This window comes from Egicoccus halophilus, assembly GCF_004300825.1.
In the GTDB taxonomy this organism is placed as follows: Bacteria; Actinomycetota; Nitriliruptoria; order Nitriliruptorales; family Nitriliruptoraceae; genus Egicoccus; species Egicoccus halophilus.
In genome coordinates this window covers 1,895,330-2,345,000 of record NZ_CP036250.1, presented here as the reverse complement: position 1 = coordinate 2,345,000, position 449,671 = coordinate 1,895,330, and the positions used below count along the sequence as shown (strand labels likewise).

General features: G+C 72.7%; 405 protein-coding genes, 5 tRNA genes, 2 rRNA genes and 4 pseudogenes (2 of these 416 cut by a window edge). 167 read left to right on the top strand and 249 right to left on the bottom strand.

From position 1 onward, the window contains the following. From ELR47_RS10480 to ELR47_RS10470, 3 genes are all read left to right on the top strand, one after another. Positions 1 to 2,077: ribosomal RNA gene (locus ELR47_RS10480) — 23S ribosomal RNA — on the top strand (it extends 978 nt beyond the left edge of the window). A gap of 62 nt (positions 2,078 to 2,139) precedes the next feature. Beyond that, positions 2,140 to 2,256, top strand: a 5S ribosomal RNA gene (gene rrf / locus ELR47_RS10475). A 223-nt stretch (positions 2,257 to 2,479) separates the two neighbouring features. Next, entirely contained in the window at positions 2,480 to 3,397 is a 918-nt protein-coding gene (locus tag ELR47_RS10470) for a hypothetical protein (RefSeq protein ID WP_130649850.1), read from the top strand. Positions 3,398 to 3,413: 16 nt separating this feature from the next. Here ELR47_RS10470 and ELR47_RS10465 read toward each other — a convergent pair whose 3' ends face one another. The 4 genes from ELR47_RS10465 to ELR47_RS10450 all read right to left on the bottom strand — a co-directional run bounded on the left by ELR47_RS10465 (position 3,414) and on the right by ELR47_RS10450 (position 6,197). Beyond that, a complete protein-coding gene (locus ELR47_RS10465; RefSeq protein WP_165403999.1) occupies positions 3,414 to 4,406 on the bottom strand; it encodes a succinylglutamate desuccinylase/aspartoacylase family protein in 993 nt (330 codons plus the stop codon). Between the two features lie 23 nt (positions 4,407 to 4,429). Further along, positions 4,430 to 4,921, bottom strand: a complete 492-nt coding sequence (locus ELR47_RS10460) for an ATP-dependent zinc protease family protein (RefSeq protein ID WP_130649848.1) — start codon at positions 4,919 to 4,921, stop codon at positions 4,430 to 4,432. 77 nt (positions 4,922 to 4,998) lie between these two features. Beyond that, the gene (locus ELR47_RS10455; RefSeq protein WP_205745192.1) at positions 4,999 to 5,862 is read right to left on the bottom strand and encodes a rhomboid family intramembrane serine protease; all 864 of its coding nucleotides are present in this window, start codon (positions 5,860 to 5,862) and stop codon (positions 4,999 to 5,001) included. Beyond that, positions 5,859 to 6,197: a sterol-binding protein gene (locus tag ELR47_RS10450; protein ID WP_130649847.1), complete on the bottom strand. Its 339-nt coding sequence runs from the start codon at positions 6,195 to 6,197 to the stop codon at positions 5,859 to 5,861. Before ELR47_RS10450 ends, ELR47_RS10455 begins: the two co-directional genes overlap by 4 nt. Before the next feature lie 196 nt (positions 6,198 to 6,393). Between ELR47_RS10450 and ELR47_RS10445 the strand changes: the two genes are divergently transcribed. The 18 genes from ELR47_RS10445 to ELR47_RS10370 all read left to right on the top strand — a co-directional run bounded on the left by ELR47_RS10445 (position 6,394) and on the right by ELR47_RS10370 (position 25,094). Next, positions 6,394 to 7,209, top strand: coding sequence for a dihydrofolate reductase family protein (locus ELR47_RS10445; RefSeq protein WP_130649846.1), 816 nt, complete (start codon positions 6,394 to 6,396; stop codon positions 7,207 to 7,209). A gap of 60 nt (positions 7,210 to 7,269) precedes the next feature. After that, positions 7,270 to 8,604, top strand: coding sequence for a hypothetical protein (locus ELR47_RS10440; protein ID WP_130649845.1), 1,335 nt, complete (start codon positions 7,270 to 7,272; stop codon positions 8,602 to 8,604). 2 nt (positions 8,605 to 8,606) lie between these two features. After that, positions 8,607 to 8,759: a hypothetical protein gene (locus tag ELR47_RS18355; RefSeq protein ID WP_165403998.1), complete on the top strand. Its 153-nt coding sequence runs from the start codon at positions 8,607 to 8,609 to the stop codon at positions 8,757 to 8,759. Beyond that, a complete protein-coding gene (locus ELR47_RS10435) occupies positions 8,756 to 9,589 on the top strand; it encodes a TlyA family RNA methyltransferase (protein ID WP_130649844.1) in 834 nt (277 codons plus the stop codon). The genes ELR47_RS18355 and ELR47_RS10435 overlap by 4 nt, the downstream gene beginning before the upstream one ends. Continuing rightward, the gene (locus ELR47_RS10430; protein WP_130649843.1) at positions 9,586 to 10,458 is read left to right on the top strand and encodes an NAD(+)/NADH kinase; all 873 of its coding nucleotides are present in this window, start codon (positions 9,586 to 9,588) and stop codon (positions 10,456 to 10,458) included. Before ELR47_RS10435 ends, ELR47_RS10430 begins: the two co-directional genes overlap by 4 nt. A 106-nt stretch (positions 10,459 to 10,564) precedes the next feature. After that, entirely contained in the window at positions 10,565 to 12,247 is a 1,683-nt protein-coding gene (gene recN / locus ELR47_RS10425) for a DNA repair protein RecN (RefSeq protein ID WP_130649842.1), read from the top strand. 286 nt (positions 12,248 to 12,533) lie between these two features. After that, a complete protein-coding gene (locus tag ELR47_RS10420; protein WP_130649841.1) occupies positions 12,534 to 13,241 on the top strand; it encodes a M23 family metallopeptidase in 708 nt (235 codons plus the stop codon). A 173-nt stretch (positions 13,242 to 13,414) separates the two neighbouring features. After that, on the top strand, positions 13,415 to 15,181 hold the full coding sequence (locus ELR47_RS10415) for a CTP synthase (protein WP_130649840.1): 1,767 nt from the start codon (positions 13,415 to 13,417) through the stop codon (positions 15,179 to 15,181). Between the two features lie 30 nt (positions 15,182 to 15,211). Continuing rightward, positions 15,212 to 15,763, top strand: a complete 552-nt coding sequence (locus ELR47_RS10410; protein ID WP_130649839.1) for an NUDIX domain-containing protein — start codon at positions 15,212 to 15,214, stop codon at positions 15,761 to 15,763. 85 nt (positions 15,764 to 15,848) lie between these two features. Further along, positions 15,849 to 16,811, top strand: a complete 963-nt coding sequence (gene xerD, locus ELR47_RS10405; RefSeq protein ID WP_130649838.1) for a site-specific tyrosine recombinase XerD — start codon at positions 15,849 to 15,851, stop codon at positions 16,809 to 16,811. A gap of 168 nt (positions 16,812 to 16,979) precedes the next feature. After that, on the top strand, positions 16,980 to 17,861 hold the full coding sequence (locus tag ELR47_RS10400) for a ParA family protein (RefSeq protein WP_229730514.1): 882 nt from the start codon (positions 16,980 to 16,982) through the stop codon (positions 17,859 to 17,861). Beyond that, a complete protein-coding gene (locus tag ELR47_RS10395; protein WP_130649837.1) occupies positions 17,845 to 18,198 on the top strand; it encodes a hypothetical protein in 354 nt (117 codons plus the stop codon). Before ELR47_RS10400 ends, ELR47_RS10395 begins: the two co-directional genes overlap by 17 nt. Positions 18,199 to 18,208: 10 nt before the next feature. After that, positions 18,209 to 19,528 carry a thymidine phosphorylase gene (locus ELR47_RS10390; RefSeq protein WP_130649836.1) on the top strand — a complete coding sequence of 440 codons (1,320 nt, stop codon included), beginning with the start codon at positions 18,209 to 18,211 and terminating at the stop codon, positions 19,526 to 19,528. Between the two features lie 342 nt (positions 19,529 to 19,870). After that, positions 19,871 to 20,773, top strand: coding sequence for a hypothetical protein (locus tag ELR47_RS18350; RefSeq protein ID WP_165403997.1), 903 nt, complete (start codon positions 19,871 to 19,873; stop codon positions 20,771 to 20,773). Between the two features lie 26 nt (positions 20,774 to 20,799). Further along, a complete protein-coding gene (locus ELR47_RS10385; RefSeq protein ID WP_165403996.1) occupies positions 20,800 to 21,405 on the top strand; it encodes a DUF4129 domain-containing protein in 606 nt (201 codons plus the stop codon). After that, on the top strand, positions 21,402 to 22,634 hold the full coding sequence (locus ELR47_RS10380; RefSeq protein WP_130649834.1) for a DUF4350 domain-containing protein: 1,233 nt from the start codon (positions 21,402 to 21,404) through the stop codon (positions 22,632 to 22,634). Before ELR47_RS10385 ends, ELR47_RS10380 begins: the two co-directional genes overlap by 4 nt. Before the next feature lie 91 nt (positions 22,635 to 22,725). Then, a complete protein-coding gene (locus ELR47_RS10375) occupies positions 22,726 to 23,748 on the top strand; it encodes an AAA family ATPase (protein ID WP_130649833.1) in 1,023 nt (340 codons plus the stop codon). Positions 23,749 to 23,792: 44 nt separating this feature from the next. Then, positions 23,793 to 25,094: a DUF58 domain-containing protein gene (locus ELR47_RS10370; protein ID WP_165403995.1), complete on the top strand. Its 1,302-nt coding sequence runs from the start codon at positions 23,793 to 23,795 to the stop codon at positions 25,092 to 25,094. On the opposite strand, the gene ELR47_RS10365 is transcribed toward ELR47_RS10370, so the two are convergent. Then, a complete protein-coding gene (locus ELR47_RS10365; RefSeq protein ID WP_165403994.1) occupies positions 25,064 to 25,828 on the bottom strand; it encodes a stage II sporulation protein M in 765 nt (254 codons plus the stop codon). The genes ELR47_RS10370 and ELR47_RS10365 overlap by 31 nt on opposite strands. 336 nt (positions 25,829 to 26,164) lie before the next feature. Between ELR47_RS10365 and ELR47_RS10360 the strand changes: the two genes are divergently transcribed. The 16 genes from ELR47_RS10360 to ELR47_RS19125 all read left to right on the top strand — a co-directional run bounded on the left by ELR47_RS10360 (position 26,165) and on the right by ELR47_RS19125 (position 40,658). Further along, positions 26,165 to 27,103 (top strand): RDD family protein, encoded by a 939-nt coding sequence (locus tag ELR47_RS10360; protein ID WP_130649830.1) that lies wholly within the window; start codon positions 26,165 to 26,167, stop codon positions 27,101 to 27,103. A gap of 95 nt (positions 27,104 to 27,198) precedes the next feature. Beyond that, complete coding sequence (locus ELR47_RS10355; protein ID WP_130649829.1) at positions 27,199 to 28,032, top strand: segregation and condensation protein A; 834 nt, start codon at positions 27,199 to 27,201, stop codon at positions 28,030 to 28,032. After that, a complete protein-coding gene (gene scpB, locus ELR47_RS10350; protein WP_130649828.1) occupies positions 28,029 to 28,979 on the top strand; it encodes an SMC-Scp complex subunit ScpB in 951 nt (316 codons plus the stop codon). Before ELR47_RS10355 ends, scpB begins: the two co-directional genes overlap by 4 nt. Continuing rightward, positions 28,972 to 29,805, top strand: coding sequence for a pseudouridine synthase (locus tag ELR47_RS10345; protein WP_130649827.1), 834 nt, complete (start codon positions 28,972 to 28,974; stop codon positions 29,803 to 29,805). Before scpB ends, ELR47_RS10345 begins: the two co-directional genes overlap by 8 nt. Then, on the top strand, positions 29,802 to 30,173 hold the full coding sequence (gene aroH / locus ELR47_RS10340; protein WP_130649826.1) for a chorismate mutase: 372 nt from the start codon (positions 29,802 to 29,804) through the stop codon (positions 30,171 to 30,173). The genes ELR47_RS10345 and aroH overlap by 4 nt, the downstream gene beginning before the upstream one ends. After that, complete coding sequence (locus ELR47_RS10335; RefSeq protein WP_165403993.1) at positions 30,170 to 31,291, top strand: prephenate dehydrogenase/arogenate dehydrogenase family protein; 1,122 nt, start codon at positions 30,170 to 30,172, stop codon at positions 31,289 to 31,291. Before aroH ends, ELR47_RS10335 begins: the two co-directional genes overlap by 4 nt. Positions 31,292 to 31,349: 58 nt before the next feature. Further along, entirely contained in the window at positions 31,350 to 32,624 is a 1,275-nt protein-coding gene (aroA, locus tag ELR47_RS10330; RefSeq protein WP_205745191.1) for a 3-phosphoshikimate 1-carboxyvinyltransferase, read from the top strand. A gap of 76 nt (positions 32,625 to 32,700) precedes the next feature. After that, entirely contained in the window at positions 32,701 to 34,755 is a 2,055-nt protein-coding gene (gene der, locus ELR47_RS10325) for a ribosome biogenesis GTPase Der (RefSeq protein WP_205745190.1), read from the top strand. 168 nt (positions 34,756 to 34,923) lie between these two features. Next, positions 34,924 to 34,997 (top strand) — tRNA-Pro (locus tag ELR47_RS10320). 98 nt (positions 34,998 to 35,095) lie between these two features. Beyond that, positions 35,096 to 35,740, top strand: a complete 645-nt coding sequence (locus ELR47_RS10315; protein ID WP_165403992.1) for a CDP-alcohol phosphatidyltransferase family protein — start codon at positions 35,096 to 35,098, stop codon at positions 35,738 to 35,740. 139 nt (positions 35,741 to 35,879) lie between these two features. Next, a complete protein-coding gene (gcvH, locus tag ELR47_RS10310; RefSeq protein WP_130649823.1) occupies positions 35,880 to 36,266 on the top strand; it encodes a glycine cleavage system protein GcvH in 387 nt (128 codons plus the stop codon). Positions 36,267 to 36,436: 170 nt separating this feature from the next. Then, positions 36,437 to 36,925 carry an FHA domain-containing protein gene (locus tag ELR47_RS10305; RefSeq protein ID WP_130649822.1) on the top strand — a complete coding sequence of 163 codons (489 nt, stop codon included), beginning with the start codon at positions 36,437 to 36,439 and terminating at the stop codon, positions 36,923 to 36,925. Beyond that, entirely contained in the window at positions 36,922 to 37,650 is a 729-nt protein-coding gene (gene ftsR, locus ELR47_RS10300; RefSeq protein ID WP_130649821.1) for a transcriptional regulator FtsR, read from the top strand. The genes ELR47_RS10305 and ftsR overlap by 4 nt, the downstream gene beginning before the upstream one ends. Next, the gene (locus ELR47_RS10295) at positions 37,647 to 38,879 is read left to right on the top strand and encodes a D-alanyl-D-alanine carboxypeptidase family protein (protein ID WP_130649820.1); all 1,233 of its coding nucleotides are present in this window, start codon (positions 37,647 to 37,649) and stop codon (positions 38,877 to 38,879) included. The genes ftsR and ELR47_RS10295 overlap by 4 nt, the downstream gene beginning before the upstream one ends. A 33-nt stretch (positions 38,880 to 38,912) precedes the next feature. Further along, positions 38,913 to 39,422, top strand: coding sequence for a bifunctional nuclease family protein (locus ELR47_RS10290; RefSeq protein WP_130649819.1), 510 nt, complete (start codon positions 38,913 to 38,915; stop codon positions 39,420 to 39,422). Positions 39,423 to 40,079: 657 nt separating this feature from the next. Continuing rightward, a complete protein-coding gene (locus tag ELR47_RS19125) occupies positions 40,080 to 40,658 on the top strand; it encodes a MerR family transcriptional regulator (RefSeq protein ID WP_130649818.1) in 579 nt (192 codons plus the stop codon). Between the two features lie 33 nt (positions 40,659 to 40,691). Here ELR47_RS19125 and ELR47_RS10280 read toward each other — a convergent pair whose 3' ends face one another. Then, positions 40,692 to 41,468, bottom strand: coding sequence for a deoxyribonuclease IV (locus ELR47_RS10280; protein ID WP_130649817.1), 777 nt, complete (start codon positions 41,466 to 41,468; stop codon positions 40,692 to 40,694). A 184-nt stretch (positions 41,469 to 41,652) separates the two neighbouring features. Here ELR47_RS10280 and gcvP point away from each other — a divergent pair, with 184 nt between their 5' ends. Next, entirely contained in the window at positions 41,653 to 44,649 is a 2,997-nt protein-coding gene (gcvP, locus tag ELR47_RS10275; RefSeq protein WP_205745189.1) for an aminomethyl-transferring glycine dehydrogenase, read from the top strand. A gap of 171 nt (positions 44,650 to 44,820) precedes the next feature. Beyond that, entirely contained in the window at positions 44,821 to 45,522 is a 702-nt protein-coding gene (locus ELR47_RS10270; protein ID WP_130649816.1) for a L,D-transpeptidase family protein, read from the top strand. Positions 45,523 to 45,619: 97 nt separating this feature from the next. Here the strand turns inward: ELR47_RS10270 and ELR47_RS10265 are convergent, their stop codons facing one another. After that, on the bottom strand, positions 45,620 to 46,981 hold the full coding sequence (locus tag ELR47_RS10265) for a serine hydrolase domain-containing protein (RefSeq protein WP_130649815.1): 1,362 nt from the start codon (positions 46,979 to 46,981) through the stop codon (positions 45,620 to 45,622). Between the two features lie 113 nt (positions 46,982 to 47,094). Here ELR47_RS10265 and ELR47_RS10260 point away from each other — a divergent pair, with 113 nt between their 5' ends. Beyond that, positions 47,095 to 48,045: a sodium:calcium antiporter gene (locus tag ELR47_RS10260; RefSeq protein ID WP_130649814.1), complete on the top strand. Its 951-nt coding sequence runs from the start codon at positions 47,095 to 47,097 to the stop codon at positions 48,043 to 48,045. 21 nt (positions 48,046 to 48,066) lie between these two features. Here the strand turns inward: ELR47_RS10260 and ELR47_RS10255 are convergent, their stop codons facing one another. Further along, positions 48,067 to 49,092 carry a radical SAM protein gene (locus tag ELR47_RS10255; RefSeq protein ID WP_370469411.1) on the bottom strand — a complete coding sequence of 342 codons (1,026 nt, stop codon included), beginning with the start codon at positions 49,090 to 49,092 and terminating at the stop codon, positions 48,067 to 48,069. 180 nt (positions 49,093 to 49,272) lie between these two features. Between ELR47_RS10255 and ELR47_RS10250 the strand changes: the two genes are divergently transcribed. Together ELR47_RS10250 and ELR47_RS10245 are read left to right on the top strand one after the other, a co-directional pair. After that, positions 49,273 to 50,928 carry an FAD-binding dehydrogenase gene (locus ELR47_RS10250; protein ID WP_130649812.1) on the top strand — a complete coding sequence of 552 codons (1,656 nt, stop codon included), beginning with the start codon at positions 49,273 to 49,275 and terminating at the stop codon, positions 50,926 to 50,928. Between the two features lie 16 nt (positions 50,929 to 50,944). Next, entirely contained in the window at positions 50,945 to 52,069 is a 1,125-nt protein-coding gene (locus ELR47_RS10245) for an alpha/beta fold hydrolase (RefSeq protein WP_130649811.1), read from the top strand. Here the strand turns inward: ELR47_RS10245 and ELR47_RS10240 are convergent. The 5 genes from ELR47_RS10240 to ELR47_RS10220 form a co-directional block, all read right to left on the bottom strand. Next, positions 52,066 to 53,550, bottom strand: a complete 1,485-nt coding sequence (locus ELR47_RS10240) for a leucyl aminopeptidase (protein ID WP_130649810.1) — start codon at positions 53,548 to 53,550, stop codon at positions 52,066 to 52,068. The genes ELR47_RS10245 and ELR47_RS10240 overlap by 4 nt on opposite strands. Positions 53,551 to 53,655: 105 nt before the next feature. Continuing rightward, the gene (locus ELR47_RS10235) at positions 53,656 to 54,705 is read right to left on the bottom strand and encodes an ABC transporter substrate-binding protein (RefSeq protein ID WP_130649809.1); all 1,050 of its coding nucleotides are present in this window, start codon (positions 54,703 to 54,705) and stop codon (positions 53,656 to 53,658) included. Between the two features lie 85 nt (positions 54,706 to 54,790). Beyond that, positions 54,791 to 55,534, bottom strand: a complete 744-nt coding sequence (locus ELR47_RS10230; protein ID WP_130649808.1) for an ABC transporter permease — start codon at positions 55,532 to 55,534, stop codon at positions 54,791 to 54,793. Continuing rightward, positions 55,531 to 56,259 carry an ABC transporter permease gene (locus ELR47_RS10225; protein ID WP_205745188.1) on the bottom strand — a complete coding sequence of 243 codons (729 nt, stop codon included), beginning with the start codon at positions 56,257 to 56,259 and terminating at the stop codon, positions 55,531 to 55,533. The genes ELR47_RS10230 and ELR47_RS10225 overlap by 4 nt, the downstream gene beginning before the upstream one ends. After that, positions 56,256 to 57,404, bottom strand: coding sequence for an ABC transporter ATP-binding protein (locus tag ELR47_RS10220; protein ID WP_205745187.1), 1,149 nt, complete (start codon positions 57,402 to 57,404; stop codon positions 56,256 to 56,258). Before ELR47_RS10220 ends, ELR47_RS10225 begins: the two co-directional genes overlap by 4 nt. A 106-nt stretch (positions 57,405 to 57,510) precedes the next feature. On the opposite strand from ELR47_RS10220, the gene ELR47_RS10215 reads away from it, so the two are divergent. Beyond that, a complete protein-coding gene (locus ELR47_RS10215; protein WP_130649807.1) occupies positions 57,511 to 58,005 on the top strand; it encodes a hypothetical protein in 495 nt (164 codons plus the stop codon). A 3-nt stretch (positions 58,006 to 58,008) separates the two neighbouring features. On the opposite strand, the gene ELR47_RS10210 is transcribed toward ELR47_RS10215, so the two are convergent. Next, the gene (locus ELR47_RS10210) at positions 58,009 to 58,458 is read right to left on the bottom strand and encodes a hypothetical protein (RefSeq protein WP_130649806.1); all 450 of its coding nucleotides are present in this window, start codon (positions 58,456 to 58,458) and stop codon (positions 58,009 to 58,011) included. 139 nt (positions 58,459 to 58,597) lie between these two features. Here ELR47_RS10210 and ELR47_RS10205 point away from each other — a divergent pair, with 139 nt between their 5' ends. From ELR47_RS10205 to ELR47_RS10160, 10 genes are all read left to right on the top strand, one after another. Next, positions 58,598 to 59,275 carry a response regulator transcription factor gene (locus ELR47_RS10205; protein ID WP_165403991.1) on the top strand — a complete coding sequence of 226 codons (678 nt, stop codon included), beginning with the start codon at positions 58,598 to 58,600 and terminating at the stop codon, positions 59,273 to 59,275. A 193-nt stretch (positions 59,276 to 59,468) separates the two neighbouring features. Next, positions 59,469 to 59,666, top strand: a complete 198-nt coding sequence (locus ELR47_RS10200) for a Flp family type IVb pilin (RefSeq protein WP_205745186.1) — start codon at positions 59,469 to 59,471, stop codon at positions 59,664 to 59,666. Between the two features lie 78 nt (positions 59,667 to 59,744). Continuing rightward, positions 59,745 to 59,894, top strand: a complete 150-nt coding sequence (locus ELR47_RS10195) for a Flp family type IVb pilin (RefSeq protein ID WP_130649804.1) — start codon at positions 59,745 to 59,747, stop codon at positions 59,892 to 59,894. Between the two features lie 62 nt (positions 59,895 to 59,956). Next, positions 59,957 to 60,259 (top strand): TadE family protein, encoded by a 303-nt coding sequence (locus ELR47_RS10190; protein WP_240730392.1) that lies wholly within the window; start codon positions 59,957 to 59,959, stop codon positions 60,257 to 60,259. Continuing rightward, positions 60,247 to 61,278 carry a pilus assembly protein TadG-related protein gene (locus ELR47_RS10185; RefSeq protein WP_130649802.1) on the top strand — a complete coding sequence of 344 codons (1,032 nt, stop codon included), beginning with the start codon at positions 60,247 to 60,249 and terminating at the stop codon, positions 61,276 to 61,278. The genes ELR47_RS10190 and ELR47_RS10185 overlap by 13 nt, the downstream gene beginning before the upstream one ends. Positions 61,279 to 61,289: 11 nt before the next feature. Beyond that, on the top strand, positions 61,290 to 62,096 hold the full coding sequence (gene cpaB / locus ELR47_RS10180; protein WP_130649801.1) for a Flp pilus assembly protein CpaB: 807 nt from the start codon (positions 61,290 to 61,292) through the stop codon (positions 62,094 to 62,096). After that, complete coding sequence (locus tag ELR47_RS10175; RefSeq protein ID WP_130649800.1) at positions 62,089 to 63,288, top strand: CpaE/TadZ family protein; 1,200 nt, start codon at positions 62,089 to 62,091, stop codon at positions 63,286 to 63,288. Before cpaB ends, ELR47_RS10175 begins: the two co-directional genes overlap by 8 nt. Then, on the top strand, positions 63,285 to 64,727 hold the full coding sequence (locus ELR47_RS10170) for a TadA family conjugal transfer-associated ATPase (protein ID WP_130649799.1): 1,443 nt from the start codon (positions 63,285 to 63,287) through the stop codon (positions 64,725 to 64,727). Before ELR47_RS10175 ends, ELR47_RS10170 begins: the two co-directional genes overlap by 4 nt. After that, positions 64,724 to 66,637: a type II secretion system F family protein gene (locus ELR47_RS10165; RefSeq protein ID WP_130649798.1), complete on the top strand. Its 1,914-nt coding sequence runs from the start codon at positions 64,724 to 64,726 to the stop codon at positions 66,635 to 66,637. The genes ELR47_RS10170 and ELR47_RS10165 overlap by 4 nt, the downstream gene beginning before the upstream one ends. 34 nt (positions 66,638 to 66,671) lie before the next feature. Further along, positions 66,672 to 67,589, top strand: a complete 918-nt coding sequence (locus ELR47_RS10160; RefSeq protein WP_130649797.1) for a type II secretion system F family protein — start codon at positions 66,672 to 66,674, stop codon at positions 67,587 to 67,589. An 18-nt stretch (positions 67,590 to 67,607) separates the two neighbouring features. Here ELR47_RS10160 and ELR47_RS10155 read toward each other — a convergent pair whose 3' ends face one another. Next, the gene (locus ELR47_RS10155) at positions 67,608 to 69,251 is read right to left on the bottom strand and encodes a sensor histidine kinase (RefSeq protein ID WP_130649796.1); all 1,644 of its coding nucleotides are present in this window, start codon (positions 69,249 to 69,251) and stop codon (positions 67,608 to 67,610) included. A gap of 610 nt (positions 69,252 to 69,861) precedes the next feature. Here ELR47_RS10155 and ELR47_RS10150 point away from each other — a divergent pair. Continuing rightward, the gene (locus ELR47_RS10150) at positions 69,862 to 70,047 is read left to right on the top strand and encodes a hypothetical protein (RefSeq protein WP_130649795.1); all 186 of its coding nucleotides are present in this window, start codon (positions 69,862 to 69,864) and stop codon (positions 70,045 to 70,047) included. A 4-nt stretch (positions 70,048 to 70,051) separates the two neighbouring features. Here ELR47_RS10150 and ELR47_RS10145 read toward each other — a convergent pair whose 3' ends face one another. Further along, positions 70,052 to 71,506, bottom strand: a complete 1,455-nt coding sequence (locus ELR47_RS10145) for a sugar porter family MFS transporter (RefSeq protein ID WP_130649794.1) — start codon at positions 71,504 to 71,506, stop codon at positions 70,052 to 70,054. A 294-nt stretch (positions 71,507 to 71,800) separates the two neighbouring features. Between ELR47_RS10145 and ELR47_RS10140 the strand changes: the two genes are divergently transcribed. The 3 genes from ELR47_RS10140 (at position 71,801) to ELR47_RS10130 (ending at position 74,374) form a co-directional block, all read left to right on the top strand. After that, on the top strand, positions 71,801 to 72,601 hold the full coding sequence (locus ELR47_RS10140) for a hypothetical protein (protein WP_165403990.1): 801 nt from the start codon (positions 71,801 to 71,803) through the stop codon (positions 72,599 to 72,601). A 146-nt stretch (positions 72,602 to 72,747) separates the two neighbouring features. After that, positions 72,748 to 73,452, top strand: a complete 705-nt coding sequence (locus ELR47_RS10135; protein ID WP_130649792.1) for a VWA domain-containing protein — start codon at positions 72,748 to 72,750, stop codon at positions 73,450 to 73,452. Continuing rightward, positions 73,379 to 74,374, top strand: coding sequence for a vWA domain-containing protein (locus ELR47_RS10130; RefSeq protein ID WP_130649791.1), 996 nt, complete (start codon positions 73,379 to 73,381; stop codon positions 74,372 to 74,374). The genes ELR47_RS10135 and ELR47_RS10130 overlap by 74 nt, the downstream gene beginning before the upstream one ends. A 211-nt stretch (positions 74,375 to 74,585) precedes the next feature. On the opposite strand, the gene ELR47_RS10125 is transcribed toward ELR47_RS10130, so the two are convergent. The 14 genes from ELR47_RS10125 to ELR47_RS10065 all read right to left on the bottom strand — a co-directional run bounded on the left by ELR47_RS10125 (position 74,586) and on the right by ELR47_RS10065 (position 84,910). Next, positions 74,586 to 74,795, bottom strand: coding sequence for a helix-turn-helix transcriptional regulator (locus ELR47_RS10125; RefSeq protein ID WP_130651318.1), 210 nt, complete (start codon positions 74,793 to 74,795; stop codon positions 74,586 to 74,588). Positions 74,796 to 74,860: 65 nt separating this feature from the next. After that, positions 74,861 to 75,724 carry an ABC transporter permease gene (locus ELR47_RS10120; RefSeq protein ID WP_130649790.1) on the bottom strand — a complete coding sequence of 288 codons (864 nt, stop codon included), beginning with the start codon at positions 75,722 to 75,724 and terminating at the stop codon, positions 74,861 to 74,863. Beyond that, the gene (locus ELR47_RS10115; RefSeq protein ID WP_130649789.1) at positions 75,721 to 76,647 is read right to left on the bottom strand and encodes an ABC transporter ATP-binding protein; all 927 of its coding nucleotides are present in this window, start codon (positions 76,645 to 76,647) and stop codon (positions 75,721 to 75,723) included. The genes ELR47_RS10120 and ELR47_RS10115 overlap by 4 nt, the downstream gene beginning before the upstream one ends. A 141-nt stretch (positions 76,648 to 76,788) precedes the next feature. Next, entirely contained in the window at positions 76,789 to 77,160 is a 372-nt protein-coding gene (locus ELR47_RS10110) for an SET domain-containing protein-lysine N-methyltransferase (RefSeq protein WP_130649788.1), read from the bottom strand. Positions 77,161 to 77,276: 116 nt separating this feature from the next. After that, positions 77,277 to 78,104: a hypothetical protein gene (locus tag ELR47_RS10105; RefSeq protein ID WP_130649787.1), complete on the bottom strand. Its 828-nt coding sequence runs from the start codon at positions 78,102 to 78,104 to the stop codon at positions 77,277 to 77,279. Positions 78,105 to 78,247: 143 nt separating this feature from the next. Next, complete coding sequence (locus ELR47_RS10100) at positions 78,248 to 79,225, bottom strand: S16 family serine protease (protein ID WP_130649786.1); 978 nt, start codon at positions 79,223 to 79,225, stop codon at positions 78,248 to 78,250. A 238-nt stretch (positions 79,226 to 79,463) separates the two neighbouring features. Further along, on the bottom strand, positions 79,464 to 79,595 hold the full coding sequence (locus ELR47_RS19120) for a hypothetical protein (RefSeq protein WP_268234446.1): 132 nt from the start codon (positions 79,593 to 79,595) through the stop codon (positions 79,464 to 79,466). Positions 79,596 to 79,624: 29 nt separating this feature from the next. Further along, positions 79,625 to 79,900 carry a GlsB/YeaQ/YmgE family stress response membrane protein gene (locus ELR47_RS10095; RefSeq protein WP_205745184.1) on the bottom strand — a complete coding sequence of 92 codons (276 nt, stop codon included), beginning with the start codon at positions 79,898 to 79,900 and terminating at the stop codon, positions 79,625 to 79,627. A gap of 171 nt (positions 79,901 to 80,071) precedes the next feature. Then, entirely contained in the window at positions 80,072 to 80,884 is an 813-nt protein-coding gene (locus tag ELR47_RS10090) for an ABC transporter permease (RefSeq protein ID WP_130649785.1), read from the bottom strand. After that, the gene (locus ELR47_RS10085; protein WP_130649784.1) at positions 80,881 to 81,867 is read right to left on the bottom strand and encodes an ATP-binding cassette domain-containing protein; all 987 of its coding nucleotides are present in this window, start codon (positions 81,865 to 81,867) and stop codon (positions 80,881 to 80,883) included. Before ELR47_RS10085 ends, ELR47_RS10090 begins: the two co-directional genes overlap by 4 nt. 99 nt (positions 81,868 to 81,966) lie before the next feature. After that, positions 81,967 to 82,569: a helix-turn-helix domain-containing protein gene (locus ELR47_RS10080; protein WP_205745183.1), complete on the bottom strand. Its 603-nt coding sequence runs from the start codon at positions 82,567 to 82,569 to the stop codon at positions 81,967 to 81,969. A gap of 62 nt (positions 82,570 to 82,631) precedes the next feature. Continuing rightward, positions 82,632 to 83,306 carry a ribonuclease H family protein gene (locus ELR47_RS10075; protein ID WP_130649783.1) on the bottom strand — a complete coding sequence of 225 codons (675 nt, stop codon included), beginning with the start codon at positions 83,304 to 83,306 and terminating at the stop codon, positions 82,632 to 82,634. A gap of 37 nt (positions 83,307 to 83,343) precedes the next feature. Next, positions 83,344 to 83,607, bottom strand: coding sequence for a hypothetical protein (locus ELR47_RS10070; RefSeq protein ID WP_130649782.1), 264 nt, complete (start codon positions 83,605 to 83,607; stop codon positions 83,344 to 83,346). Between the two features lie 85 nt (positions 83,608 to 83,692). Beyond that, positions 83,693 to 84,910 carry a class I SAM-dependent methyltransferase gene (locus tag ELR47_RS10065; RefSeq protein ID WP_165403989.1) on the bottom strand — a complete coding sequence of 406 codons (1,218 nt, stop codon included), beginning with the start codon at positions 84,908 to 84,910 and terminating at the stop codon, positions 83,693 to 83,695. A 127-nt stretch (positions 84,911 to 85,037) separates the two neighbouring features. Between ELR47_RS10065 and ELR47_RS10060 the strand changes: the two genes are divergently transcribed. Then, positions 85,038 to 85,934, top strand: a complete 897-nt coding sequence (locus ELR47_RS10060; protein WP_165403988.1) for a PAC2 family protein — start codon at positions 85,038 to 85,040, stop codon at positions 85,932 to 85,934. Positions 85,935 to 86,034: 100 nt separating this feature from the next. Here ELR47_RS10060 and ELR47_RS10055 read toward each other — a convergent pair whose 3' ends face one another. Next, positions 86,035 to 87,585, bottom strand: coding sequence for an aldehyde dehydrogenase family protein (locus tag ELR47_RS10055; RefSeq protein WP_130649779.1), 1,551 nt, complete (start codon positions 87,583 to 87,585; stop codon positions 86,035 to 86,037). Between the two features lie 80 nt (positions 87,586 to 87,665). Then, positions 87,666 to 88,573: pseudogene (locus ELR47_RS18890) on the bottom strand (aminotransferase class III-fold pyridoxal phosphate-dependent enzyme). A gap of 188 nt (positions 88,574 to 88,761) precedes the next feature. Here ELR47_RS18890 and ELR47_RS10045 point away from each other — a divergent pair. Next, on the top strand, positions 88,762 to 89,304 hold the full coding sequence (locus tag ELR47_RS10045) for a TetR/AcrR family transcriptional regulator (protein WP_130649778.1): 543 nt from the start codon (positions 88,762 to 88,764) through the stop codon (positions 89,302 to 89,304). Then, complete coding sequence (locus tag ELR47_RS10040) at positions 89,301 to 89,843, top strand: small multi-drug export protein (protein ID WP_130649777.1); 543 nt, start codon at positions 89,301 to 89,303, stop codon at positions 89,841 to 89,843. The genes ELR47_RS10045 and ELR47_RS10040 overlap by 4 nt, the downstream gene beginning before the upstream one ends. Here the strand turns inward: ELR47_RS10040 and serC are convergent. Further along, a complete protein-coding gene (gene serC / locus ELR47_RS10035; RefSeq protein ID WP_130649776.1) occupies positions 89,801 to 90,913 on the bottom strand; it encodes a phosphoserine transaminase in 1,113 nt (370 codons plus the stop codon). The genes ELR47_RS10040 and serC overlap by 43 nt on opposite strands. 202 nt (positions 90,914 to 91,115) lie before the next feature. On the opposite strand from serC, the gene ELR47_RS10030 reads away from it, so the two are divergent. Beyond that, on the top strand, positions 91,116 to 92,279 hold the full coding sequence (locus ELR47_RS10030) for a pyridoxal phosphate-dependent aminotransferase (protein WP_130651315.1): 1,164 nt from the start codon (positions 91,116 to 91,118) through the stop codon (positions 92,277 to 92,279). Positions 92,280 to 92,298: 19 nt separating this feature from the next. Here ELR47_RS10030 and ELR47_RS10025 read toward each other — a convergent pair whose 3' ends face one another. The 9 genes from ELR47_RS10025 to aat all read right to left on the bottom strand — a co-directional run bounded on the left by ELR47_RS10025 (position 92,299) and on the right by aat (position 102,121). Beyond that, a complete protein-coding gene (locus ELR47_RS10025) occupies positions 92,299 to 92,589 on the bottom strand; it encodes a hypothetical protein (RefSeq protein ID WP_130649775.1) in 291 nt (96 codons plus the stop codon). After that, positions 92,586 to 93,836: an ABC transporter permease gene (locus tag ELR47_RS10020; protein ID WP_205745181.1), complete on the bottom strand. Its 1,251-nt coding sequence runs from the start codon at positions 93,834 to 93,836 to the stop codon at positions 92,586 to 92,588. The genes ELR47_RS10025 and ELR47_RS10020 overlap by 4 nt, the downstream gene beginning before the upstream one ends. Then, positions 93,833 to 95,125: an ABC transporter permease gene (locus tag ELR47_RS10015; protein ID WP_205745180.1), complete on the bottom strand. Its 1,293-nt coding sequence runs from the start codon at positions 95,123 to 95,125 to the stop codon at positions 93,833 to 93,835. Before ELR47_RS10015 ends, ELR47_RS10020 begins: the two co-directional genes overlap by 4 nt. A 1-nt stretch (position 95,126) precedes the next feature. Beyond that, positions 95,127 to 96,653, bottom strand: coding sequence for an ABC transporter ATP-binding protein (locus ELR47_RS10010; RefSeq protein ID WP_205745179.1), 1,527 nt, complete (start codon positions 96,651 to 96,653; stop codon positions 95,127 to 95,129). A 103-nt stretch (positions 96,654 to 96,756) separates the two neighbouring features. Then, a complete protein-coding gene (locus ELR47_RS10005) occupies positions 96,757 to 97,893 on the bottom strand; it encodes a BMP family lipoprotein (RefSeq protein ID WP_130649773.1) in 1,137 nt (378 codons plus the stop codon). Between the two features lie 246 nt (positions 97,894 to 98,139). After that, entirely contained in the window at positions 98,140 to 98,646 is a 507-nt protein-coding gene (locus ELR47_RS10000; protein ID WP_130649772.1) for a hypothetical protein, read from the bottom strand. A gap of 77 nt (positions 98,647 to 98,723) precedes the next feature. Next, positions 98,724 to 99,593, bottom strand: coding sequence for a hypothetical protein (locus ELR47_RS09995; protein WP_130649771.1), 870 nt, complete (start codon positions 99,591 to 99,593; stop codon positions 98,724 to 98,726). Positions 99,594 to 99,716: 123 nt separating this feature from the next. Then, positions 99,717 to 101,021 (bottom strand): adenosylhomocysteinase, encoded by a 1,305-nt coding sequence (ahcY, locus tag ELR47_RS09990; protein WP_130651312.1) that lies wholly within the window; start codon positions 101,019 to 101,021, stop codon positions 99,717 to 99,719. Between the two features lie 311 nt (positions 101,022 to 101,332). Then, complete coding sequence (gene aat, locus ELR47_RS09985) at positions 101,333 to 102,121, bottom strand: leucyl/phenylalanyl-tRNA--protein transferase (RefSeq protein WP_130649770.1); 789 nt, start codon at positions 102,119 to 102,121, stop codon at positions 101,333 to 101,335. 133 nt (positions 102,122 to 102,254) lie between these two features. On the opposite strand from aat, the gene ELR47_RS09980 reads away from it, so the two are divergent. The 3 genes from ELR47_RS09980 (at position 102,255) to ELR47_RS09970 (ending at position 105,296) form a co-directional block, all read left to right on the top strand. Then, on the top strand, positions 102,255 to 103,133 hold the full coding sequence (locus ELR47_RS09980; protein WP_130649769.1) for a 5'-3' exonuclease: 879 nt from the start codon (positions 102,255 to 102,257) through the stop codon (positions 103,131 to 103,133). After that, positions 103,130 to 104,818, top strand: coding sequence for a murein biosynthesis integral membrane protein MurJ (gene murJ / locus ELR47_RS09975; protein ID WP_165403987.1), 1,689 nt, complete (start codon positions 103,130 to 103,132; stop codon positions 104,816 to 104,818). Before ELR47_RS09980 ends, murJ begins: the two co-directional genes overlap by 4 nt. A 115-nt stretch (positions 104,819 to 104,933) precedes the next feature. Beyond that, complete coding sequence (locus tag ELR47_RS09970; RefSeq protein WP_130649767.1) at positions 104,934 to 105,296, top strand: hypothetical protein; 363 nt, start codon at positions 104,934 to 104,936, stop codon at positions 105,294 to 105,296. Positions 105,297 to 105,338: 42 nt separating this feature from the next. Here ELR47_RS09970 and ELR47_RS09965 read toward each other — a convergent pair whose 3' ends face one another. The 31 genes from ELR47_RS09965 to prcB all read right to left on the bottom strand — a co-directional run bounded on the left by ELR47_RS09965 (position 105,339) and on the right by prcB (position 131,534). Beyond that, the gene (locus tag ELR47_RS09965; RefSeq protein WP_130649766.1) at positions 105,339 to 105,860 is read right to left on the bottom strand and encodes a DUF2017 family protein; all 522 of its coding nucleotides are present in this window, start codon (positions 105,858 to 105,860) and stop codon (positions 105,339 to 105,341) included. After that, complete coding sequence (gene clpS / locus ELR47_RS09960) at positions 105,857 to 106,162, bottom strand: ATP-dependent Clp protease adapter ClpS (RefSeq protein ID WP_130649765.1); 306 nt, start codon at positions 106,160 to 106,162, stop codon at positions 105,857 to 105,859. Before clpS ends, ELR47_RS09965 begins: the two co-directional genes overlap by 4 nt. A gap of 183 nt (positions 106,163 to 106,345) precedes the next feature. Continuing rightward, positions 106,346 to 106,654: a cold-shock protein gene (locus ELR47_RS09955; protein ID WP_130649764.1), complete on the bottom strand. Its 309-nt coding sequence runs from the start codon at positions 106,652 to 106,654 to the stop codon at positions 106,346 to 106,348. 183 nt (positions 106,655 to 106,837) lie between these two features. Beyond that, positions 106,838 to 107,128: an antitoxin Xre/MbcA/ParS toxin-binding domain-containing protein gene (locus ELR47_RS09950; RefSeq protein WP_130649763.1), complete on the bottom strand. Its 291-nt coding sequence runs from the start codon at positions 107,126 to 107,128 to the stop codon at positions 106,838 to 106,840. A gap of 10 nt (positions 107,129 to 107,138) precedes the next feature. Then, on the bottom strand, positions 107,139 to 107,468 hold the full coding sequence (locus ELR47_RS09945; RefSeq protein ID WP_130649762.1) for a hypothetical protein: 330 nt from the start codon (positions 107,466 to 107,468) through the stop codon (positions 107,139 to 107,141). Position 107,469: 1 nt separating this feature from the next. Further along, the gene (locus ELR47_RS09940) at positions 107,470 to 107,904 is read right to left on the bottom strand and encodes an SRPBCC family protein (protein ID WP_130649761.1); all 435 of its coding nucleotides are present in this window, start codon (positions 107,902 to 107,904) and stop codon (positions 107,470 to 107,472) included. Positions 107,905 to 107,967: 63 nt separating this feature from the next. After that, a complete protein-coding gene (locus ELR47_RS09935; protein ID WP_130649760.1) occupies positions 107,968 to 109,008 on the bottom strand; it encodes a RecB family exonuclease in 1,041 nt (346 codons plus the stop codon). Positions 109,009 to 109,069: 61 nt separating this feature from the next. Beyond that, complete coding sequence (locus ELR47_RS09930) at positions 109,070 to 109,855, bottom strand: inositol monophosphatase family protein (RefSeq protein ID WP_130649759.1); 786 nt, start codon at positions 109,853 to 109,855, stop codon at positions 109,070 to 109,072. Then, positions 109,852 to 110,319: a hypothetical protein gene (locus ELR47_RS09925; protein ID WP_130649758.1), complete on the bottom strand. Its 468-nt coding sequence runs from the start codon at positions 110,317 to 110,319 to the stop codon at positions 109,852 to 109,854. The genes ELR47_RS09930 and ELR47_RS09925 overlap by 4 nt, the downstream gene beginning before the upstream one ends. 88 nt (positions 110,320 to 110,407) lie before the next feature. Continuing rightward, on the bottom strand, positions 110,408 to 111,589 hold the full coding sequence (locus ELR47_RS09920) for an alpha/beta hydrolase family protein (protein ID WP_130649757.1): 1,182 nt from the start codon (positions 111,587 to 111,589) through the stop codon (positions 110,408 to 110,410). 287 nt (positions 111,590 to 111,876) lie between these two features. After that, positions 111,877 to 111,949, bottom strand: a tRNA-Glu gene (locus ELR47_RS09915). A gap of 20 nt (positions 111,950 to 111,969) precedes the next feature. Next, a complete protein-coding gene (locus ELR47_RS09910) occupies positions 111,970 to 112,758 on the bottom strand; it encodes a polyprenol monophosphomannose synthase (RefSeq protein ID WP_130649756.1) in 789 nt (262 codons plus the stop codon). Next, positions 112,755 to 114,323, bottom strand: a complete 1,569-nt coding sequence (lnt, locus tag ELR47_RS09905) for an apolipoprotein N-acyltransferase (protein ID WP_130649755.1) — start codon at positions 114,321 to 114,323, stop codon at positions 112,755 to 112,757. The genes ELR47_RS09910 and lnt overlap by 4 nt, the downstream gene beginning before the upstream one ends. 26 nt (positions 114,324 to 114,349) lie before the next feature. Beyond that, positions 114,350 to 114,784 (bottom strand): hypothetical protein, encoded by a 435-nt coding sequence (locus ELR47_RS18345; protein WP_165403986.1) that lies wholly within the window; start codon positions 114,782 to 114,784, stop codon positions 114,350 to 114,352. A 447-nt stretch (positions 114,785 to 115,231) separates the two neighbouring features. Beyond that, on the bottom strand, positions 115,232 to 116,830 hold the full coding sequence (locus tag ELR47_RS09895; RefSeq protein ID WP_165403985.1) for an amidohydrolase: 1,599 nt from the start codon (positions 116,828 to 116,830) through the stop codon (positions 115,232 to 115,234). A gap of 94 nt (positions 116,831 to 116,924) precedes the next feature. Next, positions 116,925 to 117,314: a hypothetical protein gene (locus ELR47_RS09890; RefSeq protein ID WP_130649753.1), complete on the bottom strand. Its 390-nt coding sequence runs from the start codon at positions 117,312 to 117,314 to the stop codon at positions 116,925 to 116,927. 19 nt (positions 117,315 to 117,333) lie between these two features. Next, positions 117,334 to 118,479, bottom strand: coding sequence for an acyl-CoA dehydrogenase family protein (locus ELR47_RS09885; protein WP_130649752.1), 1,146 nt, complete (start codon positions 118,477 to 118,479; stop codon positions 117,334 to 117,336). After that, positions 118,476 to 118,928, bottom strand: a complete 453-nt coding sequence (locus tag ELR47_RS09880; protein ID WP_130649751.1) for a GNAT family N-acetyltransferase — start codon at positions 118,926 to 118,928, stop codon at positions 118,476 to 118,478. Before ELR47_RS09880 ends, ELR47_RS09885 begins: the two co-directional genes overlap by 4 nt. Positions 118,929 to 118,965: 37 nt before the next feature. Next, entirely contained in the window at positions 118,966 to 120,060 is a 1,095-nt protein-coding gene (locus ELR47_RS09875; protein ID WP_268234445.1) for a M24 family metallopeptidase, read from the bottom strand. A gap of 70 nt (positions 120,061 to 120,130) precedes the next feature. After that, positions 120,131 to 121,057 carry a diacylglycerol/lipid kinase family protein gene (locus ELR47_RS09870; protein WP_165403984.1) on the bottom strand — a complete coding sequence of 309 codons (927 nt, stop codon included), beginning with the start codon at positions 121,055 to 121,057 and terminating at the stop codon, positions 120,131 to 120,133. A gap of 56 nt (positions 121,058 to 121,113) precedes the next feature. Further along, complete coding sequence (locus tag ELR47_RS09865; RefSeq protein ID WP_188584372.1) at positions 121,114 to 123,867, bottom strand: DEAD/DEAH box helicase; 2,754 nt, start codon at positions 123,865 to 123,867, stop codon at positions 121,114 to 121,116. Positions 123,868 to 124,035: 168 nt separating this feature from the next. Further along, the gene (locus tag ELR47_RS09860) at positions 124,036 to 124,710 is read right to left on the bottom strand and encodes a hypothetical protein (RefSeq protein ID WP_130649748.1); all 675 of its coding nucleotides are present in this window, start codon (positions 124,708 to 124,710) and stop codon (positions 124,036 to 124,038) included. After that, a complete protein-coding gene (gene tatC, locus ELR47_RS09855; protein WP_130649747.1) occupies positions 124,707 to 125,492 on the bottom strand; it encodes a twin-arginine translocase subunit TatC in 786 nt (261 codons plus the stop codon). Before tatC ends, ELR47_RS09860 begins: the two co-directional genes overlap by 4 nt. Next, on the bottom strand, positions 125,476 to 125,679 hold the full coding sequence (locus ELR47_RS09850) for a Sec-independent protein translocase subunit TatA/TatB (RefSeq protein ID WP_130649746.1): 204 nt from the start codon (positions 125,677 to 125,679) through the stop codon (positions 125,476 to 125,478). Before ELR47_RS09850 ends, tatC begins: the two co-directional genes overlap by 17 nt. Before the next feature lie 58 nt (positions 125,680 to 125,737). Continuing rightward, on the bottom strand, positions 125,738 to 125,977 hold the full coding sequence (locus ELR47_RS09845; protein ID WP_130649745.1) for a hypothetical protein: 240 nt from the start codon (positions 125,975 to 125,977) through the stop codon (positions 125,738 to 125,740). Between the two features lie 72 nt (positions 125,978 to 126,049). Next, positions 126,050 to 126,412: a hypothetical protein gene (locus tag ELR47_RS09840; RefSeq protein ID WP_130649744.1), complete on the bottom strand. Its 363-nt coding sequence runs from the start codon at positions 126,410 to 126,412 to the stop codon at positions 126,050 to 126,052. Between the two features lie 105 nt (positions 126,413 to 126,517). After that, the gene (locus tag ELR47_RS09835) at positions 126,518 to 127,459 is read right to left on the bottom strand and encodes a helix-turn-helix transcriptional regulator (RefSeq protein ID WP_130649743.1); all 942 of its coding nucleotides are present in this window, start codon (positions 127,457 to 127,459) and stop codon (positions 126,518 to 126,520) included. A gap of 2 nt (positions 127,460 to 127,461) precedes the next feature. Beyond that, the gene (locus ELR47_RS09830; protein WP_130649742.1) at positions 127,462 to 128,394 is read right to left on the bottom strand and encodes a helix-turn-helix transcriptional regulator; all 933 of its coding nucleotides are present in this window, start codon (positions 128,392 to 128,394) and stop codon (positions 127,462 to 127,464) included. 56 nt (positions 128,395 to 128,450) lie between these two features. Next, the gene (pafA, locus tag ELR47_RS09825) at positions 128,451 to 129,809 is read right to left on the bottom strand and encodes a Pup--protein ligase (RefSeq protein WP_130649741.1); all 1,359 of its coding nucleotides are present in this window, start codon (positions 129,807 to 129,809) and stop codon (positions 128,451 to 128,453) included. A 147-nt stretch (positions 129,810 to 129,956) separates the two neighbouring features. Beyond that, on the bottom strand, positions 129,957 to 130,658 hold the full coding sequence (prcA, locus tag ELR47_RS09820; protein WP_130649740.1) for a proteasome subunit alpha: 702 nt from the start codon (positions 130,656 to 130,658) through the stop codon (positions 129,957 to 129,959). 51 nt (positions 130,659 to 130,709) lie between these two features. Beyond that, positions 130,710 to 131,534, bottom strand: a complete 825-nt coding sequence (gene prcB / locus ELR47_RS09815) for a proteasome subunit beta (RefSeq protein ID WP_205745178.1) — start codon at positions 131,532 to 131,534, stop codon at positions 130,710 to 130,712. A gap of 193 nt (positions 131,535 to 131,727) precedes the next feature. Here prcB and ELR47_RS09810 point away from each other — a divergent pair, with 193 nt between their 5' ends. Further along, a complete protein-coding gene (locus ELR47_RS09810) occupies positions 131,728 to 133,374 on the top strand; it encodes a sensor histidine kinase (protein WP_130649739.1) in 1,647 nt (548 codons plus the stop codon). A 36-nt stretch (positions 133,375 to 133,410) separates the two neighbouring features. Here ELR47_RS09810 and ELR47_RS09805 read toward each other — a convergent pair whose 3' ends face one another. Continuing rightward, positions 133,411 to 134,070: a hypothetical protein gene (locus ELR47_RS09805; RefSeq protein WP_130649738.1), complete on the bottom strand. Its 660-nt coding sequence runs from the start codon at positions 134,068 to 134,070 to the stop codon at positions 133,411 to 133,413. A gap of 316 nt (positions 134,071 to 134,386) precedes the next feature. On the opposite strand from ELR47_RS09805, the gene ELR47_RS09800 reads away from it, so the two are divergent. Next, positions 134,387 to 137,251 carry a PAS domain-containing sensor histidine kinase gene (locus ELR47_RS09800; protein ID WP_165403983.1) on the top strand — a complete coding sequence of 955 codons (2,865 nt, stop codon included), beginning with the start codon at positions 134,387 to 134,389 and terminating at the stop codon, positions 137,249 to 137,251. A 52-nt stretch (positions 137,252 to 137,303) separates the two neighbouring features. On the opposite strand, the gene ELR47_RS09795 is transcribed toward ELR47_RS09800, so the two are convergent. Next, the gene (locus ELR47_RS09795) at positions 137,304 to 137,504 is read right to left on the bottom strand and encodes a ubiquitin-like protein Pup (RefSeq protein WP_130649736.1); all 201 of its coding nucleotides are present in this window, start codon (positions 137,502 to 137,504) and stop codon (positions 137,304 to 137,306) included. 318 nt (positions 137,505 to 137,822) lie between these two features. On the opposite strand from ELR47_RS09795, the gene ELR47_RS09790 reads away from it, so the two are divergent. Beyond that, the gene (locus ELR47_RS09790; protein WP_130651309.1) at positions 137,823 to 138,938 is read left to right on the top strand and encodes a M14 family zinc carboxypeptidase; all 1,116 of its coding nucleotides are present in this window, start codon (positions 137,823 to 137,825) and stop codon (positions 138,936 to 138,938) included. An 80-nt stretch (positions 138,939 to 139,018) separates the two neighbouring features. Here the strand turns inward: ELR47_RS09790 and dop are convergent, their stop codons facing one another. The 6 genes from dop to yihA form a co-directional block, all read right to left on the bottom strand. Further along, positions 139,019 to 140,506, bottom strand: coding sequence for a depupylase/deamidase Dop (gene dop / locus ELR47_RS09785; RefSeq protein WP_130649735.1), 1,488 nt, complete (start codon positions 140,504 to 140,506; stop codon positions 139,019 to 139,021). Between the two features lie 101 nt (positions 140,507 to 140,607). Further along, a complete protein-coding gene (arc, locus tag ELR47_RS09780) occupies positions 140,608 to 142,431 on the bottom strand; it encodes a proteasome ATPase (protein WP_229730510.1) in 1,824 nt (607 codons plus the stop codon). A gap of 202 nt (positions 142,432 to 142,633) precedes the next feature. Beyond that, positions 142,634 to 143,587 carry a tRNA (adenine-N1)-methyltransferase gene (locus ELR47_RS09775; RefSeq protein ID WP_130649734.1) on the bottom strand — a complete coding sequence of 318 codons (954 nt, stop codon included), beginning with the start codon at positions 143,585 to 143,587 and terminating at the stop codon, positions 142,634 to 142,636. After that, the gene (locus ELR47_RS09770; protein WP_130649733.1) at positions 143,584 to 144,831 is read right to left on the bottom strand and encodes a PP-loop family protein; all 1,248 of its coding nucleotides are present in this window, start codon (positions 144,829 to 144,831) and stop codon (positions 143,584 to 143,586) included. The genes ELR47_RS09775 and ELR47_RS09770 overlap by 4 nt, the downstream gene beginning before the upstream one ends. 145 nt (positions 144,832 to 144,976) lie before the next feature. Next, positions 144,977 to 147,493, bottom strand: a complete 2,517-nt coding sequence (locus tag ELR47_RS09765; protein ID WP_130649732.1) for a glycoside hydrolase family 65 protein — start codon at positions 147,491 to 147,493, stop codon at positions 144,977 to 144,979. Positions 147,494 to 147,628: 135 nt separating this feature from the next. Then, complete coding sequence (gene yihA / locus ELR47_RS09760; RefSeq protein ID WP_130649731.1) at positions 147,629 to 148,213, bottom strand: ribosome biogenesis GTP-binding protein YihA/YsxC; 585 nt, start codon at positions 148,211 to 148,213, stop codon at positions 147,629 to 147,631. A gap of 291 nt (positions 148,214 to 148,504) precedes the next feature. Here yihA and ELR47_RS09755 point away from each other — a divergent pair, with 291 nt between their 5' ends. The 3 genes from ELR47_RS09755 (at position 148,505) to ELR47_RS09745 (ending at position 150,774) form a co-directional block, all read left to right on the top strand. After that, a complete protein-coding gene (locus tag ELR47_RS09755; protein WP_130649730.1) occupies positions 148,505 to 149,683 on the top strand; it encodes an S-layer homology domain-containing protein in 1,179 nt (392 codons plus the stop codon). Positions 149,684 to 149,851: 168 nt separating this feature from the next. After that, the gene (locus tag ELR47_RS09750; protein WP_130649729.1) at positions 149,852 to 150,091 is read left to right on the top strand and encodes a hypothetical protein; all 240 of its coding nucleotides are present in this window, start codon (positions 149,852 to 149,854) and stop codon (positions 150,089 to 150,091) included. Beyond that, positions 150,064 to 150,774 (top strand): DUF389 domain-containing protein, encoded by a 711-nt coding sequence (locus tag ELR47_RS09745; RefSeq protein WP_130649728.1) that lies wholly within the window; start codon positions 150,064 to 150,066, stop codon positions 150,772 to 150,774. Before ELR47_RS09750 ends, ELR47_RS09745 begins: the two co-directional genes overlap by 28 nt. Before the next feature lie 50 nt (positions 150,775 to 150,824). On the opposite strand, the gene msrA is transcribed toward ELR47_RS09745, so the two are convergent. The 4 genes from msrA to ELR47_RS09725 all read right to left on the bottom strand — a co-directional run bounded on the left by msrA (position 150,825) and on the right by ELR47_RS09725 (position 157,666). Then, entirely contained in the window at positions 150,825 to 151,466 is a 642-nt protein-coding gene (gene msrA, locus ELR47_RS09740) for a peptide-methionine (S)-S-oxide reductase MsrA (RefSeq protein WP_130649727.1), read from the bottom strand. A 123-nt stretch (positions 151,467 to 151,589) separates the two neighbouring features. Continuing rightward, a complete protein-coding gene (locus ELR47_RS09735) occupies positions 151,590 to 153,281 on the bottom strand; it encodes a DEAD/DEAH box helicase (protein ID WP_130649726.1) in 1,692 nt (563 codons plus the stop codon). Positions 153,282 to 153,383: 102 nt separating this feature from the next. Further along, entirely contained in the window at positions 153,384 to 156,194 is a 2,811-nt protein-coding gene (locus ELR47_RS09730) for an aconitate hydratase (protein WP_130649725.1), read from the bottom strand. A gap of 206 nt (positions 156,195 to 156,400) precedes the next feature. Then, entirely contained in the window at positions 156,401 to 157,666 is a 1,266-nt protein-coding gene (locus ELR47_RS09725; protein ID WP_130649724.1) for a YibE/F family protein, read from the bottom strand. A 207-nt stretch (positions 157,667 to 157,873) separates the two neighbouring features. Here ELR47_RS09725 and ELR47_RS09720 point away from each other — a divergent pair, with 207 nt between their 5' ends. From ELR47_RS09720 to ELR47_RS09705, 4 genes are all read left to right on the top strand, one after another. After that, the gene (locus ELR47_RS09720) at positions 157,874 to 158,479 is read left to right on the top strand and encodes a 2,3-bisphosphoglycerate-dependent phosphoglycerate mutase (RefSeq protein WP_130649723.1); all 606 of its coding nucleotides are present in this window, start codon (positions 157,874 to 157,876) and stop codon (positions 158,477 to 158,479) included. A 79-nt stretch (positions 158,480 to 158,558) separates the two neighbouring features. Next, positions 158,559 to 159,356: a chlorite dismutase family protein gene (locus ELR47_RS09715; protein ID WP_165403982.1), complete on the top strand. Its 798-nt coding sequence runs from the start codon at positions 158,559 to 158,561 to the stop codon at positions 159,354 to 159,356. Next, complete coding sequence (locus ELR47_RS09710; RefSeq protein WP_165403981.1) at positions 159,353 to 160,837, top strand: class I adenylate-forming enzyme family protein; 1,485 nt, start codon at positions 159,353 to 159,355, stop codon at positions 160,835 to 160,837. Before ELR47_RS09715 ends, ELR47_RS09710 begins: the two co-directional genes overlap by 4 nt. Continuing rightward, a complete protein-coding gene (locus ELR47_RS09705; protein WP_130649720.1) occupies positions 160,834 to 161,370 on the top strand; it encodes an NUDIX hydrolase in 537 nt (178 codons plus the stop codon). Before ELR47_RS09710 ends, ELR47_RS09705 begins: the two co-directional genes overlap by 4 nt. Before the next feature lie 100 nt (positions 161,371 to 161,470). Here the strand turns inward: ELR47_RS09705 and nucS are convergent, their stop codons facing one another. Further along, entirely contained in the window at positions 161,471 to 162,130 is a 660-nt protein-coding gene (gene nucS / locus ELR47_RS09700; protein ID WP_130649719.1) for an endonuclease NucS, read from the bottom strand. Between the two features lie 161 nt (positions 162,131 to 162,291). On the opposite strand from nucS, the gene ychF reads away from it, so the two are divergent. The 3 genes from ychF (at position 162,292) to ELR47_RS09685 (ending at position 165,097) form a co-directional block, all read left to right on the top strand. Continuing rightward, a complete protein-coding gene (gene ychF / locus ELR47_RS09695) occupies positions 162,292 to 163,389 on the top strand; it encodes a redox-regulated ATPase YchF (protein WP_130649718.1) in 1,098 nt (365 codons plus the stop codon). 46 nt (positions 163,390 to 163,435) lie between these two features. Further along, complete coding sequence (locus ELR47_RS09690) at positions 163,436 to 163,624, top strand: hypothetical protein (RefSeq protein ID WP_130649717.1); 189 nt, start codon at positions 163,436 to 163,438, stop codon at positions 163,622 to 163,624. Positions 163,625 to 163,687: 63 nt separating this feature from the next. After that, a complete protein-coding gene (locus ELR47_RS09685; protein WP_130649716.1) occupies positions 163,688 to 165,097 on the top strand; it encodes an ABC1 kinase family protein in 1,410 nt (469 codons plus the stop codon). A 153-nt stretch (positions 165,098 to 165,250) separates the two neighbouring features. Here the strand turns inward: ELR47_RS09685 and ELR47_RS09680 are convergent, their stop codons facing one another. After that, positions 165,251 to 167,044 carry an AMP-dependent synthetase/ligase gene (locus ELR47_RS09680; RefSeq protein WP_130649715.1) on the bottom strand — a complete coding sequence of 598 codons (1,794 nt, stop codon included), beginning with the start codon at positions 167,042 to 167,044 and terminating at the stop codon, positions 165,251 to 165,253. A 249-nt stretch (positions 167,045 to 167,293) separates the two neighbouring features. Here ELR47_RS09680 and ELR47_RS09675 point away from each other — a divergent pair, with 249 nt between their 5' ends. The 4 genes from ELR47_RS09675 (at position 167,294) to ELR47_RS09660 (ending at position 172,227) form a co-directional block, all read left to right on the top strand. Beyond that, on the top strand, positions 167,294 to 168,058 hold the full coding sequence (locus ELR47_RS09675; RefSeq protein ID WP_130649714.1) for a crotonase/enoyl-CoA hydratase family protein: 765 nt from the start codon (positions 167,294 to 167,296) through the stop codon (positions 168,056 to 168,058). Between the two features lie 133 nt (positions 168,059 to 168,191). Continuing rightward, positions 168,192 to 170,795 carry an aminopeptidase N gene (pepN, locus tag ELR47_RS09670; RefSeq protein ID WP_205745176.1) on the top strand — a complete coding sequence of 868 codons (2,604 nt, stop codon included), beginning with the start codon at positions 168,192 to 168,194 and terminating at the stop codon, positions 170,793 to 170,795. A gap of 89 nt (positions 170,796 to 170,884) precedes the next feature. Further along, on the top strand, positions 170,885 to 171,409 hold the full coding sequence (locus tag ELR47_RS09665) for a beta-class carbonic anhydrase (RefSeq protein ID WP_130649713.1): 525 nt from the start codon (positions 170,885 to 170,887) through the stop codon (positions 171,407 to 171,409). Then, positions 171,406 to 172,227 (top strand): DUF3097 family protein, encoded by an 822-nt coding sequence (locus ELR47_RS09660; RefSeq protein WP_130649712.1) that lies wholly within the window; start codon positions 171,406 to 171,408, stop codon positions 172,225 to 172,227. The genes ELR47_RS09665 and ELR47_RS09660 overlap by 4 nt, the downstream gene beginning before the upstream one ends. 24 nt (positions 172,228 to 172,251) lie before the next feature. On the opposite strand, the gene ELR47_RS09655 is transcribed toward ELR47_RS09660, so the two are convergent. From ELR47_RS09655 to ELR47_RS09600, 14 genes are all read right to left on the bottom strand, one after another. Next, a complete protein-coding gene (locus tag ELR47_RS09655) occupies positions 172,252 to 172,377 on the bottom strand; it encodes a methionine/alanine import family NSS transporter small subunit (protein WP_130649711.1) in 126 nt (41 codons plus the stop codon). After that, entirely contained in the window at positions 172,374 to 173,885 is a 1,512-nt protein-coding gene (locus ELR47_RS09650; protein WP_188584371.1) for a sodium-dependent transporter, read from the bottom strand. Before ELR47_RS09650 ends, ELR47_RS09655 begins: the two co-directional genes overlap by 4 nt. A gap of 137 nt (positions 173,886 to 174,022) precedes the next feature. After that, positions 174,023 to 174,790: a peroxide stress protein YaaA gene (yaaA, locus tag ELR47_RS18340; protein WP_165403980.1), complete on the bottom strand. Its 768-nt coding sequence runs from the start codon at positions 174,788 to 174,790 to the stop codon at positions 174,023 to 174,025. After that, positions 174,787 to 175,185, bottom strand: coding sequence for a hypothetical protein (locus ELR47_RS18335; protein WP_165403979.1), 399 nt, complete (start codon positions 175,183 to 175,185; stop codon positions 174,787 to 174,789). Before ELR47_RS18335 ends, yaaA begins: the two co-directional genes overlap by 4 nt. Further along, positions 175,182 to 175,838, bottom strand: coding sequence for a beta-phosphoglucomutase (gene pgmB, locus ELR47_RS09640; protein ID WP_130649708.1), 657 nt, complete (start codon positions 175,836 to 175,838; stop codon positions 175,182 to 175,184). The genes ELR47_RS18335 and pgmB overlap by 4 nt, the downstream gene beginning before the upstream one ends. A gap of 116 nt (positions 175,839 to 175,954) precedes the next feature. Further along, a complete protein-coding gene (locus ELR47_RS09635) occupies positions 175,955 to 176,953 on the bottom strand; it encodes an aldo/keto reductase (RefSeq protein ID WP_130649707.1) in 999 nt (332 codons plus the stop codon). 59 nt (positions 176,954 to 177,012) lie between these two features. Then, positions 177,013 to 178,815 carry a complex I subunit 5 family protein gene (locus ELR47_RS09630; RefSeq protein ID WP_130649706.1) on the bottom strand — a complete coding sequence of 601 codons (1,803 nt, stop codon included), beginning with the start codon at positions 178,813 to 178,815 and terminating at the stop codon, positions 177,013 to 177,015. Continuing rightward, positions 178,808 to 179,167 carry a sodium:proton antiporter gene (locus ELR47_RS09625; protein WP_130649705.1) on the bottom strand — a complete coding sequence of 120 codons (360 nt, stop codon included), beginning with the start codon at positions 179,165 to 179,167 and terminating at the stop codon, positions 178,808 to 178,810. Before ELR47_RS09625 ends, ELR47_RS09630 begins: the two co-directional genes overlap by 8 nt. Then, the gene (locus tag ELR47_RS09620) at positions 179,164 to 179,934 is read right to left on the bottom strand and encodes an MnhB domain-containing protein (protein WP_130649704.1); all 771 of its coding nucleotides are present in this window, start codon (positions 179,932 to 179,934) and stop codon (positions 179,164 to 179,166) included. The genes ELR47_RS09625 and ELR47_RS09620 overlap by 4 nt, the downstream gene beginning before the upstream one ends. After that, positions 179,931 to 180,170 carry a DUF4040 domain-containing protein gene (locus ELR47_RS09615; protein ID WP_130649703.1) on the bottom strand — a complete coding sequence of 80 codons (240 nt, stop codon included), beginning with the start codon at positions 180,168 to 180,170 and terminating at the stop codon, positions 179,931 to 179,933. The genes ELR47_RS09620 and ELR47_RS09615 overlap by 4 nt, the downstream gene beginning before the upstream one ends. Further along, a complete protein-coding gene (locus ELR47_RS18330) occupies positions 180,167 to 180,481 on the bottom strand; it encodes a monovalent cation/H(+) antiporter subunit G (protein ID WP_165403978.1) in 315 nt (104 codons plus the stop codon). Before ELR47_RS18330 ends, ELR47_RS09615 begins: the two co-directional genes overlap by 4 nt. Then, a complete protein-coding gene (locus tag ELR47_RS18325) occupies positions 180,478 to 180,729 on the bottom strand; it encodes a monovalent cation/H+ antiporter complex subunit F (protein ID WP_165403977.1) in 252 nt (83 codons plus the stop codon). The genes ELR47_RS18330 and ELR47_RS18325 overlap by 4 nt, the downstream gene beginning before the upstream one ends. Then, positions 180,726 to 181,307, bottom strand: coding sequence for a hypothetical protein (locus ELR47_RS09605; protein WP_130649701.1), 582 nt, complete (start codon positions 181,305 to 181,307; stop codon positions 180,726 to 180,728). Before ELR47_RS09605 ends, ELR47_RS18325 begins: the two co-directional genes overlap by 4 nt. A gap of 9 nt (positions 181,308 to 181,316) precedes the next feature. After that, a complete protein-coding gene (locus ELR47_RS09600) occupies positions 181,317 to 182,402 on the bottom strand; it encodes an NAD-dependent epimerase/dehydratase family protein (RefSeq protein WP_130649700.1) in 1,086 nt (361 codons plus the stop codon). A 281-nt stretch (positions 182,403 to 182,683) separates the two neighbouring features. On the opposite strand from ELR47_RS09600, the gene ELR47_RS09595 reads away from it, so the two are divergent. Then, on the top strand, positions 182,684 to 184,270 hold the full coding sequence (locus ELR47_RS09595) for a sodium:solute symporter family transporter (RefSeq protein WP_130649699.1): 1,587 nt from the start codon (positions 182,684 to 182,686) through the stop codon (positions 184,268 to 184,270). Positions 184,271 to 184,329: 59 nt separating this feature from the next. Continuing rightward, entirely contained in the window at positions 184,330 to 184,767 is a 438-nt protein-coding gene (locus tag ELR47_RS09590) for a universal stress protein (protein ID WP_165403976.1), read from the top strand. Between the two features lie 21 nt (positions 184,768 to 184,788). Here the strand turns inward: ELR47_RS09590 and ELR47_RS09585 are convergent, their stop codons facing one another. Further along, on the bottom strand, positions 184,789 to 185,559 hold the full coding sequence (locus tag ELR47_RS09585) for an SDR family oxidoreductase (RefSeq protein ID WP_188584376.1): 771 nt from the start codon (positions 185,557 to 185,559) through the stop codon (positions 184,789 to 184,791). 166 nt (positions 185,560 to 185,725) lie between these two features. On the opposite strand from ELR47_RS09585, the gene ELR47_RS09580 reads away from it, so the two are divergent. Next, the gene (locus tag ELR47_RS09580; RefSeq protein ID WP_205745175.1) at positions 185,726 to 187,339 is read left to right on the top strand and encodes a DUF885 family protein; all 1,614 of its coding nucleotides are present in this window, start codon (positions 185,726 to 185,728) and stop codon (positions 187,337 to 187,339) included. Positions 187,340 to 187,415: 76 nt separating this feature from the next. Here ELR47_RS09580 and ELR47_RS09575 read toward each other — a convergent pair whose 3' ends face one another. Then, entirely contained in the window at positions 187,416 to 188,600 is a 1,185-nt protein-coding gene (locus tag ELR47_RS09575) for an AI-2E family transporter (protein ID WP_130649695.1), read from the bottom strand. 306 nt (positions 188,601 to 188,906) lie between these two features. On the opposite strand from ELR47_RS09575, the gene glgP reads away from it, so the two are divergent. Beyond that, positions 188,907 to 191,021 carry an alpha-glucan family phosphorylase gene (gene glgP / locus ELR47_RS09570; protein ID WP_130649694.1) on the top strand — a complete coding sequence of 705 codons (2,115 nt, stop codon included), beginning with the start codon at positions 188,907 to 188,909 and terminating at the stop codon, positions 191,019 to 191,021. Positions 191,022 to 191,052: 31 nt separating this feature from the next. On the opposite strand, the gene ELR47_RS18680 is transcribed toward glgP, so the two are convergent. Both ELR47_RS18680 and ELR47_RS18675 read right to left on the bottom strand, forming a co-directional pair. Further along, positions 191,053 to 192,000, bottom strand: coding sequence for an L-threonylcarbamoyladenylate synthase (locus tag ELR47_RS18680; RefSeq protein WP_130649693.1), 948 nt, complete (start codon positions 191,998 to 192,000; stop codon positions 191,053 to 191,055). A 79-nt stretch (positions 192,001 to 192,079) separates the two neighbouring features. Beyond that, the gene (locus ELR47_RS18675; protein WP_130649692.1) at positions 192,080 to 192,487 is read right to left on the bottom strand and encodes a hypothetical protein; all 408 of its coding nucleotides are present in this window, start codon (positions 192,485 to 192,487) and stop codon (positions 192,080 to 192,082) included. A gap of 198 nt (positions 192,488 to 192,685) precedes the next feature. Between ELR47_RS18675 and ELR47_RS09555 the strand changes: the two genes are divergently transcribed. Next, a complete protein-coding gene (locus ELR47_RS09555) occupies positions 192,686 to 194,095 on the top strand; it encodes a dihydrolipoyl dehydrogenase family protein (RefSeq protein WP_130649691.1) in 1,410 nt (469 codons plus the stop codon). Beyond that, the gene (locus ELR47_RS09550; protein ID WP_130649690.1) at positions 194,092 to 196,434 is read left to right on the top strand and encodes a glycoside hydrolase family 3 C-terminal domain-containing protein; all 2,343 of its coding nucleotides are present in this window, start codon (positions 194,092 to 194,094) and stop codon (positions 196,432 to 196,434) included. Before ELR47_RS09555 ends, ELR47_RS09550 begins: the two co-directional genes overlap by 4 nt. A gap of 13 nt (positions 196,435 to 196,447) precedes the next feature. Here the strand turns inward: ELR47_RS09550 and ELR47_RS09545 are convergent, their stop codons facing one another. The 9 genes from ELR47_RS09545 to ELR47_RS09505 are packed head-to-tail and all read right to left on the bottom strand — an operon-like array spanning position 196,448 to position 206,676. Further along, positions 196,448 to 197,431: a glycosyltransferase family 9 protein gene (locus tag ELR47_RS09545; protein WP_205745174.1), complete on the bottom strand. Its 984-nt coding sequence runs from the start codon at positions 197,429 to 197,431 to the stop codon at positions 196,448 to 196,450. Between the two features lie 4 nt (positions 197,432 to 197,435). Continuing rightward, entirely contained in the window at positions 197,436 to 198,152 is a 717-nt protein-coding gene (locus tag ELR47_RS09540; RefSeq protein WP_130649688.1) for an SDR family oxidoreductase, read from the bottom strand. Further along, positions 198,142 to 199,518, bottom strand: a complete 1,377-nt coding sequence (gene rfaE2 / locus ELR47_RS09535; RefSeq protein ID WP_130649687.1) for a D-glycero-beta-D-manno-heptose 1-phosphate adenylyltransferase — start codon at positions 199,516 to 199,518, stop codon at positions 198,142 to 198,144. Before rfaE2 ends, ELR47_RS09540 begins: the two co-directional genes overlap by 11 nt. Beyond that, positions 199,515 to 200,216, bottom strand: a complete 702-nt coding sequence (locus ELR47_RS09530; protein ID WP_130649686.1) for a D-sedoheptulose-7-phosphate isomerase — start codon at positions 200,214 to 200,216, stop codon at positions 199,515 to 199,517. Before ELR47_RS09530 ends, rfaE2 begins: the two co-directional genes overlap by 4 nt. Beyond that, positions 200,213 to 201,445: a glycosyltransferase gene (locus tag ELR47_RS09525; RefSeq protein ID WP_130649685.1), complete on the bottom strand. Its 1,233-nt coding sequence runs from the start codon at positions 201,443 to 201,445 to the stop codon at positions 200,213 to 200,215. The genes ELR47_RS09530 and ELR47_RS09525 overlap by 4 nt, the downstream gene beginning before the upstream one ends. Continuing rightward, on the bottom strand, positions 201,442 to 202,380 hold the full coding sequence (locus ELR47_RS09520) for a glycosyltransferase (protein ID WP_130649684.1): 939 nt from the start codon (positions 202,378 to 202,380) through the stop codon (positions 201,442 to 201,444). The genes ELR47_RS09525 and ELR47_RS09520 overlap by 4 nt, the downstream gene beginning before the upstream one ends. After that, positions 202,377 to 203,423, bottom strand: coding sequence for a glycosyltransferase family 9 protein (locus ELR47_RS09515; RefSeq protein ID WP_130649683.1), 1,047 nt, complete (start codon positions 203,421 to 203,423; stop codon positions 202,377 to 202,379). Before ELR47_RS09515 ends, ELR47_RS09520 begins: the two co-directional genes overlap by 4 nt. Then, entirely contained in the window at positions 203,420 to 205,036 is a 1,617-nt protein-coding gene (locus tag ELR47_RS09510) for an HAD-IIIA family hydrolase (RefSeq protein WP_130649682.1), read from the bottom strand. Before ELR47_RS09510 ends, ELR47_RS09515 begins: the two co-directional genes overlap by 4 nt. Continuing rightward, positions 205,033 to 206,676 (bottom strand): carbamoyltransferase family protein, encoded by a 1,644-nt coding sequence (locus ELR47_RS09505; RefSeq protein WP_130651306.1) that lies wholly within the window; start codon positions 206,674 to 206,676, stop codon positions 205,033 to 205,035. The genes ELR47_RS09510 and ELR47_RS09505 overlap by 4 nt, the downstream gene beginning before the upstream one ends. Before the next feature lie 228 nt (positions 206,677 to 206,904). Here ELR47_RS09505 and ELR47_RS19115 point away from each other — a divergent pair, with 228 nt between their 5' ends. The 3 genes from ELR47_RS19115 (at position 206,905) to ELR47_RS09490 (ending at position 208,500) form a co-directional block, all read left to right on the top strand. After that, the gene (locus ELR47_RS19115) at positions 206,905 to 207,798 is read left to right on the top strand and encodes a glycosyltransferase family 2 protein (protein ID WP_205745172.1); all 894 of its coding nucleotides are present in this window, start codon (positions 206,905 to 206,907) and stop codon (positions 207,796 to 207,798) included. A 12-nt stretch (positions 207,799 to 207,810) separates the two neighbouring features. After that, positions 207,811 to 208,095 carry a hypothetical protein gene (locus tag ELR47_RS09495; protein ID WP_130649681.1) on the top strand — a complete coding sequence of 95 codons (285 nt, stop codon included), beginning with the start codon at positions 207,811 to 207,813 and terminating at the stop codon, positions 208,093 to 208,095. A 63-nt stretch (positions 208,096 to 208,158) separates the two neighbouring features. Further along, positions 208,159 to 208,500 (top strand): putative quinol monooxygenase, encoded by a 342-nt coding sequence (locus tag ELR47_RS09490; RefSeq protein ID WP_130649680.1) that lies wholly within the window; start codon positions 208,159 to 208,161, stop codon positions 208,498 to 208,500. A 65-nt stretch (positions 208,501 to 208,565) separates the two neighbouring features. Here ELR47_RS09490 and ELR47_RS09485 read toward each other — a convergent pair whose 3' ends face one another. The 5 genes from ELR47_RS09485 to ELR47_RS09465 form a co-directional block, all read right to left on the bottom strand. Beyond that, complete coding sequence (locus tag ELR47_RS09485) at positions 208,566 to 212,057, bottom strand: glycoside hydrolase family 9 protein (RefSeq protein WP_130649679.1); 3,492 nt, start codon at positions 212,055 to 212,057, stop codon at positions 208,566 to 208,568. 258 nt (positions 212,058 to 212,315) lie between these two features. Further along, positions 212,316 to 212,693, bottom strand: coding sequence for a response regulator transcription factor (locus ELR47_RS09480; RefSeq protein WP_130649678.1), 378 nt, complete (start codon positions 212,691 to 212,693; stop codon positions 212,316 to 212,318). Then, the gene (locus tag ELR47_RS09475; RefSeq protein ID WP_130649677.1) at positions 212,690 to 213,271 is read right to left on the bottom strand and encodes a chemotaxis protein CheB; all 582 of its coding nucleotides are present in this window, start codon (positions 213,269 to 213,271) and stop codon (positions 212,690 to 212,692) included. The genes ELR47_RS09480 and ELR47_RS09475 overlap by 4 nt, the downstream gene beginning before the upstream one ends. Next, positions 213,268 to 214,149, bottom strand: coding sequence for a CheR family methyltransferase (locus ELR47_RS09470; protein WP_130649676.1), 882 nt, complete (start codon positions 214,147 to 214,149; stop codon positions 213,268 to 213,270). Before ELR47_RS09470 ends, ELR47_RS09475 begins: the two co-directional genes overlap by 4 nt. Positions 214,150 to 214,162: 13 nt before the next feature. Beyond that, positions 214,163 to 219,160, bottom strand: a complete 4,998-nt coding sequence (locus ELR47_RS09465) for a HAMP domain-containing protein (RefSeq protein ID WP_205745171.1) — start codon at positions 219,158 to 219,160, stop codon at positions 214,163 to 214,165. A gap of 199 nt (positions 219,161 to 219,359) precedes the next feature. On the opposite strand from ELR47_RS09465, the gene ELR47_RS09460 reads away from it, so the two are divergent. After that, the gene (locus tag ELR47_RS09460; RefSeq protein WP_130649675.1) at positions 219,360 to 220,910 is read left to right on the top strand and encodes a BCCT family transporter; all 1,551 of its coding nucleotides are present in this window, start codon (positions 219,360 to 219,362) and stop codon (positions 220,908 to 220,910) included. A gap of 12 nt (positions 220,911 to 220,922) precedes the next feature. Here the strand turns inward: ELR47_RS09460 and ELR47_RS09455 are convergent, their stop codons facing one another. The 6 genes from ELR47_RS09455 to ELR47_RS09430 form a co-directional block, all read right to left on the bottom strand. Further along, positions 220,923 to 221,279, bottom strand: a complete 357-nt coding sequence (locus ELR47_RS09455) for a hypothetical protein (protein WP_130649674.1) — start codon at positions 221,277 to 221,279, stop codon at positions 220,923 to 220,925. 227 nt (positions 221,280 to 221,506) lie between these two features. Next, a tRNA-Leu gene (locus ELR47_RS09450) sits at positions 221,507 to 221,593 on the bottom strand. An 83-nt stretch (positions 221,594 to 221,676) separates the two neighbouring features. Continuing rightward, positions 221,677 to 223,497: a peptide ABC transporter substrate-binding protein gene (locus ELR47_RS09445; protein ID WP_165403973.1), complete on the bottom strand. Its 1,821-nt coding sequence runs from the start codon at positions 223,495 to 223,497 to the stop codon at positions 221,677 to 221,679. A gap of 35 nt (positions 223,498 to 223,532) precedes the next feature. Further along, complete coding sequence (secG, locus tag ELR47_RS09440) at positions 223,533 to 223,760, bottom strand: preprotein translocase subunit SecG (RefSeq protein WP_130649672.1); 228 nt, start codon at positions 223,758 to 223,760, stop codon at positions 223,533 to 223,535. Positions 223,761 to 223,839: 79 nt separating this feature from the next. Continuing rightward, positions 223,840 to 225,207 carry a M56 family metallopeptidase gene (locus ELR47_RS09435; RefSeq protein ID WP_130649671.1) on the bottom strand — a complete coding sequence of 456 codons (1,368 nt, stop codon included), beginning with the start codon at positions 225,205 to 225,207 and terminating at the stop codon, positions 223,840 to 223,842. A gap of 5 nt (positions 225,208 to 225,212) precedes the next feature. Next, positions 225,213 to 225,614 (bottom strand): BlaI/MecI/CopY family transcriptional regulator, encoded by a 402-nt coding sequence (locus ELR47_RS09430; protein ID WP_130649670.1) that lies wholly within the window; start codon positions 225,612 to 225,614, stop codon positions 225,213 to 225,215. Positions 225,615 to 225,874: 260 nt separating this feature from the next. On the opposite strand from ELR47_RS09430, the gene ELR47_RS09425 reads away from it, so the two are divergent. From ELR47_RS09425 to ELR47_RS09395, 7 genes are all read left to right on the top strand, one after another. After that, positions 225,875 to 227,269 carry an MFS transporter gene (locus ELR47_RS09425; RefSeq protein WP_165403972.1) on the top strand — a complete coding sequence of 465 codons (1,395 nt, stop codon included), beginning with the start codon at positions 225,875 to 225,877 and terminating at the stop codon, positions 227,267 to 227,269. 9 nt (positions 227,270 to 227,278) lie between these two features. Next, entirely contained in the window at positions 227,279 to 227,815 is a 537-nt protein-coding gene (locus tag ELR47_RS09420; RefSeq protein WP_130649668.1) for a PH domain-containing protein, read from the top strand. A 306-nt stretch (positions 227,816 to 228,121) separates the two neighbouring features. After that, positions 228,122 to 229,864: an ABC transporter family substrate-binding protein gene (locus ELR47_RS09415; RefSeq protein WP_130649667.1), complete on the top strand. Its 1,743-nt coding sequence runs from the start codon at positions 228,122 to 228,124 to the stop codon at positions 229,862 to 229,864. Between the two features lie 118 nt (positions 229,865 to 229,982). Then, positions 229,983 to 230,957, top strand: coding sequence for an ABC transporter permease (locus tag ELR47_RS09410; RefSeq protein WP_130649666.1), 975 nt, complete (start codon positions 229,983 to 229,985; stop codon positions 230,955 to 230,957). Then, complete coding sequence (locus ELR47_RS09405; protein WP_130649665.1) at positions 230,950 to 231,954, top strand: ABC transporter permease; 1,005 nt, start codon at positions 230,950 to 230,952, stop codon at positions 231,952 to 231,954. Before ELR47_RS09410 ends, ELR47_RS09405 begins: the two co-directional genes overlap by 8 nt. Continuing rightward, positions 231,954 to 233,036 (top strand): ABC transporter ATP-binding protein, encoded by a 1,083-nt coding sequence (locus ELR47_RS09400; protein ID WP_130649664.1) that lies wholly within the window; start codon positions 231,954 to 231,956, stop codon positions 233,034 to 233,036. Before ELR47_RS09405 ends, ELR47_RS09400 begins: the two co-directional genes overlap by 1 nt. Before the next feature lie 14 nt (positions 233,037 to 233,050). Next, positions 233,051 to 234,103: an ABC transporter ATP-binding protein gene (locus tag ELR47_RS09395; RefSeq protein ID WP_130651303.1), complete on the top strand. Its 1,053-nt coding sequence runs from the start codon at positions 233,051 to 233,053 to the stop codon at positions 234,101 to 234,103. A gap of 238 nt (positions 234,104 to 234,341) precedes the next feature. Here the strand turns inward: ELR47_RS09395 and tpiA are convergent, their stop codons facing one another. From tpiA to uvrC, 7 genes are all read right to left on the bottom strand, one after another. Further along, complete coding sequence (gene tpiA, locus ELR47_RS09390; RefSeq protein WP_130649663.1) at positions 234,342 to 235,115, bottom strand: triose-phosphate isomerase; 774 nt, start codon at positions 235,113 to 235,115, stop codon at positions 234,342 to 234,344. 137 nt (positions 235,116 to 235,252) lie between these two features. Then, on the bottom strand, positions 235,253 to 236,452 hold the full coding sequence (locus ELR47_RS09385) for a phosphoglycerate kinase (protein WP_229730507.1): 1,200 nt from the start codon (positions 236,450 to 236,452) through the stop codon (positions 235,253 to 235,255). An 82-nt stretch (positions 236,453 to 236,534) separates the two neighbouring features. Then, positions 236,535 to 237,539: a type I glyceraldehyde-3-phosphate dehydrogenase gene (gene gap / locus ELR47_RS09380; protein WP_130649662.1), complete on the bottom strand. Its 1,005-nt coding sequence runs from the start codon at positions 237,537 to 237,539 to the stop codon at positions 236,535 to 236,537. Positions 237,540 to 237,727: 188 nt separating this feature from the next. Further along, the gene (gene whiA / locus ELR47_RS09375; RefSeq protein WP_130649661.1) at positions 237,728 to 238,699 is read right to left on the bottom strand and encodes a DNA-binding protein WhiA; all 972 of its coding nucleotides are present in this window, start codon (positions 238,697 to 238,699) and stop codon (positions 237,728 to 237,730) included. Continuing rightward, positions 238,696 to 239,613, bottom strand: a complete 918-nt coding sequence (locus ELR47_RS09370; RefSeq protein WP_130649660.1) for a gluconeogenesis factor YvcK family protein — start codon at positions 239,611 to 239,613, stop codon at positions 238,696 to 238,698. Before ELR47_RS09370 ends, whiA begins: the two co-directional genes overlap by 4 nt. Then, positions 239,610 to 240,506 (bottom strand): RNase adapter RapZ, encoded by an 897-nt coding sequence (gene rapZ, locus ELR47_RS09365; protein WP_130651301.1) that lies wholly within the window; start codon positions 240,504 to 240,506, stop codon positions 239,610 to 239,612. The genes ELR47_RS09370 and rapZ overlap by 4 nt, the downstream gene beginning before the upstream one ends. 2 nt (positions 240,507 to 240,508) lie before the next feature. Continuing rightward, positions 240,509 to 242,443, bottom strand: coding sequence for an excinuclease ABC subunit UvrC (uvrC, locus tag ELR47_RS09360; RefSeq protein ID WP_130649659.1), 1,935 nt, complete (start codon positions 242,441 to 242,443; stop codon positions 240,509 to 240,511). Positions 242,444 to 242,590: 147 nt separating this feature from the next. Here uvrC and ELR47_RS09355 point away from each other — a divergent pair, with 147 nt between their 5' ends. After that, positions 242,591 to 243,778, top strand: coding sequence for a mechanosensitive ion channel family protein (locus ELR47_RS09355; protein ID WP_130649658.1), 1,188 nt, complete (start codon positions 242,591 to 242,593; stop codon positions 243,776 to 243,778). A gap of 29 nt (positions 243,779 to 243,807) precedes the next feature. On the opposite strand, the gene ELR47_RS09350 is transcribed toward ELR47_RS09355, so the two are convergent. From ELR47_RS09350 to uvrA, 3 genes are all read right to left on the bottom strand, one after another. Beyond that, positions 243,808 to 245,124 carry a CAP and S-layer homology domain-containing protein gene (locus ELR47_RS09350; RefSeq protein WP_130649657.1) on the bottom strand — a complete coding sequence of 439 codons (1,317 nt, stop codon included), beginning with the start codon at positions 245,122 to 245,124 and terminating at the stop codon, positions 243,808 to 243,810. 86 nt (positions 245,125 to 245,210) lie between these two features. Continuing rightward, on the bottom strand, positions 245,211 to 246,869 hold the full coding sequence (locus ELR47_RS09345) for a CPBP family glutamic-type intramembrane protease (RefSeq protein ID WP_188584370.1): 1,659 nt from the start codon (positions 246,867 to 246,869) through the stop codon (positions 245,211 to 245,213). Between the two features lie 118 nt (positions 246,870 to 246,987). Continuing rightward, positions 246,988 to 249,882 (bottom strand): excinuclease ABC subunit UvrA, encoded by a 2,895-nt coding sequence (gene uvrA, locus ELR47_RS09340; protein ID WP_229730505.1) that lies wholly within the window; start codon positions 249,880 to 249,882, stop codon positions 246,988 to 246,990. Between the two features lie 351 nt (positions 249,883 to 250,233). On the opposite strand from uvrA, the gene ELR47_RS09335 reads away from it, so the two are divergent. The 4 genes from ELR47_RS09335 to ELR47_RS09320 all read left to right on the top strand — a co-directional run bounded on the left by ELR47_RS09335 (position 250,234) and on the right by ELR47_RS09320 (position 253,293). Further along, positions 250,234 to 251,241, top strand: a complete 1,008-nt coding sequence (locus tag ELR47_RS09335) for a 2-hydroxyacid dehydrogenase (protein WP_130649654.1) — start codon at positions 250,234 to 250,236, stop codon at positions 251,239 to 251,241. A gap of 58 nt (positions 251,242 to 251,299) precedes the next feature. After that, positions 251,300 to 251,956, top strand: coding sequence for an MBL fold metallo-hydrolase (locus ELR47_RS09330; RefSeq protein WP_130649653.1), 657 nt, complete (start codon positions 251,300 to 251,302; stop codon positions 251,954 to 251,956). A 138-nt stretch (positions 251,957 to 252,094) separates the two neighbouring features. Then, the gene (locus tag ELR47_RS09325; RefSeq protein ID WP_130649652.1) at positions 252,095 to 252,493 is read left to right on the top strand and encodes a DUF983 domain-containing protein; all 399 of its coding nucleotides are present in this window, start codon (positions 252,095 to 252,097) and stop codon (positions 252,491 to 252,493) included. 68 nt (positions 252,494 to 252,561) lie between these two features. Next, the gene (locus ELR47_RS09320; protein ID WP_130649651.1) at positions 252,562 to 253,293 is read left to right on the top strand and encodes a class I SAM-dependent methyltransferase; all 732 of its coding nucleotides are present in this window, start codon (positions 252,562 to 252,564) and stop codon (positions 253,291 to 253,293) included. On the opposite strand, the gene ELR47_RS09315 is transcribed toward ELR47_RS09320, so the two are convergent. Together ELR47_RS09315 and ELR47_RS09310 are read right to left on the bottom strand one after the other, a co-directional pair. Then, positions 253,266 to 254,675 (bottom strand): MEDS domain-containing protein, encoded by a 1,410-nt coding sequence (locus ELR47_RS09315; protein ID WP_165403971.1) that lies wholly within the window; start codon positions 254,673 to 254,675, stop codon positions 253,266 to 253,268. The two genes, ELR47_RS09320 and ELR47_RS09315, sit on opposite strands and share 28 nt — an antisense overlap. 93 nt (positions 254,676 to 254,768) lie before the next feature. Continuing rightward, on the bottom strand, positions 254,769 to 255,170 hold the full coding sequence (locus tag ELR47_RS09310) for a hypothetical protein (protein ID WP_130649649.1): 402 nt from the start codon (positions 255,168 to 255,170) through the stop codon (positions 254,769 to 254,771). Here ELR47_RS09310 and ELR47_RS09305 point away from each other — a divergent pair. From ELR47_RS09305 to fni, 6 genes are read left to right on the top strand one after another with little or no spacing between them, the layout of a single operon-like run. After that, positions 255,163 to 256,398: a polyprenyl synthetase family protein gene (locus ELR47_RS09305; protein WP_130649648.1), complete on the top strand. Its 1,236-nt coding sequence runs from the start codon at positions 255,163 to 255,165 to the stop codon at positions 256,396 to 256,398. The genes ELR47_RS09310 and ELR47_RS09305 overlap by 8 nt on opposite strands. Beyond that, complete coding sequence (locus ELR47_RS09300; protein ID WP_130649647.1) at positions 256,395 to 257,306, top strand: phytoene/squalene synthase family protein; 912 nt, start codon at positions 256,395 to 256,397, stop codon at positions 257,304 to 257,306. The genes ELR47_RS09305 and ELR47_RS09300 overlap by 4 nt, the downstream gene beginning before the upstream one ends. After that, a complete protein-coding gene (locus ELR47_RS09295) occupies positions 257,303 to 258,028 on the top strand; it encodes a lycopene cyclase domain-containing protein (RefSeq protein ID WP_130649646.1) in 726 nt (241 codons plus the stop codon). The genes ELR47_RS09300 and ELR47_RS09295 overlap by 4 nt, the downstream gene beginning before the upstream one ends. After that, positions 258,016 to 260,322, top strand: coding sequence for a cytochrome P450 (locus ELR47_RS18670; protein ID WP_205745169.1), 2,307 nt, complete (start codon positions 258,016 to 258,018; stop codon positions 260,320 to 260,322). Before ELR47_RS09295 ends, ELR47_RS18670 begins: the two co-directional genes overlap by 13 nt. Continuing rightward, entirely contained in the window at positions 260,319 to 261,812 is a 1,494-nt protein-coding gene (locus ELR47_RS09280; RefSeq protein WP_130649645.1) for a phytoene desaturase family protein, read from the top strand. The genes ELR47_RS18670 and ELR47_RS09280 overlap by 4 nt, the downstream gene beginning before the upstream one ends. Then, positions 261,805 to 262,851, top strand: a complete 1,047-nt coding sequence (gene fni, locus ELR47_RS09275; RefSeq protein WP_130649644.1) for a type 2 isopentenyl-diphosphate Delta-isomerase — start codon at positions 261,805 to 261,807, stop codon at positions 262,849 to 262,851. The genes ELR47_RS09280 and fni overlap by 8 nt, the downstream gene beginning before the upstream one ends. Before the next feature lie 27 nt (positions 262,852 to 262,878). Here the strand turns inward: fni and uvrB are convergent, their stop codons facing one another. From uvrB to rpsA, 5 genes and pseudogenes are all read right to left on the bottom strand, one after another. Continuing rightward, complete coding sequence (gene uvrB, locus ELR47_RS09270; protein WP_130649643.1) at positions 262,879 to 264,963, bottom strand: excinuclease ABC subunit UvrB; 2,085 nt, start codon at positions 264,961 to 264,963, stop codon at positions 262,879 to 262,881. A gap of 42 nt (positions 264,964 to 265,005) precedes the next feature. Then, the gene (locus ELR47_RS09265; RefSeq protein ID WP_130649642.1) at positions 265,006 to 266,163 is read right to left on the bottom strand and encodes a hypothetical protein; all 1,158 of its coding nucleotides are present in this window, start codon (positions 266,161 to 266,163) and stop codon (positions 265,006 to 265,008) included. 295 nt (positions 266,164 to 266,458) lie between these two features. After that, a complete protein-coding gene (locus ELR47_RS09260; protein ID WP_165403970.1) occupies positions 266,459 to 267,178 on the bottom strand; it encodes a GAF and ANTAR domain-containing protein in 720 nt (239 codons plus the stop codon). 208 nt (positions 267,179 to 267,386) lie between these two features. After that, the gene (gene coaE, locus ELR47_RS09255) at positions 267,387 to 268,010 is read right to left on the bottom strand and encodes a dephospho-CoA kinase (RefSeq protein WP_130649640.1); all 624 of its coding nucleotides are present in this window, start codon (positions 268,008 to 268,010) and stop codon (positions 267,387 to 267,389) included. Between the two features lie 264 nt (positions 268,011 to 268,274). Then, positions 268,275 to 269,438 (bottom strand): annotated as a pseudogene (rpsA, locus tag ELR47_RS09250) (30S ribosomal protein S1); the annotation flags it as partial. A gap of 422 nt (positions 269,439 to 269,860) precedes the next feature. Between rpsA and ELR47_RS09245 the strand changes: the two are divergent. The 3 genes from ELR47_RS09245 to ELR47_RS09235 all read left to right on the top strand — a co-directional run bounded on the left by ELR47_RS09245 (position 269,861) and on the right by ELR47_RS09235 (position 271,534). Then, positions 269,861 to 270,466, top strand: a complete 606-nt coding sequence (locus tag ELR47_RS09245) for a DNA-3-methyladenine glycosylase I (RefSeq protein WP_188584373.1) — start codon at positions 269,861 to 269,863, stop codon at positions 270,464 to 270,466. Positions 270,467 to 270,524: 58 nt separating this feature from the next. After that, a complete protein-coding gene (locus ELR47_RS09240) occupies positions 270,525 to 270,992 on the top strand; it encodes a pyridoxamine 5'-phosphate oxidase family protein (RefSeq protein WP_130649639.1) in 468 nt (155 codons plus the stop codon). 125 nt (positions 270,993 to 271,117) lie between these two features. Next, positions 271,118 to 271,534 carry a hypothetical protein gene (locus ELR47_RS09235; RefSeq protein WP_130649638.1) on the top strand — a complete coding sequence of 139 codons (417 nt, stop codon included), beginning with the start codon at positions 271,118 to 271,120 and terminating at the stop codon, positions 271,532 to 271,534. 77 nt (positions 271,535 to 271,611) lie between these two features. Here the strand turns inward: ELR47_RS09235 and ELR47_RS09230 are convergent, their stop codons facing one another. Then, the gene (locus tag ELR47_RS09230) at positions 271,612 to 273,051 is read right to left on the bottom strand and encodes a lipase maturation factor family protein (RefSeq protein ID WP_205745167.1); all 1,440 of its coding nucleotides are present in this window, start codon (positions 273,049 to 273,051) and stop codon (positions 271,612 to 271,614) included. A gap of 317 nt (positions 273,052 to 273,368) precedes the next feature. Between ELR47_RS09230 and ELR47_RS18315 the strand changes: the two genes are divergently transcribed. Beyond that, positions 273,369 to 273,728 carry a PASTA domain-containing protein gene (locus ELR47_RS18315; RefSeq protein WP_165403969.1) on the top strand — a complete coding sequence of 120 codons (360 nt, stop codon included), beginning with the start codon at positions 273,369 to 273,371 and terminating at the stop codon, positions 273,726 to 273,728. A 78-nt stretch (positions 273,729 to 273,806) separates the two neighbouring features. Further along, positions 273,807 to 274,451: a hypothetical protein gene (locus tag ELR47_RS09220; protein ID WP_130649635.1), complete on the top strand. Its 645-nt coding sequence runs from the start codon at positions 273,807 to 273,809 to the stop codon at positions 274,449 to 274,451. A gap of 27 nt (positions 274,452 to 274,478) precedes the next feature. Here ELR47_RS09220 and ELR47_RS18665 read toward each other — a convergent pair whose 3' ends face one another. Together ELR47_RS18665 and ELR47_RS09210 are read right to left on the bottom strand one after the other, a co-directional pair. After that, positions 274,479 to 274,943, bottom strand: a complete 465-nt coding sequence (locus tag ELR47_RS18665) for a hypothetical protein (RefSeq protein WP_205745166.1) — start codon at positions 274,941 to 274,943, stop codon at positions 274,479 to 274,481. 41 nt (positions 274,944 to 274,984) lie between these two features. Further along, positions 274,985 to 276,688, bottom strand: a complete 1,704-nt coding sequence (locus ELR47_RS09210) for an S-layer homology domain-containing protein (protein WP_130649634.1) — start codon at positions 276,686 to 276,688, stop codon at positions 274,985 to 274,987. 412 nt (positions 276,689 to 277,100) lie between these two features. On the opposite strand from ELR47_RS09210, the gene ELR47_RS09205 reads away from it, so the two are divergent. Together ELR47_RS09205 and ELR47_RS09200 are read left to right on the top strand one after the other, a co-directional pair. Beyond that, positions 277,101 to 278,393, top strand: coding sequence for a polysaccharide deacetylase family protein (locus tag ELR47_RS09205; protein WP_130649633.1), 1,293 nt, complete (start codon positions 277,101 to 277,103; stop codon positions 278,391 to 278,393). Between the two features lie 300 nt (positions 278,394 to 278,693). After that, a complete protein-coding gene (locus tag ELR47_RS09200; RefSeq protein ID WP_130649632.1) occupies positions 278,694 to 279,830 on the top strand; it encodes a M14 family zinc carboxypeptidase in 1,137 nt (378 codons plus the stop codon). 87 nt (positions 279,831 to 279,917) lie between these two features. On the opposite strand, the gene polA is transcribed toward ELR47_RS09200, so the two are convergent. Next, on the bottom strand, positions 279,918 to 282,608 hold the full coding sequence (gene polA, locus ELR47_RS09195) for a DNA polymerase I (protein ID WP_130649631.1): 2,691 nt from the start codon (positions 282,606 to 282,608) through the stop codon (positions 279,918 to 279,920). 159 nt (positions 282,609 to 282,767) lie between these two features. Here polA and ELR47_RS09190 point away from each other — a divergent pair, with 159 nt between their 5' ends. Together ELR47_RS09190 and ELR47_RS09185 are read left to right on the top strand one after the other, a co-directional pair. Next, positions 282,768 to 283,625 (top strand): tetratricopeptide repeat protein, encoded by an 858-nt coding sequence (locus ELR47_RS09190; RefSeq protein WP_165403967.1) that lies wholly within the window; start codon positions 282,768 to 282,770, stop codon positions 283,623 to 283,625. 231 nt (positions 283,626 to 283,856) lie between these two features. Then, positions 283,857 to 284,360: an acyl-CoA thioesterase gene (locus tag ELR47_RS09185; protein ID WP_130649629.1), complete on the top strand. Its 504-nt coding sequence runs from the start codon at positions 283,857 to 283,859 to the stop codon at positions 284,358 to 284,360. 125 nt (positions 284,361 to 284,485) lie between these two features. On the opposite strand, the gene ELR47_RS09180 is transcribed toward ELR47_RS09185, so the two are convergent. The 6 genes from ELR47_RS09180 to ELR47_RS09155 form a co-directional block, all read right to left on the bottom strand. Beyond that, a complete protein-coding gene (locus tag ELR47_RS09180; RefSeq protein WP_130649628.1) occupies positions 284,486 to 285,241 on the bottom strand; it encodes an amino acid ABC transporter ATP-binding protein in 756 nt (251 codons plus the stop codon). A gap of 781 nt (positions 285,242 to 286,022) precedes the next feature. Then, complete coding sequence (locus tag ELR47_RS09175) at positions 286,023 to 286,817, bottom strand: amino acid ABC transporter permease (protein WP_130649627.1); 795 nt, start codon at positions 286,815 to 286,817, stop codon at positions 286,023 to 286,025. A 125-nt stretch (positions 286,818 to 286,942) separates the two neighbouring features. Continuing rightward, positions 286,943 to 287,845 carry a transporter substrate-binding domain-containing protein gene (locus ELR47_RS09170; RefSeq protein WP_130649626.1) on the bottom strand — a complete coding sequence of 301 codons (903 nt, stop codon included), beginning with the start codon at positions 287,843 to 287,845 and terminating at the stop codon, positions 286,943 to 286,945. A gap of 189 nt (positions 287,846 to 288,034) precedes the next feature. After that, positions 288,035 to 288,655 (bottom strand): ANTAR domain-containing response regulator, encoded by a 621-nt coding sequence (locus ELR47_RS09165; protein WP_229730500.1) that lies wholly within the window; start codon positions 288,653 to 288,655, stop codon positions 288,035 to 288,037. Continuing rightward, a complete protein-coding gene (locus ELR47_RS18310; RefSeq protein WP_165403966.1) occupies positions 288,652 to 288,954 on the bottom strand; it encodes a hypothetical protein in 303 nt (100 codons plus the stop codon). The genes ELR47_RS09165 and ELR47_RS18310 overlap by 4 nt, the downstream gene beginning before the upstream one ends. Positions 288,955 to 289,153: 199 nt before the next feature. After that, positions 289,154 to 289,229, bottom strand: a tRNA-Leu gene (locus ELR47_RS09155). Between the two features lie 384 nt (positions 289,230 to 289,613). On the opposite strand from ELR47_RS09155, the gene ELR47_RS09150 reads away from it, so the two are divergent. The 5 genes from ELR47_RS09150 to ELR47_RS09130 all read left to right on the top strand — a co-directional run bounded on the left by ELR47_RS09150 (position 289,614) and on the right by ELR47_RS09130 (position 294,916). Continuing rightward, positions 289,614 to 290,267 carry an ABC transporter permease gene (locus ELR47_RS09150; RefSeq protein ID WP_205745164.1) on the top strand — a complete coding sequence of 218 codons (654 nt, stop codon included), beginning with the start codon at positions 289,614 to 289,616 and terminating at the stop codon, positions 290,265 to 290,267. Next, on the top strand, positions 290,260 to 291,441 hold the full coding sequence (locus tag ELR47_RS09145; RefSeq protein ID WP_229730498.1) for an ABC transporter ATP-binding protein: 1,182 nt from the start codon (positions 290,260 to 290,262) through the stop codon (positions 291,439 to 291,441). The genes ELR47_RS09150 and ELR47_RS09145 overlap by 8 nt, the downstream gene beginning before the upstream one ends. Next, the gene (locus tag ELR47_RS09140; RefSeq protein WP_130649624.1) at positions 291,441 to 292,271 is read left to right on the top strand and encodes an ABC transporter permease; all 831 of its coding nucleotides are present in this window, start codon (positions 291,441 to 291,443) and stop codon (positions 292,269 to 292,271) included. The genes ELR47_RS09145 and ELR47_RS09140 overlap by 1 nt, the downstream gene beginning before the upstream one ends. A gap of 116 nt (positions 292,272 to 292,387) precedes the next feature. Further along, positions 292,388 to 293,428 (top strand): glycine betaine ABC transporter substrate-binding protein, encoded by a 1,041-nt coding sequence (locus tag ELR47_RS09135; RefSeq protein ID WP_130649623.1) that lies wholly within the window; start codon positions 292,388 to 292,390, stop codon positions 293,426 to 293,428. A 375-nt stretch (positions 293,429 to 293,803) separates the two neighbouring features. Next, positions 293,804 to 294,916, top strand: a complete 1,113-nt coding sequence (locus ELR47_RS09130; RefSeq protein WP_130649622.1) for a CapA family protein — start codon at positions 293,804 to 293,806, stop codon at positions 294,914 to 294,916. Positions 294,917 to 295,054: 138 nt separating this feature from the next. Here ELR47_RS09130 and trpA read toward each other — a convergent pair whose 3' ends face one another. From trpA to hisI, 5 genes and pseudogenes are all read right to left on the bottom strand, one after another. After that, complete coding sequence (trpA, locus tag ELR47_RS09125) at positions 295,055 to 295,873, bottom strand: tryptophan synthase subunit alpha (RefSeq protein WP_130649621.1); 819 nt, start codon at positions 295,871 to 295,873, stop codon at positions 295,055 to 295,057. Then, entirely contained in the window at positions 295,870 to 297,210 is a 1,341-nt protein-coding gene (gene trpB / locus ELR47_RS09120; protein WP_130649620.1) for a tryptophan synthase subunit beta, read from the bottom strand. Before trpB ends, trpA begins: the two co-directional genes overlap by 4 nt. After that, complete coding sequence (locus tag ELR47_RS09115) at positions 297,207 to 298,055, bottom strand: indole-3-glycerol phosphate synthase TrpC (protein WP_130649619.1); 849 nt, start codon at positions 298,053 to 298,055, stop codon at positions 297,207 to 297,209. The genes trpB and ELR47_RS09115 overlap by 4 nt, the downstream gene beginning before the upstream one ends. 1 nt (position 298,056) lies before the next feature. Next, positions 298,057 to 299,592 (bottom strand): anthranilate synthase component I, encoded by a 1,536-nt coding sequence (gene trpE, locus ELR47_RS09110; protein ID WP_130649618.1) that lies wholly within the window; start codon positions 299,590 to 299,592, stop codon positions 298,057 to 298,059. Between the two features lie 29 nt (positions 299,593 to 299,621). Next, positions 299,622 to 299,945 (bottom strand): annotated as a pseudogene (gene hisI / locus ELR47_RS09105) (phosphoribosyl-AMP cyclohydrolase); the annotation flags it as partial. A gap of 230 nt (positions 299,946 to 300,175) precedes the next feature. On the opposite strand from hisI, the gene ELR47_RS19110 reads away from it, so the two are divergent. The 7 genes from ELR47_RS19110 to ELR47_RS09070 all read left to right on the top strand — a co-directional run bounded on the left by ELR47_RS19110 (position 300,176) and on the right by ELR47_RS09070 (position 306,277). Then, positions 300,176 to 300,973: a DUF4190 domain-containing protein gene (locus ELR47_RS19110; RefSeq protein ID WP_130649616.1), complete on the top strand. Its 798-nt coding sequence runs from the start codon at positions 300,176 to 300,178 to the stop codon at positions 300,971 to 300,973. A gap of 45 nt (positions 300,974 to 301,018) precedes the next feature. After that, a complete protein-coding gene (locus tag ELR47_RS09095) occupies positions 301,019 to 301,417 on the top strand; it encodes a hypothetical protein (RefSeq protein ID WP_130649615.1) in 399 nt (132 codons plus the stop codon). 186 nt (positions 301,418 to 301,603) lie between these two features. Further along, on the top strand, positions 301,604 to 302,437 hold the full coding sequence (locus tag ELR47_RS09090; RefSeq protein WP_205745163.1) for a UbiA family prenyltransferase: 834 nt from the start codon (positions 301,604 to 301,606) through the stop codon (positions 302,435 to 302,437). After that, entirely contained in the window at positions 302,434 to 303,597 is a 1,164-nt protein-coding gene (locus ELR47_RS09085; RefSeq protein WP_130649614.1) for a geranylgeranyl reductase family protein, read from the top strand. Before ELR47_RS09090 ends, ELR47_RS09085 begins: the two co-directional genes overlap by 4 nt. Before the next feature lie 21 nt (positions 303,598 to 303,618). Next, the gene (locus ELR47_RS09080; protein ID WP_130649613.1) at positions 303,619 to 304,707 is read left to right on the top strand and encodes a type III polyketide synthase; all 1,089 of its coding nucleotides are present in this window, start codon (positions 303,619 to 303,621) and stop codon (positions 304,705 to 304,707) included. Then, positions 304,704 to 305,255: an isoprenylcysteine carboxyl methyltransferase family protein gene (locus ELR47_RS09075; protein ID WP_130649612.1), complete on the top strand. Its 552-nt coding sequence runs from the start codon at positions 304,704 to 304,706 to the stop codon at positions 305,253 to 305,255. Before ELR47_RS09080 ends, ELR47_RS09075 begins: the two co-directional genes overlap by 4 nt. Further along, entirely contained in the window at positions 305,252 to 306,277 is a 1,026-nt protein-coding gene (locus tag ELR47_RS09070) for an NAD(P)/FAD-dependent oxidoreductase (RefSeq protein ID WP_130649611.1), read from the top strand. The genes ELR47_RS09075 and ELR47_RS09070 overlap by 4 nt, the downstream gene beginning before the upstream one ends. A gap of 24 nt (positions 306,278 to 306,301) precedes the next feature. Here ELR47_RS09070 and hisF read toward each other — a convergent pair whose 3' ends face one another. The 13 genes from hisF to ELR47_RS18305 form a co-directional block, all read right to left on the bottom strand. Then, positions 306,302 to 307,114, bottom strand: a complete 813-nt coding sequence (hisF, locus tag ELR47_RS09065) for an imidazole glycerol phosphate synthase subunit HisF (RefSeq protein WP_130649610.1) — start codon at positions 307,112 to 307,114, stop codon at positions 306,302 to 306,304. After that, the gene (gene hisA, locus ELR47_RS09060; protein ID WP_130649609.1) at positions 307,111 to 307,842 is read right to left on the bottom strand and encodes a 1-(5-phosphoribosyl)-5-[(5-phosphoribosylamino)methylideneamino]imidazole-4-carboxamide isomerase; all 732 of its coding nucleotides are present in this window, start codon (positions 307,840 to 307,842) and stop codon (positions 307,111 to 307,113) included. Before hisA ends, hisF begins: the two co-directional genes overlap by 4 nt. Before the next feature lie 31 nt (positions 307,843 to 307,873). Next, a complete protein-coding gene (gene hisH / locus ELR47_RS09055; RefSeq protein WP_130649608.1) occupies positions 307,874 to 308,533 on the bottom strand; it encodes an imidazole glycerol phosphate synthase subunit HisH in 660 nt (219 codons plus the stop codon). After that, entirely contained in the window at positions 308,530 to 309,120 is a 591-nt protein-coding gene (gene hisB, locus ELR47_RS09050; protein ID WP_130649607.1) for an imidazoleglycerol-phosphate dehydratase HisB, read from the bottom strand. The genes hisH and hisB overlap by 4 nt, the downstream gene beginning before the upstream one ends. Before the next feature lie 49 nt (positions 309,121 to 309,169). Beyond that, the gene (hisC, locus tag ELR47_RS09045; protein ID WP_130649606.1) at positions 309,170 to 310,258 is read right to left on the bottom strand and encodes a histidinol-phosphate transaminase; all 1,089 of its coding nucleotides are present in this window, start codon (positions 310,256 to 310,258) and stop codon (positions 309,170 to 309,172) included. Then, positions 310,255 to 311,604, bottom strand: coding sequence for a histidinol dehydrogenase (gene hisD, locus ELR47_RS09040; RefSeq protein ID WP_130649605.1), 1,350 nt, complete (start codon positions 311,602 to 311,604; stop codon positions 310,255 to 310,257). The genes hisC and hisD overlap by 4 nt, the downstream gene beginning before the upstream one ends. 349 nt (positions 311,605 to 311,953) lie before the next feature. Next, positions 311,954 to 312,172, bottom strand: coding sequence for a hypothetical protein (locus ELR47_RS09035; RefSeq protein WP_130649604.1), 219 nt, complete (start codon positions 312,170 to 312,172; stop codon positions 311,954 to 311,956). Between the two features lie 93 nt (positions 312,173 to 312,265). Continuing rightward, on the bottom strand, positions 312,266 to 313,789 hold the full coding sequence (locus tag ELR47_RS09030; RefSeq protein WP_130649603.1) for a L,D-transpeptidase family protein: 1,524 nt from the start codon (positions 313,787 to 313,789) through the stop codon (positions 312,266 to 312,268). Between the two features lie 183 nt (positions 313,790 to 313,972). Beyond that, positions 313,973 to 317,524, bottom strand: coding sequence for a DNA polymerase III subunit alpha (gene dnaE / locus ELR47_RS09025; protein ID WP_205745162.1), 3,552 nt, complete (start codon positions 317,522 to 317,524; stop codon positions 313,973 to 313,975). Between the two features lie 291 nt (positions 317,525 to 317,815). Next, positions 317,816 to 318,583, bottom strand: coding sequence for a type I methionyl aminopeptidase (map, locus tag ELR47_RS09020; RefSeq protein ID WP_130649602.1), 768 nt, complete (start codon positions 318,581 to 318,583; stop codon positions 317,816 to 317,818). Beyond that, a complete protein-coding gene (locus ELR47_RS09015; RefSeq protein ID WP_130649601.1) occupies positions 318,580 to 319,581 on the bottom strand; it encodes an RluA family pseudouridine synthase in 1,002 nt (333 codons plus the stop codon). Before ELR47_RS09015 ends, map begins: the two co-directional genes overlap by 4 nt. Continuing rightward, positions 319,578 to 320,210, bottom strand: a complete 633-nt coding sequence (locus ELR47_RS09010; protein ID WP_165403965.1) for a signal peptidase II — start codon at positions 320,208 to 320,210, stop codon at positions 319,578 to 319,580. Before ELR47_RS09010 ends, ELR47_RS09015 begins: the two co-directional genes overlap by 4 nt. Next, complete coding sequence (locus ELR47_RS18305) at positions 320,207 to 320,584, bottom strand: TraR/DksA family transcriptional regulator (protein WP_165403964.1); 378 nt, start codon at positions 320,582 to 320,584, stop codon at positions 320,207 to 320,209. Before ELR47_RS18305 ends, ELR47_RS09010 begins: the two co-directional genes overlap by 4 nt. Before the next feature lie 394 nt (positions 320,585 to 320,978). On the opposite strand from ELR47_RS18305, the gene ileS reads away from it, so the two are divergent. Both ileS and ELR47_RS08995 read left to right on the top strand, forming a co-directional pair. Next, complete coding sequence (gene ileS / locus ELR47_RS09000) at positions 320,979 to 324,182, top strand: isoleucine--tRNA ligase (protein WP_130649599.1); 3,204 nt, start codon at positions 320,979 to 320,981, stop codon at positions 324,180 to 324,182. Next, entirely contained in the window at positions 324,179 to 324,784 is a 606-nt protein-coding gene (locus ELR47_RS08995; protein WP_130649598.1) for a hypothetical protein, read from the top strand. Before ileS ends, ELR47_RS08995 begins: the two co-directional genes overlap by 4 nt. Positions 324,785 to 324,799: 15 nt before the next feature. On the opposite strand, the gene ELR47_RS08990 is transcribed toward ELR47_RS08995, so the two are convergent. The 21 genes from ELR47_RS08990 to ELR47_RS08890 form a co-directional block, all read right to left on the bottom strand. Continuing rightward, complete coding sequence (locus tag ELR47_RS08990) at positions 324,800 to 325,012, bottom strand: hypothetical protein (protein WP_130649597.1); 213 nt, start codon at positions 325,010 to 325,012, stop codon at positions 324,800 to 324,802. A gap of 122 nt (positions 325,013 to 325,134) precedes the next feature. Then, the gene (locus ELR47_RS08985) at positions 325,135 to 325,725 is read right to left on the bottom strand and encodes a DivIVA domain-containing protein (RefSeq protein ID WP_130649596.1); all 591 of its coding nucleotides are present in this window, start codon (positions 325,723 to 325,725) and stop codon (positions 325,135 to 325,137) included. Positions 325,726 to 325,751: 26 nt separating this feature from the next. Further along, complete coding sequence (locus tag ELR47_RS08980) at positions 325,752 to 326,006, bottom strand: YggT family protein (RefSeq protein WP_205745161.1); 255 nt, start codon at positions 326,004 to 326,006, stop codon at positions 325,752 to 325,754. Between the two features lie 2 nt (positions 326,007 to 326,008). Next, entirely contained in the window at positions 326,009 to 326,593 is a 585-nt protein-coding gene (locus ELR47_RS08975) for a cell division protein SepF (protein ID WP_130649594.1), read from the bottom strand. Continuing rightward, complete coding sequence (locus ELR47_RS08970; RefSeq protein WP_130649593.1) at positions 326,590 to 327,330, bottom strand: YggS family pyridoxal phosphate-dependent enzyme; 741 nt, start codon at positions 327,328 to 327,330, stop codon at positions 326,590 to 326,592. Before ELR47_RS08970 ends, ELR47_RS08975 begins: the two co-directional genes overlap by 4 nt. After that, positions 327,327 to 328,070: a purine nucleoside phosphorylase YfiH/LACC1 family protein gene (locus tag ELR47_RS08965; RefSeq protein WP_205745160.1), complete on the bottom strand. Its 744-nt coding sequence runs from the start codon at positions 328,068 to 328,070 to the stop codon at positions 327,327 to 327,329. Before ELR47_RS08965 ends, ELR47_RS08970 begins: the two co-directional genes overlap by 4 nt. Positions 328,071 to 328,089: 19 nt before the next feature. Continuing rightward, on the bottom strand, positions 328,090 to 329,397 hold the full coding sequence (gene ftsZ, locus ELR47_RS08960) for a cell division protein FtsZ (RefSeq protein WP_130649591.1): 1,308 nt from the start codon (positions 329,395 to 329,397) through the stop codon (positions 328,090 to 328,092). Between the two features lie 349 nt (positions 329,398 to 329,746). After that, positions 329,747 to 330,496, bottom strand: coding sequence for a cell division protein FtsQ/DivIB (locus ELR47_RS08955; protein WP_130649590.1), 750 nt, complete (start codon positions 330,494 to 330,496; stop codon positions 329,747 to 329,749). Beyond that, on the bottom strand, positions 330,493 to 331,464 hold the full coding sequence (gene murB, locus ELR47_RS08950; protein WP_130649589.1) for a UDP-N-acetylmuramate dehydrogenase: 972 nt from the start codon (positions 331,462 to 331,464) through the stop codon (positions 330,493 to 330,495). The genes ELR47_RS08955 and murB overlap by 4 nt, the downstream gene beginning before the upstream one ends. Then, the gene (murC, locus tag ELR47_RS08945; RefSeq protein WP_130649588.1) at positions 331,464 to 332,828 is read right to left on the bottom strand and encodes a UDP-N-acetylmuramate--L-alanine ligase; all 1,365 of its coding nucleotides are present in this window, start codon (positions 332,826 to 332,828) and stop codon (positions 331,464 to 331,466) included. The genes murB and murC overlap by 1 nt, the downstream gene beginning before the upstream one ends. Continuing rightward, positions 332,825 to 333,985, bottom strand: a complete 1,161-nt coding sequence (gene murG / locus ELR47_RS08940; protein WP_130649587.1) for an undecaprenyldiphospho-muramoylpentapeptide beta-N-acetylglucosaminyltransferase — start codon at positions 333,983 to 333,985, stop codon at positions 332,825 to 332,827. Before murG ends, murC begins: the two co-directional genes overlap by 4 nt. Beyond that, the gene (gene ftsW / locus ELR47_RS08935; protein ID WP_130649586.1) at positions 333,982 to 335,229 is read right to left on the bottom strand and encodes a putative lipid II flippase FtsW; all 1,248 of its coding nucleotides are present in this window, start codon (positions 335,227 to 335,229) and stop codon (positions 333,982 to 333,984) included. Before ftsW ends, murG begins: the two co-directional genes overlap by 4 nt. Beyond that, positions 335,226 to 336,632, bottom strand: a complete 1,407-nt coding sequence (gene murD, locus ELR47_RS08930; RefSeq protein WP_130649585.1) for a UDP-N-acetylmuramoyl-L-alanine--D-glutamate ligase — start codon at positions 336,630 to 336,632, stop codon at positions 335,226 to 335,228. The genes ftsW and murD overlap by 4 nt, the downstream gene beginning before the upstream one ends. Next, positions 336,629 to 337,663, bottom strand: coding sequence for a phospho-N-acetylmuramoyl-pentapeptide-transferase (gene mraY / locus ELR47_RS08925; RefSeq protein ID WP_130649584.1), 1,035 nt, complete (start codon positions 337,661 to 337,663; stop codon positions 336,629 to 336,631). The genes murD and mraY overlap by 4 nt, the downstream gene beginning before the upstream one ends. After that, positions 337,660 to 339,084: a UDP-N-acetylmuramoyl-tripeptide--D-alanyl-D-alanine ligase gene (locus ELR47_RS08920; protein ID WP_130649583.1), complete on the bottom strand. Its 1,425-nt coding sequence runs from the start codon at positions 339,082 to 339,084 to the stop codon at positions 337,660 to 337,662. Before ELR47_RS08920 ends, mraY begins: the two co-directional genes overlap by 4 nt. After that, positions 339,081 to 340,553 carry a UDP-N-acetylmuramoyl-L-alanyl-D-glutamate--2,6-diaminopimelate ligase gene (locus ELR47_RS08915; RefSeq protein WP_165403963.1) on the bottom strand — a complete coding sequence of 491 codons (1,473 nt, stop codon included), beginning with the start codon at positions 340,551 to 340,553 and terminating at the stop codon, positions 339,081 to 339,083. Before ELR47_RS08915 ends, ELR47_RS08920 begins: the two co-directional genes overlap by 4 nt. 232 nt (positions 340,554 to 340,785) lie before the next feature. After that, positions 340,786 to 342,699, bottom strand: coding sequence for a peptidoglycan D,D-transpeptidase FtsI family protein (locus ELR47_RS08910; RefSeq protein WP_130649581.1), 1,914 nt, complete (start codon positions 342,697 to 342,699; stop codon positions 340,786 to 340,788). Then, entirely contained in the window at positions 342,700 to 343,134 is a 435-nt protein-coding gene (locus tag ELR47_RS08905) for a hypothetical protein (protein WP_130649580.1), read from the bottom strand. After that, entirely contained in the window at positions 343,131 to 344,120 is a 990-nt protein-coding gene (gene rsmH, locus ELR47_RS08900; protein WP_130651291.1) for a 16S rRNA (cytosine(1402)-N(4))-methyltransferase RsmH, read from the bottom strand. Before rsmH ends, ELR47_RS08905 begins: the two co-directional genes overlap by 4 nt. A gap of 13 nt (positions 344,121 to 344,133) precedes the next feature. After that, entirely contained in the window at positions 344,134 to 344,556 is a 423-nt protein-coding gene (mraZ, locus tag ELR47_RS08895) for a division/cell wall cluster transcriptional repressor MraZ (RefSeq protein ID WP_130649579.1), read from the bottom strand. Between the two features lie 310 nt (positions 344,557 to 344,866). After that, positions 344,867 to 345,481 carry a TetR/AcrR family transcriptional regulator gene (locus tag ELR47_RS08890; RefSeq protein ID WP_165403962.1) on the bottom strand — a complete coding sequence of 205 codons (615 nt, stop codon included), beginning with the start codon at positions 345,479 to 345,481 and terminating at the stop codon, positions 344,867 to 344,869. Between the two features lie 231 nt (positions 345,482 to 345,712). Between ELR47_RS08890 and ELR47_RS08885 the strand changes: the two genes are divergently transcribed. Genes ELR47_RS08885 through ELR47_RS08875 form a run of 3 tightly spaced genes read left to right on the top strand, consistent with a single transcriptional unit; the run spans position 345,713 to position 350,267 of the window. Continuing rightward, positions 345,713 to 346,669 (top strand): AAA family ATPase, encoded by a 957-nt coding sequence (locus ELR47_RS08885; RefSeq protein ID WP_130651290.1) that lies wholly within the window; start codon positions 345,713 to 345,715, stop codon positions 346,667 to 346,669. A 5-nt stretch (positions 346,670 to 346,674) separates the two neighbouring features. Next, positions 346,675 to 347,937, top strand: a complete 1,263-nt coding sequence (locus tag ELR47_RS08880) for a DUF58 domain-containing protein (protein WP_130649577.1) — start codon at positions 346,675 to 346,677, stop codon at positions 347,935 to 347,937. After that, positions 347,934 to 350,267: a transglutaminase TgpA family protein gene (locus ELR47_RS08875; RefSeq protein WP_130649576.1), complete on the top strand. Its 2,334-nt coding sequence runs from the start codon at positions 347,934 to 347,936 to the stop codon at positions 350,265 to 350,267. Before ELR47_RS08880 ends, ELR47_RS08875 begins: the two co-directional genes overlap by 4 nt. A 90-nt stretch (positions 350,268 to 350,357) precedes the next feature. Here the strand turns inward: ELR47_RS08875 and ELR47_RS18660 are convergent, their stop codons facing one another. The 4 genes and pseudogenes from ELR47_RS18660 to ELR47_RS08860 all read right to left on the bottom strand — a co-directional run bounded on the left by ELR47_RS18660 (position 350,358) and on the right by ELR47_RS08860 (position 352,954). Then, positions 350,358 to 350,510 carry a hypothetical protein gene (locus ELR47_RS18660; RefSeq protein ID WP_188584368.1) on the bottom strand — a complete coding sequence of 51 codons (153 nt, stop codon included), beginning with the start codon at positions 350,508 to 350,510 and terminating at the stop codon, positions 350,358 to 350,360. A 52-nt stretch (positions 350,511 to 350,562) separates the two neighbouring features. Beyond that, positions 350,563 to 350,667: pseudogene (locus tag ELR47_RS19340) on the bottom strand (DUF3040 domain-containing protein); the annotation flags it as partial. 168 nt (positions 350,668 to 350,835) lie between these two features. Then, the gene (locus tag ELR47_RS08865) at positions 350,836 to 351,612 is read right to left on the bottom strand and encodes an enoyl-CoA hydratase/isomerase family protein (RefSeq protein ID WP_130649575.1); all 777 of its coding nucleotides are present in this window, start codon (positions 351,610 to 351,612) and stop codon (positions 350,836 to 350,838) included. 76 nt (positions 351,613 to 351,688) lie between these two features. Then, a complete protein-coding gene (locus ELR47_RS08860) occupies positions 351,689 to 352,954 on the bottom strand; it encodes a DNA polymerase IV (RefSeq protein ID WP_205745159.1) in 1,266 nt (421 codons plus the stop codon). Between the two features lie 150 nt (positions 352,955 to 353,104). On the opposite strand from ELR47_RS08860, the gene ELR47_RS08855 reads away from it, so the two are divergent. Beyond that, positions 353,105 to 353,830, top strand: coding sequence for a VOC family protein (locus tag ELR47_RS08855; RefSeq protein ID WP_130649574.1), 726 nt, complete (start codon positions 353,105 to 353,107; stop codon positions 353,828 to 353,830). Between the two features lie 50 nt (positions 353,831 to 353,880). Here ELR47_RS08855 and ELR47_RS08850 read toward each other — a convergent pair whose 3' ends face one another. The 4 genes from ELR47_RS08850 to ELR47_RS08835 form a co-directional block, all read right to left on the bottom strand. Beyond that, entirely contained in the window at positions 353,881 to 354,546 is a 666-nt protein-coding gene (locus ELR47_RS08850; RefSeq protein WP_130649573.1) for an HAD family hydrolase, read from the bottom strand. A gap of 33 nt (positions 354,547 to 354,579) precedes the next feature. Continuing rightward, positions 354,580 to 358,470 carry a DNA polymerase III subunit alpha gene (locus ELR47_RS08845; RefSeq protein WP_130649572.1) on the bottom strand — a complete coding sequence of 1,297 codons (3,891 nt, stop codon included), beginning with the start codon at positions 358,468 to 358,470 and terminating at the stop codon, positions 354,580 to 354,582. Continuing rightward, on the bottom strand, positions 358,470 to 358,763 hold the full coding sequence (locus tag ELR47_RS08840) for a DUF6504 family protein (protein ID WP_130649571.1): 294 nt from the start codon (positions 358,761 to 358,763) through the stop codon (positions 358,470 to 358,472). Before ELR47_RS08840 ends, ELR47_RS08845 begins: the two co-directional genes overlap by 1 nt. A 235-nt stretch (positions 358,764 to 358,998) precedes the next feature. Then, positions 358,999 to 359,991, bottom strand: a complete 993-nt coding sequence (locus tag ELR47_RS08835) for a glycine betaine ABC transporter substrate-binding protein (protein WP_130649570.1) — start codon at positions 359,989 to 359,991, stop codon at positions 358,999 to 359,001. Positions 359,992 to 360,062: 71 nt separating this feature from the next. Here ELR47_RS08835 and ELR47_RS08830 point away from each other — a divergent pair, with 71 nt between their 5' ends. Further along, entirely contained in the window at positions 360,063 to 361,190 is a 1,128-nt protein-coding gene (locus ELR47_RS08830; protein ID WP_130649569.1) for a thioredoxin domain-containing protein, read from the top strand. A 112-nt stretch (positions 361,191 to 361,302) separates the two neighbouring features. Here the strand turns inward: ELR47_RS08830 and ELR47_RS08825 are convergent, their stop codons facing one another. From ELR47_RS08825 to ELR47_RS08815, 3 genes are all read right to left on the bottom strand, one after another. Continuing rightward, entirely contained in the window at positions 361,303 to 363,300 is a 1,998-nt protein-coding gene (locus ELR47_RS08825; protein ID WP_130649568.1) for an aconitate hydratase, read from the bottom strand. 137 nt (positions 363,301 to 363,437) lie between these two features. Further along, complete coding sequence (locus ELR47_RS08820; RefSeq protein WP_130649567.1) at positions 363,438 to 363,794, bottom strand: hypothetical protein; 357 nt, start codon at positions 363,792 to 363,794, stop codon at positions 363,438 to 363,440. 154 nt (positions 363,795 to 363,948) lie between these two features. Next, positions 363,949 to 364,509 carry a type 1 glutamine amidotransferase domain-containing protein gene (locus ELR47_RS08815; protein ID WP_130649566.1) on the bottom strand — a complete coding sequence of 187 codons (561 nt, stop codon included), beginning with the start codon at positions 364,507 to 364,509 and terminating at the stop codon, positions 363,949 to 363,951. Positions 364,510 to 364,750: 241 nt separating this feature from the next. On the opposite strand from ELR47_RS08815, the gene ELR47_RS08810 reads away from it, so the two are divergent. From ELR47_RS08810 to ELR47_RS08795, 4 genes are all read left to right on the top strand, one after another. Beyond that, positions 364,751 to 365,326 (top strand): IS5 family transposase, encoded by a 576-nt coding sequence (locus tag ELR47_RS08810; protein ID WP_130649565.1) that lies wholly within the window; start codon positions 364,751 to 364,753, stop codon positions 365,324 to 365,326. Then, positions 365,323 to 365,547, top strand: coding sequence for a hypothetical protein (locus tag ELR47_RS08805; protein WP_130649564.1), 225 nt, complete (start codon positions 365,323 to 365,325; stop codon positions 365,545 to 365,547). The genes ELR47_RS08810 and ELR47_RS08805 overlap by 4 nt, the downstream gene beginning before the upstream one ends. A gap of 142 nt (positions 365,548 to 365,689) precedes the next feature. Then, complete coding sequence (locus tag ELR47_RS08800; RefSeq protein ID WP_130649563.1) at positions 365,690 to 365,902, top strand: type II toxin-antitoxin system HicA family toxin; 213 nt, start codon at positions 365,690 to 365,692, stop codon at positions 365,900 to 365,902. Further along, positions 365,899 to 366,306, top strand: coding sequence for a helix-turn-helix domain-containing protein (locus ELR47_RS08795; protein ID WP_130649562.1), 408 nt, complete (start codon positions 365,899 to 365,901; stop codon positions 366,304 to 366,306). Before ELR47_RS08800 ends, ELR47_RS08795 begins: the two co-directional genes overlap by 4 nt. A 113-nt stretch (positions 366,307 to 366,419) precedes the next feature. Here ELR47_RS08795 and ELR47_RS08790 read toward each other — a convergent pair whose 3' ends face one another. Continuing rightward, complete coding sequence (locus ELR47_RS08790) at positions 366,420 to 367,136, bottom strand: hypothetical protein (protein ID WP_130649561.1); 717 nt, start codon at positions 367,134 to 367,136, stop codon at positions 366,420 to 366,422. Between the two features lie 3 nt (positions 367,137 to 367,139). Further along, positions 367,140 to 368,015 (bottom strand): hypothetical protein, encoded by an 876-nt coding sequence (locus ELR47_RS08785; RefSeq protein ID WP_130649560.1) that lies wholly within the window; start codon positions 368,013 to 368,015, stop codon positions 367,140 to 367,142. Positions 368,016 to 368,189: 174 nt separating this feature from the next. Here ELR47_RS08785 and ELR47_RS08780 point away from each other — a divergent pair, with 174 nt between their 5' ends. The 6 genes from ELR47_RS08780 to ELR47_RS08755 all read left to right on the top strand — a co-directional run bounded on the left by ELR47_RS08780 (position 368,190) and on the right by ELR47_RS08755 (position 372,638). After that, the gene (locus ELR47_RS08780; RefSeq protein WP_130649559.1) at positions 368,190 to 368,429 is read left to right on the top strand and encodes a hypothetical protein; all 240 of its coding nucleotides are present in this window, start codon (positions 368,190 to 368,192) and stop codon (positions 368,427 to 368,429) included. Then, positions 368,416 to 368,733: a type II toxin-antitoxin system PemK/MazF family toxin gene (locus ELR47_RS08775; protein WP_130649558.1), complete on the top strand. Its 318-nt coding sequence runs from the start codon at positions 368,416 to 368,418 to the stop codon at positions 368,731 to 368,733. The genes ELR47_RS08780 and ELR47_RS08775 overlap by 14 nt, the downstream gene beginning before the upstream one ends. 157 nt (positions 368,734 to 368,890) lie before the next feature. Then, positions 368,891 to 369,220, top strand: a complete 330-nt coding sequence (locus ELR47_RS08770; protein ID WP_130649557.1) for a hypothetical protein — start codon at positions 368,891 to 368,893, stop codon at positions 369,218 to 369,220. 855 nt (positions 369,221 to 370,075) lie between these two features. Further along, positions 370,076 to 370,594, top strand: coding sequence for an RNA polymerase sigma factor (locus ELR47_RS08765; protein WP_165403961.1), 519 nt, complete (start codon positions 370,076 to 370,078; stop codon positions 370,592 to 370,594). Further along, positions 370,584 to 372,347: an META domain-containing protein gene (locus ELR47_RS08760; RefSeq protein WP_130649555.1), complete on the top strand. Its 1,764-nt coding sequence runs from the start codon at positions 370,584 to 370,586 to the stop codon at positions 372,345 to 372,347. The genes ELR47_RS08765 and ELR47_RS08760 overlap by 11 nt, the downstream gene beginning before the upstream one ends. 69 nt (positions 372,348 to 372,416) lie before the next feature. Then, a complete protein-coding gene (locus tag ELR47_RS08755; protein ID WP_130649554.1) occupies positions 372,417 to 372,638 on the top strand; it encodes a zinc ribbon domain-containing protein in 222 nt (73 codons plus the stop codon). 207 nt (positions 372,639 to 372,845) lie between these two features. Here ELR47_RS08755 and ELR47_RS08750 read toward each other — a convergent pair whose 3' ends face one another. Beyond that, a complete protein-coding gene (locus tag ELR47_RS08750) occupies positions 372,846 to 373,196 on the bottom strand; it encodes a hypothetical protein (RefSeq protein WP_130649553.1) in 351 nt (116 codons plus the stop codon). Positions 373,197 to 373,264: 68 nt separating this feature from the next. On the opposite strand from ELR47_RS08750, the gene ELR47_RS18300 reads away from it, so the two are divergent. Together ELR47_RS18300 and pknB are read left to right on the top strand one after the other, a co-directional pair. Beyond that, positions 373,265 to 373,726, top strand: a complete 462-nt coding sequence (locus ELR47_RS18300) for a hypothetical protein (protein WP_165403959.1) — start codon at positions 373,265 to 373,267, stop codon at positions 373,724 to 373,726. Between the two features lie 31 nt (positions 373,727 to 373,757). Beyond that, positions 373,758 to 375,785 (top strand): Stk1 family PASTA domain-containing Ser/Thr kinase, encoded by a 2,028-nt coding sequence (gene pknB, locus ELR47_RS08745; RefSeq protein WP_338031004.1) that lies wholly within the window; start codon positions 373,758 to 373,760, stop codon positions 375,783 to 375,785. A 32-nt stretch (positions 375,786 to 375,817) separates the two neighbouring features. Here the strand turns inward: pknB and ELR47_RS08740 are convergent, their stop codons facing one another. Next, positions 375,818 to 376,975: a zinc ribbon domain-containing protein gene (locus ELR47_RS08740; RefSeq protein WP_130649551.1), complete on the bottom strand. Its 1,158-nt coding sequence runs from the start codon at positions 376,973 to 376,975 to the stop codon at positions 375,818 to 375,820. Between the two features lie 373 nt (positions 376,976 to 377,348). On the opposite strand from ELR47_RS08740, the gene aroF reads away from it, so the two are divergent. Continuing rightward, on the top strand, positions 377,349 to 378,416 hold the full coding sequence (gene aroF / locus ELR47_RS08735; RefSeq protein ID WP_130651287.1) for a 3-deoxy-7-phosphoheptulonate synthase: 1,068 nt from the start codon (positions 377,349 to 377,351) through the stop codon (positions 378,414 to 378,416). 92 nt (positions 378,417 to 378,508) lie between these two features. Further along, positions 378,509 to 380,737, top strand: coding sequence for a hypothetical protein (locus tag ELR47_RS08730; protein ID WP_130649550.1), 2,229 nt, complete (start codon positions 378,509 to 378,511; stop codon positions 380,735 to 380,737). A gap of 46 nt (positions 380,738 to 380,783) precedes the next feature. Here the strand turns inward: ELR47_RS08730 and ELR47_RS08725 are convergent, their stop codons facing one another. The 7 genes from ELR47_RS08725 to ELR47_RS08695 all read right to left on the bottom strand — a co-directional run bounded on the left by ELR47_RS08725 (position 380,784) and on the right by ELR47_RS08695 (position 390,643). Beyond that, positions 380,784 to 381,713, bottom strand: a complete 930-nt coding sequence (locus ELR47_RS08725) for an NAD(P)H-binding protein (RefSeq protein ID WP_130649549.1) — start codon at positions 381,711 to 381,713, stop codon at positions 380,784 to 380,786. Then, entirely contained in the window at positions 381,713 to 386,599 is a 4,887-nt protein-coding gene (locus ELR47_RS08720) for a cation-translocating P-type ATPase (protein WP_130649548.1), read from the bottom strand. The genes ELR47_RS08725 and ELR47_RS08720 overlap by 1 nt, the downstream gene beginning before the upstream one ends. A gap of 99 nt (positions 386,600 to 386,698) precedes the next feature. Then, entirely contained in the window at positions 386,699 to 387,724 is a 1,026-nt protein-coding gene (locus ELR47_RS08715; RefSeq protein WP_130649547.1) for a threonine aldolase family protein, read from the bottom strand. Then, positions 387,721 to 388,560 carry an inositol monophosphatase family protein gene (locus ELR47_RS08710; protein WP_130649546.1) on the bottom strand — a complete coding sequence of 280 codons (840 nt, stop codon included), beginning with the start codon at positions 388,558 to 388,560 and terminating at the stop codon, positions 387,721 to 387,723. Before ELR47_RS08710 ends, ELR47_RS08715 begins: the two co-directional genes overlap by 4 nt. Continuing rightward, a complete protein-coding gene (locus tag ELR47_RS08705) occupies positions 388,553 to 389,584 on the bottom strand; it encodes a 6-phosphofructokinase (RefSeq protein WP_130649545.1) in 1,032 nt (343 codons plus the stop codon). The genes ELR47_RS08710 and ELR47_RS08705 overlap by 8 nt, the downstream gene beginning before the upstream one ends. A 76-nt stretch (positions 389,585 to 389,660) precedes the next feature. Continuing rightward, positions 389,661 to 390,053: a hypothetical protein gene (locus ELR47_RS08700; RefSeq protein WP_130649544.1), complete on the bottom strand. Its 393-nt coding sequence runs from the start codon at positions 390,051 to 390,053 to the stop codon at positions 389,661 to 389,663. Further along, positions 390,050 to 390,643 carry an HIT family protein gene (locus tag ELR47_RS08695; RefSeq protein WP_205745527.1) on the bottom strand — a complete coding sequence of 198 codons (594 nt, stop codon included), beginning with the start codon at positions 390,641 to 390,643 and terminating at the stop codon, positions 390,050 to 390,052. The genes ELR47_RS08700 and ELR47_RS08695 overlap by 4 nt, the downstream gene beginning before the upstream one ends. 805 nt (positions 390,644 to 391,448) lie before the next feature. On the opposite strand from ELR47_RS08695, the gene ELR47_RS18295 reads away from it, so the two are divergent. After that, entirely contained in the window at positions 391,449 to 391,610 is a 162-nt protein-coding gene (locus ELR47_RS18295; RefSeq protein ID WP_165403957.1) for a hypothetical protein, read from the top strand. Between the two features lie 26 nt (positions 391,611 to 391,636). On the opposite strand, the gene pflA is transcribed toward ELR47_RS18295, so the two are convergent. The 4 genes from pflA to thrS form a co-directional block, all read right to left on the bottom strand. Continuing rightward, on the bottom strand, positions 391,637 to 392,401 hold the full coding sequence (pflA, locus tag ELR47_RS08690; RefSeq protein WP_130649543.1) for a pyruvate formate-lyase-activating protein: 765 nt from the start codon (positions 392,399 to 392,401) through the stop codon (positions 391,637 to 391,639). Beyond that, a complete protein-coding gene (gene pflB, locus ELR47_RS08685) occupies positions 392,398 to 394,644 on the bottom strand; it encodes a formate C-acetyltransferase (RefSeq protein ID WP_130649542.1) in 2,247 nt (748 codons plus the stop codon). Before pflB ends, pflA begins: the two co-directional genes overlap by 4 nt. 98 nt (positions 394,645 to 394,742) lie before the next feature. Then, positions 394,743 to 395,495 (bottom strand): class I SAM-dependent methyltransferase, encoded by a 753-nt coding sequence (locus ELR47_RS08680; protein WP_165403956.1) that lies wholly within the window; start codon positions 395,493 to 395,495, stop codon positions 394,743 to 394,745. 11 nt (positions 395,496 to 395,506) lie between these two features. Then, entirely contained in the window at positions 395,507 to 397,540 is a 2,034-nt protein-coding gene (gene thrS, locus ELR47_RS08675) for a threonine--tRNA ligase (protein ID WP_130649540.1), read from the bottom strand. A 173-nt stretch (positions 397,541 to 397,713) separates the two neighbouring features. Here thrS and ELR47_RS08670 point away from each other — a divergent pair, with 173 nt between their 5' ends. The 3 genes from ELR47_RS08670 (at position 397,714) to ELR47_RS08660 (ending at position 402,471) form a co-directional block, all read left to right on the top strand. Further along, the gene (locus tag ELR47_RS08670; protein ID WP_130649539.1) at positions 397,714 to 398,079 is read left to right on the top strand and encodes a DUF4267 domain-containing protein; all 366 of its coding nucleotides are present in this window, start codon (positions 397,714 to 397,716) and stop codon (positions 398,077 to 398,079) included. A 121-nt stretch (positions 398,080 to 398,200) separates the two neighbouring features. Next, positions 398,201 to 400,681, top strand: coding sequence for a transglycosylase domain-containing protein (locus tag ELR47_RS08665; protein ID WP_130649538.1), 2,481 nt, complete (start codon positions 398,201 to 398,203; stop codon positions 400,679 to 400,681). Positions 400,682 to 400,887: 206 nt separating this feature from the next. Next, entirely contained in the window at positions 400,888 to 402,471 is a 1,584-nt protein-coding gene (locus tag ELR47_RS08660) for a DUF3618 domain-containing protein (protein ID WP_130649537.1), read from the top strand. 114 nt (positions 402,472 to 402,585) lie between these two features. Here the strand turns inward: ELR47_RS08660 and ELR47_RS08655 are convergent. From ELR47_RS08655 to ELR47_RS08645, 3 genes are all read right to left on the bottom strand, one after another. Beyond that, a tRNA-Val gene (locus ELR47_RS08655) sits at positions 402,586 to 402,657 on the bottom strand. A 49-nt stretch (positions 402,658 to 402,706) separates the two neighbouring features. Next, complete coding sequence (locus ELR47_RS08650; RefSeq protein WP_130649536.1) at positions 402,707 to 403,957, bottom strand: HAMP domain-containing sensor histidine kinase; 1,251 nt, start codon at positions 403,955 to 403,957, stop codon at positions 402,707 to 402,709. After that, on the bottom strand, positions 403,957 to 404,631 hold the full coding sequence (locus ELR47_RS08645) for a response regulator transcription factor (protein WP_130649535.1): 675 nt from the start codon (positions 404,629 to 404,631) through the stop codon (positions 403,957 to 403,959). Before ELR47_RS08645 ends, ELR47_RS08650 begins: the two co-directional genes overlap by 1 nt. A gap of 462 nt (positions 404,632 to 405,093) precedes the next feature. Here ELR47_RS08645 and ELR47_RS08640 point away from each other — a divergent pair, with 462 nt between their 5' ends. Together ELR47_RS08640 and ELR47_RS08635 are read left to right on the top strand one after the other, a co-directional pair. Next, positions 405,094 to 406,239, top strand: coding sequence for a Na/Pi symporter (locus tag ELR47_RS08640; protein WP_205745526.1), 1,146 nt, complete (start codon positions 405,094 to 405,096; stop codon positions 406,237 to 406,239). Positions 406,240 to 406,272: 33 nt separating this feature from the next. Beyond that, positions 406,273 to 406,944 (top strand): PhoU domain-containing protein, encoded by a 672-nt coding sequence (locus ELR47_RS08635; RefSeq protein WP_130649534.1) that lies wholly within the window; start codon positions 406,273 to 406,275, stop codon positions 406,942 to 406,944. Positions 406,945 to 406,966: 22 nt separating this feature from the next. On the opposite strand, the gene ELR47_RS08630 is transcribed toward ELR47_RS08635, so the two are convergent. Both ELR47_RS08630 and ELR47_RS08625 read right to left on the bottom strand, forming a co-directional pair. Beyond that, positions 406,967 to 407,692, bottom strand: a complete 726-nt coding sequence (locus tag ELR47_RS08630) for an anti-sigma factor domain-containing protein (RefSeq protein WP_130649533.1) — start codon at positions 407,690 to 407,692, stop codon at positions 406,967 to 406,969. Positions 407,693 to 407,761: 69 nt separating this feature from the next. After that, positions 407,762 to 409,099 (bottom strand): murein hydrolase activator EnvC family protein, encoded by a 1,338-nt coding sequence (locus ELR47_RS08625; RefSeq protein WP_130649532.1) that lies wholly within the window; start codon positions 409,097 to 409,099, stop codon positions 407,762 to 407,764. A 247-nt stretch (positions 409,100 to 409,346) separates the two neighbouring features. Here ELR47_RS08625 and ELR47_RS08620 point away from each other — a divergent pair, with 247 nt between their 5' ends. Continuing rightward, the gene (locus ELR47_RS08620; protein WP_165403955.1) at positions 409,347 to 411,140 is read left to right on the top strand and encodes a VanW family protein; all 1,794 of its coding nucleotides are present in this window, start codon (positions 409,347 to 409,349) and stop codon (positions 411,138 to 411,140) included. 15 nt (positions 411,141 to 411,155) lie between these two features. On the opposite strand, the gene ELR47_RS08615 is transcribed toward ELR47_RS08620, so the two are convergent. The 4 genes from ELR47_RS08615 to ELR47_RS08600 form a co-directional block, all read right to left on the bottom strand. Then, complete coding sequence (locus ELR47_RS08615; RefSeq protein ID WP_130649530.1) at positions 411,156 to 412,745, bottom strand: asparagine synthetase B family protein; 1,590 nt, start codon at positions 412,743 to 412,745, stop codon at positions 411,156 to 411,158. 155 nt (positions 412,746 to 412,900) lie between these two features. After that, positions 412,901 to 413,395 (bottom strand): HIRAN domain-containing protein, encoded by a 495-nt coding sequence (locus tag ELR47_RS08610; RefSeq protein WP_130649529.1) that lies wholly within the window; start codon positions 413,393 to 413,395, stop codon positions 412,901 to 412,903. A gap of 2 nt (positions 413,396 to 413,397) precedes the next feature. After that, positions 413,398 to 414,387 (bottom strand): PD-(D/E)XK nuclease family protein, encoded by a 990-nt coding sequence (locus tag ELR47_RS08605; protein WP_130649528.1) that lies wholly within the window; start codon positions 414,385 to 414,387, stop codon positions 413,398 to 413,400. Positions 414,388 to 414,533: 146 nt separating this feature from the next. Continuing rightward, positions 414,534 to 415,097, bottom strand: a complete 564-nt coding sequence (locus ELR47_RS08600) for a DsbA family protein (protein WP_130649527.1) — start codon at positions 415,095 to 415,097, stop codon at positions 414,534 to 414,536. A 41-nt stretch (positions 415,098 to 415,138) separates the two neighbouring features. Between ELR47_RS08600 and ELR47_RS08595 the strand changes: the two genes are divergently transcribed. From ELR47_RS08595 to ELR47_RS08585, 3 genes are all read left to right on the top strand, one after another. After that, complete coding sequence (locus ELR47_RS08595) at positions 415,139 to 415,660, top strand: MOSC domain-containing protein (protein WP_130649526.1); 522 nt, start codon at positions 415,139 to 415,141, stop codon at positions 415,658 to 415,660. A gap of 137 nt (positions 415,661 to 415,797) precedes the next feature. Next, positions 415,798 to 418,536, top strand: a complete 2,739-nt coding sequence (ppc, locus tag ELR47_RS08590; RefSeq protein ID WP_130649525.1) for a phosphoenolpyruvate carboxylase — start codon at positions 415,798 to 415,800, stop codon at positions 418,534 to 418,536. A 178-nt stretch (positions 418,537 to 418,714) separates the two neighbouring features. Further along, positions 418,715 to 419,188 carry a hypothetical protein gene (locus ELR47_RS08585; protein ID WP_130649524.1) on the top strand — a complete coding sequence of 158 codons (474 nt, stop codon included), beginning with the start codon at positions 418,715 to 418,717 and terminating at the stop codon, positions 419,186 to 419,188. A gap of 48 nt (positions 419,189 to 419,236) precedes the next feature. Here the strand turns inward: ELR47_RS08585 and ELR47_RS08580 are convergent, their stop codons facing one another. Beyond that, entirely contained in the window at positions 419,237 to 420,829 is a 1,593-nt protein-coding gene (locus ELR47_RS08580) for a sensor histidine kinase (RefSeq protein WP_130649523.1), read from the bottom strand. A gap of 127 nt (positions 420,830 to 420,956) precedes the next feature. Here ELR47_RS08580 and ELR47_RS08575 point away from each other — a divergent pair, with 127 nt between their 5' ends. The 4 genes from ELR47_RS08575 to ELR47_RS08560 all read left to right on the top strand — a co-directional run bounded on the left by ELR47_RS08575 (position 420,957) and on the right by ELR47_RS08560 (position 424,813). After that, entirely contained in the window at positions 420,957 to 421,604 is a 648-nt protein-coding gene (locus ELR47_RS08575) for a response regulator (RefSeq protein ID WP_229730526.1), read from the top strand. A 142-nt stretch (positions 421,605 to 421,746) separates the two neighbouring features. Further along, the gene (locus tag ELR47_RS08570; protein WP_165403954.1) at positions 421,747 to 422,169 is read left to right on the top strand and encodes a pyridoxamine 5'-phosphate oxidase family protein; all 423 of its coding nucleotides are present in this window, start codon (positions 421,747 to 421,749) and stop codon (positions 422,167 to 422,169) included. A gap of 230 nt (positions 422,170 to 422,399) precedes the next feature. Beyond that, the gene (locus tag ELR47_RS08565; RefSeq protein ID WP_130649520.1) at positions 422,400 to 423,800 is read left to right on the top strand and encodes a multicopper oxidase domain-containing protein; all 1,401 of its coding nucleotides are present in this window, start codon (positions 422,400 to 422,402) and stop codon (positions 423,798 to 423,800) included. Between the two features lie 194 nt (positions 423,801 to 423,994). Then, positions 423,995 to 424,813 (top strand): alpha/beta fold hydrolase, encoded by an 819-nt coding sequence (locus ELR47_RS08560; protein WP_130649519.1) that lies wholly within the window; start codon positions 423,995 to 423,997, stop codon positions 424,811 to 424,813. A 52-nt stretch (positions 424,814 to 424,865) separates the two neighbouring features. Here ELR47_RS08560 and ELR47_RS08555 read toward each other — a convergent pair whose 3' ends face one another. The 4 genes from ELR47_RS08555 to moeB all read right to left on the bottom strand — a co-directional run bounded on the left by ELR47_RS08555 (position 424,866) and on the right by moeB (position 428,817). Next, positions 424,866 to 425,291 carry an ankyrin repeat domain-containing protein gene (locus ELR47_RS08555; RefSeq protein ID WP_130649518.1) on the bottom strand — a complete coding sequence of 142 codons (426 nt, stop codon included), beginning with the start codon at positions 425,289 to 425,291 and terminating at the stop codon, positions 424,866 to 424,868. Between the two features lie 22 nt (positions 425,292 to 425,313). Further along, on the bottom strand, positions 425,314 to 426,813 hold the full coding sequence (locus tag ELR47_RS08550) for a serine hydrolase domain-containing protein (protein WP_130649517.1): 1,500 nt from the start codon (positions 426,811 to 426,813) through the stop codon (positions 425,314 to 425,316). A gap of 86 nt (positions 426,814 to 426,899) precedes the next feature. Further along, positions 426,900 to 427,442 carry an ArsR/SmtB family transcription factor gene (locus ELR47_RS08545; RefSeq protein WP_130649516.1) on the bottom strand — a complete coding sequence of 181 codons (543 nt, stop codon included), beginning with the start codon at positions 427,440 to 427,442 and terminating at the stop codon, positions 426,900 to 426,902. Positions 427,443 to 427,644: 202 nt separating this feature from the next. Next, complete coding sequence (gene moeB / locus ELR47_RS08540) at positions 427,645 to 428,817, bottom strand: molybdopterin-synthase adenylyltransferase MoeB (RefSeq protein ID WP_130649515.1); 1,173 nt, start codon at positions 428,815 to 428,817, stop codon at positions 427,645 to 427,647. A gap of 219 nt (positions 428,818 to 429,036) precedes the next feature. Here moeB and ELR47_RS08535 point away from each other — a divergent pair, with 219 nt between their 5' ends. Further along, positions 429,037 to 429,771 (top strand): AMIN-like domain-containing (lipo)protein, encoded by a 735-nt coding sequence (locus ELR47_RS08535; RefSeq protein ID WP_130649514.1) that lies wholly within the window; start codon positions 429,037 to 429,039, stop codon positions 429,769 to 429,771. 9 nt (positions 429,772 to 429,780) lie between these two features. On the opposite strand, the gene ELR47_RS08530 is transcribed toward ELR47_RS08535, so the two are convergent. Then, positions 429,781 to 431,472, bottom strand: coding sequence for an ABC transporter ATP-binding protein (locus ELR47_RS08530; protein WP_130649513.1), 1,692 nt, complete (start codon positions 431,470 to 431,472; stop codon positions 429,781 to 429,783). Then, on the bottom strand, positions 431,469 to 433,268 hold the full coding sequence (locus tag ELR47_RS08525; protein ID WP_165403953.1) for an ABC transporter ATP-binding protein: 1,800 nt from the start codon (positions 433,266 to 433,268) through the stop codon (positions 431,469 to 431,471). Before ELR47_RS08525 ends, ELR47_RS08530 begins: the two co-directional genes overlap by 4 nt. Positions 433,269 to 433,483: 215 nt before the next feature. Here ELR47_RS08525 and ELR47_RS08520 point away from each other — a divergent pair, with 215 nt between their 5' ends. Next, on the top strand, positions 433,484 to 435,082 hold the full coding sequence (locus ELR47_RS08520; RefSeq protein ID WP_130649511.1) for a PAS domain-containing sensor histidine kinase: 1,599 nt from the start codon (positions 433,484 to 433,486) through the stop codon (positions 435,080 to 435,082). Positions 435,083 to 435,160: 78 nt separating this feature from the next. Here ELR47_RS08520 and ELR47_RS08515 read toward each other — a convergent pair whose 3' ends face one another. The 16 genes from ELR47_RS08515 to ELR47_RS08440 all read right to left on the bottom strand — a co-directional run. Beyond that, positions 435,161 to 436,180: a cobalamin B12-binding domain-containing protein gene (locus ELR47_RS08515; protein ID WP_130649510.1), complete on the bottom strand. Its 1,020-nt coding sequence runs from the start codon at positions 436,178 to 436,180 to the stop codon at positions 435,161 to 435,163. Then, positions 436,174 to 436,509, bottom strand: a complete 336-nt coding sequence (locus ELR47_RS08510) for an antibiotic biosynthesis monooxygenase family protein (protein ID WP_165403952.1) — start codon at positions 436,507 to 436,509, stop codon at positions 436,174 to 436,176. The genes ELR47_RS08515 and ELR47_RS08510 overlap by 7 nt, the downstream gene beginning before the upstream one ends. A 41-nt stretch (positions 436,510 to 436,550) precedes the next feature. Continuing rightward, the gene (locus ELR47_RS08505; RefSeq protein WP_205745525.1) at positions 436,551 to 437,015 is read right to left on the bottom strand and encodes a metal-sulfur cluster assembly factor; all 465 of its coding nucleotides are present in this window, start codon (positions 437,013 to 437,015) and stop codon (positions 436,551 to 436,553) included. An 8-nt stretch (positions 437,016 to 437,023) separates the two neighbouring features. Beyond that, positions 437,024 to 437,482: a Fe-S cluster assembly sulfur transfer protein SufU gene (gene sufU / locus ELR47_RS08500; RefSeq protein ID WP_229730537.1), complete on the bottom strand. Its 459-nt coding sequence runs from the start codon at positions 437,480 to 437,482 to the stop codon at positions 437,024 to 437,026. A 34-nt stretch (positions 437,483 to 437,516) separates the two neighbouring features. Next, positions 437,517 to 438,755: an aminotransferase class V-fold PLP-dependent enzyme gene (locus ELR47_RS08495; protein WP_130649507.1), complete on the bottom strand. Its 1,239-nt coding sequence runs from the start codon at positions 438,753 to 438,755 to the stop codon at positions 437,517 to 437,519. 106 nt (positions 438,756 to 438,861) lie between these two features. Beyond that, positions 438,862 to 439,602 carry a Fe-S cluster assembly ATPase SufC gene (gene sufC, locus ELR47_RS08490; RefSeq protein ID WP_130649506.1) on the bottom strand — a complete coding sequence of 247 codons (741 nt, stop codon included), beginning with the start codon at positions 439,600 to 439,602 and terminating at the stop codon, positions 438,862 to 438,864. Positions 439,603 to 439,686: 84 nt separating this feature from the next. Then, positions 439,687 to 440,031: a non-heme iron oxygenase ferredoxin subunit gene (locus ELR47_RS08485; RefSeq protein WP_130649505.1), complete on the bottom strand. Its 345-nt coding sequence runs from the start codon at positions 440,029 to 440,031 to the stop codon at positions 439,687 to 439,689. Next, positions 440,031 to 441,485 (bottom strand): Fe-S cluster assembly protein SufD, encoded by a 1,455-nt coding sequence (gene sufD / locus ELR47_RS08480; protein WP_130649504.1) that lies wholly within the window; start codon positions 441,483 to 441,485, stop codon positions 440,031 to 440,033. Before sufD ends, ELR47_RS08485 begins: the two co-directional genes overlap by 1 nt. Continuing rightward, entirely contained in the window at positions 441,482 to 442,864 is a 1,383-nt protein-coding gene (sufB, locus tag ELR47_RS08475) for a Fe-S cluster assembly protein SufB (RefSeq protein ID WP_229730540.1), read from the bottom strand. The genes sufD and sufB overlap by 4 nt, the downstream gene beginning before the upstream one ends. A gap of 65 nt (positions 442,865 to 442,929) precedes the next feature. Next, a complete protein-coding gene (locus ELR47_RS08470) occupies positions 442,930 to 443,718 on the bottom strand; it encodes a helix-turn-helix transcriptional regulator (protein ID WP_130649503.1) in 789 nt (262 codons plus the stop codon). Between the two features lie 406 nt (positions 443,719 to 444,124). Beyond that, the gene (locus tag ELR47_RS08465) at positions 444,125 to 444,955 is read right to left on the bottom strand and encodes a MetQ/NlpA family ABC transporter substrate-binding protein (protein WP_130649502.1); all 831 of its coding nucleotides are present in this window, start codon (positions 444,953 to 444,955) and stop codon (positions 444,125 to 444,127) included. Positions 444,956 to 445,029: 74 nt separating this feature from the next. Next, positions 445,030 to 445,680, bottom strand: a complete 651-nt coding sequence (locus tag ELR47_RS08460) for a methionine ABC transporter permease (protein ID WP_130649501.1) — start codon at positions 445,678 to 445,680, stop codon at positions 445,030 to 445,032. Continuing rightward, complete coding sequence (locus ELR47_RS08455; RefSeq protein WP_205745524.1) at positions 445,677 to 446,669, bottom strand: methionine ABC transporter ATP-binding protein; 993 nt, start codon at positions 446,667 to 446,669, stop codon at positions 445,677 to 445,679. Before ELR47_RS08455 ends, ELR47_RS08460 begins: the two co-directional genes overlap by 4 nt. 592 nt (positions 446,670 to 447,261) lie before the next feature. Continuing rightward, a complete protein-coding gene (locus ELR47_RS08450; protein WP_130649499.1) occupies positions 447,262 to 447,933 on the bottom strand; it encodes a flagellar brake protein in 672 nt (223 codons plus the stop codon). Positions 447,934 to 448,042: 109 nt separating this feature from the next. Then, the gene (locus ELR47_RS08445) at positions 448,043 to 449,008 is read right to left on the bottom strand and encodes a transglutaminase family protein (RefSeq protein ID WP_130649498.1); all 966 of its coding nucleotides are present in this window, start codon (positions 449,006 to 449,008) and stop codon (positions 448,043 to 448,045) included. A 48-nt stretch (positions 449,009 to 449,056) separates the two neighbouring features. Beyond that, positions 449,057 to 449,671, bottom strand: partial view of an alpha-E domain-containing protein gene (locus ELR47_RS08440; RefSeq protein ID WP_130649497.1) — the 3' portion only. Its footprint extends 390 nt past the window's final position; only the last 615 of its 1,005 coding nucleotides appear in the window; the start codon falls outside the window, past its right edge; its stop codon occupies positions 449,057 to 449,059.

Below are 449,671 nucleotides of genomic sequence, written 5' to 3'. Positions count from 1 at the left end.
TTACCGAACTCAGGCAAACTCCGAATACCGGCAAGTGAGAGCACGGCAGTGAGAATGCGGGGGATAAGCTCCGTATTCGAGAGGGAAACAACCCAGACCGCCAGCTAAGGTCCCGAAGTTCTGGCTAAGTGGCAAAGGATGTGAGAACGCAGAGACAACCAGGAGGTTGGCTTAGAAGCAGCCATCCTTGAAAGAGTGCGTAATAGCTCACTGGTCAAGTGTTCTTGCGCCGATAATGTAACGGGGCTAAGCCAGGCACCGAAGCTGCGGATCTCAACCATAGAAGCGAAAGCTGGTTGGGGTGGTAGGGGAGCGTCGACACGAGAGTGAAGCTGCGGGGTAACCCAGTGGTGGATTCGTGTCGAGTGAGAATGTAGGCATGAGTAGCGAAAGGGGAGGGAGGAACTCCCCCGCCGATTGACCAAGGGTTCCTGGGGAAGGTTCATCCGCCCAGGGTAAGTCGGGACCTAAGGCGAGGCCGAGAGGCGTAGCCGATGGACAACCGGTTGATATTCCGGTACCACCTTCACCGCGTCTATACCGAACGTTTCATGCTAACCGTGTCTACGGACACGGGACCCTGGGGCTAGTAGGTCACCGATGGCGTGACGGAGAAGGCTAGGTGGACCCGGGCGTTGGTAGTCCCGGGACAAGCGTGTAGGCCGTGGGCCAGGGAAATCCGGACCACATACCGGCTGAGACGTGATGTCGACACTTTGTGGAAGCCATTGATGCCATGCTCCCGAGAAAAGCGTCTAGGGAGTTGTGAGGGTGCCCGTACCCCAAACCGACACAGGTGGTCAGGTAGAGAATACCGAGGCGATCGAGTGAACTCTGGTTAAGGAACTCGGCAAATTGGCCCCGTAACTTCGGGATAAGGGGCGCCTTGGATGGTTACCTCTCTTGCAGAGGGAAGCTGTTCGAGGCCGCAGTGACCAGGCCCAAGCGACTGTTTACCAAAAACACAGGAGCGTGCGAACACGTAAGTGGATGTATACGCTCTGACGCCTGCCCGGTGCTGGAACGTTAAGCGGAGAGGTTAGACGCAAGTCGAAGCTTCGAAGCCAAGCGCCAGTAAACGGCGGCCGTAACTATAACGGTCCTAAGGTAGCGAAATTCCTTGTCGGGTAAGTTCCGACCTGCACGAATGGCGTAACGACTTGGGCACTGTCTCAACCAGAGACTCGGCGAAATTGCATTGCGAGTAAAGATGCTCGCTACGCGCAGCAGGACGGAAAGACCCCGGGACCTTTACTGTAGCTTGGTATTGGAGCTTGGTACGTCACGTGCAGGATAGGTGGGAGGCTGTGAAGCTGGCACGCTAGTGCTGGTGGAGCCAACCTTGGAATACCACCCTTGACGTGCTGAGTTCCTAACCTCGGTCCGTGATCCGGATCAGGGACAGTGCCTGGCGGGCAGTTTAACTGGGGCGGTTGCCTCCCAAAAGGTAACGGAGGCGCCCAAAGGTTCCCTCAGACCGGTCGGCAATCGGTCGTTGAGTGTAAAGGCACAAGGGAGCTTGACTGCGAGACAGACATGTCGAGCAGGGTCGAAAGACGGGCTTAGTGATCCGACGGTGGAGTGTGGAATCGCCGTCGCTCAACGGATAAAAGGTACCCCGGGGATAACAGGCTGATCCTGCCCAAGAGTCCATATCGACGGCAGGGTTTGGCACCTCGATGTCGGCTCATCGCATCCTGGGGCTGGAGCAGGTCCCAAGGGTCGGGCTGTTCGCCCGTTAAAGCGGTACGCGAGCTGGGTTCAGAACGTCGTGAGACAGTTCGGTCCCTATCCGCTGCGCGCGTTGGTGATTTGACAGGAGCTGCCCCTAGTACGAGAGGACCGGGGTGGACGCACCTCTCGTGTGCCGGTTGTTCCGCCAGGAGCATGGCCGGTTAGCGACGTGCGGTGTGGATAAGCGCTGAAGGCATCTAAGCGCGAAGCCCACCTGGAGATGAGATCACCCACCCCTTCGAGGGGGTAAGGGCCCCAGTAGACGACTGGGTCGATAGGCCGGAAGTGGAAGCCAGGCAACTGGTGCAGCTGACCGGTACTAATAGCCCGAGGACTTGCCGTACCGCTCGCGCTCGCTATCCACTTCAACCACCACAGACTTCCAGCCTTCGGGCTGGTCCAGTCTCCCGTGGCCCTAGCGGAGGGGACACACCCGGCAACATTCCGAACCCGGAAGTTAAGCCCTCCAGCGCCGATGGTACTGCCGGGGAAACCCGGTGGGAGAGTAGGTCGCCGCGGGAACCATCCAACGTCGAGGCCGCCCCAACCGGGGCGGCCTCGACGCATTCCCCCACCCACCCACCCAGACCGGCCACCCACCCACCCACCCACCCACCGGTTGGCCCGGTCGGCCCGGTCGGGTGGGGTTCTTGGGGTGTGGAGGTTCGTCTGCCCGGCCCGCACGACGGGAACTCCGCCGTTGGTCGTCTACCGTCGTCGTGTCACGAACGAGGAGCCCGCCGAGATGCCCGAACAGCAGCCGCCCGAGCGCACACCACGCGGCCGTCAGGCGCGTGGGGGCTCGCGTGGCGGACCCCGCGACGACCAGCGGGGAGACCGTCGGGGCAACCGCGGCTCGCGTGGAGGACCGGACGAGGACCGCTCGCTGGGTGCGCCGACCGGTGCCCGGGTGCCCGTCGGGCTGGACCGGGCCCGCGCGAAGGCCGGTGCGCTGCCGCGGCAGAGCCGCAGCGCCGCCGCACCGCCACGTCCGGTGCTCCCCGAGGACGAGACGCCGCAGCTGCCCAAGGCCGTGCAGCGGGAGATCGAGCGGGTCATCGGCCGCAACCGCCGGGGCGACGACATCGCGCTGGCGCTGAGTGTCGGTGCCGCAGCCATCGACGAGGAACGGCTCGACGTCGCGTTGCCGACCCTGGCGTGGGCCAAGCACGAGGCGCCGCGCATTGCGGCCGTCCGGGAGGCCTACGGCGTGGCGCTCTACCTCGACGAGCAGTACGCCCCGGCCCTGAGCGAACTGCAGGCCTACAAGCGCATCTCCGGACGGGTCGACCAGAACCACCTGATCGCGGACTGCCTACGGGCGCTCGGGCGCGAGGTCGACCGCGTGGTCGACGCCGCGGCCGAGCTCCTCGAGGACCAGCGTGCCCCGGAGGACCGTCGAGCGGAGGCCGCGATCGTGTGGGCGTCGACGCTGGCGGACGCCGGGGACGTCGGTGCCGGTCGCGCGGTACTCCGCGGCTACCTCGCCCGGGTCGGCGCCGGGCAGGCCGAGCACGTGCTGCGGGTGCGCTACGTCGCCGGGGACCTGGCCGTGCGCGACGGTGATCCCGACGCCGCCCGCGAGCAGTTCGGCCTGGTCGGCGGCGCCGACCCCGACTACCTCGACGTTGCCGAACGTCTCGAGGACCTCGCGCGCGGCTGAGGCGGCGGACGCGTCGTCAGCGGTCGTCGGTGGCGTCGGGGTCGTCGTCCTCCTCGTCGGTGGGGTCGTCCTCGGCCGGCATCCGGTCACCCGGCAAGGCCACGTGGAGCAGTGCCTGACCTGGCTGCACGAGGGGCAGCGTCGTCGCGCCGATGACGTAGCCCTCGTCGTCGGCGCTACGGGTGTTGCGCTCCTCACCCAGTGGGCTGACGGTCGACCACAGCGGCTGGTCCTCGACGACGTGGTCGCCGGGTTCGACGTGCAGCTCGAGCAGTCCGCCGCGCTCCGCACGCAGCCACCGTGACTCGTGCAGCACCATGGGGGTGGGGTCATAGGGTCCGGGCGCGTCGGGGATCATCGACAGCCGTGACAACACCCGCAGCACTCCCCGGGTCGCCACGTCGATGGCCTGCTCGTCGAAGCGCAGCGGGCCACCGCCCTCGTAGGTGAGCACCGACACCCCGCGGTCCCCGGCGACCTCGCGCAGCGAACCGGGACGGAGTCGGGCATCGAGGACGAACGGCGCGCCGAAGGTGACCGCCAGGTCCGACGCGAGCTCGTCGGAGGTGTCGACGCGCACCTGCGGCACGTTGGTGCGCTGATTGGCGGCCGTGTGCAGGTCGATGCCGACGTGGCTGCCGTCGATGACCTCCTCGACCAGCAGCCGGGCGATGCGGGCCGCCATCGACCCGTCGTGCGAACCCGGGAACGAGCGGTTGAGGTCGCGCCGGTCGGGCAGGTAGCGCGAGCCGATCTGGACCCCGAGGACGTTGACGATCGGGACCACCACGAGCACGCCGTCGAGGGTCGCCGGGTCGACCGCATCCAGCAGCGCCCGGCACACCGCGATGCCGTTGAGCTCGTCGCCGTGCACCGCCGCGGTCACGAACACCCGTGGCCCGTGGCCGGTGCCGTTGAGGACCGCCATCGGCAGCGTGGTCCGGTCACCGGTGTAGGACTCCGAGGCCGACGGGAACAGGTGACGACGCTCGCCGGGGGCGACGCTCACCCCCGCCACGCTCACCGGGCCGTTCATCCGCCACCGCCGACCGTGCGCCCCGCCGACGGGCTCGAGACCAGGTAGCCGTGGGCCGGGTCGACCAGGCAGGCGCCCTCGAGGGTTCGCCGGCCGAGCAGCATGCGGAAGATCATCCCGGTGCGATCGGTGAGCGTGATGCCGGCGACGGTGTCGAGCGGCCCACAACGGATGCGGGTGCGCACGACCGGTCGGCGTTCTGCGCGTGCCCCGGTGTCGCGGACCACCTTGTGTCCGACCACGGGTGCATCGATCTCGTGGTGCTCCGGAGCGTCGCGGCGGCCCAGCACCACGTCGAAACGCACCACCGGAAGTCGTTCGCCCGCATGCGAATGGGTGCCGATCTCCTCCAGGCGGGTGACGTGCAGGGCGCTCGAACGAGCCCCCGTGTCGAGCTTGCCGCGCAGCCGCAGGCCCCACTCCGGCAGCTCGACGTGTTCCTTCCATCCCAGGATCGGCAACGGCGCGGACGGGGGCGGGGCGGCCACGGCGGCTCCTGCTCGGGGGACGACGGCCCGTAGAGCCTAGTCGTCTGCCGGGACGGGCCCTCGTGGCCGACCGTCGGTCAACGCCCGCCGTCCGGCCGGCGACCCGGTGGCGGGGGTGGCGGCGACGGACGGTGCACGGGATGGAAGGGATCCTGCCCGCGCCGCTGCCGGCCACGGTCGAGCAGCAGCACCAGCAGCAGCCCGGCGACGAAGCCGGCCACGTGTGCCTCGTAGGCGACCGCGTCGCCGACCGGGTTGCGCACGGCCTGCCACTGCACCGCCAGCCACCCCACGAGCAGCAGCCAGGCCGGCATCGCGACGACCGCGAAGAACACCAGCCACGTGCGGATGCGCACCTTGGGCAGCAACAACGCCAACAGGTAGAGCGGGAACGGGACGACCGTGAACACCCGGGCACGCGGGAACATGATCAGGTACGCGCCCAGGATGGCCGCGATCGCGCCCGAAGCGCCGACGAGCGGTACCAGCGCGTCGGTCCCGGTGGCGTTGAAGACCACGTGTGCCGCCGTGGCCGTCAGACCTCCGGCGAGATAGAAGCCGACGAAGCGGCGGCGACCGAGCCGGTCCTCGACGTTGTTGCCGAAGATGACCAGGAACAGCAGATTGCCGAGCAGGTGTGCCAGCCCACCGTGCAGGAACATCGCCGTGACCGCCGACAGCGCGACGCTCTTGTCGGTCCCACCGGCGGCGCATGCCCCGAGGACCGCCTCCAGCTCGCCTCCCGCGAGCGGGGAGCCGGTGAGCAGCTCGCGCGGCACGGCAGCGAACCGGTGGACGAACCGGACCTGGTCGCAGCCGGTGAGCGTCGACTGGTAGACGAACACCGCGATGTTGGCGAGCACGAAGGTCCAGGTGACCACCGCGCGCCGTCGTGTGGGGTTGACGTCACCGATCGGCAGCACCGCGGTGGGGACGATCACAGCACGGCGCGCAGTCGCAGCAGGTCGGTCATGGAGGCGTCGAGGCGCACGCGATTGCTGGCGTAGGCGCGCGAGAACGCCAGTTCGCCGTTCGCGATCGCCACCAGGTCGTCGGAGACCATCGAGATCCGGATGTCGGCGCGTCGTGGGGGTGCCTCGTCGAGCACGAACAGCTCGCCCTGCCGCCACTCGGCGTGACGCACGTAGTCGAGGTCCGGGCAGCGGGCCTCGATCGTGCGGCGGCTGGGCAGCAGGGCCCGCAGGTCCTCGTCGACCTCACCGAACCGTCCGAGCAGCTGCCACAGCACCGCGTCGACCTCTTCGACGGTGGCCAACGGGCTGGCTCTCCTGGACTCGGTGACCGCAGCGACGGCGGACGGCGACGCTAGCAGTCGCCACGTTGGTCGTTCGGCCGTGGAGCGGTCCGGGCGCCCGACCCCGAGCTCCGCTCCGGTGAGGGCTGGCTGGTGACGGCTGGCTAGCGTTGGTGGGGCCGGCCGTCGTGGACCGGACGAACGGGAGTGGGTACCGATGCGACGCCTGGTGGCGACGGGGAACGACGGCTCGGGCGCCAGCCCTCGGGACGTGCGCCCCGAGGACGTGCGCCTCGAGGACGTCTACGCCGACCTCGTGCTGTGCGGGCCGGTGGAGGGTCGGGCCGCGGTCAGCCTCGGGATGGTCGCCTCCACCGACGGGGCCGCGAGCATCGACGGACGCACCGCCCGACTCGGGGGTGTGGCCGACCGGGCCGCGTTCGCCGCCCTGCGTGCCGCCGGCGATGCGGTGCTCGTAGGAGCGGGCACCGTCCGGGCCGAGGACTACCGACCGGTCACCGGCGACACCGCGCGCCGCGCACGTCGTCGGGCGAAAGGGCTCGCGCCCGTCCCTCGGCTCGTGATCGTGTCGCGCTCGCTGTCCCTGTCGCCCACCGCTCGGGTGTTCGCCGACCCGCGGCATCCGCCCCTGCTGATCACCACCCGTCGGGCGATCGAACAGACGGACGTGCCGTTGCCCGACGCCGCGGAGCTGATCGTCTGCGGTGAGGAGGAGGTCGACCTGGCGCTGGCGCTGCGCGAGCTGGCGGAGCGTGGCCTTCCCCGAGTGCTGTGCGAGGGGGGACCGCGACTCAACGACGCCCTGCTCGGCGCCGACCTCGTCGACGAGGTCTTCCTCACCCTCGCGCCGGTCCTCGTCGGCGGGAACACCGCCCGCATCGTGACCGGCCCGGCCGAGCACCCACCGGCCGAGCTGCACCTGGTCGAGTTGCGCGAGCACGAGGGCGAGCTGCTGCTGCGCTACCGCCGAAACCGCGGTCGGGAGCGAGGCGAACCGGCCGATCGACTGTAGGTAGCCCCCGGTGGGGGGATTGCTAGCCTGGGCGGTCGACCGACGTCGAGGGATCCTGTCGTGAACGACTCGTTGCAGCGCTACGCCCAGGCCGCCGCCGGACTGACCCAGGTGACGGCCCGCAAGGCCGAACGCGTGGTCAAGAGGCTGGTCGGCTCCGGTGAGGAGGAGGGTGCCCGGGCTGCCGACAGGATGGCGGAAGCGTCCGACGAGTCGGAGACCGAGGCATCCGACGCCGAGGCATCCGACGCCCCGTCGTCCCAGGCCCCGTCCGGCGACTCGTCCGACGACTCCACCGAGAGCCTGGTGGAGCGTGGCGCCCGCAACAGCGAGGCGGTCGTGGCCCTGGTCAAGTCCGAGGTGACCCGCGTGGTCCGCAACATGGGGCTGGCCACCAACAAGGAACTCGAGCGGCTGCAGAAGCAGGTCGCCGACCTCAAGCGCTCGCTGCAGCGGTCGGCCGACGACGACGAGGCGGAGGCCGGACCGGACGACGCATCCGACGAGGGCGCATCCGACGAGGGCACCTCCGACGAGGGCACCTCCGACGAGGGCGCCTCCGACGAGGGCGCCTCCGACGAGGGCGCTTCCGACGAGCGCTCCTCCAGTGGCGTCGAGGAATCGTCGACCGGTGGTTCGCAGACCTCGACGTCGCCCACGGCGCAGAAGAGGACGACGAAGAAGACCGCCGCCAAGACGTCCGCTCGGAGCACCGAGGACGCCCCCACCGCGGGGACGACCGACAAGACGTCGGGTGCGAAGACGTCGGGCGCGAAGACCAGCGGCAAGACCTCCGGCGCGAAGACGTCCGGGGCGAAGACGTCCGGGACCGCACCGAGCGGCAAGACGTCGGGCGCGAAGACGTCCGGGGCGAAGACCTCCGGGACCGCCCCGAGCGGCAAGACCTCGGGCGCGAAGACGTCGGGGGCGAAGACGTCGGGGGCGAAGACCTCCGGGACCGCCCCGAGCGGCAAGACGTCGGGTGCGACGACGTCCGGGGCGAAGACCTCCGGGACCGCCCCGAGCGGCAAGACGTCGGGTGCGACGACGTCCGGGGCGAAGACCTCCGGGGCGAAGACCTCCGGGACCGCCCCGAGCAGCAGGACCTCGGGCGCGACGACGTCGGGCGCCAAGACCTCCGGGACCGCCCCGAGCGGCAAGACCTCCGGCGCGAAGACGTCGGGCGCCAAGACCAGCGGCAAGACGTCGGGGGGCAAGGCGACCGCCAAGAAGACGGCGAAGAAGACGGCCGCCAGGACGACCGATGAGCGCGACGAGGTGATCCAGCTGGCCGCGCAGGACGTCCTGCGCGACGGGACCGACGACGCACCGCCGGAGACCTCGAACGTCCTCGCCGAGACGCTCGACCAGCTCACCGACGGCGACGACGAGTGACGGTGCCGCGTGATCTGTCCGACGACGCGACCCTCGGACCGCTCGTCGACGCCCTGGAGGGCGTCGACGAGCTTGCCGTCGCAGCGCGGGTGAGCGTCTTCGAGCAGGTCAACGACGCGGTGGCGCGGGAACTCGCCCGCCTCGACGAGGTCTGACCGTCAGCCCGGCCCGTCGGCGCCTGGACGCCGAACTGGTGCGTCGGGAGCTCGCTGCCTCCCGGACCGAGGCGCAGGAGGCGATCGCCGCCGGGCTCGTCACGGTCGACGGAGCCCCGGCCACCAAGGCCGCCACCCAGGTCCACGCCGGTCAGGCCGTGGTCGTGGCCGCTCCGCCCCGTCGCTTCGTCTCCCGCGGCGGGGAGAAGCTGGACCATGCCCTCGAGCGGTTCGCGGTCGAGGTGAGCGGACGGCGGTGCCTCGACGCCGGGGTCTCCACGGGTGGGTTCACCGACTGTCTGCTGCAGCGGGGGGCGGGCTCCGTGCTGGCCTACGACGTCGGCTACGGCCAGGTGCACGAGAAGTTGCGCCAGGACGAGCGCGTGGAGGTGCACGAGCGCACCAACGTCCGCGATCTCACCCCGGACGACCTGGCGTCGCCGCGCCCGGACCTGCTGGTCGCCGACCTGTCGTTCATCTCGCTCGCCAGCGTGCTGCCGGTGCTGCGCCCGTTGCTCCGGGCGCCGGCCGAGGGCATCGTGCTGGTCAAGCCCCAGTTCGAGGCCGAACGGGGACAGGTCGGCAAGGGCGGGGTCGTCCGGGACCCGGCGGTGTGGCGTCAGTGCCTGCGACGGGTGACCGACGCGGCCCTGGCGCTCGACTGGCGGCATCTGGACCTGACCGCGTCACCGTTGCTCGGCCCCGCTGGCAACGTCGAGTTCCTGCTGTACCTCGGGCCCGACGACGCCGGCGCCGCGGCGGTGGATGTCGAAGCGCGGGTCGAGGCAGCCGTCGCCGAAGGGGCGGCGCGGCGGGGAGCGGCCCGGTGAAGGTCGGACTGGTCGTGCACGCGGGGCGTGATGCCTCCGTCGCGGCAGCACAGCGGGCGGCGCACGTCCTGACCGGCCTCGGCGTCGACGTGGTGGTCGCGAGCGGTCAGGCGCCGGGGGAGGACGCGCCCGGCGGGCTGGACGACGTCGGCCCGCCACGACGTCCGGGGCACTTCCCCGAAGGTCTCGATCTGGCCGTGTCGTTCGGTGGTGACGGGACGTTCCTGCGTGCCGCGCACCTGTGCCGGGACGCCGACGTGCCCGTGCTCGGAGTGAACCTGGGGCGCCTCGGGTTCCTCGCCGAGGTCGAGGACGACGACCTCACTGCCGCGCTCCGCCGGGTGGTCGCCGAGGGTTTCGAGGTCGAGGCACGGGCCACCCTCGCGGTCCGGGCGTTCCGGCCCGACGGCGGGCTGCTGGCGACGGGGTGGGCCCTCAACGAGCTGGCGTTGGAGAAGACGGCCCGCCAGCGGTTGCTGCTGATGGACGTGCACCTGGGGACCTCGCTGTTCGCGAGGGTGCCGGCCGATGCCATGATCGTGGCGAGCAGCACCGGATCGACCGCCTACGCCCTGTCGGCCGGCGGACCGATCGTCTCGCCGCGGGTGCCGGCGGCCCTGGTGGTCCCGGTGGCGCCCCACACGCTGTTCGACCGGACCGTCGTCGCATCGCTCGACGAGGACATCCGGATCGAGCTGGTCGCGGAACAGCAGGCGCCGGCCGTGGTGTCGTGCGATGGACGCGAGCCGGTCGTGCTGGAGCCGGGCGGGTGGGTGAGCGTGCGCGGCGACGGTCGTCCGGTCCGCCTGGCCCGCGTGGCACCACTCGACTTCTACGCCGTGGTGCGGCGCAAGTTCGGGTTGCGGTGAGCGCGTCGGCCTACCGGCGCACGCCGACGGACGCGGAGGGAAGCTGCCGGTGCCGGCTCGCTAGCCTCGCCCCGGCACACGATGGCGGTGTCGCGAGGAGGCGGTCGTGCTCGACGAGTTGCACATCCGGGGCCTCGGCGTCATCGAAGACGCGGTCCTGCAGCTCGCACCGGGACTGACGGTCGTCACCGGTGAGACGGGCGCCGGCAAGACGATGGTCGTCACGGCACTGCAGCTGTTGCTCGGCGCCCGTGCCGACACCGCCCTGGTCCGCAGCGGCGAGCCCCTGGCGCTGGCCGAGGCGGTGGTCAGTCCGCCGCCGGCCGAGGCGGGGGAGTGGATGCACCCCGACGACGAGGTGCTGATCGTCTCGCGCGAGATCCCGGCCTCGGGACGCTCCCGGGCGCGGATCGGCGGGCGGCTCGCGCCGGTGTCCGTGCTCGCGGACGTGCTCGGCCGCCACGTGGAGGTCCATGCCCAGCACGAGCACGTACGGCTCGCCCGGCCCGAGGTGCAGCGCGCCCTGCTCGACCGGTTCGCCGGCGAGGCCCACGCGCGGACACTGCAGCACTACGCCGACGCGTACGGCCACTGGCGGGAGCTCGCCGGCCTGCGCGAGCGGCTCGAGCAGGACGCCCGGGAGCGGGCCCGAGACCTCGACCGCCTGCGCTTCGAGGTGGAGGAGATCGACGCCGCCGAACTCGACCCGACCGCCGACGCGGACCTCGACCGCCAGCTCGATCTGCTCGCCAACGCCGAGCAGGTGCAGCTCGCCGCGGCCACGGCCGCCCAGGCGCTGGGCAGCGACGGTGCCGGCGAGCCGGTCGGTGTGGCCCTCGACGCGCTGCGACGACTGGACGTGACCGCGTCGGTCCTCGACGAGTTGCGTACCCGTGCCGAAGCGGTGGCGGTCGAACTCGCCGAGCTGTCCGCGGACGTGCGCGACTTCGGCGACGGTGTCCAGGCCGACCCGCAGCGGCTGGCCGAGCTGCAGCAGCGGCGCGCGCTGCTCACCAGCCTGCAGCGCAAGTACGGCGTCGACCTCGCCGCCGTGCTGGGCTATGCCGACGAGGCGAGGGCTCGGCTGGACGCGCTCGAACGCGCGGACGCGGATGCGGACGATCTCGACGCGCGACTCGACGCGGCGACCACGGAACTGCAAAACCTGGCCGAGGACGTCCACCGTGGACGCGGCGTTGCCGCGGTGCGCTTGTCCACGGAGGTCGACCGCCACCTGGCCGACCTGGGCATGCCCCACGCCCGGTTCACGGTCGAGGTCGCCGCACAGCCCGACACCGCCCCGACCCGGCACGGCACCGACCGCATCACCTTCCTGCTGGCGGCGAACCCGGGCGAGCCGGCCCGCCCGCTGGCGCAGGCCGCATCGGGTGGTGAGCGCTCCCGGGTGTCGCTGGCCGTCGAGGTCGCCCTGGCCGACGTGGACGACGCGCGGGTGCTCGTCTTCGACGAGGTCGACGCCGGCATCGGCGGTGCCACCGCCCTGGCCGTCGGCGAGAAGCTGGCCCGGCTCGCCCACGGCCGCGCCGGTCGGGGGCGTCAGGTGCTGTGCGTGACCCACCTGGCCCAGTTGGCCGCGTTCGCCGACGTGCACCACGTGGTCGAGAAGGGTCTGGCCGCCGGCCGCACCGTGACCACCACCCGGCGCGTGGCCGACGACGACCGGGCGGGCGAGTTGGCCCGGATGCTCGGCGGGGACGCGACCGCCGAGGCCGGGCTCGATCACGCCCGGGAGCTGCTCGCCACGGCGGAGCAACGACGAGCCGGCTGATCCGGGCGTCGTGCGCACATCCGGAGGGTGCGTTGCGCGGACACCGGGCGGCGCCGGCCATGCGTCAGCGCGACACCGGCAGGTCGATACCGTCGTCGTCGCCGGCCGGGGCCGTACGAACAGGGCTCCGGCGCGGGTGTCGCGCCGCTCGGATCGCGTTCCGGCTCCGCCACTCCCGCCTCGTTCCTCCCGTTCCGTCCTCGCATCCCTGGAGTCCGGTCTGATCCTCCGTGCCCGCCGTCCTGCCCGTCTCCCCGTCCTGGCGTCCGCCCGTCGCGTCCGTCCGGTGGTCGCGTCGCTGCTGGTCGGCGTGCTCGGCGTCGGTGCGGTACCCGATCTCGGCGACGGCGCGGCGCGTCCGGGCTCCGACCGCGTGCAGGCCGCCGGCCTCGCGGCGGGTGCCGGCACGTCGACGGCCGCTGGTGAGCGGCAGGTCCGGACGCCGGTCTTCGCCCTCGTCGACGAGCTCGAACTGCACCTGCCGGCCGCGCAGGTCGAGGCGCACGGGTTCCACGAGGCGGCCGGGTCGACCCCCCTGCCGCTGACGCCGGTCGGCACGCTGGTCGACACCGGTGACCTCAACGGCTTCGACCCCGCCAGCGCCGTGGCCGACGACGCCGGGCCCGACTACCTGGTCCTGCCCACCCGAGATCGCGCACAGCACCCGGCCAGCGCCGCCGACGTGGTGGTCCGTCCGGACGAGGCGGTGCTGGCACCCGTCGACGGCGAGGTGACCGCCGTCGCCGACTACCACCTGTACGGCCAGCACACCGACACCGTGGTGTACGTGCGTCCCGACGACGCACCGCACCTCACGGTGCGGGTGCTGCACGTCGAGGACGTCGCGGTCGGCGAGGGCGACGTGGTGACCGCCGGGAGCACGGTGCTCGCCGACCGTGCCCGCCAGCTGCCGTTCGCGAGCCAGATCGACCGCCTGGTCGGCGACACGCTGCCGCACGTCCACCTCGAGGTCGTTCCCGGCGAGACCGCCTGAGGGCGTGTCCGCACCTCGTTGGCTGCCGCGGGCGCCGGCCGCTACCGTCGCCCGGGCCGCTGCGGCGCGGCCCGAGCAGCCCAGTGTCCCGTGTGCGCCTGCTGCAGGTGCGAGCCTGGTCGTGTACGCGCGGGACGCACGAGGTGCTCGTCGAGTCCTCAGGAGGCCCCGCGGTGGTCAAGTACATCTTCGTGACGGGCGGTGTGGCCTCGGCCCTGGGCAAGGGCATCACGGCGGCCTCGCTCGGACGCCTGCTCAAGAACCGCGGTCTTCGCGTGACGATGCAGAAGCTCGACCCGTACCTCAACGTCGATCCCGGGACGATGAACCCGTTCGAGCACGGCGAGGTGTTCGTCACCGACGACGGCGGGGAGACCGACCTCGACCTCGGCCACTACGAGCGCTTCATCGACGAGAGCCTGCACCGCGGCTCGTCGGTGTCCTCGGGGCAGATCTGGTCGTCGGTGATCAACAAGGAGCGCCGCGGCGACTACCTGGGCAAGACGGTGCAGGTGATCCCGCACATCACCGACGAGATCAAGGCCCGGATCCACGCCGTGGCCGGCGCCGGGGGCGACGAGGTCGACGTCGTCATCACCGAGGTCGGCGGCACCGTCGGTGACATCGAGGGGCTGCCGTTCCTCGAGGCCATCCGTCAGCTGCGCTACGACGTCGGTCGGGACAGCATCTGCTACGTCCACTGCGCGCTGGTGCCCTACATCGCGGCCTCCAACGAGCTCAAGACCAAGCCGGCACAGCACTCGGTGCGCGAGTTGCGCGCCGTGGGCATCCAACCCGACGTGCTCGTGCTGCGCAGCGACCGGGACCTCGAGGAGGGCCTGCGGCGCAAGGTGGCGCTGCAGTGCGACGTGGAGGTCGAAGCCGTCATCGCCTCGGTCGACCGCGCCTCGCTCTACGAGGTCCCGTTGGGCATGCGTGAGGAGGGCCTCGACCGGGTCGTGGCCAAGCGGCTCGGGCTCCCCGACGTCGAGCCGGACCTCACCGAGTGGGAGGCGCTCGTCGAGCGCGTGCTCGCCGCCCGCGACCAGGTCCGGATCGCCATCGTGGGCAAGTACGTCGAGCTCCCCGACGCCTACCTGTCGGTCGTGGAGAGCCTGCGTCACGGCGGTCTGGCGCACGCCGCGGACGTGGAGCTGCGCTGGATCGCCAGCGACGACCTCACGCCGGCCGACGATCCCGACGACGAACGCCGACTCGCGCGACAGCTCGCCGACGTGGACGGCATCCTCGTCCCGGGTGGCTTCGGCGTGCGCGGCGTCGAGGGCAAGATCGCGGCCATCCGCTACGCACGCGAGCACGGGGTGCCGTTCCTCGGCCTGTGCCTCGGGCTGCAGTCGGCCGTGATCGAGTTCGCCCGCAACGTCGCCGGCCTGCCCCTGGCCCACTCCTCGGAGTTCGAACCCAACGCGCCGGACCCCGTGATCGACCTGATGCCCGACCAGCGGGACGTGACGGACAAGGGTGGCACGATGCGCCTCGGTTCGTATCCCGCCAAGCTGCGGCCGGGGACCCGCACGCGCGCGGCGTACCGCGACGAGCCGGTCGTCTACGAGCGTCACCGACACCGCTTCGAGGTCAACAACCGCTACCGGCAGCGGCTCGAGGAGGCCGGGCTGGTCTTCTCCGGGCTCTCTCCCGACGACCGCCTGGTGGAGTTCGTCGAGCTCGCCGACCACCCCTGGTTCGTCGCCACCCAGGCCCATCCGGAGCTCAAGTCGCGCCCGAACCGGCCGCACCCGCTCTTCGACGGGTTCGTCGGCGCCGCACTGCAACGGCGCCGGGAGACCTCCGGCCGCCTGCCGGTCGAGCTCGAGGGACAGGACGTCCCCACGGCCGGCGAGCTCGACGAGCCCACCGCCGCGGAGCTCGCCGAGGCCGTCGAGTTCGAGGCGCTCGAGCCCTCGGCCGTGCGCGACTGACCGCCGCCCGTGTCGACGAGGAGTGCTCCCGTGACCGCCTGGTTCGAGACGACCCGACAGCGCACCGTCTACGAGGGTCGTGCCCGCGTCCGCATCGACACCGTGCGCATGCCCGAGGGCGAGGAGGTGGAGCGCGAGATCGTCGAGCAACGATCGGCGGTCGCCGTGGTCCCGGTCACGCCCGACGGTGAGGTCTTCCTGCTCAAGCAGTACCGACAGAGCGTCGGGGCCTACGTGCTCGAGATCCCGGCCGGACAGCTCGACGACGACGACCCCTCACCGGCGGACGCGGCGCGACGGGAGCTGGTCGAGGAGATCGGACACGATGCCGGCGAGCTCGAGTCGCTGACCGTGTTCCTCAACTCGGCCGGCTGGACCACGGAGCGCACCGCCGTGTTCCTGGCCCGTGACCCGCAGCCGGCACCCCGGCCCGAGGACTTCGTCGCCGAGCACGAGGAGGCGGACATGGAGGTCGTCCGCCTGCCCTTCGACGAGGCCCTCGCGTTGGTCATGGCCGGGGAGATCACCGACGCCAAGACGGTCGTCGGGCTGCTGCTCGCCGCGCGCACGCTGGGTCGCTGACGCCGGCACACACCGCCCGCGCGGGTTGCGCCGGCGCCGCACGCCGGCTCACTACCCTCGATGGACGGCGAGCGTGGAGGCGGGCATGAGCGCATCCGAGGCGGTCGACGCCCGACGCCAGGGACCCATGGCCGCACTGACCTCGAGGTACCTCGACCATCTGCGTGCGGAGCGGGGTCTGGCGGCGAACACCGTGGTGGCCTACCGACGGGACCTGGCCCGGTACGCCGAGTTCCTGGTCGAACGGGGGATCGACGATCCGCGGGCCGCGGCCGCCGAGGACCTCGAGACCTATCCGGCATGGCTGCGCCAGCGTCCGGGTGACGGCGACGGCCGGCACCGCAGCGGTGCGGGCTATGCCGAGTCGTCGATCTCGCGGATGGTGGTGGCCGTGCGCGGTTTCCACCGGTTCCTCGCCCGCGAGGGACTGGTCGGCAAGGACACGGCGGCCGACCTCGCGACCCCACGGGCAGCCCGCACCCTGCCCAAGGCCCTCTCGGTCGAGGACATCGAACGGCTGCTGGCCGCGCCGGTCGGAAGTGGACCACTGGTCCTGCGCGACCGGGCCATGCTCGAACTGCTGTACGGCGCCGGGCTGCGCATCAGCGAACTGGTCGGCCTCGACCTCGACGACGTCGATCGCGTCGAGCGGCTGGTGCGGGTGCACGGCAAGGGCGACAAGCAGCGCCTGGCTCCCTACGGCGAGCTCGCCGCGGTCGCGCTCGATGGCTGGGCGAGCGGTGGGCGACCGACGCTCGGCGCGCGGGCGCCGGCCCTGTTCCTCAACGCCCGCGGTGGCCGTCTGACGCGGCAGGGGGTCTGGAAGATCCTGCGGGCGCACGCCGAGCGGGTCGGGCTGGAGGAGCGGGTGTCGCCGCACACGCTGCGTCACTCGTTCGCGACCCACCTGCTCGACGGCGGTGCCGACGTGCGCGCGGTGCAGGAGCTGCTCGGGCACGCGAGCGTCACGACCACGCAGATCTACACGCTGGTGAGCCGCGCCGCCCTGCGCGCCGTCTACGAACGTGCGCATCCCCGCGCCAGGTGACCACGAGGACGTGCCGCGGCTCGAGCCGGTGAGCAGCGCCCCGATTGTCCGTCCTGTCGGTGGCGGCTAGGGTCCGCGAACGGCGTCCGGCGTGCCGTTCGAGCGCTCGGTCGAGGCGTCGATCTGTCGACGAAGCGCCGGCTCGAGGCGCATCCCGGAGGTGGCACCGTGCCGCGAGAGACGGTCGATCCGCAGCTGCTCGGCGCCGACGCGGCCGCCGGGCTGCTCCGCCAGCGCGACCGGTCCCGGCCCGGCGGGGGACCCGAGCAGCGGCGTCCCGCGCGGGTGCTCGCCATGGCCAACCAGAAGGGCGGCGTCGGCAAGACGACGACCGCCATCAATCTCGGCGCCGCGCTGGCCGAGGCCGGGCAGCGGGTGCTGCTGATCGACATGGACCCGCAGGGTTCGCTCGGGGTCGGCCTCGGCGTCGAGCCCCACGCCCTCGAGGCCACCGTCTACAACCTGCTCATGCAGGACGGCACCGCGCTCGACGACGCGCTGGTGCCGACCGACACCGAGAACCTCCACCTGTTGCCGGCGAACATCGACCTCGCGGCGGCGGAGTTGCTGTTGGTGCAGGAGGTCGCCCGCGAGCAGGCGCTCAGCCGCGTCGTCGAGCGGCTGCGGAGCCGTTACGACCACATCCTCATCGACTGCCCTCCGAGCCTCGGGCTGCTGACCATCAACGGGCTCACGGCCGCCGACGGGGTGATCATCCCGCTGATGTGTGAGTACTTCGCGCTGCGGGGCATGTCGTTGCTGATGCAGACCCTCGACCGGGTCCGCGAGCGTCTCAACCCCCGTCTGCGGCTCGAGGGCATCGTCGCCACCATGTTCGACGCACGCACCCTGCACACGCGGGAGGTCATGGAGCGCGTCCGTGACGCCTTCGGGGACGTGGTGTTCACGACGACGATCAACAAGACGATCCGCTTCGCCGAGGCGCCGGTCGCCGGGCAGTCGATCCTCAGCTACGCCGACGGCTCGCGCGGCGCGGACGCCTACCGGGCGCTCGCCCAGGAGGTGCTGCAGCGTGAACCGGCGAGCTAGCCTGCCGGGCGCCGACGAGCTGTTCCGTTCCACCGCGGACCCCGACGAGCGCACCGACCGCAGCGGCGCCCCGGCGCGGTCCCGACCGTCCGCCGCCCCTGCGGGTTCCGAGGCCGAGTCGCCGGAGGCCTCCGGCCGGGTCCGGCACGACCAGAAGATCACGGTCTACCTCACCGCCCAGGAGCTGGTCGACCTCGAACAGGCGCGCCTGCGGCTGCGGGCGGAGTTCGGCATCGCGGTCGACCGCGGTCGGATCGTGCGCGAGGCCGTGGCCGAGCTGCTGCAGGAGTTGCACGACCACGGACCGGACGCGGCGGTCGTCCACCGACTGAGCTGACAGGGGCACGATGGCACGCCTGGAGATCCCGGTCCTGATCGGACGCAAGCGCGACGGCGGCGAGCTGTCGCACGACGAGCTGCTCGCGTTCGTCGCCGCCTACGTCGCCGGTGAGGTCGACGACGCACAGATGGCGGCCTTCCTGATGGCCGGGGTCATCCGCGGGTTCAGCCGGCAGGAGGCGGTGGCCCTCACCGAGGCCCTGCTCGCGTCGGGGGAGCGGATCGATCTCCGCGGCCTGCGGGGGCCGACGGTCGACAAGCACTCCACGGGCGGGGTCGGGGACACCACCACGCTGGTGGTGGGACCGCTGCTCGCCGCAGCCGGCTGCCAGCTCGCCAAGCTCTCGGGCCGTGGGCTGGGGCACACGGGCGGCACGCTGGACAAGCTCGAGGCGATCCCCGGCTTCGAGGTCGACCTCGATCCACACCGGCTGCACGACCAGGTCGAGCGCATCGGCCTGGCGGTCGCGGCCGCGAGCCAGGATCTGGTACCGGCCGACAAGCGGCTGTACGCCCTGCGTGACGTGACCGGCACCGTGGCCAGCCCGGCCCTGATCGCCTCGAGCGTGATGTCCAAGAAGCTGGCCGGTGGGGCCGAGCACGTCCTGCTCGACGTCAAGGCCGGCAGCGGCGCCTTCCTGGAACAGGTGGACGCCGCACGGGGGCTCGCCGAGCTGTGCGTCGAGATCGGTCGCGCATCGGACCGTCACACGGCGGCGCTGGTGACCGACATGTCCCAGCCGTTGGGTGACGCCATCGGCAACGCCCTCGAGGTCGGCGCTGCGCTGGCGGTGCTGCGCGGGGAGTCGACCGGACGGCTGCGCGAGCTCAGCCTCGCGTTGACCGCCGCGATGCTGGAGCTGACGGGCGAGGCGCCCGCGGCCGCAGCCGATCGCGCCGCGCACCTGCTCGACTCCGGTGCCGGACTGGACGCCTTCCGGGACCTGGTGCAGGCGCAGGGCGGTGACGCGCGTGTGGCCGACGCGCCCGACGAGGTCCTGCCGGCCGCACCGGTGGTGCGCGAGTGGCGCCCCGAGGCCGGCGTGATCACGCGTTTCGACGGCCGCCGGCTCGGCGAGCTGGCCGCTTCGCTGGGCGCCGGTCGGCAACGGCAGGGCGACACCCTGGACCTGGCGGTGGGGCTCGTGGTGCACGGGCGCGTGGGGGACGAGGTCGTCGCCGACGAGCCCACCGTGCGGGTCCACGCCCGCACCGAGGCCGATGCCGAGCACGTGCTGCGGCAGCTGCCGGAGGCCATCGCCCTCGGGGAGGAGCCGGTGGCGGCGGTCCCGCTCGTGCACGCACGCGTCGGGCTCCCTGCCCGCTGACGGCACACCGCCGGTGCCGTGCGACCCGCCGGGGGGCCGTCCCTCGCGTCCGACACCCCCACGTTGACCCCCGGGGTCGGGCGCCCGATACTGCGCGGTCCACCGACGTCCCCAGGAGGCAGCGTGGCCGCCGTCGGAGCCGTTCGACGCCTTCGTGCCCAGCCCCCGCCGCCTCCGCCGTCGGGGCCGCCACCGCGCAGCTGGGAACCGCCGACGCCCTCGGGGGTCGGACCGCCGGTGCCTCCGCCCGCACCGCCCAACGCGCCGCCGCCGCGGGGGGGCGTGGCCGGGGCGGGTGCCGGGCCGGGTGGTCGGCCGGACGGCGGACCGCACGTCCGGGGGGTGGTCAGTGGCCGTCCCGGACACCTGCTGCCGCTCCACCCGCTCGGGGTGGGTGACGTCCTCGACGGCACGGTGGGGATCCTGCGTCGGGCCTTCGTCCTGCTCGCTGCGGTCGTCGTGCTGGTGCACGGCCCCTACCAGTTGCTGGTCGCCCTGGTCCTCGACCGCTACGTCCCCGAGCTGTCGGACCCGACCAGCTTCGAGCAGGTCTTCACCGGGGAGATCGCGGTCGAACTGCTGACCCGGGTGCTGCTGGTGGGTGGCGCCTCGGCGATCGTGGCCCTGCTCGTGCACGTGCTCGTCGGCGGTGCCGTGGTCGCGGTCGTCGACGAACTCGACCACGGCCGACCGGCCGCCGCCGTCGCCGCGCTGCGGCGCAGCTTCGCCGCTTCGGGCGCGACGTTGGGGGCCACGGTGCTCGTGGGCGTCGCCGGCGCCGTCGCCGGTTTCACGCTGCTCGTCGTGCTGGTCCTGATCGGGGTCGCCGTCGCCCCGTTGGCGGTACTGCTCGGCATCGCGGCCGTGCCCGTCCTCTTCGGCATCCTGCTCGCGGCGGCCTACCTCGTGCTGCCCGTCGCCCTGCGGGAGGACACCGGTCCGCTCCAGACCGTGTCGCGGACCGTGTGGGTGCTGCGTCGCCGTTTCTGGTGGACCCTCGGTGTGACCGGTCTCGTCCTGCTGCTGGTGGGGGTGGTGTCGTTCGGGGTGTCGCTGCTGCTCGGGCTGCTCGCCGCCGTGGCCGGTCCGGCGGCCTTCGTGGTGGAAGCGGTGGCCGGGACGCTGAGCGCGCTCGTGTCGGTCCCGCTGACGGTCGGTGCCGCACTGCTGATCCACCACGACGCCCGCATCCGGGCGGAGGGCTACGACCTGCGGGCGCGGGCGGGTCAGCCGCCGTGGGCGTGACGGCCGTCGCGTCGCTCGGGTCGGCCGTGTTCAGGGTGCCGCTCGGCCACGATCCCGAGACGCTGCGCCGACGCGCCCGCGACCTGCTCGCGCGACCGCCCTACACCGACAGCGACCCCGGCCCGGTGACCGACGTGCTCGACCGGCTGCGTCAGTGGCTGGCGGATGTGCTCGACGCCGTGCTGGGGGCCGTGGCCGGAAGCACCACCTTCGCCTGGTTGGTCGTGGGCCTGGCGACCGTCGCCGTCCTGGCCCTGGTCCTGCGGTTCTCGCGTGGCGTGAGCGTCGACGGTGGCGCCCCGCCGACCACGTCCGCAGCCGCACGCCGGTCGGCCACGGCCTGGCGCGAACAGGCCGTGTCGCACGCCGCGGCCGGTCGGTGGGACGCCGCGATCCGCGCGGGGTACGCGGCACTGGTCACGCAACTGGTCGAGGACGGCGTCCTCACCGACGCCGACGCGCGCACCGTGGGGGAGATCGACACGGCCGTCGACCGTGACGCGCCGGAGCGGGCGGCGGACGTCCGAGCCGCCGGTGCCGTGTTCGAGGACGTGTGGTACGGCCACCGGCAGGCCGACGAGGCCGGTTACCGGCTCGTCCTCGACGCCGCGTCGGGCAGGGTCCGGGCATGAGCACCGCGCCGGACGCCGTCCCGAGGTCGACCCGCCCCCGACGTCGACACGTCGCCTTCCTCGTCGCGGTGGTGTCCCTGGTCGCCGCGGGGCTGCTGGCCGGTCCGACGACCGAGGAGGCACCGCTGGACCCTTCCTCGAGCGCCCCCGACGGACTGCTGGGCCTGGTCGAGGTGCTGCGCGCGAGCGACGTTCCCGTCGAGGTCGGCCTCGAGCTGCCGGAGGATCCGACGACCCGGCTCTTCGTCCCCCTCGACCGCCTCAACCGCACCCGGCAGGCGGAGGTACGCGACTGGGTGGCGGCCGGCGGTCACCTGGTGGTCGCCGACCCGACCTCGCCGCTGCACGAACTGACCCCGGTCGGGGGTGGACTGGTCGACAGCATCGGCCCGACCGGACGCGCGCCGGGTTGCGACGCGCTGCCCGCGGTGAGCACCGTGACCCACGCCAGCTGGACCGCGCTCGAGGTACCGGCGGAGGCCGACGCGGTGTGCTTCGTGCTGGGGGAGGAGCTCGCCTGGCTGGTAGCGACCGGCCACGGGCAGGGCACGATCGTCGCGCTCGGGTCGCCCGATCCGTTCACCAACCGTCTCCTCGACGTCGACGACCACGCGGTCCTCGCCGCGAGCCTGCTCGCACCCACGCCCGGCGCACCGCTGCAGATCGTCCCGCTGCCGCCCGTCGGGGAGGGAGAGACCGCGATCGCCGACCTGGTTCCCGATCGGGTCTGGCAGGGGCTCGCGGTCCTGCTCGTGGCGGCCGTCGTCGCCGCCGTCGCCCGCGGGCGACGGCTCGGCCTCCCGGTCGAGGAGCGGCTGCCTCCCGTGCTGCCCGCCAGCGAGCTGGTCGGGTCGCTGGCCGGCCTGCTGCAACGCTCGGGCCGGCGCGGGAGCGCGGCCGACCTGCTGCGCCAGGACGCCCGTACGGCGGTGGCGGCGGCCACCGGTCTGTCCGCCGACGGCGACCCGCAGCAGCTCGCGTCGCTCGCCGTCGACCGCCTCGGTGTCGACGTCCGGACCGCCGACCGTGCGCTGCTCGACGCGCCCGTGGACGACGACGAGACCCTGCGGGCGTTGCAGACGGCCGTCTCGTCGGTCCGACGGCGTGCCCGCGGCGGACCGGTGAGCTCGGGCTCGTCGCGGAGCACCGACCCGGTGGAGCCGTCCTCGCCCGCGCACGGATCCTCCGTGTCGTCGCAGGCCCGGACCTCCGGCTCGCCACCGCCCTGAGCCGCCACGTGACGCCCCCGGCACCCGCACGTACCGGCTCCCGACCCATCCCCCGTCCGACCGACCGCCGTTCCCCTCCAGGAGTCCGCCCGTGTCCGAACCCCACGACGCCCCGCCCGCGGCGGCCGAACCACCTGCCGTCCCGGCCTCGAGGGACGCCTCCGAGCCGGCCCGGGCGGCACTGCTCGCCGTCCGCGAGGAGATCGCCAAGGTCGTCGTCGGCCAGGACGCGGTGGTCACGGGGCTCGTCACCGCGCTGCTGGTCCGGGGGCACGTGCTCCTCGAGGGCGTGCCCGGTGTGGCCAAGACGTTGCTCGTGCGGACGCTGGCGGCGTCGCTGGAGCTCGAGGCCTCACGGGTGCAGTTCACGCCCGACCTGATGCCGGCCGACGTGACCGGCCAGCACGTGCTGGCCGAGGACGGCCGGGACCTGCGTTTCCGCAAGGGTCCGGTGTTCACCAACCTGCTGCTGGCCGACGAGATCAACCGCACCCCGCCACGCACGCAGGCGGCCCTGCTCGAGGCCATGCAGGAACGGCAGGTCTCCACCGCCGGGCGGACCTGGGCGCTGCCCGACCCCTTCCTCGTCGTGGCGACACAGAACCCGGTCGAGTACGAGGGCACCTACCCGCTGCCCGAGGCCCAGCTCGACCGCTTCCTGTTCCTGTTGCAGGTGCCGTACCCGACCGAGGAGCAGGAGCGCGAGATCGTCGCGCGCCACGACCGGGGCGCGGACGCCGCCGCCGACCCTGGCGCGGCGGGGGTGTCCCCGGTCGCCGACGCGGGAGCACTGCTCGCCGCCCGCGAGGCCGTTCGCACGGTCCGGGTCGAGGCCGCCGTGCGCGACTACGTGGTCGCGCTGGCGCGCGCGACCCGTGACGCGCCCGCGGTGCAGCTGGGCGTGTCCCCACGCGGGACCACCATGCTGTTGCACGCCGCCAAGGCGTGGGCCTGGCTGGCGGGGCGGGCCTATCTCACCCCCGACGAGGTCAAGGCCGTCGCCAAGCCGACCCTGCGGCACCGCCTGCACCTGCGTCCCGAGGCGGAGCTGGACGGGATGAGCGCCGACACCGTCCTCGACGGGGTGCTGGCGTCGGTCCCGGTACCGCGATGAGTGTCGATCCGCCTCCGCGTCTGACGCGGCGGTGGTGGGCCGGCGTGCTCCCGGTCCCCACGCAACGGGCGGCCCTGGCGCTGGCGGCGCTGGTCCCGGTCGTGTGGCTGGTCCCGGCACCGGTGCCCTGGTGGGCGCCGGTCGCGCTGGTGGCCGTGCTGGTCGCCGTCGACGCCTACCGGGTGCCCGCACCGTGGCGGATCGGGGTCGAACGCGAGCTGCCGGGCGTCGTCGGTCTCGACGCCACCACCGAGCTGACCTGGCGCGTGCACAACCCGACCGCCCGGCCGGTCGCGGTCGCGGTGGCCGACGAGTTGGCCCCGAGCCTCGGTGCCGAGCGGCGGCGGGCGAGCCTGCAGGTCCCGGCCGGGGGACGCCGCGTCGAGCGAGTGACGTTGCGCCCGGCACGCCGCGGCACGTTCCGCCCCGAACGGCTGACCGTGCGGGTCACCGGGCCGCTCGGGCTGGGTCGTCGGCAGGCGGAGCGCTCCCTGCCCGGGCGCATCGAGGTGCATCCCGGCTTCCGCTCGCGCGCGGCGGCGGAGTTGCGGGTCCGCCGCCAGCGGATCCTCGACGAGGGCCTGCGGGCGATCCGGGCCCGCGGGGGCAGCTCCCAGTTCGAGGCCCTGCGCGAGTACGTCGAGGGCGACGACGTGCGGCGCATCGACTGGCCGGCGACCGCACGCTCCGGGCATGCCGTCGTGCGCACCTACCGGGCCGAGCGCAACCAGCAGGTGCTGGTCCTGCTCGACACCGGCCGGTTGAGCGCCGGCCTGGTCGAGGACGTCCCGCGCCTGGACCACGCGATGGACGCCGTACTGGCCCTGGCGACCATCGCGACCCGCTCCGGCGACCGCACCGCACTGCTGGCCTTCGGTGCCTCGGTGCGGGCCGTCGTGCCCTCGCGTGGCGACCAGGGACAGCTCCGGCGGTTGTCGAGCGCCATGCACGCGCTGGAACCCGAGCTCGTCGAGAGCGACTACGGCGAGGCGTTCCGCGGGGCGCTCGCGCGGTTCCCGCGGCAGTCCACCCTGGTGCTGTTCACCGAACTGGGCGCCGAGGCGGTGCAGGAACAGCTGGTGCCCGCCCTGCCGCTGCTCACGCGCGCGCACGCCGTGGTCGTGGTCGCCGTGCGCGACCCGGCCGTGGAGGCGCTGCGCGACGCCCCGGCCGAGCACGCGGGTGACGCCTACGGCGCCGCGGCGGCGGTCTCGGTCCTCGCGGCGCGCGAACGTGCCGCCGACCACCTGCGGCGACTGGGGGTCCGGGTCGTCGACGCCGTCCCGGGCGAGCTGGCGGGGCGGGTCGGCGACGCCTACCTCGAGGTCAAGGCGCGAGGCGGCTGACCTTCCACGTCCGCGGAGCCGGCGGAGGACTCGCCCAGGGCCCCCGTGCGCCCGTGTCGGGCGGCGTCGCGTCCGTAGATCCCCACGTAGGCGAGGAACGCCACCCACACCAGGGCTCCGGTGCCGACCCGTGCCCAGGTCGGCCAGGGCGCCGGTGTCACGTACCCCTCGAGCAGACCGGCCACGAGGAAGACCAGGACCAGGCCGATCACGATCACCACGCAGCGGCGCCCCTCCTCCGCCAGCGCCTGCCGCCGGAAGCGCTCACCGGGAGCGATCAGGGCCCAGCCCAGCCGCAGTCCCGCACCTCCGGCGACGAACACGGCCGTGAGCTCCAACAGCCCGTGCGGCAGGATCAGGCCCCAGAACCGGGCCGCCTCACCGGCCGCGTGGAACATCCCCGCGGCGACGCCGACGTTGAGGCCGTTGACCACCAGCACGACCAGCGTGGGCACGCCGGCCGCGATCCCGCTGGCGAAGGCGAGCGCGCCGACCCGGGCGTTGTTGGTGAACACCCGGGCGGCGAAGGTCGTCCCGGGCTCGGCGGAGTAGTAGCCCTCGAACTCCTCCTCCAGGTAGCTCTGCCGCGCCGTCTCCGGCATCGCCGCCTCGACGGCCGCGGGACTGTTGGCCAGCCACAGCGCGGGGGCCGCGAACGCCGCGACGAACACCACGGTGGCCGCGAGGACGGCGACCCGCGCGTGCCACACCGCGGCCGGGAACGACCAGCGCACCGCCTCGAGGAACGTGCGCCAGGTCCGCGGGCGGGTGCCGTGGACGACGGCCGTGGACCGCGCGACCAGGTCGCTGAGCCGGGCGGAGAGCCCCGGATCACGGTACCGGTGACGTACGGCGGCGAGCTGACTGGAGACGCGCAGGTGGAGCCGGACGAGCTCGTCGAGCTCGTCGGCCGAGACGTTGGCCGGGCCACCCGCCGCACGCCGCGTCAGCTCGTCCAGTCGGTCCCAGGTCGACTGGTTGGTCAGGATGTAGCCGTCGACGTCCGTGTCCGACCCTCCGAGTCCGGCCGCATGGCACCGCTAGCGTCCGCGTCAGTCTAGGAGGACCACGTGCAGGGACCCAGCGGCGCCGGCGGAACGGTGACACCCGAGGGTGTCGCCCTCGACCTCGAGCACGCCACGGTCGGCTCCCGCGGCATCGCCTATCTGCTCGACCTGCTGGCGATGGGCAGCCTGTTGCTGTTGTTCGGGCTCGCGGAGAGCATCTTCGGTGTGAGCGGCTTCGTGCCCGGATGGCTGGGGCTGGCCCTGCTGCTGCTGTTCGTGTTCGCGGTGCTGTTCGGCTACCCGATCGGGTTCGAGACCTTCTGGCGCGGGCGCACCCCGGGCAAGGCCGCGCTCGGACTGCGCGTGGTCACCACGGAGGGGGCGCCCGTCGGCTTCCGTCACGCGACGGTCCGTGCGGTCGTCGGCCTGGTCGAACTGCTGCCCACCATGGGCGTGCCCGCGATGGTCAGCAGCCTGCTCAACGGGCGCGGACAACGGCTGGGGGACCTCGCCGCCGGCACGGTCGTGTTGCGCGTGCGCCGCGGTTCGCGGGCCCCGGTGGCCCACGCCTTCGCGCCGCCGGCCGGGTTGGAGGACTACACCGCACGGTTGGACGTCAGCGCGCTCGGGTCTGCGGACTACGCCACGGTCCGTGAGACCCTGCTGCGGCTCGGCGACCTGGCGCCCGGTGCCCGTCGGGAGGTCACCGAGGTGGTCGCCGACGCGTTGCTGGGCCGTGTCGCCCCGCCGCCGCCGGCCGGTGTCCCGGCCGAGGTCTGGCTGGTCTGTGTGGCCGCGGCCGTGCAGCGCCGCCGGCCGGCCACCACCGCGGGCCCGGCAGCGGACCCGACGCCGCCCGCCCCGTCCGGCCGGGAGCACGGCAGGTCCGGTGCTGCGTCGGGTCCGACGGCGACCCCCGACGACTCGGCGTCGATCCCGCCTCCGGCCGCGCGCACCGGCGACGTCGAGGTGCCCGACGACGGGTTCCGCCCGCCGCAGTGACCGCGGGGGCGTCGCTGCGGCGGGCCCGGGGCGGCGCGTCGCTACGCTGGGGCGCTCGCGTCCGTTCTCCGAACCGTGCAGGAAGCCGGCTCCCGATGGCCTACCAGGTGAAGCTCGAGGTCTTCGAGGGGCCCTTCGACCTGCTGCTGCAGTTGATCTCCCGCCGCAAGCTCGACGTCACCGAGGTCGACCTCGCCGAGATCACGGCCGACTTCCTCGCCCATCTCGACCGGGGCCTCGAGGACCTCGACCTCGAGACCGCCACCCGGTTCCTGGTCGTGGCGGCCACCCTCATCGAACTCAAGGCCGCCCGCCTGCTGCCCCGTGAGGAGCGCGACGAACTCGAGGACCTGCTCGGCGACGCGAGGGACCTGCTCTACGCCCGGCTGCTCGAGTACCGGGCGTTCCGGGACGTGGCGCGCATCGTCTCGCACCGGCTGACGAGCAACGAGGCGTACCTGGCCCGGGACGTGGCGCCGGAGCCGTGGCTGCAGCGGCTCGTCCCCGAGACGCCGTTGGCGGTCGACGCCGGTGGCCTGGCCGCCATCGCCGCGTCGGTGCTGACCCCTGCGCGCGAGGCGCCGGTCGACCTCAGCCACATCCGCCGCAGCTACATCACCATCCGGGACGCGGCCGTCGACCTGCTCGCCCGGGTGCGCGCGGATGCGCCCAGTACCTTCGCGGACCTCGTGGCCGACCGGGGCCGGGGGGACCGCGTGGTGTTCTTCCTGGCCGCGCTCGAACTGTTCAAGCTCGGCCACGTCGAACTCGAGCAGCCCGACCATCGCGGCCCGCTGGCGATCCTGGCCCGCACGGGCGGCCAGGACCTCGACTCGCTCACGGAGCCCGATGAGCCCGACGAGCCCGACGAGCCCGACGACGGCCGCACCGACGCACCTGTCCCCACTGCTTCCGGAGTCACGCCGTGAACGACGAACCCGCCGACGCGCCGGTGGACGCCGCGCCGGCGCCGGTCGGTCTGCCGTCGGCAGGTCAGGCCCCGGACCGTCCCACCGACGAGCAACTGCGCCCCGGCGTCGAGGCGCTGCTGTTCCTCGCCGACGAGCCGCTCGAGGCCGCTGCCGTCGCGGAGGTGCTCGACCGCGACCCGCGCGAGGTCGAGCAGGTGATCGCCGAGGTGCAGGCCGCCTACGCCGCGGCCGACCGCGGGGTCGAGATCCGTGCGGTGGCAGGCGGGTGGCGGATGTACACCGCCCCGGCCGCACGCCCGGTGCTGCAGCGCTGGGCGCTGGCGGGTCGCACCGGGCGGCTGACACAGGCCGCGCTCGAGACCCTGGCGGTCATCGCCTACAAGCAGCCGATCAGCCGCAGCGAGGTCGGCGACATCCGCGGCGTCAGCGCCGACGGGGCCGTCCGCAGCCTGGTCGCGCGGGGCTTCGTGACCGAGGTCGGGCGTGACGAGGGCCCGGGGCAGGCGGTGCTCTACGGCACGACCAGACTGCTGCTCGAGCGACTGGGGTTGCAGTCGCTCGACGAACTGCCGCCGCTCACCGACTTCCTGCCCGAGGCGCCGGCACCCGACGAGCCGGATCTGGGCAGCGTCAAGGAGGTACGGCGGCGTCTGGCCGAGGGCGGGGAGCTGCCGGTCCGCGGCGTGCTGGCCGGCCGACGGACCAACACCGGCGGCGAGGACGGCGAGGAACCCGACGACGACGCCATGCCCGCCCCGAACGCCACGCGTGGCGCGGGACGCGGTGGTGACGACATCGACGAGTTGACCGACCGGCTGGAGCAGGCGGCGCGCAACGCCGTCGACCGGTTGCGGCAGGCCGTGGCCGCCGGCGACGGCGACCCGGCATCCGACGACGACGACCCGGCGGAGGTCTCCGCCGACCCCGGAGCACGAGATGACTGAGCAACGGGTACAGAAGGTCCTCGCGGCCGCCGGTATCGCCTCACGACGGGCCTGCGAGGAGCTGATCGCCACCGGTCGCGTGCGGGTCAACGGCGAGGTCGTCGAGCTCGGCGCCAAGTGCGACCCGACCGCCGACGTGGTCGAGGTCGACGGGGAGCGGATCAACACCGATCCCGACAAGCTCTACGTGCTGCTCAACAAGCCGCGCGGCGTGGTCACCACCGCCGACGACCCGCAGGGGCGCCCGACCGTGGTCGACCTCGTCAACCTGCCCCAGCGGCTGTATCCCGTCGGACGTCTCGACCAGGACACCGAGGGGCTGTTGCTGCTCACCAACGACGGTGAGCTCACCCACCAGTTGCTGCACCCGTCGTTCGAGGTGCCACGCACCTACGTGGCCCTGGTGCCCGGGCCGGTCCGCAAACGGGCGCTGGCGCAGTTGCGCGACGGCGTGGAGCTCGACGACGGGGTCGCTCGCGCACGGTCGGTCCGGGTGCTCGAGGAGGAGCACGGGCGGGCACTGATCGAGCTGGTGATGACCGAGGGACGCAAGCGCGAGGTCCGCCGCATGTTCGCGGCCCTGGGCCTGACGGTCGAGCGGCTGGCACGCGTCGCCTACGCCGGGGTCGAGCTCGGCGAGTTGCGCCAGGGCAAGTGGCGATTCCTCACGCAGGCCGAGGTCGGCCGGCTGCACGCGGCGGTGGCCGAGGGCTCCCGACCGGCCCCCGGGGGCCAGCGCTGGGAGACCCGCCGCACCACCCGCGGCGAACGCGATGCCCGCGCTGCCAACGCCGCCCGGGCGACGCGCCGGGGAGGATCACGATGAGCGAGGCACGGGTACGGGCGCTGCGGGGCGCGACCACGCTGGACCGCGACGACCGCGAGCACCTGATCGCGCGCACCCAGGAGCTGATGGCCGCGGTGTTCGCCCGCAACGAACTCGTCGAGGACGACCTGATCTCGATCGTGTTCACCGCCACCGACGACGTCCACGCCGCCTTCCCGGCGGTCGCGGCACGCGAGGCGGGCATCACCCACGTCCCCTTGCTGTGCGCCCGCGAACTCGAGGTCGAGGGCGGGATCCCGCGGTGCGTGCGGATCCTCGTCCACGCCTACACCCCCCGCACGGCCCGCGAGCTCCGGCACGTCTACCTGCACGACGCCCGTCAACTGCGCACCGACCTGCCGGAGTGAGCACGACGCCGCGCCTGGCCGTCCTCGGGGGTGGGCTGATCGGGGGCTCCCTCGCCGTGGCCTGCCGCCGGCTCGCGGTCGGTCACGTCACCCTGACCGACACGTCCGCGGACGTGCGTCGCGCGGCGGCCGGGCTCGGGCTCGCCGACGAGGTCGCCGAGGACGTCGCCGCGTGCGTGCGCGCGGCCGACGTCGTCGTCGCCGCGGTTCCTGCGGCGGTCGTCGGGGACGTGCTCGAACAGGCCGCCCGGTACGCACCGGCCGACGCCGTGTTCACCGACGTCGCCAGCCTCAAGGGCAGCGTCACCCTCGAGGTGACGTCGAGGTTGAGGGCTGCGGGTGTCGACCCGGCCCGATTCGTCGGCGGCCATCCCATGGCGGGATCGGAGCGCAGCGGCCCGCAGGCCGCGGACGCGACCCTGTTCCAGGCAGCGACCTGGGTGCTGACCCCCACGGCCGACACCGCCGCGGAGACCCTGCGCCGCGTCTCGGGGGTGCTCCGGCAGATCGGGGCCCGGGTGCTCGCGCTCGCTCCCGCGCGGCACGACGAACTGGTCGCCCTGGTCAGCCACCTGCCGCACCTGGCGGCCTGCACGCTCGCCGACGTCGCCGGTGAGGCCTCGGCGCGGGCGGGCGAGGTGGTGCTGGCGGTCGCCGGCGGCGGCTTCCGCGACACGACCCGGATCGCGGCGTCGGACCCGCGACTGTGGCGCGGGATCCTGGCCGGCAACCGCGACGCGGTCCTGGTCGCCCTCAACCGCTACGAGCAGCGCCTGACCGAGGTGCGCCGGCTGCTCGAACGCGGCGACGACGAGGCCCTCGAGGCCCTGCTCGGTCGTGCCGCCCGCGCCCGCGCCCAGCTGGTGCCCAAGGCGGTCGACGACGCGGTGGTCGACGTGGTCGTTGCACTCGACGACCGTCCGGGGGCACTGGCCACCATCACTACGGCGCTCGGCGAGGCCGCCATCAACGTCGAGGACCTCGCGATGCGCCACGCCGAGGGTCGGCGGGGCGCGCTGCTGGTCCGCATCGCCGCAGGGGAGTGCGAGCGGGCCCTGGAGGTCCTCACGGCCCGTGGGCTGGCCGCGCACGCCGAACCGGCCGACGCGGCGACGTGACGCACCCGGCCGACGCGGCGCCGTGACGCTTCTGGCCGACGACTCGACAGGAGGACCCGTGCAGCGCTGTTCGATGATCCCGTTCGCGCACCCGCCCGACGCCGAGGTCGTGGTCCCGGGGTCCAAGAGCATCACCAACCGTGCCCTGGTGGTGGCGGCGCTCGCCGCGGGCCGCTCCCGGCTCGACGGCGTGCTCTTCGCCGACGACACCGAGGCCATGCTGGGGGCGTTGGCCACCCTCGGGGTCCCGCTCGAGGTCGACCGGTCGGCCCGGTCGGTGACGGTCGGCGGACTGGACGGCGCGGTCCCGGCCGGCCCCCTCGAGCTCGACGTGCGGCTGTCGGGGACCACGGCCCGGTTCCTGGCGCCGCTGCTGGCCCTCGGCGAGGGGCCCTACCTGCTCGACGCCGCGCCGGCCTTCCGCCGCCGCCCGATGGCGCCGGTGTTCGATGCCCTGCGCCAGCTCGGCGTGCAGGTGCACGAGACCGGCGCCCCGGGTCACCTGCCGGCACGTCTGCGGGGACCGGGAACGGACACGGGCGCGCTCGAGGTCCCCGCCGACGTGTCCAGTCAGTTCCTCTCGGGTCTGCTGCTCAGCGCGCCGGCGCGGCCCGACGGGTTGCGGGTCCGGGTCCCCGGCGCGCTCGTCTCGCGTCCCTACGTGACGATGACCACCGCGGTGATGCGGGCGTTCGGTGCCCGGGTCGAGGCCGACGACGACGACACGTTCACCGTGGCCCCCGGCGGGTACCGGGGTACCACCTACCGGATCGAGCCCGACGCCAGCGCCGCGTCCTACGTGCTCGCGGCGGCCGCGATCACCGGCGGGCGCGTGCGCGTTCCCGGTCTCGGCCGCGGCTCGCTGCAGGGAGACGTCGGCTTCGCGCAGGTGCTCGCTCGCATGGGCGCCACGGTGGACCTCGCCGACGAGCACGTCGAGGTGCAGGGCACCGGCCGGCTCCAGGGCGTGGACGTGGACCTGTCCGACCTGTCCGACACGGCCCAGACCCTCGCGGCCGTGGCCGTGTTCGCCTCCTCGCCCACGCGGGTGCGTGGCATCGGCTTCATCCGGCACAAGGAGACCGACCGGGTGCGGGCGGTGGTCACCGAACTGCGACGCCTCGGGATCGACGCCGTCGAGGAGGACGACGGCTTCCTCGTGCGGCCCGGCACACCCCGACCCGGTGCCGTGCACACCTACGAGGACCACCGCATGGCCATGAGCTTCGCCCTGCTGGGCCTGCGGGTCCCCGGCGTCGAGATCCTCGACCCGGGTTGCGTGGCGAAGACCTTCCCGGACTACTTCACGGTGCTCGAGTCGCTGCGCCGGTGACCTCGCCGGCCCGCCTCCGGCCGCGGGTACGGTGCGCGGGTCCTGCGTCCGCGTGCTCTACCAGGAGACCTCCGCCGTGCCCGACGTGCCCGACGATGTCGTGCCTCCCACCGCGTCGACCGCCGACGCACCCGCCGTGGTGGGTGCGGTCGTGGTCGCCATCGACGGGCCGGCCGGGTCGGGCAAGTCCTCGGTCGCCCGCCGGGTCGCCGAGCGACTCGGTCTGCCGCACGTGGACACCGGGGCGCTGTACCGGGCGGCCACCCTGGCGGTGCTGCGCGCCGGGGCCGACCCGACCGACGAGGCCGACTGCGCGGCCGTGGTCGCCGACACCGTCCTCGAGCGACACGCCGGGCGCACCCTGCTCGACGGCGAGGACGTCGAGGACGAGATCCGTGGGCCGGACGTGACCGCGAGCGTCTCGGCCGTCTCGGCCCACGCGGCGGTGCGCGACGCGCTGCTCGCGGCCCAACGGGGCGCCGTCGCCGAGGAGGGCGGCGTGGTCGAGGGGCGCGACATCGGCTCGGTCGTGCTCCCCGACGCCGACGTGAAGGTCTTCCTGACCGCCAGCGTGCGCGAGCGGGCCCGGCGGCGGGCCGCCCAGCTCGGGCGCGACGACCTCGAGGACCTCGAACGGGAGATCGTCGCTCGCGACACGGCCGACGGCGGCCGCGAGGTGGCGCCGATGCAGGTCGCCGAGGACGCGTGGGTGCTCGACTCCTCCGAGCTCGACCTCGACGCGGTCGTCGCGTCCGTGGTCGAGCGGGTGGTCGAACAGGTCGCGGCGCGACCGCGTGACCCGCTGCGTGCGCGGCGGGCCCTGCCGCGCGTCGCGGTCGTCGGGCGGCCCAACGTCGGCAAGTCCACGCTGGTCAACCGCATCCTCGGCGCCCGGGTGGCCATCGTCGAGGAGAAGCCCGGGGTGACCCGCGACCGCACGGAGCACCCGGCCGAGTGGCTCGGACGGCACTTCCTGGTGGTCGACACCGGCGGCTGGGAACACCAGGCCGAGGGCATGGCCGCCCGCATCGTCGACCAGGCCGAGGCCGCGGTGGCCGCCGCCGACCTGGTCGTGTTCGTGGTGGACGCGACCGTCGGCGCGCTCGAGGACGACGAGCGGTACGCGCGGCTGCTGCGTCGCAGCCGCGTGCCGGTGCTGCTGGTCGCGAACAAGGTCGACAACGACCGCCAGGAGGCGCTGGTCCACGAGCTGTACGGCCTCGGGCTGGGCGCGGCGCACCCGGTGTCCGCGCGGCACGGACGCGGCGTGGGCGACCTGCTCGACGAGGTGCTGGCCGCGCTGCCGACGGCGGCCGACCAGGCGCCGGCCGTCTCGACGGTGCCGCGTGTGGCGATCGTCGGCAAGCCCAACGTCGGCAAGTCGTCGTTGTTCAACCGCCTGCTGGGCGAGGAGCGCTCGATCGTCGACAGCGTCGCGCACACGACCCGCGACGCGGTCGACACGATGGCCGAGATCGACGGTGAGCCGTGGGTGTTCGTGGACACCGCCGGCATGCGGCGGCGCTACCGCCACGGCGAGGAGACCGAGCTGTACTCGGTCGACCGCACGCGGGCCGCGATCGAGAGCGCCGACCTGGTGCTGTTCCTGCTCGACGCCTCCGAGCCGCTGGGGGAGCAGGACCAGCGGCTGGCGGCGCTGCTGCGCGAGGCGGGCCGGGGCGTGGTGCTGGTGTGCAACAAGTGGGACCTCGTCGACGAGGACCGCCGGCTCGACCTGGAGAAGGAACTCGACCGCCTGCTGTCGTTCGCGGCGTGGGCCCCGCGGGTCAACATCTCGGCCGCGTCCGGTCGGGGTCTGCGCCGGCTGCTGCCGCAGCTGCGCACGGTGTGGGACAACTACCGGCGCCGGGTGCCGACGCGGGAGGTCAACCGGCTGGTCGAGGAGGCCGTCGCCCGTCACCCGCTGCCGCGCCAGGGGCAGAAGAACCTCAAGATCCGCTACGCCACGCAGGCCGAGGTGGCGCCGCCACGGTTCCTGCTGTTCGCCAACGGTCGGCTGCCGGCCTCCTACCGCCGCTACCTGGAACGCGAGCTGCGTGAGCGGCACGACTTCACCGGTGTCCCGTTGACGATCGAGGACCGGCCGCCCTCCCCGCGCCAGCGTCGCTGACCGCCGGACCGCTGCTCGCGGACTGCGGACCGCGCGGGCGGCGGTGCCGGTTGGCCCCCCGGGTCGGGAGCAGGTAGCGTGCCGCCTCCGCGACCCCGGTTCGCCCGAGGTCGCACCAGGTGGACGACGTCCCCGCCGGTTCCACGGGTGGGACGCCGGATCCTCCACCGGGCTGTGGCGCAGTCAGGTAGCGCACTCGTCTGGGGGGCGAGGGGTCGCCGGTTCAAGTCCGGCCAGCCCGACGTCCGCCGCCGGGGTCCCACGCGGGCCCCGGCGGCGCGTGCGATCATGCGGACCAGCGGCTGCGGCGCAACGCGGCACTCGGCGGCAGGGGTGGGCCTTGCGGATCTACGACCTGGGTGGTGGCGGGCGACAGCGTGCCGCCTCGCGTCGGATCTGGACGATCCCCAACCTGTTGTCGTTCGCGCGGCTGGCGATCCTGCCGGTGGTCTACCTCGACCTGACCGACGGCCGGTTCCTGCGCGCCTTCGTGCTGTTGGCGGTGTTCGCCGCGACCGACTGGCTCGACGGCTACCTCGCCCGTCAGCTCGACCAGGTCACCGAGCTCGGCAAGCTCCTCGACCCGATCAGCGACCGGATCCTGTTCGTCGTGGTCGGGATCGGGTTCGTGGTCGGCGGGCTCCTGCCGTGGTGGGTCGTGGCCGTGCTGATCGCGCGGGACCTGCTCGTCGGGCTCGCCGGCCTGGCCCTGCTCGCCCGTGGGGGGCGGCCGCCGGACGTGACGCGGCTGGGCAAGACGGCGACCTTCGGGCTCATGTGGGCCCTGCCGATGCTGCTGCTGGCCGTGGTCGTCGGCGACGGGGTCGCGGCACCGCAACCGCTGCTGTACTGGCTGGCGTGGGCGCTGTTGGTGGTCAACATCGTGCTCTACTGGCTCGCCGCGTTCGACTACGCCCGCATCGTCCGCCGGCGTGCGAACGCGACCGGGGGCGAGGACCAGAACAGCGACACGCCGCTGCGATAGGGTGGCGCGATCGGCCGGATGGCCGGACCGGGACGGTGCCGTCGAACGGCCCCCCGGAACCGCCGGTAGCCGGACCAGCCGGTAGCCGAGAACAGCCGGCAGCTGACCAGGACACCGACCAGGACAGGAGTGCTCTGCCGTGGCGGAGAACACGCCGAGCGAGTTGCGCTACACCGAGCAACACGAGTGGTTGCGCGACGACGGCGAGCTGCTGACCGTCGGGATCACGCAGTTCGCCCAGGAGCAGCTCGGCGACGTCGTCTACGTCGACCTGCCGAGCCCGGGTGCGGAGGTCGAGCAGGGGCAGGTGTTCGGCGAGGTCGAGTCGACCAAGTCGGTCTCCGACCTGTACGCCCCCGTCAGTGGGGTGGTCGTCGAGCGCAACGAGGACCTCGACGAACGCCCCGAGCTGGTCAACCTCGAGCCCTACGGCCAGGGCTGGATGGTGACGATCCGTCCCGGTGACCGCGGGGAACTCGACGGACTGCTCGACGCCGAGGCCTACGGCGAGCTGGCCGAGGGCTGACCTCCACCTCGACCCGAGGTCGAGCAGGCACGGAGCTCGTGCACCGACGGGCTGCGTCGGCCGCCCGGGTGGTCTAGGCTGCCGGACTCGCCGCGGGGGCCGTCGGGTCGGGCTGGACCTTCCGCAGACCCTGACGGCGCTCCGGATCCCGTGACGTCACAGGAGGCGACGTGTTCTGCAGCCAGTGCGGCGAACAAGTGCCCGAGGACGCCAACTTCTGTCCGTCCTGCGGGGCACGGGTCGTCGTCGCCCCGGCCGGGACCGAGCACACCACGGCGTCCATCGAGGTCGGGGCCTTCGATCCCGCCCACGAACTCGACGCGCTGCCGGAGCTGGAGCCGGGAACGGGCATGCTGGTCGTGGTCCGCGGACCCAATGCCGGCGCCCGGTTCGTGCTCGACCACGACCCGGTGACCGTCGGTCGCCACCCCGACTCGGACATCTTCCTCGACGACGTGACGGTGTCGCGCCGGCACGCGCAACTGGTCCACGGCGAGCACGGCTCGGTGGTGCGCGACCTCGGGAGCCTCAACGGCTCGTACGTCAACGGTGAACGCGTCGACGAGCGGGCGCTGGCCACCGGTGACGAGGTGCAGATCGGGCGGTTCAAGCTGCTCTATGTCGGTGACGGGGCCGAGGCGGGTGGGCTGGCACCGTGAAGTCCCTCACCATCGGTGAGGTGCTCAACCGCCTGAAGGACGAGTTCAGCGACATCACGATCTCCAAGATCCGCTTCCTGGAGGCCGAGGGGCTGATCTCGCCCGACCGGACGGAATCCGGCTACCGCAAGTTCACCGGTGAGGACATCGACCGGCTGCGCTACGTGTTGCGGGCCCAGCGGGACCGGTACCTCCCACTGCGGGTCATCAAGGACGAGCTCGCGCGGCTCGACGCCGGCCTGCCCGTCGCCGGGGCGCCCGGCGAGGAGCCGGCGTCGGCGCCCTCGCCCTCGCCCGACACCGGGGAAGCGTCGCCGCCCGTCGACGCGCCGGCGTCGGTGTTCGACCTGCCCGCGGCCGAGGTGCAGCTCACCTCCGCGGAGCTCGCGGACGCGACCGGCCTCACCGGCGACGAGGTGACCCAGCTCCGCGACCACGGGCTGCTCGGGCCGGGCCCCACGCACGACGGTCACGACCTCCAGGTGGCCAAGCTCGCGGCGTCGCTGCTCGGCGGCGGGCTCGAGGTCCGCCACCTGCGCATGTACCGGCAGTTCGCCGACCGCGAGGCCGCGCTGGCCGAGCAGCTGGTGTCGCCGCTGCTGCGTCAGCGCAATCCCGACAGCCGGCGCAGTGCGGTCGAGCAGGCCGAGCGGGTCGTCGCCGCAGGCGGCGCACTGCACCAGGCACTGCTCGCACGCCAGCTGCGGGCACTGCTCGGCCCGTGACCGCCAAGATCGCCCGTCGGCGGCGTGCCACCACGGTGCTGGCCGCCCTGACGGCCAGCCTGTGCCTGGTCGGCCCGGTGCCCGCGACGGCCGAACTGACGGCACCACCGACGCCCGCGGTCGCCGGACCACCCCCGTCCGACTGGCCGGACGTGCCCGAGGACGTCACCGCCAGTGCGGTGGTCCTGGTCGAGGCCAGCAGCGGGCAACGCCTGCTCGAGCGCGGGGCCGAGCAACCGCGGCCGGTGGCCTCGACCATCAAGGTGCTCACGGCCCTGACCGCCGTCGATCGCGTCGAGCTCGACGCCGAGGTGACGGTCGGGCCCGAGGTCCTGGTGGAGGGGGCGTCGGTCGGCCTCCGACCGGGGGAGACCTGGACGGTGCGCCAGCTGCTCGAGGCGATCCTGATCCGCTCGGGCAACGACGCGGCCGAGGCGCTGGCGACCTTCGTCGGGGGCGACACCGACCGCTTCCTGCGGCTGATGGAACAGGACGCGGCCCGGCTGGGCCTCGAGCAGCGCGACTTCGGCTCCGTCACCGGGCTGGGCGATCTCCACGAGGTGTCCGCGCTCGACCTGGCGACCATCGCGCGGGCCGCGCTGGCGCACGAGCAGCTGCGCCCCCTGCTCGCTCGCCGCGAGGTCACCCTTCCCGGGCAACCGACCGAGCCGAACCGCAACCTGTTGCTGGGCAGCTATCCCGGGGCCACCGGCGTGAAGACCGGATTCACCCTCGCGGCCGGGAACAGTCTGATCGCCAGTGCGCAACGCGATGGCCGTGAACTGGTCGCCGTGGTCCTCGACGCGGGCGACGACCCGGCCCGCTTCACGCAGGCCGCGCGCCTGCTCGATGCCGGCTTCGACGCCTACGCGCTCGAGCAGCCGTCGGTGCGACTGGACCTCGCGGTCGCCGGGGGATGGCACAGCTACGCGTTGCCGCCGACCACGGTGACCACGCCGACCGACCGGCCGGCGTCGGTCTCGGTCACCGTGCCGGCCCGCCCACCCGAAGCTCAGGTGGAGGTCGAGGTGCACGCGGGTGCCGAGCCCTTGACCGAGCTGGCCGCGCGCACGCTCGCCTCGCCGTCGGCGGTGGCTGCCGAGGCCGGGGACGGGGACGCCGGATCCGGCACGCCCGACGCCGGGAGCGCCGCCCGACTGGGGGCCGCCCTGGTCGACGGTGCCTACGCGTCCCTGCGCGCGGCGTCCGGGGCGGATGCCCTCCGCTAGCCTGCAGCAGTCGACGACCCAGGAGCGACCCTCGTGATCGAGATGGAGCTCGTCGGCGTACGCGTCGAGCTGCCGGCCAACCAGCCGATCGTGTTGCTCAAGGAGCGGCACGGCACCCGCTATCTGCCGATCTGGATCGGCGCGGTCGAGGCCACGGCGATCGCGTTCGCGCTGCAGGGCGTGGAGACCCCCCGCCCACTCACGCACGACCTGTTCGTGGAGGTGCTGGGCCAACTGGGCGCCGAGCTGGCGGCGGTGCACGTCACCGCCCTGCGTGACGGCACCTTCTTCGCCGAGCTGCACCTGTCGTTGGCCGGCAACACCATGACCGTCTCGGCGCGCCCCTCCGACGCGATCGCCCTCGCGAGCCGCCTCGACGACGTGCCGATCTTCGGGGCCGAGCAGGTCCTCGACGAGGCCGGTCTGGAGATCGAACCGGGCACCGAGGAAGGCGAGGAGGGCGGCGTGGACGCCGAGGAGGCGGTCCGCCAGTTCCGGGAGTTCCTCGACGACATCTCGCCCGAGGACTTCCGCGAGCAGTGACACCGCCGGGCAGCGGCCGTCCCGCGGACGGTCGCGGGATGCTCCGGGGAACGTGCCACCTCGCGCCGACGTGAGCCGGACACACCACGCACACCGGGGACGGACCCGGCACGTGCCGGGGTCGGGGGAGTCCGGGGTGTCCGGCGGCCGGACCGCGTCGCCGTTCGCGCCCGTTGTTCGCACCGCCCGCGTGACCGGCGCGGCCCGGGGGCGTGTCGCGTACGTCCGGCCGCCGCCGCGTCACCGGATGCTGCGGTCGGTCGCCGGGCAACGCGGCTGCCGCCACGGTCCTGAGCTCCCCGCGGGACGCGGCGGTCGACCGGCTGCCCTCGGACTCACGGATTTCGTGCCCTCTCGTTGCCCGTCACCGGGCTGCCGTGGTGTGTCGATCGGCGCCGGTCCGCGCCGACTTCGGCCTTCGCAGCCGTTCCCTCTCATGGTCTTTAGGCGTGTCTCGATCCGGAAAACCTTGACAATCTGGTCGAGGTTGAGGGTCTCGGAACCCTCGACATGCCATTGACACGCCTGTAGTTCTCGTCGTAGGCTCACCGCCCGAGGCCGGGTGGAGTACGACCGGACCGTCCTCCTCCACCCGCAGCTCGGCAGCACGAGTGGAGGGACGCGGGCGCTTCGCCTCCACCCGCCGATGCCAGCACGATGCCCACCACGGCATCGCGATCCAGGAGCCCTTGCGTGAGCACCGTGCCGGACGTAGGTCAGCTCGCTCTCGACGTCGGCGATGCCGGCGTCCGGGAGGGCTACCGGGGGAGCTCGGTGACCAAGATCGTCGGCATCACCTACCGGCAGCTCGACTACTGGGCCCGTACGGCGCTGGTGGAGCCCAGCGTCCGCAAGGCGACCGGTTCGGGGACCCAGCGGCTGTACTCGTTCGACGACGTGGTGCGGCTCCGCGTCGTCAAGCGTCTGCTCGACACCGGCGTGTCGCTGCAGAAGGTGCGCCAGGCCGTCGACGAACTGCGCGCCCGCGGACGCTCACTCGCCGACGCGACCCTGGTCTCCCACGGCGACTCGGTCTACCTGCTCGAGGACGACGCCTCGCTCGTCGACCTGCTGCGGCGCGGTCAGGGCGTGTTCGCGATCGCCCTCGGCCCGGTCATCGACGAGTTGCGCGGCGAGGTCACCGCCTTCCCCACCGAACGGCTCGACGACGAGCCGGCGATCGCGTCCGAGGAGCACTCGTCCGCCGACGCCGACGCGGCCGTCGTCACCGGCTGACGTACGCAGCGCCGAGGCCGGGGTCGTACCCGGTCAGGCCGGGCCGAGCCGGTCCCGCAGCCAGGCGATGTCGGCGGCCTGACCGTCGCCGTCGCCGTCCGGGGTCTCCACGACCACGTCGGCCCCCGCGCGCCGGACCACCTCGACGAGCACGTCGGGGTCGATGCGTCCCTCGCCGAGGTTCTGGTGCCGATCGCGCCCGGACCCGAACTCGTCCTTCGAGTCGTTGAGGTGGACCAGGTCGATGCGCCCGGTGATGCCCACGATGCGTTCGACCGCGTCGTCGAGCTTCTCCCCGGCGGCATGGGTGTGGCAGGTGTCGAGGCAGAACCCGAACGGGGTCGACACGTCCTCGAGCGTCTCCCACAGCCGACCGATGCGGTCGAAGTGGCGCGCCACCGCGTTGTTGCCGCCGGCGGTGTTCTCGATCAGGATCGGCAGGTCGGTCTCCAGCCGCTCCAACGTCGAACGCCAGTTCGCGAAGCCCTCGGCGACGTCGTCCTCCTCGGGCAGGTGGCCACCGTGCACGATCACGCCGAGGGCGCCGATGTCCTCCGCGGCGCGCACGGTCTTCTCCAACAGCTGCCGTGACGGGTGGCGGACCCGGTTGTTGGTGGTCGCCACGTTGACGAGGTACGGCGCGTGGACGTAGATCGCCACGTCACCGGCCCGCAGTTCGTCGGCGTCCTCGCGCGGCTTGGGCCCCCGGAACTGTTGTGGGGCCGACAGGAACAGCTGGACCACCTCGGCGCCCCGCTCGGCGGCGGTCGCGAGGGGGTCCTTGGCGGGGACGTGGGCGCCGATGCGCATGCGGACCGACTTTCGTCGAGGGTGGACCGTGGAGCCGTTTCGAGGCTAGCGCGCGCGTTCGGCAGCCCGATGACGGTGCTGCTTCGATGGCGCCCGCACGGGGACGGCCGTCGCGCCGCGCCCGCACGGGGACGGCCGTCGCGCCGCGCCCGCTCGACGACGACCTCGCCCGTTCGGAGACCACGTGCCCGAGACGACTCCTGCCGGCAACCGGGGCCACGACCTCGCCGACCTGCGGGACGACGCTGGCTTCCACCGTCGACACCTCGGTCCCGACGCCGACGAGCAGCGGCAGATGCTGGCGGCGCTCGACGTCCCGGACCTCGCGACCCTGCTCGAGCGGGCGGTACCCGACGTCATCCGCGACGACACGCCGCTGGCGCTGCCCGAGCCGGCGTCCGAGGCGACGGTGCTCGCCCGGCTGCGCGATCTCGCGGACCGCAACGACGTGCGCAAGGCCTGCATCGGGCTCGGCTACGCCGGCACCATCACCCCGCCGGTCATCCGCCGCAACGTGCTCGAGGATCCGGGCTGGTACACCGCCTACACCCCCTACCAGCCCGAGATCTCGCAGGGGCGCCTCGAGGCGCTGCTGGTGTTCCAGACCATGGTGCGCGACCTGACGGGCCGCGAACTGGCCGGCGCGTCGCTGCTCGACGAGGCGACCGCCGCCGCCGAGGGCCTCACCCTGTGCCACCGGGTCTCGCGCAAGAAGGGTGCGGACGGCAAGGACGCCGCCACGTTGCTGCTCGACACCGGCTGTCACCCGCAGACGATCGCGGTCGTGCAGACCCGGGCCGAACCCCTCGGTCTCGAGGTCGTGGTGACCGACGTACGCGCGTCGGGTCCCGACGAGCTCGCGCTCAACGACGTCGTGGCGGTGCTGCTCCAGCAGCCGACCACCGACGGCGCCGTGATCGACGACCGCGACCTGATCGCCCGGCTGCACGACGCCGACGTGCTCGTGACCGTGGCGACCGATCTGCTCGCCTGCCTGCTGGTCACCCCGCCGGGGGAGCAGGGCGCCGACGTGGTGGTCGGGTCCAGTCAGCGCTTCGGCGTCCCGATGATGTTCGGGGGCCCGCACGCCGGCTTCCTCGCCACCCGGGACGCGTTCGCCCGCAACCTGCCCGGCCGGCTGGTCGGCGTGTCGGTGGACGCGCGCGGACGCGAGGCGTACCGGCTCGCCCTGCAGACCCGCGAGCAGCACATCCGCCGGGAGCGCGCCACCTCCAACATCTGCACCTCGCAGGTGCTGCTGGCGGTCGTCGCCGCCATGTACGCCGTGCACCACGGTCCGCAGGGACTGGCCCGCATCGCCCGACGGACCTCCGCGATGACCGGTGCGCTCCGTGACGCGCTGCTCGAGGCCGGGCTGACGACCACCGCGACCACGTGGTTCGACACCCTCACCGTGCGCGTCGACGGGCGCGCCGACGAGGTCGTGGCCGCGGCGGCCGAACGTGGCTACGAGCTGGGACGGGTGCGCACGGCCTCCGACGCGCTCGACCCCGATCTGGTGCGGGTCGCCTTCGACGAGACCACGACGCTCGACGACGTCGCGGCCGTCGCCGCCGCCTTCGTCGGTGAGCTCGACCGGCAGGCGACCGACCGCCTCGCGCAGGTCGTGGCACGTACGGCGAGCGCCGCTGACGGCATCCCGGCCGCGTTGCGGCGCACCACCGCGGTGCTGACCGACCCGCGTTTCTCGCGCTACCGCTCCGAGACCGAGCTGCTGCGGTGGCTGCGCTCGCTCAAGGCCAAGGACGTCGCCCTCGACCGGGCCATGATCCCGCTCGGTTCGTGCACCATGAAGCTCAACGCCGCGGTGGAGATGGAGGCCGTCACCTGGCCGGCCTTCGCCGAGCTGCACCCGTTCGCGCCGCTGGAGCGCTCGGCGGGCACGCGCCAGGTGATCGCCGACCTCGAACGCTGGCTGGCGGAGATCACCGGCTACGACGCCGTCAGCCTCCAGCCCAACGCCGGGTCCCAGGGCGAGCTGGCCGGTCTGCTGGCCATCCGGGGCTACCACCGGGCCAACGGTGACGACCAGCGCGACGTGTGCCTGATCCCGTCGTCCGCGCACGGCACGAACGCGGCGAGCGCGGTCATGGCCGGCATGCGGGTCAAGGTCGTGCCCTGTGACGACGACGGCAACGTCGACGTCGACGAGCTCAAGCGGCTGGTCACCGAGCACGCCGATCGACTCGCGGCGCTGATGGTGACCTACCCGTCGACCCACGGCGTGTTCGAGCGCCGGATCAGCGACATCTGTGCCCTCGTCCACGACCACGGAGGGCAGGTCTACCTCGACGGCGCCAACCTCAACGCGCTCGTCGGCGTGGCCCGACCGGGACGCTTCGGCGCGGACGTCAGCCACCTGAACCTGCACAAGACCTTCTGCATCCCGCACGGCGGCGGCGGTCCGGGCGTGGGTCCGGTCGGCTGCCGCGCACACCTCGCGCCGTACCTGCCGACGCACCCGCTGGTACCGGAGGCCGGGCACCCGTCGGCCGGCGACCTCGCGCCCGAGCGACGCACCGGACCGGTGGCCGCCGCACCCTGGGGCTCGGCCGGGATCCTGCAGATCTCGTGGGCCTACGTGGCGCTGATGGGCGCCTCGGGGCTGCGCCGGGCCACCGAGACCGCGATCCTGAACGCCAACTACGTCGCCACGCGGCTCGCCGACGGCTATCCGGTGCTCTACACCGGCGAGGGCGGGCTGGTCGCCCACGAAGCCATCGTCGACGTCCGCCACTGGCGTGAGCGTTCGGGCATCAGCAACGAGGACGTCGCCAAGCGCCTCGTCGACCACGGCTTCCACGCGCCGACGATGTCGTTCCCCGTCGCGGGCACGCTGATGATCGAACCCACCGAGTCGGAGTCGAAGGCCGAGCTCGACCGGTTCTGCGACGCGATGCTGGCCATCCGCGACGAGGAGGCGGCCGTCGCGGCGGGGGAGTGGCCAAGCGACGACAACCCCCTGGTCAACGCGCCCCACCCGGCCGAGGACCTGCTCGTCGACCACTGGGACCACCCCTATCCCCGCGAGCTGGCGGCGTACCCGGCCGGCGTCCGTCGTGACGACAAGTACTGGCCCCCGGTGGCCCGGGTCGACAACGCCCACGGTGACCGCAACCTCGTCTGCGCCTGCCCGGCCCCGGAGGCGTTCGAGGACTGATCCGGTACACGCCCGCGGAACGGCGTACCGGCCATAGGGTTGCATCGAGTTTGGATCCGTGCAGGTGCTGCGCACCGCGGACGAGGGGGCAACTCGCGGCCCGGGGTGTGCGTCGGAACGGGTGAAGCGCTGCGCAACGGTGCGCAGCCCCACCCGAATCGGCGAACCGCCATGACCTCCACTCCCACGCCCCGTTCCCTCCCCGTCCGTCGCCTCGCCCTGCCGGCGCAGCGGACGCTGTCGCTGCTGCTCGCCGTCCTGCTCACGCTCGCGCTCGTCGCGGCCGGCGGGGTCGGCGAGGCCCAGGCCGCGACCGGCAACGCCACGGTCCGTGAGGTGCAACAGCGCCTGAGCGACCTCGGCTACCCGGTCGGCACCGTCGACGGCGTCGACGGCCCGCGCACCCGCCAGGGCCTGTGCGCCTGGCGGCGCCTCAGCGGCCGCACCGCCAGCCGCAACGCGCTCGCCAAGGGCGAGCTCGACGCGATCCGCGCGACCACCGGACTGCCCAAGGCGTCCGCCGGCCGCGGCGTGACCGTCGACAAGACCTGTCAGACGATCTTCTACCGCCAGGACGGCCGCTGGCAGAAGGTGCTGATCACCTCGACCGGTACCGGTGGCCTGCCCCGCAACGGCGACTTCAAGATCCAGCGGGTCAAGAAGGGCTGGCACACCTCCAGCCTCTACCCGTCCAAGACCCCGAACATGTACAGCCCGATGTACTTCGACGGTGCCATCGCCATCCACGGCTCCAACAGCGTCCCCGCCGCGCCCGCCAGCAAGGGCTGCGCCCGCGTCACGCCCAAGGGCGCGGACTGGCTGTTCGGTCGGCTCAAGGTCGGCGACCCGGTGAAGGTCATCGGTCGCTACTGATCGCCGCTCGACACCGTGCGGGCCGTCTCCACGCGACGGCCCGCACGCGCCGCGCGGGCCAGCTCCGCCCGCGGGACGCCGACGTGCCCGGTCCGGGTCACCGCCACCCCTCGGCGGCGACGCCGCCGGGCACGTCGGCGTCGGCGTCGTAGGGCATCCGGGTGAACACGAACGACGCGAGGTCGAACCAGCGCACCGTGCCGTCGTCGGCCGTGGCGGGGCGGAGCACCTCGCCGGCGTAGTAGCCGTCGAGTCCCTCCCAGCCCCCGTCGGGCCGGCGACGGAACCGTGAGGAGCGGGCGACGCCACGCACCGCCTCGAGGCGCAGCGTGTCGTTGCCGAGCGCGGTGACCGACACGGGCGTCGGACCCCAGTACCACACGCCGGTGAGCGCCAGCGCGTCGGCGGCCACGCCGCCGGGTGTCCAGGCGGGTCGCCGGCGGGGGGCCTCCCGCGCCAGCAGGCCCAGCAGGTCCGCGGCGATCGCGCCGTCGAGCCCGGCCGTGGTGTTGGTCATCACGACCGCACCGTCACCCGAGTCCGCGTCGACCCGCAGCAGCGCCAGGAACCCCGGCATCGAACCGCCGTGTCCGAAACTGCGCCGGCCCGTGCCGTCGTCGAACACCTGCAGCGAGAGTCCGGCGGCCGACCGCCACGGCTGTCCGGGGCGGTCGTCGACCACGACGGGCCGTCGGGCGGCGTCGAGCAACGCCGGATCGAGCAGCCCCTCGCCGTCGCCGGCGAGGAACGCGGCCCACCGAGCGAGGTCCGCCAGCGGCGCCCACAGCTGCCCCGCGGGTGCCATCGCCCCGGCGTCGTGCTCGGGCTCGGGCAGGACGGTGTCGGCCCACGGATGGACCGCGAGCCCCGGCGCGAACGGTGGCCGCGGTCGGGCCGTCGTGTCGGTCAGGTCCAGCGGCCCGAGCCAGTCGCGGTGCACCACCTCGTGCCACGGACGGCCGTGCGCGCCCTCGAGCAGGCGGCCGAGAACGGCGTAGCCGACGTTGCTGTAGTGGTGGCGGTGGCCGGCCCGGTGCGGGGTCGTCGGTGCCTGGAGCTGGGCGAGCAGCACGTTCCAGTCGCCACCGGCGGTGCGCTCCCACCACGGCCCGGCGGTCTCGGCCCGCAGCCCCGACGCGTGGGCGAGCAGCTGCAGCAGCGTCGCACGACCCACGGGGGCGTCGGGGACGTGGTCGGTCACCCGGTCGTCGAGATCGACGCGGCCGGACTCGACCAGCCGGAGCACCGACAGGCCGACGAAGGTCTTGGTAATCGACCCGATGCGGTACTGCGTCCGTGGCGTCGGCGCCGCACCGTCCACCTTCCCGGCGGCGCCCGACCACGCCAGGACGCCCTCGCGCACCACCCCGGCCACCACCGAGGGCAGGCGCGAGTGACGTTGCTCGTCGGCGAGCCGGTCCTCGAGCGCCCTGACGGCACGGTCGGGAAGGGACGACACGACGACTCCTGACGGCTGCACTCGACGGGGCGACGGCCGATGGAGGCTAGCCGGCCGGGTGTCGTATCGTTCGCGGGCTGCGCACGCGGACCGCTCGGTGAGGAGGTGCTCTGGTGGACACGCTCGTACCGTTGGCACTGCTGGTCGTCGGTCTGGTCGTCCTGGTCTACGCGGCCGACCAGTTCGTCGCCGGGGCCGAGGCCGTGGCGCTGCGCCTGCGTTGGTCGGCGACCGTGATCGGTGCCGTCGTGGTCGGCTTCGGCACCTCGCTGCCGGAGCTGGTCACGTCGGTGACGGGCGCGCTGCAGGGTGACGCCGACCTCGCCATCGGCAACGCGGCTGGCTCCAACGTCGCGAACCTGCTGCTCATCCTCGGCATCGCGGCCGTGGTCAGCCCGGTCGTCGGGCGTCGCGACCAGGCGCCGGTCCGTGACGGCGTCATCGCCGGCGCCGGCTCCGTGCTGCTGCTCGGGTTGGCGATCGACGGGTCCATCGGTCTCGTCGACGGGCTCGTGCTCGTCGGGGTGTTGCTCGCCGCGGTCGTGTGGCAGGTCGTGCGTGCCGGCGGGGAGGACCCGGCCGGCGAGGTCCCGCTCCCGCCCGCGACCCGGCTGGTCGGGGTGCGGGTCGTGCTGGGGCTGCTCGGGGTGCTGGTCGGTGCACAACTGCTCGTGGCCGGGGCGATCGACCTGGCCGAGGCCGCCGGGGTACCGCAGATCCTCATCGCCTCGGTGCTGGTGGCCGTCGGAACCTCGCTGCCGGAGCTCGCGACCGCGGTCGCGTCGGCACGGCGCGGCCAGGTCGAGATCCTGCTCGGCAACCTGCTCGGCTCCAATGCCTTCAACGCCCTGTTCGTGGTCGGCACGTCCGCGCTGGTCGCGACCGCGACCGGGGACGGTCTCGCCGTCGACACGCCGGCGCTCGTGGTGGTGGTCGCCGCGGCCGCGGTGACCGGCCTCGCCGCCCTGCTGCTCGCCCGCCGCCCCCGTGTCCCTCGCCCGGTCGGTGTCCTGCTGGTGGCGTTGCACCTCGCCTCGGTGCCCGCGCTGCTCGCGATCAGCTGACGCACACGGCGCCCGCTCGGCTCAGAGCAGGGCCAACTGCTCGCCCTGCGGCGCCGGAGCGGCCGGGTCCGACGTGACGCGGTGGCCGCTGCGGCGACGGGCGTCGTCGGGCCGGACGACGCTGCCACGGCGGCGTCCGCCGTGGCGGTCCACCAGCCGGTGCACCTGGCGGCTGATCCGTTGCTGCTCGACCTTCGGCAGGTACGCCCGGGGGTAGAGGCGTCGGTAGCGCTCGACGAGGTCGGGCCGCGTCCGGGCCAGCCACGGGAGGAACACCTCGCGCACGCCCGGACGCAGGTGCAGCACGATCGGCGTGACCCGGTCGGCGCCCGCGTCCAGGGCGCCGCGGACGACCGCCTCGAGCTGCTCGGGGGCGTCGGAGATGCCCGGGATGATCGGCGCGACCATCACCCCGGTCGGGATCCCCGCCTCGCGGAGCGCCGCGACCGTCTCGAGCCGTCGCCGCGGGTTGGGCGTGCCCGGTTCGGACGCGCGCCACACGTCCTCGTCCAGGGTGGGGATCGACAGGCTGACGCCGCTGCACACGCCGCGGCTGGCGGCCTCGGCCAGCACGTCGAGGTCCCGGGTGACGAGCGTGCCCTTGGTCAGCACGGAGAACGGGTTGCCGGCCGTGGCGAGGGTCTCGATCACCCCCCGCGTGAGCCGATAGCGCCCCTCGCAGCGCTGGTAGGGATCGGTGTTGGTGCCCAGCGCCACGTGCGCGCCCTGCCACGACGGACGCCGCAGCTCCGCGCGCAGCCGCTCGACGGCGTTGACCTTGACCACGATCACCGATTCGAAGTCGCGTCCGGCGTCGAGGTCGAGCCAGGTGTGCGTCGGGCGGGCGAAGCAGTACGTGCAGGCGTGGCTGCAACCGCGGTAGGTGTTGATCGTCCACGCGAACGGCATGCCGGCCGCAGCCGGGACGTGGTTGAGCAGGCTCTTGGCCCGCACGTGCACGAACTCGATGCCGGCGAACTCCGGGTGGGTGATCCGCTCGCCGAGACCGGGCAGCGCCGCTTCCTCCTCGACCGTCGACCAGCGCAACCGCTGCGCCGCACCCGCCGCCGTGTCGCTGGACGTCATCCTCGCTCCACTCCTCGTCGCACCGGACCGAGGATATCGAACGTGCGTTCGGTCGCCTCGGAACGGGGCGATGCGGGGACCGGCGGTTCGACGCGCCCGCACGGCTACGGTGCCCGACACCGGAGAGGAGCACGCGCGCACATGGCGGACGACGCGGACGTGATCGTGGTGGGTGCCGGCCTGACCGGGCTGGTCGCCACCGCCGAGCTGGCCGACGCGGGCCGGCGCGTGCTCCTGGTCGACCAGGAACCCGAGCAGTCGCTCGGTGGGCAGGCGTTCTGGTCCTTCGGCGGGCTGTTCCTGGTCGACTCGCCCGAGCAGCGCCGCATGCGCATCGCCGACTCGCACGAGCTGGCGTGGCAGGACTGGCTCGCCACCGCCGGCTTCGACCGGGCCGAGGACCACTGGCCCCGCCGGTGGGCCGAGGCGTACGTCGACTTCGCCGCGGGGGAGAAGCGGGCCTGGCTGCACGCCCAGGGGATGCGCTTCTTCCCGGTCGTGGGTTGGGCCGAGCGCGGTGGCCACGGCGCCCTCGGTCCCGGCAACTCGGTCCCGCGCTTCCACATCACCTGGGGGACCGGCCCGGGCGTGGTCGAACCGTTCGCGCGGAGGGTCCGGGCCGCGGTCGAGGCCGGCCGGGTGCGCGTCGCCTTCCGCCACCGGGTCGACGACCTGCTCGTCGACGACGGCACGGTCACCGGCGTCCGCGGCCGGGTCCTCGCGGACGACGACGTCGAGCGCGGCCGACCGAGCTCGCGGGTCGAGGTCGCCGACTTCGCGTTGCGGGCACAGGCGGTGGTGGTCACCTCCGGCGGGATCGGCGCGAACCTCGACCTCGTGCGCCGCAACTGGCCCGAACGACTCGGACCGGCCCCGCGCCACCTGCTGCGCGGCGTGCCCGACCACGTCGACGGCCGGATGCTGGAGATCACCCGGGACGCCGGCGCGAGCGTCGTCAACCCCGACCGGATGTGGCACTACACCGAGGGCATCGCCAACCACGACCCGGTCTGGACCGACCACGGCATCCGGATCCTGCCCGGGCCCTCGTCGCTGTGGCTCGACGCGACCGGACGCCGGCTGCCCGTGCCGCTGTACCCGGGGTTCGACACGCTCGGCACGCTCGCCCACATCACCCGCACCGGGCACGAGCACACCTGGTTCGTGCTGACCGCCAGGATCGTGGAGAAGGAGTTCGCCCTGTCGGGCTCGGAGCAGAACCCCGACCTGACCGGCAAGGACCTGCGCCTGCTCTCGACCCGGGTCCGTCCCGGACCCTCGGCACCGGTGCAGGCGTTCCTCGACCGCGGCGAGGACTTCGTCGTCGCCGACAACCTCGAGGCGCTGGTGCGCGGCATGAACGAGCGCACCGACGAGCCGCTGCTCGACTTCGACCGGGTCCGCCGGGAGGTGCAGGCCCGCGACCGGGCGCTCGCCAACACCTTCACCAAGGACCTCCAGATCGCCGCGATCCGCAACGCGCGCACCTACCTCGGCGACAAGCTGATCCGCGTCGCCGAGCCGCACCGCCTGCTCGACCCGGCCGCCGGCCCACTGATCGGGGTCCGCCTGCACCTGCTGACCCGCAAGACCCTCGGCGGGCTCGAGACCGACCTCGACGGGCGGGTGCTGCGCGCCGGCGGCGCGCCGCTGCCCGGCCTGTACGCCGCCGGGGAGGTCGCCGGCTTCGGCGGCGGCGGGATGCACGGCTACCGGTCGCTCGAGGGCACGTTCCTGGGTGGCTGTCTGTTCTCCGGACGGGTGGCGGGACGGGCGGCTGCAGCCGCGCTCGCCTGACCCCACACTGGCGGCCATGTCCGTCGACGCGACCACCTCCCCGGTCCCCCACCCCGGCCGCCGACGCCGCTGGCCGCGGGTCGCGCTCGCCCTCGTCGTCGTGCTCGCCCTGCTCGCCGGGCTCGTCGCCACGGTCCCGACGTTGCGGATGCGGGCACTGGCGGCCGTGACCGCGCTGGACGCCATCGGGGTCGACGTGCCCCGGCCGATGGCGGCGCCCGCGGAGCCCGGACGACGGACGGTCGCTGGCGTGTCGGGCACCTGGCTGTCGCCCGACGACGACGCGCCGGTGGTCCTGCTCGTGCCCGGAGCAGCACCCGAGGGGCTCGACGATCCCCGCATCGTGCGCGTCGCCGAGGCGTTGGCCCGTTCGGGCCGGGCGGTGTTCCTGCCCGAGCTGCGCGTCTACGACCAGCAGCTGGTCACCGACGACGTCGAGGACCTGGTCCGCATGACCACGACGCTGGCGGACGAGCGGGGCCCGGTCGCGCTGGTCGGGGCCTCGTTCGGCGGCTCGTTGGGGCTGCTCGCCGCGGCCGACGAACGTCTGGGGGACGAGCAGCTGACGCTCGTCGCCGCGTTCGGGGCGTACGTGGACCTGCTCGGCGTGGTGCAGGCCGGCACGACCGGCACGGCGCTGGTCGGCGAGCAGGCGCTGGACTGGGAACCGCACCCGCTGGCCGACGAGGTGATTCGCGAGCAGCTGGTCGCGTTGATGCCCGACGAGTACCGCGAGGGGCTCGTGGCCGTGCTCGACGGGGAGCGCGCGCCCGAGGATCTCCCCGCCGAGGCCCGCGCCGCCTACGAGCTGGCGACCAACGACGATCCCCGGCGCACCCGCGAGCTCGCCACCCGCATCCCCGAGCGCCTGCAACGACGCCTCGCCGAGGTGTCACCGGTGACCGTGGCCGACCGGATCGACACCCCGGTGGTGGCGATGCACTCGACCGAGGACCCCACGATCCCCTACAGCGAACTGGTGCGGCTCGGCCACGCGGTGCCGCACGCCGAGCTGCTCACGCTCACCGCGTTCTCCCACGTCGACCTGAACCTCGACGGGGCGGGGGACTGGTGGGCGGCACTGGGCGACCTGCGGGTGGTGTGGCGGTTCGTCGCCGAGATCCTCGCCGCCCAGCGCTAGCGCCCGGCCTGCTCCAGCCAGCGCAACAGCGTGCGCACGGCCACGCCGGTGCCGTGACGGGGGTTGTGGTGACGGTCGGCGTCCTGCCAGAACGGTCCGGCGATGTCGAGGTGCGCCCAGGGCCGGCCGTCGACGAACTCGCGCAGGAACAGCCCGCCCATGGTGGCGCCGGCCTCGTCGCCCCGGCCGAGGTTCTCCAGGTCGGCGACGTCGGACTCGAGGTTGTCGCGCAGGTCCTCCCACAGCGGCAGGTGCCACATCGACTCGCCGGCACCCTCCGCGGCCGTCAGCAGCTGCCGCAGCAGGTCGTCGTCGTTGGCGAACACCCCGCTGGCGCGCTTGCCCAACGCCCGCGCCACCGCGCCGGTGAGCGTGGCGACGTCCACGACGGCCTCGACGTCGTCGTCCTCGACGGCGAGGCTGAGGCCGTCGGCGAGCACGAGCCGTCCCTCCGCGTCGGTGTTCATCACCTCGACGGTGGTGCCGTCACGGATGGTGATGACGTCGCTGGGACGTTGCGCGTCGCCACCGGGCATGTTCTCGGCCAGACACAGGTAGCCGACCACCTCCACCGCCACGTCGAGTTCGGCCAGCGCCGTGAACACCCCGAGCACGGCGCCCGCGCCGCCCATGTCGCCCTTCATGGACTCCATGATCGACGAGGGCCGCTTGAGCGAGAGGCCGCCGGTGTCGAAGGTGATGCCCTTGCCGACCAGTGCCACCTTGGCGACCGGGGAGGCGGGACGGTGGTGCAGACGCACCAGCCGCGACGGCCGTGCCGAACCGCGTCCGACGGCGAGCAGGCCGCCACACCGTTCGGCGACGAGCCGGTCCTCGTCCCACACCTCGACGTCGATGGCGTCGGGCACCAGTTCTCGGGCGCGGTCGGCGAACTCGACCGGGCCGAGCAGGTTCGGTGGCGTGCTGACCAGGTCGCGGGCGACGTTCTGCGCGGCCGCGTGGACCCGGGCCAGGTGCAGCTGGCGTTCGGCCTCGCCGGCCAGCGACGACGGCACCACCAGGGTCACGTCACGCAGGGCGAGCGGGTCCCGTCCGGGCCGACAGTCGTCGAAGCGGTAGGCGCCGAGCAGCGCGCCCTCGGCGACCGCCCGGACCGTCGGTACCCCCGGCTGCACCAGCACGAGAGTGGTCGCCACGGTGCGACAGCGCGGCGCGAGGGAACGCACGGCGCTGCCGGCCGCGCGCCGCAGCACCTCGGGCGACAGCTCGTCCATCCGGCCGAGCCCGACCAGGGTGACCCGTCCCCAGGGCTGACCGGGCGCGGCGAGGTCGAGCACCTCGCCGAGCCGGCCACGGAAGTTCGCGTCGCGCGGGACCTCGTCGAGGCCGATCGCCTGCAGCGCCTGCTCGGCCCCCGGCGCCTCGATCGCCCCGCGGAACACCGGGACGACGAGCGCGTCGACGTCGAGTTCGGCGACGGCGTCGGTGGTGACGTGGACGGCGGGCGATCGACGGGGCAACGACACTCCGATGCTGACGGGACGGTCCGGCTGCCGCCGCGACGGGGACGTTCCCACGGCGGCGGACGCACCGAGCCTAGACGCCTCCGCCGCCGGTGCTCCGCGTCAGCCGACCAGGCCCTGCTCGGCGAGCCAGTCCCCGGCGATCTGGTCGGGGGCGAGCCCTTCCTGTGCCCGGGTGTTGAGCTCGATCAGGACCTCGGTGGTGATCGAGCTGCTGACGTCGTCGATCAGCCCGACCAGGTCGTCGCCGTAGGCGTCGACGATCTCGGTGCGCACGACCGGGACGATGTTCTCCGGCGGCACGATCGCGTCCGGGTCGTCGAGGTGCACCAGGCTCTCGTCGGCGAGCACCGCGTCGGTGGAGAACAGCAGGATCAGGTCGACGTCACCCGCCTGGAGGGCGGCCAGCCGGGCACCGGCCTCCTGGATCGACTCGAACTGGACGTCGAGCCCGTAGCCCTCGGTGAGTCCGAGCAGGCAGGTGTCGCGCTCCTCGCACTCGGGCGGACCGGCGAAGGTGATGGTGCCGACGTCGGCGAGGTCCTCCAGGGTCGACACGCCGTGCTCGTCGGCGAAGGTGTCGGAGGTGACGAACGCGTTGGCGTTCTCGGCCGGGGCGGGCTCGAGCACGCTCACCCCGTCGGCCTCGAACGCGTCGCGCAGGGCCTCGACGCCGCGGTCGACGTCCTCGGGCGCCTCCTCGCCGAACCCGACCACCAGTGCCGAGCCGAGGTACTCGGGCAGCAGGTCGAGGTTGCCGGCCGAGAGCTCGGGGAAGATCAGCTCCCGCGCCCCGAGGTCGAGCTCGCGGCCCACCGGGTAGCCGCGGTCCTCGAGCACCTGGCCGTAGATCTCGGCCAGGATGGTGGACTCGGGGAAGTTGAACGAGGACACGACGATCTCCGGACCGTCGGGCACCTCGACCTCCTGTGGTGCGGCCGCGTCGTCGTCGGTCCCGTCCTCGGGTGCGGTGTCGCCGTCGTCGGGGGCCGGCTCCTCGGCGGGATCACCGGTCTGGGCGTCGGGTGTCTCGTCGGCGTCCTCGCCCTGACCTCCGCAGGCGGCGAGCACCAGGCCGACGGCGAGCAGCGGGGCGAGCGCCCGGGTCGCCCGTGGTCGGCGGGTCAGGGCACGGGTCGAGGCAGTGCGCATGCGGATCTCCTGGGAAGGTGGTCGAAGCCTAGGGAGCGGTCGGGGGCGGGTCGACGAGGCGGCACCACGACGGGTGGCGTTCGGATCAGCCGGCGGCGCCGGCCCGGTTGGCGACGTCGGCCAGCCCGGCGTCGTCGCGGACCCCGTCGGGGACCAGCAGCCGTTCGAGCCGGGTGAAGGCCGCGTCGGCCACCAGCGTCAGCCCGGCGAGCAGCAGCGCCCCGGCCAGCACGATCGGGCGTCCGGACACCCCGCGGGCGAAGCCGTCGACGACGTAGCGTCCGAGCCCGCCGCCGTTGGTGACGATCGCGCCGATCGCGGTGGTGGCGATCACCTGCACGAACGCGATGCGCACGCCGGCGAGGATGACCGGGCTGGCCAGCGGCAGCTCGACCTCACGCAGCACCTGCCGCTCGGTGTAGCCCATGCCGCGGGCGGCCTCGACCGTGGCCGGGTCCACGCCGCGCACGGCCGTGTAGGTGTTGGTGAACACCGGCGGCATCGCCAGCGCCGTCAGTGCCAGCACGAGCGGCCAGAACTGCGTGCCGACCCACCCGGTGCGGGTGGCCAGCAGCCAGAACAGCACGATCAGGCCGAACGAGGGGATCGCCCGACCGAGGTTGACGACCGCCGACGCGAGCGCCTCGGCCCGTCGCCGGTGGGCGAGCACCAGGGCCGGCGGGACGGCGGCGGCGACCGCGAGCACGATCGCCACCAGCGACACCCACAGGTGCTCGAGCGTGCGGTAGGGCACGCCGGCGGGATCGCCCCACTGCCAGCGGGCGGGGTCGGCCAACCACGCCAGGGTCTCGCCGAACAGCTCGGTCATGCCGGCGACTTCCGGCGCGCCCAGGGGGTCAACGCCCGCTCCGCGCCGAGCAGCAGCAGGTCGATCACGATCGCGAGCACGACCGAGAGCAGCGTGCCGACGACGATCATGGTCGGGAACGGCGGCAGGGTCCGGAACCCACGCAGGATGAACGACCCGAGCCCGCCGCGTCCGAGCAGGGCGGTCACCGTGACCAGGCCGATGACGGTGACCGACGCGATCCGCAGGCCGGCGACCAGCACCGGCAGGGCCAGTGGCAGCTCGATCTCCAGGAAGCGACGCCCGCGCCGGTAGCCCATGCCGTCGGCGGCCTCGAGCACCTCGGCCGGGACCCCGTCGATGCCGGCGACGATGTTGCGCACCAGGATCAGGATCGTGTAGGTGATCAGCGCGATGATCGCGACGCGGTCGTTGATACCGAGGAACGGCACCAGCAGGGCGAACAGCGCCAGCGACGGGATGGTGTAGAGCACCCCGCCGAAGCCGAGGATCGGTCCGAGCAGCCGACGCCAGCGCAGCGCCGCCAGCGCCAACGCCAGCGAGAGCACGAGCCCGATGCCGACCGCGACGACGGTGAAGTACAGGTGCTGCAGGGTCTGTTCCCAGATCGCCTCGCGGTTGGCGACCACCCAGTCCCACTCGAACAGCGGCCGTCCCGACTGGCCGAGCAGGCCCGACTGGCCGCGCAGTGCCGACTGGCCGCGCAGTGCCGCCGGGGGACTCACGAGGCCAGCTGTCGGACGACGTCGCGCAGGAACAGCATCCCGAGGTAGTCCTCGCCGTCGACGACGACGGCGACCTGGTTGGCGGTGGTCACGATCGCGTCGACCGCGCCGCGCAGCGAGGTGTCGCGGTCGATGACGACCCAGAACGGGTGGGTGTCGTGGTCCCCGACAACGCGGACCGGATCGAGGTCGGCGGTCCACAACCAGCCGCGCAGGCGGGACCCGTCGAGCACCCCGACCCAGTCGACCCCTTCGGCGGTGGCGACCCGGAAGGCCTGCTCGGCGCTGGCCGTCGCGTCGACGACCGGGCCGCGCTCGAGGTCGGTGTCGCCGGTGGTGAGCAACGACAGGCGCTTGAGGCCACGTTCCTCGCCGAGGAAGGAGCGCACGAAGTCGTTGGCCGGCGCGCCGAGCAGCTCGGCCGGCGTGGCGTACTGCTCGAGCACGCCGCCGACGTTGAGGATCGCGATGCGGTCCCCGAGCTTGATCGCCTCGTCGATGTCGTGGGTGACGAACACGATCGTCTTGCCGAGCTCGCGCTGCAGGGTGAGCAGCTGGTCCTGGAGTCGGCCACGCACCAGCGGGTCGACCGCGCCGTAGGGCTCGTCCATCAGCAGCACCGGCGGGTCGGCCGCGAGCGCGCGTGCGACCCCGACCCGTTGGCGCTGGCCGCCCGAGAGCGCCATGGGGTAGCGCCCGGCGAGCTCGGGGTCGAGGTCCATCAGCGACAGCAGCTCGTCGGTGCGGGCGGCGATGCGGTCCTTGTCCCAGCCGAGCAGTCGCGGGACGGTCGCGACGTTCTGCGCGATCGTCCTGTGCGGGAACAGCCCGATCTGCTGGATGACGTAGCCGATGTCGCGCCGCAGCTCGTGGGCGGGACGCTCGGTCGCGTCGGTGCCGTCGAGCACGACCCGCCCGGCGCTGGGCTCGATGATGCGGTTGATCATCTTCAGCGTGGTGGTCTTGCCGCACCCCGAGGGTCCGACGAACACCACCAGCTCGCCCCGGGGGACGGCGAGGTCGAGACCGTCGACGGCCGGGGCGGTGCTCCCGGGGAAGCGCTTGGTGAGGCCCTCGAGCGCGATCATCGCGTCCGGCGGCGTGCCGGCGGCCGGCGACGGGCGGGCCGGGACGGTGGAGGGCACGCGGTGCTCCCGTGGACTCGAGGGCGTGGACCCTAGGCGAACAGCGGGTGGTTCGAGGCTACGGTCGCCCCGGCCGGGTGTCCGCCGGGTCGAGGGAGGCGCGCACGTGTCGGTACAGGCGCTCGAGGACGCGCTCGTCGGCGCGCGGTTGTGGGGGTTGGAGCTCGACACCCGCTACCGGGTGCTGGCCGCCACGCTGGAGCTGGACGCGGACCGCTACCCGTGGGGCGAGGTGGACGACCGGCGGGTGCAGCTGCTGGTGCACCCGGTGTCGACGGTGCTGGCGTCGCTGCGCTCGACGGCCGACGACGGGCGTCGGCAGCTGCACACCTTCGACGAGGGCCAGCTGGTCGACGTGGCCGCGGCGCTGGGCGGGTTGCGGGTGGACTCGCCGCTGTTCGGTCGTCCCGAGCCCGGGCCGGGGGAGTGGGGGCCAAGGTTCAGCCTCGAGGGTCGCGCCACCACCGGCGACGGCACCCGCCACACCCTGACGATCGCGGTCCGCGGCGACGACCTCGAGCTGGACCTGTTCGCCAGCTTCGACAACCTCGAACTCAAGGCCCCCGACGGCCGTGAACTCGCGCTCCCCACGGATGCCTGAGGGTCAGGGCGTCGTGCGGTCAGCGGGCGTGAGCGGCGGTCCGTCGTCCGCGAGGACGCGTTCGACCAGCGCGAGCAGGTCCTCCAACGGCGTCGCCGCCGAGGACGCCGGCGTCCGGCCGTCGACCGACACGGGCGTGCCGGCCTCGTCGAGCACGATCGTGTGCTCGGCCGGCAGCCGCGGGACACGACCGTCCGAGACGACCGCGAGCCGGAAGGGCGTGGCCGCGCTCTCGGAACCGTCCGTCTCCGCCGGCTCGACGCTCACCGTGACGCGGAGACCGGATCCGCGCAGCACCAGGCCGAGGGTGTCGGCGAGAACCCGGGGCTCGAGCTGGACGAGCACCTCCGCCGGGGAATCGTCGTTCCGCTCCTCCTGCGGACAGCGACGGGGAGCCGGTGTCTCCGGCGCGTCGCGGTACGCGGCGTCGTCCGCGCGCGGGTCACAGGTCATGCAGGCATTCCACCACGGGCCTAGGGTGGGCGCATCCTCCATTTGGATGAAGCGCGGTCGGACCCTACCGGTGGCGGCCCGTGACCACGAGGGCGGACGCCCGCGGGACGGCGTCCGCGGTGACAGGAAGGCGTGCCGGGTGGCGGGCGCAGCAGGGGACGAGGGCAGCGGACCGGTCGTCGTGATCGTGGACGACCACGGCCTGTTGGCACAGAGCCTGGGCTACGCCCTACGCGCGGACGGACTGCGGCCGGTGATCTGCGACGAACTGCGAGAGGACGCGGTGCTGACGTGCGTCGACGAGCACCGCCCGCAAGCGGTGCTACTGGACCTCGACCTCGGTGGCGACATCGGCAGCAGCCTGCCGCTGATCGAGCCGATCCGGGCGGGCGGGGCGGCGGTCGTGATGTTGACCGGAGTGCGCGACCCGATCCGCCTCGCCGAGTGTGTCGAGGCCGGCGCCGTCGGCATCGTCGCCAAGTCCGAGCCGTTCACGAGCCTGGTCGCGGCCGTCGGCCGGGTCGTGGCCAACGGCACGCTGCTCACCTCCGACGAGCGGGTCGAGCACCTCGTGCGGTTGCGACGGGCCCGGGACGCCGACCGGGACCGCCTGTTGCCGTTCCAGGACCTGACGCCGCGGGAGCGCGAGGTACTCGCGGCGCTCATGGACGGGGTCGCCGTCGAGCAGATCGCCACCACGTCGTTCGTGTCGGTCGCCACCGTCCGCTCCCAGGTCCGCGCCGTCCTGCAGAAGCTCGGCGTCAACTCGCAGCTCGCGGCCGTGGCATTGGCCCGACGCCAGGGCTGGCGGCCCTAACGAACCCGCGTCACGGAGAACCGGCGACGGTGCCTCCTGGCAGTCCTCGACCGCTGCTGCTCGGCGAGGGCCGGAGGACTGGCGCGCTTTCATCAGATTTGGCGATGAAGGCGGATGGCCCGAACCCGCATGCTCCCTCCTGTCAGACGGCGTCCGCAAGGGGCAGACGCCACGACCGGGAACGGAGCAAGACATGTTCGACAAGCTGATGCTCACCATCCAGATCCTCCGCGGCGACTTCTCCCGCATGCTGGAGATGACCAACGACGAAGAGGGCGCGACGATGGTCGAGTACGGCCTGCTCGTCGTCGGCATCGCCGTCGTCGTCGGTGGCGCCGCCCTTGCCCTCGGTGGCCGGATTGCGACGATGTTCCAGGGCATCATCCCCTGACATCGATCTGAAGCACCGGTGGCGATGGCGCAGCCATCGCCACCGGTGTCTCGGGGTAAACGGACGAGGGGTCGCGTGATGAGGCGCATCGAGGACGAGTCGGGAGCACAGATGGCGGAGTACGGCCTGCTGCTTGCTGGGATCGCGGCCGTCGCCGCCCTGGCTGTCGGCCAGTTCGGCGGGCGGACAACGGCGCTCTACACCGTCGTCCAGGCGATGTTCCCGTGAAGGGGCGACGGTTCCGTAGCGAACGCGGTTCCTCGGCGGTCGAGTTCGCCGTCTTGCTGCCGGTGCTGATCCTGATCATCGGCGGCATCGTCGACTTCGGTTTCGCGTTCAACGCGCAGATCACCGCGACGCACGCCGCCCGTGAGGGCGTCCGGGCCGCCGCGCTCAGCAGCGGCAACCCCGTCACCGTCGCAACCACGGCCTTCAACGCGCCCGCGACGTCGGCGCCGACCTTCCCGACCGTGACGGCGTGCCCGAACGCGGCCGGTCGCGCCCGCGTGCGGCTGCAGTCCACCTACACCTTCGTGATCCTCCCGGGCTCCCGGACGGTCACCGGCGATGCGGTGATGCGATGCAACGGCTGAAGGAAGAGGACGGCGCCATCGCCGTCGTGACCGCCGTCGTCCTGGTGGTCCTCGTCGGCATGCTCGCCCTCGTGCTCGACGTGGGCAACCTGTACTGGGAGCGCCGACAACTGCAGAACGGCGCCGACGCCGCCGCGCTCGCCGCGGCCCGGGACCTCGCCAGCGGCAGCGGAGGCACCGCCTACGCGACCGCCCGCCAGTACGCCAACGACAACAACCCGCGCGGCGCCTTCGTCGGTCCGTCGGACTTCGTGACGACGTCCTCGAGCGTCCAGGTCACCGCCCGAACCGGCTCGCTGGCAGCCGCCGGTCAGCTGCCGTCGATCTTCGCCGGCGTCCTCGGTGTCAATGGGTACGCCACGTCGGCGACGGCACGCGTGACCTGGGGGAACATCGGCAGTGGGACCACGATCCCGCTCGCCATCTGCGGGCATGCCTGGAACACCATGACCAGCAACGGCACGGTGCTGCCCTCCGGCCCCCCAGACCAGATCCTGCGCATCGGTGTGCCACCGGGGCACGTCACGCCGGGTATCGACTGCAGCAACCCCGGCGCCGGTGATCCGCCGCCAGGAGGCTTCGGGTTCCTCAGTGCGGACGGCAACTGCCAGGCCACCATGGACGTTGGCAACTGGATGCCCGGCGCGAACGGCAACACGCCGGACATCGGCGGCAGCAGTCCGTGTGGCGTCAACCAGCTCTACGCGATGCTCCACAACATCGTGACGACGAACCAGACGGTGCTCGTACCCATCTTCGGCGAGTACAAGAACCAGGGCTCGACCGGCAGCTACCAGATCGTCGGTTTCGGCGCCTTCCGGCTCCTCGGCTACAGCGTCAACGGTGGTCCCTCACCGAGCAATCCCGCCCATGGACGCGTCGTCAGTTGGTCCGGGAGTTGTCCGGGATCCGCCACGTGTCTCCGCGGCTACTTCACGAACTTCGTCTCGCTCGACGGCGTCGTCGCCGGGCCGAGTGTGCCCAGCTACGGGGCCACCGTCATCTCGCTCACCAACTAGGAGAACCATCGATGTTGCGCAAGGTGTTGGGCGTGGTGGCCGCCGTCCTGCTCGCCACCATGGGGACCACGCTGCTGGTCGCCTACGTCCGGGGAGCCGAGGACCGCGCGCTGGCCGGTGAGGAACTGGTCGAGGTCCTGGTCCTGCGCGAGGACGTCGTCCAGGCGACCGCCGCCGAGGACCTCGCCGACCTCGTCGCGCTCGAGCGGGTCCCGCTGAAGGTCCGTGCGGACGGCAGCATCGACGAGCTCACCGACGTCGAGGGCCAAGTGGCGGCGGTCGACCTCGTCGCCGGCGAACAGCTGGTGCGCTCGCGCTTCCTGACGCCGACCGCCCTCGCCGAACAGAGCGAGGTCCAGGTCCCCGACGGGATGCAGCAGGTGACGATCTCCCTGGAGCCACAGCGGGCGGTCGGGGGACGACTCACACCGGGGGACACGGTCGGGCTCTTCGCCTCGTTCTCCCTCGAGGACGAGCGGAGCGACGAGCAGATCGCCTCGGAGTCGTCCGACGACCTGCGCCAGCACCTGGCCGAGACCACCAAGCTGATCCTGCACAAGCTGCTGGTGACCAACGTCCAGGTCGAGCAGCTCCCCTCCATGCCGGCCGCCGAGACCGACGAGGCAGGGACGGCGTCCAGCGGTCCGGAGCTCGCCCCGACCGGCAACCTGCTCGTGACACTCGCCGTCGCCACGCCGCAGGCAGAACGCGTCGTCTTCGCGGCCGAGCACGGAACCATCTGGCTCTCGGCCGAGTCCGAGGGCGCCTCCGAGGACGACGGCCGACTTCGCACCCCGAGGAACATCTTCGATGACTGACCTGCGGATCTTCCTTGCCACCCCCCACCCGGGCTACGAACAGCGGCTGCGGCAGGCGTTCGACGGCACGCTCAACGGTGATCTGCGCCGCTGGGACGCCGACGCGACGTCCGTCGACGGCTCGCTCCTGCACCAACTCGCCGACGACCGGCCCGACGTCGTCGCGCTCGGGCCGGGCCTGTCGGTGGACGACGCACTCGCGGCCGCCCGCCAGCTCGAGCTCGAACGACCCGAGATCAGCGTGCTCCTCGTCAGCGAGCCGAGCACCGAACTGTGGGAACAGGCGCTGCGTTCCGGCATCCGCGACGTCCTCGCGCCCGACGCACTGGACGCCGACGTGCGGGGCGCGTTCGAGCGCGCCCTAGAGGTGGCCGAACGGCGACGCCGCAACCTCGTCGGTGTCGAGGAGGAGGCCACGGGCGGGCGCATCATCACCGTCCTGTCGCCCAAGGGCGGCTCGGGCAAGACGACCGTGTCGACCAACCTCGCCCTCGGCCTCGCACTGGAGGCGCCGGACTCGACGGCCATCGTCGATCTCGACCTGCAGTTCGGTGACGTCGCCACGGCGTTGCGGCTGACGCCCCAGCACTCGCTGGTGGACGCCGCCCGGTCCCCGGTCGGCGACGACGCGCTGGCACTGAAGTCGTTCCTCACCCCGCACGTGCGCGACCTGTGGTGCCTCTGTGGCCCCGAGTCGCCTGCCGAGGGGGAAGAGGTGACCGCCGAACGGGCTCGCGCCATGGTGCAGACGCTGGCGTCCGAGTTCCCCTACGTGGTCGTCGACACGTGTGCCGGTATCACCGAGCACGCGCTGTCCGTCATCGAGATCTCCACGGACCTGGTGTTCGTGTGCGCCATGGACGTCCCGAGCGTCCGCAGCCTGCGCAAGGAGATCGACGCGCTGGAACAGCTCGGCATGACCCACCAGCGACGGCACCTGGTCATCAACCGGGCCGATGCCAAGGTCGGCCTCGACATCAAGGACGTCGAGGCCACCGTCGGTCTCCCGGTCGATGTCGCCGTGCCCTCGTCCCGCCTCGTGCCGCTGTCGGTGAACCAGGGCTCCCCGGTCGTCGAGTCCGAGCCGCGCTCGCCGGTGGCCAAGCAGTTCGGGGCTCTGGTCCACCGGTTCACCGCCGACACGGCGGTCGCCGACGCTCAGCCCAGCCGTCGACGGAGGATGTTCCGATGAAGCTCGGACAGCGACTGAAGGCACTCGACGACCACGCGTCGGCGCCCGAAACGCCGCCCACGGTCGCGGCGGTCGCGCGGCCGGCGGTGCCACCGCCGCCGGCTCTGCCCAGGACCGTCGTCACCGAGGTCGTCGACCCGCTCGCGCAGATCAAGCAGCGCGCCCAGGTGCAGCTGTTCGCCCGTCTCGGCGCCCGGCTGTACGACTCGTCGCTGAGCGAGGACGAGCTGCGGGCGTCGGTGCGCACCGAGCTCGCCGAGGTCGTCGACGGCGAGCGCATCCCGTTGACGCCCGCCGAGCGCCACCGGCTCGCGGCGGACATCAGCGACGACATCCTCGGCTACGGGCCGCTGCAGAAGTTCCTCGACGACGACGCCGTGACCGAGATCATGGTCAACGGCGACGACGCGATCTACGTCGAGCGTGGCGGCAAGCTCGAGCGCACCGCGTCCCGCTTCGTCTCCGACGAACATCTGCGCCGGGTGATCGAGCGGATCGTCTCGCAGGTCGGGCGACGCATCGACGAGTCCTCGCCGATGGTGGACGCCCGTCTGCTCGACGGCTCCCGCGTCAACGCGGTCGTGCCGCCGCTGGCGGTCGACGGACCCTCGCTGACCATCCGCAAGTTCTCGCGTGACCCGTTCGGTGTCGACGACCTCATCAGCTTCGGCACCATGACCCCGTCGGTCGCCCAACTGCTCGACGCGTGCGTCCGCGGTCGCCTCAACGTGCTGGTCTCCGGCGGCACGGGCACCGGCAAGACCACGCTGCTCAACGTGCTGTCGTCGTTCATCCCCGAGGACGAGCGCATCGTCACGATCGAGGACGCGGTCGAGTTGCAGCTGCACCAGGACCACGTGGTCCGGTTGGAGTCACGTCCGCCGAACCTCGAGGGCCGCGGTGAGATCGCCATCCGCGACCTGGTACGCAACTCGCTGCGCATGCGCCCCGATCGGATCATCGTCGGTGAAACCCGCGGCGGCGAGGCGCTGGACATGCTCCAGGCGATGAACACCGGTCACGACGGCTCGCTGTCGACCGTGCACGCCAACACCCCGCGTGATGCCATCGCCCGACTCGAGACGATGGTGCTGATGGCGGGCATGGACCTGCCGGTCCGTGCCATCCGCGAGCAGGTCGCGGCCGCGGTCGATCTCATTGTGCAGGTGACGCGCCTTCGTGACGGCAGCCGCCGCATCACGCACGTCACCGAGGTGCACGGCATGGAGGGGCAGGTCGTCACGCTGCAGGACGTGTTCACCTTCGACTATGCCGCCGGCATCGACGCCGACGGCCGCTTCCGCGGCCACCAGCGTCCGACCGGCATCCGGCCGCGCTTCACCGAGCGGCTCGAGCAGTACGGCATCGTCGTGCCGCCGTCGGTGTTCGGTGCCCCGCTCGACGCTCTGGCCGGCCAACACGCTCGGCCGTCGGCATGAGGCCCGCCCGCTGGCGGCTCGTGCCGATCGCCCTGCTCGTCGGCGTGATCGCCCTCCCGGTGACGGCGTCGGCCGCCGAGCAGGGCGAGACCGCGGGCACCGACGCCGAGCTGCGCATCGAGGCGGCGGATGTGGCCGCCCACCCGCTGGTCGAGCTCACGGTGGCCGTCCCGGCTGGCGGCGGCGAGGTGCTCACGGCGGACGCCTTCGCCGTCGCGGAGGCCGGTGAGGACCGCGAGATCATCTCGGTCGATCTGGCGGGCACCGCCGACCTGGAGGTGGTGTTGCTGCTCGACGTCACCGGCAGCATGGCGGGCGAACCGCTCACGGCCGCACAGGGCGCGGCGACGAGCTTCCTCGAGCAACTGCCCGCGGACGCCCGGGTGGCGCTGGTCACCTACGACACCCAGGCCACCGTCGTCAGCGACTTCGACGCCACGCGCGAAGCACAGCAGGTGACGATCGCGGAGCTGCAGGCCGGCGGCTCGACCGCCATGTACGACGCGGTCGCCACGGCGACGGAGCTGTTCCCCGGCGACGACCCGGACGCCGCACGGACCATCGTCCTGCTCACCGACGGCGAGGACAACGCCAGCGCCCGCACGCTCGACGCCACCCGCGACCTGCTCGTCGAGCGCGGCGTGACGCTGCACGGCGTGGCGTACCGGACCGCCTTCAGCGACCACGATGCGCTGCGCACGATGACCGACGCGACCGACGGGGCGCTGAAGGCCGCGAACGACGCGGCGGCGCTCACGGCCGTGTACGAGGAGCTCGCGAGTGAGCTCACCAGCCGCTACACGCTCGCCTACGACTCCGCCGCCCACGGCACCACCGTCGTGGCGCTGAGCGTCGCGGTCGACGGGGCCCGACTCGACACCGAGCGCAGCTTCGACCTGCCCGCCGCGCCCGAGCCCGCCGCCGCGCCGGAATCCGCCGTGTCGACCGTCGTCGTCGAAGCCGGTGTCGGACGGACGGTGCTTTACGGCGGTCTCGCCGCCTGGTTCGTCGCCCTGACGACCATCGGGGTGATCGTCGGCCTGCCGCGTCTCCGGCGATCCCAGATCGCCGGTGCGGCACATCGGGCGCGCGGTGATCACGGCGGCCTGGGCGACCTCGCCAACCGCGCCACCCTGTTCGCCGATCGGTCGCTGCAGCGGCACGACGCCGGCTCGGGTCTGAACCAGGCGCTCGAGCGGGCAGGCGTCAACCTGCGTCCCGGCGAGTTCCTCGTGCTCGCCGTTTCGCTCGGCGTCACCGGCGCGATCCTGGGCACCCTGCTGGCCAACGTCGTACTCGGGGTGCTGCTCGGCGTGCTGGTCGGGCTCGGGGCCCGCGCGGTCTTGAACGTGAAGGCGACCAAGCGGCAGGCGGCGTTCGGTGACCAGCTCGGCGACACCCTGCAGTTGCTGTCGGGCAGTCTGCGGGCCGGCTACAGCCTGATGCAGGCGGTGGACTCGGTCGCGCGGGAGGCCGAGAGCCCGGCCGCCGAGGAGTTCAACCGGCTGGTCGTCGAGACCCGGCTCGGTCGCGACATGAACGAGGCGTTGCACGCCCTCGGTGAACGCATGCAGAGCCAGGACTTCTCGTGGGTCGCCCAGGCCATCGCGATCAACCGCGAGGTGGGCGGCGACCTCGCCAACGTCCTCGACACCGTCGCGGAGACGATCCGGGAACGCAACCAGATCCGCCGCCAGGTGAAGTCGCTCAGCGCCGAGGGTCGGATGTCGACCTACGTGCTGATCGCCCTGCCGTTCGTGGTCAGCCTGCTGCTCTCGCTCGTCAACCCCGGCTACATGTCGGAACTGTACGCCGGGGGTGTCGTGGGGTGGCTGGTCATCGGCATCGCCCTGACCATGATCACCATCGGCGCCCTGTGGATGCGGGCGCTCGTCAAGTTCCGTTTCTAGGCCGTTCCCCTCACAAGCTCCGGGAGCCTGACCCATGCCTGCTCTGGTCGTCCTCGCCGCCGTCGCCGTCGTCGTGTCCCTGCCCCTGCTGTGGTGGGCGCTGAGCGGTGCGGGGGCCACTCCCACGATCGACCGTGCCGTCCTCGCCGGCGGGGCCGGTCCCGTCGACCTGCGCGCGGCGCAACTGCAGCGCTCGGCACACGACCGTGCCGTGCGACCGCTGCTCACGCGGGCGGCCGACCTCGGTCGGCGGCTGCTGCCGTACGCCTGGCTCGAGTCGCTCGAACGGCGGCTGATGTTGGCCGGTCGGCCCGAGGGCTGGCCGATCGAGCGCGTCATCGTGGCGAAGTTCGTGGGCGGTGCCGCGGGTTTCGGGCTCGGCCTGCTCTTCTTCGCCGCACGCGCGAGCCTGGTGTGGGCCCTGGCCTGGGCGGGGCTGACCGCGCTGGCCTTCTTCCTGCCGGAGTTGCTGCTGCACTCGGCGGCGGAGAAGCGCCGCGAGGAGATCGGCAACGCGCTGCCCGACACGCTCGACCAGATGACGATCGCGGTGGAGGCCGGTCTGGGCTTCGACGCCGCCATGGCGCGCGCTGCCGCGAACGGCTCGGGTCCGCTGGCGGACGAACTGGTCCGGACCCTGCAGGAGGTGCAGATGGGCGCACCGCGGTCGCGGGCCATGCGGGCGTTGGCGACCCGGGTCGAACACGAGGAACTGCGCCGGTTCGTCAACGCCGTGGTGCAGGCCGAGGGCTACGGCATCCCGGTGGCGGACGTGCTGCGGACGCAGGCTGCCGAACAGCGGACCAAGCGACGGCAACGCGCCGAGGAGCACGCGATGAAGATCCCGGTGAAGATCGTCTTCCCGATGATCGTCTTCATCCTGCCCACCCTGTTCATCGCCATCCTGGGCCCGGCGGCGTTCCGGATGGCCCGCATGTTCTCCGGGCTGTGAGGCGCTGAAGGTCGCCGATCAGCCGGTGAGGTGACCGTCGAGGTGCGGCTCGGCGGTGAGCGCGGACCGCTCCGTGTCCTCGGACGGCACGGGGACCGCAGGCGCGGCAGGGACGAGGAACATCCGCCCGGGGCCGGGCGACGGCACTGCCGCGTCGTCCCCCGCGGCGGACACGACGTCCCTCGCCTCGCGGAAGCCGGGGAAGCGCAGCCGGAAGCAGGCGCCGGAACCGGGGGGCGAGTCCTCGAGCGCGAGGGTGCCGCCCTGGGCGTGCATGAGCTGCGTCGACAGGTACAGACCCAGCCCACTGCCAGGACGACAGGCACCGCTGCGTCCCCGGCCGCCACGTTCGAACACGAGTGTCCGCTCGGCGGGGTGGATGCCCGGACCCTCGTCGCGGACCCGCAGGACGACGTGCTCGTCGTCGAGCTGCGCCGAGAGTCGGATCGGTCCGCGACCGTACCGACGGGCGTTCTGCAGCAGGTTCTGCACCACCTCCGCAGTGTCGGTCGGACTGCCGATGGCGACCAGGTCGTCGGCGACGTCGGCCTCGATCCAGGCACCCAGCGACCGCTCGCAGGTGACGACCGCCGCGATGGCCTCGGACAGGCGGAAGCGGCCGCGCGGCGCCTCGGGCGCCGACGGCGAGACCAGCTGCTGCAGGCGGGCGATCTCGGCGTTCACCGCGTCCGTGAGCTGCTCGCGGTCAACGTCGGCGAGCCGATCCGAGTAGGCCTGCAGGGCATGCGTGGCGCCCTGGATGGCGGCCAGCGCGTTGCGCGCCTCGTGGGCGCGCTCGGCCTGCCTTGCGTGGTCGACCTCGACCCGGTCCTGCGCGGCCAGGCGCTGCGCCTCGGCCTCCAGCAGTCGCCCACCCTGCGCCTGGTAGGCGTGCAGCAACGCCACCGTTGCTCCGGCGATCGCGGCGAGCACGGCCGTGAGCTGCAACAACTGCCGCCCGAGGTCCTGCCACGCCGGATTGCCCGGCGCGACACCCAGCAGGTGGGCATACCCGAGCAGCAACAGTGCGACCCCGAACCAGGCCAGCAGCGGGCGCCCCAGACCCCGTCCCCGCCGCAGATGGCCGGCGCCGATCAGCACGCTGCCGAGCGCCAAGGCACGGTCGAGGCCGCTGCCGACCGCGGGCGGAGCCAGGTCGAGGCTCCCGGCGAGCCACGCCCCCGCGAACGAGCCGGCGACGACCGCACCGACGGCCAGCCCCAGCACCCGACGCGGACGCAGACCGGCGTCGATGTCGGGGGAGCGGAGCCCGAGGACGGCCAGGACCACCGCCACGAGCAGGCCCGTCGGCCGCGCCCAGACCGCGAGCGGGTGCGGCGTCACGGCGGCTGCCGCGGTTGCCTCGGCTCCCACGGCCAGACTCCAGACCACCAGCGTGGCCGACAACCACACCGCCGCGGCGTCGCCGACCAGACGCCAGCGCAGGTGACACAGCAGCGCGCAGAGCAGGCCGAGGACCGGCGCGACGATCCGCAACTGGTGGTGCAGGGGGTCCGCGACGTGCGGCGCGGGGAGCGCGACGGAGACGCCGGCGACGAGCAGCGACGCGGCCACGAGGCTGCTGAGGACCAGTGTGGTGGTGAGCCCCTCACCAAGCGGTCCGGCGTCGAGCAACGATCGCCGGTCGGCACCCCGGTACATCGCGCTGTGCGCCCGAGCAGACGCGCTGCGTTGTCTTCGATTTCGCGCAGCCATGCTCGTCCGATCCACCCGCGAGTTGCGGAAGGCGCGCGACTGCCTCCGCCGAGGCGAAGGCTACGGTGGATCCCACGCACTTGTGTGCGGTGCGAACCATTTCACGGGTTCTTCACACGCCGCGCGCTCGGCTCTCCGAGCGGACCACGAAGGAGGGCGGGCGCCGCCGACCCCACCGACTCCGCGGGCCGTCCCGGCGATCGCTACCAGGGCAGCTTGGTGGCGAGCCACTGCGCGAACTCGAGCGTGAGCAGCGCAGCAGCAGCGAAGGTGGTGAGCACGGCGAAGAACACCAGCAGGGGCATCAGGGTGCTCACGGTTCGAACCTCCTTCGAGTTTCACACGCGACGTCGGCATTCCTAGCCCGCTCGACCGGCGCGAGTCCACGGCGAACGGGCAGGAGTTCCCGTCGGGAAGGGCGCGCAGCGGCATCGCACGCCGACGGCCGCCCGACCGCGACCGAGGTCACGACGTAGCCGCGGGGAACCCGACGTCGCCCTTGGGCGCGGACGGTGTCGGCCGACGGGACGTGCAGACCGAGCGGGAGGATTGTGCCGTGCACGAGCAGTGGTCCGTCGAGGTCCTCGCCGACCGCCTCCGGTCGGCCGACCTGCGCGGTGACACCCTCGGGCTCGCGCACGGCCTGCCTCGCCTGTATCGCGAGCTGGCCGCCGCCGTCGGTGCCGCCGAGGCCGGCCGCCGCTTCGATCGCGTCCTCGCCGTCGCGCTCGCGACCACCTGATCCCTCAGCCGCCCGGGCTCGCGGCACCTCGGCCACGGCGGGGGCGGCTCGGCACGTCCTCGGACATGTCCTCGAGCTCGATGCCCTTGGTCTCGCTGATCTTCCACCACACGAACAGGAACGACAGCGCCGCGAAGGTCGCGTACATGCCGTAGGCGAACGTCAGGCCGATCTCCTGGCTGAGCACCGGGAACGTCATCGACACCAGGAAGTTGGCGGCCCACTGCGCGGCGGCAGCCACGGCCAACGCGGCGGCACGGATGCGGTTGGGGAACATCTCGCCGAGCAGGACCCACACGACCGGGCCCCACGACGCGGCGAAGAAGATCACGAAGCCGTTGGCGGCGAACAGCGCGACCGTGCCCCACGGGTCGGGCAGGCTGACCTCGTCGCCGGTACCGACGGCCTGGCTGAACGCGAGCGCCATCGCGCCGAGGCTGACCGCCATGCCGGCCGAGCCCACCAACAGCAGCAGCTTGCGACCGACCTTGTCGACGATCGCGATCGCGACCAGGGTCGCGGCCACGTTCACGCCCGAGTTGAGTACGGACGTGAAGAACGCGTCGCCCTCCTCGTAGCCGACCGACTGCCACAACGTGGTCGAGTAGTAGAAGATGACGTTGATGCCGACCGCCTGCTGGAAGACCGACAGGGCGATGCCGACCCACACGATCGGTTTGAGCCCGAGCCGCTTGCCCTTCAGGTCGCGCATGCTCGGGCGGTCCTCGCGCTCGAGGCTGCGGCGGATGTCGGCGATCTTGCCGTCGGTGTCCTGGATCCCGATGACCTCGGTCAGCACGTCGGCGGCCTCGTCGAACCGCCGCTTGGCGACCAGGTAGCGCGGCGACTCGGGGATCCGCAGCGCCAGCAGGCCGTAGGCGAGGGCTGGCACCAGCTCGGCCATGAACATCCAGCGCCAGGCCGCGATGTCGAACCACAACGACTCCTGCGCCCCGCCGGCGGTGTCGGCGAGGAACGCGTTGACCACCAACGCCGCGAAGATGCCGAGCACGATCGCCAGCTGCTGCAGCGACCCGAGCCGCCCGCGCAGACGCGCCGGCGCGACCTCGGCGATGTAGGCCGGCGCGATCACCGACGCGGTCCCGACGCCGAACCCGCCGATCAGGCGCCACACGATCAGGTCCGCGACGCCGACGGAGAACCCGGACCCGATGGCCGAGACGGCGAAGAACGCCGCCGCGACCAGCATCACCCGCACGCGTCCGTAGCGGTCGGAGAGCGCACCGGCGAACCAGGCACCGACGGCGCAGCCGATGAGCGCCGAGGCCACGCCGAAGCCGGTGAACAGGCTGCCGAGGCCGAACTCGGACTGGATCGCGTCGACCGCGCCGTTGATCACCGAGGTGTCGTAGCCGAACAGGAAGCCACCGAGCGCGGCCACACTGGAGACCAGGATGGCGCGGGCTGGCGAGTAGCCGTCGGCGGTCGCTCGCGACACGTCCGGTCCTTGTCAGGCGGGCCTTTCGGGGCGGCAACGCTACGAGGACGCGAAGCGTGTGGTGCGCAGGGAGCGGTCCGTCCGGCCATGACACCGTTGGTTCGACCGATCCGGGGCTTGACGACAGGCGAGAATGCGCGGAGAGTCACAGCGGTGCGAGGGGGCTCGCACCGACGGGGCTCGCGACATCGGGACCGGGGGAGTGGGGACTTCCCTGCCGCCCGTGCGACCTCGACCGGGGCAATTCGACGCGCCGCACGGTCGTGCCGTGCGGCCATGCACAGGGGGCATCACATGGCAGTGCTCAAGGGTGGCGAGCGTCTCCACGCTGGCCAGGAACTGCGCTCGAACAACGGCCAGTACCGGTTGGTCATGCAGACCGACGGCAACCTCGTGCTGTACCCGACCGCTGGTGGAGCCGCGGTCTGGGCGACGCACACCTGGAACCGACCGGCGCTGGACCGGCCGGTACGGGCCGACATGCAGGCGGACGGCAACTTCGTGCTCTACGACACGCTCAACCGGCCGGTGTGGGCGACCGGGACCCATCAGCACCCTGGCTCGTACTTCGACCTGCAGGACGACCGCAACCTCGTGATCTACAACGCCGAGCGGCGTCCGGTCTGGGCGTCGGGTACCAACATCCCGGCGCCGCAGAAGCGCACCGGATCCCTCACCGCTCGGCTGTACCAGGACGTGGGCTTCCGCAAGCGGATGGAGACCAACGCGACGCTGTACCGCGACGGGCGGCTCGTCGTCGACTCGTTCACCAGGAACGACAACTGGACCGGCGCGCTCCGGGGCCGGACCCTGGCGGTGATCGTCGACGCCCAGGACCGCGCGATCATGGTCTCCAACGTCTTCGCCGATCCCACCCGCTGCTCGGTGGCGGACCTGTCGTGCGCCTCGTACGGCCGACAGATCCACCAGCAGCTGTTCCCGCTCGCCATCGGCCAGCACGCCGAACGCGTCGACCTCTACACCGGTGACAACGTCAACTTCTCCGACCTTCGCCAGCGGACGATCGACGTCATCCGGGCGTCGCGTGACATCGCCAAGGAGGTCCGCGACGCCGTCATCAGCGTGTTCGGCTGAGCACCACGCGCATCGACGGACGGCGTCCGGCCACAGGCCGGACGCCGTCCGTCGCGCCGGATCCTTTCGGGCCGCGAACGGCCACCGGCGGGAACCCCTGGGCGTCGGATGGCGTCCGACTGCGTACGCCGACAAGGACCACGAGCATGCGTTGGACGACCCGCCCGGTTCTCGCCGCCCTCGCCCTGATCGGTCTGCTGACGAGTGCCTGCGGCGGTGACGACGCCGCCGGGACCGCGACGGACACGGCCTTCCCCGCGAGCGCGGGAGCGCTCGACAGCGCCGGATCGGCGACCCTGGAGATCGAACCGGCGCCCGAGGCCGGGGCGGACACGCCGACGTCGGCGGCCGAGGACGCGGACACCGACACCGAGGGGACCGACCGTGCCGGCGGGATCGCCGGGATCGCCAGCGTGGTGTTCGACGACCACGGCGTCTCCGGTTGGCGGCCCACCGCGGAGCAGGCGGCCTCGACCTTCCGCACCGACGCGACCGTCGGCGCGTTCCGGCTCGCGCAGTCCTGGCTCGACGCCGGCGTGCTCCCGCCGGTCGAGGGCATCCGCGCCGAGGAGTGGATCAACGCGCTCGACCACGCCTATCCGGCGCCGGCGGGCGACGAGGTCTGGGCGGTGCACGCCGACGCCGGCACCCCGTGGTGGCAGACCGGGCCCGAGGCGCCGGGCGACACCCGCCTGCTGCGGATCGGACTGCGGGCGACCGACGGCGTGGGGGAGCGGCCACCGGCGTCGCTGACGTTCGATCGACGTGTCGGGCTCGATGGCGGACGACGACCGGCTGGGCACGGTCGTGCGGGTCCTCGACGAGTTCCTCGACCGCCTCGACGCCCGTGACCAGGTGGCGGTCGTGACCTTCACCGACGACGCGACGCTGGCGCTCGGGCACACCAGCGACCTCGGCCGGGTCCGCGACGTGCTGGCCGGGCTGCGTCCGCAGGGATCGACCAACACCGGCGCGGGGGTCGTCCTCGGCCACGAGACCGCCGCCGCCGGTCATCGGCCGGGCGACCACTCGTCGGTCGTGGTCCTCGCCGACGGGATGGCGAACGAGGGCGTCACCGACCCGCACCGCATCCTCGAGGAACTCGACCGCATCGACGGACCGGCCCGGGTCGTGACCCACACGGTCGGCATCGGCCGCGAGGTCTACAACGACGCGCTGCTGTCCACCCTCGCCAACGTCTCCGGTGGCACCTACGCCTACGTCGAGCGCAGCGCGCAGGCCGACCGGCTGTTCGACCGCGACCTGCCGCTGCTGTGGCCGGTCGCCCACGACGTCAAGACCCAGGTCAGCTTCGACCCGGGAGCCGTCCGGTCCTGGCGGCTGATCGGCTACGAGTCGCGCGCGCTGGCGGCCGAGGACTTCCGCGACGACGCGGTGAGCGGGGCCTACCTCGGCGCCGGCCACGCCGTGACCGCGCTGTACGAGCTCGACCTCGCCGTCGAGGGCGGCGGCGCCGACGGCGACCTCGGCACGGTCGCGCTGCGCTGGGCCGACCCGGACACCGGCGAGGTCACCGAACGCGAGGTGGCGCTGCCGGCGTCGCTGGCCACCGAGGACGCGACCTCGCCGACGTTCGACGACGCCGCGGCGATGGCGGCGCTCGTCGAGGCGTTGCGCGGCTCGCCGCACGCGCTGGTCAACCTCGAACAGGTCGCCCAGCGCACCGACGGCGGGCTCGCCGATCTCGTCGAAGCCGCCCGCAGCGCCTTTCAGGGCGCTACGCCGCAGCGCCGCGCGTACGTCGAGCCGTGATCAGGTGCTCGACCACCCGTCGGGCGAAGTCGCCGGCGCCGGCGCCGACGGCCATCCACAACGGCACCGAGACCGGGACGGAATCCGACAGCGTGGGAAACGACATCGGTGTGGCGGGGGGAAGTGGACGACGCGTACCTCTCGACGCAGGTTTACGTAATGTAGCTTATGGGGGAAAGAGAGAAAACGTGGGGAAGCGGTCGTCGCGCCGTCAGGCGACGCTGTCCTGCTCCCCGATGCGCTTGAAGGGGCGCAGCGAGAACACCACCTCCACCGGCACCTCGAAGAACTCGGCGATGCGCATCGCGAGCTCGAGCGACGGGTTGTACTCGCCGCGTTCGAGGTAGCCGACCGTCTGGTAGTGCACGCCGAGCGCGTCGGCGAGCTCGCGCCGCGAGATGCCCCGTTCGGTGCGCAACATCGCGATGCGGTTGTGGATCGTCGTCTCGGCCACGTCGCCTCCCACGGGTCCGACGGAGTCTCGTCTCAAGCGGTGCGTTGCAGTGCGGCCTGGCGCCGGGCCTCGACGCGTGAGCCGGACTCGCGGCGAGCCGTGCGGCGCAGCACCCAGGGAGCGCAGACCAGTCCGACGATCGCCCAGGCACCGAGCACCAGCAGTGCCGTCGTCGGCCGCCAGACGCCGCCGAGCTCGACCGTCCGCAGCGTGTCCGGCAGCAATGCGTGCCGCATGCCGTGCCCGAGCCAGTGGAACGGCAACACCTGGGCCACCTGCTGGACCCAGGTCGGGAAGGTCTGCAGCGGCTGGATCAGTCCCGAGAACCACGTCAGGACCCCGATCCCGACCAGCCCGAAGCTGAAGATGCCCTTGGGCGTCCGCAGCAGCGCACCGACGAGGACCCCGAGGGGCAGGATCGCGATCGATCCCAGGGCGAGCACGAGCAGGAACCGCAGCCAACCACTCACCGCCACGTCGGCGAGCCCGTCGATGAACAGCAGCGCCGGCCCGAGCACCAGCGCGAGGCCGAACAGCGTCTCGCACAGCACGGCGACGATCTTGCCGACCACGTAGCTGACCAACCCGTGCGGAACGGTGCGGGAGCGCAGCAACGTGCCGTCCTCGCGCTCGGTGGCGAGCACGTACATCGGTCCGAGCACGGAGAAGCTGATCACCATCGCATAGATGCCCGGCGCCACGAAGCGTGCCACCGGGAAGGTCTCGCTGCCGATGTCCAGCGCCTCGCCGGAGACGGAGAACCACAGCAGGAACCCGAGCGGGATCAGGCCGTAGAACACCGTGCTCGAGAGTTCGCTGCGATCGGTGAGCAGGTAGCGGAACTCCAGCAGGCCTCGACGGACGCCGCTGCGGACGGCGTGGATCACGGGGTTCATCGGCTGCCTCCTCCCAGTGGCACGACGCCGGCGGCCTCGACCGCGGCGCGCTCGGCCTGTTCGACCAGGTGCAGGTAGGCGTCCTCCAGCGACGGTCGCCGCACCTGCAGGTCCTCGAGCCGGCCGTGCTGCCGTTCCAGTTCGGCGACGAAGCGGGCCGCGTCGTCGGTGACGTGCACGTGCCGGATCCCGTCGACACACCAGCGCACCTCCGTGCTGGCGTCGATCCGGCGGGTGAGCTCGTCCGCGGAGCCCTCGGCGACCACGACCCCCCGGGCCAGGATCACGATGCGGTCGGCGATCTGTTCGGCCTCGTGCAGGTCGTGGGTCGTCAGCACGATGGTGGTGTCGTCGAGGTCGACCAGCCGGTGCAGCAGCTCGTGCAGGTCCCGCCGCGCCTGGGGGTCGAAGCCGGTGGTGGGCTCGTCGAGGAACAGCAGCTCGGGATGGCCGAGGAGTCCGATCGCGACGTCGAGTCGCCGCCGCTGGCCGCCGGACAGCTGCTTGACCCGCTGTCGGGCCTGGCCGGCGAGCCCGACGATCGCGAGCAGTTCGTCCACGTGGCGGGGGCGTCGGCGCTCGGCGGTGGCGTAGGGCGCGTAGTGGCGACCGAGGAACCGCAACAGCTCGTCGACCCGCCAGCGTCCGTGATCGCGCCAGGACTGGAACACCGTCCCCACGCGTGCCCGCCAGGCCTCGTCCGCCCGATCCGGATCGACACCGAGGACGCGCACCTGTCCCCCCGACCGGCGACGGAACCCTTCGAGCACCTCGACGGTGGTGGTCTTGCCCGCGCCGTTGGGGCCGAGCAGCACGACGACCTCGCCGCGTCCCACCGCCAGATCGACCCCGTCGAGCACGTCGCGGTCCCCGTAACGCATCCGCAGGTCCTGGACCTCGATGACCGCTCCCCCGGCCGGCATGCGTGGACCTCCCTGCGCTCGACGAATCCTTGGAATACAACAAGGTGTAGCAGACCTTATACACAACGGCAAGGATCGACGGACGCCGTCACGGCGCGACGGGCGGCGCCGACGCCGGCCCGTCCTGCGCCGTCCTCCCGGTCAGGCGTCCTCGACCACGTCGAACCAGAGGTCGCCCCCGCCCTCGGCGCGGTAGGAGACCGTGATCTCCTCGTCCGGGGCGATCGCGCGCACCGACCACAGCTCGGCCGACTCGGTGTCGGGCACCAGCCACAGGTAGGCGTTGGGGTCGCTGGCGTGGTTGCACATCGACGACACCCCGAGCACCAGCCCGGCGGAGCCGTCGTCGTCCCACTCGTAGACGTAGTCGTCGACCCGCGTCTCGCGCAGCGCGGCGCGCTGCTCCCCCGGGACGACCAGCACCGGCGCCTGCATGAGCATCGTCTCGGCCGGGATGTGTTCGGTGGCGAATAGTCCCCGCCCCGCCACGGCTGATTCGCGGACCTCGTACACGCTGTCGACCTCCGACCACCGCGACCACTGCGCCGGCCCATCGACGTCCTCGGTGGGCCGGCGCACGGTACTCGACGCGGGAGGTCGTCTCCCCTGACGCTTGCGGCGACCGGAGCTCAGCGCATCGCCTGGTAGGCCTCCAGCGTGTGCAGCACGGTCCCGGCGAACATCCGGTCCTCGCCCAGGGCGCTCTCGAGGTGTGCCACGGCCCGGTCGACCTCGGCGCGTGGGCGTCCGTGGTAGCTGATGTACGCCGGGTCCTGGGCCGTCAACTCGAGGGCGACCCACAGCCGGGTGCCGGTCGCCGCGGCGACCCGCCGCTCCTCCCCCACGAGCTGCACCTGCGCCTGCGGCGTGTCGCGGTAGGCCATGACGAGCAGGCCGTCGGCGACGGCGGCGACCTGGTCGAGCAGCGTGCCCCGTCCCGTCGAGGCGGGGATCTCGTCGAACCAGAACGGGATCGCGACCGTCAGCTGGTCGCTGCCTGCGCGCTTCTTCGCCTCCGCCAGGGTGCCGACGAACCGATCGACGAGCTTGCGCTGCGAGCTGGCGCTGCGCGACCACTCCGGCAGCAGGTAGGGCTCGATGTCGAGCACGACGTGATCGACGCCGTCAGCGGCCGCCACCTCCGACACCCACGCCAGCGCGGCGGCGCGTCCCCGGTCGGCCCAGTTCGGGTCGCCGCCCAGCGCCGCGACCCGGACTCCGGCGCGCTGGCCGGCTGCTGCGGTCGCGCGCAACCCACCCGAGCGGACCGTCCCCGGCCGCACGTGGACCCACAGCTCGTCCCGGCCGGCGGCGACCGAGGCCGTCACCAGAGCCGGATCCGGGTCGTTCCACGAGAAGCTGCCGCGGGCCGCGGTGCTCGCGGACGCACCCGTGCCCACCGAGCCCACCATGCCGATCAACAGGGTGACCACCAACAACAGACGACGACGTCCCATGTCCCGACCTCCGAGTGACGACCGTGACGTGGTCGCCCCCGGAGCTTCGGCACCGGCCGCACGGGACCGGAGCGTCGAACGCGGCGGTGGGGTCTGCCCGCGCACCGGCTCAAGCTGGCCGCGCCGGTGACCGACAAGCGCGCTCAGTTCACCGGCAGACCGGGCGTGGCGGCACCCGAGGCGTCGAGGAGCCGGATGGCGTCGTCGATCGTCTCGACCGGTAGCAGCCGCATGCGGCCCGAGGCGAAGTCGGCCAACTCGTGCGCCTGCGCCGCCGGGAACAGCAGCACGTCCGCGCCACGGTTGCGTGCCGCGGTCGCCTTGGCCTCCAGTCCGCCGATCCGGGTGACCGTCCCGTCACCACGGATACCCCCGGTGCCGGCCACGTGCCGGCCGTGCGCGAGATCGTGCCCTGAGGCGTCGGCGTAGCTCATCAGCGCGATCATCAGGCCGTGTGAGCGGCCGAGCGCGAGGTCACGGAACCACCCCACCGGCGCGAGGCTCGCGAGCTGGCCGCCGATCGCGGCGTCGAGATCGCCGGGAGCCAGGTCGACCACGTGGATCTGCTCGAACGGCAGCAACGGCCCTGGCGCGGCGTAGGTCCGTCCGTCGGCTCCGGAGAAGACCACCGGCCGCTGCGCCTTGCCCACCGCCTCCTGCCACGCCGCACGGTCGACGAGGTCGACCCCGTTCATCCGGGTGACGACGAGCTGGTCGGGCAGGTAGCCCTGCGTCGGTCCCACGGCTTCGACCAGCAGGCCGAAGGCGATGTCGCGACCGGCACGCGACAGGCCGACGGCCACCGCGGCGGGCTCGTTCACCCGTGGGCGTTGCGCGTCGGCGGCGGCGCGCATGTCGCGGGTGTGGCCGGTGTCGACGAGGCGGTCGGCCAGCACCTCGACCGCCATCGGCGGCCGCCCGACCGTCAGCCACGACCAGCGTCCGGGCGGGTCGACGAGGCGTCCCTGCACCACCAGTCGGCCGTCGAGCCGCCAGGCGTTGCCCGGAGGGCTGTCGTCGACCAGGTGGACCCACGGCACGGGCGCGAGCAGCACCGCCGCGGCCAGGATCAGCAGCTTGGTGGCGCGCATGCGCCGGCGTGGTACCCGTTCGACCCGCATGCCGTCCCGGTCCTTCCCGCCGCAGCCGACCCGCCGCCGACCGCTCGGCACGCTAGCCAGCGGCCAGTGTCCGGACGGCCGATCTCAGCGGAAGCACAGGACAGGTGTTGCGGTGTCGCGCGGGCCGCACGGGGGGAACCACCTCCTACCCCGGTCGCAGGGTCCGGACGGCGCACGTCGACCGACACCGAGGAGGACCGCCCCCCGTGGGACGGTCCTCCTCGGGAACCTCGCCGTCTCAGCGGTCGTCGTGGTCCGGTGCCGGACCACCGCTGTCCTCGCCAGGCTGGGCGGTGTAGTCGTCGGGCTGCGTTTCGGGAGCCGGCTGGCCGTCGTGCTCCTCGTCCGTCGGCTGCGGGTGCTCGGACATCGCGTCTCCTTCGACGGGGTGGATCTGACTCAGGTGCGTCGGGCGCCGGTGCTGTCTCGCGAGCCGGTGCGGTCGACGATGAACAGCACGATGAGGACGCCGATGATCGACCCCAGGATGCCCGCGGCGCCGAGCTGCAGTCCGTCCCCGGTGATCAGCGAGCCGAGCACACCACCGACGACCGATCCCACCATGCCGAGGACGGCGGTGCCGACGAAGCCCATCTTCTGCTTGCCCGGCATGATCAGCCGACCGAGGTAGCCGGCGATGATGCCGATGAGGAGAAAGGCGATGATGCCCATCATGGCGTGCGCTCCTTACGTCTGGGTTCCTCCGCGTGGCGAACAGATTCCGTCGCGATCGGGCCGGCGACCAGCGTCGTCTCCTGTCCGTTGGCCGGTCCCGGCGAACCCGAGGGCCGGACGGTCACCAGCGACGGGCGACCACCACCCCGACCGGTGGACCACCGTGGCCTCCTAGGAAATGCGTCGGTAGCGACGTACGGAGGCCGGAACGGCGATGGCGAGGATCGCCGTCGCCCATGCCAGGGTCAGCAGCACCGGCCGCAGGGTCGGACCGCCGATGGACAGTGCCCGGGCCGCGTCCGCGGTCACCGTCACCGGACTGTTGGCCGCGAACCCACGCAACCAGTCCGGCATGGTCTCGACCGGGACGAAGATCGAACTGGCGAACACCAACGGGAACACGGTGACGAAGCCCGCCGTCTGGGCGGCCTCCGCGCCGGGCACGGCCAAGGCCACGTAGGTGAAGATCCAGCTCAGGACGAAGCCGAACAGCCCGACGACGGCCAGCGCCCCGAGTGCGGCCAACAGCCCCTGCGTGAACCGGAAGCCCAGCAGGTAGCCGACCGCGGTCATCAGCAGCAGCACGGCCAGGTTGCGGGTCAGGTCCGCGAAGGTGCGCCCGGCCAGCACGGCCTGCCGGGACATCGGCATCGACCGGAACCGGTCGATGACGCCCTGCTCGAGGTCCTCGGCGAGTCCGACCGCGGTCTGGGTGGAACGGAACGCCGCCGACTGCACGAAGATGCCCGGCAGCAGGAAGTCGAGGTAGCTGACGTCCCCGGGCAGCGCATCACCGGCGACACCACCGAAGACGGCCGAGAACAGCACCACGAACATGATCGGCTGGATGGTCGAGAACACCAGCAGCCGGGGCTTGCGCTGGAAGTGCCGCAGGTTGCGCTTGGTCAGCGTCCAGGCGTCACGGGCGGCCAACAGCACGCGGTGACGCTCGACGGGGACGGCGTCGTGCTCCGCGGCGCTCATCGGGCCGGCTCCGTGTCGTCCGCGCCGACCGGAGGCCCGGTCCGGTCGGGCGGGTCGTTCCCGGTCAGCTCCAGGAAGACGTCGTCGAGCGTGGGGCGGCGCAGTCCGAGGTCGCGCACGTCGACGCCCTGTTCGCGGAGCCGGCGCGCCACCCTGGCGACCACCTCGAGCGCGTCGTCGTCGCCCACGTGCACTACCAGCCGGCGGGTCCCGGACGTCGGCTCCGCGTCGGGGAGGGCCCGCAGCGCGGCGTCGACGTGCTCCTCGCTCGCGAGCAGCACGTCGACGACCTGCCCGCCGATGCGGTCCTTGAGCTGGTCACCGGTCCCTTGCGCGATGATCCGGCCGGCGTCGATCACGGCGATGCGGTCGGCGAGCACGTCGGCCTCCTCGAGGTACTGCGTCGTCAGCAGCAGGGTGGTACCGGCCGCCACCAGTTCCCGGGTCGCGTCCCAGATGGCGTTGCGGCTGCGGGGGTCGAGGCCGGTGGTCGGCTCGTCGAGGAACAGCAGACGCGGCCGCACGAGCAGGCTGGAGGCGAGGTCGAGGCGCCGGCGCATGCCGCCGGAGTAGGTGCGGGCGGGGCGGTCGGCGGCCGCGGCGAGCTCGAAGCGGTCGAGCAGTTCGTCCGCGCGGCGACGGGCGTCCCGTGCGGACAGATGGAACAGCTCGCCGAACATGCGCAGGTTCTCGCGTCCCGTGAGCAGGCCGTCGACGGCCGCGTACTGTCCGGTGAGGCCGATGATGCGCCGCACCTGCGCCGCCTGCGTGACGACGTCGTGTCCGAACACCTCGGCGCGACCGTCGTCGGGCGGGAGCAGGGTCGCCAGGACGCGCACGAGGGTGGTCTTGCCGGCGCCGTTGGGGCCGAGCAGACCCAGCACCTCCCCCTCGGCGAGTTCGAGGTCGACGCCGGCCAGCGCGTCGTGTCCCGCGAAGCGTTTGCGCATGGCTTCGACACGCACGGCAGGTGTGGCAGGCATGTCGACTCCTGGAACCGGGGGGGCGCGTCCAGCAACGCGCCGGAAGCGGAGAATGCGGTGGTGCGGGGCGGTGGTGGTGCGCAGGCAGGTGTGGCGACCTCAGGTGTATTCGACGAGGAGCACCGCCCGGGTCCCGGCCGAACGGGCTTCGTAGCGGTGGGCGACGTCCCCGGGGAAGGTGGCCAGGTCGCCGACCTCGAGGTCGACCAGCGCGTCGACCGGGCCGACCCGTAGCCGGCCCGAGGTCACCAGGACGTGTTCCACGGTGCCGGCCGTGTGTGGATCGGCGTTGCCGTCCGGGTCGCCGGGACCGGCCGGGTCCAGCTCCAGGACCGACAACTCCACCCGCGCGAGCTGACTGGTGCTCAGCAGGACCCGTGCCTCGAGGTTGGACCGCTCGCTGCGCAGCCGGGGGGCATCGGCGGCGCGCAGCACCCGGACGGCCGGCAGCTGCGGCTCGAGCAGGGCGCCGAAGGGGACGCCCAGGGCCCGGGCGAGCGCCCACAGGGTCTCGATGCCCGGATTGGCGTCCCCGGCCTCGATGGCGTGCAGGGTCGACTTGCCGATCCCGGCCGCACCGGAGACGTCCGCGAGGCTGCGACCGGAACGGGTCCGTAGTTCGCGGACGGTGGCCGCGACGCGTGCGCGCAACTGTTCGGCGCCGTGGTCGGCGTCCGGGTCGTGTGGCCGATCCTCGTGCACGTGCGTCCTTCCGTCGGTCGGTCGGCGGACGGTGGCGGGCTGGACGTGTGCCGCTCTTCGACTCAGAGCTGCTCGCGGGCGTACGCGGTCGCGAGACTGTCGGCGTACTCGTTCCACCGGTTGCCCGCGTGCGCCTTGATCCAGCGCAGTTCGAGTTCGGGCCGGGCGCGGACCGCTTCGTACAGCGGCTGCACGAGGTCCAGGTTCTCGACCGGCCCGGTCTTGCGCCGCCAGCCACGCGCCGCCCACCCGGCGGCCCACTCGTTGACCGTGCGCACGGCGAGGTTCGAGTCCGAGTACACCACGGCCGGGGTGCCGGCCGGTACCAGCTCGACGCCGTGCAGCAGGGCCGTGAGTTCCATGCGGTTGTTGGTCGTGTGCGCCTCGGCACCACGGTCGGTCGCGATCACCTCGCCGTCGACGACGTAGACGGCGCCCCAACCACCGGGTCCGGGGTTCGGGCTGGCAGCGCCGTCGGTGAACACGCCCGTGTCCGGCCCACCGTCGTAGCGGGCCAGCACCTCGGCCAGGGTCAGCGCCTGCTCACCCGCGCGCGACGACGCCGATCCCCCACCACGGGCCGCCGGGCCACCGGCGCCCTTGCCGGTACGCCGACGCGCACCGCGGTAGCACCGCGGGCACTGACTGGGTGTCCAGCCCGGGAAGCGCTCCAGCAGGTCGGGCGACGGCGTGAAGCCTTCGCCACAGGCGGTGCAGGTCAGGGAGGAATCGGCCATGACCTGACAGCTTAGTGGCGTCCGGAACCCGGCCGGTCTACAGCCGCTGCTCCGGGACCGTGAGCCGCGAGCCGAACACGTCCTTGGTGTAACGGCTGGGAAGTCCCCGGTCGAGCAGGAACTCCGACGGCTCGGCTTCGAGGTCGAAGCCCACCGCCATCTCGCACTGTTCGCAGCGGTACTTGCCGAGGCCGGTCATGCCCCCGATCAGGTGCTGCTCACCATCGCAGCGCGTGCAGGAGCGGCGGGGCGGCACGTCCGCGAGTGCGGTGCCGCCAGCGGGAAACGTCGTCTCGTCCATGGCTCCAGCCTACCTGCCCTGCCCGGCCCTCCGACGCAGCTGGCGCGGACCAAGGACCGGGACGCCATCGGGGTCACCGGGTCCGTCAACCTACTGTCCGGGCTGCGGACCCGGCGGCAGCCCGCGTCACCAGTACGCGTCCCCCGTCGTCCGTGCGCACCAGTTCGATACGCCAGCCCGCCGGACCGCGCGGTGGCCGCCCCAGCGCGCGCCACCACGCGCCGACGTCCAGGGGCAGGCCGTGTGCGACGAGTTCGACCACGTCGGGGTCCGCCTCCCGTAGCCACCGGCGCACCACCTTGGGGCGGACAGGCAGGACGGCATGGACGGGACGGACGCGGTACCAGGGGCTGGCGGGGGGCAGCTCGTCGGAGGTCAGCAGTGCCCGCCCGTCGGCGAGCCGGTGTGCCCCGATCTCCGCACCGATCTGATCGTGCAGCCGGGCACGCACCGCGGCCGGGGCGACCTCGACGAGGAACGCGCCGGGTGGGCCGACCGGTCGCCGGCTGCGGGCTCCCCCTGTCCGCACGCGGGTGTGGCCCTCCGGCAGCAGCGTGGCCCGTGCGCGCACCCCGGGCGAGCGCAGTTCGTGGCCCCACGCCACCGCCTCGCGCAGGTCGTCGCCGACCTGCACGAACTCGAGTTCGGCCGCGGTCGGCAGGTCCGGGTCGTCGAGCGCGACCGCCGGGGACAGCACGACCGCGATCCCGCGGTCTCGCCCGTGGGCGGCCCAGACGGCGCCGACGGGTGGCAGATGCTCGGCGAGCCGACGCACCCGCCGGCCCTCGCGCCGACGCCCCGGATCGACGTGGACGAGCGCACCCGCGGGTACGTCCACGTCGAGGACGTCGGCACGCCGCAGTTCCACCTCGACCCCGGTCACCGCCGCGTTGTGGGCCAGCAGCACCAGTCGGCCGGCGTCGCGGTCGACGGCCGTGACCGCTGCACCGTGGCGGGCCGCGGCCAGCGTGTCCCCGCCGCAGCCCGCGCACAGGTCCCAGACGACGCGACCAGCCAGCCGTCGCGTCCGCCAGTCGCTGACCTGCGGGTCGCTGGCCTGCTCGAGCGCCTCGCGGGTGAACAACAACCGCTCGGCGTCGGGCCAGCGCCCACGTGCCCGCCGCCGGGCCCCGGCGGCGCCGAGCACCGCGGCGGTCCGTGCGGCGTCGAGCCCGCTGCCCCGCAGCCGCTCGAGCACGCGCAGTTCGTCCTCGCCCGCGTCGAGGGCGGCCGTGACCGCGTCGACCGCCTCCCGACCGTCGGCGACCAACCAGCGTGCGGTGGTCTCGTCGAGTTCGCTCACAGCGGTGATGTCCTTGGTCCTGCCGGCGGCGTCGGATGCCTCCCCGGCAGGGTCGCACAGCCGTGGTTGCGGCAGAGGGACGCAAGGTGACGGTCAGCCGGTGGAGGCTGCCGGCTACGGTGACGGCATGGAACTCCTACGACTCGACGCAGACGGGCTCGACCTGGGCCCGGACCCGGTCCTGGTGCTGTCCCTGGACGGCTGGACCGACGCCGGTGAGGGCGGCACCGCCGCGGCGGACGCCCTGCGGGAGGTGGCCGAACCGCAACGCATCGGCACCTTCGACAGCGATGCGTTGTACGACTACCGCGACCGCCGCCCGCAGCTGGCGATCGACCGCGGTCAACTCGCCAGCCCCGTGTGGCCGGAGTTGACCGTGGAGGCGCTGCGTCCCACCAGTGGGCCGGCCCTGCTGCTGGTGACCGGGCAGGAACCGGACCTCGGCTGGCAGCGACTCGGACGCGACCTGCTCGCGCTGGCCCGCCGCTTCGGTGCCACGCGCTACGTCGGCCTGGGCGCCGTGCCCGGACCGATCCCGCACACCCGTCCGGTGCAGCTGCTGGTGACCTCGAACGACACGGGTCTGCTCGACCGGATGGGACGTGCCCACGAGCAGCTGGTCGTGCCCGCCTCGTGCCAGTCCGCCATGGAGGCGTTGCTCGCCGATGCGGGGATCACCACGGTGGGTCTGTGGGCCCGCATCCCGCACTACATCGCCGGGGACTATCCGGAGGGGGCGCGCGCCCTGCTGGAACGGTTCACCGGCTATCTCGGCACCCCGGTGGATCTGTCCGCCTTCGACGAGGCGGCCGAGGACAACCGGGCGAAGCTGGACCTGGCGGCCGCGTCCTCGGACGAGGTCACCGAGCACGTCCGTCAGCTCGAGCGGCTCTACGACGCCGAGCTCGAGGCGGAGCGCCTCGCCGACGTCGACGCCGGCAGGCACCAGCTCGACGAGGTGCAGGTGCCCTCGGCGGACGAACTCGCGGCCGAGATCGAACGCTTCCTGCGCGGTCGCGCCTGAGTTGACCGTCCGCCCCGCGCCTGCCGGCGGGGCGGGATCGACGGTGTGGCAACGAGCGAGCGCAGCGAGCGGGACCGCGTGGCGGGCGGGCGGGACCGGATCAGAGCGTGAAGTCGAGGTCGGCCTCGATCTCGACGACGTCCATCTGGGCCTTCTGCAGCTTGCCGCTGAAGTCCCAGTTCATCGACTGCCAACGCGTGACCTGGTCGAGCATCCAGATCCCGGACTGGCGGGCGCCGTTGCCGGACTTGCCGTTGCCGCCGAAGGGCAGGTGTGCCTCGGCTCCCGAGGTCGAGTTGTTGACGCTGACCATGCCGGCCGACACCTGTTCGCGGAAGCGGAACGCCGCCGACGGGTCGGTGGTGTAGATCGCCGACGAGAGCCCGTAGCCGTGCCCGTTGGCGAGCGCGATGGCCTGGTCGAAGTCGTCGAAGGTGGCGACCGGGACGATCGGTCCGAAGGTCTCGTGCTGGTAGAGGGCGTCGTCGGCGGTCACGCCGTCGACGATCACCGGGTGTTCGAAGATGCCGCGCTCGGGGTCGCCGACGAAGCCGTCGCGGGGGTTGTCGGCGGTGATGCGCCCGAGGCCCGACGAACCGGCGGTGCGGTGGTGCGGCTGGATCTGGTCGAGCCAGCGCTCGAACCCGTCGGCGAACTTCTGCGAGATCATCGGCCCGTAGAGCACCGGCTGGAACGGGTCGCCGACCGCGACGCCCTCGACGGCGGCGGTGAACCGGCGCAGGAACTCGTCGTGGACGGAGGCGTGCACGATCGCGACGCCGAGCGAGGTGCACCGCTGCCCGGCGGTGCCGAACCCGGAGAACAGCGCCCCTTCGACGGCGAGGTCGAGGTTCGCGTCGGGCAGAACGACCAGCGGGTTCTTGCCGCCGAGCTCGAGCGTGGGGGTGACGAGGTGGCGGCCGCACATGGCGGCGATCTCGCGGCCGACCGGGGACGAGCCGGTGAAGCCGACCTTGTGCAGGTGGCCCGCCTCGAGCGCGAGCTCGAGGCCCTTGGCGGTCTGCTCGCCGTCGGCGACCACGAGCTGGACCACCCCGGCGGGGATGCCGGCCGCCTCGATGCAGCGCACGAAGGCGTCGGCGATGGCCGGGGCGTACTCGGCCGGCTTCCACACCACGGTGTTGCCGGCGAGCAGGGCGGGCACCAGGTACCAGGACGGCACCGCGATCGGGAAGTTGCCGGCCGTGATGACGGCCATCGTGCCGACCGGCTCGCGGAAGGTGAACAGCTGCTTGTCGGGCATTTCGCTCGGGACGGTCTGTCCGTACAGCCGCCGCCCTTCCGAGGCGAAGAACACGCAGGTGTCGATCACCTCCTGCACCTCGCCGAGCGCCTCGGCGTACGGCTTGCCGATCTCGCGGGTCACCAGGCGCGCGAGCGCCTCCTTGTTGTTGGCCACGATGCGGCCGAGGTCCCCGATGGCGACCCCGCGGATCGGTGCCGGCGTGGCGGCCCATCCGGTCTGGGCGGCCGCGGCCGCCTCGGCGGCACGCAGGAACGTGTCGGCGTCGGCGAGGCGCACGCGACCGACGACGTCGTCGAGGTCGGCGGGGTTGCGCAGGTCGACGGTCGCTCCGCCGTCGACGGCGCGGCCGTCGATGCGGGAGGCGAGGTCCTCGGGGGTGGCCATGTCGGGCACGTCCTTGTCTCGGCGGTGTTCGTCGGGCAGGCGTCGGGAGTCGGCGGCCGTGCTCGGGCCGTCGGCTCGGGTCAGCAGAGGCTGGTGAGCACGCGGTCGAGCGCGCCGACCGCCTGTTCGAGATCGTCCTCGGTGACGGTCAGGGTGGGGCGGAAGCGCAGCGTGCGGGAGCCGCAGCCGAGCAGGAAGACGTGCTCGTCGCGGAACAGCCGGGCGGTGACGGCGTCGCGCGTCGCGGTGTCGGGCAGGTCGAGGGCGCACATCAGGCCGCGGCCACGGACGCCGCTGACCATCGGGTGGCGCTGCTGGAGTCGGAAGAGCCGGCGAGCAGCACCTCGCCGAGCTTGGCGGCGCGCTCGATCAGTCCGTCGCGCTCGATGACGTCGAGCATGATCGTGGCACGCACGAGGTCCACCAGACCGCCACCGAACGTGGAGTTGAGACGCGACGAGGTCGCGAACACGTGGTCGGGAACCTCGTCGAGCCGGCCACCGGCCATGATCCCGCACACGTGCGTCTTCTTGCCGAACGCGACCACGTCGGGGGTCAGCCCGAGTTGCTGGTAGGCCCATGGGGTGCCGGTGAGGCCGACGCCGGTCTGGACCTCGTCGCACACGAACAGGGCGTCGTTGGCGTGGGCGAGCGCCTGCAGCTCCTGCAGGAACCGGGCGGAGAGGTGCCGGTCGCCGCCCTCGCCCTGGATCGGTTCGACCAGCACGCAGGCGATGTCGTGCGGTGCGGCGGCGAAGGCGTCGCGGGCCTGGTGCAGGGCGGCGTCCTCGGCAGCCCGGTTGGCCGCTTCGTTGACCGCGAGCGGGAACGCCAGCGCCCGGCGTGTCGATGCGGGGCCAGGAGGCGTGCCGGTGCGCGCGTCGACCAGGGTCGATCCCCGACTGGCGTCGAGGTCGAGCACGAAGTCGTAGCCGTCCACGAGCAGATGACGTCGCAGCGTGTCCTGCACCTGTGCGGGCGTGATCATGGCACGTCCTCCCGTCTCACCCGCGGGGGACGCTAGACCCGACCGCCGCGGGTGTCGGCGGGCACCGGCCCCGTCGACCGATAGGCGCACGCCCCCGGCGGTCCTGCCGGCGCCCGTGGCCATGGGGGCCGTTCCTGCACCGTCCGGTCGGTACAGTTTGCCGTTCCGTCAACGTCCAGGAGCCGTGCGTGCCCCGCCCGAGCATGCGTCCCCGTCTGTTGTCGGCCGCCGCGCGCGTCGTCCGGCGCGCCGGCGCCGGCGCGCTGACCCTCGACGCGGTGGCCGGCGAGGCTGGCTCGAGCAAGGGCGGGGTGCTCTACCACTTCCCCACCAAGGCGGCGCTGGTGACCGGCCTGGTCGACGAGGTCCTCGACGTCTTCGAGGCCGAGGTCGACCGCCGCGCCGCGCAGGACGAGGACCCCGCTGCCTGGGCACGTGCCTACGTCGACGCGACCTTCGACGTCGCGGTGTCGCAGCCGGACCTCGCCGTGGCGCTGCTGGCCGTCAGCGATCGGGACACCGACGTCATGGCCCGGTGCGCCAGGCGGATGGCCGACTGGCACGACCGTCTGCTCGCGTCGGGCCTCTCGGACTCCACGGCCGCGTTGGTCCGCTTCGCCTGCGACGGCTGGTGGACCGTGGGCGCGATCGACGGGGTCGCCCGGCAGGGCTCGGTCGACCACCTGCGCGCACGCCTGCACGCCCTCGTCGACGAGGACGCGCCGCGATGAGCACCCTGCTGGTCTACCTCGGAGTGTTCGTCGCGGCCGCGATCCCCTGGCTCGAGGTCCTGCTGGTCGTCCCGGCCGGGATCGTGGCCGGGTTGCCCACGGTGCCGGTCGTCGTGGTGGCGGCGGCCGGCAACGCCGCGACGCTGCTGCCGCTGGTGTTCGGCGGCGACCGTCTACGGGCGTGGTGGCGTGCCCGCCGCGGCCGGGACGACGCCCGTCCCACCGCTCCCGAGGACGACGGTGGCGGACGCATTGGCCGCGCCCGACAGCTGTTCGAGCGGTACGGGCTCCCGGGGCTGGCGGCGGTCGGTCCGCTGCTGACCGGAGTGCACGTCGCGGCCGTGGTGGCGCTGGCCGCCGGTGCGCGGCGGCGTCCGACCGCCGTCTGGCTCGTGGCCGGCCTGGCCGTCTGGGCCGTCCTGGCCGCCGTCGCCACCGAACTGGGACTCGAGACCCTCGTCGACCGCGAGTCGCTGCCGTCCTTGCCCGGCGTGGGTCAGGCCAACTTCTCGACGATGTGGTCGACGCAGGCCGTGTAGGCCTCGACGTCGGCGGTGTCGACGGCCGGGAACATCCCGACCCGCAGCTGGTTGCGTCCCAGCTTGCGGTAGGCGTCGGTGTCGAGCACCCCGTTGGCCCGCAGCACGGCGTTGACCTGGTCGGCACTGACCGCCTCGTCGAGATCGATCGTGGCGACCACCAGCGAGCGGGCGTCGGGATCGACGACGAACGGCGACGCCCAGTCGCGCGCCTCGGCCCACCCGTAGATGGCCTCGGCCTTGCGCCGCTGTTCGGCGACGACCCCGTCGAGCCCGCCGAAGGTGTCGTTCATCCAGTCGACCTGCTCGGCGGCGAGGAACACGGTCGACACCGACGGGGTGTTGTAGGTCTGGTGCTTGCGGCTGTTGTCCAGCGCCGTGGCGAGGTCGAGGAAGGTCGGCACGTAGCGGTCGCTCTCGGCGATGCCGGCGATGCGCTCGGCGGCGGCGGGCGAGACGATCGCCGCGACGAGGCCACCTTCGGAGGCGAAGCCCTTCTGCAGGCTGAAGTAGTAGACGTCGGTCTGTGACAGGTCGACGGGCAGCCCGCCGGCCCCCGAGGTCGCATCGACGAGCACCAGCGCGTCGTCGACCCGCTGTGGCTGCTGCATCACCCCGGTGGAGGTCTCGTTGTGGGTGAAGGCCTGGACGTCACATCCCTCGGCCGGCGAGGCCGATGGCACGGTCCCGGCATCGGCCTTGACCACGTCCGGTGTCTCGAGCCAGGGTGCCGCCGCGGTCGCCGCGGCGAACTTGCTGCTGAACTCGCCGAAGACGTAGTGGCGGGAGCGTTGCTGCACCAGCCCGAACGCGGCCGCCTCCCAGAAGGCGGTGGCGCCGCCCACGGCGAGCAGGACCTCGTAGCCGTCGGGCAGACCGAACAGACGGGCGAGCCCTTCCTGCAGTCGTCGCACCTGGTCCTTGACGCGCGGTTGGCGGTGCGAGGTGCCCAGCAGCTGGTCACCGACCTCGGCGAGCCGCGCCACGGCCTCGGGCCGCACCTTCGAGGGTCCGCAGCCGAAGCGTCCGTCGGCGGGCAACAGGTCGGCGGGCAGGACGAGATCGGTCATGCAGGGCCTCGACTCGGGAGCGACAAGCGGGAGCACGGCCGGAGCCCGGCCGCGGGGGACGACGACACGTCGCCTCGGCAGTTCGCCGGGAAGCCTATCGGGCGAGCGCCCACCGCCTGCCGGATAGGCTCCGGACGCCCGACGACCACCCCGCGTCGCTGACGAAGGACGACCCGTGTCCCTGGCCCGCCGCATCTCCGAGATGGAAGCCTCCCCGACGCTCGCCGTCGACGCCAGGGCCAAAGCCCTCAAGGCGGCCGGCGAGCCGGTCATCGGCTTCGGTGCCGGGGAACCCGACTTCCCGACGCCGGGCAACATCGTCGAGGCGGCCCAGCGCGCGGCCGCGGACCCGGCCACCCACCGCTACTCCCCCGCCGCCGGGCTCGCCGACCTGCGGCAGGCCATCGCCGAGCGCACCCGCACGGACTCGGGCGTGGAGGTCGATCCTGCCCAGGTCACGGTCACCAACGGCGGCAAGCACGCGCTCTACAACGTGTTCATGGCCCTGGTCGACCCGGGCGACGAGGTCCTGGTCCCGGCGCCCTACTGGGTGAGCTACCCCGAGCAGATCAAGCTCGCCGGCGGCACCCCCGTGGCCGTGCCGACCACGAAGGCGACCGGCTTCCGCGCGAGCGTCGAGCAGCTCGAGGAGCACCGCACCGAGCGGACCAAGGCGCTGGTGTTCGTCTCGCCGTCCAACCCGACCGGCGCGATGTACCCCGCCGACGAGGTCGAGGCCGTCGGCCGCTGGGCCGCCGAGCACGGCATCTGGGTGATCACCGACGAGATCTACCAGCACCTGGTCTACGGCGGTGCGACGTTCGCGTCGCTGCCGGGCCTGGTGCCCGAGGCGCGCGATCGCACGATCCTGGTCAACGGCGTGGCGAAGACCTACGCGATGACCGGTTGGCGTGTGGGCTGGTCGATCGCGCCCGAGGTGATCGCCAAGGGGATCAACAAGCTGCAGAGCCAGGTGACCTCCAACGTGGCCAACGTGGCCCAGCACGCGGCGATCGAGGCCCTGACCGGCCCGCAGGACGCGGTGGCCAGCATGCGCGAGGCGTTCGACCGGCGGCGCCGGCTGGCCGTCGAGCACCTGTCCGCGATCGCGGGCGTCGACGTCGTCGAGCCCGAGGGGGCGTTCTACGTCTTCCCGTCGTTCGAGGCCGTGCTCGGGCGTACGTACGCCGGCCGGCAGGTGACGACCACGTTGGAGCTCGCCGAGGTGCTGCTCGAGCAGGCCAAGGTCGCCGTCGTGCCCGGTGAGGCGTTCGGCGCGCCGGGCTACGCCCGCCTGTCGTACGCGCTCGGGGACGAGGACCTGGTCGAGGGCATCCGCCGCATCGGCGACTTCCTGGCCGGCTGACACCCACGACGACGTCCGATCACGGCGCCGACGGACCTCCGTCGGCACCGCGTTCGTCGCCGGCCACCTCGTCGCCCGCCGCCTCGTCGGTCGTCGCCCCGCCGCCCGCCGACGCTCCGTGCCCCGGCCCGGGATGCTCGTCGGCCTGGCCGACGATGCGGCGCACCAGCGGCCAGGCGAGCAGTCCCGCGAGCCACGCCGTGGCCGTCGGGGTGCCCTGCCGGCGCAGCAGCACGGCCGTGCGCGCGCCCATCCCGACGTACAGCAGCAGCATCAGGACGAGCGCGGCGACCAGCCAGTTGGTGGTCATTCCTTCTCGTAGGGCTCGCCGTCCGCGGCGGGCGCCCGCAGCCGGCCGATCAGGCCGGCGACGACGAAGATCGTGACGATGTAGGGGATCGTCAACAGCAGCGACGACGGCACGCCGGTGTCGAGCAACTGCAGTGCCGAGGCCAGCGCGGTCGCGAACCCGAACAGCAGCGCGGCACCGAACGCCCCGACCGGGCTGTAGCGGCCCACGAGCAGCGCGGCGAGCGCGATGAATCCGCGGCCGCCGGTCATCTCCCGGCTGAACGAACCGACCGAGTCGAGCGTGAACCACGCGCCGCCCATACCGGCGACCACCCCACCGAGCAGGACCGCCTTCCAGCGGGTGGCGAGCACGGGGATGCCGACGGTGTCCGCCGCCCGCGGCTTCTCCCCCACCGCGCGCAGGCGCAGGCCCCAGCGGGTGCGGAACAGCGCGTACTGGAGCCAGCCGACGGCGATGAGCATGCCGAAGGTCAGCGGGGTGGCGACGAACAGCAGCGGACCGAGCACTGGGATCTCGGACAGCACCGGCACCGCCCAGGTCCCGAACCGCGGCGGCCGGTTGAGGCCGGCCGAACCCGCCAGCACCTGGGTGGTCAGGAACGAGGTCAGTCCGGTGGCGAACACGATCAGCACCACGCCGGTGACGATCTGGTCGGCCTTGAAGGTGATCGACAGCCCGGCGAGCATCGCGGCGACCAGCACCCCGGCGGCGATGCCGCCGAGCAACCCGAACCACGAGTTGGTGGTGACACTGCCCACGACCGCGCCGGTGAACGCGGCGGCGAGGAACTGCCCCTCGATGGCGATGTTGATCACGCCGGCGCGTTCGCACAGCACGCCCGCCAGCGCCCCGAACGCGATCGGCGTGGCCGAGAACAGCGTCGAGCGCAGCAGGCCGATCATCGACAACGACTGGTCGGCCGCGGCCCAGGTGAGGAACGCGAACACGAACAGCCCCGTGGCCGCGGCGAGGCCGAGCAGCGCCCGCTCACCGAAGCCGCGGGCCAGTTGGTAGGCGGCGATTCCCAGGACGACCACGCCGAGGACGGTGACGGTCGGGAACACCGACACCAGCAGCGGCGGGACGCCGTCGCGGGTGGCGTCGACGATGAATCGTGCCGTCTGGCCGGTCGACCCGGGCGCGAACACCCCGAGCATGACGGCGGCGAGGAGGACGGAGAAGACACCGAAGCGCTGGTTCCGGCGGCGCAGGACGGCTTCGCTGCGGACGGCGACGGCGCTCACGAGCCCCACCCCTTGGCGATCTGGGTGCCGGTGTCGGCGGTGCGGATGCGGTAGATGGCCCGGACGAGGCCCGGCGCGGCGATGAACACGATGATCAGCGCCTGGATGACGACCACCAGGTCCAGGGAGGTCCCGGTGGTGGCCTGCATGGTCCGGCCTCCGGCGCGCAGCGCCCCGAACAACAGGCCGGCCGCCACCGTCCCGCCGACCCCGCCACGTCCGAGCAGCGCCACGGTGATGCCGTCGAAGCCGAGACCCGCGGAGAACCCGGGCGTGATCCGGTGGTGGATGCCCAGGATCTCGGCCGCGCCACCGGTACCGGCCAGCGCACCACCGAGCGCCATCGCGAGGATCACGACTCGCCCCGGGTTCATCCCGGCGGCGAGCGCGGCATCGGCGTTCTGCCCGACGGCATTGATCTCGAAACCGCGGGTGGAGCGCTCAAGGAACCAGAACATCGCGACCGCGACCAGCAGCGCCACGATCAGGCCGAAGTTGACGCGCTGGGAATCGATGAACGGCAGCCGCGGCAGACGCGCCGACTCCTCGACCGAGCGCGAGATCGGGTCGGTGCGGTCGGGGCGGCGGAACAGCGCGGTCGTGAGCAGGAAGTTGGTGCTCAGGATCGCGATGTTGTTGAGCATGATGGTCGTGATGACCTCGTGGGCCCCGGTGCGGGCCTTGAGGACCCCGGGCAACCATCCGTACAGGAACCCGCCCGCGAGCCCGGCCAGCACCGCCAGCGGCAGGTGCACCAGCAGCGGCAGCCCGCTGAGCGTGAACCCGACCAGCGCCGCCGTGAGGCCACCGGCGATGAGCTGGCCCTCGGCCCCGATGTTGAACAGTCCGGCCCGCAACGGGATCGCGACGGCCAGGCCGGTCAGGATCAACGGGGTGGCCGCGACCAGGGTCTCCGAGAGCTGGCCGACGCCGCCGACCGAGCCGGTGATCAGGGCGCCGTAGGCCCCTCCGACCGCATTCCAGGCAGCGGCGAAGGTGTCGCCGGGCCGGGCGGTGAAGTACCCCAGCGCCTCCCGGGTGGCCTCGTCGGAGGCGAGGATCACGAAGGCGCCGACCACCAACGCGCTGAAGATCGCCAGCAGCGTGGTGAGCACGCTCGCCCCGGTCACCGCCTTGGCGAGCCGTTGGGCGAGCGAGGCGTCGAGGGTGGCCGAGGTCGTCGCGGAGTCGCGCGCCGCGGCCGCCTCGAGCTCGGCGCGCTGATCGTCCGTCTCGGTGGTCTCTCGACTGCCGGCGGGCACGCGCGAGCGATCGTCGGAGTCGCTCACGTCAGGCTCCCTTCTGCAGGGCTTCGTCGGGAGACGCCCCCGCCATCATCAGACCGACGGCGTCCTTCGAGATCGGGGTCTCGAACGGACCGAGCAGTCGCCCCCGGAACATGATCGCGACGCGGTCGGCCAGTGCCAGCACCTCGTCGAGCTCGGAGGAGACGACCACGACCGCCGCACCCTCGTCGCGCTTGGTGACCAGCCGGGCGTGGATGTGCTCGATGGAGCCGACGTCCACCCCGCGGGTGGGCTGCGCCACGACGAGCAGGTCGATCTCGCGCTGGAACTCGCGGGCGACCACGACCTTCTGCTGGTTGCCGCCCGAGAGCGACCCGGCACTGGTGTGGATCGAGGGGGTGCGCACGTCGAAGTCCTCGACCTGCCGGCGCGCGTGCTCCTCGATGACCCCGAAGTCGAGCGCGCCCCGGCGCGCGAAGGGGGCGACGTCCCACAGGTCGAGCACGAGGTTCTCGGCGATGGAGAACCCGGCGACGAGCCCCTCGCGGTTGCGGTCCTCCGGGACGTGTCCGACCCCCGCGCGCAACACCTCCTTGCGCGTGAGCCCCGCCATCGAGCGCCCACCGAGACGGATGTCGCCCTCGAAGCCGGGCTCCAGCCCGGTGATGGCCCGCACGAGTGGGGTCTGGCCGTTGCCCTCCACGCCGGCGACGGCGAGGATCTCGCCGCGGCGGACGGTGAGACTGACGTCGTCCACGACCGGCGCGTCGAGCAGGTCGCGAACCACGAGATGCTCGACCTCCAGCACCGGCTCGCCCGGGGCGGCGGGAGCGCGTGACACGGTGAGGTCGACCGGGCGGCCGACCATCAGGTCGGCGAGCTCCTGCTCGGAGGACGTGCGCGGGTCGGCGGTGCCGACGATGCGTCCCCGGCGCAGGACACTGACCCGGTCGACCAGGGCCCGGTGCTCCCGAAGCTTGTGGGAGATGAAGATCGCCGAGCGACCGTCCGCGACGAACCGGCGCACCGCGTCGAACAGGTCGTCGGCCTCCTGCGGCGTGAGCACGGCGGTGGGCTCGTCGAGGATCAGCAGCCGAGCGTCGCGGTAGAGGGCCTTGAGGATCTCGACCCGCTGCTGGAGACCGACCGGCAGGCTGCCGACCACGGCGTCGGGATCGACCGGCAGGCCGCTGGACTCGGCGAGTTCGCGCACGGCGCGACTGGCGGCGCCGCGGTCGAGGCGCCCGAGCCCGCTGGTGCGTTCGACGCCGAGGGTGATGTTCTCGGCCACGGTGAACACCGGCACCAGCATGAAGTGCTGGTGGACCATGCCGATCCCGGCGGCGATGGCGTCGCCGGGTCCGTCGAAGCGCACGGGCTCGCCTTCGACGAGGATCTCGCCCTCGTCGGCCGAGTACAGCCCGTAGAGGATGTTCATCAAGGTGGACTTGCCGGCGCCGTTCTCACCGAGCAGTCCGTGCACTTCACCCGGCTCGACCGTCAGGTCGACCGAGTCGTTGGCCACCACGCCGGGAAACCGCTTGGTGATACCACGCAGCTCGAGACGCACGTCGCTGGTCCCCTTCCTCGGGTGGTCCACCGCCACGACTCGGGCGGCAGCGGACGGGGAGGGTGCCACATCGGCCCCTCCCCGTCCGACGGTGCTGGCGAGACTACGGGGTGGTCTCGAGCTCACCGTCGATGATCTGCTGGCGCAGCTGGTCGAGCTCGTCGTGCAGCCCGTCCGGCACCTGGTCCTCGTAGTCGTGGAACGGTGCCAGCGCGACGCCGTCGTTCTCGAGCGTGCCGACGTACTCGCCACCCTCGAACTCGTCGTTGAGCGCCGCCTCGATGGCGTCGAACACGGCCACGTCCATCTGCTTCATGACGGAGGTGAACATGATGTCGCCGAAGTCGGTCGACTCGTAGCCGTCGGTGTCGACCCAGATCAGCAGGCCCTCACCGCGGTCCTGGATGGCGGCGGCGGAACCGCCACCGACCGGGCCCGCCACCGGCATGATGATGTCGGCACCGTTGTCCATCAGCGTCTCGGTGACGCTGCGACCGAGGTCCAGCGACGTGAAGTCGTTGGTGAACTGGCCGTCGGAACCGTCCCAGCCCAGCACCTGGACGTCCTCGCCGTTCTCCTCGTTGAAGTGGTCGACACCCGCGAGGAACCCGTCCATGAAGATCGTCACGGTCGGGATGTTGAGGCCACCGTAGGTGCCGACGATGCCCGACTCGGTCTGCGCCGCGGCGGCGTAGCCGGCCAGGAACGCGGCCTCGGAGGTGTTGAAGGTCAGGCCCAGCACGTTCTCGACGCCGTCGGGGTTGCCGACGTCGACGATGGCGAACCGCTGGTCCGGGTTGCCCTCGGCCGCCTCCATCGTGACCTCCTCGAGGAGGAAGCCGACGGGGATGATGATGCTGCAGTCCTGCTGGATGAAGGCCTGCATGTTGGGCTGGAAGTCGGTCTCCGACTGCGACTCGAGGTAGTCGACCTGGACCCCGAGCTCCTCCTCGGCCCGCAGCAGACCGTTGTACGCGGTCTCGTTGAACGAACCGTCGTCGACGCCGCCCTGGTCGGTGATCATGCAGGCGCGGAAGTCGCCGGCGTCCGCCGTCTCGTCGGCGGTGTCGGTGTCGGTGTCGGTGTCCGTGTCACCGTCGGCCGCCGGCTCGTCGTCACCCTCGGTGGCGTCGGGCTGGTCGGTGGCCTCGGGGGTCTCTTCGGGGGCCTCGCCGCAGGCCGTGAGCACGAGTGCCCCGGCGACGGCAGCCGCGAGCGCGCGGCGGGTGGTCTTCCTCATGAAGCTTCTGTCCTTCCCAGCCGACGCGGGAGCGCACCGGCGTCCGGGGATGTGGCGAGCAGCGGCCTGGGGTGTCCCTGCGCGTCCCGGTGGACCGGGGCGAACGCGCACCAGCGGTCAGTGGCCGCTGGTGCAGCAGCGTACTACCCGCCTCGTAGCATTCGCGTCACCTCGGGTTCACCGGTCTCCGGTCGTGCCACCCCCGCACACGTCGGTCCGGCGTGCCGTCCCCACGTACGTCCGAACTCACACGAAGTAGCGGATCCGCCCCTCGGACGCCTCGACCACGGCCTGCGCGGCCTCGTGCAGCCGTCCGTGCAGCGCTCGGAACGCCTGGACCTCGGCGTCCTCCTCGCCGCCGTCGGCGCCGGCTCCCTCGTCCTCGCCCGCCGGTCCCCCGCTCTCGACCAGCGCCTCGAAGGCGGCGTCCCAGTCGGCCAGTCGCGCCCGCCGTTCGAGGTGCAGCGCCGGCGCGTGCAACAGGGCGCGGTCGAGGTCCTGCACGATGCTGACCACCACGTCGGTGCTGGTGCGCACACCCGGCTGCGCGAGCAGCCGCAGCGCCTGCAGCTTGCGCATCGCGAGGGCGGCCACCAGCACCGGGTCGGCGAGCTCCGCGACGGCCGAGTCGACGTCCTCCAGCGACAGGGTCACCCGCTCCGGGACGTCGAACCACACCCGCAACGTGTCGAAGAGCTCCTCGGTCACGCCGTGCAGCGCGAGCAGTGCGTCCGGCTTCGGCAGCGGCTCCATCAGCAGGTCCCTCGGCAGGCGTCGGCGGGCGGTCGCGGGCGGTCGCGGGCGGTTGCGGGCGGTTGCGGGCGCTCAGCCTAGGGAGCCGGCAGGGCCGCCGGACAGTCGACGCGCCCCTGCGCCCGTCCGGCGTCGACGGACGCCGTGGTGCCCGGGACGGTGTCGGGAGACGCCATCGCGTCGCGGTCGACGCACACGACGGTGCCGGCGCGGGCGCGCGCGTCGTTGCCCGGTGTGGTGAAGCGCTCGGTCGTCACGAGCACGGTCGCGCTGTCGGCCGAGAGCAGGCGCAGCAGGCGCGGGCGCAGGTTCCGATCGAAGGCCTCCGCGTCCGCCGCGCGAAGGTCGAGGCGGGCCTGCGCCTGCGGGTCCGCGGCACCGGCCGCCCGCAGCGCGGTGTAGCCGTCGTGGAGGCGCCGCTGACCGCGCAGCAGTTGCTCGATCCCGGTCTCGGCGAGTCCGCGCACCTCGTCGGCGCCGATGGCGACCCCGTCGGCGTCGTCGGCGTCCAGCGGCCGGGCGAGGTCGTGCTGCTCCCAGCGCACCAGCGGTGCCAGTCCCCCACGCAGGTCGAGCCAACCGCGGGCCACCTCGCCGACGGCGTCGGCGACCGGTGTCCCGCCCGCATCCGCGGCGACGAACAGCCGGCGGAGTTCCCCCTCGACGGCGTCCAGCTGTCGGGCGGTGTCGACCACCTCGCCTTCGAGCCGGCCCCAGGTCCGCTCGACGTCGAGCACGACGCCGGAGGGCGCGGAATCGGTCGGCAGCGACGCGTCGAGTGCGGCCAGGGCGGCCAGCAGCGCCGCGTCGCTCCCGGCCTCCGCCTGCACCGGGCCCTCGAACGCGGCCGGGGACGGGTCCGCAGCGGGCGACCCGTGCCCGCCCAGGACGCCGACGACCAGCAGGACCGCGAGCAGGGGACCGACGACCGCCGCGAGGACCTTCACCGACGACTCCTGACGACGAACGGCCGGACCCGCAGCGCGCGGGCCCGGCCGGTCCATCGGCAGGCGCGAGCGCTTCTTCAGCGCTCCTCGGTGCCGTCGGTGCCGTCGGGTGCCGTTGGTGCCTCAGTAGCGGTAGGTGTCGTCCTTGTAGGGCCCGGACACCTCGACCCCGAGGTACTCGGCCTGTTCGGGCGAGAGCGTCGTCAGCCGGGCACCGATCTTGTCCAGGTGCAGGCGGGCGACCTCCTCGTCGAGGTGCTTGGGAAGCACGTACACCTCGTTGGCGTAGTCGTCGTGGTGCTGCCACAGCTGGATCTGGGCCAGCACCTGGTTGGTGAACGAGGTCGACATCACGAACGAGCTGTGGCCGGTCGCGTTGCCCAGGTTCATCAGCCGGCCCTCGGAGAGCAACAGGACGCTGTTGCCGTTGGGCAGGTGCACGAGGTCGACCTGCGGCTTGATGTTGGTCCACTCGTACTCGCGCAGCGCCGCCGTCTCGATCTCGGTGTCGAAGTGGCCGATGTTGCAGACGATCGCGTGGTCCTTCATCTGCAGGACGTGGTCACGGGTGACGATCGACATGTTGCCGGTGGCGGTGACGACGAGGTCGGCCTGGCCGACGACGTCCTCCATGCGCACGACCCGGTAGCCCTCCATCGCGGCCTGCAGGGCGTTGATGGGGTCGATCTCGGTCACGAACACGGTGGCGCCGAGCGCGTCGAGGGCCTGCACGCAGCCCTTGCCGACGTCGCCGTAGCCGGCGACGACCGCGACCTTGCCGGCGATCATCACGTCGGTGCCGCGCTTGAGCCCGTCGATCAGCGACTCGCGGCACCCGTAGAGGTTGTCGAACTTCGACTTGGTGACCGAGTCGTTGACGTTGAGCGCCGGCATCTGGAGCTGGCCGAGCTTCTGCAGGCGGCGCAGCGCCTTGATGCCGGTGGTGGTCTCCTCCGAGACCCCCACGACGTCCGCGAGCAGCTCCGGCCGCTGTTCGTGGACGTAGGCGGTCAGGTCACCGCCGTCGTCGAGCAGCAGCGTCGGGCCCGAGCCGTCGGGCCACTGCAGCGACTGCTCGATGCACCACCAGTACTCCTCCTCGGTCTCGCCCTTCCAGGCGAACACCGGCGTGCCGGCCTCGGCCACGGCGGCGGCGGCCTCGTCCTGGGTGGAGAAGATGTTGCACGACGACCAGCGCACGTCGGCACCCAGGGCCTGCAGTGTCTCGATGAGGACGGCCGTCTGGACGGTCATGTGCAGGCACCCGGCGATGCGTGCACCGGCCAGCGGCTGCTCGTCGGCGTAGCGCTCGCGCAGGGCCATCAGCCCGGGCATCTCGTACTCGGCCAGGCCGATCTCCTTGCGGCCCCACTCGGCGAGCGCCAGGTCGCGGACCTCGAAGTCCCGATCGGGGTAACGACGCTCGATCTGGGTGTCGGCCGGTGCCGGCGGCGTCGGCTGTGACTCGGAACCGGGCGGGATGGTCTGCGTGTCGGACACGTTGGTACTCCTGCGGGGACGGGCAACCGGTCGGGGCGGGCCTGCGAGCCGGCGTGGTGCACGGGCCGGCCGGCGTCTCGGCGCGCTGCAGGCGGTCGCGGGAACGCGACATGGGAGGGCCGGACTCGACCGCCTCGGGGCGGCGAGTGTGCCCGACGGCCCCGGTCGCCCGCCACCGACGCCCGCAGTCGGTCAGCCGTCTGGGCACGCCCCGGCGACCACCGCCCCGAACCGAAGTGTCAGGCCCCGAGCAGACGGGACACCGGCAGCTCGCCGCAGCGCAGCCGGACGTCGCGGCGTCCGGCGCGGTCGAGTTCGGTCAGGAAGGCGTTGCGCGGTACGTCGCGGGCACCGAGGCTGGCGAGGTGGGCCGTGGTGAGCTGCACGTCGAGCAGGCTGCCGCCGGCCGTGGCCAGGCGCCGCGCCAGGTCGAGCAGGGCGACCTTGGACGCATCGGTCTCCCGGTGGAACATCGACTCACCGGTGAACACGCCCCCGACCTGCACCCCGTAGATCCCCCCGACGAGCCGCCCGTCGGACCACACCTCGAGACTGTGCGCCCAACCGAGATCGTGCAGCCGCCCGTAGGCCCGCGCCATCGTGCCGGTGATCCACGTGCCGGCCTCACCGCGGTCCTGACCGCAGGCGGCGACCACGGCACCGAACGCGGCGTCGACCGTGGTCGTCCAGCCGCAGGTACGCAGTCGCCGACGCAGGGAGCGGCTGACGTGGAACCCGTCGACGGGGAGCACGCCCCGTGGATCGGGCGAGAACCACGGCAACGGCACCCCGGGGTGCGGCCAGGGGAAGATGCCCCGCCGGTAGGCGTCGACCAGCGTGCCCGGGGCGAGGTCGGCACCGACCCCGACGACCCCGTCCTCGTCGGCCTCGTGCGGATCCGGCAGGACCCAGGACGAGGGCGGGACCGGCTGCGGGGCACGGGCCAGCCCCGGCTCCCCCGACGCGGTCGGCCGCCGACCGAGCCAGCGGCGTTCGGTCGCCCGCTCGCCGCGCTGCGCTCCTGCCATCCGCCCGCCACCCCGACGTCGTTCCCCGTGGCGACCACGCTATCAGCGGCGGGAATGGGCCGCCGTGGCCGGACGGTGCGGACGGGGCGCGGCGGCCGACTACCGTTCGGGCCTCGCGAGGAGGTCGGTCGGCGTGCGACTGCATCTGGTGGACGGCACCTACGAACTGTTCCGGGCCCACTTCTCCAAGCGTCCCGACCGTACGGACCGCGACGGCCGGGACGTCAAGGCGACGGTGGGGCTGTGCAACGCGTTGCTGCAGTTGCTCGAGGACGACGACGAACAGGTCACCTCCCTCGCGGTCGCGTTCGACAACCCGATCGAGAGCTGGCGCAACGAACGATTCCCGGCCTACAAGGATGGCACGGGGGTCGACGCGTCCCTGCTGGCACAGTTCGACGGTGCGGAGGCCGCGGTCGAGGCGCTCGGCATCACGGTGTGGTCGATGCGGGAGTACGAGGCCGACGACGCGCTGGGCACCGCGGCGTTGCGGTTCGCCGACGAGGTCGACCAGGTCCGCATCCTCACCCCGGACAAGGACCTCGGGCAGGTGGTCCGTGGCGAGCGGATCGTGCAGGTCGACCGGCTGCGCGACAAGTACTACGACGCCGACGGCGTGCGCGAACGGCTCGGTGTGGCGCCGGCGTCCGTTCCGGACCTGCTCGCGCTGGTGGGCGACACCGCCGACGGCATCCCCGGTATCCCCGGGTTCGGCAAGGTCGGTGCGGCCGCCGTGCTCGGGCGCTACGGCCATCTGGAGGACATTCCTTCCGACGGTGGGGACTGGGACGTGCCGGTGCGGGGAGCGGCCCGACTGGCCGCCACGCTCGCCGACCGTCGCGACGACGCCCTGCTCTACCGGGAACTGGCCACGCTGGTCACCGACGTGCCGCTGGACTCGTCGCTCGACGAGCTCGTCTGGCGCGGCGCGGACCGTGAGGCGTGGACCACCTGGTGCGACCGGGTCGACTCGGGGTCGCTGCGCGAGCGCCCCGACGTGTGGTCCGCGTGAGCGAGCCGTCCGGCGACGCGTCCGGCAACGACCTGCGCCGCAGTTCGGCGCTGGTCGGGGCCGGCATCCTGCTCTCCCGGGTCGCCGGCCTGGTCCGCGAGTCGGCGACGGCGGCGTTCCTGGGCACCGGCATCGGCGCCGAGGCGTTGCGCGCGGCGCTGCGGATCCCCAACCTGATGCAGAACCTGCTCGGCGAGGGCGTGCTGTCGGCCTCCTTCATCCCGGCCTATTCCAAGCTGCTGGCCGAGGGGCGCCGCGAGGACGCCGGCCGCCTCGCCGGTGCGATCGCCGGCCTGCTCCTGCTGGTCACGAGCGTGCTGGTCGTCGTCGGCGTGGTGTTCGCCGGACCGATCACCCGGGTGATCACCCCCGGCTGGCCCGAGGGCAGCGCCCGCTTCGAGCTGACCGTCACGCTGGTGCGGATCCTGACGCCCGGTGTCGGCCTGCTGGTGCTCTCCGCCTGGTGCCTGGGCGTGCTCAACTCGCACCGTCGGTTCTTCCTGTCCTACGTCGCCCCGGTGGCCTGGAACGCCGCGATCATCGTGCTGCTCGTCAGCGTGGGCCTGTCCACCTCGGAGCAGTTCACCGTGGCGCAGGCGTTCGCCTGGGGCGCCGTGCTCGGCTCGGCGCTGCAGTTCGGCGTCCAGTTGCCCGGCGTGCTGCGCCTGACCCGCGGCCTGCGGCTGTCCACCTCGCTGGCCGTTCCCGGCGTGCGGGCGGTCGTGTCCCGCTTCGGCCAGGTCGTCGCCGGCCGCGGTGGGGTGCAGTTGGCCGCCTACGTCGACGTCGTGGTGGCCTCGCTGCTCGCCGGCGGGGCGCTCGCCGCGCTGGGCTACGCGCAGGTCCTCTACCTGCTGCCGATCAGCCTGTTCGGGATGGCCATCGCCGCTGCCGAACTTCCCACGCTCTCGACGCTCGACCACGAGGACCGCCGGCGGGTGGTGGAACGCATCGACACGGGCCTGGGGCGGGTGGCGTTCTTCGTCGTGCCGAGCACGGTCGCCTTCGTGCTCGTGGGTGACCTGGTGGTCGCCACCGTCTACCAGCGCGGCAACTTCTCCGAGGACGCCTCGGTCCAGGTCGGGGCGATCCTGGCCGTGTACGGCCTGGGTCTGCTCGCCTCCACCAGTTCACGGCTGCTGCAGTCGTCGCTGTACGGCGTCGGGGACACGCGCACCCCGGCGATCTACGCCGTACTGCGGGTGGTGGTCTCCCTGCTGGTCGGCATCGCCGTGATGTTCCCGCTCGATGCCGTGCAGGCGACCAGCCAGGGCATCAGCGTGGTCGGGGACGTCGCCTGGCAGGTCGCGCCCGAAGCCCTGCGTGCCGCCGACGCCCCCAACGCGCTGCGGTTGGGCGGTGCCGGGCTGGCGTTCGGCGCCGCCGTCGGCGCCTGGTTCGAATGGCTGCTGCTGCGTACGCGCGTGCGGATCGTGTTCGGACCGACCCGTCTCGGCGGCCCGCACGCCAGGCGCATCGTCCTCGCCGCTCTCGCCGCCGCGGTCGCCGCGCTCGCCGCCCGGGCGCTGGTGGAGACCATCGACCTCCACGCGACCATCGAAGGGCTGCTGGCGCTCGGACTGGTCGGCAGCGTGTACGTCCTGGTGGCGCGCGCGGTCGGTGTTCCCGAGGCCAGGGAGCTGACCGGACGGCTCGAGCGCCTCGTCGACCGACGGGCGAAATAGCGTCGACCGACGGGCGAAATAGCGTCGACCGACGGGCGAAATGGCGTCGACCGACGGGCAAGGTGGCGTCGACCGACGGGCGCGGTAGCGTCCGGGCACCGACGAAGGACTGGCTGTGGCATCCGTGTGGGACCTGTACCTCGACGCCGACGACGCCGCGCTGCTGTTCGCGGCCATCGTCACGCTCGAGCGGCACCGCTGGGTCCGTGAGCCGCTCCCCCTCGATGATGCGGTCGCGCTCCGCGAGCGGTTCAACACCATCGCCAGGATCGCGGGTGAGGACGCGCTGTACTGGTCGCAGGAGGCCGACGACCGGCGGGAAGCGGCCGAGGTGGACGGAGGACGCTGGGGCACCGCACAGTTGGCGCAGGTGATGAGCGAGACCGCTGCCGACCTCGCGGCCGGGTCGCGCAAGGTCGAGGTCGCGGTGCAGGCGGCGGCCGAGGAACTCTCGGCCCGCATGGCCGGCCGGTACTGACCCCTCCCCCGGGCCCACGGGTCCGTGGACCGGTTCGTGCGGTCACTCCGGGGCGTCGTCGTCGTGCGACACCGACGCGGGATCCAGGATCGCGAGCAGCTGTTCCTGCAACCACGCGAGGTGGTCCATCACCGCCAGACGGTGCACCACCGGGTCGTCGGGATCCAGGCCGTCGCGGGCCAGGTCCTCGATACCGACCCGGGCGCCGATGGCGAGCCGCAGGTCGTTGAGCACGCCGAGCACCAGGGTGGCGTCCTCGAAGGTGAGGCGCACCCGGAGCCTTCCGCGCTGCTGCACGCCACCCTCGAGCAACGCGGTGAGCTCCTCGAGGCCGCGAAGACGCCCGGTGAGCAGCTCGTCGTGCAGCAGCCGGCGCAGTTCCCGGTCGGCCTCGCCGTCGCCGCTCACGGCGGTGGGGAACAGCCGTCGCACGATCGGGTCGTCGACGTCGTGGCCGACCAGGGCCTCGCGCAACCCGTCACGCAGGGAGTGCAGCAGGTCGACCTCGACCGGTTCGAGGTCCATGCGGATGGCGTCGCCCTGACGGCGGAAGGCCCGGCTCACGAGGAGCGCTGCATGGTCGCCTGCAGCCCGTAGCCGTGCAGCTGCTGGACGTAGAGTTCGGCCTGCTCGCGCGGTTCGGAGGCCACCAGGGCCTTGCCCTGTCGGTGCACCTCGAGCATCAGCTTGCGTGCGACGTCCTCCGAGAAGCCGAACACCCGGCGGAAGACGAAGACCACGTAGGACATGAGATTGACCGGATCGTCCCAGACGATGACGTCCCAGGGACGGTCGGGGTCGACGACGTCCTGGACCTCGGTGACGCGTTCCTCGACCGGAGCCGACGAAGGACCGGCGAGCCGCATCCGTACACCTCCCGGAATCGGTACGCGCTGACTGGCGCCACCCTACCCCGCACCTCGGACACCACCGGTTCCGGCTTCCGCCGGGCGGGCTACCGTCGCCGGACGCAACGACGACCGCCGTCGAAGCCGACGACCGTCGTTCGCGCAGCGCGTGCGGGTGACCAGCGCCTCCGTCAGTCCGAGTCAGCGCCTCCGGCGACGCGCCATCCGACGCTGCCGCTCGCGCTCCTCGAGCTCCTCCCACGACGGCGGCTGCGCCATCGTGCGACCCACGGGGTTGTCGGCCGGTGCCTGCTTGGTGACGGTCACGCCGGTCGCGGTGCGACGGCCGCCCTCGCCCTCGCCGACCTCGAACTCGACCTCGTCACCGGAGCGCAGCGTGGCGCCACCGTCGACCTGGTCGCCGGCGACGTAGAACTCGTCGCCGTCGCTGGTGGTGAGAAAGCCGAAGTTGCGGTCGGCGTTGAAGACCTTGACGCGTCCGGTGGGCATGGGCAGGGCTACCTCGGTGGGAGTGGCAAGTCGAGAGGGTTCGTTCGGGGATCCTCGGCCGTGTTGGCCGGATGCGGACCGCACCGTGAACCGGCGGCACGTCGACGCACCGCGAGGAAGCAAGCGTAGCGGCTCGACGGCCGCACGTGCGACTGCCGGTGTCAGGACACCGGACCGGCCGGTTCAGCCGTGGGCGGCGGCCCAGGCCCGACCGGCGTCCTCGACCTCCTCGAAGGCGCCGCCCGCCAGCGCCTGCAGCGGTGTGCGCCCCTCGAGTCGCTTCTGTGGCTGGGCGAACCAGCGCGCCGCCGCGGTCTCGTCGACCCAGCCCTGCAGCACCCGCAGCACGTCGAGCGCCACCTCCACCGGCGCGCGGTCACCGGGAGGCGCGGCGTCGTGCAGGCCGTCCACGGCCTCGTCGCCGAGCAGGGCCCGGAGCTCCAGTTCGTCGTCGAGTGGGTCGTCGCGGTACACGGCCTACCTCTCAGCGTCCCCGGCGCAGCCGCTCGTGCTGCACCTCGCAGTCGTCCACGAACGCCTCGGCGGCCTCGATGCGGTCGGGCAGCCGCGCCTGTTCGTCGCGCAGCACGGCGGCTCGGGTCCCCACGGCGTCGAGCAACGGCTGATCGGTGTGACGCAGGGCGCGTCGCAGCCGCGGGTCGACGGGATCGGCCAGTGCCTCGCCCTCACTGACGAACCGGCGCAACCGCCCGGCCTCGTCGCGCAGGTACTCCTCGTAGCGTCGCAACGCATCGAGGTCCTCGCGTGCCCGCAGCAGGGTGAAGTAGGCGGCCTCGGTCTCGTCGCGGGGCACGTCAGGCCTGCGCCTCGGCACGTGCCTTGAGCCCGCGCAGTCCCTGGTCGAGGATCTGCTTCGCCGCCCGCTTCTTGAGGAATCCCGGCAGTGGGAGGTCGACGTCCGCCTCCAGCGAGTACCGCACGGACGTGCCGCCATCGGTCTCGCTGAGGTCGTAGGCGCCGTCGAGCTGGGAGATCGTCTCACCCTCCACGAGGGTCCAGCGCACGTCGTAGTCGTCGTAGGAGTAGCGCAGGACATAGGTGACCTCGGCCACCCGGGCATCGACGCGGAACCGGGCGGTCTCCGGGTAGCCGTCGTCGTCGGTGGTCAGCAGCTCGACCTCGAGCATGCCCTCCGCCCACTCGGGATAGGCCTCGAGATCCGTGATCGTGTTCCAGACGGTGTCCATCGACGCAGCGATGGTGGTCTCGTCGCTGACGCGCTCGCCCATGATCGGTGACCCTTCCACCAGCAGACGTCCGCGCCGCGGGCCGACGCAGGAGGGCTGCCGAGCCTAGCGGTGGGCCGGCGGACGGTCGTCGGTGGCCAACTCGTCCGCGATGCGGGCCACGCCCGCCTCCAACTCACGCAGCGTACGGACCTCGCGCTCGAGCCGACGCCGCAGCCGCTGCGCCTCCTCCACGGCGGGACCGAGCAGCTCGTCGGGGGCGCCGCCCTCCCACGCCGGGCACAGCGCCCGGAAGTCACACCAGTCGCACAGCCGGTTGGGCGTGGGCTCGTAGCGTTCCTCGCGCACGGCGGCCGCGGTGGCCAGGACGACGTCCCGGGCCGCCTCGAGGTCGAGGTCCTCGAGCGGCACGGTGATCATCACGCCGGGCACCACGAAGTCGAGCGACACCGTCGCCGGCAGCACCCCGAAGAGGTGCCGGCACGCCAGCGCGTAGATGGCCAGCTGCAGTGACCCGGCGACGCGTTCGCGGTTCTTGACCTTGCGGTTGGTCTTGTAGTCGACGACGTGGAAGCGGCCGTCGTCGTCCACGTCGACGCGGTCGATCGAGCCGACCACGGTCGCCTCGAACCCGATCGGCAGCTCGAACCAGGCCTCGGTCGCCGCGGGCAACCGGTAGCTCGGCGCGACCCGCCGGTGGAAACGGCGCAGCACGTCCTGCGCGTGGCGGTAGAACGCGAGCTGCTCCTGCCGTGGGAGCGCCGCGAAGCCGCTGCTGTCCCAGCGTGCGTAGAGGAACCCGAGCAGGTCCTCCTCGCTGGGGCACGCCGGCAGTTTGCGGTCGTAGAAGTCCTCGAGCGCGGCGTGGATGGACGTGCCGAACGACAGGTGCGGCCCCGGCTTGCCGGGCAACTTGTCGACGTAGGCGTAGCGGAACCGTCGCGGACAGTTGTCGTAGGCATCCACACGACTGAACGACAGCCGTACGCGTCCCTCGCCGTCGATCAGCGGCGGCGAAGCCGGCTCGAGCTCACCGAAGGTTCCCGGCGGCGCTCCGTCCACGTCGAGCAGGCGCAACGCCCCGTCCGGCCCCTCGGCCGGTGGCGTCGCGTCCTCGATCAGCGTCGTCGTGTTCGCATCCGTCATCGTGCCCCGAGGGTAACGCCCACCCCCGACGTCCCCCGAACATTCCCCACAGGGGGCCGGGTCAACGGGCCGTGGTGCGGTGGGTGGCGACGATCGCCAGCACCTCGTCGTGCAGGTGACCGTTGCTGCTGAGGGCGTCGCCGCCAGCGGCGGTGCGTTCGCCGGCCAGCGAGGTGAAGCGTCCGCCGGCGGCCTCGACCAGCGCCTTGACCGCGACGAGGTCCCACAGGTTGACCTCGGCCTCGATCGCCACGTCGGTACTGCCCGAGGCGACCAGGCAGTGCTGCCAGAAGTCGCCGTAGCCGCGCTGTCGGGCCGTGCGCCCGGCGAGGTCGGCCACCAACTCGCCGTGACCGCGCTCGGCGAAGTACGCCAGCCCGCCGAAGGCCACCTCGGCCTCGGCCAGACGCGCGACGTCGCTGACGTGCACGGGCGTGCCGTTGTGGTCGGCGCCCTCCCCCACCACGCCGGCCCAGCGTGAGCCGAGCGCCGGAGCGCTGACGACGCCCAGGACCTCCTCCGCGTCGATCCGCAACCCGATCAGGGTGGCGAAGACCGGGTTGCCCTTGACGAAGTTGGTCGTCCCGTCGATGGGGTCGAGCACCCAGGTCGGCGCGCCCGGCGGTCCGTCCAGCCCGTCCTCCTCCCCCAGCACGGCGTGGTCGGGGAAGTGGGCGCGGATCGCCGCCCGCAGGCGGCGCTCGACGTCGAGATCGACCGCGGTGACCCAGGTGCCGTCGGCCTTCTCCTCGGCGTCCTGGCGTCCGCCGAACGCCGCCCGGGTCCGGGCATCGGCGAGGTCGGCGAGCTCGTGGGCGAAGGCGAGCTCGTCGTCCAGGCGACTCACCAGTCGAAGGACATGTCGTCGAAACGCAGGATGATGTCGTTGGGCTGCACGGTGAGGGTGACCTCCTCGCGCGGCACCCACAGTGGGATGCACGGTCCCTGGCCGGCGTGCCCCATCAGGCAGATCTGCAGCTGGCCCTCGGCATCGAGGCCGATGATCTGCCGCGCGTAGCTGAGCAGCTCGTGGAACTCGGCCCCGCCGGCACGCCGCTTCTGGAACGCCGTCGCCCAGCGCGACTCGGAGCGCCCGTAGTTGGCGATGACCTGCCCCGGGACGAGCTTGGTGATGCCGTTGAGCGAGCGCACGGTCGCCAGCGGCTTGTCCGCCTTGGGGGTCTTGCCGACACGGACGGCGGCGTCGGGCTGCGCCAGACGGCCGGGAAGGTCCTCGAGCTCGAAGTTGCCCGCCGCCTGGGCGGCCTTCTGCCGCTCGACGGGGACCTGAACCTCGATCTTGGTGGCCACCTTGCAGTTCCCTTCTCGGGGCACGGGGAGTGACGGCCCAGCGTAGCTGCCGGCGCCCCGCCGCACGGGCGACGCCGGGGACGCCGGGTCATCCGTCGGCGAGGCGGCGGTCGAGGCCGAGGATCCAGTGCAGGCCGGGGTGGTAGGTCAGGTCGTGGTCGTCGTCGTAGAGCACCAGCGTCACCGGCCCCGAGGCGCGGGAGAACCGCGGTGGCGGGTCCTGCTCGCCGAACAGGGGGTCCACCTCCAGTTCGCCGTCGAGCTCGTCGGGCAGGGTCAGCTCACGCAGCGAGGCGACGACCTCCTCCCCGAGACGGTCCTGCGGGGCGGCGAGCTGGTCGAAGGCGCGGGCACCGTGGTCGGGTGGAACGAGGTCGTCGTCGGTGCCATGGGCGAGGTAGACCGGGACGCCGGCTTCGCGGGCGGCATCGAGGTGGGCGGCCGGGCTGCGGTGGCGGCACTCGTCCGCGGCCGCCTCGTCGGTGGACGGGTCCCCACCGCACGAGGCCTCCAGCCAGTCGGCGTACGGCTCGTCGGGGAACTGCTCGGCGGTGTAGGCGTGCCAGTCGACCAGGTCGTGGTTCGGCGCCCAGCCGACGGCACCCGCGAGGCGGTCGGGATGACGACCGGCGAGCAGCAGCGCCATCATGCCTCCACCGGAGAACCCGATCGCATAGACCCGGTCCGGATCGGCTCCCCCCTCCTCGACGGCGAAGTCGACCGCGTCGACGACGTCCTGTACGGCGAGGTCCGACCCGGTCGCCTCCGGACGGTCGTTGGCTCCGCGGAAGTTCGGGTGCACCATCGCCCACCCCTGCTCCTCGGCGAAGCGGGCGTACGGGATCCCGAGGTGTTGCAGATAGGGGGTGCTCCAGGTGTGCAACCCGACCAGCAACGGGGCGTCCGGCCCGGAAGGCGGGAGCCACAGCACCGGTTGCTCGTGGCCGTCGAGCGTCGAGGTGACGGTCACGTCCTCGATCGCGGGCACCTCGTCCTGCCAGCGTTCGAGGCCCCGGTCGTCGAAGTCGGGGACGAAGTCACTGGCGTCGGTGATGCCCTGGAGACGGGGCGCGTCCTGCGCAGCCTGCGCGATGGCGTAGGCATCGACCTCGTCGCCGTCGGGCGTCGCCTCGGGGCCCTCGCCCTCGGCGGGGGGGTCGTCGGCGGCGGGATCGTCGTCCGCCGGCTCGTCCCCGTCGGTCGTCGGATCGTCCGCCGGCAACCCGTCGGCGTCGCACCCCACGAGCAGCAACGTCGCGGCGAGTCCCATGGCCACCGGCCGGCCGATGCGGTGTCGCCGTCGTCCTGGACGCTGCACGAGGTCCCCGTTCCGGTGGTCGTTCCACGGGTACGGCAGCCGGAACGACGCCGCAAGCCGGCCACCTTGGTCACTCGACCATCCGTGTCGCCGCTCGGCGGGGCACCGGCGCGGACGGGGTGCCGGCCGGGGGCAAGCCGCACCGCTACGGGGGCGTGGGCGTGCGCGTGGCACCCTCGCGCAGGACCGTCGTGGGGGCCGGTCGGTCCTGCCGGCCCCCACGTGCGGTCGTGCGCGCGTAGCCCCGACGGGATTCGAACCCGCGTCACCACCTTGAAAGGGTGGGATCCTAGGCCGCTGGACGACGGGGCCCCGGTGCGCGCGGCGGGAGGCTACCGCGTCGACGGCGCGGACGGTGACGCCGCGTCCGGGTCCTGGCGTACGACCGACGCCGGGTGCGCTCGGCGCGGCCTCGACCCGAGAGGCGCGGCCAGGCCCCAGGCCGGCACGCGCCAGGCGGCCTCGGCCACCACCCGGCGCGAGAGCTTGCTCGCGCCCTCGCGCCGCTCGACGAAGGTGATGGGCACCTCGTGCAGCACGAAGCCGGCCCGCCAGGCGCGCAGCGCGGTCTCGACCTGGAACGCGTACCCGTCGGAGGTCAGCCCGTCGATCGCGATCGTGCGGAGCACCGCCGCCCGGAACGCCCGGAATCCGCTGGTCGCGTCGCGGACCGGCAGCCGGGTCAGGGCGCGCACGTAGCGGTTGCCTGCCGTGGAGAGCGCCACCCGAGCCGCGGCCCACTGCCGCACGTCCCCACCGCTGACGTAGCGGGAACCGATCACGAGGTCGGCGCGGTCGAGCCCGGCCAGCAGCCGCGGCACGTCCGCCGGGTCGTGGGAGAGGTCGGCGTCCATCTCGACCAGGGCGACGTACCCCCGGTCGAGGCCCCAGCGCAGGCCGGCCCGGTAGGCCGGACCGAGCCCCCCCTTGGCCGGCCGGTGCAGCACCGAGACCCCGGGATCGGCGCCCGCCAGCGCATCGGCCACCTGACCGGTGCCGTCGGGACTCGCGTCGTCCACCACCAGCACGTCGGGCGGCGAGGGCAGGGCGCGCAGCGCCGTGACCAGTTCTTCGACGGTGCCGCGCTCGTCGTAGGTGGGCACGACGACCAGCGCCCTCATCCGTCGACCTCGACCGACTCACGGACGTCGGGCCGTCGGCGCAACCGCGACCACAGCGGAAACCCGAGCAGTCCGAGGACACCGACGCGCGTGATCCAGCCGACCACGTCACCGACGAGGAGGTAGGGCGTCGTGCCGGTCACGAGCGGCACCTGTCGACGGATGGTGGCCTGCGTGAACAGGTCGGTGACCTGTTCGACACCACCGTGCGGGTCGACGAACGCCGACGCGCCCGAGAGCGCGGCGTGCACGACCCACCGTCCCGTCTCGACCGCCCGCAGCCGGCTCTGGGCCAGGTGCTGGTCGGGCTGGGCACTCTCCCCGTAGGAGGCGTCGGTCGTGGCGGTCACGATCAGCTGCGCCGGCTCGTCCCCGGCGAGCACGTTGGTGCGGTTGATGTCCTGGAACAGGGTCTCGAAGCAGATCAGGACCGCGACCGGGACGTCGTCGACGGTGACGACGTGCGGCTCGGGGTGGGGCAGGATGTCGCGCGGGATCTGGCGAAGCGGCGGGAACCACTCGAGATACGTGCGCATCGGGATGTACTCGCCGAAGGGCACCACCCGACGTTTGTCGTAACGACCGACCGCCCGTGCGTCGGTGTCGACGAGCAGCTGCGTGCGCCAGAACCCGGTCCGTGGGTCCGGACCGTCGATGTTCATCCCGGCCAGCAGGTGGCGCGAGCTCGACGCGGCCTCCTCGAGCAGCGGCAGGAAGTGCGCGCCGCGGTCGCTGAACGGATCGGTGTCGATGCTCGCCTCGGGCCACACCGTCAGGTCCGGTGGCGGGCCTCCTGCGGTCGCGGCCACGGTCTGGTCACGCAACTGGCTCGTGATCCGGAACGAGGCGTCGGTGACGTCCTCCTCCCAGTGGCGGATGTCGTTGCCCTGGACGGCCAGCACGTCGAGACTCCCCGAGGAGGCGGGTGGCTCGATCGTGACCAGCACCGACAGCAACAGCGCGCCCAGCAGCACGGCCACCGGCGCACGTGCCGGGGTCACCGCGTACTCCACCGGGCCTTCCTCCCGCGCGCGCAGACCCGCGAGCGTGGTGCGTGCCACGGCGTACCCGGCGGCCCCGACGAGCACGACGAAGAAGGTGATGCCCCGGCCCCCGGTGATCCTGGCGACCGGCAGGAGCCAGGAGCCCTCGACGTGGGCATAGGCGATCGCTCCCCACTCGAAGCCGTTGAGCGGCCAGATCGCCCGCCATGCGTCGACGCCCGTCCAGGCCACGGCCACGATCAGCGGCAGCCACCGCGAGCGCAGCCACGGTCGCACGGCGAGGGCGAGCAGACCGAAGAAGCCCGCCTGGACGGCGCTCAGCAGTGCCCAGCCGACGAAGCCGGCGGGTAGCACCAGCCAGGACAGCATCGGCAGGAACGTCGCGAGGCCCATCAGCAGGCCGAGGCGGAAGGCACGGGGCCGTCGCTCGCGGTCCGCCGCGTCGGCCGCGTCGACGTCGATGGCGGCGAGCAGCAGGACGGGCGCCAGGAAGCTCGTCCACCACCACCCCAGTGGTGGATGGGCGGCCACCACGGCGAGCCCCGAGGCGGCGGCGAGCACCGGGGCGGTCGCCGCGCCCAGCGGCGTCAGGCGCAGTCGCGACAGAGCATGCGCTCCGGATCGGCGAGTTGGGTCTCGAGCTTGGCCATGTAGCACGAGCGGCAGACGAACTCTCCCTCGCGCACCCCGTCGATCTCGTCGCCCTCGTCGTCGTCGCCGGCGACGGCACTGACGATCTCGTCCTCGTCGTCGTCGAAGGCGACGGTGGCCGGCAACGACGCGGGCTCCTCCTCGTCCTCGTCGCTCTCCTCGGTGGGACCCGGAACGGTCAGGTCCTCACCGGCCGCCTCGAGCGACTCGTCGCCGAGGTCGTCGGCGTCGGTGGTGGCCTCCTCGTCGGCGTCCTCGTCGTCGAACTCGTCCGCGAGGCCGTTGCCGTCCTCGTCGTCGAACTCGTCGGCGTCGGTCCCGACCTCGTCGAGGAGGTCGTCGTCACCGGATGGGCCGTTGCGAGCTGCCACGGACGTGCTCCTGCGCGGGTCTGGCCGCCGGCAGGAGACGCCGACGGGCGCGCTTCGTACCAGAGCGCCGGAAGGGACGCAAGACGGCCTCGGGGTGGCAGGAGCGTACGCCGGGGGGTCGCTCCGGTCGTGCCGGAGGACCCCCCGGACGTGCAGGTGGCGCCGCCGTTGGGGCCGTGACGCGATCGGTACGGCTGACCGTCGCCACGTTGTCTACTGAGCAGTCGTCCACCGCGGCATGCCGCACGCCCCTCGAGGTTTCCGTGCCGACGGGCTGCGCAGTCGCCTGCGCTCCCCCACCGACCGGCCGCCCCCTCCGCAGGGAGTGCGTCACACCGCCGTGTGCCGGCAACCAACCAGCGTGTCGGGGTCGCGTCAAGCCCTCGGCGGTGCCCGCCGGAAGCGTTGCGCACGTCGCGCGACCAACGGCATCCGCGCGCACGCCCGCTACCGGTTGGGCGCGTCCGGGAGCGGTGCGTCGCCGTGCGCGACGCGCCCCTGCACCAGCGTCAGCACGCACGCGGTGTCCCGGGGGTCGTCGGCCCGGTAGGGGTCGCCGGCGAACACCGCCAGGTCGGCGCGCATGCCCGCCCGTACGACGCCGACCCAGCGCTCCTGCCGCGCGGCGAGCCGGCCGCCCAACGTCGACATGGACACGGCCTCGAGGCGGGTCACGGCGTGCTGCGGCCGGTGCCGGTGCTCGGCCGCCCGGACGGTCCCCCACGGGTCCATGGGCGTGACGTTGCTGTCCGATCCGAAGGCGAGGTCCACCCCCCGGTCGGCGAGGGCCCGGTACGGGTTCGACCAGGCGGCCCGCTCCTCGCCGAGGCGGGCGCGGTACATCCCGGCCGGGCCGCCCCAGCGCTGTTCGAACATCGGCTGCGCCGAGACGATCAACCCGAGCTCGGCCACGTCGTCGAGCAGTTCGGGAGGGATCACCTCGGCATGTTCGAGCCGGTGACGAAGACGACGGATCGCGTCCAGATCGCTCGCGTCGGTGCGCTGGGCGACCTTGCGCCAGCACCGCACGACCTGGTGCAGGGCGGCGTCCCCGATCGCGTGCACGCCGGCCTGGAGCCCGGCGCGGGTGGCCTCCTCGAAGAAGTCCGCGAGCGTGTCGTCGTCGAGCTCGAGGTGTCCGGCGGTCTCGGGACGGTCGGCGTACGGGGCGCACAGCGCGGCCGTGTGCGACCCGAGCGAGCCGTCGAGGAACAGATCACCGCCGACGTGGTGCAGTTCCCGCGACACGGACACCTCGACGTCGAGGCTGCCCCAGTAGGGCACGATCTCGATCGGCCACTCGCCGTCGACCCAGGCGTCGAAGTCGTCGAGCCCCATGATGTCGGGACCACCCATCTCGTGCACCGAGGCGATGCCCAGCGCGGCGGCGTGCCGGACGGCGGCGCTGCGGGCCGACTGGAGCTCCGGAGCCGACATCGCCCCGACGCTCCAGCGGCGCACGATGGAGTTGGCCTCGCGGCGCAGCAGCCCCGTCGGCTCGCCCGCCGCGTCCCGCTCGACCCCCTCGGCGCGGGCCAGTGGCGCCGAGGCCAGGGTGCGGCGGTCCACCAGGCAGGCATGACCGTCCACCCGGGAGAGGAACACGGCGGCGCCACCGGACACGGCGGCCAACTCGTCGGGACCGGGGAGGGCGTCGGGATAGGCGTGCGGGTCGAACCCGTGTCCCCACAGCACCCGGCCGGTGTGCTGGCTGGCGTAGCTGGCGACCGCGTGGCGCACCTCGGCGCCCGAGCGCGCGGTGGCCAGGTCGAGCCCGGTCAGTCCCATCCCGGTCGGCGTGAGATGGGCGTGCGCGTCGACGAAGGCCGGGCCGATGACGCAACCCGTGAGGTCGAGCCGGTGCTCGTGCGGAGGTGCCTGCGAGAGGTCGTCGCCCACCCACACGACCCGGCTGCCGCGTACGACCATCGCCCGCGCCTCGGAACGGGCACGTCCGAGGGTCACGATGCGGTCCGCCACCAACAGCGTCCCGCGGCGCGGCGGCACGGACGTCCGTCCCACCCCGGTGACGGTTGCGGCGTTCACGGTGCTCCTGTGACCACGGTCGACGCGACGGCGCGAGCCGCCGGGCGCCAGGGTAGGCATCCGGGACCCGGGACCGACCACGGCGAACGGCTCCTCACGACCGGGTCGCCCCCCCGACCACCAGCAGGAGCAGACCGGCCATCACGAACAGCCCGAGCGACCACGCCGGTCGGCGGAGGGACACGGGCCGGCCGCGGGCCTCGTCGACGAGACTGCACGCGGCGAGGTGCACGGCGGCGACCACGCACCCGACGACCAGCCCGAGCAACACGGCGACCAGGCCGCTCGCCCCGGGAGCACCGAGCGCGGCGAGCACGCCCGCGCCCAGTGCGCCCAGCAGCGCACCTGCGGCCACCAGACGGAGCGCGGCCCGCAGGCGCCGTCGGTCGTGCGCGCGGGCGGCGTCGGCCGCCGCCGCGTCGCCGGCAGGTCGCGACGCGGCGCGGCGACGGGCATCACCGGCACCGGGGTCGGACGTGGTCACGGCGCGGACGGGATGCTGGTCACCCGCGCGACCCGGTGAGCTGACGCCCGATGACCAGCCGCTGGATCTGGTTGGTGCCCTCGACGATCTGGAGCACCTTCGCCTCGCGCATGTAGCGCTCGACCGGGAAGTCGGTCGTGTAGCCGTAGCCGCCGAACACCTGCACCGCGTCGGTGGTGGTCTGCATCGCGGCGTCGGTGGCGAACAGCTTGCTCATCGCCGCGGTCCGGGTCACGTCGAAACCATGATCGCGGCGGTCGGCGGCCGACTGCCACAACGTCCGCGACGCCTCGGTCCGGGTCGCCATGTCGGCGAGCAGGAAACTGACCCCCTGGAACTCGGCGATCGGGCGCCCGAACTGCTCGCGCTCGCGGGCGTAGCCGAGCGCCGCGTCGAGCGCGGCCTGCGCGAGCCCGGTGGCGCACGCGGCGATCCCGAGCCGGCCACCGTCGAGCGAGGCCATGGCGATACGGAAGCCGGTCCCCTCCTCGTCCCCGATCAGGCGGTCGACGGGCACCGGGGCGTCCTCGAACACCAACTGGGCCGTGGGCGAGGCCCACATCCCCATCTTCTGTTCGGGCGCGGCGACGGTCAGCCCCGGCTGGTCGGCATCGACGACGAACGCGGAGATCCCGCGCGCACCCGCCTCACCGGTCCGCGCCATGACCAGGTAGCGGTCGGCGATCCCGCCGTGGGTGACCCACGCCTTGACGCCGTCGAGGCGATAGACCTCACCGTCGCGTCTGGCGACGGTGGTCATCGCCGCCGCGTCGGAGCCGGATCCCGGCTCGGAGAGCGAGTAGGCCCCCAGCGCGCGGCCCGCGACCAGGGCAGGAACCAGCTGCTCCCGCTGGGGCGCCGTGGCGTGAGCGTCGATGCCCCACGTCGCCAGCGTGTGCACCGACAGCCCCAGGCCCACCGCGAGGTGCCCGCGGGCGAGCTCCTCGACCACCATCAGGTAGGTCGCGAACGGGATCTGCGAGCCGCCGACGTCCTCGCCGAACGGCAGGCCGGTGAGGTCCATCGCGGCGAGCTGGTCGAAGACCGGTCGGGGGAAGGCGTGCTCGCGCTCCCAACGGTCGGCCTGGGGAGCGACCGTCTCGCGACGGAACCCCTCGACGAGTTCGAGCAGCGCCTGCTGCTCCTCGGGAAGGCGGTGGATCATGTCGGGTCCTGTGCGGGCACGGGCCGGGCACCGGCCGGGGTCAGGGACATCAGTACGCGGCGGGGGACGTAGCCGAGCGCTTCGAGGAACCGCTGCCCGGCGTCGTTGTCCGCCGCGACCGAGATCTCGACGACGGGGACCCGGGTCTGCCCCGCCCACTGCTGGATGGTCACCAGCAGCGCCTCCCCGACACCGCGGCGGCGGGCGTCGGCCCGGGCGAAGATGGGGCCGATGGTGCAGCCGGTGGGTCGCAGCGTCCCGGCCGCATAACCCAGCGGACGGTCGTCGTCGGGGTCGACGGCGAGCCAGAAGATGCCGCCCTGCGGCAGCGGGGGGTTTCCCGGCGTGCCGTACAGCGACTCCTGCTCCGCCCGGTACTCGGCCGCGAGCGGTCGGATCTCCTCGATCCGTGCGCGGCGGACCTGCACGCCCGATGGCGTCGGTGTCATCTCCCTTGCCCTCCCCTGCGACGCGTCCCGGCGGTGCTCAGCAGACCACGAACCGTCGCGGCTGGTGGTTGACCCGCTCCACGCCGTCCTCGGTCACCACCACGATGTCCTCGATGCGGGCGCCGTAGCGTCCGGGAACGTAGATGCCCGGCTCGATGGAGAAGGCCATGCCGGCCTCGATCGTCTGGTGGTTGCCGCCAACGATCCAGGGCTCCTCGTGTTCCTCCACGCCGATCCCGTGACCCGTGCGGTGGATGAAGTACTCCCCGTAGCCGGCCTCGCGGATGACCGCCCGGGCGGCCTCGTCGATGGACGCGGCCGGGACCCCGGGCCGCACGGCGCGGACGGCGGCCTCCTGGGCCTCCTCGAGCACCGCGTGCAGTTCGGCGTAGCCGTCGGGCGCCTCGCCGAGCACGTAGTCGCGGGTCACGTCGGAGCAGTAGCCGTTGCGGGTCCCGCCGATGTCGACCACCACGGCGTCGCCCGCCTGCAGGACCCTTTCACCGGTCTCGTGGTGCGGGGACGCGCCGTTGGGACCGGACGCGACGATGACGAAGTTCACCTCGTCGTGGTCGACGAGGATGCGTTCGGCGATGTCGCGTCCGACCTCGGCCTCCGTGCGGCCGGGCCGCAGCAGCGAGGGCACGGCCGCGTGGACGGTGTCGATGGCGGTCCCGACCTCGTGCAGGGCCCGGATCTCGTCGGGACTCTTGCGCAGGCGTAGCTCGCGCATCACGGTCGAACCGGCCACCCACTCGGCGCCAGGCAGTGCCGACTGCAGCTGCAGCGTGAACGAGGTCCACAGCCGGTCCTGCAACGCCAGACGGCCGTCCTGCGCACCTCGACGCCGCAACAGGTCGCGGACGAGATCGATCGGGTCGTCGGTCTCCGACCACGGGCGCAGCGGGGCCAGACGGTGCGCGCCCGACTCCTCGGCACGGGCCGCCTCGAGTTCCGGCACGACCAGCGCCGGCTCGCCCTCGGCAGGCACCACCAGCAACGTGAGCCGCTCCAGTGGCAGCGCGTGGTAGCCGACCAGGTAGCGCAGGTCCGCGCTGGGCCCGACCAGCAGCGCGTCGACTCCCGCGTCGCGCATCGCCGTTCGTGCCCGTTCCAACCGTTGCGTCGTCACCACGTCTCCTCGTCCGGCGACCGAGTCTAGGAGCCGTGGGCGGCCGCAGGCCCACCGGCGTGCGAGGACCTCACAGCTTCAGGTCGATCACCCGGTGCAGCAGGTCGAAGCTGGCCGGGGTACGCCCGAGCACCTCGCCGTCGGCCTCCACCAGCAGCGGCCGGGACGCCGCCACCTCGACGCGCGCCGACTGCCACTCCCGGACGTCGCTGCGCGACAGGTGGTCGCCCTTGCGCAGCTGCGGGGCGGCGCGCAGGACGTCGAACGGGGTGGCACCCCACGACTGCACGTTGAACCTGTCGTCGTAGGGCAGTGCCCGCGGGGCGACCTGCAGTCCGCGGCCGAAGAACTGCCCGTTGGCGACCACCACGTTGCACAGCGGCTCGGTGCGGGTGCCCTGGTCGACGGTCACCGTGGTCTCGACGTGCCGGAAACGGGCGATGGCGCCGACGATCGCGGCGCCGTAACGCGCCCGGCCGAGGCGGCGGGGCAGCCGGTTGGCCAGGGCGATGACGTCGCCGCCGTAGCCGGCCTCGGCGATGTTGGCGAACAGCACCGTGCGGGGGCGGCCGTCGAGGCCGGTCAGCCGCACGCGCCCGAGATCGATCGGCAGGGTCTGCTCACCGAGCAGATGGTCGGCGAGCACCTCCGGGGCCCGGTCCAGTCCGAAGGTGCGGGCGAAGTCACACCCGGTCCCCCCGGCGACGACGCCGAGGACGGGTCGCCGACCGCGCACCTCGCCGGTCTCCGCGTCGACGAGCCCGTTGACGACCTCCTGCACGGTGCCGTCGCCGCCCACGGCGACGACGAATCGCCGTCCGTCCTGCACCGCCTGTCGAGCGAGGCGGGTCGCGTCACCCGGACCCCCGGTGGTGACCACGTCGAAGTCGAGGCCCCGCGTCCGCAGCGCCGCGGTCAGTCGCGGCAGCACCGCGTCGCGACCGGCGCCGGCCCCCGGGTTGGCGACGAGCAGGGGCGGACCGAGAGGGGACGACACGAGGCGGCTGACTCCTGGAGCGGCGGATCCGGAGGATAATCGCTTCGTCGGCGTCCTCAGGCCTCCACGATGCCCCGTCGCAACGCGTCGACCGCCTCGGCGGCCGTCCCGGACAACGGCTGGCCGCCGACGCTGCGCAGCTGACCGACGAGGTCGGCGACCTGCTTGACGTTGCGCACGAAGTCGCCGCCGGTGAGCTGCAGCGAGCCGAGTGCCTCGTCGAGGTCGTCCCCCGACGCCCAGCGATAGGCGGCAGCGACGAACCCGGCGTCGAGGTCGCGCAGCGGCCGCACCCCGGCGTCGCGTTCGTGACGGCGCAGCTCCTCGGCCAGCTCCTGCAGTTCGTCGACCGTGTCGTACAGCGCCAACGTCGGCAGCTCGGGACGCTCCGTCGGCTCACCACCACGCGGCTCGTAGAGGAACAGCGCCGCGATGCCGGCCAGCTCCGCCGGGTCGAGCTCGTCGAGCACACCTCGCCGCACGGCCTCGGCGACGAGCAGGTCCACCTCGCTGTAGATGCCGGCCAGCCGCAGCCCTTCGTCGGTGGGTCGGATGCCCGCGTCGTCCTCGACCAGGTAGCCCAGGTGCGTCAGCACCCGCAGGATCCGGTGCAGCTGGCGGACCAACGACCCGGTGGCCCGCTCGATGGAACGGCGCAAGCCGGCGGCCTGGTCCTGCAGGTCGTCGGCGCGGTACTGCCAGCGCTCGTGCTCGGCCCGGTCGGGGCAGGCGTGGCAGGCATGGGCCCGGACCTGCGCACGCAGCTCGCGGACCTCCTCCGAGGGGCCGGCGTCGACCGCACCGCGGGTCGCCGGCGGTACGGCATCGTCCAGCGTGGGCGGTTCGAGACCACGTAGCAGCATCGCGATGTCGCGCCGGTAGTCCTTCTGTCGCGGGTTGCCCTTGCGGGGCAGGCGGATGCGCTCGACCGGGACCGGTGGCGCGTCCAACTCCCGCGGACCCACCTTGCTCAGCGCCCGGTCGTCGCTGACGACCTGGAGCAGCGGCGTCCCCTTCTTGGTGAACTGCACGCCGACGACCGCGACCAGCCCACGGCGGCCGGTCCAGGGCAGGTGCAGCACGTCGCCGGGTTGCAGCGCCGCGATGCCGGCACGGACCTGGTCCTCGGCGTCCCGCCGCCGCTCCTTCGCCTCGCGCTTCTCGAGCCGGCTGAGCGACCGGCGCAGGTGCCAGTAGTCGTCCCAGTCCCCCAGCTCGCACCGCAGGTGGCCGGCGTATCCCGCGAGCGCCTCCTCGAGCTCGGTGAGACGCTCGGCGCTGCGCAGCACGGACTCGTCCGCCTCGAACTGGGCGAACGAGGCACCGAGCAGGGCCTCGGCCTGGACCAGGTCGTGTCGGCGCAGCAGGTTCACGGCCATGTTGTACGACGGCGCGAACGAGCTGCGCAGCGGGTAGGTCCGCGTCCCCACCAGACCGGCCACGGTCGGGAAGTCCAGGTCGCGCTGGTAGAGCACGACCGCGTGGCCGACCGAGTCGATGCCGCGCCGACCGGCACGTCCGGTCAACTGCGTGTACTCGCCCGGCGTCAGCAGGACGTGCGACTCACCGTTCCACTTCTCGAGGCGCTCGATGACCACCGTGCGCGCCGGCATGTTGATGCCCAGCGCCAGGGTCTCGGTCGCGACCACGACCTTGAGCAGTCCGCGCTGGAACAGGACCTCGACCGCCTCCTTGAAGGCCGGGACCATGCCGGCGTGGTGGGCGGCGATCCCGTCGAGCAGGCCGGCACGCCAGCGGTCGAAACCCAGCACCCGCAGGTCGGCGTCGGGCAGGTCCCCGAGCATCGTGTCCACGGTCGCGGCGATCTCGTCGCGCTCGGCGCGGTCGGTGAGCCGGACGCCGGCCTGCAGCAGCTGGGCGACGGCGTCCTCACAGCCCTGTCGGGAGAACACGAACACGATCGCCGGCAGCCAGCCTCGGTGGGCGAGCTCCTCGATCACGTGGGGACGCGACGGCCAGCGCAGCTTGACGTCGGGGCCCATCCGCCGGCCCTTGTTGCTCACGCGGTTGCGGGTGCGCGCCCGGCGTTCGAGCATCACGACGTCGGGATTGGGCACCCCGGCCAGCGCCTGGGCGGCCCGCTCGCGGTGCTCGCGGCTCGCCCCGCCCTTGCGGCCGGCACGAAAGGTGTCGTAGACCTTGTCGTTGACGAAGTAGTGATGACGCAGCGGCACCGGACGGTGCTCCTCGATCACCACCTCACCGTGGTCGCGCACGCGGTCGAGCCACCGACCGAACTCCTCGGCGTTGCTGACGGTGGCGGACAGGGCCGCGAGCTGCACCGAGGCGGGCAGCTGGACGATGACCTCCTCCCACACCGCTCCGCGGGAGCGGTCGGCGAGGTAGTGGACCTCGTCGAGCACGACGTGGCGCAGTTCGCGCAGCGTCGGCGAGGCCTCGTAGATCATGTTGCGCAGGACCTCGGTGGTCATCACCACGACCGGGGCCTCGCCGTTGACCGACCGGTCGCCGGTGAGCAGTCCCACACGGTCCTCGCCGTAGCGCTCGACCAGGTCGCGGAACTTCTGGTTCGACAGCGCCTTGATCGGTGTGGTGTAGAAGCACTTGCCGCCGGCGTGCAGCGCCTCGTGACAGGCGAACTCCCCCACCACCGTCTTGCCCGCCCCGGTGGGGGCGGCGACGAGCACGCTGCGTCCGCGCAGCAGTGCGGCGATGGCACGCAGCTGGAACGCGTCCGGCGCGAACCCCAGCTCCCGGACGAAGGTGGCCACGACCGGGTCGTCGAGGACCGCCCGGTACGGCTCGTCGTGCTCGAGGGCGTCGGCCACGGCTCCCTCTCTGGTCGCGGGTCGGGTCAGGCGTCGGGTCGAGTCACGGGTCGGGTCGGACGGGTACGGGCACCGGGACGGCGGCCGGCACACCCCGCGGGCCGCGAGGCTAGGGGCTGGGCCGTCGACGGCGGCGCACCAGGCCCCCGGCACTCGACCGTGCCGCCGTCAGTCCCCGCCCTCCAGCGTCGGGAACTCCGGGAGGTCGGGAAGCGTCGTCACCTCGCCGGAGCCACCGTCGAGGTCGTGGATGCCCGCCCGCGCCGACTGCACGATCTGTTCGCCACGGACGCGCAACCGCGCGGTCTCCGTGAGCAACCCCGCCCGACGGTCGGCGTCGTCGACGTCCGCGGCGCGTGCGAGCACCACCACCGCGTCGCGCGAGAGCGTGATGCCGTTGATGAACTGCCGCTGCACCGGACGGCCCTCGGGTGGCACGTCGAGCACGGCGAGGCGATCGAGCACGTTGTCGTAGGCGGCCAGCCAGACATCGTCGGCCGCGAGGACCAGCGACGGGTCCTCGTCGCGTTGCAGGGCCACGAGCGCCTCGCTGACCGACGGCTGGGCGCCGGTGCCCGAGGTCCAGATGCCGTCCGCGTCGAACACCAGCGGCAGGACGCGCTGCTCGAGCGTCGTACGCAGCTGCGGTCCGGGTTCCGGGGCGGTCTCCCGTCCGAGCAGGAACCCCGCGATCAGCGCCAGTGTCGTCAGCACGAGTGCGCGACCCAGGCGGGCCCGACGCGCGCGGTAGAGCGCGCGTCGCAGCCGCATCAGGGTCGAGGTGTCCATCTCCCCCGTGCCCGTCACGCCCGTCGGGCGCGGACCGACGTCGTGCGGGGTCACGCGCGACTCCGGCGGCGACGTGCCCGTTCGATGAGCCGGGCGGCGACGATCGAGAACTCGTAGAACAGGATCATCGGTCCGGCCATCAACAGCAGCGTGACGGCGTCGGTCGTGGGCGTGATGAAGGCCGCGGCCACCAGGATCACCACGTAGGCGTAGGGCCGCCAGGCCCGCAGCTGCGCCGACTGGAGGATGCCGACCAGCGACAGGAACACCAGCACCAGCGGCAGTTCGAACACCAGCCCGAAGGCCACCGAGGTGGTCAGGAAGAACGACAGGTACTCGTTGGCCGACAGCATCGTCTCCACGTCGGGACCGGCGATCCCGAGCAGGATCCGCAGTCCCTGCGGGATGACGAGGTAGGCGAACCCGATGCCGAGCGCGAACATGACCTGACTCAGGATCACGAACGGCAGTGCGTAGCGGCGTTCGGTGCGCGTCAACCCGGGCGTGATGAAGCGCCACAGTTGGTAGAAGATCACCGGGCCGCCGACGAACAGGCCGATGACCACGGCGGTCTTCATCCGCACGGAGAACGGCTCCAGCGGCCGGAGCGCGATCAGGTTGCAGCTGTCCTCGGGCCGGAGGACCGCCAGCGCCTGGCAGTAGGGGTCGACCAGCCCCTGCAGCACCCACGGGAACAGGACGTAGCCGACGATGCTGCCCACGGCGAGCGCCAGCAGGGCGCGGAAGAGCCGGGTCCGCAGCTCGGCGAGGTGCTCGAACAGCGTCATCTCGCCGGGGGTGTCGCCCTCAGCGACGGCGTCAGGACTCCGGGTCACGACGCGGCGCTGGCGGCTGCTCGTCCTCGCGGGCACGCGACTCCGCGTCGGCCTCGTCGGAGGCCTTGCGGAACTCCTTGATGCTCTTGCCGACCGAACCGGCCAGGTCGGGCAGCTTCTTGGCCCCGAACAGCAACAGCACGATGAACAGGATGACGATCAGTTCCCAACCGCCGGGCATGGTCATGGGAGCGTTCCTGGCGTCGAGGCAGCCGTGCGGAGGGCGGATCCCCCGCTCGGGCAGTCTAGCTGCTCCGGTCCCGCCCGACGCGGGAGAACGCGTCACCGACCCGTTCGAGCTCGACCGAGGTCACCTCGGCGTCGCGCTGCAACTGGGCGAGTGCCGGCGCGAGCCGCCGTTCGAGTTCGCGCACGTCACCGGCCATCCGCGCCAGGCGGCGCACGAGCACCACGACGAGGACGACGAGCGCGACGAGGGTGGCGAGCAACACCCCGACGACGACGGCGACCACGGGGACGGGCATGGCGGGACCTGACGACGACGGACGCCCACGAGCGGGCGTCCGGAGTCTAGGCGGTGTCGCCGCGCCGACACCTCAGGTGGCCAGGAGCTGCTCGAACCAGTCGTCGCCCTTCAGCAGGTTCTGCATGTCCAGCAGGTCGTCGTCCGTGAAGGCCGGGGCGTCGATGGTGCCCTCGGGGTGCGGCGGCAGCAGCAGCTCGAGGAGGCGGTCGATGTCCCCGAACTCCTCGATCGGCACGCCGCCCGTGGTGAGCAGCTGCGCGATCCGCTCGTCAGCCGGCTTGGTGACCAGCTCGTCGCAGTCCGGGCACAGGAAGCGGTAGGTGCTCCCCTCCCCGACCAGCCCGTCGTCGGCGCGCACGATGCGCAGCGTTACGTCGGGCGGCCGCAGGTCGACCTCGCCACAACCGGGGCAGTTCGCGCGGATCCTCGTCATGTGCGGCCTCCTTCGTGCGCCAGTGAATCGATTCATCGGCCGCACACGGAGAAGGTTTCAGGTGTTCAACCTGCAAATGCTCCGAAGGTCACCGCCGCGTACTAGTCAGTCTGCGGGCGCGTCGGTCGCGTAGCGGTGCAGCGCACGCGTCGCGAGGTCCCGCACACGTCGTCGGAGCTCCTCGGGGGCGACGACCCGCGCGGCGCCCCCCGCGGTGAGGACCACCCGTGCCAGCCACCCCGGTGCGTCGGTGCGCAGCCGGACACGCACCGTGCCGTCGGGCTGTTCCTCGAGTTCGTCCACCGTCAACGCGTCGATCACCCATCGACCGCCCGGCGCCAGTTCGATCACCACCTCGAGGTCGTCGGGGCCCGGCGCGTAGGCGGGCGGCGGCAGCTGCTCGGGCGCCGGTTGACGACGGGGCTCGTCGGTCGGCTCGAGTTCGGCGACCCGGTCGAGCCGGAAGGTGCGGGGGGCACCGACGTCGGCGTCGTGGCCGCGCAGGTACCAGATGCCGTCGACGACCTGCAGCGCCCACGGATCCACGGTGCGCCACTGCGGGACGTCGTCGGCACGTCCCTGGTAGCGGACGCGGACCTGTCGCTCGGCGGCGATGGCACGTCGCAGCCGGGGCACGAGGGCCGAGGCGCCCGGGTCGACCACGTCGGCGACCGTCTCGGGGATGCCCAGGGCACCACGCACCTTGTCCACCGCCGTCCGCAGCGCCGGCAACTCCTCGGCCAGCGCCTCGGTGACCGCGTCCAGCGTGAGCACGAGGCGCAGTGCCTCGCGCGGCGTGGGCCGCAGCGGTCGTCGCAGCTCGTCGGCCATCTGCACGACCACGCGGTCACCGACCAGGTCCACCTCGAACAGGTCGCCTCCGCCGAGGCCGGGCAGTCCACAGAAGTCGAGATGTCCGAGGTCACGGCGGATGGTCGCCTCGCTGACCCCGAACGCCTCGGCCGTCTCGGCCACCGAGGCCCCCGGCCGCTCGAGCAGCCACGGCACCAGGGTCAGCATCCTCGCCACGTCACCGACGGCCGCCATCGTCAGGCCTCCTGTCCGGCCAGTTCACGAAGGGCCGTCATCACCGCGTCGCGCAACTCCGGGGGCGCGAGCACCTCGACGTCGTCGCCGAGGCCCAGCAGCCAGGAGCGGTCGCGGACCGGATCCAGCCCCCGGAGGCGCAGCACCGGCTGGCCGTCGCGTGTCCGACCGGTGTCCACCCCACCGTGCAACTCGACCGTCCACCTGGCCGCGGGACGCACCGCGACCTCGACGTCGACCCGTGCCACCTCCGGACCCGACACGTGCGCGGCCGGATCGAATCCGTCCGGGACGACGTAGGCCGCCGGGGGGCCGGCATCGCGCGCCCGGCCGACGAACCGGTCGAGGCGGAAGGCGCGCACCGCGTCGCGGTCGTGGTCGCGACCGACGAGGTACCAGGCACCACGGCGCTGCACGACCGCGTACGGGTCGACGGTGCGCCGCGCCGTCTCGCCGCCGGCCGTGCGGTACGGGAAGCTCAGCGGCGTACGCGAGACCACCGCGTCGGCGACGGCGTCGACCGGGTCGGGAGCGAGCGAGACCCGCGTGGTGGGCGAGGTCGCGAGTTCGGCCGGGTCGGGGGCCCGCGCGGCCAGCTTCGCGAGCGCGAGATGGGCACCCTCGGTGCCCGTCAGCTGGACCGCCAGCGACAGGGCCGCGACCTCCTCGGCGGTCAGGTCGACGTCGGCGAGTTCGTACGCGCCCCGGTCGATGACGTAACCGAGGTCGTCGCCGAAGGCGACCTCGCGGGTCTCGACCGGCACCCCCAACCGGCGCAGATCGTCCTTGTCACGCTCGAACATCCGGCGTGACGACTCCGGATCCCCCTGGGTGTAGTACCGGGTGCGGCGACGGATCTCCGCCAGGGTCATCGGCTGTCGCGCCTCGAGGAGCGCGACGGTCAGGTTCACCAGCCGTTCGACCTTCGCCGCCACCTCGACCCTCCGTCCGCCACCACCACGGCCCGGAAGGGTAGTGGCCCCGCGGACGGTCACATGGCCGCGATGAGCTTGTCCACCCGTTCGTCCTCGAACCGGAACGGGTCCTTGCACAGCACGGTGCGCTGGGCCTGGTCGTTGAGCTTGAGGTGGACCCAGTCGACGGTGTAGTCCCGTCGGTTGCGCTTGGCGGCGGTGATGAAGCGTCCACGCAGCGCCGCGCGGGTGGAGGCCGGCGGCGTGGTCGTCGCCTCGTCGATCTCGGCGTCATCGAGCAGCCGCTGCGCGCGTCCCTGCCGCTGGAGCAGGTAGTACAGGCCGCGGTCACGGACCACGTCGTGGTAGGCGAGGTCGAGCAACTGCACCCGTGCATGCGCCAGCGGCAGGTCGTGCTTGGCGCGGTAGGACTCGACGAGTCGGTACTTGGCGACCCAGTCGAGCTGACGGCCGAGCGACATCGGGTCCTCGACGAGCTGCTCGAGGACGTGGCGCCACTCGGTGACCACGCGCTTGGCCTCGTCGTCGGCGTCGTGCGAGGCCTCGACGAAGCGCTCGACCCGCTCGAGGTAGAGCTGCTGGATCTCCAGCGCGGACAGCTCGCGGCCGTTGGCGAGCCGGATGCGCCGCGTGCCGGTGACGTCGTGGCTGATCTCGCGGATGGCCCGGATCGGGTTGTCCAGGGTCAGGTCCCGGATGACCGCCTGTTCCTCGAGCATCCGGAGCACCAGGTCACAGGTGGCCACCTTCAGCCAACTGGTGTACTCGCTCATGTTCGAGTCACCCACGATGACGTGCAGCCGGCGGAACCGCTCCGCGTCGGCGTGGGGCTCGTCGCGGGTGTTGATGATCGGCCGCGAGCGCGTGGTCGCCGAGCTGACGCCCTCCCAGATGTGCTCGGCCCGCTGCGACAGGCTGAACACGGCCCCGCGCGGGGTCTGCAGGACCTTGCCCGCGCCGGCGAACACCTGGCGCGTCACCAGGAACGGGATCAGGGCCTCGGCCAGGCGCTGGAACTCGCCCACCCGCGCCACGAGGTAGTTCTCGTGACAGCCGTAGGAGTTGCCGGCCGAATCCGTGTTGTTCTTGAACAGCGAGATGGTGCCGGAGATGCCCTCCTCGTGCAGCCGCTGCTCGGCGGCGAGCACGAGGTCCTCGACGATGCGCTCGCCGGCCTTGTCGTGCACGACCGCCTGGCGCGGCGAGTCGCACTCCGGGGTGGCGTACTCCGGATGGGATCCGACGTCCAGGTACAGCCGCGCACCGTTCTCCAGGAACACGTTCGAGGAGCGGCCCCAGCTCACCACCCGTCGGAACAGGTAGCGCGCGACCTCGTCAGGACTGAGCCGGCGCTGGCCCTGGAAGGTGCAGGTGACGCCGTACTCGTTCTCGATCCCGAAGATCCGTCGACGCACTGCGGCTCCTGTCGTCCAGCAGCCGCATGGTGCCCCATCGGCGCCACGAGCGCGCGGACCTGGCTCCGGGCGCGCGTCGACGAGAGGGTCGAACGCGGCGACGGGCCCCGGACCCGACTCCGGCCCCCCGGTTCGTCGGTGCCCGGCTCAGCGTTCGACGGCCGCCCGCAGGGCCTCGTCGCGCAGGCGGAAGAACCGTCGCCGCTGGCGGGTGATGTCGAGACCGGAGACCTCGAGGTCGTCGGACTCGATCGGACGCCCGGCGGCGGCGCGCAGCGCGTCGACGCAGGTCCGGATCGCGGCGTCGCGATCCATACCGGGCGTCCACTGCTGCTGCAGCGACTGTTCGATCGGCTCGGTCTCCCCACCGATGACGACGAACCGGTGGTCGTGGGGCACGATCGAGCCGTCGTAGATGATGTGGTAGAGGTCGAGCCCGGCACCTTCACCGTCGGGCTCGTGCCCGACCTCGGCGATCAGCAGCTCGACCTCGTAGGGCTTGGCCTCGCCGCCCATGAAGATCGCGCCGAGCGCCTGCGAGTAGGCGTTGGCCAGGGCCTTGGCGGTGACGTCCTCACGCGCGTACTGGTAGCCCTTGACGTCCGCGAGTCGGATGCCGGCGACACGCATGGACTCGAACTCGTTGTAGCGCCCCACGGCCGCGAAGCCGATCCGGTCGTAGATCTCCGAGGTCTTGTGCAACGACCGTGACGGATTCTCGCTGACGAACACGACCCCGTCGCGGTACTCCGCGGCGACCAGGGCGCGTCCGCGGGCGATGCCCTTGCGGGCGTACTCGGCCCGGTCCTTCATGAACTGTTCGGGGGCGACGTAGAAGGGGGTGGCCACGGGGTGGACCTTCCTGGTGCAGGAGCGGACGCGGGCGCCCGGGGAGCGGGCTCAGCGGTTGCGGCGGCGCTCGACGGTGTCCTCGACGTGGGCGGCGACCTGCTCGTCGGTGAGCTCGCGGTAGCCCTCGGCGTCGATGGAGGCGACGATCGGGTAGATCGACCGGATCAGGTCCGGCCCGCCGGTGGCGCTGTCCTCCTCAGCAGCGTCGAACAGCGCCTCGACCGCTACCGAAGCGGCGGTCCGGAGGTCGGAACCGGCCGTGACCAGGCGCTTGAGCGTGGCGCGCGCAGCCAGGGATCCCGATCCCGTGGCCGCGTGGGAGGTGGCGCGATACCGCCCGCCGACGGGGTCGTACTCGTAGATGCGCCCTTCGCCAGTGCGGGGGTCGACGCCGGCGAACAGGGGCACGACGATCAGGCCCTGCATCGCCATGGGCAGGTGCGCCCGCACCAGCCCGGCCAGCTTGTTCGACTTGCCCTCCAGCGACAGCGGATCGCCCTCGACCTTCTCGTAGTGCTCGAGCTCGGTGGCGAAGATCCGCGCGAGCTCCATCGCCGGTCCGGCCGTCCCGCTGATCCCGACCGCCGACCAGTCGTCGGCCGGGAAGATCTTGCGCATGTCCCCGCGCGAGATCAGGTTGCCGGCGGTCGCACGGCGGTCACCGGCGATCACCACGCCGTCGGCGGCGCGCACGGCGAGCACGGTGGTCCCGTCGACGAGCCGACCGCGCAGCTCCTCGGCCATGGGCCCGCCGGCGAACACCGGCGGCACCGCGTCTGGTGCCTGTCGGCGCAACGTCTCGAAGAAGGAACTGCTGCGTGCGTCGAACGGCGAGGGCAGTCCCGCCAACAGCTCCTCGGCACGGAAGGTCAACGCGGCGCTCCTACGGACGGTTTCCGGCAGCCTAGGGCGCCACCCTCCGTCGCGCTGTTCCCCGCTCGGCGTCGGCCTGGCAGCGCAGCGGAGGCATGCGAACACGCTGAGCGACTTTTGCTCTACGCTGGTCCGGCCGACGGGGGTTCAGCACGAGCTTCCGACGTCGAGGACGCCGTGCAGCGGAGACACTGTGGCTGAACCCCCCGTGACCGCGGGTGACCAGGACGGCCTGGATCTGAGCCGCCCGCCGGAGACGCTCCGGCGGGGCATGCTGCTCGGCACCATGGCGGCCGCCGGGATCGCCTTCGTCGGGTTCCTCGCCCTCAGTCCGACCCTGCCGGTGCTCGTCGACGCGGCGCCGGCGGTCTACACGGTCGCGCTGGTGCTCGCCCTGGCGGCCGCGTGGCTGTTGCGCATGCACCGCGAGATCGACCACGACCCGGCGTTGGCCTGGATGGGCAGCGCCTACGTGCTGTCGGCGGTGGCGATGGCCACCGCCCTGCTGAGCTTCCCCGATCTGGTGCCCACGGACTTCGCACTGGGCATCGATCCCGACGAGACCGCCGCGCTGTACCTGTCCTGGCACACGGTGATCGCGGTGCTCGCACTCGTCGCGCTCAGCCCCGCCGCCGACCGCCGGTGGCTGCGTCGCAGTATCGTGGGGGTCTCGTTCGTCCTGATCGCGGCGGCCGCCACCGGCTGGCCGGAGCCGGCGGAGCTGGTCGCGGCGGACGGCACCTACACCAGCTTCTTCCGGGGGATGCTGACGGTCGTCACGGCCGTGTCCGCGACCGCGCTGTGGGCCTGGATCATCGCCTCGGGACGGGAACAGACCTGGCCGCGGGCGATGGTGACGGCCGCTCTGGGCCTGCACACCTGGGACCTGATCCTGTACGGATTCGCCGAGCGCCGCTTCTCGGTGTCGTGGTGGGCCAGCCTCGGCACGCGGCTGGCGGCCTTCGCCGTGCTCACCGCCGGGCTGTTGATCGGGGCCCGAGCCGTGTTCCGCAGCCTCGACGGCTACGCGGGTCGCCTCGCCTCCCTGGTCACCGAACGCGACCAGGCGACCCGCGAGCTGACCGCCGCCAACGAGGAACTGCAGGCGTTCGCCCACGTGGTCGCCCATGACCTGCGCTCGCCGCTGACGGGTGCGAGCGGTTTCGTCGACCTCGCCCGCGCCACCCCGACCGGACTGCCGTCCGACGTCGCCGAACTGCTCGACCGCGCCAGCACCCAGCACCGGCGCATGGAGCACCTGATCACCGATCTGCTCGACTACGCCGAGGTCACCAACGCCGATCTGCACCGGGAGTGGGTGTCGCTCGCGGAGGTCGGTCGCGAGGTCGTGCGCGACCGCGATGCCGACGGCGTCGTCACCCTCGAGGCCCTGCCGGCGGTCCTGGGCGACCGCCCGCGCCTGCGCCAACTGCTCGACAACCTCGTCGGCAACGCGCTCAAGTACGTCCCGCCCGGGGTGGAGCCGCACGTGCGGGTGTGGGCGGAACCGCACGGCGAGGACGGCGTGGCGGTCCACGTCGACGACAACGGCATCGGCATCGACCCGGAACGCGCGGAGGAGATCTTCCGTCCCTTCGTGCGCACCAGCGACGCCCGCGCCGGTTACCCCGGTACCGGCATCGGCCTGGCGATCTGCCAGCGGGTCGTGGAACAGCACGCGGGCACGATCCACGCGGCGCCGCGCGACGCCGGCGGCACCCGCTTCACGTTCACCCTGCCACGTAGCGCCGACGACGACGCCTCCGTGGCCTCGCGGGGCAGGAGCCGGTCCGGCGAAGGGTCGACACCGGTCGCCGAGCGGGGCGTACGGCGACCCTGACGAGCCCTCCGTCGTGACCCGCCACGGCGGGGCGTGTCACGCGCCGGAGCGACGTCGCACGACCTCGTCGGCGAGGTCGTCGAGCAGCACGTCGACCAGCCGGACGAGGGCGTCCTCGACGCTCACCGGGGAGCCGCCCCCGACCGTGACCGTGACGCCCGCGTGACCGACCGCCACGGCGGCGTAGGCGACCTGGCGGGCCCGCACCAGCACCCGGGAACGGGCGCCGGCGAGAGGCCCGGCGGTCGCCGCCGGCCGCGCAGGGAAGTGCCGTGGACCGGTGGCGACCCGGTGGGCGCTGACGACCCCGTCCCGACCGGTGAGGCGATCCACCGGCACCGACCCCGACGGCGGGGTGTCCCCCGCGCCGGTCAGGCCGGGTACCGCCGGCCACGCCGGCGAGGACAGGACGGTGACGCGCACGTCCCAGTACGCGGCGACGGCACGTCGCCGCCCACCGCTCCCCGACGCCCACAGCACCTGTGTCGCGCCGTGCTCCCGCATCCGTCGCGTGACGTCCTCGGCCGCCTCCGGCGGCATCCCGGCCGCGACCATCGCCTCGCGGTAGGCACGCAGGTCGAGCCGGCGGGTGGTGCCCTCGGGGTGCACGAACCACCGCGGCTGGGCGGCCGCGTCGAACGGCCCGCACGGCGCCATCTGCGACAGTCCCGGCATCGCCGGCAACGTCCGTTCCATCGCTGCGCCGCCTCGGCTCTCCCGTGCCTGCGATGGCACGGTGCCTCGTCGACATCGGCAGCCCTGGCCGGGCGCTGAACCCGCCGTGCGCGCAGTGATCGCCGCCGCTTCCGTTCGGCACGACTCGTCTCCAGACCCCGAGTGGTGTCGGGCATGCTGGCCGGCCGCGGCATGGTTGGCTGACCGGCCACTGGCCTGGCCAGATTCTTGGGCTCGGCACCTCCTGGCGATGGGTCCGGGCCGTTGTCCGGGTGTCGAACGGCGACGAGTCTTCACCGGCTGCGCTCCGCGGCGACCGTGGACCGGTCAGGAAGGGATGACGCCGTTGCAGACGGACGTGTTCGAAGGGCAGGGCGGGGACGGCTGGGCACGGCAGGCGGTCGAGGCGGTGTTCGGCGCAGCCGAGACCTGGCCGGAGCATCTGCGGACGTCACTCGACATCTGTCTCGCCTCGCGGTTTCCGATGCTGCTGTGGTGGGGTGACGACTTCGTGACGGTCTACAACGAGGCGTTCGCGCCGATCCTCGGAGACGAGCACCCGCACGCGTTCGGCGCGCCCGGACGCGACAGCTGGCCCGGGACCGAGGACGTCGTCGGTCCGATGCTCGACCAGGCGATGGGCGGCGACGCCACCTGGTCCGAGGACCTACCGCTTCTGCTCGACCGAGCGGGGTACGTCGAGGAGGCCTACTTCACCTTCTCCTTCAGCCCGATCTGCGGCCCGGACGGGGCGGTGGACGGCGTCTTCACCGCCGTCACCGAGACCACCGAGCAGGTGCTGCGCGAACGTCGGTTGCGCACGCTCGGTCGGCTCAGCGAGCGGGCGCGCGACATCACCGCGGCCGAGGGGGGTACCGCCGCCTCCATCGAGGTGCTCGCGGGCTGCCGCGAGGATGTGCCGTTCGCGGCGCTGTACCTGATCGAGGACGACCGGGCGACCCTCGATGCGGTCTCGTCGCTCGACGTCGCCGGCCTCGAGGCGGAGTTCGTCCTCGACGGGGAAGCACCGTGGTCGCTTGGCACGGCCAGACTCCGTGGCGCCGCTGTCGTTGATGTCCCCGACTGGCTGGCCGACGTCATGGACGCCGTCGACGGCACGGTGCCGCAGTACGCCTTCGTGCAGCCGTTGCGTGACCCGGGCAGCACGCTGGTGTCGAGCGTGCTCGTCACCGGTATCAACCCGCGGTTGCCGTGGGACGACGACTACCGCGACTACGTCGGCCTGGTCGCGGACCAACTCGCCCGGGCACTGGCGGACGAACGCGCCGAAGGGCGAGCCCGCGAGCGTGCGGCCGCCCTGGCCGAGCTCAACCGGGCCAAGACCGAGTTCTTCAGCAACGTCAGCCACGAGTTCCGTACGCCGCTCACCATGCTCCTGCAGCCCCTCGAGGACGTGATGTCCGATCCGGCGCTGCCCGCGATCCACCGGGACGCCCTCGAGGTCGTGCGTCGCAACGCCGACCGGCTCACCAAGTTGGTCAACACGCTGCTCGACTTCTCGCGGATCGAGGCCGGCAGGATCGGGGGCAGCTACCGGGCGACCGATCTCGCGCGGGTGACCGAGGATCTCGCGAGCGTGTTCCGTTCGGCGATCGACAGCGCCGACCTCGACTATCAGGTCGACCTCGCGGCACTGCCGTCCCCGGTCTACGTCGACCGTGACGGCTGGGAGAAGATCGTCTTCAACCTGCTCTCCAACGCGCTCAAGTACACCTTCGAGGGCGCGATCACGGTCCGGCTCCGCGACGGCGGCGACGGTGCGGTCCTCGAGGTCGCCGACACCGGCGTCGGCGTCCCAGCCGACCATCTGGGCCGGCTGTTCGAGCGTTTCCATCGCGTCCGCGGCAGCCGGGCGCGCAGTCACGAGGGCACCGGGATCGGGCTCTCGCTCGCCCGCGAGTTGGCCCGCATGCATGGCGGCGACATCGAGGTCGACAGCACCGAGGGTGTCGGCAGCACGTTCCGGGTCAGCCTGCCCTACGGCACTCAACACCTGCCGGCCGACCAGATCGACCGCAACCCACCGCTCGAGGGCACCTCGATCGATCCGTCCGCCTACCTCGACGAGGCCCTGGGCTGGACCGAGCCCGACATCACGATCGCCACCGCGGTGGAGCCACCGGGTGCCGGGGACACGGCCGGGGCGCACGTACTGGTCGTCGACGACAACGCCGACCTGCGACGTTACCTGCGCCGAATCCTGGGTCAGCACTGGCGGGTGACGACGGCCGCGGACGGCACCTCCGGGCTGCAACGCATTCGCGACGAGCGCCCGGACCTGGTGCTCGCCGACGTGATGATGCCCGGCCTCGACGGCTTCGAACTGCTCGCCGCCCTGCGCGGCGACCCGGATCTCGCGGCGACCCCCGTCGTGATCCTGTCGGCACGCGCGAGCGAGGCGTCCACGGTGATCGGCCTCGACGCCGGCGCCGACGACTACCTCGTCAAGCCCTTCACCAACCTCGAACTCGTGGCCCGGATCCGGACCAACCTCGAGATGGCGCGTCACCGCGAACACGCGGCTGCGACCCGCGTCCGGGACGAGATGATGACCGGGCTCTCGCACGACATGCAGACACCACTGGCCTCGATCCTCGGGTTCCTCGGCGTCATCGAGCAGGCGGGCATGCCCGAGTACTCCGAACTCGCCGGCCGGGTCCGGCGCCAGGGACGACGCCTGCGCGGCCTCGTCCGCCAGTTCCTCGACTTCTCACGGCTCGAGAACGATCGCCTGCCCGATGTCCGCCCGATGCCGTTCGACCCGGCCGCCGTCGTGGCCAACGTCGCCGAACTGTGCGATGCCGGCGACCGGGTCGAGTGCCGCGTCGCCCCCGGACTTCCGGGCGCGTGCGGCGACCCGGACCGCGTCGAACAGATCCTGCTCAACCTGTGTAGCAATGCCCTCAAGTTCGCAGATGGTGGACCTATCATCATCGAGGCAGCGGTCGACGGCGACCGGATGGCGTTCACGGTCACCGACGAGGGGCCGGGGGTCCCGGCCGACGAGCAGGAACAGGTGTTCGCCAAGTTCTTCCGCGGACGAGGCAGCGACGGCATCTCGGGAACCGGGCTGGGCCTGTACCTCGGCCGCAGCCTCGCCGAGACCATGGGCGGGACACTCGACGTCCACAGCGAACCCGGCGACGGCGCGACCTTCGTCCTGCGACTGCCACGCGCCTGACGGCGTCACGTCCCGAGCTCTCGATCGATTGGCGCGGAACGCAGGTGTTCCCTTACTGGCCGCCCTTCTGGACGTAGCCGCGGACGAACTCCTCCGCGTTCTCCTCGAGCACGTCGTCGATCTCGTCGAGCAACTCGTCGACGTCGTCGAGCAGGTCCTTCGCCGACTCGTCGGTCTCGGTCGTGGGCTGCTCGACCTCCTCGACCTCGTCCTGCGAGCTGCCGCCCTTGCGGACCTGGCCACCCTCGCTCATGGGTTCCTCCGACCGTGGCGTGCGGATGTGCAGCCTATCGGTCACCGGCGTCGTGGGACCGTCGTGCGCACCACGACGCCGCCGGGCCCACGGGCGATCCGCCGGGCAGGGCGACCGAGCCGCCGCCATCGCGCGCAGGGCGTGACGGTCGCGCGGTCATCCTTGACCCGGCTCGGATCGGCTAGTTCGTTTCGCGGGTCAACCATCGGATCGGCCCGGGAGCGCCGATCCCGACGAGGGAGCAACCGTGTGAGTACCACCACTCTGTCCAGGAGCGGAACCCGCTGGCGTCTGGCCAGCGGCCTCACGGCGCTGGCGATGGCCGGTGCCCTGCTGCCGTCCACGGCCGCGCCGGCCGAGGCGTTCCCCGAGCAGTCCACCTGCCACCGCAGCCTGCCGACCGCCATCTCGGGCCACATCGACCACGCGGAGCTCGGCAAGCGACTGGCGCAGCTCGAGCGGACCAGCAAGGGCATCGTCGACGTCGACGTCGCCGGCTACACCAACCACGGCCGCGAGATCTGGACCGCCCGGGTCGGCACCGGCGACGAGGTGATCCTGGTCAACAGCCAGATCCATGGCAACGAGAAGCACAACGTCCACGCGGTGCTCAACATCCTGCAGACGCTGAGCACCAACGCGAAGCAGGCGCAGGCGATCCGCGACGCGGTCACGCTCGTCTTCGTCCCGATGCTCAACGCCGACGGCGGCGAGGCCAACCAACGCCAGAACGTCATGACCTGGGACGAGGTCGTCGCCGACTTCCCGCAGCTCGCCGCGGCCCAGCGGGCCTGGAACTTCAACGTCCGCAACCAGGGCTTCGACGTCAACCGTGACTTCAACCCGAACCTCGACTACGTCCCCGACCCTGCCGACTTCCCCGGCTCGAGCGCAGGGACGGGCTGGTACATCACCCCGGAGGCCCAGACGTTGCGGGACGTCTACGCCGCCCTCGAGGACGAGTTCGGGGTCGTCGACGTCTTCGTCGACCTGCACAACCAGGGCCCCTGCTACAGCGGGGACACGCTGGACGGCTACTCGCCCATGTCGATCTCGGCCCGCTTCATCGCCGACCCGGCCGAGCACGGTGACTGGCCGCTGTTCGACTACGACGCCTCACGCCAGGCCAACCTCGCCGTCCTCGACGGGATGCAGGCGCGAGGCAACTCGCCCTACGGTGCAGTGACGCGGTACCCGCAGAACATCAACCTGCCGGGCACGGCACTGGGCTCGTTCGCGCTGCGCGGCAGCGCGACGGTGCTGTTCGAGACGAGCGGCAACTCGACCTCCACCGGCCAGAAGCGCATGGGCATGGCCATCAAGCAGATCGAGATCGGCCTGATGGGTCTGATCGACGCGGTCGCCGACGGGTCGTGGCGCACGCTCGACCCGGAGCGCTACGAGACCATCCCGAACCGCACGAGCGCCAACTGAGCGAACCGGTCGTCGGCCGGGGTGCGTGTCCGCGCCCCGGCCGACGTCGGCATCACCCCGACAGCGTCAGCCCGACTACGTCAGCCCGACAGGGCCTCGATCAGCGCGGCGGCGTCCTCGACCCGGTCGAGCAGGTCTCCCACGTGTTCGCGGGTGCCGCGTCCGGGCTCCATCATCGGCACCCGCTGCAGCGCGTCACGACCGACGTCGAAGATCAGCGAGTCCCAGCCGGCCGCGACGACCTGGTCGGGGAAGCGGCGCAGGCACTCGCCCCGGAACCACGCCCGGGTGTCGGTCGGCGGCGTCGCCATCGCGGCCTGGATCTCGGCCTCGGACACCAGCCGCTCGACCCGTCCACGGGCGGCGAGACGCTGGTACAGGCCCTTGTCCCGGCGTACGTCGTGGTACTGCAGGTCGACCATCTTGAGCCGGTCGTGGTCCCAGTCGAGCCCGTGCCGCTCGCGGTACTGCTCGAGCAACTCGAGCTTGGTGGCCCAGTCCACCCGGCCGGCGAGGCGCCGCGGATCGGCCTCGGCGGTGGTCAGCACCGCCTCCCAGCGCTCGAGGACGTCGATGGCGTGCCCGTCGGCACGACCCTGCTCCTTGACGTAGCGGACGGCGGCCTCGTAGTAGTGCCACTGCAGCTCGAGCGGGGTCACCCGGCGACCGTCCTCGGTGGACAGCGTCACCCGCGCGGTGAGGTCGTGGCTGATCGCATGGAACGCCTGCACCGGACGGTGGATCGCCGGCGGCTCGGGCAGCGCCTCGTCCTCGATCAGGTCGAGCACGAGCAACATGGTGCCGACCTTGAGGTAGGTGGCCACCTCGCACAGGTTCGCGTCGCCGTTGATCACGTGCAGCCGGCGGTAGCGCTCGGGGTCGGCATGCGGCTCGTCGCGGGTGTTCATCAGCGGCCGCTTGAGCGTGGTCTCGAGGCCGACCTCGACCTCGAAGAAGTCCGCGCGCTGCGACAGCTGGAACGGCACGTCGAGACCGGAGAACTCGGACCCGAGCCGGCCGGCACCGACGTAGAGCAGCCGACTGAGGAAGAACGGTTGCAACTGGCGGGTCAGGCGCCCGAACGGCACCTCGCGCGGCACGAGGTAGTTCTCGTGGGTGCCGTAGGCGGCCCCCTTGCCGTCGGTGTTGTTCTTGTGGACCAGCACCCGGTGGCCCGGAGGCAGGGTGGTCGCCGCCAGCCGGGCCGCGTCCTCCAGGATCCGCTCCCCCGCCTTGTCCCACACGACCAGGTCGCGGGCGTTGGCACACTCCGGGGTCGCGTACTCCGGGTGGGCGTGGTCGACGTAGAACCGGGCACCGTTGGTGAGCACCGTGTTGGCCAGGCCGAGCTCGTCGTCGGTGACCGGCTCGTGCGCGTCGGGGGTCTCGTAGCCACGAGCGTCGCGCATCGGGTGTTCGTCGGTGTGGTCCCACCGCACGTCGCGGTCCCCGGCACCGCGGTAGGCGCCGACGACCAACGACGACGCCAGCACCGGGTTGACCTCGCGCGGACCGTCGACCGCGATGCCGTACTCGGTCTCGACGCCGACGTACTTGTTGGTTGCCACCCACCGACCCCCTGGTCGTCGTGTTCGCCCGACGCGTCGCCGACCGGCCGCCGGTCCGGGCGCCGAGCGGTCGCCGACGACCGGACGTCCCGCGGCGGCCGCTACAGGTACTGCCCGGGGTTGAGGTTCTCGATCGCGCGACCCGGTCCAGCGGTCTCGCCGCTGATCAGGGTGCGCACGTAGACGATCCGCTCGCCCTTCTTGCCCGAGATCCGGGCCCAGTCGTCCGGGTTGGTCGTGTTGGGCAGGTCCTCGTTCTCGCGGAACTCGTCGCGGATCGCGCGCAACAGGTCGTCGGTGGACAGACCCTTCGGTCCGTCCTCCAGCACCCGTTTGATCGCGTACTTCTTGGCGCGCGCCACCACGTTCTCGATCATCGCCCCGGAGTTGAAGTCCTTGAAGTACAGGACCTCCTTCTCGCCGTTGGCGTAGGTGACCTCGAGGAACTCGTTGTCACCGTCGGCGGCGTACATCTTGTCCACCGTGCGGTCGATCATCGCGCTGACGGCGGGCCCGGAGCCGCCGTGGCTGGCGACCTCGTCGGGGTGCAGCGGCAGACGCTCGTGGAGGTAGATCGAGAAGATCTCCCGGGCGGCCTCGGCGTCGGGACGGTCGACCTTGATCTTCACGTCGAGCCGGCCGGGCCGCAGGATCGCCGGGTCGATCATGTCCTCGCGGTTGGAGGCGCCGATCACCACGACGTCCTTGAGGCTCTCCACGCCGTCGATCTCGGCCAGCAGCTGCGGGACGATGGTGGTCTCGACGTCGGAGGACACGCCCGAGCCGCGGGTGCGGAACAGCGACTCCATCTCGTCGAAGAACACGATGACCGGGAAGCCCTCGGCGGACTTCTCCCGGGCCCGCTGGAAGATCAGGCGGATCTGCCGCTCGGTCTCCCCGACGTACTTGTTGAGCAGCTCCGGACCCTTGACGTTGAGGAAGTAGCTGCGCACGTCCTGCCGGCCGGTCTTGTCCCGCACCCGCTGCGCCAACGAGTTCGCCACCGCCTTGGCGATCATCGTCTTGCCGCAGCCGGGCGGGCCGTACAGCAGGATGCCCTTGGGTGCCCGCAGCTCGTGCTCGACGAACAGCTCGGCGTGCAGGTAGGGCAGCTCGACCGCGTCGCGGATGGCCTCGACCTGGTCCTGGAGACCACCGATCTGCTCGTAGGAGATGTCGGGGACCTGTTCGAGCACCAGCTGCTCGACCTCGGCCTTGGGCACCCGCTCGACCGCGGTGTTCGAGCGGGGATCGACCAACAACGAGTCGCCGGCCTTCAGCGGCAGCTCGCGCAGCGGCTCCGCGAGGTGGATGACCCGCTCGTCGTCGGTGTGGCCGAGCACCACCGCACGTCCGTCACCGAGGAGTTCGGCGACGATCATCAGCTCACCACGGGTCTCGAAGTCACCGACGGCGACGACGTTCATCGACTCGTTGAGACGGACCTCCTGGCCGGCGCGCAACTCGTCGACGTCAACCTCGGGCCCCACCGCCACCTCGAGCTTGCGACCCGAGACCATCACCGTGACCGTCTCCGACGCGGCGTCGGAAGCGAGGAAGGTCGCGTAGGCCTGCGGTGGCGCGGCGAGCCGTTCGACCTCCTCGCGCATCTGCGCCAGCTGGTCGCGCGCGGCGCGGAGCGTCTCGGTCAGCTTGTCGTTCTGGGTCAGCGCCGACTGCAAGCGTCCCTTGGTCTCGAGCAGACGCTCCTCGAGGACGCGAATCCGGGTCGGTGCCGACTCCAGCCGACGCCGTAGCAGGTCGACCTCCTCGCGCAGGAACTTCAGTTCCGCGGCGAGCTCGTCCGGGTCCTGCTCGCCGGCGCGCGCGACCTGCGCGTCCGGGTCACCGCCCAGGGAGTCCGGCACCCGTCGGCCGCCGATCGGACGCGGGTCGTGCGAGGAACGGTCCGGGCGCTGGTTCACGTGGCCTCCTACCGCAGGGAGCGTTCCCGTGGACGAGGTCCCGGGATAGGAGCCGAGGCTCTGCACCCGACGGCCTCTGAGCCGGCGAGTGTAGGGCACACCACCCGGTCTCCGGCCCGAGGCGGCACCGATCAGCGTCGCCGGGTGCGCGGCGGCCGGCCGCCGCACGATTCGCCCCGGTGATCCGGTCGGACCCGTCCGGTCAGTCGACCGGGTCCCCGACCGGGTCGTCGCCCGCGTCGCCCGCGGCCGGCGCCGTGGCGTCCCCCCACACGACGCCGGGCCCGACGTCGGCCTTGCGCCGGGGCGGCGGCGGACCGCCCTCGTCGCGGGCGGGTACCCGACGGGCCGTGGTCAGAAACGCCGTGTGGGCCACCATCCGGTGCGCCGGCCGGACCGCGAGCCCGTCGACGTCCCAGGGGCGCACCAGGGTCTCGGTCGTGCGCACGTCGGTGAAGCGGCCGTCGTCCCACAGCGCCTCGGAGAACCGCATCACCTGCGGCACCGTCGGCATGTAGGCCAGCACGATCGCGCCCGCGGGCAGCGCCTGCGCGGCACCCGGCACCAGCAGCCAGGGCTCGAGCAGGTCGAGCACGAGCCGGTGCGGGCGCTCCTCCAACTGCCCGAGGCCGTCGACCAGGTCCCCGTCGACCAGCTGCCAGTTGTCCGGTTCGCCGCCCAGGAAGCGGGCGACGTTGCGCCGGGCGTGGGCGGCGTGGTCGTCGCGACGCTCGAACGAGACGACTCGACCGGTGGGTCCGACGGCGGCGAGCAGGGCCAACGTGAGGGCGCCGGAGCCGGCGCCGGCCTCGACGACCGTGCATCCGGGCCGCACGTCGGCAGCGGCGACGATCGCCGCCTGGTCCTTGGGGTAGACGACCTGCGCCCCACGCTTCATCTTGAGCACGTAGTCCTCGCGCGTCGGCCGCAGGACCACGATCTCCATGTTGCGGTTGGTCCGGACCGCCGTGCCCTCCAGGCAGCCGATCAGGGCGTCGTGCGTGAGCAGGCCGGCGTGGCTGTGCCACTCCCCGCCCTCGGTCAACTCGACCAGGTAGCGCCGGCGGCGCCGGTCGATGAGCACGACGAGCTCGCCGGCGGCGAGCGGGGCGTCGGTGCCCGGGAGCAGGGGCGCGGCGGCGGTGGGTGAACTCATCGGTGGGAGGATCCGGTCGGGAGGTCGTCACACGCAGCGTCGGCGTTGGACGAGACGGCGGAGGACGAGACGGCGGAGGACGAGACGGCGGGGGCGGTCGCGAGCACGGGCAGCGTGGACAGGATGCGCTCGCGCTGGCGGCAGAAGGCGCAGGTCTCGCCGACGGTGGGCATCCCGCACTGCCCACAGGCACCCAGGACCGGGTCGTCGCCGGTGCGTGACTCCTCGGCGAAGGCATCGGCGCGGTCGAGGAAGCCGAACAGGAACTGGGCCTTGGCGCCCGGCGCGGAGCGCTCGACGGCGTTGAGCATCTCCTTGTGCTCGTGGCCGGTGTTGCCGTCCACGAGCGGGCACTCCTCGACGACGTAGTCGATGCCCCGGATCACGCAGTAGGCCGCCATCTCGCGTTCGGAGAGCCGGTACAGCGGCTTGACCTTGCGGACCTGGTTCGCACCGGTTGCCGGCAGCACCGGACGTTGTCGGGCGAGGAAGTCGTCGTGCCACCGCAACAGATTGCCCAGCAGGGTGGCCGCCTCGTCGTCGAGGTTGTGTCCGGTCGCCACCACGTCGTAGCCGTGATCCACGGCGACCTTGTTGAACACGTAGCGCTTGGACAGCCCGCACACCCCACAGGCCGAGCGGGTGGTGGCCCTGGCGCCGGACGGCGTCGAGTAGCCGTAGGTCTCGGCGAGATCGACGACGTGCAGCCGGGCGCCACGGGCCGCGGCGAACTCCTCGCAGATCTGCTGGCTGCGGCGCGAGTAGCCGCCGATGCCCAGGCCGATGTAGAGCCCGTCGACGCGGTAGCCGAGCGTCAGCAGCACGTCCCACAGGGCCAGGGAGTCCTTGCCGCCCGAGACGGCCACCAACAGGTGGTCGTCGTAGGAGCACATCCGCTCGCGCGGGCGCCCGGCCAGCGGGTGGTCGATCGCCTTGCGGACCTGGTTGTGGACGTGGTCGACGAAGTGCGTCGGGCACCACGCCGCACGGTGGCGGGGTTCCTCGATCACGGCCGGCGCCCGACACACCACGCAGCGCGGCGCACCGGCACCGCCGGAGATGACGGGACGGATCTCCACCTCGGTGCCCTCGTCGAGTTCCGCGTCGGCGGTCACGAGTTCCCCGCCCGCGATCACCAGCACGGTCGTGGGGTTCACGTCGAGATGGTCGAGCAGCTCACCGACCGTCATGGGGCCGTCGACCTGTTCGACGCGGTCGGGATTGCGCAGACGCACGCGCACCACGGGTGGGACCTCCTGGGAGACGAGTGACGCACGGCACGCGGACCGGACGTCGGGCCGCCGGGGCTGGCGCGGCGGCCGACCAGCGTAGCGAGCGGTCGGGGCGCACCCGCCGGGGGTCGGCGACGCCGACACGCCGCCGGAGCGCTCAGCGCGACGTGTCGCCGCGTCGGGCGTCGTGGACCTCGTCGGGCAGCGGGCTGCCGCGGTGGCCGGTGACCACGTCGCTGTCACGCGCGGTCGTCACCTGGACCACCGGACCATCGGGCTCCTGACCGAGTCCGGGGGCGTTGGCGTCCTCGGCCTCGGCGTCACCCGGCGAGTCGAGGTGCAGGGGCTCGCCCGGCTGCAGCACGTACTCGACGCCGCGTACCTCGATCGGCAGTGCCTCCCCCTCGGTGACGGTGAACTGCATCGCCTCGTGGCTCAGCTCCACCTCGAGCCGTCGGTCGTGGAACCGCAGCGGGAACGACAGGCGGCTCCACGGGGCCGGCAGGCGGGGGTCGAAGCGCAGTCGTCCGTCGTGGTCACGCAGGCCACCGAAGCCGTACACCAGCGCCATCCACACCCCGCCGGTCGAGGCGATGTGCACACCGTCGACGACGTTGCCGGCCACGTCGGCCAGGTCCATCAGCAGCGCGTACTGGAAGTACTCGAGCGCCTTCTCCTCGTAGCCGATCTCGGCGGCCAGGATCGACTGCACGCAGGCGGACAGCGACGAGTCCCCCGTCGTGAGCGGGTCGTAGTAGTCGAAGTTGCGCCGCTTCTGCTCCTGCGAGAACTGGTCGGCGAGCAGGACCATCGCCAGCACCACGTCCGCCTGCTTGATCACCTGGTGGCGGTAGATCACCAGCGGGTGATAGTTGAGCAGCAGCGGATAGTGCTCGATGGGCGTGCCGGCGAAGTCCCACCGCTCCTTCTCGAGGAAGTTGGCGTCCTGCGGATGGATGCCCCGGTCCTCGTCGTAGGGGATGAACATCGTGTCGGCCGCCCGCTGCCAGGACGCCACCTCCTCGTCCCGCAGACCGGTCTCGTGGACCAGGTGGCGGTAGGCGGCGGGTTCCTCCTCCCGCATCCACGACGCCACCTCCGCGGCATAGCGCAGGTTCTGCCGCGCCATCAGGTTGGTGAAGGCGTTGTCGTTGACGACGGTGGTGTACTCGTCGGGGCCGGTCACCCCGTGCAGGTGGAAGGCGTCGTCCTCGGGACTGTAGAAGCCCAGGCCGATCCACAACCTCGCGGTCTCCACCAGGATCTCCGCGCCGACCTCGCAGAGCAGTTCCTTGTCGTCGCGGACGTCGACGTACTTCTTGATCGCGTACGCGATGTCCGCGTCGATGTGGTACTGCGCCGTGCCGGCCTGGTAGTAGGCGGAGGCCTCCTCACCGTTGATCGTCCGCCACGGGAACAACGCGCCCGGCTCGGACAGCTCGGTGGCCCGTTCGCGGGCGAGCGGCAGCATCGTGTGCCGGAACCGCAGCAGGTTGCGGGTCACACGCGGCTCGGTGTAGGTCAGAAACGGCGCGACGTAGATCTCGGTGTCCCAGAAATAGTGCCCCTCGTAGGCCTGTCCGGTGAGGCCCTTGGCGGGGATCCCGGCCGTCTCGGCCCGCGCCGAGGCCTGGGCGAGTTGGTAGATGTTCCACCGGATGGCCTGCTGCACCCGCCGCGGCCCGTCGACCTGCACGTCGGCACGGTGCCAGAGGTCGTCGAGGTAGCGCCGCTGTGAGGCCGCCAGTTCGTCGTAGCCCTCCTGCACGGCACGGTCCAACGTCCGGCGGGAGCGGTCGACGAGCTCACGCGGTGGCACCGAGCGCGAGGTGTGGTAGGTGAAGTACTTCGTGATCCGGAACGGCACACCGGCCTTGGCGTGGATGGTGAACACGACCTTGGACAGGTCTTCGGACCAGGTGGCCGCAGCGTCCCAGGAGTTGTCGGTCTCGACGACGTGGTCGACACCGACCCCGAGGGTCATGCGTGAACTACTGGTGCGGTAGCCGGTGACCAGGCGCAACTCCTCGGCGTGGTGGTCGACCGCGTTGAGCACCCGATTGCGGAACGCCTTGGCCCGGCGCGGATCGGCGCCGTTGGCGCGTGGCTCGTCGACCGCACGCGCGTCCTGGCGGTTGAGCAGTTGCGAGGACAGCACCACCGGGGCGTCGGTGTCGAGTTCCACCTCGTAGCTGATGGCACCGAGATGACGTTGGTCGAAGGACACCAGACGCGTGGAGTCGACCTTGACGTGCTTGCCCGAGGGCGTGGCCCAGCGCAGTCGCCGACGCAGCACGCCGTCGCGGAAGTCGAGCTCGCGGTGGTACTCGGGCATGCGAGCCGTGGGCAGGAACAGCGGCTCGTCGTCGACGTAGAGCTTGAGCAGGGTGGCGTCGGGTGCGTTGATGATGGTCTGTCCCGTGCGGGCGAACCCGTAGGCCTCCTCGGCGTGCTCGATACCCCAGGTCTCGTGGAACCCGTTGAGGAACGTGCCGGTCTCGATGCCCGGACGACCTTCCTCGAAGGTGCCACGCACACCGATGAAGCCGTTCGACAAGGCGAAGATCGTCTCCGCGTTGCCCATCCAACGATTCGAGAAACCGATCTCGGCAAGCCGCCACTCGTCCGCCGGGAAGAGATGCTCCGGCGGCAGGCGCAGTTCGCGGGGGATCAAGGACGCGGGCTCCGTACAGCGGGGACGACACGGGACATGGGGCGCGACGCTAGTCCCCCGGCGACACCCGTGGTGACCGCGCTCCGCGTCGGGCGGCCGCGTCCGCGCGGGACGGGCCGCTCGGCTCGCGAGCGATCAGACGCCGGCCAGGGCGTCGCGGACCAGACCGCGCAGGCGGTCGATGCCCACGCCCTTGTCCGCGCTCACCCACACGACCTCGCGTTGGTCGAGTCCGCAACCCGATGCCAGGTCGCGCTTGCGACGATCACGCCTCGAGGCCTTCACCTTGTCGTGCTTGGTGGCCACGACCTGGAACGGGACCTCCGCGTGGCGCAACCAGCCCAGCATGTCGCGATCCAGTGCGGTCGGGCCGACCTCGCCGTCGACGAGCAGCAGCGTGAGCACCAGTGGCTCGCGTTCGAGCAGGTAGTGCTCCATGCGCTGTTGCCACGCCCGCCGCTCGGTGGCGGCGACCTTGGCATAGCCGAAGCCCGGTAGGTCGACCAAGGTGCCGCCGTCGGTCTCGAACAGGTTGAGCAGGCGGGTCTTGCCCGGCTTGCCGGAGGTCTTGGCCAGATCGCGGCGTCTGGCCAACGCGTTGAGCAGCGACGACTTGCCCACGTTGGAACGCCCGATCACCGCCACCTCGGCCCGACTCGGCGGCAGCCCGGCGAGGTCGGGAGCGGACAGCACGAAACGCATCGGCAGGGGCTCACTCATGGCCGCAGTGTTGCAGTCCGGGGCCTACGCACGCGACCACCGTGCCGAACCACGCCCTCGATGGTCGCCGGTTAGCACACCCGGCAGGCACACCGGACGCAACACCCGCACACCGCTTCCTCGATGTGCGCATACCGTCCGGTACACCGAGAACCCTGAAGTTCCCGAGGGTGTCCGCCGATGACTCCCCCAGACGGGGCAGACAACCTCGTCACCGCCGCGGCCTCCCTCCCGCGCGGCGGCCGACTCTCTGCCGGCTCTCCCGCTGGTAGACCGAACGGGGGAAACCCGTTGCAGATCCACAAGACCGCACTGCGCCGTCGGGCCGCCGCCGGCTCCGTCGCCGCGGCCATGCTGTTCGCGACCGTCCCGACCGCCGCCCTGGCTGCGCCGGCCGACACCGACGCGGACTGCCCGCCTGCCGAGCAGCCCGCCGCGGACGAGACCGCCGAGGACGAGACCCCCGAGGACGAGACCCCCGAGGACGAGACCCCCGAGGACGAGACCCCCGAGGACGAGACCCCCGAGGACGACCCGAACGCCGCCGACCCGAACGCGGCCGACCCGGACGCGGGAACCGGCTCCGGCGGGGACGACTCCGGTATTCCCGGCGGCGACTCGCAGAACCCGTTCGCGGCCCTGGACCACCACATCCTCGACGACGAGGGTTCGAACCTCGAGTGCACGACGACCACCGTCGACGACGAAGAGGCTGACGGCACCCCCGAGACCGACGAGAACGAGGGCAACGACACCCCCGAGACCGACGAGAACGAGGGCAACGACACCCCCGAGACCGACGAGAACGAGGGCAACGACACCCCCGAGACCGACGAGAACGAGGGCAACGACACCCCCGAGGGTGGCAACACCGACGAGGGTGGAAACGGGACCATCGGGACCCCGAACCGGCCGGTCGCCAAGCCCGTCCCGGCGTTGACCGACGTCCCGTCGAACAACGCGCACCAGACGTCCATCGAGAAGCTGTACCGCTACGGCATCACGATCGGCACGGGTGACACCACCTACAACCCCGGCGGCGAGATGACCCGTCAGCAGATGGCCACCTTCCTGGTGCGCCTGCTGCAGCACGCCGACGCGAGCGTCCCGACCCCGGCGAACCACGCCGAGTCGATGGCGATCCTGAAGGACCGCAACATCTTCGTCGGCGACCTTCACGGCAACCTCCACGGGGCGGCCAAGCTGAACCGTGCCCAGGGTGCGGCCCTGCTCGTGCGCACCATCGAGCACGTCAACGGGACCGAACTGCCGGTCGGCGAGGCCCGCTTCACCGACGTCGGTGGCACGCACGCCGTGAACATCAACAAGCTGGCCAAGGCCGGCATCGTGTCGGGCTACGCGAACGACACCTTCCGTCCCGCCAACCCGCTGCGTCGCGACCAGATGGCGACGCTCGTCAGCAAGTCGATCGACCGTCTGATCCACGACGGCAAGATCAGCGCGCTCTGATCCACCGCGCGAACGCAGGGCCCCGGCACATGCCGGGGCCCTGCCCTCTTGCCTGCCCTTGGGTGCGGCCGCGGGCGTACCGGTCACCGACCGTGGGCCAGCACGCACCGACCACCTCCCGCGGACGGTGCAGTCGAATCCGCAGGGACGCACGCGACGGAGGCGGGTATGCGCACGGTGGAGCTGACGGTGCCACAGACACGCACCGACGACCTGTTGGACGAACTCGATGCCCTCGAGCCGGCCGGACTGCGCCTCCAGCGTGACGGCTCCCTGCTCCCGCCCGGCGACGTGGTGACCCTGCAGATCACCAACGAGCAGCTCGGTGCGGTGATGCAGATCGCCGACCGTTACGCCTGGGTGAGCAGGGTGGGCTTTCGATGGCGACCTCGGTCCCGCTCAGCGTGATCACCCCCGACTTCTCGCGCTTCACGCGCGAAGCGGGCGCCACGACCTGGGAGGAGCTCGAGCTGTCCATCGGCGAGGACAGCACCATGACCCGTGACCGCACGCTCGTGATGTTCCTGGCCGGGGTGATCGCGGCCGCCGGGATCGCGAGCGACACCCTGCACGCCGTGATCGGCGCGATGGTCATCGCCCCGGGCTTCCAACCCTTCGCCCGCACGGTGCTCGGCCTGGTGGCCCACTCGCAGGCCTGGCGTGGCGGGTTGCGCGACAGCGCCCGTGCCTACGGGGCGCTGCTGGGCGGTGCCACCGTTGCCGCGGTACTCGGCACCTGGTTGGGGGTCGACGCGCTCGACGCCGGTCACGACCGCTACCTCGCCTCGGGTGAGCTGGTGAGGTTCTGGTCGAGCTTCTCCTGGACCGGTCTGGTGACCAGCTCCGCCGCCGCACTGTGCGGCGGCGTGCTCGTCATGCTCAATCGGACCGTGTTGACCGCCGGGGTGATGGTCGCCCTGGCGCTGGTGCCGACGGCGGCCCTGGTCCCCATGGCGCTGCTCGCCGGGCAGTACGCCATGGCCGGCGGCGCCGGGCTGCGGTTCCTGGCCGAGATCGCCCTCGTGCTGGTCGGCACCGCGGTCGCGTTCGTGTTCAAGCGCGGCACCGACCGGCGACGCGAGGTGAGCTGAGCGGGGGCCGGACGGCCACGGCGGGGTCGACGGCCGTCCGGCCCACCCGGTCAGTCGGTGTAGCCGACCTGGCAGAACCCGTGGTTGCAGTAGCCGCCGGGGTTCTTCGCCAGGTACTGCTGGTGCTCCGGTTCCGCGTAGAACCACGTGCCCAGCGGCGCGATCTCCGTGGTGATCTCGCCGTAGCCGTTCTCCGCCAGCTTGGCTTGGTAGCGGACGCGGGACGCCTCGGCGACCTGCGCCTGCTCCTCGGAGGTGGTGTAGATCGCCGAGCGGTACTGCGTGCCGACGTCGTTGCCCTGGCGCATCCCCTGGGTCGGGTCGTGGTTCTCCCAGAACGGTCCGAGCAGGCCGTCGAGGTCGATCACCGCCGGGTCGAAGACGACCACCACCACCTCGGCGTGGCCGGTCCGTCCGGTGCAGACCTCGCGGTAGGTCGGGTGGGGCGTGAACCCGCCCGCGTAGGCCACCGCCGTCGTGTGGACGCCCGGGAGCGGCCAGAAGATGCGCTCCGCTCCCCAATAGCACCCCATGCCGAACACGACCACCTCGTGACCGGCCGGCCACGGTTCTGTCAGGCTCCGTCCGTGCACGTGGTGGGCGTCGGGGATGGAGAACGGGTACGCCTCGCGCCCGGGGTGAGCGTCCTCGGCACGTACCAGCTCGCTCTTGCTGCGGTCACCGAACCACATTCCACACGTCCTTCGTCGTACCGGCCTCGATCGACACGAGGGGGGACCCGCAGCAACGCCCGGGCCGCTCCGGCTCTTCCCGCCACGGCCCGGACGTAAGCTGACGTCGCTGACGCGAACTGCTCAGTTGCCGGGGTCGCGGTTGTCGCGGCGGACGGTGGCACGCCGGCCCTTGATGGTGGTCTCGCGCAGCGCGCCGATCACCTGGTCGACCTGTCCCGAGGGCACCTCGACCAGCGAGAAGTTCTGGGTGATCTGGATCGCGCCGATGTCGCGGCCGGCGACACCGGCCTCGTTGGCGATCGCCCCGACGAGGTCCTTGGGCCGGATGCCGGCGTTGCGCCCGAGTCCGATGAACACCCGACCGACGTCACCCCCACCCTTGCCGCGAGGCGGGCGCCGTCCCCCGCTGCGCCCGGCCTGCCCCTGCCGGTCGCGGCCGTCGGAGGTGAGGGCGAGCTCGGGAAGCTCCTGCTCCTCGTCGGGGTCGCCGCCGAGGGTGTCGTGGGCGAGCTTCACGGCGGCCAGCGCGATCTCGACCACGTCGAACTCGTCGGCCAGCGCGTCGACGACCGCGTGGTATCGGTCCAGCTCGTCACCGAGCAGCTCCTCGCGCAGCGCGGCGCGGGTGAGCTCCATCCGCCGGGCACGCAGGTCCGCCACCGTGGGGATCCGCGCGACGTCCATCTTCTGCCCGGTGTGACGCTCGATCGCCTTCAGCAGCCGGTGCTGACGGGGCTCGACCAGCGTGATCGCCACCCCTTCGCGGCCGGCACGGCCCACCCGTCCGATGCGGTGGGTGTAGTTCTCCGGCGCCGAGGGCACGTCGTAGTTGACCACGTGGGTCAGGTGCTCGATGTCGAGGCCTCGCGCCGCGACGTCGGTGGCCACCAGCAGGTCGGCCGTCTCGTTGCGCAGCCGGTCCATGACCCGGTCGCGCTGTTCCTGGCTCATGCCACCGTGCAGGGCCTCGGCCCGGTAGCCCCGACCGTTCATGGTCTCGGTCAGCTCATCGACCTCGTTGCGGGTACCACAGAACACGATCGTCGCCCCGGGCGCCTCGACGTCGAGGATGCGACCGAGCGCCGCCGGCTTGTTGCCACGGGAGACCACGTAGGCGGTCTGGTCGATGCGTGGCCCCTCGGCGCTGCCGGCCACCGCCTGTGCGCGCCCGATCGTGATGCGGACCGGGTCCCGCAGATGCTTGCGGGCGAGTTGGTCGATGTGCCGCGGCATGGTGGCCGAGAACAGCACCGTCTGCCGCTCGACCGGCGCCTCGTCGAGGATGGACTCGAGGTCCTCCTGGAACCCCATGTCGAGCATCTCGTCGGCCTCGTCGAGGACCACGATGCCGACGGCGTCGAGGTCGAGCGTCCCGCGGCTGAGGTGGTCCAGGGCCCGGCCCGGCGTGGCCACGACGACGTCGACGCCCCGGCCGAGCTCCTTGAGCTGACGACCGATGGGCTGTCCGCCGTAGATCGGCAGCACCCGGGCCCCCAGACCGCGCCCGTAGCGGTGCACGGCCTGGGACACCTGCATGGCCAGCTCACGCGTGGGCACCAGCACCAGCGCCGAGGGCGAGCGGCCCCGCTCCCCCGCCGGCAGCCGCTCGAGCAACGGCAGCGCGAACGCGGCCGTCTTGCCGGTCCCCGTGGCGGCCTGCCCGAGCAGGTCGGCACCCGCGACCAGGTGCGGGATCGCCTCGCTCTGGATCGGTGTCGGCTCCTCGTAACCGAGGCTGGCCAACTCCTGCAGCAACTCGGGGCGCAGGGGCAGGTCGTCGAACGTCGGCGTCACGGGCGCGTCGGCGGACATGGCGTTCGTCCTCTCGAAGGTCGTTGCGGTCGCACACCGCGGGCGCGGTGGCGAACGCCGCAGGGTCCCGGCCGCAGCCGGGACCCCGAGGATGGTGCAGGTTCAGCCGTCGCGCAGGGACCGCAGGACGTACTGGAGGATGCCGCCGTGGCGGTAGTAGGTCGCCTCGCCGGGCGTGTCGATGCGCAGGCGCGCGTCGAAGCGCACCTCCGTGCCGTCCTGGCTGCGGGCGACGACGGCGACCGTCGAGGGGATCTCGCCGTCGTTGAGCGCCGTCACCCCGGAGATGTCGAAGGTCTCCTCGCCGGTCAGGCCCAACGACTCGGCGTCCTCGCCGTCGGGGAACTGCAGCGGCAGCACCCCCATGCCGATCAGGTTCGAGCGGTGGATCCGCTCGAACGAGGTCGCGATGACGGCCTCGACGCCCAGCAGCAGCGTGCCCTTGGCCGCCCAGTCACGCGACGAGCCCGAGCCGTACTCCTTGCCGGCCAGCACCACGAGCGGCGTGCCGTGCTGCTGGTAGTGCTCGGCGGCCTCGAAGATCGAGGTCACCTCGCCGCCCTCGGTGAAGTCGCGGGTGACGCCGCCCTCGGTGCCCGGGGCGAGCTGGTTGCGCAGCCGGATGTTGCCGAACGTGCCGCGGATCATCACCTCGTGGTTGCCACGGCGCGAGCCGTAGCTGTTGAAGTCGCGCCGCTCGATGCCGTGTCCGGTCAGGTAGTGCCCGGCCGGGCTCTCGGCCTTGATCGCGCCGGCCGGCGAGATGTGGTCGGTCGTGACCGAGTCGCCGAGCTTGGCCAGCACCCGGGCACCGGCGATGTCCTCGACCGCCGCGGGCTCGGCACCCATGCCGTCGAAGAAGGTGGGCTTGCGGATGTAGGTCGACTCCGGGTCCCAGTCGAAGGTGTCACCCTCCGGGGTCGGCAGCGACTTCCACTGCTCGTCGCCCTCGAACACCGAGGCGTACTCGTCGGTGAACGTCTGCGACTGCAGTGCCCGGCCGATGGTCTCCTGGATCTCCTGCGGGGAGGGCCACAGGTCGGCGAGGTACACCGGTTCGCCGTCGGCACCGGTACCCAGCGGCTCGGTGGTGATGTCGATGTCCATCGACCCGGCCAGCGCGTAGGCGACCACCAGCGGCGGCGACGCGAGGTAGTTCATCTTGACGTCGGGGTTGATCCGCCCCTCGAAGTTGCGGTTTCCCGACAGCACCGAGACGACCGCGAGGTCGGCCTCCTGGACCGCCTGCGACACCTCCGGGATCAGCGGACCCGAGTTGCCGATGCAGGTGGTGCAGCCGTACCCGACCAGGTTGAACCCGAGCTTGTCGAGGTACGGGGTCAGGCCGGCGCGGTCGTAGTAGTCCATGACGACCTTCGAGCCCGGCGCCAGGGTCGTCTTCACCCAGGGCTTGCGCTCGAGGCCGCGGTCGACGGCGTTCTTGGCCAGCAGCGCCGCGCCGATCATCACGCTCGGGTTGGACGTGTTCGTGCACGAGGTGATCGCGGCGATGGTCACCGCGCCGTGGTCGAGCGTGAAGGACGTGCCGTCCTCGAGGGTGACCTCGACCGGATCGCTGGCCCGCTCCCCCTTGGCGCCCTCGTAGTCCTTGGGTGCCGGTGCGGGGTCACCGTTGGTGGCCGGCGCACCCGGGGTCGGGTCGGAGGCGGGGAAGGTCTCCGCGACCGCCTCGTCGTGGCCGCCGTACTCGACGTCCTCGGCGTAGTCGCGAAGCGCGACGCGGAACGAGCGCTTGGCGTCGGACAGGTCGACACGGTCCTGGGGCCGCTTCGGACCGGCCAGCGAGGGAACGACGGTCGACAGGTCGAGTTCGAGGCGCTCGGAGTAGTCGGGCTCCGCCTGCGGGTCGTGCCAGATCCCCTGTGCCTTGGCGTAGGCCTCCACGAGCGCGACCTGGTGCTCGGAGCGACCGGTGAAGCGCAGGTACTTGAGGGTCTCGTCGTCGACCGGGAAGATCGCGGCGGTGGAGCCGTACTCCGGCGACATGTTGCCGATGGTGGCCCGGTTCGCCAGCGGCACACCGGTCACGCCGGGGCCGTAGAACTCGACGAACTTGCCGACCACGCCGTGCTCGCGCAGCATCTCGGTGATGGTCAGCACGAGGTCGGTGGCGGTGGCGCCGTCGGGCAGTTCACCCGAGAGCTTGAACCCGACCACGCGCGGGATCAGCATGGAGACCGGCTGCCCCAGCATGGCGGCCTCGGCCTCGATCCCACCCACGCCCCAGCCGAGCACGCCGAGACCGTTGACCATGGTCGTGTGCGAGTCGGTGCCGACCAGCGTGTCGGGGTAGGCCTGCAGGGTGCCGTCGGGCAGCTCGTTGGGGAACACGACCCGGGCGAGGTGCTCGATGTTGACCTGGTGGACGATGCCGGTGCCGGGCGGGACGACCTTGAGCCCGTCGAAGGCCTCCTGGCCCCAGCGCAGGAACTGGTAGCGCTCGCGGTTGCGCTCGAACTCGAGGTCGATGTTGATCTGCAGCGCGTTGGCGCTGCCGAACGCGTCGGCGACCACCGAGTGGTCGATGACCAGCTCGGCCGGTACCAGCGGGTTGATCTTGGCCGGGTCGCCCCCGAGCTCGGCCATCGCCTCGCGCATGGCGGCGAGGTCGACCACGGCCGGCACCCCGGTGAAGTCCTGCAGGATCACGCGCGCCGGGGTGAACTGGATCTCGGTGCCGGGCTCCGCGTCCGCGTCCCAGCTCGCCAGCGCGCGGATGTCGTCGGCGGTGATGTTGCTGCCGTCCTCGGTGCGCAGCAGGTTCTCGAGCAGCACCTTCAGGCTGTAGGGCAACCGCTGCTGCCCCTCGACCGCCTCGAGGCGGTAGATCTCGTAGTTCTTGCCGTCGACCTCGAGGTGGCTCTTCGCGCCGAAGCTGTCGATGCTGCTCACGGGGGCTCCTCGTAGTAGCGGGGTGAGGCGCGCCGCAGACGGCGCTGCACTCGTGCGAGCGGGTGCCGTCGAACGCGCCCGCACCGACGAGATGGGGGGACGACGGGTCCGGGCGCGAACATACCCGAGCGCGCGGTGCGCCCGGTCGTCCGGACGGGAGGGTGGGCACGGCGGCGTCGGCCCCGTGCGGTCACCGCCGCGTCGGCTCAGCCCTCGTTCGGGACGTCCTCGCTCGGCGCGTCCCCGGAGGTCGTCCCCGCGTGTCCGTGACCGTGGGTGTGGACATGGCCGGACGAGGCGAGCGCGGCACGGCGCTGTTCGGGCGACATCCGCAGGGCCAGCACGCTCGCCAGCGCCGTCGTCAGCGGAACCGCGAGCACCAGACCGATCGAGCCCACGATGGTCTTGACGATCTCGGTGGCCATCGCCTCGGAGTTGAGGTGGTCACCGACGCCGAACCCACCGACCGAGAACAGCACGAACAGGGTCAGCGAGGCACCGGCGTAGGCGAGGAACAACGTGTTGACCACCGAGGCGATGTGGTCGCGCCCGACCTTCATCGCCCGGCCGAACAGCTCGCGAAGACCCAACCCGGGGTCGGTGTCCCGCAGGGCGAAGACCGTCGAGGCCTGGCTGACGGTCACGTCGTCGAGCACACCGAGGGCCGCGATGATGAGCCCGGCCAGCACCAGCCCCTGCAGATCGAGTCCCTGGACCACCAGCCTCGCCAGCATGGCGTCGTCGGAGGTGAGTCCGGTGATCCGGGAGGTCCCGATGAACACCGTGCCGAGCACGACCGTCACCACCAGCGCGGCCGTGGTGCCGATCACGGCCGAGGTGGTCATCTCGCTCACCCCGTGGGTGAGATAGAGCGTGGCCACCATGATCAACGTGGCGCCGATCAGTGCGACCGTCGGCGGGTGCGACCCCGCCAGGATCGCCGGGACGACGAACCGCACGATGACGGCGAAGGACAGCAACAGCCCCAACAGGGACCGCAGGCCGTGCCAGCGGCCGACCACCAGCACCAGGCAGACGAACAGCGCCGCCAGCGTGGCGAGACTCGAACTGCGGCGGAAGTCCGCGAGGTAGTAGCTCGGTGGACCGCCGTCGCCCTGGCGAACCGTGCCGAGCACCACCCGGTCTCCCGGGACGAACTCCGGATAGGTCGCCCGGTCGATGCGCACGACCTCGCGGGCACCGCTCAGGGCCCCCTCCTCGAGTTCGACCACGACGTCGGCGAGTCGTCCTGATCGGTCACGGTGCGGGTCGGGCCGGGTGTCGATCTCCGTCACACCCACCACGGTGCCGCGGACGGTGCCCATTCCCGGGATGGTCGGCAGTTCGTCGCTCGCCGGCCACAGCAGCACGGTGCCGACCACGGCAGCGACCACCAGCGCCGCCACCAGTTGCAGCAGTCGACGGTGCAGGCGCGTACCCGATGCCCCCGACTGCGCGCTCGCGGACTCCACCGACTGCCCTCCCAGCGAGACGATCCGGACGCGAGCGTAGACCCGGCCGTTCGGACGCGGCCGATGTGGGCGACGCAGCGCTCACCCCCCCGGGTCGCGTCACCGGTGCGCCACCCCGCCCCTCGTCGGCGGCGGGCCGGTCGCACGCCCGTGTGCCACGACTACGCTCTCGCCCCACGCCCGCACCCGATCGCACGAGGTCCGTCGATGCCCACGCTCGTCCTGGTCCGCCACGGCCAGTCCCTGTGGAACCTGGAGAACCGCTTCACCGGTTGGGTGGACGTCCCGCTCACGGAGACCGGGATCGCGGAGGCGCGCCTGGCCGGTGAGCGACTGCGTGGCCGCAGCTTCGACGTCGCCTACACCTCGCGCTTGACCCGGGCGCAGCAGACGCTGTCGCTGCTGCAGGAGACGGCCGGGCTGCAGTTGCCCGTCATCCAGGACGAGGCGCTCAACGAGCGACACTACGGTGACCTGCAGGGACTCAACAAGGCCGACACGGCCGCGCGCTACGGCGACGAGCAGGTGCACATCTGGCGGCGCTCGTTCGCGACGCCGCCACCCAACGGCGAGTCCCTCAAGGACACCGCGGCCCGCACCCTCCCCTTCTTCGAGCGTGCGATCCTCGGTGACATCCGCCAGGGCAAGGACGTGCTCGTGGTGGCCCACGGCAACTCGAACCGGGCCATCGTCATGCGCCTCGAGGACGTGCCCGAGGACGAGATCCCCGGCGTCGAGCTCGCCACGGGCGTCCCGCTGGTCTACGGCCTCGGCGAGGACGGCTCGCTGCAGGGCAAGACGATCCTCGAGTGACCCACGCGGTGCGCGGTGGGGCCCACCGAGGGATCGGTAGCCTCGTCGCGTCGTCCGCCGCCACCACAGGAGCCTGCCGGTGCTCGAGCCGATCCGTCCCGAGGAGGGGTGGGGCGTCCTCCACCTGTTCCTGCGTGTCGACCACGCCGCGGTGCCGTCGCTGGCGCCCGGCGCCGCCAAGGAGTTCGCGGACGTCCTCGAGCGCTGGTCGGAGCGCACGCAGCTGCACGTGTTCAGCGTGCTCGGCCACAAGGCCGACGTCATGCTGATGGCGATCGACGCCGACCTCAGCCTGCTGCGGGCCCTGCAGACCGAGGTCCAGGCGACCCAGGCCGCACCCGCCGTCCGGCTGACCTGGTCGTACCTGTCGCTCACCGAGGGCAGCGAGTACATGCAGACGCCCGAGGAGTACCGCGAGTACCTCGCCAGCGAGGGCGTCGAGGGCGAGGACCTCGACCGGCGCGTCGAGCAGTTCGCCGAGCGCATGACGAAGTACACCGACGACAAGCTGCACCCGCGCATGCCCGCGTGGGAGCTGGCCTGCTTCTACCCGATGTCGCACCGGCGTGAGGGTGCCGACAACTGGTACTCGCTCGACTTCCCGGAGCGTCGCCGCCTGATGCACGACCACGGGAAGTCGGGTCGCGCCTACACCGGCCGAATCCTGCAGCTGGTGTCCGGCAGCACCGGTCTCGACGAGTGGGAGTGGGGCGTGACCCTGTTCGCCCACGACCTCGCCGACGTCAAGGACATCGTCTACACGATGCGCTACGACGAGGCGTCGGCGCGCTTCGCCGAGTTCGGCGACTTCGTCATCGGACTGCGTCGCTCACCGGCGGACCTGGTGACCGAGATCGGGCTCGAGCGCGGCGCGTGACGGGCACGGCGGCGCGCGAGGACGCGGCGACGCCGGACCTGCTCGACGCCGAGCCCCTGATCGCACGAGGCACGACCTGCCTGCGCCGGCTCGGCCTGCGGGCGGAGGAGCGGGTCGCCGTCCTGCTGGACAACGACCCGACCACCTTCGGCGTGCTGGCAGCGGCCTGTCTCGAGGGGATCGTCCCCGTCCCGCTCCCCGGGGACCTCGGTGGCCCGGAGGCGGACGAGATCCTCGCGGACGCGGCGCCGGTCGCCGTCGTCGCCACACCCGAGCGGGCCCGACGCCTGGCCGCACGCCACGGTCGGCGGGGTCCACGGCGGCGGACGCCGCCCCCGAGCGCCGGACCGCTGCTCCATGCCGTGACGCCAGACGACCTGCGAGCCCTGCCCCCGACCGACCCCTCGGCGTCCTGGCCCCGCACGCGGCCGATGGCCTACACGTCGGGCACGACCGGGCGTCGCAAGGGGGTCCACGTCGGCGTGCACGACGCCGCCTGGGGCGAGGAGGTCGTCGCCGACGAGCACGCCGCCTTCGACCGCCGCCACGGCGACCGCCACCTGGTGGTGTCGCCGCTGTACCACTCGGGCCCGTTCCGCTTCGCGCTGGTGAGCGCGCTGCTCGGTGGTCGCATCGCCGTGCTGCCCCGGTTCGACGCGGCCGCGTGGTCCCAGGCACTGCGCACGCTGCGGCCCACCTCGCTGTTCTGCGTGCCGACCCAGCTGCACCGCCTGGCCGCGGGCAGCGACGACCTCACCGAGGACCTCGCCTCGCTCGACCTGCTGGCGCACGCCGGCGCGCCCTGCCCGGTCCCGCTCAAGGAGCGCGTGCTCAGGGCCGCCCCCGACGGGGCCGTGTGGGAGTTCTACGGCGCGACCGAGGGACAGTTCACGACCTGTCCTCCTGCGGACTGGACCGCTGCTCCCGGCACCGTCGGCCGGGCCCGGCCCGGTCGACGGCTCGTGGTGCGACGCGACGACGGCAGCGTGGCACCCAGCGGCGAGGTCGGCACCGTGTGGGCACACGTCCCCGACCACGCCCGGTTCTCCTACTGGCGCGACCCCGCCCGCACCACGGCGGCCTGGGACGGCGATGCCTTCACCGTCGGTGACCTCGGCCACCTCGACGACGCGGGCCGGTTGTTCCTCGCCGGCCGCCCCGGCGATCTCGTGATCACCGGCGGGGTGAACGTCTACCCGGCCGAGGTCGAGCGGTTCCTGCTCGGCGTGCCCGGCGTCGCCGAGGCCGCCGTCTTCGGCGTGCCCGACGACGACTGGGGTCAACGCCTGGTCGCTGCCGTCGTGCCCTGGCCGGGCGCCGAACTGGACGCAGCGACGGTGCGCGCGACGCTGGCACGACAGCTCGGTCGGGCGAAGGTGCCCAAGGACGTGCTGGTCGTCGCCGAGCTGCCCCGGACGCCGACGGGCAAGGTCCGCCGCGCCGGGAACGCCCTCGTCGAGCTGTGGAGGTCGGGCGCATGAGAGCGCGGTTGCTCACCGAACTGCACGACCACCTCGCCGTCCACCGTGCCCGTGACCCGCGGGAGGCCGCGTCGTTGCGACGGACGTTGGCACTGCTGGCCTGGTTGCCCGATCCGCTGTCGGAGGCGGCGGACAGCACCCACGTCACCGGGTCGGCGATCGTGCTCGACGCCGACGGGCGGGTCCTGCTGCACCGGCACAAGCGGCTCGGGGTGTGGCTGCAGCCCGGTGGGCACGTCGACCCGGGCGAGTCGGTCGCCGACGGGGCCGTGCGCGAGACCCGCGAGGAGACCGGGCTGCACGCGGTCCATCCGCCCGGCGGGCCGGTGGTCGCCCACGTCGACGTGCACGAGGGCCCCCGCGGGCACGTCCACCTCGACGTCCGCTACCTACTGCGCGCCGACGGCCGGGCCACGTTCGCACCCGACACCGGCGAGTCCCCGCACGTCGGCTGGTTCGACCTCGGCAGCGTCCGCGAGGTCGGCGACGCCTCCCTGATCAGCGCCGCCGAGGCCGCCCTCGCCCACCGCTGACCACCCCGACGCACGTGCGTCCTCATCCGCGCGAGCCGGCCTCGAGACGCACGTGCGCCGGTCTCGTGCGCCGACCCCACCGCACCGGCGACGAGCGAGGTCAGAACAGCCGGAGGGTGAGGTCGTCCTCGCCGCGCAGGCGGCCGAGGTCGACCTCGACACAGGCGATGCCGCGGGACTCGGCCAGCACGCGCGCCTGCGGCTTGATGACGGTCGCCGCGAAGACGCCCCGGACGGGAGCGAGCAGCGGATCACGCTGCATGCGCTCGAGGTAGCGGGTCAACTGCTCGACGCCGTCGATCTCGCCGATCCGCTTGATCTCGACCGCGACCGCGCCGCCGTCGACGTCCCGGCACAGCAGGTCGACCGGTCCGAGGTCGGTCCGGAACTCGCGCTGGATGCAGACCAGGTCCTGCTCGAGGTGCGAGGGATGGGCCGCGAGCAGCTCCTGGAGCTCCTTCTCGACCCCGTCGAGGGTCAGGCCACGTTCCGTGTCGAGCTCGTGGCTGACGTCCTCGAACACCTCCTCGAGCTCGATCGTCAGCTTCTCCCCCTTGGGGTTGGTGACGACCCAGCGCCGCTCCTGCTCGAGCAGGGTGTTGGGCGCGTTCATCCAGTTCAACGGCTTGTAGGCCCCCACGTCGGCGTGCAGGGCGACACAGCCGTCGGCCTTCACCATGATGAGGCGGACGGCACTGGTCAGGGTCGACGACAACCGACCCTCGTAGGTCGCGGAACACCGCGCGACGAGCAGGCGCATGGCGCGGGACCGTACCGCTGCCGCGGGGTCCGACCAACCGCGACGGGCCGAAGGGGCGGGGGGTGGTCAGCTACGCTCGGAGGCCGGGTCGACGACCGTCCGTTCGAGGCGGCGGTCGGGTGCGGCCCCGACTCGTTCCCCGTCGTTCGGAAGGTCTCGCCGTGGCGCTCCAGGTCGGTCTGGTCGGCCTGCCCAACGTCGGCAAGTCGACGCTGTTCAACGCGGTGTCGCAGGCCGGCGCGGAAGCGGCGAACTTCCCGTTCTGCACCATCGACCCCAACGTGGGTGTGGTCGCCGTCCCCGACGAGCGCCTGACGCGGCTCGCCGAGCTGGCCGCGTCGCAGAAGGTGATCCCGACCGCGATCGAGTTCGTCGACATCGCCGGGCTGGTCGCGGGCGCGTCCCAGGGCGAAGGGCTGGGCAACCAGTTCCTCGCCCACATCCGGGAGGTCGACGCGATCTGCAACGTCGTGCGCTGCTTCGAGAGCGACGACATCATCCACGTCAGCGGCTCGGTCGATCCGGCCCGCGACGTGGAGATCATCACGACCGAGCTGGTCCTGGCGGACCTGGCCACGACCGAGAAGCGGCTCGAGCGCGCGAACCGCTCGGCCCGTACCGGCGACAAGGACCTGGTTCGCGAACGTGACCAGGTCCTGGCCCTGCGCGACCACCTCGCCGAGGGCCACGTCGCCCGCACGTTCCCGGGGGAACTGGACCCGACCGTCGCCCGGGAGCTGTCGTTGTTGACCGCCAAGCCGGTGATCTACGCCGCCAACGTCGCCGAGGACGAGCTCCCGGATGCGGCCGGCAACCACCACGTCGAGGTGGTGCGCAAGCTGGCCGAGTCCGAGGGCGCCGAGGTGGTGGTCATCTCGGCCCAGGTCGAGGCCGAGCTGGCCGAGCTCGACGGGAGCGAGCGCGCGGAGTACCTCGCCGACCTCGGGCTCGAGCGCTCGGGCCTCGAGCGGTTGATCGAACGCGCCTACCGCCTGCTCGGCCTGCTGACCTACTTCACCGCGGGGCCGAAGGAGGCACGGGCCTGGACCGTCCCGGCCGGTTCCACGGCACCGCGCGCGGCGCGCGAGATCCACACCGACTTCGAGCGCGGCTTCATCAAGGCCGAGGTCATCGCCTACGAGGACTACGACCGCCTCGGGACGGAGGCGGCGGCGCGCGAGGCCGGGCGCCTGCGGATCGAGGGCAAGGACTACGTGGTGGCCGACGGTGACGTCATCCACTTCCGTTTCAACGTCTGAACCACCCACACCGCCCCGGGATCCCGGGGCCGCAGGAGGCGATCCCATGCCCCGGACAGAGCCCATCACCCGACTCGAGGTGGCCGCCTGTCCCACCCACCGTGTCGACGTCAAGCACTACGGCCCCTACGAGGTCGGCTGTGCCTGCCTCGACGACGCCCGGCGGGCGGCACTGGGCGAACGTCTCGAGCAGGCGCGCGCTGAGGGCAACCCGCTGGCCGAGATGGCCGAGTAGCCCGACCGGGCCCCGGTCCGGGCACGAACAGCGCAGCAGACGCTCTCGACGAACGGCACACCGGTGGCACGCAAGGGACTCGGCGGCCGTATCCAGCGCGGTTCCCGCCTCGCCCGCACGGGGGTGCGCGGCGCGACCGGCCTGGCCGGTGCCAAGGCACGCCAGCTGACCGGACGCCCGGACGCCGATGACGCGGCGCACCGGGAACTCGCCGAGCACCTGCGCGAGGTGCTCGGGGACATGAAGGGTGCGGCGATGAAGCTCGGCCAACTGCTGAGCTTCGTCGACCTCGACCTTCCGCCGGACGTGCAGAACGTCTACCACGAGGCACTGGCGGAGTTGCGCGATGCCGCTCCGGCCTTCGATCCCGAGGCCATCGACGAGGTGCTGCGCGAGGAGTACGGCGCCGCGCCGGAGACGGTGTTCGCCTCGTTCGACCGGCAGCCGCTCGCGGCCGCCTCGATCGGCCAGGTGCACGCCGCGACCCTCGACGACGGACGCGAGGTGGTCGTCAAGGTCCAGTACCCCGGGGTCGCCGAGGCCGTGCGCTCGGACCTGCGCAACCTCGAGACGTTCCGGCCCATCGCCCGTTTCGTGGCGCCCAACCAGGAGATCGAGCCGCTCCTCGAGGAGTTGCGCGAGCGGATCGACGACGAACTCGACTACCAGCGCGAGGCCCGCTACCAACGGGCGTTCGCCAACCGCTACGCCGGCCACCCCTTCATCCGTGTTCCCGACATCATCGGCGAACTGTGCCGCCGACGGGTCCTGGTCAGCGAGCGCGTGCGCGGCGAGAAGTTCGACACGGTCGCGCAGTCGGGCGACGAGGCACTGTGCCAGCGCGTCGGCGAGATCGTGTTCCGCTACGCGTTCGGCTCGATCGGACGCTTCCGGCTGTTCAACGGCGACCCCCATCCCGGCAACTACCTGATCGAGCCCGAGGGATCCGCCGCCGACGGCGGTGTGCGGGTCGCGTTCCTCGACTACGGCTCGGTCAAGATGTTCACCCGCGAGAACTACGACGCGATGCGCTCGGTCGAGGAGTCGGTCGCGCACGCCGACCGGCACCGGGCGATCGACGCGCTGCGCTCCGCCGGTTTCCTCCCGCCGACGGCCCGGGTGGACGAGGAACTGGTCCACGAGTGGTTCCGGCTCTACACCCGCCCGGTCGTGGCCGAGCAGCCGTTCACGTTCACGCCCGAGTACGCCGCCGAGGTCATCCGCTCCAACACCGATCCACGCAGCCCGTACGGGGACGTGCTGCGCAAACTCAACCTGCCGCCGGACTACCTGCTGCTCAACCGCATCCAGTGGGGTCTGAACTCGGTCCTCGGACGACTCGGAGCCACCAACGACTGGCGGGCGATCCGCGACGAGTACGTCGCTGCCGGCGCCGCCCCGGCGACGGATCTCGGTCGGCTCGACGCGACCTGGTGGCGAACCCGCGAACCCGAGATCGACCCACCAGCCTGACCGCGCCCCACCGGGCCGGGTCGCGCCGTCCTCGGCAGCCCTGCCCTGGCCGGCCATCGGTCACCGCACCCGTCCGGCCGGGTGCACACCGGACCGGACGACGACGTGCCCCGGACCCACCGTGCGGCCCGGGGCACGTCGACGCAACCGGTGTCAGCGCGAACCGGACGTGTAGATGTCCTCGACGACGTGGCCGTACTTCTCGGTCACGACGTGTCGCTTCACCGACATCTTCTGGCTGAGCTCGACCCCGACCTCGAAGTCCTCGGGCAGGATGCGGAAGGTGCGGATCGACTCGGCCTTCGACACGGCCTGATTGGCCTCGTCGATGGCCTTCTGCACCTCGGCACGCAGGTCCGCGTCGTCGACCAGGTCCGCGACGGACTTGCCGGACTTGCCGTTGGCCTCCGCCCAGGTCGCGAACGCCTCCGGGTCGATGGTCACCAGCGCCGCGATGAAGGGACGGCCGTCGCCGACCACCATCGACTGGCTCACCAGCGCATGGGCCCGCATGCGGTCCTCGAGGATCGCCGGCGCGACGTTCTTGCCGCCGGCGGTGACCAGGATCTCCTTCTTGCGACCCGTGATCTTGAGGTAGCCCTCGCCGTCGAGCTGCCCGAGGTCGCCGGTGCGGAACCAGCCGTCCTCGAGGACCTCGCGGGTGGCCTCGGCGTTGTTGTAGTAGCCGCGGAAGATGCAGCCGCCCTTGATCGCGATCTCGCCGTCGTCACCGATGCGGACCGAGACGCCGGGCAGGGGCTTGCCGACCGTGCCGATCTTGAAGGCGTCGGGGCGGTTCACGTTGGTGGGCGCCGTGGTCTCGGTGAGTCCGTAGCCCTCGAGGATGAGCACCCCGATGCCGTTGAAGAAGTGGCCGAGCCGCTCCCCCAGTGCTGCGCCGCCGGAGACCGCGTAGCGGATCTCGCCACCCATCGCCGCCCGCAGCTTGCCGTACACCAGCTTGTCGAACAGCGCGTGCTGGAGCTTGGTGGCGAAACCGATGTCGCCGGCCGCCTGTTCGCGCGAGTACTGCTCGGCGACGGCCGCGGCGCGGTCGAAGATCTTGCCCTTGCCGTCACCGTGGGCCTTCTGCTGGGCGCCGTTGTAGACCTTCTCGAACACCCGGGGCACGGCGAGCAGGAACGTGGGGCGGAACATGCCCAGTTCCTCGAGCAGGTTCGGGATCCCGGTCGAGAAGCCGAGCTTGGCACCCGCGCTGATCACCGCGACCTGGATGTAGCGCGCGAAGATGTGGGCCAGCGGCAGGAACAGCAGGGTGCTCTCCCCGGCGCGCAGCACGTTGGAGATCGCCGACCGGCTCTGCTCGGAATTCCACACGAAGTTGCGGTGGGTGAGCTCACAGCCCTTGGGACGCCCGGTGGTGCCGGAGGTGTAGACCAGGGTGGCGAGGTCGTCGGCGCGTACGGTCGCGGCGCGCTCCTCGACCTGCTCGTCGGTGACCTGCGTGCCGGCCGCCTTGATGGCGTCCATGCCGCCCTGCTCGATCACGAACGCGTGGGCGCAGTCGGGCAGCCGGTCGGCGACCTGGTCGTAGATCGCCCGCAGCTCCGGGGTCTCGACCACGATGGCGACCGCGCCGGAATCGGAGACGATCCATTCGACCTGCTCGGGCGAGGAGGTCTCGTAGATGGGGACGCTCACGCCACCCGCCGCCCAGATCGCGTAGTCGAGGATGGTCCACTCGAGGCGGGTCGCGGACATCAGACACACCCGCTGGCCCGGCTCGATGCCCAGACCGATCAGGCCCTTGGCGACCGCCTGGATCTCGCCGACGAACTGGCCCAGCGTCCACTCGACGAACCGGTCCCCGACGCGGTGCGCCACCGCGATCCGGTCCGGCGCCGTGCGTGCCGCGTCGAACAACGGCCCGGTCAGGTTGACGTCGTCGGCGACGGCCACCTCGCCCGGGCTGGTGTACTCCTGCATGTCCTCTCCCCTCGCCTCGTGGCGCCACCTCGGTGGCGCCGGCTGCAGCCGGACGGCAGTCCGGTTCCGGTCTGCCGTGTCCCGCGGCCCTGCCGTCGACCTCTCGTCGTGGGCAGCACGGCCGCCCGCGGACGGCCGTCTCCCTGGGTTCGAGCCTAGCAAGCGGGCACCGGGATCCCGGGCGAGCGGAGCAGCCGATGCGACTACCGTTCGCCGGCCCGTGGCTGCCGCCAGGCGAGAGGATCCGACGTGTCCGTACGCACCGAGACCCGTGGCCGCGTCCGGGTGATCACGATCGACCGCCCCGAGGTCCGCAACGCCGTCGACCGTGCCACCGCCGCCGCGCTGCTCGACGCCTGCCAGCGCGCCGACGCCGATCCGTCGGTCGCGGTCGTGGTGGTCACCGGTGCCGGCGGCACGTTCTGTGCCGGTGCCGACCTGCATGCGGTCGAGGACCCGCAGCGGCGCAACCGGCTCGAGCGCGACGTCCGCGGTCCGATGGGGCCGACCCGGCGCACCCCGACCAAGCCGGTGATCGCCGCGATCGAAGGACACGCCGTGGCGGGTGGACTCGAACTCGCCCTGTGGTGCGACCTGCGTGTCGCCGCCGACGACGCCGTCCTCGGGGTGTTCTGCCGACGGTGGGGCGTGCCGCTCATCGATGGTGGCACGGTCCGCCTGCCCCGCGTCGTCGGGCTCGGACGGGCGCTCGACCTGGTCCTCACCGGACGCCCGGTGGACGCGCAGGAGGCGCTGGCCATGGGGTTGGTCACCGCTCTGGCGCCCAGCGGTCGGGCGCTGGAGTCGGCCGTGGACCTCGGCAGCCGGTTGGCCGAACTGCCCCAGCGGACCCTGCTCGCCGATCTCGCCGCCACCCGTGCCGCCTTCGACCGACCGTTGCCCGACGCCCTGCTCGCCGAGCACGACAGCGGCATGGCGGCGATCGAGGCCGGCGGCATGGCCGACGTCGCCCGCTTCCGCGCCGGTGGTGGCCGGTCGGGCGCACCCGCCTGAGCCCGCGCCCGAGCGGTCCCCGCGGCGGGCGGCGATCGCTCGGTGGCCGGGAGGCGGCGATGCCACCACACCCGCCCCGGCGGCGCTGCCCTAGCCTGCCACGTTCCGACGCCCGTTCTGCCGCGAGGACGACTTGAGCCGCGACGACACCTCCCCCGCCGACACCGGCGCCGTGCGCGAGAACCTCACCCGCGACGAGGCCCGGCAACGCGCCGCGCGTGTCCGCGACGTGCGCACCGTCGTGCACCTCGACCTGACCACCGGGTCCGAGAGCTTCGCGGCGACCTCGCGGCTGAGCTTCCGTACCACCGAGGACGGCGGCACCTTCGTCGACTGCACGGCCACCACGGTCCACCGCGTCGAACTCGACGGCGAGGTGCTGCCCCACGAGGTGGTCGAGGCGACCAGGATCCGGCTGCCGGGTCTGCACGCCGGCGAGCACGAACTGACCGTCGTCGCGACCATGGCGTACCGGCACGAGGGCAAGGGGCTGCACCGGTTCGTCGACCCCTCGGACGACCGCGTCTACCTGCACAGCCAGTTCGAGCCGTTCGACGCCCACCTCGTCTACGCCTGCTTCGACCAGCCCGACCTCAAGACCACGTTCGCGTTGACCGTCGACGCCCCCGAGGAGTGGGTGGTGGTCTCCAACGGCCGGGCGATCGAGCGTCCGACCGAGGGCGCCGCGGGCCGGTGGGTGTTCGAGCCCACGCCGCGCATCTCGACCTACATCACGGCGGTCGTCGCCGGCTCCTACGCCCGGTTCGCCGACGAGCACCACGGTCGTGAGCTCGGGCTGTACGTGCGCCGGTCGTTGGCCGACCACCTCGACACGCCCGAGATCTTCGAGGTCACCAAGCAGGGCCTGGACTACTTCGAGGACGTGTTCGCCACGCCCTACCCCTTCGGCAAGTACGACCAGCTGTTCGTGCCGGAGTTCTCGGCCGGGGCGATGGAGAACCCGGGCGCGATCACCTTCTCGGAGGTGTACGTCTTCCGCAGCAAGGTCACCGACGCCAACCGGGAACGCCGCGCGGAGACCATCCTGCACGAGATGGCCCACATGTGGTTCGGCGACCTCGTCACCATGCGCTGGTGGGACGACCTGTGGCTCAACGAGTCGTTCGCCACCTTCATGTCCGTGCTGGCGCAGGCCGACGCGACCCGGTGGCGCAACGCCTGGGTGACCTTCCTCGACGCCGAGAAGGCGTGGGCGAAGATGCAGGACCAGCTGCCCTCCACCCACCCGGTCGCCGACGAGATGCCCGACGTGGAGTCGGTGCACCAGAACTTCGACGGCATCACCTACGCCAAGGGCGCCTCGGTGCTGCGCCAGCTGGTCGCCTGGGTCGGGCAGGACGAGTTCCTGGCCGGGGTGCGCAACTATTTCGACCGGCACGCGTGGGGGAACACCGACCTCGGCGACTTCCTCGGTGCGCTCGAGGACGCCAGTGGTCGCGACCTCGCCGCCTGGCGCGACGAGTGGTTGCTGACCACCGGCGTGAACACGTTGACGCCCGAGGTGAGGCTCGCCGACGACGGCACCTACGCCGAGGTCACGCTCGTGCAGACGGCTCCGGCGCCGACCTGGGCCGGCCTGCCCGGCGTCCCCGCCCGGGAGCCGGTCCTGCGTCGTCACCGCGTCGCCGTCGGCGTGTACCGACGCACCGAGGCGGGACTGGTGCGCGACCAGCGGGTGGAGCTCGACGTCGAGGGTGAGCGCACGCCCGTGCCGGAGCTCGTGGGCATCCCGGCCGGCGAGGTCGTGCTCGTCAACGACGACGACCTCACCTACGCCAAGGTGGAGCTCGACGCCGCCTCGACCGACGTGCTGACCCGTGAGCTGCACGCGCTGGTGGAGCCGCTGCCGCGCGCCCTGGTCTGGTCCTCGACCTGGGACATGGTCCGCGACGGCCGCCTGCCCGCCCGCAGCTACGTCGACCTCGTCGTCAGCAACGTCGCCAGCGAGACCGAGGTGGGCGTCCTCCAGCGGCTGCTGCTGCGGGCGGTCGGCGCCGCCGAGCGCTACGCCGACCCGGGGATGCGCGTCGAGCTCCTGCGGCGCCTGACCCTGCACGCCCGGGCGTGGCTGGCCGATCTCGCGCCTGGCAGCGACCACCAGCTGGCGGTCGTGCGCCACTGGGCCGCGACCGCGCGCTCGGACGCCGACCAGCTCACCGCGGTGCAGCAGCTGCTCGACGACGAGCTGACCGTCGAGGGGTTGGAGCTCGACACCGACCTGCGCTGGTTGCTCGTGACGGCACTCGCCCGCGCCGGCGTGGTCGACGAGGAGCGCATCGCGGCCGAGCTCGCCCGCGACGACACCGACCTCGGTCGCCGGCAGGCGGCCACGGCGCGAGCCATCCGTCCTGACGCCGACGCCAAGGAACACGCCTGGCAGCAGCTCCTGGAGGACTCCTCGCTGTCCCACACGGTGTCGCGACAGATCTGGGGCGGCTTCAGCCAGCTCGACCAGGGCGACGTGCTCGCGTCCTTCGTGTCGCGCTACTTCGACGCGCTGGGGCCGGTGTGGCGGGAGCGCTCGTTGGACTGGGCGCTCGAGTTCTCCGAGGGGATGTTCCCGCAGTGGGCCGCCTCCCCGGACCTGGTCGACCAGGTCGACGCCACGCTCGCCGACGACGACCTGCCCCGTCCGCTGCGTCGGGTGCTGCTCGAGCAGCGCGACACGTTGGTCCGCACCCTCGACGCGCGGGCGTGCGACGCGGCCGTCGGCTGACCGGACCCGCTCCGGACGTCGGCGTCCCGACGAGCCACCCGGCACCTCTCCCGAGCTGACCAGGACCCCACCCGAGGAGGAGCACCGCCATGGCCGAGTCGAGCGTCTTCGACGAGCTCGTCGCCGCCAACGCCCGCTACGTCGAGCAGGGCGAGCACCGGGTGCTGCCGGTCGCACCGGCACGGCAGCTGGCGATCGTGACCTGCATGGACGCGCGCATCGACGTGTTCGCCATGGCCGGCCTCGCGCTGGGCGACGCCCATGTCTTGCGCAACGCCGGCGCGCGGGTGACCGAGGACGTCCGGCGTTCGCTGGCGCTGTCGACACACCTGCTGGGGACGCGGTCGGTCGCGCTCGTCGCACACACCCGGTGCGGCGTCCACGACCCCGAGGGCACCGCCTACGAGCGCATGTCGCAGACGATGGGTCGCGCCCCGGCCGACCGGGACTGGCGGACGTTCACCGACCCCCGCCGGGCGCTGCGCGACGACGCCGACGTGCTGCTGGCCTGGCCGGACCGACCCGACGGTTTCGTCGTCGGTGCCTACCTGTTCGACGTCGACACCGGCCGGCTCGAGCAGGTCGTCGCCCCGACCGCCGCCGAGCCGGTGTGAGCCCCCGTGACCGGTACGGCGACGACGTGCTCGCCGACCCGCGGGCACACCGGCGGGTCGTGCCGAGCGTCACCGTCACCCCGGGGCTGGTCGTCGAGGCCGACGGCGGCTTCGTCGGCCGGGCGGTCGCCTGCTCCGCCCGGGAGGTGACGCTGCGCGACCGACGTGGCCGCGAGCGCCGGTTCTCGCTCGAACCGGGCCTGTTCCGGGTGGACGACCAGCCGGTCCGACTCGTGGCCCCGGCGCGGCGGCCACCCGAGCCGGCGGCCCCGAAGGTCTCCAACAGCGGATCGGTGGCCGTCCCCGACGCGCCGGCGCGGGTGGCCCGCGCCAGCCGGATCCTGGTCGAGGGTGTCCACGACGCCGAACTGCTCGAGCAGGTGTGGGGGCACGACCTGCGCGTCGAGGGTGTGGTCGTCGACGTGCTGCACGGGGCCGACGACCTCGAAGCCGTCGTGCGCGAGTTCGGTCCGGGTCCGCGGCGACGCCTGGGCATCCTGCTCGACCACCTCGTCGCCGGGTCCAAGGAGTCGCGGATCGCCGCGACGGTGCGCCACCCCCAGGTGCTGGTGACCGGGCATCCCTTCGTCGACGTCTGGCAGGCCGTGCGTCCCGAGGTCGTCGGGATCGACGCCTGGCCGCAGGTCCCCCGCGGCGAGCCGTGGAAGGAGGGCGTCGCCCGTCGGCTCGGTCACGACGACCACCGCGAGCTGTGGCGACGCATCCGCACGTCGGTGACGACCTGGCGTGACCTCGACCAGTCGCTGATCCGCGCGGTCGAGGAGCTGATCGACTTCGTCACCGTCCCGACCGACTGACGGTCGGAACCGGTCGCCGCTGGGTCAGACGGTGTCGCCGGCCGAGCGACGCTGGCGCGAGCGCACCACGGCGAAGGTGACGCTGGCGACGAGGCCGCCCCAGACCAGCAGCAGGGCGACGACCATGAGGGCGATGGCGGGAGTGGTCATGGGATCGGCTCCGGCTCGAAGTCGCGGGTGGCGTCCGCGTGCCACGGACGCGAGGTCAGCACCAGTCCGAAGACCAGGGCGAGGGCGGCGGCACCCCAGCCGACGATGACCAGGAAGTCGATCGGCAGGCCCTCGTAGGGCTCGGTCAGCTCCCGCCGCAAATTGTCGAGGGTGACCGCACCGAGGAGCACCGGGGTGACGCCGATCAACGCGACGGTCCACCAGCGGCCCAGCGGCAGGTCCGACACCCCGTCGGCGTGCCGCCGCAGCTCCCCGAGCCGTCGCAGGGCCCAGGCGACCACGATCACCTCGACGAGGCCGACCACGGCCACCCCGAAGCTGTTGACGAAGTTGTCGACCGTGTCGAGCAGCGTGACGCCGAGCCCGGTGCCGTACAGCAGCGACACCAGGGCGGTGATGCCTCCGAGGATCCCGACGGCGCGGCGGCGGGTCCAGCCGAACTTGTCCATGACGGCCGAGGCGCCGGCCTCGGTGATGGAGATCAGCGACGACAGTCCGGCCGCGACCAGGGACGCGAAGAACAGCACCCCGAACGCCCGGTTGAGCGCCGGCAGCTCCGAGACGATGGTCGGGAACACCACGAACGCCAGGCCGACGCCGCCGGCGGCGACGTCCTCCACGGCCGCCCCCTGCGACGCGGCGAGGAAGCCGAGGGCGGCGAACACGCCGATGCCGGCCAGCAGTTCGAACGACGAGTTCGCGAACCCGGCGATGAACCCGTTGGTGGTCAGGTCCGCGCCCTTGCGTGGCAGGTAGCTCGCGTAGGTGATCATGATCGCGAACCCGACCGAGAGCGAGAAGAAGATCTGCCCGTACGCGGCGACCCACACGCTGCCGTCGCTCAACGCGCTCCAGTCGGGGCTGAACAGCGCGTCGAGACCGGCGGTCGCGCCCTCGAGCGTCAGCGCCCGCACCACCAGCACGGCGAAGGTGAGCGTCAGCAGCGGGATCAGGACCCGGTTCGCGCGCTCGACACCACGTCGCACGCCGCCGAGCAGCACACCCAGCGTGACGACCCAGACGAGCACCAGCGGGATCATCACCCCCGGGCGGATCCCGCCGAGGTCCCACGGCCCGGTGGCCCCGAGGTAGTCCTCGAACAGGAACGCCTCGGGGTCGTCCCCCCACGACAGGTCGAACGAGAACCACGTGTAGGCGGCGGCCCAGGCGATGACCACGGCGTAGTAGCTGGCGATGAGGAAGCACACGCCGACCTGCCACCAGCCGAGGAACTCCGCGCGTGGGTGCAGCCGCCGGAACGTCAGCGGTGCGCTGCCACGGAAGCGGTGCCCGAGCGCGTACTCGAGCACCAGCAGCGGGATGCCGGCGGTCAGCAGCGCGACGAGGTAGGGCACCAGGAACGCGCCGCCGCCGTTGTCGTAGGCGACGTAGGGGAACCGCCAGATGTTGCCGAGACCGACCGCGGATCCGATGGCCGCCAGCAGGAAGCCGGCCCGGGTCCCCCACTGTTCACGCTCTTCGGCCATGACCGCCTCGTTCTCCGCTCCGCCAGGACCTGCGAAGGACACCGCGTCCGGGGCCTTCCGCCGGACAACTCGCCCTGGCCGAGCGGCCATGGCCGTGGCAGATCGGTGCTTGCTAGGCGCGGCGACGCGCCGGCGGGTCAGCCGGAGAACGTGGCCGTCACGCCGGTGCCGTCCGGGTCGGCGCGCAGTTGCCACCCCGGACCCGGGTCCGCCTCGCGGGCGAGCCCCGCGGCATCGAGGTCGGGGGCGCGCAGCAGCGCGGCCGTGAGCCGCCCCTTGCAGACCTTCGTCCGGGCCGCGTTGGCGGCGCGGCCGTCGGGCCGCACGAAACGGACGGTCACGACGGCGAGACGCTCCCGCACGGCGAGGTCCCACACGCGGGCGTGCTCGGCCGGCAGCAGGTCCCACACCCGCCGGCCGGCGGCGAGACGCGCGATCGGACCGGCGAGCCGGTCGCGCCACCACGGACCGATCCCGCCGAGCGACGGCAGCCGTGCGGCCACCTCGAGGCGGTAGTCGGGCACGGGGTCGGCCAGGGCGACCAGCCCCAGCAGCGCCGAAACGATGCGTACGTCGGCGCCCGCGGTGTCCGGGTCGAGCTCGGCGAGCCCCGCGTTGCCGTGCACCACCCCGGTGTAGCGGCGGTGTCCCGGTCGCGTCGGGGCGTCGGGCAGGGCTTGCAGGAGCTTGCGGGCGTCGGCGACCTTCGCCGCGCCGACGCCCGCCAGGCGGGCGAGTGCCGCGTCGTCGAGGCCGTCGAGGTCGCCGGTCACCGCGGCGAGCAGCTCGCGCCGGGCGGGACCGAGCGGTCCGGTGTCGGCCGCCACCACGGCACCGTGGGGCGGACCGTCACCGCCGGGCGCCTTGCCCTTCGAGGGCGGCAACAGCACCAGCGGTCGGCTCACGGCTGGCGTCGCAGACCGAGCAGGACCGCCAGCGCGACCGACAGCCCGAGCAGCGTGACCCCGAGCGGGACGTGCAGCGACGAGGCGACGGCGTTGCCGGTGCGGTGTCCGACGTAGCCGAGTCCGGTCTGCCCGACGAGCCCGATCACCAGCACGACGGCGAGCCCGAGCGGGAGCGCACCGGCGCGGCGGACGAGCACCAGGCCGGCCTGCACCACGGCGAGCCCGAGCACCCCGTGCCCGACGCCGCCGTGGAGGCCGAACAGGCCGCCGTCGACGAACAGGGCCTGTCCGGCCAACGCCGCCTGCAGCAGGATCCCGAGCGGCACGAGCCAGCTGGCCACCCGCAGGGCGGTGTCGAGCCCGCCGGGGGTGGACGTCGCCGTCGCGGTCATGCCGTACCGCCGGCGAGCACCACGTCGAGGTCGACGTCGGCGGGCGTGTCGAACCGGAAGGTCGCGTGCCCGACCCGGTCCTGCGGGCCGACGCCGACCGCCACCATGCCCGCGGCCAGGGCCGCGTCGACGCCCGAGGTCGCGTCCTCGACGACGACACACGCCTGCGGCGCGACGTCGAGCAGTCGGGCGGCCTCGAGGAACAGGTCGGGGGCCGGCTTGGCCCGCTCGACGCTGTTGCCGTCGGCGATCGCGTCGAACGCCTCGGTCAGCTGCAGCTTGTCGAGCACCAGCCGGGCGTTCCTGCTCGACGAGCCGATCGCCACGCGCAGGCTGCGGGCCTTGGCGTCGTCCACGAGCTCCACCGCACCCGGCAGCGCGTCGGCCGGCGACATGTCGGCCAGCGAGGCGACGTAGTAGTCGTTCTTGCGGGTCATCCACTCCTCGAGCGTGGCCTCGTCGACCTCACGGTCGCCGAGCAGAGCGAGCAGCGACTCGCGCCGCGACAGGCCCCGCAGGGACTCGTTGGCCTCGCGGTCGAACGGCAGGCCCTCCTCGTCGGCGAGGCGCTGCCAGCCGAGATAGTGCTGTTCGGCGGTGTCGGTGATCACGCCGTCGAGGTCGAAGACGACGGCGCGCAGGGGCTCGGACACGGTGGCTCCTAGCGGCGGTGCGAGCGGCGGTGGACGGCGTCGCGGCGCACGCGACGGCCGCGGCGGTCGTCGCGCACGCTACCCGGCGACACCGAGGACCACGGTCGGCGTGCCGGTCACCAGCGGTCGTGGACGTGCTCGCGCACCGAGCGGTCGTAGAGGTCGGCGATGGCGTCGGTGGTGTCCTCGTCGAGCGGGGGGAGCTCCATGACGGCCGCGTTGGCGCGGGCCTGCTCCGGGTTGCGCGCGCCGGGGATGGCGAGCGTGACCCCGTCGCGGTCCAGCAGCCACCGCAGGGCGAGCTGGGCCGGCGTGACCCCCTCGGGCGCGAGGGCGGCGAACTCGCGGGCGGCGGCGACGCCGACCTCGTAGGGCACGCCGGCGAAGGTCTCGCCGACGTCGAAGGCCTCGCCGTGGCGGTTGAAGTTGCGGTGGTCGTCCTCGGCGAACTGCGTGTCCTCGGCGTACTTGCCCGACAGCAGTCCGCTGGCGAGCGGCACGCGGGCCAGGACGCCGACGTCGTGGGCGACCGCCTGCGGGAGCACCTCCTCGACGGGCCTCTGCCTGAAGGCGTTGACGATGATCTGCAGACTGGCGATGTCCGGGTGGGCGATCGAGCGCAGCGCCTCGTCGACCGTCTCGACGCTGACGCCGTAGGCCTTGAGCGCGCCCTCGTCGCGCAGGTCGTCCAGGGTCGCGAACACGTCGTCGGCGTCGAGGACGTCCGACGGCGGGCAGTGCAGCTGCACGAGGTCGAGCGCGTCCATCTCGAGGTTGCGGCGGCAGCGCTCGACCCACCGGCGGATCGCGTCGGGCGTGTACTCCGCGGCCACGTGGGGGTCCGCGCGCCGCCCGACCTTGGTCGCGACGAACAGCTCGTCGGCGTCGGTCCCGAGGTCGCGACGGAAGCGGGCGATGAGCTGCTCGCTGCGGCCGTCGCCGTAGACGTCGGCGGTGTCGAGCAGGCGGACGCCGGACTCGACCGCGGCGTGCAGCGTGGCGAGTGCGTCCTGCTCGGTCACCTGGCCCCAGTCACCGCCCAGCTGCCAACAGCCCAGACCGATGGGCGGGACGGACCGGCCGGTGTCACCGAGCGGGCGGGGTGCGTCGGACATCAGGGCGCTCCTTCGAGCAGGTCGGGTGCGGACTCGTACCACGTCGACGTCGTCTCCGGCTACCCGCTACCGCGGCCGGTCAGCACGATCCAGCCGACGACGACGCCGACACCGGCGGTCAACCAGGCGGTGTACTCGCCCACGTGGGCGGTGTGCACCGCACGCAGCGCCCGGACCGGCGCGCCGAGACGGCCCGGCTCGCGCCGACCACGCCAGCGTGCCGCCGCGACACCCCCCAGTCCGGCCGCGACCGCGGCGAGGGCCCCGGTCGCCAGCGAGGACGCCTCCCAGAACAACAGCGGCTCGACCACCGGCCGCGGCCAGACCCCCTCGCGACCGAGCAGCACCGCCACGTGCGCCGGCTGGTCGTGGAACCACCCGGCGGCCGTCGCCAGGGCCGCGCCCGTGCCCGGGACCAGCGGCACCAGCAGTCCGGTGGCGAGCAGCACGGCGGGCACCACGACGAACGTGCGTGGCAGGTGCGCTGCCGGCTCGGGATGGTCCTCGGCGACCTTCCCCAGCGGGTCGTCCGGAACGGGCCAACCGGTGACCAGGTGCGTGACGAAGCGCAGTACCGCGGCGCCGGTCAGCACCGCGGCCAGGTAGAGCACCGGCACCAGGGCGGACGCCCCGGCATCCTCGGCGGCCTTCGACAGCGCCGCCTTGCCCGCATAGAGACCCGACGGCGGCAGGCCGGCGAGGGCGAGCCCGCCCACGGCGAGCAGCACCGTCATCACCGGCAGCTCCTGCCACCGGCCGCTGAGGTCGGCCAACTGCAGCTCCCCGTAGTGGTGCAGCGCCAGGCCGGCGACCAGCAGCAGACCCAGCTTCATCGGGGCGTGGCCGAGCACGTAGGTGGCCACGGCCGCCGTGGCCTCGGGAGCGGACAGGCCGACGCCGGCGGCGGCGATGCCGAGGTGGGACACGCTCGAGAACGCGAGCAGGCGCTTGAGCTGGTTCTGGCACAGCGACATCACCCCCGCGAGGACGGCGGTCGACGCCCCGCCGACCAGCAGCACCTGGGCGACGGGACCGTGCACGTCCCCGCCCAGCGCCAGTCGGTCGATCCGCGCGATGCCGTACAGGCCGAGCGGCAGCAGGATCGCGCCGAAGAGCCCGGCGTGCTGGACCGTGGTCGCGGTGTGCAGGTCGGCATGGGCGAAGTGGAACGGCACCAGACCGGCCTTGACCGACAACCCGGCGACCACCAGCCCGATCGCCAGCGCCGCCCCGGCGCCCCAGGCCCCGGGGGTGAGCGTCTCGGCCACCGCGCCGAGGTTCGGCGTCCCGAGCTGGCCGTGCAGCAGGCCGACCCCCGACAGCAGCAGCACGGCACCCACCGTGCTGGTCACGGCCATGTTCATCGCCGCCGGCAGGGCCGCCGGATCGTCGGTCTTGCCCGCGGTGATCGCGTAGACGGTGATGCCCATCAGCTCCAGGAACACGAACATCGTGAACAGGTCGCCGGCCAGGACGAAGCCGTTGGCGGCGGCCAGCAGCAGCGCGGTCAACACGTGCGTCAGCCCGCCGCCGCGCGCCCCGGCGACGGCGAAGTGGACGAAGGCGGCGGTGATCAGCGCACTGATCAGCGTGACGAAGCCGGCCGCGACCGGGTCGGCGACGAACGGCACGCCGACCGGTAGCCCGTCGATCGGACGCCACTCCCCCAGGTGGTGCACCAGTGGACCGTCCATGGCGTGGCGCGTGGCCAGCACCCCCACCACGGTCGTACCCGCCGCCGTGAGGATCGCGACCACGTCCGGGGCGTACCGGGTCCCATCGACCACCGGGACGCGGGTCAGCGCGGCCCCCAGCAGCGGCAGGGCGACCAGCAGCGGCAGGAGCTGGCCCGCGTCAGCCACGGAGCACGTCCAGATCCTCGGGATCCAGCGTCTGGTAACGGCGCTGCACCCGTACGACACAGGCCAGCAGCAGCGCACTGACCGCGACGCCGACCACGATGTCGGTCACCGTGAGCGCCTGCACGAGCGGGTCGGCCAGCGCCGCGGTCGCGGGGACCTCGTCGTCGACGACGGGCGCCGTGACCCCTTCGCGGTGGCCGACGCCGATCAGCAGCAGCCAGGCTCCCGAGTGGACCAGGGAGGTGCACAGGACGGTGTGCAGCAGGTTGCGGGTGGTCACGATGCCGTACAGGCCGGCGCCGACCAGCCAGGCGGCCACCACCAGCGGCAGGGTGTCGGCGACGGCGCTCATCCCGGCTCCTCGCGTTCGAGCGGTTCCTCCTGGACCTCGGCCACGATGAGCAGCACGGCCGCACCGGCCTCGATGGCCACCAGCAGACTCAGGGCGAGGATCGTCCCCGACGACACCAGCTCGCCGAGGACCCCCAACGGCAGCACGTTGGCCAGGAACGCTCCGGCGACGACCAGCCCCGCGAGGCCGACGACGACGTAGCCACCGAGGCTGACCGCTTCGAGGATGTCGAGCTGCCGGTCCGGCGCGAAGTGGCGTTGGGCCCGGTAGCGGCCCGCGAGGAAGACCAACGCGAGGGCGGTCACGGCCAGGGCACCGGCCTGGAGACCGCCGCCGAGGCCGAGATGCCCTCGGAACGTGACGTAGACGGCGAACACGGCCGTGGGCACCACCAGGGCCAACGCGGCCGCCCGTACCGCGTCGGAGGTGGGTGGGGCCTCGCGACCGGGTGCGCCCGAACGCGGTTCGGACCGACGCTGCTCACCAGGCAGCTCGCGCAGCACCAGTTGCAGGCCTGCGGACGCCGCGAACAGTGCCAACGCCTCGCCCAGCGTGTCCGTGGCGCGCAGGTCGAACAGCACCCCCGACACCGTGTTGGGCGAGCGCTGCTCGACGGCGAGCTCGACCAGGGCCGCCGCGAGGTCGCTGTCGGCCGAGGTCGCCGGCGCCAGGTCCACCAGGCCGACCACGAAGGCCAGCGCCAGCATCCCGCCACCGGCGGCGAAGACCAGCAGTCGGCGACGGCCGCGCGTCCGGCGGCTGCTCATTCGGCCCGCCCCCGCAGTTCGGCGAGCGTCACGAAGATCAGCAGCGGGACGACCAGGCCACTGACGACCACCTGTGCCAACGCGGCGTCGGGTGCCATGTAGAGCAGGAACACGAGCGCGAGCACGAGCCCGAACAGGCCGAACACCAGCGCCTGGTGCACGGTGTCCCGGGTCAGCACCACGGCGGTTCCCAGGACCCCGACGAGCAGGACGGCCAGGATGCGGGCGACGGTCATTCGACCACGTCCGGGGCGTTGTTCCGCAGACGGTGCACGTCGCCACGCGCCAGACCGGCACGGGCCGTCGCGTGCGTGGCGACCGGCGCCGCCACCTGGAGCACACCGACCACGATCGCGATCCTGGCCGTCGTCCGGTCGGCTCCGAAGGTGGCCAGGGCGGCCAGCAGCAGCGCCGCCGAGCCGACGTGGGCCACCGGACCGAGGAAGTGCAACCGGTCGAGGGCGTCGGCGCCGAGCAGCACGCCCGCCACCGCGACCACGGCCGTCGCCACGAGCACCACCAGCGCGAGCACCGTCAGCACGGTCACAACCAGCGCTCCAGGGACCGGGCGTACACCAACGAGCCCGCCAGCGAGAGCACCGCCAGTGCCAGCGCCACCTCGAGGAACAGGGTGCGTTGCGCGGCCACGGCCACGACCACGGCGGTGATCGGGGCGAGCACGCTGGCCAGCTGCAGTCCGACGACCCGCGAGAGCGTGTCCCCGCGAAGGACGGCGGCAGCCCCGACGCACAGCAGGACCACGAGCGTGACCGCGGTGACGACCCAGGGCGTCACGGCGCCGGCTCCGACAGGCGTGGGTCGATCCGGGGCCCGGGCGTGGGACGCAGCACGTGCACGATCGCCGTCTGCTCCCGCCGGTCGAAGCCCAGCAGGATCGTGTTGGGCTGCAGCGTTGTGGCGATGATCGCCACCACGTGGCGGGTGGTGTCCCGGGCCCCCGACGGCCGACGGTCCTCCTCCGCGCCGGCGCGGTCGTCGTCACCGCCCTCGTCCGCACGCCCCTGCGGCGAACTGGCCCGGAAGGGCACCTCCTCGATGCTGCCACCGACCTCGCGCCGACCGAGCAGGTCGAGCAACGAGCGCGTCACGAGCCAGCTGTCCCGCAGGACCCCGACGACGATGGACGGCAGCAGCGGGAGCCACACGGCGACCGTGGCCGGCCGGTGACCGAGGCGCCGCCGCAGAGCAGCCCCGCCCACGCTGGCTGCGATCCCCAGCGCTGCGGCGGCCAGGAGGTCGTGCCAGTGCAGGCTGCCGGCGAACAGCAGCCAGACGCCGGCCACCAACCCGCCCTCGAGCAGCAGTCGGCCGCCGGTCCCCTGGTGTCCCTGGCGGGAGACGTCGTCGTCCACGATTGGCCCTCAGCCGGTCGGCGTGTCGGTGGGCGGGTCGATCTCCCGGGCGCCCTGCGCGGTCGCCAACTCCGCCGGGCGGGCGGACCAGGTGTCGGGCTGCAGTGCCGGTGTCGCGCCACCGGTCCCCCGGCGCACACCTCCGAGGATCTCCAGCAGGGCCTCGGTCGCCGAGATCCGCGGGGCCCAGCCGAGTTCACGGCGCGCCCGACCCGCGTCCAGCAGCGGTGTCCGCAACGCCAGGTCGAACCAGCCGACGTCGACCGGGTGGAGCCGGGCCGCCCACGTGGCCCGCACCGCGGTGCGGGCCAGCCGCACCGGGACGTCGACGGTGCGCGCCCCGAGCAGGTCGGCGATCTCCTCGAGGCCGAGCACCGGGTCGGCGGCCAGGTTGAAGGCCCCGCGCACGTCGCGGACGACACCGGCGTGGAACGCGTCGGCGACGTCACCGGTGTGCAGGGCCTGGAACTGCAGCCCCGGCACGTTGGGCAGGACGGGCACCGCCCCGGGACGCGCCAGGGCGTTGGGGAACAACGAGCCGAGGAACAGTCGGCGCAACCGCGACGCCGCCTCGGCCTTGAACAGCAGCGCCGGTCGCAGGCGCACGATCCGACGGGACGGCTCCCGGGCCTCGGCCGCGTCGAGCAGTCGCTCGACGTAGGCCTTCTCACGCGAGTAGGGCGAGGTGGGGATGCCGTGGGTGGGCCAGGACTCGTCGACGGCGCGCCCGTCCGCCGGACCGGGCGAGTAGGCCCCGACCGACGAGGCGTAGACGAGCACGGGCACGTCCTCGGCCTCGACGGCGGCCAGCACGTTCGCACTGCCCTCGGCGTTCACCCGCCAGAGTCGCGACAGGTCGCGGCTGGGCTGGATCAACCACACGAGGTGCACCACCGCATCCGCCCCGCGCACCACGCGTCGCAGGCCGTCGACGTCCTCGACGTCCCCCGACTCCCAGACGAGCTTGGGGTCCATGCTCTGGCGCGGTACGTGGCGGGCCACACCGACGATCTGCGTGACGGCGTCGTCACGGGCCAGCGCACGGACCACGCTGGTCCCCACGTTGCCGGTGGCACCCAGGACGACGACGCGCATCGGCGGCACTCCCGTTCTCGCTTCGCACGTGGTCTCCCTCGTGCGCGGACCTCGTGCGGGGGGCGGTGACGCTAAGCGCGGTCGGCGTCCGACGCAGGGGACGGCCCTGCCGAACGGTCGCGGCAGGGCGCAGGACGGCGGCCGTTCGGCCACACCGTCCAGCGGGTCCGGACGAAGTCGGTGGCCGAACACCGTGCACGCGTCCACATCCGCATCCGGCTTCGACCATGATCCGCCGCACGCACAGGGAGGTGTGCGACCAACGACCGAGGGGATGGCGGATGCCTGAGTTCGACCTCGAGACGATCGACCTCGTCATCATCGGCTTCTACATCGTCGGCATCCTCGCCATCGGGTTCTGGGTCGCCCGTGGGACCGAGGACTCCGAGGGCTACTTCCTGGCCGGGCGCGGCATGGCATGGCCGCTGGTCGGCTTCTCGCTGATCGTCACCAACTTCTCCGGGACCCAGTTCCTCGGGCTGGCCGGCGCCGGCTACGACACCGGGATCGCGGTCTGGAACTTCGAGTGGATGGCGACCCTCGTCCTGCTCGTGTTCGCCGTCCTGATCCTGCCGATCTACCTGCAGTCGAAGATCCAGACCGTCCCCGAGTTCCTCGAGTTGCGCTACGACCGTCGCTCCCGGTGGGCCTTCTCCGGCTTCACGGTCGTCTCCGGCATGCTGATCGACTCCGCCGGTGCGATGTTCGCCGGCGCGCTGGTGCTGCAACTGCTGTTCCCCGAAGTCCCCCTGATGGTCCACATCGTGGGCATCGCCCTGCTCGGCGGCATCTACGTCATCCTCGGCGGCCTCAAGGCCGTCATGATCACCGACACCATCCAGGGCGTGCTGCTGTTCGTGGCCAGCGGCATCATCTTCGTGCTGGTCTTCCGCGAGTTCGACTTCGACTGGGGCGCGATCCCCGAGCTCGCCCCCGAGGGCGGGTTCACCGTCGCCCCGCCACCGGACGACGACTTCCTGCCCTGGCCCGGCATCTTCACCGGTGCCATCTGGCTCGGGTTCTACGTCTGGGTCACCAACCACGTCGTGGTGCAGCGGGTGCTGGCGGCGAAGAACCTCGACCACGGCCGCTGGGGCGCGCTGTTCGCCGGCCTGATGCAGCTGCCCCTGCTGGTGCTGTTGATCTTCCCCGGGATCCTCGCCCGTGCGGTGTTCGAGGACCTCGAGGACCCCGACCTCGCCTGGCCGGCGCTGATCTTCGAGTTCATCCCGGTCGGCCTCCGGGGCCTGATCGTCGCTGCCCTGATCGCCGCGCTGATGTCGACGCTGGACTCGGTCCTCAACGGCGCGTCGGCGCTGGTCATCAACGACTTCGTCAAGGTCCGCGACAAGGAGTACAGCGAGCAGCAGCTGCTGCGCATGGGCCGCATCCTCGTCGGTGTCTTCATGGTGATCGCCGCGGCCTGGGCCCCGGTCATCCTGCAGTTCGACACCCTGGTCGAGTACTTCCAGTCCTTCCTCGGTTACGTGACGATGCCGGTGGTGATCGTCCTGCTCAGCGGGATCTTCTGGAAGCGCGCCTCCGCGGCGGGCGCCTTCTGGACCCTCGTCGTGGTGACCCCGCTCGGTCTGGCCGGGTTCTTCTCGGGCGAGATCTTCGGGTGGCACGACATCCAGTTCCTCTACGGCACCGGCATCATGGTCGTGCTCAGCGTGGTCAGCCTGGTCGCGATCTCGCTGATGACCACCGCACCCGATCGTGAGGCCATCAAGGAAGTCGTCTTCGACCGTGGCACCTGGGCGCAGGAGTCCGAGGAGCTGCAGGGCAAGCCGGTCTACAAGAACTACCGATGGCTGTCGCTGGCACTGTTCATCCTGACCGTCGTGGTCGTCGTCCCCTTCATCTGACACGTGTCCCCCGACCGTCCCCGTCATGTCGACGGCAGGCCCGAGACAAGGAACCGGCCATGGTGATGTTCCCGACGACCGTGCTGGTCGCCACCGACGGGACGGGACTCAGCCGCCGCGCGCTGCTGACTGCCGTCGAACTGTGCCGCGCGACCTCGTCACCGCTGCACGTGGTGCACGCCAAGGTCACCTCGACGGTGCTGCGGGGGCGACCGATGACGCCCCAGCAGCGCACCGCCACCGAGGAGGAGGGCGAGCAACTGCTCGCGCGCGAGGCCGCCGCAGCCGCGGAGGCCGGCTGGGAGGTCGCCGGCACGCACCTGCGGCACGGTGAGCGCACCGACCGCGTCATCGCCAAGGTCCAGGAGGAGCTCCAGGCGGGACTGCTGGTGATCGGTGCCAGCCGCAGCGGCTCGGTCGTCGAGCGGCTGTTGACCCCGACCGGGACCGGCACCGTCCGCAAGGCGTCCGGTTCCGTCCTCGTGGTCCGGGACTGAACGCCGGACGACGAGGTCGGATCACTCGGCGAGGCGGCGGTTGGCCTCGGCGCCCATGAGCAGCAGTCCGCCGTCGACGTTGAGCGACGTGCCGGTGGTGTAGGCGGCCTGCGGCGAGGCCAGGTAGGCCACGGCGTGCGCGATCTCGAACGCGTCGCCCGGACGTCGGACCGCCAGGCCCGGGCGGGAGGTCGTCCGAGGGTCGTCGTCGTGCTGGTCGGTCATCTTCGTGGCGATCTCGCCCGGCGCGACGGCGTTCACCGTGACGCCGTGCTCCCCCAGTTCGAGCGCCATCACCTTCAGCAGCAGGCCGAGCCCGCCCTTCGCCGCGCAGTACGCCGACGAGCCCCGCAGCGGCACGTGTTCGTGCACCGAGGTCACGGCCACGATGCGCCCCCCCTCGCCGCGTCGGACCATCGAGCGCGCGGCGGTCTGCATCACCAGGAAGGCCCCCGTCAGGTCGACGTCGAGCACCTGTCGCCACTCGTCGAGTCCCTGGTCGAGGAACGGCGTCTCGGATCCTTCCCCGGCGTTGTTGACCAGCACGTCGAGGTGACCGAGCTCCTCGATCAGCTCCTCGACCACCTTCGGACTCGCCAGCGGATCGGTCAGGTCGAGGCGACGCACCACGGCGCGCTGTCCGATCGTCTCGATCTCCCCGGCGGTGCCCCGGGCTCCGTCCTCGTTGCCCGCGTAGGTGAGTCCGACGTCGTAGCCGGCGCGGGCGAGGACGACGGCGGTGGCCTTGCCGATGCCGGAGCTGGCCCCGGTGACGATCGCGGTGCGGGACACGGGCGGATCCTTCGGTCGTCGGAGCAGGTGGAGCGAGGACCACAGCCTGCGTGGCCGGGACCGCCACGGCCCCGCGGTGGCAGCACCAACGGCCGGGGACCGCGCCTGGCCGCCCGGCCGGTCGGCTGCCAGCATCGCTACGCCCGCGACCTGGAGCGAAACGTCCGTGAGCCTCTCCGACCGTCGTCCCGACCTGGACCCCGCCGTGGCGGATCGGCTCGACGCCCTGACCCCGTTGTTCCTGCCGGCGCTGCGTGACAGCGCGGGCCGCCACGACCTCGACGGGCAGGTGCCCGACCTCGGGGTCGACGCGGTCCGACGAACCCTCGACGGTCTGGGCGCTGGCGAGCTGCGCGACGGCACCGGTGCGGGCGTCGAGCAGACGCAGCGCTCGGGACCCGGTGCCCACGACGACGCACACCTGCGCGCCTTCGAGGCGCTCGCCCGGGTCGAGTACGGCGAGGCCCGGATGCACCGACGCAGCGCCCGCCCGTGGCTGCAGGCACTCGACGTGTCCGGCTACGCCCGTCCGTATGCGCCCGAGACCGAACGCGCCGCGGCGCGGCGTCGGCACCTGGCGGCCTGGCCCGCGACGATCGAGACCGCCGTCGACACCCTCGACGACGTTCCTGCCCCGTTGGCCGCTGGTCTGCTGCGGTCGGTGCACGGGGTCGCGACCGGGGTCGACCCGGACGAGGAGCACGCCACCGAGGCGATCGCGGCCCATGCCCGCCTCGTCGGGCACCTCGAGCGACTCGCGACCGACGGGGACCCCGACGCCGCCCTCGGCGGGGAGCTGTTGGCCCGCTGGCTCGGTGCCGGCGAGGCCATGGAGGTCGACCTCGGGGCACTCGAGGCGACGTCCGACCGCGAGCGCGACCGGCTGACGGAGCTGTTGACCGAGGCCTGTCGCGCGATCGATCCCGACCGCCCGACCCGTGCCGTCGTCGCCGACCTGCTCGACGACCATCCCGACGCCGCAGGGGTGCTGACGACCGCACGTGAGCTCACCGACGAGGTGCTCGCGTGGGTCGACGGAGCCGGCCTGCTGCCCGAGCTCGGTGGCACCTGCGAGGTCGCCCCGAGCCCACCGTCCCGGCGCTGGGCGACGGCCATGATGTCGTGGTCGGCCACCTACGAGCCCGATGGACCGTCGTTCTACTACATCACGCCCCCGGACCTCACCTGGGACCCGCAGCGCCAACGTTCCTGGCTGTCGGCGTTCTCGCACAGCACCCTGCCGTCGACCACGGTGCACGAGGTCGCACCCGGCCACTTCTCCCACGGCCGGGCCCTTCGCCGGCTCGACAGCGACGTGCGTCGGCACCTGCACTCGGCGTCGTTCGTCGAGGGTTGGGCCCACTACGCCGAGGAACTGCTGGTCGAGGAGGGGTACCGCGCACACGACCCACGTTTCCAGGCGGGCGTCGCGCTCAAGGCGCTGCTGCGGGTGACCCGGCTCGCCGTCGCCATCGGCCTGCACCGACGGACCATGGGCTACGACGAGGCCGTGCAGCGCTTCCGTGACGACGCCCTGCTCCGCGACGCCCCGGCCGAGGCGGAGGCCGCCCGGGGCACCTTCGACCCGACCTACGGCCGCTACACGTGGGGCAAGCTCGAGATCCTGCGGCTGCGCGACCAGGCACGCGCCCGCTGGGGTGCCGGGTTCACGGCGCGGCGATTCCACGAGGCCGTGCTGGCGCTCGGTGCGCCCCCACTCGGGCTGTTGCCGGCCGCCCTCGACGCCGCGGACGACGAGGCCTCGACCACCGGGCCGTGACGGCCCTCGCGGGGCATCGTCGTGCCCCCGACCGGGGACCGGGGGCACGACACGACGGGGCCGCCCGCGGACGGTGTCAGTCGCGCGACGACGACCCCGCGTCCGAGGGGCTGTCGGCGCCGGCGGCGCTGATCGCCGCCTCCTGCTCCGCCTGCTGCTCGGGATCGGGCGGGCTGTCCTCGGCGACGGCCTCCTCGATCTCCGGCGGCGGCGGGCCGGTGCGCACGTCGTCGACGATGCGCGCCGTGATGGCGGCCACCGGCACCGCCAGGAACGCACCGAGGATCCCCAACAGCAACGAGCCGGCCGTGATCGACAGCAGTACCACCAGCGGATGCAGGTGGATCGCCCGGCCGAGGATGATGGGCTCCAGGACGTTGCTCTCGAGCTGCTGCACCGCGAGCACCAGGCCCAGGACGATGAGCCCGGTCGTCAGTCCGCCGTCGGCGAGGGCGACCAGCACGGCCAGCGCACCGGTCGTGACCGCACCGACGATGGGGAACAGTCCACCGAAGAAGATCAGCACGGCCAACGGCAGTGCCAGTGGCACGTCCAGGATCAGCAGGCCGACGCCGATGAAGACGGCGTCGACGAACGCGACGAGCAGCTGGCCGCGGAAGTACTTGCCGAGCGTCTCCCAGGCCTGGTCGAGTGACTGACGAGCCCGCGCACGTCCACGACGAGGCATCGTGGCGACGAACCCGTCACGCAACCGCTTGCCGTCCTTGAGGTAGAAGAACAGCACGACGAACAGCAGCAGGAACCCGATCAGCGCCTCGAACGCGGCGAACGCCGCGCCGGCGGCCTGGCCGGCGTACTCGCCGAGGTCACCGAGTTGGTCCTGGGCCATCTCGACCAGGTCCGACAGCCCGCCGACCTGGAGCCCGAACGGCTCGTCGTCGAGCCACGCCTCGATCTCGTCGATGCCTTCGGTGGCGGACTCCGTGAGTTCCGGGATCTGGTTGACCACCAGGGGCACCATCGCGCCGATCACCCCGGCGATCGCACCGACGGCGATCAGGATGGCGAGCAGCGACGACAGCGCGTCGGGCACCTTGACCTTGCGCAGGGCGTTGGTGATCGGCCGCAGCAGGGTCGCCGGGAACAGCGCCAGGACGACCGGGATCACCAGCACGGTGACCATCGACATCAGATAGAGCACGACCGCGACGATCGCCAGGATGCCCAGCATCGCCCAGCTGGTGCGCCCCGTTCGCCACAGGCGTTCGGTTCCTGGAGAGGGTGACGGCGGTGCGCTCACGGGCAGGGGCTCCTGGATCGACGACCTCGACGGTAGGTGTCCGCGCAGCGGACGACAGCGGGCGGCACCGACCAACGACGGGACGACCGGCGCGCTCGCCGTGCCACCCCGCCGGCTCGCTCCGCGCGCCGGACCACGTCCGACTCGACGACACCAGGTGGTGCGCACGGCGTGCGCGACTGCGCGTGCAGCAGTCGGACGGCCCCGGGAAGCGGGCCGTCCGCCCCCTGCAGTCGCGCACCACCCGGCCGACCGGTTTCCTACCGCGCGCGCCGCCGCGCTCCGCTCCGTCTGTCAGGACCCTCGATGCTCCGCTCCCGCCTCGCGACCGACCTCGGCCGGCTCGCGCTGAACCTGCGCTTCGCCTGGTACGGCCCGACCCGCGCCGTCTTCGAGGAGCTCGACCCGGTCGCCTGGGAGCGCACCGGGCACGATCCGGTCCGCCTGCTCGAGCAGTGCGGGGACCAACTCGACGCGGCTGCCCGGCGGCCGGGCTACGCCGCCCGGGTCCAGGACGCCGCCGAGGAACTCGCCACCTACCTCGACGCCGACGACACGTGGTACGCCCGCAGTGGGGGCGACGCGAGCCGCGTGGTCGCCTACTACTCGGCGGAGTTCGCCCTCGCCGACTGCCTGCACACCTACTCGGGTGGGCTCGGCGTGCTCGCCGGTGACCACCTGCGGTCCGCGTCGGACCTCGGCATCCCGTTGGTGGGGATCGGTCTGGCCTACCGCGACGGCTACTTCCTGCAGCGGCTCGACGCGTCCGGATGGCAGCACGCCGAACCGGCACGCAACGACTTCCACCGCGCCCCGGTCAGCCCGGTCGTCGGCGCCGACGGCCAGCGGCTGACCGTCGAGGTGCCCATCGGTGACGGCCGCGTGGTCGCCCAGGCCTGGCACGTCGCCGTCGGCCGGATCTCGCTCTACCTGCTCGACACCGACGTCGAGGCCAACCTGCCGCACCACCGGGACATCACGGGGCAGCTCTACGGCGGCGACGACGACCTGCGCCTCCGCCAGGAACTCGTGCTCGGGGTCGGCGGCGCGCGCCTGCTGGAGGCGCTCGGGGTCGAGGTCGCGGTCCACCACCTCAACGAGGGCCACGCGGCCTTCGCCGGTCTCGAGCGGCTGCGTACGCACCTACGCGCCGGTGCGGACCTGCCCGCGGCCATCGAGCAGGTGCGCCGCGAGCTGGTGTTCACCACGCACACCCCGGTGCCGGCCGGCCACGACGAGTTCGGCTGGGACCTCGCCGCGTACCACCTCGGTCCGTTGGCCGGCGAGCTGCAGGTCGACTTCCCGGCGCTGTGGCAGCTGGCCACGGCACCCGGTGAGGAACGGTGGTCCCAGACGGTGCTGGCGCTCGCCCTGGCCGGCCGCGCCAACGGCGTCGCCCGCCTCCACGGTGAGGTGTCGCGCCGGATGTGGGCCCGGTTGTGGCCCGACCGCGCGGTGGACGACGTCCCGATCGGGCACGTGACCAACGGCGTGCACCCCGGACTGTGGGTCGGCCCGGAGCTGGCGGCACTCTTCGACGCCCGGCTCGGTGACGACTGGCGGGCCGGGGAGGGACCTGCCGTGTGGCAGGACGTCGCCAAGATCGAGCCGGCCATGTTGTGGGGCACCCACGTGCGTGCGCGGCGCCGCCTCGTCGGCGAGGCGCGCGACCGGCTGGCAACGCAGCGTCGTCGGCTGGGCGTCGGCACCGACGGCCGAGGGCTGGACCCCGACGCGCTGACGATCGGTTTCGCCCGCCGGTTCGCGACCTACAAGCGCGCGACCCTGCTCGCGCACGACCTCGACCGGCTCGCGGCCATCCTCGGTGACGACGAGCGTCCCGTACAGGTGCTCGTGGCCGGGAAGGCGCACCCGCGCGACGACGCCGGCAAGCACCTCATCCAGCACCTGGTCGGGTTGTCACGCGACCCGCGGCTCAAGGGCCGGCTGGTCTTCCTCGAGGGCTACGACCTCGACCTGGCCCGCTCCCTGGTCGCGGGGGTGGACGTGTGGCTCAACAACCCGCTGCGCCCACTGGAGGCGTCGGGGACCTCGGGCATGAAGGCCGCGATGAACGGGGTGCTGAACCTGTCGATCCTCGACGGCTGGTGGGACGAGGCCGTCGCCGACCTCGCCCCGCACGCCGAGGTGGGCTTCGGGTGGGCCATCGGTGACCGCGAGGAGGGGGGCGACGAGCACGCCCGTGCCGCCGCCGACGCCGACGCGCTCTACCGCCTGCTGGCCGAGCAGTTGGTCCCCACCTTCTACGACCGCGACCACGACGGCGTGCCGCACCGCTGGGTCACGATGATGCGTGACGCGATCGGGCTGCTCGCCCCGACCTTCTCGACCCACCGCATGGTCGGCGACTACGTCACCGGGGCGTACCGCCTGGTGCCTGCCCGCTCCGAGGCGGTCTGACCGACGTGCCGACCGCACGAGCGCGGACGTCTCACGCGAGGCCGGCGGCCCGGCGCAGGCGGTCCTGGACCGCCCGCCCGACGCCGGCCTCGGGGACGGTCTCGACGACCAGCACGTCGACGCCCGCGTCCTCGGCGTCCCGCAACAGGCCGTAGAGCCGGCGTGCCAGGTCAGCGGCATCCGTGAAGCGGCCGATCTCGAGGACGTCGTCGGGCGCCGGCGCGCGGGCCACCAGGCCCACCCGGGCACCACTGGCCGCCAGATGCCGGGCGGCGGCGGCGGCCCGGGCCGGAGCGGCGAGCTCGACCCGACACCGCGGGGCGTAGTGCCGGTAGCGGGTACCGGGCGAGGCCCGCCGGGCGTCGGGGGTCGCCGCCCCCAGCAGACCGAGCGACTCCCGGGTCACCGAGCCCTCACGCAGGACCACCGGACGCTCCCCGCGGGCGTCGACGACCGTGGACTCGACCCCGACCGTCGTCGGTCCGCCGTCGAGGACCACGTCGACGGCGGTTCCCAGGTCGGCGGTGACGTGGTCGGCCAGCGTCGGCGAGGGTCGGCCGGAACGGTTGGCCGACGGGGCCGCGACCGGCAGACCGCTCGCGTGCAGCAGCGCCTGCGCGACCGGGTGATCGGGAATGCGGACCGCCACGCTGGCCAGACCACCCGTCGTGACCGCCGGCACCCGCGGGTGCGCGTCGAGCACCAGGGTCAACGGCCCGGGCCAGTACTCGCGCGCCAAGCCACGTGCGAGCGGCGTCCAGACCGCCACCGTCGGCACCTGTTCGTCGTCGGCGAGGTGCACGATCAGCGGATTGTCGGCGGGCCGCCCCTTGGCCGCGAAGATCCTCCGGACGGCGGGGGCGCGCAGGGCGTCGGCGCCCAGTCCGTAGACCGTCTCGGTCGGGAAGGCCACCAGCCCGCCGGCCCGCAGGGCCGCCGCGGCGCGGGCCAGCGCCGCGGGGTCGACGGGGACCGTCACGGTCGACTCCTCCCTGCCGGGCTCGACTCGGGGTCGCTGCGAGCAGGTCAGGATAGGCCAGCCCCGCGAGGACGAGGTGTCAGCCGGTGAGCCGGGCCAGCTCCTCGAGGTCGAGGTGCAGGGTGAGCTGCAGGGGACCCCCCGGCGCGCCGTCGGTGTGCCAGGCCTCGGCGTTGCACGCCAGCACGTAGGGCGGTACCAGCGAGGCCAGCAGCTGCAGGCCGGTGTGCCACTCCTCGGCGGTCTCGACCGGCAGCTCCCCCAACTCGTGGCCGTGCGGACCGACGACCGCCACGCGACGTGCCTGGCGCAGGGAGCGCGGGAGCACCGGATGCAGCTCCACGCGGAGCTGGAACGGCTCACCGGACCCGTCCCTCGTGGCGGCGAGCTCCCACAGGTCGTGCTGGAAAACGTCCGTGCCGACCACGGCCAGGTCGTCCGCACCGTCGACGACCAGACGGCGAGCGCGGGGTCGTTCGGAGCCCATACCGCGTCCTCCCTCCGGTGGTGGACCGAGGCAGCCTGCCGCAAGGCCGGACGGTGGTTCCGCGGTGGGCCCAACGGACGGCGGTAACCGTGCCTCGACTCAGCTGGACTGGGAGGGTGGTTCACGGTACGCGACCGCGTCGGCGGCTCGCGCCCGAGGCCCCGACCCGCTAGACACGTGGCCGACAGGGAGCGGAGCATGGTCGACGAGTACGACGTCGTGGTGATCGGCGCCGGCCCCGCCGGCGAGAACGTGGCCGACCGTGCGCGCCGACACGGGTTGTCGGTGGTGGTCGTCGAACGGGAGCTCGTCGGCGGGGAGTGCAGCTACTGGGCGTGCATGCCGTCCAAGGCGCTGCTGCGTCCCGGGGAGGTGCTGGCGGCCGCGCGCGCCGTCCCGGGTGCCGCGACCGCGGTGACCGGGAGCATCGACGCCGAGGCCGCGCTCCGGGCCCGCGACCGTGCCGCGTCCGGGTTCGACGACCAGGGGCAGGTGTCGTGGCTCCGGGAGGCCGACATCACGCTGGTCCGGGGACAGGCGCGTCTGGCCGGCCCCCGGACGGTCGAGGTCACCACCGCGGACGACACGACCCGTCACCTGACCGCACGCCGGGGGGTCGTCGTCGCCGTCGGCACCCGCAGTGCCGCTCCGCCGATCGAAGGTCTCGATCGGACCCGGGTATGGGACAACCGTGCCGCCACCGAGGCGTCCGCGGTCCCCCGCCGGTTGCTGGTCCTCGGCGGTGGCGCCGTGGGGGTGGAGCTGGCACAGGCCTGGCGGCGGCTCGGGTCCGAGGAGGTCACGCTGGTCGAGCGCGGACCGCGACTGCTGTCCACCGAGGAACCGGCCGCCGGCGAACTGCTCGGTGACGCCCTGCGCGTGGACGGGATCCGCGTCGAGCTCGGCGCGGAGGCCGTCGAGGTGCAGCGCGCGAGCGACGACGCCCCGGTCGAGCTCCGACTCGCCGACGATCGCACGCTCGTCGCCGACGAACTGCTCGTCGCCGTCGGTCGTCGCGTCCCCAGTGACGACCTCGGCCTCGACACCGTCGGCGTCGAGCCGGGCCCCCGGGGCGTCGTCGCGGTCGACGACCACCTGCGCGTGCCCGGACACGCCTGGCTCTTCGTCGTCGGCGACGCCAACGGTCGGGCGCTGCTGACCCACCACGGCAAGTACCAGGCCCGCCTGGTGGGCGACGCGCTCGCCGACCTCGAGGTGGACCCGCCGTGGGCCGACCGGCGGGCGCTCACCCGGGTGGTCTTCACCGACCCGCAGGTCGCCTCCGTCGGGCTGACCTCACGGCAGGCCCGCGAGGCCGGGCTCGACGTCGTCGAACGGCAGGTCGGTCTCGACAGCGTCGCCGCCGCGTCCCTGCTCGGTCAGGGCCTGCGCGGGCTCGCCCACCTGGTGATCGACACCGGGAGGGACGTCGTGGTGGGTGCCACCTTCGTCGGCCCCGGTGCGGGCGAGTTGCTGCACGCCGCCACGGTCGCGATCGTCGGCGAGGTGCCGCTGTCGCGCCTGGAGCATGCGGTGCCGCCGTTCCCGTCCATCTCGGAGGTGTGGTTGCGCCTCCTCGAACAGCATCGAACGGAAGGCCGACGATGACCTCCCCCACGTCCGAGGACCTGGCCACGCAGGTCCGGCTCCTCTCCGGCCGCGACAACTGGAGCACCGAGGCCGTCGAGGGGCACCGACCGGTCGTGGTGGCCGACGGCCCGCACGGGGTCCGCCGGCCCGACGCCGACCAGCTCGGGATCGGTAGCGCCCTGCCGGCCACCTGCTTCCCGACCGCGTCGTCGTTGGCGGCCAGCTGGGACCTCGACCTGATCGAGCAGGTGGGCGCCGCGCTCGGTCGTGAGTCGCGCGCCCGCGACGTCGACGTGCTGCTCGGACCGGGGCTCAACCTCAAGCGGCACCCGGCCGGCGGACGCAACTTCGAGTACTTCTCGGAGGATCCGCTGCTGTCGGGCCGGATGGCGGCCGCGATGGTGCGCGGGCTGCAGTCCCAGGGGGTCGGAGGCTGTCTCAAGCACTTCGCCGTCAACAACCAGGAGGCCGGACGCATGGTCGTCGACGTGCTCGTCGACGACCGCACGCTGCGCGAGCTGTACCTGACCGGGTTCGAGATCGCCGTGCGCGAGTCGGCACCGTGGACGGTGATGTGCGCCTACAACCGGGTCGGCGGCACCTACTGCTCGGACCACCGCTGGCTGTTGACCGACGTCCTGCGCGACGAGTGGGGCTTCGACGGGGTCGTGATGAGCGACTGGGGTGCCGTCAACGACCGGGCCGCCGCGGTCGCCGCCGGGCTCGACCTCGAGATGCCCACCAGTGGCAAGGCGTTCGACCGCGAGGTGGTCGCCGCGGTCGAGCGCGGGAAGCTCGACGCCGCCGCGGTGGAGCGCAGCGTGGCACGGCTCGCGCGCTTGGCCGAGCGGGCCGAGTCGGCCGTGGCCGACGGGCTCGCGGGCGCCGACGACGCCGAGGCCCATCACGTCCTGGCCGGCCGCGCCGCCGCGGCCGGCACGGTGCTGTTGACCAACGACGGGATCCTGCCGCTGGCGTCCCCGGGCCGCCTGGCCGTGATCGGCGGCTTCGCGACGCGACCCCGCTACCAGGGGGCGGGCAGCTCCCAGGTCACGCCCACCCGGCTCGACACGGCACTCGACGCCTTCCGCGACCGACTCGGCGACGACACCCGCGTCGCGTTCGCCCCCGGCTACGCGCTGGACGGTTCGACCACCGACACGCTGGTCGAGGCCGCCGTTGCGGCCGCCCGCGACGCGGACGTGGCCGTGGTGTTCGCCGGGCTCCCCGGCGCCTACGAGTCGGAGGGCTTCGACCGCGACCACCTGCGGCTGCCCGACGGGCACACCCGTCTGGTCGAGGCCGTCGTGGCGGTCAACCCCCGGACCGTGGTCGTCCTCGCCAACGGCGCGCCGGTCGAACTGCCGTGGGCCGACCGGCCCGCAGCACTGGTGGAGGGTTACCTGGCCGGACAGGCCGGCGGCAGCGCGATCGTCGACGTGCTGCTCGGCCACGCCGAACCCGGCGGGCGACTGGCCGAGAGCTTCCCCGTGGCGGCCGAGGACCTGCCGGCCTCCGCCGCGTTCCCCGGGGAGCCGCGTCAGGTCCGCTACCTGGAGGGCCTGCACGTGGGGTACCGGTTCCACGACACGTTCGCGGTGCCGGCCCGCTTCCCCTTCGGCCACGGCGGCTCCTACACCACCTTCGCGTGGTCCGAGGTCGAGGTGAACGGCGCCGGCCAGCGCTTCACCGTGTCGGTGACCGTGACCAACACCGGCGAGCGTGCCGGCAGCGAGGCCGTGCAGGTCTACGTCGCCGACGTCGACGCGACGGTGCACCGCCCGGCCCAGGAGCTGCGCGGCTTCGCCAAGGTCCACCTGGCGCCCGGGGAGGCCGAGCGGGTGCACGTCGACCTCGGCCCGCGCGCCTTCGCGCACTGGGACGTCGAGCGCCGGGACTGGCTGGTCGCGGCCGGCACGTTCGAGGTGCGGGTCGCCGCCTCGTCGGTGGACGTGCGCGAGCGGGTGCGCATCGAGGTCGACGGCGAGTCCGAGGTGCCGGCCTCGCCACACCGGCCCGAGCCGCTCGCCGACGAGGCGACGTTCGCGGCCATGTTCGGGCGGGAGGTCCCCGATGCGGACCCGGTGCTCCCGCTGCACCGCAACTCGACGCTCGACGACCTCGCGGCGACGCCGCTCGGGCGTGCGGTGCAGCCGCTGCTGGCGCGGGCGGCGAGCCGGGCGATGCTCGGATCGCTGCACGAACCCGACGCGGCGACCCGCCGCATGTTCGCGACGATCCTGCGCGAGTCGCCGCTGCGCTCGCTGGTGCTGTTCGGGCAGGGACGCCCGTCACTGGCTGCCCTCGACCGGGTCCTGCGGGTGCTCGACCTGCAGCCTTCCCGGCGGCGACGCTGACGGTCGCCGGCCGTCAGCGGGTGCCCGCCACGGTCTCGGCGTCGAGGGCGTCGAGTTCGCGCGCCACGTCGTCGACCGACAGGGCGAGCAGCCCCGCGAAGGGCTCGTCGGCGAGCGGATCGCCACGCCGGCCCGCCCACAGCACCCGGTGACGGTCGGCGCGCTCGACGGGTGGCCCCCAGGTCGTGGGCGGGGTGGGGCCGAACAGCACCACCGACGCCGTCCCCATCGCCGTGGCGAGGTGGGCCACCCCGGTGTCGCCGCACACGACGCGTCCGGCCGCCGCGACCACCCCGGCGAGTTCTGCGAGGTCGAGTCGCCCGGCGAGCACGTCGGTCTCCGGCAGACCGGCCGCACCGGCGACCTCGAGCGCGAGCGCACGCTCCCCCGCGGAGCCGGTGACCACCACGCGCCGGCCCCGCCGACGTTCACGGGCGGCGATCGCCGCGAAGCGTCCGGCGGGCCAGCGACGGGCCCCCGACTTCGCGCCCGGGTGGACGACCGTCGCCCCCCGCGCCGCCGCGGCCACCGGTCCGGTCGGGGTGGGGGCGCGCAGGTCGAGCTCGGTGGGATCGGCGTCGGCGCCGGCAGCTTCGACGAGCCGGCACCAGCGCACGACCTCGTGCTCGTCGTCGCGCCACACCGGCCCGCCGGCAGCGTCGGGCACCTGCGGGTGCGCGAACGTGACCAGGCGACCGGGTCGTCGCGCCAGCAGCAGACGCGCGCTCTGCGGCCCGCTGCCGTGCAGGTTCACGGCCACGTCGACGCGGTCGGTCAGCGTCGCGGGCAGCGGTTCGAGCTCGCCGACCGGCAGGTGCCGGTCGACGACGTCGACGAGCCCGACGAGCGGTCCCAGCCACCGAGGGGTGGCCAGGACCAGTTCGTGCCCCACGAAGGCGCGACGCAGGCCACGCAGGGCCGGCACCGCGGTGAGCAGGTCGCCCAGTCCGAGCGCCCGCAGGACCAGCAGTACCGGCCGGGTCGGCACGTCGGTCACCGGCTCAGGGCCACGACGGCTCGACCGACGGGGTGATGAGCAGTTCGCGGACCTCGCAGCCGGCCGGCTGACGCAGGGCGAACAGCACCGCCTCGGCGACGTGGGCCGGGTCGTTGAGCAGTTGGTCGGGAGCCGGCTTGAACTGCTCGTCCCGGTCGTCGAAGAAGTGCGTGGCCATGCCGCCGGGCACCAGCATGGTCACGCCGACCTTGCCGCCGACTTCCATCGCCAGCGCCCGGGTGAAGCCGACGACGCCGTGCTTGGAGGCGGCGTAGGCGGTCGCGGCCGGCAGCGCCCGCAACCCCAGGGTGGAGGCGACCGTGACGACGGTCCCCTGTGCCTCGCTCAGCGCCGGCAGGGCCGCACGCACCACGGCGGCCGTCCCGAACAGGTTGACGGTGACGATGCGCTCCCAGGTCTCGCGGTCGGTCTCGGCGAAGTCCGCCGGGGTGTCCATGGCGGCGGCCGTGACGACCGCGTCGAGACCACCGGCACGCTCGACGATCTTGCGGACCGACTCCTCGGCGGCGCGGGTGTCGGCGAGGTCGACCGTCTCCTGCTCGAAGCCGTCCTCGCCCGGGTTGACGTCGAGGATCCACGGCGTACCACCGCCGTCGGCGACCTTGCGAGCCACGGCACGACCGAGGCCGGATGCCCCGCCGGTGACGATCACGTTGCCGAGGGTGCGCGGGGTGCCGGGGGTGGGGTTGTCAGCTGTCACGTCGGGTGACCTCCTGCAGGATGCGGGTGGTGGAACGGCCTTCGAGATAGGGCAGGGTCACGACCTGCCCACCCCACTGGGCGAGCACGTCGGCCTCGGGGATGCGGGAACCGCCGTAGTCGCCGCCCTTGGCGAACACGTCGGGTCGGAGCCGCCGCAGCGCCTCCACGGGGGTGTCCTCGTCGAACACCACCACCTCGTCCACGCAACCGAGCGCACGCAGCAGCTCGGCGCGGTCGTCCTGCGGCACGATGGGGCGGTTGGGCCCCTTGAGCCGCCGGACCGAGTCGTCGGAGTTGAGGCAGACCACCAGGCAGTCGCCCAGGGCGCGGGCCGCCTCGAGGACCTGCACGTGACCGACGTGGACGAGGTCGAAGCAGCCACCGGTGGCGACCACGGTGCCGCCGACGGCACGGACCTGCTCGACCAGTGCGCGTGCGTCCCCGTGCGGTTCGTCCGTCGGCGTGGGCGGCTCGCCGATGCGCACCGCGCCGGCGCCACCGGCGGCGACGAACCGGGAGGCGGCCGCGACGGCGGCGGCGACGGCATGGGGCGCCAGCTGACCTGCGGCCAGCTCCCCCGCCAGGCGGGACGCGAACCGGTCCCCCGCGCCGCACGGATCACCGGTGCCCACGGTGGGAGCCGGTACGACGAGCGGCATCCCGGCACCGCGCGTGAACAACGCCCCGTCGGCGCCACGGGTGACCGCCAGTCCGCCGATGCCCCAGGCGGCCAGGAGCCCCTCGGCGCGGGCGGTGACGGCGTCGAGCCGGTCCCCGGCCGGCTCGGGGACGAGCGCGCGCACCTCGGCGTCGTTGGGCGTGGCCACGGTCGTGTTCGAGGTCGGGGCGGCGCCGCGGGGATGGGGGTCCCACACCACCGGGGCGCGGACCGCCGTCAACGCCGCACGTACGCCGGGCGAGGCGCTCACCCCGCGGCCGTAGCAGGCCATCAGGACGCCGTCCGCCGTGTCGAGCGCCGCGGTCGCGGCCGACGTCCAGGCACCGACGTCGGCGGCGTCCGTGCGCCGACCCCGGTCCCAGCGGGCCAGCGAGGTACCGCCGGCGCGCAGACGGATCTTCTCGCTGGTCGGCCCGGCGAGCCCGAGGTCGACGACCTGGACGCCGGCACGCTCCAGCAGCTCGCGCAGCTCCGCCCCACCGGCGTCGTCGGCGAGCGCCGTGACGAGGGTGACCTCGTGGCCGTCGGCGGCCGCCAGCACGGCCGCCAACCCGGCGCCGCCCGGACGGGCGTGGACCTCGCGCTCGTCGAGCACGGGGGCCGGCGCGTCGGGCGTGAACCGCGACGCCTCCCCCTCGACGTCGCGGTCGAGCAGGACGTCGCCGATCACGGTCAGACGGCTCATCGGGCACCTCCCCGCGCCGTCCGCACCTTGTCACGCACGTCGATCACCACGGCGCCGTTCCCGGGCGGGTCCTCCGTCGCCGCGAGCAGGTCGGTCGGGTTGCCCTCGACGTCGTCAAGGCCGAGGACCACCCGGTCGAACGCCGCACAGACGGCGTGGACGAGCACCCCGTGCACCTCCTGGACGGTCGCGGTGGCCGGGGCATCGACGCACACCGACGCGTCGCTGCGCTCGCTCAGCGCGTTCGGTCCCGGGCCGGTCAGCGACCAGACCTCCACGCCCACCTCCCGGGCCGCCTCCGCGGCCCGCAGCACGTTCGCGCTCGTCCCCGACGTCGAGATCGCCAGCAGGACGTCGCCCGGGCGACCGTGGCCCCGGACCTGCCGCGCGAACACCTCGTCGTAGCCGTAGTCGTTGCCGATCGCGGTCAGGCTCGAGGTCTCGGAGGACAGGCAGATCGCGCTGAAGGGGGCCCGGTCGTCGCGGTAGCGGCCGACGAGCTCGGCGGTGAAGTGCTGGGCGTCGGCGGCGCTGCCACCGTTGCCGCAGGCCAGCACCCGACCACCGTCGCCGAGGACCCGGGCGAGGTGGCGCCCCCAGTGCTCCACGGTCGTCAGCTCGGGCTCGACCGCCCGGAGGGCCTCGATCAGCCGGGCCGTGTGCTCGCGTGCCGTCGGCAGTCGCGTCGCGTCATTCATGAGTTCACCAACCGGATGCCGTTGCGACGACGACCGGCCGCGCCGGTGATCGCCTGCTGATAGGCGTCGACGACGCCGTCGGTGACCCGCGCCCAGGTGTAGCGCCGACGGACGCGCCGGGCACCAGCGGCCCCGAGCCGATCGCGCAGCCCGCCGTCGTCGAGCAGGTGCCGCAGGGCCGCCGCGACCGCGTCCGGCTCCCGGGGCGGGACGTGCAGTCCGGTCACGCCGTCCACGACGGTGTCGATCATGCCGCCGACGGCCGAGGCGACGACCGGGACCCCGCACGCCATGATCTCCAGGGGCACGATCCCGAACGGCTCGTACCAGGGCACCGTGACCGCGACATCGGCGCTGCGCAGCAGCGGCGGGACCTGGTGGCGCTCGAGGGCGCCGACGAACCGGACGCGCTCGCCGACTCCGAGCTCCTCGGCGATCTGGCGCAGGCGACCCACCTCCGGGTCGGTGTCGAGGGCGGCCACCTTCGGACCGCCCGCGACCACCAGCTCGGTGTCGGGGACCTCGGCCAGGGCGCGGACCACGTCGTCGATGCCCTTGCGCGGCACCAGCCGGCTCACGCACACGATCCGGTGCGCGAACGCCGGGTCACGTGACCGCGCCGGTCCCTCGGGGCCGAAGTTGTCGAGGTTCACCCCACAGGGGACGATCGACACGCGTGACATCTGCGCCCCGAGCTGGCGCAACTCGAACGCCTCGTCGGAGCAGGTGGCCACGATCCGGTCCGCCTCGGCGACGATGCGCTGCTCGGCGGGCTCACGATCGGGCGGGGAGGTGTCGGCGGCGCCCTGGTGACGGCGCTTGACGTTGCCCAGGGCGTGGTAGGTGTGCAGCACGGGGAGCCCGAGCGGGGCCGCCGCCTCGAGCGCCGCGATGCCCGACATCCAGAAGTGGCTGTGCACCACCTCGGGCCGGTCCTGGCGCCACGCCCGTCGGAGATCGGCGGCGAACGCGTCGATGTGCGGCCAGATGTCGTCCTTCGGGATCGGCGCGTGCGGCCCCGCATCGACGTGGTCGACGACGACGTTGTCGGCGAAGCGCACCCGTCGCGGCGTGTGCTCGTCCTGCCGCCGCGTGTGGACGACCACCCGGTGGCCACGACGTCCGAGTTCCTGGGCGAGGGCGGCGACGTAGACGTTCTGTCCGCCGGCGTCCGCACCGCCGAGCAGCGCGAGCGGGCTCGCGTGCTCGGAGACGAGGGCGATCCTCATCGAACCACCTCCTGCAGCAGTTGGTCCCAGTCCGCGAGGAACCGGGCGAGACCGAAACGCTCGAGCGCGGCGGCACGGGCGGCCTTGCCCATGGCGCGGGCATGTTCCGGGTCGTTGCGCAGCTCCCGGATGCCCGCTTCGAGGACGTCGAAGCGGTTGGACACGATGCCGGCCCCCGACGGGATCGCCTCCGAGGCCTCGGTGGTGTCGAGCGTGACGACGGGCATGCCGACGTGCATCGCCTCGAGCAACGCCAGGCCGAGCGAGGTCCACCGGTACGGGTGCAGGTACAGCCGCCGGCGGCCGATCACGTCGTGCAGCTCCTCGTGGGTGAGGTTGCCGTGTCCGCCGACCTCCTCGGTGCCCAGGCCGTAGAGGTCGACGGGGACCATGGCCTCGAAGCGGGGCAACAGGTCGGTCCCGGTCACCCGGGCACGACGGCCGGGTTCGTTGGCCATGGCCGCGGCCCGGTCGAGCTCGCCGGTGTAGCGCTCCCCCGGGTCGACGATGCCGTGCTCGACGACCGTGCTGCGGGTGCGGCCGGTGTCCCACAGCAGGGCGTTGAAGTGGGTGACGTGGGCGACCACGAGGTCGTCGCGGTCGCACGCCGGGTGGCGCAGGTCGTTGATCCGTCCCTGCGGCGCGTTGTGCTCGACGTAGACGGCCGGCAGGTCACGCCCCGGGACGCGCCCACCCAGCCAGGTCTCGGCCAGGCCGGTCAGCTCCTCCGGCCGCTGCAGGACCACGAGGTCGACGTCGGCCTCGGCCGCCTCGGCCGGGCTCACCTCGACCGCGTTCGCCGGCCAGTCCCACGTCTGGGCCCGGCCGCGTCCGTAGGGCCCGCGGTCGGGCAGCACGGGGAGCAGGTACGTGTGCTCGCCCGAGACGAAGGACGTGGTCCACGAACCGTGCACGTGCCAGAGCAGGATCCTCATGCGGGTACCTCCGCGGGCGCGACCGGGTCCGCGACACCGCCGGTGAGTCGGGTGACGGCCGCCAGCACGTCGTCCGGGACGACGCGACCGATGCAGGGGTGGCCGGCGACCGGACAGACCTGCGCCCGGCAGCCGGCGCAGCCGATGTCCTGCTGGCCGAGCAGTTCGTGCGGGACCTGCCACGGCCGCCAGCGCACGGCCGGAACGGTGGGGGCGTAGAGCGAGACCACCGGCGTCCCCACCGCGGCCGCGAGATGGGCCGGACCGGTGTTGCCGACGACCACGGCGGCCGCGTCACGCAGGACGACCGTGAGTTCCTCCCAGTCGCAGCGACCGCCGAGGTCGAGCGTGGTCCGAGCTCCCGCGGCGACCGTCCGCGTCAGGTCGGTCTCGTCGGGCGCACCGGTGACCACCACGCGCCACCCGGCGGCCTCGAGGGCGCCGACCGCGGCGCGGTTGCGCTCCGGCGACCAGGCCCGGGCCGGGACCGAGGCGCCGGGGTGCACGACCACGTACGGCGCTCCCGCCGGGACCGGGTTCGGCCGCGTGGTCGGGCGCACCCGCAGGCGCCCGTCGTCCCCGTCGGGCAGTCGGTGGCCGGCGGCGGCCACGAGATCCAGCGATCGCTCGACCTCGTGCACGTCGTCGTCGATGCGGTGACGCAGGTCGAGCAGGGACCCCGGGTAGTACTCGCTGGTGGCCCCGATCCACGGCACGCCAGCCGCACGCAGGCACAGCGCGGTCGGCAGCGGCGACTGGTGGAAGGAACTGAGCACGAACGCCCGGTCGGCCCGCAGCCCGGACGCGAACGCCACCGTCTCCTCGAGCCAGTCCCCGTCGACGGCCGCCGGCGCCGGGTCGATCCACGGCAGGGTGCGCACGACGACCTCGTCGACCCCGGGCAGCGACGAGGCACCCAGCCGGCCCCGCGGCCCGACCCACAGGGTGACGTGCTCGGCGTCCGCGGCCAGCGCCCGCAGCGCCGGACCGGCGAGCAGGACGTCACCGTTGTTGTCGGGACGGACCACCAGGACCCGCGTCATGCCGCGTCCTCACCGGACGAGGACGTGGAGGAGCCCTGCAACGCCGCGTCGACGGCTGCGGCCAGGTCCGGCGCCACCTCCGCGGCCGCGGCGACCTCCTCGGCGCGGGTGATCGGGGTCGGCACGAGGATGCCGCGCGCACCGGCGGCGGCTGCGGCCTGCATGTCGGCACCGATGTCGCCGATCACGACGCAGTCCCGAGGGTCGACACCCAGTGCGGCGGCGGCCTGTTCGACGAGCCCCGGCGCCGGCTTGCGGCAGTGGCAGCCGTCGTCGGGTCCGTGCTCGCAGACCAACCAGGGCCCCAGCGGGCCCAGCAGTTCGTCGATCCGGCGGTTGACCGCGTCGACCTGCGCACGGGTGATCCGTCCCCGCGCCACGCCGGACTGGTTGCTCACCACCGCCGTCGGCACGCCCGCGGCGCGCAGCCGCTCGAGCGCCCGGCGGGCACCGTCGACGGGACGAACGGCCGCCGGGTCACCGTTGTAGGGCACGTCGTGCACCAGGGTGCCGTCGCGGTCGAACAGCACGGCGGCCGGCCGGCCGGTGCCGTCCGCCGACGACGCCGACGCCGACGCCGACGCCGACGCCGACGGTCGGGCCACCGGACCCGGGACCGGCGCGGGACGGCGCCGTCGAACGGGCAGGCCCGCCAGGCCGCGCAACCAGTACCAGGTGGCCACCGGCGGGATCGCGACACTGGTCGCAGCCATCGTGGTCACCTCCCGGGCCGAGCGCGGGCCGGGAGCGATCCGTCGCCACGCGAAGTCGGTCGTCAGCCCGATCCAGGCGACCCCCGCCCACCGCGCGAGCGGCCGGTTGCCGGCGGCCGCCGCACCCACGGCCGCGAGCAACACCCCGGTGGTCGCCAGGTGCCACGGTCGGCGGCCGGCGGGGACACCGGCCCGCTCCCGCCAGTCCGGCCCGTGCAGGGCGCGCAGGAACGGGTCCTCGGCGTTGCCGCGCTGCAGACGGACGCTCACGAACGGATCGGCCGGCCGGACCGGGTGGACCATGACGCGCGTGCCCGACACGATGCGCCACCCTGCCCCGGTCACCCGCAGCCCGAGGTCGGCGTCCTCCCGGTAGGCCCGGAGGAAGCGCTCGTCGAAGCCGCCGACGGCCGCCAGGGACACCCGGCGGTAGGCGAGGTCGGCCGTGGCCCACTGCGCCGTCTCGAGCCCGGCGACGTTGCGCTCCCAGTCGGTCGGACGGCGCTGGTCGGGCAGGGGCACCCGCAGGCGTCCCTGCGACCCGCCGACCTCGGCTGGCAGATCGACCAGGTCGGCGTGCAGGGCCGCGCGCCAGCCGACCGGTGGCAGCACGTCGTCGTCGAGGAACGCCACCCACGGCGCCGTACCCGCGCGCCAACCGACGTTGCGGGCGGCTGCCGGTCCGCGTCCCCCGGCGGTCAGCACCCGCACCCGGTCGGCGAGCGCCTCCGGCACGGCGGACGCCAGCAGGGGCGTCCTCGGCGCGCTGCGGTCGTCGACGACCAGCACCTGCTCGGGCAACGGGCCCGGGCCGGCGGCCAGCGCGTCGAGCAACGCGGCCAGCGAGGGGCGTCCGACGGTCGGGACGACCACGTCGTAGGCGAGGGGGCGACGACTCACGCGACGACCACGTCGGGGCGACGCACGACGAACGGGCCGATGGCCAGCAGGTCGATCGGCGCCGACCCGAAGCACTCGAGCACGTCCTGCGGACTGTCGACGATCGGCCGCCCGGCGGTGTTCAGGCTGGTGTTGATCACGACCGGGACGCCGGTCCGTGCCTCGAAGGCCGCCAGCATCCGCGCCACGAGCGGCTCGGTGACCGGGTCGACCGTCTGCGCGCGGGCGCTCTTGTCGACGTGGACGGCCGCCGGGATGCGCTCGGCCCAGCCGTTGTGGACCGTGTGGGTGAACAGCATGTAGGGGCTCGGCAGCGGACCGTCGGTGAAGACCTCGGCGGCGCGGTCGAGGTGGACCATCGGCGCGACCGGGCGGAACTGCTCGCGGCCCTTGACCACGTTGAGCCGCTCGGTGTTCTCCGGGTCGATCGGGCTGCACAGCAGCGAGCGGTGGCCCAGCGCACGCGGTCCGAACTCCGCGGCGCCCTGGAACCACGCCACGATGCCGTTGGCGGCCAGCGTCTCGGCGACCACCTCGGCGAGGTCGTCGGGCCGCTCGTAGGCCACGCGTGCGTGGCGCAGGGCGGCTTCGATGCTCGCGTCGTCGAAGTCGCTGCCGAGCGCGGCCGTCGTCATCGGCTGCACCCGGTCCCCGAGCTGGTGGGCGAGGTGGAGCGCGCCGCCGAGCGCCGTACCGGCGTCGCCGGCGGCGGGCTGTACCCAGATCTCCTCGAACGGGCCCTCCCGCCACAGACGCGAGTTGGCGACGCAGTTGAGGGCGATGCCGCCGGCCATCACGAGGCGCCGGTCGCCGGTGCGCTCGTGCAGCCGGTTCGCGAGGTCGAGCAGCACCTCCTCGAGGCGGGTCTGCACGGTCGCGGCGAGATCGGCGTGGGGGCGGCTGATCTCGTCACCGGGCGTCCAGCGGGGCACGAACCGGGAGAAGTCGTAGTCCTCGGGCGCCGTGAAACCGCCGTCGTCGGTGACGCGCACGTCCTCGCGCAGCTGCTCGATCCAGCGCGGCTCGCCGTACGAGGCCATCGCCATGACCTTGTACTCGTCGCTCGAGCGGAGGAAGCCGAGGTGCTCGGTGAGCGCCTCGTACAGCAGCCCGAGCGAGTGGGGCAGTTCCTGGCTCGCGAGCACCTCGAGGTCGCCGTCGCGGACCCGTCCGGCGAGGAAGGTCTGCCGTTCACCCCGCCCGTCGAGCGTCATCACGCTGCAGGTGCCGTCGTAGGGGGCGGCGAGATACGCCGAGGCGGCGTGGGCGACGTGGTGGGGGACGTGCCGCACGACGTCCGCCGACAGGCCCGGCAGGGCGGTGGTCAGGAAGCGGTCGGCGCGCTCGGCGTAGAGCGTGCGCAGCCCTTCCCAGGCGTCCCCGGTGAGGTCCCCCGTCGACGGTGGCGCGAGGGCGGGGTCGTAGGAGTAGGCGACCGCGTCGAGGTCCTCGGGACGCAACCCGGCACGCTCGAGGCAGAACCGGATCGCCCGCTCGGGCAGCTCCCACGTCGAGAAGGGCACCGCCTGCTTGCCGTGCTTGCGGCGCGAGAACCGCTCCTCCTCCGCCGCCGCGACGATGCGGCCGTCCACGACGATCGCGGCCGCCGGATCGTGGAAGACGGCGTTGATCCCCAGCACGTTCGCCAACACGGCGCCTTTCGCTTCCCGCGGGTCGGTTCGACCCGACGGGTCGATGTGCCGCACCGCACCATGCGGGGCGCACCCCGCCCGCTCGTCGCGGGTGGCCGGACGGTCACCGCTGCCGCAGTGGACTGGATCAGGACGGGGGACGGTGGACGGGGCCACTTCTCCCCCGGAGAAGCGCTCGAATCCTCAGAGTCCGACCCCCCTCCCGGAGACGTTCGCGTGCCCGACCCGGCCGACCGGCGCATCGCCGTCGTGATGACGACCTTCGACCGCTGCGCCGGGGTGCTCGCCACCCTGCCCCGCCTGCTCGCCCTGCCGGAGCGGCCCGAGGTCGTGGTGGTCGACGACGCCTCCCCCGACGCGACCGCCCAACAGGTCGCGCGCCACTTCCCGCAGGTCCGCCTCGTACGCGCTCCCCGCAACCTCGGCAGTGCCGCCCGCAACCTCGGGGTCGCGGCCGTCGACGCGCCCTACGTCGCCTTCGCGGACGACGACTCGTGGTGGGAGCCGGGTGCCCTGCGCCGGGCCGCCGACGTCCTGGACGCCCATCCGAACGTCGGTCTGCTCGCCGCCGCGATCGACGTCGGGGTCGACGGCGGACGCGAGGACCCGACCAACGCGCTGCTGGCGGCGAGCCCGCTCGTCCGCACGGACCTGCCCGGACCCGAGGTCCTCGGCTTCGTCGCCTGCGGCGCGGTCGTGCGGCGCGAGGCGTTCCTCGCCGTCGGCGGGTTCGCCGAACGGATGCACATCGGTGGCGAGGAGGAGCTGCTGGCCCTCGACCTGCGCAGCGCCGGCTGGCGAAGTGTCCACGTCGCCGGCGTACGTGCCCGCCACGCGCCCGACGCCACCGGCGAGCGGCCGGGCCGCCGCCGACGCACGACCCGCAACCGGTTGTGGACCGCCTGGCTGCGCCGTCCGGCGGGATCGGCCCTGCGTGTCACCGGCGAGACCCTGGTGCACGCGGCGCGTGACCCCGCCGCCCGCGCCGGCGTGGTGGAGGCCGTCCGGGACCTGCCACGGGTCCTGGGCGAGCGCAGCCCCGTCCTCCCGGACGTGGAAGCCGACCTCCGACGCGTGGCGCGGGCGGAACGATCCTCCTCGACGCCCTGAGGAGGCCGAGCGATGAGCGAGAGCACGACCACCACCGACCACGACGAGATCCGCTCCTGGGCCGAGGCCCGCGACGCGGTCCCGGCGACCCCGCGGGGCACCGAGGAGGCCGACGGCGGCCCGGGCGTGCTCACGCTCGACGTGCAGGGACACGGCGCCGACGAATCGGAACTCGAGCACGTCGACTGGGACGTGTGGTTCGACAAGTTCGAGGCCGAGAAGCTGGCCTTCCTCTACCAGGAGCAGAAGGCCGACGGCGAGACGAGCACGTTCTTCAAGCTGGTCTCCCGCGACTGACATCGGATCACCCGACGGACGCCGGTCGCACCCGCGGCCGGCGTCGAACTTCGAGGAGCACGCATGCCACCGCTGGCCGTCCACGCCCGCTTCACCGCCCACCCCGGGTCCGGCGACGAACTCGCGGCCGCCGTCGACGAGATGTCGGACGCGGCCGAGCAGGAGGCCGGCACGCTGGTCTACGCCGCCCACCGGGACCGCGACGAACCCGACGCGGTGGTGATGTACGAGCTGTACGCCGACGACGACGCCCTCGACGTCCACGGCGCGACCGAGGCCGCCGCCCGCTTCGGGTCCCGGCTCGACGGCCTGCTCGCCAGGGAACCCGAGGTGTGGTTCTCCCGGCCGACCCGGACCAAGGGGCTACCGGCTGCCGGGCACGACGGGCACGACGAGCTCGGCTGAGTGCACCGGCAACGGCCGCGCCCGGACCCGCGTCGGGTCCGGGCGCGGCCGCGTCGGCGCGGCGCTCAGTCCTCGTCCGACTCCGTCGCCAGGTCCAACGACCGCAGCAGCAGCGCGGCCATCTGGTCCCGGCGCAGGGAGCGACCGGGCCCGTACGAGCCGTCGCGGAAGCCCTGCACCACGCCGTGCCAGGCGAGCACCTCGATCGCGGCGCGGTGGTGGGTGGCCTCGGTCACGTCCGCGAAGGCGTGCAGGTCCTCCCCCAGCGCCAGCGAACGGTTGTGCTCGCCGTCGTCGAGCAGGTCGAGCGTGTTGACCACCATCGTGGCCGCCTGGGCGCGGGTGACCGCCGCCCGCGGCGCGTAGGTGCCGCCACGGATGCCCTGCACGATGCCCGCGGCCGCGAGCCGGTCGATCGCCCCGGCGTGCACGTTGCCGGCCGTGTCGGGGAACGCCCGCGGCGCGTCGGGCAGCGGCGCCCCGGCGTGTCGCAGCATCCGGTCGAGGAAGGTCGCCAGCTGGCCGCGCGACACCATGCCGGCCGGGCCGTACCGGCCGTCACCGACGCCCTCGGTGAGCCCGAGGTCGGCCAGGCAGGCGATCAGCTCGGCGTGGACGGACGCGCCGACGTCGGTGAACGGCAGGGTCGCCGTGCCGTCGCAGACCCGTTCGACCCCGCGTGACCACGGCTCGTACTGCTCGGCCAGCGGCGGCTCGACACCCGGCGGCAGACCCGGGTGGTCGGGACGACCGTCACCCATGTCGTCGAGCCAGGACGCGAACCACGACAGGGCGGCGTTCCAGTTGATCGTGGTCTCGTTGGTCGACCACGAGTCGACGTGATCGATGTAGCAGGCCTGCGGGGCACAACCCTGCAGGTTGGCCTGCGCCACCGGGTCCTGGATGCCACTGTTGGGACCGCCGGCGAGCTTGCCGTCGGGGAACGGCGGCAACCGGTCGGCGGACGCGTACCAGCGGCTGTGCATCCGCTGCGAGTAGTGCGAGCCGTACCCCTTGACGTAGGAGTTGTTCAGGGCGTTGCGGCCGAGCACGTAGTCCGCGGCCTCGACCGCGCCCTCGAGGTAGCGCCGCTCACCGGTGAGGTCGTAGGCGGTGGCGATGACCACCGCGTTGTTGACCACTTGGTGCGTCGAGCCCCAGTCGTAGCGCTGCGGCCCGTAGGGGTGCCCGAACGGCTCGGCACGCTGGGTGGCGAGGTAGCGGTCCGCCCCCTCGCGCACCGACGCGATCACGGCCGCCCGGTCCTCCAGGCCGTTCGGCACCGTCGCCAGGTCCAGCCGGCCGGCGGCCGCGGTCGCGCCCCAGTCGAAGCCGGTGGGCGACCACAGGTCTCCCCGCTCCCCGCCGACGTGGTAGGGCGAGCTGGTCACGGCCTGGGCGAATCCGGCCTCACCGGTCGTGAGGTACAGCTGGGCGGCCGCCCAGTAGAACTCGTCACCGAGCTCGTCGTCGTCGTACGGCCCGCCGCCCGGCGCCGGGTCGAGGTCGTTGGTGTTGGGCGCCAGGATGTCGGGATGGGCGTTGGCCGCGGCCCATGCCCGGCGGGCCGCGGCGAGCAGCTCGTCGGCGTAGGCCGGGTCGACGTCCGCCCAGACACGGGCACCGTGCGCCGCCGCGGCGGCGAGGTTGAGCGTCGCCGCCGTCGAGGGCCGGTGCACGAAGCGGGGCATCGGGTCCTCGTGCGGCAGGGTGTTCAGTCCCGTCCAGGCGATGTCGTGCAGCTTGTGGTGCACGAGGCCGCCCGCGTCGAACTCCTCGCCCTCGATCGCCATCGACGTGCCGGCCGGGACCTGCATGCGCAGCATCCAGTCGAGGTTCCAACGCACCTCGTCGAGCACGTCGGGCACCCCGTTGCCGCGCTCGGGGATGACCAGCGTCGCGTCGCCGAGTGCCCCGCGGTCGGCGACCCGCGCCAACTGGTTGCGCTCGTAGGTGGACAGCAGCTGGTAGACGGTCATGCCGGAGTTGACCACGTACTTGCCGTGGTCACCGGCGTCGTACCAGCCGCCGTGCGCGTCGACGGTGTAGCCCTGCGGGCAGTGCCAGCCCTCGCGGCCGTAGTGGTCGAAGCCGCCGTACTGGGTCCCACCCGCGGCCTGGAACCGTTCGTTGGGCAGGCACGGCAGACCGAAGTCACCCTGGTTGACGTCGTCGCCGCCGAACTCGCTCACGTGCCCGGCCGGGCGGACGTACTCGGTCTTGCGCAGCTCCCCGTCGACCTCGACGGGGACGATCTCGAAGCCGGACCGCTGGGTGTAGTAGATGCCCAGCGCGTCGCGACGCAGGTCGGCGTAGAGCTCGGCCGAGATGTCGAACGGGTAGCTCGTGTCGTCGTCGGCGACCAGGGTGAAGTCCCGGCCACTGCCGGTGAAGGCGGAGAAGTCGAGGTGGTGCACGCTCAGCCCGGCCGAGGGGTCGAACCCGCGCGGCTCGGAGCGACCGGTCGCCACCATGGTCCCGTCGGCGTCCTGCAGCTGCCAGGCCAACGGGCTGTCGGCGTCGGTCACCAGCGTGGCGCGCTTGGGCCCGTGCGGGAGGTAGCCGACCTGGTTGACCCGCACGCGCGGGCCGGTGTCCGGCTCGTACCCGGCCACGTCGCCTCCGGTCGTCAGCGAGGCCAGCGTCAGGCAGAGCTCGAACGGCTCCGGGTTGCCCCCGAGCTCGAACTGGAACTGGGTCGACGCGTCGGCCTCCGCCTCGAACGAGGCGGTGAAGGCCTGCCCGTCAGGACGCAGGGTCAGATCGGCGACGTACAACGGCGGCCAGTCCCGTCCCGGCATCGGGATCACGACCCGTGCCGTGGACTGCGGCGAGGCCGAGGCCGCGACCGAGACCGTGTAGGTGCGGCCCTCCTCGAGTTCCACCCCACCCTGACCGAGCAGCACGTCCCAGGCCTCGCCGCCGGCCGGGACGGTGCGGCACAACCGTCCGGTGCCGTCGTCGGCGAGCGCGACCCCGTCGCTGGTCCACCACGGGTCCTGCCCGTCGAAGGTGGGGTTGCTCAGCAGCTCGCTGATCGGCCGCAGTTCGACCTGAGAGAGGCACACCGTGCCCGCCGGGCCCGAGGTGTCGAAGATGACGCGGTTGCTGGCCGTACCGACGTCGCCGCTGTAGGGACCGGCCGTGAAGCGCCAGGAGAAGCGGTTCGCCTCGTCGGTCAGGGTCACGGTCTCGGAGACGTCGTGGTCCGGTGCCTGCGCCCCGTCGGGCTGCACCCGTGCGGCGAGCTCGCGGGTCTCCTCGGTCACGCGCGCCGTGAAGGCGAACTCGTAGCTCTGTCCCGGGGTGAGCTCGTTGGTCGCCCAGTTGCCGATGTCCCCGCGCGGCGCGGTGAAGCACGCCTCGCCGTCGGCGAAGGCGGCGTCGTCGAGTCCCCACCAGTTCGCCGTGCCCTCGGCGAAGTCGCCGTTGGGCACCAGGTTGGTCGGTGTCTCCTGGGCCGCGGCGTCGGGCACCGCCACCAGTGTCGTCGCCAGCAGCCCGAGCAGTGCCACCAGTGCCGCGATCGGCCCCGATCGCGTCCGTGTCCACGCCATGTGCGTCGCCCTCCCTGCCGGCCGGATCCCCGGCCGTCTCGTCCGCCTCGGCTCCCGGCCTTCGATGCGGTCGAGCACGATGCGTGGCGCATCGCGGCAAGCGACCAGATCGACCGGCGTGGGAGCGCTCCCACGCCGGAGCCTACTGAACCGATGCAGCGCCGGGCCTCGGCGTGCGCTGTCCGACCCGTCGGGCGCGCCGGTCCCCGAGAGCGCGCCACGGGCGGGGTCCGTCCCCTCGCTCGACGGGTCGCCGACTCAGGCGGAGGCGTCGGCGCAGCGGCGGATGAGTGGCTCGAGCCGGTCGGTGATGTGCCGCTTCTCGACGAAGCCGGTGGCGCCGAGCAGCATGCCCTCCGCCGCCTCCTCGGCGTCCAGCGCCGTCAGCACGATGACGGCGGTCCGCGGTTGCGCGGCCCGGATCAGCGGCAGGGCCTGGAAACCGTCCATCTCGGGCATCATCAGGTCGAGCAACACCACGTCGGGCGCGAGCGACTCGGCCTGCGCCACCCCGTCCTGTCCGTCGGAGGCCTCGCCGACGAACTCGAAGTCGTCGGCGCTGCGGAGCACCAGGCGCACCAGGTGGCGGAACTGGGGATCGTCGTCCACGATCAGGATGCGGATCTTGTCACTCACGCGGACGCTCCTGCCCGGTCGACGGCCCGGGCGATCACCGCCGGCAGGTCGCGCAGGGGCGCGACCACGTCGGCCAACCCCGCCGTGACGACCGACTGGGGCATGACCGGCTGCTCTGCCGTTCTGGGGTCCTGCACGATCACCGTCCCTCCGCGACGACGCACCGCCCTGGCACCGTCCGTCCCGTCCGTACTCGCGCCGGTGAGGATCACCGCGACGAGCCGGGGTCCGAACGCATCGGCCGCGGACTCCAGCAGCACGTCGATCGCCGGCCGGCTGTACTTCACCGGTTCCTCGGTGGACAGCGACAGCCAACCGGACTCGACGAGCAGGTGGTAGTCGGGCGGCGCGACGTAGACCCTACCCGGCGCCAGCGGCATCTTGTCCTCGGCCTCCTCGACCGGACAGCCGATCCCCCGGCCGAGGACCTCGGCCAGGGCACTGCGGATCGGCTGCCGGTGCAACACGAGTGCCGTGGCCGCGTCGGCGGGCAGCTCGAGCGCGCGCAGCACGCTCTGGCTCGCGGTGATCCCGCCCCACGAGCCGCCGACCACCAGCAGCCGCCGGACCGCGCTCACGTTCCGGACCGCCGGTAGATACGGACCTCGGCATCGACGGTCTCGTAGGTGGCCTGCAGGTGTGAGCCCACGAGGGACTCGCGCGCCCCCAGGGCGAGCAACCCCAGCGGCACCAGGCTGTCGTCGAACAGCTGGTGGACCCGCTGCTGGAGGATCCGGTCGAAGTAGATCAGCACGTTGCGACACAGGATCAGGTGGAACTCGTTGAACGTCCCGTCGGTGGCGAGGTTGTGGCGGGCGAACACCACACCGTCGCGCAGGGACGGGTCCATTCGCGCCCAGCGTCCCTCGACCTCGTAGTACCGAGACAGGCCGTCGCGTCCGCCGCCGGCGAGATAGTTGGACGAATAGGTCCGCATCTTGTCGAGCGGTACCCGGCCCGCACGGGCCCGCTCGAGGATCTCGTCGCTGACGTCGGTGGCGTAGATGCGCACCCGGTCGCCGAGGCCCTCCTCGCGCAGCAGGATCGCCAGGGAGTAGACCTCCTCCCCCGAGGCGCATCCCGCCACCCAGATGCGCACGAACGGGTAGGTCGCCAGGAGCGGCACCACCTGCTCACGCAGGGCGAGGAAGAACGGCGGGTCACGGAACATGCTGGTCACGGTCACCGAGAGGTCGACGCGCAGTCGTTCCATCGCGCCCGGGTCGTGGAGCACTTCCTCGAGCAGGCCCGACAGGCTCGAGCGGCCCTCGGCCGTCACCCGCCGCCACAACCGCCGACGCAACGAGGCGCGGGCGTAGTTGCGGAAGTCGTAGCCGTACACGCGCTGGATGGCCTCGAGCAGCACGTCGAGCTCGACGTCCTCGACGTCGGCCGTCGCCACCGGCGGCGGACCGGCGCCGTCGGCGGGATCGACGGGACCGGCGGGTCCGCTCATCGGCCATGACCGCTCATCGGTACAGCCACACGCGTAGCAGGGACAGCAGCTGGTCCATGTCCACCGGCTTGGTGATGAAGTCGGACGCGCCGGCGGCCAGGCTCTCGGCCCGGTCCTCGCGCATCGCCTTCGCCGTCAGGGTGATGATGGGAACCTCGGCATAGCGTTCGTCGGTGCGCAGTCGGCGGGTGGCCTCGTGGCCGTCCATCTCCGGCATCATGATGTCCATCAGCACCAGGTCGTAGGGGCGGGCTGCCCCGGCCGCACGTTCGAGGGCCTGTCGACCGTGCTCGGCGGCGTCGACCACCATGCCCTGACTCTCCAGGGCACGCCGGAGGGCGAACACGTTGCGCTCGTCGTCGTCGACGACCAGCACCCGCTTGTCGCGCAGCGCCTCGTCGGCCGCGTACAGGTCCTCGAGCTGCTGCTGCTGGTCGACGGGCAGTCCCGAGGGCGCCCGGTGCAGGTGCAGCAGCGTCTCGTCGAGCAGGCGGGCCGGAGAGCCCACCGTCTTCACCACGATCGTCTCCGCGAGCCGCCGCAGCTCCGACTCCTCGTCGCGGGTCAGCTCCTTGCCGGTGTGGATGACGACCGGGAGGCCCGCGAGCTCCTCGCTGCGCCGCAGCTCCTCGAGCAACGACAGACCGGTCCCCTCACCCAGTCCGAGGTCCAGCACCACCAGGTCGACGTCTCCCGCGTCCAGCGCGGTACGGGCCGAGTCCGCGTCCTCGGCCTCGACGACCTCGATCGCCTCGGCGCGTCGCAGCAGCTCGGCGACCGCGAGCCGGGCCGTCGGGTCGTCCTCGACGACCAGCACCCGGCGTGCGGCGTCCAACCCGAGCGACATCACCCGGGCCACGGCCAGTTCGAGCGTCGCGTCGTCGGGCTCGGCGCCGGTGGTGAACGCCGCCCCGGCGGCCAGCACCGGACGTTGCACCGAGGTGGCCCCGACCACGCACACCGGCACGTGGCGGGTCTCGCGCCGGCGCTTGAGGTAGGTCAGCGTGGCCAGCGACTCGCTGGCCGAACCACCGTCGAGCAGGATCCCGCTCGGCCGGAACCCCGTCGCCAGCGCGAAGCCGGCGGTGCGGTCGAGGGCGACGACCACCCGGTGCCCACCCCGGTGTGCCAGGCGCACCACGCGTTCGGCGTCGGCCTCGTCGTGCAGCATGGCGAGCAGGCACGGGTCACCGGGGCGCAGCTCGTCACGGTCGTCGATCACCGCTCCGCCCGTCGTCTTGCGCTCGGACACCGACGCACGCTCCGGCACCCGGGCGGCGACCCGCTCCGGCGGGGAGGAAGGGGCGGACGGCTGCGGATCGTCCACGGCGATCGGTGTGAGTCGCTGCGCGGACTCGCTCAGCTCGCTCGCGGGCGACTCGGTCCGCTGGGCCGGGGTGTAGGTGACCGGCACGTAGAGCGAGAACGTCGAGCCGACGCCCGGCGTGCTCTCGAGGGTGATCACCCCGCCCAGCAGCGACGCCAACTCGCGGCTGATCGACAACCCCAGTCCGGTGCCCCCGTGTCGACGGCTGCGCGAGCCGTCGCCCTGCTGGAAGGCCTCGAACACCACCAGCCGCTGCTCGTCGTCGATCCCGATCCCGGTGTCCGCGACCCGGAAGGCGACGAAGTCGCCGCCTCCGAGCCCCGCCGGCACGGGATCGTGGTCCAGCTCGCTGGTGACCTCGACCCGCACGCCACCCTCGTCGGTGAACTTGATCGCGTTCGACACCAGGTTCTTCAGGATCTGCTGCAGCCGTCGGACGTCGGTGTAGAGCTCGTCGGGCGCCGCACCGAGGTCGACCTCCAGCGTGAGGCCCTTGTCCGCCGCGACCTGGGCCATGCTCTGTTCGAGCGGACCGACGATGTCGGCGACCGGTACCCGTTCCGGATCGACGTCCATCCGCCCCGCCTCGATCTTGGACAGGTCGAGGATGTCGTTGATGAGCTCGAGCAGGTCGTTGCCCGAGCGGTGGATGGTCTCGGCGAACTCGCGCTGCTCGTCACCCACGCCCTCGCCGTCGTCGGCCAGCAGTCGCGAGAGGATCAGCATCGAGTTGAGCGGCGTGCGCAGCTCGTGCGACATGTTGGCCAGGAACTCGGACTTGTAGCGCGACGACAACGCCAACTGCTCGGCGCGACGTTCCACCTCGGTGCGGGCACGCTCGATCTCGGCGTTGGTCAGCTCGATGGCGCGCTTCTGGGTCTCGAGCAGCTCCGCCTTCTCCTCGAGCTCCTCGTTGGTCTGCTGCAGCTCCTCCTGTTGCGCCTGCAGCTCCTCGGACTGCGCCTGCAGTTCCTGGGTCAGACCCTGCGACTGCTCGAGCAGCTCCTCCGTGCGCATCGTCGCCTCGATGGTGTTGAGCACGATGCCCAACGTCTCGGCGAGCTGGTCGAGCAGCTGACGGGAACTGTCGGAGAACGGGCGCAGGGAGGCGAACTCGAGCACGCCGAGCAGCTCGTCCTCGAACAGGATCGGCAGCACGAGCACGTTGACCGGCAGGGCCTGCCCGAGCCCGGACTGCACCACGTAGTCGGCCGGCGCCTCGGTCACCAGGATCGGAATGCGCTCCAGCGCGGCCTGTCCCACCAACCCCTCACCGAGCCGGAACCGGTTCGAGACCTGCCGACGCTGGGTGTAGGCGTAGCTGGCGGTCAGACACAGCTCGACCTCCTCGGTGGGCAGGTCCTCGTCGCGCTGGGGGCAGAAGAACGCACCGCTGTGGGCGTCGATCAGGGGCGTGACGTGCGACATGACCTTGGTGGCCACCGTGCCGACGTCGCGCTGTCCCTGCAGCATGGTCGAGATCCGGGCGACGTTGGTCTTCAACCAGTCCTGGGCGTTGTTCTCCTCGGTGGTCTCGAACAGGTTGCCGATCATCTGGTTGATGGTGTCCTTGAGTTCGGCCACCTCACCGCGGGCCTCGACATCGATGCGCTGACTGAGGTCTCCGCGGGTCACGGCCGTGGACACGTCCGCGATGGCCCGCACCTGCGTCGTCAGGTTCGCCGCGAGCTGGTTGACGTTGTCGGTGAGATCCTTCCAGGTGCCCGACACGCCGGTCACGTTGGCCTGCCCACCGAGCTTGCCCTCGGTCCCCACCTCACGGGCCACCCGGGTCACCTCGTCACCGAACGCCGACAGCTGGTCCACCATCGTGTTCAACGTGGTCTTGAGCTCCAGGATCTCCCCCTGCGCATCCACCGTGATCCGCTGCGAGAGATCCCCGTGGGCGACCGCCGTCGCCACCGTCGCGATGTTGCGCACCTGATCGGTCAGGTTGCGCGCCATCCCGTTGACGTTGTCGGTCAGATCCTTCCACGTCCCCGACACGCCCTTCACCCGCGCCTGACCACCCAACTTGCCCTCGGTGCCCACCTCACCGGCCACCCGGGTCACCTCGTCCGCGAACGCCGACAGCTGGTCCACCATCGTGTTGACCGTGGTCTTGAGCTCCAGGATCTCCCCGCGCGCGTCCACCGTGATCTTGCGCGACAGGTCCCCCTGCGCCACCGCCGTGGTCACGCCGGCGATGTCACGGACCTGGTCGGTCAGGTTGCGCGCCATCGAGTTGACGCTGTCGGTCAGGTCCTCCCACGTTCCCGAGACCCCGACGACGCGGGCCTGCCCGCCGAGCTTGCCCTCGGTCCCGACCTCGCGGGCCACCCGGGTCACCTCGTCGGCGAACGCCGACAACTGGCCGACCATGCGGTTGATGGTGTCCTTGAGCTCGAGGATCTCGCCCCGGGCGTCGACCGTGATCCGCCGGGTGAGGTCCCCGTGGGCGACCGCGGTCGTGACGTCGGCGATGTTGCGCACCTGATCGGTGAGGTTGCGCGCCATGCCGTTGACGTGCGCGGTCAGGTCCTTCCAGGTGCCCGACACGCCGGTCACCCGCGCCTGCCCACCGAGCTTGCCCTCGGTCCCCACCTCCCGGGCCACCCGGGTCACCTCGTCACCGAACGCCGACAGCTGGTCCACCATCGTGTTCAACGTGGTCTTGAGCTCCAGGATCTCCCCCTGCGCATCCACCGTGATCCGCTGCGAGAGATCCCCGTGGGCGACCGCCGTCGCCACCGTCGCGATGTTGCGCACCTGATCGGTCAGGTTGCGCGCCATCCCGTTGACGTTGTCGGTCAGATCCTTCCACGTCCCCGACACGCCCTTCACCCGCGCCTGACCACCCAACTTGCCCTCGGTGCCCACCTCACCGGCCACCCGGGTCACCTCGTCCGCGAACGCCGACAGCTGGTCCACCATCGTGTTGACCGTGGTCTTGAGCTCCAGGATCTCCCCGCGCGCGTCCACCGTGATCTTGCGCGACAGGTCCCCCTGCGCCACCGCCGTGGTCACCTCGGCGATGTTGCGGACCTGGTCGGTCAGGTTGCGCGCCATCGAGTTGACGCTGTCGGTCAGGTCTGCCCAGGTTCCCGAGGCGCCCCGCACGCGGGCCTGCCCACCGAGCTTGCCCTCGGTCCCGACCTCGCGGGCCACCCGGGTCACCTCGTCGGCGAACGCCGAGAGTTGATCGACCATGGCGTTGACGTTGCGGCCGATCCGGAGGAACTCCCCCTTCAGTCGGTGATCGCCGTTCTCCAGCGACAGCCGCTGCGACAGGTCACCGTCGGCGACGGCCGACAGCACCCGCGACACCTCGGCCACCGGTGTCACGAGGTGGTCGACGAGATGGTTGAGCGCGTCGATCTGTTCGGCCCAGCCGCCCTGGACACGTCCGATCGACGCCCGCTCCTGCATGCGCCCGTCACGACCGACCCGTCGGCGGACGCGGTCGAGCTCGTCGGTCACCGCGACGTTGCGCCGCATCAGGTCGTTGAAGGCCTTGCCGAGGTCCCCCGCCAGGCCCGAGCGCCGGATCCGTAGCCGGGTGCGGAAGTCGCCGTCGAGCGCGGCCTCGAGCGCCGCCAGCAACTGTTCCTGCTCGGCGACCGTCAGCCCCGGGTCCGCCGACGGCGCCTGCCGCGCCGCCTCGGTTTCGGCTCGTTCCGCCACGCTTCGCTCCTCGACCGTTCGCGACCCGGATGCCGGTCGCACACGGGCCGAGACGTTAGCGGCGGCTCGTGGGTCGCCGGCACCCGGCGGGCGGCGGCCCGCCGGCCAAGGTGCCCACCCGGTCGAGCCGACCGCGTGTCCCTAGGGTGGTTCGAGGAGCGCGGGCCGCCGGCGCCCGCCCTGGCGAGCGGTCACACACGTGCAGCATCTCCTGCAACGGCTCGGGCTGCGGACGAACCCGGTGGTGTTCGGAGTCTCCGCCCTGCTGACACTGGTGTTCGTCGCGGTCACCATCGCCTTCACCGAGACCGTCGGCGAGACCTTCGCGACCGCCTCGGTCGCGCTGCTCGACGCCACCGGCTGGTTCTACATCCTGGGCGTCACGACCTTCCTCGTGTTCCTGTCGTGGGTGGCGTTCAGCCGCTACGGACACCTGCGCCTGGGACAGGACGACGACCGGCCCGAGTACAGCAACCCGGTCTGGTTCGGGATGCTGTTCGCCGCAGGGATCGGCACCATCCTGATGTTCTGGGGCGTCGCCGAGCCGATGTCCCACTTCGCCGAGCCACCCATGGGCGACGTCGAGCCCCGTTCGGTCGAAGCGGCGACCGAGGCCATGAGTTTCGCGCTGTACCACTTCGGCCTGCACACGTGGTCCATCTTCGGCCTGCCGGCGCTCGGGTTCGCCTTCTTCGCGCACCGTCGTGGGCTGCCCATGCGCGTCAGCAGCGTGCTGCACCCGCTGCTCGGCGACCGGATCCAGGGACCGGCCGGCTGGGCCATCGACATCCTGGCGGTGATCGGCACGCTGTTCGGGGTGGCGGTCTCGCTCGGGCTCGGGACGCTGCAGATCAACAGTGGACTGGCCTATCTCACGCCGCTCGAGGAAGCGCCGATCGTCCAGTTCGGGCTGATCGGGATCATCACCGTGATCGCGGTGATCTCGGTGGCACTCGGTCTCGACCGGGGCATCCGCCGGCTGTCGAACGTCAACATCGGCCTGGCCGTCGGGCTGCTGCTGTTCGTGATCGTGGTCGGCCCCACCCTGCTGCTGTTGCGCGGGATCGTCCAGTCGACCGGCAACTACCTGACCAGCCTGCCGTTCCTCGCCTTCTGGACCGACGCGCTCGAGGACACCGGTTGGCAGCGCAACTGGACCGTCTTCTACTGGGCCTGGACGATCACCTGGGCCCCGTTCGTGGGGATCTTCATCGCCCGGATCTCCAAGGGCCGCACGATCAAGGAGTTCGTCCTCGGCGTCCTGCTGACCCCGACGGCGTTCACGATCATCTGGTTCTCGACCTTCGGCCTGGCCGCCATCGACCTCGACCTGCAGCAGGACGGCGCGATCGCCGAGGCCGTCCTCGAAGACGTCCCCGTGTCGCTGTTCGTGTTCCTGGAGAACTTCCCCCTGGCCGGATTCGTGTCCGGACTGGCCGTGCTGATCGTGGTGATCTTCTTCACGACCTCGTCCGACTCCGCGTCGCTGGTCGTGGACATGCAGTGCTCGAGCGACGTGACCGACGACCCCCCGACCCGCCAGCGGGTGTTCTGGGCCCTCGTGGAGGGCACGATCGCCGCCACCCTGCTCGCGATCGGCGGCCTCGAGGCGTTGCAGGACGTGATCACGGTGTTGGGCTTCCCGTTCTTCGCGTTGGGGTTGGTGATCATCTGGAGCCTGCTGCGCGGCCTGCGGGAGGAGTCGCTCGAACCGGTCGGCCCCCGCCGCCGGCCACGCACCGACGCCTGACCGGATCCGGCGTCAGCGCGCGTGGCGCCGCTCGCGTACCGCCTTCGCGCGGCCACCCGCGTGCGAGGGCTTCGAGGAGCCGTCGTTCTCCCCGGCCACCTTGGCGACGCTGCGGTCCACCGTCTGCGCCCCGTGCTGCACCATGTCGGCCGCGGAACCCACGGCGTCGCGGACCGAGGTCGCCGCGCGGACGAGCGACCAGCTGACGTAGCCGGCAGTCGCCACGGACATGCCCGCGACGCCGACGCCGGCGGCACGACCCACGGCGTGGGTGCCGATCGCCCGGCCGAGGTCGAGACGCGTCCGACCCACCGGCACGCCGAGGATCGAGCGTCGGCTGGTGAGTCCCAGTGCGCTGGCCAGGTGCATCGTCGTCGCTCCTTGCGGTCGTCAGGAGCTGCGACGATGCCGCGCCGGCGAGTCTGAAGACCGGCTGTACTCCGGCCCGGTGGTGGTGACCGCGCGCGGAAGTTCTCCAGTCCCTCGTCGGTGCACCGGCGAGGTCCTGCGCACCCCACCCATGCGAGCGCCCCCGACACTGTCGGGGGCGCTGCATCGACTGCGGCTGTCGTCGGCGGTTCACCGACCGGACAGCGTGGTGCGCGAGAGAGGACTTGAACCTCCACCCCGTCTCCGGGACACGGCCCTCAACCGTGCGCGTCTGCCTATTCCGCCACTCGCGCGCGTGCGGGCCGAATCGCCCGCGGAGTCGCGAAGGGTAGCCGTTCGAGGCGACCCCCGCCAAAGCGGCACTCGCTGCCGCGCGTCAACCACTGGCCAGGCGCACCGAGGACAGGTCGATGCGTCCGAACGGCGACCAGCGCAGGCCCGACACCTCCGGGGTCACCACCCGCGACTGGCGGTACCACAGCAGCGGCAGCACCGGCTGCTCGTCGAGGATCCGGCGCTCGGCCTCGCGATAGCGGGCCCGCGCGGCGGCGGGCTCGGGCAACCGGCTGGCCTCGTCCAGCAGCGCGTCCACCTCGTCGTCGGCGAAGCCGGTCAGGTTGTCCCGGCCGAGTTCCTGCGAGGAGAACAGCGGCGCGAGGTAGGCGCCCGGATCAGGGTCGTTGGTCTCCCACCCGATCCGGAACACCGACGCCTCGTGCGAACGCACCTGCTGCACGAAGGGACCGAACTCGAGCGGTTCGAGCTCCACGTCGACACCGAGCGCCTCCTCGATGTCCCGCGCCATCCGTTCGGCGATGGCCGCGTGTGTCCGTCCCCGGGAGTGCGTCAGGGTGACGGTGGCCAGCTCCGCGGGCCACGCGGCGCGCGGCTCGGCTTCCTCGTCAGCCGTCACCGCTCCTGCCGGCGGGGTCACCGGCGGCACCAGCAGGTCCTGGACCGCGCCCGGCGTCGGGTCGGCCGCACCATCGGCGGCGTCGTCCGGCCCGGACGCTCCCTCGACGACCTCGTCGGGGCCCGGCTCCGATGCCGCTCGCTCCGCGGCGACCTCCTGCCACAGCGCCAGCGCCTCGTCGGGATCGTGGCGACAGTGGCCACACGCCCGGGCCTGCGCTCCGGGCACCGGCGGCGGGACGACCCCGTAGGCGGGAGCGCGCGAGCCGGCCAGCACCTCGGCGGCCAACCGCTCCCGGTCGATCGCCAGCGACAGGGCGCGACGCAGACGGACGTCGTCGAACGGCGGCCGGGTGGTGTCGAAGCCGTACAGGTAGACCGTCGAGGTGATGCCGTCGAGCACGCCCGGCCCGCGATACCCGTCCGGCGCGGTCCCGAACCGTTCGCGGGCCTCCTCGAGCCGGTCCACCGGGACCTCGGCGACGTGCAGTTGCCCGTCGAGCAGGTCGTGCCACTGCTGGTCCCGCGCGGTGTCGTCCGGGTACACCGACAGCACCACCTCGTCGAGCCGTGGTGGACGGTGGTGGTCCGGGTTGCGGGTCAGGCGCAGGTACTGACCGGGTTCACGGCGCTCGACCATCGTGAACGGTCCGTTGCCGACAGGCCGGGCACCGAAGTCCTCGAGGTCGTCGTCGGCGCTCGCCGGGAGCGGCACCAGCGAGGGGTCGGCCAGCGTCTGCAGGAAGCCGGGCCGCGGCTCGGCGAGCTCGATCTCCAGGGTGCGTGCGTCCGGAGCCCGCAGGCCCTCGGGCACCTCGCCGCCCGCGACCGCCTCGGCGCCCAGGACCGTCTCGAGCAGGTGGCCGAGGTAGGACGGCGGCTGCGCGCTGGCGTCGAGCAGGCGGGTGAAGCTGCGGACGAAGTCGTCGGCGGTGACCGGTGTGCCGTCGTGGAACCGCGCCTCACGCAGCCGGAAGACGAAGCGACGTCCGTCGTCCTCGACCTCCCACGACGTCGCCGCCGCCGGCCGCACTCGGAGGCCCTCGTCGAGCGCGACGAGTGGTTCGAACAGCGCCCCGACGACCAGTTCCCCCTCGTCGTCGGCGACGAAGCGCGGATCGACACTGGCCGGATCGACCGACAGTGCGATCCGCAGTGTCCCACCACCGCCGACACCGGGCGCCGTCGCACGCGTCGACGGCGCCGCAGTGGGCGCCGTGTCCGGCGATCCCGCCGGCGTCGCCCCGGGCGTGCACGCACCCACCAGCAGCGCGAGCAGCGCCAACCACACGGTCGCCGCGGCGACCGTCGGGGGGCGGCTCAGAGCAGGACGACGAGGGCGCAGTTGGTCGCACCGAACAGCAGGGCCGTGATGATCGTCAGGCGGTCGAGGTTGCGCTCGACGACGGCCGACCCCTGCAACCCGCCCCCGGCACCGCCGCCGAACATGTCGGACAGACCGCCGCCCTGACCGCGGTGCAGCAGGATGAACAGGATCAGCACGAGCGAGAGCAGCACGTGCAGGGTGACGAGGAGGCCGACGAGCACGGAGAATCCCTCGGGTGGTCAGGACGTCAAGGTGTCCGAAAGGGTAGCAGCGGTCCCGCCCGCCAGTTCGTGCCCTTGATCACTGCGCGCGCTGGAGCCAGTAGACCCCGAAGCCGTCCCCGGACTGGCCCCGCGAGACGACCGGCGTCGCCGCCTGCCACCGGCTGGTCAGGGCGTCGTCGACCCGGATGTCGGGGCGCGGTCGCAGCCCGAGCCCGACCTGCCGTTCGGCCTCCGGGCACCCCGAGCCGTCGTCCCCACAGGCGTGCAGGGTGCTGCGTCGGTTCTCGTAGCTGCGCTCGTCGAGCTGGGCGTAGGAGGTCACGCTCGGCTGACCGACGTCGAGGTTGGTGCGCCGGTAGACGTCGAACACCCGGGTCGGCGTCGACGGCAGCCCCTCCCCCGCCACGGACGGCACGCTCGCCGACCACACCACCGCCACGGCGTCACGCTGGTGTTCGTCGCCGGTGAGCGCCGTGGGCACGACCAGCGCGGCGGTCACCGCGACCACCACCGTGCCGCCGAGCGCGACGCCTTCGGTCACGCGCCGCCGGTCGGTCACCGACGGCTGGTCGTCCACCAGGACCCGGACCCGGTCGACCAGGGAGCCGCCGGGGGCCAGGGCGGAGCACGCCGACGACAGGCGCGGCCCGGCCTCGAGCACCTTCAGCAGCCCGCTGGCCAGGGCTCCTGGCCGCTCGGTGGCGGCGACGGCGACCTGGTCTGCGGCGAGCTCGCGTTCCCGGTGGAGCTGACCCACCGCCCAGCCACCACCCGGGACGAAGAAGGTGAGGTCGCGCACCACGCCGAGGACGGCCGCGACGAGGTTGTCGCGTCGTCGGACGTGCGCGATCTCGTGGGCCAGCACCCCTTCGAGCTCGGCGGCGTCGAGCCGGTCGAGCAGGTCCTGCCCCAGCAGGATGACCGGACGGCGGGTTCCGACGACCACGGCGCCGCCGGGACAGCTGGGCAGCACGCTCACGGCCGGTGCCGGCACCCGCAGCTGCGCGGCCAGGCGCTCCGCCACCGCCTGCACGGACGGCGCCGGCGCGCCCTGGCGCAACGCCAGCAGTGCGGTCCGCCGCGCGCGACGGAACCGCCGACCACGCCGCCACAACCGGACCCCGGCCACCGAGGCCCACACGCCGACCAACAGGGGCGCGGCGATGGGGGCGAAGTGCAGGTAGCCGTCACGGACCGGGATCGGCAGGGCGTCGGCCGCCTCCACCGGCAGCATCAACGAGGGCAGGTGCAGGCGCCCCCAGCTGAGCAGGACCACGGCGCCCACCGCCGCAGCGGGCGCCAGGGCGGTGGCGACCCGGACCGACGGTGCCCGAAGGCCGGTGCGCAGCAACGCGCGCACCAACAACATGCAACCGACGGTCGCCAGGACCGCGCGGACCGCCACCGACTCCAGCGGCAGCGTGAACAGGACGCCGAGGTCCATGGAGGTCAGCGTTCTGCGCCGCGTCGGCGGTGCACGGCCGCCCGCAACTCGTCGAGGGTGACCCCGTCGACGTCGTCCACCATGTCCGCGAGGTAGGCCGCCGCCGGCTCGGGATACCGCTCCAGCAGCCAGGACAGCACGTCGCCAACGGCGGACTGCGCGTAGTCCTCGCGACTGACGGCCGGCCGGTACCGGTGTGCCAGACCCGCCGTGTCACGCTCCAGCAGACCCTTGCCCGCCAGACGGGCCATGGTGGTCATCACGGTCGTGTAGGCGATGTCGCGGACGCGCGCGAGCTGGTCGTGGACGTCCCTCACGGTCGCCTCACCCAGGCGCCACGAGACGTCCATGACCTCCTGTTCCAGCGGCCCGAGCAGCGTTTCCAATGGTTCGTTGCGTCTCGTCACCCGCGCACCTCGCCGTCGGCGGGCCCCGCAGCCCGCGTTCCCACGCCGCACCCTAGCCCGCCGGGAGCCGCGCGCCCAGGGCCACGTCCACGTCCGCGCGTCCCGCCGGCTCGCTGCGCGGCACCCTCGTCGCTCGTGCGCCAAGCGAGCGGCTCGCCGCGAGCGGACTAGGCATTCCCTACCGTTCGGCGCTCGGTGTTGGCGCCGTCCGTCCGTGCGTCGAACCAGTGTGACGAGGGGGGACCCAGGACGTGTCGGACGTGGATCAACGGGGAACGTCGAGCGACCAGCGCCGGACGTCGTCGTCCGGCGCGCGCGATCGCCTGGGCGCGAACTACCGCCGGCTGTGGGTCGCGTCGACGACGTCGAACCTCGGTGACGGCATGGACTCGGCGGCGCTGCCGCTGCTCGCCGAGGCCCTGACCCGTGATCCGATGCTGTTCGCCGGGGTCGCCATCGCCGGCCGACTGCCGTGGTTGCTGTTCTCCCTGTACGCCGGCGTGATCGCCGATCGCGTCGATCGCCGGCGGCTGATGTACGGCTGCAACGCCGCCCGTTTCGCCCTCATGGCGGCCTTCGGCGCGGCGGTCGTGTTCGACGTGGCCACCATCTGGTTGCTGTACGCGGTCTCGATCGGACTGGGAACCTTCGAGGTGCTGTTCGACAACGCCGCGAGCGCGTTGATGCCGGCGGTGGTGCGCAGCGACCAGCTCGAGAAGGCCAACGGTCGCCTGTTCGCCGGCGAGATCGTCACGAACCAGTTCGTCGGTCCCGCCCTCGGCGCGTGGCTGTTCGGGATCGCCGCGGCGCTGCCGATCCTGCTCGACGCCGGCACCTTCGCCATCTCGGCGGCGTTGATCTTCGCCATGACGGGCACCTACTCGCGCGACCACCGACGCAGCAGGAAGCTGTCGGCCGCGGCCGAGGCGCTCGAACCCGACGCCGGCGACCTGGCCCCGACCGAGCCGTCGGCCGCGGTCCCGGCCGCCACACCGACCGTCCCGGGCCGTCGCGGTGCCGTGGCGGAGATCGGTGAGGGTCTGGCCTGGCTGCGCCGGCACCGCCTGCTGTGGACCTTCGCCCTGCTGACCGCCGCCATGAACGGCGCGACCATGATGGGCTACGCGATCCTCGGCCTGTTCGCGGTCGGCGAGGAATCGGTGCTCCAGCTCGGTCAGGCCTCCTTCGGACTCCTCTTCGTCGCCGGGGCCACCGGCTCGTTGCTCGGCAGCTTCGGTGCCGAACGCATCGCCGGGGTGCTGGGTCGCGGCGTGGCGCTGCGGATCTCGCTGGTCGCCATCGGGGTCGTGCCGTTGGCCATCGGCCTCACGGGTGACGTGGCCGTCTACCTGGTGGCGCAGGCGCTGTACGGCTTCGCCGCCGTGATGTGGAACGTCATCACGATCTCGCTGCGGCAGCGGCTCGTGCCCGACGAACTGCTCGGCCGCGTCAACAGCGTGTTCCGTTTCCTCGGCTGGGGGGCGATGCCCGTCGGTGCACTGGTCGGGGGCGCGACCGCCGCGGCGTTCGGGTTGCGGGCACCGTGGCTGACGGCCGCCGGGGTGATGACGGTCGCCGTCCTGCTGGCGCTGCCGGTGCTCACCCCGGCCGCGGTCGCCGCGGCCGACGACGAGGCCCGTTCCGACGAGCGGTAGCCTGACGGCGTGAGCCGTGCCGACGAACCGCTGGTCCTCTACCCCTCGCTGCGAGGGTTGTTCGCCGTCTACGGCACCCCGGTGCTCCTCATGGTCCTGGGTTCGTGGGAGCTGGGCCGCGAGAGCGGCGGCCTTGTCGCCCTGGGTTTCGTCGTCGTCGGCGCCGTGACCGCGCTGCTGGGCGCGACCACCTATCCGCGGCACGTCGTCGTCTCCCGCGACGGCCTCGAGATCGTCAGCCTGCTCCGACGGCGGCGGGTGCCCTGGGACCGGGTCCGGGGCATCGAACGCACCCGTCCGAGCACCGTGAGCATGATGCGCGGGGGCGATCGCGCGCCAGGAGGACCGCAGCGCGTCACGGGCGGCCTGCTGGTCCGCGGCGGCGGGCGCCGCACCTGGATGTTGACCGACCAGGTCGAGAGCCCGGACGAGTACGACCACCTGCGGGAGATCGTGACCCACGCACCGGGCAGTCCCCGCCTCCGCGCGGTGCGACCCCACGACGGCGCCCCGCCGACCTCGCTCTACCGCCGCCGGACCGGCTGAGCGACCCCGTCGCCGGAACCGGGAGGAGCGACGCGCTCCCACGAGGCGGACCACTCCCGACGGAGCAGACGCCTGCGCGACCCGATGGCCGGATCGGCGCAGGACAGCGTCCGAACGTCCGGCAAGCGAACACCTGCCCTGGCCCGTGGATCAGGCGGTGCTACGTTCCTACGGCCACCGTAGTAGGCCGCTGGTCGGTCTTCCGCGGCGCAGAAGGGACCGAGAGCCGGACGGGAGGGTTCTCGCGTGGGGGGAATCCGCCGCGCGCGCCCGGCACTCGCACTCCACCAACCCAAGGAGCGATACATGCGGTCACCAAGCATGCGGCGATGGCGAGGGATGGGGCTGATCATGGCCGCGGCCCTGGTTGCCACCGCCTGCGGCAACGGCGGGGACGAGCCGCCCGCCACCGAGGAGCCCGAGACGGTCGAGCCCGAGACGACCGACGAGGACACCGACGAGGACACCGGGGACACCGACGAAGAGGCCGCGGGCGACCCGGTCGAGGGCGGCACGGTGCTGTTCGGCGACGAGCAGGAGCCGACGATCCTCAACGGCACCCTGATCGACGGCAACTCGCTGGTCACCTCCAAGGTGTTCAACAACATCTTCCCCGGTGCCTACACGATCCAGCCCGACTTCTCGTACGCGCCGTGGCTGATCGACGGCGAGGCCGAGTTCACCGAGGACCCGTTCAGCGTCACCTACACCATCCGTGACGACGCGAACTGGTCCGACGGGACCCCGATCACGGCCGAGGACTTCGTCTTCACGCTCAGCGTGTACGACGAGGACGCCGCCTGGGCCGACCAGATCACCTCGCGCGCCGGCTACGAGCTGATCACCGACTCCGAGGTCGAGGACGACAAGACCGTCACCTTCGACTTCTCGGAGCCCTACGCCGCCTGGCAGCTGCTGTTCGCGAACGTCTTCCCGGCCCACGAGTTCGAGGGCGAGGACTGGGAGACCTTCATGAACGACGAGATCCCCGCGATCTCGGGTGGCCCGTACCTGTTCGACTCGTGGGACCGCGGCACCCAACTGCGCCTGGTCCGCAACGACGAGTACTGGGACGAGGACGTGATGCTCGACGAGATCATCATGCGCTACGTCCCCGACACCACCACCCTGACCCAGCAGATGGTCGGCGGTGAGCTCGACATGTACGACCCGCAGCCGCAGATCGAGCTCGTCCAGCAGCTCGACGGCGCCACGGACCGCGTCAACTACGAGGTCGGTCTCGGCCCGGTGTGGGAGCACATCGACTTCAACACGCTCGTCGACGGGCTCGACCAGGAGTACGTCCGGCAGGCCATCTCGCTCGGCATCAACCGCGAGCAGATCGTCGACACGCTGGTCCGTCCGGTGGACCCGGAGGCCGTCGTCCTGAACAACCCGTTCTGGATGGCCAACTCCGAGTTCTACGAGCCGGTATTCGAGCAGAACGACTACGACCCCGACGCCGCCCGCAGCCTGCCGGAGGACAACGGCTGCACCGAGGGTGACGACGGCATCTACGAGTGCGACGGCACGCGTCTCGAGTTCCGCATCAGCACCACCGGCGGCAACGAGCGGCGCGAGCTCACCCAGCAGCTCATCCAGGCCGACCTGCAGCAGGTCGGGATCTCGATCAACATCGAGAACGACGAGGGTGCGACGTTCTTCGAGCGCCTCAACACCCCCGAGAATTGTGGTGGCGTCTGCGATTACGACATCGGTCTGTTCGCCTGGGTCGGCTCGCCGGACCCGTCGGGCAACGCCAACATCTACGGCTGTGACGGTGACACCCTGCGTCCGCAGAACTGGACCGCTTGGTGCAACCAGGAGATCACGGACCTGATGGACGACGCGAACGCGACCGTCGAGCCCGAGGACAACGCCGCGCTGTGGAACGAGGCGGCGCAGGTGTTCGCCGACGAGGTCCCGGTGGTCCCGCTCTTCCAGCAGCCGCAGCTGCTCGCCTGGGAGAACACCATCACCGGCCCCGAGCTCAACGCCACGAACCAGACCCAGTTCTGGAACTCGGCGAGCTGGGCGCGCACCGAGTGACCCCCGCATGACGGGAATCGGGAGCCTTCGGTAGCTTCCCGGCCGGCGTCCGTTCACACGAACGGGCGCCGGCCCCGCCCGGTGACCACTCCTCCATCATCCGGGAAGGACTCGACGCGTGCTGAACTATGCGCTGCGCCGCCTGCTGATCACGGTCCCGATCCTCATCCTGTCGACCTTCCTGGTCTTCGGATTCGTGTCCTCCGCGGGTGACCCGCTCGCCGACCTGCGAGCCCAACCGAACATCACGCAGGAACAGATCGACCGCGTCCGCGAGATGCGCGGCCTCGACGACCCCTTCCCGGTGCAGTACCTGCGGTGGATCGAGCAGATCCCGCAGGGTGGCTTCGGCGAGTACCTGCTCTCGCCCCGGCCCATCTGGCCCGATCTGCAACGCGTGATCGGCAACACGCTGCAGTTGGTCGTGGCCGCCGAGGTGATCGCCTTCGTCATCGCCGTCGTGCTCGGCGCCGTCTCCGCCAAACGCCAGTACAGCGTCTTCGACTACTCGACGACGACGCTGAGCTTCATCGGCTTCTCGTTCCCCGCGTTCTGGTTCGCGCTCATCCTCCAGGTCATCGTCGTGATGATCTTCCAGGCGACCGGCGTGCGCATCTTCCCGATCGCCAACCTGTCGTCGGCCAATCCGGGCACGGGGCTGGAGTTCTGGCTCGACCGGGCCCACCACCTCGTGTTGCCGATCACCTGCCTCGCGATCTTCTCCATCGCCAGCTACAGCCGGTACATGCGGGCCTCGATGCTCGAGGTGATGTCGTCCGACTTCATCCGCACCGCGCGGGCCAAGGGCCTTCCCGAGCGCATCGTCACGCGACGGCACATGATGAGGAACGCCCTCATCCCGACGGTGACCGTCGCGGCGCTGTCGTTCGGCACCCTGATCAATGGCGCGATCGTCATCGAGACGGTGTTCGGACTCGACGGCATGGGCCGATACTTCATCAACTACCTCGGTCGACGCGACCCGTACCCGATCATGGCGTGGCTGGTCATCACCGGCACCTTCCTCATGATCGCCAACCTCGCCGCCGACCTCATCTACGGCTACCTCGACCCGCGGATCCGCTATGAGTGAATCCTCGCGCAAGCGCGCGGCAGCCCAGGACACGCCGCCCGACCAGGGTTCCGGCGGCAACGAGATCGCCACCGACGACGCGGGACTGCACCGGACCGACCACGACTTCGGCGACGACTACTCCGACGGCAGCCAGATCGTCATCCGCAGCCAGTGGCAGCTGTTCCGGCGCAAGTTCCTGTCGCACAAGCTGGCCATGAGCAGCCTGGTGTTCCTGCTCGTCGTCGTCATCGCCGCGGTCTTCGCCGAGCAGATCGCCCCGTACGCCTACGACGAGATCAACGTCATCGCGCGCTCGACCCCGCCGACGTTCGAGGGTTGGCACCTGTTCGGCACCGACCAGCTCGGACGCGACTACTTCAGCCGCGTCATCTACGGGACCCGGGTCTCGCTGCAGGTGGCCAGCATCGTCGCGATCGTCACGACGGTGCTCGGCACGGTCATCGGCTCGGTCGCGGGGTACTACCGCGGATGGGTCGACGCGATCCTGATGCGCCTGACCGACCTGATCGTGATCGTCCCGCTGCTGGCCGTCCTGCTGATCGCGGCGGCGTTCCTCGGTCAGGGCCAGCCGACCCGCATCGCGATCATCATCGCGCTGCTGGTGTGGCCGTCGCTCGCTCGCATCGTCCGCGGCGTGTTCCTCGGTCTGCGCGAGAAGGAGTACGTCCAGGCCGCCCGCGCCTGCGGCGCCGGTGACCTGCGCATCATCGCGCGGCACATGCTGCCCAACACCATCGGGCCGATCCTGGTCAACATGACCCTGACGCTGGCCTCGGCGATCCTGTTGGAGGCGACACTCGCCTTCCTCGGCTTCGGCGTGAACCCACCCACGCCCGCACTCGGCCTGCTGATCAACGAAGGCCGCAGCTCCATGCAGACGCAGTGGTGGCTCGTGGTCATGCCCGGTGTCGCCATCGTCGCCATCGCGCTCGCGATCAACTTCATCGGTGACGGCCTGCGCGACGCGCTCGACCCGACCCAGCAGGAGAAGTGATGGGATCCGAGCCCCAGTTCGTCGACGCCCCGTCCGCACGCGACGTGCAGCCGCTGCTCTCGGTCCGTGACCTGGTCACGGAGTTCAAGACCGGCGACGGCGTCGTCCATGCCGTGGACGGCGTCAGCTACGAGGTCTACCCCGGCGAGACGCTCGGCGTGGTCGGCGAGTCCGGCTCCGGCAAGTCGGTGACCGTCATGAGCATCCTCGGGCTGATCCCCCAGCCGCCCGGCCGGATCGCCAACGGCGAGATCATCCTCGACGGTCAGGACCTGCTCCAGCTGTCCTCCCGCGAGTTGCGTCAGGTCCGCGGCAAGGACGTCGCGATGATCTTCCAGGACCCGATGACCTCGCTCAACCCGGTCCTGAGCGTCGGTGACCAGTTGGCCGAGGCCATCCTCGTGCACGAGGACGTCAGCGAGGACGTCGCCCGCAAGCGGGTGGTCGAGCTGCTCGAGCTGGTCGGGGTCCCCAACGCCGACCAGCGCTTCGACCAGTACCCGCACGAGTACTCGGGCGGCATGCGGCAACGCGCCATGATCGCCATGGCGATGGCCAACCGACCCAAGCTGCTGATCGCCGACGAGCCGACCACCGCGCTCGACGTCACGATCCAGGCGCAGGTCCTCGAGGTGCTCCAGGCCGCCAAGGAGGAGACCAACGCCGGCGTGATCCTGATCACCCACGACCTGGGCGTCGTGGCCGAGATGGCGGACCGCGTGGTGGTCATGTACGGCGGTCGGGTGGTCGAGACCGGCACCGTCGACGAGATCTTCCACTCCCCCAAGCACCCCTACACGCTGGGGCTGCTCTCCAGTCTGCCTCGCCCCGACCAGGACCTCGAACGGCTCGTCCCGATCCCCGGGCAACCACCGAGCCTGATCAACCTCCCCAGCGGCTGCGCCTTCCATCCGCGCTGCCACCTCGGTCGTGGTCGTAGCCGGTGCCGCACCGAGGAGCCGGCCCTGTACGACCTCGGACCCATGCGTGGGTCGCGCTGCCACTTCCACGAGGAGATGGCCCGCGAGGTCGCCGAGGTCGAGAAGGCCACCGGCGCCCGCATCGAAGGGAGCGAGGCATGAGCACCGCGGCTTCGATGCCCTCCACGCGTCCCGAGCCGGTCCCCGAGGACCAACTGCACGAGCGGGCACAGCGCGGTGAGGAGATCCTGCGCGTCGAGGGGCTGACCAAGCACTTCCCCATCCGAGGCGGGGTCTTCAACCGCCAGTACGGCGCCGTCCAGGCCGTCGACGGGGTCAGCCTCACGATCAGGGCCGGTGAGACCGTCAGCCTCGTCGGCGAGTCCGGCTGCGGGAAGTCCACCACGGGACGCTGCATCGTCCGCCTGCTGGACCCGACGGCGGGACACGTGTACTTCAAGGGACACGACCTGGCCGAGATGTCCAAGCGACAGCTGCGCCAGATGCGCCGCGAGATCCAGATCGTCTTCCAGGATCCCTACGCCTCGCTCAACCCGCGCATCAACGTGGCCGAGATTATCGGCGAGCCGCTGCGCATCTACGGGCGGTACCGCAACGGCGGCAAGGACCGCGTGAAGGAACTGATGCGGCTGGTCGGGCTCAACCCCGAACACGGCAACCGGTTCCCGCACGAGTTCTCCGGTGGTCAGCGACAGCGCATCGGCATCGCCCGCTCGCTCGCACTGAACCCACAGCTGCTGATCCTCGACGAGCCGGTGTCCGCGCTCGACGTGTCCATCCAGGCCCAGGTCATCAACCTGCTCGAGGAGCTGCAGGACGAACTGGGGCTGGCATACCTGTTCATCGCGCACGACCTGTCGGTGATCCGTCACCTCTCCGACCGGGTCGCGGTGATGTACCTCGGGCACGTGGTCGAGTTCGGCACGAAGCAGGAGATCTTCCAGAGCCCGACCCACCCCTACACCCAGGCCCTGCTGTCGGCCGTGCCGCTGACCGACCCGCGGCTGCGGGGCAAGCGGGAGCGCATCGTGCTGGAGGGGGACGTGCCGAGCCCGTCCAACCCCCCGTCGGGCTGCCGCTTCCGGACCCGTTGCTGGAAGGCCGAGGACATCTGCGCGACCGAGGTCCCCGCGCTCGTCGACCGCTTCGGACACGGTCATCCCAGTGCGTGCCACTTCGCCGAGCCCAAGGCGACCATCCGCGGCTGAGCCCGCCGACACCACCGACCGCACGGGCCCCGCCAGCAGGCGGGGCCCGTGCCGTCTCGGCCCGTCCTCAGCGGCGGTGGCCCCCCCGATCAGCGGCGGTGGCCCCCCCGATCAGCGGCGGTGGCCCCCCCGATCAGCGGCGGTGGCCCCCCGATCAGCGGCGGTGGCCCCCCCGATCAGCGGCGGTGGCCCCCCCGATCAGCGGCGGTGGCCGACGATCAGCGGCGGTGGCCGACGATCAGCGGCGGTGGCCGACGATCAACGCGAAGTCCTCGCTGGACAGGCTCGCGCCACCCACCAGCGCGCCGTCGATGTCGGGCTGCGACATCAGCTCGCGGACGTTGCCGGGCTTGACGCTGCCGCCGTACTGGATCCGGATGCCGGCGGCCGTCTGCTCGTCGTAGAGCGACGCGAGCTCGGTCCGGATCGCCGCACACATGTCCTGCGCGTCCTGCGGCGTCGCCGTCTTCCCGGTCCCGATGGCCCACACGGGCTCGTAGGCGACCACGAGCTCCTCGGGGTCGGCGACCCGGATGCCGGCGAGGCTCCCCTGCAGCTGGGAGACCACGACGTCGACCGCCTGGCCGGCCTCCCGCTGGTCGAGCACCTCACCCACACACAGGATCGGTCGCATCTTGTGCCGCTGGACTGCCGCCACCTTGGCGTTGACGATCTCGTCGGTCTCCCCGAACAGCTCCCGCCGCTCGGAGTGGCCGACCACGACGTAGCGCACGTCCAACCGCGCCAGCATCGTCGCCGAGATCTCCCCGGTGAAGGCGCCCTCGTCCTCGCTGTGGCAGTTCTGTGCGCCGAGGTGGATCGGCAACTTGTCCGACTGCAGCAGCGTCTGGACCGACCGCAGCGCCACGAAGGGCGGGCAGACGACGACCTCCTGCCCCTCGTAGTCGTCCTCCTGCAGGTGGTAGGCGAGCTTCTGGACCAGCTGGATGGCCTCGAGGTGGTCGCGGTGCATCTTCCAGTTGCCGGCGATGACGGGAACCCGCTCGGTCACGCTTCGTTTCCTTCGTGCGTCGGAACCTGGCCCGCGACCCTAGACGCTCGACCGGCGTGCCCGGCCACCGCCGACAGTCGGCCCACCGCGACCGGGCACCGGGCGTCGGTGCCGCACGCGCTGCGCCGCAGCGCGCCCTATTCGCCGCGCCGCAGCGCGGCGACACCCGGCAGGTCCTTGCCCTCGAGCAGTTCGAGGGACGCGCCGCCGCCGGTCGAGACGTGGTCGACCTGGTCGTCGAGACCGAACTGTCGGATCGCCGCGGCCGAGTCCCCGCCGCCGACGACGGTGAAGCCCGAGGCGGTGGCGATGGCCTGGGCGACGGTCCGCGTGCCGGCGGCGAAGGCTTCCCACTCGAACACGCCCATCGGACCGTTCCAGAACACGCTGCCCGCGCGGTTGATGGCCGTCGCGTACGCGTTGGCGGTGGCGGGGCCGATGTCGAGCCCCATCTGGTCCGACGGCATGTCGTCGACGTGGACGTTGGTCGCAGCGGCGTGCTCGTCGAACCCGGCCGCGACCACCAGGTCCTGCGGCAGCAGCACGTCGACCCCGCGCTCGCGCGCGGCCCCGACCAGCTCGCGCACGACCTCGACCTGATCGGTCTCGACCCGCGAGGCCCCGACGTCGTGACCCTCGGCGACGAGGAAGGTGAACGCCATCGCACCACCGACGGCGATCGCGTCCACGCGCGTCAGCAGGTTCTCCAGGACCGTCAGCTTGTCGCTGACCTTGGCGCCGCCGAGCACGGCCACGTACGGGTGCGCCGGATCCTCGAGCAGCCCGCCGAGTACCTCGAGTTCCCGCGCGAGCAGGCCGCCGGCATAGCCCGGCAGGCGGGCGGGGATGCCGGCGATCGAGGCGTGGGCCCGGTGCGCCGCGCCGAAGGCATCGTCGACGTAGACGTCCGCGAACGAGGCCAGCGCCGCCGCGAAGTCGTCGTCGTTGGCGGTCTCGCCGGCGTCGAAGCGCAGGTTCTCGAGCAGCAGCACCTGCCCGGGCTGCAACCCGGCCGCCTTCGTCCTGGCGTCGTCGCCGACCACGTCGGTCGCCACGAACACCTCGGTCCCCAGCAGCTGCTGGAGACGGGCCCCGACGGGCGCCATCGCGTAGGCCGGGTCCGGCGCGCCCTTCGGTCGTCCCAGGTGCGAGGCCACCACGACCCGCGCGCCCTGGTCGAGCAGACGGCGGATGGTCGGCACCGACGACTGGATACGCAGGTCGTCGGTCACCTGCCCGTCACGCAGCGGGACGTTGAGGTCGGCGCGGACGAACACGCGCTGACCGGCCGCGTCGAGGTCGTCGAGTGTCGGGACACCGTTGAGCAGGGAGGTCACGCCGGAGCCTTTCTTCAGCGGGCCGGCCCGCGCCACCTCGACGGGAGCGCGGGCCGGAGATCGTGCGGAGAGGTGATGCGGCCTAGAGCTGGTCGCCGACGAACACGACGGCCTCGGCCAGACGGGTCGAGTACCCCATCTCGTTGTCGTACCAGCCCATCACCTTCACCAGCTTGCCGTTGGCCATGGTGCTCTGCGCGTCGAAGATGCACGAGTGCGGGTTGCCGACGATGTCGATCGACACCAGCGGCTCCTCGCTGTACTCGAGGATGCCCTTGAGCGGCCCGTCGGCGGCTTCCTTGACGGCCGCGTTGACCTCTTCGGCCGTGACCTCGCGCGAGACCACGAGCACCAGGTCGGTGATCGAGCCCGACGGGATCGGCACGCGCAGCGCCAGGCCGTCCAGCTTGCCCTTGAGCTGCGGCAGGGCGAGTGCCGCCGCCTTGGCCGCACCGGTCGTGGTCGGCACGATCGACAGCGCGGCCGCGCGGGCGCGCCGCGGGTCCTTGTGCGGCGCGTCGTGCAGCCGCTGGTCACCGGTGTAGGCGTGGACCGTGGTCATCAGGCCCTGCTCGATACCGAAGGCCTCGTCGATCACCTTGGCCATCGGGACCACCGAGTTCGTGGTGCACGACGCCATCGAGATGACGTCGTGGTTCTCCGGGTCGTAGATGTCCTGGTTGGCGCCGAGGACGATGGTGGCGTCCTCGTCCTTCGCGGGTGCCGAGATGATGACCTTCTTGGCCCCGGCCGTGAGGTGCTTGGCGGCGTCGTCGCGCTTGGTGAAGAAGCCGGTCGCCTCCACGACCACGTCGATCTCGAGGTCCTTCCAGGGCAGGTCGGCCGGGTCGCGCTCGGCGAGGACCTTGATCCGGTCCCCGTCGACGACCAGGTCGTCACCCTCGGTCTCGACGGTGCCGTCGTAGCGACCGTGGACGCTGTCGTACTTGAGCAGCAGGGCCAGCGTGGCGGTGTCGGTGAGGTCGTTGACCGCGACGATGTCGAGGTCGAGACCCTGCTTCTTGGCGGCTCGCAGGAAGTTGCGGCCGATACGGCCGAAGCCGTTGATGGCGACGCGCAGGGACATCGGTTCTTCGCTCCTTGAGGACGACGGGAGACGGGATCGGGCCGTCGGAGTGTGGCGGTTGGGGACGTTCACCGCCTTGGCGACCGACCCTACCACCGGCCTCTGCGGCGGGTCACCGGGGTCCGGGTCACCGATCGGCCGGGCCAACGACCCTGGACGCACGGCCGGGGGTGTGCCTTCGCGGCGCGTCAACCGACGGTCGAGGGTCCACCGGGGGCCACCTCGGCGTGCCGTGCCTCGAGTCGGCGCAGGCGCCGATGCACGACCGACTTGCCCACCGGCGGGTCGAGCAACTGTCCGAGCTCCTGCAGGCTGGCGCCCGGGTTCGCCAGCCGTGCCAGCGCCACCACCCGCAACTCGGGTTCGATCCCGTCCCAGCCGACGGCGTCGACGAGTTCCTCGACCACCCGCACCTGGGTGCCGGCCGCGTCGATCGTGCGACGCAGGTTGGCCGCGTCGGCGTTCGCCAGCCGGTTGGCGTCACCCCGCAACTGCCGGCGCAGTCGACGCTCGCCCCAGCGCAGGAAGGCGACCGTGGCCCCCACCGAGGCGAGCAGGTCCTCGATGGCGGCGCCGGACTTCATCACCATCCGGTGACGTTCGCGGTCGGCCGACGCCTCGACCGCACGTGCGCTGCCACCGGTGCAACGATCGACGAGCGCAGCCAGTGCCGTCGCGGTCGCCCCGCTGCGGGTGGCGATCTCGAGGTGCGGGTCGCGGCCCGGGTCGGAGATCGAGCCCGAGGCGAGCACGGCCCCGCGCAGATAGGCGAGCGCGGCCGCGTCGTCGAGGTCGTCGGGTACGCCGTCGCGCAGGCGTCCGCGTGCGTCGAGCAGGCCGAGGTCGCCGGCGACCTCGTCGGCCTCCGGCTCGACCCGTACGACGTAGGTCGACCGACGTCGCACGCCGCCGGGAGCGCGCACCAGCAGCTGCGCCCGCAGCCCGTAGCGGCGCTGGAGCAGGGCGAACGTGCGCCGGGCGACGGCGCCCGAACCCGTCGACACCTCCAGCCGGCGCCGCATCCCACTCTCTCCCCCGGTCACGGTGAGGCTGCCGGCGAGGCGCAGCAGCGCGGCCAGTTCCGCGCGCGTCTCCGCCGCCGATCCGAGCGGCAGTCTGGCCAGCTCCTGGCGCACGTCCTCCGTGAACGAGCCGCTCATCGTCCCGACAGCAACGCCGCGAAGACCTGTGCCAGTGCCGCCGGATCGTGCCCGTCCCGACCGTCGAGCAGGTCGGCACCGACCACCCGACCCACCGAGTCGTCCAGCCCCACGCCTCGCAGCGGTTCGCCCGAGCCCTCCGGGGCCTCCCCGTCGTGCGCCACGCAGACGTCGATGCGCAACCCGGGGACGTGGGCCGCCAGCGCGTCGAGGTGGTCCCGCAGCGACATGCCCTGGGTCTCCCCCGGCTGCTCGCGCAGGTTGGCGACCAACACCACCGGGGCGGCGGCCTCCGTCAGCGCCCGCGCGAGGCCGGGGACGAGGAGGTTGGGCAGCAGGCTCGTGTACAGCGATCCCGGCCCGAGCACGACGAGGTCGGCGGCGGCGACCGCCGACAGCACGGCGGGGGCGGGCGCCGCGTCGGCGGGTTCGAGCCACACCCGCTCCAGACCGGGCGTCGACGACACCGACGCCTGTCCACGGACCTGCGACCCGCCGGCCCGACCGTGCAGGGTCACCGGGGTGGTCGTGCACGGCAGCACCCGTCCGGGTACGTCCAGGACCCGACATAGCTCGTCGAGTGCCGCCTGCAGGTCACCACCCACCAGGTCCTGCAGGGCCACGAGCACCAGGTTCCCCAGGCTGTGCCCCCCGAGCTCACCGCGCGGGAAGCGGTACTGCAGCAACTCCGCCAACCGACGTTCCCGCGCCAGCGCGGTGACCGCCATGCGCAGGTCACCGGGCGGCAGCACACCGAGGTCACGGCGCAGGCGGCCCGAGGATCCCCCGTCGTCGGCGACCGTGACCACGGCGGTGACCCGCCCGACCACCCGTGGCAGCGCCGCCAACGTCCGTGCGAGGCCGTGGCCTCCGCCGACGGCGACGGCCGAGGAGGAGCTCGCCCCGCCGCTCACTCCTCCCCCAGGTCCCGGTGCTGGACGTTGATCGACAGCTCGGTCGTCGCCTGCAGGTGCTGGGCGACCTCCTCGCTGATGGCGACCGACCGGTGCTTGCCGCCCGTGCACCCGATCGCGATCGTCAGGTAGCGCTTGCCCTCCTGCACGTAGCCGGGCACCACCACGTCGAGCAGACGCTTGAGCGCCTCGAGGAACGGACCGCTCTCCGGCTGCCCGAACACGTAGTCGCGCACCGGCGCGTCGCGTCCGGTGAAGGGACGCAACTCCTCGACCCAGTGCGGGTTGGGCAGGAAACGCACGTCGAACAGCAGGTCGGCGTCGCGCGGCGTGCCTCGCTTGAACCCGAACGAGACCACCTCGACCCGCAGCTGCGCTCCCTCGTCGCCCTGGAGCACCGCCACCAGCCGTTCACGCAGCTCGTGGACGTTGAGGTCGCTGGTGTCGATGATCAGGTCGGCCATGCCCCGCAGCTCGCTGAGCTGGTCGCGCTCGTTGCGGATGCCCGCGAGGACGCCGGCGTCGTCGGCGGCCGGATGCCGCCGTCGGGTCTCCTCGAAGCGACGGACGAGCACGTCGTCGTCGGCGTCGAGGAACAGCACCCGCAGGTCGGCCTCGCTGGCGCGCAGCTCGTGGATGGTGTCGAGCAGGGCACTGAAGAACTCGCGCCCTCGGACGTCGACGACCAGCGCCAGCCGGCCGACCGACGATCCGGGGACGAAGGCGAGTTCGGTGACGCGGCTGATCAACGTCGGCGGCAGGTTGTCGATCACGAACCAGCCGAGGTCCTCCACGACGTTGGACGCCGTCGAGCGGCCGGCCCCGGACAGGCCGGTGATGATCATGATCTCCGGTCGCTCGACGGTGCCCTCGTCGACGCGGTCCGACAGCATGGTCACGGGGCATCCTCGACGGTGGCGTGGAGATGATCGTGCACGGCGGTCGCGATCGTACGCGAGACGCCGGGCACGGCCATGAGCTCCTCCACCGTCGCCCGCCGCATCGCCGCGACCGATCCGAAGGAACGGAACAGGGCCTTGCGGCGGGCCGGTCCCACGCCGGCCACGCCGTCGAGCGCCGAGGACGCCACCGAGGAGCTCCGCCGGCTGCGCTGGTAGGTGATCGCGAACCGGTGCGCCTCGTCGCGGACCCGCTGGACCAGGTAGAGCGCCTCGCTGCCGCGCGGCAGCACCACCGGACGGGACCGCCCGGGTACCCACAGCTCCTCGAACTTCTTGGCCAGTCCGACGAAGGCCACGTCGGCCGTGGCCAGCTCGCCGGCGCCGGCCAGCGCGGCACGGAGCTGCCCGACGCCACCGTCGATCACGACCAGGTTGGGCGGGTAGGCGAAGCGCCGCACCGCCTGCTCCGTGGCGGCCACCTCGGACGGTGCCGGGGCCTGCTGGGTCTGCGCCAGGCGGGCGAAACGACGCCGGATCACCTCCTGCATCGAGGCGAAGTCGTCGTTGCGGTCGATCGAGAGCTTGAACCGGCGGTAGTCCGACTTCCTGGGCAGACCGTCCTCGAACACGACCATCGAGCCGACGACCTCGGTGCCGCCCAGGTGGGAGATGTCGAAACACTCGATGCGCAGGGGTGCCTCGTCGAGGTCCAGGGTGTCCTGGAGTTCCTTGAGCGCCCGGCTGCGGCTCTCGAAGTCGCTGGCCCGCTTCAGTCGCGCCCGCTGGAACGCCTCGCGGGCGTTCTCCGTCACCGTCTCGAGGAAGGCGACCTTGTCCCCACGCTGGGGCACCTGGAAGCGCACCCGCTGGATCGGCCGGCCACGCGAGCCGGCACGGGTGTGCCGCCGCTGCTCGGCGAGCAGCAGGGAGAGGGCCTCGGCATCGTCGGGCTCGACGGGCACCACGACCTGCGGCGGGATGTCGTCGTCGCGGTCGGCGTACAGCTGCAGCACGAACGAGGTCAACAACTGGGACGTGGTCAGCGGCTCGACCTTGTCGACCGTCCAGCCCTTGCGCCCGACGAGGCGTCCCCGTCGCACGAAGAACGCCTGTACCGCGGCCTCGAGTTCGTCCTCGTGGATGGCGATCGCGTCGAAGTCCTCACTCTTCGCGGACACGACCTGCTGCTTCTCCAACGCCTTGCGCACCGCGGTGAGCTGGTCGCGCAGGCGGGCCGCCGCCTCGAAGTTCAGCTCCGCCGAGGCCGCCTGCATGTCGGCCTCGAGCTGCCGCAGCACCGGACCGGTCTCCCCGTCGAGGAAGTGACCGAGCCGCTCGACGAGCGTGCGGTGGTCCTCGAGGGAGATCTTGCCCACGCACGGTGCGGCGCAACGGTCGATGTGGTGCAGCAGGCACGGCTTGCCGGTACGCGCGGCCCGGTCGTAGATGCCCTGCGAGCAGGTACGGACCGGGAAGGTGCGCAGCAGCAGGTCCAACGTCTCACGGATCGCGTACGCGTGGGCGTACGGACCGAAGCGCAGGTCTCCCTTGGCGACCCGCCCGCGCTGCACCCGCGCCCGCGGTACCTCCTCCGAGGCGGTCAACACCAGGTGGGGATACGACTTGTCGTCCCGGTAGCGGACGTTGTAGCGGGGACGGTGGCGCTGGATGAGCGTGTACTCGAGGTGCAGCGCCTCCACCTCGCTGTCCACCACGATCCACTCGACCGAGCGGGCGGCCTCGAGCATGGCGCGTGTGCGGGGGGCGATGTTGTGCCAGGCCTGGAAGTAGTTCCCCAGCCGCTGCCGCAACGACTTGGCCTTGCCGACGTAGACGACGCGTCCGTGCCCGTCCTTGAACTGGTAGCAACCCGGCGCCTCGGGGATGGCGCCGGGTTCGGGACGGAAGGCGAGGGCGGGGTTGCGCACGGTCGTTGGCCAGGCGGTCGGAAGGCGGGCGCGGGCGGCGCCGACGGCGCCCCACCCTGCGGCGCCGACGAGGGTAGCCAGCCACCGCGACGCGACCTCTAGGCTGCCCCGGACGCGACGACGACGCCGGACGATCCAGGAGATCGGTTGCTGCTCGCCCAGACCACCGACTCGCTCACCGAGGTGTGCATCGTCGGCGACGACCAGGAACTGGACTTCACCTGTGAGGTCCTGTTCCGTCTGACCGGCAACGACCTGGTTGCCCGCGCCGGCGGCCTCGTCACCGCCGGCCTGCGCATCCTGCTGATCCTCACGGTGGCCTTCGTCGCGACCCGGCTGGCCCGCTCGGCGATCAGCCGCTTCGGCACCACCATGGAGCGCCGCATCCAGGCGCGCCTCGACCGGGGCGAGCAACGCGGGACGCTCGACGTGGCCCGCTACCGCATGCGGCGCTTCCAGCGTCTGCACGCCATCACCGGCGTCATGCGCGGCGTCGCCGGCGTGATCGTCTGGGTCATCGCGGTCTTCGCCGTGCTGCAGAGCCTGCAGATCAACCTCCAACCGATCCTGGCGGGTGCCGGGCTGGCCGGCATCGTCATCGGGTTCGGCGCCCAGCAGCTCGTCCGCGACGTGCTCGCCGGGATCGCGATGCTCATCGAGGACCAGTACGGCGTCGGCGACTGGATCGAGGTGGACCAGCGCATCGGGCAGGTCGAACGCGTCGGACTGCGCGCCACCTCGATCCGCGACCTCGACGGCACCGTCTGGCACACCCTCAACGGTCACGTGCAGCAGGTCGGCAACCTCTCGCAGGAGTGGAGCCGGTCGATGCTGGACATCCCGCTCGCGCTCGACAGCGACGTCCCGTCGGCGAAGGCGATCATCCACAAGGTGGCGTCCGACCTGGCCGCCGACCCGGTGTGGGGCGACGACATCATCGGTCCGCCGGAGATCTGGGGCGTGCAGGACTTCGGGCCGGGCGGTCTGTCGATCCGGCTCGTCACCCCGACCAAGCCGATGGCGAACTGGGACATCAACCGACAGCTGCGAGAACGGCTGCACCGGGCCTTCTCCCAGGCGAACATCCGCATGCAGGGGCAGCTGGTCGAGGTCGGCGGCATGGCCAGCGGCTACCCCCTGCTCACCCGCGACCACGACGACGCGGGGGTCGCGCGCCAGCATCCGCGGCGCCGCGGCTTGGTACCACCCGGCGTCGGGCCACTCGACCGCCCTCCGGAACAGGAAGCCGCCGACCTCGACGAGCCGGTCCCCGGCACCCGGGACCAGACGACCGAGCTGCGCCTCGAACGCGGCCGCGAGCCCCGGCCCGACTGACCTTCACGGGTGGATGCGCCCGGGCGTCCTCAGCGGGGCTGCAGCGGCGCCCCGGCGTCCTCGACCATGGTGGTCAACCAGCGGGTGAGGAACAGCGCCAGGTGATCGCGGCGCACCCCGCCGTCGGGGCGGAAGGTCCCGTCGCCGTAGCCCCCCGCCCAGCCGGCGTCGGCCGCCTGGTTGACCGACCGCTCGAAGCTGGTGCCCGTCACGTCGGAGAACCACCGGTAGTGCGGTTCCGGGCGCGGGCGTGCGGTGCGGTGCTCGTAGGCGCGCACGAGGGTCTGTGTCATCTGGCCGCGCGAGAGCGGCGCGCCGGGTTGGAAGGTCCCGTCCGGGCGGCCGCCGAGGATGCCGGCCTCCGCGAGCTTGTTGATCGCCGAGGCGTGGACGCTGCCGACAGGCACGTCACGGAAGTGGTGGCGGGTCGCTGCCGGCAGACGGCCACCGGAGTTCTCGATCGCCCGGGTGACGAACGATGCCATCTGGTCGCGACGCACCTCGCGTTCCGGGGAGAACGTGGTCGGCGAGGTGCCCGACGCGATCCCCCACCAGAGCAGGCAGTCGACCGCGCGGTGCACCGGTGCCCGGGTGACATCGACGAACGGCGCTGCCGGGATGCGGTCCGGGCAGGCCGGTTCCACGTCGCGCACCGGGGGGTTGAGGCCGCCGGTACCTCCAGCGGGTGGCGCGGGGGCCGGTGCGGGAGCCGGCGTAGGAACCGGAGCCGGCGACGGCGACGGCGTAGGAACCAGAGCCGGGGGCGGAGCAGGCGCCGGGGACGGATAGGACGTCGCGCCCTCCGGGGCGCTGGCGTCGGGCTGGCGGTAGACCATCGTGGCCCACAGCTTGCCGCGCGCGTCGATCGTGACCCCGATGCCGACCTGGGTCAACGTCGGGGTCAGCAGACGGGCGCGGTGCCCGGTGGAGGCCATGAGCATCTGCACGACCCGGTCCGCCGCCGCAGGAACCGTGTAGTAGGCCGGGATGCCCTCGACGAACGCCAAGTTCTCGGTGACGGCCACCTCGCAGCAGACCTGCGTGACCACGTCGGGGTTCCCGACGAAACGGTCGGTGGCGACCATGGTGTCGGACCAGGCACGCGCGACCGCGGCGAGATCCTCGGCCCACCGCAGGGGTGGTGCGGCGGGTGAGGTCGCCTGCCCGAAGGCGCCGGGATCCGCTCGTGCCACCTGGTGCCGGTCGAAGAGCCGGGACTCCGCCGCCCGCTCGTCGGCGGAGCGTTCCCGCTGCGTCTGCGCCTCGGCGGGGCTCCACAGACCCAGCAACAGGGCCGACACGACCAGCAACAACAGCGTCGGGCGGCCGACGGATGCGGTCGTCATCTCGGTCCTCGTCCTCGCGACACGGGCACGTGGGCACGGATCGGCCGGCTACGGGTCGACTCAAGCGGCCGGCGGTCCGGCACGGGTCACCGACCGCTGCCGCGCATCGAGCCCTCGAGCGGGTCGCGCTCCACCTCGTGCAGCACGCAGACCAGCTCCCGCTGGCCGGACGCGTACGCCGTGGCGTTGGGCACCAGGACCAGGTAGTCGAGCGCGCTGGTCTCCCAGTCCCGGCCGACGTAGGGCGCGAACGCGTCGTAGCAGCGGGTGTCGACCTCGTCGGGGTCGACACCGGCCGCGTCGTCCTGCGGCTCGAGCGGCTCGCGCAGATACACCTCGAGGTCGTGCGGGCGTTCGCAGTCGACCTGCTCGGCGGCGCCCCACCGCTGCGGCCAGGCCGGGTCGTCGGCCTCGTCGGGCAGCCCCGGTGCACAGTCGCCCACCGCGAGTTCGAAGGCGGTCACCGGCGCGTCCGGACCGACCTCGACGATCCAGGCCGGCCCCGGCAGGAACCCGAGCAACGTGACGGCCAGGTTCGCCACCATGTGGGCGACGACCGCGACGGTCAGGGTGCCGGTCCGGATCGTCGCGACGGCGAACAGGATTCCGGCGGCGAACGTCGACAGCAGCAGCAGGAGGGTCGGCGGCGACAGATCGGAGGGGTGGACCGCGGCGAACGCCAGTGACGACAGCAGCACCGCCCAGATCACGCCCCAGCGGCGGCGCAGGCCCCGCAGCAGCACGCCGCGGAACAACAACTCCTCGACGATGGGCCCGGTCACCACCACCGCGAGCGTGGTGACCAGCGGTGCGAACGTCATCGCGTCCTCCAGCCAGGCCTGGCTGCTGCCCAGCGTCGCCGGCCAGAGACCGCCGACGACGGTGGCCAGGGCCTGGTCGACGAACCACAGCAGCGCCCCCAGCCCGACCCCCAGGCCGACGTGCCGCCACGTGGGGCGGGCACCCCAGACGATCGCCACGGCCTCGCGCAGACGACGGTTCGTGGCCAGGCGGACCGCCCCGAGCGCGGTGGCGAGCCCGCCCAGTGCCCACCACAGGTCGCCGACGAGCTCGCCGATCCGGTAACCACCCTCGGCCAGGACCAGCTCGAGCACCAGGGCGAGCACGACGGCGACGAGCGCACGTCGGGCGCCGAACGACACCGGCGGCAGGTCCCAGGACGCCGACGACGACGCCGAGGCGGCGGGCAGGGTGGCCGCGTCGCCGGCGGCACCGGCCACCGCGCTGCGGGCACGGCGGAGGAAGTCGTCGGCGACGGCGGCGTCGGGGAAGGCGGCGCGCGGTACCGGGACGACGGCCAGCGGCCCGGTCAGGACCAGGATCGTCGCTCCGGTGTCGACGACGTCGTGCACCCCGCCCCAGGCCAGCCGGGAGCTCGCCGCGGGGGTGACGACCGCGAGCGCATCCCGCTCGAGTCGCACGACGCGTGGCCCGAGCGCGCCGGGGGTCGCACGCAGCGCCCGGCGGGTGGCCGCCTGCGCGTTCGCGATCGCCGACCACCAGCCGACGACCGCACCGACGGCCGCGAGGGCGAGACTCCACGGGCCGGGCGGTACCACGAGGTGGACGCCGAGCACGGTCAGCAGCGAGGTCAGCGCCGACACGCCGGCCAGCTGCCAGCGCGTCTCGGGCAGCCGACGCCGCACGTACGCGACGGCACGCAGACAGGTGGCCTCGTCGAGGTCGAACGCGACGTCGACGGCCAGGGGTTCGGCTGGCGGCATGAGGGACACGAACGGACCGATCGCGCACACGCGGGCGCACGCCCGTCTGCACCAGCATCGGACGCCGTCGCCCCGGCACGAGCACCGTGGGCGGCGACCGCCCACGACCCGGGATCCGTCAGGTGGGCAGCAGGTCGCGCAGGAACTTGCCGGTGTAGCTGGCCGGGGTCGCCGCGACGTCCTCGGGCGTGCCCGTGACCACGATCGAACCACCGCCCACGCCACCCTCGGGCCCGAGGTCGATCAGGTGGTCGGCGGTCTTGATCACGTCGAGGTTGTGCTCGATCACGATCACCGTGTTGCCCTTGTCGACCAGCCGGTGCAGCACGTCGAGCAGCCGTCGGATGTCCTCGAAGTGCAGGCCGGTGGTCGGCTCGTCGAGGATGTAGACGGTCTGGCCGTTGTAGCGCTTGCGCAGTTCGGTGGCGAGCTTGACCCGCTGGGCCTCACCGCCCGAGAGCGTCGTCGCGGGTTGCCCGAGACGGACGTAACCGAGCCCGACGTCGTGCAGGGTCTGCATGTACCCGGCGATCGAGGGGATGTTGGCGAAGAACTCCAACGCCTCGTCGACCGACAGCGCGAGCACCTCGGCGATGGTCTTGCCCTTGTAGTGGACCTCGAGCGTCTCGCGGTTGTAGCGCCGTCCCTTGCACACCTCGCACGGCACGTAGACGTCGGGCAGGAAGTGCATCTCGATCTTCAGCGTGCCGTCGCCGCGGCAGGCCTCGCAGCGCCCGCCCTTGACGTTGAACGAGAACCGGCCGGGCTGGTAGCCGCGGACCTTGGCCTCCTGGGTGGTGGCGAACAGTTGGCGCACCTTGTCGAACACGCCCGTGTAGGTCGCCGGGTTCGACCGCGGGGTGCGCCCGATCGGTGACTGGTCGACGACCACGGCCTTCTCGACCTGCTCGAGCCCGGTCGTGCGCACGTGCTTGCCCGGCAGGGCCCGCGAGCCGTACACGTGTCGCATCAGCACGCGGGAGAGGATCTCGTTGACCAGCGTCGACTTGCCCGAGCCCGAGACCCCGGTGACACACGTGAAGGCACCCAACGGGAAGTCGACCGTGACGTCACGCAGGTTGTGCTCGGTCGCCCCCTCGATGGTCAGCATGTGGCCGTTGCCGGAGCGACGCTCCGCGGGCACCCCGATGCGTCGCTCCCCGGACAGGTAGGCCCCCGTGAGCGACTTGCGGGTGAGCCGCTTGAGCCCCTCGACCGAGCCGGAGTGGACGATCTCGCCCCCGTGCTCGCCCGCCCCCGGACCGATGTCGACGACGTGGTCGGCGGCCTCGATCGTCGCCTCGTCGTGCTCGACCACGATCAGCGTGTTGCCGAGGTCACGCAACCGCACCAGCGTCTCGATGAGACGTTCGTTGTCGCGCTGGTGCAGCCCGATGGAGGGCTCGTCGAGCACGTAGAGCACCCCGACCAGCCCTGCACCGATCTGCGTCGCCAGGCGGATGCGCTGGGCCTCGCCCCCCGACAGCGAGCCGGCGGCCCGGTCCAGGGTGAGGTACTCGAGCCCGACGTCGAGCAGGAACTGCAGGCGGGCGCGGATCTCCTTGATGACCCGGGCGCCGATCAGCTGCTCGCGCTCGGTCAGCTCGAGGCCCGCGACGAAGGCGTCGGCCTCGGCCACGGAGGCCGCCGTCAGGCCGGCGATGGAGCGGCCGCCGACCGTGACCCCGAGCACCAGGGGCTTGAGGCGCCTGCCGTCACAGGCCGGGCACGGCACCTCGCGCATGTACTGCTCGACCTGCTGGCGCACGTGGTCCGACTCGGTCTCGGCGTGCCGCCGCAGCAGCGAGGGGATCACGCCCTCGACCTGGGCCTTGTAGGAACGTCGCCGGCCGTAGCGGTTGGTGTAGGACACCTGCACCCGACCGTCGACGCCGTGCAGCACCGCGTCGCGGACCTCGGCGGACAGGTCCTTCCACGGCGTGGCGGGCTCGCCACCGGCATGGCGGACCGTGGCGCGCAGCAACTGCTGGTAGTAGTTCCACTGCGCCCCGGTCCCCCACGGCAGCACGACGCCGTCCTCGACCGACAGCGACGGATCGCCCAGGACCAGTTCCGGGTCGACCGTGAGCTGCGTGCCCAGGCCCGAGCAGGTCTCGCAGGCACCGTAGGGCGAGTTGAACGAGAAGTTGCGAGGGGCGAGCTGCTCGAAGCTCAGACCGCAGTGCGCGCAGGCGAGGTGTTCGGAGAACACCAGCTCCTCCGCCTGCGGCTCGGGCAGGCCCTGCTCACGCGCCTCGGCCACGGCCTCGCGGGTGGGCAGCACCTCGATCATCGCGATGCCGTCGGCCAACTGCAGCGCCGTCTCGATGGAGTCGGCCAGCCGTCGGCGCATGTCCGACTTCTGCACCAGCCGGTCGACGACCACCTCGATCGAGTGCTTCTTGTTCTTCTCGAGTCGGGGCACCTCGTCGATCGGGTGCACCTCGCCGTCGACACGCACCCGGGCGTAGCCCTCGGTCGACAGCTGCTGGAACAGCGCGCCGTACTCGCCCTTGCGTCCCCGCACCACGGGTGCCAGGACCTGGAAGCGGGTGCCGGCCGGGAGCTCGTGGACCTGGTCGACGATCTGCTCGGCCGTCTGCCGCGCGATGGGCCGCCCGCAGTTGGGGCAGTGGGGCAGCCCGATGCGGGCGTAGAGCAGCCGCAGGTAGTCGTAGATCTCCGTGATGGTGCCGACCGTCGAGCGCGGGTTGCGCGAGGTCGACTTCTGGTCGATGGAGATCGCCGGGGACAGGCCCTCGATGAAGTCGACGTCGGGCTTGTCCATCTGCCCGAGGAACTGTCGCGCGTATGCCGACAGCGACTCCACGTAGCGCCGCTGTCCCTCGGCGTAGATGGTGTCGAACGCGAGGCTCGACTTGCCCGAGCCGGACAGTCCGGTGAACACCACCAGCGCGTCGCGCGGGATGTCGAGGTCGACGTCCTTGAGGTTGTGCTCGCGGGCACCGCGCACGACGATGCGGTCGTGCGCGTCACGACGACGAGTGGCCACGGGCGATCCCCCTGCGGCGAGGAGCGGGCACGGCAACGACCGGCACCGGAACGGGCGACGAGGTGGGCGACGGCGGGCGGCGCCACGGGGCCCGAACGGCGGCGGGCCGACGGCGAGGGTACTGACCCTGACCCTACCGCGAGGAGCCGCCCGAGTCGAACACCTGTTCGGCGTGGGGCGCTGCTGACGTGGGGAGGCTCGTGCCCTCGTCCTGCGACGTCGTCGCGCGTGTCGGCCGACCGGGTGCCGGCACCGCGGCGCCCGGCACCCCCCGACGACGGTCCGGGCGCCTCGCGCGTCCGTGATCCCTAGGCTGACCCGACGAACCCGCCGACCCGTCGGAGACCTTCCGTGCGCATCGCCGTCTTCAGTGCCCGGGCCTACGACCGCCGCTTCCTCGACGAGGCCAACGAGCGCCACGGCCACGAGCTGCATTACCTCGAGGCCCGCCTGGACGCGAACACCGCCGCGCTGGCCGACGGCTACGAGGGCGTGTGCGTCTTCGTCAACGACACCGTCGACGCGGCGACGATGGAGCAGCTGGCGGCCGGCGGGACCCGGCTGCTGACGCTGCGCTCGGCCGGTTACAACCACGTCGACCTGGCCGCGGCCGAGGCGCACGACATCGCGGTGGCGCGCGTGCCCGCCTACTCGCCCTACGCGGTGGCCGAGCACACCGTGGCCCTGATGCTCGCCGTGCAGCGCAAGATCCACCGGGCGCACAACCGTGTCCGGGACGGCAACTTCGCGCTGGACGGCCTGCTCGGGTTCGACCTTCGCAACAAGCGGATCGGGATCATCGGCACGGGGAAGATCGGCATGATCGTCGCCCGCATCATGCGCGGCTTCGGGTGTTCGATCCGGGCCTACGACCCCTACCCCAACGACGATGTGCGCGACTTCGGCGTGCGCTACGAGGATCTCGACACGTTGCTCGGCGAGTGCGACGTGATCACGCTGCACTGCCCGCTCACGCCCGACACGCACCACATCATCGACGAGGCCGCGCTGCGCAAGACCAAGCCGGGCGTCATGATCGTCAACACCTCCCGTGGCGCGCTGATCGACACCAAGGCGGTCATCGACGCCCTCAAGGACGGCCGCATCGGCCACCTGGCGCTGGACGTCTACGAGGAGGAGGGTGACCTGTTCTTCGAGGACCTGTCCGACACGGTGATCCGCGACGACGTGTTCAGCCGCCTGCTGACCTTCCCGAACGTGCTGATCACCGCCCACCAGGCCTTCTTCACCGAGGAGGCGCTGCGCAACATCGCCGAGTCGACGCTCGGCAACGCCAGCGCGTTCGCCGAGGGCCGTGCCAGCGGCAACGAGGTCCGCATCCAGGCCGTCCGCGGCTGACCCCGACCGACCACGTCGCAACACGCACGAGATCGCAACCCGCACGAGGAGGACGTCCGTGGAGGACTACACCGGACACGTCGAACCCGACGGCGACTGGCAGGACCGCGTCGACGGACACCTGTTCGTGCGCAAGCTCAGCGTCGAGGAGATGGACAACAACTGCTACGTGATCGCCTGCACCCGCACGCAGGAGGCCCTGCTGGTCGACGTCGCCGCGCGGCCCGAGCGGCTGCGGCAGGCGCTCGAGGGGTTCACGCCGCTCGCGGCGGTGCAGACCCACGGCCACTGGGACCACGTGCGGGCCTGGGACGGCATCCGAGACGACGCCGGCATCGAGGTGTGGGGTCACCCGGGCGACGGCGAGCTCTTCCCGCATGCGGTGGACCGGGAGCTCGCCGGCGGCGAGACGCTGACCGTCGGCGACCTCGAGGTGGAGGTCCTGCACCTGCCCGGCCACACCGAGGGCTCGCTGCTGTACCTCGTCCACGGCGAGTCGCGACCCCACCTGTTCAGTGGCGACACGTTGTTCCCCGGTGGGCCCGGCAACACGTTCGGCAACGCCGACAACCACCGGCGGATCCTGGACGGGCTGGAGGAGCTGGTGTTCGGACGCCTGCCCGACGAGACCTGGGTCTACCCGGGCCACGGCGACGACACCACGCTCGGCGCCGAGCGCCCCTCGCTGCAGGAGTGGCGCGAGCGCGGCTGGTGAGGTCCACCGGGCCCGGTGGACCCTGCGGGGCGGTGGCTCTCGGCGGGACCCGCGGGAGTCGTGCGGACGTCGCCGCTGCAGGCTGAAGACGTGTCCGTGGCGTCGTATCCTGGCGATCCGTCACCGAAGGCCGTCAGCGTGCAGCAGTCCCCACCGCGTTCGCGGATCACGCCGCTGGTGCGTGGGTTGCGGGGCCGGTGCCCCAACTGCGGCAGCCGGGGCATCTTCGCCAGTCTCAACGAGCTGCACGAGTCCTGCCCGACCTGCCGGTTCTCGTTCGTGCGCGAGGAGGGCTACTGGGTCGGCGCGATGACGGTGATCTTCGCGCTCGTGCTGATCTTCTTCGGGTTGTGGTTCATCGGTGGCATGCTGCTGACGTGGCCGGACGTGCCGTGGAACCCGCTGCTGTACGGCGGCCTGGTCCTCAACGGGATCGTCCCGTTCCTGCTCTACGGCTGGTCGAAGTCGATCTGGGTCGGGCTCGACCTGACGTTCTTCCCCGCCCGCCTCGAGGAGTTCCGTCCCGCCGAGGACTGAGCGACGTCTACGGTGTGGCCTCGTTCCGGTCCGCGAAGGCCGGAGCTCGACGCCCACGAGGCACCGTCATGTCGTTCGCAGCCACCGTCCGCGACGAGCTCCGTCGCGCCGCTGCCGCGCGGTTCCGCCGGCTCGGTCGCGACGACGACGCCGCGCGGCTGTCCGCCGAGGCCGGGACGGTCGAGGCGGACCCGGCGCGGAGCGCCGACGACGCGCGCCGGCGGTGGAACGTCCGACACGCCGCGCGCGACGCGCCGGCGGCGCCGGCCGCCTTCGTCGTCGACCGGGCCTCCCACCTCCCGACCTCCGGTCGTGCGCTCGACCTCGCGGGAGGCACGGGCCGCCACGCGGTCTGGCTGGCGCGCCGCGGCCTGGACACCATCCTGGTGGACGTCTCCGACGAGGCGTGCCGCCGGGCCAGGCACGCGGCCGCGGCCGCGGGGGTCGCCCTCGAGGTGCACCGAGCCGACCTGTCGGTGGACGGGCCGCCGGACGGACCGTGGGACGTGGTGTTGAGTTCCGACTTCCTCGACCGGGCGGTCTGGGCCGAGGCCGCGGGCCGACTCGCACCGGGCGGCGTTCTGCTCGTCTGCCAGCCGACCGTCACCAACCTCGAACGCCACGACCGGCCGTCGCGACGCTGGCTGCTGGAGGACGGCGAGCTCGGCCGGCTCGCCGCCAGCTGGCCCGACCTCGAGGTCCTCGAGATCTCCGAGGGCTGGCGCTCCCGAGGCCGGCACGAAGCCTGGCTCGTCGCCCGCCGCCACGCGTGTCAGGTGTCGGCGAGCGGCACGGTGTAGGTGAAGGTCGAGCCCTTGCCCGGCTCGCTGTCGACCCAGATGCGCCCGCCCTGCCCCTCGACCAGCGCCTTGGCGGTGTGCAGTCCCAGACCGGTGCCGCGGGCCTGGCGGTCGCGCCGGTCATGCAGGCGCGAGAACGGCAGGAACAGGGCCACCTGCTCGTTGCGGGCGATGCCGATGCCCTCGTCGCGGACGTGGACCAGCTGCCGGTCCGTCTGCTGTTCGATCGCGACGGTGACGACCGTGCCCTCGGCCGAGAACTTCACCGCGTTGGTCAGCAGGTTGGTCAGCACCTGCAGCTGCCGGTCGGCATCGGCGCACACCGGCGCGAGGTCCGACGGCGCCGACAGTTCGATGTGGCGTCCGGTCGCGTCGCGAACCCCCGTGACGGCCTGCTCGACGACGCTGCGCAGGTCCAGCGACCGCAGGACGTAGCTGAACTGACCGGAGTCGATGCGGGCCACCGTCAGGATGTCGCTGGTGAGCCGCTCCACCCGCCGGATGCTCTCCAGCGCAGTGGCCAGGTGCTCCTCGACCGCGTCGGCCGGAAGCGACGCCCAGTTGCTCCGCAGCAGCTCGAGCAGGGCCGCGACGACCGTGGCCGGGCTCTGGATGTCGTGGACGACCATCGAGACGAACTCGTTGCGCAGCCGATCCAGGTCGCGCAACCGCTCGAGTTCGGCTTCCAGCTCCCCCTGCCGCACCTGCAGCCGGTCCCGCTCGGCGCGCTCCGCGTTGGCCTGCTGTTCGAGCAGGGCGACCAGCCGCGCGGACGTGTTCGGACCGCCGTCGTCGTCCAGCGCCTCCGAGGGCAGCACGTGCGAGTGGCAGTCGACGACGGCACGAAACGCCTCGGCGGCGGCCGAGTCGTCGAAGGCGTGGATCGGGTAGGCACAGAACAGCGCGAAGGGATGCTCGTCCGCCAGTCGGTTCCAGGCGTCCTCGAGGGCGATGACGGCCGGGACGTTGCCGCGTTCCCAGAGCAGGGCGACCATCTCGCCGAACACGCGCACCGGGCGACCGCCCTGTCCGGCCCGCGCCATCACGTCGCCGACGCTGCGGCGGAACTCGTCCGGATCCGGCGTTCCGTCGCGGAGGAACGCCTCGATCAGGTCACTGGCGTCGAGCACGACCAGTCGATCGTCCGCGAGCGCGTCGTCGACGTCGACGCCCGCCCGACGCAGCGCCGTGACGAACCGCGTCCGGTGCGCGGGCGTCGCGACGATCACGCCGGCACCGCCCTGTTCCAGTCCGGGCGTCAGGAACGACACGACCGCCCGTTCCAGGTGACCCTCGTCGTCGTAGAAGCCGACGAGGTGGTCCCCCACCGCGTCACCGACCACGGAAGATGCCGGGCCACCACTGCCCGGGACCTGCTCCACGACCCGCACCTCTGTCTGACCGCTGCGACCGACCCGGCACGGTACCGCGTCGCGTGTGCCCGGAGCCTCGGTGTCCCCACCGGCCGCAGGGGGTCAGATCAGGCCGCGGACACCGACCGTGGAGGCCATGACGGCACCGAAGACGAGCACGAGCGCCACGAGCAGCCCGCGACCCGCCGCCTGATGGGCCTCGGCGGCCATCCGCTGCGCACGTCCCCGTCGCACGCCCACGTGCGCGGCGACCAACGCCAGCACGGCCAGCAGCGGGTGCACGTAGCGCAGCAGCGGCGAGGCATGGTCCCAGTAGCCACCCACGCCGTAGATCACCAGCCCGAGCGTGACCTGCACGTCGAGCAGGACGGCGGCGGCCACGTAGGGGCCGGCGGTGAACTCGCGGGCGTCGTGGGCGCGCCCGAAAGCGGCCGTCGCCGAAGCGAGCACGACGAGCGCGATCACGTAGCCCGCGAACTGGTGGATCGTGGTGAGGATGTCCACCGGTGACCTCCTGCTCGGCGCGCGAAGCCTAGCGGTGTCCGCCCCGGGCGCTCCGGGCCCGGTCGATCGGCCGTCAATCCACGGGCGGGCGGGCACCGAATGTCTGCACGATGCAACGATCGCCGTCGGGAAGAGCCGCGTGGACGCCATCGCACACATCGACGCCCCCCTGCGGCACTGGTTGACCAGCAGGCTGCAGGAGGTCGAGGACGGTCTCGCGACCGCCGTGAGCTCTCCCGTGGCCCTGGCGGACCGCACCGGTCATCACCTGCTGGCTGCGGGAGGCAAGCGGTTCCGGCCGCTGGTGACCCTGCTGGTCGGTGCGTCGGTGTCGCCGACCCCTCCGGAGCGGCTCCTCGACGCCGCCATGGCCTGTGAACTGCTGCACCTGTCCACGCTCTACCACGACGACGTGATCGATGCCGCCAGCACCCGGCGTGGCGTTCCCAGCGTGAACGCCACGTGGGGTGAGCGGCTGGCCGTCCTGGCCGGGGACCGGCTCACGGCGCTCGCGTTCGCGTCGGCCGCGGCCGCCGGCAGCGAGACCCCGGGCGTGCTCGCCGGTACCTATCGTCGCCTGGTCGAGGGCGAGCGGCACGAGACGTTGCTGTTGGGCCGTCTCGACGGCGGCGTCGCCGCCTACCTCGACGTCGTCGACGGCAAGACGGCCTCCCTGCTGGCCGCCGCGGCGCACGTCGGCGCGGCCGTCGCGGACGCCACATCCGTGCGACGACAGGCTGCCGAGGCGTGGGGCCGCACGCTCGGCGTGGCCTTCCAGCTGGCCGACGACCTGCTGGACCTGACCGCGACCGCGGACGACACGGGCAAACCCGTCGGGAACGACCTTCGCCTCGGCGTCTACACCTGGCCGGTGCTCGATGCCGTGGAAGGGCACGCCGGCCGGCACCTGCGTAGGGTGCTGGCCGCGCCACCTCCGCATCCCGCGGACGTGGTCGAGGAGGCCATCGACATCGTGCGGACGTCGGGGGCACTGGAACGTGCGGAGGCGACCGTCGACCGCCTCCTCGCGCGGGCCGACGACCATCTCGCCGTGCTACCCGACGGCGGGGCCCGACACGGGTTGCGCGAGCTGGCGCGCTCCCTCGTCCCGTCCGGCACCGCCTCGGCGGCCGTGCCGTCCGGTGCCGGCGCGTCGGACACCCGGTCGTCCGGGGTGGTCGCGTCAGGGACGGTCCCGGTCCCCGAGGCCGCGACGGTGGCCGTATGAGCCGGCCCTCGAACACGGTCTGGCCGGAGGTCACCGCCGTCATCCGGCAGCACTCGACGACCTTCTGGCTCGGCACCTGTCTGATGAGCGGTGAGCGCCGCCGCGCCACCCGGGCGGTGTACGCGGCCTGCCGTATCGGCGACGACGCGGCGGACCTCAGCGCGCGACCGCAGGAGGCCGTCGCCGCCTGGCAGACACGCGTCGAGCAGGCCTACCTCGGACGACCGGTGGCACCGTGGGAGCGGGCGCTGGCGTGGGCGGTCCGCCGCTATCCGGTGCCGCGGCCGGCCTTCCACGCGCTGGCCGACGGCTTCCGCTCGGACCTCGGTCCCGTGCGGGTTCCGACGCTCGCGGAACTCGACACCTACTGCTACCGCGTCGCCGGAGCGGTCGGGCTCATGGTCGCGCCGATCTGCGGTGCCGCCGGTCCGGAGGCCGAACACGCCGCCGACCAGCTCGGTCGGGCGATGCAGCTCACCAACTGTCTGCGCGACGTCGGCGAGGACCTCGCACGCGACCGGGTGTATCTGCCCGCCGAACTGCTCACCGCCTACGGTGTCACGCTCGACCACCTGAGGAACGACGTGCGCGACACCGGCTACCTGCGACTCATGGAGCATCTCGCTCACGAGGCCGAGCGTCGCTACGAGATCGGCCTGGCCGGTCTCGGCCACCTCACCGCCCACCGCACCGCCGTCGCGTACGCCGCCGTCCAGTACCGCGGCATCCTCGACGAGTTGCGTGCGAGCCGCTGGGACAACCTGCGCCGCCGCGCCTCGGTCCCCGGCGCCCGACGGGCCCGCCTGCTCGGCAGTGCCCGCACCCTGGCGCGTGCCGGGCGGCCCGACGCCTCCGCCACCGGTCGTTCGCCGACCCTGCTCGGGTCGCGCGCCGGAGCCGCGCGGTGACCTACCTGCAGTTCCACCTCGTCTTCCTGCTGCCCCTGCTCGTACTGCTGGCCGTGCCGGTGACCCGTGCACTGCGGCAGCGGCCCTGGCTGGGCGCCGGCCTCGCCACGCTCGTCGTCATCGCCTACGTGTGGACCACTCCCTGGGACAACTACCTCGTCGCCAGCGAGGTGTGGGGGTACGGCGACGGTCGCGTGCTCGGCACCATCTGGTACGTCCCCGTCGAGGAGTACCTGTTCTTCGGGCTGCAGACGCTGTTGACCGGCGGCTGGACGATCCTGCTGATGCAGCGTGCCGAACTGCTGGCGCCGCCCCCGCCGACCGAGCGCGCGAGCCGCGTGACGGTGCTCGCCTGGGGCGTCGGGATCCTGGCCTCGGCAGCACTCGTCGTTCCCGAGCCGACCCGGTACCTCGGGCTCATCCTGGCCTGGATCGGGCCGCCACTGGCCCTGCAGTGGTGGTTCGGCGGCCGCTGGCTCGCCGACCGTCTCCGGCAGCTGTGGCCGGCCTGGGTCGTCCCGACGGTGTACCTGTGGTTCGCCGACGGCTTCGCGATCGCGAACGGCATCTGGTCGATCAGCGAGCGCTTCACCACCGGCATCGCACTCGGGCCCCTGCCACTCGAGGAGGCGCTCTTCTTCCTCGTCACGAACCTGGTGGTCGTGCAGGGGATGCTCCTGTTCGCCTCCGTGCGCACGAAGGTGCTCGAATGGGTGCGATGAACGGGCTGCGGCACGCCGTCACCGGCTTCCTGGCGGTGCGCGTGGCCGTCAACGTCGTCAACTGGCGCACCTTCCCCCGGTTGCGACCGAGCGAGCGGGCGGACCTCTCCCGGGTGTCGGTGCTCGTGCCGGCCCGCGACGAGGCCGCGACCCTGCCGCACACGCTCCCGTTGCTGGCCGCGCAGGGTGCCGGCGAGGTGCTCGTCCTCGACGACGGCTCCGAGGACGGCACGGCCGAGGTCGCCGCCGCCGTCGCCGGGGTGCAGGTGCTGGCCGGGCGCGAGCTGCCTCCGGGTTGGCTCGGCAAGGCGTGGGCGCTGCACCAGCTCGCCGAGGCCGCCAGCGGTGAGTGGCTGGTGTTCACCGACGCGGACGTGCACTGGGAGCCGGGAGCGCTGGCCGGCTTCCTCGACGAGCTCGAGGCACAGGAGTCCCGGGTCGGCTCGATCTTCCCCTCCCAGGACACCCGGACCTGGGGTGAGCGGTTGACGGTGCCCGTGATCGACGAAGTGCTGCTGTCCGGACTGCCCTATCCGCTGCTGCACGCGCAGGTGTCGCCGCTGGCGGTCGCCGCGAACGGCCAGGCCATCGCGATCCATCGCGAGATCTACGACGCCATCGGCGGTTGGGAATCGGTGCGCGGGCGCATCGTCGAGGACGTCGCCTTCGGCCGGCTCGCGCGCCGCCAGGGCAACGAGGTGGCGCTGGCACTCGGCGACGGAACCGTGCACACCCGCATGTACCGCGGCTACCGCGAGGTGATGGCCGGCTTCGGCAAGAACCTGCTGACCGCCCACGCCGGCAGACGGTCGCTCCTGGTCGCGGACATCGCCTGGCACCTGGCCGCCTACACCCTGCCGGCGTTGCTGGCACCGCGGTCGCGGGCGTGGCGCCTGCCACTGGCGCTGGGCGTCGCGCAGCGTGCGCTGGTCGCGGCCACCACCACGCGCCACCCGGCCGAGGCGCTGCTCGCCCCGCTGCTCCCTGTGGCCGGCCTGCCCGTCGCGGCCGGAGCGCTGCGCCGCCGGCAACGCTGGAAGGGACGGGACATCCACGTCGGCGGGACGCTCGACGACACCCCGGTCCTGGATCGACACCCGGACAGCCCGCTCACCCCCTCGGACGGGACCGGACTGCCGTCCCCCGCCGGCCATCCCGTCCACGGCCATCTCGGCCGCTGGGGCACCGAACCGCTCGCGCTGCTCGAGGAGGGCAGCGAGCTCGGCCCGCTGTTCGAGCTGCGGCTGCCACGCAAGGCGGCCGTCGTCGGGACCTCACCGGCCTGGAACCGCTTCGTGCTGCGCGACGGCGAGACGTTCGTCGCCCGTCGGAGCATGGCGGCGCTCATCCCCCACCTCGCCGGCGGAATCATCGTCACCGACGCGCCGGTGCACCGGCCACGGCGGCAGGTGCTCGAGCCCCGCTTCCGCGACGTCGAACGGTTGCGCGCGCGCGTCCGCGGGGCCGTCGAGGCACTCGACCCGCCGACGTCGTTCGACGGGCTGGCGTGGTCGTTGCAGGCCGTGCCGGCGATGCTCAACGCCGCACTGTTCTCCGGCAGCTTCCCCGACGACCTGCTCGCCGCGTACCTGCACCCACTCGAACAGGGCATGCCGGCCGCGCTGGTCCCCCGCCCCGGTCCACGCCGGGCGGTGCGGCGGGAGCTGGCGGCCCAGCTGCGCCGACGCGAGCACGACCCGCAGGCCGACGACCTGGCTGCGGCGCTGGCGACGGTCCCCGGCGCCGTGGAGGAGTTGCGGGTCGGCCTCGCCGCCGGGTTCGACACCTCGGCCCACACGCTGGCGTGGGCGCTGTGGTACCTGGCCGCCCATCCGGCGTGGCAGCCGGCCGAGCGGCGACGCCAGGCCGTCGACGAGGTCCTGCGCCTGCATCCGCCCGGGTTCATCGGCTCCCGCCGCGTCGCCCGCGCCACCGAGTTCGAGGGGGTGCGCCTCCCGGTCGGGACGTTGGTGTTCTACAGCCCGATGCTGACCCACCGCCGTCCCGAGTTGTGGCGTGACCCGGACACGTTCGATCCGCGTCGCTTCGACGCCGGATTCCGGGCCTGGACCTACATCCCCTTCAGTGCCGGGCAACGAACCTGCCTCGGTACCCACCTGGCGCGGCTGATGCTGGACGAGGCGCTCGACGTGGTCCTGCAGCGCCCGCTGCGGGCCGTCGACGGCGACCCCTCCCCGACCGCCGCGGTCACCATCGCCCCCCGTGGTCCCCTGCGACTGCACCGCGATCCCGCCGCCGGCGGACCGCGCTCGAACGAAAGCGACCGACCGTGACTCGTGCACTCGTCCTCGGCGCCGGGATCGGCGGCCTGTCCGCCGCCGCCCGTCTCGCCCACGCCGGCTACCAGGTCCAGGTCCACGAGCGGCTGCCGCGTCCGGGAGGACGCAGCAATCTCATCGAGCGCGGCGGGTTCCGCATCGACACCGGCCCGAGCATCCTGCTCATGCGCGACATCGTCGAGGGCACCTTCGCCGACGTCGGCGCCGACCCGGCCGACTACGTCTCGATCCGCCGTCTCGACCCCGCCTACCGGGTGTTCTTCGCCGACGGCACCCGCATGGACGCCAAGGTCGACCGGGCCGAACTGCGCGCGGAGCTCGAGCACATCGAGCCCGGCGCCGGCGCGCGCTTCGACGACTTCGCCGAGATCGGCGATCAGCTCTACCGCGGTGCGCGGGAGCACTTCGTCGAGCGCAACTTCCGCTCGATGCGGGAGATGTTCGGGGTGTCGAACCTGCCGCAGTTCGTGTCCCTGCGCGTCTACGAACCGATGCACAAGCTCGTCGGCCGCCACTTCCGCGACCCGCGCCTGCGTCAGCTGTTCACGTTCAACGCGATGTACATCGGCATGAACCCGTTCACCGCGCCGGCGATCTACGCGCTGCTGCCCTACAACGACACCGTCGAAGGCGTGCACTTCGCCGACGGCGGCATGTACGGCGTGGTCGAGGGCCTCGTCCGGCTGTGCGAGGACCTCGGCGTGGAGATCGTCTGCGACCATCCCGCCACCGGTGTGCTGCAGCGCGACGGCCGGGCCGCCGGACTGTCGTTCGCCGACGGCGACCTCGAGGCCGACCTCACCCTGGTCAACGCCGACTGGCCCTGGGCGCAGCAGCGGCTGCTCGACCGCGAGCCGCGCCACCCGCTGCCCGGCAAGCGGCTGCGCTACGGCCCCTCGGCGATGAACTTCTACTGGGCCGTGCAGGGCGACGTCGGGAACCTCGAGGCGCACAACATCATGTTCGGCGACGACTACGAGGGCAACTTCCGGGACGTCTTCGCCGGCAAGGTGCACGAGCGCCCGTCCTACTACGTCCACGTGCCGACGCTGGCCGACCCCTCCCTGGCGCCCGACGGGCACCACATCGTCTACGTGCTCGTGCCCCACAGCAACTCGGACGCACCGATCGACTGGGCACACGAGCGCGACCGCGTCCGGGAGTTCGTCCTGCACGACCTCGAGGCCAAGGGCGTCACCCTGCGCGAACGCATCCAGTTCGAGGAGGTGATCGATCCCCCGCGCTGGGCCGAGCAGTTCTCGCTCGCCCGGGGCGCGACCTTCGGGTTGTCGCACTCGGTCTCGCAGGTGGGTTACCTGCGTCCCCACAACAAGGACCCGCACCTGCGCGACCTGTACTACGTGGGATCCTCGACCCACCCCGGCGCCGGCGTGCCGATGGTCATGCTCTCGGCCCGGCTGGTCACCGAGCGCATCGTCGACGAGCACCCGCCGGCGCGACGCGGAGCTCCCGCACGTGCCTGACCCGGGCATCGTCGCACGCAAGCGTCGCCACCTCGAGGTGTGCCTGACCGAGGACGTCGACTTCCGGACCCGCACGACCGGGCTGGAGGACGTCGAGGTGCCCTACGTGGCGCTGCCCGACCTCGACCGGGGACGGATCGACCTGTCGGTGACGCTGCTGGGACGACGGCTGCAGGCCCCGTTCCTGATCGGCGCGATGACCGGCGGCGAGCAGCGGGGTGGACGCATCAACCGCGCACTGGCCGAGGCGGCACGACGCTGCGGCGTCGGGCTGATGCTCGGCTCACAACGGGTCATGCTCGAGCGACCTGAGGCCCGGGCGAGTTTCGAGGTCCGCGACCTCGCTCCCGACGCGCTGCTGGTCGGCAACCTCGGACTGGCCCAGTTCGTGGCCGGGTACGGGCCGGCACAGGCCCGACGAGCCGTGGCGGAGGTCGGCGCCGACGCGTTGGCGATCCACTGCAACCCGCTCCAGGAGGCGGTGCAGGGCGGTGACGTCGACTTCCGTGGTGGGCGCGACCGGATCGCCGAGGTGGTGGACGCCCTCGACGTCCCGGTGGTGGTCAAGGAGGTCGGCCACGGCATCGGCCGGCGTGCGGCGCGGGCCTTGCGCGGCCTGCCGCTCGGCGCGGTGGACGTCGCCGGCGCCGGTGGGACCAGCTGGGCCCGGGTCGAGCAGTTCGTCCGCCACGGGCGGGTCGTCCAGCCCGACGTCGCCGAGCTCGGTGTCCCCACCGCACGCGCGTTGGTCGAGGTCGCCAGCGAACTGCCCGACGTGCCGCGCATCGCCTCGGGTGGGGTGCGCTCGGGTACCGACGCGGCCCGGGCGCTGCTGCTCGGTGCCTCGGCCGTCGCCGTCGCCCGGCCGCTGTTGGCCCCGGCGCTCGAGGGACCCGACGCGGTGGTCGCGTGGATCCGCGCCTTCGTCGACGAGCTGCGCACCGCGCTGTTCGTCGCCGGTGCCGGTGACGTCGCCTCGCTGCGCGCGATGGGGCTCGCCGACCAGCCCCTCGGCGCGCGGGCCGGTCGAGGCGAGTGAGCCGGCACGCCCGCGGCGCGACGGGGCTCAGACGTTCGCGGCTTCCATGCCCGCCAGTTCCCGCTTCAGGTCGGACAGCTCGTCGCGCAACCGCGCCGCGAACTCGAAGCGCAACTCGGCGGCGGCTTCGTGCATCTCCTCCTCGAGGCGCTGGATGAGGGCACGCAGGTCCTCCTGGGGGACCTCGGACACGTCGACGAGCTCCCGCGTGCTGGGTGCCTCGTCGGCGCGGTAGTCCTCGCCCTGCTCCTCCGCCCGGACCGCGGCGATGATGTCGCCGACACGCTTGCGCACCGTCTGCGGGTCGATGCCGTGTTCGGCGTTGTAGGCCAACTGCTTCTCGCGCCGGCGCTCGGTCTCGTCCAACGCGCGCCGCATGGCCTCGGTGACCTGATCGGCGTACATCACGACCTGCCCGTCGACGTTGCGGGCCGCACGTCCGATGGTCTGGACGAGCGAGGTCTCCGAGCGCAGGAAGCCCTCCTTGTCCGCGTCGAGGATCGCGACCAGCGACACCTCGGGCAGGTCCAAACCCTCCCGCAACAGGTTGATGCCGACCAGCACGTCGAACTCCCCGAGCCGCAGACTGCGCAGGATCTCCACCCGTTCGACGGTGTTGATGTCGGAGTGCAGGTAGCGGACCCGCACGCCGTTCTCGAGCAGGTAGTCGGTCAGGTCCTCCGCCATCTTCTTGGTCAACGTGGTGACCAGCACCCGCTGATCGCGCGCCGTGCGCTGGCGGATCTGCTCCATCAGGTCGTCGATCTGGCCGGTGGTCGGCTTGACGACCACCTTCGGGTCGACCAGGCCGGTCGGGCGGATGATCTGCTCGGCGACGGTGTCGGACTCCCGGCGCTCGTAGGCGCCCGGGGTGGCCGAGATGAACAGCCGCTGCCCGATGCGCTCGAGGTACTCGTCGAACGTCAGCGGCCGGTTGTCGAAAGCCGAAGGCAGGCGGAAGCCGTGGTCGACCAGGGCCTCCTTGCGGGAGCGGTCCCCCTCGTACATCCCGCCGATCTGCGGCACCGTGACGTGCGACTCGTCGAGGAACACCACGAAGTCGTCAGGGAAGTAGTCCAGCAGCGTGTACGGCGCCGTGCCGGGGGCGCGGCCGTCGAAGTGCCGCGAGTAGTTCTCGATGCCGTTGCAGAACCCGACCTCGCGGATCATCTCGAGGTCGTAGTTGGTCCGCATGCGCAGGCGCTGCGCCTCGAGGAGCTTGCCCTGCGACTCCAGCTCCGCGAGCCGCCCGTCGCGTTCGGCCTCGATCGATCCCAGCGCCCGCTGCAGCGCCTCGGGCGAGGAGACGTAGTGGGAGGCCGGGAAGATCGCCGCCTGCTCGACCGGCCGGGACACCTCCCCGGTGAGCGGGTCCACCCGCACGATGCGGTCGATCTCGTCGCCGAAGAACTCGACCCGGATCGCGCGCTCGTCGTCGGCGGGGAACACCTCGAGGGTGTCCCCGCGGACCCGGAACGTGCCGCGGACGAGGTTGAGGTCGTTCCGGGCGTACTGCAGGTCCACCAGCTTGCGCATGGAGGCGTCGAGGCCGCTCTCCTCGCCCGAACGCAACCACAGCACATGGTCCTCGTACTCGTGCGGTGAGCCGAGCCCGTAGATGCACGACACGGACGCGACCACGACCACGTCGCGCCGGGAGAGCAGCGCCATCGTCGCCCGGTGGCGGAGCCGGTCGATCTCGTCGTTGATCGACGAGTCCTTCTCGATGTAGGTGTCGCTGGAGGCGATGTAGGCCTCCGGCTGGTAGTAGTCGTAGTAGCTGACGAAGTACTCGACCGCGTTGTCGGGCAGGAAGTCGCGGAACTCGTTCGCCAGCTGGGCCGCCAGGGTCTTGTTCGGTGCCATCACCAGGCACGGCCGCTGCAACTGCTCGAGCACCTTCGCGGCGGTGAACGTCTTGCCGGTCCCGGTCGCGCCGAGCAGGGTCACGGCCCGCTCGCCGGCGGTGAACGCCTCGGCGATCTCCTCGATGGCCCGCGGCTGGTCCCCGGACGGGGAGAACTCGCTGACCACCCGGAAGCGGCCGTCACCGGTCCGGCGTTCCTCGAGGTCTCGGCGGCGGGCGGCGAACGGCGTGGCGGTCTCGGACATGTCGCGAGGGTACCCCGGTGACCCGGACCGTCCCGGGCCGCGTCAGCGTCCCGACGCCGGTCCGTGCGCGGAAACGTCCCCGCCCCCGGTGCCGGCCTCGGCCAGGTCGACGTCGGCCACGTCGGGGTCGGTCAGGTCGACGTCGGCCACGTCGGGGTCGGTCAGGTCGGCGTCGGCCGTGTCGGCGTCGGCCCTGTCGGCGGCCGCGAGCCAGGTCTCGAGCCGATCGCGGAGCGCTGCGGCGACGGCGTCGGACGTTTCGTCCTCCGCCCAGCCGTCGAGTGTCGCGGCCGCCCGGTACGGCGCGCTGGCAGCGTCGGCCGGTCCACGGGTGCCGACCGACAGGTCGGCCGCGCCGGCCAGCAGTTGCGGCCACCGTTCGGCGCCCGGCCAGCGGTGCAACGGGACCGCGGTGCCGACAGCCCCCAGCAGCGCGACGAACTCCTCCTCGACGCCGGCCCGGTCGGCGCGGGGCACCGCCAACAGCGGCACCCCGGCGGCGACCACCGTCGCCACGCCGCTGAGCGACGCGCCCGCCACCGCGGCGTCGGCGCTGGCGAGCCAGGGCGAGACGTCGGGGACCGGACCGAGGTCCTCGACCCCGCCGATGCCGTCCAGGCTGCCCGTCGGCGCGCCGGCGACCACCCAACGCCAGTCCGGGGTGGCTGCCGCTGCGGCCCCGAGCTCCTCCACCGCCGGACCCAGTCCGCGGTGTCCGGCGAGCACGAGCACCGTCCGCGGCCGGTCCCGGACCGCGGCACCGGCGAGTGACCCCGCGAGGCGGGTGGCCGGCAGCCAGCCGGTGAAGGCCACCCGCTCCCGGACCGGTCGGGGAACACGGCGCGGTGCCAACCGGGATGGGTAGGGGGCGAGCAGCCCGTGCGCCAGTTCGTCCACCAACCGCCGCGCGTCGCTACGACGACCGTGCCGGTGGACGGTCGAGACCCGGAACCCCCGGCCGGCGAGCCGCAGCAGCAGCTCGTCACCGCCGTCGACGTGGATCAGGTCGAACCCGTGCTCGCCCGCCCAGGCCACGACCTCCCCGGTCGCGTGTCCGGCGTCCCGCGACCGGGACACGCCGTCGCCGGCGCCCGGGCCGCCGCGGGCCGCCGCGCTCGTCTCCAGCACCGAGACCTGCGAGCGCAGGCAGGGCACGATCGCCGCGGCCCGCGCCCGTGCGCCCGCGGAACCGTCGAGCACCAGTCCGACCCGCGATCGTCGCCTCCGGAACACCGGTCCGACCTTCCCGCCGGACCGGAGTGGCGAACTCCCCACATGCACGAACACCAGCCTCGGGGACGACCCGGCGGCTGGTGTTCTCAACCTCTCGGACGACCCTGGCACCACGCAACGGTCGTGTCAACCGGCGTCACGCCTGGTGGTGAGATGCCGTTCGGTCGGCGCGCGGCGCGGCGCGGCGTGAAGGGAAACGAGGACGCCCACCGCCGGAGCGGCGTCTGCGCCGGGACGGGGGCCGGCACCCGCGGTGGGCGGCTCAGCCGCCGTCACGTCCGCGCGCGGCTGCCTCGTGGCGCACCACGATCGCCCGGGCCACCTCCCGCAGGCGCCGATTGGCGTCCTGCGAGGTCCGCCGGAGCAGTTCGAACGCGGTGTCGGCGTCGCAGCCCTCCCTCGCCATCAGCACGCCCTTGGCCTGTTCGATGACCACCCGGCTGGCGAGCGCCTCCTGCAACTGCTCGGCGAGGCGATGGACCCGGAGGAAGGCACGGGCGTTGGCCAGCGTGCTGGCGGCCGGCGCCGCGATGCGCCGGACGAGCTCCCGGTCGGCGGTCGACAACCCGTCGACGGAGGCGCCGAACACGTTCAGCGCGCCGATGACGACCCCGTTCACGCTCAACGGCACCGCCAGGACGCAACCGAACCCGAGTTGCCGGGCCCGCTCGGCGACCTCGGGCCAACGCTCGTTCGTCCCGAAGTCGGCGACGTAGCGTTCCTCACCCCGCTCCAGGGCCTCGACGCACGGACCCTGCACCAGCTCGTACTGCACGACGTCGACCAACTCGGCGTCCTCGCTGCTGCGCGCCGCGGTCCGGTAACGACCGTGCTCGTCCACCACCGTGACGCTCACGGCGGCCGAGGTCGCGACCGCACGGGCCGTGAGCTCGAGCACCTGGCTCAGCAGGCCCTCGAGCGTGGCCTCCTCCACGAGCAGCCCGGTCAACTCCTCCAGCGTGGCGAGGTAGGCACGATCCACCTCACCGTCCTCGACCGGCGATGCCGCGACACGCAACCCCTCGACCACCAGCAGCCTCGATCCACACGGCGTCCCCGCCGGCACCGTCCGCCGGTGTCGTCGAGCCCCGCAGCCAGCAACGTCCGCGACGAGACGTCGCGCACCCGATCGCGCCGGGACGTCGCGCACCCGATCGCGCCGGGACGAAGATTACCCGCTCACGCGAGGATCAATGGTGCTCGGCGGCGTCCGCCAGCAACTCCTCGTGCAACCGGTCCGTGGCCGCCACCAACTGCTCCACGCCACCGCGGTTGTCGACCACGTGACTGGCGACCCGGTGGCGGTCGGCGTCGGAACACTGCACCGCGATGCGGGCCCGGGCGTCCGCTTCCTCGAGGCCCCGCTGCTCGACGAGGCGACGCACGCGCAGTTCCTCGGGCGCCACCACGACCACCACCGCGTCGAAGCGGCCCTGTTGCCCGGTCTCGATCAGCAACGGGTGGTCGACGACCACCAACGGGGGCACCCCGCCCTCGACCCCTGCGACCAGCGCCGCGATCCGCTCCGCGATACGGGCCGCGATGCGCGGGTGCATCAGCCGGTCGAGGGCGTGTCGGGCCTCGTCGTCGGCGAACACGACCGCGGCGAGCCCCGACCGGTCCAGCCCGCCGTCGTCGCGCAGGATCTGCGGTCCGAAGTGCTCGACGAGGGCGTCCAGGGCCGGCTCGCCCGGCTCGACGATCTCCCGGGCCACGCGGTCGGCGTCGATCACCGGGACGCCCAGCTCGGTCAGGCGTCGGGCGACGGTCGACTTGCCGCTGCCGATCCCGCCGGTCAGTCCCACCAGGTACATCGTCGCCTCGTGTCGGGAACGCCGCACGCCCCGGCCGGAGCCGGGGCGTGCGGAGGGATCATCACCGGTGGCTCACGCCTCGTCGGTCGTCTCGTCGGTGGTCTCGTCGGTGGTCTCGTCGGCGACCTCCTCCGGGAGCTCTGCCTCGGCGAGTGCCATCTCCTCGGGCGTCGGCGCGGCACCGCGGTTGAAGCCGGCCTGCGCGAACGCGGCTGCCAACGTGCCACCCGCGGGAGCGTCGTCCCCACCGGACGAGTACGCCGTGGAGACCGCGGGGCCGGCGTCGTACGGGTCCTGCTCGACCTCGGCCGCATCGGGGGCCTGCGCCTGCTTGAGCGACAGGCTGATGCGGCGACGCACGGTGTCGATGTCGATGACCTTGACCTCGATCTGGTCACCGACGTTGACCACGGCCTCGGGCACCTCGACGTGCCGGTCGGCGAGCTCCGAGATGTGGACCAGGCCCTCGATGCCGTCGGCGACCTTGACGAAGGAACCGAAGGGCACCAGCTTGGTGACCTCGCCCTCGACGACCTCGCCGACCGCGTGCTCGCGGGCGAACTTCTGCCACGGGTCCTCCTGCGTGGCCTTCAGCGACAGCGAGACGCGCTCGCGGTCGAGGTCCACGTCGAGCACCTCGACCTCGACCTCGTCGCCGACCTCCACGACCTCGGACGGGTGGTCGATGTGCTTCCACGACAGCTCGGAGACGTGGACGAGACCGTCGACGCCGCCGAGGTCCACGAACGCACCGAAGTTGACGATGCTGGAGACCACACCGGCGCGGACCTCGCCCTTCTGCAGGGAGGTCAGGAACTCGTTGCGGAACTCGCTCTGCGTCTCCTCGAGGAACTTGCGGCGCGAGAGGACGACGTTGTTGCGGTTCTTGTCGAGCTCGATGATCTTGCACTCGAGCTGCTCACCGACGTAGGGCGCGAGGTCGCGCACGCGGCGCATCTCGACCAACGAGGCGGGCAGGAAGCCACGCAGCCCGATGTCGAGGATGAGGCCACCCTTGACCACCTCGATGACGGTCCCCTGGACCGTGCGGTCCTCGTTGTAGATCCGCTCGATCGTGCCCCAGGCGCGCTCGTACTGGGCGCGCTTCTTGGACAGGACCAGGCGGCCCTCCTCGTCCTCGGAGCGCATGACGAGCGCCTCGACGACGTCACCGACCTGCACGACCTCGTTGGGGTCGACGTCGAGCTTGATCGACAGCTCACGCGAGGGGATCACGCCCTCGGACTTCCAGCCGATGTCGAGCAGGACCTCGTCGGGGTCGACCTTGACGACGACGCCCTCGATGATCTTGCCCTCTTCGACGGCGCCGACGGTGCCCTCGAGCGCGGCTTCGAAGTCCTCGTCGGACAGGTCGTTGTCCACGATGACGTCACCGGTGGACGTCATGGTGTTGCCCGGGTCCTGCATCACGACGAAGGCGTCGGGCGAGGCAGCACCGGGGGTCTGGGAGGCGTCGGGGGTCTGGGGGGCGTCGGACATCGGGGTCGGGTCTCTTCGTCGTCGGTGATGGTGAAGGGGAAGGGGCGCCAGCACGGGGTGCGGACGCCGGCTCCGTCGCGGTGCCGGTCGGCGTCCGACCGGCACACGGGCACGCCGAAGGCGCGCTCGTGCGGCGGATGACCGGTGAGGGTCGCAGTCGGCCGGGCCGGTGTCAATCGCACGCGCCCCTGGCGGCCGGCGTGCCCACCTCGCGGACCCCTGCGGGCGTGGCCGTCACCTAGCGTCACCGTCCTGCGTCGCGGTGCGGCACGACCACGACGAGGAGGACGACGACGGAGGATCCGACGGTGGCGGCCGACGGGGACGTGACGGACGGGGACCTGACGGCGATTCCGGGTGCGCGGGCGGATCCCGGCGTGGTCGTCGGGGCCGACGGCCTCGCCCGCTGCTGGTGGTGCGACGGGGACGCGACCTACCGCGACTACCACGACCGCGAGTGGGGCGTCGAGGTGCACGACGACGTCCGACTGTTCGAGAAGCTGTGCCTCGAGGGGTTCCAGGCCGGTCTGTCGTGGTTGACGATCCTGCGCAAGCGCCCGCGGTTCCGGGAGGTCTTCGCCGGCTTCGACCCGGCCGCCGTCGCGGCTCTCGGCGCCGACGACGTGGACCGGCTCCTGACCGACCCCGGCATCGTGCGCAACCGCGCCAAGGTCGAGGCCACCGTCGCCAACGCCCGCGCCTACCACGACCTGGTGGCACGGGAGGGATCGCTGGACGCCTACGTGTGGCGCTTCGCACCCGTCGCCCCGCCGGTCCCCCGCACGCGTCAGGACGTCCGTGCGAGCTCGCCCGAGTCGGCCGCGATGTCGCGGGACCTCAAACAGCGCGGCTGGCGGTTCGTCGGGCCCACCACGGTCTACGCCTTTCAGCAGGCAATGGGACTGGTGGATGACCATCTGGTCGGGTGCTGGCGCCGCGGTGCCACGAAGCTGTAGGCGCCGGCGAACCGTTCCCGGCGCCTGAGACCGCAACTCCCGACAAAGGACCGACCCCATGTCCGACGACGCGCGCACGCTCGACGAGGTGCTCGAGGGCGAACGCATCGCGATGCTGGTCACGCCCGACCAGCGCGCCCGCCCGATGGCGATCCTCGATCACGAGGGCGTCAGGTTGTGGTTCCTGACCAACCGCGGCGCCGAGTGGGTCGACGAGCTCGCCACCCCCACGCCGATGACCGTGGCCATCAGCGATCCCCAGGACGCCACGTTCGTGTCGCTGACCGGTACCGCGCGCACGAGTTCGGACCGCGCGTTGATCGGCCGGCTCTGGAGCCCGAGCCTCGAGGCCTGGTTCGACGGGCCGGACGACCCCGACGTCGTCGCCCTCGAGGTCGAGGTCATCGAGGGTGAGTACTGGGACGGACCGGGCACGGGCGTCGGGCGAACCCTGCGGGGACTGGCCGGCGCACTCACCGGTGAGGGTCGACGGACGATGGGCGAGCAGGGCGACGTGACCACCTGAGCGCTGGCCGGGTCCTGAGCACTGGCCGGGTCGGCGACGCGCTCCACGTCGCCGACCCTGGCTCGGCGTCGGGACCGGGCCGGGGTACCGTTCCCGCCGCCCGCCTGCGACAAGGACCGACGCCCGTGGTGCTCGACCGTCTCCGCGCCGCCGTCCGCCGCGTCCGACCGGTTCCGGCCTTCACCCTCGAGCGGCAGCCGGACGCCCTGCCGAAGACCGGCCTGTTCGCCGAGCCCGTCCGCGTCTTCTCCCTGCGGGTGCTCGATCCCGAACCGCTCGCCGACGGCCGTCGACGCGTGCAGTTCCTCGTGGAGGTGCGCGACGCCGAGGACCGACGGTGCTCGGACCTGGCCGTCGAGGCCCGGGTGCGCGGCCCCGAGCGCGAGCGCGTCGTGTCCGGCACCACCGACCTTCTGGGACGCATCCGGTTCCGCATGGCCGGCCCCGCCGGCGAGTACGCCATCGCGGTGACCGACGTGGCGGCCGGCGGGCTGGCGTTCGACGCGGCCAGGGACACCACCACGCGCGCCGTCGTCGACTGACCCGGGCCCACGCACCGGAACGTCGTGCGGACTCGTCGCCGGGCCGCGTCGGCGCCGGGGGACGACACCCCAGATCCTCAACGCCGCACGATGCCCGTGACCTCGCCGGCCGCTTCGGTGTGCCACCAGGCACCCGTCGCCTGACGCTCGGCCGGGGTGGTGAACCGGAAGCGTTCCCGGCGCACGCGCACCGCGGTGGGGGCTCGCCCGTCGAACGGGTCGGTGCGCAGCAGGCGCCGCACCACCGGGTCCCCCGACAGCAGACGCTCGAGCAGCCCCGCGAACCAGGCGTGCTGACGGGTCGGGGACGCGGTCATCGCGGCGAACCACAGCAGCCAGTCCAGACGCAGGTGGTAGGGCGCGACCTGTGGGGGACGACGGCGGGGGTCGGTGGGCTTGGCCCGGAACTCGTAGGTCCGCCAGTCGCTGTGCTCGCCCGGGTCGAGGTCGAGGGTTCCCTCGACGACGAGTTCGAAGCGTGTGCGGGTGATGCTGCCGAACGCCCCGTAGGTCCCGACGAGGTGCAGCGGGTTGTAGGAGGCGTTCATGCGCTGCGCGCGGGAGAGCAGGTTGCGCACCGGATGACGGCTGAGCACGACCTGCACGACGAACGCGAGCAGCACCACGACCGCGAACCACGCCGGCACACCGTCCGTCGTCGCCGCCGGGGTCAGGCCGCCCAGGGGCCCGCCGGTGCCCCCGAGCCAGGCGTCGGGCAGAGCGGCGGTCGCCAGCACCATCGTGACGAGGTTCAGCCAGGCGAAGTTGCCACTGACGACCAGCCAACCCTGGGTCGCGAGCACCGCCACCCCGGCGATGCCGGCGAACGGCTGGGGCAGGAACAACAGGAACGGCAGCAGGAGCTGGGTCACGTGGTTGGCGGCCACCTCGACCTTGTGCAGCGGCGCCGGCAGGTGGTGGAACCACCAGCTGAACACGCTGGGCAGCGGCTGGGTCTCGTGGTGGTAGTCGAGGCACGTGAGCTCACGCCAGCACCGATCTCCCCGCCACTTGATGAGTCCGGCCCCGAACTCGACGCGGAACAGCAGCCAGCGCACCAGCAGCAACGCCGGCCACGGCACGGGGCTGTCGTGACCGCCGAGCAGCATCGCGAGGAAGCCGGCCTCGAGGAGGATCGATTCCCAGCCGAACGCGTACCAGACCTGGCCGACGTTGACGAAGGACAGGTACAGCAGGAACAGCAGCGCGAACACGACCACCGTCGCTGGCGTGCCGGCCCGCTGGGGCACGCCGGCGACCACCGCGAGCGACAGGCCCAGCCCGACCCAGGCCAGCACCGCCGCGAAGCGGTCGTCGTAGCGCCAGTGGAACAGGCTCGGGCTGCGACGCCAGGGGACCCGCGCCACGAACGCCGGCACCGGGGTCAGTCCGTCGGCCCCGAGCAGCGGCCGCCACTGCTGGACGACCGTCACGAAGGCGATGGCGTAGACGGCCCCGACGCCACGTTGGAACAGTTCACGGGCGAGCAGGTAGCCGTCGGCGGACATCCACTCCATACCCGCCATCCTCGCCGCCGGGGAGCACCATGGTCCGGGCAGGACACCGACCACCGTCCGTGTCGGCCGACTCGGGAGTCCCGGCGGCGAGTCGTGGCGGCGAGTCGTGGCGGCGAGTCGCGGCGTCGGCGCGTGGTGCTGGCGGGTGGTGCTGGCGGGTGGTGGCGTCCGAACGTCGTCGGACACGGGCGGGCCAGGGGCGGACATTGTCCGAATGGGCACCTTCCGCGCGTGATACCGCCAATGCGGACCCAGCGAGTCCGCGGTCCCTACGCTCGTGGTCGGGAGTCACCGGGAGCCGTTGGGGGTACACGAACGTGAAGTTCACGACACGAGCAGGACTGGCCACGCTGCTGGCTGCGGTCGCCTTCGCCACCGGATGCGCGGGCGGTGGGGACACCTCCGCGGCCGGCGACGCCGATGCGGTCGTCGGTGAGGAAGCCGGTGCCGAACCGGAGGCCGAAGCCGAGTCGTCGACGATGCCGGACGTGGTCGGCATGCCCGCGGACGAGGCCGTCGCCCAACTCGAGGAGTCGGGCTTCGTGGTGACCACCGGCATCGTGCGGACCGCGGAGATGGATCCCGATCTGGTCTACCGCAGCGAGCCGGCGGCCGGGCGCCAGATCCAGGACGGCCAGCGGGTCACGCTGCGGATCGCCGGCGAACCCCGCGACTGACCGCCCGGCGGGCCGCGAACACGAGGTGCCTCGGCGCCGTCGACCCGACGGCAACGATCGAGGGGTGACGGAGCGATGGTGGCACGGGGAAGCGGCCGGACACTCGGCATCGCGGCGGCATGCACGGCGTTCGTCATGGGCGGTGTCGGACTCGCGCACCTCTGGCGCGGCATCGAGGTCGGCGTCCTCATGGGAGACCCGGCCGCGGTCCTCGACGCGCCGTTCTACCTCGGGGCGGTCACGTTGCTGCGCACGACCGTGCTCGCCATGGCGGCCGGTGGGTGCCTGACCGCGGCCTGGGCCCTGCGGGGGCGCCGGGATCGCAACACGGAGTTCGTCGGCGTCCTCGGCCTCGGGATGGCCGTCCTCGTGCTCGACGACAAGTTCCAGGGACACGAGGCGGTGCTCGGCAACATCGCTGGGGTCCCCGAGGCGATCACCTTCACGGCGATGGGGGCGGTCGCGGTCGCCGTCGTCGTGCGCTATGCCGAGGTCGTGCGCGCCCGCCCCGACGCCTGGGCGGCACCGATCGCCATCGCCCTCTTCGCCGCGTCCGCCGTGGTCGACCGCAGCGGTCATCCGTGGCTGAACAACGTGGTGGAGACCACGCTCGAGGTGGCCGGCATCACCGCCCTGGCCGTCTTCGGCGCCCGCGCCGGCCTCGCCCTGTTGCAGCAGGCGCCGGCGCGGAACACCGACACCTGCACCTGCGCGGTCCGCTGACACGCTCAGCCGACGTGGTGGCGCCGGTCACCGGCCCGTGGTGACCTCCGGAAGGCATGCCGCTGCGGTCGGGTCGATCAGGCAGTACTCCTCGCTGCCCTCGTCCGGCCCCTCCGCCTCGTCGGCGCACGCGATCACGAGACCGGTGGTGAGGTCGGTGACACACCCGTCCTCGTCGACCTCCAGTTCCGGCTCGGCCACCCCGGCCGCCGGCCCGGGTGCCGGCGCCGGCGCGTCGACCGGGACGGGCGCCGGCGCATCGGTCGGCTCCTCGGCCGTGGGGCGCTCGGCCGGAGCGGGCGCCGGTGCTGGTGCCGGAAGGACATCGTCCGGCTCCAGCGGACCCGACGACTCCACGCCCGATTCCACGCTGGGGGCGCCGACCGGCGCGGTGTCGTCCTCCACGGACGACACCGCGAACGCCGACACGGTGCCGGTGGTGACCAGCGCGGCGGTCACCGCGGCGAGCAGGGTCTTCTTCGACGGTGTCACCGGTGCAACTCCTCGGTTCGGTACAGGCGGGTGTCGGGACGTCAGCGCAGGGCGCGCTGGAGGAACGTGGCCATCTGCGCGCGAGTCACCGGGTCGTTGGGACCGAAGGTCCCGTCGGCACGGCCCGTGGTGATGCCGGCCTTGCTCACGGCACCGATCGCCCCGGCGTACTGGTGATTGCGGGCGTCGCTGAAGGCGTTCGACGAGTTGGGGAGATCGAGGGCCCTGGCGAGCATGTCGGCCATCTCCCCGCGTGTCACGGCGCGGCTCGGGCAGTAACGGCCCGGAGCACAGGCAGCCGTCACCCCGGCGGTCGAGGTGGCCGCGACCGCGGCGGCATGCGTGCCGCTGACGTCGGTGTACGGCTGCCGGGAGGTGGTCGGGAACGTGAAGGCACGCTGCAGGAAGCTGGCCATCTGCTCCCGGGTCACGTTGGCGCCCGGGCAGTACTGCGTCGAGGTGCACCCGTTGGTGATCCGCTGCTGCGCGACGAACTCCACGCCGGTGTGGTGGGCATGCGTGCGGGGCACGTCGGCGAAGCGGGCCACGGGGGCCGGCGTGGGGGCCGGCGCGGGGACCGGCGCGGGGGCCGGCGCGGGGGCCGGCGCGGGGGCCGGGGCCGGGGTGCTGCTCGTGCCGGCCAGCTGTGCCACGCGGGTCCGGATCGCACCCATCTTCGCGGCGAAGAACCTGCCGGGGCAGGCGGTCGAGCCGACGTCGCGGTGCATCGCCAGCACGTTGATGGTGCGACCGTTGGCGACCGTGGTGCGCGAGGCGGCCGCGTTGATGCCGTGCACGCCGTACTTCCAGGCGACGACGCGGGCGACCGCATCCTGGGCCGCGGAGGGCAGGTCGACGGTGTCGTAGTTGCCCAGCACGGCCACACCGAACGACCCGGTGTTGAACCCGGCGGCGTGGCTGCCGATGACGGCGCGGTCGAGCCCGCCGGCGCGACCCTCGAAGACCTGACCGTACTTGTCGACCACGATGTTGTAGCCGATGTCGGACCACTTCTGGGTCTGGGTGTGGTACGACAGGATGCCGCGCATGATCGACGGCGACTGATCCCTGGTGTAGTTGTTGGTCCCGGCGGTGTGGTGGATCACGCCGAAGGTCGCCCGCGAGGCGTACGACGGTGAACCGCGGCGCAGCGACTCGTTGGCGCCCCACTGGGCCCGGCTGACGATCGTCGGACGGGAGGCCGCGGCCTCCGCCGGCGCGGCGACGGCGCGCGGCTTGACGTGCCGGGCCAGCTTGGCGATCCGACCCTCGTTGAGCCCGTCGGTGTCGAGGACGTTCGCCTCGAGTTCGGCGAGCTCGCCGTCGACGGCGACCTGGAACGCGTCCGCGTCCCCCACCCACAGTGGTTCGGTCACGTTGGTCGCGGCACCCGCCGCCTCGGCGGTGTCCGGGTCGGGGCCGTCCAGGCCGGCGACCTGGCGGTCGAGCTCGGTCCACGCCCCCCACGTGCCGTCGAGGTCCCGGGTGCGCACCCGGGCGTACTCGGCGCCTTCGGGCAGCGTGAACCCGATCATGGTGAACGCGAGCTCGGACTCGACCGTGCCGGTGTAGGACTCGTCGGCCTCGGTGGCGGCCGACCCCGGGGCCTCGGGCAGGTCCTCCAGGGTGTCGACGACCGTCTCGGGCGGCGCGACCTCGGTCGCGAACGACGGCGCGACCGGCGTCACGGTCATGGCGGCCAGCACCGTGGTCAGCACGGCAGCCTGGCGCTTGCGGATACGCATCGGATTCCCATCACGTCGCGGGTGTCGGCGTCGCGGTGCCGGTCTCGGTCGGCGACCGCACTCGATGGCGCGCGGCTCCCGGGTCGTCGTGCCCGGGCGACCGACCTCGACTCGACCACCACGTGGGTCTGCACGTGCGGCGGGTCGGTGTCGCGCGCTCGTCCTTGAGGACGGCCGCCTCCCCCGGGTGCACAAGCACCGAGGTCGACGACCGCGCGGAAGTGCGCGCCCGTCCGACGTCGGGAACCGATCGACGACGGAAGACGTACGTGCCCTGTCCGGCTGGTCGAGTCGGCGTCCGGGCGAGCCGCACCGGCCGGCCGCCACACTGTTCCCGCCGCCGTGGAAAGGACGGGACATCCCGCTGTCGTCACCGCCTCGAGCTCGAACCCGACCGCATCCCCCGAGCCGGGTGGTACGGGCGCCGCGCACCGCCATCGCCGCGCTCGGTGCCGTGGCCGGGGTGCTCGCACTGGCGACGGCGTCCCTCGCGGGTACGGCACCGGCCCTCGCGGTCGGCAACGACGAACCGATCGCCCGTGACGGCACGCCCGACGTCGCCAGCGAGGCCGTTGCCCCGGCCCCGACGGAGAGCTGCCCGACGGGGCACCTCGCGATGACGTTCGACGACGGCCCCGACGTCCACACCGGCGACGTCCTCGATGCCCTCGCCGAGCACGGCGTACGCGCCACCTTCTTCGTGGAGGGTGCCAAGGTCGAGGACCGACCCGGGTTGCTGCGTCGGGTCGACCGGGAGGGACACCGGGTCGCCAATCACACCTACGGCCACGAACGACTGACCGAACACCCCGACGAGCAGATCCGATCGACGATCGAGGCGGCCGACCACGCGATCCGGGAGGCGGGCGTGGAGCCGCTCCCCCTGCTGCGCCCGCCGTTCGGCGCGACCGACGCGCGGGTACGCGCCGTGATCGAGTCGACGGGCTACCGGCCGCTGCTGTGGGACCTCGACTCGCGCGACTGGGAGTCGTCGGCCGAACAGATCGTCCGCCGCGTCCTCGGCGACCTGGCGCCCGGCGACGTGCTGCTGTTCCACGACGGGTCGAGCAACACGCCCGAGACGGTGCGGGCACTGCCCGACGTCGTCGACGGTGCCCGGGATCGCGGCTACTGCTTCACCGTGCTCGACGAACACGGTGACCTCGCACCGCTGGCATTCGTCGACAGCGGGGCCAGCGTCCACACCGCGGCCATCGAGCGCCTCGCCGACGCCGGCGTGACGGCCGGGTGCCACGCCGAGGGCCCGCGCTTCTGCACCGACGAGTCGGTCACCCGGGCCCAGATGGCGTCCTTCCTCGCCCGCGCCCTCGACCTGCCGAGCGCCGCACCGTCGGGTTTCGAGGACGTCGGCGCCGGCGCGGCCCATGCCGACGCGATCGACGCCGTCGCCGGCGCCGGGATCACCGCCGGCTGCGGCGACGGGTCACGCTACTGCCCCGACGAACCGGTGAATCGCGCGCAGATGGCGACGTTCCTCGACCGCGGCCTCTCCCTGGAGGACGCCGAGCCCGCCGACTACGTGGACGTGGGGCGAACGGCCACCCACGCCGCGTCGATCGACGCGCTGACCGCCGCGGGGATCGCCGCCGGTTGTGACGAGCAGCCACCCCGGTACTGCCCCGCCGACCCGGTCCGCCGCGACCAGATGGCCTCGTTCCTCGACCGCGGCGTCCTGCGCCGCTGACGTCAAGACCCACCCCGCGCATGGTGAACCGCGCACCGGTCGGAGTTCGACCGGCCAATCGCCGGTCTCCAGCGAAGCGGCCGTCGCGTAACGGTGAGGGTGGTCTCCGGAAGCCTCGACGAAACAACCGGGAACTAGACATCTAGGGTGTGTTCATCGCACGGCCAACGGGCCGCTATCCCGGCGGGGCATCGCCCGCCGGTCACTGCAACGAAGGACGCTCCCACCATGTCAGGAACGACCCAACGTCTTCGTGGACCGAGAACCAGGACATTCCTTGCCGCCCTCGGGGCGTCGGCCATGCTCGCCGCCGTGGCGGTCCCCACGCCGGCGACCGCCAATCCCGGGACCGCGCACTGCGGCACGGAGACCGGTGGCACGTCGGTCGCCGGCTTCATCGACCACACCGAACTCGGCCGGCAGCTCGAACGCCTCGAGCGCAGCAGCCAGGGGCGGGTCGCCGTCGACCTCGCCGGGCACTCCTTCGAGGGCCGCGAGATCTGGACCGCCACCGTCGGACACGGCGACCAGGTCGTGCTCGTGACGACCGAGATCCACGGTAACGAGAAGCAGGGCACCACGGCACTGCTCAATCTGCTCGGGACACTCGGAAACAACTCGCGTAGGTCCGCCGAAATCCGCGAGCAGGTCACCTTCGTCGCCGTGCCGAAGCTGAATCCGGACGGTGCGGAGCTCGACCAGCGCCGCAACGGCCTGTCATGGTCCGATGCGCTGTCCATGCACCCGCAGCTCGAGGGCGGAAGTCCCGTCTGGTACTACAACGCGTCACAGAACGGCTTCGACGTCAACCGGGACTTCCACCCGGATGTCTCCTACGAGCCGCAGCTCGCCGACCTCCCCGCGGACCCCGACGGCTTCGGGATGTACGTGACCCCCGAGGCACGCACCTTGCGTGACGTCTACGCCGGGCTCGAGGAGCAGCACGGCCGCGTCGACGTCTACGTCGACCTGCACAATCAGGGCCCGTGCTTCCGTTACGGCACACCTACCGAGGTCGAGGACGACCACTACTCGTACCTGTCGCTGACGGCCACGCTCATGGACGAGGAGCGATGGGGCCCGTCCTGGCCGACGCTCGATTTCGACGCGTCCCGGCGCGCCAACGTGGCCGTCTACGACGCGTTGCAGCGGGGCAACTCGCCGGCGTCCAAGGTCACGATGTACCCACAACACTTCGACGACCCGAGCACGGCCCACGGCTCGTTCGCCCTCCGTGGCAGCGCCGTGGTCCTCTTCGAGACCGCGGGTCAGACCCAGCACATCGGCCAGAAGCGCATGGGCATGCTGGTCCGACAGATCGAGAACGGCGTCCAGGGCATCCTCGACGCATTGACCGACGGCACCTTCGACGACATCGACCCGGAGCGCTACGACGACATCCCGGCACGGGCCTCGGCGGCCTCGATGTCCCACTGACCCACGCAAAGGGGAGTCGCAGGCACGGCTCCCCCGACTGACGGCGGTCGGCCGGCGACGCGCGTCCCGCGCCGCCGGCCGAGCGCGTCAGTGCTTCTGGGCGTCGAACCAGGTCGGGCCGAACGCGGTGTCGACCTCGAGCGGCACGGCCAGGTCGACGACCCCGGACAGCTCGGTGACCACCAGGTCCCGGGCGGCGTCGAACTCGTCCTCGGGAACCTCGAGGATCACCTCGTCGTGAACCTGGAGCAGCAGCTGCGTGCGCAGCCCGGAGCGGTCCAGCGCGTGCTGCAGAGTGATCATGGCCAGCTTGATCACGTCCGCCGCCGTGCCCTGGATCGGCGCGTTGAGCGCCATCCGCTCCGCCATCTGCCGACGGTTGCGGTTGTCGGACAACAGGTCCGGGAGGTAGCGCCGACGGCCGAACAGCGTGGTCGTGAACCCGTCGCGACGAGCCTGGTCCACCGCGGCATCGAGGAACTGGCGCACCTTCGGGAACCGGGCCATGTAGGCGTCGACGATCTCGACCGCCTCCGAGGGAGGGATGCCCAGCTGCTGGCCGAGGCCGAACGGCGTCAGCCCGTACGCCAGGCCGTAGTTGACCGCCTTGGCCCGGTCACGCAGCGCCCCGTCGACCGCCTCCAGCGGCAGGTCGAACACCTTCGCCGCCGTCGTCGCGTGGATGTCCTCGCCCGAGGCGAACGCGTCGAGCAGGCCGTCGTCCTGCGACAGGTGCGCCATGATCCGCAGCTCGATCTGGGAGTAGTCGGCCACGAGCAACTGGCCGAACCCCTCGCCGGGCACGAACGCGCGTCGGATCTCGCGCCCCTCCTCCCGACGCACCGGGATGTTCTGCAGGTTCGGGTTCGACGAGGACAGCCGTCCCGTCGCGGCGATCGTCTGCGACAGCGTGGTGTGGATGCGGCCGGTCTCCGGGTCCACCAACGGTGGTAGCGCGTCGACGTAGGTCGTCAGCAGCTTCGAGGTCTCGCGCCACTCGCCGATGGCCTCGATGATCGGATGCTGGCCGGCCAGGTTCTTCAGCGCCTGCGCGTCGGTCGAGTAGCCGGTCTTGATCCGCCGGGTCTTGGGCAGCCCGAGCTCGTCGAACAGCACCGCCTGCAGCTGCGGGCCCGAACCGATGTTGAACGGCCGCCCCGCATGGTCGTGCACCTCGCGTTCGAGCTCCTCGACCCGGGCCGCGAGCCGGTCGCGGATCTCGTCGAGCACGTGCAGGTCGAGCGTGATCCCGGCCCGCTCCATCCGCGCCAGCACCGGGGCCAGCGGCAGCTCGACCGTCGCGTTGAGGTCGCGTTGCCCGCGCTGCTCGAGCTGGTCGTCGAGGTGCCGCGCCAGCTCGAACGTCGCCTCCGCCCGCAGCGCCCGCTCCTCCCACGGATCGTCCTCGCCGACGTCGAGCGTCAGCTGGTCGGCGTCGTCCGCCTCCTCCTGCGGGGCGATCGAGCGCTGCAGGTACTGCAACGCGAGGCGCTCGAGGTCGAAGGTCCGCTGCTCGGGGTTGAGCAGGTACGCGCCCAGCTCGGTGTCGAGCGTCACGCCCGACACCACCCAGCCGAGGGCGGCGGCCGCATGGTCGAGCGTCTTGAGGTCGTGGGTGACCTTGGCCACCGTCGGGTCGGCCAGCACCGCCGCCAGGGCGTCGAGGTCGGCCGGGTCGAGGTCGTCGAGTCGGGCCGAGGCCGGGTCACGGTCGGGCGCGGCGACGGCGATCGCGACCGGCGTCGCGTGCGGCGGTCGGTCGACGACGATCGGGACGACCGCCAACGGCTGCGCCGCCCCGTCCAGCCACGCGCGCAGCCCGCCGGCCTCCAGCCGCTGCGGGCTCCGGTCGAACGCCGCCGCGGCGGCCTCCTCCTGCTCGCCCAGCACCTCTTCGACGAAACGGTCGTACAGGGCCCGGAACTCCAGCGAGCCGAACAGGGCCCGGACCGCCTCGGTGTCGATCTCGCCGAAGCGCAGGTCGGCGAGGTCGCACTCGCACTCGACGTCCCGGCGCAGCCGCATGATGCGCTGGTTGGTGCGCACCTGCTGTTCGTGCTCGGCCAGCATGGCCGGCACCTTCTTGCCCGACACCTCGTCGAGGTGGGCGTAGATCCCGTCGATGTCGCCGAACTGGTTGACGAGCTTGGCGGCGGTCTTGTCGCCCACCCCCGGCACACCGGGCAGGTTGTCGGAGTTGTCCCCCCGCAGGGCGGCGAGGTCGACGTAGGCGCTCGGCGGCACGCCGTAGCGCTCCTGCACGGCCGGCGGCGTCATCTCCGCCATCTCGGTGATGCCGCGCAGGGTGTAGAGCACGGTGAGGTGCTCGTCGACGAGCTGCATGGCGTCGCGGTCACCGGTGACCACGTAGGCATGGAAGCCGCGCTCGATCGCCTGCCCGGCGATGGTGGCGAGCACGTCGTCGGCCTCGACGCCCGGTACCTCGACGATCGGGATCTGCAGCGCCTCGAGCACCTGCTTGATCAGGTCCACCTGCGGGCGGAACTCGTCGGGAGCGCTGACCCGGTTGGCCTTGTACTCCGGGAAGGCGGCCGTGCGGGCCACGTCACGTCCCTTGTCGAACGCGACCGCGATCGCGTCGGGGCGCCGGTCCCCGAGCATCTTGATCAGCATCGAGGTGAAGCCGTACACCGCGTTGGTGAGCTGACCGGTCTGCGTGCGCAGGGTGTCCGGCAGCGCGTAGAAGGCGCGGTAGGCCAGGCTGTGACCGTCGAGCAGCAGCAGCGAGCGGCGATCGGCGTTCGGGGTGGGGCTCACGGTCGGGCACCTCGGCGTCGCGGCCGGCCACGGCGGGTGGCCAGGGACGCCGGAGCCTACTGACCGGCCGTGCCCCGCACCGTCCGGGTCCTACCATGGCCGGTGACGTCCGCGTGGGCAGCGCCCACCAGCACTTCCGCTCCGCTGCGAGGTCATCACGTGAGCTTTCCCTTCTCCCTGCCGCGCACCGACGCCGGCGACCTGCCGCTGGTCACCGACGTCGACCAGGCCGCGTTCGAGACCCAGGTCGTGGAGCGCTCCCACGCCGTCCCGGTCGTGGTCGACTTCTGGGCCGCCTGGTGCGGTCCCTGCCGGACGCTCGGGCCGATGCTCGAACAGGCCGTGCAGGACCGCGGCGGCCGGGTCGTGCTCGCCAAGGTGGACGTCGACGCGAACCAGGGGCTCGCCCAGGCCTTCCGGGTCCAGGGCATCCCGCAGGTGCTCGGCTTCCGTGACGGGCGGGTGGTGGCCTCGTTCACCGGCGCGCAGCCGGCGGCCGAGATCGAACGCTTCCTCGACCAGCTCGTGCCGAGCGAGGCCGACGTGCTGGTCAAGACCGCGCGTGCGCTGCCGCCCGACCAGGCCGAGGCGACGCTGCGACAGGCGCTCGAGATCGAGCCCGGCCACCGCGAGGCGGCCATCGGGCTGGCGGAGCTGCTGGTCGAACGCGACCCTGGGACCGCCCGCGAACTGGTCGCCCCCCACCGTCCCGACCCGGCCGCCGAGGCCGTGCTGACGCGGGTCGACCTCGCCGACGACCACGGCGACCTCGCCGCGTTGCAGGCCGCCGTCGAGCGTGGCGACGCCGACGGGTCGACGCTCGTGTCACTCGGTCGTGCCCTGGCCGCCCGTGGCGAGTACGAGGCCGCGATCGACCGGCTGCTGGCGGCGGTCGAGCTCGGCGGTGACGACCGCGAGACCGCCCGTGAACAGCTCGTCGCGCTGTTCGGCGTGCTCGGCGACACCGACGAACGCGTCAAGGCCGCCCGCCCACGCCTCGCCCGCGCGCTGTACTGACCGCTCTGCCGCCGGTTCCTCGCTGCCGGTGGCGCGGCACCCGGCCCGGCCCACGCGTCCGTGCGTGTGTCCTGATCCGATGCTGCGGGGGCCCGGACGCACGTGCGTCGCCAGGCCATCCGTGCGTGCGTCGTGGTCCGATGCTGTGGGGGTCCGGACGCACGTGCGTCGCGGGTCGAGTACAACCAGCGCCCCTCCCTCCCCGCCCCGCGCCCCTCCGGTAGGACCGCCATGTCACTCGAGCCGCGCCCCGTGTCGTTCAGCCGCGTCCGCCTCTCCCGCGTGATGTCGGTGATGGACGCGAACAACCTCGGCAACGTCCACGGTGGCGTCGTCATGCGGGAGGTCGACAATGCCGCCGGCATCGCCGCAGCCCGTCACGCCGGCAGGGCCGCGGTCACGGCCGGCATCGACGAACTGTCGTTCAAGGCGCCGGTGCACGTCGGTGACCTGCTCGTCGTCGAGGCGAGCGTGAACTCGGTCGGCCGGACCTCGATGGAGGTCGGTGTCCGGGTCGAGGCCGAGGACTGGCAGACCGGCGAGCGCCGCCACACCACCTCGGCCTACCTCGTGTTCGTGGCCATCGACGCCGACGGACAACCGGTGCCGATCCCCCCGCTGGTGGCCGAGAACGACGACGACCGCCGTCGCGAGGCGCAGGCCCAGATCCGGCGACAGGTCCGCAAGGAACGCATCGCGCGCCTCGGCGAGTGGCGCCCGGAACGGTCCGTGTGACCTCACCGCGCGCGACCGCCTCGCACACGAACCCGCGCACACCGACCACCGGGAAGCTGCCGACGGTGGACCCGGCCCCGCGCCGTCCTGCCGTTGACGGCAGCGAGGCGTCGCGGCGACGCGTGTCAGATGACCATCTGCAGGAACTGGCGGGTGCGCTCGTGCTTGGGTGCGACGAGCACCTCGGAGGGCGGCCCCTCCTCGACGACCACTCCCCCGTCCATGAACACGACCCGGTCGGCGACCTCGCGGGCGAAGCCCATCTCGTGGGTCACGACCATCATGGTCATGCCCTCGTCGGCCAGGCGGCGCATGACCTCGAGCACCTCACCGACGAGTTCGGGGTCGAGCGCGGAGGTCGGTTCGTCGAACAGCATCATGTCCGGCTCCATCGACAGCGCCCGCGCGATCGCCACCCGCTGCTGCTGACCACCGGAGAGGTGCGCCGGATAGGCGTCCACCTTGTCGGACAGGCCGACGCGTTCGAGGTTGCTCCGGGCGACCTCCGCGGCCTCGCCCTTGGACCGCTTGCGCACCCGCCGCTGCGCGAGGGTGAGGTTGCGCAGGACCGACAGGTGCGGGAACAGGTTGAACGACTGGAACACCATGCCGATGCGGCTGCGCAGCGCGTCGACGTCGGCGTCCGGGTCGGTGATGTCCTCGCCCTCGATGAGGATCTGGCCGGAGGTGGGCTCCTCGAGACGGTTGACACAGCGCAGCAGCGTCGACTTGCCCGATCCGGACGGCCCGATGACGCAGACGACCTCGCCGGGAGCGACCCGGAAGTCGATGCCGCACAGGACCTCGAGGTCACCGAACGACTTGTGGAGGTCGCGGACCTCGATCGCGTGCGTCGCGGTGGACGTCGGGGTCGTCGACATCGCTGCTCCAGGTGGCCGGATGCGGGCAGCCTACTGCGCCGATGGTGGCAGCCGACCGCCGGCACGCACGGAACTGGCCTGCGGCGCGGACCGGGCCGCAGGTCGGGCCAAAGCGTCACGGACATCCAACCGGGCCGTAACGCGCCCGGAACACACCGCTGGCATCGTACGTCTCGTCATCCGCCAGTGACATCGACCACACCAGGGCGACGGAGCCAGTCCTCTCCCGCTTGGCACCGCCGCCCGTGGTCACTCCCAAACGACGAGCGCCGTCCGACCTCTCCCACGGACGGCGCTCGTCGGCGTTCACCGACGGATCCGTGAACGAGTGACCGGCCGGTCCTGCAACCGGCACGGCCGGATGCAGCCGCCCGACCTGCGGCAGGCCCGGACAGACCCGACAGCTCCGGCGCGAATCGTCGTCGGGTGCGTGCGGCGGCGCGACGTGGCCCGGGCGGCGGACCGGGCCACGAATCGGGCCAAAACGTCACGGACGCCCAACCGGCACGTAACCGGCCCGGAACACACCGCTGGCATCGTACGTCTCGTCATCCGCCAGTGACATCGACCACACCAGGGCGACGGAGCCAGTCCTCTCCCGCTTGGCACCGCCGCCCGTGGTCACGCCGAACGACGAGCGCCGTCCGACCTCTCCCACGGACGGCGCTCGTCGGCGTCCACCGCCCGCCTGCCACCGGCCACGCACACTCGCGCGGCCGGGAGGACACGCGACATCCCCGGTTGCGGAGGTCCGCACGCACGCGCGCGGCCGGCGGGCGGGTCAGCGAGCGCGGCGGTTGCGCCGTTCGAGCACCCCGACGAGTTGCGTCAGCGGCACCGTGATGGCCAGATAGACCAGCGCGATCACGATGAGCGGCGTCGCATTCGCCCGACTGTCGAGCACCTGTCGCCCGAACTGCAACAGTTCGACCGTCGCCGGTGTCGTCCCGAGGACGAACAGCAGCGAGGTGTCCTTGATCAGCAGCACCAGTTCGTTGGTCAACGGCGGGATGATGATCCGGAATCCCTGAGGGACGATCACGGACATCATCGCCCGGCTGTAGGACATCCCCAGCGACCGCGCCGCCTCCATCTGCCCCTTCGGCACACCCTCGATGCCGGCCCGGATCGTCTCGGCCATGTACGCCGCCGCGACCAGGCCGAGCCCGAGCGTGATGTAGATGAGCACGTTCCAGCGCACCCGGAAGGCGATCGGGATGCCCAGCCCGACCAGGAAGATCGTCACCAGCGCCGGCAGACCACGGAAGGTCTCGATGTAGATGCGGGCGAACCACCGGTAGGGACCGATGGTCGACAGGCGCATCAGGGCGAGGATCAGCCCGAACACGAGGCCGAACACGAACGCGAGGAAGGTGTACAGGACGGTGTTGCGGGCGGCGACCGTGAGCACCCGCGGGAACATGTCCCGGGCGATGTCGACGTTGAAGAAGTTGCGCTGGATGACGTCCCAGTCGGCGATCGTCACCAGCCCGGCGAGTGCGAGGAAGAACAGCGCGTACAAGGTCAGGCGCACGACGCGCTGCCGCTGTCGCTTCGTCACGGCGGATCCGTCCATCCAACGGTTCGGCTCGCCACGCCGGATGCGCGACGAGGGGCGCGCCGGGCCCTCGACCCACCGAGGCGGCGCAGGTGAGGGGGCCGTACGACGACCCCCTCACCCGGCGAGACGCTAGCCGCCGATCACTCGACCACGGCGAAGTACTGCTCGAACAGTTCGTCGTAGCGGCCGTCCTCGCGCAGCTGCGCGATGCCGTCGTTGACCACCTGGACGAGCTCGTCGGGGCGGTCCTGCTCGAAGGCGAACCCGTAGGTCTCGTCGGTGTCGTACTCCTCGATCACCTCGATGCCCTCGTCCTGGGCGGCGCGAGCACGGTTGACGGGCTCGTCCTGGAGGATCGCGTCGATCGACCCGGCGGCGAGCGCCGTGAACAGGTCACCGCCACCGGCGAACTCGGTGATGGTGGCGCCGGGCACGTTCTCCTCGGCGTAGTCGGCACCGGTGGTTCCCGACTGGACGCCGACGACGTACTCCTCGGTCAGGTCCTCGATGCTGGCGATCTCGGAGTCGGCCGGGACCAGCAGCGACTGCAACGACTCGTAGTACGGCTCGGAGAACTCGATCTGCTCGGCGCGCTCCTCGGTGATGGTGATCGCCGAGGCGGCCATGTCACAGGTGCCGGCCGCCATCGTCGCGCCGGAGGTCAACCCCTCGAAGCCGGTGTTGACGACCTCCATGTCGAGGCCGGCGTCCTGGGCGATCTCGTAGGCGATCTCGATGTCGAAGCCGCTGTAGCCCGTCGGGTGATCGGGGTCCTCGAACTGGAACGGCTCGTAGGGGACCTCGCTGCACACGGTCAGCACGCCGTCCTGGACGAGTTCGAGCTCCGCGGCGGCCTCGCCGTCGGTCTCGGTGGTCTCGTCGTCGGTCTCGTCGCCGGCCGCGTCGTCGTCGGTCCCGTCGTCGGTCTCGGCCGGCGCGTCGGTGGTCCCACCGTCGGTGGTGTCGCCGTCGTCACCGCAGGCGGTCAGGACCAGGGTCAGTGCCGCGGCGGCCGCAGCGGCCCGGCGGGTGGTCGCACGCATTCGTTCCCCTTGCAAGCTCGGGTGTCGCCGCGTTCGCGGCCGGATGCCGACCCGGGTCGTGTCCCCCTACGACCGTGGTCGGAGGACACGCAACCTACGCCACGGGGGTTCACCGGGGCCGCAGGTCGTGCGCGACGTGCGCCCGATGCGACGGTTCACACGGCCGAAACACGCCGTGGCGCCGGTCGATCAGCCCTCGTAGCGCTCGAGCACCTGTTCGGCGACCTGCCGCATCGTGACCCGACGCTCCATCGCCTGGCGCTGCACGAACCGGAACGCCTCGGCCTCGGACATCTGCTCGTGCTCCTGCAGCAGCCCCTTGGCCTTCTCGACCAGCTTGCGCGCCTCGAGACGTCCCTGCAGGTCGTCGACCTCGCGCTCGAGCCCGGACATCTCGCGGAAGCGGCCCGCGGCGATCTCGACGGCCGGGAGCAGATCGTGCTTCTGGAACGGCTTGACGAGGTACGCCATCGCGCCGGCGCGACGCGCCTTCTCCACCAGGTCGCGCTGGCTGAAGGCCGTCAGGATCAGGATCGCGGCGAGTCGCTCCTTGGCGATCTCCTCGGCGGCCTGGATGCCGTCCATGACCGGCATCTTGACGTCGAGGATGACCAGGTCCGGCTCGAGCTCGCGGGTGAGCCGCACCGCGGACGCACCGTCGGCGACCTCGGCGACGACCTCGAAGCCCTCCTCCTGGAGCATCTCCTTGAGGTCGAGGCGGATGAGTGCCTCGTCCTCGGCGATCAGCACCCGGGTCGGGCGGCGCTCGGCGTCCGTCGTGGCCTGCTGGCCGGGCGTCGTCTCGCTCACGGGTCATCCCTTCCAGGCCGCGCGGCCTCGAGCTCGAAGAGGCGTTCGAGCAGGCCGTCGCGCTGGTCGACCAGCGCCTGGGCCTGACTCCGGGCTTCTTCGAGCAGTCCTGCGTGTCGGTCCAGATCGGTGCGGGCATCCCGCCACTCGCGGTCGGCGAGCGGGGTCTGCGCCACCAGCTTCCGGGTCTCGGCGTCCTGGGCGACCTCCGCGAGGTAGGCCACCTGTTCCGCCAGGACCCGTTCGGTCGCGCGGACCCGCTTCAGATCGTCCTGGATCCGAGCGAGGCGGTCACGCACCCGAGTGGTCTCGCGGTCGGTACCCGTGGCGGCTCCCGTCGTCGTGTCACCGGTGACTGGTCCCGGCGGCGCGAGCCAGGGGGCCACCCCGGCGGGGAGCGTGCGCGCACGCGCACTCCCCCGAGCCGGCCGCTGGGCCCCCCGACGCTAGTCGCCGACCCGAAACCGGCCAAACACCTGCGGATGGAACACTGCTTGGTGGTACCCCGGGCGGGATTCGAACCCGCACTGGAACGAGTTTGAGTCGTTTGCCTCTGCCGTTGGGCTACCGGGGCGCGGCGTGCATGGTAACGACCGGCGCGGCGCCACCGGTCACGGAGCAGTCGATCCGATCGCGCGGCCGCGGAACGCCGGTGTCTGCGCGTGACCGTTCCGCACCCCAGAGTCTGCCGGTGTCGACCACCGCCTCCGTGCCGGAAGTCCGTCGCCTCCGCTGGGCTTTCCCTGAAGTCTCGCCGGAAACAGCCCGTTCGTACAGGGTCCGCGCGCGGTGCCCTACGACCCGTCCGTAGGGTCGGGTCCGACCGCTCTTCGTGAGCGGACGTGAGTGCCTGCCGCCGTGCACGTCGCGACGGCGACGCGGCGGCCGGCAGTCGGGGCCACGGCCCCTCGGGCGCCCGCGTCCCCTCGCGGACACGCCTCTGCCGACGAGGACGCCGTTGTCGTTCCTGGACTACCTGGCCGATCCCTCCACCCGCGCCGTGCTGCTCCAGCAGACGTGGGAACACGTCGTGCTCGTCCTCGTCCCGCTGGCCGTGGCCCTGGTGGTGAGCCTGGCGCTCGGCATCGCCGCCCACCGCGTGCCACGGGCGCGCCAGCCGATCCTCACCGTCGTGTCGGCCTTCCTCACGATCCCGTCGCTGGCGCTGTTCGCCCTGTTCCTGCCGATCATGGGCATCGGTGACGGCGCCGTCCTGGTGGCCCTCACGCTCTACGCCCTGCTACCGATCGTGCGCAACACCGTCGCCGGTCTCGGCAGCGTCGACCCGGCGATCGTGGAGGCGGCCAAGGGGATGGGGATGGGCCCGACCCGCCGACTGCTGCGCATCGAGCTGCCCACCGCCTGGCCGGTCATCCTGGCGGGCATGCGCGTGGCGACGCTGATGATCACCGGCATCGCCGCCATCGCGGCCATCGTCGGTGGCTCGGGGCTCGGGCAGGAGATCTACCGCGGCATCCGTCGCATCGGCAGCACCGGCGCCCTCGAATCGCTGCTCGGCGGCACGCTCGCCATCGTCCTGCTCGCCCTGGCCTTCGACCTGCTCTACCTCGGCATCGGCCGCCTGACCATCCCGCGAGGACTCCGTGACTGACGCCATGATCCGGCTCGACGAGCTGACCAAGCGCTATCCCGGCACGGAAGCCCCCGCCGTCGACCGGTTGTCCCTCGCGATCCCGCGCGGCGAGATCGTGGTCTTCGTCGGCCCCTCCGGCTGCGGGAAGACGACCAGTCTGAAGATGATCAACCGGATCATCGAACCCTCCGCCGGTCGCATCCTGCTCGACGGTGAGGACGTGACCCGCAGCAACCCCAACGAACTGCGTCGCCGCATGGGGTACGTGATCCAGCAGGTCGGCCTGTTCCCCCATCAGACCATCGCCGACAACGTCGCCACGGTGCCCGGCCTGCTCGGTTGGGAGCGCGACCGCATCCGGGCCCGGGTCGACGAGCTGCTCAGCGTGGTCGGCCTCGACCCGGAGCAGTACCGCGACCGCTACCCCAAGGAGCTCTCCGGCGGTCAGCGGCAACGTGTCGGCGTCGCGCGTGCGCTGGCGGCCGACCCGCCCGTGCTGCTGATGGACGAGCCGTTCGGCGCGATCGACCCGATCACCCGCACACGCCTGCAGAACGAGTTCCTGCGTCTGCAGGCCGAACTGCAGAAGACCATCGTCTTCGTCACCCATGACATCGACGAGGCGATCAAGATGGGTGATCGCATCGCCATCCTGCGCGAGCACTCGCACGTGGCCCAGTTCGCCACGCCCGAGGAGATCCTGACCGCCCCGGCGGACGACTTCGTCGAGGACTTCGTCGGATCGGGGGCCACGCTCAAGCGCCTGAAGCTGTCCCGGGTGCGAGACGTGCCCTGGCTCACCGACGGGCCCATCGGGACGGTCGACGAGGACGAGGCCACGTTGCGCTCCCGCCTCGGCGCCTCGGACTGGACGGCGCTGCTGCTGCTCGACGAGCACCGCCGCCCGCTGCGCTGGCTGCGCGCCCCGGACTTCCGCCATCAACGGCCCGTCCGTGAGCTCGGACTGCCCGCACGTGCCATGGTCGAGCCCCAGGCGACCCTGTCGGACGCACTCGAGGAGATGCTGCTCGGATCCGCCGGTGTCGCGATCGTGGTCGACGGCAGCGGCGCCTACCAGGGCATCGTCGACGTCGACGCGCTCGTCACCTCGATGCAGGCGGTCCGCGACGCCAACATCGACTACTACCGGGCGGCCAAGCTGGTCGATCCCGCCGACATGGTGGCCGGCTGATGGCGGCGCCCCCCGAGGTCGAGGCCTCCTCGACCACGCCTGCCGGCACCGGCGGTCCGGCTGCTGACACCGGCGGCCGCACGCGCCTGGGCGACCTGCTCCACTACGCCGGCACGCCGCTGGTGGTCGGGGCCGCGCTGATCGGGCTGTACCTGTGGGTACAGGGGCTCGAGCTCGACGTCATCGAGGCCCGGCAACTGCGCCGCGAGGTGCTGACCGGCCAGCTGCTGCAACACCTGCGCCTGACCATCTGGTCGACCGTGATCGTGCTGGCGCTGGCGATCCCCCTGGGCATCGTCGCGACCCGCACGGCCACCCGCCGCCTGGCACCCGCCATCATCGGACTCGGCAACGCCGGTCAGGCGATCCCGTCGCTCGGCCTGCTGGCGCTGATCTTCTTCGCGGCCCGCAACGTCGACTTCTTCCCCAGCACCGGCACCATCCCGGTCGTCGCCGCGCTCGTCGGCTACTCCTTCCTGCCCATCCTGCGCAACACCATGGTCGGCCTCGACCAGGTGGACGCGGCCGTGCTCGAGGCCGGCCGGGGCATGGGCCTGTCCTCGACCCAGATCCTGCGACGCATCGAACTGCCGTTGGCGGTGCCGGTGATCCTGGCCGGCGTGCGCACCGCCCTCGTGCTCAACGTGGGAACCGCGACCCTCGCCTTCCTCTTCGGCGGCGGCGGACTCGGGCGCACCATCTTCCAGGGCTTCGGTCTGCAGCGCCTGCCGCTGCTGGTCACCGGGGCCGTGCTGGTCTCCGCCCTCGCCCTGCTCATCGACTGGCTGGCCGGCCTGGTCGAGGAGCGTCTGACCCCGCGCGGCCTGTAGGTACGACCGGCGCCGACGCGTCGGCACCCTGCCGTGGCCGGGACCGCACCGATCGACCACCCGGCCGGCCTGGCACATCCACCTCCGACCCCTCCCCCACGACATCGAGAACGCCCGTGCGACACCTCTCCAAGACCACTGCCGGCGCCGCTGCGCTGGCCCTGCTGCTGACCGCCTGCGGCGCCGACGACTTCGGCGGCGGCGACGACACCGCGACCGGTGACGACACCACCACCGGTGACACGACCACGGATGACGGCACCGACGCCGACGCCGACGCCGCGGCCGACGCGGTCGAGCCGGGCTCCGAATCCCTCGACGGCGCCACCATCACGGTCGGTTCGAAGGACTTCGACGAGCAACTCATCCTCGGCGAGATCTCGAAGCTGCTGCTCGAGGACGCCGGTGCCACGGTCGTCGACGAGATCGACCTCGGCAGCACCTTCGCCGCCCGCGAAGCACTGACCGGCGGCCAGATCGACCACTACTGGGAGTACACCGGGACCGCCTGGATCGAGTTCTACGGCGAGACCGAGCCGATCGCCGACCGCGAGGAGCAGTACGAAGCCGTCCGCGAGCTCGAGGTCGGTGAAGGCCTGTACTGGCTCGAGCCCTCGCCCTTCAACAACACCTACGGCATCGCGATGTCGCGCGAGGCCCACGACGAGCTCGGGGTCGACACCCTCACCGAGCTCGGTGAGCTCATCGAGTCCGATCCGGACGCGGCGACGCTGTGCGTCGAGTCCGAGTTCGAGGCCCGTAGCGACGGCCTGCCGGGCATGGAGGCCCACTACGGCTACGAGTTCGACCCGAACAACGTCAGCGTCCTCGACACCGGCGTGATCTACGGCGCCACGGCCGACCGCGACCCGTGCAACTTCGGCGAGATCTTCACCACCGACGGTCGCATCGCCACGCTCGACCTCGTCGTGCTCGAGGACGACCAGTCGTTCTTCCCGCTGTACAACGTCTCGCCGGTGTTCGTCGAGGACGTCTACGAGCAGTACGGCCAGACGCTCAGCGACCTCTACGCCCCGGTCACGGCGGCGCTCGACGACGAGACGATGGCCGAGCTCAACGCGCGCGTGTCCTCCGAGAACGAGCGCCCGCTCGACGTCGCCCAGGACTGGCTGACCGAGAACGACTTCATCGGCTGAGTCCCGCCGCCCACGCGTCGCCCCGGTCGACCACGCCGACGCCCCGCCGCACCATCGGCGGGGCGTCGCCCGTCGGCGGGCGCGGGGAAACGTCCGTCGGCGGGCGCGGGGAAACGCCCGTCGGCGGGCGCGGGGAAACGCCCGTCGGCGGGCGCGGGGAAACGCCCGTCGGCGGGCGCGGGGAAACGCCCGTCGGCGGGCGCGGGGAAACGCCCGTCGAGGTGCGTGACCGGGCGCCCGGCGCGGTCGGGCCTTCCACGGTGAGCGGTGGACCGGACGGTACGGTCGTCCTCGTCGATCGGCCGAACGACGCCCACCCGAACCGACGACCGTCTCCGGAGGCCCGCCATCCGCCGCGTGAACCGACGCTCGACCATGCTGCCCCCGCTGGTGCTCGTGGCGCTGGCCGCCGCCGTCCTGACGGTCGCCCTGGTGGGCACGGGGCCGGCCGCCACGACGGCGCCGCGCGAGCAGGCGGCGGGCGAGCAGACGGCCGCGTCGGCGGCGGTCGAGCCCGGTGAGGTCGTCGACGAGTCGGCAGACGCCACGGACGCGTCCGGCACGCAGGAGCCGACGTCCTCGGCCGACGGCGAACGGGCGGAGGAGGCACCGGTCCGCGAACGGCTGGTGATCAACCACGTCGGTGACGTGAACCTCGACCCGAGCTACGTGCCGGCGCTCGGCGCCGAGGGACCGGACGCCGTCTGGGCCGGGGTGCGCGACGTGCTGCGCGACGCCGACCTCACCGCGGTGAACCTGGAGTGCCCGGTCGGTCCGGGTGGCGAGGCACAGGACAAACAGTTCGTCTTCCGCTGCGACCCGGCAGCCCTCCCGGCCATGCGTGACGCCGGGGTCGACCTGGCGACGCTGGCGAACAACCATGCCGGCGACTACGGCATCGCGACCATGCTCTCGTCGGTCGACGAGGTGGAGCGCGCCGGCATCGCGGCCGTCGGTGTCGGTCCCGACGAGGCCAGCGCGCACGAACCGGCGCTGCTCGAGCTCGGCGGCTGGACGGTCGCCGTCCTCGGATTCGGTGGCGTGGTCCCCGAGCCCCACTGGATCGCCTACGGCGACGCCCCGGGTCAGGCGACCGGCTACGACGCCGAACGCATGGCCGCGTCGGTCGCCGCCGCGGCGGAGCAGGCCGACGTGGTCGTGGTCAGCGTGCACTGGGGCGCCGAGGGCGCGCTCGAACCGCGCCCCGAGGACCGGCGCAAGGCCGAGGCGATGATCGCCGCGGGCGCCGACGTGGTCTTCGGCCACCACGCCCACCGGCTGCAGCCGGTGGAACGGGTCGACGACGCCAGCGTGTTCTGGAACCTCGGCAACTTCGTCTGGCCGCGCTTCTCCGACGACGGGGCACGCACCGCCATCGCGCAGTGGACGCTGGAGCCCGATGGCACGACCCGGGCCTGCCTGCTGCCGGCCGAGATCGACGCGGTCGGTGTGCCGTGGCCCACCGACGCCCCGCCGGAGTGCGTCTGATCCCGGCGGCCGCCGGCGTGGCGCTGCACCAGGCAGGACCGGCAGCTCAGGTGAGCCGCGCGCCCCGCGCGGGCGGTGGGGCGACCGCGACGGTGGACGTGTCGGGTGGGTGTGCCGGCCGACCGGTGCAGGGCCGACTCAACGGCGGCTGACGCCCTCGCGCAGTTCCCGCACCAGGGCACCGACGCGTCCTGGGGCGCCGGCAGGATCGCCGTCGGCGACGGCCCGGACCACCGACGAGCCCACGATGACGCCGTCGGCGTACGCCGCCACCTCGGCGGCCGACCCCCGGTCCTTGACGCCGATGCCGACCGCGACCGGCACGCTGGTGCGCGGCCGGACCCGCTCGACCAGCGCCCGGGTCACGTCCTGGGAGACGCCCTTGACGCCGGTGACTCCGAGCAGTCCGGTCGCGTAGACCCATCCCTGCGAGGCGGCACCGATCGCGTCGAGGCGCGCGTCGGTCGACACCGACGAGGCCAGGAAGACCGTCGCGAGCCCGGCTCGCTGCGCCTCGCGTCGCCACGCGTCGGCCTCGGGCACCGGCAGATCGGGAAGGATGACGCCCGCCAGCCCGGCCGCGGCGCACTCGTCGGCGAAGGCCGCATAGCCGCGCGTGTCGGCGATCGTGACGTAGGTCATGACCAGCTTGGGGACCGCGAGGTGGTCCAGCGAGCGGATCAGCGCCAGGTGGTCGGCGACCCGGGTCCCGGCGTCGAGCACGTGCTGGTTGGCGGCCTGGATGATGGGACCGTCCATCATCGGGTCACTGAACGGCACGCCGATCTCGAGCACGTCGGCGCCGGCCTCGACCGCGGCCTCGAAGCAGGCCCGGGAGGTGTCCGGGTCCGGGAAGCACGACGTCAGGTAGACGATCAGCGCGGCACGGTCCTCGGCGGCGGCGCGGTCGAAGGCCGCCTGGATGTGCTGCGCCCCCGCGACGGTGGTGGTCGTCATGCCGGCCCCTCCGCTCCGACGCCCGTGCCGCCGTCGGCGTCGACCTCGGTCGCGGTCTCGGTCGCGGCCTCCGTCCCGGCCTGGCCGGCGGGAACCCGGACCCCGCCGTCGTTGCCGAACGCCCTGGCGACGCCGAGGTCCCAGCCGGCCACCTCGACGACCTCGTCGACGTCCTTGTCGCCGCGTCCCGACATCGTCAGCACGACGCGCGCGCCCTCCCCCAGCTCGGCTCGCCCGTGGCGCAGCAGCCAGCCGACGGCGTGGGCGGGCTCGAGCGCCGGGATGATGCCCTCGAGCTCACAGGTACGACGGAAGCCCTCGAGCGCGTCCTCGTCGGTGGCCGCCAGGTAGGTCCCCCGGCCGCTCGAGGCCAACCAGGCGTGCTCGGGACCGACACCGGGATAGTCCAGGCCGGCGGACACCGAGTGGGCGGGACGGACCTGACCGTCGTCGTCGACCAGCACGATGGAGCGCGAACCGTGCAGCACCGCCTCGCGTCCCTCGCTGATGGTCGCCGCCGAACGCCCGGACCCCACGCCCTCGCCGGCCGCCTCGATGCCGATCAGCCGCACCTCGGGCACGTCGATCCACTCGGCGAACGAGCCGATCGCGTTGGATCCGCCGCCGACACAGGCGATCACCGCGTCCGGGACCCCTCCGGCCTGCGTCGCGAACTGTTCCTTGTCCTCGACCGAGATGACCTTCTGCAGTTCGCGCACGATCGTGGGGAACGGGTGGGGCCCCATTGCCGACCCGATCAGGTAGTGGGTGTCGTCGACGTTGGTGACCCAGTCCCGCATCGCCTCGTTGATGGCGTCCTTGAGCGTGCGGGTCCCCGACTCCACCGGCACGACCTCGGCACCGAGCAGCTGCATGCGCACCACGTTGAGCCGCTGCCGGCGGCAGTCCTCCGCGCCCATGTAGACCGTGCACCGCAGACCGAACAGCGCCGCCGCGGTGGCCGTGGCCACGCCGTGCTGCCCGGCACCGGTCTCGGCGATGACCCGCGGCTTGCCCATGCGCTGGGCCAGCAGCGCCTGACCGACGACGTTGTTGAGCTTGTGCGACCCGGTGTGTGCGAGGTCCTCGCGCTTGAGCCAGACCTCCAGCCCACACACCTCGGACAGACGGGCGGCGTGGTAGAGCGGCGTGGGGCGGCCGCCGTAGTCGCGCCGCAACGCGTCGAGCTGCGCGCCGAACGCCGCGTCGGCTTCTGCGTCGGCCCAGGCGTCGACGAGCTGCGCGAGCGCGTCGGAGAGGGACTCGGGGACGAACTGGCCCCCGAAGGCACCGAAGTAGCCCTCACGGAGCTCGGTGCTGGCGTCGGTCGCGGTCATCGGGCTTCCGATCCGGTGGGACGGTGGTCGACGGCGGGAGCGGTCGCCGGTCCGGCGGTGGCGTCCCCACCGGCGGCGAGCAGCGCCGCGACGGTGGCGCGCGGGTCGGCAGCCCGCACCAGTGCTTCGCCGACGAGCACCGCGTCGGCGCCCTCGGCGGCCGCCCGGCGCACGTCGTCGGCGTCACGGACGCCGGACTCGGCGACGGCCAGTGCCCGCTCCGGCAGGTGCGGCCGCAGACGCGCGAAGCCGTCGCGATCGAGCACGAAGGTGCGCAGGTCCCGGGCGTTGACCCCGACGAGCTCCGCCCCGATCCGGCCGGCGGCGGCGGCCTCGGCCTCGTCGTGGATCTCGACGAGGACGTCGAGCCCGGCGCTGCGGGCCTCGTCGTGCAGCCGGGCCAGCGTCGGCTCGTCCAGGGCCGCGGCGATCAACAGCACGGCGCCGGCGCCGGCTGCCCGCGCCTCCCAGACCTGATACGGGTCGACCAGGAAGTCCTTGCGCAACGCCGGGACGCCCAGGGCCGCGACGTCGGCGAGGTCGGCGAGGCTGCCCCCGAACCGGTCGGGTTCCGTGAGCACCGACACGGCCGCGGCGCCGCCCTCGACGTAGGCGGCCGCCTGTGTCGGGGCGTTGAGGTCGGGAGCGATCGGCCCCTTCGACGGCGAGGCACGCTTGACCTCCGCGATCACCGACACGCCAGCACCGGCGAGCGCTGCGGCGAAGGCCGGACCGACGGGCGCGTCGACGGCGCGTTCCCGCAACGCCGCCAGCGGTTCACGGGCGACGGCGGCCTCGACCCGGCGACGGGCACCGAGCAGCAGGTCGTCGAGGTAGGTCGCCACGTCAGTCCTCCTGCCCTGGCGCCGTCAACGCCTCGGCGGCGCGGACCGCCGCCAGCACGGCGCCCGCCTTGCTGCGGGTCTCGCGTTCCTCGGCGTCGGGGCGGGAGTCGGCGACGATGCCCGCTCCCGCCTGCACGTGTGCCTGGCCGGCCTGCAGCACGACGGTACGGATGGTGATGCAGGTGTCGAGGTTGCCGGCGAAGTCGACGTAGCCGATCGCCCCCGCGTACGGCCCGCGCCGGGTCGGCTCGAGCTCGTCGATGATCTCCATCGCCCGGACCTTCGGGGCACCGCTGACCGTGCCGGCGGGGAACACCGCCCGCAGCACGTCCACGGGACCGAGCCCGTCCTCGAGCGTCCCGGTGACGGAACTGACCAGGTGCATGACGTGGCTGTAGCGCTCGACGTGCATCAGGTCGTCGACCCGGACGCTGCCGACGTCGCAGACGCGACCGAGATCGTTGCGCGCCAGGTCGACGAGCATGACGTGTTCGGCGCGTTCCTTGGCGTCGGCGAGCAGGTCCTGCTCGTGCTGCCGGTCCTCCGCCGGGGTCTCGCCACGGGGCCGGGTTCCGGCGATGGGCCAGGTCTCGACGTGACGTCCCTGCACCTGTACCAACGCCTCGGGCGAGGAACCCACGATCTGGGTCGGGACGTCCCGGTCCGGCCCACCCACCGGCCCGAGGTCCAGCAGGTACAGGTACGGCGACGGGTTGATCACCCGTAGGACGCGGTAGACGTCGAAGGCACTCGCCTCCGTCGGCACGCTGAAGCGCTGGCTGACGACCGTCTGGAAGGTGTCGCCCGCGGCGACGTACTCCTTGACCGCCTCGACCATGCGCTGGTAGCCGCCGAGCTCGAGGTTGCTCGGCACGTCGGCCGGCCGCACGTCGGCGTCCGGCGGTTCGGCGGCGGGCAGGGCCGTCGGTGCGTCCGACAGCTGCGCCACGACGGCGTCGGTCGCCTGCACGGCCGCGTCGTAGGCCGCCTCGAGGTCGGCGGCGTCGACGGCGTCGACGACCACGTTGGTGACGACCGTCAGCACCTGGCGCAGGTGGTCGAGCGCCACCACGTGCCGGGGGAAGAGCATCGTGACGTCGGGCAGACCGAGCTCGTCCCGCCCCGTGTCCGGGATCCGTTCGACCTCGCGGACCGCGTCGTAGCCGAGGTAGCCGACCGCGCCACCGTGCAACGGCACGTCGAGCAGCGACGGCGCCGAGAGGGCCTCGGTCACCTTCGCCAGGGCGTCGAGGGGACCGGACGCGTCGGCTGCGGCGGCCGGTGGGGTGCCCTCCCAGGTGACCTGGCCGTCGCGCCCGTGGAGCACCAGGAAGGGGTCGATGCCCACGAACGAGTAGCGACCCCACCGCTCGCCGTGCTCGGCCGACTCGAGCAGGAAGCTCGGTCCCTGCCCGGCGAGCCGGGCGTAGACCGACAGTGGCGTGTGCAGGTCGCTGAGCACCTCCCGGTACACCGGCACCACCCCGTGCTCGGCGGCCAGACGGACGAACTCGGCTCGGTCGGGGCGCACGGTCACGACGGGGCACTCCTGCGGAGGGGAAGACGACGGTGGAAGCAGCTGCGTTCACCGGTGTGGCACGCGACACCGTCCCCGCCCTGGTCGACGAGGACCAGCACGGTGTCGGCGTCACAGTCGACCCGCAGGTCGACGACCCGTTGGGTGTTGCCCGAGGTCGCACCCTTGTGCCACAGCTCGTCGCGGGAGCGGCTGTAGAACACCGTCTCCCCGAGCTCGCGGGTGCGCTGCAGCGACTCGGCGTCCATCCAGGCCACCATGAGCACCTCGCCGGTGTCGTGCTGCTGGACGACGGCGGGCAGCAGCCCACGCACGTCGAAGCGCAGGTCCTCGACGGCGACGTCGGGCAGCATGACGGTTCCTTCGCGTCCTTCGCGGGCAGGGCACGTCGTCGGACGCGAGGACGAGCGCCCGCCCGACGGTCCGCCGAGCCTACCCCCGCACGACCGAGCGGCCCCGCCTGACCTCGGGCGGCGGGTGCGTCGTCTACCGTGCCCGACCAGCGTCCCCGTGGCCCTCGGGCCGGGACCCGCAGCCGACGTGCCCGTGGCGGGACACGTCACCGCACCGAAGGAACGAGACGATGAGCAGCCCGGCCGCCTGGCACCCGGATCCGACCGGCAAGCACGACCACCGTTGGTGGGACGGCACCACCTGGACCGAGCACGTCGCCGACGCAGGCGAGGCCAAGGTCGACCACCTCGCGCCCGGCGAGTCCCCCGCGGCCCCGGCGGGCGACCCGGCGACCGGCGGCGGCGGCGACACCGGCGGTGGCGAGACCGGCGGTGGCAGCCGGGCCCTCGGCGGTGGCGGCGACCAGCAGGCCGGCGGAGCGTGGGAGGGCACGGCCGGCGCCGGCGGAGCCGGCTGGCAGCAGCCCGGAGGCGGCCAGACACAGCCGCAGCCGACCTGGGACCAGAGCCAGGGTGGCGCCGGTTCGTCGGGTCAGTACGGGCAGCAGGGCCAGTACGGGCAGCAGGGCCAGTACGGGCAGCAGCCCGCGTGGGACCAGGGAGGCGGCTACGGCCAGCAGCAACCGCAGGGCACCGACGGGGTCGCGATCGCCGCGCTCGTCATCGGTCTGCTGTCGCTGCTCACCTCGGTGATCCTGATCGGTGGTCTCGGCGGGATCATCGCGCTGGTGCTGGGGATCGTCGCCCTCGGTCGCATCAAGCGCAACCGCACCAAGGGCCGCGGCATGGCGATCACCGGCATCGTCACCGGCGTGCTGGCCATCGTGATCGCCGTCCTGGTGGTGGTGATCGGCGGCAGTCTGTTCGGGGAGTTCCTGGGCGACTACGAGCAGTGCCTCGAGGAGAACCCGCAGGAGGTCTGCGACCAGCGGCTCGAGGACGGACTGCTCGATCGCTTCGGGCAGTAGCCGACCGTCGGACCTGCCGTGATGTGTCCGCAGTGCGCAGCGCCGTTGGCCCCCGCACCCGCGCCCGGCGACGAGTGCACCGTCGGCACCGTCGCGGCGGTCGTCGAGCAGCGCCCGCGCTGGCGATGTCGGCACGGGCACGACGCCGGTCCGGTCCTGACCGCCGCGCGCGTGCACGACGAGGTCGTCGCGCTGGTCGCGATGGCCCGTCGCCGACGGCTCCGGGGCGACGACCGTTGCGCGAACTGCGGCGCGGCGCTGACGATGCCGGCCCGGCGCACGGTCTGGCCGCTCACGCTGACCGATCCCGACGGCACCGTGGCCGTGACCTTGACCCTCGACCTGCCCGCCACCCGCTGCCCCGACTGCGGCCGCGACCAGGTGCCCGCACGTTCGGTGGACGACGTCCTCACCACCACCGAACGGCTCTTCGCCGACGGCTGAGCACCGCGCGCCCAGGGGCGCTGGTCAGGTACGGAAGGGCCGGCCATCGCCGGATGGTGCGCCGCGTGATCGGCCGGCCGTCGCCATACGTCCGTGCCTCGGCGCCGTAATGTAGCCAGCGCGACCTCGGCACCCGCGGCCCGGTCGGCCGACGGAACCGGCTCCGAGCGTTGCGAGGACGGCACGGTGACCACACGCGCAGGAACCACCCGCCCCGGCGCCGTGCTCCCGCTCCTGCGCACCGCGCACATCGGACCGTCGGTCGCGGTCACGACCGTCGTGGCACTGCTGGCCCTCGCCCTGGACCTGCCCGGCGCGAGGGCCGTCGCCGTCACCTCGGCCGTGTTCACCGGCCAGTTGACCGTCGGCTGGGGCAACGACCTGCTCGACGTCGAACGCGACCGCGTAGCCGGCCGAGCGGACAAACCGCTGGCGAACGGCGAGCTGGCGCCGTCCGTCGTGCGGCGCTGCCTGGTCGTCGCGGCGGTCGCCTGCGTGGTGCTGTCGTTGCTCGCGGGCTGGCGCAGCGGGGCCGTGCACCTGGTGGTCCTCGTCGCCTTCGCGCACCCGTACAACTACTACTTCAAGGCGACGCCGTGGTCCTGGCTGCCGTACGCGGTCGCGTTCGGCTCGCTCCCCGCCATCGTCGGCCTGGCGGACCGCCCGTCCCAGTGGCCGGCGACGTGGATGGTCGCCGCCGCCGCCATGCTCGGCATCGCCGCCCACTTCCTCAACGCCCTGCCCGACCTCGCCGACGACGCGGCCACCGGGGTACGCGGACTCCCGCACCGGCTCGGCGCGGCCCGCAGTCGCCTCGTCGCCACGGCGTTGCTGGTCCTGGCCTCGGTGGTCGCGGTGCTCGGCCCCGCCGGCGCGCCGGCCACGTGGGCCTGGGCGGTCCTGGGCGTCGTGGGCGCGCTCGCCGCGATCGCGCTCGTCGGCACCGGCAGGAGACCGTTCCACGCCGCGGTCGCGATCGCTCTGGTCGACGTCGCGCTGCTCGCCGTGGTGGCCGCATGACGACCTGGGATCTCGCGGTCGTGGGCTGCGGACCTGCCGGGTCCGCCACCGCCATGGGCGCGCTGCGCGTCGACCCCACGCTGCGGGTGGTTCTGCTCGACCGGGCCGAGTTCCCCCGCGACAAGGCCTGTGGCGACGGCATCGCGCCACAGGTCGTCGACCTCCTCGAGGACGCCGGTGTCCGGGGAGTCGTCGACGGTCACGTGCCGGTGCCTCGGCTGCGGCTGGACCGAGGTGCCTTCGGCGTCGACCGGACGATGGCGCGGCCGGCCTGGGTGATCCCCCGGACGGTCTTCGACCAGCGGCTGGTCGAAGCGGCGCAGGCTGCGGGCGCGACACTGCGCCGACACCGCGTCCGCGAACTCGCCCAACCGTCCTCGGTCGTGCTCGACGGCGAGGTGGAGGCGCGCACCGTCGTCGGCGCGGACGGCGCGTATTCCACCGTCCGACGGGCGCTCGGCCTGATGCCGGGGCCGATGGCGGTCGCGCTCCGCGGCTACGCCCCGACCCCGGCGAACCGTGCCAACGCGCAGGTCATCGCCTTCGGCACGGCAGGGCAGCCGGCGTACGCCTGGTCCTTCGACCGCGGCGACGGGCTCGCCAACGTCGGGTACGGCGAGCTGCTCGGCCACCGGCACGACCGACCGACCAAGGCGCAGTTGCGGGAGCGGCTCGACGTCCTGCTGCCCGGCGCGAGCGACGGAGGCACCGGCTGGAAGGGCCACCAGCTGCCCCTCTCGTCGGGACGCTGGCGTCCACCCACCGGACGGATCCTGCTGGCCGGCGACGCCGCCGGGCTGGTGAACCCGATGACCGGCGAGGGCATCTACTACGCCGTCGCGACGGGGTTCGCTGCAGGCCGAGCCGCCGCGGAGGCCCTGATCGCGGGTGCCCCCGCATCCGCCGGGGCACGCTACGCCAGGGCCACCAGGCGCCTGCTCGCCGGTCACCTGCGCCACGTCGCGGCCGCCGCGGGGCTCAGCCGGCACCACCGCGTGATCGACGCCGGCCTGCGCGCGTCGGCCGCCGACCAACGGGTCTTCGACGACCTGGTCGAACTCGGCCTGGCTCGCGGTCGCATCACGCCCACCATGGCCCGTGGCCTCGCCCGCGAGCTCGCGGGCGCCGCCCGGCGCCGGCCCGTCCGTCGCCGCCGGTAACGACATCGAGGAGACACCAGCATGCGAATCGTCAGCGTCCAGGGGGTCCTCCCCGAGCACCGCTACACCCAGGCCGAGATCACCCGTGCCGTCACGCACACGCTGCTGCGCGGTGCCGTGGAGGAGCGGGTCGTGCAGCGTCTGCACGACAACGCCCGGGTCCGGACGCGGCACCTGGCACTGCCGCTGGAGCGGTACGGCGAACTGGCCGACTTCACCGCGTCCAACGACGCGTTCATCGACGCCGCCGTCGAGCTGGGCGCCCGGGCCGTCAGCGACGCGCTGAAGGCCGCCGGCCTCACGCCGCAGGACGTCGACCTGATCGTCTCCGCGACGGTCACCGGCCTCGCCGTTCCCTCGCTCGAGGCGCGCGTCGCCGCGCTGATCGGGATGCGCCCCGACGTGGTCCGCCTCCCACTGGTCGGACTCGGGTGCGTCGCCGGCGCCTCGGGAGTGGCACGACTGCACGACTACCTGCGCGGACGACCCGACGGTGTGGCGGTGCTGATGGCCGTCGAGCTGTGCTCGCTGACCCTGCAGCGCGACGACACCTCGATGCCGAACCTGGTCGCCAGCGGGCTGTTCGGTGACGGTGCGGCAGCCGTCGTCGCGGTCGGTGCCGACCGGGTCCGGGCGCTCGACGACGCGCCAGCCGTGCCCCAGCCCGACGTGCTCGGCGCACGCAGCCGGCTCTACCCCGACTCCGAACGAACGATGGGCTGGGACGTCGGCACGACGGGGCTGAAGATCGTGCTGGACGCCAGCGTGCCGGCGCTCGTGCACCGGTACGTCGGCGAGGACGTCCGGGCGTTCCTCGCCGACTCCGGCCTGACGCAGGACGACATCGCGTGGTACGTCTCACACCCTGGGGGCCCGAAGGTGCTCGAGGCGCTGCAGGAGACGCTCGACCTCGAACGCGAGGCGTTGCAGGTCACCTGGGACTCCCTGGCGGCGATCGGCAACCTGTCCTCGGCATCGGTGCTGCACGTGCTGGCCGACACCCTCGCCGAGCGGCCGCCGCGACCCGGTTCCTACGGCCTGATGCTCGCCATGGGACCCGGCTTCTGCTCCGAGCTCGTGCTGCTCCGGATGCCGGAGGAGGCCGCATGACGTGGTTCACCCTGCTGATCGGCGCCGTCGGTCTGGAGCGGCTCGCCGAACTGGTGGTGTCCAAGCGCAACGCGGCGTGGAGCTTCGCGCGCGGCGGTGTGGAGTCGGGCCAACGGCACTACGTCGTGATGGTGGTGCTCCACACCGGTCTGCTGGTCGGCGCGCTGCTCGAGGTGTGGCTGCGGCGGCCGACGTTCGTCCCCGCCCTCGGTTGGACGATGCTCGCGCTGGTGGTGGCCGCCCAGGCGCTGCGGTGGTGGTGCATCGCCACGCTCGGCCGCCAGTGGAACACCCGGGTGATCGTCGTCCCCGGGCTGCCGCGGGTCACCGGCGGGCCGTACCGCTTCCTGTCCCATCCCAACTACGTCGCCGTCGTGGTCGAGGGATTCGCCCTGCCGCTGGTCCACTCCGCCTGGATCACCGCGATCGTGTTCACGATCCTCAACGCCGTCCTGCTGACGGTGCGGATCCGGGTCGAGAACCGGGCGCTGGCCTCGCTCCCCGTGACCGCGCCCGCCGGGCCGCCGTCCGCGGAGGCGACGCCGTGAGGGATCTCCTCGTGATCGGTGGCGGACCCGCCGGGCTGACCAGCGCGCTCCACGCCGCCCGAGCGGGCCTGGACGTGACCGTGTGGGACAAGCGCGCCGGCATCGTCGACAAGGCGTGCGGGGAGGGCCTGATGCCCGGTGCACTCACCGCGCTCGCGGAGATCGGGGTCGCGCCGGTCGGGAGGGACCTCGTCGGGATCCGCTATCTCGCCGGACGCCGATCGGTCGAGGCGGGCTTCCACGGTGGGCTCGGTCGTGGCGTCCGTCGCACGAGCCTCCACGCGGCGCTGCGGTCCGCCGCCGAGGACGCCGGGATCTCGCTCGAGCAACGGTGTGCGCGGCAGGTCCGACCGGGCCCGAACGGCGTGGTGGTGGACGACCAGCGGTTCCGGTACGTCGTCGCCGCCGACGGGCTCCACTCGCCGGTCCGGCGTCACCTCGGGCTCGACGGGCGACCGGCGCCGCGGCGGCGCTACGGCCTGCGACGGCACTACCGGCTCGCGCCCTGGACGTCGTTCGTGGAGGTGCACTGGGCCGAGGCGGTCGAGGCCTACGTCACCCCGGTGGCCGCCGACGTCGTCGGCGTCGCCCTGCTGACGTCCGTCCGCGGCGGGTTCGACGACCAGCTGACGCGGTTCCCGTCCCTGCGGGCGCGGCTGCGGGACGCCGCGCCCCTCGGTGACGTCCTCGGCGCCGGGCCACTGCGGCAACGCGCCCGGTCCCGCGTGGCCGGGCGAGTGCTGCTCGTCGGGGACGCCGGCGGGTACGTCGACGCCCTCACCGGTGAAGGCGTCGCCATGGCCGTGGCACAGGCCCGCGCGGCCGTGGCCGCGATCGCCCGCGACGAGCCGATGCGCTACGAACGCGACTGGTTCACCATCACGCGGCGCTACCGCGTGCTGACGGCCTCCCTGCTGGGCGCCACGCGGTGGCACCCGGTCCGGCGCGCGCTGGTCCCGACCGCCGAGCGACTGCCGGGGCTGTTCTCGGCGGCGGTCAACTCCCTGGCGCGGCCGGCGTGACCCGGGAGCCGCGTCGGTGACCGCTCAGCGGACGACGACGCCGCGGGCGGCCATGTGCGCCTTGACGTCGCGGATGCGCAGCTCGCCGAAATGGAAGATGGACGCGGCCAGCACCGCGGACGCACGTCCGTCGAGGACGCCGTCCGCGAGATGGTCGGCGGTGCCGGCGCCACCCGAGGCGATGACCGGCACGTCGACGACGGCGGTGACCGCCCGCAGCAGCTCGAGGTCGAACCCGAGCTTGGTCCCGTCCCGGTCCATCGAGGTCAACAGGATCTCCCCCGCACCGCGTTCGGTGACCTGCTGGCACCAGGCCACCGCGTCCGTCCCGGTCGGCGTCCGCCCCCCGTGGATGAACAGCTCCCACGACATGCGTTCCGGAGCCCCCGTCCCGTCCGCTGCGCTCACGCGGCGGGCGTCGACGGCAGCGACGACCGACTGGGAACCGACGGCGTCGGCGCACTCGGTCAGCAGCTGCGGGCGTTGCACGGCCGCGGTGTTGAACGCGATCTTGTCGGCGCCGGCATGCAACATGCGGCGGGCGTCGGCGACCGAGCGCATCCCCCCTCCGACGGCGAACGGGATCGACACCTGCTCGGCCACCCGGTGGACGACGTCGATGAGGATGTCGCGGTCGTCGCTGGACGCGGTGATGTCGAGGAACACCAGCTCGTCCGCGCCCTCCTCGTCGTACAGACGCGCGAGCTCGACGGGATCACCGGCGTCACGCAGGTCGACGAAGTTGACGCCCTTGACGACCCGACCGGCGGTGACGTCGAGGCAGGGCACGACCCGGGCGGCGAGCGTGTCCGGGGTCGGGGCGGCCGGAACGGTCACGCCGCTCCCCCACCGACGGCGGCCAGGGCCTCCTCGAGGGTGAACGCGCCGCTGTAGAGCGCCTTGCCGACGATCGCGGCGTCGACCCGCGGGTGGCAGTCGGCCAGGACCCGCAGGTCGTCGAGGGTGCTCACGCCACCCGACGCGGTGACCGAGGCGTCGGTCGCGTCGGCCACCTTCGTCAGCATCTCGACGTTGGGGCCCTGCAGCATCCCGTCCTTGGCGACGTCGGTGTAGACGAAGCGCGGCACGCCCATGGCGGAGAACCGCTCGATGGCGGCGAACAGGTCGCCCGCCTCCTCGGTCCAGCCGCGTGCCTGCAGCGTGGTGCCGCGCGCGTCGAGCCCCACCGCGATGCGGGGCCCGACCGCGTCGAGCACCTCGGCGACGAACTCGGGTCGCGACAGGGCCATCGTGCCGATCACGACCCGCTCCGCGCCGTAGGCCAGCGACGCCTCGACGTCGGCGAGCGTGCGCACGCCTCCCGACGCCTGCACCTTGCAGCCCGTCGCCTCGACGATGCCCTCGATCAGGGAGCGGTTGCGCGGCTCGCCGGTGAACGCGGCGTCGAGGTCGACCACGTGCAGCCACGGCGTGCCGGCGTCGGCGAACCGGCGGGCGGCCGCGACGGGGTCGGCGTCGTAGACGGTCTCCTCGTCGGCGCGGCCCTGGGTGAGGCGGACGGCGCGGCCGTCCTTGATGTCGACGGCCGGATACAGGGTCAGCACGGTGTTCGGGGGCTCCTCGTGAGGTGGTGGCTCAGGTCGGCAGGGTCGCGACCCAGTTGGCCAGCAGTCGCCGGCCGATCTCGCCGGACTTCTCCGGGTGGAACTGGGTGCCGACCACGCTGGCCTGGCGGACCAGGCTGGGGAAGTCGACCCCACCGTAGGCGGTGCGACCGACGACCGGTTCCTCGTCGGTCGGCACCGCGTAGTAGGAGTGGACGTAGTAGACCCGCTCGCCGGCCACCCCGGCCAGCAGCGGGTCGCCGTCGTGGGCGTCGGCGGCGTGCAGCAGGTCCCAACCCATGTGGGGCACCACCGCGCCGGCGGGGAAGCGTTCGACCCGACCGGTGAGCAGTCCGAGGCCGGGTTCGTCGCCCTCGTCGGACGCCTCGTAGAGCAACTGCATCCCGACGCAGATGCCGAACACCGGGCGGCCGGAGGCGATCCAGTCCTCGAGCAGCGCGTGCAGGCCGGACCGTCGCAGCGAGGCCAGGCAGGACGCGAAGTGGCCGACGCCGGGCACGACCAGCGCGTCGGCCGCCGCGGCCTGCTCCGGGTCGCCGGTCACGAACGCGTCGGCGCCGGCCGCGTCGAAGCCACGCTTGGCGGAGCGGACGTTGCCGGCGTCGTAGTCGAGCACGGCCAGGCGCGGGCGACGGTCGGTCGTGCCCGGCCCACCACCGGGGGCGGTCACTGCAGCACACCCTTGGTGGACGGCACCGCGCCCGAACCGGTGACCGCGACCGCACGCCGCAACGCGACGGCGAAGGCCTTGAACACCGACTCGTAGACGTGGTGGGTGTTCTCGCCCGAGACGTTGTGCACGTGCACCGTGATGCGGGCGTTGGCGACCAGCGCCTCGAAGAAGTGCTTGAGCAGGTGGACCTCGAACGTGCCGATGGTCTTGACCGGCGGGGTGACGTCCCACACGAGGAAGGGCCGACCCGACAGGTCGACGGCGACGCGGGTGAGGGCCTCGTCGATCGGGACCTGCGAGTCCCCGAACCGCTCGACGCCGGCGCGGTCGCCCCACGCCTCGGCCAGCGCCTGGCCCAGCGCGATCCCGACGTCCTCGGTGGTGTGGTGCTCGTCGATCTCGAGGTCGCCCTGCGCGTGGACGGTCAGGTCGAGCCGGCCGTGCCGGCCGAGCTGGTCGAGCATGTGGTCGAAGAACGGCACGCCGGTGGTGACGTCGACCGTGCCCGAACCGTCGAGGTCGACCTCGACCTCGATCTTGGTCTCCTTGGTGTCGCGGGCGACGCGACCGACGCGGGTGCTCACGGGCAGGCTCCTTGCGGGGACGGGAAGGACGGGAAGCAGGCGGGGTGGGTCAGGCGAGGACGTCGCGCAGCGCGGTGAGGAACGCGTCGTTCTCGTCGGCGGTGCCGATGGTGACGCGGACGCAGCCGACGAGCCGGGGACGGCGCGAGAAGTCGCGCACCAGCACCCCACGCTCGAGCAGCCGCGCGAACAGGTCGTCGACGCCGGTGCGCAGCAGCAGGAAGTTGGCGGCGGACGGCCACACCTGCACGCCGGGCAGCTGTCGCAGCGCCGCGGCGACGCGGTCGCGCTCGTCGGCGACGCGCTGGCGGTGGCCGAGGAACGCCTCCTCCTGCTCGAGCGCGACCAGGCCGGTCACCTGCTTGACCGCGTCGAGGTGGTAGGGCAGGCGGACCTTCTGCACGTCCTGCACCACCCAGTCGGCGGCGGCGAGGTAGCCGAGCCGCAGCCCGGCCAGCCGGAACGCCTTCGAGAAGGTGCGCACGACCACCAGCCGCGTGAGCTCGTCGAGCAGCGGCAGCACGGACGCGTCCGCGTCGCCGAACTCGACGTAGGCCTCGTCGACGACGACCAGCGCCCGGGTGCGCGCGTGCAACTGACGGACCGCGTCGCGACCGACCGGCGTGCCGACCGGGTTGTTCGGGCTCGGCACCAGCACCAGGTCGGGGTCCGTGGCCGCGATGGTGGTGACGACGTCGGCCGTGAGCGCGAAGTCGTCGTCGAGATCGACCTCGACGGCCGGGGTGAGGGCGGTGCGGCACAGTTCCGGGTACATCGAGTAGCCGGGCCGCACGTAGGCGACACGTCGCTCCGGCCCGCCGTAGGCCTGCAGCAGCTGCAGCAGGATCTCGTTCGAGCCGTTGGCGGCCCACACCTGCTCGGCGTCCAGCCCGAGCCGGGCCGCCAGCGCCTCGCGCAGGGCCCGGTGGGGCCGGTCCGGGTACCGGTTGAGCTCGAGCGAGACGATCCGCTCGGCGACCGCCGGCAGGAACCCGGGCGGCGGCGGCTCGGCGGTCTCGTTGGTGTTGAGCCGGACGGGCACGTCCAGCTGCGGCGCGCCGTAGGGCTCGACGGCGGCGAGGTCGGGCCGCACCGGCAGCCGGTCGGCCACGGCGCACGGGGCGTCACTGGTCGTCATCGCGACCGGTCCTCGGCCAGCGGCGGCTCGAAACGCACATCGACGGCGCGGGCGTGGGCGGGTAGGTCCTCGCTGTGTGCGAGGGCGCCGACGGCGTCGGCGAAGTCGCGCAGCTGCTCCTCGGTGTACTCGACGTAGTTGACCGGCACGAGGAACGACGAGGTGGTCAGCCCGCCGGTGAACCGGGCCGTGCCGGAGGTCGGCAGGGTGTGGTTCGGTCCGGCGCCGTAGTCGCCGACCGAGACCGGCGTCCACGGGCCGATGAAGGTGGTACCGGCGTAGCGGACCCGCTCGGCGACCTTGCCGGCGTCCTCGGTGTGGATCTCGAGGTGTTCGGCGGCGAACGCCTCGGCCACCGCGACGGCCTGGTCGAGGTCGTCGACCAGCGCGACGGTGCCCTGGTTGCGCAGCGCGGTCTCGATGCGCTCGGCGTGGCGGGCCCGGGGAACCTCGCGCTCCAGCGCGGCCTCGACCGGGTCGACGAGGGCGGCCTCGGTGGTGATGAGCAGGGCGACGACCAGCTCGTCGTGCTCGGCCTGCCCGACCAGGTCCGCCGCCACGATGCGCGGGTCGGCGGTGTGGTCGGCCACGATCGCGACCTCGGTCGGTCCGGCGTAGCCGTCGATGCCGATCAGGCCCTGCGCGGCCAGCTGCTGCTTGGCCAGCGAGACGTACAGGTTGCCGGGGCCGACCACCATGTCGCAGGCCGGGACGGCGTCGGTGCCGTACGCCATCGCGGCGACGGCCTGGGCGCCACCGACGCGGACGACGCGGTCGACGCCGAGCAGCGCCGCCGTGGCAAGGATGGTGCGGTTGGGCCAGCCGTCGTGCTCCCCCGAGGTGATGCCGGTGAAGCCGGTGCCGGTCGGTGGCGTGCACAGCACGATCTCGTCGACGCCGGCGACCTGCGCCGGGACGACCGTCATGATGACCGTCGACGGGTACACGGCCTTGCCGCCCGGGACGTACACGCCGGCGCGCGACACCGGTCGGTGCCACACCCCCATGCGCACGCCGTCGAGGTGGTCCTCCCAGTCCAGCGGGCGGCAACGCTCGTGGTACCAGCGGACCTGGGCGATCGACCGTTCGAGCGCGGCGCGCAGCCGGGGGTCGAGGCGCTCGAGCGACTCGTGCAGGACCTCGCGCGGGACCACGAGATCGTCGACGTCCTGGCCGTCGAAACGGGCCGTCAGCTCGCGCAGCGCTGCGTCCCCGCGGTCACGGACGGCGCCCAGCGTGGCGTCGACGGCCTCACGCGCGGCCGCGAGGTCGGTCCGTGGGCGCGGCAGCCGGTCGCGCGGGTCGGACCGGTCGCCGCGCAGGTCGAGGACGGAGAGTCGGGCCATGTCGACGGACCTCGCGCAGGCAGGACGGACGGGAACCGCGAGCGTACCCACGCGCGAGGAACGCCCACCCCCGTGGAGCGGCTCCACCTCGCGTGTCGCCGACCATGGGTGCGATTCCCGCAGGTTCCCGCGGGCGTTCGTCACCGGCGCCGCGGCGCTCCGGGATCATCAGCGGGCACTCGGTGCGACGCACGTGCGTCGAAAGCCGGCCCTGTGCAGATGAGCCCGCACGGATCGACGGTCACGGCGGCGCTGGGCGCGATCCGTGCGTCCGCACGTCGGGCAGTGCGGACCAGGGCGCACGGATGGCTCCGGCGAGATCTCGCCTGGGGCCGACCGCAGGCGCGGGTCAGTTGCCGATGATGCCGGCGCCGACCAGCAGGTAGACGAGCAGGCCGAGGACGAGCGCACCGACGACGTAGACGAGGGTCCCGGGGCCGGCGGTCCCGGAGCGTTGGGCCTCCGGGTGCATGCCCGGACGTCGGCCGGCGTCGTCGCGGTTCTCGGGATGGTCCTTGGGCCCGTTGCTGCGGCCGTCCTCGGGCTGGTCCTGGTGGGGAGTGCTCACATCCGAACCTTTCGGCGTCGTCGGCCAGCCAGCCAACCGCACGTGGCGGGCCGTCGGCGCACCGTCGGCGCCGCCGTTGGGCCAGGGACGCGGTCAGGCGACCGACACGATGGTGGTCCCGGAGGGCACCAGGTCGTAGAGATCGATGACGTCCGAGTTGTACATCCGGACGCACCCGTTGGAGGACGCGCTGCCGATGGACGATTCGTTGGGCGTGCCATGGAAGCGGATCAGGGTGTCGCGGCCGCTGCGCGTGTTCCAGTTCAACGCGCGGAGCCCGAGCGGGTTGCTGGGGCCGGGACCGATGCGCTCGGGCATGTCGGCGCCCCACCGGTCGGGGGCGGGGTTGACCCAGGTGGGCTCGAACCGCTTGGCGCCGACGACGTAGGTCCCGGTCGGCGTCGGGCTGTTGTTCGTCCCGACGGCGACGGTCCAGGTCCGTTGGCGATCGGCACCGTTGTACAGGTGCAGCTTTCGGGCCGACTGGTCGAGCAGCAGGACGGTCCCGAAGCTGTCGGCCGTGACGCTCGGCGCGGTGGTGACGAACTCGAGTTCGACCGCCTCGCCGTCACCGGCCAGCGCGGCGCGGAGCCGCTCGCGCGCCTCGGAACGGTTGACGCTGACCCCGGTGCGTTCCGCGACGACCCGCAGCGCACCGTCCGCATAGGTGATCTCCGCGTCGCGGCCGGCGACCTCCTTGCCCTCCGCGAGGTCGTCGACGACACCGGTCAGCGCCTCGTCGTCGAGCTCGATTCCGACGGGGTCGACGGCGACCGTGCCGGAGCGGGTCGCGGTGGCCAGGGCGTCGGCGAGGACACGTTGCACGTCGGTCTCGGCGCCGAGCTCGGCGGGGGTGACGGTGCGGGTCTCACCGTCGAGGCTCACCGTGACCGCGTGGCCGGTGGCGGTGACGGCCGCCTCGTCGACGGCGTCGGCCACCTGCTGGACCAGGCCGGTGGAGACCTGCGGATCGATGGTGGCAACGGTGAGTTCGGCGGTGTCGCCGTCCCCGTCGAGCAGCTCGCGGACGGTCTGCGCGGCCGCGTCACGTTCCAGCGTACGACCGGTGATGGCCTCGCTCACGACGACGTGCCCGTCGCCCCAGGAGGCGGTGGCGTCGACGGGGTCGCGGTCGATGTCGCCCGCCACGGTCGCGACGAAGTCCTCGATGCCCTCGTCGGGGACGTCGATCCCGACGTCGGTGGAGAAGTCGGCGCTGCCGTTGGTCCAGCGCACGCGGGCGAGTTCGCCGAACCCGGCCTGCTCGGTGTGGCTGCGGGCGGCGGCGACGGCGGCCTCGACATCGGCGACGCCCCCGAGGTCGCGGGCGGAGGTGGTCCAGGTACTCGTGCCGTCGGTGAGATCGATCTCGCGGTCGAGTCGGGCGTCGAGGTGGTCGCGGACCGCCTCGACCGCCTCCTCGGTGGTGCTGCCACCGACGGCCACGCTCGCAATGGTGGTCCCCGGCAGCAGACGTCCCTCGTCGCGCAACTGATCGCCCCAGGCGACGGTGGCGACCCCCAACGCCCCGAGCACCCCGACGAGCACCACGACCACGCCGGCCAGCACGAGCAGTCGGGTGCTCGGACGTCGACGGTCGGTCGTGGTGGTGCTCATGTCCGGTCCCTACAGGTCGCGTGATCGATGTGCCAGGTGGCCGCGAAGGCGCTCGATCAGGCCCCTCCGCGACCTTCGAGGGTAACGGGATCGTGCGACTGCGCAGCCCCTGCGCGGTGTACGGGAGCGCGGGATGGTGGAGGCAACCCAATGGCCGCCTCGTGCGTCGTCACGCGGCGCTCGTCAGGTCAGCGCGGGTTCGCGTTCCCTGGCCCGCCGCCAGCGCGGTTCCTCCTCGTCACCACCGAAGGTCCGGTCGCCGGCCTCGTCGTCGATGGCCTGCGGACCGAACGCCGACTTGATCTCGCCGAAGAGTCCCGAGTGCCGCTCGACGCGCAGCTCGTCGCCGAGACGGTAGGTCCGACAGGCGCCGTCGGGCGCGTCGACCTGCAGGTGCACCGGGACGGGTCCCTGGTGGTGGACGAGGATGTCCTTGAGCCGCCGTACGGCGTCCGCCGTGCACTGTTCGGTGGCGAAGCGCACCACGATCGGCGCGCCGAGCGCCTCGGAGAGGTCCGGTGCGGAGACGCGGTTGGCCTGCAGCTTGAGCGCCTCGTCGCGCACCTCGAGTCGACCGGTCACGACCAGCACGGCGTCCTCGACCAGCACCTCGTGCGCGGCGCGGTAGGTGTTGGGCCAGAAGACGACCTCGACGTTGCCGGTGAGGTCCTCGAGGGTGGCCACGAGGTAGGTGTCGCCCTTCTTGGTGAACTTCTTGGTCAGGCCGGTGAGCACGCCGCCGACCGTGACGTTGTCGTTGTCCTTGCGCTCGCGCAGGCCGGCGCAGCTGGTGTCGATGTGACGCTCGAGGACCCGCTCGGTGCCGAACAGTGGGTGGTCCGAGACGTACAGCCCGAGCATCTCGCGCTCGAACTTCAGCAGCTGGGACTTGTCGAACTCCTCGGTGGGGATCTCGGGGGCATCGTCGAGCTCGACCCCGTCCGCACCGCCGCCGTCGTCGCCGAACAACGACAGGAAGCCGGCCGCCTCGTCCTTCTTGGCCTTCTGGGCCGTGTCGACCATCAGTTCGTAGACGGCCAGCAGGCCCTTGCGCGTGTGACCCAGCGAGGAGAACGCGCCGGCCAGGATCAGGTTCTCCAGCGTGCGCTTGTTGAGCACACTGGCGTCGACCTTGGCGCAGAAGTCCTGGAAGTCGGCGAACGCGCCCTTCTCGGTGCGGGCGCGGACGATCTGTTCGACGATCCCCTCCCCCACGCCGCGTACGGCCGACAGCCCGAACAGGACCTCGTCCCCTCGCGGGGTGAAGTCGCTGCCCGAGGTGTTGATGTCGGGCGGCAGCACGGGGATGCCCATGCGCCGGCACTCGTTGAGGTAGAGCGGCTTGTTGTCCTTGTGGTTCTTGACGCTGGTGAGCAGTGCCGCCATGTACTCGACCGGGTAGTGGGCCTTGAGCCAGGCGGTCTGGTAGCTCACCACGCCGTAGGCGACCGTGTGGGACTTGTTGAACCCGTACTCGGCGAACTTCTCGATGAGGCCCCACAACGAGCTCATCAGGGACTTGTCGTAGCCGTTGTCGACGCCACCGCTGATGAACTGGTCCTTGAAGGACTCCATCAGGTCGCGCTTCTTCTTGCCGACCGCCTTGCGCAACCCGTCCGCGTCGGACATCGTGAAGCCCGCGAGGTCGGTCGCGATCTTCATGACCTGCTCTTGGTAGACGATCACGCCGTAGCTCTCGCCCAGCACGGGCTCGAGGTCCGGGTGGTCGTAGGTGACCTCCTCGAGGCCGTTCTTGCGGTTGGCGTAGGCGACGTGCATGTCCATCGACAACGGGCCCGGGCGGTACAGCGCCAGCAGGGCCGAGATGTCCTCGAAGCGGGTCGGCCTGAGCTTGCGCACCAGCGCCTGCATGCCGGTCGAGTCGAGTTGGAAGACGCCCAACGTGAAGCCGGTCGAGAGCATCTCGTAGGTGGTGGGGTCGTCCATGTCGCCGAGCAGTTCGGCGTCGTCGAGGTCGACCTCGACGCCCCGGTTGGCGCGGATGTGCCGTTCGGCGTCCGAGATCACCGTGAGGTTGCGCAGCCCGAGGAAGTCCATCTTGAGCAGGCCGATGGCTTCGGCCGCGCCCATCTCGTACTGGGTGACGATCTCGCCACGGTCGGTCTTGAGCAGCGGGACGATCTCGTCGAGCGGTGAAGCGCCGATGATGACCGCGGCGGCATGGATGCCGTGCTGGCGGATCAGGCCCTCGAGCTTCTCGGCGGTCTCGAGCACCCGGCGGTAGGTCGGGTCGTTGCGGGCCTCCCGCAACTCGACCGACTTGTCGTAGGCCTCGGCGAGCGGGGCCTCCTTGCCCTGCTGCGGGGGCGGCATCATCTTGCACAGCGTGTCGCCGACGCTGAACGGCTCGTCGAGCACCCGGGCGGCGTCGCGGATGGCCGACTTCGCCTTGATGGTCCCGAAGGTGACCACCTGGGCCACGTGGTCGTCGCCGTAGCGCGAGGCGGCGTAGCGGATCATCTCCCCGCGTCGACGGTCGTCGAAGTCGATGTCGATGTCCGGCATCTGGATACGGGCCGGGTTGAGGAACCGCTCGAAGATCAGGCCGTACTTGATCGGGTCGACCCGCGTGATGTCGGTGCAGAAGGCGACGACCGAACCGCCGGCCGAACCACGACCGGGACCGACGCGGATGCCGGCACTGCGGGCGTACTCGCACAGGTCGGCGACGATCAGGAAGTAGGCGGGGAAGCCCATGTCCTGGATGACGCCGAGCTCGTACTCGATGCGCTGGGCGACGGCGTCGGGAACCGGGTCGCCGTAGCGCTCGCGGGCACCCTCCCACACCTTGTGGCGCAGGAACTCGGCCTCGGACATGCCCGGCGGGCAGGGGAAGGCCGGCAGCAGGTCGAGGTCGAACTCGATCTTCGCGTCGCACATCTCGGCGATGTCGAGCGTGGCATCGAGCGCGTCGCGGTACTGGGCGTACTCCTGGCGCATCTCCCGGGCGGTCTTGACGTAGAACTGGTCGCCGGAGAACTTGAACCGGTCCGTGTCGGAGAGCTTCGAGCCGGTCTGGATGCACAGCAGCACGTCGTGGGCCTGCGCGTCCTCGGCGTCGGTGTAGTGCGAGTCGTTGGTGAGGACCGTGCGCAGGCCGAGTTGGCCGGCCAGCTTCTCGAGCAGCGGCCAGGTGCGCCGCTGTTCCTCGATGCCGTGGTCCTGGAGCTCGACGAAGAAGCGCTCGGCGGTGTAGATGTCCTTGAAGTCGCTCAGGACCTGGCGCGCCTCGTCCTCGTCGCCCTTGAGCAGGGCCTGGTTCACCTCCGAGCCGAGACAGCCCGAGAGCACGACCATGCCCTCGCTGTGCGCGGCGAGCAGCTCCTTGTCGACGCGCGGCTTGTACCAGTAGCCGTCGAGGTAGGCCTTGGTGGAGAGCTTGACGAGGTTGCGGTACCCGACGTCGTCCTGCGCCAGCGTGGTCAGGTGGAAGTAGCGCTGGCGACCGTCGGAGCCGCCGAGCCGCTGGTCGTGCCGGGACCCGACCGCCTGGTACAGCTCCGAGCCGAGGATCGGATTCACCCCGGCCGCGGTGCCCTGCTTGTAGAAGTCGGCCAGTCCGAACAACACCCCGTGGTCGGTGATGGCGACACCGGGCTGCCCGTCGCGGGCGACCTTGTCGAACAGCTGCCCGAGCCGCGACGCCCCGTCGAGCATCGAGTACTCGGTGTGCACGTGGAGGTGGACGAAGCTGTCGCGGTCGCCACTACCCACTGCTCGCGCTCCCCTGGCCACCTGGGCCACTCGCCTGCTCGTCGTGTCCCGGCCGATCCCGGGAACGTCGGACCGGACCCCGCCCGTCGGATGACGGGCAGCGCCGGACCAGACGGGATTCTGCGGGAAGGTGCACCCGGCACCGCAGCCGAGGGGCCGCGAGCCGGTGTGCCAGAACCACACGCCTGTGGTTCGCGACGCTACCACTCCTGGGCCGAGGTGGCCCGGTGGGCGGGGCTGCGGGTGGGGCCTGCGCGCAGCGAGCGCCCGGCCCTCGCGCGCGTCTCACGGTCAGACGACGGTCAGCAGCTGCGGGCCGTCGTCGGTGACCGCGATCGTGTGTTCGGCGTGGGAGGCGCGCGAGCCGTCGACGGTGCGGATGGTCCAGCCGTCGTCGTCGATGCGGTAGTCGTCGCGTCCCCCGGCCATGAACATCGGCTCGATCGCGATCACCAGGCCGGGACGGATCCGCAGCCCGCGGCCCGGCTCGCCCTCGTTGGGAACGGAGGGGTCCTCGTGCATCTGCCGGCCCACGCCGTGGCCGCCCCACCCCTGTGGGATGCCGTAGCCGTGTCCACGGCCGATCGCGCCGATGGCCGCCCCGACGTCGCCGAGACGGTTGCCCGGCACGGCCGCGGCGATGCCGGCCGCGAGCGCGTCCTCGGCGGCCTGGCGGAGCCGGTCGTCGTCCTCGCGGACGGTACCGACGCTGAAGGTGACGGCCGCGTCACCGACCCAGCCGTCGAGGACAGCACCGAAGTCGATGCTCAGCAGGTCACCGTCGGCGAGCGGTTCGTCGTCGGGGATGCCGTGCACGATGACGTCGTTCTTCGACGCGCAGATGACCCCGGGGAACGGCGTCGGGGCGAAGTGCGGGTGGTAGCCGAGGAACGCCGAGGTGGCGCCGTGCTCGCGCAGCACGTCGCGGGCGACCTCGTCGAGGTCGCGCAGGCTCACCCCGACGTCGGCGGCCGCGCGCATCGCCCGGTGGGCGAGCGCGACGACCCTGCCGGCCTCGCGGAGTCCGGCCACGTCCTTGCGGGATTTTCGGAGGATCACGCGTCGTCCTGTGCCGTGGCGGGCGTCGGGGTGTCCAGGGTCGGGGTGTCCAGGGCCTGCCACCAGTCCACGGGCAGGTGCAGACCGGCCCGGGCGAGCACGACGTCGAGGTCGTCGGGCAGTGGCTCGGTCACCTCCACCGTCTCGCCGGTCACGGGGTGCACGAGGGCCAGCCGCCCGGCGTGCAACGCGACGCGTGGCACGTCGAGCGACGCGGCCAGCGAGGCCGAGGCCCGGTAGGTGGGATCGGCGAGCAACGGGTGCCCGAGCGCCGACAGGTGGACCCGGATCTGGTGGGTCCGGCCGGTCTCGAGCGCGCAGGCCAACAGTGCCACCGAGCGCCCCTCGCCGACCGGGGCCTGGTCGAGGACCCGGTAGCGGGTCACGGCCGCCTTGCCGTCGTCCCGGACGGTGAAGCGCGTGCGGTCGCCCGGGTCGCGGCCGAGCGCCCCCTCGATGCGTCCACGTGGCGCCTGGGGCACGCCCTCGACCAGTGCGAGGTAACGACGGGCGACGCGGCGCTGCTGGAGCGCCTCGACCAACCCGGCGTGGGCGGCGTCGGTCTTGGCCACCATCAGCAGGCCGGACGTGTCGCGGTCGAGCCGGTGCACGATGCCGGGCCGCCCCTTCCCGCCGGCGGGTGCCAGCGCGACGCCCGCGGCGGCCAGCGCGTCCACCAGCGTGCCGTCGGGCTGACCGTGTCCGGGATGGACGACCAGCCCGGCGGGCTTGACCAGCACGATCAGGTGGTCGTCCTCGAAGCGCACCGGCGGCAGCGGCGGAGCCGGGACGCCGGGTGGCGCCGTGGCGGTCGCCGTGAACCGCACCGCCTGGCCGGCGCGCACCCGCTGCTGCTTGCTCACCGGCCGGCCGTCGAGCTGCACCTCGCCCCCGACGATGCGGGCGGCCGCCCGGGACCGCGAGATCTCGAACAGCTCCGCCACCACGACGTCGAGTCGTTCGCCGTCGAGCGCGTCGGGGACGCGCTCGACGCTCACGGACGCTCCGGCGACGACGGCGCGCCGGCCGACCCGTCGGCGTCGACGGCCGTGGAGCCCGCCTGCCGCGCCTCGGTCGCGGGCGCCGCTTCGTCGGCCGCCTTCGCCTCCTGTTCCTCGCGCCACAGCGCCAGTGCCAGCAGCACGAAACCGACCGTGATCGCCGCGTCGGCCACGTTGAAGCGGGGGAAGTTGCCCCAGGCGACGAAGTCCACCACGTCACCCTGGAAGAAGCCGCTGCGTTCACCCACGACGTTGGGACGCACGAGCCGGTCGATGGCGTTGCCCAGTGCCCCCGCCAGCAGCAGACCGTAGGCGCAGGCCGGCAGCAGGCTCGTGGTACGCGGCAGGGCGCGCGCCACGATGACCGTGACCAGCACGGTGACCACGAGGAACAGCCAGGCCGGCGCCGGCAGCCCGAAGGCGGCCCCAGGGTTGTAGACCAGTTGCCAACCGACGGCGTCGCCGAACAGCGGGGCGTACTCCCCCATCCCCAATGCCGCCTCGGCGATCTCCTTGGTGGCCTGGTCGAGGACCACGACCGCAGCGGCGAGCAGCAGCGCGACCTGGGTGGGCAGTCGCGACGCCGGCCGCGACGTTGCGTCGGCGGCGGGCGGAGCGTCGGTCAACGTCCGGTCTCGTCCCGGCGCTTGCAGTCCATGCACAGCGTGGCGTAGGGCAGCGCCTCGAGACGGGCGGGCTCGATCTCGTTCCCGCAGCGTTCGCAGGTGCCGTACGTACCGGCGTCCATGCGGCGCAGGGCGTCGTCGATCTGGGACAGCAGCCGACGGGCGTGATTCGACAGCGACTGCGCGGTCTCGCGCTCGAAGCTGGCGGAGCCGGCGTCGGCCGGGTCGTCGTCGAAGCCGCCCTCGCGCCAGTTCTTGACGTCGGCTTCGGCGTCGAGCCCCTCGACCTGGCCGATCAGCGACTGTCGTTCGGCGAGCAGCTCCCGACGACGCTCGTCGAGCTGGTCCTGTGGGTACGGGTTCTCGGATGCCATGGCGCCGGAAGGTACCAGACCGCTCGGTGTGCCACGGCCGGTTGCACGACGACCTATGCTGCCCGGGCACGATCCAACGCTGTGACGCGGACGCGGCGGCGGGTCGGTCGCACCAGGAGCGAGCCGGGACGGTGGGAGCCGGTGGTGCGGCCCCGCCGTCATCACCGCCGAGCGGCCGCGCCGAACGTCCGGGCCCGCCCGGACGCGTAGGCGCGGACGGGTCCCGCACGAGACGCGGGCCGACCGGAACCCCTCGGGGTGCCGGCGGAAAGCCCCAACGAAGCGGTCGGTCACGGCGCCCGGGACACGGGCGGGGCCGGCAACGAGGGTGGTACCGCGGCGCCGTGCGGCGTCGTCCCTCGGGTCGCACACCGTCTGCCTCCCGAGGACGAAGATGACCACCTGGCCCAGCGTCGCTCCCCAGCCCGACCTGCCGCAGCTCGAGGCGCAGGTGCTCGACCGTTGGCGCGCACTCGACGTCTTCGCGCGCAGTGTCGAGCAGCGCGCCGACGCCCCCGTGTGGACGTTCTTCGAGGGCCCGCCGACCGCCAACGGCCGTCCCGGCACCCACCACGTCGAGGCCCGCACCTTCAAGGACATCTTCCCGCGCTACCGCACGATGAAGGGGTTCTTCGTGCGCCGCAAGGGTGGCTGGGACTGCCACGGCCTGCCGGTGGAACTCGAGGTCGAGAAGGAGCTCGGCCTCAACTCCAAGGCGGACATCGAGGCGTACGGCATCGAGAAGTTCAACGCCCGCTGCCGGGAGTCGGTGCTGCGCTACGTCGACGTCTGGGAACGGCTCACCGAGCGCATCGGGTTCTGGATCGACACCGACGACCCGTACCGCACGATGGACGCGACCTACGTCGACTCACTGTGGTGGGGCCTCAAGGAGCTGTGGGACCGGGACCTGATCTTCGAGGACCACCGGGTCGCGCCCTACTGCGGCCGGTGCGGCACCGCCCTGTCCGACGCCGAGGTGGCACAGGGCTACCAGACGGTCGAGGACCCGAGCGTGTTCGTGCGCTTCCCACTGCTCGACGGACCGTTGGCCGACGAGGGCGCGGCGCTGCTGGTGTGGACCACGACCCCGTGGACCCTGCCGTCCAACACCGCCTGCGCCGTCGGCGCCGACGTGCGCTACCAACTCGTGCGCGTGTCGGCCACCGACGCCGGCGGCGAGGACGAACTGCTGGTGCTGGCCGCCGACCTCGTGGAGCGGGTGCTCGGCGAGCGCGGTGACCAGCTCTACGAGGTGGTGCGCGAGGTCGCACCCGACGAGCTGGTCGGTGCCCACTACGAGGCGCCGTTCACCATCGTCGCGCCCGAGGCCGACCAGGACTGGCGCTACGTGGTGACCGCCGACTTCGTCACGACCACCGACGGGTCGGGCATCGTGCACCTCGCGCCCGCCTTCGGCGCCGACGACATGGCCGTCGGCCGCGAGCACGGACTGCCGGTGCTCAATCCCGTCGACCGGGAGGGGAAGTTCACCGTCGGCCCGTGGGCCGGCAGCTTCGTCAAGGACGCCGACCCCGACATCATCCGGGAGCTGACCGCCGGCGGCCGGCTGTTCCAGGCGACCCGCTACTCGCACACCTACCCCCACTGCTGGCGCTGCAAGCGTCCGTTGATCTACTACGCCAAGCCGTCGTGGTACATCCGCACGACCGCGGTTCGCGACCAGCTGCTGGCCAACAACGCCGGCATCGACTGGCACCCGGAGCACATCCGGGACGGGCGCTTCGGCAACTGGCTGGAGAACAACGTCGACTGGGCCCTGTCACGGGACCGCTACTGGGGCACCCCGTTGCCGTTCTGGCGCTGCGAGGACGGCCACGTCACGGTGGTCGGTTCCCGGGCGGAGCTCTCCACGCTCAGCGGCGAGGACCATGCCGAGCTCGACCCGCACCGGCCCTACGTCGACGAGGTGGTCCTGCCGTGCGGCCAGTGCGGCCAGACGGCGACCCGCGTCCCCGACGTCGCCGACGCCTGGTTCGACTCGGGCGCCATGCCCTACGCCCAGTGGGGCTACCCGCACCAGGGGCGCGAGGAGTTCGCCCGCCACTACCCCGCCGACTACATCTGCGAGGCGATCGACCAGACCCGTGGCTGGTTCTACACGCTGCTGGCCGAGTCGACCCTGCTGTTCGGTGACAGCTCCTACCGCACCTGCGTCTGCCTCGGCCACATCGTGGACGAGGACGGTCGCAAGATGTCGAAGTCGCTGGGCAACATCCTCGATCCCTGGGAGCTGATCGAGCGCAACGGGGCCGACGCCCTGCGGTGGTTGATGCTGGCCGAGGGCAACCCGTGGGTGTCGCGGCGGGTCGGTCCGCAGCTGCTCGACGAGATCGTCCGTCGGTTCCTGCTCACGATCTGGAACACCCACGTGTTCTTCACCACCTACGCCGCGATCGACGGCTTCGACCTGGCCACCCCAGCCCCTGCGGTCGCAGAACGACCCGCCGCGGACCGCTGGGTGCTGGCGGAGCTCGCCGACGTCGTCACCGTCGTCGACACCGCGCTGGAGCGCTACGACGTCTCGAGCGCGACCCGCCGGCTCGAGCGGTTCGTCGACGACCTGTCGAACTGGTACGTGCGACGCAACCGACGCCGGTTCTGGAAGGCGGTGGCCGACGACCCGGCCGACAAGGCGGCCGCGTACCACACGCTGCACACCTGTCTGCGCACGCTCGCACAGCTGCTGGCCCCGTTCACGCCGTTCTTCGCCGAACGGCTGTGGCAGGACCTGGTGGTCAGCCAGGACGGGCAGGCGCCGCCGTCGGTGCACCTGACCGACTTCCCCGTCGCGGCCGGGGAGTGGGCGGACGAGTCGCTGCGCCAGGCGATGGGTACCGCACGTCGGGTGGTCGAACTCGGGCGCCAGGCCCGCACCACCTCGGCGGTCAAGGTCCGTCAGCCCCTGGCCCGCGCCCTGGTGACGGTGCCGGAGGCCGAGCGCGTCGGACTCGCCACGCTGGTGGCCGACATCGCCGACGAGCTCAACGTCAAGCAGGTGGAGCTCGCCGACGGCACCGGCGACCTCGTCGAGCGTTCGCTCAAGCCCAACTTCCGCGCGCTCGGGCCGGCGTTCGGCAAGCGGTCCCCCGCCGTGGGCGACGCCCTGCGCAAGGCCGACCCGGACACGGCGGCCGCGGTGGCGGCGGCACTCGCCGACGCCGGCGAGGCGGTGCTGACCGTGGACGGCGAACCGGTCACCCTCAGCACCGGGATGGTCGAGGTGGTCGAGACCTCGCGCACCGGCTGGGCCGTCGCCTCCCAGGGCGGGACCTCGTTCGCGCTCGACACCGCGCTCAGCCGCGAGTTGGAGGTCGAGGGCGCCGCGCGCGAGTTGGTGCGCGCCGTCAACGACCTGCGCAAGGGCGCCGGGCTGGCGCTCGACGACCGCATCGTCCTGCGGTTGGTCGTCGACCCGTCGGCGCTGGACGCGGAGCTCGCCGCGGGCGGCCTCTACGACCTCGTGGCCCGTGAGGTGCTCGCCACCACGATCGAGCGTGACGCGGTCCCCGACGACGCGGCCGAGGTCGACCTCGGTCCCGGCACGGCCCGGGTCGCGATGGAGCGGGTCCGATGATCCGCCGACTGCTGTGGGCGGCGGTGCTCGCCACGTTGGGCGCCGGGGTCGTCGGCGCGCTCCGTCAGCGGCGGGAGGTCGTGCTCGCCACCCGCGCCCGGTCCCGGCCGGTGGCGGGCACGGCCACGGCAGCGCCCGCCACCACCCCGCCACGCCAGGGCCCCCTCGGGCGCCGCCTGGCCGGCTGGGTCCCAGCGCAGCCACGGACCCGGGCCGGGCAGCTCGCCGCGCTCGCGTGGGCCTCGCCGCTGACGGCCGTCGGGCTCCTGGTCGCCGTGGTGTCCGGCGGCCGACCGCGTTGGCGCGACGACCTCGGCTGCTTCGTCACCGAACAGGTGCAGGGAGCGTCGGCGTTCGCGCTGCGACTCGTCGGTGCCGAGGCCAACGCGATCGGCCACGTCGTGCTCTCGCGGCAGGCCACGGCCTCCCCGGCGCTGCTCGCCCACGAAGCGGTGCACGTCCGTCAGGCGGAACGGCTCGGCCCGCTGTTGTTCCCGGTCTATCTGTGGCTGTCGGCCCGCTACGGCTACCGCCACCATCCGATGGAGCAGGCGGCACGTCGGGGGGCCAGGCAGGCGATCGACGACGCACCGACGGGTTGACGCACCCGCACCGGCTCAGGGCCGGCCGGTGGCGTCGTTACCCGGGCGGTCGACCCGCACCGGCACGGGGTCGGCGCCCCGGCGCAGCAGCACCGCTGCCGCGAGGGAGACGAGCGACGCCAGTGACGAACCGATCGCCAGGTAGGCCAACGTCAGTCCGTCGACGAACGGGTTGGCGGCGATCAACGCGACGGCCGTCACGACGAGCAGCAGGCTCAGCACGATCATGGTCGACCTCTCGGACCTCGTCATCGCGGAGGACGGCGTCGCACCCCGACAACCACGGGCACGATCTCCTCCGGCGGACAGCACGCCGCCCGGCGGAGATCCCGACCGATCCCCCGGCCCGTTCAGGCCGTGGCATCGCCCTGGGGCTCGGCCCGCGGCGTGATCGACCCTACCGACGGCGTCGGGACGGACGACGGACCGGCCGAGCCCGACGGACGGTGGCCAGCGCCCGGCGCTGGACCGGCCACGAGCCCGTCGGTCGCCACCGCGTCGAGCGACGGCACGGGACCGGCGGCCGTCGGCGCCGCCCCCGGAGCTCGCGCGTCGGACGCCGGCCACTGCCGAGCGGCCTGTTGCTCGGCCTGCGCGACGATCGCGGCGGCGCGGCGCTCGGCCGCCTCGAGCTGCGCGAGGACCTCGCGCTCGCAGGCCGCCCGCAGTTCGTCGGCCTGCTCGCGGGCGTCCTCCATGGCGCGCTGCACCGCCCCGTCGGCGACGGCCACGTTGCGCTTGGCCGCTCCCTCGCGCTCCAGGGTCGCGGCGAGCCGCGCCTCGGCATCACGCACGCGTCGTCGCAGGTGGTCGGCCTCCGCCTCGGTCTGCGCCAGCTGCTGGGCGAGCCGACCGAGCAACGCGTCGACCTCGGCGGCCGCATAGCCGCGGAAGGCCCGGCGCAGGCCGTGGTCGACCAGGTCCTGCGGACGCAGGGTCATGGTGGTTCCTCGGGCTCGGTCGGCGCCTACAGGCCGATTCGCGACGTCACGCCCATGAGCAGTCGGATGCCGATGAACAGCACGATGATCGACAGGTCCAGGGCGATGCCGCCCAGGCGCACGGGCGGGATGACCCGGCGCAGCGGCGCGACGACCGGTTCGACCAGCCGCCGCACGCCCAGCACGAACGGCATGAGCGGTTCCGGCGGTCGGGGCACCCACGAGAAGATCACGTGCGCGAGCAGCACGTAGAGGTAGATCTGCAACAACAGGGTGATCACGGTCAGCCTTCGGCGCCGGCGGAGACGCGGTAGCCCAGGTCGCCGAGCCGGCGTCGCTCCTCGACAGGCAGATGGACACCCTCGGGAACGAGCAGGAAGGCGCGTGTGCCGACCTTGGTCAAGCGCCCGTGCAGGGCGTAGGTCAGCCCCGAGACGAAGTCGACGATGCGTCGTGCGTCCCCGGCGCTGGCCCGCGTCAGGTCGAACAGCACCGCCTGGCCGGTCCGGTAGCGCGAGCCGACCGCCGGGACGTCGTCGAAACTCGACAACTCGACCACGGCAGCACGGGCGACCGGCACCTTGGGCACGGCGCGCACGTGGACCTCGCTGCTGCCGGCGGACTGGCGCAGCGGTCGCACCGTGGCCTCGTCGGCCTCCACCTCACGCAGCCGCCCCGCGCCTGCGCTGTCGCCGGCCGCGACCGACGCCGGTTCGCGCCGCCGGCTCTGCGCGGGACGCGGCTCGGCGTGCTCGGCGTGCGGATCGTCCTCGGGGACGAACTGCTCGGCGCTGCCGTCGAAGTCTTCCTCGGGCTCTTCCTTCAGCCCGAGGTAGATCATGGTGCGGTTCCACATGCCGCTGCTCACGTCCCAACCTCCTGTGGGCGCCACGGTCCCGCTTGGCGGGGCCCGAACAGCGCCGTACCGATCCGGATCATCGTCGCTCCCTCGGACACCGCCGCCTCGAGATCGGCGGACATGCCCATGGAGAGGTGGACCACCTCCGGGAACCGTTTGCGTGCGTCGTCGCGCAACCGGCGCAACGTGGCGAAGTGCGGCCGGGCGGCCTCGGACGGATCGTCGTCCCCCGCGGGGAGCGGAGGAACGGTCATCAGTCCTTCGACCACCAGGTGCGGCAGGTCGCGAGCGTACGCGACCAACGCCAGCGTCTCGTCGCAGGGGCAACCGTGCTTGGCCGGGTCGTCGGCGACGTTGACCTGCACGAGCACCCGCTGGACCGTGCCCTGCTGCTCCGCCCGACGCGACAGCGCGTCGGCCAGCGAGCGACGGTCGAGCGTGTGGACCAGCACCGCCCGGCCCACGACGTCCTTGACCTTGTTGCGCTGCAGGTTCCCGACCAGGTGCCACTGGGCCCCCGGGACCTGCGGGAGCTTGGCGAGCAGCTCCTGCACCCGGTTCTCCCCCAGCGACACCAGCCCGGCGGCCACGGCGGCCCGACCGAGCTCGGGCGGATGCGTCTTGGTCACCCCGATCAGCCGAACGTCCGCGGGTGCCCGTCCCGCTGCGGCCGCGGCCTCGGCGATGCGGGCGCGGACCCGCGTCAGGCGTGCCTCGAGGTCGACGGCGGGTGGCTGGCCGGTCATGCCGGCAACCGCACGACGATGCCCAGCTGCCGTCCGGTCGCCGCGTCGGCGCGGTGGCTGAACCACCGCTGCTGCGGGTCGCAGGCGGTGCAGCCACCCACGGCGTCGACGCTGCACACCCCGGTGGCGCGCAGCCGCGCGTGCACCGCAGCCGGCAGGTCCAGCGAGGGCGTGCCCCAGCTGGTCCGCCCGACGGCCCGCGGATGTTCGGCACCGACCGCGTCACGCAACTCGCCGGGCACTTCGTAGCAGCAGCCGCCGATGGCCGGTCCCGTCACGGCACGCACCCGTTCGGGCGGGTCACCGAGGCTCGTCATCGCCCGCAGGGTGGCATCCACCACGCCGGTCTCGACGCCACGACGACCGGCATGGACCGCTGCCACCGACCGGTGGCCCGCCAGCAGGACGGGCACGCAGTCCGCGACCGCGACCGCGAGCGGCCGTCCGGGCCGATCGGTGACCACCGCGTCGACGTCGCGCAGCTCCGCACCGACCGGGGTCGCGTCGTCGACCACGGCCACCTCGGCGCCGTGGACCTGACGCATGGTGTGCCAGGTCCCGGCCGCGTGCCCGATCCGGTCCGCGACCTCGGCCCGGTCGCGCGCCAGCTCGGCCGGGTGGTGGGGGCGTCGGTGCGACAGGTTGCCGGGCGCGCCGACCGCGCGCGGCGGCGCGGCGGGGTCGCGGCCGGTGAACCAGGCACGCGCCCCGTCGGCGAGCTCGACGTCGAGCAGGAGCACGGACACCTCGGTCAGCGTCTCAGCGCAGGAACGACGGGACGTCGAGGTCGTCGTCGCCCCCGCGCTCGTCGTCGCTCGTCGTCGAGCCCGCTTGTGCGGGGCGGAAGACCTCGTCGGGCTCGTCATCGTCCTCGGCCAGCGGCGACGACGCGCTGTCCGCCGGCGCCGAGGTGGTCACGACCTCCTCGACCGCGGCAGGCGCCGCACCGGCGCTCGCCTCGGCCGCCACGGGGGTGCTCGCCGCGCCCGCCTGGGTCGCCGCAGGGGCGCCGACACCCGCGGCGCCCTGTGGCGCTCCACCCGCCGGGCCCCCGAGGGCACCGCGGGAACCCGCCGCCGCGGCACCCGGTGCCGCGTGGTCGGGCTCGTCGTCCGCGGGGAACTTGTCGAAACCGGCCGCGATGACGGTGACCTTCACCTCGTCACCGAGCGAGTCGTCGATGACCGCACCGAAGATGATGTTGGCCTCCGGGTGCGCGGCCTTGGTGATCACGTCGGCGGCCTCGTTCACCTCGAACAACCCGAGGTCGCTGCCACCCGCCAGCATCAGCAGCACCCCCTGCGCGCCGTCGATGGACGCCTCGAGCAGCGGCGAGCTGATGGCCAGCTGTGCCGCCTCGAGCGACCGCGCGTCGCCACGGGCCTTGCCGATGCCCATCAGGGCGCTGCCGGCGTCCTTCATCACGGTGCGGACGTCGGCGAAGTCGAGGTTGATCAGGCCCGGCGTGGTGATCAGGTCGGTGATGCCCTGGACACCCTGGAGCAGCACCTCGTCCGCGAGACCGAACGCCTGCACGACCGAGGTCTGCCCGTCGGCGATCTGCAGGAGGCGGTCGTTGGGGATGACGATGAGCGTGTCGACCTCGTCCTTGAGCCGGGCGATGCCCTGCTCGGCCTGGTTCGACCGCCGCCGACCCTCGAAGGCGAACGGGCGGGTGACGACACCGATCGTCAGCGCACCGAGCTCCTTGGCGACCTGCGCGACCAGCGGCGCCGCGCCGGTTCCGGTCCCGCCGCCCTCACCCGCGGTCACGAACACCATGTCGGCGCCCTTGAGGACCTCGGTGATCTCGTCGCGGTGGTCCTCGGCCGCCTGGTGGCCGACCGAGGGGTCCGCGCCGGCGCCGAGCCCGCGCGTCAACTCGCGGCCGATGTCGAGCTTGACGTCCGCGTCGGACATCAGCAGCGCCTGGGCGTCGGTGTTGATCGCGATGAACTCGACGCCGCGCAGGCCGGCGTCGATCATCCGGTTGACGGCGTTGACCCCACCGCCGCCGATCCCGACGACCTTGATGACGGCCAGGTAGTTCGAGGGGTTCGCCCCCATGGGCTCCTCCTGCGTTTCTCGACCGGGCAGCACCGGGGACGGTTCCCCGGGTGATGCCGACGGGCACACCGGACCGGCGGTCCAGCGTCGGTCGCGGCGAAAGGCGTCGTCGGCGCCGTCCTCCGCTCCGGGGAACCGGACACGGTGGGCGCACGGCGGACGCCTCAAGCCTCGACCTCAAGTAGAGGTCTATCGTTATGTCAACCTCTGGTGGCGGGTGACCGTAACGTCCCTGCCCCCGCCGGAGCAAGCACCCGCCCCCCGGGCGGGGGCTCGATCCGCCGACCGGTCGGCCACCGCTCGGCCTCCGCACACCCGGAACCCCCCGTGCGCGCCCGGATCCACCGGATCAGGGCGGCGTGACCACGGGGCGCGAGGGCGCACGGACGTCGATGCTCGCGACCTCCGTTCCGTCGAGGTCCTCGAGCACCGCGCCCAGCGCACGAACCTTCTCGTCCATCCGCTCGGCGCGGCCGAAGCGCACCTCCGTGCCCGATGCCAGTCGCAGCCGGAGGTCGTCGGCGCTGCCCGCGACATAGCGGACCACCTCGGCCCGCAACGGCCCGGACAGCCCCCGCCACGCCTGATGGGCGTTGGCCAGCGCGGCGTCGGCGTCCGTCCGCTCCCCCGGCGCGGGAGGAGCTCCGGGCAACTCCACCACCGCGAGTCCGTCGAGCGAACCCTGCGCGATCACCACCCCCTCGCGATCGAGCAGCACCTCCTGACCGTCGCCCCGGGCGACGAGGACCGGCTCGCGTTCGACGACCGCGATCTGCACCGTGAGGGGATCCAGCCGGCGGGCCTCGGCATCGCGCACCAACGGCAACGCCTCCACCCGCTGTTCGGCGTCGGCGAGTCCGAGCCGCAGCGTGGAGGTGCCCAGCGCCAGGTCCGCGGCCTCGAGCACCCGCTGCTCGCCCAGGCGCTCGGCGCCGACCACGCGGACCTCCTCGAGGCCGACGAGGTCCGACCGCTCGACCAGCACGAGGGCCACCACGACCAGCACCCCGAGCATCGTCGCCACCGTCCGCCGCAGCCGGGAACGCCGACGCTGCTCGCGGACCTGCCGCCGACGCTCGGCGATCCGCTCGTCGATCACGGGTCCAGCCCCCCGTCGTCGAAGTCGCCCAGCATGGCGACCTCGGGACGCAGACGGACACCGAAACGCGCCTGCACCCGCGTACGGACCTGCCGGATCAACGTCCGTACGTCCGCCGCGCTGGCGCCGGGCGAGGTGACGATGAAGTTGGCGTGCCGGTCACTGATCCGGGCCCCGCCGACCACGAGGTCCTTGCCACCGACCGCCTCGACCAGCCGTCCCGCACTGTCGTCCGGCGGGTTGGTGAACACCGACCCACAGTTGGGCTCGTTGAGCGGCTGGTGCTCGCGCCGCCAGCCACGGATCTCCCGGATCTCGGCCTTCACGGCCTCGGGCTCCCCCGCGCGCAACTGCAGGGTCGCATCGACCACGACGGCGTCGTCGGGCAACGACGAATGGCGGTAGGTCAGACCCAGCGCCTCGACCGGCCAGGTCTCCCGGGTCCCCGAGTGCAGACGCACGACGTCGACCTCGACCAGGTGGTCGGCCATCTGCCCGCCGTGCGCCCCGGCGTTCATGCGCACGGCACCGCCCAGTGTCCCGGGCACGGCGCACGCCCAGGCGAACCCGCCGAGGCCCGCGTCGGCAACGCGCATGGCGAGCGCGGGCAACGGTTCGGCCGCGCCTGCCCGCACCCGACCGTCGGTGACCTCCAGCGAGCGGAATCCTCGGCCCAGCTGGATCGCCACCCCGGGCCAGCCGGCGTCGGCCACCAGCAGGTTGGAGCCTCGTCCCACCACCGTCCACGGCACGCCGTGGCGGCGGCAGGCGGCCCCGACGGCGGCCAGGTCCTGGTCACGCTCGGCGACCACCAGCACCCGCGCGGCGCCACCGACCCGCAGGGTCGTCAGCTCGGCGAGCGAGGCCTGCGCGCGTACCTCACCGACCACACCGTCGCGCAACTCGGCGACGAGCGCGTCGGTGGTCGTCGCCGTCGAACGCGTCAGGTCCGTTCGCTGCTCGGCCATCAGTGTCGTCCGAGGCGGGCGAGCAGCGCCGGACCGACCTGGGTCACGTCCCCGGCGCCCGTGGTGAGCACCAGGTCACCGGGACGGACGTGTTCGACCAGGGCGTCGACCACGTCGCCCAGGTGCGCCTGGTAGACGACCTTGGCACCGGCGGCCTCGGCGGCGTCGGCGACCAGGCGGCCGGTCACGCCCGGGACCGGGGCTTCGCTGGACGCGTAGACGTCGGTCACGACCACCAGGTCCGCGGCAGCCGCCGCACGACCGAGTTCGGCACCCAGCACCTGGGTTCGGGAGTACCGGTGCGGCTGGACGACCACCACGATCCGTTGGGCGTCGGTGGAGCGCGCCGCGGAGAGCGTCGCGCGCAACTCGGTCGGGTGGTGCGCGTAGTCGTCGACCACCTCGACCTCGGCGGCACGGCCGAGACGCTGGAAGCGTCGCGCTGCGCCGGTGAAGCGCGCCAGGCCGTCGGCGGCGGACTGCAGGTCGACACCGACGAGGTCGCACACGGCCAGCGCTGCCGCCGCGTTGAGGGCGTTGTGACGTCCCGGGACGGCCAGGCGCAGCTGGCAGACCGCCTCGCCACCCCGTCGCAGCTCGTGGACGCCGTCGTCGCCGAGCAACAGGCGCAGATCGGCGCGGGCGTCGGTGCCGTAGGTCACGATCGGGCCGGCGACGTCGTCGGCGAGCGCCCGGCTGCCGGGGTCGTCGGCGCACAACAGCACCGGCGCGCCCTGCGGGCGTCGGGCGAGGAACTCGTGGAACGCCCGCACGACGTCGGCCTCGTCGGCGAACTCGTCGGGGTGGTCGAGCTCGAGGTTGGTGACGACGGCGATGTCGGGGACGTAGTACAGGAACGACCGGTCCGACTCGTCGGCCTCGGCCACGAACACCCCGTCGGTTCCACCGTGCGCGTTCGTGCCGCTCTCGTTGAGCGACCCCCCGATCGCGAAGCTCGGATCCTGACCGGCGGCCTGCAACGCGACCACCGTCATCGACGTCGTCGTGGTCTTGCCGTGCGTGCCGGCGATGAGCACGGCCCGCTCGTCGGCCATCAGCGCGGCGAGCATCTGCGCCCGGCGCAGCACGATCAGCCCGGTGTCGGCGGCGGCGACGAGCTCGGGGTTGTCGGCCGGGACCGCCGAGGAGATCACCACGATCTCGGCGTCGCGGAGGTTGGCGGCATCGTGCCCGATCTCCACCCGGGCACCGAGCACCTGGAGCTCGGCCACGGAGCGGCCCGCCTGCAGGTCCGACCCGGACACCGCGTGCCCACGCTGCAACAGGATGCGGGCGATGCCGGACATGCCGGCACCGCCGATGCCCACCAGGTGGACCCGTCGTGGCGTGTCCAACAGCGTCATGCGGGGTCCTCCAGGTCGTTGTGGCCGCCCGCGGGCGCACGGTCGAGCTGTTCGAGCACCAGCCGCGCGACGTTGGCGGCGGCGTCGGGGCGCCCGAACGCGCGCGAGGCGGCCGCCATGCGGGCGTGGTGGTCGGGGTCGGTCAACAGTGGTTCGGCAGCCGCGACCAGCGAGGCACCGTCGAGGTCGGCGTCCGCCACGACGAGCGCGCCGCCGGTCTGCTCCAGGGCGCGGGCGTTGGCGGTCTGGTGGTCGCCGGTCGCCGAAGGATAGGGAACCAGGACCGCGGGCAGTCCCAGCACGGTCAGCTCGGCGATCGAGGTGGCACCGGCACGGCACACCACGAGGTCGGCGGCGGCGTACGCACGGGCCATGTCGTCGATGAAGTCGACCACCTGCACCCGCAGGCCGGGCCGGCCCTCGCGGACGCGGTCCCAGGCCGCCGTCGCGTCGGCGTGCTGGGAGCGGCCGGCGGCGTGCAGCACCTGCAGCGCGTCCGTGCCCCAGCGGGCGTGGGCGTCCACGATCGCCCGATTCAGCGAGGCCGCGCCCTGACTGCCGCCGAAGACCAGCAGGGTGGGCACGTCCGGCTCGAGGCCGAACGCCTCGCGCGCCGCGGGACGCTCGGCGTCACGGTCGAGGCGCAGGATGTCCTCACGCACCGGGTCACCGGTGACGGCGACGCGCTCGGGTTGCGGGAACCGGTCGGCGGACCCGGGGAAGGTGACGGCCACCCGGTCCGCCCAGCGCGCGGCGACGCGGTTGGTGAGCCCGGGCACCGCGTTCTGCTCGTGGACGACCAGCGGCAGTCCCAGGCGCTTGGCGGCCCGGTCGAGCGGGAACGAGACGTAGCCGCCGAACGTGACCACGGCGGCGGCCCGCTCCGCCCGGGCGATGCGCTCGCAGGCCCGGATCGAGGCGCGCAGCGCGAACGGCAACCGCAGCAGCGCGGCCGACGGCCGTCGCGGGACCGACACGGCGGCGATCTCGTGCAGCCGGAACCCCTCCGGCGGGACCAGGCGTGCCTCCAGACGGTCCGGGACCCCGACGAAGACCGGTTCGACGTCGGCCTGCCGCTGCAGTTCCTTGGCGACGGCGATCGCGGGGAACACGTGTCCGGCGGTGCCACCGCCGGCGACGAGGACCTTGGTCGTCACGAGTCGTCTCCGGTCGAGTGGACGAGGCGGGGGCCCCCCGGACGCAGACGGGTGACCGTGGGTGGTGTCGCCCGCGCGATGGCCACCAGGATCCCCAGGGCGACCAGCGTCGAGACCAGCGACGACCCGCCCACCGAGACCAGCGGCAGGGTGACACCGGTGATCGGCAACAGACCGATGACCATCGCGACGTTGATCAGCGCCTGCCCGACGATCCAGGCCGTGAGCCCGAACGCCGCGGTGCGCTGGAAGCCCTCGGCGGCGTACGCGATGCGCAGGCCGACGAAGAACATCGCACCGAGCAGCGCGAGCACCACGGCGGCACCGACGAGCCCGAGCTCCTCGCCGATGATGGCGAAGATGAAGTCGGTCTCGGGGTTGGGGACGAAGTTCCACTTCGCGCGCGAGGAGCCCAGGCCGACCCCGAACCAGCCTCCCTCGCCCAGCGCGTAGCGCGACTGCATCAACTGGTAGCCGGTGCCCAGCGGGTCGTCCTCCGCGTGCAACCAACCGGTGATCCGTGCCAGGCGGTAGGGCGCGATGACCGCGAGCACCGCGATCGCGGCCAGGCCGCCGAGTGCCGCCATCCCGACGTAGCGACCGGGCAGCCCCTCGACCCACAGCACCGCGCCGATGATGAGCGCGAGCAGGATCGTGGTACCGAGGTCGGGCTGGAACAGCACCAGCGTCCCGAGCACGCCCAGCAGCGGCAACGCCGGCACGTTGAGGTGCGCCGGGGTGTGCAGCGAGCCGTCCTTGGGACGTTTGCGTTCCAGGACGTCGGCCAGCCACAGCAGGGCCGCGAGCTTGGCGATCTCCGAGGGCTGCACGACCATCGGGCCGAATCCGAGCCATCGGGTGGAGCCGAAGCGCGTGATGCCCACGCCGGGGACCAGCACCAGCACGAGCCCCACGAGCGAGACCGCCAGCAGGGGCCAGGCGAGCCGACGCCACACCCGCGGGTCGAGGTTGGCGACCAGGGCGAAGGCGGGCACGCCGAGGACGGCCCAGAGCAGCTGTCGGCGGAACACGCCGAAGGGGTCCCCGGCCTCGGCGGCATCGACGATGCTCGCCGAGTAGGTCATCACCAGGCCGATGAGCAACAGTCCGGCCGTGACGACCGTGATGGCGGTGGCGTCACCGTTCCACGCGCCGGGCCGCCACCGCTCGTGCAGCCGGGCGAGGCGGCCACCGTCGACGCGCTGTGCGCCGCGGTTCCGTGGCCGGGTCTGCTGCACGCTCATCGGCTCGCTCCTGTTCCGCCGGTCGTTGCGGTCGCGGGCGGCAAGGCTCGCACGGCCGCGGCGAATCGCTCGCCACGTTGTGCATACCCCGAGAACTGGTCGAACGACGCGCACGCCGGCGCGAGCAGCACCGTGTCCCCCGGCCGGGCGAGCGCCGCGGCCGACGTGACGGCGTCCTCGATGCTGGCAGCGATCCTGGCGGGGACACCGGCGGCGGCGCACACCTCGGCCAACTCCTCGGCCGCGGTCCCGATCAGCACCGCGGCACGGACCGCGTCGAGGTGCGCGCCGAGCGCGCCGAGGTCGACGCCCTTGGCCAGTCCCCCCGCGATCCACACGATGCGTTCGGCGGAGCGCAGCGCGGCCGCCGCGGCGTGGACGTTGGTGGCCTTCGAGTCGTCGACGAAGCGCACCCCGCCGCGCTCGGCCACCAGCTCGAGTCGGTGACGGCCGGGGTGGAAGCGGCGGGCGGCCTCCGCCACGGCGGCCGGATCGACGCCGGCCAGCAGCGCGGCCGTCGCGGCCGCGGCGACGTTGGCCCGGTGGTGGGGCGCCGCCAGCGCGAGTTCGTCGAGCCGCACGAGCGGTCCCTCGAACGCCGGCGTCGCGGCGACGAGCGCCGGACCGGCCACGCCGACGCCGACGCCGACGACCGCGCCGGTGCCGTCGAAGGCGGCCCGACCGGCCGGGGCGAATCGGCTGGCCAGCGACCGGGTCGTCGCGTCGGCGGCGTTGACGACCGCCCAGTCACCGGGCTGCTGGGCGTGCCACAGGCGCGCCTTGGCCTCGCCGTAGGCGGCCATCGTCGGGTGCCAGTCGAGGTGGTCGGCCGCCAGGTTGAGCAGCACGCCGACCTCGGGTCGCAGACGTTCGACGAAGCGGAGCTGGAACGACGACAGCTCGGCGACGAGCACGGCATCCCCGGGCGCTGCGGCCGCCGCCGTCGTGAACGGCGTCCCGATGTTGCCGCAGGGACGCGCGTCGAGCCCACCGGTGGCGAGCATGGCCGCGAGCAGCTCGGTGACCGACGTCTTGCCGTTGGTACCGGTCACGGCGAGCAGCCGCCGGGGGTGGCGGCGGGCCCCGAGCTCGGGTTCCGACCACACCGGGATGCCGCGCTCGGCCGCGGCCCGCAGGACGGGTGCATGCTCGGGCACGCCGGGCGAGGGCACCACGAGGTCGTGGCCGTCGAGGCGCTCGACCGGCGCCACGCCGGTGGCGACCTCGATGCCGCGGGCACGCAGGTCCGCGACAGCCGGGTGGTCGTCGCGGTCGTCGACCATCGTGACCGCGACCCCGGCGTCGAGCAGCGCGTCCGCGGCGGCGACGCCGGACGCCCCGAGCCCGACGACCAGCACCCGGGTGACGCCCTCGAGGGGCCGGGGGGCAGACAGCTCGCTCATCCGAGCGGTCCGAACCGCGACAGGTACTCGGCGTAGAACGTGCCCAGACCCAGGGCGACGCCGATCCCGGCGATGATCCAGAACCGCACGATGATGGTGGTCTCCTGCCACCCGAGCAGCTCGAAGTGGTGGTGCATCGGCGCCATGCGGAACACCCGCCTGCCGGTGCTGCGGAACACCGCCACCTGGATGATCACCGACAGCGTCTCGAGGACGTACAGGCCGCCGAGCAGCACCAGCAGCACCTGGGTGTTGGTGACCACCGACACCGCGGCCAGCAACCCACCCAACGCGAGCGAACCGGTGTCGCCCATGAAGATGCGGGCCGGCGGCGCGTTGTGCCACAGGAACCCGGCGCAGGCGGCCATGACGGCCGCGACGATGATGGCCACGTCGAGCGCCTCACCGCTCTCCATCGGGTAGGCGAACGGGTTGCGGAACTGCCAGAACGCGATCAGCGTGTAGGCGCCGAACACCAGCGCACCCGACCCGGCGGCGAGGCCGTCGAGGCCGTCGGTGAGGTTGACGGCGTTGGAGGCGCCCGCGAGCAGCAGGAAGATCCACAGGAAGAAGGCCCAGTTGGGCAGCTGGATCTCGAGCGCGCCGACGATCGAGATGTTGGTCGGCAGGTCGGCCAGGGCCGGACCGGCGAAGGCGAACACCGCGGCGATGACCGCCTGGCCCAGGAACTTGGCGGTCTTGTTCAGGCCGAGGTTGCGCTGCATCCGCAACTTGATGAAGTCGTCGGCGAACCCGACGGCCGCCATGCCGACGAACACGAACACGACCAGCCAGCCGACCGGCGTGAAGGTGACCGAGGTCAGGTGCGCGGTCAGGAAGGCGAGCACGGCGGCCAGCACGATCGCCGTGCCGCCCATGGTGGGGGTGCCGGCCTTGGCGTGGTGCGCCTCGGGACCCTCCTCGCGGATGAACTGCCCGAACCCCCGCTCACGGAAGTAGGTGATGACCAGCGGCGTGCCGGCCAGCGCGGCCACCAGCGCGACCGTGCCGGAGATGAGGATGGCGATCACGGCAGTGGGGCCTCCGAGTTCCGTGCGTCCCGGGGGGTGCCCGCGGTGTCGCGCTCGCCCCGTGCCTCGACCAGTCCGTCGGCGACGCGTTCGAGTCCGCCGACCCGCGACGCCTTGACCAGCACGACGTCACCCGGGGCGACGCTGGCGAGCAGGTGCTCGAGTGCCGTGTCGGCGTCGGGCACCTCGACGACGTGCGCGAGTCCGGCCGCTCGGGCCCCCTCCGCCATCCCGACGGCCAGGTCGCCGACCACGACGAGTTCGTCGACGCCGAGTTCGGCACAGCGCGCGCCGACCGCGACGTGCTCGCGGTGGTGGTCGTCACCGATCTCGGCCATGACACCGAGGACCGCGTGGGTCCGACCGGTGCGCTCGACGGCGACGAGCGTGTCGAGCGCCGCACCGACGGAGGTGGGATTGGCGTTGTAGGCGTCGTTGACCACCACCACGTCGCCGGCTTCGACGACCTCGCCCCGCCAGCGGCTCACCGGCGCGCCCGCCAGCGCGGCCGCGGCCGCGTGGAGGTCGACCTCCAGGTGACCGGCGACCGCCAGCGCCAGCAGCGCGTTGCCGACGTGGTGGCGCCCCGCGATCGGCAGCGTCAACGGCACCCGCCCCCAGGGCGTCACCGCCGTGGCGCTCGCCCGCGCGTGGCGGTCGAGGACGACGTCGCGGGCGTGGACGTCGGCACGCGGGTCGTCGAGGGCCACCGAGATCACCGCGGGTGCGGCCGTGGCCATGGCCGCCACCCGCGGGTCGGCGACGTTGAGCACGGCGACACCGGACGGGCCCAGCGACTCCACCAGCTCACGCTTGGCCACGGCGACCCGTTCGATGCTGCCGAAGATCTCGAGATGGACCCCGGCGACGGCCGTGACGACCGCCACGTCGGGTGCCGCCACCGGCGCCAGGGTCGCGATGTCGCCGACATGCCGGGCGCCGATCTCGGTGACGAGCGCCTGCGTGTCCGCGGTCAGCTCCAGCAGGGTCAGCGGCACGCCGAGTTCGTTGTTGAACGAACCCCTGGCCGCGACGGTCCGGCGCTGCGATCCCAACGCCGCCGCGGTGAGGTCCTTGACGGTGGTCTTGCCGACCGACCCGGTGACGGCGACCGTCGCCGGGTCGACCCGGCGTCGGACGTCCGCCGCCAGGGCGCGGACGGCGAGCCAGGTGTCGGCGACCCGGACCTCGGGAACGCCGGCGTCCATCGGTCGCGACACCAGCACCGCGGCGGCGCCGGCGGTGACGGCGGCCGCGACGTGGTCGTGACCGTCGGCCCGTTCCCCCGGCAGCGCGACGAACAACGCCCCGTCGGCCACGGTGCGCGAGTCGGTGCTGACGGTGCGGATCTCGGTCCGGGCGTCCCCGACGAGCTCGCCCCCGACGGCCGCGGCGACCTCCTGCAGTGCGAGCGGGATCATTCCTGGCTTCCCTCCAGCAGCTCGCGGGCGACGAGCCGGTCGTCGAACGGCAGGGTCCGATCGGCGAACTGCTGACCGGTCTCGTGTCCCTTGCCGGCGATCACGACGACGTCACCGGGCGCCGCGAGCGCGAGCGCGAGCGCGATGGCTCGGCGTCGGTCGAGTTCGGTGTGCACGCTGGCTGGTGCCCCGGCGGCGACCGCGGCACGGGCACCGTCGGCGACCGCCGCGAGGATCGCCCCGGGGTCCTCGCTCCGTGGGTTGTCCGAGGTCAGCACGGCCACGTCGGCGCGCGCGGCGGCTGCGCCCATGGGAGCGCGCTTGGCGCGGTCACGGTCGCCGCCGGCACCCAACACGACCACGACCCGACGGTCGGGCTCGAGCAGGTCACGCACCGTTTCCAGGGCCTGTTCCACGGCGTCGGCGGTGTGTGCGTAGTCGACCAGCACCGTGAAGGGCTGCCCGGCCTCGACCCGCTCGAGCCGACCCGGGGCGCCCGGACAGGCAGCGACGCCCTCGGCCGCCACCGCAGCGGGCACGCCGGCCTCGATCGCGCTCAGCACGGCCAGCGCGGCGTTGGTCGTGTTGAAGCGCCCGGGCAGGCGGGTGGCGATCGGCAGGTCGATCTCCCTCCCGACCAGGCGGGCCCGCGAGCCGGTCACGTCGGCGACCTCGTCGACGATGCGCACGTCGGCGGCCTCGTCGCGCCCGACCGTCACGACCGGGATCTCGCTGACCTCGAGCAGCCGCCGGGCCCACGGGCCATCGAGGTGGACGACGCCCCGTCCGGCGAACGCGGAGGTGAACAACCGGGCCTTGGCGGCGAAGTACGCCTCCATCGTGCCGTGCCAGTCGAGGTGGTCCTGGGTCAGGTTGGTCCAGGCGGCGACCGCGAAGCGGGTCCCGTCGACCCGGTGCAGGTCCAGACCGTGCGAGGAGACCTCCATCGCGACCGCGTCGGCGCCGCGGTCGCGCATGTGCCGCAGCAGCCGCTGCAGGTCGGTGCCCTCCGGTGTGGTGCGCACGCCCGGTTGGGCCTCACCGTGCACCCGGGTCTCGACCGTGCCGATGACGCCGACCCCCGTCCCGTGGGCCGCGAACGCCGCCTCCAGCAGGTAGGCCGTGGTGGTCTTGCCGTTGGTGCCGGTCACGCCCACCACGCACAACTGGTCGGTCGGGCGGCCGTGGACGACGGCCGCCGCCGGACCGGCCGCCGCGCGCACGTCCGACACCAGCACCTGGGCGACGGGCAGGTCGAGCCAGTGATCGACCAGCAGCGCGCGGGCCCCGTCGGCCACGGCCTGGGCGGCGTGGTCGTGGCCGTCCACCGTGGCCCCCCGGATCGCGCAGAACAGGCCGTCCTGCACCACCTGGCGGCTGTCGTGGGTCGCGTCGACGACCACGACGTCGTCGCCCCGCTGCCGCGCCCCGGGCAGGGCGGCAGCGACTTCGGACAGGTACGCCGTCACGGACGAGTTCCTCGGGCCGTCGGATGTCGGTGAGACGTCGGTGGAACCGACGCCGGTGCGCCACAAGGGGCGCTCGTGGTGGCTCGGGGCCGCCCGCCGTGCGCGATCCTCGCGGCGGGCGGACGGGACGGCACGGTGCCGCCCGAGCCTAACGCCGCGGGGGTGCGCTCCAGCGCACCCCGGACGGTCGCTCGGACGAGCCGGGCCTGCGTGGACACGGCGACCCCCGGTGCTAGTCACCCACCGGGTCGCCGACCGGCGGTGAACCCGGGTCGTCGGCGGGCAGCGCCTCGGACTCGAGCGCGGCCGTCTCCGCGGCCACGAGCCGGGCCTCGTCCATCACCACGTCCAGACTCGGGGACCCCCCGTCGGGCGCGACCCTCCGGGCGGCGAGCGTGGCCGCCATGACCTCGCTGAAGACCGGAGCCGCGACCAGGCCGCCGTAGAACACCGGTCCGGGTTCGTCGACCATCACGGCCACCACGACCTCGGGGTCCTCGACCGGTGCGAACCCGACGAAGGTCGCGACGTACTCGCCGGAGTAGCCGCGCGCGTCGACGCTGGGCTTGCGGGCGGTGCCGGTCTTGCCGGCCACGCTGTAGCCCTCGACGGCCGCCCGTCCGCCCGTGCCGTGCTCGCCGCTCACGGCGCGCTCGAGCAGCGAACGGACCTGCCCGGCGGTGTCGGGAGAGACCACGCGTCGCTCGCCGCCCGACGCCGTCGGCGTCAGACGACCGTCCTCGCCGACCGTGCCGCGCACGATGCGCGGGGTCCTGGCCACGCCGTCGTTGGCCAACGTGGCGTAGGAGGTGGCCAACTGCATCAGCGTCACGGCCACGCCCTGGCCGATGGAGATGGTGGGCAGCGAGGTCCCCCACCAGTTCTCGGTCGGCATGAGCAGCCCGCTGGACTCCCCCGGGAATCCCACGCCGGTCGGCTGCGCGTACCCGAACTCCCGCAGGTAGTCGTACAGCCGCTCCGGGCCCAGCTGCTGGGCGAGTTCGATGGTGCCGACGTTGCTGGAGCGCTCGACCATGTCACCGAGCGTCCACTGCGCCCCGGGAAACGGGTGCGGGTCGCGGAAGGTCCGGCCTCCGGCCTGCACGCTGCGGCTCGTGGGCCTCGCGGACGTCGCCGACACCAGCCCTTCCTCGAGCGCCGCCGCGACGGTCAGCGCCTTCTGCACCGATCCAGGCTCGAACACGTCGGTGACGGCGCGGTTGCGCCACGTCTCGGGGTCGCTGTTGCCGCGGTCGTTGGGGTCGAAGCCGGGGCTCGAGGCCATGCCGAGCACCTCGAAGGTGTCGACGTCGAGCACGACCACGCTGGCGGCGGCGGCGTCGTGCTCCTCCACGGCGTTGGCCGCCGCCTGCTCCGCGGCGTACTGCACGTCCCGGTCGAGGGTCAGGACCAGATCGGTCCCCGGCTCGGACGGCTGGAGCTCGCGGGTGCCCGAGGTGATCCCGAGCCCGCCCGGTGCCTGATCGAAGGTCAGTACCCCCGATCGGCCCCTGAGGACCTGGTCGTACTGCTCCTCGAGCCCCTGCAGTCCCTCGCCGTCGATGCCGGTGAACCCGACGATCTGCCCGGCCAGCGGTCCGGCCGGGTAGACCCGCTGCGGCTCGGCGAGCACGCCGACGCCCGGCAGCTCCAGCTCGCGGATGCGCTCGCCGACCTCCCAGTCCAGCTGACGGCCGAGGTAGACGAAGTGGGCGTCGCGCTCGAGGCGGTCGCGCACGTCGTCGGCCCGCAGGTCGAGCAGCGGCGCGAGCGCCTCGGCGACCTCGCGGCTGTCCCCGGCCGCCGGGACGACCTGTCCGTCGGGGGTCTCCCCCGGCCGGTAGGCGCGCGGGTCGACGTACACCGAGGCCGACTGCACGCTGGTCGCGAGCACGTCCCCCTCACGGTCGTAGATGCGCCCGCGCGTCGCCGCCAGGTCGACGATCCGCGCCCGCTGACGAACGCCACGATCGGCGTAGTCGGGGCCCTGCACGACCTGGACGTTGATCAGTTGACCGAAGGTCAACGCGAACAGCAACCCGTAGATGAGCAGCATCCAGCGGATCCGGCGGGTCCCGGTCTCCCGCGCGGACCGCTGGACGCGGGAGGCGGCCAGGGCGCGGAGCCGACGCGGCTGCTCGGTCATCTAGCGCTCCAGGGAGAGGACGGGCTTGAGCGGGTCGGCAGCACGCTCACCCGTGTACAGCTCGTTGACGGCACCGTCGGCCGGCAGGTTGCGCTGCAACTGCACGTGCCGGCCGGCACCACCCGGGACCAGGCCGAGCTCGAGGGCCGCCTCGCGGATGCGCGCGGGGTCCTCCAGGGCCGCCACGTCGGCGACCAACTGCGCGTAGGAGCGCTCGGCCTCCGCCACCCGGGCGTCGAGCGCGCGGGCCTCGACGGCACCGGCGGCCGCGAGGGCGTTGAGCGTCACGGTGCCGAACACGGCGGCACCGAGCACGACGATGACGACCAGCGCGTAGGCCAACGTGTGACGCCGACGCGACGCGCCGACCACCTCGAGGTGGCGGGAGGCGTCCTGGGGTGCGGTCGTCTTCTTCGGGACGGGAACGGCGCTCACGGGTGGGACTCCAGGCGGCGGACCGCACGCAGGCGGGCCGCGGTGGCACGGGGGTTGACGGCGACCTCGTCGGCGTCGGGCCGCTCGGGCTTGCGGATGACGTGCTCGACCAGTGGCGTGCGGCCGCAGGCGCACACCGGCAGGTTCGGCGGACAGACACAGCCGGTCGCCGCGGCGGCGAACGCCCGCTTGACCGGCCGGTCCTCCAGGGAGTGGTAGCTCAGGACCGCCAGGACACCGCCCGTGGCGAGCCGCTCGAGGGCGGCCGGCAGGACCTGCTCGAGGGCCTCGAGCTCGCCGTTCACGGCGATGCGCAGGGCCTGGAAGGTGCGGGTTGCCGGGTGCCCACCGGTCCGGCGGGCAGCCGCCGGGATGGCGTTGCGCACGACCTCGGCCAGCTCGGTCGTGCGTGTCAGCGGTCGTGCGGCCACGACGGCCCGTGCGATGCGGTCCGCGAACCGTTCGTCCCCGAACCGGCGCAGGATGCGGGCCAGCTCCCGTGGCTCGAGCTGGTTGACCAGATCGGCCGCCGAGCGCGGCAGGTCCGGGTCCATGCGCATGTCGAGCGGACCGTCCTGGCGGTAGCTGAACCCCCGGGCGGCCTCGTCGACGTGCATCGACGAGATGCCCAGGTCGAGGAAGATCCCGGCGACCCGCTCGATCCCGAGCCCGTCGAGGACCTCGCCGAGCGCGTCGAACCGGGTGCGCACCAGGGTGGTCTCCACCGCGTCACCGACGCGCGCCAGGCGGGTCTCGGCCAGCGCCAGCGCGTGCGGGTCGCGGTCGAGGCCGACCAGGGACGCACGGCCGTGGCGCCGCGCCCGGGCCTCGAGCACGGCCGCCGCGTGTCCCGCCGCCCCGAGCGTGCCGTCCAGGTACACCCCCTCGGGTGCGTCGGCGAACAGCGCGACGACCCGGTCCAGCAGGACCGGGACGTGCGGCGGCCCGGAGGAACCGGGGGCGCCGTGCTGCTCGGGCAGGGTCATGGTGCTCGCCATGTCAGACGGTGAACGGGGCGTCGAGGTTGGCGAAGGCCTCCTCGGCGGCGTCGCGGTACTGCTCCCAGGTGCTGCGGTCCCAGATCTCGACCTTCTCGTCCGCACCGTTGACGGTGAGGTCCTTGTCGAGCCCCGCGTAGGCACGCAGCCGCGGCGGGATGGTCACGCGCCCCTGGGCGTCGGGGGTCTCCTGATGGGCGCCGGCGAGGAACACGCGCAGGTAGGCCCGCGCGCGCTGGTCCTCGCGCGGTACCGCCCGGAGTTCCTCGACCCGGCGTTCGAACGCGGTGGCGGGGTAGACGTCGATGCAGCGGTCCTGGGAGGGGGCGAACACCAGGCCACCGGACAGCCGCTCGCGGAAGCGTGCAGGCAGGATCACGCGCCCCTTGGCGTCCAGCGTGTGCTGGTGCTCTCCGAGGAACAACCGCGACCTGCTCTGTCGGGTACCGGGTGCTCCCCCTGACGGGAACGCCCTCCACTTCGCACCACTCTACGACACCCCCTCCCACATCGGCAACGATCCTCCCCCCGAAAGCGCAGGCTAATTCCGTGTTCTCGCCAAAAGCGGCAAGCTCCGCCGTTGCGGCGCGGACGCGGGCGCGACCGACCGGACCGGCGCGTCACCGCCGGCGGTCCGTCCCCGGTACGGCGGGCGTGGGCGCGGTGGTGGGAAGTGGTGGCCGGGGCGGTCCGGACGCTGCCCGCCCGGTCACCACCGCGGCTGCCGACGGTGCCTACGAGGTGGACGGGTCCATGAGCCGCAGCAGTCCACCGAACCAGATCGACGCCAGCGTGCGCACGACCGAGGCGCGCTGCTCCTCGTCGTCGCTGGTCATGCCCTGCGTCGCGTACCCCTCGACCATCGCCACGAGCGCCGCCGCGGCCACCTGCGGGTCGTGGGGCGTGCTGTCGAGCGCCGGACCGAGGTTCTGCGCCACCCGTTCGACGTACCCGGTGCGCACCTCGCGGAGGCGGTCGCGGAAGTGCTGGTCGTGCGCACTGGCCTCCAGCCAGGTGCGGACGACGTCGCCGTGTTGCGAGAACACGTCGACGAAGCGGTCGATGACGGCCGCGATCGTGGTCAGGACGTCCGTGCCCTCCCAGGGCTCGTCGACCACCGCCTGCAGCTGGCCGGCCGTCTCGTCGATGAGGGCGTCGAGGGCACCGGCCTTGTTCTCGAAGTAGGTGTAGAACGTGCCGTGGCTCACCCCGGCCTCGGCGACGACGTCCTCCACGCGGGCGGCGGCGTAGCCGCGGTCCGCGAACACGGCGCGCGCAGCCGCGCGCAGCCGGGCGGCGGTGCGCTCGCCCCGCGTCGTGCGCGCGGGCACGCCCGGGTCAGCAGACACGTCCGTCCTCCTCGGGCTCGACAAAGAGCGGTGGGCGGAGCGCTCACCGTAGTGGGCCACGCCACCCGGCCGCGAGGCGACGGCCCGCGTCGGTACCATCGACCACCGTCCTCGCCGGGCCGGGACGCGTCCGTGTCGCGGCACGTCGCCGTCCCGCCGTGACCGCCGGTCGCGGGCACGGGCAGGCACGAGCGGGACGGGGAGGCGGCTGTGAGCACGACGGACGGCACCATGCGGCGTCGACCCGATCTCTCGTCGGTCGGCACGACGCTGGAGGCGATCGAGCGCAACGTCACGGGCGTGGTCCGGGGCAAGCCGCGCGAGGTGCGTCTCGCCCTCGTGACCCTGCTCGCCGAGGGCCACCTGCTGGTCGAGGACGTGCCCGGCGTCGGCAAGACCATGCTGGCCAAGGCCCTGGCCCGTTCGATCGACTGCTCGGTCGCACGCGTGCAGTTCACCCCGGACCTGCTGCCCTCGGACGTCACGGGCGTGACCGTCTACTCGCCCGACACCGGGGACTTCGAGTTCCGCCCGGGACCGATCTTCGCCAACCTGGTGCTGGGTGACGAGATCAACCGTGCCGGACCCAAGACGCAGTCCGCGCTGCTCGAGTCGATGGAGGAGCGCACGGTCACGATCGACGGCACCACCCACGAGCTGGCGCGACCGTTCATGGTGATCGCCACGCAGAACCCGATCGAGCTCGAGGGCACCTATCCGCTGCCCGAGGCGCAGCGCGACCGGTTCCTGATGCGGATCTCGATCGGCTACCCGCACCAGGACGACGAGCTCGAGATCCTACGGACCCACGGCGGCGTCGACCGGGTGCGCGAGTTGCGCCCGGTCGCCGACGCGGCCGCGGTCGCCGACGCCATCCTCGCGATCCGCGACGTCCACGTCGACGACGCCGTCGCCCGGTACCTCGTGGCGTTGTGCCGGGCCACGCGCGCCCACCCGGAGGTCGAGCTCGGGGCCTCGCCGCGCGCCTCGCTGGCCCTGCTGCGTGCCTGCCGCGCAGCCGCGGCCGTGGCGGGCCGAGACTACGTCGTGCCCGACGACGCCAAGGAGCTGGCGCCACACGTCCTGCCGCACCGGCTGATCCTGCGCCCGGAGGCGCAGCTCGCCGGCCACGATCCGCTGCACGTCGTGCTGGACGTCGTCGACGGCGTCCCGGCGCCCACGGAGTGACGGGCGTGCCGCCGCGATCGGTGCGCACCACCCTCGGCCCGTTGACCGAGCGGGGTCTCGGCCTGTCCGGCGCCGGGATCGTGCTGTGGGTGGCCGCGCGCACCTTCGGGATCCCGGAGCTGCAGATGGCCGCCGTCGGCGTGTTCGCCCTGCTGGTGCTCGCCCTGTCGTTCCTCCTGCTGGGCTCCACCCGCCTGCGCGTCGAGCGCCTCGTGCGCCCGGGGCGGCTGTTCCACGACGCGACCGGCGAGGTGGAGCTGACCGTGACCAACACCAGCCGGCTGCCGACCGCCACGCTGGCGCTGCGCGACCGGGTACCGGCGACGCTCAGCTCGCAGACGACCACGGTCGTCGGGCCGTTGCGCGGTGGCGCGCGGACCACCGTGCGTTATCCGGTGCGTGGGCTGCAGCGCGGACGCTTCGACGTCGGCCCGCTCACCGTCTCCCTGCGCGACCCGTTCGGTGTGGTCGCCCGACGTCGGGTGATCGGGGATCCGGCGACGCTGACGGTCTACCCGCCGGTGTGGCGGCTGCCGGACGGTGTGCCCATCGGCGGGGCCACCAGCTCGGGAGGCGAGGGCCGCCCGCGCCCCCAACCCAGCGGGGAGGACCTCGCCAACGTGCGGGAGTACGTGCGCGGCGACGACCTGCGGACGGTGCACTGGGCCAGCACCGCCCACCGCGGCAAGCTGATGGTGCGCCAGGCCGAGTCGCCCCAGGATCCGCGGGTGGTGCTGCTCCTCGACGTCCGGCGCGCCCGTCACCGGGGACAGGGCCCCTCGTCGAGCTTCGAGACGGCGGTCTCGGCCGCCGCGAGCATCACCTACCACGTGTCCGCACGTGGACGACAGGTCGCTCTCGTCGACCGGCCGCTGCTGGCCGGTCCGCTCGTGCTGCCGTGGCAGCAGTGGCTGGAACGCCTCGCCGACGCGGAACCCGACGAGGTCGACCTCACGGCCCTGCTGCAACAGGTCGCGCGTGGCACGGCCGGGGACGGCACGCTCGTCGTGGTGTCCACGGTGCCCGAGCCGGCCGAGCTCCGACTGCTGGTGCGGGCGGGCCGCGGGTTCTCGACCCGCATCGCGGTCCTCGTCGACGCCGCCAGTCATGCCGGACGCCCCGACGTCGAGGTCGCCCGCGCCGTCGCCGCGAGCGCGGCCGCGTTGCGGGCGGCCGGCTGGCGGGTGACCGTGGTCGCCGCCGGCGACCGGTTCGACGACCGCTGGCAGGAACTGCTCCGCCGCCCCCGCCTGGGAGCCGGCGCATGAGGCGACGCGACGCGCTGCTCGCCCTGGCCACGTTGGTGCTGCTGCTGGCCACCGTTCCGGCCTACGACCGGGTCTTCGCCGAACCGTCCTGGCGCGGCCCGGCGATGGCGGCCGGCGTGCTCGCCCTGGTGCTGGCGGCCGTGCTGCGGGCCCTACGGCTGCCGTGGTGGGCGGCGCTGGCCGCCTCGGTGGCTGGCCTTGCGGTGCTCACGTCCGTCCTGCACCTGCCCGACGCCCCGCTGCTGCCGGGGACGGAGCAGTGGCACCGGGTCCGGGAGCTGTTCGCCGTCGCCCGCACCGAGGTGCGCGAGACACCGTCGCCCGCACCCGTGCTTCCGGGTCTGTTGTTGCTGGTCACCACCGGCTTCTGGACCGTCGCCCACGTCGCCCACGACGTCGTCGTGCGGTGGCGACGCAGCGGTCTCGGGATGGTTCCGGTGCTCGTGCTGTGGGCCGTACCGCTGGCGATCCGCTCCGACGACGCCCGGGCCTGGATCACGGCCGTGCCGTTCCTGGCCGCGGCGGGGCTGTTGCTGCTGTTCTCGGCTCCCGACACGCTGCCCGGGCCGGCGCGACGGCTGCCGCGCGCCCCGGCCGGTGGCCTCGCCGTCGGCGCCCTGGCCGTCACCGTCGCGGTCCTCGCACCGGGCGTGCTTCCCGGCTACGGCGAGCCGGCCTGGGTGGACGTCGGTCGCGGCAACGACCCCCGTGGCTACCAGCCGATCGTGGACGTCGCCGAGCGCCTGCAGCTGCCGACCGAGCGCGACGTGCTGCGCGTCTCCAGCGAACGCCGCACCTACCTGCGGCTGGCCGGGCTCGACAGCTTCGACGGCCACACCTGGCGGCTCGGGCCGAGCGATCAGGGGTCCTACCGTCCGGACCCGGCCTCGCTGCACGCGGCCTCGGACGTGCTTCCCCCCGAACAGGAGGCGGCCGCCAGCGAGCCGCTGTTCGTCGACGTCGAGGTGCTCGCCCTCGAGAACATCTACGTCCCGGTGCCCTATCAGCCGGTGCAGGTGCTCGGTCCGCAACGCAACGAGATGGTGTGGTCCACCGAGGGTGGCTTCCTGGCCACGTGGGACACCGTGGACGGCGAGTTGTCGGGCCAGCCGCGCGTGGGCGTGCGCGAGGGCGTCAACTACCGCGTGCAGGCCTCCCGGCCGACGCCGGCCTACGAGCAGCTGCTGGACGCGGAACCCGACGCCGCGACCCGCGAACGCTTCACGCGGCTGCCACGCTCGTACCCCGGGCTGCGTGAGCAGGCCGAGCAGGTCTACGCGGCCGCCGACGCCACGAGCACCGTCGACCGCGCCCTCGCCCTCCAGCGCTGGTTCATCGGTGATGAGGGCGGATTCGCCTACGACCTCGACGTGCCCCCGCTGCGGGGCGACCAGGCCCTCGAGCGCTTCGTCCTGGAGGACAAGGTCGGCTACTGCGAGTACTTCGCGACCGCCATGGCGGTGATGCTGCGCGAGACGGGCATCCCGGCGCGCGTCGCGGTGGGCTTCCTGCCCGGCCGGGTGTCCGCCCCCGCCGATCCCGCACTCGGGCGCGACGTCGACGAGTACACCGTCTCCACCCGCGACGCCCACGCCTGGGTCGAGGTGCTCTTCCCCGGGTACGGCTGGATCACCTTCGAGCCGACGCCCCGCGACGACAGCACGCAGATGGTCCCGCGCGAGGACGACCTCTCCCCGCTGGAGAACGAACGCGAGCGGGCGGCGCGTGAGCGCGAGGAGGCCGACACCGACGACGACGGGCCCTCGTCCAACCCGCAGCTGCCCACGCAGCAGCCACCGCTGCCCGAGCAGGACGCGGCGCCCCCGCAGGCGCAGGCGCCGGAGGCCGGCACGCAGGGCGACCAGCGCGCCCGCTGGCCGCTGGCGCTGGTGGGGTTGGGGCTCGGCGCCGTCGCCCTGCTGACGCTGCGCTCGCAACGGACGCGCACCCGTAGCGCGGGCACGGACCCCGCCGCTCGCGTGATCACCGCCCAGCGACGGCTGCTGGCCACCGGGGCCGCGTTCGGGATCGGGCGGCGGCCGGCGGAGACCACACCGCAGGTGCTCGCGCGATGGGCCGCCGAGGGGCGTGTCGATCCCACCCACGGCGCCAGCTTCGCCCGACTGGCACAGCAGGCGGCGTTCGGCGGTGCCGTCGACGAAGCGGACGCTGCGGCGGCCGAGACCCTGGCGGCGGACCTCGAGGACCGCGTCCGCGCCTCGGTGGACACCCGTGACCGGCTCCTCGCACCGGTGCGCGTGCCGATGGACCAGGGCCTGGCGCGCACGCGCACGCTCGTGGGCAGCGTGCGGGACCGCCTGGGGCCGTGATGCCTCGGCGCCGGTGGTGGCGGACGCACGAACGCGGTCCGTCGGGGACGGACCGCGTCGTCGGCTGGCGCGGCGGCGGAGCCGCGCCGGTCAGCTGACCTCGTCGGGCGGCACGGCGGCCGGCGTCGGTTGCTCCGGACGCTCGCGCAACGCGGTGGCGCCGAGCAGGATCGCGCCGAGCAGGAGCACCATCCCCGCCACACCGAAACCGATGCTGAACGTCAACCCGAGCAGCGAGAGCACCCCCCAGGACCGCCAGCGCGACCGCGAGTCGCAGGCGCAGTGTTCGGGATGCGGCGGTGCGATTTCGTCGCGCGCGGGCGACGAACCGGGGATCCTCGGCCGCGAGCTGACGCTCGATCTCGGCGAGGATCCGCTCCTCGTGCTCGGACAACGGCATGTGGGTTCCACGTGGCCGACAGTGCGGGAAGCGTATCCAGCACCCCCCGACGATGCACCCCGCCGAGTGGCCGATGCGCGCCCCGTCCACGGTCGGCCACCGAGCGCGCCGACCCGCCGATCCGGCCGGTCGCCGGCTCCGACGCTCACCCGTGTCCGCGCGCCCCGGTCAGGTCCCACGGAAGGCCGGCGCGCGACCCTCGAGCCGCGCGCTCACGGCCTCGCGGAAGTCGTGCCCCTCGACGCAGGCCACCTGGGTGCGGGCCTCGGCGGCCAGGGCCGATTCCCGTCCCCGGTCGAGGTTCTCGCGCAGCAGTCGCGGTGCCCGCCGCAGTGCCCCCGGACCTGCGGCCAGCTTCGCGGCGACGGCGTGCGCCTCGGCCCGCGGGTCGCCGCTGCCCAGTGCCAGCTCCACCAGTCCCATGGCCAGCGCCTCGTCCGCCCCGACGGTGCGTGCGGTCATGGTCAGCTCGGTGGCGCGACCGAGCCCGACCAGCCGGGGCAGCCGCCACGACCCGCCGAGATCGGGAACCAGGCCCCAGTCGGCCTCCTTGACCGCCAGGGCCGCGTCGGGGGCCACGGCCCGCAGGTGACAGGCGAGCGCCAGTTGGATACCGGCACCGAGGCAGTGACCCTCGATCGCGGCCAGCGTCGGCTTGTCGAGCTCCTCGAACGCGGTGAACGCCGCCTGCAGTTCGGCGACGAACCCGGGGTCGACGCCGCCCTGCAACTGCTCACCGAACACCGCGAGGTCGATCCCGGCCGAGAAGGTGCCGCCCTCCCCCGCCACCACGACCGCACCGACGGCCGGGTCCTGACCGGCCCGCCGGGCGCACGCGCCGAGTCCGGCGAACACCTCGAGGCTCATCGCGTTGCGCTTGTCGGGCCGCCGGATGGTGACGTGCGCCACCGCGTCCTGCACCTCGTAGCCGACCACGTCGGTCATGCTGCGCCTCCTGCCGCGCGGGCGACACCTGCCGCCGGTCGGGGAGCCTAGGCCCCGGAGGCCGACCGACCGGGGATCAGCCGTCGTCGTGCCGGCCGTCGCGGCCCGGTCTCGCCTCGTCGTCGTCGTCGTCGAGCAGCGCAGCGAAGGACACGCCGAGTCCGCCGAAGCGTTCGGCGACGGTGTCCGCCACCCGGTCGACGTCCTCCCACCGACGGTCGCTCCAGCCGGTCGCGTCCCCGGTGGCTTCGAGCGGGAACAGCTCGGCGGGGGCGTCCAGGGACAGCTGCCGGGCCGTGTCACCGTCACCGACGTTGGACACGCCCACGCCGAGCAACCGCACCCGTGCCCGCTCCAGGCGCAACCCGTCGAGCAGTCCGGTCGCGACCGTGACCAGGTCGTGCGTGCGGTCGGTGGGGGCCGGCAGGGTCGACGAGCGGGTCACCGTCTCGAACGAGGCGAAGCGCACCTTCAACGTGATGGTGCGTCCCGCCAGGCCGGCCGTACGCAGTCGGCGACCCACCTTCTCGCACAGTCGCAGCAGCTGCCGGCGCAGCACGTCGGGGTCGTCGATGTCCTCGTCGTAGGTCTGTTCGGCCGAGACGGACTTGGTCGGGTTGGTCGGGGTCACCGAGCGGGGGTCGCGCCCGTGCGCGAGATGGTGCAGATGGTTGCCGGTGACCTCCCCGACCACCCGCTGCAGGGTCCGCAGGTCGGCGTCCGCGAGCTGCCCGACGGTGCGGAAGCCGTAGGCGGTGAGCCGCTCGACCGTCTTCGGTCCGGCACCCCACAGCTCCGAGACGTGCAGCGGACGCAGGCGCGCTCCCACCTCGTCGGCCGGCCAGTGCAGCAGTCCGTCCGGTTTCGCCTTCGCCGAGAGCAGCTTGGCGACCGACTTGGTCGACCCGACCCCGATCGAGCACGGCAGTGCGACCTGCTCGCGGACCTCGAGGCGGATGCGGCGGGCGATCTCGACGGGTGGGCCGAACAGCCGCACCGCGCCCGAGACGTCGAGGAACGCCTCGTCGATCGACAGCGGCTCGACCAGCGGCGTGTAGCCCTGCAGGATCTCCATCACCTGGCGGGACGCCTCGCGGTAGGCCTCGAAGCGGTGGGGTGCCACCACCAGGTGCGGGCACAGCCGACGCGCGCGCACCATCGGCATGGCGCTGCGGACCCCGAACCGGCGGGCCTCGTAGGAGGCCGCGGCGACCACGCCGCGACCGCCGGCACCGCCCACCACCACCGGGAGCCCGCGCAGTGCCGGGTCGTCGCGCTGCTCGACGGAGGCGAAGAAGGCGTCCATGTCCACGTGCAGGATCGGCTCGGCGACTCCGGACACGCGTGCGACCTCGGGCGGGCGGTCGCCGGCGGGGCGACCGAACGGGTGTTCGCCCGCGAGCGTACCGGGGTGCCGGTGCGAGCGGTGGACCACCACCCGCGTGTGAACGATCACTAACCTCGACACTCCGCTCGCCCCCGTGAGGTCCGTGTGCCGATCGCCAGCGTCTCCGACCACGTCGCCGTGGCCGTGCCCGCCATCGACGACGCCGCGACGTACTGGCGCGACCGGCTCGGCGGCGGCTGGGTCGGCCCCCGGTTCGCCGCCGACGAGGCCGGGTTCGCGACCCGGCAGCTGCGCTACCCCGGCGGCGCCAAGCTCGAACTGCTCGAACCGGTGGCACCCGACGGGTTCGCGGCCCGGTTCCTGGACCGTTTCGGCGCGCGGATCCATCACGTGACGCTCAAGGTGCCGGCGCTGCTGGCCGCGGTGGAACGGCTGCGCGAGGAGGGCCTCGACGTGATCGACGTGTTCGCCGAGGGCGAGGTCTGGCACGAGGCATTCCTGCGGCCGTCCCAGGTCGGCGGGTTGATCGTGCAGGTCGCCTGGGCCGGCCGCAGCGACGACGAGTGGGCGGCGCTGGCCGGCGTCGACCCGGAGGTTCCGTCGCCGGACGGGCCGCGCCTGCTCGGTCCCACGCTGCAGCACCCGGCGCCCCGGTCCGCGGGTGAGGTCTGGCGCCGGCTCGGTGCCGAGGTGGAGGGAGACGACGACGGGATCCGCGTGCGCTGGGCCGACGCGCCGCTCGACGTCGTGGTGGTCCCCGGCCCGCAGGCCGGTCCGCTCGGCCTGCGGTTCACCGACGCCGAGGCGCGGCCGGGCGACGCGGTCGTGGGCGCGAGGACGCTGGCCGTCACCCGCGCCGGGGCCGAGTGACGTCGGACCGCGGTCGGCGGGTCGCGCGGGTCAGGCCGCGGAGGCGTCGGTCAGGCCGCGGAGGCGTCGAGTCCGGCCACCGCGAGGGCGTCGGTGAGGGTGTCCACGACCGGGACACCCACCGCCTCGAGCTGGGCGCGCGGGTGGGAACCGCCGTCGTAGAGCACGCACGCGGCGCCGACGTGGGCGGCCGCCGCGGCGTCGTCGAGCGCGTCGCCGATCACGAGGACCTCGTCGGGTGCCGCCCCGGTCGCGGGCAGGACCACGGCCAGGTGCGCTTCGAGGTGGGGCGCCTTCGGTCCGCCACCGGGGCCACGCAGGCCGTCCACGCGGACGAACCGGTCGTCGATCCCGAGCCGCCGCACCAGTGGGACCAACTGGTCGTGGCGGTACATCGACAGCAGCGACTGCGAGCGGCCGAGCGCGGCGACCCGGTCGAGGGCGACCTCGGCGTCGATCGCCAGCCTGGCCCGCTCGAGCGCCGACGCGTAGCCGTGGTGGTAGACCTCGTCGAGGTGCTCCCACTCCTCGGCCCCGATGGGCCGACCGAAGAGCCGCTCGTAGAAGGTCCGCACCGGCCGGGTGTAGAGCCGCTGGTAGGTCGCGAGGTCGGTCGGCGGCAGCCCCCGGTCGGCGAGCACCGCGTTGAGCGCCTCGACGACCAGCAGCTGGTCGTCGAGCAGCGTGCCGTTCCAGTCCCACACCACGTGTCTCATGTGGCGGGACGGTAGCGGGCCGGCTCCAGCGGGTCATGTGCTGCCGCGGCCGAACTCGGCGGCGGTGAGGCCGGCGGGTCGGGCGACCGCACGCTCGTGCGGGGCCGGGGTGCCGCGTTCGGCCAGGGCGGCGTCCAGCCACCCCTCCTGCCAGGCCCGCCACAACCGCGACAGGTCCCAGGCCCGCGTGCCCGTCACCGTCGCCCCCATCCGCCCCCGCCGGGACACCCGCCCCTCGGCCACCAGCAGCCAGGCGTGCAGCACCGTCCACGCGCAGTCGTCGAGGTTGCGCTCGAAGTAGGTGGTCTGGGTCTGGCCGGTGCGGTCGTCGAGCGACAGGAACAGCACCCGCTGTCCGGAGCGCTGCGCGGGTGACTGCACCGCCACCTTCACCCCCGCGACCCGTACGGTGGTCTGGGTCGGCAGGTCCGCCAGCTCACAGGCCCGCACCACCCCGAGCACCTCCAGCAGCGGCTCGTAGAAGCTGAGCACGTGCCGGGACACGTCCATCCCGGAGACGGCCAGCTCGGCGCGGACGCGGTCGGACGCCCGGTCCTCGGGCAGCTCCGGGGTGTGGTCGGCGTGCAGGTCCAGGGCGGTCTGCTCGACGCGCCGCCCGTCGGGACGTGCCCGGCGCCGGCGCCCCGCGGTGCCCCACAGCTCCTCGACCGCGAGGCGCAGCGCCCGCCGGTTGGCCGGTCCGCCCTTGCGGCCGACGCCGGCGAGCTGGTCGAGCGCACCGATGTCGACCAACGCCTCCGCGGTCGGCCGGGACAGCCCGCCACGTTCGCGCAGGTCGGCCAGTGTCGGGAACGGCCGACCGTCGATCAGCGCGGCCACCTCGGCGTCGGTGGCACCCTTGACGTCCTGGAGCCCGATCCGCACGGCATAGCGGTAGCCGTTGCCGGCCTCGCCGCTGTCGAACCCGGTGGGCGGCACCGGCCGGGCCACCCGCACCGCCGTCGCGGGTGCGCCGGCCCTGGGTCGCGGCACGCGCCCGTCGGGCACCTCGCAGGGCCAGGTCCAACCCGGGGGCAGGTGCGGGGCCGGATCCTCGCCACGCTGGCGCGCCCGCACGGCCGCGGTCAACCCGAGCAGGTGGTCGGCCAGGCCGCGGTCGACCACCTCGACGGTGTACGGCCCGATCGAGCGGTTGACGTCCGCGGGCAGCACCGCGATGCCGAACAGTCGGCACTCGTCGAGGATCATCCGGCGTGGGTACATGCCCGGGTCGTGGGTGAGCAGGCCGGCGGCGAACTCCGGGAACACGTGTGCCTTCAGGAACGCCGAGCGGTAGGTCGGCACCGCGAACGCCGCCGCGTGGGCCTTGCAGAACCCGAACGACGCGAACGACGCCAGTTGGTCCCACACCTGCTGGGCGTGCTCGCGGGTCAGTCCCCGGTCGCGTGCCCGGGCGATCACCCAGCCGCGGATCGACCCGACCCTGCGCGGGTCGGACAGCTGCCGCCGCAACAGGTCGGCGTAGGCGAGGTCGCAGCCGGTCAACGCCGCCAGCACCCCCATGACCTGCTCGTGGTAGACGATCACGCCGTGGGTCTCGGCCAGCACCGGTTCCAGGCACGGGTGCAGGTAGCGGGTCTCCTCCTCGCCGTGCCGCCGCGAGACGTACGGGCTGACCATGTCGGCCTTGACCGGCCCGGGCCGGAACAGCGAGATCTCAGTGATCAGGTCCCCGAACCGGTCGGGTTGCAGTCGGCCGAGCAGCTCGCGCTGGCCGGGCGACTCGATCTGGAAGATCCCGACCGAGTGGGTCGAGCGGATCAGCGCGTAGGTGTCCTCGTCGCCGTCGGGGATCGCGTCCACCGACAACCGCCCGCGCGCGTCGCGACCTGGCAGCGACGGGTCGGCGTCCCGGGTGGGCGCCGACGCCTGGACCCCGGGAACGGGGCCGTCCGTGGCCGATGGGGGGAAACGCTGCAACGTCCCGTTGACCAGCCCCAGCGCGTGCGACATCGCCGAGAGCATCCTCACCCCCAGCACGTCGAGCTTGAGCAGGCCCAGCGCGGCGACGTCGTCCTTGTCGAACTGGCTCATCGAGTAGCCGTGGGCGGAGCGCTCCAGCGGCGTGCGGGTGGTCAGGTCGCGGTCGCCGAGCAGGATCCCGCACGGGTGCATCGCCAGGTGACGCGGGAAGCCGTCGATCCGCTCGACGAGGTCGAACAGGCGGGTGAGCTGCCCGGCGTCGAGGCGGCTGCCCCGCAGCTCGGGCAGCTGCTCCAGGGCGGTGCGCACGTCGCGGGCGCGGGCATGGTGGAAGCCCTTGGCGATCAGGTCGATCTCCTCGGGCGGCAGGCCGAGCACCTTGCCGACCTCGCGGACGGCCATGCGGGCCTGGAAGGTCTCCACCATCGCCACGCACGCGGTGCGGTCCTCGCCGAAGCGGGCCATCACCAGGTCGTAGACGTCCTCGCGTCGGTGGGACTCGACGTCGAGGTCGATGTCGGGCAGTTCGTCGCGATAGGGGTTGAGGAAGCGTTCGAACGCGAGACCGTTCGCGATCGGGTCGACGTCGCTGATCCGCAGGACGTAGCAGACCAGGCTGCCGGCGGCCGACCCGCGGCAGGCGACCAGGATCCCGAGCTCGCGGACGTCGGCGACGATCGCGGCGACCGCGAGGAAGAGGTCGTGCAGGCCGAGCTGGTCGATCATCCCCAGTTCGTGCTCGAGCCGTTCGCGCACCGCCGGGGTGATGCGGGTGAACCGCTCGGCGGCGCCGGACCAGCAGCGCTGGTGCAGCTCGCCCGCCGCGGTCTCGGGTGCGAGCCCCGACAGGCGCGGGACCTGCAGCCCGCCGATCCCGAGGTCGACCGCGCACGACGTCGCGAGCTCGTGCGCGGCGACGAGCAGGTCGGGACGTTCCCGGAAGCGTTCGTGCTGGTCGGCGGCGGTGGTGAACCATGCCTCGGCGGTGGTGCGGCCGAGGTGACGGCGGCCGAGCGGGACCTGGTGGCGCACGCAGCGCAGCACGTCGGCGACCGCGGCGTCGTCGGTGGTCAGGTAGCGCACGTCGTTGACCGCGGCGGCGCGGACCTGCAGCCGCTCGGCGAGCTCCAGGGTGCGACGGATCCGGGCGTCGTCGCCGGGTTCGGCGAGGTCGTGTCCTCCGCTGCCGCCGGCCAGCGAGCGTCGGCCACCGGGCGCGACCCGGTGGTTGCGCACGCCGAGCACCACGCCGTCGCGGCCGAACACCTCCAACCAGCGACGCAGCTCGGCCTCGGCGGCGTCGGCACGGCCGGCGGCGAGCAGCCGCCCGACCGGCGAGTCGACCCCGAGCAGTGCGACCACCCCGTCCGAGGTGGCCGCCGTGCCCAGCGCGTCGGCCGGCAGGTGGGGGTCGCTGCGGACCTCGGCGTGGGCGGCGCTGACCGTGCGGCACAGCTCGCCGTAGCCGTCCTGGGTCCGGGCCAGCAACGTCACCCGCGCGGCGTCGTCCTCGAGCCATCCCGCCCCACGGCCGGGCCGTGCCTCACCGTCCTCGCGGACGCGACCACCCCGGGTGCGCTCCCAACCGGGGCGGTCGTCGCGCGGCACGAGGGCGAGGTCGCTGCCGAACACCGGCGTGACGCCCTCGGCCGCACAGGCCTGGGCGAAACGCACGGCGCCGTACAGCCCGTCACGGTCGGTGACCGCGACGTGCGTCATCCCGGCGGCCGCCGCGGCCGCGGCCAGCTCACGCGGGCGGATCGCCCCGTCGCGCAGCGAGTAGGACGTGCGGGCGCTGAGGTGCGCGAACGGCGGCGTGCCGGGGGGTGCCGGGCGGGACCGGCCCGCCCGGTACAGCGCCTCGGCCGCCTCCGCCGCCCGCCGGACGTCGACCTCGTGGTCGGCGACCGACGCCCCGTGCTCCGTTCGGCCCCCCGGGGCCGACCCACCGGGCGGGGACCAGCGGCGGGGGGACGCCATCAGTCCCAGACGCGGTCGAGCCGCCAGGACTCGCCGCGCCGGACCAGTTCGTACACCCCGCGGGTCGGCTTGCCGTTCCTGGCCTCCACCCGCCACAGGTCGGTCTGCTCGATCTGGACCGGTTCGCCGTCGGGTCGGCGCCACCAGCCCGGATCCTCGCGCCAGTGCCCGAGCACCTGCAGCACCTGGTAGCGGTGGCCCCGCCAGGTGAATCCGGTGGGGGCGGTGTCGCCGGTCGTCTGCGTGGAAGGGAGTTCGACCTCCTCGAGGGTCTCGCGGTAACGCTTGGTCATGGCTCGTCCGCCGTCGTCGTCTGTCGGCCACCCCCGGCCTCCCCGGGGGTGGTTGCCTGCTCGAACCCGGCCCGGCGACTCGACGATCAGGCCAGGGATCGAACACACGTTCGAGTGAACGACGGCACCGTACGAGTCGACTGCGACACCCGCCAGCGAACGACCCCCGCCGCCCGCGCCGCGCGCGACCCTGCGCACCGGACTCGTCGCGCTCGCCCCGAGCGGGCCGAGGACGTCAGCCCTCGACGTCCTCGGGCAGCGTGCGCCGGGCGAGCACGAGCAGTTCACGGGCCAGTTCGTCGGCGACCTGCTCGACCGGTTCACCCGCCGTGACACGGGCGTTGGCGCTGCCGAGCAGTGCCGTGGTCAGCTGGGCCGCCATCGGGCCCAGTGCGACCCGCACGGTCGGTCGCTCCTCGATCACCTCGGCCCGGATCTGCGGCAGCGGCACGAACGCCGGGAACACCCGCAGGTCGTCGACCAGGGGCCGCAGTCCCGCGCCCCACGCCGCCCCGTCGGTCGTGGTCGTCAACCCCGCCAGGCAGTCCCCCGCCGCGACCCCCCGGACCGCCTCCTCGGGATCAGCGGCCAGGAACGCCCGGTCGCTGCGGACGCTGTACGCCTCGAGCACCGCCCGCAGGCCGTCGACCCGGGTGCCGAACTCCCGGTCGACGCACACCAGCGCGTCGGGCTGCTCGGACAGACGACGGGCCAGGTCCGACAGCGTGCGCAGGTCGGCGCCCGGTCCCGCCGCGCCCTGCACCACGAAGGCGAACGTGGCGTTCGCGGGCGGCTGGTCGAGGCTGCCGTCCCCGAACCGCGGCCGCAGCCAGACCAGGTCCTCGGGCTCGTCGTGGTCGCGCACCGCCACGAAGCTCGCGCGCGGGTCCCCCGGCGGGTCGGCGCGGCCCAGGGTCTCGAGCCACGTCTCGCCGGTGTAGCCGGCCTGCACGTCGACGTCCCCGAGTTCCATCGCCTGCCGCGCGTCCCGACCGTCGCCGAACACCACGATCCGGGTCGGCTGTCCCGCCAGCTCCAGCAGCCGCTGGACGGTGTGTGCCAGCACGCGGGTCTCGAGTTCGGGGCCACTGGCGATGCGCAGTGGCGACAGATCCCCGGTGGCGACGTCGTCGCTGCCCGCCGGCACGCCGGTGTCCACCTGCGAGGTGCAGGCGAACAGGATCAGGAGCAGACACAGCCAGCGACGCACCCGCCCAGGCTGCCACATCGCCCCGGGTCCCGCCGACGACGCCCGGCGTGCGTGCGATGCCACCCCCGTGCCGTCGTACACTGCCCGCCATGCAGACCTTCTCCGCTCCGCTCCCGTCCGCGCCGGTGTCGACGGCAGGTCGCCGACGACGCGGCCGCTCCCTCGTCGCCGCACTGCTGACCGCCGCGCTCGTCGCCGCCTGCAACGGCGGGGCCGGCGACACCGGCGACACCGGCGACACCGAGGACGACCCTGCGGGCGCGCCAGCCGAGGCCGAGCCGGACGCGACCGCCGCCGACGGTGACGACCTGCAGCTGGCCGTCGCCGTCGCCAGCTTCGACCTCGCGGTCGGCGAGTCGCAGCGGCTGCTGGCTGGCCTGTACACCCAGGAGCGGCAACTGCTCGGGTTCGGTGAGGTCACGTTCGACCTCGGCCACCTCGGGGACGCGGCCGGTGGCGAGACGGAGCTGACCCAGCGCGCCACGGCCGCGTTCCTGCCGGTGCCGGGCGCCGAGCCGGAGGGCGACGCCGCACAGCCGACCGTGATGTCGGCCCAGGACGGCACCGGTGTGTACGCCGCCGAGGTGGACCTGGACCAGCCGGGGTACTGGGGCCTGCGGGTGACCGCGCAGTTGGCCGACGGCTCCGTGCACGAGGGCCAGGCGACGTTCGAGGTCCACGAGGAGCCCGGGGTCCCCGCGGTCGGCGACGAGGCACCGGCCATCGAGAACCTGACGCTGGCCGACGTCGAGGCCGGCACCGCCGAGCCCGAGTCCCTCGACTCACGGGCGATCGAGGACGGCGAGGTCCCCTCCCCACAGCTGCACCGGACCACCATCGCCGAGGCCGTCGAGCAGGGACGGCCGGTCGTCGCGATCTTCTCCACCCCGGTCTACTGCGTCAGCCGGTTCTGCGGCCCGCTCGTGGAGACCATCGAGGACCTGGCCGACCGCTACGCCGAGCGTGCCGACTTCGTGATGGTCGAGGTGTGGGAGGACTTCGACGAGCAGCGCCTCAACGCGGCAGCCGCCGAGTGGATCCAGACCGAGACCGGCGGCAACGAGCCGTGGACCTTCCTCGTGGGCGAGGACGGTCGGATCGCCGCCCGCTGGGACAACGTCCTCGACGTCGCCGAGCTCGAGGCGGAGCTGGACGCACTGCCGGCGATCCCGCCCCGCGCCGAGGGCACCCCCGCCGACGACCTCGTCGAGGACTGAGCAGCGCACCCCCTCCGCCACACGGCAGGAACCGCCCGCCGCGGCTGACCAGTCCGGCTCACGCCCCCGCCCGCTCCCCCACCACGCCCACGAGCAAGCCGCGGCAGCCGAATCAGACCGGCCGGTCGGCGGCGTCGACCTCGGCGTTGTCGAGGCGCTGCTTCATGAAGCGGATCACGCCGCCCGACAGCACGCGCTCGACCTGGGTGGGCGAGAGCTCGTGGCGGGCCTGCAGCGTCGTACCGCGGGTGACGTTGACCACCTCGACAGCCGCACCGGCCCGCAGGGCGTCACGGAGCCCGGTGAAGCGCAGGACGTCGTCCTGTTCGATCGCGTTCCAGTCGTCCTCGTCGACGAAACGCAGCGGGACCACGCCGAAGTTGGCCAGGTTCTGGGCGTGGATGCGGGCGAACTCCTTGACCAGCGCCACGCGCAGACCGAGGTGGCGGGGAGCGAGTGCGGCATGCTCGCGGGAGCTGCCCTGGCCGTAGTTGCGGCCACCGACGACGGCGTGGCCGTCCCCGTCGCGCCACTCCATGGCCCGGTCGTGATAGGTCTCGTCGATGCGGTCGAACGCGAACCGGGCGATCTCGGGGATGTTGGACCGGTAGGGCAGCACCTCGGCGCCGGCCCGGAGGATCTCGTCGGTGGAGACGTCGTCGCCCATCTTGAGCACGACCGGCAGCTCGAGGTCGTCGGGCAGCGGGTCGACGTCGGGCAACGTCGCGATGTTGGGCCCCTTGCGCAGCGCCACGTGGCCCCCCTCGTCGGGCGGCAACGGTGCGACCAGGTTGCCCGTGTCGATCAGCAGCTCGGTCGGCTCGGCCACGCGCGGATAGGTGATGCCATGGGTCTCGGCGAGGTCACGGGGGTCGGTGATGACCCCGGTGATGGCGCTGGCGGTCGCGGTCTCGGGTGAGCAGAGAAAGACCTTGTCCTCTCGCGTACCCGACCGGCCGGGGAAGTTGCGCGGTGTCGTGCGCAGCGAGATCTCCTCGGTGGCGGGCGCCTGTCCCATACCGATGCAGCCGTTGCAGCCGGCCTGGTGGATCCGGGCACCGGCGGTGACGAGCGAGAGCAGGTGCCCGTCCCGGATGAGGTTGCCCAGGATCTGCCGGCTGGACGGGTTGACGTCGAACGAGACCTGGTCGCTGACCGGCTCGCCGACGGCCGCCACGATCTCGGCGGCGACGGCGAAGTCGCGGTAGCCGGGGTTGGCCGACGAACCGAGGTAGGCCTGGGCGATGGGGGCGCCGGCGACCTCGCTGACCGGCACGACGTCCCCGGGCGAGCTCGGCCGGGCGATCAGCGGGACCAGCTCCGACAGGTCGATGCGCTCGGTGTCGTCGTAGCTGGCGTCGGCATCGGCGACGAGTTCGGTGAAGTCGTCCTCGCGCCCCTGCGAGCGCAGGAACCGCCGCACCTCGTCGTCGGCGGGGAAGATCGAGGTGGTCGCGCCCAGCTCGGCGCCCATGTTGCAGATCACGTGCCGATCCATCGACGACAGACCGGCGAGCCCCTCACCGTGGTACTCGAGGATGCGCCCACTGCCGCCGTCGACGCCGTGCCGGCGCAGCAGCTCGAGGATCACGTCCTTGGCGGAGACCCAGTCGGGCAGCTCCCCGACCAGCTCGATGCCCCAGATCCGGGGCATGCGCAGCCGCAGCGGCTCGCCGGCCATCGCCATCGCGACGTCGAGGCCACCGGAGCCGATCGCGAGCATGCCGAGTGCGCCGGCAGCCGGGGTGTGCGAGTCGGATCCGGCCATCGTGGCGCCGGGCCGCCCGAACCGTTCCTGGTGCACCGGGTGGCTGATGCCGTTGCCCGGCTTGGAGTACCACAGCCCGAAGCGCGCGGCGGCGGAGCGCAGGAACAGGTGGTCGTCCGGGTTCTTGTGGTCCTCCTGGATGAGGTTGTGGTCGACGTACTGGACCGAGACCTCGGTGCGGACGCGGTCGAGTCCCATGGCCTCGAGTTCCAGCATCACCAGCGTGCCGGTGGCGTCCTGCGTCAGCGTCTGGTCGATGCGCAGCCCGATGGGGGTGCCGGGCGTCATCTCGCCCTCGACGAGGTGGTCCGCGATCACCTTGCGTGCGACGTTCTCGCCCACGACGAACTCCTGTCCACGACGACGTGGACGACCCTAGGAGTCGGAGGCCCTTCCGGCTCGGCCGGTCGGCCGAGGCCCCGTCCCACCGATCAGCGGCGACCTCGCCCCACCGGTCAGCGGCGACCTCGCCCCACCGGTCAGCGGCGACCTCGCCGACGCACCTGCGGCGGCAGGATCGACACGTCGGCGGCGGCGAGGCGGTCACCGCGTTCACCGGCGGCCAACAGGCCCCGGACGGCCGAGCCGCCGACCACGACGACCTCGGCCACGAACGCCAGCAGGATCCCGAGACCCGCGAGCTCGGCGAGCAGTGCGACCTCGAGTGCGCTCCGTGACAGTCCGAGGACCAGCCACGCACCCACCACGAGGCCGGCGATGACGGTCAGCTGCCGGCGCAGGCGTCGGGCGGTGCGGGACCAGTCGACGATCGGCGCGGCGTCCACCGGCGTCCGATGGGCACCGGGGGGCACCGGTCGGGGATCGGTTGCGGTCACACGGACGCCTCGTCGACGGGTCGGCGGAGGATACCGGCACAGGCCGTCGACCCGCGGTTGCATCGCAGACGGCCCGCCGCGGCCCGGCACGCCCGCGCGACGGCGACGGGGACCACGCCGTGGCACGGTCCCCGTCGACGAGCGGACGCGACCGTCAGCCGCGGGCCTTCTCGATCAGCGCGATGGTCTCCCGGTCGAAGGCCTCGAGGTCGTCAGGCTTGCGGCTGGTGACGAGCGGGCCGGGGCCGTTGTCGTCGACGACGACCTCCTCGTCGACCCAGGTGCCACCGGCGTTGCGGATGTCGGTCTGCAGGCTCGGCCAGGAGGTCAGCGTGCGACCCCCGACGCAGTCGGCCTCGACCAGCGACCAGGGGGCGTGGCAGATGGCCGCCACCGGCTTGCCGGACGCGACGAAGTCCCGCACGAACCCGACGGCCTGCTCGTGCATGCGCAGCTGGTCCGGGTTGGCGACGCCGCCGGGCAGCACCAGGGCGTCGAAGTCGTCCACGGAGACGTCGCCGACGAGTTCGTCGACGTCGAACGTGTCCGCCTTGTCGAGGTGGTCGAATCCCTGGACCGGCCCGTCGCCGGTCGAGACCAGGACCGGCGAACCACCGGCCCGCTGGATGTCCGCCCAGGGCTGGGTGAGCTCGACCTGTTCGACGCCCTCGGTGGCGACGAGGAAGGCGACGCGGGCACCGTCGATGCTGGCCATGTGGTGGCTCCTTACGGTTGGGTACGAAACGCTTTCGACGGCCATGGTCGGCACCGGCTCCCACCCCGGCCCCGGCCGTGCCTGCACGAACGGTTGTGACAGCCCGACGATCCCCCTGAACGGTCCCCACCGCGGTCACCGGCCCGGTGGCCCCCGCCGTACGCGCCCCGAGCTCGACCCGACTCACGCCCTGTAGCCGATTACCTCTCGAGTTCGAGGCGGCCGGTCGACGTAGCTCGGCATGGCTGCCTACGAACTGACCGACGAAGCGTGGGAACTGGTCTCCGACCTGTTCGACCCGCCCGTCCGTCGCGGACCCCGCGCATCCGTGCCCCGCCGCCAGATCGTCGAGGCGATCCTGTGGCTGGCCCGGACCGGCGCGCAGTGGCGCGAGCGGCCTGACCGGTACGGGTCCTGGTCGGCGGTGTGGTCGCAGTGGCGACGGTGGCGTGACAAGGGCGTGTGGGATGAGGCGATGCGCCGCCTCGACGCCGCCGTCCGCGAGGCGGAAGGTCGCGATCCGCAGCCGAGCGTGGTCATCATCGACGCACAGACCACCCGCGGGTGGCGTGCCGGTCCGGGATTCCACGAGAAGGGCGGCGCTGGCGGCCGGACCCGCGGCACCAAGCGCAGCATCGTGGTGGACACATTTGGACTGCCGGTCGCGGCCCGCGCCGACTCCGCCCGGCCGCACGACAGCCGGGCGGGCAAGCTGTTGCTCGACGATGCGCTCCCGCATCTCCCGCGTGTGGGGCTGGGTTTGGCCGATCGCGGCTACCGCGCTGCTGGCCATCACGTCGCAAGCACACAGGGGTGATGTTCGAGGTGCGCGGCTGGGACGAACGCCCGCCGGAGGGGTTCAAGCCGATCAAACCGATGTGGCGTGTGGAGGACTGCTTCGCCCGGCTCGGTGCGTGGCGACGGCTGTCGCGCTGCTTCGAAGGGTCGCAGGCGGGTGCGACCGCGTGGCTGCAGGTCGCTTGCATCGGGCTGCTCGCCGGACGGCTGCGCTCACGCCAACTCGCCTTCGCCGCCTGAGGGGCAACGGCGCGGGACTGCCGTGTCCCCCGGTGTGATTGCGTTGAGAAGAAGTCACACCTCGAGCGGGTCATCACGGCGGTTGTGCACAGGTAAGTTCATCGCCTGCACTTGACTTCGTTCAGCTTCTACACTTACGCTCATGAAGCGACGTGACCTCATCAGACAGCTCCGCGACGCGGCCAACGACGCGGGTCTTGAGTTCGCGTCGTTGCGCAACGCCGGCGGTCACGAGGTCTTCTCACTCGACGGCCTACGCATCCCGATCCCGAACCACCGCGAGATCGCCGAAGGCACCGCCCGATCGATCATGCGGCAGGCGGCAGCCAAGCTCGGAGAGGAGTGGTGGAGGTGAGCACCTACCGCGTCACCGCAACCCGTGACGGCGACTGGTGGTCGCTCGTGGCGTACGACGTCGAGGGCCGCGAGGTCGCCTCGCAGTCACGCCGGCTCGACCAGGCGGATGCCGCGATCCGCGAGGCCATCGCGCTGGTCCTCGACATCGACGGTGATGCGTTCGAGGTCGACATCTCCCCGGACCTCCGTCGCGTCGACGTGTCCGACGACACGCTCGAGGCGCTTGAGTTGCGTCGTGCCCTGGCCGAGCTGAGCGACCGAGCGCGCCGCCGGACCCCTGCCGCGGTCGCCGAACTCCGGGCGGCGGGGCTGACCGTGCGCGATGTCGCGCAACTCCTCGGCGTGACGCCGTCGCGGGTCTCCCAGATCGAGAAGCAAGATCACCTGGCGAACTCCGCCTAACGCCCGCATCCGCACGGTCCATACCGGCGGTTCATGTCCACACGGGGGCGTCGGAGGACGGATGATCTTCACGGCTCCACCCGCGTCGTGGAGCACTTCCGGCGTACCCGCGCTCATGAACCAGGCGGGCTCGGTCGCGTGGGGACGATGCCGGTGCGGCCTTGCCACGACCCGTGCTCCTCCAGGCAGCGGAAGCGCAGGGTGGTGAACTCGCGGTGGAAGTCCACACGGCGGCGCTCCTGCATCGCCTCGATGTGTCGGTGGGCGCCGGGGGCGTCGGACCGTCCCGCGACCATGTCGGTCATGGCTTGCGCACTGCGCCACACGGTGAAGGTTGACACCGTCCGCGGTGGTGCTCCTGCGGCGAGGGCGAGCACCTGTCCCGGATCGTCTCGCACCTGGGCCTCGACCGGGCGTCCCCAGCGGATGAACCGTGGGACCTGCGGCAGCTTGAGCCGGGCGAGGGTCACCGCTACGACGGGTTCCGATGGGTCGTGATCGCCGGCCTGTGCCAGGAGACCGTCGAACGCGGCGACGTGGCCCCAACGTCGGAGGAACTCGAGCCGCACGTGCCAGCCCTTCGCCCAGCGTCGACCCACGGCGTCCTCGGCGAGCCACGCGTCGAGGTCGTCGAACGACTCCCACGCCGCGAACAGCGCGACCCGACCCGGACGGAACCGTCGCGTCGAGACGATCGGCGTGCCGAGCTCCATCGCGGCCATCGGCTCGGCACGGTGGAGACCAACTGGCTGCGTCCGCGACCATCGTTGCAGCAGCAGCCGGACTGCGGTCAGGGTTGAGGTCTCGAGCAGGTGGAAGCTGAAGGCCATCGTTCAGTCCCCCGTGGGGTGGCGTCGAAGGCGGTAGCGGAGCCGCAGGAGTTCGAGCGGTCCGAGGTCTAGCCGGTGGTCGCATCGCACGGAGCCGTCGCGTCCGGCGGACAGCGCGAACCGCTCGTGCAGCGGGACCCGGCGCGCCCACCCCTGGTCGGCCGCCCCGGGCCGCACCACCAGGTAGGCGCCGTCTTCGCCGAAGCGGCCTCGTTTTGAGCTCAGCACGAGGCCACTGTCGGGCGTCGCCTCGGGACGCAGGAACACCGTCAAGCTGCCGTTGGGCAGCGGGAAGACCACGCGCACCGATGGGCCGGCAGCGCCGGGCAGCGTGCACGCGCCGTAGAAGCCGCCGAACACCGTCGCGCCGGTCGCCCGCAGGGTGCGCTGCCAGACCGTGCCGAGGTGGTCGCCGTCGGGGGCGACGATCGCCGCGACACGGCTGTCCATCCCCTGGGCCACGTCCAGAGGATCGAGTGGGAGACTCAGCTGTCGCAGCCGGCGCGCGAACACCGCGTTGATGAGCCTCCCGCCCGGCTCGGCCCAGCGCGCCCACCGCGACGACACATCGACCGACCACGCGGCCGTTGTCTCGTAGAAGGCCGCGATATGCGGCGACACGGCGGCGACGTCGAGCGACGGGGTCAGCGCTGCGAACCTCGGCAACAGTCCTTGCTCCGGTCCCTCCACCACGTCCGCCCGGTGACGTGCCGCGTGCGCCTCGACCCACCGGTCACCGATGCCTCCGGGGTCGCCAACGGGACCGTCGAGCCACCCCTGCCCGCCGACCAGGTCGACCCTTCGCCCGGTCGCGATGACCCACCGCTGCGTGACCCGGTCGACCAACGACCCCCGAAGCTCGACTCGTCGCATGGTCACCCCCGCCCCGATCCTACGTGGACTCTGGAACGGGCTGGACCCAGCCCCCCATCGTCAGGAGCAACGCAGAGCCGGCGTTCACGATCCGCATCACCACGCCCGTGTCGCCTACTCGAGATTGAGGTGCCAGGGGCGGCCTCGCTACTGTCCGACGTTCCGTGATACAGTACCGGCATGAGTGATCTCATCTCCGTACGACTCGACGACGAGGCACAACGTGCCCTTGCCGAACTCGAGGCCACCGGCCTTTCCCGCTCTGAGGCGGTCCGACGTGGCCTGGTCGCCGCCGCCTTACGGCTACGCGACCGGCAGCGCCTCATCGACGAGGTGGCCGAGCTCGCCTCGGATGAGGCCGACCGGATGGAAGCAGCCGAGGTGGCGGCGATGATGGAGGATCTCCGTGCGGCGCGGTGACGTCTTCCGGCTTCGCCTGGGACGTCGCCAAGGGCACGAGCAATCTGGCGTCCGCTACGGCGTGATCGTGCAATCGGATGCCCTGATGCGGTTGTCGACGGTGCTGATTGCGCCGACCTCGACTGCCGCACGAGGGGCTTCGTTCCGCCCCGAGATCGAAATCGACGGAACCATAACGCGCGTGCTGGTGGAGCAGATGGGTGCTATCGACGTGAGCAGGCTCGGCGACCAGCGCGGCCACCTCTCGCCCGAGGAACAGTGGGGTGTCGACCTCGCCCTCGAGACCGTCCTAGACCTTCAGTAACAAACGCCCGCTATGCCAATGGACACGCCGGTGGTGGATGATGACCTACCCGCGCCAGTTGCATCGTTGAGGGGGATCCATGCGTTCTGGAGCAGGTCGCGCGGCGAGGCGTCTGGTCGTTCACGGCCTCGGACGAACCTGCGAGCTGTTTGATGACGTGCTCTACCGTCCCGCCGTGGTGAAGGCCACCATGTGGATGCCCCGGTGGTGGGAGTGCGAACTGGCCAAGCTCTCGGCTGCTTTGGACGAGCGCTGGGAGATCGGCTGGTGGACCGATGGCATCCCCCACGGAACCTGCGAGATCTGCGAGCGCCGTGCGGCATGGCTCGAGTTCGAGCACGCAGTCGGCTGCATCGACGTCTGCGGCTGGTGCCCCGCCCCGCCGTTCAGCGAGGCCCGGTCGGAGGACGAGGCCTTCTCGCTCGCCCGGCAGCGCTCGATCCGATGGTCCTGGCAGTGGCCGAAGTCGAGCGAGCACACGCTCTGACCAACGGCGCTCGCGCCTGCTGCTCGTCGAGAAGTAACGCCCGGTTGCCGACGGTCGATGCGGTGGTTGTGCACGCGTCGGAGCGTTCACCTGTGACCGGTGGCGGTACGGTGCCGGGAGTTGGTACCGACGCGGGAACGGCAGGAGCGGTGATGGCTTCCGGAGCCGTAGGTACCACCTTCGCGCCGTTCGCGAGCCGCCTCGTCATGCTGGCTCAGACGTTCCCGCTACCCGTCTTGTTCGGAGCGGTGGTGCGATGCCGCTGGTGGCAGCCGGCGCCCCTGAGGCTGGTGTCGTGGTTGCCTTGGCCGTCGCCCTGACTTGGGTCGCGGCCACCTGGAGGATTGCCTTGTCACGCCAGGACGGCGAAATCGAGGTGCGCAACCTGTGGTCAACGCGGCGTATCGCGAGACGAGACGTCGATCGGATCGGCAGGGCCGACAGCCTGCCGTGGTACTGGCCAGCCTCGGGTTCCATCGTTCCGATGCTGGAGGTCCAGTTGCACAGTGGCGCCGTCGTCCGACTCCACGCCACGGCGTTGCCGGGGGTCCACCGACGGCAGGACGCTGCTGAGTTCGTTTCGACGGCGCTAAAGATGTCACCTCAGCGGCTGCACGAGTACGTCCATCCTCGGTCATAGCGCGTGAGGTGTCAGCAGTTGTGACCGCGACGGTCTGTAGCGCCCGGAGATGCGAGGGCGGTGGTGTAGGACCGTGCGGAAACGCCCGCACTCGGTAGGGCTTTCGTGGTCGCCGTGCTGTGACGGAGGCGTCTTGTGCGGAGGTGCGTAACGCGCGAGGTCGCTCGTGCGTGTACTCGTTGAGGGACACTCCCTGACTGGACCGGAGGCGCGTGGTGGGTGAGGCGCTTGAAGCGCAAGAGCGCTTCTGCGCGGCTGCCTGGCCACGGCTGGTCGGCGCGATGGCGCACTACTGCGGTGACGTGCACGTGGCCGAAGAGCTGGTCCAGGAGGCACTGTTACGGGCGTGCCGCCGCTGGTCGCACGTGTCGACGTTGGAGTCGCCGGAAGGGTGGACCTACCGCGTGGCGGTGAACCTGGCCAACAGCGCCTGGCGTCGTCGACGAGCCCAGCGGCGCGCCCGTGAACGGCACGGTCCCTCGGGAACGGTCGTCGATCCCGACCCGGTGGAGGATCAGTTGTGGGTCCGCTCCGCGCTTCGCGAACTCTCTGTCGAGCAACGGGAGGCCGTGATCTTGCGCTACCTCCTGGATCTGTCGGCAGAGCAGGCGGCAGACGTGCTTGGCACGACCCCAGGTGCGGTACGGGCGAGGACGCATCGGGCGGTGGAGCGGTTGCGCTCGCAGCTGCGACCGAGCTCGGTGACAACAGAGGAGATCTCCGATGGTCAGTGATCTCGAGGAGCTGCTGCGCGACACGGCACCGCAACCGACCCGGCCACTCGATACGGGAGCGCTGGTGCACCGTGCCCGGCGGCAGGTGCTTGCGGGCCGGCTCGCAGCGGGGCTCGGTGGTGTCGCGGTCCTCGTGGCGGCGGTCCTGCTCGTGCCGTCGGTCGTCGGGATCGACCAGGAGCTTGAGATCGCCGAGCGACCCAGCGAGCTGCCCACCGGCGAGCGATCCGATGCTGAGCAGCTCTGGAACCGGACCTACGTCTCAAGCGAGGTGATCGAGAACGGCACACCTCGCGACCTGGTGGATGGAACCAGCATCGAGCTGACCCTCCAACGCGAACCACCCGTGCGCGACGCCGACGGCGGACAGCTGGTGGATCCAGACGCAGACGGGTTCGCGACCTGGCAAGCGGGCTGCAACCGCAGCCATTCTCAGCTCTACCTCACCAACGGCCGCTTCGAGTTCGGCGGTTTCGGCCACACGACTCTGATGCTCTGCACGAGCGACGAACAGGACGCACAGGACCGGTGGGTTGATGAGTTCTTCCGGTCCGGTCCGGCGTGGGAGCTACGTGACGGACGTCTCGTACTCAGGGCCGGCGGACTGACCCTCGCCTTCCGCGAGACACCTGGTGCCGGCGCCGCCCCGACCGCAGGAGCAGCAACCTCGTCGGCGGCCATGCCGTTGATGAAGGTCGATGGCTGGCGAGAGGAGTTGCAGCCGGCAACGGTCGTCTCCGTCCTCGAGATCGCGTTCGATCGTCAGACGGCCGAACGCGCCTGGCAGGACAACACCCCAGCAGGGCTCGCGAACGTCGCAGGTACCCCGACAGACCCCGGCATCTACGCCACGTTGGAGGATGTCGATTTCGACACCCACGCGCTCGCTGTGTGGTCCTCGCGGCAATGGTCCGATTGCCCCGGGTGGGCAGCCGATGTCGAAGGTGACGGCAGTTGGCTCGAGGTCAGGCGAGGGGTCGCTGCTGCAGACGGTGTCATCGAAGACAACCCCCACGAGAACTGCTCTGGCCACCAGGTGCCCTACCGGATGCTGATCGCCGTAGACCGCGAACGCCTCCCCGATCCCGGGCGGCTGCCGATGCAAGACCTGACCGGAGTGTCCGTCACGAACTATCCCGCCGAGCTCGACCACACCACCGCAGAGCGTGCCCCTGACGCTGGCACGGCAGCCGAGCACTGGCCGGTCGAACTGATCTACACGTTCCCGAATGCCACCCCCGAGACCGAACTGCGCAGGCGGTTCCGTGGCACCTCCTGGGCAGCATGGACCATCGAGTCGAACGTGACCGACGACGGTCCCCTCCCGTCAGGTCAATGGTCCTCTCCGGGAGGTCCAGGTTTCGACACTTCCGACACCTGGGTCGACGACCGCACCCAATGGCGAGGAGTCTCAGCAGAACTGCACCCCGAATGGCGAACCGCGGTCGGCCTCGTCCAGCGTGTCGTAGTTCCCCTCGACCAGATGCCCGGAGGGCAAGACTTGATCGCCTCGCTCGGGCTCACACAGGATGAGGTCGAGGCCTACGCAACCCCGAACGTGGCTGGATGTGACGGCCCGCTCGACCTCTGCGCCCCAGACGACGCCAACGCCGCACGAGGGATTGCTCACCTGGCCACGGGGTTCCCCCTCTTTGCAGAGGAACGCTACGACGGGCGCGATACCAACGTGTGGCTCATCGCCGAACACTTCGCGTTCAGCGACGACGCGGCGCCGTTCAACGAGGGGCCGTAGCAGCACCGTCCGAGACCGAGACCCAGACGCGAGAGCAGATGCCGACCCCAGGTAGGCACAACGCCCGCTATGCCAATGGACACGCCGGTGGTGCGGTACGCCAGCTCGAAGACGTGCTCGGCGTGCGGGACCAAGAACGAGCAGATGGCTCGCGAGCCGGTCTTCTGGTGCGCGGACGAGCAGTGTGGGCACCGCCATGACCGCGACGAGAACGCCGCGGTCAACCTCGCACGCTGGACCGCCCTAGTCGAGAACCAGGAGGAGACGCTGCCGCTCGTAGCGGCCGCCTGATCCACGCACGGGTCCTCACCCGCAGGTAGCGGGGACGCGCCGATGGAGCATCCGGCTCTGGCACCACCCTCGCGGGCGGTGCGAAACCGGAAGCGACGAAGTCGGAAGGGCCGCATCTGACACCGGTGCGGATCCCACGGGAACCAAACCACCGCTACCGGCGGTCAAGGGGAACCCGCTGTGACCGAGGTAATCGGCTACAGACCGTCAGAGCGTCGGGTCCCCGAGGTCGAGTCGCAACGTCGTGAGCACGCGGGTGATCTCCCCGTGCAGCGCCTCGACGTCCAGGGGCAGCCGGACATCGTGCTGCGGGTACAGCTCGGTCGCGGACGTGTCGGTGGTGCTGACCTGCCAGCCACGTTCGAGCAGGTACTCCCCCAGCGAGAACGACCAGGTGAGCACGATCGCGTCGTGGTAGTCGTGCAGCATGAAGGTCAGGTGCCGGTTGAACGGCAGCGTCCACATCCGGCCACCGCGTCGTGAGAACCCCTGCGTGCGGAAGCCGAGCGCCTCGAGCTCGTCGTCGAAGGTCCCGGGTGCCCCACCGTTGCCCGACATGCGTCGCTCCTCGCCGGTGCGGTGCACGCTACTCGGATCGCCGGGGACGACGGCTTAGGCTGCTCGGCATGTCCCTGCGCCGCTGGCCCGTCCCACTCGTCGCCCTGCTGCTCGTCGTCGGCGGCTGCTCGCCGCCCGGCGACGCCGGGCAGGACGACGCGGTCGCCGAGCTGCGTGCGGAGCTGGCCGCCCGCAGCGAGACCGAGACGGCGCTGTCGGCACGCGTCGAGGCGCTCGAGTCCCAGCTCGACGGTCTGCGGGGCGACCGCTCGGCGGACGAACGGCTCGAGCGGACCGACGCGTCGTTGCGCTCGCTGGCCGAGTCGATCGCCGCACTCGACGAACGGCTCGAGCGCGAGGTCCGAGCGCGCGAGACCGTGGCCGAGGACGCGGCCACCGCGGCATCCGACCTGCGCGCGACGCTCGCGGACCTGCAGGGGCGGCTCGACCAGGCGCAGGGCGAGACCGACGAGTTGCGCACGTTGTACGCGACCCTGCGCGACCGGGTCGACCGGATGCAGCAGGGCTGACGGGGCGCACCGGACGTGCTGCCCTACCATCGTGGCCGTGTCGACGTCGCACTCGTCCCGTGATGCCGGTCCCACCCGTGTCGGTGGGCGCTATCTGCTGCGCGGGGAGCTCGGACGAGGCGGGATGGCGACGGTGCACCGGGCCGTCGACGAGGTGCTGGAGCGCGAGGTCGCGGTCAAGCTGCTGCACGCCCATCTCGCCACCGACCCGGCCTTCCTCGACCGCTTCCGCCGGGAGGCCCGGTCCGCCGCCGCACTGGCGCATCCCAACGTCGTCGCCGTCCACGACTGGGGCGAGACCGACGATGGCGCCTACCTGGTGCTGCAATTGATCGAGGGACCGTCCCTGCGGGAGGTGCTGCGCCGCCGGGGTCGGCTCTCGCCGTCGCAGGCGCTGGGGGTGCTCGCCCCCGCCGCCGCCGGGCTCGGCTCGGCCCACCGCGCCGGTCTGGTCCACCGCGACGTGAAGCCGGAGAACCTCCTGCTGAGCGGGGACGGCCAGGTCCACGTCACCGACTTCGGACTCGCGCGCGCGGCTGCGAGCGCGACCTCCACCTTCGGGGCGGACGTGCTGGTCGGCTCGCCGCACTATCTCTCCCCCGAGGCGGTCCGTGGTCGGCCACTGGATCCGCGCGCCGACGTCTACGCCCTCGGGGTCGTGCTGTTCGAGTGCCTGACCGGGCGACCGCCACACGAGGGTGACTCGCCGTTCGCGACCGCGGTCGCGCACACCTCCCAGCGGGTGCCGCCACCGTCCACGCTCGTACCGGGCATCCCGCCGGAGCTCGACGGACTGGTGGTGGCCGCGACGGCACACGAGCCCGACGAGCGCCCCGAGGACGCAACGGTGTTCGCCCGGGAGCTCGCGCTCGCCGTCCCGGGTGGCATGGAACCGCTGGCACTCGACGGGCTGCTGGGCGACACCGTGGTCCCGTCCCGCCCGGCAGCGCGGGGCAGCACCGTCGCACTCGCGCCCGGCGATCCGACCACCGTCGTCAGCGGCCGACCGGGGCCGCCGGCGCCGCCCGGATCGACCGGGACACGACGGATCGACGATCGCGACGTCGACGTCGCGGCGTCCACCCGGACCCACCTCGACGACGTCGGCGACGAATCCGCGGACGACGTCGACCAGGGTGTCGACGACGGCCCGGGGGGGCGCAGCCGGGGCTGGCTCGTCCTGCTGGTGGTGCTGGCGCTGCTGGCCGCCTCCGCCGCGGGTGGCTACCTGGTGTGGGACCGGGTACTGGCCCCGGTGACCCCGATCCCCGTCGTGGTCGGTGAGGCCCACGGCGCGGCCGTCGCCGACCTTGAACAGGCCGGCTTCGACGTGCGTGTCGCCCAGGACCGACCCAACGACCTGGAGGTGCCCGCCGACCACGTGCTCGATCAGGACCGGGACGGTGACGCCCGCCGGGGCGCCACCATCACGCTCGTGCTGTCCGGTGGTCCCCGCCAGGTCACCGTCCCCGACGTGGTGGGTGACACCCGCGAACTCGCCGAGCAACGCCTCGCCGACGCGGGCCTGCGTCCACAGACCACCGAGGCCCACGACGAGCAGGTCGCCGCCGGGCTCGTCGTGCGGACCGATCCGGCGGCTGCCGAGGTCCTCGACGAGACCAGCGCCGTCACCCTGACCGTGAGCCTCGGTCCGGAGCCGATCGACGTCCCGGACGTGCGTGGGCTCGACGAGGGTGCCGCCGCGGCCGAACTCGACGGCGCCGAGCTCGGCATGGCGATCACCGGGCGCGTCCACGACGTCTCGGCACCCGGCACCGTCGTGCAGCAGGACCCACTCGACACGACCGCTCACCGCGGGGACACGGTGGACGTCGTGGTGTCCCTGGGCCCGGCACCGGTCGAGGTCCCCGACGTGCGCAACATGCTGGTCGACGAGGCCACGATCGTCCTCGAGGAACTCGGCCTGAGCGTCGAGGTCGACCGACGGGGTGGCTTCGGGTCCTGGCTGCGACCCAACCGCGTGTTCGAGCAGGACCCCGGCCCCGCGAGCGACCTGCTACCCGGCGAGACGGTGATCCTGTACGCCTACGACGAGTGACGGCCACCGGCCCCGCGTGACGCGGCGGTGCGTCAGCGGTCGGACCCACCGATGGCCGGCGCGGACGACGCGCGCTCCCGCGCCACCTCCACGTCCCCGCCGCGAGCGAGCCAGCCCTGCAGCTCGAGGTCGGACACGGCCAGGTCGGGATGCGTGTCGCCCGGGAACGTGTCGAGGACCTCGATGCTGACGGCCGAGGTCAGGACCGGCTCGTCGAACTCGACGGCCTGCGCGGCCAGGCCCTCGTCGAGCAGGTTGACGATCACCACCGCGTCACCGTCCAGCGTCAGCTGTGCCCGCTGGATCCGGGCGTTGGCCGCGTAGGCATCGGCGTCGCGCTGGTCGCCGTTGCGCAGCACCAACCGGTCGACCCAGCCGGGTTGCTCCAGGACGAGTTCGATCCGCTCACCGACGCCGTGCTCGGTGTCGGCGGCGGCGCCGTCGGAGTTCCAGGCCGTGGTCGGGTCGTCGTCGACCATCTGCGCGGCCGTGTAGACCTCGTTGCCCTGCGGCGGCAGGGTGGTCAGGGTCGCGATCTCGGCAACCGGCAGCCGCACCGGTTCGCCCGGGTAGCCCAGCGGGTCGAACTCGACCGCCGGGACGGTCGTTCCCGGCGGTCCGAAGGGCCCGGCGCCAGCCACCGCGACGCCAGCGACCGCCGCACCGACCACGCCGAGCAGGGCCAACAGCGGGCCCAGACGGGAGCGGCGGACCTCGTCCTCCTCACCGGGACGGCCGGAGGTCGCGCGCCCCGCGTCGGCACGTGGCAACGACGCGCCGGAGTCCAGGTCGGCACCGCAGCGGCCGCACAGCTCCCGCTGGACGCTGTTGGGCCCGCCGCAGCTGGGGCACGGCCGCAGCGCCGCGCCGTCACCGTCGACCCCGATCGCGATGCCGGGCCGGGCGGCACGGTCGAGTTCCCCGGTGGTCTGCTCCTCGGTGCTGCGGCGACGAGCGCGCCGTCCCGAGCGGTCCGGGGACGACCCGCTCCCGCGGGTGTGGCCCCGTCGCCCGCCGTCGGCGTCACGGCCGCCGTCGAGCACGCCGGTGTCCCCGGAGGCGGTGTGCTCGGCCGTGGCGTCGGCCAACGCCACGCCGCACGCGCGACAGAACCGTGCACCGGCGCCGGCCAGCGTGCCGCAGTGCTGGCACGCCACGCGGTCGGTGGCCTCACCGGCGTCGCTGGTCACGGGATCTCGCAGAGCCGCGGGCAGAGGGAACGGGCGCGCCGGGCCTCCGGACGGGTGGGCGCGCACCCACTGATCGACAGCCTAGGCGCGGCGGCAGCGACTCGCCGCGCACGCCGGCGTGCGGGTGCGTGGACCGAGCACCCACCTCACCGAGGCGCTGCTACGCTCCCGTCCATGCCGCACACGACGTATCTGTTCTGGTTCCAGGGCCGGGTGTTTCCCGGGCCCGGGATCGGGCGTGCTGCGGTCGGCCACTAGCACCACCACCGCACCAAGACTCGAAGCCCCGGGGACGCCGCCTCCGGGGCTCAGACGTTTTCGGAGGTGGATCCAGCGACCGGGGAGCGGGTCAGTGACCAGAGAGGACACCACGATGGTCGTGGTCATGCGCTCCGGCGCGAGCGACACCGACGTCGACAAGGTCGTCAAGGCGATCGACGAGCTCGGGGGCGACGCGTTCGTCTCCCGCGGCAAGCACCAGACGATCATCGGACTCGTCGGCGACCTGACGCAGTTCACCGAGCTGCCACTGCACGCCTTCCCGGGCGTGGAGGACGTCATCCGCGTCAGCAAGCCCTACAAGCTCGTCAGCGTCGAGACCCATCCGCGTCCGTCGACCGTCTGGGTCGGGGACACCCCCATCGGTCGGGACACGGTCACGTTGATCGCCGGTCCCTGTGCGGTGGAGACCGAGGACCAGACCGACGCCGCCTGCCGAATGGCCAAGGAGGCCGGCGCGTCGATCCTGCGGGGCGGCGCCTACAAGCCACGCACGTCGCCCTACGCCTTCCAGGGACTCGGCGAGGCCGGTCTCGACATCCTGCACGGGGTCTCGCGCGACATCGGTCTGCCGTTCGTCACGGAGGTCGTGACCCCCGCCGACGTGGAGACGGTCGCGGCCAAGGCGGACATGCTCCAGGTCGGCGCCCGCAACATGCAGAACTTCCAGTTGCTCAAGGAAGTCGGGATGGCCGGCAAGCCGGTACTGCTCAAGCGGGGCCTGACCGCCACCATCGACGAGTGGATCATGGCGGCCGAGTACATCGCCCACACCGGCAACCTGCAGGTGGTGCTGTGCGAACGGGGTATCCGCACCTACGAGCCGATGACCCGCAACACGCTCGACGTCTCGGCCGTGCCCGTCGCCCAGTCGCTCACCCACCTGCCCGTGGTGGTCGACCCGTCGCACTCCGGTGGCAAGCGGGACCTGGTGCTGCCGCTCACCCGTGCGGCGATCGCTGCGGGTGCGGACGGGATCATCGTCGACGTCCACCCGCGCCCGGAGCTCGCCCTGTGCGACGGGCCGCAGGCGCTGGTGCGCGACGACATCCTCCCGCTGCGCGAGTCGGTGACCCGGTTCGCCGGCGCCATGGGACGCGAGGTCGCCGCGCCCAACGTCGACCACCGCAGCGGCGCCTGGGGGCGCTCCGCCTCGGCGTGAGCCCGCCGACGACGACCGGCCGACCGCTGTAGTCGGCCGGTCGTCGGCCGACGCGGACCGGCGACGCGTGTCGCCCGGGCACGTGCCCTGCCGTGGGAACCGCCGTGCACCGTCGCCCGCTCGCCGCACTGCTCGCCGCGTGTGCGCTCCTCACCGGCTGCGGCGCCCAGGACGGCCCCGAGGTCGCACCGGCGGCCGCCGCGGCCGCCGCCGTCGACCCGTGGGCGGCCCTGCCGTCCTGGACGCCACCGGGTTCCTTGGCCCCCGATCCCGAGGTGGTCGACGGGCTGACCCGGATCGCCCACCAGGACGGTCCCGAGCGCCTGGTGCTGCGCACCGCCTCCGGAGAGGTCGACTACCTGACCGGCGTCAACGTCGGCGCGACCGTGCCGGGTCACGCCCCCGGCGAGCTGGCCGTCGACCGGCCGACGTGGGTCCGCTGGTTCGAGCTGATCGCCCGTACCGGTGTCCACGCGGTGCGCGTCTACACCATCCTGCCGCCGCACTTCTACGAGGAACTGCTCGCCTTCAACGAGGCGAACCCGGACCGGCCGCTCTACCTGGTGCACGGGGTGTGGATCCCCGAGGAGGAGTTCCTGTCCTCGCGCGACCTGTGGTCGGACGAGGTGGTCCAGCGGATGGAGGCGGACGTGTCCGCCGCCGTCGCGGTGGTCCACGGGCAGGCGACGCTGCCGCCCCGGCCGGGATTCGCGTCGGGCACCTACCGCGCCGACGTCTCGCCCTGGCTGGTGTCCTGGGCGCTGGGCGTCGAGTTGGACCCCGCCGCCACCCTCGCGTCCGACCGCCACAATGCCGGACGTCCGGCCCATGCGGGCACCTACGTCCGCTCCACCGCCGACGCGTCGCCGACCGAGACGTGGCTGGCCCGGATGTTGGACCTCCTGGCCGGCCAGGAGGCGGCGCGCGGCCGCACGATGCCACTGACGTTCACGAACTGGCCCACCACCGACCCGCTGGTCCACCCGGGCGAACCCTTGCCCGAGGAGGACCTCGTCGGCATCGACGCCGAGCACGTGGTCACCACCGACGCCTGGCCCGGCGGCCGCTACGCGAGCTTCCACGCCTACCCCTACTACCCCGACTTCCAGCGCTACGAGTACGCCACCTTCGAACTCGACGGCGAGGTGGACCCGTATGCGGGATACCTGGCCGCCCTGCGCGAGCACCACGCCTCCCAGCCGGTGGTGGTGCTCGAGACCGGGGTCCCGAGTTCGATCGGCAGCGCCCACGCCGGCCCACTCGGCCGCGACCAGGGCGGACACACCGAGCCGGAGGCGATGGCGCACCTGACCGACCTGGTCGACGTCGTGGACCGCAGCGGATGGTCGGGAACCTTCCTGTTCGCCTGGGCCGACGAGTGGTTCAAGCACACCTGGAACACCGCCGACCGCGAGCTGCCGGCCGACCGGCGGGCGATGTGGCACAACGCGCTCACCAACGAGTCGTACTTCGGGCTGTTGGCGGTCGAACCCGGCGCCGACGGCCGGGTCGTCACCATCGACGGCACCGGTCGGGCGTTCGCACCGACCACCACGCAGGCGATCCACGAGGGAACGGGGCCGGTCGCCGAGGTCCGGGCCATCCACGACGCCGAGCGGCTGTACCTGCGCGTGCTGCTCGAGGGCTCCCCCTGGGAGGACGGGCGTGGCGTCACCATCGCCTTCGACGCGGTGCCCGGCGAAGGGGGCGGCCCGCTGCCCTCGACGTCGACGACGGTCGCGGACGCCGACGTGCTGCTCACGCTGGCCGACGGCGAGGCGAGGCTGCTGGCGCGCGCCTCGCTCGACCTCGACACCCGCCGCCTCGGGGGCCTCGCCGGCTACCCGCCGGCCGATCCTGCCGACCTGCGGCCGGGCTCCGGTGCGTGGGTGCCGGTCCGTCAGCTGGTGAACCGTCCGATGCACCTGCCCGCGACCGGTGCCCGGGCACCCGCCGAGTGGCACGAGGTCAACCCGCTGGTGCGCGGCACGACCGATCCGACGGCGACGGCGTTCGACGCCCACGCCACCTGGCACGCCGGTCCCGGCGTCGTCGAACTCGCCCTGCCCTGGGGGATGCTCGGCTTCGCGGACCCCTCGTCGCGGCAGTTCCTCGTCCCCGACGCCGACGGCGAGCCGACGACCGGAACGGTGGAACGGCTCGGGATGCAGGTGGTCGTCGGTGACGAACCGGCCGCGGTGACCGCCGGCTACGCCTGGGAGTCGTGGCAGTCGGTCGACTGGCACGAGCGACCCCGTCGCGGGCTCGACCAGCTCGTCGATGCCCTGCGCGAGCGGGCGCTCCCGGACGCGCGGGGCTGAACGGGCACGGCCCGCCGGAGCGCCGGTGCCCACGGACCGACGACGCTCAGCGCGCGGCGAGCGCCGCCCGGACCGCCGCGCGCACCGGGGTGCCCAACAGTTCGCCGTACCGACGCCGACCCCGCGGGTCGCGGACGACCGCGTCCTCCTCGACCGACTGCAGCAGCGCCAACGTCAGGACCGGGTCCGTGCCGGCGCGCGCCGCGGCGCCCAGGGCCGTGGCCTCCGGCGGCAGGTAGGGCACACGCAGCCGCCGGGCCGGTCGCCGCCCGAGTTCCTCGCGGACGAGCTCCACCAGCGACGCGTAGCTCAAGGTGTCGGGTCCGCCGACCTCGAGCACCTCCCCGGCCGCCCGTGGATCGGTGAGGACGCGCCCCAGGACCGTCAGCAGGTCGCTGACGGCGATCGGTTGCACGCGTGAGCGGTTCCAGGGCGTGTCGAGAGCGAACGGGGCGGTGGCGGCCGCGACCAGCAGGTCGAACGACGTGCTCCCGGCGCCGAGCACGATGCCCGCCCGCAGCTCGGTGACCGGCACCGGACCCTCGCGCAGTTCCACGCCAGCCTGGTGGCGCGCGTAGAGGTGGTCGGACACGAAGGCCAGGCGGGACTCGTCGACGATGCCACCGAGGTAGACGATACGGCGCATGCCGGCGGCCGAGGCGCCTTCGGCGAAGGCGGCCGCCGTGCGCCGCTCGCGGTCGACCAGGCCGCGCAGTCGGCCCTCCATCCCGTGCACGAGGTAGAACGCCGCGTCGCAGCCGTCCCCGGCCCGCCAGACGGCCTGTCGGTCCTCGGCGCGGCCCTGCAGGACCTCGACGCGGTCGCGCCACGGCGCCCGCAGGCGGTCCGGCTCGCGAACCAGGCAGCGGACCCGGTGGCCGCCGGCCAGCAGCGCCGGGACGAGTGCGCCGCCGACGAACCCGCTGGCACCGGTCACCAACAGCTCGAGCGGTCGGTCGGCGGGGAGTGGGGCCATCACGCGTCACCGTCCGCGTCGCCGCCGCTCCCGACGCCCACGGCGGACCCGTCGCCCGGCGTCGAGCGTTCCACCACCCGCGACGCGAGCTGCGACCCGGCGGTGGCGACCGCGGCGGCCGTGGTGGCCTGGGCCCAACCCAACGGCCCGAGGGGCCGGCAGCCGAAGAACTGACTGACGCCGGGCGTCTGCACGACGGCGGCCAGCCCGGCGGCCGATCCGAGCCCCGTCAGCAACGTCGTCGGACGCTTCCACCCACCGGCGGCCACGGTCTGCCCCAGCTGGGTACCGACCAGGGCGACCAGTCCGACCGTGCTGGCGCGGCGTGCGGTACCGGTCGTCTTGGCCGCGGCCCAGGCCGCACTCGCGCCCAGCGCCGTCGCCGTGCCGCGGATCGCGACGTCGCGCCGCAGCGCACTGCCCAGCGACGCCTCGGGGCCCTCCTTCAGCAACGTCTCCGTCGAGACGTCCTCCGGTGGACGCACCGCGATCGCGACCGCCGGCGCGAGGTCCGTGAACAGGTTGACCAGCAGGAACTGGCGCGGGTCCAGCGGGGCCGACCGGCTGAACAGCGACGCGATCGACGTGAACCCGATCTCGCCGAGGTTGCCACCCACCAGCACCGCCAACGCCTCGCGCACGGAGCCCCACAGGGCGCGGCCCTCGGCGATCGCGTCGATCAGCGTCTCGATGCGGTCGTCGGTGACCACGATGTCGGCGGCGTCGCGCGCCGCCGGCGACGAACGCTCGCCCAGCGCGACACCGACCTCCGCGAGCCGGATCGCCGCCGCGTCGTTGGCCCCGTCACCGGTCATGGCCACCACGTGCCCGTTGCCCTGCAGCGTCTGCACGACCCGCAGCTTGTGGGCCGGGGTCACGCGCGCGACGACCGCGACCTCGTCGAGCGCGGCGGCGAGCGCCTCGTCGTCGAGTTCGTCGAGATCCGCGCCCGTCAGCGCCCGCTCGCCCGGCAGCCCGAGCTCGGCCGCGATGTGCAGGGCGGTCTCCGGATGGTCGCCGGTCACCATGATCGTGCGCACCCCGGCTTCGGCGATGCCCTGCACGGCCTGGGCCGCGGTCTCGCGGACCGGGTCGGCGAGCGCGATGAGGCCGATCAGCCGCAGCCGCTCGAGCCGCTCCTCCTCCAGTTCCGGTCGCGAGGACGCCTCACGCTCGGCCACGGCGAGCAACCGGTGGCCCCGTCCGGCCAGCGCGTCGACCGAGGCGAGCACCTCGGTGCGGGCGTCGTCGTCGAGTGCGACGTCCTCGCCGCCCTCGTTGCGCCAGGTGGTGCAGGCCTCGAGCACGACCTCCGGCGCCCCCTTGACGACGAGGTAGTGCTGGCGACGCTCCCGTCCCAGCACGGCGTGCACGCCGCGGCTGGAGTCGAACGGCAGGTCGGCCACGACCTGCCACCCCGGACGCCCGTCGGCCGGGGTGACCCCGAGCCGGTCGGCGGCCACGTGCAGAGCCTCGTCGGTCTCGTCGACACCGTTGCCCTCGGCATCGCGCGACGCGCTGGCGCGCAGTCCCGCGGCCAGGATCCGGTGCAGCAACGGGTCGTCGGTCTCCCGGCGGTGGACCGTGCGCCGTCCGTCGGACACCCCGGTGAACCGCACGCGACCTTCCGTCAGCGTGCCGGTCTTGTCGACGCACAGCGTGTCGATGCGCCCCAGCGCCTCCACGGTGCGGGGGTTGCGGACCACCGCGTTGTTGGCGGCCAATCGCCGTGCCCCCGCCAACTGGCCGGCGGTCGCCACGAACGGCAACCCCTCGGGGACCGAGGCGATCGCGAGGCTGGTCGCCGTCGAGGCGACGTCGCGCAGCGGCCACCGGCGCAGCAGCCCGACGCCGGCCGTTCCCGCCGCGGTCGCCAACGCCGCCGGCAGCAGCCGCTTGGTCAGCTCCTCGAGCCGCAGCTCCACCCCGGTCGGCGGCGGCGGACCGGCCAGCGCCAGGCTGCGGGCCACCTCGGTGTGCTCGCCGGTCGCGACCACGACGGCGCGGACGGTGCCGCTCGAGATCGTGGTGTCCTCGTAGAGCATGCAGGCCCGGTCGCCGATGGCCGCTTCCGGGCAGGGTTCGGCCGACTTCACCACGGGCAGCGACTCGCCGGTCAGGCTCGACTCGTCGACCTCGCAGCCGTCGCCGGCGAGCACGCGGGCGTCGGCGGGGACGGCGTCGCCGGCGTGCAGCACGATCACGTCGCCGCGTACCAGGCGGTCCTCGCGCACCCGGTGCTCGCGGCCGTCGCGGACGACCGTGACCTCCTCGACGTCGCGTTCCAGCAGGCCGCGCACCGTGCGGTCGGCCCGCAGGCGCTGCAGCCCACCCACGAGACTGTTGATCCCGATGAGGCCGACGACCAGACCGGCGTCGGTCATCGAGCCGGTCGTCGCCGACAGCCCGGCGCCCACGCCGAGGATCGGGTTGAGCGGATTGGCGAGCTCGGCGAGGAAGGGCTCACCCGGCGAGACCTCGGCGCCGCCCGCCGCGGACACCGTGCGGCGCTGCCGTGCCTCCTGGACGCTCAGGCCCTGCTCGGCGTCGCTGTCGAGCAGTTCCAGCGCACGATCGGCCGTCAGCGTGTGCCACCGGACCCGGTCGGGCACGTAGGGCCGGGGACGGTGTGCCAGACGCACCGCCGCCCAGGTGCCGGCGGCCAGCGCGGCCGCGGCCGCCCCGTTGACCATCGCCAGACCGCGCGACCCGGCCGCCTCCCGCGGACCGGTGCCGGCGACCAGCGCCCCGAGCGCCGAACCACCCACGGCGAAGCGCGCCGAGCGCTGCGAGACCTCCCGGGCGACCGTCGTCGCCTGCACCAACGTGGCGGCATCGGCGAGCTCGCGACCGAGGATGAGGTCGGCGCCCCATGACGGGCGTCCGGTGTCGGAGACGACCCCGACGCCGACGTCAGCGGCGGCCAGGCCGCGGTGGCCCTGGCGGCCGATCACCAGCACGACGGCGCCGTCGGCCTGCAACTCCCGCACCGCCTCACCGAGCGCCCGACCGCCCGGCAGGGTCCCGTCGGCGTCGATGCGGTCCGCCACGCGACCGGCACGGCCGGCGACGTACAGCCGGTGACCGGCGGCACGCACGGCGTCGACGACGGCGTCGAGACCCGCGTCGAGCTGGTCGACCACGTCGACGACGGCCACGACCTGGCCGTCGGAGACCAGTCCCAACACCCGACCGCCGCGCGCCGTGATCTCCCGACCGCGGGCCTTCGTACCTCGCGGGACGTGCACGTCGGCGTCGGCCTCCACGGCCGCCAGCGGCGCGAGTCGCCAGCCGGATCGCCGGCGGTCGGCTTCGACGTCGTCGGCGTCGAGCAGCCGCTCGGCGCGGTCACGCAGCTCGAGCGGCACGCCCTCGCCGGACGGCGTGCACGCCCCCCGGACCTCCCACCGCGGACGGCGCACCACGTCGGCGTCCAGCACGACCGTGTCGACCCGGTCGAGGCGACGCAGCGCCGAGGCGTCGAGCGGCACGATGCCGCGGTAGGCCAGGGTGCGTCCCAGGTGCGCGGCGAACCCCTCGCGTCCCAGACGCGCCGCCTTGGGCGTCGCGACGAGGAACGCGTCGGCCGCCCGACGCGGATCGCGCGTGGCCAGCAGGGTGCCGCCGAAACCGGCCATGGAGAGCTGGCCGAGCCGGCGACCGGCCAGCTCGACGGGCCCGTCGGGCAGGCGGACCGGCCGCGGCTCGAGGTCGGGCGGCTCGATCGGCTCGTCACTGTGGATGGCGTAGAACTCGGGCTCGCGCTGGTGCCAGACGTGTCGCCGCGCACGGACCTCGCCGAGCACGGTCGCCTGGTGTGCGAGGTCGAGCAGCGCCCCGAGCGAACCCTGCGAGAGCCCGCTGGCGACCGCGGAGCCCAGCGGCAGGACCAGCGCGGTCACGCGTCGCCCGAGCACCCGTTCGGCCTGCAGACGCAGCCACGGGTTGTTGTCGACGACCGCGACCAGCCCGCCGATCTCCACCGGCAGACGGCGGACGCGTGCCAGGCGGGCCGCCAGCGACCAGCCGACGGCCAGCGCGTCCCCGGCCATGATGGCCAGCACGCGGTGCACCGGCTCGTCGTCGGAGGGGTGCTCGGCACGGTCGCTGGTGTCCCAGGCGGCCGACGTGGTCGGGCCGCGCCGGACGCCGTGGGCGTCCTCGACCGACTCGATCAGGTCGACCAGGGTCTGCAGGGTCGGCTGTCCCCCGTCGAAGGCGACGGCGACCCGGCCGGTGATGGCGTTGACCTCCGCCCACCGGACGTCGTCGAGCCGCGAGAGCGCGGTGGCCAGCCGCCGTCGGTAGCCGACGGCGGAGGGGTCGCACAGCCCGTGGACCTCGATCTGGGCGTGGTCGTGGTCCTCGTCCTCCCACACCCGTCGGTGCATGCCGAACGCGTCACCGACGAGCTCGACGCCTTCGCCGACGGCATCGCCGACCCACTCCGCGCCGTCCTCGAAGAAGCCGCGCATCTCGTCGAGATGCAGGTCGGGCATCGCGGTGTGCTCGTCGAACCACGCCGGCAGGTCGACGTCGAACAGCGACCCGAGGTCGACATCGAACAGCGACCCGAGGTCGACATCGAACAGCGACCCGAGGTCGACGTCGAACAGCGACCCGGGGTCGACATCGAACAGCGACCCGGGGTCGACGTGCCGCTGTTCGTCGCCGTTCGTGGTGCTCGCCGGAGCAGCGTCGGACGCGGGCCCGGCCCCGTTCCCGTTCCCGCCGACCGGCACCGTGTCCCCGGCACGATCGTCCGCCCCCGTCGGCTCGACCGCTCCGCCGGTCTCCGGCGCGAAGGCCTCACCGGCGATGCGGGCCGGCATGGTGGCGACCGACCACGTGAGTGACGCGGCCTGGCGCAGGGGTCCGAGGACCATGCAGTTGCTCCTGTCAGCCACCGGTCGGCGGGAGATGGCGGCTGGCGCGAGTCTCCCCACTTCCCGAGGGCGGCCGGTACGCCCACCGGGTCCGACCGGTCACTTGTCCGTCAACACCGTGGCCAGGAGCACCGCTGCACGCTCGGCGTCGTCGGCGCTGACGTCGAGATGCGTCACCAGCCGCACGAGGTGCTCCCCCATCGCACCGGCCAGCACGCCTGCGTCGCGCAGTCGTGCCAGGACCTCGGCCGCCGGCCGCGACGCCGTGTCGACGTACACGATGTTGGTCTCGACCTCGTCGGGGTCGCAGCTGCCGGGCACCGCGTCGGCGAGCGTGGCGGCGATCGTGCGGGCGTTGGCGTGGTCGTCGGCCAGTCGCTCGACGTGATGGGCCAGCACGTGACGTCCCGCCGCGGCGAGCACGCCGACCTGGCGCATCGCCCCACCGAAGCGCCGCCGCCACGCGCGCGCGGCGTCGATGACGTCCGCGTCACCGACCACGAGCGAGCCGACCGGCGCACCCAACCCCTTGGACAGGCAGAAGCTGAACGCGGTGAACACCTCGCCGTACTCGCGCGGGTCGGTCCCCGCCGCCACGATGGCGTTGAACAGCCGGGCGCCGTCACCGTGCAGCGGGACGCCGCGCTCGTCGGCCAGCGCACGCAGCGCCCGCAGCCGCTCGAGCCCGTGGATCGCCCCACCGCCGCGGTTGGTCGTCTCCTCGACGCTGATGGCACCGACGGCCGTGTACGGGAACGTCGGCGGCCGCAGGCGCGGGCGGACCAGGTCGACGTCGAGTCGGCCGCGCTCGCCGTCGATGGTGCGGAACTGCACCCCGGCGTGCAGGGCCCCGGCGCCGGCCTCGTAGGCGACCACGTGCGCGTCGGACTCGCACACCACCTCGGCGCCGGGCTCGACGAGGGCGCGCAGCAGCACCAGCGTGCCCATCACCCCCGAGGGGACGAACAGCGCGGCGTCGCGCCCGAAGCGGTCGGCGACCTCCTCCTGCAGGGCCTCGACCTCGGGGTCCTCGCGGTAGACGTCGTCACCGACCTCGGCGGCGGCCATCGCCCGGCGCACGGCCTCGGTCGGGCGGGTGACGGTGTCGGAGCGCAGGTCGATCACGGCGTGTCCTCGGCAGGTCGGTGCGGGGGTCGTTCGGCCAGCCAGGCCCCCAGGGCGTCGCAGGCGGTGGCGCCGCCGGCCAGGACCCCGGTGCGCCGCTCCCCTCCCAGGACCCGTTCCGGCGTGGTGACGGTGCCGCCGGACTCGGTGACCAGCAACCGTCCGGCGGCCCAGTCCCACGGCGAGAGACCGAACTCGAGGTAGGCGTCGAAGCGTCCGGCGGCGGTCCAGGCCAGGTCCAGGGCAGCGGCACCACCACGTCGCACGTCCCGCACGTGGCCCAGCAGGTCGGCCACGTCGGCCGCCCAGTCCCGTCGGGTGGTGACGGCGTAGGCGTAGCCGGTGGCGACCAGGGTGCGCTCGAGCGTCCCGGCCGAGCCGACCTCGGTCGGCCGACCGTTGCACGTGGCGCCACCGCCGCGCACGGCCACGAACGTCTCGTCCCGGTTCGGGTCGTGCACGACGCCGACCAGCGAGCCGGCGTCGTCCTCGCAGGCCACGGAGACGCACCAGGCCGGAAGGCCGTACAGGAAGTTGACGGTGCCGTCGAGCGGGTCGACCACCCAGCGCAGCCCGCTGGTGCCGCGGCGTTCGGCCTGCCCCTCCTCCCCCAGCAGCCCGTCGTCGGGCCGGGCCGCCGTGAGCCGCTCGGCGATGAGGCGCTCGGCGGCGCGGTCGGCCTCCGACACCGGGTCGGTGATCGTCGACTTGGTACCGAAGCCGAGGTCGTCACCGGCGGCGTGCCGGTCGGCGAAGCGGCGCAACGTGTCTCCGGCGGCCCGGGCGGTGTCGACCGCGAGGTCGCGCAGGACGGACAGGTCGGGTCGGTCAGCCAAAGAAGGTCTCCGCGACGCGGTACAGGGAGGCGGGCACGGTCTTGAGCTCCGCCGTGGCGTCGGCGAGCGCGACCGGCACCACCTCGTGGTGTTCGAAGGCGGTCATGCGGCCCCACGTCCCCGCCATCGCGAGCTCGGCGGCCTCCACCCCCATCCGGGTGGCCAGCACCCGGTCCATCGGGGTTGGCGAACCACCGCGCTGGACGTGACCGAGGATCGTGACCCGCGCCGGGAAGCCCGTGCGGTGCTCGATCTCGTGCGCGATGGCGTGGCCGATGCCGCCCAGCCGCGGACGTCCGAACTCGTCCTTGGGCGGTTCGGGGACCTCCATGGTGCCCTCACGCGGCAGCGCCCCCTCGGCCACGACCACGATCGAGAAGTCGCGTCCCGACCCGGCCCGGTGCCGCAGGTGCCGGCCGACGGCCTCCATGTCGAACGGGACCTCGGGCACGAGGATGGCGTCGGCGCCCCCGGCCATGCCCGCATAGGTGGCGATCCATCCCGCGTGGCGGCCCATCACCTCGAGCACCATCACGCGGTTGTGCGACTCCGCCGTGGAGTGCAGGCGGTCGACGGCCTCCGTGGCGGTGCGCACGGCGGTCAGGAAGCCGATGGTCAACTCCGTCGCGGCGACGTCGTTGTCGATCGTCTTGGGGATGCCCACGATCGGGATGCCCTCGTCCGCGAGGCGGGTCGCGGCCGACAGCGTGCCCTCGCCCCCGATGACCACCAGGCCGTCGAGGCGATGCACGTCCAGCGCCTGCGCGATGCGGGCGACCCCGTCGGGTTCGCGGTACGGGTCGACGCGCGAGGTGCCCAGGATGGTGCCCCCGCGGTGCAGCAACCCACGGGTGGACGACAGCGTCAGCTGCTCGACCGATGCGTCGAGCACGCCTCGCCAACCGGCGGCGAACCCGAAGGTCATCACGTTGGCCTGGTCGGCGCGACGGACGACGGCACGGATCGCGGCGTTGAGGCCGGGGCAGTCGCCACCGCCGGTCAGGATGCCGATGCGGGAGACCATCGAGGAGACGTCCTGGAACGGGGGCGGGTCGGCGCGGCGGAGCGTAGACCGCGACGGTTCGAGGTGCCGGGACCGCTCAGCGCACGAGCCGGGACACGACGGCTCCCAGCCAGCTGAGCACCATCAGTCCGGTCCCGGCCGGTAGGGCCCGGTAGGCCAGGCGCGCCGCGGCATCGCCCGTCGGACGCCCGCGGCGGACGGCCACGCCGGCCGCGAGTCCGGTCGCCGCCCCGCACACCGCGGCGGCGACGGCCAGGGCGGTCACGATCGCGGCACCGGCGACCAGGCCGGGTACGACCGACAGCAGCACGACGGCGACGCCGGAGGCGATCAACGTCCGGCGTGCGTCCGCCGCCGTGTCCTCGCGCCCGTCGGAACAGGCGACGGCGCAGCCCAGCGAACACCCCGAGCAGCCGCCGAGGTCGACCACGTCACCGTCGGTGCCGGTGGGGTCCAGTGGGCGACTCACGGCCGTTCCCCGTGGTCGTCGGGGTCGCGGTCGAAGCCGGGGGCGAGCTCGTCCCACATCTCCTCGAGGGCGCGTGGCAGGACCCGCGCGGCACCGACGACCGAGATGAAGTTGGTGTCGCCGGCCCAGCGCGGGACGGCGTGCAGGTGCAGGTGCTGGGCGATGCCGGCGCCGCCGGCGGCGCCGAGGTTCATCCCGAGGTTCACGCCCTGCGCGTTGACCTGCTCCTTGAGCACCCGCACGGCGCGACGGGCCAGGGACCACAGCTCGATCGCCGCCTCCTCCTCGAGGTCCTCGAGGTCGGCGAGGTGCTGGTAGGGCACCACCATCAGGTGTCCGGGGTTGTACGGATAGGCGTTGAAGATCACGAAGCAGTGGCGGCCGCGGTGCAGGATCAGGCTCTCGCGGTCGCGTTCGCTGCCGCGCTCGGGGATGACGCAGAAGGGGCAACCCTCGATGGGCTCCGCACCGGCGACGTAGCCGAAGCGCCACGGTGCCCACAGCCGCTGCAGGTCGTCGGCGCCGAGCCCCGGCTGGTCGTGGCGGGCGTCGCGGCCGACCTGGCCGACCGAGTCGGTGAACTCGTCCACGGGCGTGTCGGCTCCAGCGTCGCGTGTCGGCGGATGCGTGAGGCCATGAGCGTACGTGGTCGTGGCCGTCGTTCCGTTCCGCGTCCGGGCAGCCGGCAGGCGCCGGTCGCCGTCACGATGCACCTCGGGGCCGCCCGACGTTCGGCGAGGACGCAGCGCGTCGGTGGCACCACCGCCCTCGCGCCTCGCACTCGCGCGCTCATCCGAGGAAGAGCCCGAGAAGCATGAGGAGGAGCCCGAACCCGAGACCGATCAGCGGGACCGATGCCCGGAAACGTTGCATCCGGCGATCCGGCAACTGCTCGAGGAACCGCTGTTCGGCTTCGACCGCGGCCTCGTAGTGCTCCGTCCAGCTGGCACCTGGAGGGATCGAGGGTCGACGTTCCGCTTCCGGGTAAGGGGGCTCCGGCGGGAACAGGGAGCGCTTCCGACCGCGGGCTTCCCGGCTGCGATGACGGCCGGCTCCGTCACCCCGCTTCGATCTGCTCACCATTGGTCCCCCCGGGCGCCGCCAGGCTACGGCACACAGACGCCTTGTCGGCCCCGGTGGCCGCAGGTGCAGCCGGGATACGGCAGACCGCGGCTCCCGCGCGGTGTGCGGGGCTGTGGAACGTCGTCCGCACCATCCACAGCGATGCATCCCGTGGTCCTTGCCCCCACGCTGACCCGAACTTCGGTTCGAGCCATGTTCGCCTCTTCCGCTGCCGCCGCCAGGCCCGTCGCTCGCCACGGGTCGACCGGTCCCGTGACGTCGTCCGGGCGGGTGGCGCGAACCGTCCGCGGCGGGCGTCGCCGGCACCGCGCCGTGGAGGTCGCGGCGAACGAGCGGGCCGGCTACGACACCGGTCGTCGCGACGAGGACCGTCCCCCGACGCCGGACGGTCCGGACCCGGCACCCGCGGGCGACCTGCGTGGCGCGGTCGCCACCGCCGCGGCGGCCCTGGCGCAGGTCCACCGGCTCGGCTGACACTGCTGCCGAGGTTCGCGCCGTGGTCAGACGGCGTGCAAACCGTGGGACGTGAAGATCTCACGGACGTGCGCGACGGTCTCGGGGGACGGCGGTTCGACGTCCGCCATCGGGTCGTCGAGGCCGAGCGCCTCGTACTTGGCGGTGGCCAGCCGATGCATCGGCAGGACGTCGACGCGTTCCACGCAGCCGAGCGACGCGGCGAACCCGGCCACTCCCTCGACGACGTCGTCACGGTCGGTGTGCCCCGGGACGACCACGAACCGCAGCCAGGTGCGCTGCCCGCGGGCGGCCAGCCGGCGGGCGAACGCGAGCGTCGGCGCGAGCCGCCCACCGGTCAGCTCGGCGTAGGACGGCGAACCCCACGACTTGATGTCGAGCAACACCAGGTCGACCTGGTCGAGCAACGCGTCGGACGCGAGGTGGCCGACCGAGCCGGCGGTGTCGAGCGCGGTGTGCAGCCCCCGTTCCCGGCAGCCGCGAAGGACCGCCTCGACGAAGGCAGGCTGCAGCAGCGGCTCCCCACCCGAGAGGGTCACGCCGCCTCCTGCCACGTCGATGAACCGGCGGTAGCGGTCGATGCGGGCGAGCAGGTCCTCGGCGGTGGTGGGCGTTCCCGACCGCCGGGACCACGTGTCGGGGTTGTGGCAGTAGAGACAGCGCAGCGGGCAGCCGGCCAGGAAGGCCACGAACCGCGTCCCGGGGCCGTCGACGTTGGTCGAGACGTCCCAGGAGTGGACGGCGCCGGACACGGTGTCCGGCGCCGCCGCGAGCGCCAGGGCGGCGCTCATCGGTCGTGGAAGGTGCGATGGACCACGTCGAGCTGCTGCTCACGGGTCAGCCGGACGAAGTTGACCGCGTAGCCCGAGACCCGCACCGTCAGCTGCGGGTAGCGCTCCGGGTGGTCCATCGCGTCGAGCAGCGTGTCGCGGTCGAGGACGTTGACGTTCATGTGGAAGCCACCGGCGTCGACGTACCCGTCGAGGATCCCGACCAGTGAGTCGATGCGCTCCTCCCGGCTGCGTCCGAGGCTCCCCGGCGTCAGCGACGCGGTCCAGGACAGACCGTCCTCGGCGTGCGCGAAGGGCAGCTTCGCCAGCGACAGCGCCGCGGGGACCACGCCGTGCCGGTCGCGGCCGTTCATCGGGTTGGCGCCCGGGGCGAACGGTTCCCCGGCGCGTCGGCCGTCGGGCGTGTTCCCGGTGGCCTTGCCGTAGACGACGTTGGAGGTGATGGTGAGCACCGACTGGGTCGGGGTCGCGTCGCGATAGGTCGGCTGCGCCCGCAGCTTGGCCATGAACCGGGCGACGAGGTCGCTGGCGATCGCGTCGACCCGGTCGTCGTCGTTGCCGAAGGCGGGGTACTCGCCGTGGACGCGGTAGTCGACGGCCAGGCCGCTCTCGTCGCGGACCACCTCGACGCGCGCGAAGCGGATCGCCGACAGCGCGTCGGCCACGACCGACAGCCCGGCGATGCCGCACGCCATGGTCCGCACGACGTCGGTGTCGTGCAGCGCCATCTCGAGCCGCTCGTAGGCGTACTTGTCGTGCATGTAGTGGATGATGTTGAGCGCCTCGACGTAGGTCTCGGCCAGCCAGTCCAGCATCGGGTCGAAGGCGGCCATCACCTCGCCGTACGTGAGCACGTCGGACGTGATCGGTGCGCTGGGCGGCGTGACCTGCTCGCCGGTCAGCTCGTCGCGACCGCCGTTGACGGCGTACAGCAGCGCCTTGGCGAGGTTCACGCGGGCACCGAAGAACTGCATCTGCTTGCCGACCGGCGCGGCCGAGACGCAGCAGGCGATCGCGGTGTCGTCACCGAAACGGGGACGCAGCAGCTCGTCGGACTCGTACTGGATCGAGCTGGTGTCGATCGACACCTGAGCGCAGAACCGACGGAAGCCGACCGGCAGGTCCGGCGACCACAGCACGGTGAGGTTCGGCTCGGGTGCCGGGCCGAGGTTGTAGAGCGTCTGCAGGTAGCGGAAACTCGTGCGGGTCACCAGCGGGCGCCCGTCCGTCGCGATCCCGCCGAGCGACTCGGTGACCCAGGTCGGGTCGCCGGAGAACAGCTCGTCGTAGGCCGGGGTCCGCAGGAAACGCACGATCCGCAGCTTCATGACCAGGTCGTCGACCAGTTCCTGCGCCTGCTGTTCGTCGATCCGCCCGGCCGCGAGGTCGCGCTGCAGGAAGACGTCGAGGAACGTGGAGGTGCGCCCGAGCGACATCGCGGCGCCGTTCTGCTCCTTCACCGCGGCGAGGTAGGCCAGGTAGAGCCACTGCACGCCCTCGTGGGCGGTCTCGGCCGGTCGACGGACGTCACAGCCGTAGCCGGCGGCCATCGCGACCAGCTCGTCGAGCGCCCGGATCTGCTCCGCGACCTCCTCACGCAGGCGGATGACCGCCTCGGTGGACGGGCGCCGGTCGAGCGCGAGCTTGTCGGTGCGCTTGGCCTCGATCAGCCGGTCGACGCCGTAGAGCGCCACCCGCCGGTAGTCACCGATGATCCGTCCGCGGCCGTAGGCGTCGGGCAGGCCGGTGACCAGGTGGGCACGACGAGCGGCCAGCACCCGCTGGGTGTAGGCGTCGAACACCCCGTCGTTGTGGGTCTTGCGGTGACGGCGGAAGAACTCGGCGACGTCCGGGTCGAGCCGGAAGCCGTACGCCTCGCACCCCTGCTCGACCATCCGCAGGCCGCCGTAGGGCATGATCGCCCGCTTGAGCGGCGCGTCGGTCTGCAACCCGACGACGAGTTCGAGGTCGCGGTCGACGTAGCCGGGCTCGTGCGCGGTGATGCCGGCCGGCGTGGCCGTGTCGACGTCGAGCACCCCGCCGCGTTCGCGTTCCTCGAGGAGCAGTTCGGCCAACTCCTTCCACAGCCGGGTGGTGCGCTCGGTCGGGCCGGCGAGGAACGCCGCGTCGCCCGTGTAGGGCGTGACGTTGTCGCGTACGAACGCGGCGACGTCGATGGACTGCCGCCAGGCCCGGCCGACGAAGCCGTGCCAGGCGGAGGGGGTGGGGACGGGCGTCGACATCTGGGCGGTCCTCTGCGGTGGGGAGGCTGTTCCCAGTGTCGGACCGTCAGCACCGTGGCGGTGCTGCCGTCGGTCCCGACTTCGCGGACCGACCGGCCCTACGAGGTCCCGCGCCGGCCGACGAGCAGGCCACGCCCCATGCCGAGCCCCGCCACCTCGTCGCGCCACTCCCCGACCAGTCCGGCCCGCTCCACCGCCGCGACATAGCGCTCGGCCGTGAACAGCGGCATCCGATGGGTCTCCTCCGCGGTGGCGACCCCACCGGCGGTCGCGACCGCCCACGCGAACTGCAGGACCAGGACGTCCCCGTCGCGGTGGGAGCTGGCCGCCCTCGCGACCACGCCGTCGGCGTTCTCGGCCGTCACCAGGTCGCGCACGCCCTCGTCGCGGACCCGTTCGGGCGTCAGCCACGGTTCCACCAGCAGGCTGCCCCCGGGGGCGACGTGGCGCGCCATCGCCACCACCGCGGCGTCCAGCTCGTCGGCGTCGGCGACGTGACCGATGGAGGAGAACAGACACGTCACGACATCGAAGGTGCGTGCGAGGTCGAAGGCACGCAGGTCGCCCTCGACCAGCGGGACCTCGCGGGTGAGGCGGCTGGCGGCGACCGCCAGCATCTCGGGCGAGCCGTCGAGGCCTGCCAGCTCCCCGACCTCGTCGGCGAAGACCGCCAGGTGCCGGCCGGTGCCGCAGGCGACGTCGAGCAGGCTGCCCACCTCACGCCCGTCCTCGCGTGCGACGCCGAGCAGGGCCTGCGCCTCGGCGCGGTAGTCCTTGCCGCGGGCGTCGTAGAGCGCGTCGTACCAGGCGGCGAGGTCGTGGTAGCCGACCGCGTCGTCGAGGGATCGCACGCGCCCGCCGCTCATCCGGCGGCCGCCTCGGCGCGCCGCTCGGCCACCTCGGCCGTGATCTCGTCCACGAAGGCGTCGAGCGCCACGTCCTTGCGCTGCTCGCCCCGGTAGGGCCGCACGGCGACCGTCCGCGCCTCGCGCTCGGCACCACCGACCACCAACGCGTAGGGCACCTTCGAGGTCTGTGCCCGACGGATCTTGGCGCCCAGCGTGTCGTCGGTGAGGTCGACCTCCACCCGCAGGTCGCGGGCCCGCAGGGCGTCGGCGACCTCGCCCGCGTAACCGTCGAACTCGTCGGCGATGGGAACGACCGTGGCCTGCACGGGCGCGAGCCAGGTCGGGAACGCGCCGTTGAACGACTCGACCATGACGCTGAAGAACCGCTCGATCGACCCGAACAGGGCCCGGTGCACCATGTAGGGCCGGTGCTTGGCACCGTCGTCACCGACGTAGGTGATGTCGAAGCGCTCCGGCAGGTTGAAGTCGACCTGCACGGTGGTCAGCTGCCATTCCCGGCCGATCGCATCACGGGCGTGGATGTCGATCTTGGGTCCGTAGAACGCCCCCTCGCCGGGGTCGATCTCGTAGTCGAGCCCGGTCTGCTTCACCGCCTCGATGAGTGCCTGCTCAGCGGCCTCCCACGAGTCGTCGTGGCCGGCGATGGACTTCTCCGGGCGGGTGGAGATCGCGACCCGCGACGGCTCGCCGAGCCCGAAGGCACGATAGAGGTCCCGGGCGAACTCGACGCAGGCGGCCACCTCGTCGACGACCTGGTCGGGTCGGCAGAAGATGTGGCTGTCGTCCTGGGTGAAGCCGCGGGCCCGCAGCATCCCGTTGACCACGCCGGAGCGTTCGTAGCGGTACACGGTGCCGAGCTCCGAGATCCGCACCGGCAGCTCACGGTAGGAACGGGTCCGCGACGTGAACGCCAGGATGTGGAACGGGCAGTTCATCGGCTTGAGCCGGTACGCCGCCCCGCCGGCGTCGTCGAGCTCCATGCCCGGGTACATCAGCTCGCCGTAGTTCTCCAGGTGCCCCGAGATCCGCCAGAGGTCCTCCTTGGCGATGTGGGGCGTGTAGACCGGCTGGTAGCCGCGACGCAGGGTCTCGTCGCGGATCCAGTCCTCCATCTGCTTGCGCACGATGGCACCGTGGGGCAGGAAGATCGACAGGCCCGGCCCGAGCTCGTCCGGGAAGTGCACCAGCTCGAGCTCACGGCCGAGCTTGCGGTGGTCGCGCTTCCTGGCCTCCTCGAGCAGTTGCAGGTGCTTGGTCAGGGCCTTCTTCGACTCCCAGGCGGTGCCGTAGATGCGCTGCAGCATCGGCTGGTCCTCACGCCCCCGCCAGTAGGCACCGGCCGAACGCAGCAGCTTGAAGGCCGGGATGCGGTCGGTCGAGGGCACGTGGGGACCACGGCACAGGTCGGACCAGGCCACCGACTCGTCCGGTCGCACGTTGCGGTAGACGGTGAAGGTCGGTTCGCCGCCCTCGCCGATCTCCGGCGCGTCGGGGGCCTCGACCGGGGTGGTGATCGTGCCGTCGCCGACGAGCTCGATGATCTCGGTCTTGTAGGGCTGCTCGGCGAACTCCTCGAGGGCGTCCTCCCGGGCGACCTCCTCGCGCACGAAGCGCTGCTTCTCCTGGAGCAGCTCGGCCATCCGCGCCTCGATCTTGTCGAGGTCCTCCGGCGTGAACGGCCGCTCGACGTCGAAGTCGTAGTAGAAGCCGTTCTCGATCGGCGGGCCGATCGCCCACTTGGCGTTCGGGAACAGGTCGGTGACGGCCTGCGCCATCACGTGGGCGGTCGAGTGCCGCAGGATCGCCCGACCTTCCTCCGAGTCGGCGAGGATGCCCTCCAACTCGGCACCGTCGGGCACCTCGCGGTCGAGGTCCCACGGCTGGGGCGGTCGGGAGCCGACCGTGACGCGGGCGGCGACGATCTGGCCGCGGACGGCCTCGAGGGCCTTGAGGGCCTGGATGGCGGTCGCGCCGGCATCGAGTTCGGTGGTCGCGTCGCCGTGGCGCACGGTGATGGTCGAGGTCACTACGGGTCTCCTCTGGCTCGAGCGAAGCGTACTCGCCGACCGTGTCGCGCACGGCCGGCGGCAGCTCACCCGTCCGGCACCGCGGGCGCGCCCGCCGGCGACATCGGGCGCGCCCGCTGGCGACGGCTCCTAGGGTGCCTCCCGCCGATCGTCGTTTCCCGCAGGAGCCGCTCGTGGACGTCCACTTCGCCGCCCGCTGTCTCGCCGCCACGCGCATCGGGCTGGGCCTCGCCCTCTTCCTCGCACCGGAGCGTGCCGCCCGCGGCTGGATCGGCGACGACGCCGGGAGCAACGGCGCGGCGACCGCGGTCCGGGCCCTGGGCGCGCGCGACGTCGCGCTCGGTGTCGGCATGCTGGCCGCCATCGGCGACGACCACACCGATCTGCGCCGTTGGGTGGAGGCGGGCATCGTCGCCGACCTCGCCGACGGTGCCGCGACCCTCCTCGGAGGGCGCACGGACCGCACGCGCGGCCTGGTCGTGGTGATGGCCGCGTCAGGAGCCGCGTTCGGCGGCTGGTTGCGCCGCCGCCTCGGCTGACGGACGTCGGGCCACGGGTCGGGCACGATCCGACGCCCCTTCGACCGGGGCACGGCGGGCCGAGGGGACCGCGGAGCCCGGACCCTGCCGACCTACGTTCGTCGTCGGCGGAGGTCCGAACGTGTCCGCGGAGCCCGAGGCGCCGCCCCGAGCGCCCGGTCGGGGCGCCTGGCGGCGCCGTCTCCTGCTCACGGTCGCCGTCGTGGCCGGGCTCGGACTCCTCGCCGCTGCCCTCGTCGGGGTGGCGTTCTGGCGCGTCCACGCGACGACGGTCATCCCGGCCGCCGACGAGCTGGCGATCCCGGACCCCACCGTCGTGCTCGACCGCGACGGTGCGATCGTCCAGACGCTCGAACCTGCCGCCGTGCGGGCCAACGTCGATCTCGAGGAGCTGCCCGCCCACGTGCCCCAGGCCGTGCTCGCCGCCGAGGACCGCGGGTTCTACGAACACCAGGGCTTCTCCACGCGCGGCATCGTCCGCGCGTTGTGGACCAACGTGACGCGAGGTGAGCGCGCGCAGGGTGGCTCCACCATCACCCAGCAGTACGTGGCGATGGCGGTCGCCGAGATCGACGACAGCTATGCCGGCAAGTTCCGCGAGGTGGCCGTCGCCACCCGCCTCGAACGCGAGCTCGACAAGGACGCCATCCTCGAGATGTACCTGAACGCGGTGCCCTTCGGTCGCACCGCCTACGGCGTCGAGGCCGCCGCCCAGACCTACTTCGACGTCCCCGCCACCGAACTCGACGTGGAGCAGGCGGCGGTGCTGGCCGGGATGATCGCCGCGCCGACGGCCTTCGATCCGGCGGACAACCCGTCCGGAGCGGCCGCGCGACGCGACTTCGTCCTCGACGGCATGGTCGCCACGGGCGCGCTGACGGCGGACGAGGCCGACCGGCACCTGGGTACGGACCTGCCCGAGTTGCGCACGGCTCCCCTGTTCGCCTACGGCCCCGAGGCCTACTACCTCGACGCCGTGCGCGACGCGATCCCCCGACTCCTGGGCGAGGGCCGGGACCTCGGGTCCGGACTGGTCGTGCACACCACGCTGGACCGACGCGCGCAACGGCTCGCGCACGAGACCGTCGCCCAGCACCTCGAGGACACCGGGCACACCGGCGCGGTCGTGACGGTCGAGGCCGCCACCGGTGCCGTGCGGGCGCTGCTCGGTGGGCGGGACTACGCGACCCAGCAGTTCAACGTGGCACTGCGTGGCGAGCGCCAGATCGGCTCCGCGTTCAAGACCTTCACGCTGGCCGAGCTGGTCGCGCGCGGCTACGACCCCGACCGCACCGTCATCGACGCACCCGAGGAGCTGGTCGTCGAGCAGCCCGGTCAGGACGACGCCACGGTGGGCAACTACAGCGGCCGCGGCCACGGCGAGGTGGACCTGCGGCAGGCGACCGTCGAGTCGATCAACACCGCCTACGTCCGCCTGAGCGAGGAACTCGGCCACGAGTCGGTCGCCCAGCGTGCCGAGCAACTCGGGCTCCGTGAGGACCTCCCGGCGTATCCGAGTTTGACCCTGGGCAGCGTCGGCTCGAGTCCCCTGCGGCTCGCGGGGGCCTACGCGACCCTGGCCGCGCAGGGCGTGCGCACCTCGCCGTACACCGTCGAGCGCATCGAGACCCACGAGGGCGAGGTCCTCTACGAGCACGAGCCGGACACCGAGGAGGTGCTCGACGGCAACGCCGTCGCCGTGGTCACCGACGTGCTGCGCGACGTCGTGACCCGCGGCACGGGAACGGCCGCCGCCATCGATCGCCCCGTCGCCGGGAAGACCGGCACCACCAACCGCAACGTCGACGCCTGGTTCGCCGGGTACACCCCGCGGCACGCGACCGTGGTGTGGGTCGGCAACGAGGACAACTCCCCCATGCCGGGTGTGACGGGAGGCTCGCTCCCGGCGACGATGTGGTCGGACTACATGGCCGCCTACACCGAGCCCTTCGAGGTCGAGGACTTCCCGACGCCGGATCCTTCCCTGCTCGACGAGTGGGAACCGGTCGAGGAGGACAACCTCCCGCCACCACCCGCACCCGCACCCGCACCCGAACCGGCTCCGGAGCCGGAGCCGGAGCCCGCACCCGAACCGGAACCCGAACCGGAGCCCGCACCCGCGCCCGAACCGGAGCCCGAGCCGGAGCCGGAGCCCGAGCCGGAGCCGGAGCCGGAGCCCGAGCCGGAGCCGGAGCCCGAGCCGGAGCCCGAGCCGGAGCCGGAGCCGGAGCCGGAGCCGGAACCCGACGGTAACGGCGACGGAGACGGAGACGGCGGCGGCGACGGAGACGGCGACGGAGACGGAGACGGCGGCGGCGACGGCGGAGACGGCGGAGACGAAGGCAACGCCAACCAGGCCGACAGCGACGACCCCGACGGCGACAGTGACGGCGAGGTCAACGACGCCACCGGCAGTGAGACCGACGGTGACGCCGGCAGCGAGACCGACGGCGATGGAGACCCTGACGGCACCGGCGACCCCGACGGCAACGGCGACGGTGACGGTGACGGTGACGGTGACGGTGACGGTGACGGTGACGGTGACGGTGACGGTGACGGTGACGGTGACGGTGACGGTGACGGTGACGGTGACGGTGACTGACCGTGCTCCAGCGTGCGCGCTGTCGGGCCCAAGCACGCCGGGAGCTGCGACCGGCCTCGTGCGTCCGGGCAGATGACCCGGTCACCCGGCCAGGTGACCGACCGGAGCGAATGGGCCAGATGCCAGCGTGCGTCCACATCGTCCGGGTCCACCGGCGCGATCGCTGCGATGCAGTCTGAGGAAACGCAAAGACACCGGGAGCTTCCATGTCCACATCGTCCACCGCATCCCCGCCCGACGGCGGTCTCCGAGAGGACATCGACGAGACCCGTGCCGATCTCGGCGCGACCGTCGAGGAACTGCGCACCCGTGCGCAGCCGAGTGAAGTACGGCGTCGCGCCGTTGCCGGCATGCGACGACGACTGCACGACCTGCGCGTGCAGACCATGGGCACGCCGGACGGGCCGTCCAGCGACGACGGTCCCCTGCGTCCGGTTGCCGATGCCGTCCGCGAGCATCCCGTTGCCACGGGCGTCATCGTCGTCGCCGCCGGAGCGGTCTTCGGCACGCTCCGCGCGGCCATCCGGGAGCGACCCGCCGCTCCCGCGGCCCTGGCCTCGCCGCCGACCCGGCCGTCGGACACCGGGTACGGCACCGGGGCACCCGAGGGCGCGCGAACGATCGAGCTGGGAACCGCCGCACGCACCGCGGGACCGGGCGCCGGCGGGGACGTTGCCGCCACGCAGACGCACACGCCCCGACCTGCCGCAGAGATCGGCGGCCTGCTCGGCTCGGCCCGGGCGGCCCTCGAGCGCGGAGAGCGCGACCGCGACGAGCGAGCGCGGGACCGCGACGTCGAGGACCGCGACGCCGGGGAGCGCGACGGCACCGATCTGCCGCGACCCCGTGGGGACGACACCCGTGGGGACGAGGCCTCGCACGGCGGGAACGTGCCCGACAGGCTGACGACGCCGGTCGCCGACGAGACGCCCGTCGCCCACGAGACACCCGTCGCCCACGAGACGCCCGTCGCCCACGAGACGCCTGTCGCCGACGAGACGCCGGTGGCCGAGACCCCGGTCGCCGACGAGGCACAGGACCAGGACGGCGACGTCGACGACGTGCGCGACGCCGGCGAGCGCCCCAACCGCGGCGACCTCAAGGCCGACTGGGTCGCCTACGCCATCCGGCACGGGCTCGACCGCGAAGACGCGGAGTCGCTGACCAAGGACGAGTTGATCGACCGGTTCGACGACTCGACGGCCGGCACCACCGCCAGCACGTCCGCCGACCCGGATCGGCCGCCCCGGCTCACCGATCTCAAGCCCGACTGGGTCGACCACGCCGTTGCCCGGGGCATGGAACGCGACGAGGCCGAACGCCTGACCAAGGCCGAACTCGTCGACCGTTTCGGCGGTCGTCCCAACCGCAGCGACCTCAAGAGCGACTGGGTCGACTTCGCCGTCCACCAGGGCCACGAGCGCGACGACGCCGAGGCGCGCACCAAGGACGAACTGATCGACCGCTACGGGGACGAGGACGACGCCCGCGCCGTGACCGACGGCGGCGAGCGAGACACGGACGGCTCCGGCAGCCAGCGCCGGAACCCCGAGGTGCCGCCCCGCCTCGACGACCTGAAGGGCGAGTGGGTCGACCACGCCGTCGCCCGCGGGCTCGACCGCGACGAGGCACAACGCCTGACCAAGGCCGAGCTGATCGAACGCTACGCCGGTCGTCCCAACCGCAACGACCGCAAGTCCGACTGGGTCGACTTCGCCGTCCACCAGGGCCACGAGCGCGACGACGCCGAGGCGCTCACCAAGGACGAACTGGTCGACCGCTACGGCTGAGGAGACCGGCGCGGGCGGTGCCGGACGTCACGGCTCACCGCCCGCCGACAGGTCGAACGCGAACACCCCGCCGGTTCCTGCGTCTCGCAGGCCGGCGGGGTGTCGTCGTCCGGGTGGGCACGGGAGGTATCGAACCTCCGACCTCTGCCGTGTGAAGGCAGCGCTCTCCCACTGAGCTACGTGCCCCTGGGCGGCGCGCAACGTACCGCCGCGGACGCCCGGAGGCCAACCGGGGTCACGCCGGCGCGCGCACGGTCAGCTCGAAGGCCCCGTCCCGCCAGACGACATCACCGTCGTGCGCCCGCGCGTACGCACGGGCGATCGCCAGCCCGAGTCCCGAGCCGCCCCGGTCGTCGAGCGACACGAACCGGTCGAACACCGCCTCCTCGGTCCCGGGCTCCAACCCGGGACCGTCGTCGCGGATGCGCAGCCGCGCACCGTCCGGCGACGGTCGCAGTTCGACCTCGATCGTGGCGCGGGCGTGTCGGCGGGCGTTGTCGAGCAGGTTCGCCACGGACTCACGCAGCCCGTTGGCGTCCAGCGGTACCACGAGGGTGTCCGGCGCGTGGAGGTCGATCGCGAGCGAGGGCGCCAGACCCCGCTGCCGCTCGATCTCCTCACTGAGCAGCGGCACCAGGTCCGTGTCCAGCCGGGGCGGGTCCTCCCCGCGGTCGAGGTGGGCCATGCGTAGCAGCGCGTCGAGCAGCCGGCCGGTACGCGCCGACTCGCGGGCCAGGTTGCCGACCAGGGTGTCCTGCTCCGCCGGCGACGGGCTGTGCAGCAGGGCCTCGCTGGCCGCCCGCAGCCCGGCGACCGGGGTCCGCAGCTGGTGGGCGGCGTCCGCGAGGAACCGTCGACTGCGCACTTCCGCCTCGCGGGCGGTCTGCAACGCGCGTTCCTGGGCGTCGAGCATCTCGTCGAACGCGCTGGCGAGCCGACCGATCTCCGTACGCGGGTCACCGGGTCCCAGGCGCGCGCCGGTGCGCCCGCGGGTGATGGCCCGGGCCGTCTCCACCATGTCGTCGAGCGGCCGCAGCACCCGGTGCGCGAACACCCCGAGCAGCACCAGCGCGGTGAGCACGGCCACGAGCGAGCCCGCGAGGATCGCGAACCGGACCCGCTGGAGGGCCCCGTCCCCACCGGTGGCACGGACGAGGACCTCGACCCGCGAACCGTCCTCGAGCTCGACCACCTCGCTCATGCCCGGATCCGCGACGACCTCCGGGCGGGACACCAGTCGCTCCCCCTGCGGCGTGTCGATCACCGCGGGGACCGAACGCCGCAGCAGCACCTCGTGCAGTTCGGACCCGGGGATCCCGTCGAGCTCCTCCACCAGGGCCACCCGGGCAGCCAGTGCCCGGGCCATCGAACCCTGCAACTCCTCGCGCAACGTCAGGGACATCGCGATGTCGCTGGCGAGGATCACGATGGCGACGATGGTGAGCGTGAACAGCACCAGCCGGTGCCGCAGCGAGCGCAGCAGCATCAGCCGCGCAGGACGTAACCGACACCGCGGACGGTGTGGATCAGCCGGGTCCCCTGTGCCTCGAGCTTGCGACGCAGTGCGCTGATGTGGACCTCGACGAGGTTCTCGTCGTAGCTCTCGAAGCCCCATACCAGCGCCAGCAGCCGGCTCTTGGACACGACCGTGCCGATGTTGCGCCCCAGCGTGATCAGCAGGTCGAACTCGGTCCGCGTCAGCTCGACCGGGACACCGTCGCGCACCGCGGTGCGTGCCGCCTCGTCGACGACGAGGTCGTCGATCTGCCAGGCCTGTGACTCCAGCCGACCCGCACGCCGCAGCAACGCCTGCACGCGTGCCAGTAGCTCGGGGGTCGAGAACGGCTTGGTGACGTAGTCGTCACCCCCCGCCTCGAAGCCGGCGAGCCGGTCCCCCTCGTCGCCGAGTGCGGTGACGAAGATGATCGGCGCGTCCCCGCGGGCGCGGATGGTCCGTGCCAGCTCCAACCCGTCGGGCCCGCCGGGGAGGCGCACGTCGAGGATGGCGAGATCCGGCCGGAAGGCGTCGACCTGGTCGGTTCCCTGCGCGCCGTCGGCCGCAGCGACCACCTCGTAGCCCTCGCCGCGGAGGGCCACGGCAACGGACTCGCGCAGGGTCGTGTCGTCCTCGACCAGCAGGATGCGGGGTGGTGAAGTCATGCGAGCATGGTAGGCCGCCGCCCTTCCATCGGCCGGCAGGCGGCACCACGCGCGGTGACTTGACGCGTATGGCACGCTGTCCGCACCAGAGGAAGGAGGTGGTCCGTTTGGATAGCAGTAGTTCTTACGGGACCCTGGAGGTGCACGGCCGCTAGGTCGTCGCTGGTTCGTCCGGCGGAATCCAACCGATGCACCGCCACTTGAGCGCCGGTCGGGAACTCGTCCCGCCTGACGTTTCCGGGGCTGGTCGTCCAGCCTGCGGAAGCGGTGCCAGAGGTTCCACCAGCAGGAGAGGGGCGCGCCGAACGGCGCGCCCCTCTTCGCCTGCCTGTGCGCGCGTGTCACCGACCTCCCCGGCACGACTCACGTGGCCCGGCGGCCGGGACGCCGGGCGTCCCCCGCCCGTTCCTCGGCCGATAGGCTCCGCCCGCCCTGTACCCAGCGAACGCGAGGCACCTGGTCGTGGCCGAGTCGTCGTCGCGCGCCGCGGCACGTCGGGACCTGCCGACGCCCTTGCGCGCGCTGCTGGTCGTCGCGCTGCTGTACGCGTTCCTGGCGGGTGTCGGCCTGCTCGAATCGGGGATCGCCGCGCTCGGCGACGGCTTCCAGGAGGGCCTGCTCACCAACGTGGCCAACCCGGTCTCCGGGCTGTTCGCCGGGATCCTGTTCACCGTCCTGGTGCAGTCGTCGTCGGTGTCGACCTCGACCATCGTGGGCCTGGTGGGGGCCGGCACGCTGTCCGTGCCGCTCGCGGTGCCGATGATCATGGGTGCCAACATCGGCACGACGGTCACGAACACGCTGGCGTCGCTGGGCAACATCCGTCGCTCCGACGAGTTCCGCCGCGGCTTCGCCGGGGCGACGATGCACGACTTCTTCAACGTGCTCGCGGTGGCGGTGCTGCTGCCGATCGAGCTCGCCACCGGGTTCCTCGCCGAGACGGCCGAGTGGCTCACCGTGCGCCTGCGCGGGACCGAGGTGGCCGAGGTCGGCACCAGTCCGATCCGTACCGCGGTCAAGTTCCCGGTGGAGCTGGTCGAGGGGCTCTTCGACGGTGATCCGCTGGGTGGCCGTTTCGCCGGCGTGATCTACCTCACGCTCGGGCTCGCGCTCATCTTCCTCGCGCTCGGGCTCATCACGCGGAACATGCGCGAGCTGGTGGCCGGCGGCGTCGAGCGGGCCATGAACCGGCTCGTCGGCCGTGGTGGTGGCGCCATGGGCATCCTGGTGGGCATCGCGGTCACGGTCGCCGTGCAGTCCTCCACGATCACCACCTCGATCCTGGTGCCGTTGGTGGCCGCCGGGATCCTCACCCTGCCCAACGCCTATCCGATCACGCTGGGCGCGAACGTCGGGACGACCATCACCGCGCTGCTCGCATCGCTGGCCGTCCTTCGGCCCGAGGGCCTCACGATCGCGCTCGTGCACACGCTGTTCAACCTGCTCGCACTCGCGGTCGTCTACCCGGTGCCCAAGCTGAGGCTCGTGCCGGTGCGACTCGCCGAGCGGCTCGCCGACCTGGCCGTACGCCGCCGCTCGGTCGTGTTCGGCTACGTCCTGGGCCTGTTCCTCGTCGTACCACTGTTGGGCGTCTTCCTGATCCCGTAGTGACCTCGCCCGTCCAGACCCAAGGGGGTTCCCATGCCGTTCGGCTTCCTGCGTGACGACGGCACCGACCGGCTCGACCGGATCGAGGCCACGCTGCAGCGGATGTTCGCCGACGACCGTCACGCGTTCGACCTCGCGATGTCGGCGCTGCTCGGCGGCGCAGCGCCGCACAGCGTCGGCGCCGAGTTGCGCGCGACCGACCACCGCGTCAACGAGGCGGAGCGGGAGATCCGCCGGGAACTGGTCGTCCATGCCAGCGTCCACGGGGGAATCGACACGCCGGCGATCCTGATCTACATGTCGATCGTCAAGGACGTCGAGCGCATCGGCGACTACGCCAAGAACCTCTACGACCTGGCGGCCGACGGCGCCCGGCTCGACACCGCCGGAGACATCGACGAGCTCAACGAGCTGCGCTTCGAGGTGTCCCGGCTGGTCTCCGACGCCGGCGACGTGTTCGGTGCCCGCGACACCGAACGCGCCCGGGACGTGCTGATGCGGGGCGACCAACTGCTCGACGACTGCGACGACCGGGTCTCGGCGTTGGTGCGTGGCGAGGACCAGTCCCCCGGTGCGGTCGCCCGGGCGCTGATGTTCCGCTATCTCAAGCGCATCGTCGCCCACCTGATGAACGTGCTGTCCGCGGTGGTGGTCCCCGTCGACCGCCTGGACTACTTCGACGAGGACCCCGAGGACCGCACCTGACCGGTCGCCGCCGCGGCTCCGGTCAGGCCGGGGCCAGCAACCGTGCCCGCACGAGTTCCGGGCCTGCGGGACGGCCCACGTAGGGCCCGGTCTCCCGCGAGACCACGAGGGTGGCCGCATCGGCGTCGTCCACGTGACCGGCCAGCGCCCCGTCGTCGAGGTCGGCTTCCGTGACCGGCGGGCCGGCCCGCACGACCTCGTCGCCGTCGATCAGCCACACCTCGAGCCGCTCCCCCTCCGCGAGCGACGGCAGGTCCCGCACGGTGAACGCCACGCGTTCGCCGTCGACGATCACCAGTGCGGTGACGTCCTCGGCCACGTCGACGGGCACGGACACCCCGCCGGCGAGCAGGCGCAACGTCTCACCCCGGTAGGTGGCCGCCTGCGCATAGGCCGCCGCGGCCGTGCGCAGGTGCAGGTTCCAGAACCCCATCGCGCCCGCGAGCAACAACACCGCGATGGTCGCGACCGTCACGTGCCGGATACCGATCCGGGACGTCGCCGCGGCCGGTTCCGGATCCTCGACGTCGTCACGCCGCACGACCTCGGTCCGCACCTTGGCGCGCGCACGCTCCTCACGTTCGGCGGCGGCGAGGTCGGCGGCCAGGTCGCGCAACTCCGCCACCCGCAGCCGGCAGTCCCGGCAACCGAGCAGGTGGCTGCGGAAGTCGGCGGCGTCGCCCGCGTCGAGACCGCCGAGCACGTGCCCGACCGCCAACTCCTCGTACCGCTCGTGCTCTCCCCGCATGCGGCGAAGCGTACGCGCTGGCCGACGCCGAGCACAGTCCGGACGGTCCGGGCCGCCCGCCCGAGCCGGTCAGCAGGGACCACCGGAGAGGTACTGGCGCGGGTTGACCGCCGAGCCGTTGACGCGGGTCTCGAAGTGCAGGTGGGGGCCGGTCGAGTTGCCGGTGTTGCCGACGTAGCCGATGGTCTGTCCCTGCGACACCGACTGACCGCGACCGACCGTCATCGAGCTCTGGTGGGCATAGGCGGTGACGACACCGTCGTGGTGATCGATGAGCACGAGGTTGCCGTACCCGCCCTGCCATCCGGCGAAGATGACGGTGCCGGCCTTGGCCGCACCGATCGGGCTGCCGGTCCGGGCGCCCTGGTCGATCCCGGCGTGCAGCCGCCCCCAGCGCGGGCCGAACTCGGAGGTGACCGGGGCGCACAGCGGCCAGGCGAAGCCCGACGACGACGGTGCCGAGCCGCGTGCCGCGCCTCCTGCCGAACCGGCCGTCGTGTTGCCGGCTGCGGAGGTGCCGTCCGCGGCGCGGCGGCGCTCGCCACCGCTCGTGCTGCTCCGGCTGGCCGTGGACCGGTCGGCGGCGCGGCTGGCCGCGGCCTCGGCACGGCGGCGCTCGTCGGCCTCGGCCTGCCGCCGGGCGAGCTCCTGCTGCTCGCGGATCAGGACCTCGAGCGCGGCCGCGTCCTGCTCGAGGTCGTCGTGCTCCGACTCGAGCCGCGCGAGCTCGTCGCGGGCAGCGGCGGCGGCCAGGGCGCGACTTCGGCGCAACTGCTCGACCTCGTCCAGCAGTTCCTGCTGCTCGGCGAGCATGGCCTCGAGCCGGTCCTGTTCGGCCTGGAACCGCTCCCGCTCGGCCTCCACGGCGGTCTGTGCCGCCTCGAGGCTCTCGATGGTGACCCGGTCGGCCTGCGTGATGACCCGGAGGTAGGAGGTACGCGTCATCGCCTCCTGCGCGCCGTCGGCGTCCAACAGCAGCTGGAACGGCACGCTCGGGCCCTCCTTGAACATGCGTGCCGCCCGGTCCGCGAACGCGTCGGCCACCTCGGCGGCCTCGGCCTCGACGCGCTCCAGGCGCTCCTCGGCCTCCCGCACGGCGCCGCGCTGCCGTTCGACCGCGGCGGCGACCTCGTTGACCACCGCCTCGACCTCGGCCAGGCGTTCGTCGGCGTCGGCGAGCTCGGCCTCGGCGTCGTCGGCACGGTGCTCGGCCTGGCGGATCTCGCGCCCCAGGGCATCGAGCCGCGCATGCGCCTCCTCGAGTTGGCGCTGTTCGGCCTGTTGGGCACCGGCGGTGGGCACGACCGTGCCCAGGGCGACCGCCGTCGCCAGGGCCACCACGCGCAGGAATCGAGACCGCAACTGTTCCTCCGGGATCGGCGGCGCCGTACCGGTGCGTGCACGCACGCGCCTGCCCGCCGGAGCTGGCCTCGGGATGGGGGCGTCCCGTCGACGGCCGGCGCGGCGGACGGCCAGACAAGCTAGCCCACGACCTCGGCGGATGCACCTTCGACCACCACCTGGGGACGGCGCGCGGGCACCGTCCGGCGGGTCACGGTCGTCGACCGGGTCGTCGCCGGCGGTACGCTCGCGGGCCGGTTCCGGTCGTGCGGAGCCGTCGCTGCTGTCGCTGCTTCCGGGCCCTCGAGACGTCATGGCTGAACGCAACCTGCCCGTGGTCGTCGGTGCCGTGGTCGGTGCCGTCGTGGGTCTCGTGCTGCTCGTCCTGGGCGGGTTGTGGCTCGCGCAGGGCGGCGAGATCCTGCCCAACACCACCGTGGCAGGCGTCGAGCTCGGCGGGCTCGCGCCCGAGGAGGCCACCGGCGAGCTCCAGGACGTGGTGGAACAGCGACGTCGCGACACCGTGACGCTCGCGTTCGAGGACCGGCAGTTCGTCGTCGCACCGGCCGACGTCGGCTTCGAGGTCGACGTTGCGGCGACGGTCGCGGCCGCGGCGAGCCGTGGCCGCGACGGGCTGCCCGGTGACGCGCTCGAACGGGTCCGCAGCCTGTGGACCGAACGCGAGTACCCGCTGCGGGAGCGCCATGACGAGCAGGCCCTGGCCGCCCGGGTCGACGAGATCGCCACCGAAGTGGACCGGGAGGAGTTCCCGGGCGACGTGGTCGCCGACCCCGACACCCTCGAGGTCAGCGTCGAACCGGCGCAGGGACGGGCGAGCGTGCGGCGCGACGAGCTGACCACCGTGCTGACCGAGGCGATGCTCGAGGCCGGACCCGACGAGCTCGACCTGCCGGTGGACACCACGCCCCAACCGGTGGCCGACGAGGACCTCGAGCAGGTGGCGACCCAGGTCGAGGGCGCCGTGGCGGCGCCACTGATCCTGGAGGCGGCCGGTGAGCAGCTGACCCTCGAGCCGGGCACGATCGCCCGTCTGATCGAGGTCACGCCCCAGCCGGACGGCGACGACGGCGCGCCGTCCACGCTGGCCATCGAGGTGACACCGCAACGGCTCGAGGAGGTACTCGGCGACACCGTCGACCGCTTCGACACCCCGCCCCAGGACGCGAGCTTCGTCACCGATCGCGCACCGCCCAGTCGCTTCGACCCGCAAGGATCCACCAGCTTCTCCCCCGTCGAGGTCTCGGTCGACGTCGCGGGCGGTCAGCCCGGCAGCCGGTTCGACCCCGAGGCTGCCGCCGACCAGCTCGAGCAGTTGTTCGCCGACAACGTGCGCGAGGCCGAGCTCGAGGTCGAGGTCGTCGACCCGGACCTGGACACGGCGCGCGCCGAGGAGCTGCGACCGACCCACGTGATCGGGACGTTCACCACCTACTACACCGGCGGGCAACCCCGGGTGCAGAACATCCAGCGGCTGGCCGACGTGGTCGACGACACGTTGGTGCTGCCCGACGAGCAGTTCTCCATCAACGAGCTCTCCGGCGAGCGACGTTGTGAACGCGGCTACGTCGAGGCCGGGACCATCGTCCAGGGAGAGCTGGTCGACACCTGCGGGGGCGGGGTGTCGCAGTTCGGCACCACCACCTTCAACGCGGCCTTCTTCGCCGGTGTGCAGCTCGACCAGTGGCAGGCGCACTCGTTCTACATCTCGCGCTACCCGATGGGGCGGGAAGCGACGCTGTCGTACCCGACGCTCGACGTGCGCTTCACCAACGACACCGACGGGGCCATCGTGGTGCGCACCTCCTACACCTCCGGAGCGATCACCGTGACGCTCTACGGACAGCCGGTGGCCGAGACGGTCCGTGCGCAACACGGCAGCCCCACCGACCGGGTCGCCCCCGAGACGCAGACCCGCACCGTCGACGACCTGGCCTGTGGCCAGGAGCGGGAGATCCAGGGACAGAACGAGGGCTTCACCGTCGAGGTGGTACGGACCGTCGAACGGATCGGTGGCGGCAGCGACCAGCAGACGATCCGGACGGTGTACTCCCCGCAGAACCGCATCGTCGAGCGCGGGGCCTGCTGAGTCGCCCCGGCCTGCTCAGCGCCGTGCCTCGCGCCGCTCCGACACCCGCCGACGCACGGCACGCGGCGCCCGAGCCAACCGGCGCGCACGACCAGGCAGGGCCAGCCACCCGGTGGGCCGGTTGAACGGCACCCGCAGCAACTCCGGCCAGGCGAACGCGACCATGTCGTGTTGCAGCCGCCCCCGGGCACGGTGGTCGATCGGGAGCCGCAGCATCAACTCGAGGTTGCGGCAGGCCGCCATCGGGCTGCTGACCAGCGGTCGGCCGGGCCACAGGTACCTCGACGGCGCTTCCCAGCAACCGAGCCGTTGCTCGACGTAGGCGAGATCGAGCACGTCGGCCGGACGGTCACGCAGGCCGGCGGGCAGTCCCTGCAGCCACGCGTCGGCGGCCGTCAGCGTCGTCGGGGTACGCGGCGACTCGGTGCGTTCGAGCAGGAGATCGGCGTCGACCCGCGGCGGCGGCGTGCGCACCCCGTGCCGGTCCGGCGGCCCCCAGTAGAAGCCCCGTGCGGTCTCGCCCGCCATGCCCGCGAGCTTGAACCGCCCGGTGTCGCGTTGTTCGCCGGCGACGAGGGCCGGCGTGGACAGGACGGGACCGGCCTTCGCCTCACCGATGCGCAGGAACATGCGCTGCACCTCGACGTCGGAGGCGTCGTGGGCCTGCCGGCGGTCGACGTCGTGGGCAAGGCCCGTCATGCGGGCGAGCCGCCGTGCCGCCTGGAGGTCGGTCCGACGGCCGAGGTCGTCGCTGGTCGTGGTCGACAGCCGGACGTCGACGACACCTTCGGCGACGAACGGTCGCAGCAGTGCCAGCACGGCCCGACTGTCCCGACCCGCCGAGAGGAACACCCGGTACTCCCGGTGCGCCGTCGCCAGCGCCCGGACCAGACGCCGTCCGTGTTCCACCACGGCCATCGCCGCAGCCCTCCCGTCGTCGAGCGGCGGGAGCGCGGCGACGGGCCAGTGCCGGCGGGCCTCGAAATCGTCGAGATCGAGGTAGTGGTTCGGCAACAGTCGACGCACGCCGCGGTGCGCCGTCAGGCCGAACGTGTAGGAGGCATTCGTGGCAAGCGGGTCGAAGGCGTGGCTGAGTGCCTCGTCGCGTCGGAGATCCGGGACGAGGTTGGCGGTCGTGGCGACCACGCGGGCCTCGGCGCTGAAGACGATCGAGTGCATCGCGCCCACGTACACCCGGCGCAGCGCGTTGGGGCCGGCGCCGGCCACGACGACGGCGACCCAGGTGCCCTCGACGCCGTCACCGTCGGTGTGACCGCGTCGGTCACGGCCGTACAACGCGCGCTCGATCTCCTCGGGTCCGCACGCCGCGGTCAGATCGAGCACGAGCGACTCGCCGACCACGCCGTCGCGTTCGCCGCCGAGTCGAACCTGCGGCTCGAGGAGCCAACCCAGCCGGTTCCCGTCGACACCCGTCAGTTCGCACACGTGCGCGTCCGGATGAGCCGCGAGGTGCCAACCGTGGTGCATGCGGTGCTGCCAGCCCTCGGGAAGCGGGCCGCCGTCGCGGCGGAGCACCCACTGGCGGGGCAGCTCGTCCGGTGGCAGCGGTGAGCGGGCGTCGAGCGCGGCGAAGTCGGTCGACATGCCCTTCCCATCGACGGTGGTCGGCGCGGGCAGCCGGCCACGCTGGCGCGGTCGTGGACAGGCTAGGTGCGGGAACGTCGGTCGTCGCAAGCATCACCACGGAGCAGGCGGTCGGGTCCCGTTGCGTGCTTGCGCGTGGGACCGGTACCGACCACTCAGTTCACGGGACGGATGCGCACGCCGGGGGGCCGCCCCCACAACCCGGGACGGTCCGCCGGCAGCGCACGCACGGAGCGAGGCCGGCTCGGTGCCTCGAGCGGCGGTGTCGCGGCCGTACCCGGCCGCAGCAGCACGACCGGGCGGCGCCACCGGCCCTGGGGCTCGGCGATCCAGCCGTCGAGCCGGGCCTCGACGCGCAGGCCCGCGTCGAGGCGCGGGGTGAGGCGCGCCGCGACCTGACGGTCGAGGTAGCCGACCCGCCAGGCCGTCGCGGCCTCGCCGTCGGCGGGCGACGTCCAGACCGCGACCGCGAGCGGATCGACCGGGTTGTCCGGTTCCCGCCGGAGGGCGAGACGGCGTCCGGGCTGCAGCGGTGCTGCCTCCGGCGGGCGCGCGGCGAAGGCGTGCCCGCGCACCGGGGTCCGGAACGCCCGCAGGGCGGCACCGATGGACGGTGCCGAGGCGGCGGCGGTGTGGCGCAGGTCGGTCATGGTCACAAGCTGCCGGACGGGTGTGACAGCAGGTGCAGCCGCCGGGCCTCCGCGGCGGTGTCGCACCGGTCCTCCCGACGGCAGAACCGGCACCAGGAACCACCCTGCAGCCGCAGGTCCGCCTCCGCCGCTCCGGTGACGCGCACCAGTTGGCGGACGCCGTCGAGCACGCGACGCACCGTCACGTGCAGGGTGTCGGCGCGCAGCGACTCCACCTCGGCACGCCCCTCGGTGACGTAGTAGGTGGCCCACCGGAACGGCAGTCGGCCCGTCGCGAGGGCCACGAGCAGGGCGTAGAAGCGCAGTTCGTGACGATCGTGTTCCGGGCGGGGACGGCCCGTCTTGAGGTCGACGACCAGCGTGCGGGCGCGATCATCGGTACGCGGACTGACCAACACCAGGTCGGGCACCCCGCGCAGCACGACCGAGCCGTCGCCCAACGACACCTCGACCGGTCGCTCGACCCGCGCACGCACGGCACGCCGCGGCAGGGGCGGCCACACCTCCCGGAAGCCGGAGAGCAGCCCGGCCACTTCCTCGCACAGCTGTGCGGCATCGGCGGTGGAGCGCTCGTTGAGCCAGCGTGACAGCGACGCCGGGTCGCCCGGACGCCGGGTGGCCTCGGCGTGCCACACCCGGGAGACGACGGCCGCCGCGTCGTCGCCACGTTCCTCGGCGAAGTCCCGCTCCACCGCGAGGTGCGTCAGGGTGCCACGCACGTTGGCCCACGCGTGCTCGTAGGGCTTGGGCTCGAGCTGCCAGCCGTCACAGGCGAGCCGGTCCAGTGCCGACTTGGTGACCAGCAGCCGTCCGCGCCGCTGCGCCGCCGTCCGGGCCAGTGCGTCGCCGAAGGTCCCGAGTCCGTCCTCGAGCGTCGCACGCAACTCGGCGACCAACTGGGGGTCGTCGGGCGGCCGCGGCTGTCCCCAGCCCAGCAGGTCCTCGGCCAGTCGACGCCTGGCCGGATGGTCCAGCACGAGCTCGTCACCCATCGACGCTCCTCCCCCGGCGCTCCACCGTCGGCGCTCCACCGACGGCGCTCCACCGACGACGGGCGCACGGCCGGTCGCCGGCCGGTGACCAGCGTAGGAGGCACCGGTGACGTCTCCCGCGCACTGTCCCCAGGCGGGTCGGCGCGTCAACTCCCGGCGAGCGCCCGCAGATCGGCGTCCGGCACGTCCGGTGACAGCAACGTCCCGCCGGCGACCTCGAGCACCGGTACGCCACCGATCCCCCGGCCGCGCAGCGCCACCATCCGTTGACGCAGCCGGAGGCGGGCCCTGCGGTCCTCGAGCGCGGTCCGACAGGCGTCCGGGTCGAGCCCCGCCCGTTCCCCGAGTGCCGACAGCACCTCGGCCTCGCTCAGATCGGCGTCCTCGGTCCAGTAGGCGCGCAGACACGTGGTGCGCCACGAGGCGCCGAGTCCCGTCTCGGTGGCGAGCGCACCGACGAGGTGGGCACCGATCGTCGGCGGCCGCCGGGACGGACGCCGCAGGGGCATCCCGAGCTCGGCCGCGCGGGCGCCGTTGCGCTCGAGGTCCTCGTACTGGTCCAGCGTCACCGGCAGGGACGTGTCGAGTCCCAGCGTGTCGAACCCTTCGAAGACGACCGGCAGGCCGTCGTCGGCCAGACGCTGCAACCGCAGCACCGCCACGACGCTGGCCGCGGAGGGATAGTCGAAGTAGAGCGTCAGCAAGGCCACACCCGTCGTCGTGCCGCTCCGGCCAGCCTACGCTGCCGACCATGGACGTCCGTTCCCTGCTCGCGACCGTGCCGCAACCCGGCCGGCTGGCCTGGATCGGCCTGCGCACCGAACGCCGAGGTCCGATGGTCACGCCCCAGGCCGCCGAGGCCGTACCCGGACGCGGGCTGCTCGGTGACCGTCGGGCGACCCGCCCGCGTCCCGACCTGCGCAGCAAGCGGCAGGTGACGCTGCTGCAGGCCGAGCACCTGCCGGTCGTGGCGGCCCTGGTCGGGGCCGACCGGATCGACCCGGCACGACTGCGACGCAACCTGCTGGTGGCCGGGATCAACCTCGCCGCGCTCGGTCGTCGTCGCTTCACCATCGGCGAGGTCGACTTCGAGACCACCGGGCCGTGCCATCCGTGCTCCCGGATGGAGGAGGAGCTCGGCCCGGGCGGCTACCAGGCCGTGCGCGGTCACGGCGGCGTCACGGCACGGGTGCTGACGCCGGGCACCGTCCACGTCGGGGACGAGGTCCGGCTGTGTCCTCCAGGCGAGGGACCACTGGGCACCGAGACGTGAGCGCCGCGCACCGGTGGACGCGCGCCGACGGGCGGTGCCCCCGTCGGCGGGGCGGGCGGTCCCGACGGACGCGCCGTGATCACTAGCCTCGGCAGTCCCGCTCCCGCCCGCTACGAGCTCCCGACGTTCGGAGGATCATGGACCGCGAGGCCACCAGCGCCCAGGTGCGACTGCTCGGCGACCTGCTCGGTCGCACCATCGCCACCATCGAGGGGGACGACCGTCTCGACCTCGTCGAGCAGGTCCGTGCCCTGTCGATCGCTGGCCGCCGCGGCGACGCCGACGCCGGCCCGGAGCTGACCCGGCTGCTCACCGACATCTCCGTCGAGGACGCGATCGTCGTCGTCAGTGCGTTCGCGGCCTGGTTCCGGCTGATCAACCTCACCGAGGACCAGGCGATGGTGCGCCAGCTCACCGTCGACCGGGTCGCCGCCGGGAAGGCCGGCACCCCGCACAGCGAGACGCTGTTGGCGGCGGTGCGCACCCTGGCCGACTGGGGACTGACCGCCGAACAGGCCGCTGCGGCCGTCGCCGAGGTCCACGTCCGTCCGGTGCTCACCGCCCACCCCACCGAGTCCAAGCGCCGGACCACCCTGACCAAGCTCGGCCGGATCGCCGGCGGACTGCGCGAGCTCGACGCCGACCCGCTCCCGCCGGAACGCCATGCCCATCTCGAGCGCTACCTCGCCGAGGAGATCGCCTCGCTGTGGCTGACCGACGAGACCCGGGTCCGCCCGCCGTCGGTCATCGAGGAGGTCCGCAACGGGCTGTACTGGACCGAGTCGGTCCTGTTCGACCTCGTCCCACGCCTGCACCGTGACCTGCGCGACGCCTTCGACGCGGTCTATCCCGGTCACGAGGTGTCCGTCGACGGGTTCTTCCGGCTCGGGTCCTGGATCGGCGGCGACCGCGACGGCAACCCAAACGTCACGCCCGACGTGACCGAGCAGACCTTGCGCGAGCACCAGTTGCTCTCGCTGAAGCTGTTGCGACGCAGCATCGACCGCCTGCACGCCCACCTGTCGGTCAGCGAACGGCGCGGTGCGTCCGCGGCGCTGGACCAGCGCCTGCGGGAGTTGCGCGAGCTCCTTCCTGACGAGGCCGCGGACATCGAACGCAAGTACCCCTCGCAGCCCCACCGCCAGTTCCTGGCACTCGTCTACCAGGTGCTGCTGGTGACCGAGCAGCTGGCCCGGCGTCCTTGGCGGCACCGTGAGGTCGATCCGCGTGCCTACGCGGACGCGGCCGAGCTGGTGGCCGACCTCGAGCTGCTGCGCGACAGCCTGCGTTCGGCCGGCGCCGGGGTCATCGCCGACGGGCGACTGCGATCGCTGCAGATCCAGGCCGAGGTCTTCGGCTTCCATCTCGTGACCCTCGACATCCGTCAGCACACCCGTCGGCACGTCGCTGCGCTGGCCGCGGTCTTCGGCCGCTACGACGAGGCCGACGCCTACGGGACGCTGGACGAGGCCGACCGGGTGGCGCTGCTCACCCGGGAACTCCAGGCCGAGCGGCCCCTGGCCCCGGCGGTGCTCGACTTCGACGAGGAGACCAACGAGACCCTGGAGGTCTTTCGAGTCATCCGCCGCGCCCACCAGCGCCTCGGGCGGGAGGCGATCGACACCTACATCATCTCGATGACCGAGCAGGTCTCCGACGTGCTCGCCGTGCTCGTGATGGCCCGCGACGCCCGCTGCGACGGCGGCCTCGACGTCGTCCCGCTGTTCGAGACGGTCGACGACCTCGTGCGTGCGCCACAGGTGCTCGAGGAGCTGCTGACCTGCCCGCCCTACCGCGAGCACCTGCGCGACCGGGGTGACCACCAGCAGATCATGATCGGTTACTCCGACTCGAACAAGGACGCCGGCTACCTGGCGGCCACCTGGCAGCTGCACCGCGCGCAGCGGGACCTGGTGCGCGTGGCCGACGCGCACGGGGTGAAGCTCACCGTGTTCCACGGCCGGGGCGGCAGCATCGGCCGTGGCGGCGGTCCGGCGAACGCGGCCATCCGGGCCCAACCACCCGAAGCCGTGCGGGGACGCCTGAAGCTGACCGAGCAGGGCGAGGTGATCGCGGCGCGCTACCGCGATCCCGTACTGGCGCACCGGCACCTCGAGCAGGTGCTGCACGCGGTGCTGTTCACCGCCGCGCCCGACCGTCCCCCGACGACCGACGAGCACACCGACGCCGTGCTCGACGAGCTCGCGGCACTGGCGCGCGCCGCCTACCGCGAGCTGGTGCACGACACCCCCGAACTCGTCGACTACCTGCACGAGGCCACCCCGCTGGACGCGATCGGTGAGCTCAACATCGCGTCGCGGCCCGCCCGCCGTCAGGCCGGTCGCGGCATCGAGGACCTGCGCGCGATCCCGTGGGTGTTCGCCTGGACGCAGTGCCGGGTGCACCTGCCGGCCTGGTACGGGCTGGGGTCGGCCATCCACAGCTGGGCGGCCGACGACGACGGACGCTGGCAGGAGTTGCAGGCGCTGGTCGCCGGCAGCCCGCTGCTGCAGGCGATCCTCGACAACGTCGAGATGGCCCTGGCGAAGGCGGACTTCCGCATCGCGGCCGCCTACGCGAGCCTCGCGAGCGAACCGGTCCGCGACGCCGTGTTCCCCCGCCTGCAGGCCGAGTACGACCGCACCGTGTCGGCCTTGCTGCGGGTGCGCGGCCACGACCGTCTCGTCGGTCACGACGACGACCTCGCCGAGGTGCTGCGGCTGCGTGACCCGTACCTCGACCCGCTCCACGGGGTGCAGGTGGCGTTGCTGCACCGCCTGCGCGACGAGCACGACGAGGCGACCGTGCGGGCACTGCGCGAAGCGGTGCTGGTCGCCACCAACGGCATCGCGGCAGGACAGCGCAACACCGGCTGATCCCACCGCGGCCGCCGGGTCCCCGGCGGCCGCGGTGCCCGTCGCGGCGCCCCCACGTCGCCCGACGCGGCTGGCCGGCCCGGGCGCCGGTGTGCCACAGGTCCCAGGACTCGGGACCTTGAGCCCTGCTGCGCCTCCTGGTCGCGGCCGTACGGTCCTGCGACGTGGAGGTGGAATCATGGAGCGCACCGTTCGACTGTTCCTGCCCTTGCCGGGCGACCCGCAGCCGTCCCTGACGGCCTTCCTGGACGAGCCGTTGCGGTGGCTGCCGCAGGGCCGCCGGCACGAGCGTGGCCTGGTGTCGACGTTGCGTGCCGGCGGCATGGCGAAGTCGGTCCTGGTCCAGGTCGGCAGTCCCTGGGTGGTGGGCTCGACCCACTGGCGCTCGCTGCGCTGGGACCCGATCAACGAGGACGACGGCCGCCCCGAGCGCCTGCTGCCCGCCTTCGACGGCGAGCTCGGCCTGCACGTGCTCGGACCCGGACGCGTCACCCTGATCCTCGACGGGCGCTACGTCCCGCCGGGTCGCTCGGTCGGCGCCGCGCTCGACGGCGTCGCGTTGGGCCGCGTCGCCCAGCGCAGTCTCGAGCGCTACCTCGAGGACCTCGCGGAGAACCTGCAGACGGCGGTGCCGACCCCGGCGGGGTGTTGAGACCGGACCGTCGGCGGTCGCCAACGAGCGGCCGGCCGCGGCGGCGCATCAGCCCGCCAGCGGGACCCGCCAGCGCACCTGCGTGCCGCGGCCGCCGGCGCCGGGTGTCCAGTGCACCTCGCCGCCGAGCCGGCTCGCGCGCTCGTCGAGGTTGCGGCGCCCCAGGCCCTGTCCCGGACGGTCCGGGATGCCGCGACCGTCGTCGCTGACCAGCAACGTCAGGCCCGTGGCGTCCACGGACAGTTCCACCTCGACGTCGGACGCCTCCGCGTGCTTCGCGACGTTGGTGAGCGCCTCGCGCAGGACCGGCAGCAGCTGCTCGCCGACCGCGGGCGGAACGGCGGTGTCGATCGGTCCGTCGAAGCGCACACGCGGTGCGCGTGGCAGGTGCGGCGTCAGTTCCTCGACGACCTCCAGCACGCTCGAGCGCAGGCCGCCTCCGGCGCGACCGCTCGACTGCAGCGCGAAGATGGTGGCGCGGATCTCCTTGACGGTCAGGTCGATCTCGTCGACCGCCCGGTCGAGCCGCTCGACGACGTCGGGGACGGCCTCGGCGCGCTTGCGGGTGGCCTGCAGCGACAGCCCGGTCGCGAACAGCCGCTGGATGACCGTGTCGTGCAGGTCGCGCCCGATCCGCTCGCGGTCCTCGATCAGCGACATCCGCTGCAGGTCCGCACGGGCCCGTTCGGTCGTCAGCACCAGCGAGGCCTGCGCGGCGAAGCCTTCGAGCAGTGCCTCGTCGCGGTCGCCGAACGGCGACGCGCCGGCCACCCCGAGGGCCGCGACCACCTCCTCGCCGGTGCGCAGCGGGACCCACAGCGAGGGGCGGGCGCCGAAGACCGGACCGGTGTCGCTGCGCACCGGGATGCCCTCGAGCAGCGTTCCCCACGCCGGCCCTTCGGGAGCCGGCAGGAACCCGTGGCGCGGTGCGTCCAAACCGCTGGCGGCGAGGATCCACAGCCCGTCCTCGTGCGGGCCGACGACGACGCCGACCTCGGCGTCGACCAACGAACAGGCGAACGAGGCCAGCCGCTCGCGTACCTCCCCCAACGGCGCCCCCACCAGCGCCGAGGTGGTCACCTCGAGCACCGCGTCGCGCCAGCGTTCACGCTGGCTGAGTTCGTCGTAGAGCCGCGCGTGCTCGATCGCCGTGCCCGCGACGGCGGCCAGCCCGATGACCACCTCCTCGTCGGTCTGCGTGAAGACGTCACCGCCTCGCTTCTCGGCCAGGTACAGGTTGCCGAACACCCGTCCGCGCACCCGTACCGGGGCGCCGAGGAAGCTGTGCATCGGCGGATGGTGGGCGGGGAAGCCGTACGAGGTCGGATGGGCCGTGATGTCGGCGAGCCGGACCGGCTCGGGCTGCTCGATCAGCAGACCGAGGATGCCCCGACCGGCGGGCAGGTGGCCGATCGCGGCGGCGGTCTCGTCGTCGATGCCCCGGTGCACGAACGCGGAGAGCCCGTTGCCGTCCTGGGAGACGACCCCGAGTGCGCCGTAGCGGGCATCGACCAGGTCACAGGCCGCCTCGACCACCCGTCCGAGCACCGACTCGAGCTCCAGGTCGGCGGTCACGGCGGACACCGCATCGAGGATCTGGGTGGCGCGGAGGTCGGCGCGGCCGCTGCTGGTCTGGTCCATGTCGTGCTTCCTTCCGGCATCCGGTCCGATCCGCCGTCCGTGCCGGGTGACGGCGCTACCTTGCACGGGACCGTGTCCCGCCACCCTAGTGTGGTCACCCCTGAGCCTCCCGAGCCGGAGTCCGCCCGTGGCCGAGCCCGTCCGTGTCTTCCTCGTCGACGACCACGAGGTCGTGCGCCGCGGTCTCAAGGACCTGATCGACGCCGAGGACGACCTCGAGGTCGTCGGCGACGCCGCCACCGCCGGGATGGCGCTGGCCGGCATCGCCCAGCGACAGCCCGACGTCGCCGTCCTCGACGTGCGACTGCCCGACGGCAACGGGGTCGAGGTCTGCCGCGAGGTCCGCGCTCGCGACCCGCGCATCGCGTGCCTGATGCTGACCTCGTTCGGCGACGACGAGGCGCTGTTCGACGCCATCATGGCGGGTGCGGCCGGTTACCTGCTCAAGGACGTCCGCGGTCCCGACCTGCTCGACGCCATCCGGCGGGTCGCCGCCGGCGACTCGCTGCTCGATCCGTCGGTCACCGGCAAGGTCCTCGAGCGGTTGCGTCGCGGGGACGAGGAGGACCCGCGGCTCACCTCGTTGTCCGAGCAGGAGCGCCGCATCCTGGCGCTCATCGCCGAGGGTCTCACCAACCGGCAGATCGCCGAGCGGATGCACCTCGCCGAGAAGACGGTGAAGAACTACGTCTCCAACCTGCTCGCCAAGCTCGGCATGCAGCGGCGGACCGAAGCCGCGGTGTTCTACACCCAGGTCGAGCGCGGCGAGATCTGATCCGCGGCTGCTGCACGCGCCGGGCCGGCGGCAGGCCACAGGTCCTGTCCTTCGTGGGTCACGCGACCCTGGGCGCACGGGCGTTCGGATTGGCATGCTGTCCCCGGCTGGACGCCGACCCGCAAGCCCACGGGGGCCGACCATGGACCACGCCACGGATCGTCACGAACTCGAGGTGCTGTCGCTCGAGGAGTGTCTGACGCTGCTCGGTTCCCGCCCGCTGGGCCGGTTGGCCTACGTGGACCGGGGGGCGCCGGTCATCGTCCCGGTCAACCACGTCGTGGACGGCCGCACGGTGGTGTTCCGGGCGTTGCAGGGCGCCAAGACCGAGGCGCTGCTGCTCGGCCGTCCCGTGGCGTTCCAGGTCGACGACCACGACCCGGCCCGGTCGGTCGGGTGGAGCGTGCTCGTGCAGGGCACGGCCGAGCCGGTCGACGACGCCGAGACCCGTCGCCTGGTGGCCGAGCTCGACAGTTGGGCGGCGCCGACCGCCATGCGCTCGATGGTCGTGCGGCTGCGTCCCGACGAGGTCCACGGTCGACGGTTGCGCCGCCCGGCGTCCTGAGCACCGCCGTCCGGGAGTCCTGACCGCGCCCGACGGCCGCCGGCGAGGTCCGGTGCCGCCGAAGGGTCCCGGTGCAGGAGGGTCCAAGGTCCCCCCGGGCTGATGACGTCGCGCCCTGCCGACGCCCGGCATCGCGAGCGACAGTTCCCGACAACGGCGACACGGTGGAGTGCCCACCGCGCCACGGCCGCGGTCCACGCCCGCGGACGGACGTGCAGAGGAGAGACGTCATGTCGGAGGAACGTACGGTCGGCGCCATCGCCGTCGCAGTCATCGCGATGATCGCCCTGGTGCTCAGCGCTGGCGCACTCATCACCGCCGCGGCCAGGGGTGGGGACGGGCCGGCGCTGGCCGTCGCCGCGGCCAGCAGCGACGAGGCCGCCGAGGTGGCCGTCGAACTGTCCGAGTTCGCCATCGCCCCGGGCGCCATCGAGATCGCCGCGGGCGGTGTCCTGCAGGTCACCAACGGCGGCGCCATCGCGCACGACCTCGAGGTCGTCGACACGGGTCTGGCCACCCCGATGCTCAACAGCGGCGAGTCGGCCACGCTGGACCTCGCCTCCCTGGCGCCGGGCACCTACGAGGTCCACTGCACGGTCGCCGGCCACGCCTCGGGCGGCATGACCGGGACGCTGACGATCCTCGAGGGTGACGGCGTGAGCGCCGAGCCGGTCGCCGCCGTCGACAGCCACGCCGACCACGGCGGCCACGGTGCCGACACCGACTGGGCCGCGCTCGACGCGGCGATGCACGACACCATCCTGGAGTTCCCGGCAGCGACCGAAGGCCTGGGCAACCAGCCCCTCGAGCCCACCATCCTGGAGGACGGCACCAAGCGGTTCGAGCTGACGGCCGAGATCATCGACTGGGAGGTCGAACCGGGCAAGATCGTCGAGGGCTGGGCCTACAACGGCCAGATCCCCGGTCCAATGATCCAGACGCAGCCCGGCGACAAGGTCGAGGTCGTCGTCACCAACAACCTGCCGATGGGCACCGACGTCCACTGGCACGGCATCAAGGTCCCCAACAATCAGGACGGTTTCGCCCCGCTGACCCAGGAACTGATCCCCTCGGGCGAGTCGCACACCTACTCGTTCGTGACCACCGAGTCGGCCGTCAACATGTACCACCCGCACCACCACGCCCAGATGAAGGTCCCCAACGGCATGTGGGGCGTGTTCCTGGTCGGTGACCTGCCGATGCCCGAGGGCGGCAGCGTGATCGGTGGCCGCGAACTGCCCGCCGACACCACCATCGACCAGGTCGTGCCGATGGTCGTCAACGACGCCGGCACCATCGGGATGAGCATCAACGGCAAGTCGTTCCCCGCCACGGCGCCGATCGTCGCCAAGAAGGGCGACAACATCCTGATCCACTACTACAACGAGGGCTACCAGATCCACCCGATGCACCTGCACGGCGTGCCGCAGCTGGTGGTCGCCAAGGACGGCTTCCCGCTGGAGCAGCCCTACTGGTCCGACACCGTCAACGTCGCACCGGGCGAGCGCTTCTCGGTGCTGGTGCCGGCGGAGGAGGCCGGGGTGTGGGCGTTCCACTGCCACATCCTCACGCACGCCGAGAGCGACGAGGGCATGTACGGCATGGTCACGGCCCTCATCGTCGAGGAGTGACCGGCACCGATGCCGGCGGACGGTGGGCCGCGGAACCCTCGGGTTCCGCGGCCCGACCCGTTCGGCCGCCTCACGCGGCGGAAATCCGGCGGCATGTCCGGCACTGCCCCAACGGGCAGGGCCGGTTCTGGTCAAGCGACTTAGTCTGGGGCGCAGAGGCCGGCCTGTCCGGTGCCGGCGGATCCGGAGTCGCAGTGCTCGTCGCCAGTGCGGAGCTCATGCAGGGCGTGACCGGCGAACGTCACGTCGTCGGCTGGTCCTCGCCGGAGGCCGACCACCTGGTCCTGATCTGTCACAGTCTGCGCGAACACGTCGGCCACTACGACGCCCTCGCCGAACGGCTGGTGGCCGACGGCGCTCGCGTCTATGCGCTCGACCAGGCCGGGCACGGACGCTCGGATGGCACGCCGGGGCTGATCGACGACCTCGACGCAGCCGTCGACGACCAGCGGCTGCTGCTGCAGCTGGCCCGCGCCCGCGATCCGGACCTGCCGGTGATGGTGCTCGGGCACGGCACCGGCGGAACGGTCGCGACCCGGCTCGCCCAGCAGTTGCCCGACACCCTGGCCGCGATCGTGCTCGCCGCGCCGCTGCTGGGCGTGCGGCCCGGGGCGTACCTCGACGATCCGCGCCTGTCGGTCGAACCTCCGACGGCCCGAGCCCTGTCGAGCGACCCGTCCGTGGGTGGACGGTTCGCCGGCGACCCGCTCGTGTGGCACGGCGGGCTGCCGATGGCGACGCCGGCCGCGCTGCACCGCGGCCTGACGTCCATCGAGCGCGGCCCGCGCCTGCGGCTGCCGGTGCTGTGGCTGCACGGCGGCGACGACGCCCTGATCCCGGCCGGGCCGAGCGGGGAGACGCTGCGTCGGCTGGTCACCCCGCGGTCGGCGTTGACCGAGCACCTCCTGCCCCGGGCGCGCCACCGTCTGCTCGCCGGTCGCGACCTCGAACTGGCCCACCCGGCGATCCGGGCCTTCCTCGCCGGCGCCCTGCAACCCACCCCGGTCGCCTGACGTCGCCGTCGGCCCGGCGCGTCCGAGACCTGCTGCTCCCGGCCACGCCGTGTCAGTCGGCCCGCGACGCGAGCAGGGTGAGGACCTCGTGCTGCTCGAAGAAGCGGGCCGTCTCCAGCGCATCGGGAGATCCGGCGCGCGGGTCGGCACCGGCGTCGAGCAGGGACCGGGCGATCCGGGTCGAGCCCCGGAAGGCGGCCGCCGCGAGTGCGGTCTGACCGCGGTCGTTGATCCGTTGCGCGTCAGCGCCCCGCTCGAGAAGCCCCTGCGCGAGGTCGTCGCGGCCGTGGTACACGGCCAGCAGCAACAGGGTGCTCCCTTCACCGTTCGTGAGGTTCGCCGGCAGGCCGGCGTCGACCTGGGCCAACAGCTCCGGATCCCCGGCCCGGGCAAGATCGAACATGCGACGGGCGAACGCCAGTGTCTCGTCGTCGAGCGCGGGCGTGCCGGCGGGCGTGGATGCGTCAGGGTCGCTCATGCCCGCAGGGTAGTGCCGCTGCTCAGCCGCCGAGGGTGGCGGAGACGAGGACGACCGACGCGATCAGGAACGCGGCCGACCAGGCCACCCCCGCCCAGCGCAGCGCGGGCCGGCCGGACGCCACCCGGGGCAGTGTCGTCCACCGCAGCCCGGCGGCGACCAGACCGGCACCGAAGCCACCGACGCCGACGGCCCACCACGGCGGTGGCACGACCCCCCACAGTCCCGCACGCCAGATCAGCACCAGCAGCGTGGCCCCGCCCATCGTCGCGGTCACGAGGCGCAGACGGTCCGGTCCCGGCCCGGGTGCGGCATCCCGCCGACGGCGGGCCACGACCAGCAGCGTCACGGCCGCGGCCAGCGGCAGGCCGATCGTGACCGCCAACAGGGGGTACTGGGTCGCAGGTACGGGCGTCGGCGGCTCGGCACCTGCGCCGAGCAGGCCGGTCCCGACGTGGTCGACGGATCGGTCCCCCCTGGCCAGCACCACGGCGACGCGCTCGTCGGTGAAGCCGACGAACGAGCGCATACCGCCGGTGCCGCCGTCGTGCCAGGTCACCTCGAGGGCGTCCTGCCTCGTGGTCAGCCAGCCCCAGCCGATGCGCGAGGTCCCGCCGAAGTCGGCACGTGGGGCGGCAGCCTCCGCACCGGGGGCCGATCCGTCGCGCGTGGACACGGCCAGCCGGGTCAGGTCCCGTGCCGTCGACCAGATCCCGGCGCCGGCACCGAGGTAGCCCTCGCCGTGCCACGTCGACACACGCGTGTCACCACCGCGGTGCGGATGGGCGTGTCCGGCGGGCAGTGGACCGTCCGTCTCGACCCGGACGGTGTCGTCCATGCCGAGCGGTGTCCACAGTCGCTCGTCGAGCAGCAGGTCGAGTTCGGTGTCCGCCGACGTGGCCAGGGCGGTGCCGAGCAGTCCGAAGCCGAAGTTGGAGTAGGTCGGATCGGCGCCCCCGCTCGCGTCGCTCGTTGCCGCAGCGGCCACGAGGTCGTCCCCGCTGGCCCAACCATAGGGGTCGGTGCCGAGCCAGGTACTGCCCAGGACCCGGAGGAACCCGGTCGGTCCTGCCGGTGCCATCACCGGCAGGCCGCTGCGGTGCTGCGCCAGTTCCTCGAGGGTGATCGCTCCTGCCGGACGCTCGGCGAGCCCGGGGAGGACCTGCCCGAGCGGTGTCCGGGCGTCGAGCGCCGCGTCGGACCCGACGAGGTCGGCCAGGAGCATCCCGACCATGGCCTTGGTGACCGAACCGGCTTCGAAGGGCGTGTCGGCGTCGACCGGGCGCTCGCCGTCGGCCGTCCCGAGCCCGGCCGTGTGAAGGGTGCCGTCGGCCTCGACGACGGCGGCGACCAGACCGGCATGGGGAGCGTCCCCGACCAGCGCGAGCACCTCCTCGACCAGCCGTGCATCGCCCGTCGCGCCGGCCGCGTCGAGTACCGGCCGCGAGGGCGCGAGGACGAGCCCCACCAGCAGCCCGAGCAGACCACCGGCGGCGATGCGGAGCCAGGTGCGGTTCGGCATGGAACGTGCCTCCGGGTCGATGACGGGTGGCGGGCGGCGGGGGCCGGCGGGCGCGGCGGGCGGTGGCGGCGGCGCGAGGGGCGGTCTCAGCGGCGGGCGGCCGCGAGGACGACCAGCAGGGGCACGACGCGGGTGGCGGGCACCGCGTAGCGACCGCGTCCGGTCGACTGCAGCCACCCTGCGGCCGTCAACTGGCGCAGGTGGTGGTAGACCTGCCCGCTCGTTCCCGCCACCGCGTCGTCGGTGAGCTCCGCGACCGTCTCGGCGCCGTGCAGGACGGCGTGCAGCAACGACAGCCGGACCGGGTGGGCCAGTGCCTGGAGCGCCTCGGCCAGTTCGGTCCAGTCCCCCGCCAGCAGTGCGGACGCGGGCAGGCCGTACTGCCACTCGATCGGCGCGCCCGCCTCGTCGGTCGGCAACGGCACGACGCCGGTGAACAGGACCGCTCCGTCCTCGGCAGGCAGACGGTCCCGCAGGCCGCGCAGGGCCCAGAACCGCTCGGCGTCCGCGTCGCTGGCCGAGGCGACGTGCCGCGACGGCGGGTCACCGGCGGCCTGCGCGAGCAGCGCCTCCAACCGGCGCACACGTGCCTCGAGTGCGTCCAGTCGCTGCTCGCCGTCCGTACCCATGTCGCCAGACTACGAATCTACGTAGAAGTTGCAACCCCGGGGCGGCCGTCACGCCCCGGCCGACGGGACCGCGGTGCGAAGCGGTCGGACCGCGACACCCGAACGGCGAACGGGCCGCCGAAGGCGACCCGTTCCGTTCCGATCCCGCCGACGCCGGCGGCCGGCTCCCCCGCCGGTCAGCGGGGAGCCGCCGGCACCTCGATCAGTACACCGGGATCGAGGGGTCGACCTGGCGGGCGTAGGCCGTGATGCCGCCCCGCATCGAGCGCGCCTTGAAGCCGGCGCCACGCAGCAGCTGCGTCGACTCCAGCGAGCGCACGCCCGACTTGCAGTGCACGACGTACTCCTTGGTCTCGTCGAGCTCGCTGAGCCTGGACGGCAGCGTGTCCTTGGGGATCAGGACGGCGTCGGGGATGCGATTGATCTCGTACTCGTGGGGGTCGCGGACGTCGAGCAGCACCACGTCGGGCTTGTCGGCGATCTCGGCGTACTCGCTCGGCAGGATCTCGAGGGTGACGTCGGTCTCGAACTCCTCGACGCGGTCGTGCGCCGGCATGCCGCAGAAGTCCTCGTAGTCGATCAGCTGCGTGACCGTGGGCTCGTCGCCGCAGACCGGGCAGTCGGGGTCCTTGTTGACCTTGACGTACATCCAGTTCTGCTCGAGCGCGTCGTACAGGCCGAGGCGACCGATCATGGGGTCGCCGATACCGGTGAGCAGCTTGATGCCCTCGATGGCCTGCGACGAGCCGATGATGCCGGGGATGACGCCCAGGACGCCGCCCTCGGCGCAGTTGGGGACCATGCCCGGCGGCGGGGGCTCGGGGAACATGCAGCGGTAGCACGGGCCCTCGTCGGCCCAGAAGACGCTGAGCTGCCCCTCGAAGCGGAAGATCGACCCATAGACGTTGGGCTTGCCGAGCAGCACGCAGGCGTCGTTGACGAGGTAGCGGGTCGGGAAGTTGTCGGTCCCGTCGATGACGAGGTCGTAGGGCTCGACGATCTCGAGCGCGTTCTCGCTGGTGAGGTAGGTCTCGTGGACCTCGACGGTGACGTTGGGGTTGATCTCGAGGATCGCGTGCCTGGCCGACTCGACCTTCGGCCGACCGATCATCGAGGTGGTGTGGATGACCTGACGCTGCAGGTTGGAGGCGTCCACCACGTCGTTGTCGACGATGCCGATGGTGCCCACGCCGGCCGCGGCGAGGTAGAGCGCGAGCGGCGAACCGAGCCCGCCGGTACCGACGAGCAGGACCTTGGACGCCTTGAGCCGTTCCTGCCCCTCGATCCCCACGTCGGGGATGATGAGGTGGCGGCTGTAGCGGGCGATCTCGTCGTTGGTGAGCGGCTCACGTCGATCGACGACAGGGCGTACCACGGACGGACCTTCCAGGGGAGGCGACAGGCGGGTCGTCCAGTGTCAACGCGCGGGTCTGCCCCACCCTTCCATCGGCGTGGAAACCGTGCGAACCGTCGCACGACCGCCACGCTCCCCGTGTCCCCGGGCGAGCATCCGCCGGGCGATCGGACGGTGTGCGCGGTGGTGCGCGACGGTGAGCTCCGACATGGTGGTCGGCAACCGACCGAGGATGCTCCCGTGCGTTCGACCCGCCTGGCCGCTGCCGTGTTCGCCGCTGGCCTGGTCCTGACCGCTTGCGACGACGGCACGGAGGTCGACACGCCCGAGATCGACGAGCCGGCACCGGGCGGTCCCGGCGAGGAGGCCACCGAAGCGCCGGAAGCCGACCCCGCACCCGAGGATCCGGACGCGACCCCGGAACCCGCGCCCGAGCCGGACGACGCCGCGGGCGACGATCCGGTCGACGAGGACCCCGAGGAGGCCACGTCGGACCCGGGCGACGACGGGTCCGACGGCGTCGAGCCCCTGCCGGGCACGCCGGGCACCGACCTGGTCGAGGACGAGGGCGAGCCGGGCGAGCTGCTGGCCGTGACCGACGTGCGCATCGGCACCCACGAGGGGTTCGACCGGGTGGTGCTGGAGCTCGAGGGCGACGGCACCGCGGGATGGTTCGTGCAGTACGACGAGCCGCGCGCCCAGGGTTCCGGTGAACCGGTCAGCGTCGCGGGCGACGCGTCGCTCAGCGTGGCCCTGAGCCACCTGACCCTGCCGCCGGAGCTGCCCGAGGACATCGACCACTGGTTCCAGCAGGAGCAGCTGGGCCCGGAGGGCGGTGTCGTGCTCGAGGTCCGTGACGACACCGTCTACGAGGGCATGCACCTGTTCTTCGTCGGCCTCGACGAGCGTCGCCCGTTCCTCGTCGAGCGCTTCGACGACCCCCAGCGGGTGGTGATCGACGTCTTCCACGAGTGAGCACGGACGTCAACCGAGCTCGAGCACCACGTCGGCCCGCGCGAGCACCGACGGTCGGTGGGAGACCACCAGCATGGTGCGACCACGGCCGAGGATCCGGTCCAGGAGTTCGGCCTCGGTCCCGGCGTCGAGCGCCGCGGACAGGTCGTCGGCGACCACCAGGGCCGAGCCGGCCACCAGGGCACGTGCGGCGGCGACCCGGTGGGCCTGGCCACCCGACAGCCGGATCCCCCGCGGACCGAGCCGGGTGTCCAGGCCGTCCTCGAGCGATCCCACCAGTTCACGGGCGGCCGCGGCGTCCAGCGCCTGTTGCAGGTCCGCGTCGTCCACGTCCCAACCCAGGCGGAGATTGTCGTCGAGGGCCTCGCTGAACAGCGTCGGCACCTGGGCGACGTAGGCGGCCCGTGGCGGCGTCATCCACCGTGGCGCGTCGACCACCTCGCCGTCCCAGCGGATCTCCCCCGCGACCAGCGGTGCGAGTCCGAGGACCGCGCGCACCAACGTCGACTTGCCACTGCCGACCCGGCCGGTGACGACGGCGAACCCGCCCGGCGGCACGTCGAGGTCGACCGGGCCGATCCGCCGGCCGTCGGGCGTCTCGGTCACCACCCCGACCAGCTGGAGTCGCGGTGCCGACGGCGCCGGCGGCAGCGGCGCTCGGGGCACCGGCGGCGGGTCCAGGGCGACCGCACCGACGGGGGCGATCAGGCGGGTCACCTCGCGGTCGGCGACGGCACCGAGGAGGCGGTCGACGGCGACGTCGGCGTGGCGGCGCACGGCGAGCCAGCCCGCCCAGTGCCGCGGCACCCCGGCGAGCAGCGGAGCGTAGGAGGCCAGCAACGCCACCTGGCCGGCGGTCAGGTCCTCGGCGACCAGCAGCGCCGCCGCGAGCAGCCCACCCGCCAGCGCGAGGTCACCGGCCGAGGAACCGACGGCCGGCAGCAGCTGGGCGGCGACGCGGTCACGGACGGCGGTGACCCGCCGCCGCTCGCAGAGCCGTTCGAGGTGGTCGACGATGGCCGGCGACGCTCCCGAGGTGGTCACCGTGGTGACCGCACCGAACACCTCGCCGAGGTAGCCGGTCACCTCGGCGGTCACGGCGCGGTCGTCGGCACGCCGCCGGCGGACCATCGGTGCCAGCAGGTGACCGAAGCCACACGCGACCAGCAGCGGCACCGCCACGACGAGGGCGACCCCGAGGTCGATGCGGGCGATGATGACCGCCAGGGCGACGACCGCGATCGCGCCCGTGGCGACCAGGGAGAGCCAGAAGTCGGTGGCACGCGCGACGTGTTCCGGGTCGTCGCGGAACAGCGGCAGCGCCCCGGCGGCGTCGATGATGGCCGGGCCCCGCTCGGTCGGGTCCGGGTGCAGTTGCGAGCGCAGCACGTTGGTGCGCAGCACCGTCTCCGCGTGACCCCAGAAGGGCTCGAACACCCAACCGACGGCCGGCAACGTCAGTGCGCGCGTGATCTCCACGCCGGCGACCGCGGCCAGGAGCCACAGGGCCGGTCCGCCGCCCGCGAGGGCGTCGAAGAGCTGCTCGAGCAGGATGCCGACCGCCAGGGGTGCGACGAGGAAGGCCCACCACAGGATCCCGCCGCCCCAGTAGGCCGACTTGCGCACGCCCATCATGTGCCGGATCACCCGCCAGGAGGCACGCCGGCCGGTCGCGTCGTGGCTCGGGACGCTGCCCGTCACGAGACCGCCCCGAGTTCGGCGGCGACGAGCCGGGCGAAGCCGGTGTCACCGTGCCGCAGCAGCTCGCGCGGTCCCTCTTCGACGATGCGTCCGTCGCGGACCAGTGCGATGCGGTCGACCCGCTCGAGGGTCGCGAGCCGGTGGGCGACCACGACCGCCGTACGGCCTTCCAGGAGCACGTCCAGCGCGCGGGTCACGGCCATCGCACTGGCGGTGTCCAGGCGCGCCGTCGGCTCGTCGAGCACGACCAGGCCCGGATCGCGCAGCAGGACGCGGGCGAGCGCGAGCAACTGGGCCTCACCGGCCGAGGTGCCGGCCTCGGACCCGAGACGGGCGTCGAGCCCGGACGGCAGCCGGGCGTACCAGTCCCCCAGCCCGACGGCGTCCAGTGCCGCGACCAGCCGATCGTCGTCGGCCTCGACGCTGCCGAGCAGGGTCAGGTTGTCGCGGATGGAGGCCGACAGCAGCTGCACCTCCTGCGAGACCACGGCGACCCGTCGCCGCAACGATGCCTCGTCGACCTCGCGCAGGTCGATCCCGGCGAGCCGGACGGTGCCCAGGCGGGGGTCGAGGCTGCGGTGCAGCAGCCGCGTGAGCGTCGTCTTGCCGCCACCGCTCGCCCCGACGACACCGAGGTGCTGGCCCCCCGGCAGGTGCAGCGTGACACCGTGCAGCGTGTCGTCGTCCGCGCCCGGGTAGGCGGCCCGGACGGCGTCGAGCTCGACCTCGAGCGCACCGTCGGGCAGCCGCGCCTCGCCGTGGAACTCGACCGCCGGCGGCTGGGACAGCAGCTCCCCGAGTCGGACGGCTCCGGCGCCGGCCTGCTGGATCTGCTGGATGTTCTCGGCGAGCTGTTCGAGCGGTCGGCGGGTCAACTGCGTGGCCGTGAAGGCCGCCAGGACCTGGCCGATCGTCAGCACGCCGGCCCGCTGGAGCAGGATGCCGCCCAGGAGCGCGACCGCGCCGCCGCCGAACACGACCAGCATCGACGCCGACCAGATACCGGTGGCATAGGTCTCCTGCCGACGCCAGGGCGCCAGTGTCAGCGCGGAGCGCCGGTGCAGGTCGGCGACCGCGTACCGGCTGCCGCCGAGCGCCCGCAGTTCCTCGGCGCCTCGCAACCGTTCCTCGGCCGCTCCGAACACCTCACCCGAGCGCTGTCGCGCGACGACCCCCGCCGGGACCGCCAGGTCCCGCAGGCGGACCAGGACGACGCCACCGGCAGCCAGCAGCAGCGCGAGGGCCGCGCCCAGGCGCCAGTCCTGCACGGTCAGCAGGACGACGACACCGGCCAGGGTGACGAGCGCGGCGGACAGGCGCACGACGACCTGCGCCAGCAGCTCCCCCACCCGGGTGGCGTCACCGTCGACACGGTCGACCACCTCACCCGGCGTGGAGCGGGCGTGCCACGTGCTGCCCAGCGCGAGTGCGTGGGCCGCCACCCGTACCCGCAACTGGTTCGCGGCGCGCCACGCCAGGCGGGCGCCCAACCAGGCCACCAGCAGGTCGGCGCCGTTGGCGAGCAGCCCCACGGCGCCGAACGCGGCGGCGAGGAGCGCGAGTCGCGCCGCGTCCGCCTCACCAGCGGCGCCGCCGGCGCCGTCGGCGATGGCGCCGAGCAGGACCGGACCGGCCAACGGCAGGGCGCCCGCCACGAGCACCAGCAGGCTGAAGCCGGTCAGCGCCCGCCGGTGCGGGGCCAGGAACGCCCCGACGAGGCGCCAGTGTGCGGCTGCGACGTCACCGTCGTCCGCAACGGCGGGCGCGGACGTGGCCGCGGAGGGCGGGGTGGTCACGACGGGCTCCGAGCCCGTCCGACCGTCTGGTGACGAGCCGGTCATCAAACCCCGCCCGGCCAGGTGACGTCAACCCCGGCCGGCGGCGGCACGTCCGTTCGTGCAGCGGGGCACCGGGGTGCCCCCCACGGCGTTGCCTACGATGTGGGTTCTCTGAGAGCGCCCGCCCGGCAGCAGCAGCAGCAGCGGCGGCGGCTGCCGGTCGGGAGTTCGCCATGTCCCAGCGTCGCGCGGAGCGGCGGTCGCGCCGCGCCACGTCGCGGCGTGGCGACGAGCTGGGCGGCGACGAGTTGCGCCAGCGCGAGCAGCGATCCCGCCTCCTGCTCGACAACGTGCCCGACCACGCGATCTTCCTGCTGGACGCCGACGGGGTCGTCACGACCTGGAACGCCGGGGCCGGTCGCGTCACCGGCTACGCCGAGGACGAGATCGTCGGGCGTCCCCACGCCGTCCTCCACGCCACCGGCGCTCCCCCACCGACCGGCCCGGACACGCTGTTGGCCCGGGCGCGCCGCGACGGGCACGCCGACGACCAGGGTTGGCGGGTGCGTCGCGACGGCCGCCGGTTCTGGGCCGAGGTCGTGGTCACCACCCTGCGAGGACCGCACGGCGAGCTGAGCGGCTTCGCCGAGGTCATCCGCGACCGGACGGCGCGTCTCGCCGAAGCCAGCTCCCGTGAGCGCGAGCTGGCTGAACGGGAGCAGGCCGCGCACGGTCGGGAGGAGGTGGAACGCCAACGGCAGGAGTTCCTGGCCTCGGTCGTGCACGACCTGCAGACGCCGGTCGTCGCCGTCAACGGATTCGTCACGCTGCTGCGCGACGGGCACATCCCGGACGACGAGCAGGAGGAGGTCCTCGAGCGGGTGTTGTCGAACACGCGGGCGCTGCAGGACCTGATCGACAACCTGCGGACCTCCTCCCGGCTGGCAACGGGACAACTCGAGCTCCGCCCCGAACCGGTGCCGCTGCGGGACTTCGTGACGCGACTGGTGGCGGATCTCTCCCCGCTGACGGCCGAGCACCCGGTGCGGCTGGAGGTCGACGACGTCGAACTCCACGCCGACCCGCAGGGACTGGGGCGGATCCTGCGCAACCTGCTCGGCAACGCCGCCCGGCACACCCCACCGGGCACGACCGTGACGGTGCGGGCTGCCCTCCATGCCGACTCGGTGTCCCTCGAGGTCGTCGACGACGGCCCGGGGATCCCCGCCGAGCTCCTGCCCCGCCTCTTCGACCGCTTCGAACGCGGACACCGTGGGGGCACCGGGCTGGGCCTGTCCATCGTGCAGCAGTACGTCCAGCTGCACGGCGGGGACGTCGAGGTGGTCAGCGAACCGGGCGTGGGCACCTGTTTCCGGGCACGGCTACCGCAGGCGTTCCCGCGTCGTGACACCACCGTCGTGCGCGGCTGGTCCGGCGGGTCGTCCCCCGCCCCGGACGCCGACGCCGCCGGTGGGCTGCGCACCGAGCTCCGGACGTTCGCGCCCACCGTGGTCGAACGCGACGTCGACCCGGTCACCAGCCAGCTCGTCCACCGGGCGACGCGGCGCCTGCTGCACCTGTCACGGCCACGCGAGGTGGCCGGCGTGCTCGAGGACCTCGTCGTGGCGCTCGGCGGCGCGGTCGTGCCCGCGACCAAGGCACCGTCCGGCGCGCTGCCGGTGGACCTGTCGTTCGGGGACGGACCGCCCCGACTGCCGGTCGCCGACGACCCGGCGGCACGTCTGCGCCTCGAGTTCGCCCTGCCCGGCGTGGTGGAGGACGCGCGCCGCGTCACCGACCTGCTGCGGGCCGCACGCGCACCGGGCGCATGACGCGTCGGACTGCCGGGCCGGTCGCGTCCCTGCGCGCATCCCGGTGGGGACGGTCGAGGTCACCACGCCCCCTGCCCGTCAGCGGTCGCGGACGCTCAACAGGGCGTCGTGGGCGTGGCGCAGCCCGGTCGGCAGCGCCCGCTGCACACTGGCGAGGGTGATCGAGACGACGTCGTCGGGGACGCCGCGGCTGCCGAGCACCGTCGCCAACCAGTCGACGTAGTCCCGCAGGATCCGCTCGTCCCCCGTCAGGACCGTCGCCTCGAGGAACTGCAGCAGGTAGCCGAAGTCCTCCCGGGTGCGTTGCCGGGCCGCCGACGGCAGACGACCGAGCGCTGGCCAGGCCACTGCGAGCTCGGCATAGGCCGCTTCGGCCACGCTGCCCGCGACCGACGCCAACTCCTCGACCTCGTCGGGAGGGACCGGGGCGCCGGCCAACGGCGGCGGGACACGCTCCCAGTCGCCGAGCACCTCGAGACCCGTCGCGAGGTCCGGCGCCCAGCCGTCGGCGCCGACCGCCTCGGCACGCCGATCGTCGCCGCCGAACCCCCGTCCGGTCACCAGCACCGGGATTCCGGCCGCCCGCAGCACGGCGGTCGTGCGACGCGCACCGGGCAGGAACATCGGCACCGCGCAGCACACCACGGCCGCCGTCCAGGTCCCCTCGGCGGCGCTGTGCGCGAGGTGGCTGGCCGGCACCGAGCCGCCCAGGAGGCGGACCGGCCAGCCCTCGGCGCGCAGGCCCTCGGTGACCAGCCGTGCCGAGAGCGTGTGCCACTCCCCCTCGGCGCAGACGACCAGGACGGGGTCCCGGTTGGGGCGCGTCCAGGGCTGTTCGGCGGCCCGCAGCCCGAGGACCCCCACCAGCGCGTCGACGACGGCGGTGGCCGTGTGCTCCTTGGCGATGGTCCACTCGTTGCGCTGCCAGCGGGCGCCGACCTCCTGCTGCGCGGGCACCACCGCCTCGGAGAGGATCCGTGACGGTGTCCAACCGGCGTCGAGCCAGCCGTGCAGCAGCGCGAACGCCCCGTCGACGTCGCCCGTCTCGGCGACGGCGAGCAGCCGCTCGTGCGCGGCGGTCGTGACCTCGTTCACCACGCCACCACCTCGAACCGGTCGAGGGCGACCCGACGCGGCCCGTGTTCACCGGCCGGGATGCGGGCCGCCGAGCGGCGGAAGGCGTCGCTGGCGAGGTAGTCACGGAAGGCCGCCTCGTCGTCCCACCAGGTGACCATCACGAACCGCAACGGGTCAGAGTCGTCCTGCCACACCTGCACGCCCCGGAACCCGGGCCACGAGTCCACCGCACCGAGCCGGTCCCGGAAGGCCGCGAGCAGCGCCGCGCGTCCCTCGGCGGCGACCCGCAGCTCGCTGCAGGCGACGTAACCGGGCTGGGCCGCCCGGCCGTCCGTGTCCGGGTCGGTCACGGCGGTCGGCAGGCCGACGTTCGGCGGGTCGACGGGGCGGATCAGATGTTCATGCCCATGGCGCGCAGTTCCTCGCGCACGTAGTCGGCCATCGCGTGCGGCCCCCAGGGCGGCGTGAAGGTGAACTCCACCTCGACCCGCTCAACGCCGGGCATCGCACCGAGGATGACCGAGCACTGCTGGTGGATGACCTCGGTCAGGGGGCAACCCATCGTGGTCAGCGTCATCAGGACGTGGACGTAGCCGGGCTCGGGCTTGGTGACGTCGTAGACGAGACCGAGGTCGACGATGTTGTAGCCGATCTCCGGGTCGACCACGGCGCGCAGGCCGTTGAACAGGTCCTGCGAGGCCGGCATACCGTCCGCTTCGAGCGGCAGGTCCTCGAACGGGTGGCGCGTGCGCGGCGCCTCCGCGGCGGTGTCGGCGTCCTCGACCTTCCCGGTGGGCGTGTCCGCCTCGGGGATCTCGTCGTCGTGCAGCGCGGTGTCGACGTCGTACTGGCTCATGGAGTCACTCACTCGTCGTGCGTCACGGTGTGGGCGGAAGCACCGTTCTGGTAGGTCTCGATCGCGTCGCGGACGGCCATCCACCCCAGCAGGGCGCACTTGACCCGGACGGGGAACTTGGCCACGCCCTGGAAGGCGATGCCGTCGAGCAGGTCGTCGGCGCGGGCGGGCTCGTCGCCGTGCATCATGCGTCGGAAGTCCTCGGTGAGGTCGAGCGCGTCCTTGAGGTCGCGCCCGAGCACCGCCTGGGTCATCGCCGACGCCGACGCCTGACTGATCGAGCAGCCCTCGCCGTCGAACACCAGGCCGTCGACATGGTCGTCGGCCACCCGCAGGCGCAGGTCCATCTCGTCACCGCACAGCGGGTTGGAGTGGTGGACGTGCACGTCCTCGTCCTCGAGGGAGGGTGCCCGGTTCTTCGGGCTGCGGTAGTGGTCCAGGATGATCTCCTGGTACAGGTCGTCCATGCTCACGGGCGCGCCTCCTGGCGGGGCGGAAGAGTCAGCGGGCGAAGAACGAGCGGGCGGCCTCGATGCCCTCGACGAGCGGGTCGAGGTCGTCGACGTCGTTGTAGAGGTACAGGCTCGCACGCGCCGTCGCCACCACCCCCAGTTCCTTCATCAGTGGCTTGGCGCAGTGGTGCCCGACCCGGACGCACACGCCCTTGGAGTCGAGCATCGCGCCGACGTCGTGCGGGTGGACACCCTCGATCGCGAACGAGATCGCCCCGCCGCGCAGCGTCGCGTCGGCCGGACCGTGCACGCTCACCCCGTCGAGCTCACCCAGCCGGTCGAGGAAGACCTGGGCCAGCTGCGTCTCGTGGTCGCGGATGGCTTCCATGCCGACGCCGGTGAGGTAGTCGACGGCGGCGCCGAGCCCGGCCGCCTCGGCGATCATGGGGGTGCCGGCCTCGAACTTGGCCGGGATCTCGTTCCAGGTGACCGCCTCGATCGAGACGTCGCGGATCATCTCGCCGCCGGTCAAGAACGGGTCCATCTGCTCGAGCCGTTCGGGCTTGGCGATCAGCGCACCGATGCCGGTCGGGCCGCACATCTTGTGTCCGGTGAGCGCGTAGAAGTCGACGTCGAGCTCACGGAAGCTGACCGGCATCTGCGGGACGGCCTGCGTGCCGTCGACGAGCACGACGCACTCGGCGTTGGCGTCGCGCACCAGCGCGGTCATCGCGGCGACGTCGTTGCGGGTCCCGAGCACGTTGGACACGTGCACCATCGCGAGGAACGTCACCCGACCGTCGGCGACGAGCTCACGGGCCGCGTCGTGGTCGAGCTGGCCGTCGTCGGTCAGCGGCACGTGCCGGACCTCGAAACCGACGTCACGCGCCGCGTACAGCAGCGGGACGTGGTTGGCGTGGTGCTCCATCATGGTGGTGAGCACCACGTCGTCGGGGCCGACGTGCCGGCGCACCCACGCGTAGGCCACGAGGTTCATGGCCTCCGTCGCGTTCTTGGTGAACACCACGCCACGGGGGTCGGCGTCGACGAAGCTCGCCAGCTTGGTGCGGCCGCCCTCGTAGAGGTCGGTGGCCTCCTCGGCGAGGCGGTAGACCCCACGGTGGACGTTGGAGCGCGACCAGCGGTAGTAGCGATCCATCGCCTCGAGCACCGGCGTCGGGGTCTGTGAGGACGCCGCGGAGTCGAGGTAGACCAGCCGCCGTCCGTCGTGCACCTCCCGGGAGAGGACCGGGAAGTCCTTGCGGAGGGTCGAGACGTCGAGGGTCATGGCCGTCCTCGCTTCGTGACTGGCGTGGGAGCGTCCAGGGTGCCGTGGTCCTGGCCCGGACACCCGTGCCGACCGGGACAACGGTGGCACGGGTGGCGGAGACCGGTCAGGCGTTGGTCTTGAGGTGGTCGTAGCCGCGCTCCTCGAGCTCGTCGGCGAGCTCCGCGCCTCCACTGGCGACGATGCGGCCCTCGAACATCACGTGGACCTCGTCGGGGCGGATGTAGCGCAGGATGCGGGTGTAGTGGGTGATGATCAAGGTCCCGAGGTCGGGGCCGGTGAGCCGGTTGACACCCTCGGAGACGACCTTGAGCGCGTCGACGTCGAGGCCGGAGTCGGTCTCGTCGAGGACGGCCAGCTGCGGCTTGAGCATCGCCATCTGCAGGATCTCGAAGCGCTTCTTCTCCCCGCCGGAGAAGCCCTCGTTGACCGAGCGCTGCAGGAACGACTCCTCGATCGACAGCTCGGCCATCTCCGCGCGCAGACGTGACATGAACTCGCGGATCGGCACGTCCTGCTCGTTGGTGGCGTTGAGCGCCGTCCGCAGGAAGTTCGTCAGCGAGACGCCGGGCACCTCGACCGGGTACTGCATGGCGAGGAAGACGCCGAGGCGGGCGCGGTCGTCGGGGGCCAGCTCGACCAGGTCGGTGCCCTGCCAGCGGATGGTGCCGCCGGTGATGTCGTAGGCCGGGTGGCCGGCGATGGCGTAGGCCAACGTCGACTTGCCCGAGCCGTTGGGGCCCATCAGGGCGAGGGTCTTGCCCTTGTCGAGGTCGAGGTTGACACCACGCAGGATGTCGGAACCGTCCACCTCGACCGTCAGGTCGCGGATCTCGAGATCAGCCATGGTTCTGCAAGCTTTCGGTCGTCGACTCAGACGTGGCCCCGCTCGGGCCGTCGTCGTCGGTGGTCCGCCGCACGTGCTGCGGCGTCAGTGGTCGGGAAACGGAGCGTCGTTGGTCGGGGCGTGCACGTCGAGCAGCACGGCGTCACCGTCGATCTCGACCGCGAAGGTCGGGATCGGCCGGGTCGCCGGCAGCGACGACGGCCGGCCGTCGTCGAGGTCGAAGGCGCTGCCGTGCAGGCTGCACTCGACCTCGTTGCCGTAGACCGTCCCGCCGTCGGTCAGCGACCACTCCTGGTGGGAACAGGTGTCGTGGATCGCCTTCACCTCGTCCCCGAACCGGACGAGGCAGACGGGCACGCCGTCGACCTCGACCCGGTGCGGGACCGCGTCGGTGAGCTCACCGAGGGTGGCGACCTTCGAGGCGGCCATCAGAGCTCGCCCCGCAACTCACCACGCAACGCGGCGTCGTTGATGCCCAGGTTGTCGAGGTCGGTCGACGCGAGCTCGGCCTCGATGTGCGACAGGGCGCGCTCCTCGACACCCGGCAGGTCGATCGCGCGCAGGATCTCGCCGAAGAAGCCGTGGACCAGCATGCGCAGCGCCTGCGGGCGCGGGATGCCGCGCGACTCGAGGTAGAACAGGTGCCGGGCGTCGAGCTGCCCGGTCGCCGAGCCGTGCCCGGCCGTGATGTCGGCGCACTCGATCTCGAGGAACGGCGTGGCGTCGGCGCGCGCGCCCTCGGTCAGCAGCAGGGTCTTGTTGTTCTCGTCCGTGGCCGTGCCGACGGCGTCCTTGTGCACGAAGATGTTGCCGCGGAAGATCGTGCGGCTGTTGCCCTGCAGCGCGCCCTTGTAGAACACGTCGGACGTCGCGCGCGGAGCGATGTGGCGGACGTAGGGCTGCAGGTCGAACCACTGCCCCTCGTCGGCGTAGTACATCCCCAGCGGACGCACGTCGGCACCGGGGCCGAGCAGGTCGCACTCCGGGCGCAACCGGACGGTCGAGCCGCCGGCGACGATCGCGGCATGACGCACCCGGGTGTCACGGTGGGCCGCGATCTTCTGCAGCGACAGGTGACCGATCCCGTCGGCCCACTCGTGCAGGCTGACGAGGTCGACCTGGGAGGCGTCCTGGGCCACGACCTCGACGACCTCGTCGACCAGCGCGGACACCCCCTCGTCGGAGGTGTGCTCGAGGTAGATCGTCGCCTTGGCGTGGTGGCCGAGCACGGCCAGCACGCGGGGCAGGTGGGCGCCGTCGCGGGTGACGTGGACGTGCACCCCGATCGGGTCGCTGAGCTCGACCTCGGCCGGCACGTACACGAACGCACCCGCCGTCCAGGCCGCGTCGTTGACGGTGATGGTGCGGTCCTCGTCGGCGCCCGAGCCCTCGCCGCTGGTGGTCAGCGACCCGAGGTGCTCGCGGACGAGGTCGGCGTGCTCCTCGGCGGCGGTGCGCAGGTCGGTGACGACCACGCCCTGTTCGGCGAGCGCGGTCGGCACGACCACCTCGACGAGCTCACCGTCGACGATGCGCACCTGCGCCGTCGACAGCTCCAGCGAGGCGACGAGCGAGCCCGGAAGGGCGTCGTCGCCCTCGGTGTCGGTGCCGACCGCGGCCGGCGCCTCGGCCACCAGCGGGTGGCTGACGTCGAAGCGCTTGGCGAAGGGTGTCGAGCGCCAGAACTCGTCCTTGCGGCTGTCGGGCCAGGACTGGTCGAGGTAGCGTTTGGTGGCGGCCAGGCGACGGTCGACGAGCCAGTCGGGCTCACCGGTCGCCAGGCTGCGCACGGCGTCCTCGGTCAACGCGTCGAGCGGAACCGCAACGCGATCGACGGGGGCGACCGTCTTCTCGGGTCCGGAACGGAGGGAGGACGTCGTCATCCGATGGCGCCTTCCATCTCCAGCGCGATCAGGCGGTTGAGCTCGACGGAGTACTCCATCGGCAGCTCACGGGCGATGGGCTCGATGAAGCCACGCACGATCATGGCCGTGGCCTCGTCCTCGTCGATCCCGCGCGACTGCATGTAGAACAGCTGGTCGTCGGAGACCTTCGAGACCGTGGCCTCGTGCTCGATCGTGGCGTCCTCCTGCTCGATCTCCATGTACGGGTAGGTGTCCGTACGCGAGGTGTCGTCGAGCATCAGCGCATCGCACTTGACGGCGCTGCGGGCGTGGTGGGCGCCCTCCTCGATGCGGACCAGGCCGCGGTAGGAGGTACGACCGGTGCCCTTGGAGATCGACTTCGACAGGATGTTCGAGGTCGTGTACGGCGCGGCGTGGACCATCTTGGCGCCGGCGTCCTGGTGCTGGCCGTCGTTGGCGTACGCCACCGACAGGACCTCGCCCTTGGCGCCCTCGCCGGTGAGCCACACGGCCGGGTACTTCATCGTGACCTTGGAGCCGATGTTGCCGTCGATCCACTCCATGGTGGCGTTCTTCTCCGCCACGGCGCGCTTGGTCACCAGGTTGTAGACGTTGTTCGACCAGTTCTGGATCGTCGTGTAGCGGACGCGTGCGCCCTCCTTGACGATGATCTCGACCACCGCGGAGTGCAGCGAGTCGGAGCTGTAGATCGGCGCCGTGCAGCCCTCGACGTAGTGCACGTAGCTGCCCGGCTCGGCGATGATCAGCGTGCGCTCGAACTGGCCCATGTTCTGCTTGTTGATGCGGAAGTAGGCCTGCAGCGGGATGTCGACCTTGACGCCCTCGGGGATCCAGATGAAGGACCCGCCCGACCAGACCGCGGTGTTGAGCGCCGCGAACTTGTTGTCGTTGGCCGGGATCACCGTCGCGAAGTGCTCGCGGAAGATGTCCTCGTGCTCGTGCAGCGCGGTGTCGGTGTCGAGGAACACCACGCCCTGCTCCTCGAGGTCCTCGCGGACCTTGTGGTAGAGCACGGTGGACTCGTACTGCGCCGCGACGCCGGCGATGAGCCGCTCGCGCTCGGCCTGCGGGATGCCGAGCTTCTCGTAGGTCTCGAGGATCTCCGGCGGCAGCTCCTCCCACGAGTTGGCCTGCTTCTCGCTGGCCTCGACGTAGTAGAAGATGTCCTCGAACTTGATCCCGGACAGGTCCGAGCCCCAGTTGGGCATCGGACGGCGCCCGTAGGCGTCGAAGGCGCGCAGACGCAGGTCACGCATCCACGAGGGCTCGTTCTTGCGCTCGCTGATGGCGGCGACGGTCTCGCGCGTCAGGCCGGTGCCCGACGTGAAGGCGTAGCCCTCGTCGCTGTCGGACCAGCCGAACTTGTAGTCCGACAGGTCCTCGGCGACGCGGGCCTGCTCGGCGCGGGCCTCGCTGACCGGGAGCTGGATCTCGGTCTGGCTCACAGCTCGTCTCCTCGTCCGGACGTCCCGGACGGCTGGGTGGCACGGGCGCTCGCGCCCTGGCGGGGGCGGGGGCGGGAGTCGTGCAGGGTGGGTTCGTGCTGGGCGGGTGCCGTGCGCGGCTGCACGCAGCAGACGCAGGCACTGCCCCCCGCCGCGAGCGTCTCGCGACGGGAGATCTTGACGTCGGTCCCGAGGACCTTGGCGAAGCCGGCGGCCTCGTAGGCGCACAGCTCCGGGTGTTCCTCGGCGGCGTCCTGGATGGCGCAGTGGCGCTGTTCCAGGGTGAATCCGGCGCCGTCGGGGGTCACGGATGCCGCGTAGCCCGCCTCGGAGAGCCGACCGGCCAGCTGCGCGAGCCGCTCGTGCAGGTCCTCGGCGGTGACCGCGTCACGCAGCCCGTCGACCTGGCGCTGCATGCGCCAACGCAGGAACTGTCGCAGGCCTTCCCCGTCACCGTGGTCGGCGAGGAAGTCGAGCAGTTCGCCGGCGAGCTGGTCGTGGCCCTGGGGGAACAGGCGCCGGGCGTCGGCGGTGAGCGAGTAGCGCGCCGCTGGGCGTCCGCGCCCCTGCTTGACGGTCTGCGCGGCGACCAGTCCGTCCTCCTCGAGCACGGTCAGGTGCCGTCGCGTCGCGACCTCGGAGATGTCGAGCGCGCGGGCGAGCTCGGCCACCGAGGCGTCACCGTCCTGGCGCAGCACCTCCACGATCGTCGCCCGCTGCTCCCCCAGCAACGACACCAGCGAACGCCCCGCGAAGGGGGTCGTGGCGGCGTGCTCGGCGGACATGGGGCAACCTTCGTGCGCATCAGCGGACGCGGATCGGGAGAGGTGGTGTCGCGTGCACTCCCGACCCGGGAACCTTTCCCGGTGGGAACTGGCAATTACGCAACATCCGTGTTTCGAATAGTAGGACGCCACCACCGATCCCGCAAGACGACCACCGGACCGCAACGGCCCGGCTCAGCGTGTCCTCGGTGGGCCGCGGCCGGGTGACCTCGGCAGGCGCCATCGCGCCGACCACGACGCACGTGCGTCCCGCACCCCCGGATTGCGGACCACGACGCACGTGCGTCCCGCGCCCCCGGATCGCGGACCACGACGCACGTGCGGTCGCGCCGCCGGGTGACCAGTCCGGCAGACGCCGACCGCCGGGTCCCCCGCCATCGGCAGCGAGGAACCCGGCGGCACGGGATCAGAAGGCCGGGAGGACGGCACCTTCGTAGGTGGTGTCGATGAAGTCGCGCACCTCGTCGCTGTGGAGCAGTTCCTCGAGCTGCTCGATGCGCGGGTCGTCCTGGTCGCCCTCGCGGACGACGACGAGGTTGGCGTTGGGGTTGCCCTCGGCCGCCTCGAGCGCGAGTGCGTCGTCGGCGGGCACGAGGCCGGCCTCGATCGCGTAGTTGCCGTTGATGACGGCGGCGTCCACGTCCTGGAGGGTGCGGGGCAGCTGGGCCGCCTCGATCTCGGTGATGTCGAGGTCGCGCGGGTTGTCCTCGAGGTCGAGCACGGTCGGCGCGGCGTCACCGGTGTCGGCCAGGGTGATCAGGCCGTTGGCCTCGAGCAGCCGCAGGCCGCGGGCGGCGTTGGTCGGGTCGTTGGCGATGGCCACCGTGGCGCCGTCGGGCAGCTCGTCGAGCGCGCCGTGACGCTCGGAGTACAGGCCCAGCGGCTCGACGTGCACCGGCTCGAGGGCGACGAAGTCGTAGCCCGCGGTGGCCATCTGCTCCTCGAGGTAGGGCACCGTCTGGAAGTAGTTGGCGTCGAGCTCGCCCTCGTCGAGGGCGACGTTGGGCTGGATGTAGTCGGTGAACTCGACGACCTCGATCTCGAGGCCGGCGTCGGCGGCGAGTTCGTCGGCGACGAAACCGAGGATGTCGGCGTGCGGGACGGGCGAGACGCCGACGCGCAGCGGCGCGTCGGGAGACCCGTCGGCCTGCTCGCCGCCGGTGTCACCACCACCGCAGGCGGTCAACAGCAGCACCGCGGCGAGTGTGGCGGGAAGGGCACGGAGGGAGGAGCGCACGTGGAGCACCTTTCGGGGGAGGATGCGTCGCGCACACCGGGCGGGAGGGTGGTGTCGCGCGACGTCGGACGGGGTCAGTGGCGCCGGAGCCGGCGCACGAGCAGGTCACCGACGACCTGCAGGAGCTGGACGATCACGACCAGCAGGACCACGGTGGCGAGCATCACGTCACCGCGGAAGCGTTGGTAGCCGAAGCGGATGGCCACGTCGCCGAGTCCGCCACCACCGACCACGCCGGCCATCGCCGAGTAGGACACCAGGGCGATGAGGGTGACGGTCAGACCGGCGACCAGCGACGGCATCGCCTCGGGCAGCAGCACCTTGCTGACGATCTGCCGGTGCGTGGAGCCCATGGCGACGGCGGCTTCGAGCTTGCTCGGGTGGACCTCGGCGAGCGAGGCCTCGATGAGCCGGGCGTAGAACGGGATGGCGCCGACGGCCAGCGGGACGATCGCGGCGGTGGATCCCAGCGAGGTGCCGACCACCAGCCGGGTGAACGGGATCAGGGCGATGAGCAGGATGATGAACGGCAGGGAACGCCCGATGTTGACCGCGGTGCCCAGCACCCGGTTCACGACCGGCTGCGGGCGCAGACCACCGGGGCCGGTGGCGATCAGGGCCACGCCGAGCGGCACGCCGAGCACGAGGCTGACGAGTCCGGCGACGCCGACCATGTAGAGGGTCTCGAGGGTGGCGTCGAGCAGCAGGGGGGCGAGCTGGCTCATGCGATCACCTCCACCTCGGCGCCCCGTCGGCGCAGGTGCGCGATCGCGCCGGCGTGGTCCCCGGCGGGCAGCTGCAGGTGCAGCCGGCCGATCCGGGTGCCGGCGATGACGTCGACACCGCCGCCGACGACGGAGACGTCGAGGTCGAACCGGCGGACGAGGTCGGCGATGACGGGCTCGCCGACGAGGTCACCGAGGAAACGGACGTCGAGCAGCGTTCCCTCGATCCGGGCGGCGACGTCCGGGTCCGGGGCGGGCAGCTTCGGCCCGAGTCCCGCGGCGAGCACCGAGCGCGGCTGGGCGAGCAGGTCGGCGACCCGGCCGGACTCGACGACGCGGCCCTCCTTGAGCAGCACCCCGCGGTCGCAGATGCGTTCGACGACGTGCATCTCGTGGGTGATGAGCAGCACGGTGAGGTCGAGACGCCGGTTGAGGTCGCGCAGCAGATCGAGGATCTGGTCGGTGGTCTCCGGGTCGAGCGCGGAGGTCGCCTCGTCGCACAGCAGCACCCGCGGCTCGGTGGCCAGCGCGCGGGCGATCCCGACGCGCTGCTGCTGGCCCCCGGACAGCTGTGCCGGGTGGGCGTCCGCGCGGTCCTCGAGCCCGACCAGTTCGAGCAGTTCGCGCACGCGTTCGCGGCGACGGGCACGCGGCACGCCGGCGACCTCGAGCGGCAGCGCGACGTTGTCGGCGGCGCTGCGCGAGCTCAGCAACGCGAACTGCTGGAAGACCGTGCCGATGCCGCGGCGGGCGTCGCGCAGGGCGGCGGCGTCGAGGGTGGTGAGCTCCACGCCGTCGATCTCGACACTGCCGGAACTGGGACGCTCGAGCAGGTTCACGCACCGCAGCAGGGTCGACTTGCCCGCACCGCTCTGCCCGACGACGCCACAGATCTCGCCGCGCCCGACCTCGATGTCGACGTCGGCGAGGGCGACCACGTCCCCCGAACGACCGGGGAAGACCTTGGACACGCCGGACAACCGGATCACGACAACGGCTCCTTCCTGAGCACGCGTCCCGGCACGACGGGACGATCGGCGATGCGCCGCGGACGGCGACACCGCGACCTGAGACGCCCGGCGGAGGCGGGCGTGGTCGCGGCGGCAGGAGGGCATGGTCCGACGACGGCCGGGCTCCCGCCAGTCCGTCGGTGCAAACGGTGGGAAGCGGCGGACGGTGGTCGTGCGACTGCGGCCGTCCACCCTGCGTGCGCGCCCCCTCGCTGCCCGCGCCGTCCGTCGACGGCGACGCCGGTGACCGTTACGGTCGGAGCGTGTCCGCACGAGGGACGGGAGCCCACCACCCGCCACGCGCCGATGGGCAGCGAGGATGGGACACGGTGGCCACTGCCGAACCACACGTCGCCCGCTCGGGCGATGCGACGGGCACTGGCCGTCACCGACCTGAGCGCGAACGGCTCCGCTCCCCAGGAGAGCGTCGAGCCGACCGGTGACCGCCGAGGGTCCCGAGAAGACGCGAGGATCGGCCCGGGCGGCCCGGGTCGACACCACGACCACGACTCGCAGCGTCGCTCGGGGCCCTCCTTCCTGTCCGGACGCCGCTCTTCGGGTCCGCGTCGCCTCAGCGCAGGCCGCTGGCGCGGCGTGCGAGCTGCTCCTCGAAGACGTACTGGCGCAGTCGCTCGGCCTCGGCGGGGTCGAGTTCGTCGAAGGCGATGCCGAGCTCGGTCCCGTCGGGCACCATCCGCACGGCCCGGATGACCATGCCCTGCCCGACCAGACGACCGTCGGGCAGCTGGAGTGCGAACCCCAGCGGCGTGCCGGCATCCAGCTCGTGACGCAGCGGCAGTTCGCACGCGAGCCCGCCCTCGGACAGGTTGCGCGTGGTGGCGGGTACCTCACCGACACGGTCGACGGTGATCGTCAGGGCGAGCCGGGCGTCGAGGCGGAACGCGGCGCGGCGCTGCGAGAGGGCGCTGCGCTCCACGTCGAGCACCCAGGTCGCGATGTCGCCGGCATCGGCACGGGTGAGACGCGCCTGCGCCTCGAGGTACCCCCAGGCGCTGGGCCAGCCGACGACCACACCGCGGCCGGGCTCGGGCAGGATCGGTGGCCCCATCGGGCGGGTCGGGGCGATCACCACGAGTTCGCGCCCCTGCTGTACCTCGACGCGGCTGCGCCAGACCCGGTCGACGTCCACGAGCTCGAGGGCGACGATCGTCCCCTCGATCGGGACGCGCAGCGGCTCCTCGTGGGGTGGGGGCGCGGTCATCGACGATCGGCGGCGCAGCATCGGTTCCCTCCGTGGTACCGAGGACCCGGGCGCGTCACCCGAGCCGGCATGCTGCTGCCCTCGTCGGCAGCGTCGCCGCGGACTCAAGCCGGCACGAGAACCGTCCGGGTCACTGCTGTTGCTGGCGCTGCGACGGGCCCACGGCAGGACGTCGGGTACCGGCGACGTCACCGAGCGGCTCGAGGGCCAGACGTCGCATGCGCACGTTGACGGACAGTTCGTGGGCGGGAGGTCCGGAGAAGACGCCCCGGAACGGTGAGACGTCGTCGTAGTCGCGACCTCGGCCGATCGTGACGTGCCGCTCCCCCACGGGCTGACGGTTGGTGGGGTCGAGCGCCAACCAGAGGTGGGCACCGACGCCTCGTCCGCCGTCGGCCGCGGGCAGCGGGACCGCCACCTCGACCCAGGCGTGGGTCACGACCTCCACCTCCTCGGCCTCGTGCACGTCGGCGCCCGTGGCGTCGTCCCGGGTGAAGAAGTAGCCGGACACGTAGCGCGCCGGGACGCCGAGGCTGCGGTACATGGCGATCGCGAGGTGCGCGAAGTCCTGGCACACGCCGCCTCCCGCGGCGAGCACCTTCTCGACGGGCACGCCGACGTAGGTCCGGCCGGGCGCGTAGGACAGCTCGGCGGCGCCCTCGTGGACGGCATGGACGAGGGCCAGCACGTCGTCCCCCGCCCCTTCGGCGTGCCGTCGTGCCGCGGCAGCGACCCCGGTCCCCCAGTCGACATGGGCGGAGCGTTGCAGCAGTTCCTGATGGCGGTCACGGAAGACGGGGTCCTGCAGGGCCGCACGTGGCAGACCGACCGTGGGCGCGACCACCGGCAGGGTCTCGACGGTCGCCTCCGCCGCGACCTCCAGCAGCTGGTGCGGTCCGCGGATGCCGAACGTGTCCACCCGCGTCCCCCAGTAGTCGACGTAGGAGGCGACCCGCGACGACGGCGTGGTCGTCACGTCGTAGTGGACCAACTGCTGACGCTCGTCGGACGCCGGGCAGGCCCGCAGCTCGTTCTGGGACTCGACCACCGGGGCCTCGTAGACGAACCGGGTCGTGTAGCGGATGTCGAGCCTCACGGGCTTCCCTCGGTCGCGTCGATCGGCACCGTCGGGTGCCGGGAACGGTCAGGCCGTGGCGATGGCGTGCATCGACCCGACCGGATGGTGACGGAAGAACTCGTCGGCGACCGCCTCGGCGACGTCGGCCACCCGCGCCTGCACGGTGTCGAGGAAGTCGTGCAGGCCGAGGTCGAACAACTCACCGACGTCACGGTACTGCAGGGATGCCGTGACGCGGCCCAGGGCGCGGACGGCCCGGCTGGGGCGACCACGACTGAGCACCTGCAGCTGGTGCATGGCACTCGACAGGCAGAACACCACGCTGCGGGGCAGGTCGGGCTCGAGCAGCAGGAACTCGACCACGTCGGCGGGGTCCATCGAGGACCGGTAGCGACGCCGGTAGGCCTCGAACGCGGACGCGGACTTGAGCACCGCGATCCAGTGGTGGAAGTCGGTGCGGTCGGCTCCGCGCGGACGCTCGGCGTTCGCGCCGACCAACCGTCGCGAGGGGCCGGCGAGGTCCTCGAGGTGTTGGTAGCGGATGTCGATCAGGCGGCAGGTCATCTCCGCGCGCTCGAGGACCCGCCCCAGGGCCATGAACCGCCAGCCGTCGTCACGCGGCATGGTCTCGCTGGCGACGCCGTAGATGGTCAGGCACGCCCGACGGATCGTCTTGAACAG

Coding starts and splice junctions, on each gene's coding strand:
- ELR47_RS09300 (WP_130649647.1), top strand. CDS start 256,395: ATGAGCCGGCCCTCGAACACGGTCTGGCCGGAGGTCACCGCCGTCATC.
- ELR47_RS10055 (WP_130649779.1), bottom strand. CDS start 87,585: ATGGCCACCCCCGAGGACCTCGCCTCCCGCATCGACGGCCGCGCCGTC.
- ELR47_RS09455 (WP_130649674.1), bottom strand. CDS start 221,279: ATGCACCTGGCCAGCGCACTGGGACTCACCAGCCGACGCTCGATCCTC.
- ELR47_RS10195 (WP_130649804.1), top strand. CDS start 59,745: ATGAGGCGCATCGAGGACGAGTCGGGAGCACAGATGGCGGAGTACGGC.
- ftsZ (WP_130649591.1), bottom strand. CDS start 329,397: ATGGGGGCGAACCCCTCGAACTACCTGGCCGTCATCAAGGTCGTCGGG.
- ELR47_RS09920 (WP_130649757.1), bottom strand. CDS start 111,589: ATGGGACTCGCCGCGACGTTGCTGCTCGTGGGGTGCGACGCCGACGGG.
- ELR47_RS08565 (WP_130649520.1), top strand. CDS start 422,400: ATGTCGGAGGAACGTACGGTCGGCGCCATCGCCGTCGCAGTCATCGCG.
- ELR47_RS08470 (WP_130649503.1), bottom strand. CDS start 443,718: ATGTCCGCCGAGCACGCCGCCACGACCCCCTTCGCGGGGCGTTCGCTG.
- ELR47_RS10085 (WP_130649784.1), bottom strand. CDS start 81,867: ATGCCTGCCACACCTGCCGTGCGTGTCGAAGCCATGCGCAAACGCTTC.
- ELR47_RS09350 (WP_130649657.1), bottom strand. CDS start 245,124: ATGACGACCGCATCCGTCGGCCGCCCGACGCTGTTGTTGCTGGTCGTG.
- aroF (WP_130651287.1), top strand. CDS start 377,349: ATGGTCGTGGTCATGCGCTCCGGCGCGAGCGACACCGACGTCGACAAG.
- ELR47_RS09940 (WP_130649761.1), bottom strand. CDS start 107,904: ATGGGCGAGCGCGTCAGCGACGAGACCACCATCGCTGCGTCGATGGAC.
- ELR47_RS09515 (WP_130649683.1), bottom strand. CDS start 203,423: ATGACGCGGGTCCTGGTGGTCCGTCCCGACAACAACGGTGACGTCCTG.
- ELR47_RS10160 (WP_130649797.1), top strand. CDS start 66,672: ATGCCTGCTCTGGTCGTCCTCGCCGCCGTCGCCGTCGTCGTGTCCCTG.
- ELR47_RS08990 (WP_130649597.1), bottom strand. CDS start 325,012: ATGATCGTGCTGAGCCTGCTGCTCGTCGTGACGGCCGTCGCGTTGATC.
- ELR47_RS09240 (WP_130649639.1), top strand. CDS start 270,525: ATGTCCGACGACGCGCGCACGCTCGACGAGGTGCTCGAGGGCGAACGC.
- ELR47_RS08780 (WP_130649559.1), top strand. CDS start 368,190: ATGAGTGATCTCATCTCCGTACGACTCGACGACGAGGCACAACGTGCC.
- ELR47_RS09520 (WP_130649684.1), bottom strand. CDS start 202,380: ATGAGGATCCTGCTCTGGCACGTGCACGGTTCGTGGACCACGTCCTTC.
- ELR47_RS08845 (WP_130649572.1), bottom strand. CDS start 358,470: ATGGCGTCCCCCCGCCGCTGGTCCCCGCCCGGTGGGTCGGCCCCGGGG.
- ELR47_RS09470 (WP_130649676.1), bottom strand. CDS start 214,149: ATGAGCGGACCCGCCGGTCCCGTCGATCCCGCCGACGGCGCCGGTCCG.
- ELR47_RS09415 (WP_130649667.1), top strand. CDS start 228,122: ATGCGGTCACCAAGCATGCGGCGATGGCGAGGGATGGGGCTGATCATG.
- ELR47_RS08650 (WP_130649536.1), bottom strand. CDS start 403,957: ATGCTGCTGCGCTCGCTGCGGCACCGGCTGGTGCTGTTCACGCTCACC.
- ELR47_RS10075 (WP_130649783.1), bottom strand. CDS start 83,306: ATGGCCGATTCCTCCCTGACCTGCACCGCCTGTGGCGAAGGCTTCACG.
- ELR47_RS09655 (WP_130649711.1), bottom strand. CDS start 172,377: ATGACCACTCCCGCCATCGCCCTCATGGTCGTCGCCCTGCTGCTGGTC.
- murC (WP_130649588.1), bottom strand. CDS start 332,828: ATGACGCTGTTGGACACGCCACGACGGGTCCACCTGGTGGGCATCGGC.
- ELR47_RS10380 (WP_130649834.1), top strand. CDS start 21,402: ATGAGCACCGCGCCGGACGCCGTCCCGAGGTCGACCCGCCCCCGACGT.
- ppc (WP_130649525.1), top strand. CDS start 415,798: ATGGACCGCGAGGCCACCAGCGCCCAGGTGCGACTGCTCGGCGACCTG.
- ELR47_RS09400 (WP_130649664.1), top strand. CDS start 231,954: ATGGGATCCGAGCCCCAGTTCGTCGACGCCCCGTCCGCACGCGACGTG.
- ELR47_RS09085 (WP_130649614.1), top strand. CDS start 302,434: ATGACGACCTGGGATCTCGCGGTCGTGGGCTGCGGACCTGCCGGGTCC.
- ELR47_RS09795 (WP_130649736.1), bottom strand. CDS start 137,504: ATGAGCGAGGGTGGCCAGGTCCGCAAGGGCGGCAGCTCGCAGGACGAG.
- ELR47_RS10230 (WP_130649808.1), bottom strand. CDS start 55,534: ATGACCGAGCTGTTCGGCGAGACCCTGGCGTGGTTGGCCGACCCCGCC.
- ELR47_RS10100 (WP_130649786.1), bottom strand. CDS start 79,225: ATGCGGGTCGAACGGGTACCACGCCGGCGCATGCGCGCCACCAAGCTG.
- ELR47_RS08720 (WP_130649548.1), bottom strand. CDS start 386,599: ATGGTCCTCGGACCCCTGCGCCAGGCCGCGTCACTCACGTGGTCGGTC.
- clpS (WP_130649765.1), bottom strand. CDS start 106,162: ATGCGGCTCGCCGGTCCTTCGTCGGCTCCGGTCGAGGAACGCGTCACC.
- ELR47_RS09210 (WP_130649634.1), bottom strand. CDS start 276,688: ATGCGTATCCGCAAGCGCCAGGCTGCCGTGCTGACCACGGTGCTGGCC.
- ELR47_RS10070 (WP_130649782.1), bottom strand. CDS start 83,607: ATGGACGAGACGACGTTTCCCGCTGGCGGCACCGCACTCGCGGACGTG.
- ELR47_RS09080 (WP_130649613.1), top strand. CDS start 303,619: ATGCGAATCGTCAGCGTCCAGGGGGTCCTCCCCGAGCACCGCTACACC.
- msrA (WP_130649727.1), bottom strand. CDS start 151,466: ATGTGGTTCGGTGACCGCAGCAAGAGCGAGCTGGTACGTGCCGAGGAC.
- ELR47_RS08505 (WP_205745525.1), bottom strand. CDS start 437,015: ATGAGCCAGTACGACGTCGACACCGCGCTGCACGACGACGAGATCCCC.
- ELR47_RS09750 (WP_130649729.1), top strand. CDS start 149,852: ATGCGCACGGTGGAGCTGACGGTGCCACAGACACGCACCGACGACCTG.
- ELR47_RS09550 (WP_130649690.1), top strand. CDS start 194,092: ATGACCTCCCCCACGTCCGAGGACCTGGCCACGCAGGTCCGGCTCCTC.
- ELR47_RS18670 (WP_205745169.1), top strand. CDS start 258,016: ATGGGTGCGATGAACGGGCTGCGGCACGCCGTCACCGGCTTCCTGGCG.
- ELR47_RS09955 (WP_130649764.1), bottom strand. CDS start 106,654: ATGCCCACCGGACGCGTCAAGGTCTTCAACGCCGACCGCAACTTCGGC.
- ELR47_RS08620 (WP_165403955.1), top strand. CDS start 409,347: ATGGCTGAACGCAACCTGCCCGTGGTCGTCGGTGCCGTGGTCGGTGCC.
- ELR47_RS10090 (WP_130649785.1), bottom strand. CDS start 80,884: ATGAGCGCCGCGGAGCACGACGCCGTCCCCGTCGAGCGTCACCGCGTG.
- trpA (WP_130649621.1), bottom strand. CDS start 295,873: ATGACGACCACCACCGTCGCGGGGGCGCAGCACATCCAGGCGGCCTTC.
- murD (WP_130649585.1), bottom strand. CDS start 336,632: ATGAGCGAGCTGTCTGCCCCCCGGCCCCTCGAGGGCGTCACCCGGGTG.
- ELR47_RS09845 (WP_130649745.1), bottom strand. CDS start 125,977: ATGCCCGTCCCCGTGGTCGCCGTCGTCGTCGGGGTGTTGCTCGCCACC.
- aroH (WP_130649826.1), top strand. CDS start 29,802: ATGAGCGAGGCACGGGTACGGGCGCTGCGGGGCGCGACCACGCTGGAC.
- ELR47_RS09850 (WP_130649746.1), bottom strand. CDS start 125,679: ATGACCATGCCCGGCGGTTGGGAACTGATCGTCATCCTGTTCATCGTG.
- ELR47_RS10140 (WP_165403990.1), top strand. CDS start 71,801: ATGGCAGTGCTCAAGGGTGGCGAGCGTCTCCACGCTGGCCAGGAACTG.
- ELR47_RS08645 (WP_130649535.1), bottom strand. CDS start 404,631: ATGACTTCACCACCCCGCATCCTGCTGGTCGAGGACGACACGACCCTG.
- ELR47_RS08910 (WP_130649581.1), bottom strand. CDS start 342,699: ATGACCGAGCAGCCGCGTCGGCTCCGCGCCCTGGCCGCCTCCCGCGTC.
- ELR47_RS09690 (WP_130649717.1), top strand. CDS start 163,436: ATGCCCCGGACAGAGCCCATCACCCGACTCGAGGTGGCCGCCTGTCCC.
- xerD (WP_130649838.1), top strand. CDS start 15,849: ATGAGCGCATCCGAGGCGGTCGACGCCCGACGCCAGGGACCCATGGCC.
- ELR47_RS08850 (WP_130649573.1), bottom strand. CDS start 354,546: ATGAGACACGTGGTGTGGGACTGGAACGGCACGCTGCTCGACGACCAG.
- ELR47_RS18305 (WP_165403964.1), bottom strand. CDS start 320,584: ATGGCATCCGAGAACCCGTACCCACAGGACCAGCTCGACGAGCGTCGT.
- ELR47_RS08920 (WP_130649583.1), bottom strand. CDS start 339,084: ATGATCCCGCTCGCACTGCAGGAGGTCGCCGCGGCCGTCGGGGGCGAG.
- ELR47_RS10235 (WP_130649809.1), bottom strand. CDS start 54,705: ATGCGCACTGCCTCGACCCGTGCCCTGACCCGCCGACCACGGGCGACC.
- cpaB (WP_130649801.1), top strand. CDS start 61,290: ATGTTGCGCAAGGTGTTGGGCGTGGTGGCCGCCGTCCTGCTCGCCACC.
- ELR47_RS09840 (WP_130649744.1), bottom strand. CDS start 126,412: ATGACGAGGATCCGCGCGAACTGCCCCGGTTGTGGCGAGGTCGACCTG.
- ELR47_RS10270 (WP_130649816.1), top strand. CDS start 44,821: ATGACCTCCACTCCCACGCCCCGTTCCCTCCCCGTCCGTCGCCTCGCC.
- sufU (WP_229730537.1), bottom strand. CDS start 437,482: ATGGACGACCTGTACCAGGAGATCATCCTGGACCACTACCGCAGCCCG.
- ELR47_RS09625 (WP_130649705.1), bottom strand. CDS start 179,167: ATGAGCGCCGTCGCCGACACCCTGCCGCTGGTGGTGGCCGCCTGGCTG.
- ELR47_RS09665 (WP_130649713.1), top strand. CDS start 170,885: ATGGCCGAGTCGAGCGTCTTCGACGAGCTCGTCGCCGCCAACGCCCGC.
- ELR47_RS09555 (WP_130649691.1), top strand. CDS start 192,686: ATGGTCGACGAGTACGACGTCGTGGTGATCGGCGCCGGCCCCGCCGGC.
- ELR47_RS08755 (WP_130649554.1), top strand. CDS start 372,417: ATGCCAATGGACACGCCGGTGGTGCGGTACGCCAGCTCGAAGACGTGC.
- ELR47_RS08545 (WP_130649516.1), bottom strand. CDS start 427,442: ATGGGTACGGACGGCGAGCAGCGACTGGACGCACTCGAGGCACGTGTG.
- ELR47_RS08555 (WP_130649518.1), bottom strand. CDS start 425,291: ATGAGCGACCCTGACGCATCCACGCCCGCCGGCACGCCCGCGCTCGAC.
- ELR47_RS08790 (WP_130649561.1), bottom strand. CDS start 367,136: ATGGCCTTCAGCTTCCACCTGCTCGAGACCTCAACCCTGACCGCAGTC.
- ELR47_RS08970 (WP_130649593.1), bottom strand. CDS start 327,330: ATGACCGGCCAGCCACCCGCCGTCGACCTCGAGGCACGCCTGACGCGG.
- ELR47_RS08550 (WP_130649517.1), bottom strand. CDS start 426,813: ATGCCGAACCGCACCTGGCTCCGCATCGCCGCCGGTGGTCTGCTCGGG.
- ELR47_RS10390 (WP_130649836.1), top strand. CDS start 18,209: ATGGCACGCCTGGAGATCCCGGTCCTGATCGGACGCAAGCGCGACGGC.
- ELR47_RS08995 (WP_130649598.1), top strand. CDS start 324,179: ATGATCCGCCGACTGCTGTGGGCGGCGGTGCTCGCCACGTTGGGCGCC.
- coaE (WP_130649640.1), bottom strand. CDS start 268,010: ATGTACCTGGTGGGACTGACCGGCGGGATCGGCAGCGGCAAGTCGACC.
- ELR47_RS10355 (WP_130649829.1), top strand. CDS start 27,199: ATGGCCTACCAGGTGAAGCTCGAGGTCTTCGAGGGGCCCTTCGACCTG.
- ELR47_RS10040 (WP_130649777.1), top strand. CDS start 89,301: ATGAGCACCCTGCTGGTCTACCTCGGAGTGTTCGTCGCGGCCGCGATC.
- uvrB (WP_130649643.1), bottom strand. CDS start 264,963: ATGTCCGAGACCGCCACGCCGTTCGCCGCCCGCCGCCGAGACCTCGAG.
- ELR47_RS10245 (WP_130649811.1), top strand. CDS start 50,945: ATGTCCGTCGACGCGACCACCTCCCCGGTCCCCCACCCCGGCCGCCGA.
- rfaE2 (WP_130649687.1), bottom strand. CDS start 199,518: ATGAGCCGTCTGACCGTGATCGGCGACGTCCTGCTCGACCGCGACGTC.
- ELR47_RS09615 (WP_130649703.1), bottom strand. CDS start 180,170: ATGACCGTCGCCCGCATCCTGGCCGTCCTGCTCGTCGGGGTCCTGGGA.
- whiA (WP_130649661.1), bottom strand. CDS start 238,699: ATGAGCGGCTCGTTCACGGAGGACGTGCGCCAGGAGCTGGCCAGACTG.
- ELR47_RS08750 (WP_130649553.1), bottom strand. CDS start 373,196: ATGTCGGGCAACGGTGGGGCACCCGGGACCTTCGACGACGAGCTCGAG.
- ELR47_RS08830 (WP_130649569.1), top strand. CDS start 360,063: ATGCAGACCTTCTCCGCTCCGCTCCCGTCCGCGCCGGTGTCGACGGCA.
- ELR47_RS09590 (WP_165403976.1), top strand. CDS start 184,330: ATGGTGATGTTCCCGACGACCGTGCTGGTCGCCACCGACGGGACGGGA.
- ELR47_RS10445 (WP_130649846.1), top strand. CDS start 6,394: ATGCGACGCCTGGTGGCGACGGGGAACGACGGCTCGGGCGCCAGCCCT.
- nucS (WP_130649719.1), bottom strand. CDS start 162,130: ATGCGCCTGCTCGTCGCGCGGTGTTCCGCGACCTACGAGGGTCGGTTG.
- ELR47_RS08615 (WP_130649530.1), bottom strand. CDS start 412,745: ATGTCGACCGACTTCGCCGCGCTCGACGCCCGCTCACCGCTGCCACCG.
- ELR47_RS10345 (WP_130649827.1), top strand. CDS start 28,972: ATGACTGAGCAACGGGTACAGAAGGTCCTCGCGGCCGCCGGTATCGCC.
- ELR47_RS08450 (WP_130649499.1), bottom strand. CDS start 447,933: ATGCTGCGCCGCCGATCGTCGATGACCGCGCCCCCACCCCACGAGGAG.
- pflA (WP_130649543.1), bottom strand. CDS start 392,401: ATGAGCGCCGCCCTGGCGCTCGCGGCGGCGCCGGACACCGTGTCCGGC.
- ELR47_RS08485 (WP_130649505.1), bottom strand. CDS start 440,031: ATGGCCGCCTCGAAGGTCGCCACCCTCGGTGAGCTCACCGACGCGGTC.
- ELR47_RS08875 (WP_130649576.1), top strand. CDS start 347,934: ATGAGGCGACGCGACGCGCTGCTCGCCCTGGCCACGTTGGTGCTGCTG.
- ELR47_RS10030 (WP_130651315.1), top strand. CDS start 91,116: ATGGAAGCCTCCCCGACGCTCGCCGTCGACGCCAGGGCCAAAGCCCTC.
- ELR47_RS10125 (WP_130651318.1), bottom strand. CDS start 74,795: ATGTTGCGCACCGAACGGGGCATCTCGCGGCGCGAGCTCGCCGACGCG.
- ELR47_RS08865 (WP_130649575.1), bottom strand. CDS start 351,612: ATGACCGACGTGGTCGGCTACGAGGTGCAGGACGCGGTGGCGCACGTC.
- ELR47_RS09635 (WP_130649707.1), bottom strand. CDS start 176,953: ATGTCCGACGCACCCCGCCCGCTCGGTGACACCGGCCGGTCCGTCCCG.
- ELR47_RS09650 (WP_188584371.1), bottom strand. CDS start 173,885: ATGGCCGAAGAGCGTGAACAGTGGGGGACCCGGGCCGGCTTCCTGCTG.
- ELR47_RS08725 (WP_130649549.1), bottom strand. CDS start 381,713: ATGGCCCCACTCCCCGCCGACCGACCGCTCGAGCTGTTGGTGACCGGT.
- ELR47_RS08705 (WP_130649545.1), bottom strand. CDS start 389,584: ATGGTCTCCCGCATCGGCATCCTGACCGGCGGTGGCGACTGCCCCGGC.
- ELR47_RS09805 (WP_130649738.1), bottom strand. CDS start 134,070: ATGGAACGGACGTTGCCGGCGATGCCGGGACTGTCGCAGATGGCGCCG.
- ELR47_RS10005 (WP_130649773.1), bottom strand. CDS start 97,893: ATGAGGAAGACCACCCGCCGCGCGCTCGCGGCTGCCGTCGCCGGGGCA.
- ELR47_RS09620 (WP_130649704.1), bottom strand. CDS start 179,934: ATGAGCAGCCGCCGGACGCGCGGCCGTCGCCGACTGCTGGTCTTCGCC.
- ELR47_RS09175 (WP_130649627.1), bottom strand. CDS start 286,817: ATGGACGGATCCGCCGTGACGAAGCGACAGCGGCAGCGCGTCGTGCGC.
- ELR47_RS08885 (WP_130651290.1), top strand. CDS start 345,713: ATGCGGCGTCGACCCGATCTCTCGTCGGTCGGCACGACGCTGGAGGCG.
- ELR47_RS09600 (WP_130649700.1), bottom strand. CDS start 182,402: ATGCGCGTCGTCGTCCTGGGTGCCACCGGCAACGTGGGGACCAGCGTG.
- sufC (WP_130649506.1), bottom strand. CDS start 439,602: ATGGCTGATCTCGAGATCCGCGACCTGACGGTCGAGGTGGACGGTTCC.
- ELR47_RS09345 (WP_188584370.1), bottom strand. CDS start 246,869: ATGCCGCCAGCCGAACCCCTGGCCGTCGACGTCGCGTTCGACCTCGAC.
- ELR47_RS10280 (WP_130649817.1), bottom strand. CDS start 41,468: ATGCGCATCGGCGCCCACGTCCCCGCCAAGGACCCCCTCGCGACCGCC.
- ELR47_RS09140 (WP_130649624.1), top strand. CDS start 291,441: ATGGCGGCGCCCCCCGAGGTCGAGGCCTCCTCGACCACGCCTGCCGGC.
- trpB (WP_130649620.1), bottom strand. CDS start 297,210: ATGACCGCGACCGACGCCAGCACCGAGCTCCGTGAGGGCTACTTCGGT.
- sufD (WP_130649504.1), bottom strand. CDS start 441,485: ATGACGACGTCCTCCCTCCGTTCCGGACCCGAGAAGACGGTCGCCCCC.
- ELR47_RS09530 (WP_130649686.1), bottom strand. CDS start 200,216: ATGAATGACGCGACGCGACTGCCGACGGCACGCGAGCACACGGCCCGG.
- ELR47_RS08835 (WP_130649570.1), bottom strand. CDS start 359,991: ATGTGGCAGCCTGGGCGGGTGCGTCGCTGGCTGTGTCTGCTCCTGATC.
- ELR47_RS08460 (WP_130649501.1), bottom strand. CDS start 445,680: ATGAGCCAGCTCGCCCCCCTGCTGCTCGACGCCACCCTCGAGACCCTC.
- ELR47_RS08635 (WP_130649534.1), top strand. CDS start 406,273: ATGCCGTTCGGCTTCCTGCGTGACGACGGCACCGACCGGCTCGACCGG.
- ftsW (WP_130649586.1), bottom strand. CDS start 335,229: ATGAGCGTGCAGCAGACCCGGCCACGGAACCGCGGCGCACAGCGCGTC.
- murB (WP_130649589.1), bottom strand. CDS start 331,464: ATGGCCGAGCAGCGAACGGACCTGACGCGTTCGACGGCGACGACCACC.
- ELR47_RS09775 (WP_130649734.1), bottom strand. CDS start 143,587: ATGAGTTCACCCACCGCCGCCGCGCCCCTGCTCCCGGGCACCGACGCC.
- ELR47_RS08610 (WP_130649529.1), bottom strand. CDS start 413,395: ATGACCGACCTGCGCCACACCGCCGCCGCCTCGGCACCGTCCATCGGT.
- ELR47_RS19110 (WP_130649616.1), top strand. CDS start 300,176: ATGAGCAGCCCGGCCGCCTGGCACCCGGATCCGACCGGCAAGCACGAC.
- ELR47_RS09490 (WP_130649680.1), top strand. CDS start 208,159: ATGCCACCGCTGGCCGTCCACGCCCGCTTCACCGCCCACCCCGGGTCC.
- ELR47_RS18335 (WP_165403979.1), bottom strand. CDS start 175,185: ATGACCGCGACGGCGACGTCCACCCCCGGCGGGCTCGACACCGCCCTG.
- ELR47_RS09735 (WP_130649726.1), bottom strand. CDS start 153,281: ATGTCCGCCGACGCGCCCGTGACGCCGACGTTCGACGACCTGCCCCTG.
- ELR47_RS09030 (WP_130649603.1), bottom strand. CDS start 313,789: ATGAGCACCACCACGACCGACCGTCGACGTCCGAGCACCCGACTGCTC.
- ELR47_RS10095 (WP_205745184.1), bottom strand. CDS start 79,900: ATGATGGGCATCATCGCCTTTCTCCTCATCGGCATCATCGCCGGCTAC.
- aat (WP_130649770.1), bottom strand. CDS start 102,121: ATGGCAGGAGCGCAGCGCGGCGAGCGGGCGACCGAACGCCGCTGGCTC.
- ELR47_RS09395 (WP_130651303.1), top strand. CDS start 233,051: ATGCCCTCCACGCGTCCCGAGCCGGTCCCCGAGGACCAACTGCACGAG.
- ELR47_RS10025 (WP_130649775.1), bottom strand. CDS start 92,589: ATGACCACCAACTGGCTGGTCGCCGCGCTCGTCCTGATGCTGCTGCTG.
- ELR47_RS10470 (WP_130649850.1), top strand. CDS start 2,480: ATGCCCGAACAGCAGCCGCCCGAGCGCACACCACGCGGCCGTCAGGCG.
- ELR47_RS09485 (WP_130649679.1), bottom strand. CDS start 212,057: ATGGCGTGGACACGGACGCGATCGGGGCCGATCGCGGCACTGGTGGCA.
- ELR47_RS08815 (WP_130649566.1), bottom strand. CDS start 364,509: ATGGCCAGCATCGACGGTGCCCGCGTCGCCTTCCTCGTCGCCACCGAG.
- ELR47_RS08660 (WP_130649537.1), top strand. CDS start 400,888: ATGTCCACATCGTCCACCGCATCCCCGCCCGACGGCGGTCTCCGAGAG.
- ELR47_RS09525 (WP_130649685.1), bottom strand. CDS start 201,445: ATGAGGATCGCCCTCGTCTCCGAGCACGCGAGCCCGCTCGCGCTGCTC.
- ELR47_RS09200 (WP_130649632.1), top strand. CDS start 278,694: ATGCTCGCCGCCGTGGCGGTCCCCACGCCGGCGACCGCCAATCCCGGG.
- ELR47_RS09180 (WP_130649628.1), bottom strand. CDS start 285,241: ATGTCGACGACCCCGACGTCCACCGCGACGCACGCGATCGAGGTCCGC.
- rsmH (WP_130651291.1), bottom strand. CDS start 344,120: ATGACCCTGCCCGAGCAGCACGGCGCCCCCGGTTCCTCCGGGCCGCCG.
- ELR47_RS09495 (WP_130649681.1), top strand. CDS start 207,811: ATGAGCGAGAGCACGACCACCACCGACCACGACGAGATCCGCTCCTGG.
- ELR47_RS09705 (WP_130649720.1), top strand. CDS start 160,834: ATGAGAGCGCGGTTGCTCACCGAACTGCACGACCACCTCGCCGTCCAC.
- ELR47_RS08580 (WP_130649523.1), bottom strand. CDS start 420,829: ATGGACCAGACCAGCAGCGGCCGCGCCGACCTCCGCGCCACCCAGATC.
- ELR47_RS09320 (WP_130649651.1), top strand. CDS start 252,562: ATGTCGTTCGCAGCCACCGTCCGCGACGAGCTCCGTCGCGCCGCTGCC.
- rapZ (WP_130651301.1), bottom strand. CDS start 240,506: ATGCTGTCGGACCGCGTCGACGAGGGCACCGTCGAGCGACCGGAGATC.
- ELR47_RS10185 (WP_130649802.1), top strand. CDS start 60,247: ATGCAACGGCTGAAGGAAGAGGACGGCGCCATCGCCGTCGTGACCGCC.
- ELR47_RS09935 (WP_130649760.1), bottom strand. CDS start 109,008: ATGACGGATGCGAACACGACGACGCTGATCGAGGACGCGACGCCACCG.
- ELR47_RS09680 (WP_130649715.1), bottom strand. CDS start 167,044: ATGCAGGAGTACACCAGCCCGGGCGAGGTGGCCGTCGCCGACGACGTC.
- ELR47_RS10000 (WP_130649772.1), bottom strand. CDS start 98,646: ATGGAGCCGCTGCCGAAGCCGGACGCACTGCTCGCGCTGCACGGCGTG.
- ELR47_RS10210 (WP_130649806.1), bottom strand. CDS start 58,458: ATGACCTGTGACCCGCGCGCGGACGACGCCGCGTACCGCGACGCGCCG.
- ELR47_RS10175 (WP_130649800.1), top strand. CDS start 62,089: ATGACTGACCTGCGGATCTTCCTTGCCACCCCCCACCCGGGCTACGAA.
- gap (WP_130649662.1), bottom strand. CDS start 237,539: ATGTCCCTGCGCGTCGCCATCAACGGCTTCGGCCGTATCGGCCGCAAC.
- ELR47_RS18300 (WP_165403959.1), top strand. CDS start 373,265: ATGTCCCTGCGCCGCTGGCCCGTCCCACTCGTCGCCCTGCTGCTCGTC.
- ELR47_RS09130 (WP_130649622.1), top strand. CDS start 293,804: ATGCTGCCCCCGCTGGTGCTCGTGGCGCTGGCCGCCGCCGTCCTGACG.
- ELR47_RS10250 (WP_130649812.1), top strand. CDS start 49,273: ATGGCGGACGACGCGGACGTGATCGTGGTGGGTGCCGGCCTGACCGGG.
- ELR47_RS09075 (WP_130649612.1), top strand. CDS start 304,704: ATGACGTGGTTCACCCTGCTGATCGGCGCCGTCGGTCTGGAGCGGCTC.
- ELR47_RS09185 (WP_130649629.1), top strand. CDS start 283,857: ATGTCACTCGAGCCGCGCCCCGTGTCGTTCAGCCGCGTCCGCCTCTCC.
- ELR47_RS09305 (WP_130649648.1), top strand. CDS start 255,163: ATGTCCACCGGTGACCTCCTGCTCGGCGCGCGAAGCCTAGCGGTGTCC.
- ELR47_RS08570 (WP_165403954.1), top strand. CDS start 421,747: ATGGACCACGCCACGGATCGTCACGAACTCGAGGTGCTGTCGCTCGAG.
- ELR47_RS10060 (WP_165403988.1), top strand. CDS start 85,038: ATGGAACTCCTACGACTCGACGCAGACGGGCTCGACCTGGGCCCGGAC.
- serC (WP_130649776.1), bottom strand. CDS start 90,913: ATGACCGATCTCGTCCTGCCCGCCGACCTGTTGCCCGCCGACGGACGC.
- hisD (WP_130649605.1), bottom strand. CDS start 311,604: ATGGCCCGACTCTCCGTCCTCGACCTGCGCGGCGACCGGTCCGACCCG.
- ELR47_RS08605 (WP_130649528.1), bottom strand. CDS start 414,387: ATGGGTGACGAGCTCGTGCTGGACCATCCGGCCAGGCGTCGACTGGCC.
- ELR47_RS09595 (WP_130649699.1), top strand. CDS start 182,684: ATGCCTGAGTTCGACCTCGAGACGATCGACCTCGTCATCATCGGCTTC.
- ELR47_RS09435 (WP_130649671.1), bottom strand. CDS start 225,207: ATGGACCTCGGCGTCCTGTTCACGCTGCCGCTGGAGTCGGTGGCGGTC.
- ELR47_RS08810 (WP_130649565.1), top strand. CDS start 364,751: ATGGCTGCCTACGAACTGACCGACGAAGCGTGGGAACTGGTCTCCGAC.
- ELR47_RS10130 (WP_130649791.1), top strand. CDS start 73,379: ATGGCGGACGACGACCGGCTGGGCACGGTCGTGCGGGTCCTCGACGAG.
- ELR47_RS08630 (WP_130649533.1), bottom strand. CDS start 407,692: ATGCGGGGAGAGCACGAGCGGTACGAGGAGTTGGCGGTCGGGCACGTG.
- ileS (WP_130649599.1), top strand. CDS start 320,979: ATGACCACCTGGCCCAGCGTCGCTCCCCAGCCCGACCTGCCGCAGCTC.
- ELR47_RS19120 (WP_268234446.1), bottom strand. CDS start 79,595: ATGTCCGAGCACCCGCAGCCGACGGACGAGGAGCACGACGGCCAGCCG.
- ELR47_RS09885 (WP_130649752.1), bottom strand. CDS start 118,479: ATGATCCACCGCCTTCCCGAGGAGCAGCAGGCGCTGCTCGAACTCGTC.
- ELR47_RS10170 (WP_130649799.1), top strand. CDS start 63,285: ATGAAGCTCGGACAGCGACTGAAGGCACTCGACGACCACGCGTCGGCG.
- ELR47_RS08760 (WP_130649555.1), top strand. CDS start 370,584: ATGGTCAGTGATCTCGAGGAGCTGCTGCGCGACACGGCACCGCAACCG.
- ELR47_RS19125 (WP_130649818.1), top strand. CDS start 40,080: ATGCCCACCACGGCATCGCGATCCAGGAGCCCTTGCGTGAGCACCGTG.
- ELR47_RS08495 (WP_130649507.1), bottom strand. CDS start 438,755: ATGACCCTCGACGTCTCGACCCTCCGCAAGGACTTCCCGGTCCTCTCC.
- ELR47_RS09880 (WP_130649751.1), bottom strand. CDS start 118,928: ATGACACCGACGCCATCGGGCGTGCAGGTCCGCCGCGCACGGATCGAG.
- pflB (WP_130649542.1), bottom strand. CDS start 394,644: ATGTCGACGCCCGTCCCCACCCCCTCCGCCTGGCACGGCTTCGTCGGC.
- ELR47_RS08585 (WP_130649524.1), top strand. CDS start 418,715: ATGGAGCGCACCGTTCGACTGTTCCTGCCCTTGCCGGGCGACCCGCAG.
- ELR47_RS09170 (WP_130649626.1), bottom strand. CDS start 287,845: ATGCGTGCGACCACCCGCCGGGCCGCTGCGGCCGCCGCGGCACTGACC.
- hisC (WP_130649606.1), bottom strand. CDS start 310,258: ATGACGACCAGTGACGCCCCGTGCGCCGTGGCCGACCGGCTGCCGGTG.
- ELR47_RS09835 (WP_130649743.1), bottom strand. CDS start 127,459: ATGGCGGCCGTCGGTGACGTGGCGAGGATGCTGACCCTGGTGCCGTGG.
- ELR47_RS09790 (WP_130651309.1), top strand. CDS start 137,823: ATGGCCGGTGCCCTGCTGCCGTCCACGGCCGCGCCGGCCGAGGCGTTC.
- ELR47_RS08840 (WP_130649571.1), bottom strand. CDS start 358,763: ATGACCAAGCGTTACCGCGAGACCCTCGAGGAGGTCGAACTCCCTTCC.
- ELR47_RS10115 (WP_130649789.1), bottom strand. CDS start 76,647: ATGCCGGCCGGGGGAGCGGTCATCGAGGTCCAGGACCTGCGGATGCGT.
- ELR47_RS10155 (WP_130649796.1), bottom strand. CDS start 69,251: ATGTACCGGGGTGCCGACCGGCGATCGTTGCTCGACGCCGGACCGCTT.
- ELR47_RS09230 (WP_205745167.1), bottom strand. CDS start 273,051: ATGGAGTGGATGTCCGCCGACGGCTACCTGCTCGCCCGTGAACTGTTC.
- yihA (WP_130649731.1), bottom strand. CDS start 148,213: ATGAGTGAGCCCCTGCCGATGCGTTTCGTGCTGTCCGCTCCCGACCTC.
- glgP (WP_130649694.1), top strand. CDS start 188,907: ATGCTCCGCTCCCGCCTCGCGACCGACCTCGGCCGGCTCGCGCTGAAC.
- ELR47_RS08985 (WP_130649596.1), bottom strand. CDS start 325,725: ATGACCCTGCGTCCGCAGGACCTGGTCGACCACGGCCTGCGCCGGGCC.
- ELR47_RS08800 (WP_130649563.1), top strand. CDS start 365,690: ATGAAGCGACGTGACCTCATCAGACAGCTCCGCGACGCGGCCAACGAC.
- ELR47_RS18675 (WP_130649692.1), bottom strand. CDS start 192,487: ATGGGCTCCGAACGACCCCGCGCTCGCCGTCTGGTCGTCGACGGTGCG.
- ELR47_RS09910 (WP_130649756.1), bottom strand. CDS start 112,758: ATGAGGGCGCTGGTCGTCGTGCCCACCTACGACGAGCGCGGCACCGTC.
- ELR47_RS09800 (WP_165403983.1), top strand. CDS start 134,387: ATGACGCCGTTGCAGACGGACGTGTTCGAAGGGCAGGGCGGGGACGGC.
- ELR47_RS10165 (WP_130649798.1), top strand. CDS start 64,724: ATGAGGCCCGCCCGCTGGCGGCTCGTGCCGATCGCCCTGCTCGTCGGC.
- ELR47_RS09405 (WP_130649665.1), top strand. CDS start 230,950: ATGAGTGAATCCTCGCGCAAGCGCGCGGCAGCCCAGGACACGCCGCCC.
- ELR47_RS10120 (WP_130649790.1), bottom strand. CDS start 75,724: ATGAACCCCGTGATCCACGCCGTCCGCAGCGGCGTCCGTCGAGGCCTG.
- ELR47_RS08520 (WP_130649511.1), top strand. CDS start 433,484: ATGTCCCAGCGTCGCGCGGAGCGGCGGTCGCGCCGCGCCACGTCGCGG.
- ELR47_RS09720 (WP_130649723.1), top strand. CDS start 157,874: ATGCCCACGCTCGTCCTGGTCCGCCACGGCCAGTCCCTGTGGAACCTG.
- ELR47_RS08595 (WP_130649526.1), top strand. CDS start 415,139: ATGGACGTCCGTTCCCTGCTCGCGACCGTGCCGCAACCCGGCCGGCTG.
- ELR47_RS10105 (WP_130649787.1), bottom strand. CDS start 78,104: ATGGGACGTCGTCGTCTGTTGTTGGTGGTCACCCTGTTGATCGGCATG.
- ELR47_RS09745 (WP_130649728.1), top strand. CDS start 150,064: ATGGCGACCTCGGTCCCGCTCAGCGTGATCACCCCCGACTTCTCGCGC.
- ELR47_RS10200 (WP_205745186.1), top strand. CDS start 59,469: ATGTTCGACAAGCTGATGCTCACCATCCAGATCCTCCGCGGCGACTTC.
- ELR47_RS10135 (WP_130649792.1), top strand. CDS start 72,748: ATGCGTTGGACGACCCGCCCGGTTCTCGCCGCCCTCGCCCTGATCGGT.